Here is a 461373-nt window from a genome sequence, read left to right on the forward strand (position 1 = left end):
TGGCCTATTTGCGCCGCTTTCAGGAAACCGACGGCGGCGGGGGCGGGGGCGAGAGCAATGCCACGGACGAATGCCTGCTGGTGGTGGTCAACCTGTCGCGCTACCCCCAGGCCGCAAGCCTCAACCTCAGCGGCTTTGCCGGACGCCGTCCCGTGGAGGTCTTCAGCCGCAACTATTTCCCCACCATCGGGCAGGAGGCGGTCAACATCACCCTCAACGCGCACGGCTACTACCTCTTTTCCCTGGAGCCCTCGGAAACCGACGCGGAACTCTCCCCGGACAAGCCCACCATGTGCAGCGACCTGGGCAACGGCGACTTTCTCGATTCCGGAGCCAAGGAAACCCTGCAGGCCCATGCCCTGCCCGCCTATCTCAAGCGGCGCAAGCTGCTGGGCATGTACGGACGCAAATTCAGCTCCATGGAAATTCTGGAAGCCCTGCCCCTGGGCATTCCCGGGCGTCCCACCTGGCTGCTCATCACCAGCGCCGCATTTCTGGAACGCTCGCCCCTTACGGCCAACCTGCTGGTCTCCTTCGCCTTTGACGCCGACGCCCAGGCAATCCTGGCCAAGTCCCCGCAGGACGTCATCTGCACCTTTGAACACGAAGGCCGCACCGGAATCATCTTTGAGGGCATCCACCCGGACGGTTCCTGCCAGCCCATTTTGAACCTGCTCACCCGCAGGCAGAGCATTCAGGGACGCCACGGCGAAATACAGACCACCCCCACAAAGGCGGCCCGCAACGCCGTATGCGAAGCTGGCGACCTGCAGACCTCGCGCTTCATGAGCCGACGCATCAACACCAACCTGCGCATGGGCTCGGAGTATTTTCTCAAGATATTCCGCCTGGCCGAAGACGGCATGAACCCGGACCTGGAAATAGGCCGCTACCTCACGGAAAAGCTGGGGTACGAGCATACCCCGGCCTGTCTGGGCGCATTGCAGTATGTCCGCGGCGACAACGAACCCGTCATCGCCGGGGTGATGAAGCGGTATGTGCACTGCGAATCCGACGCCCACTCCCATTGTCTGGACGCGGCCGACCGGTTCTTTGAACGGGTCCGCGCGGCCCGGCTGGACTTCAAGTCCGCCCCGGCCATTCCCGCCTCGCCCAGCCTTGCCAGCAGGCTGGAACTGAACAAGGACCTGCGCGACCTGCTGGGACAATCCAGCCTGGAACAGTTCCGCCGCATGGGCAGGCGCACTGCCGAGCTGCACATGGCCCTCAGCCGCCCCAGCAGCAACCCGGACTTTGCCCCGGAACCCTTTACCATGCTTTACCAACGCTCGGTCTTCCAGACCATGCAGAGCAATGCCAAGCGCATGATCGAAAAACTGCGCAAGGCCGTGGAAGGGTCCTCCCCCCTGGTCCGCTCGGACATACAACCGCCTTCACTTCCCGCCGATCTGGCCGTACGGGCACAAGGAGTGGTGCAGGCCAGGGAAAACGCCCTGAGCCATTTCCAGCACTTTTACAGAAACAAGATAGACTGCCTGAAGATACGCATCCACGGCGATTTCCATCTTGGTCACCTGCTGTACACAGGCAAGGACTATATTGTGATCGATTTCGAGGGAAAGCCGGAAAAGCCCCTGTCGCAGCGGCGCATCAAGCGCTCGCCCTTCCGCGACGTGGCCGACATGCAGCGTTCCCTGTGCCAGACCGTGCACGATGCACTCAGGCAGCGGCCCCTGCGGCCCGACGATTTGAAGGCCCTGGAACCGTGGAGCGACTTCTGGCATTCCTGCGCGTTCGGCGCCTTCCTTTCCGCCTACCTGGAAACGGCAAAGGATGCCCCGTTCCTGCCCGAGAAGTTTGACAACATGGCAATAATGCTGGACGCCTACATTCTGGAAAAGGCATTCTTGGAAATTGGACGCTCCCTGGATGACCAGGGGGATATCGCCCCGGCCCTGGCCACCATAGAACGCATACTCGACCTGCCCGTGCCTCCCGCACAGCCGGACCGCGGGCACTCTTCCACCGAACGTTGAACAGGCCTTTGCAAGATGACAACAGAACGTAAAACAGAGCTGACCGAACATCTGCGCCTGCCCGTGCCCGGCGCACACTTTGAAGACAACGGCTGCCGGTTCACCGTATGGGCGCCGAAGTGCAAAAAGGTATCCCTGTTTCTTCCCTCGCGGCAGAGCAGCCTGCCCATGGAGCAGCTGGACCACGGATACTTCAGCCTGCTGGTGCCCGACCTGCCACCCGGCACCAACTACCTGTACGAACTGCCGGGCGGCAAACAGCTGCCCGACCCGGCTTCCCATTTCCAGCCCCAAGGTGTGTTCGGCCCCTCCTGCGTGGTGAACCACACCGCCTATGGCTGGAACGACTGTGGCTCGCCCGGTGTGCGGCTGTCCAAGGCAGCCATCTACGAGATGCACATCGGCACTTTTACCCCGGAAGGGACCTTTGAGGCAGCCGCGGACAAGCTGGAAGAGCTGGCCGATATGGGCATCACCTGCGTGGAACTCATGCCCCTGGCCCAGTTTTCCGGCAGCCGCAACTGGGGCTACGACGGGGTTTTTCCCTTTGCCGTGCACAACACCTACGGCGGCCCCCACGGCCTGAAGTATTTTGTGGATACGGCGCACTGTACCGGCCTTTCCGTGGTGCTGGACGTGGTTTACAACCACATAGGCCCGGAAGGGAACGTACTGCACCACTACGGCCACTATTTCACGGACAGCTACGCCACGCCCTGGGGGCAGGCCCTCAACTTCGATGGTCCCCATTCCGACCCGGTCCGCGCCTTTTTTCTGGCCAACGCGCACCACTGGTTCACAAACTACCACATCGACGGACTGCGCCTGGACGCGGTGCAGGAAATGTACGACACCAGTTGCCGCCCCATCCTGTCCTGCCTTACGGAAATGGTCTCCAAGCTGGGAACGCGGATGTGCAAGGAACTCTGCATGATAGCGGAATCCGATGCCAACGACGCCCGCATCGTACTGCCGCGCGAACAGGGCGGCACGGGCATGCAGGCCCAGTGGAGCGACGACTTCCACCACGCCATGCACGCGGCCCTGACCCACGAGACCTACGGCTATTACAAGGATTTCAATTGCCTGGACCATGTGGCGGCCAGCCTGAGCCAGGGATTTTCCTACACGGGCCAGTACTCGCGCTACTGGAAGCGCGCCCGCGGAACTGCGGCCCACGGCCTTGCGCCGTCATCCTTTGTGGCCTGCATCCAGAACCACGACCAGATAGGCAACCGGCCGCGGGGCGAAAGGCTGGACAGCCTGGTTTCGTTCGAAGCGCGCAAGCTGGCCGCGGCCTGCCTGCTGCTGGGCCAGCACACCCCCATGATCTTCATGGGGGAGGAATACGCGGAAAACAATCCGTTCTGTTTTTTTGTGAATTTTCACAACCCGGCCCTGAACCAGGCGGTGCGCAAGGGACGGCAAAAGGAATTGCGCAACTTCCGCTGGCGCGACACCCCGCCCGCCCCGGACGACGAGGCAACCTTCAAGGCCTGTGTTCTGGATTGGAACAAACGCGACCAGGGCCACCACAAGCAGATGCTGGCCATGTACACCAAGCTGCTGGAAATGCGGGCCGCCAGCTTTCCCGAGGACGACGCCCGGGTCTGGAACAGCTACGTCTGCCTGGACCAGGACAAGAAAGTCCTGGCCCTGCGGCGCACCTGCCACACCAAGGAAGTTGTGACCCTTTTTCATTTTTCCGCACGTACGGTAAACTATTCCTTTGAGTGCCACTTTGCCCGGCACGGTTTTCACGTCCTGTTCGATACCGGGGCGCGGGAATTCGGCGGCGCAGGCCACGGGCCGGTCTTTCCGGAAGACGGAACCGTCCGCCTGACGCCCTGGCAGGTGTTGGTGCTCAAGGCCAAATAAGGCTGTTGCAAACGCCGCAAGAACGGCGCTGCCTGGAAAAACTCCCCCTCGCACAGCACCTTTTGTGCGTCGGCCTTGCTTTTTCTTGCGCCTGACTTGGTTTTCCGGGGCCGGACTCTGGTTTTCTTGGGGCGGGCCCTTGCACCTTTTCGACCAGCCTGCCAGATTAAAAATGTAATCCATACGCACCGCTTTTTGGCGGCAAACATATTCGGGAGGCATTATGCGGAGACGTGGCAGCGGAGTGCTTTTGCACATCACCAGCCTGCCGGGCGATTTCGGCACAGGCGATTTCGGCCCCGGCGCATACAGGTTCGCAGATTTTCTGGAGGCCGCCGGGCAAAGCGTCTGGCAAATCCTGCCCATGGGCCCCACCTCCCCGGCCATTGGCAACTCGCCCTACTCCAGTTCCTCCGCCTATGCGGGCAACCGGCTGTTCATCAGCCCGGACAAACTCGCACGCGACGGGTTCATCCACGAAAGCGACATTGGCCCGCGCCTTGCCGACAGTGCGCACACGGCCAACTACGAAGCCGCGGAACAGGCCAAGGAGAGAGTGCTGCGCGCCGCCTTCGGCCACAGGGAAAACCGGCTGGACAGCGATCCTGGGTTTCAGGGCTTTTGCCGGAAAAACGCCTATTGGCTGGACGATTTCGCCCTGTTCACGGTCATCAAGAACCGCTTCCACGGCCAGGTATGGGACCAATGGCCCGCCGAACTGCGCGACCGCCATCACGACGCCCTGCACCGCGTTACCGGGGAGATGCATACCGAGCTGAACTACATCAAGTTTGTGCAGTATCTTTTCAATGTGCAGTGGAACGACCTCAAGACCTATTGCAACGAACGCCGCATCCAGATGGTGGGCGACGCCCCCATCTACGTCACCTTCGACTCGGCCGACGTGTGGGCCAACCCGCAGTATTTCAAGCTGGACCACAACAAGCACCCACGGGCCGTGGCCGGAGTGCCGCCCGACTATTTTAGCGAAACAGGCCAGTTGTGGGGAAATCCGGTCTTTGACTGGGACGCGCTGAAGCGCGACAACTACAACTGGTGGGTACGGCGCGTGGGCCGCAACATCGAACTCTACGACATGATCCGCATCGACCACTTCCGGGGCTTTGCCGGGTACTGGGAAATTCCCTACGGTGAAAAGACCGCCATCAACGGCCAATGGGTCGAGGCTCCGGGCATGGAGTTCTTCGACGCCCTGGCCGCGCGCTTCGCCTCCCTGCCCATCATTGCCGAGGATCTGGGCGTCATTACCCCGGACGTGCGCGAACTGCGCGACACCTTCAACCTGCCGGGCATGAAGATCGTCCAGTTCTCCTTTGGCAACGGCATCGGCAAAAACGTGGACGCCCTGCACAACCACGTGCCCAATTGCGTGGCCTACACCGGAACCCACGACAACAACACCACGCGCGGCTGGTTCAAGGCCGAAACCACGGCACAGGACCGTGAACGGCTGGCCGAGTATCTGGGGCTGGACCCCACCGAGGACAACATCGCCTGGTCCCTGGTACGGCTCACCATGTCCTCGTGCGCCCATCTGGCGGTTTTTCCCATGCAGGATCTTCTGGGCCTGGACGAGACAGCCCGTATGAACACACCCTCCATAGCCAACGGCAACTGGTGCTGGCGGGTTGCGCCCCACCAACTGGACGGCACGCTGGAAAAGAAGCTCAGGGAGCTGACCCTTTTATTCGGCAGAATTTAGTGTATACCTACAAAACGTCTCCACTCCATACACTATTATAACTGCCCCGGGATGGTATTTTTGCTACCCTTGTCTCAACGTATAGGGGTTTTCCAGCTCTCGGAGGAAGCATGAAGGTCCTGCGTGCATCACGGATGGACCGCTGCATAGGCTGCCATTCGTGTTCGCTGGCATGCGCCCGGCTTGTGCACAAAAAACTCTCCTGGAGCAGTGCGGGCATCCGCATCCGGTCCAGCGGCGGCATCACCACGGGCTATGAAGCACGGCTCTGCCTGGCCTGCGACCCTGCGCCGTGCGCCATTGCCTGTCCCACCGAGGCGCTCACCAACCGCAAGGAGGGGGGCGTCAAAGTCAAAAAGGATCTCTGCATCCGCTGCGGCAAATGCATTGCCGCCTGCCCCGTGGACGCCATTGCCGAAGACGAACTGGGAAATATCTTCGTATGCATCCATTGCGGACGGTGCGTGCAGTTTTGCCCGCACGGCTGCCTGGAACTTATAAAAAAGCACCCCCATGTCTGCCAGCAGGGCACCTGCCTTCCGGACATGGCCGAACCACCGACTGCACAGCCCACCGCCCCAGAGGTGGAAGAAGCAGGAGAGGCGGACAATGGCTGACAGACCGTTCCGCGTTCTCAGAATCCGCCTGGAATCGGGCAAAGCCGATGTGCTCAACTTCGGCAGCGTCAATGAATGCATAGGCGGCAGTGGACTGGCCGCAGCCCTGTACAACGAATTCGGACTACCCGACGCCCCCTACGATCACCCGGACCAGCCCCTCATTTTCGCCATAGGCCCGCTTACCGGGTATTTTCCGCTTATGAGCAAGGTGGTCTGCGGCTTCAAATCCCCCTATCACCAGCAATACGCGGAATCGCATGCCGGAGGCCGCATGGCCCTTGCCATGCGCTTTACCGGGTACGAGGCCGTGGTCTTCACCGGCCGCGCCCCCCATCCTTCCGCCGTATGCGTCACCAGCCGGGGGTTCGAGATAAAGGACGCGACCTTCCTGTGGGGGGCCAGCGCGCTTACGGCTGGCCGCATCCTGCGCCGCACCTTTCCGGGTGGTTCGGGCCACCGGAGCACTCTGCGCATAGGCCCTGCCGGAGAAACAGGTTCGGGCTACGCCTGCATCAACGTGGACACCTTCCGCCACTTCGGGCGGCTTGGCTCGGGCACGGTGATGGGGTGCAAGAATCTCAAGGGCATCGTCATCCATGGCGATGCCGACATGGCCCTGCCCAAGGACGACACGAGCTACAACAAACTTTTCCGCAAGGTCTACGAGGACATGACCGCCACGGACATGATGCGCAAGTACCACAACCTGGGAACGCCCATTAACGTGGTCCCGCTCAACGAGCTCAAATCCCTGCCCCTGGAAAACCTGCAAAAGACCACGGACCCCAGGGCCGCGAACATCTCCGGCGAAACCTTTGCCAAAGACCTGCTGCTGCGCAACGCGGCCTGTTCCGGCTGCCCCGTGGGCTGCATCCACCTGGGCATGCTGCGCCGCCAGTTCCAGGACGACCACCGCTTCATGTATAAACAGGTCACCTACGACCACGAGCCCATCTTTGCCATGGGCGCCATGCTCGGCGTGTACGACGGCGGCGACGTGCTGCTGCTCCTCGATGAAGTGGAAAAACAGGGGCTGGACTGCATGAGCGCGGGCGTGGCCCTGGCCTGGGCCACCGAAGCCATGGAAAAGGGTGTCCTTTCCGAGAAAGAAACCCAGCTTCCCCTGGCCTTTGGCAGTACCGAGGCCTACCGCAAGGCCGTCTGGCACCTGGGCCACGCATCCAACGACTTTTACAAGGCCCTGGCCCAGGGGGCCATGCATGCGGCAGACATCTACGGCGGAGGCGACTACGCCTGCGTTCTTGGTCAGGAAATGGCCGGATACGCCACTGGCGAAGTGTTCTGGGTGGCCCAGGGGATGGGCTTCCGCCATTCGCACCTGGACTCGGGCGGCTATTCCTACGACCAGAAGCACAAGGAACATGACGTGGAAAAGGCCGTGACCTTCATGGTGGAAGACGAGCAGGCCCGCTGTCTGCTGACCAGCCTGGTCTCCTGCCTCTTTGCCCGCGGCGTGTACAGCGAGGAGCTTATCGGCGAGTGCCTGCAAAGCGTCGGCCTGGACGAGCTGGCCGGGACCATGGGCCAAGCTTCGGCCAGGGTGCAGCAGATGCGCTGGAACCTGCGCGCCCGCACAGGCTACGACCCACGCAAGGCACGCATCCCCAAGCGCTTCATGGAGGTTGTCACCTGGAAGGGGCCGCAGAGCCAGGAATACCTCGACGCCCTCAAGCAGCGCTATGCCGAGGAAATCATGCGCATGGCGGGATAGCCACCCTGCCCCCATACAACAAAAAACGCCGCGCCATGGAAAGTCCAAGGTGCGGCGTTTGCTCTGCTTTTAAGAAAGACTCAGTCCCCGGAATACGCGGACCGCAGCCCCTTGTAGACAATGCGTCCCTTGTCCAGCACCAAAAGCCGGTCGAATTCCGGAGGGAACTCGTCCTGATGGTGGGTTACGTAGACCAGGGTGTAGCCAGCGCGGGAAAGTTCGCTCAACAGGGCCCGGATGTCCCGGCGTGAGGCAGGGTCCAGCCCGGAAAGCGGCTCGTCCAGCAACAGCAGCCGGTTGCCGGACACCAGGGCCCGGGCAATGAAGGCCCGGCGCAACTGGCCGTACGAAAGCGAGTACATGGAGCGCGAGGCCAGTTCTTCCAGCCCCATGGAATGCAGAATGTCGGTTACCGCCTGATGCTGCTCCTCGCTGGCCTCTTCGTACAGACCGATGCTGCTGAAAAAGCCGGAAAGCACCAGTTCGTGCACGGTCAGGTCGTACTCGTAAAGCGACTGCAGCCGGTCCGAGACCAGACCTATCTTCCGCCGCACGTCGACCACGTTGGGCAGCCCTTCCTGCTCGAACCACCGCACCTCCCCGCCCAGATGAACGGGCAGCTCGGCGCACAGCACTCGCAGCAAGCTTGATTTGCCTGCTCCGTTGCGGCCGACCACGGCCCAGCATTCGCCATCGCGGATTTCCCAGTTGATGTTTTCCAGGATGCGGGTGCCTTCCAACACCACATCCGCATTGGTCAGCCGGACCAGACAGTCGCCACCCGGTGCTCCGGCCGTTTCCGGCGTTGTCGGCGTTGTCGGGGACTCTGAAAAAGGTTTGGGGAATTCCGCCAGACGGACAGAAGGGACGTCCGCTGTGGTCTGGGAAAATAGTTCCTTGCCTATCCGCTCGCGCAGTTCGCCCGCATCTCCGCCACAGACCATTTCGCCGTCGCGCAGCAGCATGGATTTGCCCACCACGGCGGGCACCTGGTCCAGGCGGTGGGCCGCACAGACAATGGTGGTCATGGACGCGGCCCGCTCTATGGCGGCCAGCATGCCGGGCACGGCAGCGGCGTCCAGCCCTTCCATGCATTCGTCCAATACCAGCACGTCGGGGCGCACCACCAGGGCACGCGCCAGCAGAACCGTGCGCAGCTCGCCCGTGGACATGCGGCAGAGCGCGCACCCGGCCAGCCAGGACGCGCCCAGCTCGTCCAGCAGCTCTTCCGCCGCCCGGATCTGTGCGGGCGTGGGTTTCTCGTACAGCAGCTGGGTATCGAAAAATCCGGCCAGAATCACTTCCAGCCCGTTCACCTTCCAGGCCTGGCGCATATAGCGGGAGTGCAGTTCCGGCGAAACAAAGCCGATGCGCTGGCGCAGTCCCAGCGGAGAACCGACCGGTTCGCCGTCCAGGCAATAGGTGCGTTTTCCGCCCAAATCGGGAGGCATGTCGCCGCGCAACACGCGCAGAAACGTCGACTTGCCTGCACCGTTGCAGCCGAAAACACCCCAGTGCTCGCCACGGCGCAAGGCCCAGTCCAGGCCGCGCAAAAGCTGTTTTCCTCCGCGCGTGACCGTAACGTTTTCCAATTGAATCAACGGGTTACCTTGGGTTCCCGAAGCGGAACAGGATGAATTGCTCGGTTTCATGCCCCCCCACTACACCCACCCGGCCTATCAGACAAGCAGACTCAAAAGAGCTTGCCACAATAAACCAAGAGCTGGCGCGGGATAACGCGGGTGCTGACATTTGCCCAGAAAACGCTATACTGTCTTTCATAGCGACCATAAATAAAAGCTACTATCTAGGAGATATTGCCAAAGATGATGAAACTTCCCATGCCTACCGATCTTGCCGATCCCGAGGTTCCGATCAATGCAGAAGTCGTTCTGAAAAAACGCTACCTGCGCAAAGACAAGAGCGGGGCTCCCAAGGAAACCCTCAAGGAAATGTACTGGCGCGTGGCTTCCGCCATTGCCGCCGAAGAAAAAAAATACAAGGACTCTTCCTGCACGGCAAAGGACCTGGCCAGGGACTTCTACGACCTGATGATCCAGGGCCGCTTTCTGCCCAACTCGCCCACCCTTATGAACGCGGGCACCGACCTGGGACAGCTTGCCGCCTGCTTCGTACTGCCCGTGGAAGACTCCATGGACGGAATTTTCGACGCCGTGAAAAACGCCGCCATCATCCATAAATCCGGCGGCGGAACGGGCTTCTCCTTTTCCCGGCTGCGTCCCGAAGGCTCCCGCGTCGGCTCCACGGGCGGTGTGGCTTCCGGCCCCATCTCCTTTATGAAGATCTTCAATACCGCCACCGAGCAGGTCAAACAGGGCGGTACCCGGCGCGGTGCGAACATGGGCATTCTGCGGGTGGACCACCCCGACATCCTCAAGTTCGTCAGCGCCAAGAAGCGTGAAAGCGAACTGAACAACTTCAATATTTCCGTGGCCCTTACCGAGGATTTTATGAAGGCCGTGGAAAACAATGACGACTACGACCTCATTGCCCCGCACACGGGCAAGTCCAAGGGCAAGCTGAACGCCCGCGAGGTCTTCAACCTGCTGGTGCAGAACGCCTGGGAATCGGGCGATCCCGGCATCGTCTTCCTGGACCGCATCAACCGCGACAACCCCACCCCGGCCCAGGGCGAGATCGAATCCACCAACCCCTGCGGGGAACAGCCCCTGCTGCCCTACGAGGCCTGCAACCTGGGCTCCATCAACCTTTCCCTGCTGCACGATCCCCAGACAAAGGACGGAGTGGACTGGGAAGAGCTGGCCCGCATTGTCCATCTTTCCGTACGTTTTCTGGACAACGTCATCGACGCCTCCCGCTATCCCCTGGACAGCATTGCCGAAAAAGTGCGCACCAACCGCAAGATAGGCCTGGGCGTGATGGGTTGGGCCGACCTGCTCTTTTTGCTGAACATCCCCTACAACAGCCAGGAAGCCCTGAACCTGGGCGAACGCATGATGAAGTTCATCCAGGCCGAGTCCAAGAGCGCCTCCAAGCTGCTGGCTGCGGAACGCGGCGCATTCCCCGCCTATGGGGAATCCACCTTTGGCAAAAGCAACCTGGGCCCCTACCGCAACGCCACCACAACGACCATTGCGCCCACGGGCACGCTCTCCATCATTGCCGGTTGCTCCTCGGGCATCGAACCGGTCTTTGCCCTGAGCTTTACCCGCAACGTCATGGACGGCGAAGAGCTGGTGGAAACCAACCCCCATTTCGAAGCCGCGCTGCGCGAAACCGACTCCTACAGCAAGGTGCTGCTGGGAGAGGTCGCCAAAAAGGGCAGTGTCCAGCATCTGGACCATCTTCCCGAATCCCTGCGCCGGGTCTATGTCACCTCCCACGACATCGAGCCCTCCTGGCACCTGAAGATGCAGGCCGCGTTCCAGAAGCACACGGACAATGCCGTATCCAAGACCGTGAACCTGCCCCACTCCGCCAGTGTGGAGGACATCCGCAGCATCTATTGGATGGCCTACGAACAGGGCTGCAAGGGCGTTACCGTCTACCGCGACGGCTGCAAGGCCTCGCAGGTACTGTGCACGGGCGATGCCCAGGACAAGAAAAAGGACAAGGACGAAAAAAACGTGCGTGAGCGGCCCGACGTGGTCTACGGATTCACCCAGCGGGTCAGCACCGGTCTGGGCCACCTCTACCTGACCATCAATGAGGAAAACGGCCGTCCCTTCGAAGTTTTTGCCACCATCGGCAAGTCCGGCCACTCCATCACTGCCAAGGCCGAAGCCATCGGACGCCTGGTCTCCCTGGCCTTCCGCTCCGGCGTACACCCCCGCGAAGTGGTCGAACAGCTGGAAGGCATCGGCGGCGAGCACCCGGTATTCCGCGAAAAAGGCTTGCTGAAATCCATTCCCGACGCCGTGGCCTGGGTACTGCGCACCCGCTATCTGAGCGACACGCCCATCAATCAGTCGGAGAGCAACGGGCTGGTCCGTCCCGCCTGCCCCGAATGCGGCGCAACGCTGGTATTTGAGGAAGGCTGCCACATCTGCAAGGACTGCGGCTACACCAAATGCGGCTGATCCTTTGCACAGCGGGTTGATCCACTTCTCCCGCACTTTCGATTGCAACGCCCGGAAGCTTCGGTTTCCGGGCGTTTTTTATGTGATAAAAAAACTGTTGACATTTGATATCGACTATCAATATCAGTAAGCAGCTTCTTTTTTTACCATCACAGGAGGCGACCATGACAACAAACGAACCGTTTCTGCAGGATGCTGTTTCCGATACCCTGATCATTCCACTGGCCATGCGGACTCTGGAAGCTGCACATCCGAGTCCCATCATGGTCGATCCCATGGCCGCGGATATCGTAGAGCAGCTGGGATGCGACCTGGAGCGCTTCAAAGGCAAACGCGCCAGCCAGGTGGGAACCGCCATCCGGGTACGACATTTTGATGAACAGGTGTACAATTTCATCACCCGCCACGACGATCCGGTAGTTATTTCCCTGGGCTGCGGCCTGGACACCCGCTTCCAACGGATCGATACGGGCAAGGGAACATTCTACGAAATAGACCTGCCAGAAGTGATTGAACTGCGCGAATCCCTCATTCCTTCCGCCGAGCGCAATCCCTACATGGCCATTTCCATGTTCGACCCCGGCTGGATGGAAGCCATCCGCCAACGCCACCCCAACACCCCGGTGTGCATCGTGGCCGAAGGCGTCTTCATGTACTTTGACGAGGCCCCCATCCACGCGCTCTTTTGCTCCATGGCCAATGCATTCCAGGCCGGGGAAATCATTTTCGATGCCTGCTCGTCCACGGCCTGCCGCAACACCAAAAGGCACGAAACAGTCAAAGACACCAATGCCATGTTCAAATGGGGGCTGGACAACGACAAGGAGCTCGAGTCCTGGTCGCCCCGCCTGCGCCATAAGGACACAACCCTGTATATGAACCAGGAAACCAAACGCTGGGGCATGCTCGGCCTTGTCGGCCGCTTGGTCCCCAGAATCGGCAAAGCCTTCCGTATGCTCCGCTACGAAATCATCCCGGCCTGAACTCACTCCTTTCTCCCGGCCGGAAAAAAACCCCTCCCATCCCCATTCCGGCCGGGAGAATCATTTACAATCCCGCCCTCCTTGGCTATCTCCCTGCCCATGGACATGAACATCTCCGTGGTCCTGGTACGGACCAAATATCCCGAAAACATCGGTTCCGTGGCTCGGGCCTGCCTGAACATGGGCGTCTCCGACATTATTCTGGTGGACCCGCAAAACTTCGACCAAGACAAGGCCGCTCCCCTGGCCACGGTTCACGCCAAACATATTCTCCAATCCGCAACCATCGTGCCCAATCTGGACACCGCCCTGGCCGACTTCCAGTCCACCTACGGCACCACGGCACGCATGGGCGGCTGGCGCAAAGGCGTGCTCACGCCAGACAAGGCCGCGCTGGAAATGGCCGAAAAACTCGCCTCCGGCGAACGTATCGCCCTGGTCTTTGGCCCGGAAGACAAAGGCCTCACCAACGAGGAAACCACCACCTGCGGACGGCTCATCAACATCCCCACCTCGCAGGAAGGCACCTCGCTCAACCTCTCCCAGGCCGTGCTCATCCTGCTGTACGAAGCCTTCCGCGCCTTCCACGGGCACCACCAACAGCCCGGAAACTCCACCTCCTCCCGCCAGGCCACGCACCAGGAACAGGAAACACTTTTCTCCGCAATCCAGGACGCACTGCTCGCCATCGACTTTCTCAAAAGCGACAACCCCGATTACTGGATGCTGCCCGTCCGCCGCTTCTTCCAGCGCTTCTCCCTGAAACGACACGAATACAACCTGCTTATGGGCATCTGCCGACAAGTCAAATGGATGGCCGGGAAGCGGGATAAATAGGGCAATAGAGATAAAACGCGAGGGGCAAACCTCTTGAAAGAGGTTCTTCCCCTCGCGCTCCCCTTTCCAGAACTTTTTAACTGTTTTTTGCCTAGATCTCGTAAGCTGCCCTTCCATTATCAGCGCCTAACCTACCAGGTTAGTATTTTTTTCTTCCCCACCTACTCCCTTCCAGGCCGCGTAAGTTTCGTTTCCAGCAAGGCGACAAGGATTTTGTGAGTGGGACAGTAGATTTTGCTACGGACCGCGAACAAAATCCGCAGTTAACGCTGCTGGGGGCGAAAATCACGCGGCCTAGTCTCTGGCGTCCTCCCATTGTTTCAGCTATACCTAAAGTCCCAAAACCCTATCCACGGACTCAAGGAGGATACACCATGACCATGTCCTTTGCGCACCGGATGGCAGGAGCCATCCTGGTCTTGATGCTGACCCTGGGCCTAAATTTCAGCCCATCTTTCGGCCTCACCGGCACAAGCATGGCGTCGAACGCCGAACACGCCGCCAAAGTGCAAAAGCCTTCCCCCGACCAGGTGTTGGAGATTCTGAAAAAAGGCAACCGCCGCTTCATCCAAGGCAAATCCCGCCATCCCCACATTGACGGCCAACGCCTGTACCAGGCCGGAACCGAAGACCAGGGCGACCATGCCATTGCCACGGTCCTCACCTGCTCCGACTCCCGCGTGCCCGTCGAGCTGCTTTTCGACGCAGGCATCATGGATATCTTCGTCATCCGCGTGGCAGGCAACGTGGTCAATACAGACGAGGCAGGCTCCATCGAATACGGCATTGCCCACGTGCACACCCCGGTCATGGTCGTGCTCGGCCACACCCAGTGCGGCGCAGTCACCGCCGTAGCCAACGCTGTCCAAGGCCACGGGCACGCCCTGGAACGCAACATCCCGCCCCTGGTCGCGCCCATCCAGCCCGCAGTTGAAAAAGCCATAAAGGACCACCCGGACGTGCACGGCAAGGACATCATCCCCTTTGCCATAGAGCAGAACGTCTGGCAGGGCATCGAAGACCTGTTTATGAAAAGCCCCACTGCCCGCGCAATGCACAAGGCAGATACCGCCCGCGTGGTCGGCGCCATCTACGACGTCCATACCGGGCGCATCGACTGGCTGCCCCAGGAAAAAGTAAACGCCATCCTGAAAAAAGTGGAGGCCAATCCCCAACGCGCCATGAACGCCATGGCGAAGTAAAAAAGAAAGCGGGGCTCTGCCCCGCACCCTGCCGGGGGGATGATCCCCCCGGACCCCGCACTCCCAACGCAAACAGCCCGGTAAGGTTTCCTTACCGGGCTGTTTGCGTTGGAGAAGGGGGAATTAGAAAGGTACCATAGAGAGAATTTTGTCTCCCGAATGCGGCCCAAAAAACATGAAAGCAAGGCCCTGAATTTTTTGCTGCAACGCAGCTATCGTGCCTTTATCGGCAATCTACACGCATTCCAGCCGCAACCCGACCCCAACTTCCACAACTGGGAGATATTTCGATAACGCAATCTTCGCCTTCAAATCCGTACAATGGCAGGGATGGAAGGCCTCCAGGTTGAGCTTTGCCAGGTACTCCCCCGTCTGCTCCAGCCGTTCCGCAGGCGCGTCCAACAAATGCGTGCCGCCGATGATGTCCGCCACCTTGTCCACGCCCGTTACTTCGCGGGCATGTTCCACGGTATTACACACCCCGGCATGGGCGCAGCCCGTTATAACCACCAGCCCGCGCGAGGTCTTGCAGGCCAAAGCAGTATCGTCCGGTATCATGTCCGGGATACTCAGCCCGCTCTGCCGGATTTCGCCCATGGGTTCCATGGTCTCGAACTCGAAACGCCGGGGAATGGTTCCCAAAAAATAAACAGAGTCCGTCAGGTTGAAAGGCTTTGGCGTCAGGTTGACCATGAACTGCTCGGTCAGTTTGGTCGGGCCATGCTGGGAGCCGATTTCCGGCAGGTGGTCCGCACCACGGGAGACAAAGCAGTCGGGATGCGCACTCAGCCGCGGCCTGCGCAGACGCAGCCCCTCTATGGCCGCCTCGATGTACAGCCGCATCAGCGGGTCCAGCCCCCAGGTGTGGTCCATATGGCCGTGCGACAGAACAAGTTCGTCCAGTTCGCGCAGGTTTATCCCCATCCGCTCGGCATTGCGAATAAAGGCGTCGGAATACCCCGCGTCCCACAGGATGCGCTTTCCGTCCACTTCGATGTAAAAGCTCAGTCCGGGTTCGGCCAGCAGGTAGCGGTCGATAATGCTGTTGTTGTCGCACAGGACCGTCAGTTTCATTTCCCCTTGCTCCTTGTCTGGCAATACTTCCACCGGCAGGCCCGGCGCTCCAGAATGTTCACGATCTCGTAGAGCAAAACCCCCAGCAGGCTCATGCCGAAAATTCCCACAAACATGCCCTCAAAGTCGAACGAACTCCACGCGTCCATGATCATATAGCCAAGCCCTTTGCGCGTGGCAAAGGACTCCACGAAAAACAGCACGGCCACGGATACCCCGGTGCCCAGACGCAGGGCCGTAAAGCCATGGGGCAGGGCCGCAGGCACCAGCACTTCGGTGAAGACCCGAAAGTGGCCCGCCCCCAGAGAGCGGACCGAATCGATGTATTTGGGATGCACGGCCTTGACGCCGTCGCGCGTGGTCACCAGCACCTGATAGGCCAGAATGAGCGTGATCATCCCTATTTTCGAGGCATCGCCCAGCCCCAGCACCAGAAGCAATATGGGCAGGAGCACGATTTTCGGAATGGGATAGGTCAGGATGACGAACGGCGCCAGCAGGGAATCCAGCTTTCGGCTTCCCCCCATGAACACGCCCAGAGGAAAGGCAATGCACCAGGAAAGGACCATGCCGGTCCCGGCCCGGAACAGGCTGGCCCAGAAATTTATCCAGAAGAATTTGGTCTGCACGGCCACGAGAAAAGCGGCCACCGCGGCTTCGGGCTGGGGCAGAACGCCCGACGGAATAACGCCTGCCAGGAGCTTCCACAGCAAGGCAATGACGGCAAGAACAAAAACATAGCGCAGAACCGATCCCATATGCATCAGAAGTGCGCCTCCATGGCCTTGCGCACCCGCCGGATAAGGCCGAACGCCTCCTCACTATCACGGTGATCGGGGCTGCCGAAACCAGGGTTGTCGAAAACTTCGCGGACTTCTGCCGGACGCCCGGAAACCAGCATGATGCGCGCGCCGAGAAAGACAGCCTCTTCCACACTATGGGTTACAAGCACATAGGGGATGTTGGTCCGCCGCCACATGGAAAGCAGCGTGGACTGGAGCTTTTCGCGGGTTATGGCGTCCAGGGAGGAAAACGGTTCGTCCATGAGCAGGACCTTGGGCCGTCCGGCAAAGGCGCGGGCAATGGCCACGCGCTGCTGCTCGCCCCCGGACAGGCAGCCGGGATAGTCCATTTCACGCCCGGACAGACCGACTTCGAAAATCTGGGCAAGGGCCCGCTCCCGCCGTTCCTTGGCAGCCACACCGGCAATCTTGAGGCCGAGGGAGACGTTGTCCAGCACGGTTTTCCAGGGTAGCAGCCCATAGTCCTGCAGGATGATGCCCACCTTGCCCGGACCATGGTCCACCGATCCGCCGTCCAGCCGGATGACGCCCTGGTCGGGCCTGGCAAGACCGCAAAGCATGTACAGCAGCGTGGTTTTTCCCGCGCCGCTGGGACCGACAACGGCCAGAGTCTCGCCGTTGTGTACGGAAAGGTTGATATCCTTGAGTACGGGCCGCCCGGCAAAGGACTTGCCCACCCCCTCTGCACTCAACATGCGCTAACGGGGCTCCGCCACTATTTGCTCGTAGCTGTAGGCTCCCGGAATGATCTTCTTTTCCATCATCCAGGTTTGCACGCTCTGTACGGCCTTGGGAGTAGGCAGTTCGGGCGCGGGGAAATGCAGCATGGGGAAATCAGGGGCCAGAGGCTTGGGAATACGGCACTCGTAAACCATCAGATCGCGGTATTTCTCGGGGTGATCCGCCAGCCGCCGCACGGCCTCACTGTATGCGGCCAGAAACTTTCCGGTCAGCTCGGGATTGTGCGCCAGGTCGGTCCTGAGCAGAAGGATGGTCAGGGGAATGGCCAGCTCTTCATCTGTTCCCAAGACCTTGCCGCCCTTGAATTCGCCCAGGCTGGCCAAAGGTTCGGGCATCAGGGCCAGGTCGAGCTTGTTGCTCATGAGCATCTGCACGCGCACGGGCAGTTTTTTAATGTCCACGCGCTCCATGGCTCCGGCCGGAACAATATTTTTCTTTTCCATGAGGTCGAGGAGGTATTCGATGATGGTGGAGGTGGACAGCCCCACGGTGCGCCCCTTGAGCTGATCGGGCTGCAGATCTTTCATTTTCGGAGAGGTGACCAGGCCGAACATGCGCTGCCCCGGTGTGGAGCGGGTGCACACGGTGATGACGCGCACGTCCACATTCGCCTTGCGCATGAGCACGGCGGCCACGAGATCGCCGAAATACCCGTCGATATTTCCGGTACGCATGGCCGTATCGCGTTCGAAGGCGCTGTTGAAGGGCACCAGTTTCACATCCAGCCCGCGTTTTTTAAACAGCCCGTCGGAGGTGGCGACGCGCAGAGGCATGGTGCCGAGTGCGGGCAGAACGCCCATGCGGATTGTCTGGGCCTGGCTGGTTTGGGCCTGGACCGGAAGCGCGACAAGGCATGTAAGAAAAAACAACAAGAAGCATCGGATGGTACGCATGCGGCAGTCTTCCTCCTCGGCAGGAAATATGTATTCCGGCATTATTATCGAACAAACCGCCAATAGCATGGTGCCGTTCGAAAGCAAAGCCGCGGCAAACATGGCATCATGGCTGCCCCGCGCGCCGGCTTCCCAATGACACGGCGAAACGGCTCGTCTGTATGTACCATGCGCGGCCCCCGCCTGCTTTGATTATTCTCCAGCCTTGATGCGATTTGATGCGATCTACGAACAAAACAATGGGCCAGATGTTGGAAAATGCCGAGCATTTTGATTATAAATCTAAAACCCTCTTATTTTTTCCACTTACTATGTTACATTTTGATTTTTTCTGTCATATTTAAAAAAAATTGTACTTGTTTTTACTTTTCAAAAACACATTAAGAAATCCTGTTAAAATCCAGGCTGTGTCTATAACGAGACAAATTCCCTCCCCCTTTTTCCCTGTCTGAAGCTGCCCGAATTCACGTCAAAATTGATTGTACAAACAACTTTTGACCCTTTACAAAAAGGGATTATTTTCTTTATAGCCCAACACACCATCCTCGTTTTTTTTCGCAAAATTCGACGTCCATTTTGGGAAAAGAAGCAAACATCAATCCATGTCAATCGGTTAACACAAAACCAGAGAGACAGCTTTTTTAAGCACTCCTACTGCGGAGGTATCAATGTCCCTATCATTGCGTTCCAAACTCATCCTTTCCTTTCTTGCCGCCATCGTCTTGGCAATCGGCAGCATATCGACCGTTCTATACATCAATATAAACACGTATTCACAGAACAGCTTCGAACAAAGCTCGGTCATCCAGCTTGAACGCATTGAGGATTTCATCCGGGAATTTGTAACCTCTGCCAAAAACAATGCGGACTACCTGGCACGGCAGCTCAAGGGAAAGGACGCCTCGGGCCAGCTCTCCAAATATTTCGGTTCGGACGCGCGGCCGAAAATCGACCCCGCCACCATGAACCCCTTCGAGCTGAACCTGTACAATTCCTACGCCGATATCACGGAAACCCACCCCAACTACGCAGCCGCCTACCTGGCAATGAACGACGGCGGTTTTACCATGTACCCGCCCGATACCCTCAAAAACTATGATCCGCGCAAGCGGCCATGGTACAAGGAAACCCAGGCCTCCTCTTCCAACAACGTCGTGTCCAAGGCATACGTGGGCACTTCCGGCGAGGCCATGAGCACCATTACCACCAAGGTTAGGGGCGCCTCGGGACAGGTTGTCGGCGTCATCGGCATCGACATCAATCTGGCCACGCTTACCGAGGTGACGGCCAACATCAAGTTGGGCCGCACCGGTTACGTGCTGCTGATGCAGAGCGACGGCGTTATCCTTTCCGACCCTGCGGCTCCGAAACTGAATTTCAAGAACGCCTCGGAAACCGACGTTCCGGCCCTCAAGGAAATTGCCGGGGTGGATAATGGTATCATCAGGACCTCCATCGACGGAGTTCCCAAGCTCATATCGGTCATCACTTCCAAGGCCACGGGCTGGAAGCTGGTCTACATAACGGACAAGGCCGAAGTGCTGGAAGCCGCAAACGTCATGCTCAAGCGCGTTCTGCTCATTGGTGCCGGACTCGCCGTTCTGCTGCTCATCGGCGCCCTGCTCATTGCCCAGGGCTTTGTGCGTCCGGTCAAACTGCTGGTTACCGGCGCCCAAGCCGTCAGCAAGGGCGACTACGAAGCGGTTCCCGACAAGCGGTTCTTCAAGGGAGAGCTGCTGACACTGCACACCAGCTTTTCCGAAATGGTCGCAGAGCTGGTAAAGGTGATCGGAACGGCGGAATCCAAGACCAAGGAAGCCGAGGAAAAGAGCCAGCAGGCGGAGGAGGCCATGCATGCCGCGGAGCAAGCCAAGGAAAAGGCCGAACGCGCACGCAGGGAAGGCATGCTCCATGCCGCCGGGGAACTTGAAGAAATCGTCGCCCAGGTGACTGCCGCTTCGCAGGAGCTTTCCGGACAGATCCAGGAAGCCGCCAACGGCTCCTCCATCCAACGAGACCGCACCACGGAAGCGGCCACCGCCATGGAGCAGATGAACGCCTCGGTTCTGGAGGTTGCCAGCAATGCATCCCAGGCTGCGGAAAGCGCCGACGACGCCAAAAAGGAAGCCGGCAACGGCAGTGATATCGTTGCCAATGTGGTGGAGAGCATCAATCAGGTGGACGCCAAGGCAAACGCCATGGCCGACAGCCTGAACACTCTGGGCAAGCAGGCCGAGGGCATAGGCCAGGTTATGACCGTTATTACCGATATTGCCGACCAGACCAACCTGCTGGCCCTGAACGCCGCCATCGAAGCCGCCCGCGCCGGTGATGCCGGACGCGGATTTGCCGTGGTTGCCGACGAAGTCCGCAAACTGGCGGAAAAAACAATGACCGCCACCAAGGAAGTGGGACAGTCCGTGGCCGCAATTCAGGAAGGGACCAAACTGGCCATTTCCGACATGGGCAGCACCACCGAACTCATCAGCACCAGCACCGGCTACGCACATCAGGCGGGTGGAGCGCTGCAAAGCATTCTGACCATTGTGGATTCCACGGCCGACCAGGTACGGGCCATTGCCACGGCCAGTGAAGAACAGTCCGCGGTCAGCGAGCAGATCAACAGCAGCACCGAAGAGGTCAACCGCATTGCCGCCCAGACAGCGGAATCCATGCGGCATTCCTCCCATGCCGTAGGCGAGCTGGCAAACCTGGCGAAAAATCTGGACGACCTTATCGTCCAGCTGAAAAACGGCTAGTTCGCCTCCGTTACATTCATAGCATCATCTGCGGCAGCAGCCGCACTCCAGAGGCCGCGTGGATAAACCACGCGGCCTCTTTGTCTGTGTTCCAATCTCGATCACTATTTCTTCCTAAAATGCCATGAAATGAAACACTCTCTGCAGCAAATAAACTAACATACTGTTTTTATAGGAAATTACCACGGCGTATTTTCAGGCATGCTCCTTGCTCAAGGGGATGTATTGGAATCAACCGACATCCTCAGGAGAGATACACATGGATGCAGCAGAAAAAGCAGCAATGACCCTGGCAAAAATGCAGAAAAACGCCGAGGAAGTTTTCAAAGGCTACCTCAACTTCACCAAAACAATCGGCCAATCCGGCCCCCTGGACCCCAAAACCCAGGAGCTGATCCTTGTGGCTTGTTCGCTCATGTCCCAATGCGACAAATGCATTTCCCTGCATGTGCAAAGCGCGGCGGGTCTGGGAGCGGAAAAAGAGGAGATTCTGCAGGCGGCCATGCTGGCAATCGCCATGGGCGGTTCGCCCAAGATGATGTACATGGGCGACGTGTTCGAGGAAATTGAAGACCTGTTCGATTAATGGGATGTCCGCTCATCTGAAAAACATGATTTTCAGATGCGCTCACGCCGCTTATGGCGGCGGGGGAACACGATTTCGCAAGGATACCGCGCGTGGTGGACCACGCCGGAGAATTTGATAATCCGGGTGAGCATGTTTATTGTTTCCCCGTCCGGGCCGTTCATCCCCCGCCGAATGTTCCCTCGGCCAGGCGGCCCGGACGGAGAAACAGTGTATTAAAGCGCACGAAAAGGAGCGAAATCCATGGATATACAGACACACACAGCCATAGACCGCACATTGTGCGGAACCCCTCTTGAGGTCGGCGACGGCAAAAGTACGGTCAAAATGACCACCCTGGATTCCATGACCGCGGATGAAAGCGGCCTGGTCCACGGCGGATTCGTCTTTGGCCTGGCCGATTATGCGGCCATGCTGGCCGTAAACCATCCCAACGTGGTGCTTGGCGCGGCCAGCACAAAATTTCTCGCCCCGGTCAAGGCCGGAGAAGAACTCCTGGCCAAGGCCACGGTCCGCTCCGGTCAGGAAGGCCGCAAGCAGATTGTGGACGTGGACGTCCTGCGTGACGAAATGCACGTTTTCAGCGGCGAATTCACCTGCTTTGTCCTGGACAAACACGTGCTCGCCAAGGGCTGATCCCATATTTTCCCTCCCCCGCATTCCGCAGAATGGCAAAAGGCCGGGCAGATGGTTGTCTGCCCGGCCTTTTGCCGTGCTGCGTACTGTGGGGGGCCGTGGGAGGCTGGGGGAGATCATCTCCCCCGGTAAAAATCTCTTCCCCTCAAAACATGAGCAACGTTATTTCTCCCCACAAAAGTACACCGCTTGCATGCCCAACATGCTTCGACAAGGCTGTCGAGAATGGTGCGAGAGCAAGGCGCGAGGCGCATTCAAGCCCGACGCATATTTTTTGTATACGCGAGGGATTTGAATGTGCCGAGGCAACGCAGCTAACGTGCCGTTATCGGCAGCCTACTAAAACAAGGTGTCGCCGCTGACATTGCCCAGCCCAGGATGAATGTCGAAACGAATCACGCCCACGGGCACATCCACGGCTTCGGCCACCATGGCTGTTCCCCTGTTGCCGAATCCGCCGCACAGCTCGAACGCGGCAATGCCCTCTTCCGCCACCAGCTTTTTGGCAGTCTCCACGGCCTGGTCGTAGCTTCCTACGGCAATGGAAAGCACATGGACGGCAGGAGTTTTTACCCACTGCCTGTGGGTTTCAGGGTCTGCTTCCGGGGCTATGAACAGAAACGCCGCTTTCAATACATCACTCATGGTCTGCCTCCGTATTCGGTTGAAATCGTTATCTGTGCACGAACAGTCCACTCTCTCGGGCATATTCCATGGTTGCCCGTACGTCCACCACAAGCGGCCCGTCCACGGACAAACGTACTCCGGCCTGCATGTTGCGCTTAACTTCCACCTCGCGTTCGCCGTCCACGGCAATGATGCAGGGGGCAACCGAAACCGGATACACCTTGCCGGGGGGCATTTCCTCCATACAGTCCACCCCCACGCGGGCAAACATGCCCGGACCGATAGGCGCATCCACCATGCATTCACGCCCCTGCCCCAAATTGAGGGCCAGGCCGCGGGGTTCCTCGGGCCGGATGTGGACCAGCTGCCCGCCCACAGAGGAAAGGCCGATGGAATCCGGACGGCAGCGGGTCATAAAGAGTTGGGGCACCAGTTCCATGTCCCAGACGGCGCGCGAGGCAATGAAGACATCGGCATAGACCGCCGCGTCCACCAGGGCGATATCCACGGGCTGGCCGTTGATACAAATTTCCAAAAGGCAGCTTTTGTAGCAGCACTTTTCCGCCGCAACCTGCCCGGACGCCACCAGTCCGGCCGCCAGCCCGGCCACCGTGGCTTCTATCATCTGGGGAAAAACGTTGTTGGTACCTGTGGACAGGGGCAGAATGGGCAGGTTGCGCGTGCCTTTGCAGGCAGCCCGGCTGGTCCCGTCGCCGCCCAGCACGACCATGCAGCCCGCCCCTTTGGCTTCCATTATTTCCGCAGCCTGGATGGTGTCTTCCTGGCTGTTGCGCACGGGCATTTCTATGGCTTCCACCCGCATGTCCGGCGCAATGGAATCCATGGCCCGGCTGACGATACCGTACGCATCGGGCATGTGCAGCACGCGCTCCACTCCGGCTTTTTCCAGCCCCAGGAGCAGGCGACGCACCATGCGCACCTTTTCCTGGTTGTCGAACACGCTGCCATGGGCCACAAGCCGTCGGATGTCCTTGCCTGACGAGGGATTGGCCACTATGGCCGCAGTCTTCAGCACACTTTGCTCCGAGCGGTTGCAGGCGGGAGCCGGCCAGGAGAAAAAGACCGGCATCCCGCCATGAGGGGGTTAACGCAATCCTTTCACTGCCTTGATGATATCGTCTTCCGCGGGGATGTATGCCTGTTCCAACCCCGGCGAAAAGGGAACCGGGCAGAACGGCGCGGCCACACGGGTAACCGGGGCGTCGAGATAGTCGAAGGCCTGCTCTGCAACCTGGGCCGCTATTTCAGCACCGGGTCCGGCAAAGCCCACGGCCTCGTGAGCCACAACCAGGGCATGCGTCTTCTTTACGGAATCCAGAATGGTGTCCATGTCCAGAGGCAGCAGGGTGCGCGGGTCCACGACCTCCACGCTGATGCCGTCCTTTTCCAGCTGCTCGGCGGCAGCCAGGGCAGAGTAGACCATCTTGGATGTTGCCACGATGGTCACGTCCGTGCCTTCGCGCTTGATGTCGGCCTTGCCGATCTCAATGGTGTAATCGCCCTCCGGCACCTCGCCCGACACGCCATACAGGAGTTTGTGCTCCAGGAAGACCACGGGGTTGTCGTCACGGATGCTGGCCAGCAGAAGCCCCTTGGCATCGGCCGGAGACGACGGGATAACGACCTTGAGGCCGGGAACGTGCATGAACCAGGATTCCAGAGACTGGGAATGCTGGGCAGCAGCCCCGATGCCCGCGCCCTGGGGCATGCGCAGCACCATGGGCACCTTGATCTTGCCGCCGAACATGTAGTGCATCTTGGCGGCCTGGTTGAAAAGCTGGTCAAAGGAAACGCCGATGAAGTCCACGAACATCAGTTCGGCCACGGGCCGCAGTCCGCAAGCGGCGGCACCGGCAGCCGCGCCCACGATGACACTTTCCGTGATGGGGGTATCGCGCACCCGCTCCTCTCCGAATTCGCTGAAGAGGCCCTGGGTAACACCGAAGCAGCCGCCAAACTGGCCCACGTCTTCGCCAAAGATCAATACGTTTTCGTCACGCTGCATTTCCAGCCGAAGCGCGTCGTTCAGCGCCTGCAAATAGGTTTTGGTGGCCATTATTTTTCTCCGTTGCTTATGCGTTGCTTGAACTCGGTCATCGAACTCGGCCAATGAATTCAATCAGACGAGCGCCGCTAGGCGTAGACGTCTTCCATCAGGTCCGAGGTTGCAGGCTCGGGGCTGTTCTCGGCAAAGGCCACGGCCTCTTCCAGCTCTTTCTGCACTTCGGCCTTGAGCTTCTCGACATCGGAAGCACTCATGATGTCGTTCTCCACCAGCTTTTCCTCGAACCGGGGAATGGGATCCTTGGCGATCCATTCGTTGAGTTCCTCGTCGCAACGGTAGGTGCAGGCGTCACCTTCAAAGTGGCCGCGCCAGCGATAGGTCTTGCATTCCACAAGCGAGGGGCCTTCGCCCTTGCGGGCACGCTTGACCGCTTCGCCCACGGCTTCGTGCACGGCCAGAACATCGTTGCCGTCCACCACCACGCCGGGCATGTCGTAGGCTGCGGCACGGTCTGCAATATCGGTAACGGCCATGGACTTGCACTGCGGGCAGGAGATGCCGTAGCCGTTGTTCTCATTTACAAAGACCAGGGGCAGTTTCCAGGCACTGGCCCAGTTCAGGGCTTCCTGGGTGGTTCCCTGGTTGGACGCGCCGTCGCCGAAAAAGCAGATGGTGACGTCGTCGGTCTTCTTGTACTTGGCAGCCATGGCAGCGCCCACGGCCAGGGGACCGCCGCCGCCCACAATGCCGTTGGCGCCCAAAATGCCCAGGTCTCTGTCGGCAATGTGCATGGAACCGCCCTTGCCCTTGCAATAGCCGTCCGTGCGCCCGAAAATCTCGGCCATCATCAGGTTCAGGTTACCGCCCTTGGCAATGAGGTGTCCGTGGCCCCGGTGGGTGCTGGTAATGGTGTCCTTGTCCGTAAGGCAGGCGCAGGCCCCGGTGGCCACGGCTTCCTCACCAAGGTAGAGGTGAACGAATCCGGGAATATTCCCGGCCGCGAAAAACTCCTGGAGCTTGGTCTCGAACAGCCGAATCCTGTTCATCGTCCGAAACATGTCCACCATCATCTTCTTGCTCGGTTTCATGAAAATTCCTCCAATTATGGGCCGTTGAAACATTGTCGATCGGACGGAACCCGCCCGAACAGCCGATTATTTTTCGTCGACGTACACGGTCAGGACGGCGCAGGCGCAGACGATATCGCTGCAACCGGGGCCGAAGCACTCCACCTCCAGCCCCTTTGCCCGCATGCCGCCCTGGCACGCCTGCGCAGACACCGTGCCGATGGGCACCGCCCTGACCAACTCGTCACAATCCACTTGCAGCGGTTCCGGCACGGCGACCTCGACGTGCACATGCACTCCGGAAAAGCGGTCGCGACCGTGTACCTCCACCAGCCCGCAAAGGCATGTGCGGGACATGGCGTCCTTGACGGCCCGCAGGGCCGCCTTGGTCATGTCCTCTCCGTGCAGGTCCGCGCCGTAGCCCAGTTCAATGGCATAGCGTCTACGTTCCATGGGCGCTCCGTGTACTGCCTAGGCCAGCATCAGGCCCGGGTCTTCAAGGTAATCCGCCAGGGTGCGCAGGAAGGTCATGGCAGGCGCACCGTCCGCGACTCTGTGGTCAAAGGTCAGGGAAAGGGTCATCATCTGGCGTATGCATATTTCGCCGTCATGCACGGCCGGTTTTTCAACCACCCGGCCAACGCCGAGAATGCCGGTTTCCGGCGGGTTGAGGATGGGGGTGAAGCCGTCCACACCCAGCATGCTCACGTTGGAAATGGTGAACGTGCCGCCGCTTATCTCGTCCATGTTCAGGCCGCCCTTGCGTGCCCGGCCTGCAACGTCGCGCACGGCCACGGCCATCTGTTCCAGACTCAGCTTTTCCGCACCCTTCACGTTGGGCACGATAAGCCCGCCGTCCAGGGAGACGGCCACGCCCAGGTTGACCTGCTCGTGCAGCTGGATGGTATCGTCCACCAGGGTGGAATTCAGAAGCGGGTGCCTGCCCAGAGCGCGGCACACGGCATACGAGATGATATCGTTGTAGGAGAGACGGTAGTCGGGATTACGGCTGTTGCGCGCCAGAAGCTTTTTGCGCAGGGCCACCATTTCCGTGGCGTCTATTTCCACAAACACGGTCAACTGGGCCGCGTTGTGCAGGCTGGCCATCATGTTGTCGGCAATAAGCTTGCGGATACCATCCATGGGAATGGTGCTGCCTGCCGCAGGACCGGCGGGTGCCGCTGGCTTGGCGGCTGGCTGGGAAGAAGGAGCCGGGCTTGCCGGTTGGGCAGAGGTTTTGGGTGCACAAGCCTGAGGCTTGGCCGCGGAAGTTGCCGCGTAGTTGGGGTTCATGGCCCGGAGAATATCGGCCTTGGTGATCTTTCCGTCTTCGCCGGTTCCCTGCACGTCGGCCAGGTCCACGCCCTTTTTGCGGGCAAAATCAATGGCCGATTGCGTGGCGTTGACAGCCGGACCGCTGTCGGCCGCTGCCTGGACATCTTTTTCCGTGATGCGGCCCTTGGGCCCGGTTCCGGCCACCGTGGCCAGGTCCACGCCCAGTTCCCGGGCCAGCTTGCGGGCTGCCGGGGAAGCCGGAGCATTGGGATTGACCTTGGCGGCGGCTTTGGCGTCTGAGTTGGCACCGGGTTTGGCCGCAGACGCAGCGGAAGCCTGGGGAGCAGACGCCTCGGAAGCGGCTCCGCCTTCAAAGCGTTCCGGCGTTTCACCAGGCTCGGCAATGACGGCCACAACGGTTTTCACGGGGACGGTGTCGCCCTCCGGAACCACAATCTGGAAAAGAACACCCGTGGCAGGCGATTCCACGGCATTGGTTATCTTGTCGGTTTCCACCTCAAACAGGGCTTCTCCCGCTTGCACGTTGTCGCCTTCGTTTTTGAGCCAGCGGGTGAGTTTGCCTTCCTTCATGGTCAGGCCCCATTTGGGCATTGTCGCGTGATGTGCCACCGTCCAGACCTCCTTTGTGTAGGGGTGAGCGACAACAAAACTGCAACCCATATGCCACCACAATAACCAACTGTTTTTATTGAGTTTACACAAGGGAAGGACTTTTGGGGCGGGGTTGCTTGTTCGGTAAGCGAACAAGAGCCCCTGCGGCGCGCTCTGGGCAATAGGCCGCTGGCCCTTGCCGGGCCTTGGTTTCCGCCAAAACCGGCAGGCCGCGCGCCCCTGGCGACCTGCTCCAAAATCGAACACTTGACGAAACCGTGTACTCTGCGCGTAAAGTCAAAAAATGCTTTTATAAGATTCGCTAGGCAAAACTTCGGCGGGATGTCTCCGCCTCCATCAAAGGGAGGAGAACATGTACACGCTGGTCTGGGACAAGCAGAAATACGATATTCAACAGGAACCGCTTCCCCCCGCACGTCGGGACAGCCACAGGGATGTCGCTTCCCGCCAGCCCTTTATGCGGGCCAGCCAGGGAAGGGTGAACCGAAACGACTGGGAAGCGTTTATGGAAAAAGGACGGGTGGACAAATCCGACCTGGACTCCACCCTGCTCGATTCGTGGCGTCGTTGCCGCGACATGGGCGTGGACCCCAGCCCGAGAAAATGCTGGGACATCCTGCCCTTTGAGCAGCTCGAACCCTCGGCCAAAAAAATCCGCAGCCTGACACGCGACGTGGAAACAAACGTGTACGAGGCCATCAAGGGCCGCAACCTGCTCATCACCATTACCAACGCCGAAGGCTACGTCGTCCGCACCTGCGGCGATCTTTCCACCCTGCGCCATGCCGATACGCTCAATTTCGGTCCCGGAGCCAACTGGTCCGAATCCAGCGTGGGCACCAACGCCATAGGCACCTGCCTGACCACCGGCCGCCCGGTGCAGGTCTTTGGCCAGGAGCACTACTGCCAGAATCATCACATCTGGAACTGCACGGCCGCCCCCATCTTTGATCCCAACGGCAACACCGTGGGCTGTTTCGACATTTCCGGCCCGGCCACGGCCGACCACTCCCGCAGCATGGGGCTGGTTCTGGACGCTGTTCGCTCCCTGGAAAAGCGTCTTTTCCGCATGCAGGCTGCGGAAATGGGCCATCAATCCTGCTCTCTGCTGTCCACGGTGTTCAATTCCGTGCTCACGGGCATGCTGGCCGTGGACTGCTACGGACGCATCAGCAACTCCAACTCTGCGGCCGCCGCCCTGCTTGGCCTTGCACCGGAAGATCTGGAAGGCCGCGAGGCAGATTTGTTTTTCGAATTCGACGCCTTTTTGGGACGGCGCAAACACGCCACGGCCCAGGGAGAATCCCTTCCCCTGCCCTGCCGCAAGCGTCCGGGCCTGGTTTGCCGTGCAACACCGGCCTTTTCCCTCAACGGTACATGGTTCGGCACCGTGGTCACCCTTATGGAGCCGCAACGAAAACATGTGCAAAACCCAATGCGTCCAGCTCCGGAACAACCGAAAGAAATTCCGACCCGCATGCCCGCCATTCTGGGCAACAGCCCGGCCCTGAACGAAGCCGTGGACACCTCGCTGCGCGCGGCGCGCACTCCGTCCACCGTACTGCTTACCGGAGAGTCCGGCACGGGCAAGGAACTCTTTGCCAGGGGCATCCACAAGGCCAGCCTGCGGGCGGACAAGCCGTTTGTCGCCGTCAACTGCGGCGCGCTGCCCGACGAACTGGTGCAGAGCGAACTCTTTGGCTACGCCTCGGGAGCATTTACCGGCGCGGACAAAAAAGGACGCCCGGGGAAATTCGAGCAGGCCAACGGCGGCACCCTGTTTCTGGATGAAATTTCGGAAATGCCCCTGTCCATGCAGGTCAACCTGCTGCGCGTGCTGGAAGAACGCCAGGTAACGCCGGTGGGCGGGTCACAGGTCATCAACCTGAACATCAAGGTCATTGCCGCCACCAACCGCGACCTGACCAGGGAAGTGGCCGAGGGAAGATTTCGCAAGGATTTGTACTATCGGCTGAACGTGGTGCATGTTCACATTCCCCCGTTGCGGGAACGGGGCGACGATGCTGCCATTCTGGCCGAGTACCAGGCCTACAAGCTGGCAGAGGAATTCGGGCTGGACCTGAACGAAATATCGCATGAGGCGATGGCCCTTCTGCTGGCCCACGACTGGCCCGGCAATGTGCGCGAGCTGTTCAATACAGTGGAGTATGCCCTGAACAACCTGAACGGCCCCAAGCTGCTGCCCGAGCATCTGCCCCCGGCCCTGCAAAAGGCCGAGCCGGACGCACGGCCCGAGAGCACCGTGGAACGGACCGCATCCCTGCGGCTGAAGGACATGGAGGCCGAAGCCATCCGCCGGGCGCTTTCACGCTATCACGGCAATGTCAGCAAGGCGGCCCGTGCCCTGGGCATCGGGCGCAACACACTGTATGCCAAGATGCGGCAGTACGGCATAACGCAGGAATCGTAATTGGCTTGAAAAAAAGGTGGGAACGAACGCCAATTTTTCCGATGTATGGTGCTTTGCAAAGAGCGCGGACGGACGTACCCGCGGGTGGCGTTCGTTAAACTCGGTTCATTTAAAAATGTCGCTGTATACGCGACACGTCACATGGCGGGCTATGCCCACCATGCGCTGCAAAAAGCGGCGTGAGCGCACCTGAAAACCACGTTTTGCGGGTCGCGGTCCTTCACATCAGATGCCGACGTCGATGTTGAAGTACTTCATCAGTTCCATGGCGCGAGGATTGTCTGCCAGTTGCTGATACACGGATTGATGCACCTGTTCCTGGGTGGTGGGATTCTCAAGAAAATTGTGCCAGTACTTGCTGGTGCCGGAAATGCCGGCATCATCCAGCCCCTGCTTCCAGTAGGAATCCACTATCTCCGAGTACTCATCGAACAGGCGCTGATCTTTGGCGTTCATCTTCTGGTATCCGGTCTGACCTTCTTCCCAGCTTATGCCAAGCTCTGCCGTGACCATCGTATTGCCGCCGAACAAATCCACATACCAATCCGGCGCCCTGTAGGCTTCCAGAGGATATTCCTCCTCCGCTTCTTTTGCGGTGGAGGCCGCCTGCGTTTGTTCGGTAACCTTGCTCTTTTCGGAGCTCTTATCGGCAGCCTCTTGGGCACGGCGCATGGCTTCCTGTGAGATGGTTACCTTGTCCTCGCCTTGAGTATAAGTACCCGCAGATTCCGCTTGCTTGGAATCTTGGCGGACATACGGTGTGGAGTAGACACTTTGTCCTGACTGCACAGCGGCTATACTCATTATGCGCCTCCTGAAAATTTTTCCCAACTGTAAATCCGCTGCGTATCCTGCAAGACACACTCCACAATACGCCTATTCGATATTTCACATTTACCAAACCTGGAGTCGACCGTTCCCATCAACGCTCAAATGAATAACAACTGAAGTATTTACAACATGTTGCAACATTATCGGCCGAGACGAAAAAATGCATAAAAAAACGGCCTTTCGTACTCCACTACGAAAGGCCGTTACAATTCGCTGAAAAAACCGTGTCTATTTACGGAAAAATACGCCCAGTCCAGGCCACCCAAACAAGGGATGACGGCAAAAAATTACCTTTTCCCCGGACGCTGCACGCTCAGTCCTTCTTGTCCGGTGCTTTGCCGCTACCGGGAGTCTCTTCGGAAGTCTCCCCGGAAGTCTCCCCGGAAGTCTCTTCCGGTGTATCTTCCGGTGCCTGCCCAGCCGGATCTGCCTGCTCGTCATCCCGTGCCGCTGGCCCGGAAAATGGAGGGGCACCGTCTTTTTCCACATGCAGAGGCACCACGCCCGAACGGAAGTGCAGATCCATCTGGGGAAAGGATATCTCGATGTCGCGCTCCCGAAAGGCCTTGTCCACGGAATGGCGCAGTTCGGAAAGAACGGTCAGCACCACGCCGATATCGTCGATCCACACCCGCAGAATAAAGTCCAGGCTGCTGGCCCCGAAGTTGTCGAAAAGCACGTTGGGGCCGGGCACTTTCAGCACATGGGGATGGGCATCGGCAATCTCTTGCAGGGTCTTTGCCACCAGTTCCGTATCCGACCCGTAGGCCACGCCCACCAGCACGTCCCGCCGCACCACCTCGTTGTTCCGCGTCCAGTTGAGGATGCGGTTGGTGATGAGGTCCGAGTTGGGGATGATGAGCACGGCGTTGTCAAAGGTTTCCACCGTGGTGGACCGGAAGCTGATCTTACGCACCGTGCACCAGACGTCGTCGAACTGCAGCACGTCGCCTTCCTTGATGGAGCGCCCGAACAGCAGAATCAGCCCGCTGGTGAAGTTGTTGACGATATTCTGCAAGCCAAAGCCGATACCGACACTCAAACCACCGGCGATGACGGTAAGGCTGGTGAGGCTGATGCCCAGCAGATAGAGGGAGACGATGATGTACAGCGACCACGCGCCGTATTGGGCCAGCACCTGCAGCGAGGAGATGGAATCACGCTTGGGCCTGCTCCAATCCCGGCCCAATTCGCCCAAAAGATCGCGGAAAATGGCTATCCCGGTCCGCGTGGCATAAAACAGGACAATGACGATGAAGATGCTGGCTACCCGGATGGAAAACCCCTTGAGGTTCATTTCCAGGTCCACCAGCCGCCGCATGATGAAGAATCCGCCCAGATGTTCGGTAAGCCAGAACCCGGCCGCAAAAAACGTCAGGGTCCAGGCCAGAGGCGTGGACACGCCCAGCAGGATGCCCTTGGCAAGCTTTACCGGATACGACTCCGCCGGGGCGCTCAAAATGCTGCGCAACAGCATGCTGGTGGCCGAAGACACCAGAAAGGCGGCAGCCAGCAGAAAGACCAGCGACAGCAGCACCACGGAAAACCTGCCCATGCCGAAAAAGGCCAGCAGGGCCAGCACCACGCCCACACCAGGCAGAAGCCCGGCCATGCAGCGGCCGAACATGTGGTAGTCTTCGAAAATTTTCCGCCGCTTCCGGGAAGACAGAAACGGGACAAGCATGATGCCGCCCCAGCAAAGACAGACCAGGGGGTTGGGCATGGTTGTCCCCATAAAGACCAGCCCTATGGAAAAGAGTACCAGATACGAACACATGGGCGAACGCGCTGGTTCTTCCGTAAAATGACGACGTATGGACCAGGCCGTTCCCACTGCGCCCCAGGCTTGCAATATGCTGCCCAGCAGGCGGATGGGACCGGACAGGTCCGTGTTTCCCCCAATGCTCACCAGCGAAAATCCCACGCCCAGGGAGAGCAGCCCCCACGGGCGCAGACTGCCCCGAAGCGGCTGCAACTTGGCCTGCACAAGCAGCACATTGATGCGGCTGCGCAGCCAGCCACCGGCAAAATAGACCAGGCCGGACAAGAACAGGACCACCACCAGCGCGCCGAAATAGTCCTTGGCCGGGACCTCGGCATACGATTGCAGCTGGTCGCGTCCCATGCTTTGCCAAAAATTCAGATAGCCGGGCAGGGTCTGCCAGAAATTCAGGTCTATGATGAAGTGCGAGCGGGCAAAAAAGAAACGGGTCCAGAGTTCGGGAATCCCGGCTTCCAATTCCTGGCACTTGCCTTCCAGCTTTTCCCGGAATTCCGACACCGCCTTTGTATTGCGCTCTGCGGTCTTTTCCAGCCGGGCCAGGGACCGCTCCACACTTTTTACCCTGCGCACATAGTCCGAAACCAGACGCTGCTCGCCTGGTTCCAGGGTGGACTGGTCCAGGGTTTCAACTTCTTTCAGCGTGGCCTCAAGGCTGTCCCGGAACATGGAAAGCTGGGACTGCAGCTTGCTTATGGGGGTGCTGAAACGCTTTACCCGGTCCAGCAGACGGCGCAACCGGTCGTATATTTCGCGCGCCTCCAGCGGACTGTAGCGTTCCATGCCGCGTTCCAGAACAATGGTGCTGTATTCGGCCTTGGCCTTGTCCAGATCGTCATCCAATGCGGAAGATTCGTCGCGTACCAGTTTGGACAGGTGGCCGGTTTCCCCCTCCAGACGGGTGAATTTTCTGATGCGTTCGGCAATCAGTTCCTTGAAGTTGGCGATATCCCCCAGGTCGCCGTTTTGTGCCAGGGCAGACGGCACACTGCCAGCTGCCCCCCATATGGCCGGCCCTCCGGGAAGCCCAAGGAGCCCGGGAATTCCCAGAAGGACAAAGAAAAGGACCGCAAGGCCGCAAAACCGTGCGGCGGAAAAAAAATGTATTTTTCGCAACTGCATTCTGTTCACAACCACTTTCGTTTTCTGAAGTACACAACCATTCCTCCGGCCACACAAAGCATCACGGCCCACAGGGCCCAGTATCCGTACTTCCATTCCAGCTCGGGAATATGCCGGAAGTTGGTACCATACACCCCTGCCAGAAAGGTCAGGGGAATGAAAATAACGGAAAACACGGTCAAAAACCGCATGATGTCGGAAAGCTTGTTGGCAACCGCCGAGTTGTAGACGTTGAGCTGGCCCGCCAGGATTTCCTTGTACGCGTCCAGGGCTTCGCCCGTCTGCTCGGCCAGGTCACGCAGATCCCGCAGGTAGGGGAGCGTCTCCTCCCGTATCAGTTCGCTTTCCAGCCGCGGGAATTTGAGCGCCATTTCGCGGGCAGGCCGCACGGCCTTGGCCACAAAGGCCAACTCCCGCTTGAGCAGGGCAATGGTCCCCAGCGCGTCCGGGCCGGGATCGTCCAGCAGCAGGTCGTCCTGCGCCTCGATGTCGTCGCCCAGCCGTTCCAATAATCGCGCATAGTTCTCATAGACGCAATCCATCAGGGCATAGGTCAGGTAATCGGCACCGCGCTGCCGGATACGGGCACGCGGCGCGCGCATTCTGCCGCGTACCGGGTCAAACACATCCCCACCCCGCTCCTGAAAGGTCAGCAGAACCCCCTGGCCCAACACCAGACTCAGCTGCTCGGCATGCACGGCCGGGAAACCGCCTGCGGCCCCCTCGTTCGTGGTGTTATCGCCGCCTTGCCCATCGCCGTCTTGCCCATCAAGAAACAGCATCTTCAGGCAGATGTGGACGATGTCCCCGTGCTCCTCGATCTTGGGCCGGTCCGCCGTATTGAGCACATCCTCCATCACCAGCGCAGGCAGGTCGAAGATATCCCGCACCCGCTCCATCAGCGCGGTATCGTGCAGCCCGTCGATATTGATCCAGGTGGTCGAGTCCGCATTGTCCCGGAAGGCGGGCAGCTCCTCCACCTCAACCTGCATTTCGGTGAGATTGTCCGGGGTGAAGTCCATGACCCGTATCCGGGGCCTGTCCATTTTTCGCTCACCCACAAAGACCAGGCTGCCCGGTGGCAACCCGGCCTTATCCTCGGTATTTCTGATGAATCTGGCCATATGCAGCCTCCCAAATCCTCAAGCGGCTTCCGGGCTTTCACCGCCCGCATTGCCCCCTTGTACCGGTTTGTTCCTGTACACCGCGTAATAGGCCACGGGAATGACCACCAGAGTGAACAGGGTGGAGGCGAACAGCCCGAAGATGAGTGCCCAGGCCAGACCGGAGAAGATGGGGTCCAGAGTGATGGGCCACGCCCCCAGGGCGGTTGTCAGGGCCGTGAGCACGATGGGCCGCAGGCGGATGGCTCCGCTTTGCAGCACGGCCTCGCGCAGGCCAAGTCCCTGCTTTTGCGCATCCTGGATAAACTCGATGAGCACCACGGAATTTCGGATGACGATGCCTCCCAGCGCGATCATGCCGATCATGCTGGTGGCCGTAAAAAAGACCGGATCGCCAAAACCGCCCACCACGTCACCGGCCACCATGTTCAGCAGCCAGAAGCCGGGCAGAATGCCCAGCAGGGTCAGCGGAATGGCCGACATGATGAGCACGGGCATGAAGAACGAATTGGTCTGCAGCACCAGAAGCACATAGATGCCAAGCAGAGCCACGCCAAAGGCGATACCCAGGTCGCGGAACACGTCCACGGTGATCTTCCATTCGCCCTCGCCCGCCCAGTCCACACTCAGGCCGTCGGGCAGGGGGTCCTTGGCAAGCCTGCTGCCCAGGTCGATGACGGCTTCGGCAGGCGGAATCCCCGCGGTTTCGGCAAAGGCATAGGCCACCCGGCGCAGGTTTTTGTGGTAGATGGGCTGGTCTTCGGGAACCCGTACCACGCTGCCCAGCTCGGCCAGGGGCACCAACTCGCCTCCGTCGCTTTGTGCGCTGCGCACCTGGGTTTCGGCCAGCCCAAGGTAGCTGGACCGTCTGCTCTCGGGCAGAATAAGGCGAATGTCCAAGGGCTGGCGTTCGTGCGGTTCGTGCACTGTGGCCGGAACCTCGCCGCCCAGGGCCAAAGCCAGGGTATCGGCCGCGTCACGTGCGGAGACGCCGTGCAGGGCCGCCTTTTCCTTGTCCAGCACAAAATCCATGCGTGGCCGCGAGGCCTCGGCAGAGGTATCCACGTCCACCACGCCCGGCTCCACGCGCATCAGGTCGGCCACCTTTTCCGCGCCGCTGACAAGGCTGGCGTACGGTTTGTCCGAGGGGCCGTAGATTTCCGCGGTAAGGGTGGAGATGACCGGCGGTCCCGGCGGCACTTCCACCAGCTTGATGCGGGCCTTGTGCCGGGCTGCGATGTTTTGCAGGTCGGTGCGCAGCCGCAGCAAAATGGCGTGGCTCTGCATGTCGCGCTCGGACTTGTCCAGCAGGTTCACGCGGATGTCGGCCACGTTGGACCCTTCGCGCATGTAGTAGTGGCGCACCATGCCGTTGAAATCCATGGGCGAGGCAATGCCGCTGTAGGTGGTTACGTTGACCACCTCGGGCACGCTCTGCAAATACTCTTCAAAGTCGCGCACCACACGGTCCGTGGCTTCCAGGGTCGTGCCCTCGTCCATGTCGATGACAATCTGGAACTCGTTCTTGTTGTCGAACGGCAGCATCTTGAGCGGCACCATGCGCAATGCGGCCAGGGAGAGCGACCCGACAAGCAGCAGAACAATGCCGCCCAACAAGGCCCAGCGCAATCCCCGGCGCTCAAGAAAGGGCGCAACAACGGCTTCGTACACACGCCGGATGCGCGCATGGGATTTGGTTTCGGTCGGTTCCCCAGTATCGGAACCGTCGCCCGCCCCGCCGTCTTTCCTGCCCAATCTCTTGAGCAGGTTGTAGGCCATCCAGGGCACGATGGTCAGGGCGCATACCGTGGAAAAAGTAACGGTAAGCGGCACGTTGGCGGCCATGGGCGCCATGTACGGGCCCATCATGCCGGAGATGAAGAACAGGGGCAGAAACGATACAATAATCGCCAGAGTGGACATGATGACCGGCGGCAGCACCTCGTCCACGGCCGTCAGGGTGGCGGCGCGCGGTCCCTGCTTGCGCATCAGGATGTGCCGCTGGATGTTGTCCACATTGGTTATGGGGTCGTCCACCACCAGCCCGAGGGAAAGAATAAGGGCGAACAGCGTGACCCGGTTGATGGTGTAGCCCAGCAGGTAGTTGACCCCAAGGGCCAGGGCAAAGCTGACCGGCACGGCCAGAGCCACGATGAACGCCTCGCGCCAGCCCAGGGTGAAGGCCAGCAGCGCCACCACCGTGATGATGGCAAAGCCGAGCGAGGAAAGCAGGTTGTTGACCTTGTCCTGCGCGGTCTGTCCGTAGTTGCGGGTAACGGTCAGTTCCACCCCGTCGGGCAGCACGTCGTGCTGCAGGGCGCGGGCCTCGGCAATGACGTCCGCAGCCACCTTGACGGCGTTGGTCCCTTTTTTCTTGGACAGGGCCAAGGTGACAGCGGGCTGTTCCCCCTGGCCGGGAAAACGAATGCGCGTGTAGCTTTTCGGTTCCTGCGGCCCATCACGCACCTCGGCCACGTCGCGCAGGTACACGGGGCGTCCGTCAAACACCCCCACAACCAGATCGCCCACTTCGGAAGCGGACAGGAAAAACGAGTTGGCCGTTACCGACAGTTCCCGGTTGGCCCTGGAAAATTTACCCGCACTGCGCGAGACATCCGCACCGGCCAGGGCGCGGCTCACTTCCAGAGGCGACACATTGAAGCCACGCAACCGCTGGGGCTCCAGCTCCACGCGCACTTCGCGCCCCCGCCCGCCTGCCAGAGAAACGCGGGAGACGTCGGGAATGCTCGCCAACCGGTGGAACATCTCCTCGGCCATACGGCGCAGGGCAAAGTCGTCGTACACCTTGGAGTGCAGGGCCATGGTCACGATGGGCACATCGTCTATTTCCACGGGCTTGACCACCCAGCCGGAAACCACGGCAGGAGCCAGGTCCACATTGCGCATGATGGTATTGTGCAGTTTGACCAGCGAATCCTCTCGGTTTTCGCCCACATAAAACCGCACCGTGACCATGCAGTGATCCCGGTAGGACGTGGAATAGACGTACTCCACCCCGTCGAGCTGCCAGAGCAGCCGCTCCAGGGGCGTGGCCACAAGCTTTTCCACTTCTTCGGCGGAAGCGCCGGGCACGTTGACCATGACGTCGGCCATGGGCACCACGATCTGTGGCTCTTCCTCGCGCGGGGTCAGCATGATGGCCCCGGCTCCTACGGCCAGGGCAAAGGCCATGAAAAGTATGGACAGCCGGGCCTGCAAAAATGCCCGGACAATGGACGCGATCACTCCGGTTGGGGCACTCGGGCCCCCCTTTCCACCAGACGGGGAACCTGCGGGATATTCAGAGCCGCTCATTGCACCTGCTCCGATTTTTTAGATTCCCCAGGGGTTCCGGACGCTTGGGCAGCCTGCGAGACATCAGTTTGTGGGGCCACTCCCTGAAGCTGTAGGGTTTCGCCGCCTTCCAGCCCGGATAAAATTTCCACCAGCTCGCCGTTTTTGCCATGCACGCCACCGGTCCGCACATAGACGGTCCGCCAGCCCTCGGGTGTTTTCAGACGCACGCTTTCCAGCTGTCCCACCCGGCGCACGGCGGATTTCGGCACCAGCACGGCCTCGTAGGTACGCACGGGAATGCGCAGCCGCGCGAACATGCCCTGATACAATCCCTGCACAGAGGGCAACCCCACCCGCACCAGAAACGTCCTGGTGCGCGCATCGGCCAAGGGCACGACTTCTTCCACCTGCCCTTCCATAACCGCGCCGATGGCACTTATTTTAACTTCCATGCGGGAACCGAGCGGCGCCTTGGCAATAAGGCCTTCGCGCACCATGGCCTCCACCCACATGCCCTTGCCGGTCTGCAAAAGCAGGAGCGAGCGGCCCGGAACCGCCAGATCGCCGGGGTCGGCCATGCGGCGGATGATCTCCCCGCTGTCCGGCGCGCTGATGGTGGCGTAGCCGAGATTGATACGCGCTTCTTCCAGCACCTTTTCCGCCTGGCTCACCTGGGCCGTGGCCCCTGTGCGTCCGTCTTCGGCCTGGCGCAGGGCGGATACGGCCTGCACGGCATTGCGCCGGGCAAGGTCCAGATCTTCCGAGGCAATGACGCCCTGCTTATGCAGTTTTTCCATGCGCCCGAACGTGGTCCGGGCCTTGTCGTCGGCCGCCTTTGCCGCGGCAATGGCTTCCACGGCCTGCTTCCTTGCGGAACGCGCGCTGTTCAGCCCCTGCTGGGCCCGTTCCAGCCGGGCCTGCAATTCCCGCGCGTCCAGGCGTATCAGGGTATCGCCCTGGTTCACCTTCACGCCGGGCCGCACCTCGACCTTGAGTATCTTGGCGGTAACCTGAGATTCTATGCGGATTTCCGTACGCGGACGAACGGTTCCCACGGCTTCGTAAACCTCGCACACCTCCTGGCGCACGGCCCGTGCGGTCCCATCCGCATTCAGGGTGGCATTTCCCATGGAATCCCCAGGGCAGTTCTCGGCCATGGCTGCAAAGCCGAAACCGGGCAAACACAACAGCAATCCGAAAACCATGGAAGCCAAAAGAACCCCTGTTGGTCGTATATGGCGCATCCGCATTTCTCCTTGGTAAGAGATGTCTTGTATGGTGTCCGCGCACTGGAAAAAGGAGTTTTCGGGTGCGCTCACGCTGTTTTGGGCGGCGCATGGCGAACTCTGTCCACCATGTGAGGTATCGCGTGTACTCTTTTGTTTTTAATGAAATAAATTTGAAAGACGCGACACCACTAACTCTATATCGCAGGCCAGCCATAAAATAAACGTCTCAGGCTGCTTGTAAAGGAACAATGGCGACGTTGTTTCAACAAGATTAAACCACCCCGCATCTGCAACTCCACGTCAGCCTTGATTTTTTTACGCCAACAGAGCTTGGGGACGCTTATTGGTACACATCCCCAACCATATTCTTTTTTAAAAATAATGGCTTTTTTTACCGGGCAGTCTACCCATGCATAATGGTTCCGAATAAATATCCATATCCTACGCAACGAGATCTAAAATGAACCAACGTGCCGAAATTACATCTGTTTCAGAAGAATATCTTCAGATCAGCCCCAATATTCTCACAAGTTTTCCCCGGTTCAGGCCACCTGTAAGCCTGTATTATTTCAAGCCGGAGACCAACACGATCCGGCTGTACGCCAAGGCCGAGGAGCGGGTATCCACCCCCCGGCAGGAGGAAGTGGCCCAGCTGTGCGAGCAAGGGCTGCTTTTTCTCTCCCGCGACGATTACAAGGTATACGCCCAGCATATCTGCAAAAAGCTCGGCCTCATCCTGGTGGAAACATCGCTGGACGAACGGGACATCGCGGAAATTCTCTATCAGGCCCTGCAAATGCGGCTTACCGAGTTCTTTGACCAGCCCACGGAACCGGTCTGGGAAGAACTTTTAAAAAACATTTCCATTTACAGCGAATACATTTGGATAGACCCGTGCCGCGTGGTCTACCTGGCGAGGAACCTGCACACCGAAGACGATCTGGCCGGGCACTGCGTCAACGTATGCTTTGTGGGAACCGCCCTGTACATTTTTCAGCAACTGCAACAGAACAGCATGGAAAAGACCAACTTCGTCAACGTATCCGGCGCCCTGCTGCTGCACGACCTGGGCATGAGCAAGGTGCCCCCCTACATAACGGGCAAGGCAACGGCCCTACGCAAGCAGGAACAGCAATCCGTGCAACTCCATCCCAGCGTGGGCCAGAACATCATCTCCCGGCTGAACATCAACACGCCGGAAATCATCCATGCCATGCTCGAACACCACGAACGAATGGATGGATCGGGCTACCCCAACCGGATCAAAGGCCTGGAAATATCCCACTTGGGCAGGCTGGCGGCAGTGGCCGACGCCTATTGCGCCATGATCGCCTCACGCCCCTTTCGAGAACCGCTTCCCATGGTGGCGGCGGCCAAAAAACTTTTGGCCGAAAGCAAAAAGTTCGACCCGACCATGCTCAAGGGTATGGTGGAAGTAATGGCCAAGGGACTGCCCGAGTGCGCCCGTAGGCCTGTAGCGAACACGCCGCCATCGGCACGGTTCTGATTTCCGCCAAAGGAAAAGAAACCAGATGGAAAAAGGCCGGAGAGGAAGGGACCGGAGAAAAGGAAAAGACGCGACGGGTGACGGGGCGGCCTGAATGGCGAGGGCATGGGTGGCGGGTCGGTATAAAAGCCGCCGTCTGTCTCCGCCTGAAAATAGACCCTACCTTGAAATGCCTCTGCCCGGTCCGGCTCAGGAATCGAGCCCCGCAGTCTTTTGAGGGGCGAGAACTTCCAGCCCCGCATCCGTGGCCCGGATTTCAGGAACCGGCGTGTCGGCACCGACAAGGTCCAGCACCACCCGGAACGTGCCGGGATGCTTTCCTGCCCGCACCCGGCTGACGCCGGAGGCATCCAGGGCAATCTTGGCCGCGCCCTTGTGATGGAACGAGCCTTTCACGTCGATGACAAGACGCGCCGGACTCTTCAGACGAAAAGAGGAAAAAGAAAGCGGAGCCGTGCTGGTTATCCGCAAAATGGCGGAACCATCGTGCACCGGCACAAGGCTGATGTCCGGAACATTGGAGACGGTGACTACGGATGCCTTGGGCGCAACCGAAGCCTTGGACCCAGGTGCAGCCTTTATGGCTGCGGGTTCGGTTGCAGCGGATTTTTCAGAAACAACAGGCGTTGGTGACTGCGGGGCAGGTGTTATGGCCTGCTCTTCAACTGTTCCGGAAGACACCGACGGCGCAGGAGAAGCCAAGGCGAGCTGCTGGCCCAGAGGGGCGCCCGATTCATTGGATGGTGCAGTGGATGAGACAGTGAATGGTTCTGGGGATTCATTCCCGGAACTCGCCACTTCCACGGAATCGCGCGCGGAAAGGTCGCGTTCTTTCAGTTCCCCGGCCCCCTGGTTCCTATCGGACGCATCAGCTAAAACGCCATCGGAATTGCGCACCTTGTATACGTGCGGATAGTCCGAAGGGGTAAAATGGGGACGCACGTTCACCACAATCCTGCTGGCATCGAGATGCCGGGTCGTGGCCGGACTCTGGCTGAGTCCATCAACCAGGGGAAACCCCGGAAAAATACCCAAAGTGAGAATGCCTACAGCCGCTGCTCCCCCCGTCACAGCCCTGATAAATTTGATCTTTCCGGCCATGCCGTTGCCTCCGTCCTTGCTCTGCATTGCGGCAAAATTCTTCCGCATCCATTGGCTTTATACGGACCTCCGTACCACCCTGGCGGAACGCCCATATCCCCGAAAACCTACCTCAGGGTACGATTTCTGGCAAGGCGGAGCAACCCGCACAGGGCGCGGCTTCCCGGCCCTGCAAGCGATATCCCGCATCATCCGGGAGCTGGGAAGCGAGAAAAAGTGGAAATTAAAATCGTTTTCCCGCAACAGTGAATTTCGCCCCCATCTGCGGGCTGCCTTCCTCCCGGCAAAATCCTAGCGGTCTTTTCCCAAGGGGCTGAACCGGCTTATCAGCAGACTCAGGCAGACGGTGAGCGCAATGAGCAAGGCACCATAGGCCATGGCAAGGCCTATTTCGTACTCGAAAATGGCGTTGACCATGGCAATGGACATGGGTTTGTTGGAGGCGTTGTAGAGAAACGCGGACACCGTGTATTCCCCGATGCTGCGTACGAACGCGTACAGGAACCCAGCCAGAAGCCCGGGATAGATGATGGGCAGCGTGACCCGCCGAAAGGTGGTGGTCCACGACGCGCCCAGGCTTTTGGAAGCCTCGATGAGCGTGGAGTTGAGCCCCTGAAAGGAAATGTGTGTAACCTCCACCACAATGGGCAGGGACTTGATGAAATAACCCAGGGGAAGCAGCACGGAGGCGCCCACCAGTACGGAGTTGAAGGCGAAAATGTTGGGCGTGCTGTTCGCGGTAATCAGGTTGATGGCAACCGCGCTGGCAGGCATGGCCCACGGCAGCACCACCAGAAACTCGATGAGCCCTTTGCCCCGCAGCCGGGTTTTCTCGATGATCCACGACGAGGGCACCGCCACCAGCAGGCACAGGAAAGCGGCCAGCAGCGACATCTCGATGCTGTTCACAAACGGCTGGAGTTTGCGGTGGTTGGAAAAGATCGTGACAAAGTTGTCCAGGGAGAACGACTGAGGATAGATGCTCACCATCCACGATGCCGAGTCCACGAACGAAAGCACGATGATGGTGCCAAATGGCAGCAGAATAAGCAGCACCAGCGCAATTTTCAGCCCGTGCGCCAACCAGCGCAGCGCCCTGTTGCGTATTGCCACCGGCTGAAAGGGAACACCCTTGACCGACCCGGTAAAGAGCCGCTGTTTTTCGTACCAGCGCAGCACCCCGAAAAAGCCCATGGAAATGACCGTGAGCACAACCACCTGAACGGCTGCGACCTCCATGTAGTTGTTGGCCTTGGACAGCAGAATCTGCGTGGTCAGCACCTTGTATCCGCCGCCGATGATGCTTGGCGCGGCAAAGGAACCAATGCCGGTCATGAAGGTGACGGCCGCGGAAATGATGAGCGCGGGCGCCACGCAGGGCAGAATAACGGAGGTGAAGACCTTGGCGCGCGAGGCACCGAGAATTCGGGCGCTTTCCACGATGGAAAAATCAATCTGCCGGATGGCCAGGGACACGGTGAGGTAAAAGTAGACGTACTGGGTGTACACGTGCACGAACAAAATGCCGCCCAGCCCGGAAAACTCGTACGGGGCCTTGCCCAACCCAAATACCAGCTCAAGGGTTTTGGTCACCAGGCCGCTTTCGCCGTACAGCTGCACAAAGGCGAAGACAATGATGATGCCCGGCATGATCACCGGGAGCAGCAGCAACTTGTCCAACAATTCCCGGTATGGGCACTCGAAATAGTGCACCAGAAAGGCCAGCCCCGCGCCCACAACCCCGCACAGCACCACGGTAAGCGCGCCCAGCACCAGGGTGTTCTGCAGCACCATCAGGCTGGTGGGAGAGGTGAAGAAATCCCAATAATGGGCGAGCCCAATGGCCCAGACGTCGCCCCCGCCACTTGCCCCGCCGCCCACATCCAGACTTTTCAGCAGCGTGGTCAGGGCCGGGTACAGAATATAGCCCACCAGCACCCACAGCAGCGCCAGCACGCCCAGTCCGGGAATGATTTTGCGTTGCAAATGGTTCATGCCGTCCGCTCCGCCCTATCCCGATTCTCCATGCCTCTACTCATAAAGCAGGCGGATGGCTGTTTCGGGCAGGGTCGCCCAAAGCGTATCCCCCGGCTGTGGCTCCGGCCCCGCAGCTAAAGAGACCGTGTTGAGTTCGGCCACACGCAGGGTAATTTCCCCCACCTGGACAATGGTATCTATCCACAGCCCGTTCAACTGCCGCTCCACCAGCCGCACCTTGAACGAATTGGGCTCGTTTACCGGCGTGTGCGACAGCCGGATGTTCTGCGGCCGGATGGAAAGATGGCATGTGCCGTTTTCCGCCGAGGGAACACGCAGTTCCAGTCTGCTTTCCGGCCCACTTTCCGCCCCATGGGACATGCCGTTCTCCAGGCGGGCCGTGCCGTTATCCAGCGTGGCGGAAAAGATGTTCGTATCGCCCACAAACTTGGCGACCAGCACATTGCGCGGCGTGTCGTAGACCTGGTGCGGCGTGCCCACCTGCACCACCCGCCCCTTGTCGAACACGGCAATGCGGTCGGAGAGGGTTAGCGCCTCGGTCTGGTCGTGAGTAACGAAAATGGTGGTGATGCCCAGCCGCTTTTGCAGGGCCTTTATTTCCGCGCGCATCTTGTCGCGCAGGCGGGCATCCAGGTTGGAGAGCGGTTCGTCCAGCAAGAGCACTTCCGGCTCCACAGCCAAAGAGCGAGCCAGGGCCACACGCTGCTGTTCGCCGCCCGAGAGTTCGGAAATCTTGCGCTCGCCAAAATCGGCCAGCCCGACCATGTCCATGTAGAGCGAGGCGATGTCCTTGCGCTCGCGGGCCGACTTTTTCTGGATGGTCAGCCCGTACTCTATGTTCTGACGCACGTTCAGGTAGGGGAACAGGGAATAGTTCTGAAACACCATGCCCACGTTGCGCTTTTCCGGCGGCAAATGGGTGACGTCGTGCCCGTCAATATACACCGCGCCCGACTGCGGGGTGATGAACCCCGCAATCAGACGCAGCAATGTTGTTTTTCCACACCCGGAAGGGCCGAGAAAGGTGAAGAATTCCCCTTTTTCAATGGTCAGGTCCACCTGCGAACAGGCCCACACGCCATCAAAGGATTTCCCCACCCCGTCAAGGACGACAGTCCCCATGTACTGCCCCTATTTCTTGTCTTTGCCGGAGTCTTTCACTTCCATGTCCCAGTGCTGCATCCACTCGGACTGCTTGGAGGCCAGCGCGCCCCAGTCCACGTCCATGACGCGGAACTTGATTTCGCCCATCCACTTGGGCGAGGCGGCAATGGCCTCGGGAAGGGTGGGCATGCGGTTGAACTTGTTGGCAAGCATGGCCTGGGCCTTTGCGCCGCCTGCGAATTCCACGAACGCCCTGGCCGCGTTGAGATGCTTTGCGCCCTTGATGACGGCAATGGCGTCGGTGATGACCGGGGAGCCGCTTTGGGCGTCGATGATCTCAAGGGGCATCTTGTTTTTGATTTTATTGTCTATGATGGAGTTGAGCACGGCAAAGCTGATGGGCGCTTCCTTGCGGCCCACGGCCTGGAATTGGAGCGAACCGCTGCCGTAGTAGCGCTTGACGTTGGCATCCATGGCCTTGAGAAATTTCCAGCCCTTGTCCATCTGGTTCTTTTTCTCGAACTGCTGCAACAGGGCGGAGTAGGTGGCGCGGGCGGAAGAGGACAGCGCGTTGCGGGAAACGATCTTGCCCTTGTATTTAGGGTCGGCCAGATCCCACCAGTCTTGTGGGGCGTCGGCCTTGCTCATCATGTCGCTGTTGTAGAACATGAGCACCGGCGTCTGGATAGTGCCGTACCAATACCCTTCACTGTCCTTGAACAGCGGATTGATCTTGTCCGCCCAGGTGGGGGTGAAGGGCACGAAAAGGTCCTCGCCCTTCAGCTCCTGGTAAACGGAGGAGGGAGCGCCGTACATGACGTCGGACTGGGGATTGGCTTTTTCCGCGCGTACTCTGTCGGCAAGTTCACCCTTCAGATTGATGAACTCGACACGTACGCCGGTTTGCTTTTCAAAAGCGTCCGCCACCAGCTCCAGCATGGATTCGCCGTGGGTGGAATAGACCACAACCTTGTCTTCCAGCTTGCTGTCCGCAGCCATTGCCGCCACAGGAACCAAGACACAAACAAGCAAAGCCAGAACCATTGCACGGATGCGACGAGCAATGCGCATGAGACAGCCTCCATCGGGTTGAGTGATTGCCGATAATAGTATGGTCAAATAATGGTCAGAAGAGATGTTGCTGCAGGTGTATTTATACGCTGATGGCGATTGCCGCAATGTCGTCGTGCATTTTAAAGCGGGGGTAGGCGCGGCAACCCGCGTCGGTCGCCTCCACACTGCGGATGTAGTCGCGAACGCCCTTGAGGCCGGACGTAAGGAAAAGTTCGATGTACGTGTCAAAATCGCGCTGCTGCAAGGGGTCGGCCTTGGGCACAAGCAGGCCGTCGGTAAAGAGCAGCACATGGCTCACGCCGCACAGGTCGCGCGTTCCGGTCTGCAAAAAATCCATGGCCTCCGGCTCGCCGCTGAACACGCCATAATCCACGTTCATGCGGGAGCGGACCTTTACAATCTGTTCGTGCAGGGCCTCGGCAATGGGCTCGGAAGTGCACTGGCAGACGTCCTTCCACAGGCACAATGTTTCCACGTCGTGGTCACGAATCTCGCACACGGATTCTAAGTCGCCGTTTTCCATTATGCAGAGGATGCGCGAATCGCCAATCTGCGCCCACTCGAACGAATCCTCGCCCATGCGCACGGCTGCCGCGCTCGTGCTCCACAGCTTTCCCTTGTTCGATACGTCCACGTGGCGCTCTACCATGGCTCTGTGAATGCGCCGGTTGGCCCGCTGGGAGAGTTCCAGCAAGCTGCCGTTGTTCTGCCGAAAGGCCTCCCCGGCAAGGTTCGAGGCCAGGTAGCCGCCGGTATATCCGTGCTCGTAGGTTTCCGGACTCAGGCTGGTGGCGCCGTCGAATACGCAAAAAAGATTGTCCTCCACAACAAGGACATCTTCGTTGAGCAGCCCGGTGCCGTGCTCCAGCAGGGAATCCACCTGTATTTCCGCTTTTATGGTCATACTTTATTTTTTACAAAAAAGAGCCCGTCAGAACAAATAGTTAAGCCAGATATGAAAGGTCCGCATGCATTGAGAAACGTCGATCCCTATTGAGTTTCCCCAACTTCTTTCTTATGAGTTGATACATGAAAATATTATTTCTTTTATGTCAGATCCCCGATTTTACCGGGAGCGGGAAATATGTGCTGGAATTGATGCAGCAATGCAATGCAAAAGGGCATACTCCTTTCCTGGTGGCAGGCGTGCCTGAAGACTTTTCCATGGAGCAGAATTCCATTGCGGATTTGCTTGCCCCGGACAACTGCATGTTTGTCCGTTTCGAAAGCGCGGACCTGCATTTCAAGGTGGTGGGCATGAGCAACGTGATGCCCTACCCCAGCACGGTTTGCGGGGATTTGAATCCGGAAGAGATTGCAGCCTACATGGCGGCCTTTGAACGGGTTGTTGCCAGGGCCGTGGAGCAGTTTGCCCCGGATGTGATCCACACCAACCATTTGTGGATGGCAACGGCTGCGGCCAAACGGGCTGCGCCGAACACACCTCTGGTTGCCACCTGCCACGGCACCTGTTTGCGCCAACACAACCTGTGCCCGGAACTGAGCCGCTCCCTGCTGGACGACCTGGCTAAGGTCGATCGGGTCATTGCCCTGTTCGAGCGGCAAAAACAGGAAATACAGGAGCTGCTGCACCTGCCCAAAGAGCGGATAACGACCATCAGCGGCGGGTTCAATCAGGAATTTTTTTATACGACTTCGGAAAGCCAGAAAGAACCGAGTCAGGAACCGGTGCATATTCTCTACGCAGGCAAACTGAACCAGGCCAAGGGCGTGCCCTGGCTGCTGCACAGTTTGCAAAGGCTGGAGGACCTGCCCTTTCATCTGCATCTGGTGGGCGGCGGCAGCGGCCCGGAAAAGAAACATTGCCTGCAGCTTGCCGCCCAACTGAACCACAAGCCAGACGGGGACAATGGTGCCCCCCACCCCGAGCACCCCATCGGCCCCAAGGCCCCCCGTGTCACCGTGCACGGCGTGCTCTCGCACCATGACCTGGGCGAGCTGATGCGGCGCTCACAAATTTTTGTTTTGCCGTCTTTTTTCGAGGGGCTCCCCCTGGTGCTGCTGGAAGCCCTGGCCTGCGGCTGCCGGATTGTCACCACGGACCTGCCCGGAGCCAGGGAGCTTTTTTCCAGCCATAGCGGCCAAATGAAAGGCATAGAGGACTTGCTGCGCATGATCCCCCTGCCCCCGCTGCAAACCATAGACACACCCCACCCCGAAGACATGCCCCTGCTGGAACAGCGGCTGGCAACCGCCCTTGCGGAAACCATCCGCACCGCACAAACAGACGGCAGGCCCGATAAGACGCTCATAAAAAGACTGACAGCGCCCTATACCTGGGACAATATTTTTCAGCGGGTGGAAGCGGTGTACGAGCAAGCGGTGATTGTTTAAAGTCGCCCTCCGAAACCATACAGCGCGTTACCTCAGACGCAGGCACAGCTTGTGAATACCAGCAGGAGACTCCCATGGCCGAATACAGCCTTGAAGATCTGAACAAAAAACTCGCCGGATACCTGGATTTCGAACTCTCCGACGCGCCCACCACAGACATCAACACGGCCTTGCAGATCTCCGAATTCATGGAGTCCAAAGGCTACGGGTTCCGCCTGAAGGATTTGTGCCCCAAATCGCTGACCGAAAGCTCGTGGCGGGCCATATTCACCCATGGCGACACGGAATTTACCGCCGAAAACACAGAATCGGCCATTGCCGTCTGCTCTGCAGCACTCGCGGCCCTGGAAGCGGGCCAAAGAGTGCTAGCATCGCGCCCGTAACGACCACCTGTTGAAATCAATATTTTCCCATGTACCCAGCAAAGAAAAATTGATAGTGCCCCTAACAGGCGGGAAAACCATCCCCTACGGAATGGACCACACTGCGCAGAGTTCAATCCCCCCGCTCAAACACATCCGACCAATCGCTACTCCAGATACAACACGGCATTTTCGCACAGTGTTTTTCTCAGGAGAAAGGAGAACAAAATGTCCACTACACCCAATGCAGTTATCAGCGCATGGAGCGAACGGAAAGGCCCTCTCATTTTGACCACTGTAGACACCAATGGAACCCCGAACTCCATTTATGCCACGTGCACCAAAATGCTTGATGACGGCTCAATCGTTGTTGCAGACAATTATTTCAAGAAAACGCAGGAAAACATCCTGGCCGGAAGCAAGGGCTCCATCCTGTTCATCACCAACGACGGCAAGGCCTATCAGGTGAAGGGCAAGATCGAGTACATCAAGGAAGGTCCCATCTTTGACGACATGAAGAGCTGGAACCCCGCAAAACATCCCGGCCATGCCGCCGCTGTCCTGCGTGTGGAAGAAGCATACTCGGGCGCGGAAAAGCTTTCCTAGTATCGCGTCCGTTACATCCGCAGCATTTATACATGCGGTAACGAGCGGCGTGCCCCTCGCCTTCTTCCCAACCATCGGCCGTATCTGTATATTGCGGCTCCCGGACCGGTTCCACATCATTTGTGGCAAAGCCGGTTCGGAGGCCGAATATGACATCCAACAAACGGACGAAACAGAATGACCAGTTTCGATGACATCGTAGACGAGCTGCAGTCCAAGATTACCGAAGAAACCATCGATGCCTATGGGCAGGCCGGGTACGACCGCTGGCGCAACCCTCCGCACCGGGGAAAGCCCGAAAAGACAAACTACCAGGGCGAGTCCACCGGAGGCTGCGGCGACACCATATGGATATTTCTGCACATAGAAGATGACCGGGTTGTCGACGCCGGCTTCGGCACGGACGGGTGCGGGTCCAGCACCATCAGCGCTTCCATGGCTGCCGAGCTGGCCGCGGGCAAAACCTGCGACGAGGCCGCCGAAATTACCGGAGAGATGGTTCTCAACGGCCTGGGCAAGCTGCCCGACGAAGATCAGCACTGTGCCTGGCTGGCGGCCACGGCCCTGCACGAGGCCTTGGGCGACTATTACAACAAGACCGCCAAGCAGGTGCACAAAGAGGGTTGAGCACACAGCGCCGTCTCCACAGCTTGGCACACACATTCCCAATTTATTTCTCGAATGTGATGGCCGCAAAATATGACGTATCTTGCGGAGGACCACGAACCTGAAAAACGTGGGTTTCAGGTTCGCGCAGGCCGGGCTCTGCCCACCATGTGACGTGTCGCTATTGCTGTTATTTTTAACACGAAGAATGCAGCGGACGCGACACGAGCCCAGACAGCATCACACAGACAGCATCAAACGGACAAGAAATGGATACTTTCGATACCAACGCACAGGGACAACAGGTTGAAAATGCCGGGAAAACCAACACCGGCTTCAAGCTGACAGGCTATGACCACTGGCAAAATCCGCCCCGCAAGGGAAAACCCGCCAATGGGAACTACGAGGGCGCATCCACAGGGGAATGCGGCGATACCATCCGGATATTTCTGTATATACAAGACGACAAGGTGCTCGACGCCGGGTACGACACCGACGGGTGCAGGTCCAGCAACATCAGCGGCTCCATGGCTGCCGAGCTGGCAGTGGGCAAACTCTGTGACGAACTCACCGACATTGACGGGGAAACGGTTCTGAAAAGCCTGGGCAGCATGCCCACCGACGAGTACCACTGTGCCTGGCTGGCCGCCAATGCCCTGCACGAGGCCGTGGGTGACTACTACAAAAAGACCACCAGGCAGCCCAAGTAGCCCCAAGCAGCAGACTCTCTCTGTGCGATGCGGCCACGCCAGAGGCCGACATCCAGCCATTGCGAAGCCTGGCAATACGTAACTTTTCAACGTGTATACCAAAGAACCTCCCCGACCATTCAGGCCAGGGAGGTTCATCAGTAAAGATCTGCCGTCGGTATACAGCTACTCAGCCTGTACAAGCGGCTTTTTGGCAACATAAAGAGCGGCGGTGGTGACAGCCGTTCCTATCAGAATGGCCGCGGTATACGGAAGAATCCCGCTGACCGCGTTGGGGATGGGCAGCACAAAGATACCGCCATGGGGAACCATGAGGGTGCATTTCATGGTCATGGAAATGGCTCCGGTTACTGCCGAGCCGAGCATGATGCAAGGGATGACCCGAAAGGGATCACGCGCGGCAAAGGGAATGGCGCCCTCGGTGATAAAGGAAATGCCAAGAACAAAAGCGGCCTTGCTTGCTTCCTGTTCCTCTTTGGTGAAACGGCTCTTGAACAGGGTTGCGGCCAAGGCAAGCCCCAGCGGCGGGGTCATGCCCGCAGCCATTACCGCAGCCATGGGCGCATAAATCTTTGCCGACAGCAGACCAACGCCGAAGGTATAGGCAGCCTTGTTCACCGGACCACCCATATCAAAGGCCATCATGGCGCCAAGCAGCAAACCGAAAGCCAGAGCACTGGTCCCCTGCATGGCCCGCAACCATTCGGAAAGAGAGGTCAGGGCAATCTTGACCGGCGGGCCAATGACGTAAATCATCAACAGACCAACCACCAGTGTGGACAGGAAAGGCAGAATCAGCACCGGCTTGAGACCTTGCAGGTTCTGCGGCAGCTTGATCTTGTCATTGAGAAACTGGGTCAGGTAACCAGCAATAAAACCGGCCACAATACCACCGAGAAATCCGGCCCCGACATTGGTAGCCAGCAGCCCGCCGACCAGCCCCGGAGTAATACCCGGACGCTGGGCGATTGAATACGAAATAAACGCACCAAGTACCGGGACAAACAAGGAAAAAGCACCCGCTCCGCCAATCTGCATCAGGGCCCAGCCGAACGTGCCTTCATGGTCACCAGCGTAAATACCGCCGAATGCAAAGGCCAGAGCGATAAGCAGGCCACCGGCCACAACCACCGGAAGCATATAGGAAACACCGGTCATCAAATGGCGGTACGGACCGGTACGGGCTGCGGAACGCTCTTTCTTGAGCTCTTCCACCTGCCCACCCAAATCCTTGTGGACAACAGGAGCGGCAGAAAGTGCGGATTTGATGACCTGTTTGCCGTCGTGGAGTGCGGCCTTGGTTCCGGTTTCATAAAGCGGCTTGCCCGCAAACCGTTTGGAATCGACAAACGCGTCGGCAGCAATAACAACAGCATCGGCGCGGGCTATGTCTTCTTCGGTAAGGACGTTCTTGGCACCTACCGATCCCTGCGTCTCTATCTTCACCTCATGGCCGAGTGCTTCAGCGGCCTTGCGCAAGGCCTCGGCAGCCATAAAGGTATGGGCAATGCCCGTGGGGCAGGAGGTGACCCCGATAATATATTTGCGCCCTTTCTCCGGTTCTGCGGCAGCCTGTCCAACGACAAATTCCTCGGCGTCCTTAAGAGCAGCTTCAATCACCTCTTTGGTCTTGCGCACAGCTTCACTGGTGGAAACCGCGTGCATGGGCTTCCCCTGAAATCTGGCCGGATCAACATGGATGTCCGCGGCTATGATGACCACATCGGCCGCATCAATGGCTTCCTGGCTGAGCACATCCTTTGCGCCTTCGGCACCTTGTGTTTCAACCTCCACATCATGGCCCATGCTGGCCCCGACTTTTTTCAGGGCTTCAGCAGCCATAATGGTATGGGCCACTCCGGTCGGACACGCTGTTACGGCAACGATTTTTGACATAACATTTCTCCATTACAAGCTTATTGTTTCAACAACCACCTGCTCTTCCAGTTCCCTTGCTGCATCAATGCTCTTAAGGCTCGGTCCGACCTGCGCCACTGTGGCTGCAGATAATGATGTTGCAAGCCGCACCCGTTCTTTCAATCCAAGACCAAGTGCCGCTCCCGCCACAAGCCCGCCAATCATGGCATCTCCGGCCCCCACGGTACTGACCGGTTCGATCTTCGGCGGCTTTGCGAAAAGTTCCTCTTCACCATCCACGAACACGGCCCCGCGTGCCCCCAGGGAAACCGCCACATTGGCAATACCGGCCCTGTTCATGGTCCGCATTTGCCCCACAATATCGTCCAATTTGTTCATGGGCCGACCAACCAGCTCGGACAATTCGTCATCATTGGGTTTGACCAGCCACGGCGCGGCCTCAATGCCACTGAAGAGTGCCGGGCCACTGGTATCGATCACAGCCTTTGCCCCCTGAGCCTTGATTACCCGGACCAGTTCCCCAACCACATCCGGGGAAACAGTGGCCGGAAGACTGCCCCCGATGACAACCATGAAGGCCTGTGCGGCCAGCTTGGCCACCCTTTCAGTCAATTCCCGCACATGGACTTCATCAGGAGACAGGCCTGGGAAATTGATGTCCGTGGTTGATTCGGTGTGCGGATCAAGGACTTTGATGCCGATACGTGTTTCCCCCGGAACGCGGACAAAGGCATCGGTTATCCCTTCATCCTTAAACTTTTTCTCGAATATGGAGGCGTTATCGCTGCCCAGAAATCCGGTTACGGTTACCGGCAGCCCGAACTTGCGCAGCAGTACGGCAATATTTATGCCCTTGCCCGCCGCATCAACCTGATGTGATGCAACCCGGTTGACCTTTCCGGCAGTAAAATCCGGAACCGAACAGGCCAAATCAATGGCCGGGTTCATGGTAACGGTTACAATATGATTATTCGTAGCCATATTTTCCACGCTAAGGCAGGCTGAGAGCCCGCACTTCCTTGCCGTTGCGGCAGCCAAGGGCCTTTTGGGCCAGCTCCCGGGCCTGTTCCATGCTTATGGAGCGGAGACGGGACTTGACCGCGGCGATGCTGGGTACGACCATGCTCAACTCCTTGACCCCAAGCCCGGAAAGAATTGCGGCACCAAGAGGCTCTCCGGCCAGCCCGCCGCAGACTCCGGTCCAAATTCCGGCCTCGTCCGAGGCCTTTACCACCAGATCAATCAAGCGCAGCACCGCCGGATGGAGGCTGTCCGCCTTGGCGGCAAGCGTGGGGTGCACACGGTCGATAGCCATGGTGTACTGGGTAAGATCATTGGTCCCGACGGAAAAGAAATCCACTTCGCGGGCAAACTCGCGGGCCATGGCGACCACAGAAGGCACCTCGACCATGATTCCTATTTCCAGCGGCTCGGCACCGACCTCGATCCGGGCCTTTTCAGCCAACCGTTTGGCCGCTTCAAGGTCTTCCAGGGTCGCGATCATGGGAAACATGATCCTGATGGGGCCGTACTTGGAGGCCCGGTAAATGGCCCGCAACTGGGTCAAAAACATTTCCGGCCTGTTCAGGCACAGACGAATGCCCCGTTCACCGAGAAAGGGATTCTCTTCCGGGGGCAGATCCAGATACGAAACAGCTTTATCACCACCGATGTCCAGAGTACGGATGATGATGGGCAGACCGTTCAAGGCTTCAACCATGGCCTTATAGCTCTGGTACTGTTCTTCCTCGTCCGGCGGGGTCTCCCTTTCCAGAAAAAGAAATTCGGTGCGCATCAGCCCGACCCCTTCACCTCCGGCATTGACCGCCTTTTCGGCTTCGCTGACCTTGCCGATATTGGCGACAACTTCCACTCGTTCGCCGTCAGTGGTCAGGGCAGGCTCGAAACGAGTGCGGTATTCCTCATCACGCAACTCTTCCAGCTGGAGCCGTGCTTCCTCTGCGGTGTGTATGTCCTCCGGACTTGGCTCCAGATAAAGATTGCCGGAATCGCCATCCAGAATGGCGAGTGTGTCATTTTTCAATTCCAGCAGGCTGGGACCGGCAGCGACAATGGCTGGGATTCCCAGAGAACGGGCAATAATGGCCGAGTGTGAGGTGGGACCGCCGCCTGACGTACAGAACCCCAGAATAAGCGACGGATCAAGTTGCGCGGTATCCGACGGGGTAAGGTCCTCGGCAATGAGGATAACCGGGGATTCCGGCTTGAAAGGTTCGTCCTGCACAACCCCTGCCAGATGCTTCAGCACCCGGCGGCCCACATCGCGCAGGTCCATGGCCCGAGCAGCCAGCAGCTCATCGTCGTGCTGCTCCATGGCCCGCACGCGGTCGTCAATGACCTGGCGCCATGCGTATCCGGCGCTCTTGCCGCTACGGATAAGCCCCTCTGTTTCAGCCAGCATTTCAGGATCATCCAGAAAAGCCTCATGGGCTTTGAAGATTGCAGCCCGAGGTTCGCCTGATTTGGCGCGGACTTCTTCATACAGATGACGGAGATTCTGGCGGGCCGCAGCTATGGATTGGGCAAGCGCTTGGGATTCGTGCCGCGGGTCCTTTGCCAAGGCCTCAACAACAATACGTTGCTGGGTAAGCTGGTGAATTGGCCCGGAAGCCAGTCCCGGAGAAGCTGTACACCCCGGGATGGTCTGCTTCACACTTTTGGGCATCCAGCCATGCGCAACCTGAGGTACGGATTTTTCCTCCGCATCCTCCCCCAGACCGGCATCGACAGCGTCCTTGAGGGCAGACAGGGCAAGAGCGGAATCAGGCCCCTTACCGTGAATACGGATGGTCTTTCCGCCGGACACTCCCAGCTTGAGCAACGAGGCAAGGCTCTTGCCGTTCCCCGAACGGCCATCAAATTCCACCAGAATTTCCGAGCTGAACTGCTTGGCAATGTCCACAAAGAATGTTGCCGGACGTGCGTGCAGACCATGCTCGCCCTGGATGGTCACATCTATCGAGGCATCGAAATCGGAAACGTCAAAAGTGGGCGCCGGCCGGGGCTGGACAGGGCATTCACCGCTCAGCACCCGGACAATCTCCGCAGCGTCTTGAGTTATGGCCAAACGCGAAACGGTTTCAGGGTCATCCAGCACATGGGTCAGGTTGGTGAGAATTTCAATATGCTCGTCAGATTTTGCAGCTATCCCGACCACGAGATGGACGATTTCGTCGGGATTCCAGATCACCCCGTCAGGCACCTGCATTACCGCAACCCCGGTCTTCAAAATTTCATCCCTGTTCTCCGGCAGCCCGTGGGGGATGGAAATTCCATTGCCAAGAAAAGTATTGGCCACTGCTTCGCGGTGTTTCATGCTCTCTATGTATCCAGGTTCGATAACCCCCTCTTTCACAAGGATTTCACCGACCTTTTCAATAGCTTCAAACTTGCCCGAAGCCGTTGCCCCCAAAAGGATGCTACTTTCTTTCATTGCAACCATGAGCTGCCTCCCATGCGCGGACCGATTACTCTGAAATAAGTTTGTAATCGATTACATCTTGGTTGTTTAAAAAACCCCTGACCATGTACTCATTGGTGAGGTTTCAATTTAGGATTCAGTATACACGAAGAATGAAAAATGTAAACACTTGCACCCCAAAGGCCTGCCGCGCCTAATTATTTTTTATTATAAAGGGTTAGATGTTTCACCACCCACTCACCTTGAAAAAAATATGAAATCGATTATATTATTTTGCAAGAGAAGAGGTAACAAATGAAAATAAAAGACATTGCAGAAGCAGCCGGGGTTTCCACCGCGACAGTTTCCAGGGTTTTGAGCGGAAAGACGAATGTTCGGCAGGAAGTGAGGAAAAAGGTGCTGGAAGTGGTTGCAAAGACCAACTACAAGCCCGACCGGGCAGCACAAAGGCTTCGCTCCAAGAAATCCACATATATCGGGCTGATTGTTGCGGACATCCAGAGCCCTTTCTTCGCATCAGTTGCCCGCGCGGTTGAAGATGTTGCCCAAAAAAACAATTACAATGTAATCCTTTGCAACACCGACGAGAGCCATGAAAAAGAACGTATGTATCTGGAAATGATGCAGAATGAAAATGCTGCCGGGGTCATACTGGCTCCTACCCTGCGTCTGTCGGAAAACTTCGAGCTGACCCAGAACCATACCTCCCCCATGGTGGTGATTGACCGCCAGGTTCAGAGCTGTCCGGTAGACATGGTGCTGATAGACAATCGCCAGGCTGCCCTTGATCTTACCCGCCATATGCTTGCCCATGGCTACAAACGTCTTGCAGCTCTCTTTGGGGACAGCAGTGCCACAGGAGCACAGCGCAAGGCCGGTTTTGAAGACGGCCTGCGCGAGGCCGGAATCGAGGAGGGAAATTTTATCAGCAAGACCCTGCCTGCAAAAGACATTGCCGCGCATGAGGCGGTAACGGCAATGCTTGAAGGCCCCACCCCACCGGACGCAATTATAACGAGCAATGGCCTGCTCGGCGCAGGGGCTTTTCGCGCCATTCGCGATAAGGAGCTCTCCGTGCCCGAATCCGTGGCCTTTGCCAGTTTTGACGAATCAATCTGGACATCCATGACCCGTCCGGCCATTACGGTTGTTGAACAACCGACCTACGCCATCGGCCAAACAGCCTGCGAACTGCTGCTCAAACGCATTGAAGACCCCAAACGCCCCACTCGCAAGGTTGTACTGGAAAGCAAACTTGTTATCCGCCAGTCGTGTGGAGGGAAGCTGAAGTAGAGCTGGAGCCATGCTCCCCGGAAACGTCCGAAGCCTCGAAGACCATGCCGTTGGTGTGGTGGTCGGCCGTCGTGGCCGCGCCATGCAGCCACGCTGCGGTCCAGAACTGGTAGGGCAGCCCGGTCTCTTTGGTTATTCCCAGGCCGTCCATGTCGGCGCGGATCGGCGAGCTTCTGCCAATGTGAATGGACGCGCCAGAGCGTTAAAGGCGTTTGGTTGCCCTAATTTGGGGCGGAGCAGTGCAGATGAATGCGTACCTGCTCGCTTTCCAAACAACGCAAGCCGTCCAACAATTCCAGCAGTTCTAACAGTTCCAACAAACAGGTATGGCGTCACCCTGATTCACGGGACGGCAAGAACCGCACAGTTACACAGGTCGTCGCTTTCAAAATTCGTTATGTCGCCAGCAGACAAGCCTGGTACGGGAAAGAGTCTGACTGTGAGGGGCTTGTTCAACCGGTAGGCCATTGTCCCCGTATCCCGCATAAGCGCCGAGATCTTCCCCTCGGGGGTATCGCCGGGAATGGGGACAGTATCGAGCCCTATACCGCACACAGCACTGTATGTGAGCAAGGAACGGATATCAAAGAGGGAGTCAATGGTTCCCTTCGCAAGACCGGTATCTTCGGTAACGGCGAGCATCAGCCCTGAAAAGCCTACCAAATCGACACCTTCAACGGACTTAAAAACACGGGTCAGGAGAGATGAAGCCTCAACTGTGCCTGCGGCCCCAAAATATTCCACTCCCATTTGCTCATACACTGCAACCATGCTCGCACAGTTTTTTGAAGGAGCAGCCGAACTATCAAAACCCGAGAAGGTGAATGAATATTCATCCCCTGCCTTTCTGACAATGTCATGGACATTCGACACGTGATGCTGAAGGGCTATGCTCATGACATCATAATAGCCCTTGAATCGGGCATTGTGATCGAGAGAGGCTGCTCCCTGATTAAAGTCTTCAAGAACCTTGACCAGCAGATCCGGTGTTTCGAGCCCTATGACAAAGCAGTCCCCCAATTCCTTTTTATGATAACTTGCCGGAAAGTAGGGTATAAGCGGCTTGCAATTGAAATTGACTGTAAAATTGAAGTTCCCTTCCCCCCTCGGGGTAAGCTCGCTTATCTTCAATACGGCTTTGGATGATAACCGTATCAACTCGTTATCTAGTATGCCATGCTCATCAAGCTCCACATTGACACACGCATTACACAAGTCGCCGAACTCTTTTATCAAATCCGGAAGTATCTCTATCTCTTTTTTTGTTTTGGCTTCCCCTATGGCAAACCGCAGCCGAACGCCTGACGAAGCGGTTGTACGCAACAACCGACTGAGATAATCCAAATCGGCTTTTGCCCCCTCAAGGCTTTCCGTGTTGAGGTATTCTCCAAATGGATTTGTGACGATCCTGACAGACTGCACCAGATAGCCATTGTTCTTCAGCTCCTCGGTCAAGGAAGCGCAAAACCGAGAGGCCCTGAAAATGGCGTCCTTCCAGGTTTCCTTTTCCTCACTCAGAGACAAAAAAGTCGTTATCGTCCTTACTCTGCAAAGCTCTTTATTTTTGTACGACACAACAAATCAATCCTTTCAAATTAAATGGAGCAAAACGTTTGCCATTGACTTTGCTGCGAGTAACACAACAGGGAACAACACCCAAGCCATACCCCGGTAAAAACGGGGGGAAGGTTGACAGCCTGTACTTCAATATCTTGCCGGGCTAACCGTTTCTTAAACCAATCCAACAGCCCGAAGCCGAACGAGACTATGGTCGTCCGGCTTCGGGTTCATAGAACACGTCCAATGTTCCCAGGACAATTCCGTAATCGCCCATCGAGTTTATTTATAGTGTTATTTTTTGTTATGCATGCTACTATAAAAATAAATGAAATTATTTTTAATCTCAGGGGGATTTCATGGTTGGTCTATTGGGGTTCGTATTGGTAGGACTGGTTGCAGGCTGGCTGGCCGGGATGCTTATGAAAGGGAGATTCGGCATCATCGGAGATATCGTCGTCGGTATTCTTGGGGCGGTGATAGGCGGATACGTTTTCGAGTTTCTTGGGATCAGCTCCGGCGGACTGCTCGGGGCAATCGTCACTGCAACAGTGGGCGCGGTGATTCTTATTTTTATCTTGCGACTGTTCAGAAGAGTTTGATTGTTGTGCCCCACGGCACCCGAGGTTCCAGCCCCAACTGCCCTCCATACCCGTTTTCGAAACAAGCTTAGCTGTTCCGCGCATCCTTGCCGCGCCCTGCCCGTCGGAGGACTCAAAGCCCCGGCTGCTCGTGGGGAAGGCGTGTACCTTTTCCGGATTCCAGACCATCTTTGCCCGGCCCACAATATCCGCCCGATAATCCAGTCCGTAAGATGCACCTTCCCCATGGCGGATGGTGTGTGAAGGCCCCCCTTGTACAATTCTTTCAGGGAATCCATTCCTGCTCCGGGTGGCCGCGGGTGAATCAGAATGAGACAGCCCCGCCACCGCGGATTGCGGGACGGGGCTGTCTTGCTGGCTGGGTTTGGGGGGTATCCCCAAGGATGACTGGCAGCCTTATGCCTGCTGCATGACCTCGTTGAGAAGCTCCACGAAAAAGGAGGCTCCCACCAGGGTGACCTGGTCGTTGAAGTCGTATTTGCTGTTGTGAATCACGGGCGAATCAGTGCCGTTGCCGATCCACACAAAGCAGCTCTTGGTGTGCTCCGTATAAAAAGCGTAGTCCTCGCTGCCCATGGCCGGGAGTTCGTCCGTAAGCACGTTTTCCTCGCCCACCACCCGTGCGGCGGCCCGTATGGCCGGTTCGGGCAAGGAATTTGTCAGTACCGGATGCTTCCGGTGATAGACAAAATTCGCCTGCACCCCGTAGGTGGCGGCCACGCCCTGGGCCAGCTGCCCCAGGGACTCCTCGATGAGGTCCTGGACCCCGCCTTCCGTTGTGCGCACGTTGCCACGCAGGACAACCTCGTCCGGAATGATGTTGTACGCGCTGCCGCCATGCACCTGGGTGGTGCTGATGACCGCTTTGTCGTGGGCCGAGACCTTGCGCGCAATGATCGTCTGCGCCCCTTTGATGAAGTCGGCCACAGCCGCGAAAGGCTCCACGCAGAGGTGCGGCACCGAGGCGTGACCGCTCTTGCCGCGGATGGTCAGGTCGAAACGATCCTCGGAGGCCATGCAGGAACCGCGACTGATCACGATCTGGTCCGTTGCGTAGCCCGGCCAGTTGTGCAGGCCGAACATGCAGTCGATGGTGTACTTGTCGAACAGGCCGTCCTCGATGACCTTGAGCGCGCCGCCGAATCCTTCCTCCCCGGATTGAAAGAGCAGGAGCACGGTGCCGTCGAAATCGCGGTGGTCGGCCAGGTACTGGGCAAAGGCCAGCATCGTTGTGGTGTGGCCGTCGTGGCCGCAGGCATGCATGCGCCCTGCGGTCCCGGACTGGTAGGGCAGCCCGGTTTCCTCGTTTATCTCCAGGGCGTCCATGTCTCCGCGGAAGGCCACGGTCTTGCCCGGCCCCCGGCCTTGGACCTTGGCCAGCAGGGAATTGACGCCGATGTCCTCGTAACCGATACCGAAGCTGTCCAGCTTGGCCTTCACAAAGGACACGGTCTGGACTGTTTCCAGTCCGATCTCCGGACAGGCATGCAGATGCCTGCGGATATCTTGCAGCTCCTCGAAACGGGCTGCGATTTCAGGATTCAGAGGCATTTAGATCTCTCCAAGGTATTTGAGCACGACCTGGGCGATGCCGGCAGAAGCGACATACGTCCCGACCATGACGAACAGGCTGACCACCACGATGCGCCAGCCGCTCTGCTTCAGGGCGGGCAGATCCTTGCCGATGCTGACGCCAGCATAAGCCAGGATGGGGGTGGTCAAAGCCAGAAAATTCACCTTGGACACCCAGGTGGCAACGGTCTCGCTTCCAGGCACACCAGGCATGGTGACGATCATGCCGAAGGTGATAACGTAAAGGACTGCCGGAAGCTTGTACACATACTGGCTGGTCAAAATGCCTGCCAGACAGATGCCCAGGAGCACGGCCATGCCGGGCAGGGCTTCGATGAAGCCGAAGCCGTAGCCGATGCGGTTGCCCACCAGGGTGATGACGGCCACGATCAGCAGGACGAGGGCGGATTCGATTATCTTATTCATTATTACGCCTCCTGCGCGGTGCCGAACTTGATGCGGTACACGATTTTATAGAGCTTGTTGGCCATGGGCAGGGCAATGAACATGGACATGTACACGCCGTCCAGGCCGGACAGGGTGTTGGAAGCAACGCCAAAGGCCTGAATCTTGCCCGCCATTTCCGGGTAGATGGCAGAGAGGCTGCCTACCGCGGCGGTCATCATGCTGGCCGAGCCCACGCCGGAGGCCATGGCCAGGGCATAGGGGTGGAACCAGTTCAGGAGACTCAGGAAAGATGCGGCCAGACCGAAAAAGATGGTGCCGAAGACCGTGCCGCAGATGTACACGCCCATGACGCCGCGTCCCTCAGGGGAGTCCAGGCCGTAGATGTCACCGATCAGGGCGACGTTGGGCTCGCGGGCAATGGAGTGGGCCGCGCCCACGGACTCGCGCTTCAGCCCCAGGAACACGGCCACGGGGATGCCGATGATCAGAGTGCCGATGTTGCCGAATTCCTGCAAAAGAAGAGCCGGCCCGGCATGGAGAATCTCGAAGAACTTCGGCCCTACCAGGGTACCGTAACGGGCCATGAGCAGCATGAGGGTCAGGCAGATCAGAGAGCTTGCATGCTCCATGTCCTTGTCCTTGACCACCTTCAGAAATTTGGGGCCCAGAAAAGTGCCGATGAAGACGGCGTAGAGCATGGGCAGCAGGACCAGCTTGCCGGGTCCGATGTTGAATTTGAGAATGCCAACCAGCTCGGAGGCAACCACCAATACGAGCACGAGCAGGTGGATCTTCACGTTTTTGATTGCATCTAACATGTTGTTTTTCCCTAGTGTTGAAATGAGTGCGCTTGATGAAGCGCCGCCGCACTTGTCGTGGCGGAACCGCTCTACCAGAACGCGCCTTGGCTTTTCCTCTTCCCTCTTCGGCTCTTGCTTCAACTCTCTCCGCTCTGCCCTCCCCTTGTCTGTAGCAACTATGATGCTGTCATTTGGGGCGCGTCATACATATGCCCGCAACCGGACATGTCGTTTCCTCGGCCTAAATATTGATCTGGACGAGATTTTTCGGACGCCCGACCGTGTAGGAATTTTCCTTGCCCACCAGTATGGCGTGGCCGCTGTCCAAAAATTTCTTGAGCACGCGCCGGGCGCTACGCTCACCTATCCCCAGGCATGCCGCCAGTTCCGCGGAATCGAAGGTGTTTTTGCCTGTCTTGTCCATTATGGCCCGGATACGGTCCACGTAGGTCGGCGTAACCCCGACCTCGTTGGCGATACGCAGCAGGGTGTCGTCGCCAATGCGGGTGCGGTACCGGAGCTCGTCCTCTTCTCCCAAAGGACCGCGAATCTGATCGTCATGGACCAGAAACATCCCGCCATGGTCCCGTTCGAGACTGTGGGCAATCGCGGTCTGGGCGGCTTTTTCCGCCTCAAAGGCCGTGACTCCTATGCCGATGCCCGAGCAGACATTGATGTTGTTCCTGCGTCCCCAGGCTATCAGGGAGCCGAACAAATCCAGATGCACCGGGCTTTCGATGACACCGCGGGTGGCAAAAATAACGTATTCGTGTTTGCCCAGGGTGAAGATGCTGCCCTGGATGGCGCGGACATATTCGAGGAGTTCCAAAAAGAAACGGCCTTCATCCTTCATGCGGTCGTACTGGTTGACCGGATTCGCCTCTTTGCGGAACAGGCGGACGATCTGGATGGCGATGCCCGCCGAGCGCAGTCCCCTGGCCGCAATGGCGCCGAGCAGATGTTCCACAGTGTCGCGGACCTGCAGGGAACTGGGGAGCATGCGGAACACGGGATAGCCCAGGCCGACCAGTTCCTGGTAGACCGAGCCGAAACCGCAAATGGCCAGATCCACCTTGTTGGTTTCCAGGAGTTCGCGGTGCCACTCCAGGAACTCCCGCTCGGTGTGCTCGGTGGTGAAGGGCATGGAGTACACCTGGCCAAAAGGGATGCCGAACTCGCGGATGACCTCGGAAATAACCTGCTGGGTAACGACGTCGACGCTGATGCGGTCAAAGGAGAGGCCGCGGCGCTGTATTTCGGAAAAGGCACGGATAAGGCTGTAGGCACCGCGTTCTATCTGGGTGTATGGCTTTGTCAGAACGCCCCCGGCCTTGGCCGCCGCCTGGACGCCGACACCGGAGAAGAGCAGACCGTCGCATTCGCTCTGGCTCTGCTCCAGAACTTCGTGGACATCCTCGGTGCGCTCCCGAACGTAGGTATTGAAGGGCACGTCGGGAAAGAACCGTTTCATCGATTCCCGCATGATTTCCATGGAGTCGGACGGACCGACAAGGGCAAGTCTTTTTTGCATCAGTTTCCAGTAGCTATGCAGATTTATTTACGAACATGTCCGTAACGCGCCAATTACGGTCATGTCCAAAAGCTGTCCCTAATTGTTTTTCCCATGCCATTGAAAGGAAAGCCGTGTCAATGGCCGCTCGCAAAATCGGAAAGGCTGAAATGCGGCTTGGCTGCCCGAAACGTAGCATGCGGCTCCACTTTGCCAGCCTACGTAAACCACACCATGCAGCCACCAATCGGACAATATCCCTCAGGCTGCCTGATACCCCATCCAGCTGATACCATTGCATATTTCTATATCCCATAAAAAAGGCCTGGAAGAAAAATCTTCCAAGCCTTTGAAACTCATGACTCAGCCAGGGAAAATCAACCTCACAGCCCCTTGAAAACCATGCCCAAACAATGGGTAAGAGCATTCATTTTTCCCGACTTATTCAGGGAGCTGCAACCATTACGAGGAATACACCTTGGACTGAATCTTCGATGCTTCCTTTTCCAGTTCAGCCACTTGATTTTTAAGCTTTTTCATCCCCGCTTCCTTTGAGGGATCGTTCGCTGCCGCCTGGGTCGCCTCATCCAGTTTCGCCTTTTTCGATTTGACCTCGGTCTTTTTCTTTTGCAGCTCGTTCTTGAGGTCGGCGACGTTCACACTGCCGGCGGCATGCCCATTGACGGGACTCTTTCCGGATTTGGCTTTCCCATCGGGCAAATCTTTGCCGGAGGCGTCCGTTTGCAACGCCGTGGATTTCCGACGCCCTTCCTCGGATATTTCCACGGTATCCCCCTGGGCAACCGCACTCTCTTTTGCCGCGTCCGTCTTTACATCCAGGCCTGTGCGCTGATTCTTTTGCATCCCTTCAACATTTGCTTTTTGCGTACCGAAAGTCCCAATGTTCATAACAACTCCTTGTGTTGTATGTTTTCACTGCGTCGACCTCATCAGCCGCTTACGAAGCATCTCATCACCAACTCTCAGGTTGCCCGGAAAACCGTGCATTGCTCTTGCCACGCAGTTCCCACTCTCTTTTCAACATGGCGTAAACAAAGGTATTTTCGTATTTCAGTGTACCGTCAGGATTGCTTGTAAACGTTACGAATTCCATGAAAAGTGCCTCCCGACGCATACCGAGGCGTTCACAGAGCTTTTGGGAACGGAAATTGTCCTCTTCCACGTATCCATAAATCCGCCTTGCTCCCCTGCTGGTGAAAAGGAAATCGAGGAACCCCCTTGCCGCTTCGCTGGCATATCCCTTTCCCTCGTACTGCTCGTTGAGAATCCATCCCACGCCATACGTGTCCGGTTCCTCTTTGATGGCGAACACCTCTCCGATGATGGCGTCCGTTGCCTTCAGGCAAACGGCAAAATGCAATTCCTCCCTGCTTTTGCGTGCAACACCGTCAGCGGCCTCCGCCAGCGTACCGACCTGTTCCATAAGGAAACAATTCACACGGGGAGAGGAAAAGTAGGCAAACAGCCCCGAGGCATCCTTGGTCTTGAAGTTCCGTATGCGCAGCCTTTCCGTTTCAACTTTTATCGCCATGTATCCCCTCCCTTCCGGCAACTGATTCTCTGCATCCGCGAGATATTATTTCGCCTTATGCGGTGGGAACCTTTGGTGATGCCGGGGGCTGTTCATGTTCCTTTTTTCGTCCGAAAAACCGCGTCACCAAAACGAAAAACAGCGGTGTGTAGTAAACGCCCAGTCCGGTTGCCGTGAGCATGCCCGCCATGACAGCCGTTCCCAGAGCGTTTTGCGCACCGGAACCGGCACCGCTGCTGACGGCCAAAGGCACAACACCGAGAATGAAGCACAACGAGGTCATAAGCACGGGGCGCAAGCGGAGACGCGAAGCTTCCACAGTGGCTGTGAGCAGATCTTTTCCCCCATCATGCAAAGCTCTTGCGAATTCCACTATCAGGATGGAGTTCTTGGCGGACAGGCCTACGATGGTGAGCAGGGCTATCTGAAAATAGATGTCGTTGTGCATGCCGCGAAGGGACACACCACCCAACGCGCCGATGACACCGGTGGGAACCGCCATGAGCACCGCCAGCGGAATCGTCCAGCTTTCGTACAACGCCGCAAGGCTCAGAAAGACGACAATGATGGAAATGGCGTACAGAAGCGGGGCCTGATTGGAAGCCATGCGCTGCTGGTACGAAAGGCCCGTCCATGCAGAGTCAAAGCCGGAAGGCAGCTTGGCTGCACTTTCTTCCATTTCCATCATCGCCTGTCCGGAACTTTTCCCCTGAGCCGCGCTGCCTTCGATTTTCACGGATGGGATTCCCTGGTAGCGCGTCAGGCTGGGAGAGGAGAGAGTGGACTGCACAGTAAGAAAGCTGGTGAACGGAACCATTTCGCCTTTGGCGTTGCGCAGATAAAACCGTCTGAAGTCGTCCATACCGGTCCGAAACGACGGTTCAGCCTGAAAATACACCTTTTTCGTTCTGCCCCGGTCTGAAAAATCGTTGATATACTCCCCCGCCCAGTACGCACTGATCGCGTTATTGATCTTCCCCCTGGAAAGACCGTAGGCGCCTGCCATGGCATTGTTGATCTTGAGGTCATACTGCTCGGCGTCGTCCATTCCGGCGTACCGGGCGTAGGAGACGGAGGGCTGTTTGGCGGCGTCTTCCAACAGGGTATCCTTGGCCTTGAACAGCGCCGCGTGGCCGCTCCCACCGCGGTCCATCAGCTCCATTTCAAAGCCTGAGGACGTACCAAGCTCCATGGCTGCCGGTGGCGCCATGACCACGATTTCAGCCCCGCTGATGGACGAGAAGCGGGCAGAAGCTCGCTCCATAACGTCAAAGGCGCTTTGCCCCCGGCCCCGTTCGCTCCAATCTTTCAGCAAGGGAAGCACCATGGCCGAATTCTGGCCGGAGCCGCTGAATCCCCAGCCGACGACCGACATGACGCTTTGGATGGCGTCTTTTTCCTCGGTACGAAAATACGCGTCGATTTCCTTGGCTATTTTTTCCGTGCGCTCCTGTGAAGCACCGGGCGGGAGCTGCACATCCACATACAGGATTCCCTGGTCTTCGTCGGGCAAAAAGGCATGCGGCAGGCGCAAGAACAACACCGCGCACATCGCGACCACCAATACCATTGTGGTCGCCCAGGTTTTGGGCCGTTTCACCATGCCGCCCACCTGGAGGGCATACCGCCTGGTGAGCCTGTCGAACCAGCGATTGAATCTGCCGAGCAATCCTGTTTCCGCCCTGTTCCCCTTTGCGGCCAGGATGGTGGCGCACAAGGCCGGTGTAAGCACGATGGCAACGACAACGGAAAGCACCATGGAGGCAACGATTGTAATGGAAAATTGTCTGAAGATGGCGCCGGTCGAGCCGGACATGAAGGCCATGGGGATGAACACGGCGGAAATAACCACGGCAACGCCGACAAGCGCCCCGGTTATCTGGCGCATTGATTTAAGCGCGGCTTCCTTGGCGGGGAGCTTTTCCTCGCGCATCAGGCGTTCCACGTTTTCCACCACAACAATGGCATCATCGACCAACAGGCCGATAGCCAGAACCATCCCGAACATGGTCAGCGTATTGATGGAAAATCCGGCCGCCGAAAGCACCGCGAACACGCCGAGCAGAACGACCGGAACGGCGATGGCGGAGATAAGCGTGACGCGGAAGCTTTGCAAAAACAAAAACATTACCGCCACAACCAAGGCTATGGCCTCAAAAAGAGTGCGCACCACTGAATGGATGGATTTTTCCACAATGGGAGCCTTGTCGTCGGCATAGGCGAAAGTGAGCCCCGGCGGAAAGAAAGCGGCAAGCGCTTTCAATTCGGTTTTGATGGCCTGGGTGGTCTCCAGGACGTTGGCCCCGGAGGAAAGTTTGAAGGCCAATCCCGTTCCCGGGTGGCCGTTAAAGAACGTGCCGCCAGTGGCGCTTTCTTCATTCAACTCGATGCGGGCAACGTCCTTGAGCTGAAGAACGGACCCGTTTTCTTCCACGCGCAGGAGTATCTGCTCAAACTCCTCCACCGTCTCAAGGCTGGATGAGGCATTGATGGCAATGTTGATTTCCTGGCCGGGTTCGGCCGGCGCTTCGCCCACCTGCCCGCCTGCGACCTGGGCGTTTTGTTCGCGGACGGCGGTCAGGACATCCTGGGGATTCAGTCCGTACTGGCGCATTTTGTCGGGATCGCACCAGATGCGCATTGCATTCTGGGAACCATAGAGCGTGACGGCCCCCACGCCCTGAATCCGGCTTAACGGATCCACCAGGGAACTCGCCACAAAGTCGCTGATGTCGCTGGACCGCATTGTGTCGCGCGCATCATAAAACGCAACGGTCATAAAGGAATTCTCTACGGCCTTGTATACCTGAACCCCTTGCCGCTGGACCGCTTCCGGAAGCAGGGACATGGCCTGCTGCAGCTTGTTCTGCACCTGCACCTGCGCCGTATCTATATCCGTTCCGGCCGCGAAAGTGAGATTGATTTCCGAACCGCTGGAAGAGCCGCTGGAGGAACTCATGTGCAGCAGGTTGTCCAGCCCCTTGAGCTGCTGCTCGATAACCTGCGTTACGCTCTGGTCCACTATGGCCGCGGACGCGCCTGGATACTGCGCGGAAACAGATATCTGCGGCAGGGCTATGTCCGGATAATGGGCCACCGGAAGCCGACTCAGGGCAAGCGCCCCGGCCAGCATGATGACGATGGCGATAACCCATGCAAAAACAGGCCGATTGATGAAGAACGCTGCCATGAGTTACCGCCCCTTCCTTTCAGGAGCCATGGCCACGGCTGCGGCCGGGGCGTTCCGCGCGGGGACGCCTTTGACAAGTTCGCCGGGAACCGCCTTCTGAAATCCCTCCACAATCAGAATGTCACCGCCATGCAGGCCGGAACCGACCAACCAGCGGTTGCCGGACTCGCGTTCAAGCCGCACATCGCGCCGTTCAACCCGGAAAAGTCCGTCTCCGGCACCATCACCGCGCAAGACAAAGACAGTGTGCCCGCCGGTGTTGTTCGCAAACGCAACGCCCTGCGGAATCAGCACCGCGTTTTCCACCGCGCCTTCCTCAATGATTGCCTTCACATACATACCCGGCAAAAGCAGCCCGTCCGGGTTGTTGAACACGGCCCGCAACATGTGGCTTCCCGTGCTTTGCCCGACGGATATATCCGAAAACATCAGATCACCCAGTATCCAGTCAGGTTCTCCGCCCGTCTGCTCCCGTGGTATTGCCGTGTACGGCGAGCCGTCTTCAAGGGTGAGACGAACCTTGGTTGCGCTGCCGTTGGGAGCCAACCGGCCCTGGGCCATGGCGCGACGCAATCGAATGGTATCCGTGCTGGATTGCGTTATATCCACATAGACGTGATCCGTCTGTTGGATGACGGCAAGAACGGCAGGCTGATTCGCCGTAACCAAAGTGCCGACAGTTACGGAAGAGGCCCCGATGCGCCCTGACACCGGCGCTTTGATTTCCGTGTAGGCAAGATTGATGGCAGCGGCTTTCAATTCTGCTTCAGCCCTGGCGACACGGGCCCGGGCCTGGCCGAGCCTGGAAATGGTGTTGTCCAGTTCCTGGCGGCTCAGGGCGTTTTGGGAGATCAAAAGCCTTTGGCGTTTTTCCAGCAGGGCGACGGCCGTCACATTGGCCTGCGCCTCCAACAGGGATGCCCTGGCCGTGGCATAGGCGGCCTTGTAAACATCAGGATCGATACGGTACAGGAGCTGCCCTTTTTCCACATCCGCGCCTTCCTCAAACAGGCGCTCGAGGATGATGCCGTCCACCCGGGGCCTGACTTCCGCCGTTACAAGCGCGGAAACCCGCCCCGGCAATGTGCTGGTCAGAGTGAGTTTTTCTTCGCAGACCACGGAGTACAACACCTCGCTGGGCATGGACTTGGGCTGCTTCGGAGTATCGCAGCCCGCCACAAGCAAAAAACAACAAAGCGGCACAACCAGCCGCCATCCACGTTTCTTCCCAATCCCCAAAAACATTCAAAACACCTCTATATTATCCGGCACTGGCAGATTCCGGCTTGCTGTTTTCTTCACTATACGAGATGCTAAAGTATACAGTAACTTTAGAGTCAATAATAAAATAACTATGGAAAAACGACTGCTTACGACTGGAGAGTTCGCAAAACTATGCGGAATACCAAAGGGTACGCTGCTCTTTTACGACAAGGAAGGACTGCTGAAACCAAAGCACGTCTCCGAGAACGGCTATCGGCGTTACGCAATAGAGCAGTATTTTGAGTTCGACCTGCTCTCGATGCTCAAGGAAGTCGGCAGCTCGCTGAAAGAAATCAAAACGCATCTGCGCCAGATGGACGGCGAAGCGTTCTTGTCCTTTCTCGAAGAAAAGCAGGCTGCCGCCCAGAGGGAGCTGAACAGGCTGAAACAGCGGACGCTTGTGCTGGGGGATATGGCGGAATGTCTGCGCGAAGCCTTGAATTTCGACTATGACGCATTGATCGTGGAACAGCAGGAAGAAGAACGTCTGGAGGTGATGCCCACCGGGGCAACCCCGTCCGAATCACAGTGGGAACTTGTGATGCGTTTTGCCGAGTACAACGATGCCTATAAAAAACAGGAGCAAAAGCCCCGTTCTCCGTTCGGCTTTATTCTCGCCCTGGATGACGTGCGCCGTGGCAACCACCTTGAGCGCTATTCCTTCCACCGGGCAAGGCGCACAACGCCGCGTTCCCGGCTTCACGTAAAGCCTGCAGGAACGTACGCCACCCTGGCTCATAACGGCACGGAAGAAACGCATCGGCAGGCCTTGGCCGGAATGCCGGGAGAAATTGTTTCCGCCGGCATGACCATAAAGAGCGACATCTATGTTTACGACATGATGAGCTATGTCATTAAGGAAACCGGGGACTGCTACGCACTGAAGTATTGTGTTCTGGTGGAATAGCCCGCCTGGAATTTCCCCTCCAGGGATTTCACCCCACGACCTCCTGAATGCCATTCAACGGCACACTGTGTAATCGTTTGGAATACTTATTGTTTTTAGCGAGGAATATACATCGAGGGTATATTTGCGGACAAAAGGTATATTTTTTGTATATTCCTGGGAGGTATAGAAGTGGTATACCAGCCTCCCAGTTGCCCTACTCTACAGGGCCATTTTGTTCTCGGACCGGAGACAATCGGATATCCAGACCTTGACCAAAGCCTGCCTGGAAATACCGAGCCTCCGAGCCTTCTCGTCCATCTCCTTGACCATCCAAACCGGGAAATCAACGTTCACTCGCTTGATCTCACGGTCAAAGGTTTCGGATTCGGCACTTCTGTCGAAGTTGTCCTTGGACTTCATAACCCACCTCGCTAATTTTCATAGAACGGACGGACATAGACAAGCCATGCCCTCGCCAGAATTCCCATGACGGTATCCTCTGGATTGGACGATGGCTAGGACTTTGCCTGTATACACTGATATTCTTGATGAAATGGTATACTTTTTATATCAAAAGTACACTCTTTGGCTTCGAAAACAAAAAGGCAGGCTAAGGAATTACCCTTGCCTGCCCTATGGTTGGTTACGACGGTTCTAATGTATGGGATTACTTGGCATCCACAATTTCACGGATGCTCGCGAGCTTCTTTTGATTGGACTTGAGACGTTGGTATAAATTCCAAACCAGATCATCCAATTCTTCAATGAACTGGTCACGTTCTGCCTGAGCAGCTCCATCCAACTTTTTTAACCGATTGGCAATCATGCGCTTAACGCCCATAGCACTACGCTCGTCGCCTTCCGCTGCGGCATTGTAAATTTCCCAATAGCCATATTTAGGGAAATCCTCTTCCATGACTTTTGAAATGTTTTTGCCCTCACCAACAAGTTGCCGAATTCTCTTCACATCTTTAACAGGGATACTCACAGGACTTTCCTCGCTCAATGGTTCATTTGAAATATGATGAAGGTCTCCCATATACGTTCTTCCCCTGTTTTAAGGCAAGTATAAGTTCGGCATTTCAAGAGGATACTTTAAATCCGAAAAAGAAAAGACCAGCTTTCACTGGTCTTCTTGAAAATCAAATTTATGAGGCTAGTTACAGTAGCTCAGGCTTCACCTCGATTGCCCGGCGTCTCTCATCGTTGGTCTCGTGGTAGTAGGTATTCATGATCATCCTCAACGAGGTATGGCCGAGCATGTTGGCGACTGCTTTGGCGTCAGCACCCTTGGCGAGAGTTTCTGATGTGAACAGGTGCCTTATCGTATACATGCACACGGACTTGTCCAAGCCAACACGCTTCTTTGACGAGTTGAAGGCTGACTTGACACTCTTGATACGTCTGCCTCGGAATTCAATGAGGTAATCGGTCTGTGCCTCGGCGTACTTTGCTTTCAGCCGCTCCTTGAAGCCATCGTTGATGGGAATAACTCTGTCGCTGGCATGAGTTTTTGTGCCTCGGATACGAATTTCATTGTCATGCCAGTTGACGTCTTTCCACATCAGACCGAACAACTCACTCGGTCCCGGTCGTGCGCCAAGTGACCACATGACATCAAAGGTCCATTGAAGATGAGGCGGCGACACATCGTACAGCTTACGGAAATCTGAGAGGCTGAAATAGTCCAAGTTCCTTGACTGTTCCGGCTGCTTCATCTCAGCCCACCATTTCTTCATGGGATTCTTGTCGATGTAGTCCATCCTCACACCAAAATTGAAAATGATGTTGAGATAGTCCATGTAGCGATTCTGTGTGGACACTGCCTTGCCGTCATAAAGCATATGGACCTTTTCAAAGTCCTTGGGGTTGAGCTGCATAATTGACTTCTCAGCAAGTATGGGCAGCCATTCCTTGTTCAACTTGTCGCCGATAAGGCTCAGGTAGCTTTTGTCGCGCTTCTTGCGCTTCTCATGGTTGATATAGAGTTGGGCCAACTCATCGAGATGCATATCCGACTTATTGACCGGGAGCTTCTTGATCTTGGCCTTGCGGACTTCAAGGTCGCGGAGCTTTGCGGCTTTCTTCCCCTCTGTCCCTTTACCGAAGTATTCCTTAACGGGACTCTTCTTGCCTGCGACACGGTACTGACAGTACCAGACGCCCGTCGTTTTGATCTGCCCGACGCTCATATCTCCACCGGGGTGAACCCCGTCCTCCTGCGTACCGGAGCGGCGACAAAGCTTGTGGGCGACTCCATGAAATCATCGAGGTCGGAGACCTTGTAGCGGTTCCTGTTCGGACCGTACTTCGGCAACTCATACTCCTTGATGAGATTGGAGAAGCTCCTCGCGCTATTGTATCCGCAATAGACGGCAGCGTTCTTGAGATTGAGGTATTCGGGGCGAATCATGGATCGTCTCGTCTAGTCCTTGGTCGTTATCCCTTCCGGTTGTTCCGGGGAGTAAATGAAAACTTCAATTCGGTCATAATCGTTCTGTTCGGGTGTCACTTTGTTAAGTTTTGTCCATGTTTCAGCTATTTATATTGATGAGTTAGGTCTGTACACTGACCTGTAGACACTACTCATCGTCACTATTCGTAGCTGTTGTGAGTCGTTCCTGCGTCTCCTTCGCGCGTGTCTCTTTAAAATACCGATCAAGCACCTTTTCGGTATTGTTCCAGTCGTTGCAATAATCGACCTTCTTTGGGGCTGGCAGCAGCTTTGACACGTAGCGAACTCGTTGCATTCTCGGTTGCTTTGGAGTGTCTTCAACATCTTCGAAAGATTCCTCTCCGAAGAGAAATTTGACCGCACTGATAGATTCGGCCTTTTGCTGGCCGTTCTTATTCTTAGCCATGGTTGGAATTCCTCTGTGGAGGCCGATGCCGAAATGACACCGGCCTCCACGAATTAGGTTTAGAGGTCGGCTAGTTTAGCCATAATCTCGGCTTCTTCTGCATCGACTTCTACTTGAGACTTAGCGGGTTCAGCTTCGATAGAATCGGGCTGTTCGGTTATTGGATCAGGTTCACGAGAACCTGATTCAACTTGAGAAGTTTCCCCATCGTGACCGAGGGGGGCGGCAAAGGTAAAGCCGTCAGTCTGGTCGTCTAGAATCTTCAGCTCAACACGCTCTCTGATGAACGGGAAGTTATAATCTCCCACCATCTTGAGATGACACGCTTTGGTAGCAGAATTGTCCTGAGTCAAAGAGCGCACTGTGTCGGACTCTTCATGAGACTGAACTCTCTTGAACCCTACGGCTGTGATGTCGTCAGAGAAAACGATTTTGATTCGATCTCCCTTCTCCCAGCCACGCGAATGCATGTAGAAAGATGAAAAGTAGAACAGTCTGCATGCTGAGCCACCCTTTCTTGGAGTGTAGCTCCTGTAGGAGACATTATAGTTATAGCCATGATTGCGAGCGTCCTTGCGGACAGGGTTGGAATACTTCATGAGTATTTCCTCCTATTAGTAAGACAATTAATAAAATTGCGGGCCCGCAAACTCAGTTTATTTGAAAGTTGCTGTTGCCATTTGCGAGGGTGACTAGTCGGTGCATTTGGCGAAGCAATTTTTCACTTGGTTTTCCAACTATTTTCTCATGGGTTCTGGAAAATGTGAACTTCGTCGAAAAACTTTTTGTGTTACCCTCAAAGTATTGCGCTGATATTATTGAAAATAAAATTCTCTTTTTTTTGAAGAATGCTGAAGGAGGGAAGAGGTATGTGTAGCTTTGCAGGTGAGATATTCAAGCAAGTAAATACGACAACATATTGAGTTAACTTGTTTTTTTTCAATAAGTGTTCAAAAGAATCAAATATGAACATTAACAGACGTATTTAAGCAAATAGCACCTAAAAATGCGCACCTTTCGAGAACCTATTGATTCACGACGACTTCAGGCTGGACCGATTTCCACTCTCCAAAGGTAAAACCATAGGACACCGCGCCGAGTTCCTTGATGGGTTCGTGAGAGGTTTTGAGAAAGGACGTGTAACGAATAAGGGGGAGGAAGATTAAATGTCGTGCATCATGATCTCTTCGACTTCGGATGGCTGGATACCGATGTACCGCATGGTCACGGCTGGGTTGGAATGATTGTATCGTCTACAGAGAATCTCAAAACCCACACCGAAATGGACTCGTTGGATGTAGCCGAAGGTCTTCCTTAACGTCCGGCCACCGTAATTGCCATTGAGATTGATAGAGCGTGCCCATGACTGAACCAATCGACCTACCGTAGCCAATGTCAGTGGCTTTCGAGACTTCCTTGATGCGAACAAGTAGTCGTCTTCATGTCTGAATCGTACGTCCATAAAAAGTCTTAAAGCACGACTTATTTCCTTATTAAGAATGAGGAAATTCCGTTTTCCTGTCTTGGATTCGATGATCTCGATTGCATCTCCGACCTGCTTGCCCTGAAAGTGGTGGACTTGAAATCGAAGCAAGTCTCCAAGCCGTATTCCACTATTGATCCCCATGACGAAAAGCAGATGGTCACGAGGATTGGACTTGGTCAGTTGCTTGATTGCCTTGATAGCGTCGAGACTCTTGATGGGGTCTTTCGTCATGGATGTAGTCATTGGTTGTCCTCCATAACGGTAGAAACCAATCGTTGCTTCCAGTTGTCGTAATCGTCAGTAGCGACAACCTGTAGTTCGTCCCTGTAGTGAAGACTCAATGACCCATCGAAATCGAAGTGAACTAAGATCAAGCTGCCATTGATGCTGACGATTCGACCGAATTGATATTGATCCGAATTGACGGTTGAAAGGATTCGAACCGGATCGTTGGTTTCCATGCCCTATGTCCTTGAATGTAAAGTTACTGTTATTACAGATATATAAAGTTGACATAAGGCTGTACACACAAAAGAGTGTTTTATCCTAAGTGTTTATCGTCACTACCAATGTCGAGTTTGCGTCAACACTTGGCAATGAGTTGACGTTGTTCAGGTTGCTGAAATGGATACTTGTGACAACCTTCATTTCGTTCAATTTCACCAATGCTTGTCATGTCGTCGCACTGTCAGTGCGACGACTGACAACGAGCAGTGTGCTGCTCGACGATGGCTGAATAATCAGCTTGTAATGGTTGATTTATCTACTTGAGTCAGGCGCAGCCTGACCTACTAGCTGTAGCTGTCAGCATGACAGCGGCAGCTAGTAGATATTGGTTGATTGGGAAGGATGTTTTTATGTGTGAAGAAGGCGGCTCGAAGAGACGGCTTCTTCACACTGTATTATACAATTTATTATTGTATTATTTAAGTGAGTTCAAAAAACAAAGCAGGAGGTTTTCAATTTGATGGTAACTTGGTCATTTTGACAAATTTATGGACAAAAAAATGGACAAACAATACCATAACATACTGTTTTGATTGTAAAACAATTAAAAAACTATTCCCCGTGTCAAAAATAATGACCCCAACCAAAACTCAGCGTGTTTACCTTTGCCCCCCAGCTTCCGTAGATTGAAAAAATGAAAAAAAATCAAAAGTGATCGGTTTTCACTTTTGATAAATTTTCATAAATATATCGAGGAGATACTCTCGTCTCCTCGGAACAATCTAACGTTTGGAGGACACATGTCTGAACAAGCTTCGACCTTTAAGAACATAGGTATCGATGAACAACTGCACAAACAAATGAAAGCACTGGCTGCTATACGAGGAATCAGCCTGAGAGACTTGTACGACACGGTCATTCGAGACTTTGTTTCGACAGGCATGAACAAGGCGGCAAACGATGACCAATAGCTACGACCTGGACAAGATCATTCCACTTATAATCGGCTATTGTGAAATCGATGAGGCCCATGCTGCTACCATGTTCGACAATTTCACTCCTCAGCACTTTCCTGAAAATGCAGAGCATATCTTCAGAATATATAAGGAGCATTTCCTTACAACTGGTAACCTACCAAGTAGGAGCATGCTCAACACGCTGAAGTTAAGTAGAAAGGCACGTCAATTAACCGAGGCATTCGTCAAAGTTTTAGATGAATTCGATTTTGAGTCTTACCCAGCCAAAGAAGTGCGTAGGCTAAGCCGAGCTTTCCTGAAGCAACAACGAGGTCTCGAAATGAAGGCCAAGTTACAAGTGGCATTTGAACTAGATGAGCAAGGTCTGCTGAATCCAGAGGAAATCGAAGCAGCTTATGAGAATATTCGAGACACTGTTTCCAAGCGTCTTCCATTCAGTGAAGAGCTGGTCACCGACTTTGAAAGCGACCTACCGGGTTTGCTCAGGGAAGTGCTGTCACCGGAGAGCAGAAAAGTCGTCAAGACCGGATTCCCAACAATAGACGACGCCCTTGCCGGGGGCTTGAGTGAAAGCACGCTCACACTGCTTGCCTCAAGGACGCATGGCGGCAAGACCACGACCATGCTCAACATGGCTTTCAGGCAAGTAGAGAACGGGCATAACGTTCTCTTTATCTCATTAGAGGATACGAAAAAGTACCTCTATTACAAGTACCTTGCCCTGAGAAGCGACATCCCCATAAGCGTCATCAACGATCTCAAACCCAAAAACAAGATGCAGCACATCAACAAGTTCCTAGACCGAAATAAACACGACGAAACTCAACGCGGCAAACTCATTGTCCTCGACTTGGGTGAACAGGAATTCAGGATTTCCGACATGAGGGAAGTGGTCATGGATTATCTGGAGAAAAGCATTGATGTTGTCTACCTGGACTACCTCGGCAAGCTCACGGCACCGGCTGGAATGAACAAAAGCACCATATACGAAAAAGGGAAAGCCTATGCCGCAGGCCTGCGCCGACTTTCCCTTGAGACAAACATCCCTATTGTCACGGCCTGCCAGACAACGAAAGAGAGCCTGAATAAGTCGATCGTCGATCTAGACTTGGATTGTGTCAGCGAGTCCTCGGCAATCACCCACACGGCAGATGTCATCGGGATACTGTCCGGATCCAAAGACGAATTCAAGATGTACGAGAATGAGCGATTCATCAAATTCGTCAAAAACAGGCTGTCGTGCCACGTCGATGAAGTCATGAGCCTCTATTGGGATTCAAAAACGCTCAAGATTTTCGACGAATCTGAAAGAACGGCATGGGAACGATACGGGGAACTCACTGGTGACGACCGAGAAATCTTCGATGAAAAAGCACCCGGCCGCGCAGCATAAGGGACAAGGAAAGAATACATGCCGATAAAAAACGACGAACTGAAACAACGCAAGAGACGACTTGAAGACGGACTTAGCGCCCCTCAGCAGGAGTCGCAACAGCCATATACAATGATTCGAAACTACTTGCTTGAAGCAATACTAAAACACAAATTGAATGGCGCCGAACAAAAATTAATCTGGTGGGTCTATCGACAGACATACGGTTACTACCGTGAATTCATCAGATTCCAGCCCGACCGAATTGTTCATGAGACAAGCTATGGCCGCAAGGCAGTCGACAATGCTTACAAGTCGCTCACGGAAAGGAATATACTTCGACTGGAAGATGACGACAAAAAGAAAAAGCGCATGCAAGTCAACTTTAAATCGAGCACTTGGAAATAGCTCATAAAACAAATAACCAAACAAGCCCGGAGGAACCACAATCCTCCGGGCTGTTTCATTTTTTATGCTTCATAATTCTTACAGAAAGAGCCGTATATGAGTCGGAACTTGCATCATCAAGCGTTCCCATCACTAGGCACAACAGGGCCATTACGTGGTTCATTTTCTCAACAGGCAGCTTCACCTGACGATAGCTATTCACAACACGTTTGACCTTGCTCAGAGCGTCATCATGGCCGTTTCCGGTCACTGTACAGGCTTTCCGAAAACTCTTCCTCGTACTGCTCCGACTGCACGGATTCATTACCAAGATATTTGTCGATAAGATTTGCTGGCATTTCTCACTCCCCGGCACCGAAGATTTTCCGTAGCTCAATACTATTTATAAGGAACGAAATGCCAACGGGAGCTATCCATATGAATTACCTCGAAGAACGAGAACCATGCGGGATGACTGACAAGCCCCCACGAAAGGGCTAATCCTCATCCACCTTATAAGTAATCTTCACGGCTTTGCTCATCTTATACAGCATAACAATACTTGCGTCGTCAGCCGCACGAATGGTGTTCGCAAGCTCGCTCCTCATAATGCCGGGACTGGGCAATTCATAGTTGTCCAGCAGCTTCCCCAACCGAACATCAAGGGCCTCGGCAATCCGTTCCAGCTTGAAGACCGTAATATTCCCTTCACCACGCTCGACCTCACCAAGATATTTGGCACTTATATCAACAATCTCAGCAAGTTTGGCTTGGCTCAATCCTTTCTCCTTACGACGAGAACGGATTTTAGCACCCAAAAAATCCTTCAACTCCATAACAGCCACCTCCGACCGATAAGTATAGGTGGCAAACCAGCGAACTAAACCTTTTATAAGTGTTTACAAGCTCATTTATACAACATATAAGTAATCAAAATCGACAATTGGACACACAAAGCTCATCAGATGAGCGAGACCACTATCTCAAACTGAACAGGAGAAAGCATGTCCGCCACCAAGGAAGAATTCGTCAAGATCATGGAACAACGCATTGAAGCCGATCCCAACCAACTCGGCATCCCCAATGCCCGGTTGGTGAAATTCGTCAACGACTTCGTTGATACCGAAGGCAGCAAATATCTGGACTACGGTCTCATCAATTGGGGCATCGGCGTCCTCTTCTGGGGAATCCCTCTTGCCTTTCGGCAGATTACTCCCAAAGCAGTTGTCCATGAACTCGACCACGGCAAGGCCATCGACCTCGACAAGCTCTATGCGGCCCATTCCGAATGGATCAACATGGATATCAACCGAGAGATGCCCCTCCTCTTCCACAAGATAGGCTCGATGAGCCCAAGCTGCGTCCTGCTCACCAACACGACTCTCTACTACAACATGCCGAGGTCGAAGAAATCCGGTGACGCCAAGCAGCAGACCATGGGCAAGATCGACATAGCCGACATCACCCAATTCGATACCAAACCCCATTCCATTATGGATATGATTACCCTGACCGTGAACAACAACGAGATCGGCGCATTCAACTGCAAGAAAGCTCACGGAAAGTCGGCCAACAATCTCCGCAAGCTGTTCCAATCCATCATCATGAAGAAGAACAGCCTCATCGGATAGGCCCCCATGAAAATGACAGCAATTCTCCTTGTCTGCCTGTGCCTACTCGGATGCACAGGCGGGCAGGAGGAAGCCCCACGGCTGGCATACTTCAATGACGTGAGGTGGAGTTGGTCGCCGGAAACAACGGTCTTCGAACTGGACAAACGGGGATACTGCACGGCCTATCCCGACCACACCCACGGCACTCGCTTGCAGGTCTTCAATGCCTTCGTGGACCAATTCAAGTCGGACGGTTGCGGCAAAGTCCAAGGACTGACTTGGAATCCCTTTCCCTTCTTCTCCTACGAGGAATGGGGAAATGACCAACTCCTGTCGAAGTATCAGGAACTTTACCGGCGAATCATCGAGAGATACCGACCGGCCAACACGGACAAGGTCACTCGGAGCTATGAGGCTATCTGGCAACTCTGGAGCGATTTCGTTTCGAGTTCCAGTACCCTCCAAAAGATCAATCGGAACATCATCGTCTTCGACAAGGTGTATGCCGTTCCCAAAGCCGAAAGTCCGATCTTGAAAAGAGAGTTCTTTTACTCGCCGTTTTACGAAACGACATACGAAAAAGACGATACCCTAGTTGCTCACTGTGCCACTATCGACATCAATCTGTGGCCCAAAGTGCTTGCCGAAATTCAAGCCGAGTACGGCGAAGGCAAATCGAACACATGGATAGACGGAGAACACTATCTGGTGACTTCGATTGGGACCGATGTTCGATTATGGAATATCAATCTCAAACGACTAAGACGCTATCTGGAACAACTCCAATCCAAGCTCAAATAGCCATCGGAAAAGCCCGTCCTTACCGGATGGGCTTTTCAGTTCATGAAACGGTGTACATGCGCTCACTCGCCGTATAAGAGCAGAATAGGACGATTGTATCCTTCTGAATTTACGGAACAACAAGGAGTGAGCATTATGGATTGCATGGAACAGGCTATGAAGATGGTCGAGGCACAGGCCGGAGTTCGTGAAATGACCGCCGAAGGCATGATCTCGATGGTCAAGGAAGTGAACATGGGCCTCACCGGAATTGCCACCGGCGAACATGGGGACAAGGCACAAGAACCGGTTATCGATCCCAAGAAGGCCATCAGGAAGAAGACCATCACCTGCGTCGAATGCGGCAAGACCTTCAAGACCATCACCAAGCGTCACCTGGAAAGCCACGGCCTGACATCCGCCGAATACAAGGTGAAATGGGGATACCCCAAGAGCCAGCCACTCTCCTGCCGGGATACGGCCAAGGCACGCTCCGAGCGCATGAAGAACATGGAGCTTTGGAAGAAGACCAAGCCCAAGAAGGCCCCGGCCAAGAAACCCGAAACCAAGTAGATCATATCACCATGATCGTAGAGGCCCGTCCGATAGGATGGGCCTTTCATCTTTCAGCGAGAGTTCATGGCCACACCATCGTAGAGGCCCGACGAGGCCACGCAACTACGAAACTGATAAACCATATGGATTTTCGACAAGAATCTCCGACAAGCCACACGAGAGGTCGAAACGATGACATCCGACTACAAGGACGAGATACAAGGCAGGATCCCCCGCTTATACGAGACAGAGAACATCCCGGCACATGAGAAGCTTATCTACCACCACTTCTTCATAGGAGATTCCCACTGGTACGCTGCCGAGTTCGACGGAGAAGACATCTTCTTCGGCTATGCCATCCTCAACGGAGACATGCAAAATGCCGAATGGGGCTACTTCTCTTTGCAGGAACTGAAAAGCGTAAAAGTCGGGCCTCTACGGGTTGAGGTCGATTGCTCGTGGGAGGTAAAACGATTTCAGAAAATCAAAAAATGTGGATGCCCATAACTGGTAAGTGGGCACAAAATATTATACATGCCTACAAGACCATAAACGAGGTAGAGCTAAGTGGATATCAGATCAATCAGACTAGAAAAGAAAATAAAATTCAGTGAATTAGCAGACAAAGTCAACATCGACCACACAGAATTGCGGAAAATTGAAAGAGGGTTCATTGAGCCTACCAAAGAGCAATTCTACACTCTTAGCCAAGCGCTAAAAGTTGACTCGGCAGTCTTAATATCTGGTCACCTCAATGAGATTAACAAGATAATACCCGGGGAAGGATACACAACATGCCAGTGCGGCGAAGAACGCTTCCTCGAAAGATCAAGCCCCATAGCTCCAGACAAAATCAAAGTGCTTGATCTTTTCTGCGGTTGCGGCGGATTGTCTTATGGCTTTGAACAGACGGATAAGTTCCAAATCACAGCGGGAGTTGACCTCTTAGCCGACCGAGTCGAATCATTCCATGCGAATCACAACACAGCTATTGGCGTAATAGGCAACATTCACGAAATAGACAAAGACCATTTGTGGGAACTTGCAGGAACTCCAGACATTTTGATTGGAGGACCTCCCTGCCAAGGTTTTTCGTCAATTCGACCTTTTAGGCAACTGTCAGAGAATGATAAAAGAAACCATTTGGTAGAAATTTATAGAGATCTGGTTGCCGAAAAGAGGCCTCGATGGTTTGTGATGGAAAATGTTGTTGGCCTACTCACCCACAACAAAGGCAAGTTGCTGGAATCTCTTTTGGATGAATACAGCTCACTTGGTTATTCAGTTTCTTGGACAATCCTCAATGCAGCGAACTATGGGGTTCCACAAAACAGAGAACGTCTGTTCATCGTAGGAAACAATGCCAACATACGTTACAGTTGGCCAACACCGACTCATCATGCTCCCCACAAGAGCATGGGAGGGAAAAGATTTAATCGTTCCAACCGACTAAATCTATTTTCTGAAAACCTACCAAAAGCCATCACAGCTTACGATGCCATTTGCGATTTACCAGAGATAGAATCTGGTGAAACGGCTGATAAATATGGCACTCCCAAATGTACAAATGAATACACCCACAAGATGAGGGGAAAAACCAATCAGCTATCGCTTCACTCATCGACTAAACACTCCGAAAAAATGATGGATATCATCAAACATGCAGGCGAAAATCGCAATTCCCTACCCAAAGACATGACCAGTAGCGGTTTTAGTTCATGCTATAGCAGGATTGACCCTGACAAACCTTCTGTTACTTTGACGGTCAATTTCGTACATCCAGCTTCTAACAAATGCATTCACCCATACCAACACCGGGCCTTAACACCAAGAGAAGGGGCTAGGATTCAAAGCTTTCCTGACAATTACACTTTTTCTGGATCAAAAACCCAAATAGTAAAACAGATCGGCAATGCTGTCCCACCCCTTTTGGCTAAGGCTGTAGCCCTTTCTATTTATGAAGCAGAGATGCAAGCACAACAAATCTAATCGAACAGAGCAGAAACATCCTTATATATCCTACCATTAGGTGACAACGGGGCCAAATTCAGATTGCAATAAACTATAGTTAAAGCATTCATTCCATCGGCATTAATAACCGCAGTCTTCCCAGAGTCTCCCGGCGTATTACTTTCATTGAAGTGTTCAGCCAGTAAATGTCCAACTCGGACCTCCCATATTCTGGCAACAACACCTCTATTTTCTTTACCTCGTTCAAATGAACCATTTTCATTCGCCAGCACATACCTGCAAATCAGATGAGGGCCAGGCTTCACCAAATGTCCCTTAGGTTTATTATTCTCAAGAGCCACTTTAATCTCAATATCTGAACACCCTTGTCTATTTCCGAGTATGTCTGGGAATTTATGAGGGCCATTTTCAACAAAGCGCTCGCCTGAATGGATAACAACTCCCCCTCGGAATAGATTCCCAACCATTGCTGACAAGTTCGCTAGCTCGAACAACTGAGACATCCTTGGAACCTTATTCTGCATCAGTTGAACATCCAAGCTCTCAAGAACGCCATGAGTGTGATTTATGGCGTTCGCAATTAAAGTTGTATCAAGTCCATATTTGCTTAATTCAAATTCGCCTAGACAATCACTGGAAGAAACAGGAGTAAACATTAAGCCCCCAACATCAAAAGTTTCACATCAGAAGAATTAGCTCTTTCCCTTCAAACGTATATCGACCAACAGATAGCTAAGTCTTACTGGATATGCAAAAGCAACCCGCATTACACACTTAGATTTCAAACATCAGCAGTCCGTTATTTGGCCATTTAAAAACCCGAAACGTACTATCGAATATTGACAATCAAGACAGAAGATTTAATCTCAAAAAATTGTATAGAAATGAGTCCAGCAAGGCAACTTCCGCAATGGGAGGAATTCGAATGGGTTTTGATTTACAAAAGCACTTCAACAAGTTCCACGACACCATCAAACTCGACGACAACGACACTCTGAAAGAAAAACGAGAGACGTTGACCAAGGAACTGAAGACTAAACTAGCTAAAGACGACGACGCTCCCACCTTCACTTATTTCAATCAAGGGAGCTATGCCATGTTCACTGGAACAACTCCCCCCGATGGCGACTATGACATTGATGTGGGCCTTGTCTTCGACTGTGAAAAAGAAGACTACGATGACCCCGTTGATTTGAAGGTTCTAGTCAGGGACGCGTTAAAGGATAAGAATAGAACTGTCGTCATTCGACGCCCATGTGTGACTGTAAAATACCTTGAGAACGAAAAGAGTAAATATCATGTGGACTTAGCTGTCTACGCAAAGAATGACGGCAACTATACCATTGCCAAAGGCATGGAATGTTCTGCAAAGGACAAACGGTTTTGGGAGAAATCTGCCCCCAAAGGTTTAATTGCCTACGTCAACGATACGACCCGTCACGACGATGATGGACGCGCCCAACTGCGCAGAGTGATTCGTTATATGAAACGCTGGCGTGAACATAAATTAAAAAACGACAGACCTTACAGCATTGCTCTGACAGTGGCGGCCTGTCGATGGTTTGCACCCTATAACGATTCATTGACCGGAAAGATGGACGACCTCATGGGACTATACTACTTCGTTCAAAACATCCTTAGTCGGTTTAACATATTAGGAAAGCTTGAAATTCTCTTGCCAGTCGAGCCTTTTAACAATCTCAATGCGGACATGACTGATAATCAGATGAGCAACTTCAAAGAAAAACTCGAAGAGCTTCTCGACGCACTTTACGACGCGAGCAACTCCGAAGTTGAAGATGAAGCCTGTGAAATCCTCAAAAAACAATTTGGGCCAGACTTTCCAGTTCCACCGAAAGACGAAAATGCTAAAAAAGCACCCGCAGGATACGCGCCAGCAGGTACAAGCGCAGCCTAGATGACTGATTTCGAAGAAATCATCACTCAGCACCCGGATGTCATCGGCGCAAAGAGCATAACATATGAGGAATTGCCGCCGGAGCTTATCCCGTACAAACAAGGAATAAGCTCAGGCCTAGCAATATCGTTGAACGTTGGGCAAGCAACATACGACATCAACCTTTGGCAATGGCACGACTTTCCAAACAGATTGCCAAAAGCTTATCTGAGCAACCCAAGCGACTACGACTTTCATAATCATGTAAATTCATGGGGAGAAATCTGCTACACTGACACGACCGTTCCACGGTTCATCAATGCAAACCTCCCAAAAGCGATCATCCATCAATGTATTTCGGAAATAAGCGAGGTACTCTCAACCAGCTTCGACAGAGACTTAACCCCGTTATACGATGAATTTGAAGGCTATTGGCGTTCCCTTCCTAACTGCTTCTCTAAAGTCGATTGCTTTTGGAACCCAGGAGACACCCCCTCCATCATCTATGTTCTTGAAAGAAAAGGAAAACCCGTTGCAGTAATCAAAAGGCAAGAAAAAGACGCTTTGTACGGCGGTCTTCGAATCTGCTCCCAAACCCAAAGGGTCAATGCATATTATATCCCATTAAAAAGAATGATGCTGCCACCCTTGCCGGGAGAAGCCGCAACGACAGACTACCTACGATCACTTCTACAAGCCATCCCCAACGATCAAAAAAAAGTCAGCTTAAAAGCAATTGACAAAATTCTTCGTAAAAAGGGGAAAGCTACCCAACCTCGAACTGGATACTTAGTCTTTTCAACTCCACGGCCATCAGGAGAACCATCGCTTTTCGGCCTAAAGATATATGGCCAATCTTCAAGTCCAGTAGAACAGCGAGCAGACGATGAGCAATGGGCCACAACCCCTCTTGAAATTGATCGGCATTACGCGGACTACCTCATTAACCGAGGCGGGGCCAATGGCAAATGTTCGAACTACAAAATAGGCGTGGTAGGCTGTGGTGCCGTAGGATCGAGGGTTGCAGAATTTCTATGTCAGGCAGGTTTCCAGCAATTAACCCTTATCGACCACGACACTCTGTCAAAAGACAATATCTATAGGCACTCTTTAGGTGGAGAAGCCATCGGCCAAAAAAAGGTTGAAGCACTCGCTATCAACCTTCAACAGAGATTGCCTGAGATCAAACCCACCGCTATTGCGCTAAGTTGGCAGCAGTATCTAGCCACAAACGAGTTAGATGATTTCGCCCTACTAGTATGTGCTACAGGGGAAGCAACTCAGATGCGTGCTATGAACCAGATGATTCTAGCACAAAAAGCCCCTTTGCCAATAATCTACTGCTGGGTTGAACCAGATTCGATAGCCGGGCATTCCTTGCTCATCGACCCAACCCAACCAGGCTGTTTTGAGTGCTTAGTACAAAACTCTGCGCAAGGACTTTTCTTAAAAGGGAGCGTAACGGAACCACACCAGAAAATTTCCAAAGAGCTATATGGATGTGGATCGTTTGTTCCCTTCACTGTTACGGACGCCGTAAAGACGGCAGCGATGACAACGGAGCTAGCCGTAGACTACTTGCTCAACAAAGTACCTAACGTATACAAATCGTGGAAAGGTGATACAACCCACGCTCAAAGATCACAACTGACGTTGAGCTCAAATTCCTTTTCTGACTCAATAACCAATTTTAAAAACCCAACATGCCCACTCTGTAAATCATGACCCGACGACTTGTATATTCAATCAACAACTCAAGGCACCTTATTGTACTTGAAGATCCGCTCAAAACGATTAAGTCCTTCAAACAACTCGATCCGGCAGCCAAGGAAGCCGGAGGGCTACTCATTGGCAGACATTTAACTGGAAGCAATCACGTTGTTGTTGACCAAGTAACAACACCAACATGCTGCGATCGTAGGAGCAGACACGGTTTCCACAGGTCTTTCTGGCACAACCTTCAAGCTAAAAGAGCTTGGAAACACTCAAGTCAAACCCAAGGATTGCTTGGCCTTTGGCATACCCATCCTGAGCCAAGGCCAACGCCCTCTTCGGTAGATTTCAACGACTGGAAAACCACCCTTCAAAACGGCATTTTTCTAGGTAGTACTCTTTTTTTCATGATCGTTGGCATGGAAGATATTTGTGTTTGGCAAGGGACAACTCGTAACCCAACTTTCAAACTACTTTCACAACATGAGTAAAATTCAAGACTTCTTCGACGGCTTATGCACGCTTATCAAGACCATTAAAGGCAACATGATTCGAAGAACCGGTATTGGCCTCATCGTCCTTGGAGGCAGTTGGTTTGGCGCAGGAATTCTCGGCATAGTTCGAGTGTCATGGGGAGACATCGAAGTCTCTGTCGATGGCTCCTTTGGAACTCCAGAAGTCGTCACTTGGCTAGCAACATTAATCACTCTGACCGGGTTAGGGTTGGTTGTTTTTGCTTGCTTAAAAAAAGAAGGACGAAAAGAAAGAAACTCTATCGTAGTCGAGCATCTTGGAACGGGTGAGGCCAAGCCCTTCAAGGATATGTCAAAATCGTTGCCACGAGGCCTTACTCATGATCCAGATGAAAATATTGTTATCGACCAAAACCCATACATCAAAAATCTGAATGTAATTGACCCAAAACAAGCACTGGATGAGTTGCTCAACTTAGAACGAGATTTAAAACGAAAGTCGGAACAAGTTTCTAATCTCGAAATCGTGTATGCAGGAATGGCACCTGTCCCCTTCTTATTCTGTGCAGGGTACTTGTTAAGTAATAAAACAAAAATCCATCCCTTAGACTGGAATCGACAGGATGAAAAATGGCATCCTTTAAACGAATCAGCCAAAGGCTACTACCTGTCTTTTATTGAACCGGACGCGAAGGAAGCAAAAGAAATCGCAATCACGTTCCCATTAACTTTTGATATCAATGAGGCGGTTCTCCTGTCAGAAATCGGAGAAATGCCAATAGTTCGAGCAGAGCTTATCGACCCCGCGACCAACCAGAAAACCCCTCACCGAATCGACCTACTCTCTTCAAGAACAGATCAGGCTAGATGCGTAAAACAATTCCAAGAATTCATAAATGGGGTTTTAATTTCTTATCCTAAGGTCGAACGGATACACCTTTCTATAGCTGCTCAGGCCTCGTTTTCCTTCCAGCTTGGCCGACAGGTACTACCTAAGAACCACGGCGACATTGTAATTCATCAATTCTCAAGAAACGGGAACACCAAATATCCTTGGGCAGTTGTCATCGCGACAGACAGTATAACCGTTCAAAATAATGGCGGATAGCCTCACCGAAACCATTTGTATATTCTTTTGTATATCCCACGAAAAAAGGCTTAGAAGGAAAACCTTCTAAGCCTTTATAATCATTGGTGGAGCTGGAGGAAATCGAACCCACGACCTCTTGAATGCCATGCAAGCGCTCCCCCCATCGTCCGCCCAAGACACGGGCATCGGCCTGTGTGCCGTGCGCTCCACTCGGGAATTTTTTCAAGGTGTTCTTTGCCCCCGCCCCCTCCAGCGCCAGCGCCCCGGAATTGTCTAGGGCATCAACCTCGCCATATGTTTTCATGTTCCGTGCGTATCCGCCATATCCGCCCAAAACTACGGATTTCTCCCCCTGCTCAAAGCACATAAAAATGCAATCGCCTATACTCTGGCACAGGGGGAATCCGCTTCAAAAACTAATAAAGTATGACATTGACAACACTTAGCTCTGTATGCAGATTAACCCCCTTCAGAAGCACGTATCCGGTGCGTTGCCAAGGCCCTCTCCGGCGGACAATTCATCAGCCCACTGATTTCGTGTTTCCCCCTTTTTCTTCCACCCATGCTTCGGCCAAACGATATGGGTGGAACATTTATTTGAGTACTTTATGGAGGATTTGATGAAATTCAACTTGACGAAAATTGCGGCAAAATGGCTTGTGCCGGCCCTGCTTTTCTGCTTCGCGGTTGCGCCCTGTGCAATGGCCCGTACATCCAACCACCCCGACACCCTGGCCGTGGCCACCACCTACGACGCCAAAACCCTCGACCCCTACATGACCAACGACGTGGCGTCTTCCAACGCCATGCGCCAGATATACGAAACCCTCGTGACCATTGGCGACAATGGTGATGTTGTGCCTTCCCTGGCCGAAAAGATCGAACGCGTCGATCCCAAAACGTACCGGTTCACCCTGAAAAAGGGCGTCAAATTTCACAACGGCGAAACCCTTACTTCCGACGACGCCATCTACAGCCTCAAGCGCGCCTACGAAAAGGGCGCCGCAGTCCGCCACATCATGGGTGCCATCGATCCCAATGGTTTCAAAAAGATCGACGAGTACACCTTTGAGGTGAAGACCAAGGAACCCATGAGCTCCTTCCTGGCCTCGCTGACCCACTTCGGCGGCGGCGTCATTCTCAACCAGAAGGCCGTTGAAGCCGCTGGCGACGACTACGGCTTCAAGCCCGTCGGCACCGGCCCCTACAAGCTCGTGACCTGGAAAAAGGGCAACCGCATGGAGCTGGACCGCTTCGAGGACTACCACGGCGAAAAGCCCGAGTTCAAACACATGGTCCTGCGCGTCATCCCCGAGGCTTCCAACCGCACCATCGAGCTGGAAAGCGGCAATGTGGATATCGCCTTCGAGCTCTCCTCGCTGGATATTTCCCGCGTCAAGGCCGATCCGAACCTCAAGCTTGCCACCCTGGTGGACAACTCCGTCACCTACCTCGGCTTCAACTGCAGCAAGCCGCCTTTTGACAACGTCAAGCTGCGCCAGGCCATTTTCAAGGCCATCAACATCCCGGCCAGCGTGAAGGCCGTCTTCCGCGGCAACGCCTTCCCCGCCGCCGGCGTCATCGCGCCCAACGTCAAGTACGCCGATCCCAGCCGTGAAGTGCCCAAGGCCGACATTGCCGCAGCCAAGAAACTGCTGGCCGAAGCCGGATATCCCGATGGCCTGACCGTCTCGCTGTGGACCAACTCCAAGAAGGTCCGCGTGGACATGGCCACCATCATCCAGGCCCAGCTCAAGAAAATCGGCGTAACAGTGAAGATTCAGGTTCTGGAATGGGGCGCCTACCTGCAGGGGCTGAAGGAATTCAAGCATCAGCTCTTCCTCGTCGGCTGGACCTGCCAGACCCCGGACCCGGACATGGCCGTCTACCCGACCTTCCACTCCTCGCAGGTCGGCGGCAACAACTTCGCCGCCTTCAGCGATCCCGAAGTGGACAAGCTGCTTGCCACTGCCCGCGTTACGCCCGACGGACCGGAACGCAAGGCCATGTACTTTGAAATCCAGAAAGAGCTGTACGAGAAGGCCCCCTGGGTGCCCCTGGCGAACAAAAGGTATGCTTTTGGCCTGCAGAACTACATTACAGGCTTTACTCCCAGCCCGTTCGGCTTCCATGCCCTGTACAAGGTCAAACTCGCGAAATAACACATGACGCACTCCGGGGCGGCCTTGGTCGCCCCGGAGTGATTACAAACTTCAATCTGCTGGCTGCTCAAAAAGGTGCGAGATACAAAGAAATCCGTGCTCGCCCAAAGACACAAGGCTGACGCGTAGTTCCCACCCCTTCGAGGGGTTGTATTTTTTTAAGGCAACCACGCCAGCGCGCCCTTGGCAGCAGCAAAAGGTGACTACGGCCGCCCTTGCCTGTTTCCGAAAGCCCCTGCGCCGCACATGGAAACGGCGAAGCATGAACCGGGGCGTGCACCCTGGTAGGCGGCAACACGCAGTTTGACGTTTTTTTTCAACAGCATTTCCCTCGCCCGCGCGTATTCGGACTTCTGTTACCGGGACCTTCCGCTGCCGGAGCTTTCCCCACCGGGGATTTCCCTACTGGGGATTTCCCCACCGAAGCCGGACGCCGGGCGAATCCACAAGGAGTTCCCTGTGTTTGGATATATCCTGAGACGTTGTGCCATGCTGGTCCCCGTGATCCTGGGCGTCGCCTTCATCGTCTTTCTCATGCTCTACGTCACCCCGGGCGACCCGGCGCGGATGGTGCTCGGCGAGCAGGCACCGCAGGCGGACGTTGACCACCTGCGCCAGGAAATGGGCCTTAACGATCCCTTCCTGGTTCAGTTCGGGCGGTATGTGTACAACGCCGTGGTGGAGGGCGACATAGGCCGTTCCTACATCACCAAACGCCCGGTTCTGAGCGAAATCATGACGGCCTTTCCCGTCACCCTGAAGCTCTCCGCCATGGCCATGGCCATAGCCCTGCTGGTCGGCATTCCCTGCGGCATTGTCACCGCCGTGAAGCAATACTCCATTTTCGACAACATCGTGACCCTGTTCGCCATGATAGGCATATCAATGCCCGTCTTCTGGCTGGGGTTGCTGATGATCCTCCTCTTCACGGTCGAACTGAACTGGCTGCCTCCATCGGGCTTCGACTCTTTATCGGCCATGATCATGCCCTCGGTCACCCTGGGGCTGCAAAGCGTGGCCATCATCACCCGCATGACCCGCTCCTCCATGCTCGAAGTCGTCCGCCAGGACTACATCTGTACAGCGCGCGCCAAGGGCCAGAAAGAAAGCGTGGTCATCAGAAAACACGCCCTGCCCAACGCCCTGGTCCCGGTCGTCACCATTGCCGGCATCCAGTTCGGCATCCTTCTGGGCGGCGCGGTGCTTACCGAAATCATCTTTTCCCTGCCGGGACTTGGACGGCTGATGGTCAACTCCATTGAAATGCGCGACTACCCCATGGTGCAGGGCGGCGTGCTCTTCATTGCCCTGGCCTTCTGTCTGGTCAACCTCGGCGTGGACCTGATTTACGCGTGGCTCGATCCCCGCATCAAATCGCAGTACGTGTAAAGGATCTGTCATAATGAACAACAGAAAATCACTTTGGGGGCAGGTCTTTGTCCGGCTCAGGAAAAACCGCATGGCCCTGTTCGGCCTGGCAATTCTTGTATGCCTTCTGCTCACCGCATTGTTCGCCAACGTCATCGCTCCTTTTCCCTACGACGAGCAGGACCTCTTCGCCACGCTGGAAGGCCCGTCCATGACGCACTGGTTCGGCACCGACGAATTCGGCCGGGATATCCTGAGCCGCATCATCTTCGGCAGCCGCATCTCGCTGCAGGTCGGCTTCGTGGCCGTGGGCTTCTCCGTTGCCGTGGGCGGTTTCCTCGGTGCAGTGGCAGGCTACTACGGCGGCAAGATAGACAACATCATCATGCGTTTCATGGACGTTTTGCTGTCCATTCCCCAGCTTCTGCTGGCCATTTCCGTGGCAGCCTCTCTGGGCCCCGGCCTGTTCAACCTCATGCTGGCCGTCGGTATCGCCGCCATCCCGCAATACGCCCGGCTCGTGCGGGCCTCGGTCCTCTCCATCCGGGACCAGGAATTTGTGGAAGCGGCCATTTCCGTTGGTTCAAGCGATTTGCGCATCATCTTCAAGCACATCCTGCCCAACTGCCTTGCGCCCATCATCGTCCAGGCGACCCTGGGTGTGGCCTTCGCCATTCTCATCGCCGCCGGTCTGAGCTTCATCGGCCTTGGCCTGGAGCCACCCACGCCCGAGTGGGGTGCAATGCTCTCCGGCGGCAGGGAATTCATCCGGGACTATCCCTACATGACCATATTCCCGGGCATGGCCATCATGATCACCATCCTTGGCCTGAACTTCCTGGGAGACGGACTGCGGGACGCCCTGGACCCGAAACTGCGCAACTAACCAATTCCAGGCGGGAATCCCCCGCCCGGTACGAGACCGATTTTACCCCCTGCTACGGGAGTCACAATATATGTCGAACACATCATTGTTATCCATCCGCAACCTCGATGTCCGCTACACTTCGGACAGCGGCACGGTACAGGCGGTTTCCGGCCTGAACCTCGACGTCAGGGAAGGCCAGACACTGGGCCTGGTGGGCGAAACAGGGGCGGGCAAGACCACCATGGCCATGTCCATCATGCGCCTCATTGCCTCCCCCCCCGGCAAGATCACCGGCGGCGAAATATTCTTTGAAGGCACGGACCTGCTCAAGACGTCCGATTCGGTCATGCGCAAGGTACGCGGCGGCAAAATCGCCATGATCTTCCAGGACCCCATGACCTCTCTGAACCCGATCATGCCCGTGGACGAGCAGGTCGCCGAAATGATCGCCCTGCACAACAAGGTCTCCAAGCAGGAATCGCTCAAGCGGGCACTGGCCATGCTCGAAACGGTCGGCATTCAGCCCGACCGGGCCGGGGAATACCCCCACCAGTTCAGCGGCGGCATGAAGCAGCGCGTGGTTATTGCCATTGCCCTGGCCTGCAACCCGGCCCTGCTCATTGCCGACGAACCGACCACCGCCCTGGACGTCACCATCCAGGCTCAGGTCCTTGAGCTGATGAAGAACCTCAAGAAAAAGTTCAATACGGCCATGATCATGATCACCCACGATCTCGGCATTGTGGCCGAAACCTGCGACCACGTGGCCATCATGTACGCGGGCCGCGTTGTGGAGCAGGCCGACACCATCTCGCTCTACAACGACCCCAGACACCCCTACACCAAGGGACTCTTCGCCTCCATTCCCAACGTCGAAGAGGAGAGGGAGTCTCTGGCCGTCATTCCCGGACTTCCGCCCGAACCCACCAACATGCCGCCCGGCTGTCCCTTTCACCCGCGCTGTTCCCACGCCATGGAACGCTGCAAAGTGGAAGCGCCCAAGCCGGTGACCGTGAGCGACGGACATATGGTCGCCTGTTTTCTGGAAGGAGGTGCCGCATGAGCGAGCCGTTCGTACAGGTCAAAAACCTGAAAAAATACTTTGAGACGCGCAAAGGCCCGCTGCACGCGGTGGACGACGTCTCCTTTGGCATAGAAAAAGGGGAAACCCTGGGGCTTGTGGGCGAATCCGGCTGTGGCAAATCCACCACCGGCCGCGCCGCCATCCGGCTTCTGGAGCCTTCCGACGGCCAGGTCATCATTGGCGGGCAGGACATTCTGCGTCCCTCCCGCCGCGAGGTGAAGGCGCTGCGCTCCAAGATGCAGATGGTCTTTCAGGACCCGTATTCAAGCCTCAACCCGCGGCTGTGCGTGGCCGACCTTATTGCCGAACCGCTCGACGTGAAGGGGATAGGGTCCTCAGCCGAGCGCGCCAAACGCGTCCGGGAACTCTCGGACATCGTCGGGCTGAGCAAAAGCCTGGAAAACGCCTACCCGCACGAACTGGACGGCGGCAGACGCCAGCGCGTCGGCATTGCCCGGGCACTGGCCCTGAACCCCGAGTTCATCGTGCTGGACGAACCTGTATCGGCCCTGGACGTCTGCATCCAGGCGCAGGTGCTCAACCTGCTGGACAACCTGCAAAAGGAAATGGGGCTGACCTACCTGTTCATCTCCCACGACCTCTCGGTGGTCCACCACGTCTCGGACCGTATTGCGGTCATGTACCTGGGCCGCATTGTGGAACTGGCCGACTACAAGACCATTTTCACCAACCCGCTGCACGCCTATACCAAGGCGCTGCTTTCGGCCATCACCGTGCCGAACCCGAACCTGGTGCACAACCGCATCATTCTGGAAGGCGACGTGCCAAGCCCCATCAACCCGCCCGCCGGGTGCCGCTTCGCAGGCCGCTGCTACTTCAACAAAATAGACGCCTGCACCTGCGAAACACCGGGCCTTACGGAAGTGAGCCCGAACCATTTTGTGGCCTGCCACATCGTGGCCCGGGAAATGGCCGGGCAGGCCTAGCAGACCTCGCAGGCCTAGCAGGCTAGCAAAACAATACCGGACCGGCTGCATCCAAAGGAGCAAGACATGTCCGAATCACGAATTGACGTATTGGAACAGCGGTTTGTCCGCTACTGCAAGGTGGACACGCAAAGCGATCCCGAATCTTCCACCGCCCCCAGCACCGCGTGCCAGCTCGACCTGTCCCGGATGCTCGTGGGCGAGTTGAAGGAGCTGGGCATCGAGGACGCGGAACTCACGGACTACGGCGTGGTCTTCGGCACCCTCAAAGGCAACGTTCAAGACAAAAAAGTCCCGACCATCGCCTTTGTGGCCCATGTGGACACTGCCCCGTCCTTTTATGCCAAGGGCGTGGTCCCGCTGGTTCACCGCAATTGGGACGGCAACCCCATTGTTCTTCCCGACGACCCGGCCGTGGTCATCGATCCGGCCATGCAGCCGTACCTGAAGAGCAAAAAGGGCGACACCATTGTCACGGCAAGCGGCACCACCCTGCTGGGCGCTGACGACAAGGCGGGCATTGCCATCATCATGGGGCTCATCGACCACTTGAAGGCCCACCCTGAAATTCCCCGGGGCGACATCCGCATCTGCTTCACCCCGGACGAGGAAATAGGCCGCGGCGTAAGCGACGCCATGGTCCGGGACCTCAAGGCCGACTTTGCCTACACCCTGGATGGGGAAAACCCCGGCGACCTCGTGGCCGAGACCTTTTCCGCCGACAGGGCCGTCATCAACATCAAGGGCGTCTCCATCCACACCTGCTGCGCCAAGGACCGCCTGGTCAACGCGCTCTATCTGGCAGCCAAGATCGTCCACCTGCTGCCCAAGGACCATCTCAGCCCCGAATCCACCGAGGGCCGCCAGGGCTTCATCTTCATGGAAGGCATCTCCGGCAACGCCGCCGAAGCCGACATGATCCTGAACCTGCGCGATTTCGAGATGGACGGGCTGAAGGCCCAGGCCGAGCTGCTGGAAACCATCTGCGCCACGGTCAATAGCACCGAGCCCAGAGCCCGCATCACCTGCACCGTGACACCGCAGTACCGGAACATGCGCTACTGGCTGAAGGATGATCCGCGCCCCGTGGACCTGGCGAAAAAAGCCTATGCGGACGAGGGGATGCCCCCCAATATGCTCGCCTTCCGGGGCGGCACCGACGGGTCCATAATGACCGAAAAAGGCATCCCGACCCCCAACATCTTCTGCGGCATGCAGGCCCCGCACGGGCCCATGGAATGGGTCAGCATCCAGGACATGGACAAGGCCCTGCTGATCTGCGCCCGCGTGGTTCGCTACTGGGCCGAAAGCGCCGAGGGCTGATCGCGACTGACTGCGAAGTCCCGTTAGACACCATATTCCATACAAAAGGCCTGGCAGGATTACCTGCCAGGCCTTTTGTTTTGCCCTGTCCCGTCCTGAAATAGGTTGACACCCAAAGGACCTATTTTATGGATGCTCAAGAAAAACAGCGAGTAAAGCGAACTCAGCGTGACTACACGATGGCCTTTAAATTGTCCGTCGTGGCCCAGGTTGAAAAAGGCGAGATGACGTACAAGCAGGCTCAGGCTCTTTATGGTATTCAAGGGCGAAGCACTGTGCTGAAGTGGCTCAGAAAACACGGCACCCTTGATTGGAGCAGGCCCATGGTACATTCCCGCAAAGCCCCAAAAGCCAAAGAAACACCGGCCCAGAAGATCAAGCGGCTGGAGAAAGAGCTTGAGGAAGAAAAGATCAAGACCATGCTTCTCAATAAAATGATTGAGATTTCCGACCGCGAGCTTGGGACTTCAATAAGAAAAAAACTTACCCCCGAGCTGCACGAAGTCTTCAGAAAGAAAGACAAATAAGCTTGTCTGCTTGTTGCAGGCAGCTCGGGGTTAGTCGGCAGTCCGTGTATCAGGCTGAAAAACGCCATGATGCACGAGAAGCCATGTCTCAGGAGGCAAAAAACATGGTCCTGAACGTGCGGGCCAGGATGCCCCGCCTTGGAACCAGAAAGCTGTACTACCTGTTAAAGGACGCATTTTCTGCAAAGGGAATCAAGCTCGGACGTGATGGATTGTTTTCGCTGCTGCGGCGAGAGCACATGCTCATCAAGCGAAGAAAGAACTACACAAAGACAACCAACTCGAAACATTGGCTAAAAAAACATCCCAATCTGTTGGAAGATGTTCAGCCCAAATGTCCTGAGCAGGTGTTCGTAAGCGATATAACCTACGTAAAGACACGCGAGCAAACGTGTTACCTTTCGCTGGTTACAGATGCATTCAGCCGGAAGATAATGGGATACAACGTGAGTCGGGATCTCGGAGCGGAAAGCACAACCAAAGCACTGGACGCGGCAGTCAAAAATAAGCGAAGGAAGGTGAATACGATTCACCACTCAGATCGAGGGCTCCAATACGCTTCTTCGGTTTACCAGAAAAAGCTCCAACAATCCGGAATGGTTCCGTCCATGACAGATGGTTATGACTGCTATCAAAATGCCCTGGCGGAACGGATGAATGGTATTCTGAAGCAAGAGTTTATGTTTGCCAAATGCAACGACTTTGCGGAACTCAATACTCTGGTGAGGGAATCCGTTGAGATATACAACTCACAACGGCCACATCTCAGCCTGGGAATGAGAACGCCAAACGATGTACACGAATCAGGCTGTGGGGCTAGCCCCACAGCCTGAGTGAAACCTTCAAAAAACGTCAACCTAAGTTAGGACGCCTCACCCGGTGGAAGGCAAGAAATTTGAATCCACGGTTTGTTGAATGCCGTGCCCCCCGATAAAATCCAGCTCTTACAGACTCGAATCAACGATATTCACAATAAATTCGGTAAGCTCTTCCGTGCTCGACGGCAGCGAACCGGCAACAAGACCATATCCTTCAACAAAAGGAAGCATAAGGCTCACCACTCTGGAAACGCAGTCCGGGCTTTTGGCGAAAGGAGCAAGCACCTGCGCGAGCTCAACAGTATATTCCCGATAGTAGTCGTCCATATGGCCGGCGATTGTCTTGTTTCTGGCGGCAATTCCCCACAGCTCGCGGAAGACCTTTCCGATCTCCGAATCGGCATAGGCCATGCCGTAGCGCACCAGAAACTCTATTGTCTCGCGCCTTCCCTCCGGACAACGCTCGGCAAATGCCGTGTTGTAATGCAAAGCGCAGCGGTCGAAGTACTCGTCCACCACCCCGGCCAGCAGCTCATCCTTGTTTTTGAAATAGTATTGCAGGTTTCCCAAAGACATCCCGGCCTTTGCCGCCACCTTCCGCATGGACATCCCCTGCTCCCCATGATCCCGAAGGACCTCAAGAGCGTGATCAATGAGAAGCGAAATTTTGGGGTTGTGTTTGTTATCCGCATTGCAAGGCACGGCCGTCTCCTTTGGTTAGCGCCATTCTTCCTTTATTTGGGTCAGTTGACCTAGCATGTCAAGGCGTTCAGCAGCATAAAAAAAACCTTTCTGCGCCGAGTTGACATTATAGGTCGCGCGACCTAATTATTGCGCTGAAGCAAATTAGGTCGATCGACCTAAAATACAAACAAGCCATTCAACCAAAAGGAAAACTATGAAAGTCGTCACCATTTTGGGCAGCCCCAGAAAGAACGGGACCAGCGCCCGCATTGCCAAGGCATTTACCGAAAAGATGCAGGAAAACGGGGCCGAGGTGGAAAATTTTTACCTGAACGCCCTTTCCTACAAAGGCTGCCAGGCCTGTGAACGGTGTCACACAAAACTGGATCATTGCGTGCTGGAAGACGAACTGACACCTGCCCTGGATGCCATGCGCACGGCGGATGTTACCGTGTTTTCAAGCCCCATCTATTTTGGCGATGTTTCCGGCCAGTTCAAGCAATTCTTCGACAGAACATGGTCGCATGTGCATGTGGATTATACTTCGGACTCCCCTTTCACTTCCCGCATTCCCAAGGGAAAAACCGCTCTTTTCATTCTCAGCCAGGGAGATGTGGAGGGAAAACACGCGGAAATTGCCGAACGCTACCAGAGCATTCTTGGTCTCTACGGATACGACCTGAAGATCATTCGGGCCACTGGGCTTATGAGCGGCCGCCCCGATGAGGATGTTTCTTCGTTCCAGGCCGAAGCCATCAAGATCGCAGAAGGTCTTATGGGGGCATAGTCCAGCCAGCGTCTTACCTCGTCTGGCAGCTTCTGGCCGCTTTGGCCTTGCGATTGCCTCGGATTTACAGGAGTCTGTTGTATTGTGTTCATTTTGCGGCGCATGGCGGGCCATGCCCGCCATGCTACGTGTCGCGTGGACAGATCCATGATAAGGCTTTGTGAGCGGACACGGAGCGCCATGGCGGTTTTCACTTTGATAAGGTGGGCAACATCGGTAAGATACCCCCTCGACGTATGGAGGTGTGGCGTGAAATATGCTGGATCGTGCCTTTGCGGCAAGGTAACCTTCGAGGTTGAAGGCGAATTCGAGAACTTTTATCTTTGCCACTGCGAGCGGTGCCGCAAGGATACCGGGTCTGCCCACGCAGCCAACATGTTCTCGTCCACGGCAATCCTGCGCTGGCTGTCGGGCCAGGACATGGTGAAGACCTTCAACTTCAACGAAACCGGCCACATAAAGAGCTTTTGCAGCCAGTGTGGCTCGGCCCTGCCGAACATCCAGATGGAAGGCAAGCTGCTGGTGGTGCCAGCGGGCAGCCTCGACTGCGACACGCCAATTGGGCCCGATGCCCACATCTTTGTTTCACGCAAGGCCAATTGGGACAAGGACTTGGAGAAGCTCCCCACGTTCAAGGAGCTGCCGGAGTAAGAATTTCCCGAAGAGTCTTCCGCACAAGCAGCAATTCTGAAAGGAAATCCCTGGCGTCGGAAATCCTAAAGCTGCAAACGACGGAATCCATGGCCCATTGAATGCCACAGGCCAATCCTGGCAAATTCCCACCACGATCATGCCTTGCTGGCTGTCCCAAGAAACTTGCCCCACCAGATCGTAATCGTATCCAGCGGCATGTGCCGACCTAGCGCACCACTCTGTATTTATTCACAAGATCTATTCTGCGAGACAAATTCTATCCCGGCCGGTATTTTTGGCAGCATAGAGTGCTTTATCAGCACAAGACACAAGTGATTCGGATGAAAGTTCCACTGTGGGAACCATTGATGCGACACCGTATGACATGGTGACCACGTTGGAAACCATTGACTTTGCATGTTTCATGGCTGCTTTGGACAACGCAGTTTTTATTGCTGTTGCCACATGCATTGCACCTTCCACATCGGTGTCCGGTAGCAATAGAAGAAATTCTTCCCCGCCGTAGCGAGCAGCCAGGTCCAAAGGCCGTTGCAGATTCGACTGAATAACCTTGGCAACAAGCATGAGGCATTCGTCGCCTTGCTGATGTCCATAATAATCATTAAAAGCCTTGAAATAATCAATGTCGCACATAATGACGGATATTGGTTTATTATCGCGTTTCATTTTTTGCAATGCATTGTGCAGACATTCATCTAAAAAACGTCGATTTGCCAAACCAGTCAATCCATCGTGCCTTGCCAGACGATCAAGTTCAATGTTTGCCCGTCGAAGTTCAGCGGTTTGTACTGCAACTTCAGCTTCCAACCGCTCCTTGTTTTCCCTTTCTGCAGAGAGCAACTGTTGCTGATATACTAAATTCTGTCTTTGCAGTAATTTCAGGCGATGCCCCAGAGCAAGCGAGAAAATTGTCAATTCTGCCATCGAGCCAAGCAGGTAGGCATTCCGTGTAATGGCGTTGTATGGAATGATTCCCAGGAAAAGGAGCGAAAGCAGGACAATTCCCCCAAAATACAAACTCATACTCAAAACATAGTATTGAGCCAGATCAATACGCTTGAACCATGCGTATATCCCTACAAAAAGCAAAAAAAGATACGATGGTAAAGCAACAACTGTCAGAATAGGATAATATGAAATATTAATTGCACTTGCGATTCCGACAATGAACGCCATGGTGGTTATAGCCACCAGCATTTTGTCAATTTTCGGTATATTCTTTTTTGTTTGAAGCAGCTCTCTGCTAAATAAGACAATAAAAACCAACACAAGGCTTATCGCTGCAGTAAGTCGATAATGCCAAATCGGACTAATTCCAGTATAAAGATCGATACCCATATGAATAGAAACAAAAACAGCAAAAAATACACCGTGCAATATATAGTACGCGTATACTTTTCCTCTTAGCAAGAGAAACAAAAACATGTTATATAATATAATTGCCAATAAAAAGCCGAAATAGATAAAGGTCCATGCCGTTGCTATTTGGCTACGCTCTATAAAAGTAGAAACCGAGTCAACATAACACCCGGCTATCAACATGCCATATTCAGAATGCAGTCTGATGTAGATGGTAGCAGACTGACCAGGATCGAGTTTAACCAGAAAAATAGGATTTTGATTGTAAACGGATCGGCTTTTCAGGGGGACGCGGAGTCCGGCAGACTCCCTATATGCTACTCCTTCAGACCGGAAAAACAAGTCGACCTCATCATAGTAAGGCTCATCCAGGCTCACGATACGAGTAATTTTTGTTTGTGATTGATTGTTAAGGGTAAAACACAGCCAATAATTAACAGATTTATATTTTGTGTAGACCCGAGATGACGTCAATACGCCTTCAACTTTCCCTGATGCAATATCTTCAACATCCAATTGATTTGTATCATCCGTGACAAAGTAGACCTTGAAAGAGTCAAATGCTTTGTTTTCTTCAGCTACATCATAGCTCGGAAGAGCACTCCCTTGAGAAAAGCCTAAAGTTGGCACCAATATTCCAATAAGAAGAACAGAAAGACATAAAAAGATATATTTAATACGCATATTCTTACGTTAGTATTAACAGCCTGAAAAAAAATGTTTGGCATTTTCCACGCTGCCATTAAATTTGAATCCATATTTCCAAATGAAATATCTGTCGGTCACTTTAACGCCATTCGCCTTCCCTGACCAATAGATATATCCCATCACGAATGGTCAAAAGTGAGCCGAATAAGACAACGAGATAACTTTTGTGCATGTGTCTTCATTGGCTCAGCACTCAAGACAAGAGGCTTGGTTGGCTCATTGGAGCTGAAGGAAGTCGAGTGTGGAAAGCAATCACGAAGCCCAAAGCATGGGCGTTGATTATTTTAAGAAAGAACTGAGTACCTCAGCCGAGGAGTAGGAAAATTTGGGGTGAAGCTGAGGAGAATTGCACTCCCGGCCTCTTGAATGCCATGTGGCGAATGTTCAACCTATTTGATTCTATAATTTTTTTTCCACACTTGTAAACACTCTTATCAGAATCCTGGAGCAATCTGGCAAAATCCCGGTGAACCTTGTGGCGCCGGTGGCCCAAGGTTCACCGGGCGGGCATGCCTCTCAAAGAGATCCTGAAAACAATCTCCATCCCCCCCCAGCGCATTCTGGAAGCGTCAATTTTGTCTGCATCGACTCCCGTGCAGAGCAAGAACGACTCCAACGGCGAGGCAAGCTCCTCCGGCAAGGAACATGGCCCAATTGAAACCATATGCAGTCGCAGTGTGATACATGTCAATTTCATGCTGTCCAATGGGTTGTCTTCCCAACATGAGTGAGTGAGCCCTCGAGACAGCATCTTCCACACCTGCTGCAGACAATTTTTCCCTCGCGGAAAAAAGAGACGCGATATTCATTATTGAGCCCAGAATCGCAATGCCGAATGCCATCCCTGCCTGCCTGAGCGCGTTCATAACAGATGATGCAATCGAAAGGTTCCCGCTATCCGCATGTTTCAGCACACTGATACTGGTGGCAGGAACGGCAAGCCCACTTCCAACTCCCAGCAGGCAGAGGCAAAGTCCGGTATACCAATATGGCGTTGTCGCACTTGAGAACCCAAGCGCACTCATGGCAATTCCGATCAGGAGATAGCTTGCCACGAAAAGCTTGTGGCCTGAGACCCGTGCGCTCAGCCTTCCGAACAGGAACGACGCTATCGCGGTGAAGGCAAAAGCCGGCACCATCCGGCTACCAGCTTGCGTCGCGCTCAATCCCTGAGCCTCCTGAAAGAAAAGAGATAAAAAGAACAGGCTGCTATAGTATGAAAAGCCCAAGATAAAAGAGGCGAGGTTCGACAAGGAGAATGCCGAGGACTTGAAAAGTGAAAAAGGGACCAGAGGCTGAACAGCCCTTTTTTCAACGAAAAAGAACACCGGCAACAAAACCAGGGAGATTGAAAAAGTGGCCAAAACCACCGGCGTTAAGCCACCGCCTACGCCACCGCCTGCGCCACCGGCTTCGATCAGAGCGTAAACCATGCCGCCAATGAACAAAACACTCACGACCTGCCCGGCGATATCAAGAGGGAGACGCTCTTCCGTGACAAATTCGTCTATCCCCCAGCCACCAAGAAACAGCGTAACGGCCCCAATCGGAATATTGAGAATGAAGATTCCCTCCCACCCGACAGTATCTACCAGGAGGCCACCAAGCCCAGGTCCGCAGATCAAGGCGATTGCCGTGCATGCCGACCAGCCGCCGACAATGCGCGATCTCGCGCGCGCATCTTTGAAGGAATGGAAAATAATCGAAAGTGCACCTGGAATGATCAAAGCCGCAAAAACGCCCTGGAAACCTCGTCCAAGGAGTAACAGGTCGAGACTGTCAGCCACCGAACATGCAAATGAAGAAAGAACAAAACCCGCTATGCCCAGCATCCAAACCCGCTTCATGCCGAACCGGCAACTTAATCCGCCAGCGGCAAGCAAAAAAGCGGCAAGACAAACAGCGTAGGCATCAATAATCCATTGCATCCCCCCCATGGATACGCCGAGACTTTGTTGGATGGCGGGAAGAGCCACGTTTACGATACTGATATCCAAAGTCGCCATGAATGTTCCGAGATAGGCAGCCGCAACGAGTGCCAGCATTTTTTTATTCATCTAAAACCCCAAATGAAATTGGCTTTAAGGTTGGTTCATTTGAGTAAGCGATAACAAACCGACCGTCGGTCTGTAAATATGTTTCACTTTGATTTCCTTGCTTGGCTGTGAGAATGAAATCTTAATTGATACGAGGGATATTCAGCATGAGCCAGAAAGACAGTGGGCGTACAGCGCCCAAGCAGATGGATGGGCAGCCAAGTGTGAGGGAAACACGCCGTATGTTCCTGCTCGACACGGCTGAGGCAGTCTTCTTGAAAAAGGGATACGAAGCTGCAACGGTAAACGACATCCTTGAGGCAGCAAATCTCTCAAAGGGTGGTTTTTACCATTATTTCAAGTCCAAAAACGAAGTTCTCGACGCGCTCAGAAGTCGCTACACTCGATGGTTCCTGGATACTGTCGATGCAGAAGTCAAAGCCTTTCCCGCCAGCCAGGCAGACAAAAGGTTTCATGCCTGGATTCACGCCTATGCGGAGAAATATCTCTCAACAGTCGCCTTACATAATTTGGTCTACCACTCGGTGCATACCCAAAAAACCAATGAAGACCGCGTGGCAATCACCCGACAGATTGAGCAGTTGTTGGAGGAAGGTGTTGCGCAGGGGGCATGGACGCTTGCTTCCCCCCACCTGACCGCCACAATAATCTACTCGGCAATACACGGCGTTATGGATGACGCCATTGCCAGGAATCTCGAAGATACAACTGCGGTTACTGAACAAACAAGCGATTCGTTACGCCGTTTACTCCTGTAGGCTCTACGCGCCAGCTCGGTCCGGCAGCAACCGGCTGAAAACATGTGTAAAGACCTGACCAACTTTGCCCAGAAGTAGCTTTGGTTGGTAGAACAAATGGAGCGGTGCGTTGGCCTGGAATCCGGAAGCCCTTCCACCTCCATCCAACCAATTCCATCTGAATATTCTTTGGTGCATCCCACGAAAAAAGGCTTAAAAGACAAGATCTTCCAAGCCCATATCTTCGTGGTGGAGCTGGAGGGAATCGACCCCACGGCCTCTTGAATACCATGCCATGCCAGTCTGTGTAGTATGGACCATTTCTTAATACATCTCAGGCTCGTCAGAAGAGAACACGCCCTTCTGTGATACAGCGTACAGTCCCCTGTAACACATTGATACACTGCTTCCCTGATTGAATCGTGTCTGCCTTATTCAAAATATCCTTTTTTTCCAGGTAAATAGATAATGTTTTGTGTGTTCTCTGCAAGAAAGAGCACATATGTATGGGGCCACGGTGTGATACAGCGTAGACAGAATTACAGGAGCGTTGTCACGCTTTTTCCAATAACCGTGACACATCATTTTTTATAACTTTTTCGAACAGTTATGCAAAATAACCTCCCGTATCTCATCTTGAAGAGGCTCTCCACTTTTGATCGCTGGCACCAGACTTGCTGAATGGTTGCAATTGTATTTTGAAATGCCGCGAATGGATATGCGCAGCATGTCTTCGTGACTGTGGAAGCCCGGTATGGCGCTGGCTTCCATCCAGGCGGAGGGTGGGGTGGAACAGTCCCTCCTGCTCCCTTCTGAAAATAGATATTTCATCCGGAAAAGAAAGGTCCTTGTGCCTCAAAGACATGATACTTTACCAAGGAGTTTAAATCATGCTGAGAAAAATGGTCCTGAATATCAACAATGCAGACTGCCTTATTGTCTATGATCCCGATGAATCTTTGGCCGAGCGCTTACGCAGTATGGGCCTCACCGGCACCAAGGTCGGTTGTGAGACCGGCCAGTGCGGCATCTGTTCCGTGCTCCTTGACGGAAAAGTCATCCGCGCCTGCACTAAAAAGATGGGGAAGGTGAAGGAATTCAGCAAGGTCGTCACCATTGAAGGGATCGGCACCCCTACCAACCTGCACCCGCTGCAACTGGCCTGGTTGGTACACGGCGGCGCACAATGCGGTATCTGTTCTCCCGGATTCATTGTTTCAGCAAAAGGATTGCTGGACACCAATGTTTCTCCCACCCGGAAGGAAGTGCGCGACTGGTTCCAAAAACACCGTAATGCATGTCGCTGCACAGGGTACAAGCCATTGGTTGATGCGGTCATGTCCGCAGCCAAGGTCCTTCGCAACGAAATAACCATGGAAGAGTTGGCGTTTCAGATTCCCGAGGACCAACGAATTTACAACACGGCGTGTCCCAAGCCAACGGCTTTGGCCAAGGTGACCGGTGTTTGCGACTACGGTGCCGATATCAACAGCAAGCTTCCCGACGGTGTATTGCATCTGGCGCTAAAGCACGCGGATGTTTCCCATGCCAACATCCTTTCCATTGACACAGCGGAAGCGGCCACCATGCCGGGGGTCCAAAAAGTCATCACTCACAAGGACATCAAAGGCACCAACCGGGTCAATGGGCTGACCTTTTCGCCGACCAACAAAAGCGACGGCTTTGAAAGGCAGCTGTTGAACAGCGACAAGATTTGCCAATATGGGGATGTGGTGGCCATCGTTGTGGCAGACACCGAGGCGCATGCCCGGGCTGCGGCAGACGCCGTAAAGGTCGAATACGAGGTGCTGTCGGCGTACATGGATGGCCTTTCCGCAATTGCGGACGATGCCGTGGAGATTCATCCCGGGACTCCGAACATGTATTGCGAGATGCCGTGCATCAAAGGGGAAGAGACTGCACCGATCATGGAATCCGCTCCATATGTGGTGGAGGGAGGGTTCTTTGTGCAGCGTCAGCCTCATCTGGTGCTTGAACCCGACGTGGGCCTCGCCTACCCCAACGAGGAGGGTGGGTATACGGTGCAGAGTAAACACCAGTTTCTTCAGGCTGTTCCGTTAATGATTGGTGATGCTGTGGGCCTGCCCATGGAGAAGATCCGTGTGATTTCCAATCCCGGCGGCGGGAGTTTCGGTTCCAAAATAAGCCCGATAACTGAAGGACTGCTGCTGGCTGCCGCCGTTGTTATGGAAGGCCCGGTCTGTTTGCATCTGAATTATGATCAGCAAAGTTTCTTTAGCGGCAAGCGCTCCACCGGCTATTTCAATGTAAAAATGGCGGCGGATGCGGACGGCAAGTTGCAGGCAATGGAATATGACTTCCTCTTCGATCATGGGGCATACCATGACGGTACGTCCGATCCGCTGATTGAAAAGGGGTTTCGCTGGTGCGGTGCGGGGCTCTATTTCCCCAATATACGTGGTGTCGGCAGGATATGTGCCTCCAATCATGCCTGGGGAACCGCCTTCCGGGCTTTTGGTTCGCCCCAGGCACTCATGGCGAGCGAATCCCTGGCCGACATGATGGCCGAAAAAATAGGCATGGACCCCTTGGAGTTCCGCTACATCAATACCTACCGCCCCGGAACAACGATGACCTCCGGTTGTGAGATGGATGTGCATCCGTTTCCCACGCTCATCGAAAAAATGCGGCCCAAATATGAAGCGGCGTTGAAACGCGCCCAAAAGGAATCCACTTCTACCAAGAAGCGGGGTGTGGGCATTTCGTTGGGAATGTATGATTGTTCGTTTTCTGCAAACGATACTGCGGAAATCGATGTGGAATTGAACCCTGACGGCACCGTCACCCACTACAGCGGGTGGCACGATGTGGGACAGGGCGCAGATATCGGCGCATTGTCGCTGGCGCATGAGGCATTCAAACCGTTGGGGCTGAAGCCGGATCAGATTCGTCTGGTCATGAACGATACCGCCATCACGCCGAACACTGGTGCCGCAGCTGGCAGCCGTTCTCATTATATGGCGGGCAAGGCGACCATCGACGGTGCCAACAAGCTTATGGAGGCCATGCGCAAGGACGACGGCACATTCAGAACATATCAGGAGATGGTCGATGAGGGGATTGCTCTGAAATACCGCGGGACAGCTTCAACGGTTGGATATTCCTCGCCCTGCGACCTCAACACAATGCAGGGTGACCCCAATCCCACCCATACCTATGGCGTATTCATGGCCGAGGTCGAGGTGGACACCGAGACCGGTAAGACCAAGGTACTGAAAATGACGTTGCATGCTGATTTCGGCGTTATCGGTAACCGCCTTGCCGTGGATGGCCAAATGTACGGCGGTATTGCCCAGGGCGTTGGATTGGCACTCAGCGAAAACTTCGATGATCCGAAAAAGGACACCACGTTGATGGCTCAGGGATTTCCTTACATAAAGGATGTTCCTGATGAAATAGAGCTGGAGTATACGGAAACACCCAGGCCGAGCGGTCCGTTCGGCTCTGGCGGTTGCGCGGAACTCTCCCTGACATCTTCGCATGTCTCGATTATCAACGCCATATACAATGCCACAAAGGTCCGTATCTATGAGTTGCCCGCCACACCGGAAAAGGTGTTGGAAGGACTCAAGGTGCTGAAGAGCGGCGGAACTCTCAAGCCCAATCCAGCTTATTATCTGGGAAGCAACATGCATGAAAAACTTGAAGAGTTACGCAACAATCCTGTGAGCATATAATCGCGAAAACATGAATGCTTCGGCAATATCTAAAAGGGAGCCCTTGTTGAGGGGCTTCCTTTTAGATTGATTACAAAGTTAAATCTTCCAGGCTGCTCAAAAAGGTGCGAGAGCGAGGCGTAAGAAAAACTCAAGGCTGACACGTATTTCCTGATACGCGAGGGGTTGAGTTTTTTGAGGCAACGACGCTATCGTGCCTTTGTCAGCAGCCTGAAAAGGGAGACCCTTGCTAAGGGTCTCCCTTTTTTGCATTCGGCGTCACTCTCTTCTTGTCTCATTGAAGCCTTGCCAGACAAAGTATTTCGGCACCCCGTATATCCTCTCTGGGCAGAAGATGTCCCAGTATTTCAGAAGTTCCTTTCCATGCGGGCTTACCGGGATGGTAAGAAATCTGGACTGGTCAGATTGTCAATAGTACCTTTGTATGACACACTAATTCTAGCCATTGATATTTCTTGTGCGGGGTTTTTGTCGGATTTTTTTGAAGTGAAAAGCCTTTTTTCCTGGCTTTATGCCCAGTCGCGCAATGCAATTGGGAAACGCATGAGTTTAGCAATTGCCTGTTACATGGCATTGTTTTTTTATCTTCAAGCGGGATGACCATCGGTGGTGCAAAATGGGAAGTCCTTCCTCCCAATGGGTTGAGAAATCATTTGCTGTAGTTCCTCAACAGGCATGGGACAGGCTTGTTACATCGAGTGTTGTCGAAACTTCATTGCTGCGTAAAGAAGTTGCCCTTTCCTGGGAGCGCTGTCTGGAGCACCAGGTCAGCACCTCCAAAGGCATCAGCATAATCACGGACATAGATCTCCTGATCAAACGCGAAGAGAACGAGCGGCTCTATTGTGCGGCCATGCCGCACATGAAGCAGCTCTATGAATCGATCAGAGGCAAAGGGTATGTAGTAATTTTAACAGACCCCCGAGGAGTCATTCTGGAACTATTCGGGGATAAGTGTATGCAGTCCCTTGCCGAAAAACTCGATGTCGTTCCCGGTTCGGACAACTCGGAAAAATCAATCGGCACCACTGCTCCCGGCGTTTCCCTTGTGCGGCGGAGACCCATTCAAATCCATGCACATGAGCACTTTTGTCAATTGTATCACAATTGGTCCTGCTCTGCTGCTCCAATTTTCGACTCACAAGGGCAGTTGTTGGGCTCTCTGGATATCTCGAATGTCGATCCGTACAACCACCCGCAATTGATGCTTGATCTCGTCAAGATGACCGTCAAAACCATAGAAATGGAGTTTCATTCCAGGGAACTTCACAGGCAATACAGCCGATCGTTTCATTACTTCAATACGGTTGTCGAGGAGTTGTCCGAGGCAATGATCTTCTTTGATGAAAAGGGCAATATCCGCCATTTGAATCAAAAGGCCCAGACCCTGATCGGGGCATCGGGAACAGACGCCGAGGAAGCGAAGTACGATGCTGTTGTAATTGCCAACTATAGTAAGCTGATGCAGAACCTGCAAAAAGGACAAACGTGTACGGAAGTGCAATTTTACACTCCGGCTGGGCAAATCGGCGTGGAGGCTCACTTACGGCAGATATTGGGGGAAAACAAGGAACCCATGGGGGTTGTGGGGTCGCTCAAGAAAAAAGGAACAGTGGAAAGCGGGAAAAGCCCGCGCTATACATTCAAGGACTTTGTATCATGCAACAGCAATGTGGCTGCTGTCATTGAGCAGGCCTCAACTGTGGCAGCCATGGATTTTACCGTTCTCATTGAAGGAGAAAGCGGTACGGGAAAAGAGATTCTGGCGCAGGCAATCCACAACAGCAGCCCAAGAAAGAACAAACCCTTCATTGCAATCAACTGCGCCGCACTCCCCAGAGAGCTTATTCAGAGTGAATTATTCGGGTATGAGCAGGGAACCTTTACAGGAGCCAATCGGGGCGGAAAAGCCGGGAAATTCGAACTCGCAGAGGGTGGCACACTCTTTCTTGACGAGATCGGGGACATGCCCATGGAGGCCCAAGCCAACCTGCTGCGCGTACTCCAGGAAAAGAGCATTACCCGTATCGGTGGTTCACGTTCCGTTTCAGTCGATGTCAGGGTCATTGCCGCAACAAACAAGGATTTGTTGAAGCAGTCCAAGGCTGGTCTTTTCCGGGAGGATCTCTACTATCGTTTAGGGGTCATCAATCTGAATATTCCGCCGCTTCGTAAGCGTCCTGATGACATTGAACTCTTACTTGATTTTCTTATTGAGCGGTGCCCGAAAGAACATTTATCCTGCAAGAAAATTTTATTTTCAGAAGCGGCATTACGCATTTTAAAAAAATATACTTGGCCAGGTAATGTCCGAGAGATGGAAAACTCCGTCATTTCCATGGTCAGCATGCTCAAGGGTGATACCATCCTGCCTCAGCACCTTCCTCCCAGAATAGCTTTGGAAGTGGGTTTTGAAGCCGAAGAGAGTGATGCTGGCCTTCTTGGAGCCGAGAAGCAGTGTGTTTTGACGGCGCTGGAGGAAAACGACGGCAATATTTCCCAGGCGGCCAAAGCACTGCACGTCAGTCGGGCTACGGTATATCGGAAAATGCGTAAATATAATATCCGCATGCCTTGATGCCGATTGCTTCACCATTCTAAGGAAACGGAGCATATGATTCACTTGGAGCTGCCGCTTCTTCTGAAGGGAAATGGGGTGGAGCTGAGGAGAATTGAACTCCTGGCCTCTTGAATGCCATTTTCATGGCAAGACGCCCCACGACCCCCTCTAACACGTTAAAATAACGAATACCACTCGCCCTTCCCGCTCCGGCCACGGTCGTTGAGATTCTGGAAGACGTTCCTGTCACCCCCAGCTTGATCGAGCGGGCGATCGAATTGAAAAATGAAGGGTATATCATCGCGCTGGATGATTTTTTCGGGGATGATTCCTCTCTGGAAATCATGGACTATGTTGATATCTTCAAATTGGACTGCCTGGAAGGCGACATGCGGGAGATTTTCCGGCTCAAGCAAAAATTCAGCGACACGTTGTGCGTGTTCCTGGCCGAAAAGGTCGACTCCGAATCCATGTTCGAGGATTTGAAGCAACATGGGATCGATCTGTTCCAGGGGTATTATTTCGCCAGGCCACAGGTGATGAAGGGACGAAAACAAACCCGGATTTGCCCTCTCCCCGAATGAGGATTACTATTTCCCGTATCAGTAGGGATAGGAGACCCAAACCGTGCCATTACCAAACCTCATCGTCATTGCCACCGCCCTCACCGTGGGCGGTTTCCTGCTTTTCTACCGCCCCTTGGCCGGGTCCTCGGCCTGGCGCGCCACCATCACGCCCCTGGCCTCGATCATGGGGTCCGGGTTCCTGGTCTGCGCTCCGCTCCTCTATGCCAACGTGGGCAACTACGCAGTCTGGGCCATGTCCGGCCTGCTCGTCCTGGCCTACGGCGTGGGATCGGTCATCCGCTTCAATATCCGCTATGCCGAACCTGTCTTTGCCGAGCACGGCCCCGCCGGGAAGGGCAGCCCGGACCAGCACCCGCTGCACGTGGGCCACTGCAACGGGGCGCAGGGGGTCGGTCCCGCCGGTCCGGCGTCCATGCTGGAAAAGGCATCCCACATCGTGCTGGTCGGGGCCTACTGCATCTCCGTGTCCTACTACCTGCAACTCCTGGCCGGGTTCGGGCTCAAGTATCTCTCCCTGGATCCGGGGTGTTGCGACAAGATCCTGGTCACCGTGATCCTGGCTGGCATCGGCGCGGTGGGCACGGTGCGCGGCCTCAAGGGCATCGAGCGGGTGGAGCGCGTGGTGGTGGGCGTGAACCTGGCCATGATCGCGGCCCTGTTGGCCGGGCTGGTCCACTTCAACGCGGCGGCGGCCATGGACGGGACCTGGCAACTCCATCCCATTGCCTTTCCGAATGATTCCGGGCACATCATCCGACTGGTCATGGGCATGCTCATCGTGGTCCAGGGGTTCGAGACCTCACGTTTTCTCGGTTCCGAGCATCCGGCGGAGGAGCGCATCCGGACCATGCGCACGGCCCAACTCGTGTCCGCCGCCATCTATGTGGTCTTCGTGGGACTCATGGGACTGGTCATCGGGCGCACCGGGCTGGACAACAGCGCGGGCATCACGGCCATCGTCAATTATTCCATGGTGGTGGCCCCGATCCTGCCCCTGCTGCTGACCCTGACCGCGGTGGGCAGCCAGTTCTCGGCGGCCACGGCGGACGACGCAGGCTGCTCCGGCCTGCTCGAAGCGATCCTCAAGGGGCTGATCCCGGTGAAGTTCAACTACCTGGCGGTGTCCGTAGCCGCCATCGTCATCACCTGGCTCACGGACGTGTACCAGATCATCAGCTACGCCTCGCGCGCCTTTGCACTCTTTTACGTGCTGCAATGCGCGGTGGCAGTCCTGATCCTGCGCAAGACCGCGCCCTATCCCTCGTCCTGGCCGAGGGCCGTGCTGTTCGGCCTCCTGGGCCTGATCTGCCTGGGGGTGACGATCTTCGGGATTCCGGCGGGGTAGGGGGTACCCTTCACTCTCCACCAGTGTGAACCGCCAAGCACAGACCCACTCCTCGGGATGGGCGTCGGGCGGGCAGCCCACGCATTCGCACCGGATGCGGGGGGCGATTTTCTGCGAAAAGCCGGAAATTCGAATTAGACCACATTTGGACCACAAACCGAATTTCCGACCGTCTGGCAACAAAAAATGGCTCCGGTAATCTACCGAAGCCATTAGGAAAAATTGGTGGAGCTGGAGGGAACCGAACCCACGACCTCTTGAATGCCATGCACGAAGACTGGCGTGTAACCCTTGAATAATTTGTCTTTTTATTTTGATGCCAACAGAAAATCAGTGATGTTGGAGATGTGTTAAAGGCGTTTGGTTGACCGGATTGGTTGACCAAACGTTTGGCGTTTCCTCCTCCTCGATTCAAGACTCCCTGACTCCCACTGGACATCCAAGCAATAGCGACATACATTATGTCATACAGGAGAAATAAATATGCCCTCAATGATAAGCACACGATTTGATGCCGCCACTCTTGAACGGTTGGATGAAGCAGTACAAGCGTTGGGCCAAACCCGGTCCGGCTTGATTAAAAACGCAGTGAATCATTACTTGGAATACCTGACGTGGTATTCAACCGAAGTCCAAAAAGGTCTTGATGATGTGAAGACAGGTCGAGTCCTTTCCCATGAGGAAGTCGCCGACAAGCTGAAAGGACTCGGTGTTGAACTCGATTAACTGGACCGAATCCGCTTACGCTGACCTGACAGACCTAATAAGCTACTTCCGAGAGCAGGGAGAACCAGATGTCGGGAAAAAGTTGGTTGCCCAAATTCATAAAGCAACTGACACACTACGAACATTCCCCCACGCTGGTCGGGCTGGACTGCTGAAAGACACGAGAGAATTGATCATCCCTCATATTCCGTACTTTCTGGTCTATCACGTGCAGCAGAATGTCGTTGAAATACTGCGAGTCATGCATACGTCCAAGCTATGGACTGGAAGCCTAGGGAACGAATGAATGGGAGAGATGTTAAGAGCTGCTCTACAAAACGGTTTATACATTATTGGGAATGGCTTTGATCTTCATCATAATTTAAACACGAGCTATGGCGCATTTGCCACCTGGCTCAAAGATAATCACTCTTCGCTGTATGACAGATGTTTAAAATATTTGATGGGGGAAGACCCAACTCTTTGGAACGAATTTGAAAATTGCTTTTCACTCATAGACTACGACACAATTGAAGACGAAGCATCAGACTTTCTCCAGTCCTATGCCACAGAGAACTGGAGTGATAGCTATCACCACGACTATCAATATGAAATTGAACAAATCACCAAAGACTTATCAATAAATTTGATCCAAGCTTTCACGGAGTGGATTACCTTTGTTGACAAACAAATTCCGAACTCATTCTGCGTCACATCAAAAATCCGACTCAACCCAAACGCACATTTTCTTACTTTCAACTACACGAGTACTTTAGCAAAAATATACAATATTCCGACAGAACAGACAAAACACATCCACGGATCATGTTTTCACGGAGGTATAGTCCTCGGTCACGCCTACGAAATCGCACCAAACCAGTTCACCAGCCAAATAGATGAGGACACTGACGTAAGGATTGCCGAGGGATATTCCCTGATTCAGGATTATTTTGATAGAACATTAAAACCGTCACAAAGTATCATCGAAACAAACGCAGGCTATTTCAAAGAATTGCAATACGCCTCAAAAGTCTTTGTTCTTGGACATTCAATGTCTGAGGTAGATAAGCCGTACTTTGATAAAATCTCCGCAGTTACGCGAGATATTCCTTGGATTGTTTCATATTATGAAGAAGAGTCAAAAGACTATTTAGTCAGGCCTGAAAAACCCGTTTCAGCTTCTACGCCACATTTTCCGCCAGCCGTCGGCTTGAGTCTTTGCCGAGGAGCAGAAACGCCAAGAGCGCAAAAAACTCTCCGATTTTCCGCATCCACTTCCTGAAGTTGAACGCCGCTGCGGCCATAAACAAGTTAATGGCGTCGCCGACCGCGCCCTTGAGATAGCTCCGGGCCATGCGGTGATCGTGTTTGAGATGGCCGATCACCGGCTCGATAGCCGCCCGACGGCGGAAGCGGAGCCGCGCCATAAGGCGCTGGTACGGTGTGTCCTTCTTCTTCGGAGGCTTTGGGATGAGGATTTGCGTGTCACCGACCTGATTCAGGCCCCTGTAGCCTCGGTCGCAGATCGCCATGGACGGACAGACCCCGGTGACCTCCCAACACTGTTCGAGGACATCCGGCAACGTATGGCCGTCGTAGACGTTCTCGTTGAACGACATCGCGCCGACGATGATACCCGTAGTTTTTGTGACCGCGATGGACGCCTTGCGCCCGAACTCGTACTGCTTGTGCGCTTTACCCTTGGAGATGCAGAGAATATCGGGTTCGTGTAGGCTGTAGACCTTATTCTTGTCGCTTCGTTTCTGGTCCTTGACCCGCTCGTACAGGTCAAGTCGCTCCTGGTGGCGGCCCAGGGCTTCGCCCGGCAATTTGCGCCGGAGTTCACGGATCAAGGCACCAGCCATTGTCCGCATCTTCCTCGCCTTTTTGGCCATCTTCATCCGTTTCAGCCGAAGCTTGGGGAGCGTGCGCTTGAAGCTGCGGCGTAGACCGACGCCTTCGCTGTCCGCGATCTTACGGCAGCCCTCGATGACTTTGGTCAAAAGCTTCAGGTCGGTAGGAAAGGTTACGTTCTTTTCCTGGACCGTGGTATCCACCGTGATCTCTCGTTCTTTGGCGTCATCACCGTGCAGTTCCACGGAGACCTCGAAAATCAGTCGTGCCCCGTCCTCGCCAATGCGCTTGCGGAAATAGATCAAATCCGTGGGATCGCAAGGCAGCTTCCACTGGAACTCGGTCATACCGCAAAACGCCTGGTAGTAGGGATTTTGCGTCCATGCCTCCACGACCCGTTCGTCGCTCAGATTCTCCAACTGCTTGAGCAGCATCAGCCCGACCATTAGCCGGGTCGGCTTGGCTGGCCGACCTTGGTCGCTGTAGAGTCCGGCGAACTCCTCCTCGAATCGCCCCCAGGGAATTCTCCTCGCCAATTGAAGGAGCGGAGCCTTCGGATTGAGCTGGTCCAGAAGGTCTGGGTAAAGGAACGTACCCTGCGGCTGTTTTTTGGGTTTTGCCCTCATGATTCTCCCGCCATTCGCTGCATCATTTCGACCGGTTTTATACGAATTCACAACGTTCTCTGGTCGAAAATACTACATTGTACAAGGAGAATTGTTAATAAAAATCAATCCACTAGAGATATTTCAGGCCCGACTAGTTAAGGAGCTTGCAGGTGAGAGCTAAACCTAAATTTCTTTTTTTTTATGGCTCAAATTGTTTTGATTGCTTTGAGCGTCTTTTTGGGGGCAGCATTCTCGTCTGCCGCGTCTCTTGAAGGGCTGGGATATCTTGAGGGGGGACATGGAACAGATTGGGATGAGGATACTGCTTGGGATTGAAGTGCCCTATAGATGACGGACACGAACCGAGAGGTTACTGTTCGCTCCAACAGGAGAGCATAGTGGCACGTATGAGATATTCAAAAGATTTCAAGTTGTCAGCGGCAAAGCTTGTTGTCGAACAAGGGTATTCCTTTTCTGAGGTTGCACAGCAGCTTGGCTGTAGCGGCTGGTCAGTTCGTGATTGGGTTAGAAAGTATCGTGCAAGTGGCGAACTTTCTCCCAGAGAGGAGAGCACGTCAGCTGCCAGCGATTATGCCAAGCTGAGGGACGAGAATGCCCGCCTGCGCATGGAGAATGAAATTCTAAAAAAGGCAGCAGCATACTTTGCAAAAAAGTCCCTGTAAAGTACGCGTGGATCGCAAAGCAAAGGGGACATTACCCGACGAAGGTTCTTTGCAAAGTTCTGTCCGTCAGCAGAAGCGGCTATTATGCGTGGGCAAGACGAAAGCCCGGCAGACTGGCGTTGAAGCGGCAGCTGGTCCTTGCCGCAGCACAGAAGTCGTATCACGCCAGTAGGGGAATTTACGGCTATCGCAAGGTGCATATGGACGTCGTGGAGCAGGTTGGTTTTTCGTGTTGCCCGGAGACAGTGCGGCGGTGCTGGCGACTGCTGGACTGCAGTCCAAGTTGAAGCGAAAACATCGTTATCCCTGCCAAACTGGACCGAATCCGCCTGTGGCTGAAAACCATCTTTCACGACAGTTTTTAGCCTCGGCACCGAATCAAAAATGGGCGTCGGACATTACCTACATTCCGACACGAGAAGGCTGGCTGTATCTTGCCGTCACTCTGGACATGTTTTCCAGACGCGTGGTGGGCTGGGCAATGTCGGAACGTGTGGACGCACATCTCGCCTGCAGGGCTCTGGCTATGGCTATTAAAGCCAGATCCCCCGAAGCAGGGTTGCTTCATCATAGCGACCAGGGCCGCCAATACACCAGCAAGCTGTATAGAAAAGCCCTGAGTCAAAATGGAATACTTTGTAGCATGAGCCGCAGGGGAAACTGCTGGGACAATGCCGTTGCAGAAACGTTTTTCAGCAAGCTGAAAAGGGAATGGGTAAATTGGAGCAGGTACCAGCCCCGCTCCGAAGCCAAACTGGATATCTTCATGTTCCTGGAAGGATTTTATAACAGAAAACGGCGGCATGCCGGAATCGGTTATAAAAGCCCGGTGGAATATGAAAACATCCACCAGGCTAAAAGTAACCTAGCGGACTAACCTCTCAGAGAATGTCCATTTTTTCTATGGCACTTCAGATGTAAGTTCAGATGGTCAAGTGGTTGTAGGGCAAGCTGGGTCAACTTTAGGCGATCAAGCCTTTCGTTGGACTCCTTCAGGAGGAATGGTTGGCCTAGGATCACTGCTCGGAAAAAATAGTGGTTCCTCTCGGGCATACGGTATCAGTTCCAACGGGGATGTTATTGTCGGAGTGAGCATATCGGAGGGGACGGAGGCTTTTCGTTGGACAGAGGCTGAGGGAATGGTGGGTTTAGGGGATTTCGATGGAGGGAAGTTTCAATCACGTGCATGGGCGATTAATTCCGATGGATCGGTTATTGTTGGGCATGGCACCACAGCTGAAGGATGGGAGGCGTTTAGGTGGACTTCAAACAGTGGTATGGAAAATTTGAACGATATATTAACCGCTAATGGTGTTGATATGGATGGGTGAAGGCTAACTACAGCCACTGGAGTTTCTGATGATGGTGAAACTATTGTTGGTTTCAAAGAGACTACCGACGGAAATCAAGAGGCGTATATTGCCCGTATAAATGGCGTCGACCATACAAGTGGTGTTATTACGCCTTTTGAGCTTAGTAGCTCTCTGGCCTCTATGAACCAAGTTGGAGCTACGGCTACCGCAATGGCTAGGTCTACGGTTTCAGCGATGATGGACGCCTCGCATAGTGCGGTCATCAATGTATCTGCTCCCTCTTCCAACAACGAAGAAGTGAAAAACAAAAATAAGTTATGGGTTGGTGGTACGCTCATCAGCAACAGTTCATTTTCCGATGAAGACTTTGGTGGAGAAGGCGGCGTCGGTGTAACCCATTATTTTGCCAATGGGATGAGTCTTGGCGGAGGCGTGTTTTCTGGTAGACGCTCTTTGGATACATCGTACGGCGGCAACCAGGATTCATCTTTGATTGGGCCAGGTATATTTTTCACCTACTCTCCGGCTACCTATGGCTTACGCCTCGAAGGCGGCGGCATGTGGCATTACCTGGATATGGACTTGGAGCGTGGCTATCAAAACGGTGCAAGTTTGTCTCAGTCCAAGAGATCGACTCAGGGGCAAGCGTTCAGCCTGTTCGGACGGATAGGTTGGGCCTTTCCGATTGTTGAGAGCATTACATTGCAGCCTTTTGCTCAATACAATTGGGAGCAGATTGATATCGACAGCTATACGGAGTCTGGCGGTCCTTTTCCTGCTCACTTCGACTCCCGCACCGAATATGTCAATCAGGCTCGACTTGGCCTGGAAGTACAATATGCATGCAATGAAAATTTAGATTTGTGGACTTGGGCGGCATGGTCGCATCGTTTTGAAGACGAAGGAGTTTCCATGAGCGGCCAACTTACTGGCCTGTTCGCTTTCAACTATGGTGGAGTCTCAATCGACCAAGACTGGGGCGACGCGGGTGTTGGTGTTAAATGGCGTCCTTGGGGAGACGGTTTTGAAACTTTTTCACGGCTCGGATTTGGAATTGACAGCCAGGACGATACAGAACCGGATGTTGCTTTGACGGTCGGATTATCCTGGGCTTTTTAAGGTTGCTATGAGTGCTATTATGAATGGGGCGGTCTGCATGGCCGCTTTTTTATGTTTTTTTCAGTGTAAAGGGCAGGAAGCCTAATGTGGGGCATGCCAACTGGAGTATGTAAGAAGATTGTAAGGTCCGTAGTCTATTTAAGTTTAGACGTTGTAAGCCGTTGAAAAGTAAATTTGAGGTAAAGACTAAAGCGTATGAGAAAAATGATTATCGCGAGTCTGCTGGCGGTTGTGTTTATGGGAGGATTACCACTGCAAAGATAGCCATGTTTATTTGAAAACACACGGTGACCCGCGAGAAATTTATCGGAAAGATGCTGTGCAGAGATACTATCAGGGCAATGCAGAATGCACGCCGTGCTGTGCGATGCATACTGCAAGAACAAGGAGTTGAACTCGATTGGCTCATGGATTTTTCCATGGAACTATATACGTTGAGGGTACTGGAGGAATAACCAACTTTAGCTTGAGGAGGATTGCATGTCTACTGTATCGGATTATGGAAACAAAGTCAATGCTTACTTTCTCGCAACATATGGCGTCGATGCCAACTCGAATGAGATCGACTACTGGACCAACCAGCTGAGTGAAAACACAGGCAACGTCTGGGCCGGACTGCAACAAAGCATCAGCGTTGACAAGGGCTGGGGATATGGTCCAGTCGCCTCGTCTGTCGCGACTACGCAAGTGAACGAAGTACTGGGGAACCTGTTCGGCTCGTCTTCCATCAGCTCGTCGCTCTCGCAGCATTATGTGGACGCCCTTGTTGAAGGAACCATCCACCCGCGTGGTCTGGTCAACGCTGTGCTCAACGATCTGGGAATCATGCCCAAAGTCGACGGTTCTTTCGGCAAGCCCGCGGGCTGGGGCTATGGACCGGACGAAGGGCTGCTCACCAGCTCGCAGCTCGACCACTACTATTCCGAAGTTGACGACTGGACCAACAGCACCAGTTCAAGTCCCATGACGTCCATCTCCGCCACGAGCGGCACTGACCAATACGAAGGCGACAGCGGAACAACTACGTTCGAATTTGATGTAACTCGCTCAGGCGACACCTCGGAAGCAGGATACGTAAACTACTTCGTTTCCGGTGATGACTCAGGCGGCGCCGATCCTGCCGAGAGCAGCGACTTTTACTCCTACACAAGCGGTTCGGTTTATTTTGAATCGGGCCAGACTTCCCAGTCCATAACTGTTTCCGTGTCTGGCGACACCACAGTGGAAGAGAACGAGCAGTTTACCGTGTCTATTGATCCTCAAAATTCCAGCTGGTCCACCGGCGTCTCCTCTGTCTCGTGCACGATTCTGGACGACGACGGCTCCGGTGGTCCCGTTCCCTCTCCGTCAGACTCGGTTCCTGGCGATTCTTCAACGACTCAAACTCTTTCTATCGGCATCCCCCGGACCGACACCATCGAAACGTCGGGCGACTCGGACTGGTATCGCATGAGTGTGACGAGTGGCAACGAATACACCATCAGCCTTGATGGGTTCGATGGTGGCGCGAGCATCTCTGGTCTCTATATGGGCACCCCCTTGCATGATACTCGCCTGAGAGTTTATGACGACTCAAGCTCTCAAATAGCCTACGATGATGACGATGGCCCTGGTCTCTATTCGGAACTGACCTTTACTGCTGATTACACTGGAATCGTCTATGTTGCAGCAGAGGGCTACAGGTCCCATACTGGCGACTATGAACTCTATGCCTCTGAAGAAGAAAACGATTCTTTTTGCATGGCGACTGAAGGCACCATCTCTGAAGGCGGTACCCGGTACGACAGCATCACCTCTTCGTCTGACTCTGACGCGTGGGGCTTTGTGGCGCCCAGGTCCGGCTACTACGATATCAATGTGTGGAAAACCGATACCAACTTTGACCCGACCTTGACCGTTTATAACTCGTCCTGCTCCCGAATCGCCTATGATGACGACGGAGGAACTGGTCGTAACTCTCACGAAGAAGTTTACATGTCTGCTGGTAACTATGTGATCTCGGTCGCAGGCTGGAGTTCGTCGACTGGCGACTACGGCCTCTCGGTGGAGTGGGCGTAAGCACTCCTCGCCGTGCGCTTTCGCGACGCGTTGAGAATACTTGACACTCCGACGTCTCAGGGGGAGGGCACGCGCCTGTAGCCCTCCCGTAATTAGTCAGGCCTGAAATACCCCTAGTAGATTATTTTTTCATAACAATTCTCCCTATGTAATGTAATATCTTCGACTCGGAAACGTTGTGAATTCGTATAAAACTGGTCGAAACGATGCAGCGAATGGCGGGAGAATCCTTCGTCGTACTGCTGAAGCCAGAGGAATGTCCGGGGATACCGGCTGATGACATCCACCAAGCCCCGCCCCTCGTCGATGTAGCGGATGCTCCCGGCACTGCGGCGGACAAGTTCCAGTGCCTTGGCCAACTCGTCAGCATTTTCCGCCAACCGTTTGCGATCCACAGTATAGCCCTTAACCAGATGCTCCCGAAGAATGGACGTGGCCCACTAGCGAAAATGGGTGACAACGCGACTTTTTACGCGGTAGCCGACAGATATGATTGCATCCAGGTTGAAGTGCTCCACCTGATAGGTTTTGCCATCAACGGCAGTTGTTGCAAATTTTGCAACAACTGAATCTCGAACCAACTCCTCGGACTCAAATATGTTTTTCAGATGTCGGCTGATGCCGGACTTATCCACCTGAAACAACTCGGCCAACTGGTTGAGCGAAAGACAGACGGTTTCCCCCTCCAGTCGGGCATCAATTGAAGTAGTTTCGATTTGATCTGACAGTTCCTCTTGAAAAACGAGAGGTTCTCCCTTTTGATGGAAATGTTGAAAGCCATCAAACTGAGCCCTGTGCTCAAAGGAGAACCTCATGTCCAGTTTCAATCACAACGTCATAAAACACAAGGTCGGCCTGCTCAATTTGGCGGAAGAACTTGGTAATGTCTCAAGGGCTTGTAAGCTTATGGGTTTTTCCCGAGACACCTTTTACCGGTACCAGGCAGCCAAGGAGGATGGCGGAGTTGAGGCCTTGCTCGACAAGAATCGGCGCAAGCCGAATCTGAAGAACAGGGTCGATTCGGCCATCGAAGATGCAGTTGTCGCCTATGCCACCGACTTTCCCGCCTACGGACAAACCAGAGCCAGCAATGAACTCCGCAAGCTCGGGACGTTCGTCTCGCCTTCCGGAGTGCAGTCGATCTGGCTTCGGCACGAGTTGCACAACTTCAAGCTGCGTCTTCGAGCATTGGAAAAACTCTCCGCAGAATCGGGAATGATTCTGACCGAAGCCCAGGTGCAGGCACTCGAAAAAAAGAAGGACGACGATCTTGCTCACGGCGAGATCGAAACAGCACATCCAGGATATCTAGGGAGCCAGGACACGTTCTATGTAGGTACGATCAAAGGCGTTGGCCGCATTTACCAGCAGACCTTCGTCGACACGTATTCAAAATGGGCAGCGGCCAAGCTGTACACGACCAAGACGCCGATCACTGCCGCAGACATGCTCAATGACAAGGTTCTGCCGTTTTTCGAAGAGCAAGGCATGGGCATACTGCGGATATTGACGGATAGAGGCACGGAATACTGCGGTAGTGTGGAGAAGCACGACTACGAACTGTTTCTTGGCGTGTGCGGCATCGAGCACACAAAAACGAAGGCCAGGCATCCGCAAACCAACGGCATCTGCGAACGCTTTCACAAGACCATCCTCAATGAGTTTTATCAGGTCGCATTTCGGCGAACCCTCTACACTTCATTGGATTCTTTGCAGGCTGATCTTGACGCATGGGTTGCCGAGTACAACACGGAACGGACGCATCAGGGGAAAATGTGTTGCGGGAAGACGCCCATGGCAACTATGATCGAAGGAAAGCACCTCTGGACTGAATACGTTTCAAAGCTCAACTAATCTGACAATTGTAGTCCGTCAAAAGGGACAGACTGTCAGATCAAGTATGAACCACTACACATCAATGCAGAGAGTCCCGTCTTCTGCCTGATAAACCGCTAGCTGCGTTTGCTGCGCGCTGTCCTTTCCGTTTGGGGAAGTAGCAGATAACGTCATTGAATCACCTTGTGTTACATTTCACTGCCCCCCATTGGCTTGGCTTCCATAAAAGGCCAAGGGTTGCAGGAATATCTACCGTTCAATTCATATTCCTTCAACCCGCCATGACCACGGCCTACCTTATTCAACTCCGCTCGCATCCCCGCCCAAAACCACGAACGCGCTCTACGCGCCGCGCCATCCGCTTTGCTATTTCCGCCATCGCCTTGAGAAGTCCGCCAGTTGCCTTAAGACCTGCTCCAATTCGTTTTGCAAGTCCTGGCAGCCCTTCACCTGGCGTTCCAGGGCGGTCAGACGCACGTCTTGCTGGTCCAGGCGCCGGGCCTGTCCCTGCATTTCCCAGCCGATTTTGGGCTTCACGCCCTTGGGCAGGATAATAAAGGCCCCCTGCTTGTTGCTCACCAATTGCAAGCCCCAAGTCTGTATTTTGCTTTCCTCGCTTTTCAGCCGGGCTATCTCGGTGGTGAGCCTGGAAACGTCCTGGCTGAGGGATTTCACACGCCAGGTCGTGAAGCCTGTTATGGCCGTTGCCATTGCTGCCAGGAACAAGGCCGAGAGCAGATTCGCCCACAAATTTTGCTTCCAATGATATCTGAACGTCGCGGATTGCCTTTGCCTGAGCTGCCGAATCTGGTCGTCCATATCGTTTCTGATGGTAGTCAGCTCTTTCTCGGCGGATCTGCGCAAGCTCTCGCTCAAGTCGCTCAATACGGTCTGAACGGTCTGCTCCACCTGCAAGGCCTGGGAGGCTGTACGCTCTTTCAGTTTTTCCGTCAGTTCGTTCAGGTGACCAGGACTGTGCATAAATTCCTCCTTTCATCCGGACGCGCTTGCCGTCCTGGGGCAATTCCAGGGTGATGTACTCCTTGCCCTGCCTGGGAACGGAAAAACCCAGATTCTGAAGGGCCTTGACCAAATCGTCTCGGTTTTGATGCAAACCGTCCGTAATCCCTTGGACAAGAAAGTCGGTGACACTCTTTCGGAAGTCGGCCAACTCCATGCCACTGGAAAACTGGATGGCATTCCCCGGTTGTATGATTCTGGATCGGTTCGGGTCGTCGGGCCGCGCCCAGGACATGCGGTCGTTCCAAAGGTCACGCCACACGTCATACTGTTTTTGCCAGCCAGGTGAACAAGGATTGAAGGCTTTGTCCTGCCGTAGCTCTGTGCGCGGTATGATAAAATGCAACTCATGATGCCCGGCATGGCTGTGGCGCACCCATAAAATGGCGTACTGGTCCGACTCCATGCCCGCAAAAGCCGTCCGTTCAAAGTCGTCCATGAGCTTGGCCTCGACCTGCTCCGACACCTTGTCTTCCGGCGCCCAAGACAGCACGCCGGATGTGTACTTCCATTTTCTGTCAGTGGAACCAATGACTTTTTGGATGAACTGCGGATCTCCGCGCAGCACCTGGGGTGGGGAATGCTCCCTGCCCTTACGACCGGGATCAATCACGTAGTTCACGGCCTTGGCTCCGCTGCCTTTGCCGTGGGGGAAGACCTTCATATACATTTCAGTTCCTTCTCAATCTCCGCCAATTGCGCGAGAATCAAAAGAGAATCTGCATTGCGCTTGTAGGTATTGGCCCACCGGGCAAGCTGATTGAGGTTATTCCCGATGCGGGCCAGTTGCAGAAGCTTTTCCCGCTCGCGATTGGTCCTACGGACCCGCTGCATCTGAAGTATCTTGCGCAGGTAATCGCCCGTGCTCATCCCTTGCTGCTTGGCCTGGGTTGCGATGCGTTCTTTTTCCTCCGGAGTGAGCCGCAAACTGATCCAGACATTTCTGCTGGCGTTCATACTGCCTCCTTTTCCCTGGCGTTGAACGAGGGATCGAAGGGAGGCTTGCCTCCCTCGCCAGCCCCAACAGGGACACAGGTTGCGAAGCAATATGTGTCACGTTGGGTAGGCTGGCTAGGAACGCCATCTGAACATGATGCCGCCGCATGAACAGCCGGATGCACCACATAATTCGGCCCCGGAGGACGCCCCGGACCAGACGAAGGAACAGGAACCGAAACAATATACCCGTGCTCTTCGAGCATACCGATGCCCTGCTGGATCTGCTTTTTTTTGGGAAAACGACCACGAATGGCCCGCTGGCAATCACGAAGGGAGAATCGTTCAACATGTCTGCCTTTAATCCAATCCAGGGCATTGCGGGCACATGCGGAAGGTTCATCACACCCCATGTCGTGAAAGGCGAACAGGGCATGTCCTGTAAGTCTATTCCCCAAAGCTGCAGCCGCCTGCATCACGGAAGAATCCAGGCTGATATCCACGGACGAAGAAGAGGCCAAATGCAGTAGCCCGGCAAGACGAACGACCTGTCCGGGGAGCTTCCCCGCCCAATCCGTAAGATGCTCCAGCCGTTGTCCAGGACGAAGCTGCGCTTCGACGCCATAAAAGAAATCCTTCCAGATTTCGTATGCCCCGGGTGTCAGCGTAAGCGTCTGAGGCGGCCTATCCCCTGTGCCACTCCGAAGGGACAGCAGAGATTCTATTTTCGTAGAAAAAGCCTGTTCTGTCGCTGCCGCTACACTCGGCGGTTCAGCCAGACGAAATCCCAATCTGCTTTTGCCGTAGAAAAACAGGAACCGGGCCAGAAATCCACGTCCGCGAAACACGGAATTGGAGGCCATGGACCGAAGCACATCCGGTTGTGTGGTAACGCAAATGGTCAGCAGAGGATGATTCAAGCCGATGTGTTGCCCATGCTTCCTATCCACCCGACACGGCTCACCGCTGAATGCCTTCAGGATAAGATCAAGGTTGGGCATCTGGCTGTAGCGGCCTGCAAACGTGTCGAACAGGCCTCCCTCCGCCTCGATGACTGCCAGACATTCCCCTTGTTGCTCCATGAGCTGCGCAAGGCACTCGGGAGTGATGTCATCCGCCAAAAGACGTGGCACATGGACCGGCTCCGGCAGTTCGGCTTCCAGCTCCTGTATCTCCTGCCACATGGCATTCCGGGCCTGAGCGGTTTTCGCTCGGGCTGCCTGATTGCGTCGATGCTCAATCGCCCGCTCCAAAGTCAGCCGCTTTGATTGGGCCTCTTGGGCCAAGGAACCATATTTCCCCTCCTGTTCCTTTTCCCAATGCAGCAATGGCTTTCTGACCGACTGCGTAACTGCACTTTTGCGTTCTCCCGGCGGCAAGGGAGACAGAAGGTATAAATTGAGGGACTCGCAATACCCCTCTTTGACCTGCACGCAGAATTTCCGTTGAGACGCGGCAGACAACACCCCGAAAAAATTGCAGAGCACCATTTCATACGGAACCTGCAAAGACTCACTGAGTTCATGGGCATAGTTTTCTATGACGGCCGGCAATCCAATCGCTGCCAAAGATGGAGGGAACTCCGGCCCCAGAGGAACCGGAGCCTTGTTCCTGAACAAAGAAATAATGTCCGCACCTGGGGAATTCATCTCGTCCTCGCCAGGTTGGCCTGTTCCTCAAGAGGAACGACCTTGCAAGACTCCACATAGGCTTCGAGATCGCGGGCATCGTATCCGACGCGCCTGCCGATCTTGATGTAACGCGGCCCCTTGCCGAGACAACGCCAAACTTCCAGGGTACCGGGACTGAGCCCCAATCGTTCCGCTGCTTCCTTTGTCGTTAACAGGCCTTGCATGACTTTTCTCCTGATGGGTTGAGTTTCGTGTGCTTTGATGCAAGGCAAACAGATTTAATTGCGCTGCGAAACCATCGTAGGGGCAACAAAGTCTGTGGAACCACCGGGTGGTTCTGTAATGAGGCAACAGTCCAAGAAGGTAATATACGTGTAATTACAGCAGACTACAGCACAAAAAGAATGGTCGTGCCATTTTCTGTAAAAAAATCAATTGGAGGACACAGAACAATACGAAGGAAGGTCGATCAGATCCTCTCGACCGATGGAAGTGAGGAAAACAAAAATTACTTTGTGGGACAAAATGGACAATATGGACAGAATTCGTTTTTTGTCCATATTGTCCTTTTGTCCCGTTACTCTTTATTTGGGCGCGTTGCCTTCATTTCTGAATTGTACCGGGAGACTTTTACGCAGTCTGTCAATCGTCTCAAATGAAGGATGATTCAGGTTCTGCTCCACGATGTACGCTTTCTGAGCAACACCCTTTGCAATATCCTTGTAGTTTTGGCGGGTGAACACGGCCTTGGGAGCAGGATCTTTTACCATTTCCAGCATCATATGAGCGAAAAAAAGACTGTCTTTGTTTGCCTTCTCAGCTCGTTTCTCCGCGCGAGCCAAACGTGCCGGTTCAGTTTTAGTGTCATTACGGTCTTTTTCCAGATGCTGTATCCGCTCTTGGAGCTCCTCCAGGAGTTGCCCATTGCCCGTACGCAGCAGTGGAATATTACGCTCTATACTCCTCACTTCATTCAAATCAAAAAAAACAACGGGAATTATGCACCACACTCTCCCTCGCATCATCTGGATAGAAAGGGGAATGAAAATACTTTATTATAAACGCAGAACTATTCTTCATCTCAGAATTCAGATATACAGTCAGATTTGTTTCAAGAATAATATTCACAAAATCCTGCCCAACATTTCTTCCCCATCTTTTCAAAAGATCATCAGGCTTTATTCTTTGAATATTTACATAATTACCATCTACATACATATTTTTAATACAATAAAATATGAGAAGTCTACAAAGCATTAAAAAAACAACAACAATGGTTGAAATCAAAAAACAAAACATCAGAAAGAAATCATCAGCATCTTTAATAAAACGTGTTGAAATATAAGAAACAAGAAATACTAACAATCCGATTGCACTATCCCTTGCAATCCATTCCCAATTTGTCTTTCTTGGTGAAAGAGGAAGAATCTTAAAATAGCTCTCTTTGCCCCCAGAAGACTTCTGGATTCCTTCATGTTTTTGAGCATCGTCATTCACTTCTGATTCCCCGATTTATCCACGCCATCCGGTCAATCCCCAGGCGAATAAAGAGTCATCTCACTTCAGATACACCAAACAACATTCAAAATTCGTCTTCACTTTTCCAAATAAAGAGAAACAGGTAAAGGGCGAGCTTAACCAAACTTTTTTCATTTTTTTCAATTTTATGGGGAATAGTATGGGGAACGCTGTTTTGGGCATGAAAAAAGGGTCTCTCGCTCAGCGCGAAAAGCCCTTAAATTTCAAGTGGTACCGGGAGAGAGACTCGAACTCTCAAGGGCGTGAACCCGGCGGATTTTGAGTCCGCTGCGTCTACCAATTCCGCCATCCCGGCACAAAGAAGAAATCTTCTACGGATTGTTACGTGTTCTTGTCAAGCGGCAAGGTCACTATTTCATGTTTTCGCTCTTGTTTCCCACCCGCCATCATGCTAGCGAATCCGAATTCCTCATGTCGGCATTCTCCGACACATTTCACGGATAACATACGTGAAGAGGCCGAACAACACCACACCGCCGCGGCTTTCCGTCCAAAAAAATCGCGGATATTCATTGAGAGGTGGAGATAATGCCAGTTCTTCCCGTAGGGTCGTTGGTCAATGTGTGTGCCATTATTGCCGGAAGCGTTGTCGGCCTGTTTCTCGGTGCCCGTTTCCCGGAGCGCATCCGCAACATCGTGTTTCAGGCCCTTGGTCTGTGCACCTTTGCCCTGGGTATGAAAATGGCCCTGGTCTTCCAGAGGCCGCTCATCGTCATTTTCAGCATCGTGTTGGGCGGGATTATCGGCGCGTTTTTCCATTTGGAAGAATTTCTTGCCACCCTGGGCGACCGGCTCAAGGCCCGCATCAAAAACAAGAACGCCATGTTCACCGAAGGGCTCATCACGGCCACCCTGCTCTTCTGCATCGGCTCCATGGCCATTTTGGGCGCATTCGACGAGGGGCTGCGCGGCGACCCCACCATTTTGCTGACCAAATCCCTGCTGGACGGCTTTGCCTCCATTGTGCTGGCTGCCACCTACGGCATTGGCGTGCTGTTCTCCATTATCCCGGTCTTCATCTATCAATACGGCCTCACCCTGTTCGCCAGCATGTTCCAGGACGTATTCAGTCCCGCGCTTATCAACGAGCTGACGGCCGTGGGCGGCGTGCTCATTCTGGGCATCAGCCTCAATCTGCTCAAGCTCACCTACATCCGTCTGGGCGACATGCTGCCCGCCCTGCTCATGGTTGTTATTCTGGGGTTGTTTCTGCTTTAAAGGCACCTTCCCCTTCCCAAAGGGAAGCCCAAAACAAGACGGCCCGCAGACAAATTCAAGTCTGCGGGCCGTCTTGTTTTGCCCGAAAGATTCCAAAGCCACTGTGCGGTTGCAACCAACCACGCGTTATGGCCTTGTCGGCAGTCGGACAAGGGCTACGACTTGTTCAGATATCTGTAAATGGTCGCCTCGGATGCGACCAGACTGGTGGCCACCAATGCCACGGCGCCCTTGATGAGAAAGACGCCCCGCCGGTTGAGTTCGGCCACAATGTCCATCTTCTCGTTCGGCGTAAGACGCTCGGCAGGTACGCTGTACTCGGACATGACCTCGCGGACCATGTTCGAGGTAAGATCCTCGATGGACTCGTGGAAACGCTCCGGTTCCTTTTGCGTTTTCTTGGGCCTGCGCTTTTTTTCAAGTCCGCTGGCCCGAAGGAATTTGGTAAGCATGTCCCGGGCATCAACAAGCTTGGTCACATCCATATTCAGACAAAGCATGCCCTGCAGTTCGTCGTTCATGTCCTTGATGAAATACGTGGCCGAACGCAGGCTTTTCCCTTCCTTGGAAACGGTATCATAATCCATGACAAAATCCGTTTCCTCGTACTGCTTGTCCTTAACGACCTTCAGCGCCAAGTCCGTCATGGGCGCACCAATCTTACGTCCGGAGATGTGTCCATTGGCAATGGCCACTACGGAACGCTCAAGATTATTGGTATCGTGGAGTACTACTTCGCAATCCTTTCCTATGAAGGCGCCGAGAAATTCTACCAACGGCACAAAATCCTCCACGGAACAGTGCGTTTTCAATCCATTCTCCACTTCCTCCTCCTTGCCACATTTAAGATTGTTCTCACGCTGAGGATTTTTTTGTATTATGAGAAAAAGATCATGTCAATCCACTGCAAACCCGCTCGTCGGGCCCCTTCACGGCGTGGCCCTGTACGGTTATACCCCACGACTGTTCGCTTTTATTAAAGCACGCCGCACAACGCCATGATGAATAAGTCAGGAATTTACACTGAAGTGTTCCGAATTGCCGCTTTTTTCTTCTTGTACAATCATTCGGGCTGGAGATCCCGAAAAATCATTCTTTTTTGCTTTTTCCCAAGAAATGATTATATAAAAAGACAGCGCGACATCTTGCAGGACGAAAAATCGGCTGCACAGGAGGGAGCATGAGAGTAGGGAATTTTTCACTGGAAAATCTGGGACAGACCACCGACCCCAGAGACAGAAACTGGCCTGCCGTCTTTCCGGCGGAACGGATGATGAAAAATCAACTGCGCGCCCAGATAGGCACCCTGCGGCAAGGAGCAGGCATACGTGCCAGCACGCAGATTGCGGAAATTCCCGTCCGGATCGTAGAGTTCATGGTGTGACCCGGACGGAACAAACGTCTGCACTCAGCGGCGGGAGCGCCCCCGGAAATACATGGCTATGCCGGCCAATCCCACCAGCCAGCCCAGGCCTCCGATGATTTCGGGAATGCCGGGCGTGGGGTCCAGGGCCTCGGTCAACATGCGACGCAGCGGACCGAGCCTGGATTCCATGGCCTTGTTCACGGCCTTTTCCACTGCCTGTTCAAGCTCTGCCTGCGAAATTCCTGCAACTGCCAGTTTCACTTCCGGTTTTGTTGTTCCTCCAGCCGACGACACCATGGCATAAGGCAGCGGGGAAACCACGGTTGGTTTGTCCGCTTGTGATGCATCAGCCTTTTCCATTGCCCCGTTCAAATAATCTGCAGCCTCAAGAATCCATTCACCACGGTGGCCCTCGCCAGCGTTCACCACAAGCCGGAGATTCATCTTCTCCTCAGCCGCTTTGCTGGGGATGGCAAAACGGGCAATCCCGTCTCCGTCGGTTTCTGTTTCAGCCAGTCCGGCACCGGAAGCCGCGTCCTGAAGATACACCGGACAATGCTTGGCAGGCCTGTTTTTGCCGAATCCGGCCTCGGCCACTATCTCCTGTCCTTCGGTCCAGGCATAAATTCTCACTCTGTGGGCCCAGGCGGTTTCCGAAAACAAACAGACGCCACATATTCCCATCAGCAGCCAGGTAGCTAACGCCTTCATGCATTCCCCCCTTCCTTCAGCATAAGCAAATCCGGTTTGACCTTGGCAAGAAATCCATACGCAAACATGGTTACGAAGCCCTCAATGACCATAACCGGCAAATGGGCCACCACAAGCACCTTGGCGGATGTCAGGAATCCTTCGTCCGATGCGGTCAGGGCAACCGCGGTAAACAACGCGGCCAACAGCACCGCGCAAAACCCGCAGCCGAATGCGGCCAGCGATTTTCCCCCCATGCCCTTCGCCAGCAGAGGCCGGAACATGTAGTAGCAAAGCACGGCAGGACCGGCCATGTCGAAGGTGTTGACCCCCAATGCGCTCAAACCGCCGTACTGAAACAGAATGGCCTGCAACAGCAGCCCGGTGAGGATGGCAGGAAATGCGGCCCAGCCGAGCATGACCCCGGCCAGCCCGTTCAAAATAAGATGAACGCTCGCGGGCCCCGCATTCACATGGATAAGCGAAGCCACAAAAAAAGCCGCGGCCACCAGAGCCACGGTCATGACATGGTCGTAATCCATTTTTTTCAGGCCGATTGCCGTGCCAACAACCGTCAACGCCCCACCCGCCAGCAAAATCGGTCCGGATAAAACACCTTCTGAAATATGCAATTCGTTGCCTCCCTGCCTATGACGCCCCCGCCACGGGATACGATATTTAAAACCGTGATACGGCTGATATCTTCCCCCTGTCAACACCGCCCCTCTCCAAAGCAACGGACCGGAGAAGAGACAAAACACGCCTTTTTTCGGGAAGGAGGGTAAATATACTTTACGATTGTTGCGAGATTGGTCTAATTTTGCCCTGTAGCTTGTCGCAGACTGAAAAACTGTGAAAAATATTCATTAATTCTGAATTCCGGTACGCCAAGGCTGCTCCCTCCATTTCCCGAACCGTCAGGAGAAGCAACCGGAACCACGTAGACACCCATCAGGCCGCGCCGGACTGTCCGGCACCAGGAGACGGCATGCTCCATGAAAGAACACAGCACGGCAACATTCAGGTTGTGCATATACGGGAAAAGGAACTCGGATTCGACGTAAGCCAGAAGTTCAAGGACATGCTGCGCAAGTACGTTGAAACGTATCCCGGCCCCATGATTGTTTGCATGGATGAGGTTGAGTTTGTGGACTCCACGGCACTCAGTGCCCTGGTGGCCACAGAGCGACGGCTTCTTCAGGCGGGCTATCCGTTTTGCCTGTGCGGCGTCAACGGCCCGGTGTTCCGCATCATCAAGCTGACCGCCCTGGACAGCCACCTGCATATCGAGCCTACTCTGGACAAGGCCCTGGCATCCCTCAGTCCCGCCTGAACATTCGGGGAAAGCCCGCGTTACCCGTTTCGGAACGTTTTCAGGCCGGACAGGCCAAGCATAAACACCCGCCTTTTTCAAGCCAGCCGTGTACGGCCTCGTCGCACCGGCACAAGGCATCCACCACGTTGGGGTCGAACTGAATGCCCCGATTCACCCGAAGTTCCTTCATGGCCTCTTCAAACGACATGGCCGGTCGGTACACCCTATCCTCCACCATGGCCGAAAGGCTGTCCGCAACAGCTATAACCCTTGCCCCCAGAGGGATATCATACTCCTTGAGCCCGTCGGGATACCCCTTACCGTCAAACCGCTCGTGGTGGTGAAGAACCATATCCGCAATTCCCCCCTTGCCTCCTAAAAGCTTGATGGGACGCAGTATGTTGGCCCCTATCACCGGGTGCGCCTTGATGCATTCCCATTCCTCCCTGGTAAGAGCGGAATTTTTTCCCAGCACGGCATCGGGAATTCCGATCTTTCCGATGTCGTGCAAGTGCCCGGCAATATGAATGTCATCCACCATGGCAGGAAGCATGCCCATTGCACGGGCAATGAACTGGCTTATCTCCGCGACCTGTCCGGAATGGCAGGCCGTAAAGGTATCCTTGGCGTCGATTGCCGCCCCAAGCGACTCCGCGAACTGATGAATGGTTACGCCCAATTGCGTACAGGTGTGTGCCGGAACTTCAGGGCAGGTGGCTGCGAGTGAGGTTGTCATGGTCAAGCTCTCCATTGCTTGGCACACTACAAGAAGTGATTCTCATTTTCAATAGCCCAATTGAACCAATTACGCCTATTCCCCCCACACGTGGGCACACGTGTCCGCACACTATCCCAAACCGTTGCCGCGGGGCCGGGCGGAAATCCGCACAAGCCCCGCACAAACACGCCTACTCCGGCCTGGCCACCGGCGCACCGGCAAGCCCGCAATATCCGGGATCGGAATCCGAGGTCTTTTCCGGCTGGGCAAACCGCCACATCATGCACATGGTTCCCTGGCAGAATTTCATTTTGTCGTCTCTGGTCTTGAGCAGAGGACAGTATTTGAATTTGGCTTCGTTGGGTGGGTAGAGCATGTCATCCTCCTGAAGTGGTTCGTGGCACCTGCAAACGGGCACCACATGAAACGGTCCGAGAAAAAGTCAGTTGGTGGAATCGAAAAACGTATTGGTCCAGAGGATGGACTCGTGGTAGCACCCGGCCACATCCAACGGGTCCAGCCCCAGGTGCATAATGGCGTCATCAAGATCCTGCCAGTCCCCGCTCTCGAAACAGCGGGCCAATCCCAGCCAATAGCTTTCACCATTTTCCAATTCGCCGCGCAAAGCGGGATCAAGAGGCAAATGATCGATGATTTCCTTCATGGGCATATCAAGAATGGCGTCGAGCAGGGAAAACAGGCCGACAACAAACAGTCCTTCCGCCTTTTCCGCATGTTCCGGAACCGTTTTGGCCGCTGTTTCCAGAAAACGACCGCGCTGGGCCGACAGAAAGAGCAGCTCCTGCGCCTTGCCCTTGGGTGTTATGTCCGAGAAGAGCACCAGCCGCAGCCAGTTCTTTATCTGCTGCCAGCCAAGGATGACCACGGCCTGCCGGATGGAAGTGATATTGCGGGGAAAACCGAAGCTTGGGGTGTTGAGCAGGACCAGCAGACGGTAGCTGATGGAGACGTCGGCCTGGACAATATCCGCCACTTCGTTGAAATCCGCATCGTCCGCTTCGATAAGCCGGAAAAGCTTGAAACGCGCGGCCAGGCTGGAGGACAGCCGCCGCCCCGGAACAATGCGCGGTTTCTGGAAAAAAAAGCCCTGATAATAGGTAAAACCAAGCCCCTGCAGGCTCTGGTATACATCGTAGTTTTCCACCCGCTTGGCAATGCACGCGGCATTGAACTCGCGGAGGTCATCCATCAGGACGGCCAGCTCGTAGCGTTCCTTATTCAGAACGTCCACCTTGATGAAATCCGCCTGTTTCAGCAAGGCACGCGTCTGCCCCGGAGACTGGCAGCCATCTACCGCAACAAGGTAGCCCTGTTCACGGAGTGCGACCAGCTCGTCGATGAATTCCTGGGAATAATCGGTGCGGCTCTCCACCTCGATGACGACCATTTCCTTGGGCAGGGCATAGGGAACGCGGTCCAGGACGGTCTGCTCCGTAAAATTCACGCACAGTTTGAGCTGCCCCACATTTTCGCCACCCAGAATAAAGCTAGCATCGGCGGCAACCCGCAGCGTGGCCGCTGATTCGTCCACATAATCGGCGCTGAGGGCAACCATACTGCTCCGGTACAGCAGTTCGTATCCCCAGACCTTCTTTTCCGTATCGAAAATTGGCTGCCGCGCCACAAAAACGGTCTCGTAGCTGTTCGTAACTTCTGCTGTCATGCGGTCCACCAGTGTTTGAATTTCAATCCATCGTCATAATGCGTGCAATCCCCTCAAGAGTAAAGCTGCGGCTGCATTCCGGGGGAAAGCCCCTGCCCTTTCTGCGGCCGCAGCCGAACGATGAAATGAAGTGTTGGTTGCTCTTCCTGCACGGGCGCCGCAGAACAATATTTACATTTATGTACTAATTTCTTTTTTTACCTACATAAAAAGTACTTTTCAATTGCCATGTTTTCAATTTTGTGTAATCGATCTGCAGCAATCTACTATATTGTAGATCATATAGCCTGTGATTAACAAAAATAACCATTTTGTAGTGGAGGATGCACCATGTTCACCTGGCCTCAAAAAAACGATGTTCTCGGTTCCGTAAACCGAGGCAATGCCATCGAATCCGGATTATGCACCCTGTGCCGCGCAGACTGTCAGGGGAAATGCGAGACGTGGCTCTCCAGCCTGCGGGGGCGGGAAATGCTCTACCCCAGAGATTTCGGCCAGGTCACGGCCGGAAGCGGAAACACCACCCATGTGGGCGTGTCCTACAACTCGCTGCGCATCCAGGGGCTCAATTACGGATCGTTCGGCATGACCCAGAAGTCCTCCTGCGGCAAAGACGACTGTCTGTTCACCGACGTCAGCCTGGAAACCTCCTTTGGCGCAGAAGTACAGACCAAGGCCCGCGTTCCCTTCATGACCGGCGCGCTCGGTTCGACGTTCATAGCCGCCAAGTACTGGGATTCATTTGCCGTCGGCTGCGCCCTGGTAGGAGCCCCCATCGTCATTGGTGAAAACGTCGTGGGCGTGGACCGCGAGTCCGAACTCAAGGACGGTCGGATTGTCAAAGCCCCGGAACTCGAACGGCGCATCGACACCTACATGCGGCACTATGACGGCTATGGAGCAATCATCGTACAGCTCAACGTGGAAGACACGCGCAATGGTGTGGCCGAATACGTGGCGGAAAAATATGGTGACAAGGTCATCATAGAACTCAAATGGGGGCAGGGAGCCAAAGACATAGGCGGGGAAATAGAGGTAACCAGCCTGGATTACGCCCTGTTCCTGAAAAAACGCGGCTACCTCGTGGACCCGGACCCTGAACTGCCCCAGGTTCAGGACGCCTACAACGCAGGCGCCATCCACTCCTTCGCGCGCCACAGCCGCCTGGGGTACACCGATCTGGCCACCTACGAACAGGTGCGTGAAAATTTCATGACATCGGTCAAGTACCTGCGCTCCCTGGGATTCAAACGCATATCCCTGAAGACCGGTTCCTACGGCATGGAAGCCCTGGCCATGGCCATCAAATTCGCCACGGAAGCCGAACTCGATCTGCTCACCATGGACGGATCGGGCGGCGGCACCGGCATGAGCCCCTGGAACATGATGGAAAGCTGGGGCGTGCCCTCCATACTGCTTCATGCCAAGGCCTACGAATACGCCTCCATCCTGGCGGCACGCGGCGAAAAGGTGGTGGACATGTCCTTTGCGGGCGGATTCGCCAAGGGAAGCAACATCTTCAAGGCCCTGGCCATGGGTGCCCCGTTCGTCAAGATGATCTGCATGGGACGCGCCATGATGATTCCCGGCTTCCTGGGAGCGAACATCGAAGGCGCACTCCATCCCGAACGCCGTGAAAAACTCTTTGGCAACTGGGACAAACTCCCGGCCTCCGTTGCCAAATACGGCTCGACCCCCGAGGAAATCTTCGCCTGCTACCACGACGTGGAAGAGAAGGTCGGCAAAAACGCCATGAAGGACATCCCCTTCGGAGCCGTGGCCATCTGGTGTTTGGTGGACAAGCTCTCGGCAGGCCTTCAGCAGCTTCTGGCTGGCGCGCGCAAGTTCAACCTGACCGAAATCACCCGCGACGACATTGCCTCGGGAAACCGCGAAACCGAACGCGAGACCAAAATCCCCTTCATCACCGACGTGATGGACGAAACCGCACGCAAGATTCTCAACATGAAATAGCATAGGGGCCGGAGACGGCCCCTGGAGCATACTGTTTGCAAAATACAAATCCCCCTAGCGAAACGCCGGGGGGATTTGTATTTCCAACGAGAGCAGATTCAGGAGGTGCCGGTCTGAAGGGGAGCGAAAACAACGCGTCCGACTACCTCACGCTTGCCTCACGGCCACCTTAGGCCCGCCTCACGAACGCGCCAATTGCAAGGTATCCACTATGCCCGTGCCCAGGTCCAACACACGCACGGCATGGTTGTTGGTGTCGGCAATGTACAGCGTGTTGCCACGTACGCACAGGCCGCCCGGCTCAAAGTAGCGGGCATGCCGCCCGTCGATATGGCCGCGCCCCTTGCCGCTGAATCCCATGCACACACCGCTGTTGGGATCGACCTGCTTGATCTTGTTATTATACGTATCAGCCACGTAGAGCAGATTATCAAAGAACGAAAACGCCACCCCCAAGGGGTGCTGCAACAAAGCCGTTTCCATGGGCCCGTCCGCGTCGCCAAACTCGAAAAGCCCCTGCCCCACAAGGGTGCGGACTTCGCCCGCTTCCAAATCCACCAACCGTACAGCCGAGGCTTCGGCGTCCGCAAAGAACAGGTACGGCCTGCCCAGCACCTCGGCATGGGACAAACCGCTGGGCTGGGCCAGCAGGCTTTGCTGTAACGGCCCGTCCACCAGGGCCTCACCTCCGGTTCCTGCCCACGGGGAAACATGGTTGGTGCGCAGGTCCAAAGTCCAGATCTGATGGCTGCCCGCCATGGCAATGTACAGCGTGTCGCCGACCAGACAGACGTCCCAGGGAGAACTCAATGCGGTTTCCGGCCCGAATCCCGCCACGCCCGGATACACAGTGGACTGGCTTCCCGTACCGGCAACGGTTTCCACGCTTTTTTCCTGCAAATCGATACGGCGGATGGAATGGTTTCCAGTGTCGGCGACGTACAGGTATCTGCCGTCGGGGGTGGCGGCACAGCCCTGGGGTGAAAAAAATCTGGCCTGCTCGAACGGCCCATTAGCGAATCCGCCCTCACCTCCGCCAATAACCTCCCGCATCCGGGCCATTGGTTTGCCCTCGTACAGTTCGGTCAGTACCAACCGGTGGTTCCCGGTATCGCTGATGACCAGCCCCTGCTCTCCAACCGGCTCGACCTTGCCGGGGAAATGCAGTGTCGAAGGTTCTTCCATGGGCATATAGGAGCGGAGGTCCAGAGGTTTCGGGTCCAGACTGCCGTCTTCCGTTGCCTTATCCACAAGTTCCTGGATAAGCGGTGCAAAGCCGTTGAAAACACCTTCCCCGGAACGCACGGCGCGGATGTTCCCGTCCGGTCCTATGCAGACTACGGTGGGCCAGGCGCGTACACCGTAGGACTGCCAGACCTGGTAGTCCTTGTCGTTGAGCACCGGATGGGTGATGCCCAAACGGCGGACGACAGTACGCAGATTCACGCTTTCCCCCTCGGCCTTGAATTTTGCGGAATGCACGCCCACAACCACCAGTGCGGAGCCGAACTTCCGCTCCAGGGCATGCAGGTCGGGGATGATGTGCATGCAGTTGATGCACCCGTAGGTCCAGAAATCCAGCAGCACCACCTTGCCGCGCAGCTGTTCCAGGCGCAACGGGGCATGGCTGTTGATCCATTCCATATCTTTTGGAAAATCAGGTGCTTTCATGCGTATCTCCTTGCCGCACCATGGTATGGAGCGCGGCTTTTGGGGCGATCAGTCGTGGTACCACTTGAGGAGCGTCAGCCGGAGCCGGGGGAAACGAGTATCCCGCACAAACTCCCTCCGTTTCACAATTGCGGCAGAACCACAACGGGAATGGTTTCTTGACTTGATTTAATGCCGCTCCTACATTGAAGTAATCTTGAATTGCGGAGCCGGATTGTGACAGGGAAGAAACTGCTCTCCATTGCCAACATCTCTCGGGAATTGAATATTCCGGAATCCACCCTGCATTATTGGAAAAACCGGTTTGCGGAATATCTGCCCAGCATAGGCAGGGGCCGCCAGCGCCGCTACCGCATTGAAACCGTAGAAATTTTCAAAACCATCTCCGAGCTGCTCAAACTGGGCCACACCACCAGGGACGTCAAGGCGCAGCTTGCCGAACTCTATCCGCTGAACATAGAGCCGGGCCCCAGTGCCAGCCAGCCACAATCCGGGCAGGTCGTCCTGCAAACAGCCCAGACGCAGGAAATGCAGCTGCAAACCGCCGTGGCCGTGGGCACGGAAATCGCCAAGGTACTCGGCGACAGGCTCTCCCAGGTGCTCTCTTCGTTCTGCCCTGGTTTGCCTCCCGAAACCATGGAGCGTATGCAGGAAGGCATGCGCATGCTGGAGGAGCAAGCCGAAGACGTGCACTCCCTGCGGGAAGAGAATACCCGACTGCGGGACGAACTTCAAAGCATGCGGGACGAACTGAACACGCTGCGCGAAAACCAGGACATGCTTTCCGGCAATGGATCGGGCGAGGCCCCGAAAGACGATGCCCTAAAAGACGATGCCATGAAAGACAAACTGTCCGTTCTGGAAGCAGAGCTTGTCCGTCTGCGCAAGGACCGTCGCGAAATGGAAAAATTCCTCCTGGACAAGATCAGCGCCTCAAAAAACTCCTAGCTCCACATTTCGTTTGGAGGAGCTCCGCAAATTTCCAAGCAATGTATCGTTTTCTCCATTCCCCGGAGAAAATGCGTTTTTCAACCTCAAACATTCAGCGAGGTATCTCATGGAATTACAAGGAAAAACGCTCGTAATGCCCGTAGCCAATCTGTATAACGATCTGGAATTCTGGTACCCCAAAATCAGAATGACCGAGGCCGGAGCCAAGGTCATAGTTGCCGGGGCCAAGGCTGGGGAGACCTATAAAAGCAAAATCGGCCTTCCCGCCACCTGCGACGTGGCCTATGGCGACATTTCCGCAGACAAGGTGGACGGCATCATCATTCCCGGCGGCTATGCCCCGGACTTCATGCGCCGGGACCCGGCCGCGGTACAACTGGTGGCCGACCTGGACGCCCAGAAAAAGCTGGTGGCCTTCATCTGCCATGCCGGGTGGCTGCCCATCTCTGCCAAGATTCTCAAGGGCAGAACCTGCACATCGTACTTCGCCATCAAGGACGACATGATCAATGCCGGAGTCAATTGGGTGGACGGAGAAGCGGTTGTGGACGGGAACTTCGTCAGCAGCCGCACGCCAGACGACCTCCCCGCCTTTTGCCGGGCCATTCTGGAATTCCTGAAATAATAAACTCAGCCCTGCTTTACGGCGGCCTGCGGCTTTCCCCAGTCGCGGGCCGTTTTCTTTTGCCTGGCAGACCGGTCCGGCGCGGTATTTTCAGCCGGGCCAGGCGGCCCATGTATCCACATATGCCCCATGTACCAATGCCGAGTAGGACTTTTTTAATCATGGCACGATTGAAATTGCATTCAATACTTGGTATTCAGCTGTTACCCACAAATGTGGGCAGCAGTAATTCGCACATAACCGCCTGAGTCAGGAAAAGCATGGCATTTTACAACGTTTACAGAGGCACCAATTTCCGCTCCACCTATCTGGTTCTGCGCCAGAACGACCATCCCGAGGATGTCGTGCCCTTCAACCTGCTGTTCCTGTTCGGCACCCTGGAAATATCCCGCAAGGGAATCCGCCACTCGCATCTTCCCTTTGCCAAGGGCGGGCAGGAAAAAATCCTTCAGTTTGTGGAGGAAAAGGGCTTCTGCTTTTACAAGTGGCCCGGCAAGATTCTGGGCGAAACATTGGGCGACGTACTCGATCCCACTGCCTGATTTTTTCCGTCCTTTTCCATCCAGAGTGCTGACAAAACCGTTCTGCATTGCTATCTATAAGGCAGGTGACACGCGCCCCTGCTTCCGGCTCTCACGATATGGAGAGAGCTATAGGGGTGCTTTGGAGGAACCATGAGCAACAGCGGTTATATTCCCATAGGCAGCAGCAACAGCCTGGAAGTCGGCCCCGCCAACCCCACAGTGGAAGCGGTCACCATCCCCGTTAACGATGTCCCCCTCAGCCTGCCGCCCACATCTCAGGAAATCCGCTCCGATGTGAACAACACCGGGTTCATCATCAACACCATGGCGTAGCCTCCGCCTCTCTGCGGCTTTGCTCCGCCACAATTCGTACTCGCAACTCCCCCACTCCAAAGACTCTCTTCCGGTTGGCTTGCTCTTGCCAATCCGCCCCCGATGCTTGGCATCCAACTATCCGTTATTATGCATTTTTAATTGATATACGCCCGGCACCATGTCGGGCTTTTTCCTTCCTTCCCTTTTCCGCTCTCACAAAAAATTATGGGGTGCGAAATCCTTCACCCTTATTGATGTAAAGATTTTGCGTATAATTCGGCCTGTTGTTTGCTTGACGAATCCAAAACAGACAGGACGGAACATGACGCACCCACCCACACGGCAGAAAGGCAAGGAAGCATCAAAAAACCTCGCCGCTAGCCTGCACGACAAATTCAACGCCACCCGTACGGCCCGCAGGACAATAGAACAGCGCTGGCTGGACGACCTGCGCCAATATAAAGGGAAGTACGCGCCAAACGTACTCCAACGTCTGCACCCCAAACGCAGCAAGGCCTTTGTGCGGCTTACCCGCTCCAAGGTCCGCACGGCAGACGCCCGGCTCATGGACCTGCTCTTTCCCGGCAACGGCCAGAGCAACTGGTCCATCGATCCCACCCCCATCCCCGAGCTGGCCCCTGCCCGCCAGGGGGAAATAATCACCGACCTTACCGAACGGCTGGGACACGCTCCCAAGTCTGCAGAAATCGACAGCGCCTGCCAGGAACTGGCCGAGGACGCCTGCGCCGCCATGACCAACCTGATGCGCGACCAGCTTGCCGAAAGCCGCTACCGCGAGGTCATCCGCGACGTCATCCACTCGGGCAACCTGTACGGCACCGGCATTCTGAAAGGCCCCATGGTGGAACGCCGCATTGCCCGGCAGTGGACCGAAACCAGCCGGGGCTGGCACCTGACCAGCCGTCCGGTGCTGCGCCCCTATCTGGAGTTCGTGCCGGTATGGGACGTATTCCCGGACATGGAAGCCCGCGAACCGGCCCGCGCCCGCTTCATTTTCCAGCGCCACGTCATGAGCCGCTACGACCTGGAACGTCTGGCCGACCGGACAGACTTTGACGAACAGGCAATACGCGACCATCTGCGCGACCATCCCCAGGGCAATTGCACACCCTCCAGCTACGAGCGAGATCTGGCCAGCATGGGCGATACGCCCGAACGCCACGACGCCACCCGCAGTACCGACGACGCGCAACGCCACGAGCTGATAGAATTCTGGGGTTTTGTGCCGGGCCGCGATCTGGCCGCCTGCGGGGCACAGGTGGACGAAGCCCTGTACGACGAGGACGTGCCCGCCACCATCTGGCTGGCGGAAAACCGCATCATCAAGGCGGCGGCCTCGCCGCTCACCGGCGTGCGCTGGCCCTACTACTTTTATTATTTCGACAAGGACGAAACATCCATTTTCGGCGAGGGGCTGGCGTCCATCATGCACGACGCTCAGCAGCTCTTCAATGCCAGCATCCGCGCGCTTCTGGACAACGCAGCCATTGCCGCCGGGCCGCAGATAGAGGTCAACCAGGACCTGCTGCCCGCGGGCGAGGACCCGTCCGACCTCTACCCCTTCCGCGTCTGGCTGCGTTCCGGGCCGGGCGCGGAATCCCAGTCTCCGGCCCTGCGCGTCTTCACCCTGCCAGCCACACCGAGGAATTCATGGGCATGGCCCGCATGTTCCAGGAATGCGCCAACGAAGTCACGGGCATTCCCGGCCTTATGGCTGCCGAGTTGGACAAGGCCTCCAACGGCACCTTCCGCGGCCTGTCCATGCTCATGTCCCAGGCCTCGGTCACGCTCAAGGACCAGGTGAAGCACTTTGACGACGGCATTACCCGGCCTTTCATCACGGCCCTGTACCACTGGAACATGCGCTTTGCAGACCGGGACGAAGTGCGCGGCGACTTCCGGGTGCGGGCCCGCGGCCTGACCAGCCTGGTGGCCCGCGAACTGTACGTGGACCAGCTGGAACGCTTTGCCAAGGCCACGGCCAATTCCCTGGACGCGCCCTGGATACGCCGCGGCGAACTGCTGCGCCGCATGGCCGAAGCCCTGGACCTAGGCGCCGACGTGGTGCGCGAGCAGACCTCCCAATCCACTTCCGACCTGCGCAAAGGAGCCTGAACCGTGGCTGATAACACCTCGCCACCCGATATGACTTTGGCCAATGCCCTGGCCCTGTGCCGTCGCGAGCGCAACAGCGAAACCAGCGTGGCCTACCGCCGTTTGCTCAAGACCGCCCGTACCGATTGCCTGGACGAACTCTCCCTGGCCGAAGGCGTACGCGTGCACCGTTTGCAAGGGGCCATCCTGACCATCACCGGCCTGTTGCGCGACATTGCCGCCGACCCACGCCAGCCCGACAAACACGACGGCGCGTACATCTAGGAGACTTTATGCTTGAAAAAACATCCGTCACGGCCCGACTCGGCGGCTCGAACACTGCCCAAACTTTCGGCCCGGCAATTGAACTGGCCGAAAACTTCAACCTCTCCTTGTGGGGCGAGTTTACGGCACGCGTCACCATCCAACGCTCGTTCGATAACGGCGCAACCTGGCTGAACGTGGCCCGCTTCGAGCGCCCCGTGGAGGCCATGGGCTACGAGCCGGAAACCGCGCTCTACCGGGTCGCCACTCTGCCCGGCGATTTCATGTCGGGAACGGTCTGCGCCCGGCTGGGGCCAGGCATTCCGGTCAACCAAAATCTTCCCAAGGAAAGCGAATGACGCGCTCGCCGCTCTTCAGGGGAGTGCTGGCCGCTCCTTTCCGTAGTCCCATATTTTCAGCCCTTCACTCACAGCCAACAGCAACAGGAGAAACAATGAACACAGCCAACACCTCCACCATCATCGGCGTCGCTTTGCTTGCAGAAGGCGGTAACGGCGGCACCTGGGCCCACATCGACGAGACAGGCGAAACCTTTGTTCCGTCCGACGACTTCTTCAACGCCCACCCCGTATGGAGCGCCATAGAAGACGTAACCATCGATGGTCAGTCCATGGTCAAAATCCCCGCGTTCTACGTCAAACGCGCAATCATCAGCGGCGGCAGCAACAACGGCAAAGAAGGCTGGTGGATTTCCGATACCCCGGCTCCCGGCTTCCACATCCATCCTGCATTCCGCGACAATGGTTCCGACATCGGCCAGGTGTACGTGGGCAAATACCAGGCCAGTCTGGAAAACGACAAACTCGCCAGCGTGCCCGGCGTGCTCCCCACCGTGAACCGTTCGCTCACACAGTTCCAGGCCCATGCCGCAGCCCGCAACACGGGCGGTCAGAACGGCTTTATGCTCTGGTCCTTTTACCAGCTTGCCGCCATCCAATGGCTCTACCTGGTGGAGAACGCCACCATGAACTGCCAGACCTGCACCGGCAACGGGCGCGTTACAGCTAACACTGCCGCCAATGTGGATGCCGCCGATGTAGCCCAGGCCTCCTATCGCGGCGTTGTCGGGCTGTGGGGAAACATCTGGCAGTGGGTGGATGGAGTCAGGACCAAGGACAAGTCGATCGACCTTTGGGACATCGACGGTCACAAAACCTGGACCAGAACCGGCCTGATGAAAACGAAGAGAACCCAGACAATCATGCCCCTCACGATTATGGGGCAGTCCGGGCCGGGCTTCAACTTGGGCGATGTTTTCATTGGAGACGGCAACGCACGCCGCACCAAGCTGGCAACGATTCCAGACTATCAAACAATGGAAGAATACAATGAGCGCTATTTCTGTATGGGAGGAACCTGGGGCACCGGTGAAACCGGCGGACTTTGGTACTTCAAAGGCACTCTCGTCCCCTTCTCCAACCACCGTGCCCTTGGCGCCCGCCTGGCAAAAATCTAACCCGCCATGCGCACCATCAGCCAAATCATCCTGCATTGCTCGGACTCCGGCTTCGGCAATGCCGAGCTTATCGACGCCTGGCACCGGGAACGCGGCTGGGAGGGCATCGGCTACCACTTTGTAATCTGCAACGGGCAGGCCGCCGCCCATAATGCCTACAACGCCGCCACCGACGGCCTGGTGCAGACCGGACGCCCGGAGATGCACATCGGCGCGCACGCCAAAGGCCACAATGCCCATTCCCTGGGCGTCTGCCTCATCGGCGAGCGGCGTTTCACCGGCATGCAGTTCGTTGCCCTGCAAAGTCTGCTGCGCACCCTGCAAAAGCGCCACCACATCGCGCCCGCAGCCGTACTCGGCCACGCCGAACTGGACCCGCACAAGACCTGTCCCAACCTGCCCATGGCCTGGATTCGGGCCGTGCTGGCACAGCCTGCATAGGAGCATCCCATGACCTGGAAAGACGTGGGCAAGGCCATCAGCGGGGTTGCGCCGGTTCTGGCCGGAATCCTTACCGGACCGGCCGGGCTGGCCGTAAGCGCCGCAGGCGGCCTGCTGGCCGAATGCCTGGGCGAAACGCCCGACCCGAAAAACATCAGCAAACGATTGCAGAACGACCCCGACGCGCTCCTGGCACTGCAAAAGCTGGAAAAGGAACGCGAGCAGGACATCCTGGCCTTCCGCCGCTTTCAGATAGAAGCCGACGTGAACAACCAGGCCAATGCCCGCCAGCGGGAAATAGAGATGGCCCGCGCAGGACACGGCGCCGCCTGGACCACCTCCCTGGTGGCCGTCATGGTCACCGCCGGGTTCTTCGTCATGCTCCGCTTTGTCCTGGACCAGCCCCAGGTCTCCCAGGCCGCCCTGCTCCTGCTCGGCAGCCTCGGCTCCGCCTTCGGGGCCGTGGTCAACTACTACCTCGGTTCTAGCCTCGGCTCGCAGGAAAAGAACCGCCTGCTCAAGAAAAACTAATCAGGAACACAACATGAACGAACAGAACACACCAGCCACCACGCAGGCCTCCCCACAAGCTGCCGACGCTTCCGCATTTCAGGCCTCGTTCGAGGAAGCCGCGGCCCAGACAGAACAGCCCACCAAGGCTAAGGCCAGCGGCCCCGCTTCCTCGCTCGAAAAACCGGGCACCGCAAAAGCTCCCGAAGCGACCGCGTCCTCCACCAAAACGGAAAAAGACCTCAAAGCGCTTTTGGCCGAGGAACGCGCCAAGCGCGAACAGCTTGAAGCACAGCTGCGCAAGGATAATCAGCCCGATCCCCACACCGATCCGGCAACCGACGAGCGTCTTATCCAACGGTTTCTGGACAGCAACCCGGAAATGGAAGCGCCCCTGTGCGCCCTCATCCACCGCGAAGCGCTCAAGGCCATCCGCCCCATGGCAGAAGCCATCATGGGCGAGCAGCACATTCAGCGCATTGCCCGCGCCCATCCCGACTGGGACACCCTGGCCAAAAGCTCCGAGCTTACCCGCTGGATAGACGAACAGCCGCCCTACATTGCCAAGAGCCTGCGCCAGGTCGTGGCCCGCGGCCATGCCGACGACGTCATCGACCTGCTCAGCCGCTTCAAGGAACAACTCCAGGCCAAGGCCGACAAAACCACGCCCCTTAACGATCCCGCCACGGACTGCGCCCTGGCCGTGCCCGCGCACAGCTCGGGCCTGCCCAAGGCCACGCCCGACAAGGAAGACTTTAAAAACGCCTGGCGCGAAGCCGTAGCCGGCAACGACCACTAACCCATCGCTTCATCACCCTTCAGGAGAACACACATGGCCAATACCGCATACGGAGACATCTCTCCCCGCACCGCCGCCTTTGCCGCGGCAGACATGCTCAAGCGCGGACTGCCCCACCTTGTGCTCGAACGCTTCGGACAGGCCAAAACCCTGCCCTCCAATACGTCCAAGGTGGTCAGCTTCCGGCGCTACAACTCCCTCAGCTCCACGCCCACCCCGCTTCAGGAAGGCGTTACGCCCGAGGCAAAAAAACTCTCGGCAACCGACGTGGACGCCACCCTGGTCCAGTACGGCGACCGCGTCACCATCACCGACGTGGTCATGGACACACACGAGGACCCCGTACTCACCGAAGCCGTGGACGTCCTCGGCGAACAGGCTGCGGAAGTGATCGAAACCGTGCGTTTCAACATCCTCAAGGCCGGGACCAACACCTTTTACGCCAACGGCAGCCAGCGCAGCGCAGTCAACTCGCCCCTTACCCTGACCACGCAGCGCAAGATCACCCGGTCCCTCAAACGCCAGAACGCACGCAAGATCACCCGCGTACTGCGCTCCACGCCCGACTTCGGCACCCAGTCCGTGGCACCCGCCTACATCGCGCTCTGCCACCCGGACCTGGAAAACGACATCCGCGGCATGAACGGCTTTGTGCCCGTGGAATCCTACGGCCAGCTCACGCCCTATGAGTCCGAAATCGGCAAGGTCGAAGACGTGCGCTACATCACCACAACCGTGTTCGAGCCCTTTGCAGACACAGGCGGCGAAGCAGGAGCCATGCTCTCCACCAGCGGAACCAAGGCAGACGTCTACCCCGTGCTCTACCTCGGCCGCGACGCCTACGGCATTGTCGCCCTCAAAGGACAGCACGCCATCACCCCCCTGGTCGTCAACCCGCAGCCCTCGGATTCCGACCCCCTGGCACAGCGCGGCCACGTCGGTTGGAAATCCATGCAAACAGCCGTCATCCTGAACGATGCCTGGATGGTCCGCGCCGAAGTGGCAGCCACGGCGTAAGAGCCGCTTCGGTGTAAAGCAAAAGCCGGTGCCTCCGGCGGTCAGGGGCTTTGCCCCTGAACCCCACCGGGGGCCATGATGGCCCCCGGACCCCTGCGACATGTCTTGGTCTTTTCCGAAGCGGAAAAGACCAAGACAAACGGGCCGGAAGAACTAACGGCATAACACCCCTTTAATATTAAAAATTTCTAGAAGGGGGAGCGCGAGGGGGAAAACCTCCGACCTATCGCAAGCGCAAAGGATCTGGCGACCTTTGCGGGACCGGGCTGCGCGAAAACGTGGTTTCGCTACGCCCTCGTCTTGAAAGAGGTTCTTTGACTGTCCAACAACACCCAAGTCCCTAATAATAAAAAGTTCGGGAAGGGGGAGCGCGAGGGGGAGAACCTCTTTCAAGAGGTTTCCCCCTCGCTCCTCTTCTCCCTTTCCTGAAAGGAGATTCCAATGTCGAAAAACAGTCGCGTCAAAGTTCGGTTTCACGCCCAGGAGGGCGGTGCTGGCAACGACGATATTTTCGTGTCCGTAAACGGACGTGCCTATCTGATTCAGCGCGAACGCGACGTAATGTTGCCGCGCGAGGTTCTGGAGGTGGTGGAGAATGCGGAACAGACGATCTTTGAGCCTTCGGGCGGCGGTGTCCGGGCACGCCATGTAAAGCGTTTTGCCTACACCGTGCTTGAGGCGGCCTGATGAACGCGGGCGACATTGTGGCGCGGGCCGCATGGATTTTGAACGACGTGGACCATGTGCGCTGGAACGAGGCCATGCTGCTTTCGTTTCTTGGCGAGGCACAGGACCAGGTTGTTCTGGTTCGGCCCGACGCCACGGCCCGCACACGAGTGGTCGGGCTGTCTGCCGGTGTTTCGCAGAGCGTGCCGCAGGACGGTCTGCGCTTGCTGGATGTGCGCCGCAACATGGGGCCGGACGGCAACACGCCCGGACGGGTTGTGCAGCGTTCGGACCGGGAGGCCTTGGACGCCTGTTTGCCCGACTGGCGCTCGGACGCACAGGGCGGCGGGGTGCGGCTGTGGGTGCACGACGAACGCCACCCGCGCGACTTCCAGGTCTGGCCGGGACGGGCAGCGGACGCCCAGTGGCATGTTGAAATCGTATTCAGCGCCGTACCCGCTCCTCCTGCCGCAGGTGAAGAGGTGTTGGACCTGGACGCCTGCTTTGCCGGGCCAATGTTGGATTTCGTACTGCACCGGGCCTTTGCCGTGGACGGCGGATCGGCTGCCGGACGCGAACGGTCCATGGCGCATCTGGAAGCCTTTATGCGAGGGCTGAACGCCAAACTCTCCGGCGACATGCTGGTGAGCGGAGTCGCAACGGGAACAAGCCCGAACGCGGCTGCAAGGAGCGCATCATGAGTGTTTTGTACAACGAATTTCTTCCACTGGTTTTGCCGGAAGTACCGGGCTGCCCCGAACCTCTGGCCTTGCAGGCCGTACGCCGCAGCGCCCGGCAAACCTGCCTGAACACACAGATTTGGGTGGAAACCCTTGGCCCGGTAACCACGCGGGAAAACTGGCCCAACTATCCCCTGGTGCCGCCCGAGGGCGCGGAAATAGCCATGCTGCTGAGTGTCCGTTTGGACGGCTCGGCGCTGATTCCCACCACGGAGCCGTTTCTGGACGCCAACTGGCCGGGCTGGAACCTGTACTCCGGCCAGCGCCCCACCCATTACCTGATGGAAAAGGCGGCCACGGTGCGGCTGGTGCCCATGCCCAAGTCGATACATCAGCTTACGGCCCGCGCCGCCCTGCTGCCTGCCAACAATGCCGAGGTTGCATGGGACGAATTATGGACCCGCCACGGCCAGACCATTGCCCATGGCGCGCTGGAACATCTGCTTGCCATGCCCGGCAAGATATGGAGCGACCAGCAGGCTGCCCTCCGGCACGGGACGTTGTTTCGCCGGGGCTGCACAAACATCCGGGCCGAAGCGCTCAAGGGCCGGTCCACCGCGTCCCTGTCCGCCCACCCCCGTGCCTTTGGAATGTAAAAAAACCTTTTTTCGGAGACTGTCATGCCCGCTTTGTTCAGCAACAATGCCGCGACCCGGCTGTCCGAGGCCATAACGCCCTGGGACACGACCATCCGCCTGGAGGACGGCCTGAACTTTCCTCAACTCTCGGATGATGGCGCACAACATTTTCAGGCCACCCTGGTGGCGGCCAATGCCGTGGAAATCGTGCGCGTTACGGCCCGCGAGGGCAACACCCTCACCGTGACACGCGGCCAGGAAGGGACAGAGGCCTGCGCCTTTCAGCAGGGCGACGGCGTGGAGCTGCGCCTGACTGCCGATTCCCTGGGCCGCTTCATCCAGACCGAGGCCGTGGACGCGACCAGCCCGTCGGTGTTCAAGAACATGCGTTTCGTGGCTGCCGACCCGTTCATCACCGACCACGGCGATCCGTCCGTGTCCGGCTCTCTGGCCTACGTCCTGGCCGAAATCGGCTCGGCCCGCGCCCATGTGGAACTTCCGGCAGGCCACACCTATCTGGTCTGCCGGGACCTGACCATTCCGCCCAACGTCACGCTCAATGCGCGCCACGGTGCGGTTATCCGGGTGCTGGCCGACAAGACCGTTACCGTCAACGGCGTGCTTTCCGCCGGACCGTACCGCATCTTCGACGGCGACGGCGCAGTTGCCGGAACCTTTGCCGGGCAGAGCGTCTTTCCCCAATGGTGGGGGGCTGTTGGCGACGGCGCCACAGACGACACCCTGGCCCTGAACCGCGCTTTGGCCTGCCCGCGCGTGCACATGCCCGCAGGCACCTACCTGATATCCTCGGTGCTCGATCTCAACGACGGCACGGCGGTACGGGGCGAAGCACCCGACTGCGGCTACATAGACTGGGACAAGGACCATCAGCAGGCCGCACCCTCCTACGCAGGCAAGGCCACCATCATCCAGTACCGGCCCAACGAGCACGGCCCCATCTTTTCCGGGGCCAACAACTGTTCCTTTCGCGACATGGTCTTCCGTTGCGGCCAAAGCCGCATCACCACGGACGCCTTTTTCGCCACGCCGGGCAGCCACATCCATCTGGACGACTGCAAGTTCGAAAACCTGGACCACGTCATGTCCGGCTCCAATGCCTCGTACGGCGGGGTCAAGGCCACTGGCTGCCGCTTCTTTACCTGCGGCTGGGCCTTTGTGGGCAGCCTTACCGACTGCGTGTTCACGGCCAACACCTTTACGAGTTGCGACAAGGCCCTGGAGTTCGGCGAAGGTTCTGGCTTCAACATCGTGCAGGGCAACCGCTTCGAATGGTGCGACGACGCCATCTTCATCTACCGGGGCCGCTCCAATACCATCAGCAACAACGTCATCGACGCGGCCAACAACTGCGGGCTCAAGCTGCAGGATTCCTCCAGCACGGCCATCAACGGCAACGTATTCTGGCGCAACGGCCGCCGTGACGCGGACGAGGAAAGCCGCAGCCATATCGTGCTCAAGGGCGACTGCCTCTCCAACCGCATCGTGGCCAATGTGTTCCTGAAAGGCGGGCCGGATGACGGCTCGAAATCGTCCTGGCCCCGGCACATCGTGGAGGTCCTCAGCGGGGCCAATTCCACCAATACCTTTCTGGGCAACGATACCATCAACGGCTGCGTGGTCATGCCCTTCAACGCGCCCTATGGAAACTCCACCGACTCCCTGCTGGTGGACACCATCCACATCCGGGGGCTGGGCGCTCCCGGCACGTCCAACGACAACCTCATGGAAATACTCAAGCAAATCGCCCATGTGGCGGCAGCGCCCGTGGAAGTGGTGGTGTACGAAAACCGCAAGTTCACGGTCTACACAGACCTGCGCCCCGGACGCATCCGCATACGCGGCGTGGGTTCACCCACCTTGGAAGATACGCCCTCGGGCCGCGCGCACAGCCTGCTGGGCATTGAAAACGCCACCTACAGCCAGCCGTTCGGGCCACCCATACAGCTCACCACGGCTCCGGCCCCGCCCACCTTCGGCTATTGGCTGCAAGGCTCGGTCATCTGGAACAGCAAGCCGGCCTCGGGCCAGCCCGTGGGCTGGGTCTGCGTGCAGGAAGGCCCCCCCGGCACCTGGAAAAACTTCGGAACCATCTCCTAACCGGACAACGCCATGCGCATAGCCATAACCAACTTCACCGGGGAAATGCCCCGTCTCGATCCCCACCTTCTGGACCCGGCCCAGCCCCAGCGCGCTCTGAACTGCAAGCCCGGTTCCGGCGCGCTTGTCCCGTGGCGCAACCATGCCGAAGTGCAGCGCCCGGCCAAGCAGGGCGTCACCCGCACCCTGCACCTGCTGGAAGGCCGCTACTGGCTGCACTGGCCGCGCCGGGTGGACTGCTGCCGCCTGCCCGTGGCTTCGTCCATCAAGGGGCAGACCGTTATTTCCGGCCTGGACAAACCCCGCCTTACCGACCTGGACCTGGCCGCGGACGGAGCAGGCCAGGCCTATCCCCTGCGCACCCGTCCGCTGGGAGTCCCCGCCCCTGCCATGCCGCCGCAGGCCGCGACCGGATCGGGAGGCGACGGCGAACTGCGCAGCCTCAGCTACGTCTATACATTCGTCAACAAATGGCACGAGGAAGGCCCGCCCAGTCCGCCCTCGCCCGTGCTGGAAGCCCGCCACGGACAAACCGTGGATGTCTTCAACCTTCTGCCCCCGGAAGACGGCTGGAACATTGCCTCGCGCCGCATCTACCGCACCCTTGCGCCGTCTTCAGGTCCGGCGGAGTGGTGCTTTTGCGCGGAAATACCGGCCACGCAGTTTTCCTTTGCCGACAACATCCCGGACGACGAGCTGGGCGAAGTGCTGGAAACCGAGCGCCACATTGAGCCGCCCGCCACCCTGCGCGGCATCATTTCCCTGCCCGGCGGTTTCCTGGCCGGGTTCAGCAACAACGAGCTGCGCTTTTCCGAGCCGTACCAGCCCTGGGCCTGGCCCCTGGAATACGCCCTGCACACCGACCACCCCGTCGTGGCCCTGGGCTCGTTCGGCGCCACCCTGGTGGCCGCCACCACGGCCCATCCATATGTGGCTTCGGGCAACCATCCCTCGGCCATGAGCCTCTCCCGCCTGCCCGACCGGCAGGCCTGCGTCTCGCCCGGCGGGCTGGTCTCGCTGAACGACGGCGTGCTCTACCCCTCGCCCGACGGCCTGTACTTCATCGGCAGCAAGGGCGGACGGCTGGCAACCGGACCACTCATGGACCGGGACGCATGGCAGGAACTGAACCCGACCTCCATGCACGGCTGCGTGCACGACAGCCGGGTCTTCACCTTTTACACCACAGGCCAGGAAGACCAGCCGCCCCAGCCCGATCTTGCGCCTGTTGCGCTGGTCAACGGGCCGCAGCTCAATGGCTCCGCCCTGGGCACCTCGCCCATGGACGGACAGCCCTGGCTGGAAACCTTTCCCCAGGGCGGCGGGCTCATTTTCGACTTTTCCACGGAAACACCCGTGCTCACGTTTCTGGATTTCTACGCAGCCGCCGCCTATGCCGCGCCCGAAACCGATACCATGTACTGCAACCTGCCGGACACAGAAGGGCAAAGCCGCATCTGCGCCTGGGAGCACGGCACCACGCCTCTGACCGCCCTGTGGCGCTCCAAGATATTCACCCTGCCCCGGCCCGCCAGCTTTGGCGCGGCCCGGCTGGACAGCGACTTCGACCACGGCCCCGTTACCCTGCGCGTTCTGGCGGACGATAAGCTGCGGCTGGAAAAAAGCATCACCAGCCCCGATCCCATACGCCTGCCCGCTGGCTTCAACGCCATGCGCTGGGAAATCGAAGTGCAGGGCGCGTCACGCGTTACCCAGGTATTGTTGGCGCAGACAGTGGATGAACTGGGGGGAGAGTAAAAAGGAACTCGGGGGAAGGGGACAACCTTTTTGAAAAAAGGTTCTTCCCCTTCCCCCGAACCCCCTTCCCCGTTCCAAAAACTTTTAACCGTTTGAACAGGAAGCAAAGAATTTTACCTCCAAAGACGTTCGGAGACAGATATGACCGATAGCCCGACAGCCGACCAAAGCACCCGCCTATGGCGCGAGCTGGAAAGCCAGCGTGCCCTGGCTCAGGAGTCCCGCGAGACCCTCATCCGGCTGGAAACCCAGCTTGCCAACCTGACCAGCAATCTGGATGAACTGCGGACCGGCTCCGCCATGCCCCGCTGCACAGACCACGCCCGCCGCATCGACGCCCTGGACCGTGATTTCCAGGGATTCAGCACCAAAATCTGGCGCTTTGCCAGCATACTGGCCGCGTCCATGATCATGCTCGGCGTCAGCAGCCTGTGGGAGATCATCACCCAATGAACAACAGACGTACCCTGCCAGCCATCCCCGATGTACCCGACAGCGCCGACCCCATGACCGCACCCGCACTGCGCGCACTCAAGGAGATCATCGAAGTCCGCGAAGGACTGCGCGGCAATCCACAGGACAAAGCCGTCACCCTTCGCGACCTGTACGAGATGGGGCTGATTCAAAGGAAATAGGCAATAAAGGGTTCTTTCCTCCCCCACACCCCCTCCTTTTCCAAAAACTTCTAATATTTCTGCGTAAACCCTCCAACCTGCTCCCGTCGGGAGAATACTTTCCCGCCACCTGTGTTCATGTTGTGTTTTTCCGCTTGCGGAAAACACGACATGTAATGCGGGGGCTCGGGGGAGATCATCTCCCCCGGCGGGGGTCTGGGGGCAGCGCCCCCAGCCTACGGAGTACTCACACCATGAACACAGCAACTACCCAGCTTGAACAGATGACGGGCTTTTTGCGTGGCGACATGCAGGCCGTGAAGTTCTGCGACGACCTGTTCGCCCTTACCCAGACCTGGGACGATCTGGTGGACGGCGACCGGGAGGTTACGCCGGAAACCGTGAACCGGGCCTTCTGGCGCGCCCTGGTGGAACTGCCGCAAAACCCGTTCTACCAACGGTACATGCGGGAACTGCACCCCGTACTACGCGGCTTTTTCAACGACTGGTTCGACGCCAACGCCTTGGAAGACGGCGACGTGCACGAACGCACACTTTCCTTTGTGCTGCGCGACGCCATAGGCGGCATTGTCGGCCAGTGCGCCTACCTTGTGGGCGGCTACGAATGGATGCGGCAGGTCTCGCCGGACATCCGGCGCATGATCCACGACGAACACCTGGAAGACTACCTGAGGGGGTTGAAATGAGCGGCATAGGCGGCGCATTGAGCGGCCTGACAGGACTTGCCGGGTCCATATTCGATTACAACCGGTCCTCCAATGCCGCGAACCAGAGCCAGGGATACTACGATCAGATGGCTTCCGCGGCCCAGGCACAGACCGGCCTTTCCCAAAAACAGGCCCAGCTGGCGAGGGAACAATGGGACCGCTACCAATCCCTGTACGGTCCGCTGGAAGAGGACATGGCGCGGGAATACCGCAGCGACATGGGGCTTTACCGGCCGCTGAAACAGGCCCAGGTGACGGACGCGGTAAAGGACATCAGCCTGTACCGTCCGCTCAAGGAAGCAGTGGTCAATGACTCGCTGGACCGCATGGCGCGGCTGCGCCCAGTGGAAGAAGCGCTGACGCAGGAGGCCCTGGAAGGCGTGAACCCGGACATTCCCGGAGCCATGGGACGTGCCAGCGCCAACGTGCGCAGTTCCTTTGCCAAGGAACGCGAGGCAGGCCATCGCAAGGCTGAGAGCTTGGGACTGGACCCGGCCATGACCGAATACATGGACCGTTTGGCCGGGCTGGATGCAACGGCTGCCGAGGCATCGGCCCGGACTTTGGCCGCAGAGCGCGAACAGGACCGGGCGCGGGACCAGACGCAGGCCTTGCGTTCTGCCGTGCTGGGGCTGGGCAGCACGCCGTCCACCTACTATTCCGGGGGCCTGCGCACGCCCAGCTACAGCCTGCCTTCTGATACGTCCGACGATGCCATGCGGCTGTACAGCGCGGCTGCTTCCGGGCTGGGCAATGCGGCGGGGCGATACGCTTCGCTGGGCAGCCAGTTGGGCAGCCTTTCGGACGCACGTTTGCGCTCCGGATATGGCCTGCTGAACAATGCTCTGAGTTCGTTTTCTTGGTAACGAAAAAAAACGAAACAACGAACCTATCGCGCCTTTATCAGCAGCCCGACCAACCTAGCCCCCATATACGAACGGGACAGCCAAAGGCAGCCACAGGCTCATGGTCAATGCCGAAAGAATGTTGAGAAGCAGCCCCGCAAGCAGCAGAATTGGCAACCGGGCCCCGCGCATTTCCCCAAAGGCCAGGGCATTGGCAGGCGTGGCCACGGGCGTCATAAAAGCGCAGGTGGAGGCGCAGGACACGGCCACCATAAGCGGCAGCGGCCCACCCGGAAAGGCGTGGCCCAAGGTGGCGGCAATGCCGAAAAAGGCGGTTGCCACCACCGTGTTGGAAAAGACCTCGGTAAGAAACATCACCCCGAGGGACATGGAAAGAATAAGCAGCAGAGGCGCCATTCCCACGGCCCGGACTTCCAGAGTTCGGGCCGTTTCCTTTGCCAGCCCGGAAAACTGCACCACGGCCATGATGCCCAGCACCAGGGCCAGAAAGGCCAACCCGCGCAGGGGCAGACCGGTGACGCAGTCGGCCGGACGCAGCAGGCGGAAGCCGGAATACGTGCGGAAACACAGGGCCACGAAGACGCAGGTAAAGACGAATGCCGCCAAGGCCCGCAGTGACGGGGCAGCCAGATACAGGGGCAGATGCAGGGCCATGACCAGACTGTCCAGCAGCCAGTAGAGGAAAAAGGCGGCAATGAGCGCAAAGGCCCGGCGCTGAGCAGGAGAAGCGAGCCCCTCGGAAGCGTCGGAGACATCGGCCGCTGGCACCACCAGGGCGCGGATGCGGCACAGGGGAACGGCCACGTAACGGGCGCATATCCAGGCCAGGACCAGCAGCGTGGCGGTAAGTGGCAGACTCCAGGCAAACCAGTTGCCAAAGGTTATCTGGCCTGCCTGGGGCATCTGGAAAACATCCAGTGCGGCCAGAAGAAGGAGGTTGGCCGGACTGCCGATGAGCGACCCCATGCCGCCGATGTTCGCGCCCCAGATGATGCACAAACAGGCCAGGGTGGCGGCGTTGCGCGATTGGACAGTGGATTGGCCGGGAGCGTCGCTTTCCGGCGTTCCCTCCCGCAGGCTGCGGGCCAGCGGGAGCAGAGCCAGAACGCTGATGGCGTTGGGCAGAAAAAAGGAGAGCAGGGCCGGAGCCAGAAGCAGCCCCCAAAGCACGCGGCCCAGTCCGGCGTTGCGCGTACTGCCGGCAGTGCCAGCCTTGCCGAACAGATGCGGCACCACACGGCCGGTCAGGTCGTGGACCGCCACCAGACGGTAGACCAGATACCCGCCCGCAAACAGGCAGACCAGGGGCAGACGTCCCCGGAGCATCTGCAGAACAAGCACGGCGTCCACTATTGAGCGGCGTTCCCGGCCTAGCGGGCCATGGTGAATTCCACCGTGACCACGGAACGGACCTTCTTTTCTATGGTGGAGGTGTCGTACATGCCGTAGCCCGCCACATCCACGGAGTCGGGCGGCGTTATCTGGAACACGCCCTGCTGGGCCGAATTGAGCTGGCCCACCTTGAGGCCGCTGCCCGAGGCGAATTGCCCGGCACGTTCGCGGGCATTGCGCGTGGCCTGCCCGATAAGTTCGTTTTTCACGCCTGTGAGGTCGGAGCAGAAATATTCCGGCGAGCGCGCCATGAGGTCCACGCCCTGGCTGATAAGGCTGGAGCTTTTCTTGGCAATGTCGCGGATGGCCTCCACCTTGTCCGAGCCGACCTGTACTTCCTGTTCCATCTCATAGCCTGCGACGTCCCCTGTGGGGCGCCCCTGCCGGTCGTAGACATTAATGGTCATGGTCCGGACCGGGGAGGTTCCTGTCCATTCTTCGGGAATGCCCGATTCCTTCAGAAACACGAGCACCTTGTTCATGTCCCTGTTCAGGGTTGCATAGGCGGATTTGAGATCGTTTCCGCGGGCGCGCACCGTGGCGCCCCAAACGCCCTTGTCCGCGCGCACGATCTTTTCGGCCACGCCCTTTACCTTGATGGTCTTTTCCTGGGCCTTGACCTGCAAAATGGTATTGGTGGAAATCCAGGCCGCGAACACGATGGATGCGGCCAGAAAAAATCCCATGAAAAACAACCCGTCGCGGGTTCCTTTGCTCTCCATAGAAAGACTCCTTGTCTTGTGCGGACACTTTGAGCCATCCGGGTAGTATCAAACCTGCTTTTTCTTGTACTTCAGGCCAAGCATAATGGAAAGAGGCGGGAAAAAGAAACTGCTCAAATATCCAGCCGGGCGGGGTTATTGACAAATCCTGTCCATGACCTCGGACAACGCCTCGAAGTCATAAGGCTTGGACAGCACCTCGTTCATCCCGGTCTTGAGCAGACGGCTGCGGTCTCCGGCCACGGAATAGGCGCTCAGGGCGATGATGGGCACATCCGAATTCCCGGCCTTGCCGGAACGTATGGCTTCCGCCGCGTCCAGACCGCTCATCAGCGGCATGTAGACGTCCATGAGAATGCAGTCCACGGAGTGGACCTTCAGCAGGTCCAGCACCTCGCGCCCGTTGCGGGCCATATAGACCGCGTGTCCCCGCACCTCCAGGCCATTGACCAGAATGCGCAGGCTTGTGGGATCGTCGTCGGCCACAATGATCTTTCGGCCGGTTGCCGCGGCAATATCCGATACGCACTCAGCAAGGGGCGCTGTGGATGCCAGGGCCAAGGCCTCGCTTTCCTGCTCCGGCATACGGACGAGGATGGTAAAATACATGTCCGTGCCGCGCCCTTCCTTGGTGTCCACGCTGATGGTGCCGCCCATCATCCCCACCAGCTTGCGCACGATGCCCAGCCCCAACCCTGTGCCCGGATAGATTTTGCGCGAGGAGCTGTCCCCCTGGGCAAACGGTGTAAACACGTCTTCCAACCGATCGTCGGCAATGCCTATGCCCTGGTCCGAGACGCAAAAACAGATCAATCCCCGTTCGCCGCGTCGTCCGTACGGAAGCGGAAACGCCTCGATGACAATACGGCCATCCTGGGCGAATTTAATTGCATTGCCCACCAGATTGAACAGCACCTGCCGCAACCGCCCGCTATCGCCCTGCACTTCCTCGGGAGTCGAGGAAGCCACCTGCAAACGGATATCCGGTCCGTTGCCGCCCTGCTCGTCGGTCTGGGTGGCGAAGCTTTCGGCCACTTCCGTGACCACCTCCCGGATATTCATCGGGGATTCCTCTATGCGGACGCGCCCCGCCTCGATATTGGCAAAATCCAGAATGTCCGAAAGAATGGCCAGCAGGCGCCGTCCGGTTGTGCGGGCCATTTGCACATATTCCTTCTGCGACGCGTCCAGTTCGCTCATCTCCAAAAGCTGGAGCATGCCGAAAATACCATTGAGGGGCGTGCGGATTTCGTGGCTCATATTGGCCAGGAATTCGTTTTTGCTCCGGTTGGCCGCTTCGGCAGCGTCCCTGGCTTCGATGATGATCTGCTTGGCCCGGTGCCGCTCCGTAACGTCCTCGGCAAATCCGTCCACGTACATGACGCTTCCGCTCCCGTTACGTTCGGCCCGCAGCCACATCCGGGCCTGGAAAATTTCGCCCGTGGTTTTGGCAAGCCAGACTTCCCGTATCACCGCCATATTCGCCGACAGCAGCGGGGAAAGCACCTCCATGAGCCCCTGGCGGGGAAGATATTGTCCCAACCCGTCCGGTCTGCCTCCGCTTTGCAGCGACGGTTTCCCCGGCAGGTTCAACATGCGGCAGAACGCCGGATTGATGTCTATGAAACTGCCGCCGAGGGTTATGCGAAACGCACCAACCGGAGCGTTCATAAAAATACTCCGGTACCGATCCTCGGCCAGGCGCAATGCCTCCTGGGTCTGTTTCCGCATATCCAGTTCCCGGCGCAACGCCCGGGTTTTTCGCTCGACCCTGCGCCGCAATATCCGGTTGAACATGACGACCACCGCACCGCCCGCCGCCAGCAAAGCCAACAGCCCTATGGCCACCTTCGCCAGCCATTCCGGAACGTATCGTCCGCCCACATCCAGAGATATCCACTTGTGAAAAACATCGTGCAGGCGGGACTCCGGAATGGCGTCCAACCCCTTTTGCAGGATGTGCCCCAGCATGGGCCAGTCTTTGCGCGAACCGATGCTCAGCTTGTATTCAAATCCGACACTGCCCGCCACCTTGAGGTTGGGCAGTGTTTCCTTTTCTATGCACCAGGCAGCCACGGCCAGATTCTCCACCAGGGCATCGACCACACCGAATGAGACGTCGCGAAGTCCCACCTGAATGGTCGGCACCTCCACAATATCGAAGCTGTCTTTGTAGTGTTTCCGCAAATAGTGGACGGCTGCGTAGTTTTTGACAACGGCGACCTTACGACCGCGCAGGCTTTCGAGATTCTGCCCGCCGCTGAAGCCTTTGGACGTGATGATGACCAGGGGGAGGGTGATATAGGGCGTGGTGAAGTTCATGTATTCCCGCCGGGCGGACGTGCCGACAACGGTGGGGGCTATGGCGGCCCTGCCCTCCCGCATGGACATGAGCAGATCTGTCCAGCTGGTGGAGGGGCGGTAGGTAAAGCGGACGCCCAATGCTTCTTCCAGCAAGCGGCAAAGGTCACTGGCCATCCCGTCGAATTCATTTTCCTGGTTGAGAAATTCCATGGGAGAGAATTTGCGGTCGAACTGCACGATAAGTTCGCTTTTGTGCTCTTGCAGCCACTGCCGTTCCTGCGGCGTAAGGTCGGCCTTCCCGACGTCGTCATATTGTCGGCATCCGGCACCGAGAACAAGCCAGAAGACAACCAGCGCCGCCCCTGTCAGGGCAAGCCGATTGAGCTTTAATCCGGCTCCGTACCGAGTAAAAACCTGCATAGCGCTCCCGCCGAACCATGTCCGCACGTCTTGCAAACCCAGCTGGCCCCCTGCCCGGCTTTCGACGTGTCCCAACTCGCGCAATATGTTGCCGCGTTTCCTACCTGAAAGTGGAAGTATTACTATTTTCCTACAAATTGGAAAAGCGTTTAAAACATAGTGCCGCCTTCTGCCGGGCCAAAGGCGCCTCCTTCCTCTTCAGCCGGTCTTTTTCCCCCAAACACAATCTTCAGTTGGTCCAGAATATGTTACTTGTTTGTTACAGCGAGAAAAAGGGGACAAACCCATACATTTTCCAGTGCTTGCCACCGGCTGTAACCAAATAGTAACATTCGATTCGTCAAATCGTAATCTCGGCATGAAATGAATTACTCCAAAATGAGGGAGAATGAAGATGCCCAAGGAAACCATATTGATCGTCGAAGACGACGAAGATATTCTGGGTTTATTGGAATATAATGTCGAGGCAGCCGGATACCGGCCGATTACAGCCGCCGACGGCGCTTCCGCCGTGGCAAAGGCCCGCCAGTACACACCGGACCTCATCCTGCTCGATCTGATGCTGCCCGGCATGGACGGATTCGAGGTCTGCAAGGAACTGAAAAAAGTACCGGAAACAGCAACCATACCCATCATCATCCTCACCGCCCGAGGTGAAGAGGTGGACCGCATTGTCGGTCTGGAACTGGGTGCCGACGACTACGTGGTAAAACCTTTCAGCCCCCGCGAGGTGATCCTTCGCGTCAAGGCGATAATGCGCCGCAGCACGGCCACCGAGCCGACCCGCCAGATCTGGAATCTGGAAGGGCTGGCCGTGGACCTCGACGCCCACAAGGTGGAGGTGGACGAGGAAGAAGTGCAGCTGACCGCCACGGAATTCAAACTGCTTTCGGAGCTCATCCGCAGCCAGGGACGGGTCCAGACCCGCGACCAGCTGCTCAACTCCGTCTGGGGCTATGAATTCGACGGGTACGCCCGCACCGTGGATACCCATGTGCGGCGGCTCCGCCAAAAGATAGGCCAATACTCCAAATTCGTTGAAACAGTCAGAGGCGTGGGATATCGCTTCCGGGGTTGATTGAGCATGGTAAAAAACCTTTCCTTCAGGGCCCGGCTCCTTTGGAGCTTCCTGCTGCTTATCGTCATCTCGCTGGTTCTGCCCATGTGGTATTCGGGCCATGTGGTGACGCAGGACCTTCAGGTAGAAAGCGAAACAGATGCCGAACGCCTGCTCCGTCTGGTCGGACGCATGCTGGAAAAGGACCTGCATTTCAACGATACGGAAGCCCTGAACCAGTGGTTCAAAGTAGTGGGCACGGACCTGCACGTCCGGCTCACCTACATTGCCGACAGCGGCAAGGTCATGGCCGATTCCGACGTGCTCTACAGGGATTTGGGCCATATGGACAACCACTCCCACCGCCCGGAAGTGATGACCGCCATGTCCGGCAAGCTGGGGCTCAGCTCCCGCTACAGCGATACGCTGGGCACAAAGCTCATCTACATAGCCGACCGGATTTCCCCGTCCGACGGCCTGCCCGACGGAATCCTGCGCATTGCCATGCCCGTGGCAACGCTTATGGACCGCAAGGACCGGCTTATCGGCAACCTCCTCATCGGAGTGGCCCTCACCTTCATACTGGCCCTGCCCCTGTGCTGGGTCATCACCCGCTACCTGGGCCGCCAAATCCAGAACATGACCACCATTGCCACGGCCATTGGCGAAGGCGACTACAACCGGCGCATGCTCTTTTATCCGGGACGGGAATTTTCGCCCCTGGCCAATTCCATCAACAAGATGGCCCAGAACATACGAGGGCAGATTCACACCATCACCGAACAGAACCAGCAGCTTGAAGCCATCTTGGAAAGCATGAAGGAAGGCGTGATGGTGCTGGACACCCAGGGACGCATCCGCTCCTTCAACAAGGCCATGGTCGGCATTTTCCCCAAGATGGCGGGCGGACTCGGCAAACGGCCCATTGAAGTGGTGGTGGATTCCAGCCTGCAGCAGGCCTGCGACGCGGCCCTGACCGCCAAAACCGCCGAAGACTCCCGCATGAAGACCATGCTGATAGAACCCGACGGCAGCAATGTGTACGACGTCAGCATCGTGCCCCTTGCCAGGGAAGACACAGACCTTGGCGCCGTGGCCGTGTTTCACGACATCAGCGAACTCAAGCACCTGGAACGGGTCCGCCGCGACTTTGTAGCCAATGTGTCGCACGAGCTGCGCACCCCCCTTACCTCCATCAAGGGCTACGCCGAAACCCTGCTGGACAATGAAAAGGGCATTTCCAAGGCGTCGGCGCGTTTTCTGGAGGTCATCCTCAAAAACGCCAACCACATGACCAAGATCGTCGGCGACCTGCTCAGCCTGTCCCGCCTGGAAGCCGGGCGGCAGAAGCTGGAAATTCGCAAGGTAGATGCCGGAGCTGCCGTCAATTCCGCTTTCCGCGAATGCCAGCCCCTGGCGGACGACCGCAACATTACGCTGACCAACGAAATTACCGGCGACAAGTTGTGGGTCATTGCCGATTTTGACCGGCTTGTTCAGGTCTTTCGCAACCTGGTTGAAAACTCCATCCGTTACAGTCCGGAAAAATCCCATGTCAGCGTCGGGACCATTCCCGAAGAAGACCGGGTGGTGCTGTGGGTCAAGGACGACGGCCCCGGAATTCCCAGAAACGAACAGGAACGGATTTTCGAGCGCTTCTACCGTTTGGAGTCGCACAGCAACAGGCTTCCTGGTTCTTCGGGCCTGGGGCTGGCCATCACCAAGCACATCATCGAGGGACACGGCGGGGAGATATGGCTGCAAAGCCCGGTGGAAGGAACGGACAAGGGCGCGGTCTTTTTCTTCAGCTTAATGAAACCCAACCGCAACAATTCCGAAACGGAAGCCGTGCAAACTTAGACGTTCCTCGGTACGTCGCAGGATTCAAAAAATTTTCCTGATCGATACAAATGACAGGACAAGGACGGTTTACATCCATGAGCCAAATATCAAAAATGAGCGCCCAAAAGCTAAATTTCTATTATGGAAATTTCAAGGCTCTGGACGCCATCAACCTCGATTTCAACGAAAATCAGGTTACAGCCCTCATAGGCCCCTCCGGCTGCGGAAAAAGTACGTTTCTGCGTTGCCTCAACCGTATGAACGACCTCATCCCCGGCACCCGGGTCGAAGGCTCCCTGACCCTGGATGACGGGCAGCTCTACGACCCCAAGGTGGACGTGGTGGAATTGCGCCGCCGCGTGGGCATGGTCTTTCAGAAACCCAACCCCTTTCCCAAAACCATTTTCGAAAACGTGGCCTACGGCTTGCGCGTCAACGGCATCCACGACCAGAACCTCATTGCCGAACGCGTGGAAGTAAGCCTCAAGGGCGCGGCCCTGTGGGACGAGGTGAAGGACCGGATCAACGAATCGGCTCTGGGACTGTCCGGCGGACAGCAGCAGCGCCTTTGCATTGCCCGGGCCATGGCCGTGGAGCCGGAAGTCCTGCTCATGGACGAACCCTGTTCCGCACTCGACCCCATTGCCACGCAAAAGATAGAGGAGCTTATCTTCGAGCTGAAGAAGAACTTCACCATCATCATCGTTACCCACAGCATGCAGCAGGCTGCACGTGTATCCGACGTCACCGCCTTTTTCTACATGGGCAAACTCATCGAGACAGACAAGACGGAAACGCTCTTCACACGGCCCAAAAACAAACAAACAGAAGACTACATTACCGGACGTTTCGGTTGATCCATCAAGTGACGACGGAGGATTGAGCACATGGAATCAAAACTGCATCTCGAACAGGAATGCGACCTGCTGCGCCTCAAGGTGCTGGAAATGGCCGCATCGTGTCAGAAGGCCATAAGTCAGGCACTTCAGGCCTATGTTGACCGCAATACGGAAATGGCCCAGGAGGTCATCGACAACGATTGCAACATCAACGAACTTCAGTACACCATCGATGAAAAGGCGCTCAGGCTCATGGCGCTGGACCAGCCCGTAGCCCGCGACCTCCGCTTCGTCCTTGGCTGCACCTACATCGCTTCCAACCTGGAACGGGTGGGCGACCAGGCCGTGAACATCTCGGAACGCGCCCTGTTGCTTGCGCAGCGTCCGGCACTGCCCCATAACCCGCTCATGGCCGAGCTTTCCGACACGGCCCAGGCCATGCTCAAGATCGTCATCGAAGCTTTCAACACGGGCGACCCCGACCTGGCCCAAAAGGTCTGCGAAATGGACGCCAAGGCAGACACCCTGAACCTGAAAATCCTGACCCATTACATCGACTATATGATCCAGGAAAGCCGTTCCGTGGAACGCGCCGTCCACAATATCATTTCCGCCAAATGCCTGGAACGCGTGGGTGACCTGGCTACCAACATTGCGGAAAACATCATTTTCATCATCAAGGGTATAGACATCCGCCAAACCTGCCGCCCCTACTAGAGCGCCCGAGCAGACAAAAACAATCCCCCTTACGGCCAGTGCCGTAAGGGGGATTGTTTTTTTTGCGCTGGAAATACACGCGTACTCACCACCTGCCGCCGTCAGGCCCGGCTGGTTTCCATAACCGGGGCCACACTTGGAAACTCCAGGTAAAAAGTCGTTCCCTTGCCCTGCGTGCTTTCAAAACGCAGGTCCCCGCCCAGGATGTTGCGGGCGCCGTTGTAGGCGATATTCAGTCCCAACCCTGTGCCGCCACGCCCCATCCGTGTTGTGAAAAACGGGTCAAAAATCTTGTCCCGCATGGATTCCGGAATCCCCTTGCCGTTGTCTGCCACGCTGATATCGACCCAGCCTTCCTTTTCGGCGCTGCGGACATTGATGGTGATGGTTCCCTGCTCCCCCTCGTCCCAGCCATGGGTCAGCGCGTTGGTTATCAGGTTGGTTATGATCTGCCCGATAACTCCGGGATAACTGTCCAGATTCAGGTCCTTCTCTATATGCGTCTCCACCTTGTGCGGACTGCGTTTCAGCATGGGATGCAGGGTCAGAAGCACGTCGTCGATCATCCCGGCAAGGGAAAACCGCCTTCTGACCGAACTTGTCTGGTCGCTGGCCACATGTTTGAAGCTGCTTATCAACTCCGCTGCCCGCTCGATGTTGCGTTCGGCAATCTCCACCCCCTGCCTGGACTTGGTGATGAACTGCTCCAGAGAGGATTTGCGCAGCCCCTTTTGCAGCTCCTCCTCGATTCCCTTGAGATCCTCTCCAAAGGTGCTCACCACCATCACCGTGTTCCCGATGGGCGTGTTCAGCTCGTGCGCGACTCCGGCCACCAGCCGTCCGAGAGCCGCCGCCTTCTCGGTCTGCACAAGAAGATCCTGCATCTTCATGTTGTGCTCAATGGATTCCATCAATTCGTTATTTGTGGTTTCCAGTTCCTTTGTGCGCGCCAGTACCCGTTGTTCCAGCTCCTGGTTCAATTCCCTCAGGGCATCTTCACGCTTGAGGATACGGTCGGACATTACCTGCAGGTACCCGGAAAGCTCGTTGAACTCCTTGATTCTGCCTTTTGGGTAGCCGGCAGGAGGATTACCGTCGGCAATACGGTCGGCCAATTGCCGGAGCGAATATAACTGCGACGCGATGATGTTGGACCAGAACGGTGAAAGAAGCAGCGCTATGACAAGAAAAGACCCTGAAAACATAAGGATATCTGCCAATGTCGCCCGTATCAGCGGATTATCCAACCCCACCGGAACCCCCGCCAAAAACAGCCAGCCCAGTTTTTCGGAACGGGATGCACCCGGATGGTAGAAATTCCCCGCCAGTTTCACGGTGTCCGGAAGCTTTTTTCCGCTCAGGGCCAGTTCCACGACCGGTTCGTTGCGGAAATTGAGAACTTCTGCCGAGTGCTGCTGCTCCGTATCCACCAGCACCTCACCCAGCCTGTCGATGACCCACAGCCGGAGATTCGGATCGGAGGCGGTTTTCACCGTCTGAAGCAAAGCGTACAGTTCCAGTTCCGCTATGGCGGTATATTCTCCGATACGGACACCCACTCCAATGGACGTATCCCCGGCCAGGGCGGACACGAACTTGTCGCTCCATACCGGTTCGGACGTGGTGCCCAGGTTGTGAAACAGGGGAGTGTAGGAAAAATCTATGCCTATATAGTCCGGATGTTGCGGATCTACGCCTCCGGGCTTCCACACGGCAACCGTCTTGCCGGCCTTATCAAGAAAGTACATGGACCGGATGTACGGTTGCGTACGCATTGTGGCCACCAGCAGATGGGCAAAACGATCCTTGTCCATCACGCCACAGGCATGCGTCAGCGTAATGAGCGACTGCTCAACGCTTTGCAGCATGGCTTCGGTACGCAGGGCCAGGTTCTGAACCGTCTTCGGAACCTCCCTGGCAGCCTTATTGTTGATAGCCCGTGCCTGGAATCGAAAAATAGCCGTTCCCGAAACCGCCAGCGTGATCAGTGTGATCAGCGTGGTCAGAAGTATGATGAACCAGCGGAATGGGAAAGCATATTTTGCCATCAGTACACCGGTGAGAACTGCGTCCCGTTGACAACCACAAAATGGGCCTGCCGGACGGTGTCTCCGTACGCATCAATAGCGAACGACTGCTGCAGCCCCTGATACGGCCCGTTCTTCAGGATGGCTTGTTTAAGGGACTCTTTCGGGGTCTTCTTTTCCAAGGCGCTCGCCAGAATCTTCACGACCTCGTAGGCGATGACGCTCGAAAAACTGGGGTCGCTCTTGAACTGGCTTTGGTATTCCTTGACAAAACGGAGAAACGGCTTTTCCTTGCCGTATTTATTGAAGATATGGATAACGACCAAGCCGTTGACGGCCTTGCCGCCGAGTTCAATAATCTGCTGGGTGCCAGCCCATTCGGAAGCGAAAATCGGCGTGGTCTTGTCACTCTTGCGAACCTGCTGCGCCATGCGGGCGACAGACACGGCATTGGCAACGAACATCACCGCATCGGGCTTGGGCGCAAGCAGGTCCCGGACCACATCTCCGAAGCCGCTCATGGTACTGAAATCATACCAGACCTCCGCCACCAGCTCCCCTCCGTATGCGGCGATCCTTCTTTTGTACTCATCAACCCAGCTCTTCACGAACGAAAGATTATCCTTGGCCGCAACCAGGGAGATGCGCCGCAGCCCCTTTTGCTTGACCATTAACTCGGCATAATGGCTGGCCTGGTCCGTGGTGGATGAACAAAGACGAAAAAAACTGTCATCCAAACCAGCCAGGCGGACGGACGAGGCGGTAGGAGAAAAGACAAGTATGTGTTTGGGTTCGCTCACGGTTCGTACCGCCTCGGCCATAGTGGTCGTAAACGGGCCGACAATGGCGACAACTCCCTCCTCAACAAGGTCTTTCGTGGCGGAAATGGCGCCGTCGCGCCTGTTCTTGTCGTCACGAATCACCAACTCCACGGGACGGCCGTTCACCCCTCCGGACTGGTTGATCTCGTCCACAGCCAGGAGGGCTCCGTTTCTTCCGGCCTGCCCAAGGTCCACGTTTTCCCCGGAAAGCCCTCCCACCAGGCCCAGCCGTATCGGCGTCTTGTCATCGGAACACCCGCCAAGGAGTACAAGTGCAGAGAGCAGCGCAGCCATAACAGACAAGACAACACTGTACTTGGACATCACTTCCCCCCCCGGGTTAGTTGTTGGCGTAGCTTTTCATCCAGTCAATAAAGTCTTCAAGCTCAAGAGGCTCGGAAAAAAAATACCCCTGCACTTCATGGCACCCCAATTGCTGCAACCTCTGCAATTGGTCTTCGGTTTCAACCCCTTCCGCGAGAACCCGCATGGAAAGACGATTGCCCAGGGGAATGACCAGATCGATGAGTCTGGCGCCGTCTTTCTTCTTGTCCATGTTGCGCACAAACGTCCGGTCAATCTTCAGACGGTCCACCGGCCAACGGTCTATGGAAGAAAGTGAGGAATATCCGGTTCCAAAATCATCTATGGCTATGCTTATACCACGTTCACGAATCCCATTGAAGAGTTTCTGAACATCTTCAATGCCAAAGGCGGAAACGGATTCGGTTATTTCCAGCTCGAGCAAGCGGGGATCAATCCCGGACTCATCAAGCGCGGTGTCGAGAACTTCCAGGAAATTATTGTTGCGCCGAAGCTGCGGAGCGGAAACATTGACGGCCATGCGCATATGCGGAAAGCCCGCGCCATGGATCCGCTTGAGCGCTGCCAGCGATTCCCTCAGCACCCAGGCTCCCATGGGGACGATAAGCCCCGCCTGCTCCGCCAACGGAATAAACCGGTCCGGGGGGATGAACTCTCCCTTGTCGTTCTTCCAGCGCAGCAGGGCCTCGCAACAGAAAACCCTTTTATCCTCCAGCGACACCTGAGGCTGAAACACGAGAAACAACTGCCGGTTTGCAAATGCCTCTTTGAGCCCCTGGAGAAGCCGAATTCCCTTTCTTGCCTCTTCTCCCATCTGCGTGGAATACCGGGCTATCTGCCCAATCCCTTCTGTCTTGGCCCGCTTCATGGCTATGACCGCGTTGCGCAGCTGCGTCGATGCCCCGCCCAGCAGGGGATTCAGGCGGGTCACGCCCACGGAAACGGAAAGCTCGCGCTCTCCGTCCGGCGGATTGATGAGCATGGAGGTAATGAAGGGGTACTTGTCCGAACAAAAATCGTCATTGCAGCACAACACAGCAAAAGCATCCGACGCAATTCGGGCAATGAAGACGGATTCATCAAACAATTCACGAAGACGCGCAATGAGCGATCTAAGTATGATATCTCCGTAGTCATAGCCCAGCATTTCGTTGATATGATAGAATCCGTCTATATCAAGAACTATTAAATCCTTATTGGATACATCGTCTTCTTCGAGGCAATCTCTTATTCTTTCAAGAAGCGCCGCCATGTTCGGTATTTTGAATACGGTATCTTCCCATGCCTGTAGCTTGAGACGTTTTACAAGCTCAATGTTATTTGCGCAGAGCGATATATTTGTACAAAAAATCTCCAAAAGATCAGTGTCTACTTCACTCAATGAGCGTCTTGTATGTATCCATGTGGCATAATTTTTATTATACGAGTCGGTAAAGAAAAATGACACGCTGTTCTTTCCGATATAATTTGTCTTGTTCTTCAGCGTATCGCGTATGATACAAAATAAATTTTCATCGTCCTCTTTATGAATTGTTCTGTTGATGAGCGTCTTGTACTTTCCGGCCGCGGCAATCACCAGGTATTCATCTTCTGAAAACACTTTTTTTCCGCCGTCGGATGCGCACACAATCCCTTCGGGCTCCACGCCGAACACCCCGGCCATCTGGGTGATGACCCCTTCGGCAAAGTGCTGAAGCCCTTGCTCCACAATAAATTTGTTGCTCGCCTGGACGATCTTTTCAAGACCGCGCCTGCTGCTGTTTATACGCTGTATCTGCTGCCACGACCGCAACGCCCCGATAATGGCCGTCAGCAGCTTGGTGCGCGTCATCTCGTTTTTGGTTTTGTAGTCGTTGATGTCGTACTTGGCGATGGTGTCCAACTCGGGGACCTGTCCGGGTTGCCCCGTGCGCAGGATAATCCGCACATCTTCCATCCCGAGTTCTTCCCGGATGATCTGCACCGCTGTCAGCCCGGCTTTCTCGGTTTCCATGACCGCATCCAGCAGAATAAGGGCAACGCCCGGATTTTTCTGCAGAACGTCAATGGCTTCCTTCCCGGAATATGCGTGAAGAAACTCCAAAGGCTTTCCAAGAACAAGACTGTCGCGAAGCGAGAATACCGTAGTTTCGTGCACGTCCGGATCGTCATCGACAATCAGGATTATCCAAGGGGACTGCTCTCCCTGCACGTCAAAGTTCCCGGCACTTTCCTCGCTGAAAAGGAGCTCGTCTTCCATTACACAATGCCTTCCGCCAGGGTGAGTGATTTTCCTGCTGCAACGTGTCCAGCGTCCACTTTCATTTGCTGCCCGGCCAACGGTAACGTTCCGTCACCCAAAATAGAGAGTACTTGAAGGAATACACTCATTAAATAGGTGGTTCAACAGAATCTATGTATTATTTCTTTGGACCTGGAGGAAAAAAAATCCCCCCGGCCCGCGCAGGGTGGGGAGAAACACGGAAATCGATTAAAGAGCCGTGCCTCTGGGGAACCGGCCCGGCACAGTCTGGTCACGGGCGGGGCAGGCTTTTTCCCGTGCTGCCGGGAAAGCCGAAAACATAAAGCCCCTTCCGGCTGTTGGGCCGGAAGGGGCTTTATGTATGAAGCAGGACAAAGAATTCCTTTGTTTTTCAGAACCGCACGTGAGCGGCCGCGGATGTCCACATAGGGACAAAAACGCAGGCTGATCAAAACGATGCGGAAGCAAGGCGCGAGAAAGATTCAAGGACGACGCGTATTTCCTGATACGCAAGGATTTGAATCTTTTGAAGTAACGCAGCTAATGCGTTGTTTTCAGCAGCCTGTTAGCTCCGAAGTGTACTCTTCCGTACACAAGGCTTCGCTGTACACCACAGCAACGCCGGTGGCATGCTTTTTTCACTCACCTCGCAATCATGGCCCTCAACAACTCGGCGCACCGCCTGCTGTTGTGGCTCATGTCGTGCAGGGTGAAGATGACGTGAATAAGCTGATACACGTCGTGAAAGTCCAGGTCCGAACGATATATGGCGGCTATGAGCGGATATTTCATGCGCGAAACCTTGCGGTGGTTGTTGCGCACCTCCCGCATGGCGACTTTCACATTTTCGCGGGAGGCCTTGTCCGAGCAGATAAAGGCAATGGTGCTCTGCAGCGCGGGTCCGAGCAGCTCCATGCTTGCGAAGACATCTTCCAAAAAGTCCAGAAGCTCTCCGCGCACATCCTGCGGAACGGTCACCGGGCGCATGGCAAGCCAGTAGATGCACTCCTGGGCCGCGTCCAGAACATTATCCTGCGCCGTGGTGTACTCCAGAAACAGGGTCTTATCCACGGGCATGAACAGATTGCGCGGTAACTTGTTGCGAATGCGCCGCTTTATCTTGTCTGCGCGGCTTTCCAGGGCGTCGACATTAGCGGCCAGGTCCTGATAACTGCGGCAGGGCCCTTCGGACACAAAGCAGCTCAGGGAGTCACGCACCAAATCAAGGCACTCGGAAATTGTGTCGTAATGTTCCCGAAGGCCATTGAGTGGGGAGCGCGTGCTCAGCATTCCGAAAAATGGTACTTGCATATGCGTTCTCCTTACGGTCGCCTAAAGCAGCGACCATTTCAGTATCTGGAAAATAACAATGCTGGTGAAGGCGGCGATGGGAACAGTAAGAACCCAGTACACAACAATTTTACCCAGCACTCCGAAATCAACAGCCTGAAATCCTCTTGCCAATCCCACACCGGTAACGGCGCCGACCGCCGCATGCGTGGTGGATACTGGCAGCCCCATTTTGGAGGCCGCCAAAACGGTGGTTGCCGCGGCAAAGTCCACGGCGAAACCGCGCGTATTGGTCAATGTGGTGATCTTTTCCCCCACTGTGCTGATGACGTTTTTACCCAGCAGGGCGATCCCCACGGCAATGCCCACTCCCCCCAGGAGGAGCATGGACATGGGAACAGGCGCCTGGGCCGCCAGGCTGTGGTTTTTGGCCAGCAGATAGATGGCGGCCACCGGGCCGATGGCGTTGGCCACGTCGTTGGCACCCTGCGAAAGGGCCACGTAGCAGGAAGTAAAGATCTGCAGTTTGCGAAAGATGCGCTCCACGGCCTCTGCTCCTTCCTCGGGGTCGGGGACAAGCCGTCTGGCTATCCACCGTCCCACAAGCCACACCACAAGGCCGAGAACGGCAACCAGAAGAAGCGAGGCCCCCGCAGGCAAGGCCATCTTTTTTCCTACAGGAGTCTTGTACATGAAGGAAAGGCCGATGAGTATGGTTGTCAGCCCCAGCCATCGGGGAGCCCAGCGCACGGCTTTTTCCACAAAATTCTTGGCCGCGAAGATACGCCATCGGATATGATGAAAAATGAGAAAGGCGATGAGCGCGGCAAAAAACGGAGAGATGATCCAGGACATGACAATGCCGCCAAGCTTGAGCCAGTTGACCACTTCCGGGCCACCGGCCACGAAACCGAAGCCCAGGATGCTGCCCACGATGGAATGGGTGGACGAAACCGGCAGCGAGGTCAGGGTGGCTGCCAGAACCCATACCCCGGCGGAAAGCAGGGCCGCGAACATGCCCAGGGTCATTATTTTGGGGTCGTGAATACTGGCCGGATTGATGATGCCCTTGCTGATTGTGGCGGTGACCTGCGCTCCGAGAAAGGTGGCGCCGACGAAGTTCAGAATACCGGCAATGAGTACGGCCTGACGTACGCTGATGGCCCGCGCTCCCACGGCCGAGGCCATGGAGTTGGCCACATCGTTGGCGCCCAGATTGAACGCCATAAGAAAGCCGGCCAGAAGGGAAAGTACGAGAAAAATATCGTAAAAGTCCATGGATTTCGCGTTCCTACGTAATACGGAGGTAATGCCCGGAATCAGGCGATATCGATTTGTCACAAAGACTGTGTTATGTATGTTGGGAACTTATCAATTTAACTGGAAGATTGTAACGCAACTGTAATGGACTTGCAACAATCCGGGCGGGTGAACGGTCCCAGCCTGCGCTAAGAATTGCAACTCTTCACGACGCATGTTCTCAGGAGGACCAATGGCTACCAAAAAGACAAAAATCGAATTCGCAGCCGGCCCCACAGAGATGCGGGACATCCTTGCCCGGCTGGGCAAAGCATTGGAAACCGGAGCCCTCGACTTTACAGACACTCCGGTGGACGTATCAGACTTCAGTACGGTAAAACTGACCATCAAACGCGACGAAGACGGCTGCCGCGTGGCCGTACGCATCAAACACGACAGCCCTGCCGAATCCGGCACGGACGACTCTTCCGGACTTCCCAAGTACAAGAGCTTGAAAAAAAGTATGAAAAAGCCCTGGAAGGATCTGTTGGAAGTGGCAGCCGCAGGGCAATTGCCCGATCCGGCCCTTTTGCGGGAGTTCCTGGACGATTGCGAGCTGATGATTTCCTTCCCGGACGAAGGCGAGGAGTACTACGCCGCATTCAAGGCCACCATGCAGGATGTGCAGGCGGCAGCCGCATCGGGCGACGCCGAGGCGTTTTCCCAGGCGCTGGGACGTATGGACGTTGTGAAAAAACAATGTCACGACGAGTATAAATAACGCGGGCAGCCATGCGGTTGCGGCAGGGGGTGGCCCAAGTGCAAGGTTCCGTCGGGATGCAGGCGCGTTGTACGTCAGCAGGGTTGTTTGCCGCTCTGCCGCCCATGCCCAGGCAGCCGCCCGTAGCACGGGGAGCACCCGCGGCACGGGGAGCACTCTTCCGCCGGACCGCAAACATTCGCCCCCAGAGTCACCGGGTCGAAATTGCCCCGTAACAAAAATCAGCTAAGAGATACCCAACATGAAGATCGTGAAGTCAGCGCAAGAGGACGAGGCTCGCTGCGAAAGCATCGATACGTCGACCATTCCAAGGGAAATAACCGCCCGGGATCTGGAAATCTTCGACCGCATCATCTCGACAACGCTCAATACGACCCAACGCAAGCAGATTGTCGAGCCCATGACAATCTATCCCAAGCAGGAACATGTCCTGGCTGTGCACTGGCATCCGGAATTCGTGCCCATGGACCTCATCGTCAAGCGCATAGACACCATGTTCCCCAACCGCAAGACCGAACTGCTGGTGCCTACCCAGCACAACGTGCTCATGTCGCTGAACGGGTACACGGGAGTTGAGGTGGACTGCTATTCCAGCGGATTCAACCGCAAGGTCCAGCTGCTGCTGCACTTCAAGGAAGAAAACGTCCAGGATGCGGACACCCTGCGTGCCATGCTGTCCCACACCTTCCAGTACCGGTCTTCGCAGCTGTTCGACTTCATGCACTCGGTGGTTTCGCCGGACATGGAGGAACGGGCCCAGAAAGCCGCGGCCAAAAGCAACACCGACGCGGGCGTGGTGGAATTCGTCCGGCTGTATACCCTCAAGATCCAGAAGATGCTGGAAGACAATTGGTCGCGGGTTCCGCGCGAATCCGTCAAGAACAAACTGCTGCGCAACTTTTTCGACGAGCTGCGCACCGACTACGGCGAGGGCCTCATCAACAAGGCCCAGGTTTTTCTCAAAGCCGTCAAGGTTATCGTCAAGTCGCACTTTTCCCTTAAATTCTTCTACCGCGCCTCGGAAATCATCGAGGAAGCGCGGACCCACGGGGCAGGTATCATCATCCCGCACCCCGAGCAGTTCTGGCCCATTCTGCTGGCCGGATACGACGTGGACGCCATCGAGGTCTGGAACCCCCAGTCCCGCGAATACACGGAATTTCTCATCAATGCGGTCAACGACCGCAACCGGACACGCAACACCAGCGAACGCCCCGTGCTCATCAGCATGGGGGACGACTGCCACATGGGCGAAAAAACCAAGGCCCCACAACACCAGAACAAACAGAAGGCCGCGCGCGAAATCGGGCTGCAACCGGCATGGGACGACCTGGCCGTACGCAAGAGCCTGATCCGAAACAACATCAGCCGGTCCAAATTCATCCAGGAATACAAAGCCCGTCTGGGCTGATAATACCAGGGCCGCGTGGCCCCCGCGCCGGAGCAAACCGGCTCGGAGCATGGAGTGGAACTTATGAGCGACGATCTGAAGAACTTCAAATACGAGTCCGTGCAGGACATTGAAACCATCATCTCCTACCTGGAGGCCATAACCGAGGGCTTCCGTTCCGGCGAGCTGCTGTTCGCCTCGCAGGACAAGGAAGTGGTCTACCGCCCGCAGGGCCTGCTGGGGCTGACCATAGAGGCCAAGAAAAAAGGCTCGCGCCGCAAACTGAGCATCAAGTTCGGCTGGAAGGAAACAAACGAGGACTCCAAGGACGACGCCCCCCTGGTCATCAAGGCGCTGCACAAGGACCAGTAACCCATGAAAGACCTGGAACAAAATATACGCTTCATGCTGCTTGACGTAACCAAGCAGGTGGAGAACACGCTGGTATGCCTCAAACAGACCAGCCCGGAAGCCGTAGACAGGGTACGCAGCCGCGACAACTACATCGACAACATGAAAAGCGTTGTCGAAAACATCTGTTTTTCGCGCATTCACGGCGACAAGCAGATAGACAAACGCGGGGTGGACAGACTGCGCGCCGCGCACATCATTGCCAACAACCTGGAACGGCTGGCCGACCATGCCGTGAACATAGCGGTGCAGACCCAGTATCTTACCGATCCTGGCTTCATCACCCGCTACGACTACCAACCCTTTTTCGACGAAATCTTCACCGCGCTGGACAAGATATTAGCTTCCCTGTTCAAGCAGGACATGTCCCTGGCATTTAAAATATGCATGAGCGAACACGCCCTGGACAAACTGTACAAGGCCCAGTTCGACCGCATCCAGCATGAGCTGCGCGCGGGCGTGGAAACCGGGAACCTGGTCACCACCCTGTTCATCTTCCGCTATCTGGAACGCATCGGCGACGCCCTGCTCAACATCGGAGAAGCCGTCATCTTCTTCATCCTGGGCGAGAAGTTCAAGATTCGCCAGTACAATGCCCTGCGCGACACCCTGGCCGCCGCAGGCAAGGAAGTGCCCATCAGCGACGTGGAATTCCACTCCATCTGGGGGACGCGTTCCGGCTGCCGCATCGGCAAGGTCAAGGCCTCGGAAAACGAAAAGGACGACGGCGAATCGCAGGGCGTCATCTTCAAGGAAGGCGAGCCCACCAAGCTGCTGCAGGAAAAGGCGAACATCGAACGCTGGCAGGAGATCATGCCCGGGCTTCCGCCCAAGGTGGTCGCCCTGCGCGAGGAAACCGACTCGGTTTCGCTGCTCATTGAATTTCTGGGCGGCTGTACCGTGCAGGACGTCATCCTGACCGCGGACGACGAAACCATCAAGAATACCCTTTTTCTGGTGGAAAACACGGTGCGCGACGTCTGGAACCAGACCCTGAAAAACAAACCGGTGAACGGCAGGTTCATCCCCCAGGCCGAATCCAGGCTGGGAGACGTCTTCCGGCTCTACCCCGAGTTCAACAATCCGGTCATGTGCATCGGCAAAGCCACAATCCCCCCGCTCAAGGGGCTGCTGGGCGAAGCACACCGCATCTGCGACGAACTTTCCGCGCCTTTTTCCGTATTCATCCACGGCGATTTCAACATCAACAACATTGTTTACGACCACCAGGAGCAACGCATCCACTACATAGACCTGCACCGCTCGTGCGACACGGACTATGTGCAGGATGTTTCCGTTTTTCTGGTATCCAACTTCCGCCTTCCCATCTTCGATGCCCAGGGAAGAAGCAGAATAGAACTGGCCATGAAGGAAATGCTGCGGTTTGCCACGGAATTCGCCCAAAAACACAACGACACCACCTTTCAGGCGCGCCTGTGTCTGGGCCTTATCCGCTCGTTCCTGACCTCCACGCGCTTTGAGCTCAACCGCGCGTTCGCCTGGAGCATGTATATGCGCGCCGTCTACCTGCTGCGCAAAATCGTAGCGCACAGCGGCAAATGGGAGGACTTCCAGCTGCCGGTAAAAGCCCTTGGATACTACTAGCGTCGTGGCCGTTCCATTTGGGCCGTTAATGAATGCGGCCTGAACGAACCTGAAAAACGCGAGAGTAAAGCCGTTTGATGCGGCGCAGGCAGGAAACCACGGGTGTTTCCCCTTTTCCATAGCGTCGTCACAGGAAACCTAGTCACAGGAAAATTCGACATGAAAAAAATAGCCGTTGTCGGCATTCCCGGAGGCTGGTCCACCGAACGCCTCGCAGATGCGGTGGAAGCCAGGACCGGAGAACGGATTCTCGTAGATATGGCCGGTGTCCGCATGAACCTGGAGGACAACACGGTCTGGTACGAAGACCTGGACATGACCAAGCTGGACGGGGTCATCGTCAAGAAGATCGCCCCTTCCTACTCCCCCAACGTGTTGGACAGACTGGAAATGCTGCGCATGGTGGAACAGAAAGGCGTGCCGGTCTTTTCCAAGGCCACAAGCATCATGCGGCTTATCGACAGATTGAGCTGCACGGTGGGCCTGCGCCTGGGCGGCATCCCCATGCCCCCCACCACCATAACCGAGGATGTGGAAGAGGCCATGATGGCGGTGGAGGAATACCAACGCACCGTGTTCAAGCCCCTGTTCAGCTCCAAGGCCCGCGGGATGACGGTTATCGAGCCGGGCAACGAGCTGCGTGAGCACGTCGAGGACTTTCAGAACGGCGGCAACCAGGTGATGTACATCCAGAAGATGGTGGAAAACCCGGGCATGGACCTGGGCGTCACCTTTCTGGGCGGCGAATACGTTGCCACCTACGCCCGCAAGGGCAGCGGCAAAAGCTGGGACAACACCACCCGCACAGGCGGAAAATACGTGGCCCAGACCCCGTCGCAGGAAATCATCGACCTGGCGCACAAGGCCCAGGCCCTGTTCGACATGGCCTTTACCTGCGTGGACGTGGTTGAAACGCCCGACGGCCCGCAGATTTACGAAGTGTCGGCATTCGGCGGTTTCCGCGGTCTGCTCGACGCCAACGGCATCAACGCGGCCGACCTCTACGCCACCTACGTACTGGAGCACCTGTAATGACGCCTTCCTACCTTCCCGGCTCCGTTACGAACTATGCGGCCGAGTATCTGAAAAAGTATCCCGTGTCCGCCCGTATGGGACTGCGTTTCGGAGACGCGCGCATCGACGTGCACTCCAATTCGTCGGAACTCATCGACAAGCTCCGCAACTATTATCGCGATTTTCTGGACGAGGACGGCAAGGCCGACATTGAAGTGACCGCCCTGGAATGCCCCATCGTGAACAACGGCCTGGAATACACCATCAAGCAGCCCGATCCCGGCAAGACGCGCATCAAGGAAGAATTTGCCGATTTCCGGGACGGACGCGTGGTGCGCAAGCGCCTCACCGACATGGTCTTCATGTTCGGCGACAACATGCAGCTGGCCCTTGGCCCCTGCATTGAAAACGACAACCAGGTCGTCAACTTCATCAACAACCGCTTCATCGAGCGGCTCATCAAGCGGGGCTGCATGCTCTACCACGCCTCGGGCGTGGCCGTGGGCGAGTACGGCCTGACCATGGCCGGATTTGCGGGCATGGGAAAATCCACCCTGGCCCTGCACATCATGAAACACGGCACAGACTTCATTTCCAACGACCGCATGATGGTGGAGCGCACGGACGAGGGGCTCATCATGCACGGCCTGCCCAAGATGCCCAGGGTCAACCCCGGCACGGTCATCTACAACAGCGCGCTCAACCCGGTCATTCCCGAAGACGAACGCAAGCGCTTCGAGGCCATGCCCCAGAGCGAATTGTGGGACCTGGAATACAAATACGACGCCTTCATCGACGAATGCTTCGGACCGGGCAAGTTCCGCATCAAATGCAAGATGGCCGCCCTGGTGCTGCTCAACTGGAAACGCACCAACGACCCGCTGGTGGTGAGCCGCATCAACATAGCCGAACGCCCGGAACTGATGCCCGCCTTTATGAAGGACCTCGGCCTGTTCTTCGATTGGGACGATGCCAGCCGGGCCCGTGATTTTTCCCGCCAGGCCTATCTGGACATGCTGGGCGACTGCCCGGTGGTGGAACTCTCCGGCGGCGTGCATTTTGAAGAAGCGGCCCAGGCCTGCGTGGACCTGCTCAAGGAACTTTCCAAGTAGATTCGCCGGGGCATATCTTCCCAGCTCTGCTTTGCAACGGCAGGCAAGGCAATCGAACCGCCGCGCGGTGCAGCTGCCCGGCGGTTGATTCGTTGCCTGCCAACGGAAAACGTAGATCCACGCTGTACTTGTGTGCTGTCCGCAAAATACGCAGAGACATACTTTAATGATGCGGATTTCACGGACGCGACACTAGCCTCCATTTCGGCAAACTGGTACAAAACGCCATGTTCTCGGACAAACCATACACATTGGACCGCGTGGTGCGGCTGGCCCTGGCCGGAGGCCTGGTCTACTTTGTGGTCCGGCTGCTCGGGTATCTGTCCGACGTACTGCTTCCCTTTTTCCTGGCCATGCTTCTGGCCTATCTCATGAATCCCCTGGTCACGGCGCTGCAACGCCGCCTGAAGAGCCGCCCCTGGGCCGTTCTGGTCAGCCTGGTCCTTACAGGCGTGGTGGCGGCGGCGGCCATCTTTCTTGTCGCGCCGCTCATGGCCCAGGAATTCAGCCAGTCCGCGCGCATCATTTCCGACCTGATGAACAATTCCGCGGTGGCGGACAAGGTGGCGCAAGTTCTGCCCAATGATCTATGGAAGGAAATCCGTACCTTTCTGGGCAGTACAGACGTGCGCAACTTCCTGCACAGCGGGCAGGCACTGGGCATGGTCAAAGAAGTGCTGCGCAAGCTGCTGCCCGGCATGTGGGGCGTGCTTTCGGGCACGGCTTCCCTGCTGGCCGGTATTGCAGGACTTCTGGTCATTGTTCTGTATCTTGTTTTTCTGCTGCTGGAATTCGACAAGCTCTCCACAAACTGGATGAACTATCTGCCGGACTCCATGCGCGAACCGGCCGAGGAATTCCTCGACGAATTTCTGGCCGCCATGAACAACTACTTCCGGGCGCAGAGCGTCATTGCCGCCTCGGTAGGCGTACTTTTCGCCATCGGGTTCAGCCTCATCGGCCTGCCCATGGCCATTCTTCTGGGCCTCATGCTCGGGCTCATGAACATGGTGCCCTATCTGCAGCTGCTGGGCATTCCCCCGGCCTTTTTCCTGGCCCTGCTGCATGCCGTGGACACCGGCGGCTCCGTCTGGACCGCCATGGGGCTGACCGCCCTGGTCTTTGGCGTTGTCCAGGTCATACAGGACGCCGTGCTCACTCCGCGCATCATGGGCGGCGTTACCGGCCTTTCCCCGGCCATCATCCTGCTCTCCCTTTCCGTATGGGGCAAAATACTGGGCTTCCTCGGCCTCATCATCGCCATTCCAGCCACCTGCCTGGTACTGGCCTATTACCGCCGTATCATGCTGAGCAAGCAGAACTGAAGGCTCTTCGAGCCTCAGGCTGCTGACAAAGACACGATAGCGTCGTTGCCTCAAAAAACTCAAACCCTCGCGTATCAGGAAATACGCGTCAGCCTTGAGTTTTTCTTACGCCTCGCTCTCGCACCTTTTTGAGCAGCCTGAAAGATTTAACTTTGTAATCAGCCTGAGGCTCGAAGAGCCCCCTTATATGGGCGTTCAGGGCTGAACGAGCCTAAATAGCTAGTAAAAGGCAACGCCCTCTTTGCATTACATCTTAATTTTCTATACAGTGGACATAGCCTTGTGAAATAAATTCAAGGCGCTCTACGCCAGCCGGTCCTTTTTCGTAAACCCTCCCCCCACCCAGGAGTTACGACATGTTTAAAAAATTTTTTCTGGCAATGGCGGTTCTTGGTGCCATGCTTCTCTCTGCCCCGCCTGCATACTGCTCTTCGGACCCGGGCATCCAGATCTACAACTACACCATACGTAATAATTCCGACTATATGCTAAGCCTGGATAGAGAAAAGGGAGGCTACAAAACCAAGATTCTCAGAGCCTACCCTAGAGAATCCTCCTCCACCCAAGACACCAGAGAACCTGGTACAATCTACATCAACCTGCGAAAAAAACTCAATTCCAGCAATGAACAGGTCATTTGCACCAAAAAATGGCCGTCCAAAAAAAAATCTGTCCATATCGTAGTAAGTAGTGAATTTAGCTGCACTTTTGAGTTTTCAGACTAGCCCCCCCCGCCCGGTACAGCCATGTATCGGGCGGAACCCCGCAGACCCAACACACGTATTTCAGTTCCTTTTCCGCCCCCAAGCCGGGAACACTTGTCCGCAGCCAACTCCGGCCATCATTGCCCTTTCCGTACGGGGCAAGCTTTCGGCCTTCCCTCCTTGGCAGAGGCGTGGCCCTGCCACCCCCGCCAGCCGCCTTGCTCCCGGCCTCTTATCACCGCCTCATGCCGAACGGGCAGAATGGGGCTTTTGCCCGCGCGCTTTTCCGGCCCATGCCGTCATCTTCGGCACAACACATTTTTTTCTGCGGTATAATACATGGAAAAACGGCAAGTTGCCCATGTTTCCCTTTTCCCCGCCTCCCGGATTCCCGAAAAAAGAAAACATTCCCCCCGAGTGGACGGGGTTCCACGAAAAAATGCCCTGGCCTATACTCTTAGCTCAATTCAGTTTTCCATAACCTTGAGCTGACAGAAGGCGCTTACTGCCCGCCCACACCAACGAAAGGAATGTACGCATGGAAACAGCCACTTCTCGCGCCCTCGCACAGACCGCCCCGCCTCTTTCAGACCGGGTCCGGGGCAGGAGGAGACTGTCGCGCACATCCGAGGCCAACGTCCGGGGGCAGGCCAATCCGCCTGCCACATTCCACAAGGCGTTGCAGACCGTGTGGACCATCCAGTCTCTTTTTCTACAGAAAGAAAACCTGTGCAGACCCCGGCTGGGCCGCTCCGGCAGGGGCATGCCCGCCTGCCGCTTTGACGACGCACACATACGCATGATGCCCCGCAAGGGCTTCGGCTCCCACATCGGCTTCGAGGAAACGCAAGACGACGACCAGAAGGGCCCTGTCGTGCCCAAAAAATCCGGGCGCATCCAGCAACGGACCACGGGCGGAATCCTCCAACGGCCCGTTGCCAACGTACTGACCAGCCGCAGGTTTCTCCCATCCCACGGCAGCCAAGACGGAAGCCAAGACGGAAGCCAAGTCGGCCTGGATATCCCGGATACCGGCGGTCTCGAACACTTTGCCACATACGAAGCGCTCGAGGCCGCCGTTACAGGGGCGGTTCGGACAGAAGCCCACGGCGCACAAGCCGACGCGTTTTTCATTGAACCGTGCAAGGAAATACAAAACAAACCATCAGCAGAACATCTTTGAACCAACCTATCCCTCCATCCGCAAATCCGGAGGTCATCCCCCGAACAGACCTCCGGACCTGCCTGCGGAAAGTCTCCCGAGTCCCCCGTAACAGGCTCGGGAGACAATCGCAGGCGCGGCGCATCCCCTGCCAACTCTTTTCCGCCACAAAAAAACCGGACCAAAACCGTTAGTAAACGATTTCGATCCGGCCCCATGTCGTGCCGATATCATGCCCCATGTCGTGCCGACATCATGCTCTATGTCGTGCCGACATCATGCTCTATGTCGTGCCCATTGCCTTCGGTTCATTATGAATGCCCTCGATCAACGCGACACGTGCCGCCGAACATGGCGGGCATAGCCCGCCATGCGCCGTCAAAAGCGGCTTCAGCAGTCCTCCGCAAAATACATACACCTTGCGGAATCCATAAGGGATGAGAGAGGGCGGCTTTCGCCGCCTGTCAGGCTGGAAGAACGCATGTACCGAGAGGTGGTTCTCAGTGCTCCAGCATGATGTTGAGAATTTCCAGGTCGGTCTGGCGCATGCCGCAACGGGCCATCTGCCCCACGCTTTGGATCGTCGCCTCCACGTTATTCTTGACCAGACCTTCGCCGGGCAGAAATTCCAGGCCGCCCTTTTCCAGCTCGTAGGCCCGAAAAGCGGCTTCCAGGGCAACGGAAATCTTGGCTGCACAGGAAGGCTTGGCCCCGTCGCAGACCATTCCGCCGATGGTGCAGATGCTGTTGGTGATGATTCCGGCAAGGACGTCGAGACCGTCGCCGTTCATGTAGGCGATCCCGCACACGGCGGCCGTGGCCGCGCAAACCGTGCCGCAATAGGCGGACAGATCGCCGATGTACTGCTTCTGGTGGATGGCGATAAGGTCGGCCAGGGCCAGGGCCCGCAGCGCTTTTTCCTCGGGAACGTCATAGGCCTCGGCATACACGGCAATGGGCAGAGAGATGGTCATGCCCTGGTTGCCACTGCCCGAATTGATGACCACGGGCAGGGGGCAGCCGCTCATCCGGGCGTCCGAACCAGCGGCGGCAGCCGCTATGGCGCGCCTTTTCACGCTGTCCATGTCCGCGCAGGTGGCCAGCATGGTTCTTCCCACGTTGACGCCCCATTTTTCCTGCAGCCCTTTTTCGGAAATGGCCCGATTGTAGGTGAGCTGCCGCTGCAAAATGTCCCGCACATCGTCCAGGTCCGCCTCGTCGGCAAACTGCACGATCGATTCAAGGGTGAGCAGTTTCAGGGTTGCATCGGATTCTTCCCCGCACGCTTCGGACGTCTCTTCCGTAGTCTGCGCCGCGTACAGAACCTGCCCGTCCTTTTCCATCCGCGTGATATTGGTGTGCTTGGTCTGGATTTCCACGGTGGCCTGGTGTTCCCCGGCCCGCACACTGACGATGATGAACAGGTTGTCCACGTTCTCAATCAGCTTGCAGGTGCAAAAATCCTTTTGGGCCAGCAGCTCGTTGGTCCGGGCTATCTCCTTTTCTCCCACCGGTTCCAGAACCTGCAGCCCCTTGTCGGCATCACCGCCGACCGCGCCCAGAACAGCGGCCACGTCAATGCCCTTGAGGCCGCCGGAGTTGGGCACCGTGACACCCATGGCGTTCTTGATCATGTTGCCGCTCAATTCCACAACCATGGACTCGGGAAACGCCCCGAGAACCTCCACGGCCTTGGCCGCGCAATAGGCGATGGCAATGGGCTCGGTACATCCCGTGGCCGGAACCAGTTCGTCTTGCAGCAGCCGGACAAAAGCCTCGTTTCTCTGCTTATTCACCAATATTCTCCTGAAGATCCAACACGTATTGCACATAGAAGGCGGCACCGGCCGACATGCCGTCCTCGTCCAGATCAAACCGCTCGTGGTGCAGCGAATAGACACAGTCCTTGGCCTCGTTTCTGCAGCCCACAAACGCGTAAAGTCCCGGTATCTTATTCATATAATGTGCGAAGTCCTCACCGCCCGGTGTGCCGGGCATGCTCACGAGTCCTTCTTCGCCCAGGATCTTGCGCACGGACTGCTCGGCGATCCTGCTGCACTCGGCATTGTTGATCGTGGCGGGAACGCCCATGGAATATTCAAATTCGTAGTCCGCCCTGTAGGCCCGGACCGTGTTGGCGATGACGCGCTCGATCATGGTCGGAAGCTGTTCGCGCAGCTCCGGATTGAAGGTCCGGACCGTGCCTGTAAGGTCGGCGGTCTGGTCGAAAATATTGGAGAGCCTGCCCGAATGGAAGGTGCACACGCTCACCACAACGGTTTCGCGGGGATCGATCTCCCGGCTGGCAAGGCTTTGCAGGGCGTCCACCACCTTGGCTCCCACATAGATGGGGTCCACCACGTGGTGCGGCATTGCGCCGTGGCCGCTCTTTCCGATGATCTTGATCTTCATGGTATCCGAGGAGGTGTACCTCGGCCCGGCATCCACCGAAATGGTGCCGTGTTCCAGAAAGGGGAAAATATGCATGCCGCAGATTCTGTCCACGTCGTCCAGTTCCCCGGATTCCAACATGGCCAGGGCGCCGCTTACGACTTCTTCCGCAGGCTGAAAAATGAATTTGACTGTACAATTCAGCAGGTGGCGGTTTTCCGAAAGCACCTTGGCCGCCGTCAGCAGCATGGCGGTATGGGCGTCGTGGCCGCAGGCGTGCATGACGCCTTCGTTTTCCGACTTGAATTCCAGATCCTTGATTTCCTGGATCGGCAGCGCGTCGATATCGCAGCGCAGCCCGATGACGGGCGCGGCGGAATTGCCCTTGAGCGTGGCAATGGTCCCCGTACCGGCAACCTCCGTGTACGGAATGTCCATTTTGGACAGTTCCGCGCGGATTTTTTCGGCCGTATTGAATTCCTTCCAACTCAATTCAGGATGGCTGTGAAAATGACGCCGCATTGCAACGGTATACCCAGCCTGTTCCCGAATCTTTTCCATTACATTCATTATGCCCCCAACTACTTGAAAACATACTATTATCATTGTGCCTGGATTTTCCCGGCTCAATGAATTTGTCCGGGCAGGCGATAACTTTTCCTGCCCGGACAATCCAAACGCTTTGACCAAATCCTAAGATTTAGAACGGACCGTATCCAACCTCGCAGGCAAAATACAAGAATCCGCAGGCCACAAGAAAGGAAACGACGTGGAACGGAATGATGAACTTGTACCACTTCCTCAGGGGAACACGGGCCAGTCCCAGATAGATGAGCAGGGTGCCGTTTGTGAACCACAGCGAGTTGGAAATGCCATCGCCGAACTGGTAGGCCAGGATGATGGTCTGCCGGGTGATGTGCAGCATGTCGGCCAGGGGAACCAGCACGGGCATCACGGTCATTGCCTGTCCGCTCCCGGAGGGAATGAAGGCGTTGACGAACATGTTGATGATGTAGATGCCCACGGTCGTGAAGAAGGGGGACACCGTCTGCAGCATGCCCGAAAGCCAGTTGATGATGGGGTCGACCATGCCGCCGGTGGTCAGAACCCACTGGATGGCACGGGCCACGCCGATGATCAGTGCGCCGGGAAAGGCCGCCCTGGCACCTGCAATCATGGCGTCCGTAATGGCATGGTTGTCCATGCGGTTCAGGACGCCGACAAGCAGCCCGCCAAACAGAAAAATAGCACTCATGTGGTGCAGGCCCCAGCCTTTTTGCAGCAGCCCGTAAACCGCCACGAAAAAGGACATGCCGAAAATGATCAGGGACAGCACCTGCACCTTGTTCAGGTGCCGATCCGTGATTGCGGAAAAATCACGGCGCAGGCTGGAATCGTCAATGTCCTTGACCAGGCTGAGTTCGGGATTGGCCTTGACCTTTCTGGCATAGTACAAAATGTACGCCATGCTGAGCACGGTATACGTGCCCAGTGCCGTCAGGCGCAGTGCAGAGCCGGAGAACATGGGCAGCTGGGCGATCTGATGGGAAAGACCGACCGTGTAGATGTTGAACGGAGCCACGGCAAAGCACATCAGACACATGAAGCCGGATACCGCCATGCCGACAAGCGCGTCATAGCCCAAAGCCAGACATAGCGAGATGATGATTGGCACAAAGGGGATGACCTGCTCGCTCCAGCCCAATATACCGCCAAGAAAAGCGAAAAGAAGCATGATGCAGATAAGGACCGTCTGGCTGCCCACCTTTTCCGAGATGGAGGAAATTTTGAGCATGGCTTTGTCGATGGAACCGGTCCTGTTGTAGACCTCCACCACGCCGCCGATGATCAGCACCAGGAACATCATGCCCGCAGCACCCTGCAGCCCGTTGGGAATGGAGAGAAAGACGTCCAGGAAGGAGACAGGCGTTCTTTCCACCGAATGATAGCTGTTTGCCACAACGACCATTCTTCCGTTCAGATCCGTTCTGTCGTATGCCCCGGGAGTAACAAAATATGAAAGAACAGCACAAAAAACGATTACGGAGAACAAGACAAGAAACGGGTTAAGGATCTTCCCTTCTTTTTTTCTTGTGTTATCCGTCAGCACTTCTGAACCAACCGCCATAGTTCCTCTCCTTTTAAAAAACGCTACAGAATAATATCTTTATATCTCAACCAATAACTCTTCTAAAAATTAAGAATAATGTTCTTTATCAGCTTGCTTGCCTGCTGCATTTCTTCAAACTCGATACGCTCCCGCACGCTATGGGAATTATAGATATTTATTCCCAATGGTACGGTTTTTATGCCAATGTTGTTTATACATGTGGCATCAAGGCAGCCGAACGATCTTGCGCGCTTAAGTGTAAGTCCGGAGTTTTTGTAAATTTCTTCAAGACGTTCAAATACATCCGTATGTACGCCAAAATCCGCAGCTGGGATGATATTTGTTTCTTTCATCTTGAAGGTGCATCCGGTTTTTTCGGAAACACTTTCCGCTAAGGATCGGACACGATGGATTGAAGCCTGCATCTCACCTTCGTTAAAGGCGCGTATCTCAAGGTCAAAACGTGCGTATTGGGGAATGATGTTCGTCTTTGACAACGAAACAAAGTCACTCACGTTGATACTCAGGCTGTCGCTGATCCTTCCCAGATCTATCTGATGCACAATATCCACAGCGGCTTTAAGGGCATTGGCGCTGTCTTCGTAGCCAGTGATGACGTGGGACGAACGTCCGAAGAGTTCGATGTTGAAGCAGGTACGGCAAGGTGTGTGGGTCAGCGCCTCTCCCAGAACGAAATGGTCGATGACCAGCGCCTCTTCGCTTTCGATATGGGAATAGTCGGCATAGAACGAGCCTTCCAGCCCTACTTCCTGGCAGACGGTGAACAGCATCTCCACAGGACGGTTGAGACCTTCCGCCTTCTGCAGGTTGGCAATGGCGTCCAGCACCAGGGCTATGGCCAGCTTGCCGTCGGCCCCCAGAATCGTATTGCCCTTGCTCTGTATGGTGCCGTTGTCCACGGCAACCTCGATGCCGTTGCCCGGGGCCACGGTGTCCAGGTGAAAAACGAACAAAAAGGGTTTTTTATCCGGGTTTCCTTGCACCTTGGCCAAAATGTTCCATCCGTTGGACCCAAGGCTGAGTCCGACTTCCTGGCGGTCGTGCCGGATGCCAAGTTCATCCAGCTCGTGTTCGATCAACTCGCAGAAATCCCGCTCGTTATGGCTTTCCGAGCCACACTGTACGTATTTGATGAAGCGATTCAGCAGAGTATCCATACCTCCTCCATATAAAATCCAACCATGAAACATTTCTGAGTGAATGTAGCCAGACAATCCTGGAAAAACTATTGGCAAAACAACGGAAAAGACCCCTTGTATTTGTGCTGATTCACAAATACAAGGGGCATCATTGCAACTGCTTTGTTCACTTGATATAAATTGGAGAGTTGCAGGAGCACCCAATGCTGGACCAACAACTCATCAATGAAATCAAAGCAGCACTCGACTCGACGGCTCCCGTCCTGTTCTCCATCTGCGACACCTCCGGCAGGGTCGTGGCCTCCAACGACATCAGCGAAGTCGGCGCCATGAACCTCGACGCCATCACTGCCATCAACGAAGACCGCAAAGTTCTTCCCCTGTCCAACAGCACGGCCCGCGAATATGCCGTGCCCCTGCGCCACAACAGACGATTTATAGGTGCGCTCGTTGTCCGGGGAAGCCAGGCGGAGATGGCAATAGACCTGCTCCGGACGGTCATCGAACTGCTGTACGCGGAAAAGCTCCGGACCAAAGACCAGCTTCAACAGGCGCAGTTCAGGGAAAAATTCCAACAGGTCTGGATTCAGCGCCAGGACGGCTATGACAGGGATTTCATTGAACAGGGCAAGCGGCTGGACATCGACATCACCCGAAACCACCAGGTGCTGGTCATCGACGAGCCCGGAGGGGCCAACACACATGCCCACGCCTCCCAACGCCTGATCGACGCCAACGACTTCCTCCTTACCGACGTTACCCGCTTCACCTGCGTCATCCTGCGGGAAAACAACCTGCTGCAGCAGAAAATTCACCGCATCCTGGCCCTGCACAGGGAGTGCAAGGTCGCCATCGGCTCCCTGAACAACCATCTGCACACCTCCTACACCGAGGCGGTGCAGAGCCTGAAGATAGGGAAATCCCTCTTCCCCGGGCAGCAATGCTACCGCTACGAACAATTGGAGCTGGCCATCTGCATTGCCGATGCAGGCATAAAACGTCAGCTGGGCCGGACCTTTGCCGTCCTGGTAAACGAAGGCCACACGGCACGGCTGGCCCAGACAGCCATCGCCTACATGCAGCACAACGGCAATATCCCGGAGGTCTGCGAAGCCCTGCACATCCACCGCAACAGCATCCAGTACAGGCTGGGCAAAATAAGGGAACTGTGCGGGCGGGACCTGAAAAACTCCTACGACCTGCTGCATGTGTATGCCTCCTACATTTCCTATCTTCTCGAACACGGCCCCATCGACTGAACAACCGGGCGAATGCCTTCCCTTCAACAACAAGGAAACCTCAATGAATGTATTGGTGGCTATGGATTCGTTCAAAGGCTCGCTCTCGACAAACGAACTGGCCGACGCGGTTGCCGCGGGAATTTTGGGCGCAGTGCCCGATGCCCGAGTGGTAAAAACCCCCATTGCCGACGGTGGCGAGGGATTTTGCGACACCCTGCTGGAAGGTCTGGGCGGACGCCGGGTGACGCTCCGGGTGAAGGGCCCGCTGTTCGAGCCCATATCCGCATCCTACGGCATCCTGGAAAACGGCGCCGCCATCATGGAGATGGCCTCGGTCGCAGGGCTGCCCCTGGTTCCGGAACACCTGAGAAACCCTCTGGAAACAACCACCTTCGGGCTGGGGGAAATGATCAGGGACGCCATGGATAAGGGCTGCCGGGAGTTCATCATCGGCCTTGGCGGCAGCGCCACCAACGACGGCGGCATGGGCATGGCCGCGGCCCTTGGATACGATTTTCTGGATAGCGACGGAAACGCCCTGGAGCCGGTTGGCCGGTCCCTCGGCCATATAGCAGCCATACGCGCGGACAACGTGGTCAAAGGAATTGATACATGCCGCTTTCTGGCAGCCTGCGACGTGGAAAACCCGTTGTGCGGCCCCAACGGAGCGGCTCATGTCTACGGGCCGCAAAAAGGGGCCGGTCCCGAGGCAGTGCGGCAGCTGGACCAGGGCCTGCAAAACCTGGCACGGGTGATTGCCAGGGACCTGGGCAAATCCGTTGACGGCCTCGCCGGTGCCGGAGCCGCCGGAGGTCTGGGAGGAGGGCTTTCCGCCTTTCTGCCTGCCGAGTTGCGCCCCGGAGTGGACATCATCTTTGAACAGCTGGGCATGGAAGAGCTGATCAATGCCGCCGACCTGGTATTTACCGGCGAGGGCAGGTTGGATTTTCAAAGCGTCATGGGCAAGGCCCCTCTGGGCATTGCCAAGCTGGCTGCCCGCAGAAACACTCCGGTCATCGCCCTGGCAGGAAGCGTGGCCGACGATGCGGACAAGGCCAATGCCCACGGAGTAACCGCCATGTTTTCCGTTATGGACGGCCCCATGGCGCTGCGCGAAGCCATGGAAAAGGGAAAGGCCGGCCACCTTGTTTCCAAGACGGTCCGTCAGATCATGGGTTTGGTGTCCCGGCTGACAGCCACGGCAGGCACCACCGGTTCCTGAGAACTTTTCCCCTGTGCATCATGCAGCCCCGGAAGACGAATCCGGGGCTGCATGGCAAGCAGAAGCTTCCGCCCCCTATCCGCCCCTATCCACCCCGCTCTTCCCATTTCCGTTCCCAAGAATCCCCTTCGGCCGGCGGCAATGCGTATGCACGGCCGTTTGGCAATATTACTGACTATTTCGCTTTTTTCTTTATTTCGTAAACAACTCTATGGTAACTGTTTGAACATTCGCGCTTGGAACCGCCAAAGGATGGAACCAAAGACGAATACCGCAGCTGCGCGGAGTACCTTGTGTCCGCACTTCGCCGGGTGCGAGGCAGCTCTTGCGCAAACATGTTTTTTGCATCACGCTGACACCACCCGGACCTTTACAAGGGGTCTGGTTCTTCCGGCCGAACGGCCAGAATTGCAACCCTCTCCAGGGAGCCTTCCATGGAACGCTATCTCTGCATACACGGACATTTCTACCAGCCCCCCCGCGAGGACCCCTGGCTGGACAAGATTCTTCCCGAAGGTTCAGCCGCCCCGTTCCGCCACTGGAACGAACGCATCTGCCGCGAATCCTACGCTCCCATGGGATGGGCACGGCGTCTGGACGGGCAGGGACGCATCTGCAACATCGTCAACTGCTTCGAATGGACCAGCTTCAACTTCGGCCCCACCCTGATGCGCTGGTTGGAACGGGCCGACCCGGACGTTTACGAACGCATCCTTCAGGCCGACAGGCGCAGCGTACGCCGTTTGGGACACGGCAACGCCATGGCCCAGGTCTGCCACCATGCCATCATGCCGCTGGCCTCGGAGCTGGACAAACACCTTGAAGTGCAATGGGGCATTGCCGACTTTGAAAAACGCTTCAACCGTTTTCCCGAGGGCATGTGGCTGGCCGAAGCCGCCGTGGATACGCCCACCCTGGAAGTGCTGGCCGAAGCGGGCATCAAGTTCACCCTGCTGGCTCCCCGCCAGGTCCAATCGGTCGCCCCGCTGGGCAGCGAGGAGTGGCGCGACGTCAACGAATGGGAAGTGGATATCAGCCGCCCCTATCAGGTGGAACTGCCTTCGGGCCGCACTATTGCCGTCTTTTTCTACAACGGTGGACTGAGCCAGGCCGTGGCCTTCGAACGTCTGCTCGATCATGGGGACAACTTCTGGAACAAGGTCAACTCCTCGTGCGGCCCAGGCATCACCGCTCTGGCAACGGACGGGGAAACCTACGGTCATCATTTCAAGTTTGGCGAAATGGCCCTGGCCTACGTGCTGGAGCAGGCCAACCGAAAGGACAACTACCTGCACGTCACCAACTTCGCCGCATTTCTGGAAAAATTCCCTCCACTCATGAAGGTACGGCTGCACGAGCCTTCCTCGTGGAGCTGCGTGCACGGCGTGGAGCGCTGGCGCTCGGACTGCGGCTGCTCCAGTGGCGGCCATCCGGAGTGGAACCAGGCGTGGCGCGCCCCTCTGCGCGAAGCCCTGGACCTGCTCAAAAACAAGGTGGACGCCCATTTCTTTGATAGAGGAAGGGAAGTGTTTACCAATCCGGAAACCGCACTTACCCACTACGGGCGCGTCTATTGCGGCGCGGAAAATACCGACGACTTCGAGAAACATAATTTCAAGCCCCGGCTTGCCGCCGACAAAAAAGAAGCAGGCTGGAAGCTTCTGGCCATGCAGAACTGGGCCTTGTCCTCCTTTGCCAGCTGCGCCTGGTTTTTCGACGACCTGGCCCGCATAGAACCGCTCAACGCCATGACCTATGCCCTGCGTTCCCTGCAGCTGGCCCGGGAAACCGGCATCGAGGACTTTGAACAGCAGATTGTGGACATCCTGGCCCGGGCGTATTCCAACCAGCCCAACGAGGGCAACGGCTCCGGCCTGTGGCAGCGGCGCATCTCCATGCGCAGCGAAACCCCGGAACATCTGGCTGCCCAGGGCGTACTGCGGCTGTGGGCGAAAAGAGAGCTGCCCGCCCCCGGAGAAACCGCCAGGGTGGAATGGCCGGGTGTGGCCCTCAACATCACCCTGGCTCCCCAGGGAAAAAGCAGTAATGTTTTTTCCGGCACCATGGAGGTGATGTGGCGGCTGCAGGCAGGGGTGGAACGCTACACCTGGACCACCAAACACGCCTTTGACGCGGACCCCTTTGGCGAAACCTTTTGCGTTACCCCGGAAGGCGGCGGCAAAGCCCAAACCACCTGCTGCTCGGGAGCCAACCTGCCCTGGAAGAAAAAACAGGCCCTGGTGCACACCTGGGTAACAAACGCCGAGGCAGTTCTGTGGAAGGAAAAGGTTGAACTGGGCCGGGTGGGCACCTTCATGTTTCTGCCCTGGCAGGACTACCAGTATGCCCAGACTTCGGAAGAAATGTGGACCAGCCTGTACTCCGGGCTTATCTGGAACTATGTGCTGGGCGAGGAGCTGGGCGCGGAAGGCGAAGAGGATCTGACCAAATTCCTGGCCCAACGTTCCGGCATGCACCCCAGCCAGGTGGTGCTTTCCCGCCGTCTTTCCGAAGCCGCCTGCGCCATGGTGCACGAGGACAAACCTGCCGCGGCCCTCGGAATCATCAAACGCGCCGCCAAGGTGGGCCTCAAACTCAACCTGTGGGGAATTCAGAACGCGGCCTGGGATTTGGCCGGAGGAAGCCCCATATGGGAAGAACTGGAAGAACTTGTGGGCATGATCCGCACCTGCATGACGGATTAGCCAAAGAGCTGTTGTCGAACAACGGCAGCCCACGCGCCGCCTGATGCGGTAAACGGCCCACGCCGTAGGTTGTCGGCCATGCGGTGGGATGCAAACCATCCCGCCGAAACAGACATTGCAAACAAAGCCCCCGTTGCCCGCCTGGGATCGGGGGCTTTGTCGTATCCGAAACATATCCCCCGAACCTCTCCACAAGATGCTTTTATATAAGGACTATAGAGAGACTGCGCCCGGCAATGGTTTCCACAATTCCATACGAAACAGAACATGCGATTGCGTTGTTACGCTCCATGTTCTGCTCTTCAATTGTTTCAAAATGAAAATATGCTGACAATATTACACAAAAAGACAACAGTTGCAGAAAATTCGCTGAAGTTATATTTAGCAGGCAAAAGTTACACATAAACAACACATACAATAGACTGGAAATATTTTACCACAGAATACTATTTTTTATAAAAAAAAGATTGTCAAGAACAAAAGCCGTATGTTTTTTTACCTATGTACTCTCAAAAGAGGTAAAAATTTTACCTTTAATTTTTATATATGAGGGATCATGCATTTATTCAGAGAAAATAAAATTTCTTTCCCTCCACACTCCACTTCCAATACTCCCCCCAAGGTCTTCAGGAAGGAAATCATCATATCGTGTTTTTTGTTGTTTTTGTTGCTCCCTGTCTGCATGGCCGAGGCCTCACAAACACGGAAAGCCGCCCCCCAAGGAAAATACTCCGCAACACCCGCCTCTGTTCCAGCAGCAGATGTTCAATGCGAAAAGCAGCTTCTGCAAAAGCTGCACGGCATCATAGATCCGGAATTGAACGTCAACATCGTGGACCTCGGCCTCGTCCGTAAAATAACCTGCAGCAAGGCCGACAAAGTCAATACGGTAACCATCATCCTGACCACCCCTTTCTGCCCCTACATCAAGGGCATTGTTGCCGACATCAAAAAGGAATCCAAAAAAATCTCCCCCCATAGCAAGGCCACGGTCGTTGTAGATACCCGAACGCGCTGGAAACCGAGCATGATGTCTCCCAGTGCCTTGGAAAAAGTATGGGGAATAAAACAATGATAGTGCAGGCCCTTTCTCTGGGCTTTTCAGCCGGGCTGTACTGTATGGTCAAATGCGTGCCCACGCTGGCACCGCTGCTGCTGATTTCTCCGCAAAAAGGACTCAGGACCGGAGTGGGAATGGTTGGGGTCTTTCTGGCGGGGAGGCTCGTTACATACAGTCTGCTGGGCGCTCTGGCGGGGCTTGCCGGAAGTTATGGCGCCGAACTGCCGTACATGAACGCCGCTCTGGCGCTTTCGCAGGTGGTTCTGGGAGCCTTGCTGATGGTTCAGGCCTTTTACAGCTGCGCCCGAAAACACTGTCCGGGCAAACGCACGCTCTTCGGCACCAGAAGGACCGTGTTCTTCGCAGGCATTCTCAGCAGCGTCACGCTGTGCCCTCCCATCCTTCTCGCCTTCAGCGTGGCAATGGAACACGGAGGAGCATGGCAGGGGCTTTTATTCTTTGTTTTGTTTTTCCTGGCGACCTCCATCTACGTTCTTCCGGTTTCTCTGGCCGCACTCAAATTGAACAACCGCCTTATGTCCACCGTGTCCAGGATGGCATGCGCAGTAACTGGGTTGTACTTCGCGTATCAAGGCGTCTCTATATTTCTATCGGAGCACTATGTTGTGTACTAACAGGGAGATCTTATGAAATTTCAGGCGCGTATTACCGCTGGAAATGTCGCAATGCTGTGCATGTTTCTTGTTGTATCCATCTATGTTTTTTCGGTTCTGAAAGATTTTGAAAGAATCGACTCTGCACAGACAAAAACAGTTGATCTCATTCAGGCAACGGGACGCCTGGAGAGCATCATGCATGAGATGGAAGCCAGCGTCCGCAACTACATGCTGACCGGCAAGGAAGAATACCTTACTCCCTACAAAACGCTTCAGGAAGAGTTCAATTCCCAGACTCAAAAAGCCATTGGGATAGGAACCGCCATAGACATGGAGACCAGCCCGCTCACCAAGGCCCAAGCCCTGATGCAGGACTGGTACAAGCAGGAAGCCGAACCCTCCATCATGGACAGGAAACGCCTGGACATGACGCCTGCGGAGCGGGCCAAACAGGCTGGGAAAAGCGCATCGGTAAAGGTGGACCAGGTTTTGGACATCGGGTTCCTGCGCGAATTTCAGCGTCTTTTCACCAACATGTCTGGCATTGCCAACGTGGTGGTGGAAAAGGACGGCACTCCGGTCAAGCAGCAGTCCTTTGACGAATTCAGCAGTTTCTGTTTCGGCCTTATCCGTCCCACCAAGGAAGGCGCCGCCCGCTGCCAGAAGAACGACAGCCAGGGCGGAAAGCAGGCCATGGAAACCGGAAAGCCCAGCGTGTACACCTGCCATGCCGGGCTGGTGGATTTCGCTGTTCCCATCATTGTGGACGGGGTGCAGATAGGCTCCTGGCTGGGCGGGCAGGTACTGACGGAACAGCCGGACTTGGAACGCTTCCGGCAGATTGCCACCGAACTCAATATCGACCAGGCAGACATGTACGCGGCGGTTCAGCAAATTCCCGTACTCAAGCCGGAACATGTGCAGAGCGCGGCCGACTTTCTGCAACTTGTGGCCAACAGCCAATCCCAGGTGGGCAACACCAACCTCATGTGGGACAAGGTTATCGCCCGTCTGGACTCCGGCGTGGGACAGCAGATTCTGCAAAATGCCGGGCAGGAAATCGCCCTCTTTGTTACCTCGCTCAAGGAAGTGCGCATGCAGGACCAGGCAGACATGAGCGCCTCCCTGCGCAACCTGCGCATGCTGCTGTGGGTTGGGCTTGCCATCTTCCTCGGGGTGACCGTTCTGGTTCTGACCATCAACAAGAAGACCATCGGCACCCAGATAGGCGGCGACCCCAAGGCCATTGCCGAAATTGCCAACAGGATAGCGTCCGGCGACGACACCCTGCGCTTTGACGGTGAGGACAAGGCCCAGGGCATCTATCTGGCCATCATCAAGCTGCACCGCCAATTGCAGAAAACCTTTGCCGACATGAAGGCCGAACACGAAAACGCCAAGCAGCGCGCACAGGCCGCACAGGAAGCAAAGACCGAGGCGGACAATGCACGGCGCGAGGCGGAACAGGCCAAACGGGACGGCATGCTTGCCGCGGCAGACACGGTGGAGGACATTGTGCTGCGCGTTTCCTCGGCTGCGCAGGAATTGTCCAGACAGGTGGATGAAGCGGCCAAGGGCGCGGCCGCGCAGCAGGAACACGCCACGGGCACGGCAGTGGCAATGAATGAAATGAACGCCACGGTTGCGGAAGTGGCCCGCAACGCATCCGCCGCCGCCTCGGACGCAGAGAACGCCCGCGAAAAGGCGACCTCGGGCAACAACACCGTCATAGAGGTCGAATCCGTCATCAAGGCCATCAACACCCAGTTCGGCATTCAGGAACAGGAATTGAACGGATTGAGCGAGCAGGTCTCGGGCATTGAATCCATTATGAACGTCATCTCCGATATTGCGGACCAGACCAACCTGCTGGCCCTCAACGCAGCCATTGAAGCGGCCCGCGCAGGAGATGCCGGACGCGGCTTTGCCGTGGTGGCCGACGAAGTGCGCAAGCTGGCGGAAAAAACCATGCACGCCACATCGGAAGTAACCACCGCGGTGACCGCCATTACCGAGGCAACCGCCAAGAACGTCAACCACATGCACCTGACACGGCAGGAAGTGGAGAAATCCATTTCCATGGCAACCACGGCCAGAGAGGTTTTGCAGGACATCGTCTCCATTTCGGACCAAAACTTCTCCCAGGCGCAAAACATAGCCACGGCATCGGAACAGCAGGCCCAGAGCTCCGAGGAGATTTCCCAGTCCATAGAACTGGTGAATACCACCTCGCAGCAGACCGCGAGCGCCATGTCCGAGGCCACGCAGGCGGTGGCCGAACTTGCCAAACTGTCTGTGGAGCTTGAAAATCTGGTTGTGGAAATGAAATCGGCATAACAGCGGTGCGGGCCGGGTTCACCCCACGAATCCGGCCCGCCCGATTAAAATGCGGATGGTTTCAGCCTTGCCGGGCTCCATGCCGAATGCCAACTAGCCGCCAAAGGATGGATGCGCGGTGATTTTCCCCACGGGAGCCTCCACCCCGAAAGCAAGGGCCAGCACGTAGCAGGCAGGGACACCCTCGTAGATCAACCCTTCCGGGTGGACAAAACCGAACCGGCCATAAAAACGGGAATCGCCCACCAGAACGACGCCCTGCGCTCCCTGCTCGCGCATCTGCTCCAGCGCTTCCCGTACAAGGGCCGAGCCAATGCCCCGCCCCTGCAGCCGGGGCAGCACCCCCACCGGCCCCAACAGGTACCAGCCCTGGGCTGCTTCACCCACCTGGGCGGGCGACAGGGCAATATGCGCCACAGGACCGGCCTTTTCACCACTCTCGACCAACTCATTGCTCTCGATCAACTCGTCATTTTCTAGCGCATCACTTTCCACCACCAGGGAAAGGGACAAGGCCCCGGCAGCCCGCAAGCGGACCACGATGTCGGGCTCGCCCGGTTCGCTCCCCGGAGCATGTTGGGGATGATCCTTGAATGCCTGATAATGTATGGTGGAAATAGCGGAGATATCCGCTGGAATTTCATTTCTGATGCGCATCAAAAAGCTCCTTCGGCAGGCACCAGGCCAGCCGTGAAACAGGAAAAATGAGTAGTATGATTCGTGCTGGAGCCAGCAGGAAGAGTGGTTGCCAATTCGCCGACAACGGTGGAAACAACGCCCGCAGCAACACCTGCGTCGCCCCGGCATATAAATAGATTAGGCCAGCCCTGGCAAATAAATCAGGCCAGCCCCCGCACCACATACGAAGTCCGCTTCAGGACTTTGCGCACGTTGTGGACATGTTCCTCAATGCCGGCAAGATCCTCTTGCGCGCTGGCCTGCTCCAGGTCCATGGCTGCCAGGCGGAGGTCAATGGCCGAAACATTGCCAGCAGCCCCTTTAAGGGCATGGGCGTAATTGCGCAATCCATCAAAATCCGAGGCGTCCCGGAATTTCTGTACATCCTGGTCGAAACTCTCATAGTTGGCCACAAATTCCTTGAGGATATCGTAGTACAGTGGCCAGTTTCCGGCCAGACGTTCCATCCCGTCTTCCACGTCGAACCCATCCAGGCTTTTGGGAGGTTCCATCCGGGCGTCCCCTTCTTCGTTGCTTTCCGCCTCGTCCGGGGCATTCCCGGTTTCCTCGGGCACCTTTGGTTGGTCCATTATATCCAACGACGCCGCACGGCTGGAAACCTTTGGCGGAGTTGTTCCGCCAGCCAGGACACTTCCTGCTCCAACCAACTTCGGCCCGGCCGGTTCATTGGTTCCCGGTGCCAGCCCCAGAGAGTTGCGGATGGCCCGGAACAACTGCTCGGAATTGATGGGTTTGCTCACATAGTCGTTCATGCCCGCTTCAATGCAGGCCCTGCGGTCGTCCTCCATGGCATGGGCGGTCATGGCGATGATGGGAAGATCGGTCATATCCAGATCGTCGCGAATACGATGGGTGGCTGTAATGCCGTCCATGATGGGCATTTGCAGGTCCATGAGCACCACATCGAAATGTTCTTTCTTCAGCAGTTCAAGCGCTTCCCGGCCGTTGTCGGCCATGCGGGTGGTCATCCCGGCCATGCTCAGGATTTCTCCGGCCACACGCCGGTTTACGGCATTATCTTCCACCAACAGCACCGACACGCCATCCAACTGGCTCCGGTCGAACACGGTACCCAATTTCTCCTTTGCATCCTGTCCCGGCACGACCAGCCCGCCGGTTTCCATTACGGCCGCAAAAAGCACGGACTTGCGAAGCGGCTTTTTGACCAGTCCCCGCACACCCGCCTTGCGCAGCCCGGAAGGCTTCAGCTGGCTGCTGTAGGCGGTCATAAGCAGAACCGGGATATGCTTGTAGCGTGGGTCGTTGGTGATGCGCCTGCAGGCTTCCACGCCATCCACATTAGGCAGCCGCCAATCCATGAAAACCATTGAAAAACTGTTCTCCGGCTGCTCGTCCAGGGTTTGGAGCCCTTCTTCCGCGCTTGTCGCACCCACGACTTCCAGGCCGAAGCTTGAAAGCATGCGGGCAGCCACGCGCAGGCTGATGGAGTTGTCCTCCACCAGCAGGACCTTGGAACCAGCCAGAGGCGGCGGCAGGACCAGCTCGGCCTGGCTGGGAGGAGCTTTGGGGTCGAGGGGAAATTTCAGATTGAATGTAAAGGTGCTGCCCACTCCCGCCGTGCTCTCTACACCAATCTCGCCATCCATAAGGGTGACCAGCCTGCGGCAGATGGCCAGCCCCAGTCCGGTGCCTCCAAATCTGCGGGTGGTGGAGCCGTCGGCCTGGGTAAAGGCCTGAAACAGACTGCTCAACTTGTCTTCGGGGATGCCGATGCCGGAATCCTGGATGGAAAAGGTCAGTGGCACTATGTTGCCCACAGGACGCCCACCGCTCACTGCCAGGACGATTTCGCCCTTGGACGTGAACTTGAAGGCATTGGAAAGCAGATTGAGCAAGACCTGCCGCAGGCGCAGGGGGTCGCCGATAAGATGGTCGGGGACCTCCGGGCCGATATCCACGACAAAATCCAGCCCCAGACCGCCCGCACTCTCGGAATACATGTCCGTGGCTTCGTTGATCAGATCGTGCAGGGAAAAGGGAATCTGCTCCACGGCCATTTCCCCGGCCTCGATCTTGGAAAAGTCCAGAATATCGTTGAGCAGGCCAAGCAGCGAGGTGGCGGAGTTCTTGATGATTCCCACGAACTCGTCCTGGCGTTCATCCAGGCTGGTGCTGCGGAAAAGCTCCGCCACACCAAGGATGGCGTTCATGGGCGTGCGTATCTCGTGGCTGATGTTGGCCAGAAATTCACTTTTGGCCCGGTTGGCCTTCTCCGCCATGCGGCTGGCCTGGGCAAGCTCCTCGTTCACCGATTTCAAACGGCTGTTGGAATCGACCAGCTCCCGCGTACGCTGGGCCACCTGCTCTTCCAGGGAGATGGAATAGCGTTTGAGCTGGAGGTTGCGCTCCTCCACCATGTGCAGCGTCTTATTGATATTGTCCGTAAGTTCGCCGATTTCGTCATTGTTCCACTTGGTGGCGCGCAACGAGTAATCCTTGCGCCGCGACACACTGGAAACAACATAGGTGAGCTGGCGGATGGGGTTGATGAGCAGGGATTTCATAAACCCGTAGATGCACAGCACCAGCAGCCCTTCCATAAGAATTGTACGCAGGGCGGTCATCAGCAGGGACTTGCCCAGTTCCTCCTGAATAAAACGCTTGGTCATAAGCACGGTGAGCGTTCCCAGGTTATGCCCGCTCATGGTCATCTCCTGGCCCCGGCTGATGAGATTGGTGCCAGGCTCGCCGTTATAGGGAACGATGTCCCAATTGGCGTCGCGCATGAAACCGGTAAACACACTGCCGTCGCGCTCGGTGATGTACAGGGCGTAGATGCGCTTGTCCTCCATCTCCGTAGCCATGATGCCTTCTATGGTCTCAAGGTCCACGTTCCAGACGGGGGTGAGCAGCATCTTGGACAGCCCGGTGCTGATTATGGTGGCGGAGTCGTTGATGTCCCGCAGCATCTGATGTTTGATGGCCTGGTAATCGTAGATGCCGAAGGCAAGAAAAATAAGGGTGGAAATAGCAATGGTCAGCAGGCTCACCTTTGTGTTGATGCCTGCATTGAAAAAACGTCGCCAGATACGAACAGGCAGCGATGCCTTCGCTTTTTCCGGATGACGAGTGGATTTTCTGCCTGAGGGGTGCTTCGAAGTGTTCATAGTGACAACCTTATCTGACGGGCCCGGAGCCAGGGGCGATTCCCTCAATACTTTTTCTATGTGTCCTTACACTATATTCCCCCGTTACGGTAATGATAAAATTCGCTTTCAGCCCAGCGCCTTGTCCACTGCGCACAATGATAATTTGCAGCGGTTTATCCCTTTTCCGGGTATTGTCGAGGCACCGCATCTGAGGGTATGACACGCGCATGAACATCGCACTACTCCAGCTCAATCCCCTTGTCGGCGACCTGCGCGGCAATGCCGAACTCGTCCTTGAAGCCGTGCGGCAGGCTGCACAACGCGGCGCAGACCTCTGTATTACGCCCGAAATGGTACTGACCGGTTACCCGGCCCGCGACCTGCTGCTGTATGAAGCCTTTATCCGCAAATGCGACCAGGTCGCCCAAGACCTGGCCCGGGCCATCCATGACGAGATGCCGGACGGCCCGGCCCTGCTACTGGGCTCCGTGGCCTTTGCCGGAAGCCGTGGTTGCGCGGAAAACAACGGCGACTCCGCCCTCTCCGCCCCTGGCAAGCCTCTGCACAATGCCTTGCTCCTGCTGCGCAACGGCCGGGTGGAACGGGTTTTCGGCAAAACCCTGCTGCCCGCGTACGATGTTTTTGACGAAGAGCGGTACTTTGAACCCTTTCCCGAACCCGGCGTCTTCGATCTCAATGGGACGCGCATCGGTGTAAGCATCTGCGAGGATATCTGGAACGACAAGGAATTCTGGCAGGCGCAGAACTACGCCGTGGACCCGGTGGACGCTCTGATGCGCCAGAACCCGGACATACTGGTCAATGCCTCGGCCAGCCCTTTCTGCGTAGGAAAGCAGGCCGTCCGCGAACAGATGCTCTCCAGCATTGCCGCACGCCGCGGCGTACCCCTTGTCTATGTGAACCAGTGCGGTGGCAACGACGAACTCATTTTCGACGGACGCAGCTCGGTATTTGCCGCCGATGGCACCCTTACAGCCAGGGCCTGCGCTTTTGAAAACGACCTGCTGTGCGTGGACGTGGCAGCGGACAAAAACGCACCGGCACCGGCACCGGCCCAGGCCGGGTCCATTGCGGACGACGATTTTTCAGCGGAAAGTGAAATCTGGCGCGCCCTGGTGACCGGCACCAGGGACTATGTGCGCAAAAGCGGTTTTTCCAAGGCCGTGGTCGGGCTTTCGGGCGGCATAGATTCCGCCCTTACCGCGGCGGTGGCAGCCCATGCCCTGGGTGCTTCCAACGTAACCGGCGTGCTCATGCCCTCGCCCTATTCCAGCCAGGGCAGCCTGGACGACGCCTACGCCCTGGTCAACAACCTGGGCATCCAATCCTTCACCCTGCCCATAGCCCCGCTCATGCAGGGGTTCGAACAGGTTCTGGCAGAACCTTTTGCCGGACGCGACCCCGACGTGACCGAAGAAAACATCCAGTCCCGCATCCGGGGCAACCTGCTTATGGCCATGTCCAACAAACACGGCTCCCTGCTCCTGACCACGGGCAACAAGAGCGAGCTTTCCGTGGGCTACTGCACCATATACGGCGACATGTGCGGCGCGCTGGGCGTTATCGCGGACGTGCCCAAGACCATGGTCTTTTCCCTGTGCCGCTGGCTGAACAGCACCATGGGCCCGCATATTCCCGAGGCCACCATCAGCAAGCCGCCGTCGGCCGAACTGCGTCCGGACCAAAAGGACCAGGACAGCCTGCCCGACTACGACACCCTGGACGCCGTCCTGCACCTGTTCATCGAAAAGAAACAGAGCCGGGACGAAATCGTGGCTGCCGGACACGCTCCCCAGATTGTGGACCGCGTGCTCGGGCTGGTCAAACGGGCCGAATTCAAGCGCCGCCAGGCTCCTCCCGGACTGAAGACCACATCCAGGGCCTTTGGCACGGGTTGGCGCATGCCCCTGGCCTGCAAATAGCCTCAGCGTAGCTTCATACAGCGCGCAAAAGGAAGCACGCCGCAGAATGCACCCCAAAAAGCGAAGGACGGAGGACTCAGATTGATTACAAAGTCCAATCTGGCAGGCTGCTCAAAAAGGTACGAGAGCCACAAGACTCACCGTCGTAAAAAAAACTCAAGACCGACGCGTATTTTCAGATACGCGAGGGTTTGAGTTTTTTGAAACAACGACGCTATCGTGCCTTTGTCAGCAGTCTGAGGATGAATGCCTCAGGATTCCGGCTGTTCCTCGGGAAAGGGCTTGTCGCTGTACCTGGCCCAGACTTCGGGCGTAACGTCGAGGGTCCTGAGCAGTTCTTCGATGGGTCGGCCTTCGCTCTTCCACCATTTGCAGGTGTTGTCGACGCATTCTCCGGGGATGACAAGCGTTCCATCTTCGGCGATATATGGTGTATCCTTTGTACTCATGGAAGTAAGATCTCCTTGTTGGCGATAATGCGGGGCAGACTGTATGCCCTTTTGCTCCGGGATTCCACCGTGCTTTCCCCCTGCACCCCGCGCATGGACCGGCACCACACCGCGCCGCCAGGCAACACCGCCTATGCCCGACACTGTCTCACGTAAAACCGCCTCACGCAGCACCGGAGGAGATGGATGCCCCACTGGAACTTCACCATACGCCACGCCAAACTGGAAGATTCCGGCGAACTTTTCGACCTGGTCCGGGCCATTGAAGACATAAGCCCGTATCTTCTGGACGAACTGCGTGAAATGAACCTGGGCCGAAGTGCCTTTACCGCCCGTTTGGGAAGGCTGCTGGCAAGTCCCAATTCAACGGTCGTGGTGGCCGAGATAGCCGTCCACGATACGCCGCGGTTGTGCGGCTATCTCTTTGCCGTGGGCGGGCACATCTCGGGCATCAGCCATTGCGTCCGCGTCAACGGCATGGGCGTGCTCCCCGATTTCCGCCACCAGGGGGTAGGGCTCGACATCTTGAAATTTCTGGAAAAATGGGCCAGGGATGCCGGTCTTGTGCGCCTGGACCTGAATGTCGCGCTTGGCAACAAGGCCGCCAGGGAGATGTACCTGAAGGCCGGTTTCGAAACCGAAGGGGTCCTGCGCGGGGCATATCAATTCAACGGAAGCATTCAGGACGGATGGATCATGTCGAAAATTCTGGCAAACGGGCAATAAGGAGAGAGGGGGCATGATTGAGGAATTGAGCGGGCTGCACCAGGACCGAGCAAATCTTGTCACGCCGGGAAAAGGAACCTCGCACCCCGCAGGACCGGTCCTGTACTGGATGCACCGGGACCATCGGGTGCGCGACAACTGGGGGCTGCAATACGCCCAGCAAACCGCCTTGCGCCACAAAGTGCCCCTGGCCGTGGTCCATTGCCTTGCGCCCGAATTCCTTCAGGCCGCGCCCGTGCACTTCGCCTTTCTCCGGGCCGGACTGCGGGAAATGGAAAAGGACCTCGACGCCCTGCGCATCCCCCTGGCCGGGTTGAGCGGAAATCCAGGAACCGAAGTGGCCCGCTTTGCCAATACAGTAGGCGCCTCGGTCGTTTTTACGGACTTCGACCCGCTGCGCATCAAGCGCGGCTGGATGCAGGAGGCTGCCAAGGGCTGCACCTGCCCGTTGGTGGAAGTGGACTCGCGCAACATCGTGCCCTGCCGCAAGGCATCGGACAAACGGGAGTACATGGCCCGGACCATCCGCCCCAAGGTCATGCGCGGCCTCATGCACTACCTTGAAGCCACCCCCGCGCTTCTGTCCCATCCCCACGCCTGGGATACGTCCCTGCCGCGCCATGCCGCACGCCCGTCCGTTGCCCTGCCCGAACATTTTCCCGCGCCCGGCGAAGCAGCGGCCCTGCAGGCCCTTGAACATTTCATTGCCAAACGCCTGCCGGTCTACGAAAAAAGAAACGATCCCAACGCCAACGCCGTTTCCGGGCTTTCGCCCTATCTGCACTTCGGCATGCTTTCCTCGCAGCGGGCCGTTCTGGCGGCTTCGGGCAGGCCGGGGCAGCGCGCGAAATCCGCCCCGCCCACCGAGGCCGTGGATGAATTCATCGAACAGATCGTGGTACGGCGGGAACTTTCCGACAACTACTGCCTGCACACGCCGCACTACGACTCCCTGGCCGGAGCCCCGGAATGGGCCGTACGCAGCCTGGACAAGCACCGGGACGACCCGCGCGACGCCATCTACACCTGCGACCAATTCGAACAGGCCCGCACCCACGACCCACTCTGGAACGCGGCCCAGCAGGAACTGCTGCACACCGGGCGCATCCACGGCTACATGCGCATGTACTGGGGAAAAAAGATACTGGAATGGAGCACCACGCCCGAGGGCGCCTTTCAAACGGCCGTCACCCTCAACGACCGCCACGCCCTGGATGGACGCGACAGCAACGGCTACACCGGCATTGCCTGGTGCATTGCCGGACAGCATGACCGTCCCTGGAAGGAACGGCCCGTCTACGGGCAGATTCGGTACATGAACGACCGGGGAGCACGGCGCAAGTTCGATACAACGGCCTACATCGAACGTATGGCAGAGCTCGGCAGCGCAGGGGGCGACTGAGCAGAGGACAGGGGCGACACGGCAAGACCTGCAATGACCATGGCAGCGTCCTGGAAAGCGTTGCGCCTTACTTCAGATAGCGCTCGCGGAGTTGCTTGAATTCCGGAGTCTTCCGGACCTTGGAGAGTTCTTTCTCGAACCGTTCGACAACGGCCAGGGGAACGGACGGGTTAAAGGCGTAACAGATCGGGACGACCTTGAGCAGGTAGACGGACTCGTACTTGTCGGGCGAAATACCTCGTTTCCGGAGATAGTTGCGCATACAGCCTGCCTCATAGGCAAGCAGATCGATTCTTCCGTTGTCCAGCCGAGTAAAATTGTGATCAATGCTCGTGGCGCTTTCTATGTCCAATGCCAGCCCCATGGATTTGAGCAATTTGTCCGCAACGTCGTCGGCGATGGTTCCGATGGTATACTTTTGCAGATCCCACAAGGATTTGACCACAACACCGGAAGCCCTGCGCCCCACAAGGACGAAGCGCACCTCGTCTATGGGGCAGGCCCAATGGAAATGCTCCTCACGCTCCGGGGTACGCGCCACGCTGAAAAGCACCGAGCCGGGTTTGGTCTGCACCATGCGGAAGGAACTGGCCCACGGCTGCAGGTGGATGTGCGGCTCTTCCTGCGTACCGGAAGACTTCAGGACAAGACGCAGCAAATCCGCGCTAAACCCTTTGACCGTGTCGCCTTTCTGATAATTGTAGGGATAGTAGTTTTCCGTATAGTATTGCAGCTGATCCAAACGGACAGTGTTTGCAGCCATACTCTGCTGCGCGGCAGACAAAACAAGCAGGACCGTCAAAAGCAGATATGCCATCCCCCCGAACAGGCGGACCGGTATTTTGGGTACAAACGTGTGCATATAAGTCTTTATATCAAGAAGTTATAAAAAAACAAAGCGGTTAAAACCATTGCTCACGCCGGACAGATGCGAGAGGCAACCAAGCCGATACGTCAGTACTGCCCAACAAATCCAAAAGATCAAAAAAAGTCAAGAAAACAGCGTTTTCCTGATATCGTGGGCCGCATTTTTTCAGCCAACCTCGCGGCACGATTTTTTTCAGGCAAGACCATTCTCCCGCCAGGCAGGGAATGCCGCCGTCCCGGAGAGGGACTTGACGGAGAGCCACACCTGGACCATCCTTGCACAACTTCGCGGCAGTGAACGCACACCCGCAATTTCCACGGCCCGCCCATGCAAAAGGGCGGCCTCAAGGCAGCTACGTATGGTCCGCATCGAACGACTCTCCTACGCATTCGGCAGCCACTGGGCACTCAAAGACATCTCCCTGTCCCTGGACAAGGGCGGATTTCTCTTTCTCACCGGTCCCAGCGGCGCCGGAAAAACAACCCTGCTGCGCCTGCTGCACGGTACGCTTTCGGCCCGCCGCTGCACCCGCGCCGAAGTGGCAGGGTTTGACCTGAAAAAACTGCGCGCCTCGCAGATTCCCCTGCTGCGCCGACAGGTCAGCGTGGTTTTTCAGGATTTCAAAATCCTTCCCGAGCGTACGGTGTTCGACAACGTGGCCCTGGCCCTGAACGTACGCGGCATGAACCGCGGCCTGGTGGAACGCCGGGTCCGCGCCGTACTGCGCGTACTGAAGCTGGAAAACAAAAGCTACGAGCGTTGCGACCGCCTTGCCGGAGGCGAGCAGCAGCGGGTGGCCATAGCCCGCAGCGTGGTGGTCAACCCACAGCTCATCCTGGCCGACGAACCCACCGGCAACCTCGACCCCGGCCTGTCCCGGCGGCTCATGCAGGTGTTCAAGCAGTTCCACACCTTTGGCACCACCATCATCATGGCCACGCACAACTACGGCGTGATAGACCTTATCCCCAACGCCCGAATCCTCCACCTGCGCGATGGCAGCGTGTGCCAGGGCCCAGACTGCGCCAAGGACCTCGACCCGCACCACCACGACCCGCAGGACGAATGCCACCCCTCGCAATCATACGGAGGAACCGAATGATCCTCTCCCTGCCAGGCCTCATGCTGAAAGGCATACGCGACATGTGGTCCCATCCCTGGGCCCAGCTCTTCACCCTGGCGGGCGTAACCCTGACCACGTTTCTGGCAGGGCTTTTCGTGCTGCTGCTTTTCAATGTGGGCCAGGAGATTTCCCGGCAGCAGGGGCAGGTGGAATTCCAGGTCTACTGGAGCAAGGATGCGGATCAGAACGAAGTGAAGGCGCAATGGGAATCCCTAGGCAAATGGGAAAACCTGGAAGAGATCCAGACCTTCACTTCCACCCAGGCCCTGCGAGAGCTGGCCGCGGAAATGGGCCGGGACATCACGCCCAAGGCCGCGGGGAAAAGTTCCCTGCCTCCTACCGCCCTGCTGGTCTTTCAGGTTCCCGAAAGCGATCCCCAATGGACCAGGGTTCTGTTTGAAAAGCTGAAAAACCAGCCCGAAGTGGCCGACGTCCATTTCAACCCATTGCAGATGGATGCGGCCCGCTCCTGGGTGACGGCCAGCGAACGCTTTATCTGGCCGCTCATCGGCCTTCTCGCCCTGGCTTCCGGGCTGCTGGTCGGCAATACGGTCAAACTGGCCCAAATGGCACGGCGCGATGAAATAGAAATTCTGCGGCTGGTGGGCGCCAGCCGAACCTACATCCGCCTGCCGCTCATCTGCGGCGGCATGGCACTGGGCCTTGCAGGCGGCCTGCTGGGCACGGGACTGCTCAAACTTTTCCAGATGGCCGCCCGCGAACTGCTGCTGACCCCTCCCCTGCTCATGGAGCTGCACTTTCCCCCCCTGCACCAGGCCGCAATTCTCGTTGCCGGTCCGGTTCTGGCCGGGCTGCTGGGCAGTTGGGCCGCTATCCGCAATTAGGAGACGATTCAAAGCGCCGGGCCTGCAACGGATTGCAAGGCCCAGAACAGTCCGCGAGATTCCCAAGAGTCAGCGGCCGTAAGAGTTGCTGACCACAATCGCCTTCGGCCATACCCTTTCCGACCATACCGAAGCCCCGACACTGCCCGACACTTCCAGACACGACCTTTCCGAAAAATTCCTACCGCTTTCCAAATATTTTTTTTCAAAACCGCCATTCCGAATTTTCCCCCTGATTTTGCTGCACTTCAGCCCTACAGGCTGCATCCGCACCAGGAGGAAATATACATGTTTTCTTTCATTCAACAGGAAATCCCCTTCCCACTTCTCCTCCTCCTTTGCTAGGCTATAAATAACAACATATAAAACTCCATAGTGCCTGTGGTGTCTCAAATGGCCACGAGGGCGACTATGCCTACATCGCCTGCGTCGCCCCAACGCTCAAAATCGCCCATGTCGCCCATTTCGCCCGCGTCGTAGGGTCGCTCCACGGACGGGCGGCCTCCACAAGGCCTCAAAAGGAGAAGCGCATCCATGGATGGACCATTCAGCAGCTGTTCGGATTGGGAAAAGGCCTTTGACCTGCTTCCCAACCTTGTTTTTTTCATAGACCGGGAATGCCGCCTGATCTGGGCCAACCGCGCGCTTCTCAAGGCTCTGGACAAACCCATCGAAGACATCAAAGGCCTTGGTTGCAGACAGATTCTGCATTTCAACAATACCTTTTGCGAAAAATGCGCCCCCACCACCAAGGGATGCCATGAATTTGTAAACCATCAGGTCTGGATCGAAAATCTGTCCGGCTGGTTCGACATTACCGCCCACCCCCTGGAGATTGCGGAAAACAATGTTCAGGGAACCATAATTTCCGCGTTCGACGTCACCAATGCCATGCGGGTGGAAGAAGCCTTTAACCGGGCAGAAGAGCAATACCGTTCCATTTTCGACAACTCCCTGGAGGGCCTTTACCAGACCTCGGTTACCGGCAGCATTCTGCGGGTCAACAGAGCTTTCACTGGCATCATGGGCTATGACTCGCCGGAACTCTTCCTCAAAAAGGTCCAGAATATCAGCGAGATTTACGTCTACCCCCAACAGCGGAACCGCCTCCTCTCCCTGCTGCGCCGCAGGGGACGGGTCAAAGGCTTCACCATCCAAGTCTACAGGGCGGACGGCACCATCATATGGATATCCTTGAGCGGCCACGGCGTTTTCAAAAACCAGGAAATGACCCATCTGGAAGGGAGCATCCGCGACGTTTCCCAGCTGATGAAGGCCCGCCGCAGACTCCGCGACAGCGAGACCTTTATGCGTGCGGTCATGAACGGCATCCGGGCCGCCATCTTTGTCATTGCGCCCAAAACCGGCATCATTGTGGAGTCCAACGACGAAGCCAAGCGGCTTGTCGGCTACCTGGAAAAGCCGCTGCAGGGGGAAAATTTCAACAGTATTGCCGAACTTCATAACGCCGAGACCGACATGGAAACCATGGACGGGCTCAATGTGGAGGCCACCCTGACCCGGCCCGACGGGGCCATGGTTCCGGTGTACCGAAGCACTCTGGGGCTGCGCTATCGGGGAACCATCCACAGGGTGGAAATCCTCTTCGACACCACCGAGCGCAAAACCCTGGAACGCAACCTCCTCCATGCCCAAAAGCTCGAATCCATCGGGCAGCTGGCTGCGGGCATCGCCCACGAAATAAATACGCCCATGCAGTATGTGGACGGCAACCTGCAGTTCTTAAAGACCGTGCACGAGACCTTTGACAAAATCTTCGGCTCCTCCGACGAACTGAAGGACAACGAAACCCTGGCCTTTTATCGAAAGGAAACCCCAAAAGCCCTGGAACAGGCCATGGAAGGCGTGGAGCGGGTCACTACCATCGTCAAGGCCATGAAGCGCTTCTCGCATCCGGGCACCGAGGATAAAATTCCCACGGACATCAACAAGGCCGTGGAAAATACCGTCACCATCGCCCGCAACGAATGGAAATACACGGCGGAAATGGTCATGGACCTTGCCCCGGACCTGCCTCCCGTGCCCTGCTACCCTGGCGACTTCAACCAGGCGATGCTCAACATACTGATCAATGCCTCCCATGCCGTGCAGGACGTGGTCAAGGAAGGGGATGAAAAGGGGACCATCACCATTTCCACCTGCCTCACCGGTCCTTTCGTGCGCATAGACATTTCAGACACGGGCACCGGCATTCCGCCCGATGCCCGCAAAAAGATATTCGACCCCTTTTTCACCACCAAGGACCCGGGCAAAGGCACAGGCCAAGGGCTTGCCATCACCTATTCCATCATCAAGAAACACAAGGGCGCAATCGACTTTGAATCCGAGATGGGCAAGGGGACCACGTTCCACATCTATTTACCTCTGAGGGAGGAAACATGACCAACCAGGAGGAAAAGCTGCGGGTTCTTTTTGTGGACGACGAACAATTCGTGCTCGACTCGCTGCGCAGACTAATGATGGCTGAAGGAGTCAACTGGCATACGGACTTTTGCAACTCCGCGAGCCAGGCACTGCAGATGTGCCGCGAGGCGCCCTACGACGTGGTCGTTTCCGATCTGCGCATGCCCTACATGGACGGGGCCCGTTTTTTGTGTGAGGTAAAGAAAAACTGGCCGCAAAGCATGCGCGTGGTCTGCTCCGGCCATGTGGAGAGCAGCTCCATGCTGGCATCGGTAAAGGCCGCGCACAGGTATCTTGTGAAACCCTGCAAGGGCTCCGATGTCAAAGAAGTCATCGAAGACCTGGCACGCGTCAAATTTCTGCTGAAAAAAGAGTCGGTCCGCAAGCTGATCAACCGCATGGACCACATTCCTGTGCTGCCGGACGTTTATCTGCGGGTTATGGAGGAGATACGGACCGACGACCCCAGCCTCAAACGCATAGGCGGCCTCATTGCCCAGGACGTGGGTATGAGCGCGTCCATTCTCCGGCTGGTCAACTCTCCTTTTTTCGGCCTGAGCAACGAGGTGCGCCAGCCCGAACAGGCAGTCACCCTGCTGGGGCTCGATACCATACGCTCCAGCCTCCTTTTCACCCATCTGTTCCAAAAGCTGGACACGTCCTGCTGTCTGGGGTTCAACGTCAGCGCACTCTGGACCCACTGTCTGGAAACCGCTCAGCTGGCCCGCTGCATAACGGACCATGAAGGAATGGGGCAGGAAATGGAGGAACAATGCTTTGCCGCAGCCATGCTGCACGACATGGGCAAGCTGATTCTGCTCTCCAATTTTCCCGAGGACTACTCCGCCATCCTGAAGAAGTCCCGGGAAGACAATATCGCCATCCACGACTGCGAATTGGAACACTTTGGTGTGGCCCACTGCGAGGTGGGGGCCTACCTTTTGGGGCTGTGGGGCATGCCCGACTATCAGATCCGGGCCTTGGCCTGCCACCATCATCCCTGTCAGGAACAGGAATGCACCAAGGACGCCCTCATCCTCTGCATCGTTCATGTGGCCAACGCCCTGGACCACGAACTCCGCGTCATCAACCCAGGCTACGCACCGCACCCTGTAGACACGGAATACCTGGCCCAAATGGGATATACGGACAGGTACGACGAATGGAAGAAAATCTGCTCTGAACGACTGATGGAGGTTTCCGGTGGCTAAAAAGTCCAAAATACTTTTCGTCGACGACGACCTGAATATTCTGGCGACCTTTTCCCGCACCTTCGGGCTGAAATACGATGTGGAGACCGCCATGGACGGTAACGAGGGGCTGGCCACATTTGACCAGAAAGGCCCATTTTCCGTGGTGGTTTCCGACCTCAAGATGCCGGGCATGAGCGGTATAGACTTTCTTGCCCGCGTCAGGGAAAAACAGCCCGATACCGTGCGCATCATGCTGACCGGATTTGCGGAACTGGAAACAGCCATAGAGGCCGTGAACCACGGCAGCGTGTTCCGGTTTCTGACCAAGCCCTGCAACATGGAAGTGCTGGGCCAGGCAGTGGACGATGCCCTTCGCCAGCACCGTCTGGTCATGGCGGAAAAAACCCTGCTGCGGGAAACCCTGCGCGGCTGCGTCACCGTGCTCAGCGAAATACTGGCCATGGCAAACCCTTCCGCCCTTGGACGGGCCGAGCGCATAACCCGCTATATCCGCAAGGTCGGACGACAGAAGATCATCCCGGACTTCTGGAAGGTGGAACTGGCGGGCATGCTCAGCCAGATCGGCTGCATGACCATCCCCGAGGAAATCCTCCAGCAGGCGACCCTGCCTCCGGACAAGATATCCCCGGAAAATGCGCAGATTCTGGCCATGCATCCCGTTGTCGGAGGACAGCTCATATCCAATATTCCCTATCTGGAGGATGTCTCCACCATGGTGGAGCAGCAGGAATACGACCTCAACAATCCGCCCGACAACCTGCCGGACGGGGCCAAGCTCATCAAACTGGCACTGGATTACGATTCGTTGCGGGTTCAGGGGAACGATCAGTACGAAGCCTTGGCCAAACTGAAAAAGCAGCGCTACGATCCCATCATCTTGGAAGCTTTTGAAAAAGCAGTGGGCGAGGACGAAGGCTATGTGATGCGCAAGATTCCGCTGGCAAAAATATGTCCGGGCATGGTGCTGCACCAGGACCTTATTGCCGGAGAGAATATCCGGGTCATGGTCAAGGGGCAGGTGCTTTCCGAAACGCATATCGAGCGCATAAAGAACTTTGCCCGTACATACGGATTCAAGGGTCTTTTGAGCATGCTGGTACCTCTTAAGGGCAACACGCCCATTACCTGCGACAAAAAAAACAAAAAGGTGCCAAACCTAGAGTAAAGAGCTTTTCTTTGACAAAAATGAAGGGAAAAGGCTTAGACTATGTCGACACCAACATATATCCAGACTAACATAGCCAGGAGCATTGCATGTCGACCAAGCCAGACGTCAAAGACTCTGTTCTCCTTCATTCACCGGATAGCTCCATAGGACCATATTCCTACGACGAATTCATTGAAGTTGCCCGGCGTTTCCACGGTTCCCCGGCTCCCGGCCTGATACTCGGCGGGTATATGGTGGAGGAGGCCAAGCGCCATCTGCCCGAAGGCACCATCTTTGACGCCATATCGGAAACCTCCTGGTGCCTGCCCGACGCCGTGCAGCTGCTGACCTTGTGCAGCACCGGCAACGGCTGGCTGCGGGTCAAGAACCTTGGGGTCTACGCTCTCTCCCTTTTCGACAAATACACGGGCCACGGTGTGCGCATCCGCGTGGACCCGAAAAAAATCGAGCAATGGTCGGAAATCTACTCCTGGTTTCTCAAGCTGAAACCAAAAAAGGAACAGGATTCCGTACTGTTGCACGCCCAAATCCGCCAGGCCGGTCCCACAATCTGCTCAATAGAGCAAATTACCGTCAAACCCACTGTGCTGCGCCATCGCAGCAAGGGCGGAATCACCATCTGTCCCCTGTGCGGCGATGCCTATCCCGGCGCATTCGGCTGCATCTGTAGAAGCTGCCAGGGCGAAGGCCCGTACTCGACGCGGGACGGCCAGGGGGCGCAGATTGCCCAGCCCTCGCCTCTGCCACCCAGCCTGCAGGCGTTGAATGTAAACGAGGCCGTGGGCCGCACCGCACTGCACGACATGACCAAAATCGACGCCCATGCCTCCAAGGGGGCGGAGTTCCACAAAGGGCACAACTTCAGCGCGGGCGATATATGCCGCCTGCAGCTTATGGGCAAAAATCACGTTTACGTACAGGAAGGCGACCTGCCGACCGATGAATGGATACACGAAAACGAAGTGGCCGACAGCTTTGCCCGCATCATGTGCGGAGAAGGCACAATTCCCGCTGGCGCGCCCCGCGAAGGCAAGGTGACCATCCAGGCCGAGCGCGACGGCCTGTTTGTTTCCGACGTGGCCCGGCTTACCCGCTTCAACCTTGTGCCCAACGTCATGGTTGCGGCCCGCAAGAACTGTTCGCTGGTCAAGGCGGGTACAAAACTGGCAGGAACCCGCGCCGTGCCCCTGTATCTGGAGCGCACCCTTTTTTCCCAGGCCGTTTCGAGCCTGGAAGGTGAACCATTGTTCCAGGTGGTGCCCCTGCCCCAGCTGCGGGTCGGGCTGCTCATTACCGGCAACGAAGTCTTCAACGGACTTATCGAGGACAAGTTCGAGCCGGTCATTACCGCCAAGATCAAAGCCCTGGGCAGTACGGTCGAACATACCACCATCTGCCCCGACGACAGGGAGATGATTCGCAATGCCACTTTGGACCTCATGGAACGGGGGTGTCAGCTCATCATAACCACGGCCGGACTGTCCGTGGACCCGGACGACGTGACCCGCCATGCCCTGGTGGACGCGGGAGCTTCGGACCTGCTGTACGGCGCTCCCATTCTGCCCGGTGCCATGCTTCTGCTGGCCCGCTCGGGCGATGTCCGCATCATCGGCGTTCCGGCCTGCGCCCTGTTCTACAAGACAACCAGTCTGGATCTGATTTTGCCACGCGTGCTGGCCGGGCTGGAAATAACCCGCAAGGATCTGGCCGAATTTGCAGACGGCGGCTTCTGCATGGAATGTAAAACCTGCACTTTTCCCAAGTGTCCCATGGGGAAATAAGGAGGAGGGCATGTCCCAGACAGCCATCAAGACTTTGCCCCCCGAAGTCCCCGAAGAAAACCCGGAAAAGGTCGGCGATCACCAGCCGACCATCCGTCTTCATCTCTGGTTGGAAGGCGACGAAGGGGTCTTTTTCGGCTATGGGCGTCTTCAACTTCTGGACAAGATCGAGCGCTGTGGCTCCCTGAAAAAGGCCGCGGCAGAACTGGGCATGTCCTACCGGGCGGCCTGGGGAAAGATAAAAAAGACCGAGGAAGTCGTGGGGTTCCAGCTCATCGAGCGTGTGGGCAGCCGCCGCGACGGCTGCCGTCTCAGCGAGTTCGGACGCATCCTGCGCGACAAGTATTTTGAGTGGTTCCGCCTGGTGGAGCAGGATGCCCGCGCCAGGGCCGATGAAATATTCCCCTGGCATTCAAAGAGCTTCGGGGAATAGCACAACCGCCGGTACCGCGTAATCCCTCCCTGCGGCCTGGCCTTGCCTGGTGCTGGGCCCTGCATACGGAAAAAACAAACGGCCCGGATGATCTGTAGAAATCGTCTGGGCCATTTTTCTGGGCCATTTTTCTGGGCTGTTTTCTCTGCGAAAAAGGCCGCATCACGACGGGAGCGTTACTTCCCGCCAAGGGGCACTAAGGGCCCGCTAAGGCCGCTTGTGCTTTTGCTGCTCGTGCATCTCGGCCACCAGCAGGTATTTCTGAAAAACATACATCATGTCGCAGATGGCCAAAATAAAGCCTGCCTTGCCGTCCAGAATGCCCAGCTTGAAAAAATAGCGTTTGATGAACCGCCCCATGGCGCGGGAAATGCCCTGCATCAGCCCGCCCCGTTTGCCCTGGGCATGGAGATGAATGGCCGTGGCCTTGGTGTAGGAGCTTATCTTTGCAAGCTGGTCGCTCAGGTCCACATAGGGGTAGTGGATGATGTCGTAGGGAATTTTCGGGGCCGGACCCGTGGGATGGAATTCCTCGTGGGGCAGGATGCCGCGCAGCTCGAAACCATCCATGCGGAAGATACGCAGCAGGTAGTCGGGGTACCAGCCGCTGTGCTTGAGAAAGCGGTCGAAATAAAAGGACCTGCGCCGCAAGTGAAAGCCGCAGGCGTCGCCGGGGGAAGCCAGCTTGTCGATAACGGCTTCCTTGAGGTCGGAGGAAAGGTATTCGTCCTGGTCCAGCGTGATGACCCATGGCGTTTCAACATGTTTGAAAGCGAACTTGAACTGGGGGATGGTGCCTTCCCAATCCCGGTGCAGAATTTTGGCGTTGAAACTGCGGGCAATGTCCAGCGTACGGTCGGTGCTGCCGGAATCCACCACCAGAATCTCGTCGCAAAAATCCAGGCTTTCCAAGGTGCGCTCCAAAAGGCGCTCCCCGTTGAAGGTCAGTATGAGTCCTGTGATGCGTTGTTTCATGCGAGGCACTTTTCCCCGATTATCAATCGTTGTAAAGGAAAAGGGACAGACACGTCTGTAGGCCACGCCCTCCGTGTTGCCTCCGCCGGGTTTGCCGTATAGCATGCGCCGCATGTTCAGCCCCGACACGCGCAACACGCATATCTTTCTGTACCATGCCACATTTTCACAGGTTCCCGAAGAACTCTCCAAGGGACTGCACAATGTGGCACCCGACGTTTTGGAACAGCAGGTCCGCTTCATGCTGGGCCATTTCGACTGCCTCACGGTCGATGAGCTGCTCGCCCTGCCCCGGGAAAAAGCCGAAGGCAAATTCGCCGTCACCTTCGACGACGCCTACAAATGCGTCATGGAAGAAAGCACGGACCGTCTGCTCGCCCTGGGCGTTCCTTTTACCGTGTTCGTGAACACCGCCACCATGCAGGGCAAGCCTTTTTGGCGCGACAAGGTGCGGCTGCTCATGTCCAGGGATCTGGTAAAGGATTTCCTGGCCCAGCTCCCGGACGGCCATCCACTGAAAACCATTTCCCCCAAGAAATTTTACAAGGCGTCCAAATCGCCGGAAATCAACTCGCGCGAAGTGGACGCGCGTATGGACGAATTTCTCCAACGCATGGGCATAGCCCTGCCCAAGGCCGCCCATTGCGTGGAACACCCGGAGCAATTGCCGCGCCACAAGCTTATCAGCTACGGCAACCATTCGCATTCCCACTACGTGCTCTCTTCACTATCTCCGGCAGACCAGCGCCAGGATATCGGCACGGACAGGGACATCCTGCTCCGCCACGACCTGCACCAAAGCCAAATTTTTTCCGTACCGTTTGGCGAGGAAAGGGATTTTACCCCGGATACCACGGACATTCTGGTGGAGCTTGGCTACAAGGGGTTTGTCTACTCGCGCAACCGGCTCAACCCCGCTGGTCATGGCAACGGACAGATGGTGAAAGGCCGAACCACGGGCGGCCTGCCCGGAATGGAACGCTACAAGGTGCCGGACAGCCTTGCGGGGTTGCAGGAGCATATCCGGGAGCTGGAAAAAGACACTCAACTGACGGAACGTGCATGAACCCGTATCTGGTTATCGTACTGGCCACCCTTGTGGGATTTTTCCTTCTGGACAGCATTGCCCGGCACTTCAACGACCGGGCCTTGTCGCCGGAGCTTCCCGACGAATTCAAGGACGTATTCGACGCCACAGAATACCGGAAGTCTCAGGAATACACCCGCGTTCAGGGCAGGCTGGAACAGTTCGCCGCCACGGTCGAACTCGCTTTGCTGCTGGCCGTGATTCTCCTGGGCGGTTTCGGGATTGCCGACAGCTGGGCCAGGTCCTTCGGGTTCGGGGAAATAAGCACCGGGCTCATCTTTTTCGCCATTGTCTGGGCGGTGTATGAGATATGCAGCCTGCCCCTGACCGTCTACTCCACCTTTGTGGTGGAAAAACGGTTTGGCTTCAACCGCACCACGCCCGGCCTTTTCCTGCGCGACCGCATCCGAAGTTATATTATCAGCGCAATTTTTCTCGGTCTGCTCCTTGGCGCGATACTCTTTTTCTTTCTGAACGCAGGGAGCACCGCCTGGCTGTGGATTTGGATTTTCTCGGCCCTGCTGATTCTTGGAGTGCAGTATATCTTCCCCATTTGGATACTGCCCCTGTTCAACAAGTTCACGCCCCTTCCTCAAGGGGAACTGCGGGAAAGCCTGGATGCGCTGGCCCGGTCCCAGAACATCGCCCTGTCCGACGTCTACCTGATGGACGGTTCCAAACGCTCCACCAAGTCCAATGCCTTTTTTACGGGATTCGGCCGCCACAAGCGCATCGCCCTGTTCGACACCCTGACGGAACGGCTGGATACCGCAGAAATAACCGCTGTAATGGCCCACGAAATAGGCCATTGGCGGCTCGGTCACGTCAAAAAAATGACCATCACGGCCATCTGCAAGATGGGGCTGCTCTTCTTCATCATGTCCCTGTTTCTGCATACCCCGGAACTGCCGGCCGCCTTTGGGCTGGCGCCCAGCATCCATGCCGGGCTGCTCTGCTTCATCATCCTTTTCACCCCGGTCTCCCGCATCCTGGCCGTACTGGGCAACGTCATTTCCAGACGCTACGAATTCCAGGCCGACGCCTTTGCCGCCAAGGCCTGTGAAACCCCGACACCGCTTATCTCCGGGCTGAAAAAGCTCTGCCTGGCCAACCTTGCCAACCTTACACCGCATCCCCTGCTGGTCTTTCTGCATTACAGCCACCCCCCGGTTCTGCAGCGCATAGACCACCTGAAAAAACTTTGACTTCCAAACGCAACTTTCCTGCCGCCCGCCCCCACTGACGGCAGGAAAGTTTTATAATTCAGCCTATTACGATAAAAAACCCCACACTGGCACGTATTCTGCTTTTCCCTTCCCAGACGCATAGCTCGGAAAAAATGTCGCCCGCTCCGCCATAGCGGGCCTCTCGGCATCATCCGTTTTTGCGTCCAAAGCATTCCGGAGGGAACGACACAATGAATACGGCGCGCGCCTACAACGGGCTTGAGCTTTTACGGTTGATCCCGGGAAACGAGGAGATCATCGAGCCGCATCTCCACACTCCGACTTCACTGATCAGGGACATCGACAGGCTCTGTACACCTTCCACGCCCATTACGGACGGGGCGGTGCTCAATCTGGTCATCAAATATTTTTTCGCCTACGTGCATCCTTCTTCCTGCCCCCATGTGGTGCGGCTTGAAGAGATAACCAGGCTTTTCCAGGCCTTTTCCCAACTCAACGACAAGACGCCCGGGGGAAGACCCCGGTCGCGTACCATGCAGCTGATGAAGCAGGTGGAGTTCGGGCTGCGCATGCTGGCCGACGTTCCCAAGACAGCCCGCATCGTCCGCTCCATCATCCGCCGCAACCTGCCGCCTTCGGAGTCGTTCCTCGGTTTCGATATCGGCACGGGCTCGGGCATCCTGCTGCTTGCCATGTACATCATGGCGCGGCGCAACGGCTTTGAAAAAATAGAAAACATCGGCTTGGAAGTGGAAGACACGGCCGCACGCCGCACCCGCAGCCTGGCCGCGCGTCTGGAGTTCGGCTTGGTCATCAAGGCCAATGCCAAGGACCCGCGGACCTTTCTGCCCTACAAGGACCGCAAGGTGAACTTCGTTTCCAACGAAACCATTGCCGGTGTAACCCAACGGCTAGGCAAGGAAGACTTTACGGAAATCAACCAGACGCTGTTCAACGTCTTTGGCAAGCCCCTGGTATCCAGCGCGTTCTTCCCCGAAAGGCTGTACGCGTTCTCACCCAAGGACAAGATTTCGGTGCAGCTGGAACCGCTCACCCGCTTCCAGCCGCTCAATGCATTCAGTTCCGCGGTGCTCTACCCCCAGGGTATCCGCATCGAAGGGCAGGACGTCCCCCTGGACAGACTCGGCGAAGACCTGAACTGGGCCATTCCCGACTCGTCCCGCCGATACCTGACACGGCGCTGGTAGACCGCAATCCCAAAACAAACAAAAATCCCCCAGGGCAAATCGCTTTGGGGGATTTTCTTATTTATCGAGAGAAGGAAAAAAGCTTCTCTCTCAATGGTGCTCAAAAAATTTTCTTTAATTGATGGTACTGGCCGATAAAAATTGAGTTCTATGCTGCACCGTAGCCAACCGCACTCTAAAAATATCCTCCAAATGGCCCAATATGGCAGGGTGAGGAGAATGGTTTGAGAGCAAGGCGCCAGGGGAATTTGATTCGCGACGTGTACTCTTCTCGTACACGAGCGATATCAAATGACCCGCAGCAACACGGCTATCATGCCATTATCGCCAGCCTGGGCTACATCTTGAGCTTTTCCAGAACATCCTCGACAAGAGATTCCAGTGGTGCCCCTGCCTGTAAAATAAAATTCGCCACGCCCATGTACAGCGGCTCGCGCTCGGTCAGGGTCGCAGCCAGCTCCTGGCGCAAATCCATATCTGTAAGGGCGGGCCGCTGGGCCTCGTTGGGGTCTTTGGCCAACCGCCCGGCAAGCAACCCGGGATCGGCCATCAGGTAAAACACGCGCCCTGTATCGCGCAGCACGTCCCTGTTTTCGTCCCGCAGCACCACTCCCCCGCCGGTTGCTACAACCTGGCCGGAGGTTTCGCCCACCTGGCGCACAACCTTGGCTTCCAGCTCCCGGAAACCGTCCCACCCCTGTGCCTGCACCAATTCGGCAATGGTCATGCCCGCCTGCTGCACGCACAGCTCGTCCGTATCCACAAACGAACGGCCAAGACGTTCCGCCAGCATCTTTCCCAACGTGGTCTTGCCGCTGGCCCGCAGCCCCACAAGATAGACATTTCCCTGGGCACCGGAAGTGCCGGGCGCGTCCGAAGCCTTTTTTCCCCTGGAATAGACCGCGGTCTTGTCCGCATCCTCCACGTTGTGGCGTATCTGCACGGTAGCCTTGGGTCTCATGGCGCGCATGGAAAATCCTTTGGTTTGAAGTGTTGCAGGCGGCATATCCTGCCGCAGAATGGGCCAGAGTGGGTAGGCTGTAACAGGCTTTACTGCCGCAAAAAACATAGGCCCGACACGTGTTGTCGTGTACGCCAGAGAGCCAACTTTTTAAAGCAGGGGCGCCCCTGCTTTTTCAGCCGAACAGCCGGACCTCTACCTGCGTGCCCTGACGCAGCCCTTCGTCGCCTTCGTCAATGCGCACCAGCCCGTCCGCGCTCACCAGGGTACGCAGCAAGCCGGACTTGCCCATGCGCGGCACGGCCAGGGGAAGTTTTCCCTCGCGCTGTTCCAGCACCACGCGCACATAATCCTCGCGGCCCTGTTTGGAGGCCACGTTGCGCCCCAGTTCGGCCTGAACACGGGGCAAGCGCAACGTATTGAACACGTCGCTTTCTCCGCTCAGAATGCGCAGAAACGGCTGGCCGAACACCAGCATGACCACCTGCGCGGAGGTCACCTGGCCGGGCAGTCCCCAGACCGGCTTGCCGCTGATGACGGCCAGGATGGTCGGCTTGCCCGGGCTGACCGAAACACCGTGCACCAGAAGTTCGGAATCTGGAAAACGGCCGATGGCTTCCACGGTCAGGTCCCGCATGCCCACGGAACTGCCGCCGGAAAGAAAAATCATGTCGTTCTCGGCCAGTGCGCGCTCCATGCGCTCCACAATCACGTCCAGCCTATCCTCGGCCAGCCCGTACATGGTCGCAATGCCTCCGGCTCCGTCCACAAGCGCGGCCAGGGCGTGCGAATTCACGTCGCGCACCTGTCCCGGCCGGGGCGTCCGGTCCACAGGTACAAGTTCGTCCCCCGTGGAAATGATGCCCACCCTGGGACGACAAAAGACCTCGACATCGGTCTGGCCGACCGCCGCCAGAAGCCCCACTTCCTGCGGCCGCAGACGCGTCCCCGCTGCCAGGGCCACCTGCCCCCGGGCAACATCTTCTCCCTTGCGCATGATGTTTTCGCCGGGAGCAAGGCTTTTGCGGATTTCCACGGTCTGTTCGCCCATACGCTGGGTCTGCTCCACCATGACCACGCTGTCCGCCCCCTTGGGCAGGCAGCCGCCCGTGGTGATAGCCGCGCATTCGCCCGGCCCCAGGGAAAATTCGGCAGGAGTTTCGATGCTGATTTCGCCGATGCATTCCAGATAGCCCGGATTGCCTTCGCTACTGCCGAAGAGGTCTTCGGCGCGCACGGCGTAGCCATCCATGGTGGCGCGGTCGCACAAGGGAATGTCCTGGTCGGCCAGCACGTCGCGCGCACTCACCCGGCCGCAGGCCTGGTCCAGGACAACGGTTTCCGTATCCAACGGAGAAAAGCCTTCAAGTATTTCCCGAAACCGCTGTGTGGAAACCACGTTGAAAAAATCATGCTGCATAGGAACTCCCAACTTCGACAAAAACATTACGGCAAATTTCCGGCCCTTTGTAAAAGAATGCCGAAGCAGTACAACAAAATATCATTTCAAGGCATTTATTTTTTCATGTAGCATGACGCTACCGTTTATATAGCGCTTTTACGCCACGCAGAAACGGCAAAAAATATTTTCCCTTTCTGCGATTTTCCGAAACGTAAAACATGGTGATTTGACGGAAAGCACTGTAGTACCCAGAGCACTGTCGAATCAAGTGAATCGGGCGGTGGTTTTCAAGGGAGTAAATTCCTGTGGATTTCGCCACCCAAAAGAGCTAGGTTCCCGGCCATTCCATTCTCGCCACGTGGAGGAAACATAATGGACAAGCCCATTCCGGGCCCCAGAGTACCTAAAATGCTTCTGGGAATTATCGGGCACCCTTTGCATCATTCCCTTTCGCCGCTTTTGCACAACACCATGCTTGCGGAACAGGGAATCCAGGCCGCATACCATACTTGGCCCATGCTGGAAGACCGGCTGGAAGACTTTGTGAACGCCATGCGCACCCTGCCCATTCACGGGGTCAGCGTCACCATTCCTCACAAAGAAGCCATCATGGACCTCATTGACAACGTCTCCGACCTGGCAGCCGAGGTCGGCGCGGTCAACACCGTGCTCTGGCGCAACGGCCGCCTGTACGGGGCCAACACGGACGTCTTCGGGTTCATGGCTCCCCTGGAAAATCTGCAGGCCGTTCCTTCCAGCGCCCTGGTCATGGGAGCGGGCGGAGCATCCAGAGCTGCCATCGTGGGGCTGAAGCAGCTGCAGGTCAAAGACATCCTGATCAGCGCCCGCAACCTGGCCAAAAGCCAGGCATTGGCACAGGAAATGGGCTGCACGGCCGTGCCCTGGGAAGAACGCGCCTCCCAGAATACGGCAATTCTGATCAACACCACCCCTCTGGGAACCACGGGCAAATTGCAGGACCTTTCGCCCTGGCCGGAAAAGACCTTTCCCCGCCGCTGCATTGCCTATGACCTGGTCTACAATCCCCAGGAAACGACTTTTCTGCGTCAGGCCCGCGAAGCCGGTTGCCATACCATCAGCGGCCTGGAAATGCTTCTGCATCAGGGAGTGCGCCAGTTCTATCTTTGGACGGGAAAAAACATGTCGGTACGCGGCGGGCGCAAACTGCTGACCGAGGCGTTGCAGCAACACCCCGAACCCATCGTCATGGAGCCGGAAGACTAGCCGGACTTACCGCCCAGTCTCCCACAACGCCAGATTGAGCAGTATCCACAGGCGCATGCCGTGGTTTACCTTGCCGGTCTTGTGCTCTTCCACCAGCGTACGGACCGCGTCCATATTCAGGTAGCTGCCCATTTTCGGGGCCGCATCTTCCAAAGACTGTGCAAGAAAGCCAGACATCTCATTACGCAGCCAGGACGAAACCGGAACGGAAAAGCCCTGTTTGCGCCGGTTGATGATGTGCGCGGGAAGATATTTGCGGGCAATGCGCTGCAAGATGAACTTGCGCACGCCCTTGTGCACCTTGTACCCCGAGGGGAGACGTGCGCACATCCCCACCACGCGGCTGTCCAGCAGCGGCGAACGCACTTCCAGACCGTGCGCCATGGAGGCGATATCCATCTTCACCAGCAGGTCGCCGGGCAGATAGGTCGTATTGTCCAGCCAGAGCATGCGCTCGATGGTGTCGTCTGCATGGGCAAAGGCCTCTTGTATGCACGCCTTGCGCCAGCGGGAGGTCCTTCCCTCCACCATTTCCGCAATTTCCGGCCGCAGCAGCCGCATTTTGCAGCCTCCCTGAAAATATTCGCTGCGGTACAGGGGTTTGAGCTCGGGATACTTGTACCGGTAAACCCAGCTCCGCCGGACCCGGCATAAAAGGGAATCCCCTTCCAAAAGCGCCTCTATGCCGGAGCAGGGCACAAACTTGCCGGAACGGACAATGCGCTGCACCACGTTGGCAAGGCCTTTGCGCCGGTAATGGCTGTACCCGCCGGACAGCTCGTCGCCGCCGTCGCCGTTGAGCGCCACGGTAACGTGTTTGCGCACCATGCTGCTGAGGATGAACGACGGCAGGGCCGAATTATCCGCGTACGGTTCCCCGTAATGAGCCACAATACGGGGCAAAAGCCCCATGGCATCGGGCCGGGCTGTCTCCTCGTGGTGGTCCAGCCCGAGGTGGTCGGCCACTTCGCGGGCATAGGGCAGCTCGTTGTATTTCTTGTCTTCAAAACCCACGGAAAAGGTCTTTACCGGACCATCCGCCTGCTCCGCCATGATGGCCGCAACCAAGCTGGAATCCAGCCCGCCGCTGAGCATGGCACCAAGGGGCACGTCGCTGATCATACGCAGCCGGACCGCATGGCGCAGTTCCTCGTGCACCAGGTCCACGGCCTCATCCAGGCTGACCTTCTCCTTTTCCTTGTAATCCAGCTCAAAATACTGCTCCGTGCGCAACCCTTCCGCATCGTAGATGGCGAAATGGCCGGGGGGCAGTTTACGAATGGACTGATAGATAGAAAACGGCCCGGGAATGTAGGACAGACTCAGGTAATGGGTCAGGGCGTCCCAATCCATTTCTCCGGAAACCGACGGATGCTTTGCCAACGCCCCCACCTCGGAGGCGAAGATAAACCCCTGCGAGGTCTGGGCATAGGCCAGAGGCTTCTTGCCCAGCGGGTCGCGGGCCATGAACAGCATTTTGTTGGCCGGGTCCCACAGGGCAAAGGAAAACATGCCGCGCAGCATGCTCAGAAAGTTGATGCCATGGCAGCGGTACAGCCCCAGAAGCACTTCGGTATCGCCCTTGGTGTGGAACCGCTCGCCCTTCTTTTCCAAGGAGGTGCGCAGGCTCTGAAAATTGTAGATCTCCCCGTTAAAGACCAGGACGTTGCCGGTCAGCGGATCGACCATGGGCTGGTTGTTGGTTTCGGACAAATCAATGATGGACAGCCGGGCGTGCCCCAGGGCGACCTCGCCCTCGTTCCACACGCTTTGATTGTCCGGTCCCCGATGGGCGATGCGTCCGGTCATGGCCCGCAACGCGTCTACGTCCGGGCGCCCTGAAAAAGTGATATGGCCTGTAATTCCGCACATATCTACAGTAAAACTCCGTGTTCAGAGATACTTTTGCCCTCGCATTGCGCCTTGGCACACGTGAGCAAATACAGAAAGGTCTTGGCCATACGCTGCACATACCACAAATAATGATGCATACCGTCGGCATTGCGCCGAACATCGTCCTGAACAGCCAGGGCTTTGGCATGAAAAGCAGGGTGGCTGAAGGTGTCGTAGCGGTCCACCATGTAGCTTACCCCGTTCTGATCAAAAGTATGCAGCAACTCGCGCCCCATGCTCAAAAGCTCGGAAAGCTTGCGTTCCAGTTCCTCCTGTGGGGTTCCGTCCGCATCGGCGACCAACTCCACAAGCAGATCGTACATGGGCACAGTCAGTTGCCCGGTACCCCGGGCCACCTGCCGCCAGAATCCGATCTGTCCCAGAATGTAGTTGCGGACCTGCTGTAGGTCGGCCTCCCGTTCAGGCACGGCAAAAGCCTGCTCCATCAGGGACGGCACATCTGCGGATTGGATCTCCGGCGCCTCGTCGTAGGCAACTCCCGGACCGTGCAGCACGCTTTCCCGGCAGGTGTTTATGCACACGGCGCCGGTACGGCGCAATTCGTCCAAAAACCAGAACGAGGCGTCCCGAAAATTCAACGATGTCTGCATGCTGACACCTAGCGGATTTTCCACCTGGATAATTCTTGTGGGCACTACGCGGGACGAACCGTTGCTTCCGGCATAGGTCAGGCCGTTGCTGCTGAGGGACCCCAATTGCACGCCTACCAGAATATGACGCGTACACCCCAGAAAACGGGCCAGGGAAAAAGCCGTGGTGATGACCGAGCCGTACAGCCGCAGTTCCTCGAAATGCCCGAAGACGTCCGGCATGACGTTGCCGAAAGGAAAAACCTTCCTGAAATTCTGTGTCGGCATATACGACAGGCTGTGCGCGACCAGGACGGTGTGGTCCTTTAAAATGTAGCCGTTAAAGGAACTTTCGGCGGCCAGGGAGGTATCGTTGGCCACTACGAAATCCGCTTCTATTCCATAGGAGGCCAGCACCTGCGCGGCTTTGGATACGCAGATGAGAAGGGCCTTTCCCCGTGTTTTGCGGATGTAATCGACCTTTGCATGCAGGTCGGGTCCGGCCGCTGCCAGAATCGCGTCCGTGCCCTTAAACATGCCCCGCAGATCAGCCAGGCAAGGAGACTTGGCCATGGTGGAAATGTTCTCGTACAGATGTTTCTGCTGGTCGTAAAACAGCCCCTTGGTGATGTTGCGTAAAGGACGGCTTTTCGCCCCTTGCTGCCCTTCTATCGGATAGATGCAATAGCGATAGTAAAAGACTTCCAGGCGCTCCACGATGTTTTCCACATACCTGGGCAGTGCTGTTTCCAGCCCCTCGCGTATATAGAAAACAGGGAAGCCCGCGCCAAAGCATTCCGCCCCCAGCAGCTCGGTGAACGCTTTTGCCATGGTATCGATATCGCCTGCAAAAATCCTGGCTCCGGCCTTGGCCCATTGGACCGGCTCGACCTTGTCCAGAAACTCCACCAGGCACTTCATGCGCGGTTCAAAGACCACCACCCGGCAATGGGGACAGGCAAGAAAAAACTCCAGCTCGGACGAATGAACCGCGCCGATGAACACGGCCAGCCCGGTGCGCTTGGCAACCTCCTGGACCGGAGTGCCGGGCTCGATGAAATCGTACAGCACCCTGTCGTCTTCAAACGGCTTGCGGAATGTGTCGGGAAGGCTAAACCAGCGCGGCTTTTCCTTGCGCAAATGATGGGTCTGCCCCAGTTGTCCCTCAGGTTTGAAATATTCGGATGATTCCGCCAGAATTTCCAGCTGGCGGAGCATGTTCAGCTTTGTTCCTGCATCCATGCGGCACGGGCTCCCTTGGAGTTGCGATATTGCCGGTCTCTGCTTTCAGCGGTGGATAACCAGCACTCAAGATGTACCTCAAAACCCCCAGCCCGTCATCTTGTACGCCCCGGCCGGACCACGCATACAACGCTGTCCCGCCCCGGACTCGCCCCTTCTTTGGAACAAAAGACCCGCCCGGAACCCCAAAAGGGTCGGACGGGTCGAAAATGCAGCTTCAAAACACGCAAATATCGTTTGCGTAATTACTACACGTTGAACAGGAAGTGGACCACGTCGCCGTCCTTCATCACATATTCCTTGCCTTCCACGCGCAGCACGCCCGCAGTGCGGCAGGCCGCCTCGGAGCCTTTCTCCACGTAGTCGTCATAGGCAATGACTTCGGCCCGGATAAAGCCGCGCTCAAAGTCCGTATGGATAACGCCCGCAGCCTGCGGAGCCTTCCAGCCGTCCTGGATGGTCCAGGCGCGCACTTCCTTTTCACCGGCTGTGAAATAGCTGATAAGCCCCAGCGCGGAATAGCCCTGGTGGATAATCTGGTCCAGGCCGGATTCCTCCACGCCGTAGGAATCGAGAAATTCCTGCCCCTCTTCCTCGGACAGCCCCACCAGTTCCTCTTCCACCTTGGCGGAAATCTTCACCACATGCGCGCCGCGCTGCTGGGCCAGTTCGCGCACCTTTTTCACATGGTCGTTGTCTTCCATCAGGCCGTCTTCGTCCACGTTGGCAACGTAGATCACGGTCTTGGCAGTCAGCGGGCGCACGTCGCGCAGCAGCTCCTTGCCCAGGTCCGTGTCGGCCTCGGCAAATGTGGAGGCCGGTTCGCCCTCGCCCAGATGGTCGAGCAGCTTCTGGGAAAGTTCCAGCATGGCCTTGAGGGTCTTGTCCCCCTTGAGCTGCTTGCCCAAGCGCTCCACCCGGCGCTCCATGGCCTGCATGTCGGCCAGGATCAGCTCGGTTTCGATGATCTCGATGTCGCGCAGCGGGTCCACGCTGTTGTGCACGTGGATCACGTCGTCATCGTCGAAACAGCGGCACACGTGCAAAATGGCCTGGGTTTCGCGGATGTTGCCCAAAAATTTGTTGCCCAGGCCTTCGCCCTGGCTTGCGCCTTTGACCAGCCCGGCAATGTCCCAAAAATCCACGGTGGCGTGTATCACCTTTTGCGGATTGACCAGCTCAGCCAGCTTTGCCATGCGCTTGTCCGGCACGGGCACCACGGCCTTGTTGGGTTCTATTGTGCAGAAGGCGTAGTTTGCGCTTTCCGCATTCTGGGCTTTGCTCAGGGCATTGAACAACGTGGATTTGCCCACGTTGGGCAGCCCGACGATTCCGACGCTCAAAGACATATGTTTGCTCCTGGATAGTCCGACGGGATGATTTGCGGTTGGTTCCGGCTGGTTCATAAACCGGGCCGAGGCCAAGGGCAAGCGTTGTTTTTGCGCCCCCCCGATGCTACACCGGCAGCATGGAAACACTCACTCCCCTGTATTTAAAAAAAGGCGAGGAACGCCGAATCAAGGCCGGCCACCTTTGGGTATTCTCCAACGAAGTGGATACCGCCAAAAGCTCCCTGAAACAACTGACGCCGGGACAGCCCGTTGCCATCCTTACGGGCAGAGGCGAATTCATCGCCAACGGATACGTCAATCCCAACTCCCTTATCTGCGCCCGCGTGGTCAGCCGCAAACCCGGCCACCAGTTCGGACCGGACCTCATCCGCACACGCATTCAGGCCGCCCTGGACCTGCGCCAGACACTTTTCGGCGAACCCTACTACCGCATGGTCTTTTCCGAAGGCGACTATCTGCCAGGCTGCATCGTAGACCGCTTCGGCTCCATTGCCTCGGTACAGCTTACCACGGCAGCCATGGAAAGCCAGCGCGAAGCCGTGGTCGACACCCTGGCCTCCATTGACGGCATCGACGCGGTCCTGCTTAAAAACGACGCGTCCGGTAGAAATTTCGAGGGCCTGCCCCTCTACGTGGAAACCGCTTTCGGCAACGTGCCCGAAGAAACCAAAGTGCATGAAAGCGGCGCCACCTTCACCGTGCCCCTGCACCAGGGCCAAAAAACCGGCTGGTTCTACGACATGCGCCTCAACCGCCAGCGCCTGGCCCGGCTGGCAAAGGACAAAAGCGTGCTGGACGTGTTCAGCTACGCAGGCGGAGTGGGGATTCTGGCCGCCCAGGCAGGCGCAACAGAAGCCGTATGCGTGGACGCCTCGGCCAAGGCCCTGGACTACGCGGCCCGCAGCGCCGAGAAATCCGGCGTGGGCGACAAGGTCGATACCATGCAGGGGGATGTCTACGACGTATTTCAACAACTGCGCGAGGACGACCGCACCTTCGACATCGTCAGCGTGGACCCGCCCGCCTTTATCAAAGGCAAAAAAGACAAGAAAAAAGGCGAACAAGCCTATGCCCGCGTCAACCGCGAAGCCATGAAACTGGTGCGCGACGGCGGGTTGCTGATGAGCTGCTCCTGCTCCCAGCACATGCTGGCCGACGACCTGCGCAAGGCCCTCGGCAAAGCCGCTACCCAGCGCCGCGTGCGCCTGCAGATTCTGGAACAGGGACACCAGGGCCCGGACCATCCCGTGCACCCCGCCATGCCCGAAACAAACTACCTGAAGATGTTTCTGACGCGGATGATGAAGTAGGGAAAAGGAAGAAAGAGAAGAAAAGAAAGGAAAGGAAAGGAAAGGAAAGGAATCGGGGCGCTGCCCCGCCCCCCGCCAGGAGGCAACGGCCTCCTGGACCTGCGGTCAACGTACGAAGAATCCCGTCCCGGCGAAACGCCCGGACGGGATTCTTCGTACGTGAGGGGGGAAATTTTTAAGGTGTGAAGTGCACAACAAGGAACGCCTTTCCAGGAAGCAGCCCTTATTCGGCAGCCGCTTCAAAAAGGTATGAGAGCAAGGCGCAAAGAAAATTGAGTCGCGACGTGTACTCTTATGTACACAAGCGAAATCAATTTTTTGCAGCAACGAAGTTATCAGACTATTATTCGCCGTCTGCAAAGGGGGGCTCAAAACAGTGCGAGAGCAAGGCGCAAGCATTTCCGCGAGCGAGGACAGTATAATCCAATACGGCCCGCGATGCGGAAATGCGATGCAACGCCGCTATCGTGCTGTTTTCAGCAACCCAATGAGCATAAGGGGGGCTCAAAAAGGTCAGGATGCAAGGCGCCAGGGAAATTCAAACGCGACGTGTACTCTTACGTACACAAGCGGCTTGAATTTTCCGCAGCAACGAAGCAGACGGGCCTTTTTCAGCCCCCCTTCACTCCTTACTCCTAAGTACGTCCAATATCCCCACCTGCGCCGCCTGCCACGCCGGATACGCCCCAGCCAACACGCCGATAAGCGCCGACCCGGCCAGCGCCCCCACAACCAGCAGCGGATTGAAGACAAATGGGAACGAGGCGAACACCGCAACAAGCCCTGTCAGCACCACGGAAAGGAGCACACCGGCGGCTCCACCCACGGCCGACATGAGCCCGGCTTCCAGCAAAAATTGATTCACAATATGGCGGCGTTTGGCACCCAAAGCCCGACGCACGCCAATTTCAATGCGTCTGGACCGAACCAGCAAAATCATGATGGAGAGGATGCCCAATCCGCCCACGGCAAAGGACACGCTGGAACTGATAAGCCCAAGCGTGGACACAAGGTCCAGGGCCTGTTTCTGCATCTTGGCCAGCTCCTTGGCCGTGAACACGCTGAAGTCGTCTTCTTTTCCCGGGCGTATGCCGTGCCGCTCACGCAGCAGTGCCGCGGCCGCGTCCTTGGCGTATTGAATTCCGGTTCCCGGAGCCATCTGCATAAAGGCCCCACCTATCCAATAGGTATTGGACGCGCGGCGCATGTAGGTGCTCAGGGGCATGAAGACCTGCTCGTCCAGGTCGTCCCCTGACGGGTCACGCCCCTTGGACTCCATCACGCCGATGACTTTGAATCCTGCCCGGTAGATGAAGACCCGCTTTCCCAAGGCCTCCTGCTCGGTACCGAAAAGCCGCTGGGCAATCTTCTTGCCCAGCACCACAACCATGGCCCGGTCCTTCTCCTCTTCCGCATTGAAGAACCGTCCATACTGCGGCTTGAAATTGCGTACCTTCGTGTAGTCGGGCCAGGTTGCCACCACATTGCATGGCACCTTGGTGGAGCCGGACCGGATGGGAAGCTGCGCCATGCTGAAAGGCACGCCGTTTTGCACAAATGGGAGGTTCTGCATCAGCGCCTTGGCGTCGGAGAGCCGAAAGGTCCGCTGCCCACCCGAGATGCGCACACTGCCCCGCCGAAACCGAACCTCCCCGGTCAAAGCCACCAGCAGGTTGGGCCCGAACTTTTCCATCTCTATTTCAGTCTTCTTGAGCATGGCCTCAGACACGTGCTGCACGCCCGTAAGAGCCAGAGCTCCCAAAAAAACCCCGAGCATGGCCAACACCGTACGCAACTTGTGCGCGGCCAATGAATGAAGCGCTATTTTCAGACTGAAAAACATGACAAGGATATATACCGAGGACTGGTCGGAGGCAACGCCAGAGGCCGAACGCACGGCAGGTTGCATCCGTCTGCCCCTCTGAAAGATGAACTTTCCAACCGCCCCAACCACAGTTCCTTCGTCGCCAAACAACAGCAACCGTTCTCGTTCCTTTAAAAATATCAGGCCGCCCTGTTCAACCCCTCTATTGATTCCATCTTCGGACAAGCTCCCCCACACTGCCAGGCGATACTATTGACTTTATATTTTCAATAAACAGACAAATCAAAAACTAAAGCTAACAACAGCATATTAACTGGCTGGACCAGATATTAACCTGTTGACTTTTAAAAAATTACCATGGCATTAGCGATAAACAGTACTATATAAAATATAAAATTTGAAATTTCGGAGGCAACATGTTTGCATTTGCAAAAAAATATCTGGCACTGCGATTTGTTTCCGGCATTGTCATCTTGCTTATGCTTTTCTTCGTATGCTTTGGGTACTACATCCAAAAAAAGGAAGCCGAGGAAGCCGCCCAGGAAAATCTACTGAATAGCCAAAGGCAGCTGGAGACTATTTCCAGGGCCCTGCAAAATTGGATTACAGGACAAATCGACCTGGCAAAGACGCTTGCAAGATCGGAAGATATAATTGCCGCATGTGCAGACCCATCCAATGCAGTGCTTGTCTCCACAGCGCAACAGCACCTGCAAAAAGTGCATGATCAATTCGGATTTTATGAGAACATTCCGTTGGCCGCACATCTTTACGACCGGCAAAACCTGACGGTGATGGCAGGCGATAAGGAGAAGGTTATCCAGGACGGAACCTTTTTCGTCGACACGGTGCAGGGACGGACTCTCGGCAAGGGCGGAACATCACTGAGCTACATCCAGGCGTCGCGCCAGGGAAAGGATTTCTTCATCAGCCAGGTCTATCCCAGCCTGCTGCGCGGCAATCCTATTTTCGTCATTGCCGCGCCCGTGCTGGACGGTGGACGACATGTGGGGACTGTCATCCTGGCCCCGCAAATGGATTATTTTACGGACAAATTTCTCGCCGATTTTCAGACCGGCAAAACCGGATACCTCTTTTTCATGGATGACCGGGGGATGATTATCGCCCATCCGGACAAAGGGCTGATTCTCAATAAGGACACCGGAAAAAATTCAAACGCTTTGAAGCGCATCCTGAACGGCGCAACCGATTTCTATTTGCCTGCAGACGACACCAAGGGAAGCGCAGTCTACCGCTACATTGCCCAGCCCATCGACTTGGACCGGCAACAAATGCAAAACGGCTGGATATTGTGCGCTGCCCAATCAAAAAAAGAGATTCTCTCGCATGCCATGGCGTCCGCCAAAGCCAGGGTATGGGCCGGTATTCTTCTGCTCGCTGCGCTTGTGGGCGCCATGTATCTTCTTACACGTTTTCTTGTCACCGCCCCTCTTGCCAGGGTTGTGCGCTATGTCCAAGAGGTGGAAAAAGGAAATCTGGACGCCTCGCTCCAGCTGGACCGAAGCGACGAGATAGGCGTTCTGGCCTCATCCCTTAAGAAAATGTCCGTCCATATGATCGAACGCCTCCAGACCGAGATGGGATTCATGCAGGGCATTCTGGACGGCATACGGAATCCTTTCGCCGTGGTGGACCAGGATTTGATTATTCGCAACTGCAGCCAAAGCATGGTCCGGATCACCGGCAACCAGGGCTCGACGCAAGACTTTGAAGGATGCCATATCGCGGAATTCCTGTTTGCCGACAGAAACCGCCATGTTATTTTGGAAGATGTGTTTGCGGACGGAAAAGAGCGGCACAACGTGGCCTTTGCCTATACCAACCCCAAAGGGGAATCCTTTGAAATGATTATAGATGTCGTCCCCATACGAGACACCAAGGGCGATATTCAGGGAGGTATAACCTTTTGGAACGATGTGACCGAGCTTAAAAAACGACAGTACGCAATCGAATCACAAAAAAAGCGTATCGAGGAGGCTGCCGAAGAGGTGACGTCCCTTTCTTCGGAGGTCGACATTGTGGTCCATAGCCTGACGGAAAATATCCAGCTGTCCAACGGGCGATCCAAAGTCCAAAAGGACCGTCTTGTGGAAGCGGTAACCGCCATCGACGAGTTGAGCGCCACGGTTCAGGAAATAGCCCAGAGTTCGGCCACCACCGCTACAACCGCGCAAACGACCAAAAACTGTGCGGACAACGGCGTGTCGGTTGTGCAAAATTCCATGCATTCCATCCAATTGCTGCAAAAGCTGGTTTCGTCCGTGCAAAACGACATCAATGAGTTGGCGGGAAAAGCCGACGACATCGGCAACGTCATGGAAATAATCAACGACATAGCCGACCAGACCAACCTTCTGGCGCTCAACGCCGCAATCGAGGCGGCCCGCGCCGGGGAGGCGGGCAGAGGGTTTTCCGTTGTGGCGGACGAAGTCCGCAAGCTGGCGGAAAAAACCGTGGTTGCAACCAGCGAGGTTGGAGGCGCCATAGAGGCCATACAGACAGGAACGCGCAAATGTATCAAGGCCATCACCGAAGTGGATGGCGAAGCCGCCAACAGCGTGGAAAGCGCGCAGAAAACGAACTCATCCCTTTTGGAGATCGTCAGATTGGCGGAAACAACCAGCAGCATGGTGGACGGCATTGCCACGGCAGCCGAGCAGCAGGCGGCAGCCACCGAACAGATTGCCAAAAACACCGCCGAGGTGGACAAGATCGCCGAGCAGACGCTTCAGGCCATGCAACGTTCGGAAAAGGACGTTACAGAGGTGGGCCAATCCTTCAGCCGGATGTACACCATAGTGAAAGACATGCACTGATGCGCGCCCTCTGACGCGCGCGATTTTCTGATTGCTCACGCCGCTTGCTGAAACGCTGAAAACAGCGTGAGCCGTATCAAAAAACAATCGTTCACAACGGATGCCAATGCCGGGTGCCCCAAAACGACAACGGTAAACGGCTCTGAAAGATTGACGCACGGTAAAGCCCAGTATAGGAAATAAGGCCTCCAAATGGAGACCTTTCGCCCGGATGGTGGAATTGGTAGACACAAGGGACTTAAAATCCCTGGGCCGCAAGGCTGTGCGGGTTCAAGTCCCGCTCCGGGTACCAGAATGAGTAAAAGCGGCTGTGAAGAATTACGAAACTCTTCACAGCCGCTTTTCTTTGTGTGGTGAAGATTTTGCCCCGCAGAGTCCCCACATATTCCCCAGACAGAATGCACCTCTACAGGCCTTGCAGAAGAGCACCAAGGCAGCCGACGGCGCACCGTTCCCCGGTTACTTCGCCATGGACAACCATGCCCAAAGGAAGTTTTCTACAACCTTTTTGCGGGTGAATTGGAATTGGCAACAAACTGTCTTGAATAAAAACAGAGCAACCATGTTTTGCAGACGTCATATTGGTAAATGACGGATATTAATGTTGAGCTTTTTAATCTTACGTTGCAGTGTGCTGCGATGGATACCAAGCTGTTTTGCAGTCTGCCCCTGGTGTCCATTGTTCAGTTTGAGTGTAGAAATAATTTTTTGTCTTTCAGGATTGCTTGCGCCTTCTCCAGCAAGTTTTGGAAGGATAAATGCCTCTTGTGATGATGTCTGTGAGTTCAGCATGGACTGAACTTCAGCTTCAGTTACGGTTGTGTTGCGTGATATAATGCAGAGACGCTCCACGAACCCAGAGAGCTCCCTGACATTTCCAGGCCAGTCATGCTTTTCAAGCACGTCAATAATGGAAGATGTAAGCCTCAGATCTCCGCCATATCTCTTTTTAAAACGATCTGCGAGCCTTCTGGCCAAGTGTCCGATGTCTCCCGCACGAAAACGCAGGGGGGGAATTCGTAAAGGAAGGGTATTGAGTCGATAGTAAAGGTCTTTCCGGAATCCCCCTTCCTTGATGAGTGCAGGCAGGTCGGCATTGGATGCAGCGATAATCCGTGCATTTACAGGGATATACTTGTCGCCGCCAATACGCATGATGCAGCGCTCCTGTAAAACACGGAGAAGACGAGTCTGCCCATAATGGTCCATTTCCGAGACTTCATCCAAAAATATTGTCCCATTGTTTGCCATCTCGAAAAGGCCGGGCTTTCCTTTTTTCTTCGCTCCTGTGAAGGCTCCTTCTTCATGCCCGAAGAGCTCGGACTCCAGCAGAGACGGAGGCAAGGCTGCACAGTTTATTGCAACAAATGGCCCGGAAGCGCATGGACTGCCTTGATGAATTGCCTGCGCAAAAAGCTCCTTGCCTGTTCCTGTTTCTCCCATCAACAAAATGGGACTATCTGTTGCCGCATACGATCTGGCTAATGCTATTGTTGTGAGGATGGAATCAGATTCTCCCCAGATATCTTTGAAAGAATAGTGAGATGTGAGTCCTCGTGTGTGGAGACTTTTTCGTATTTTTGATTCGAGTTCTCCAATTACTGCGGCTGGCTGCAGTGTGATGATGATATCTGTCGTAGAATTTTTTATTTTTACAATATCCGTGCTGACGAGCATTGGCATACCGTTTATTTCTACAAGATCATCCTTTATTTGATCTTCATATTCTGTGCAGAGATGTTTTATTTGCTCTGGAAGACTGTCATTTGCCTTGTGCAGCTCTTTTGTATTCAAGTGCAATAATTGTCTTGCTGCTGTATTTATAGCTTGTATGTTTCCATGTACATCTACAACCAGAATTCCATTGTCTGAAATATCTACAACAGACTGTAATCTTTTTGTTCTCGCTTTCTCAATATTTCGTGCATAGGCGACGGTTTCTGCCTCCAGAAGGGCTGTTCGTAGTGCGACCTCTCCGGAATCGAGCATTAAATGGTCCATACCCAGCTCTGTCGCAATACCTCCAGATACATGTCCGGCCACAACCACATGCGCCCCGTCCTGTTGCGCTCTGTATAACTGCATCTTTATTATCTCAATGTCTTCGGTCACTGGATACGTTACCAAGTCGATATTGAGCAATGCGGAGAACACCTCAACGTCGCGTTTAATCATCGGAGAGAACGCCATGAGCGCAATATATGGCCGCTCAAGCGCCGTATGCCTTTTGGCTTCATCCAGTGCGGTGGCTAAATCCTGCCCTGTAACAGGAATTTCTACCAGTGGCGTATCAATAGCATTTTTCATTATGTCCACGAGCATCCCACGGGTGATGATCACATCAACGCCAGCGGCTTCAAAGTCCTTAGCAATGCTCACAGCTTTTTCCACTGTTCCAACTTTGGTTACCAGCGACTGACTCAGCCCCAGGTTTGCGGCAACGGCGATAGCCCGCTCCACGAGAATGCTGTTGGGATGTATTAATCCTATAAGTGGCATACTGCCCTCCGTTGCGACATATACTTCATTGTTGCGCCATATGTCGCATTTTTTGCCTCATATGTCTCGCTCTTTTTATTTGCATGAAGCCTGGAAGCTCCCCACCCAGCGAGTTTTTTGCATATTTTACCCTTGGCACGCATGTTGCTGTTCCGTAACAATTGCCTTGCGATTGTAAGTCTTTGTCTTCTTTGTTGCGGCTGTGTTTTGTTGTTATTCTTCTATGTGTCTATAGAAATGCTATATATGTTATTCTAATACAAAACTGATGGAGTAAAAAAATGTCTAACCCAGGATTTCGCGTAAAAAAAACATTTACGCGTCCAGAAAAAGCTCTTGTTGAATCTTTTCGTTCTATTCCAGTTGCCAATATAGGCGACAACATGAATAGAATTGGATGCATGGACTCCAGAATCATCCCCATGAACTCTTCTCCACTTTTGGGAAGCGCATTCACTGTAAAAGTTCGGGCCGGTGACAACTTGCTCTTTCATAAAGCAATCGACATGGCTCAACCCGGAGATGTTGTTGTAGTAGATGCTCAGGCTGGGCATTCCTACGCAATCACAGGCGAGCTGATGGTGATGTGGCTTCGCCAAAGAGGAGTATCCGGACTTATTATAGACGGATGCATCCGCGATACAGACTTTATTCGCACTCTGGAGGATTTCCCCGTTTATGCCATCGGTGCAAGCCCCAATGGCCCGCTTAAAGAAGGTGGGGGCGAGATCAACTTTCCGGTTATGTGCGGAGGGATTGTCGTAAATCCCGGCGACATCATTGTTGGTGATGCTGACGGAGTGGTGGTTGTTAACCCCAGCGATGCCCCTGAAGTTCTTCAGAAAGCACAAAAGCAGAATGAAGCAGAAGCTCAGGTGATGAAGGCTATCAAGCAGAATGCGTGGGACAGGGCCTGGGTAGACAAAGTCCTGGAGGCAAAGGGCTGCGAGTTTATCGACTAAGTCTTTACGCGCCTTTTATACCACAGGAGTAGCGATGAAAGTGCATGTTCTTGAGCCTATTCATGCCGCCCCCCTGGCGAGGCTCCGTCAAAACGCAGAAGTTGTTGATTGGAAAAGCCCTTCTGTTTTGGAACTTGAATCGGCCGATGCGGTTATCGTTCGAGCTGCCAAGGTCGACCGGGCAATGATGGAGAAGGCCCCCAAGTTGCGTGTGATCGGCAAGCATGGCGTTGGCCTTGATGCCATTGACGTGTCCGCAGCTCGTGAGCTTGGCAAGGAAGTTGTCTACACCCCGGAGGCCAACCAGGAGGCAGTGGCTGAACTTGCCGTAGCGTTCATGATGGCCTTGTCCCGAAAAATTGCCTTTGGACACAGCCAGCTACGTGCTGGTGCGTATTCGGCGGTTTGTCCGCCAGAGCTGACAGGATCTGAACTGCTGGGAAAAACCGTCGGACTCGTGGGGCTTGGCCGTATTGGCAGAAGGGTGGCGGAAATCCTGCAGAATGGATTCAGCATGCAGGCGATAGGCTTTGATCCTTTTCTGAGTGAGGAGAAATTTGGTTATCTGGGGATTGAGAAAGCCCCCCATATAGAGGAGCTGTTTCGTCGTTCAGACTACATCAGTATTAGCGTGCCTCTTCTTCCTCAGACAGAGATGCTGGTCAACACAGAACGCCTTTCTTTATGCAAAGAGAACTGTATTTTAGTGAATACAGCTCGCGGTGGAATTGTTGATGAAACCGCGCTTTATGAAGCTCTTAAGTCTGGTACTTTAAAAGCTGCGGCAAGCGATGTTTTTAAGGATGAGCCGTTAAGTTCACACTCTCCTTTATTATCTCTGGATAACTTTATTGCCATGCCACATATCGGCGCAAGCACGGAAGAAAGCCTTATCAGAATGGGTGAAGCTGTCGTTGATGATGTTTTGCGTGTTCTTTCTGGTGCTTCTCCAATAAATCCAGCTCCTATTTGTTGATAGCTTTTTCATTTTATATTCTTTTCAGTCTTCAATGAATAATACAAGGGGGAAAAAGCGTGAAACAATATGTGCAAGATAGGTACATAGCTATTGGAGGGCTGGTGCTTGTCGTTCTTGGGATCAATATATGCGGTGACTACCCGGCCGAAAGCGCCTTCTTTCCGGAAGCCTGCCTCATCGCCATAGGGCTGTTGCTGGCTCTTCTGGGCATTGAAAGCGTGATGACCCAACGCAAGCTTGTGTTGTCAGGAGCCTGTCCGCAGGAGGCCATGAGGATGGAGTGGAGGGCTGCTCTGGTCGTCACCTGCACTATGGCCCTCTATGTGTTTTTGGTCGGAGTACTCGGCTTTTATGTATCCAGCGCCCTTTTGTTGGTGGCAGTCGGCCTGCTCTGGGGCGGTGTGAAGAAGAGGACGGTACTCTTGTTTGCCGTTTGCTTATTGGCTTTTCTTTATTGCTGTTTTTCAATTCTTTTTAACGTACCGCTGCCAACAGGTATAGGAATGTAAGTATGATTGACACTTTACTAACATCACTTCCTGCTGTTTTGAGTTGGCCCTCTATTGTGGCGATGGTTGTTTCAACAGGTGCAGGCGTTGTAGTCGGCGCAATACCGGGCCTTTCTGCAACAATGGGTGTCGCTCTGCTGATTCCCTTTACCTTCGGAATGCATCCTCTAACGGCGTTGTGCGCCATGGCCGGGATGTACAATGGTGCTATTTACGGGGGCGCTGTTGCAGCAATTCTTTTGAATATTCCTGGGACGCCAGCTGCCGTGTGTACAACATTGGATGGCAACCCCATGGCCAAACGAGGAGAAGGGGTACTTGCGCTGCAAACCTCTGCCATTTCCTCGGCTTTTGGCGGGGCAATCAGTGCTTTGGCGCTTATGTTTGTTGCGCCATATCTCGCCGCACTGGCTTTGCGCTTTGGGCCAGCGGAGTATTTCTGGGTAGCTGTCCTGGGGCTGTCTACCATTGCCAGTTTCATCAGTGGGTCCACCATAAAAGGCCTGATCAGCGGCTTTATAGGGCTTCTGGTGAGCACCATTGGCATGGATGCAATTACGGGTGTACAGCGCTTCGACTTCGGAACTTCCTATCTCCTGGATAATATTCCCATTCTCGTCGCCCTGATTGGCCTGTTCTCCATTCCCGAGGTCTTTTCCATTTTGCAGATCAATGGGAAAAACCAAAAGAAAAGCGACATAGATCTCAAAAATTCCAAGGGCTGGGATTGGATAAAAGATACTTCCGCATCCTGGGTCATCTGGATTCGTTCCTCGATCATCGGAGTTGTTGTCGGAATGCTTCCGGGTGCCGGTGCCAACATTGCGGCATTCGTTGCATATGATGACACTCGTCGCAGATCGAAGACACCTGAATTGTTCGGAAAAGGATGCATTGACGGCGTAAAGGCATCGGAAGCGTCCAATAACGCTGTAACAGCCAGTTCACTGGCCCCCATGCTTTCCTTTGGGGTCCCTGGCAATGCCGTGGCTGCCGTAATGATCGGCGGACTTATGATTCATGGCATGCAGCCTGGCCCGAGCTTATTCGTAAAAAGCCCCCAAGTTGTCTATGGTCTTATGTGGGCCATGTTTCTGACAAACTTTATCTTATTGGCTTTTGGCTGCTTTGGATCGCGCCTTTTTGCACAGTGTCTCCGCGTTCCCCCAACCCTGATGGGAGCCGCAATTCTCGTTCTGAGCGTAGTCGGCACTTTCAGCTTAAACAACTCCATGGGCGATGTGTATGCCATGCTGGCATGCGGCTTGGTCGGTGTCGTCATGTTGCGCCTTCGTATTCCTGTTGCTCCTGGCGTGTTGGGGCTCATCCTTGGCCGTATGGCGGAAACTGAACTGCGCCGTGCCTTGATGTTGGCAGATTCCCCAATAGATCTGTTCACCCGGCCATTGTCTGCTGTGATGGTAGCGTTGACTATTTTGAGCCTGAGTCTCCCTGTATATAAAAAATACAAGAAAAGGTCCAAAAAGCAGGAGGAAGTTTGTGAAAATAGCAATTCTTAATGGGTAGAGAGTTTTTATTTTCTTATTTTCAAACAAAAGGGGATTGTGATGAGAACAATGAAAGGTTTTTTGTTTGTACTTTTTTTTACGGTTTCTCTGATTGCTTCCGGCAGCTCCATCTCTAAAGCTGCATGGCCTGATGATAAGGCAATTACGATGATTGTTTCTTATTCTCCGGGCGGATCTACAGATGTTGCAGCTCGCATGGCGGCTGTTTATATTGAAAAGTATCTTGGCCAGTCCATTGCCGTGTTGAACAAGCCCGGAGCCGGCGGAGAAGTTGGGTTTACAGCTTTGTCCAACGCCACACCCGACGGATACACGGTGGGCTTTCTGAATACTCCCAACATTCTGACCATCCCGATTCAGCGTAAGACGCGCTATTCTTTGGAATCATTCATCCCTGTTGCTCAGCTGATGGATGACCCGAGCGCTTTTTATGTTCTTAAAGACAGCCCTTACAATAACCTGGAAGACCTGCTTAAGGCAGCAAAAGAAAAGCCAGGCAAAATTACCTACGGCACAAGCGGAATTGGCTCCGACGACCATATTGCCGCAGAGATGCTTGCCCAAAAAGCCGGGGTAAAATTAAAGCACATCCCGTTTAATGGGACGAGCGCAAACAGAACAGCCCTCCTTGGTGGACATGTAACGGTTGGGGTCTTCAACGTCAGTGAAGGTAAAGAGTATGTGGAGACAGGTCAGGTCAAAATCATTGGCCAGATGTCCGAAAAAAGAACGGAGCTCTTTCCTAATGTTCCTACTTTTAAAGAGCAGGGATACGACATTGTAATGGCCTCAATTCGTGGCATTGGCATGCCCGCAGGAACTCCGGCTGACATCGTAAAAAGATTTGCGGACGCAACTGAAAAAGCCATCAACGATCCGGAGTTCATTCAAAAGTGCAATGAAGCACATATTCCTCTTCGGTATCTCGGTCCTCAGGACTTTCTTGAAGTTCTGCAGATGAACCGTTCTCAGTTCAGAGCTTTGTGGGATTCCAATCCGTGGGTCAAAAGTAAATAAGCTTACCATCCACGATTAGCGTTGTTGTTATTTGAACAAACAAAGGGGTATTAATTAATGATTAAGCCAAGTCGTGTTGCAGTGATTGGCTTTGGTGAAGCTGGGGGAATAATTGCTGAAGGTTGTCTCAGTGGAGCAAAGCATTTAGGTGAGGATATTTCGTGCCATGCATGGGATATTCGCATGCAAAATGAGGAAGACAAAAATCAGCTTCAACAGGCTGCTGACAATATGGGTGTTGTCATGCACAACACCCCAGGCGCATGGCTTAATGATGTTGACGTTGTCTTTTCTCTTGTTTTTGGTGGTGTTGCCAAAAAAGTTGCTCTGGAAATGCTCCCTTTCCTCAAAGAAGGAGCTGTGTACATTGACCTTACAACATCAACCCCACATGATATGCGAGAGGCAGCAGAGTCTTTTTCTTCTCGTAATGTTGGGTTTATAGATGGCACAGCTTTGGGATCGTTCCGTACCAATGGTTTTAGCGTTCCGTTCGTTTTGAGCGGAACAAATGTTGAGGCATGGTCGGCGTGGATGAATTCCATGGGCTTTTCCACAACGCCTGTTCCCGGCGGAGCGGGTAAAGCGGCTTCGGTAAAACTCCTGCGCAGCGTGCTGGCCAAAGGGCTGGAAGCGCTTGCCATTGAATGTTTTGTCGCGGCAGACAGCTTGGGAATACGCCCCACTATGATGAATGCATTCAACGATTTCGACCTTCGTTCTCTCGTAGAAACCTTGGAAGATATGGGAACAAGCCACGTAGCACATTGCAAGAGACGGCTTGATGAAGTCGATCATGCTCTTCAATTGCTTGCTGAAGCACATGTTGATCCCATCATGACCAAGGCCTCAAGGGACTTTTATGCACGTACTGTAGATTCCGGCCTGCAACTTGACCACGATAAAAAGCCATCGTGGGATACCTGCATGCCCGTACTGCAAGAAGTGGCCTTGAACACAAAATGCAACGAGAGCGTTGAGGCTTAATGTTAGTTGTGTAACATACCCTTTATGCTTTAATCTCTTCCGTAAAATCTGCACGGGATGATATTGAAATATCATCCCGTGCAGTCATATTTTTTATAAATGTAAAATATATTATTTTTATAACACGTGTATTTATAAAAAGGTGGAAGCTTTTAGTATGGACGGTTTCTTGTACAGTGCTAGAGTTCTTTTGCCTATTTTTTTTATCGTTTTTTTAGGAATAATAAGTAAAAAACTGGGGTTGATAAATAAGTCATTTATCTCAACATCCAGCCAAGTTGTTTTCTTTATTGCAATGCCTTCCTCAATTTTTTGTTCTATCTATAAAATGGATTTTTTTGGCGTATTCCAGGGAAAAATTATTTTTATCAGTTGGGGAGCCACACTGGCAGTCTTTCTCTTTTCATGGTGGCTGTCACGGATTGTCTGCCAGCAGCCCTCTCAGGAAGGAGCTTTTGTCCAGGCCAGCTTTCGTGGAAATCTGGCTATTTTTGGATTAGCCGTTGTGGATCGGGCTTTTTCGGCCAATGCAATGGGGCTGACCGCAAGCCTGCTGGCATTCCTTATTCCCACCTATAATTTTTTAGCCGTTGTCGCCTTAACGGGAGGTGAGCAGCAGGGCAGCAGGAAAGAACATATAAAAAGCACCTGCAAAAAAATCGCCACAAATCCGCTGATTCTAGCTATTGTTTTAGGGCTCATCTTCTCTTTGACGTCCCTGCCTCTTCCCCATTTAATGGAAGTAAGTCTCTCTTATCTCTCTCAAATGACGATACCTTTGGCCCTGTTGGGGATTGGTGGTTCACTTCAGGTGCACCAGTTCCGGGCCCGAAAGATTCCAGTCTTTGTTGCTTCGGCCATAAAACTTGTTTTTATGCCTGTGCTGGTAACCCTTGTGGCGTATTGGGCAGGGATTAAAGGGGAGCCTTTGGCTGTCATGTTTATCTTGGCAGGCTGCCCCGTTGCAGTATCAAGCTTTGCCATGGCCGACTCTTTAAAGGGGGATGCCGGGCTTTCCGCCGATATCATTACACTGACAACGCTGATGTCCATAGTGACCATAGGGAGTGGGCTGGCCCTCTTAAGGGAGCTGGGGGGAATTTAAAATACCTGGGACGCAAGGCTGCGCGGGTTCAAGGCCTGCTCCGGGTAACAGAATTATTAAAAGCGGCTGTGAAGAATGAGTACATTCTTCACAGCCGCTTTTTTGTTTGCATAGTGAAGATGCTGTTTTCTCAGAGTCCCCAGGATAAATTTTGCTTATGACCATCATAAGAACTAAACAGGTTACCATTCAAGTGACGTTTCAACAAAAAGAATCAAGAATAAAAATTTAAGGCAGCAAAACAATAGCTTATGAAGCGTATAAATTCTTTACCTAGCGTAGTTCCACCGAATTTACAGTAAGCACTATACCAACAAAAGCCCCACGATTATTACTCTGACAACTGATTGAGCTCTTTATTTCAGCTATATATCTCCAGAGGAGATCTGACAGCCAATAAGACATATAACCTTTGAAATATTAATTGCCTTATTAATTACAAATGGCTACAAATTAATCATTCTACAAAAAAAGGAGATTAGATCTATGAGCTATGAAAAACCTGAAATCTTGGCACAAGGGACTGAACAGATGGCAGAATGTCGCCCCAATAGTAAGCCGAGCGGAAGGCCCTGTAATCCCCCTAAGCCAGGTGGCCGTAAGTAAAGCCTTGTGATTCCCCCGGCTGCCAGGGGAATCACAGCATTTTGTTTTGCCTACCCTCTGTTCACGACTCCTAGCCCCCAACAGTTAGAGCTTGGAATAAAAGCTTAGGCTAAACAAATGTGAATATAAGCCCCATTTGACGTTCATTCTGAATCTGACGAAAAAAAGAAACCTTATAGAGTCATGTTAATATGTTGGCCTACTTTTCTTCCCCCTTGCAGGATACAAGTATCAAAAAACATGAAGACACAGAATTAATTGGACACATCTATTATTAAACTCACTTCTTTTAACAGGTTCTATCATTGTACCATTTTAAACAAATCAAAACATCTTAAATCCACTGCCTCACAGAGGCGGATTTAGATGTATGTAATTTAGATTTCTTGCCTGCAGACGAAGGGTAAAAGGTATGTTTTTTAAACGTAAATCAAATGTTTTATTTCGAAAATACAGCCAATTTGGATACATTACAGACAACAGAAATTTTGGATATAATACAAACGATGCCAATGAAAAATATATTGGAGATAAAATCTTATCACAAAGTGGAACCATTTTTTTCTCAGCTTTAGATAAAGACCCACAACCTTTTGAAAAAATTGTAAGTAAAATAAGCAAACAATTTACAACGGTAAATATTCAAACGATTAAGAATGATGCTTTAGATTTTTATTCTTTACTCGAGTGTGATGGATTTATTGTATCTGGAAAAACAAGACAAATATGCGAAGGAAAAGACACTAGATTTTCTTACAAGAAATCAAAGCCTACCTCCAGCCTTCAAACAAATAAGTCTTCAAATACGTTACTCCCAAGCAAATCTACACAAGATTTTCTAGAGGAACACTTTAAAGGTAGCCCTCAGCTCACAAGTTTACACATAGAAATCACAAGCAGATGCAATGAAAGATGTATCCACTGCTACATTCCCCACGAAAACAAACTCGAAAACATAAAAAACAATTTATTTTATAGCATTATAGAGCAATGTAAAAGAATGAACGTGTTGCATTTAACGCTAAGCGGCGGTGAACCAATGCTACACGAAAACTTTTGTGATTTTTTAGAGGCATGTAGGACATATAATTTTTCAGTGAACGTCCTTAGCAATTTAACATTACTTGATGATAAAATCATTAAAGAGTTAAAAGCAAACCCACTTCTCGGTGTTCAAGTCTCATTATACTCTATGAACCCTGTCATCCATGATGAGATAACTCGATTAAAGGGAAGTTTTTATAAAACAAAAATGTCAATCCTAAAGCTAGTAGAAAACAATATTCCGCTACAAATTAGCTGTCCAATAATGAAACAAAACAAAAACAGCTATGAAGAAGTTATAAAATGGGCTGAAAAAAACAATATTCATGTCGGAGATGATTATGTCATTATTGCAAGATATAACCACTCGATTAAAAATTTAAATTGCCGTCTAACAGTTGATGAAGTCAAAGAAATTCTTGACACAAAAGCAGCAAAAGATTCTAGATTTGTTGAGGAAATAGAATTGGAAGCCGCAAAAAAGAAAAATATCACACCAAATGATTTTGTTTGTAGTGTATGCAATTCTTCTATTTGCATAGCAGAAAATGGGAATGTATATCCTTGTGCTGGCTGGCAGGACTACATTGTCGGCAATGTGAATGGAGAGTCTCTTAAAGACATATGGAATAATTCAAAAAGAATTCAATATTTAAGAGAATTACGGAATTCAGATTTTCCTAAGTGTATTCGATGTACAGATAGGGAATTTTGTACCATGTGCATGGTTAGAAATGCAAATGAGAGCCCTAAAGGAAACCCGCTAGAAGTAAACGAATACTTTTGCAAAATTGCAAAACTCAACAAAAAGCTACTCAACAAATCAAAAACATTATGATTTCTTAATTATAAGAAACAATATTTATAACATATGCAGACACAACATTCACCTGACACTTGACTCTCTTGACGGCCGTATCAGCTACGGCTATTCGTTAATCCAAACAGCAATGGCTAGGCCTTAAGCCTCTGCATCGGAAGATAGTTTTGCTATTTGAAAAGCCTGCATTGCTTGGTTTGCATCCTAAAGATTCATGAAGATCCATGCCCTCCCCCCCTACTCCAACAATTGCAAAAAGTGGCTGACATGCAGCCCATGGATATCGGCCGCCTTTTCCGGGTCCCGTTCCTTGATGGCCTCCACAAGATGGATATGTGCGCTCTGGTCGACTTCGTCTGATTCGTAGCGGTTCAGCAGCAAATACCAATAGCGCAGGCAGATGTTGTGCAGGCTCTCTCGCGTCTGGCGCAGCACCATGTTGTCTGCGGCCTTTGAAAGGGCGTCGTGAAAGGCCGCATCCAGGCGGATGCCCTCTTCGTAGGCACCCGATTTCATGGCTTGTTCGGAGCGGCCCGATAGTTGTTCCAGTTCCATGATGTCCGCAGTGGTGGCGCGCTGGGCTGCCAGCCGGGCCACGGTCTTTTCCAGCGGAAGCCGCACTTCGAACACCTGCCGCACCTGGCTGTTTTCAATGGGAGCCACAAACGCGCCCTGGCGCGGTCGTATACAGAGCAGCCCCTGGAGGGCCAGCAATTGGAGGATTTCCCGGATGGGAGTTCTGGAAACGCCGAATTGTTCGGCCAGATCACGTTCGTTGAGTTTCTGGCCCGGTTTCAGCGTGGTGTAGAGAATCCAGTCGCGCAGGCAGATATAAATGCCCGCTTTGACTTCATCGTTGGGAAAGAAAATCGTAGGCCGGGTAAGGCTGTCTTCCACACGTAACCTCAGGCCAAAAGTTGGGAGTTAACCGCAGTGGGTGGCTGCCCAGTACAGCCCGGCCCAATACAAGCGCTTTGGCAGCGCCAGTCTGCCTTTTTTGGGGGAGAAAATCTCCCCCCATGAAGAAATCGCTGCCGGATGCTATTTCACAACACCATAGCGCCAGTTCTGCGCATCCATATGCCGGATGTATTTTTCCAGATAATCGACCAGAACCTGACGCATTGCGTCGCCCTTTTCCTTGGTGGCCTTGGTCGGATCGCCGCTGGCTCCGTAGGGAGTCAGCTCGTCAAAATTCCAGATAAGCTTCACATTGGTATCGAATTCGGGAACCTGCCCCTTGGCGCGGTCCATGTCGCACAGCTCGGGGAAAATGGACAGGCCGATGGAAGTTTCGCCTTCGCCGCCGTGTCCCAGCCCGTTCCATACTTCAAAGGTATTCTCGGGCAGAAGGTTGCCCGCGGTCACCCACCAGGCATCCAGAACAGCCAGGCCAAAGTCCGGGTTCTGCACCTTGAAGTCGCGGGCCGCGATTTCAATGGGGGCGATGTTGCCGTCGTGGCCGTTGACGATAAGCACCTTTTTGATGCCCCAGTACAGGGCAGAGTCCAGCAGCTCCCGGACCACGCGGACAACCGTGTCGTCGGACAGGGACAGGCACATGGGCTGATGGCGGTAGTGCTGGCTCATGCCGAACCACAGGGGCGGAGCAACAACCGCGTCATCAAAACGTTCGGCCAGATCCAGGGCAATCTGGTGGCTCACAAGGGAGTCACAGCCAAAGGGAAGATGTTCTCCATGGCATTCGCAGGAGCCAATGGCCAGGAACAATTTGTCGAACTTGGAGTCCTCGAAGGTGAATTGGGTGTTTTCTTCCAAACGGATGTTACGCACGGAAATTACCTCTTTCTGGTTTATGGCCGCGGTCCTGACGGACCGCGGCCATTGTTGGCAATACTGCCGCTATCTATTTGGCGTTGGGGTTCCATACATGTTTGACGGTGTATACGCCGTCATTAACATTGATGATGGACACGCTCTTGAGCGGGATGCCACCGTTTCCGGCAAAGGTGATGGTGCCGGTTACGGCCTGGTAGTTGGTGGTATCGGCCAGGGCCTTGCGGATGTCGGCGGGTTTGGCGGAACCAGCGGTCTTGATGGCGTTGGCGATCAGGCCAACGGCGTCGTATCCCAGGGCGGCAAAGGCGTTCTCGGGTTCAACACCGTATTCCGCCTTGTAGGCCTTGATGAATTCCAACACTTCGGGGCGGGTTTCACCACGGAAGGTGTGGGTGGTGAAGTAAATGTCGTGGGCCAGCTTCTTGCCGGGCACGGTGGAGATCAGTTCCGTATCAAAACCATCGCCGGACAGGATGGGAATATCAAGACCGGCTTCGCGGATCTGCTTGACGGAAAGACCGGCTTCGTTGGGGCATGCGGAGACGAAGATGGCATCGGCACCAGCGCCCTTGAGGCGGGCGATCTGAGCGGAGAAGTCCTTGTCGCCGCTCATGAAGAAGTCTTCCAGAACGATCTCGGCACCGTCGGCCTTGGCGCCTTCCTTAAAGTACTTGGACAGCCCCTTGGTGAAGTCCATGGAGTTGTCGGTCCAAACCACAATCTTTTTCAGGCCAAGATCTTTAACTGCATAATCGGCTATGGCCCGGGCCTGGATGTTATCGCCAAACGGAGCCAGGAACATGCAGTCACCGACCATGGCAGGCAGGGCGGGCAGAGTGGCACCGGAAGTTACAAAAGGAATGCCCTTCTTCTGGAACAGAGGAGCGGAAGGCAAAACAAAGGCGGGGTCGGAGTATCCAATACCGGCCACGATACCCTCGCCCAGAACTTTCTTGGCACCAATGGCAGCAGCCTTCTGGTCCGTCTTGGTGTCCACGCCCACAATTTCCAGCTGGCGGCCAAGCAGTCCGCCTGCATCGTTGATCATCTTGGCTTTGAGCTTGGCACCGTTCAGGGAAGGCACGTCAATGGAACTCATGCCGCCGGTAAGGTTGTACAGGGCACCGATTTTGATCGGGTCGGCCGCCATGGAAGGCAGAGCCAGCCCCAGGACCAGTCCGAACACAGCGAGAAGCTTGCACAGGCTTTTCATAGCAACATCACTCCTTAAATCTTTACAGTGGATTTGGGCCTGGGGATCATCCCCTTTGGCTCGTCACAGCTAAACAATCCCTGGGGCCTGAACACCAAAATGGAAATCAGGACCAGGGCCATGAATATTTCACCGACCCCATAGATGGAAAAACTCTCCTCCAGGGGACGGAAAAATTCCGTAATTACGGTAAACAGAACCGCTCCGGTAAGGGCGCCGCAAATGGAGCCGGACCCGCCCACGACCACCATGACCACGATGGTGAAGGCCAGAAGCAGGGAAAAGGAACCGGGCGTGAGGGCCGTAATCAGGTGGCCCCACAGCCCCCCGGCCACACCGGCGAAAAATGCGCCAATGACCAGGGCCTGGAGTTTGGCCTTGAAGACGTTGATGCCCAGGCAGCAGGCGGCCATCTCATTTTCCCGGATGGCGATGAACTGCCGCCCGTAGGATGAGAATTTGACCTTCCAGCAGACATACACGGTAACAGCCAGCCAGCCGTACACCCACCAGACATTGGTCAGTTCGTCCAGCCCGTTCAGCCCAAGCGGGCCGCGGGTGATGGTGTCCATATTAATGATGAGCACCTGGACGATGATCAGAAAGCCCATGGTGGCCACGGCCAGGTAATGGCCGCGCAGCCGCAGCACCGGAATGCCGATGATCAGGGCCGCCAGGGCCGCGACCAGCCCGCCGATGAGCAGGGACGGCAGAAACGGAAGGTGCAGCACGGCCATCCAATGCGGCAGGTCGGGCAGGAACAGCGGCTTTTTGACCAAAGGAAAGGTCAGCAAGGCTGAAGTATAGCCGCCGATGGCCATGAACGCGGGATGGCCCAGGGAGAAAAGTCCGGTAAATCCGTTGGTCAGGTTCAGGCTGACGGCCAGTATGCCGAAAATGCCCACGAAACAGACCAGGGAAAGCAGATAATCGCTCAAGGTGTTTTGGACCACGGCCAGAACTGCGCCAAGGCAAAGCAGGCCGATACCAACGATGAGTTCGCGTTTCATCAGGCCCGCTCCTCCTGATTTTTGCCGAGAATGCCGTTGGGCAGCACCAGCAGGATGACGATGAGCGTGCCAAAGACAAAGGCGTCGCGATACGACGAATAGATGGGCGGCAGCAGCCCCACGAACAGCACTTCGGACATGCCCAGCAGGTAGCCGCCCAGGATGGCACCAGGAATGGAACCCACACCGCCGATAACCGCGGCCACAAAGGATTTGAGGCCGGGCAGAAAACCCATGAGCGGGTCTATCTGCCCGAACTTGCCGCCCCACATGAGGCCGGAAATACCTGCCAGGGCCGAACCCAGGGCAAAGGTGACTGCGATGGTGCGGTTGATGTTTACGCCCATAAGCCGGGCCACATCCAAATTCTCGGCCGTGGCGCGCATGGCCGTGCCAATCTTGGTTTTATAGACGATGAACAGCAGAATACCCACCAGCACCGGCGCCGCAATCACAATGGAAAGGTCGATGATGCGAATTGTGAGGCCGAAAAAGCCGAGCGTGGTCTGCATGTATTCGGGAAAGGAGAAGTTGCGGGGCTGGGCGGTCAGGGTGAGGATGCCCAGGTTCTGGATCATGATGGACACGCCCAGCGAGGCAATAAAGCCCGTAACCTGCGGCGCCCCGCGCATGGGCCGGAAGGCGAACCGTTCGACTATCAGGCCGCTCATGGCGCCCACCGCGATTACGCCCGGAGCCACCACCCACAGGGGCAGGCCCAGCCCGGCCAGCAGGCCGAGGGTACTGAAGGCCCCGATCATGACGATGTCGCCGTGAGCGAAGTTGATGAGGTTGATGATGCCGTAGATCATGGAAAATCCCACGGCCACCAATGCGTACATGGAACCGAGGATAAGGCCGTTGAGCAGCTGTTGTGCTATATATGCGGATGTCACAGGTTATCCTCCCAGATAGGCCTTGCGTACGTTGTCGTCGTTGGCCAGTTCAGCGCCCGATCCGGTCATGGTCACCACGCCGTTTTCCAGGACATAGGCCCGGTGAGCCAGATCCAGGGCCATGACGGCATTCTGTTCCACCAGCAAAACCGTAACCCCCTGCTTGTTGATGTCCGCAAGCATTTCAAAAATGGCTTCCACCACCAGCGGGGCAAGCCCCAGGGAGGGTTCGTCCAGCATCAGCAGCTTGGGGCAGCTCATCAGGGAACGGCCCAGGGCAAGCATCATCTGTTCGCCGCCGGACAAGGTGCCAGCGGTCTGTTTTGCGCGGTCGGCCAGGATGGGAAACATGGCATGAATCTTTTCAATGTCTTCCTGAATGCCCTGTGTGTCGTTGCGCAGATACGCGCCCATGTGCAGATTCTCGATCACGCTCAGGCCGCCGAAAATGCCCCGCCCTTCCGGGCAATGGCACAGCCCGGAGGCCACAATGGATTCGGCGGACATGCGGTTGGTTTCCAGGGGCTGGCCGGAACCAGGGGTATACGTGATGGTTCCCTCTCTGGTGGGAAGCAGGCCGGAAATGGCGCGCAGGGTCGTGGTCTTGCCCGCGCCGTTGGCGCCGATAAGGGCGACAATTTCCCCCTGCCCCACTTCCATGGATACGCCGTGCAATACGTGGGTATTGCCCCGGAAAACCTGAACGTCTTTGAGTTCCAGCATCGGGGTGTTGCTCATTGGTCGGCCTCCCCTTTTTTGCGCCCGGTCCCGAGATACGCCTCGGTAACCTGGGGGTTGGCCTGGATTTCGGCAGGCGTGCCCTCGGCCAGAAGACGGCCGTAGTTCAGGACCTGCAGCCGCTGGCACAAATTCATAACCAAATGCATGTCGTGTTCGACCAGCAGGATGGAAAGATGAAATTCCTTGTGGATAATCTTGATTGTCTTGACCAGGGACTCGGTCTCGCCAGGGTTCATCCCCGCGGCAGGTTCGTCCAGGAGCAAAAGCTTCGGCCCCAAGGCCAGGGCGCGGGCAATTTCCAGCCTGCGCTGGTCGCCATAGGGCAGGTCGCCCGCCTTCATGTCCAGCAGATGGGAAATACCGATCATCTCCGCCAGTTCGCCGGACCTGCGGGCAATGGAATACTCGGACTTCCGTTGCCGGGGCAGCTGAAACAGCGTGGCAAAGAAACCGCAGCCCATGCTGTGGTGAAAACCGGTGCGGATGTTGTCCAGCACGGTCATTTCATCGAACAGACGGATGTTCTGAAACGTTCTGGCTATGCCCGCCTGTGCGGTCTTGGCCGGTCCCTGCCCTGCCAGTTCCCTGCCTTCGAAACGGATGGAGCCCTTTGTGGGCGCAAGCACGCCGGAAAGGACATTGAAGACCGTGGTCTTGCCTGCTCCGTTCGGCCCGATAAGGCCGATCAACTCACCCTTCCGAATCGTCAGGGCATATTCCGACAGGGCGATTATGCCCCCGAATCTTTTCTCCACGCCCTGTGAATCCAGGAGAATGTCGTTGGTAATTGCCATAATATTCAGATCCTTTTCACAATTTATTGACCTTATAAGGTGTGGTATACCAGCCAAAAAAACGTGTCAACGCCCTAATTAACAATTTAGTAATTAACCATGTTTCAGCATAATTTGAATTTGCGTATTATTGCCAAAAGAGTACTTCAAAAATAAGAAAAGACTCGAGAGAGGATATAAAATGGCATTTTGGCAGGGGCTTGAGGGGATATTGGGGGAGAAGGTCAAGGAGCATACGAAATACGTGCTGGATTCAACTCCAGAGTTGTTCCTGGCTCATATTGCGGAGTATCGGCGGAGTCGGTGGGGAGGGCAGGTCGGAAAAATGGGAAGTCGAATTGACAGAACCCCGTGCATTCAAACAACGCCTCTCAGCTCCCCTCCTGCGGCAACCCGTTCCGCAGCCATTCTTCAACTTCGGCTGAGCTTTTCAGCGTTATCCATTGGCAACCGTCTTTGTTGCTCTTCATCAGCTGCAAAACTTCCGTACGACTTTTTTGAGGGTACTTCAAAATGTATCGCAAGAAGTCAAAATCGACTTTATGCGGGCAGCCGACAGCCTGCTCGCCGCCCTTGTTGAACAGCCATCTCTTCAACACTCTCCAGGTGCAAATCCAGCGATTGAAATCCAGAAAAATAACAGTGTCCGCGTAACGCATCCGAAGGCTCATGGTGCGGGCATAATTTCCATCGATAATCCAGCTGTCTTTTTTAAGTTCGCTCTTCAATATTTGCTTGAACTCTGCCTTTTCGCTTTGCACCCAGCCCGGCTTCCAAAACAGATAGTCCAAGTGAACGAGCGGCAGATTCAATGTACGTGACAGCTCCCTGGACAACGTGGACTTTCCTGCACCACCGCAACCAATTATGAGTATGCGTTTCATCCCCATTTTTCTTTTCCTACTATCGTTTCATACAAACGTTGGTTGAGGCGATAATGACCATGGAGTGACGGAGTTGCGACAAACAAAGCCGAGTACGTATGAACGCACCCGGCTTTGTTACGTATAATGATAAGTCGAATTCAAGGAAAAAGAAACGAACGCAAATTCTCCGCTCTACAGACTCTCAGCAGTCATAAGAACGGCTCAACATGCCCTTAATACGTAACAGTCACAGCCGAAGAAACTCTTTTTGCTTTTTCCACGGCGCTCTCAACGTCGTCGGCCAGGGCCAAAGCAACGCCCAGGCGGCGGACTCCTGCGCACTCGCCTTTCCCAAAAATCAAAAGCTTTGTATCTGCCTCACGAAGCGCGACATCAACGCCTTCGAAGGCGGGTTTGTCCGATGTGCCATTGGATAAAATCACACTGGACGCGGCGGCTCCGTATTGACGAATGCCCGGAATGGGCAAGCCCAACACAGCCCGTACATGCAGGGCGAATTCACTCAAATCCTGCGAGATGACGGTCACGAGTCCGGTATCGTGCGGGCGGGGGGAAACTTCACTAAAGAGAACATCCCCATCCTTAACAAAAAGCTCCACCCCAAAAAGGCCTCGTCCACCCAAGGCGTCTGTGATCTTGCGCGCATATTCCTGAGCTTTGGCAAGGGTCGCCTCACTCATGGGTTGCGGCTGCCAGGATTCGCGGTAATCCCCATTTTCCTGGCGGTGGCCAATGGGCTCACAAAACGTTGTTCCATCCACGTGGCGTACGGTCAAAAGGGTAATCTCATAATCAAAAGGGACAAATTTTTCGATAATGATACGCCCCTTTCCAGTGCGACCGCCCGACTGGGAATACTCCCAAGCCTTTTGGATGTCGGCCTCGCTCTTCACAGTGGACTGCCCTTTGCCGGAAGAACTCATGACAGGCTTGACCACGCATGGAATGCCTATTTCTGCCACTGCGGCCCGGTATTCTTCTTCCGTGTCCGCGAAGCGGTAAGGCGATGTGGTAAGGCCGACCGTCTCGGCAGCAAGACGCCGAATGCCTTCACGATCCATTGTCAGCTTGGTGGCATTGGCAGTGGGGACAACATTGAATCCCTCTTTTTCAAGCTCCACCAAGGTAGAGGTGGCAATGGCCTCAATCTCGGGCACAATATAATCTGGCTTTTCTTCTGTAATAACGCGGCGAAGCGCCTCACCATCCAACATGGACATGGTGTACGAGCGGTGCGCCACCTGCATGGCAGGGGTGTCTTCGTAGCGATCAACCACAATGACCTCAACGCCAAGACGCTGCGCTTCAATCACGACTTCCTTGCCAAGTTCGCCACCACCAAGAAGCATCATTTTCTTTGCCGATGCAGTTTTGGCTGTTCCGAGTATTGTCATATTACATCCCTTTGAATTGTCTGAAATATTGCTTTGCACTGAGGGACCTCTATGCCCAATTTCCCTAAAAAATGGAAGGCTGGCTCTTTTCGGCGGCAGGGTGAATACGGTTCTGAGCGAACCTGGTGGAGAAAAAATTTCTACCGGCTGGAAGAGATTGGCATCACAAAATCTCACTTAGCCAGAAGGTGTCCTCAGCCTCAAACTACAAACTTTGACAATCTTTGTACCATGGCATATTTTATTTCAAGCAGGAGGAGCACCATGCATATTTCCCTCACCCCAGAGTTGGAAGCTCAGGTAAAAAGCAAGGTCGAAACTGGACATTACAATAATGCCAGTGAGGTTATACGAGACGCATTACGATTCATGATTCAGCATGAAGACCTCATTCATCTCATGAAACTTGATGCCTTGCGTAAAGAATTGGCAGCTGGTGAAAAACAGGCCTTGAACAACGAATTCACTGACTCCAGTATCTCGGACATCATCCAGGAATCCAAGTCTGAGATCAATGCGTAAAGTTCGTCTTACCCACGCAGCCAAAGGACATCTGAAAGCCATTTGGCGATACTCTTTTGAGACTTGGGGCGAAGGTAAAGCTGACGCATATCTCACTGAAATTGAGGCCAAGCTAAACTTGCTGGCTGACAATCCCAACCTCGGCAGAAACAGACCAAGAATAAAAACAAATTACTACTCCATCAAGATCAACAGGCACATCGTTTTTTACCTATTCGACGACGAACATATTGATGTCATTGGCGTTCTACATGAAAAGATGGATATTTCGACATGGCTATAACTTGCCAGCCTAATTGTCTGTGTAAATGTTCCCTACATCTTTGATTGTAAACTTTGGTCATGGTTTCTCGGTTGCTGAAGTTCATGAATTGGCGGCAGGGAGATACCAATGGCTATCAGCGAATTCGAACAACACCGATACGAAAAGCTTCTCCAAGACTTCTGCAAAGAACACGGACCACAGCCCCATATCCATGACAAATTGAAATGGGGATACGAGATTGATTCCAAGAAGCAGACAGTCGAGTTGTTTGAGATTCGTCCAAACTTCATGGAACCATCGCAAAAGGTTCATACTCCGATTGCCAAAGCGAGATATGTAAAATCTCAGAAGCAGTGGAACATCTACTGGATGAAGGGGAACGGAAAATGGGTTCTCTACGAACCTTGCCCTTCCCTTGGTTTCCTTGAGGATTTTCTGAAGGTGCTCAAAGAGGATGCGTATAACTGCTTTTTCGGGTGATTCGATCCTCCTATCCCCACTCCACTTGCATATCCGGCCACTAGGTCAAAAAAAAAAGGCAGCCCCAAAGGACTGCCCTTATACATTCAAAATGGTGACCCCGGCAGGATTCGAACCTGCGACACCCAGATTAGGAATCTGGTGCTCTATCCTACTGAGCTACGGGGCCACAAAGAGTCGGGTTCTCATAAACGTGGAAAGAGCCGGGCGTCAAGCCCAATCTCCGGCACGCTCCAGCACTCTATATACTCGCAAGCGGCTTGGCAGGCAATGCACCCCACCGCTTTCTCTTCTCCTTGCCCTGTTCGCCCCCGTCTTCATAGCAAAGGTTTTTGAAAAAGGAGGGGGTGTGGGGGAGGGAAAAACTTTTGCAAAAGTTTTTCCCTCCCCCACATGCCTTCTGCCTCTCTCCCCTTCTCCCTCTTCCCCCTACACCACGCCTTCGCGGTCCATGGTGCGGTAGTTGATGGCTTCGGCAAGATGGGGCGTGCCGATGTTCTTGGCATTTTCCAGGTCGGCAATGGTGCGGGCAATGCGCAGTATGCGGGTAAAGGCCCGGGCTGAAAGGCCCAGACGGTCCACGGCGGTTTCCAGAAAAGAATGCTCCTGCGCGCCGAGGGAACAATGGTCGTTGAGCATTTTGCCGGACAGCTCGGCATTGGTGCGGATGGGGGCTTTGGCGTAGCGGGCGGCCTGAATTTTCCGACAGGCCAATATGTTGCTGCGCATGCTGGCCGAGTCCACGCCGCTGCGTTCCAGCTTCAGGTCCTTGTAGGGCACGGCGGGCACGTCCACATGCAGGTCTATGCGGTCCAGCAGCGGGCCGGAAAGCTTGGAGCGGTAGCGCTGCACAGCCAGGGGCGAACAGGTGCAGGAATGGCGCTCGTCCGTGAGATAGCCACAAGGACAGGGATTCATGGCCGCCACCAGCATGAAGGCCGCAGGAAAGGCCATGGACACGGCAGCGCGGGAAATGGTGACCCGCCCGGCTTCAAGGGGCTGGCGCAGGACTTCGAGCACCGGCTTTTTGAATTCCGGCAGCTCGTCCAGAAAGAGAACGCCACGATGGGCAAGGCTGACCTCGCCGGGCCGGGGATAGGCTCCGCCCCCGATGAGACCGGCATCGGAAATGGTGTGGTGCGGCGCGCGGAACGGACGGGTGACCATGAGGGCGTGGTCTCTGGGCAGCATCCCGGCCACGGAATAGATTTTCGTCACTTCCAGGGCTTCCTCGAACTCCAGGGGCGGCAGCACCGTTGGCAGGCGCGAGGCCAGCATGGTCTTGCCCGAACCGGGAGGCCCCACAAAAATAAGGTTGTGGTTTCCGGCGGCGGCTATTTCGATGGCTCGTTTGGCGTGCTCCTGGCCTTTGACCTCGGCAAAATCGATGTGGAAATTTTCGCGCTCGGCCCACAGCCGGTCCACATTGCTGCTCACGGGCGGAACCATCACCTCGCCGGACAGAAAGGAAACGGTCTGGCCCAGGGTTTCCAGGCCATGTACGTTCAAACCTTCCACCACGGCGGCCTCGTCCGCATTTTCAAGGGGAACGATCAGCCCGCGCGCGCCTTCGTCCCTGGCGCGAATGGCAAGAGGAAGCACGCCGTGCACCGGCTTGAGCCGCCCGGAAAGGGAAAGCTCCCCGGCAAAGTAAAAGCCCTGCACAGCATCGGAGGTGAGTATTCCGGCGGCGGCAACCAGCCCCACGGCCAGGGGCAGGTCGTAGGCACTGCCGTCCTTGCGCACGTCGGCGGGGGCGAGGTTTACGGTAATGCGGGAAGGAGGCAGGCGAAAGTTGCTGTTGCGCAGGGCGGAAAAGACCCGCTCCTTGCTTTCGCGCACCGCACCCTCGGCCAGCCCCACCATGGTGAAGGCGGGCATGCCCTGGCGGGCGAGGTCGGTTTCCAGTTCCACGGTAAAGGCGTCTATGCCCAGCAATGCAGCGGATTTCACTCGGGAGAGCATGTGGTGTCCTTGTTCGATTCAGCAGCGCAATATGGAAATTTTTTACCGGTATCGCATGGGTGTTCCACACCGCGCCGTCGGGGTCAAGAACGAGAAAATATTTCACCCGGCCCGAAATGGTTTGCAATGCGTAGCGGCCCTGCTACTCTTTTCAACCATCATGTTTGCTAAATGAATTCCAGGAGGTTTCATGCCCATACGTCTTATCGGAGGCTTTTTCGCCTCGCTGTTTGCTTTGCTGTCTGGTGATTTTCTGCTTGGGAGCCGCGCTTAGTATGTTTGCAACCGATTCCCAGGCCCAAAAACCCGAAACAGGCAAGACATCCCGGTCCGAAACTTCCTGCGCAGCCAACGAAACTGCCGTGTCGCACGAAACAACGGCAGGCCCGCAGGTTACGGTCCTTGAAAACGGACTGACCGTGCTCACCCTGGAAGACGACCGTTTCCCCCTGGTATCCACCCGGCTGTACGTGCACGCCGGCTCGGCCTACGAAACGCCCAAGCAGGCCGGAATTTCTCACATTCTGGAGCACATGGTCTTCAAGGGAACCGCCAACCGCGGTCCCGGCCAGGTGGCCCGCGACGTGGAAAGCGCGGGCGGCAGCCTGAACGCGGCCACCAGCTTCGACTACACCGTCTATTACGTGGACGTTCCGGCCGCTTCCTGGAAGCTGGCCCTGGACGTGACCCACGACATGATATTCAACGCCTTGCTCGACCCCAAGGAACTGGAAAGCGAGCTGGACGTCATAGTTTCCGAACTGCGGCGCGGCCAGGACGAACCGGGCAGCCGCATGTTCAAAATTTTGCAGTCCGAGGTCTGGCCGCATCTTTCCTACCGCTGGCCCATCATCGGCTTTGAAGACACCATCCGGGCCACAACCTCGGAAGACCTGCGCACCTACATCCAGCGCATGTACCAGCCGCAGTCCATGCTGCTGGTGGCCGTTGGCGACATCAAAAGCCAGGACGTGGTGGCCGAAGCGCGCCGCCTGTATGGCAACCTGAAAAACACCCGCGACATCAATCCGCCCAGCCGCACGCCCCTGCCCGAACCGACCGCGCCCGTGGTGCATCTGGAAAGCGGCCAGTGGAACAAGGTCTACCTGGGCATGGCACTGCCCCTGCCCGGCCTGGACGACGCCGGAATTCCGGCCATGGAAGTGCTGGCGCAGATCATGGGCGGCGACAAAAGCTCCCGCCTGTACCGCGAATTCAAGTACGAAAAGCGGCTGGTGGACGACATCTGGGCCACATCCTTTACCATGGAACGCGGCGGCATGTTCATGGTGCGCGCCACGCTGGATGCGGAAAACGTGGTGGAGTTCTGGTCCGAGCTGATGCAGCTTTTCAGCGGGCTGGAAGGGCTGGATTTTACCGACGATGAAATCCGCCGGGCCAAGCTGGGGCTGGAGGATTCGCTCTACCAGTCCAAGGAAACCCTGGCCGGGCTGGCTTCCAAGATAGGCTATTTTCAGTTTTTCGAGGGCGGACAGGATGCGGAGGAACGCTATCTGTACGGCCTGCGCAACACCGGGCCGGACCAGCTGCACGACATTGTAAGCAGTTATTTTCTGCCCGGGCGTCTGCGTGCCGCCGTGCTTGTGCCCGAAGGCACCGACCTGCGGGCCGATACCCTGGAAAACGCCGTGGCCGACCAATGGCCTGGAAAGTCCTCGGAAACCGCTGCCGCAGAAAAGACAACGACCGACGAAACCCGCGTGGTGGACGTGCCCGGCGGCAAAATCGTGTTCCGGCCCGACCCCACCCTGCCCTACACGGCCATGAGCATTGTCTGGCCGGGCGGCGACGGGTTGTTGCCCGCGGACAAGCAGGGGCTTGCCGAGCTGACCGCCGAACTGATGCACAAGGGAACCACCAACCGTTCCGCCACACAGCTTCAGGACTATCTGGCCGACTGCGCCTCGGACTTCAACGTATCCGCAGGCCGGGATACCTTTTCCCTGACCACCAAATTCCCCTGCCGCTTTGCCAACGAAATGCTGGACCTGATACGCGAGGTGCTGACCGACCCCGCCTTTTCCGAGCAGGAGGCCGACCGCGCCCGACAGGAGCAGATAGCGGCCATCAAACAGCGTGAAGACCGTCCCATGGGACTGGCCTTTCGCAAGATATTCCCCTTTCTGTACAAGGACACGGGCTATTCCTACCTGCACATGGGAGAGACCGAGGCCATTGCCGGATTCACGGCAGAGCAGGCCCGCACAACCTGGGACAGGCAGAAGAAGCAGCCGTTCGTGCTCAGCGTGTGCGGCACCTTTGACACGCCGCAGGTAAAGGCCGTGGCCCAAACCCTGGCCGAGCTGCAAATGGCCGACGGGCAAATGGCCGAGACCAAGCCCTACGCTTTTTCCTCGCCCCATTGGAATACGGAGCGGGAACTCGACCTGAACCTGCCCGGACGCGAACAGGCCCACCTGCTGCGCATCTTCCCCGTCCCCGGTTCCGCCCATGCGGACAGCACCGGGCTGTCCCTGCTGCGCGACATCCTGGCCGGACAAAGCGGCCTGTTGTTCCGCGACCTGCGCGACAAGGAAGGGCTGGGCTACACCGTTACGGCCATTATGTGGCAGGCCCCGGAGACCGGCTTTTTCGCCTTTTACATCGGCACCTCGCCGGACAAGGTGGACGCGGCTTTGCAGGGGTTTGACCGCACCCAGGAAAAACTTCGTACCGACCCGCTGCCCCAGGAAGAACTGGACCGGGCCGTGAACCTGCTGCGCGGAGATTACTTCCGGGAACACCAGTCCCTTTCCAGCCGGGCCAGCGAAGCCGCGAGGCTGCTCGCAAAGAACCTGCCCATGGACCATTACCGCGAACTGCCGGACCGGGCGGAAAAACTCACTCCCGAAGACCTGCGCAAACTGGCGGCCAGGTATCTGGACAATGCCAAGGCCTACCTCATCAAGGTTGAGCCGTAGGCGGAAAGAACGCGGCAAGCGCGAGATTCCCTACCAAAACAAGAACGTCCCCAGGGCATTGCAATGTCCTGGGGATTTTTTCTTTACGCCCTCCCCGTGCCGGCCCATGGCCGAGAGACACGCCCTGCTTCATTTTCCCGACCATCTGGCGTAGGGTGCCGCATTCTTTGAGGATGAAAGCTTGTTGTGCAATGGAAATAGTTACAAAACCTCAATAAGGGAGGCTGCTCAAAAGGTACGAGAACTCAAAGTTATTACAACGCCACCCCCTCGCAGGCTGTTCAAAAAGGTGCGGGAGCGAGGCGTAAGGTAAATTGAGTCGCGACGTGTACTTGAAGTCCAACCATGCAGGCTGCTCAAAAAGGTCTGGATGCGAGGCGCCAGGGAAATTCAGGCGCGACGTGTACTTTTAAGGTACACGAGAGACTTGAATTTTCCGCAGTAACGAAGCAGACGGTCCTTTTTCAGTAGCCTGGACACCCATGAAACAGATTTTTTTTGGTGTACTGGCCGCGCTCTTTTTCAGCTCCACCTTCGTGCTCAACCGTGCCATGAGCCTGGACGGCGGCCATTGGGTCTGGTCGGCCAGCCTGCGATACTTCTGGATGCTGATTCTGTTGCTGGCCGGGTTCGCCCTGTTCCGTCCTGCCATGCTCCGGGAATCCATGCGGCTGTTCTTCCGCCACTGGATATTCTGGACCCTGGCAGGAAGCATCGGCTTTGGCGCCTTTTACGCGCTGCTCACTTTCAGCGCCTCGTACACGCCCGGCTGGGTCGTGGCCACCACTTGGCAGAGCACCATATTGGCCACCCCGCTGGTGCTGCTGCTGTTCGGACGCCCGGTTCCCCTGCGCGCCGTGCTGCTTACGGGCGTGGTCTTTGCCGGTGTGGTTCTGGTCAACATGGAGCAAAGCCAGATACGCCCCTGGCAGGACATCCTGCTGGGTGCGCTGCCGGTCTTTGCGGCGGCCATTGCCTATCCGCTGGGCAATCAGTTGGTGTGGGAGGCAAGCCAGAAAAAAGACGGCGCAAACAGCCGTTCTGGACTGCTTGGCCGCGTCCCGGAAATACGCACGCCAGCCATGGGAAACGCCTTTTGCAAGGTGCTGCTGATGAGCCTGGGTTCCGTGCCCCTGTGGGGGGTGCTGATTGCGGTGACAGCCCCGCCTGCACCTTCACCGGGCCAGCTGGTCAATACTTTTCTGGTGGCCCTGCTTTCGGGCGTGGCCGCCACCAGCCTGTTCCTTTATGCCAGAAACATGGCCCGGACCGCCGCGCAGATATCCGCGGTAGACTGTACCCAGTCCATGGAAGTGATCTTTTCCCTGGCCGGGGAAACGGTTTTGCTGAACGGACTCTTGCCCGGCCCCTTGGGATGGGCGGGGCTGGGACTGACCATGGCAGGGCTGATGCTCTACCTGCGGGTACAAAACGTACGCTGATTCCCGAAGGACATAAGCTCTACCGCAAGGCCCGTTTGCCCTTGCGCGTAAAGCGCCCCAGGGAAAGTCCCTTGTAGTACAGGCCGGTGCCCTTGGCAGGAGCCTCCAGACTTTGCCCGGAAAGCAAGGCCAGCAGCGGTTCCACGCTGTCCAGGTTCAGGCCGTTGCCTTCCTTCCAGGCCGGGACGAGCTGGCGGATGGAGGAATCGGGCCGAAAGGTCTTTCCGGCAAACTTGCCTACGGGGAACCCCTGCCAGCGCAAGGAGGCAGGCAGTTTGGCCGAATGTTCGTGCAGCAGCATGACCCGGCCCGTGAAGTCGTACAGGCTTCCCGGAGGCAGGGCGGAAAGTTGGGCAGGCGGCACCAGGGGGGCGGTCGATGCCGGGTCCACGGGGCGGCCTGGAATGGAGCGGGGATCTTTGCCGCCCACTATGGACGCAGAGCCCGAAGCTCCGGCCTTGCCAAAGCAGGCCATGAAAAATCCCTGGGAACGGCTGGCTTTCATGTCCACACGCAGCACCCCTTCCAGCCCCAGTTTGGGCGTCTCGAAAACCAGCCCCGGCACAGGCGGCAGGGGCTTGAGTTCCAGGCCCAGATGTTCCAGGGCATAGACCACCTGTTCTTCGTTCTCGCGCACATTGGTGGTGCAGGTGGAAAAGATCATTCTGCCGCCCGGAGCCAGGGCGTCCGCGGCCCGTTCCAACAGGCGGCGCTGCAATGTTTCCAGCTGGCCGGTCTTTTCGTCGTTCCAGACTTCCAGAATATTGGGGTTCTTGTCCGTGGTGCCCCAGCCGCTGCAAGGCGGGTCCAGCAGAATATATTCCAGGCTGTCTGGCTCCAGGGGAAGTTTTTCCCCGGCATAGGAGCAGGTGGCGGTATTGGCCAGATTCAGGCGGCGCAGGTTCTGACGCAGGGTCGCCAGCCGGTCACGCGAGGGCTCGTTGCCCAGCACAAAACCCTCCGGCCCCACCAGCTGGGCCAAAAGGCCGGTCTTGCTGCCAGGGCTGGCGCACATGTCCAGCACCATGGCACCCTGTGGCGGGTCCAGAAGCAGGGGCGGAAGCATGGAGGACTTGTCCTGGATGTAAATCAGGCCGAAACGGGCCGCCAGGCTGTCGCCCAGAGGGGACGGCTCGTCCACCAATTCCTTGCACCAGGGGGAGATGTCCAGGTTGTTCCAGGTGTAGCCCTGGGCACGCAAAAGGTCCTCCACCGCAGGCAGTTCACCGGGGTCGCAAACAAAGCGAAAGTATCTGGAAGTGACGTTCTTGGGATTCACACGTTGCATCCTGTGTTCAATACAGCTATATCGCAGATGTTTCAGAAATCGAAACACATTTCAAATTTCCGTACAAGGCGATTTTTCCGGCAGATCATGCCGGACGACTACGGCCGCAGCCGTCGAATGGTTCCGAACTGCGGCCCCTACCTGTTTCCGTGCAAGGAGTAAACCCATGAGACGTCCTTACGCCAGCCGTGCCATGGCGCTGTGTGCCGCAGCGCTTATGCTGTGCGTTTCGCTGCTCGCCACCACAGCCAGGGCCGAATCCGTCACCCTGAGCTATGCCAACTTTCCCCCTGCCATCACCTTTCCCTGCGTCCAGATGGAACGCTGGGCCAAGGAAGTGGAAAAACGCACCAATGGAAAGGTCAAAATCCAGACCTATCCTGCAAGCACCCTGCTGGGCGCCAAGAACATGTTCCGGGGCGTGGTCAAAGGACAGGCCGACATCGGCTGCATTTCCATGTCCTACCAGCCAGGCGTCTTCCCCTTCTCCTTTTCCTGCAACCTGCCCGTGGGTTTCACCTCGGCCACGGTTGCCAGCCTGACGCTCTGGGACCTGTACCAGAAGTACCAGCCCAAAGAATTTTCCCGCGTCAAGGTGCTTACCATGTTCACCTCCGCACCGTCGCACATCATGTCCAAGACCCCGGTCCGTAGCCTGGCCGACCTGGAAGGCTACGAAGTCCGCGCCTCGGGCACACTGGCCAAGGTTATGGCCAAGCTGGGCTCCACCCCTGTTGCCATGCCCATGCCCGAAGTACCGGAAGCCCTGCAAAAGGGCGTCATAGAAGGCTTTGTGACCTCCTTTGAAGTGCTCAAGGACATGAACTTCGCCGAAGGCTGCCGCTACGAAACCTACATGGACCTGCCGGTCTATCCCTTTGCCGTCATCATGAACAAGCGGGCCTGGGACGGCCTGGACGACGACGTCAAAAAGGTCATGAATGACCTGGGACGCGAACAGGCCCTGTGGACAGGACAGTACATGGACCAGCACGTTATCGAAGCTTTGGACTGGTCCAAGAAGAAGTACGATATCGAGCTGATTCACCTGTCTCCCGAGCAGTACGCCATAGCCCAGGACAAGATTGCCCCGCTGGTGCAGGAGTGGCAGGAGACCGCCAACAAGGACGGCCTGCCCGCCGAAAAAATCCTGCTGGACCTCCAGGCGCTCAAGGCCAAGTACGAAAAGGAGTATCCGGTACAATAACCGGCTGCCTGCCTTCCTCAACCCGTAATATTTTCGCCGGGCAGGGATCGCACAATGCGGTCTCTCCCGGCTTCCCACATTATGAGATACCTTGATATTTTACGCATATGGGCCAACCGGGTTCTTGCCCTCCTGGCCGCAGCCTCGCTTCTGGCCATGGTCTGCCTGGCCTGCGCCAACATCGTGCTGCGCGCCGCGGGCAGTCCCGTTGAAGGGACCTTCGAGCTGATGGGATTTCTGGGCGCGCTTGTGGCCGGTTTTTCCCTGGGCTACGCCCAGCTTTCCAAAGGACATATCGCAGTCACCATTCTCAAGGGGCTGTTGCCCGCCTGGTTTGAACGCACCATGGATATCCTCTGCTCCCTGGCCGGAACGCTCTTCTTTGCTGCGGCGGCCTGGCAGGTGGCGGACGTTGCCGCCTTTATGGTGGAGATGGGCGACCTTTCGGAAACCCTGCGCTTTGCCTACTACCCGTTCGTCTACGCCGTAAGCGTGGGCTGTGCGGCCATGGGGCTGACCATGGCGGTGGACACATTGCAGATCCTTTTCAACTGCCAGCCGGAGGAAGCCCGATGAGCCTTGCAATGGTGGGCCTTACCGGCATTCTTATTCTTCTGCTCGTGCTGTTCCTCGTACGCATGCCCGTCGGCCTTGCCATGGGCGTGGTTGGGCTGTGCGGGCTGTGGTACGTCAAGGGGCTTCCCGTGGCCCTCGGCCTGCTGGGCGACGAGGTCTGGGGAGTGTTCAGCTCCTACGGGCTGACCGTCATCCCGCTGTTCATCCTCATGGGGCAGGTCTGTTTCTACGCCGGGGTGAACAAACGATTGTACGGCGCGGCCTATGTGTGGATGGGCCCCATACGCGGCGGCATTGCCATGGCCACGGTTCTGGCCTGCGCCGGATTCTCGGCCATCAGCGGTTCCAACTCGGCCACTGCCGCCACCATGAGCACCGTGGCCCTGCCGGAAATGAAAAAATACCGCTACAGCTCCATCCTCAGCACCGGGTCCGTGGCAGCCGGGGCAACGCTCGGCGTGGTCATCCCGCCCAGCGTGGTGCTCATCATCATCGGCCTGCAGACCGGCGTTTCCATCGGCAAGCTGTTCATGGGCGGCGTCATTCCGGGCATCCTGCTCACCGGCCTGTTCATGGCCACCATCTGGTACCTGTGCAAAGTACACCCCACCTGGGGGCCTGCCGGTCCCAGAACCACCTGGAGGGAAAAAATCGCTTCCCTGTCCGGTTCCCTGGAAATGCTGCTCCTGTTCGCCCTGGTCATGGGCGGGCTGTTCGCCGGGTTCTTTACCCCAAGTGAAGCGGGCGCTGCAGGTGCCGGGCTTTCCATCCTGCTTTCCACCATGCGCCGCCGCCTTTCCATGAGCGACCTGCACAAGGCACTCATGGATACATTGCGCGTTTCCAGCATGATCATGGTCATCGTGCTCGGCGCGGTTATTTTCGGGCGCTTCCTGGCCGTAACGCGGCTGCCTTTCGAAGTTGCCCAGTGGACTGCCGGACTGAGCCTGCCGGGTTGGGCCATAATCCTCATGATCTGCGCCATCTACGCCGTGGGCGGCGCCATCATGGACGCCCTGGCCCTGCTGCTCATCACCATTCCCATTTTCTTTCCCGTGGCACAGGGGCTGGGGTACGATCCCCTCTGGTTCGGCGTGCTCATCACCGTGGTGACAACGCTCGGAGCCATCACCCCGCCCGTGGGCGTCAGCACCTTCATTGTGGCATCCATGGCAACGGGCGTGCCGCTCTCGGATGTATTCCGGGGCGTCTCCTACTTCACCTTTGCTTTCATTGCCTGCGTGTTGCTGATGATGATCTTTCCCGGCCTTGTCCTCTGGCTGCCAGGATTGATGTAGCTTCCCGCCCTGCAAAGGACTTTGCCATGCCAGCCAGCCACGTCACCGTCACCAGAGCCGAAGCAGGCCAGAAACTGGTCCGCTTTCTGGAACGCCGCCTGCCCGGAATTCCGCGCTCCGCAATGATGCGCTGGATTCGTACCGGGCAGGTGCGTTTGGACGGCAAGCGCAGCAAGCCTTTTGCCCTTGTCCGGGAAGGCCAGGACGTGCGCATTCCCCCGCACGGCGAGGGGGAGAGTGCGTCCACAAAACCCACGGCCCCAACCAACGGCACCGCCAGCCTGGACATCATCCACAAGGACCAGGACCTGCTGGTTGTGAACAAACCCGCCGGTCTGCCCGTACAGCCCGGTACAGGCCATGACGACAGCGTGGTCACCCGGCTGCGCGGTATGTTCGCCAGAGAAGTCTTTGTGCCCGCCCCAGCGCACCGGCTGGACCGCGACACCACGGGCGTACTCCTTGTCGGAGCCTCGCACGCCGCGCTCAAACAACTGAGCCAGGGCTTTGCCCAGGGCCGGATACACAAGACCTATCTGGCCTGGGTGCAGGACAGCTGGCCCCACAGCCATGAGATACTTCTGCAAGATTCTCTGCAAAAACAGGGAATTACCGGACGGGAACGGGTTACAACAGGCAGCGGAAGGACCGCCCTGGCCAAGGTTCGGCCAGCCGGAACAGGCGGCAGAGCAAACCAATCAGCCGACATTCCTCACCCCCTGTTGCCAGCCACTCTGTTGCAGATACAACTGCTTACGGGGCGCACCCATCAGATCCGCGTCCAGCTCTCCTCGCGCGGCTTTCCCCTGCTGGGCGACGGCAAATACAACGGCCCCACCGACTATCCGGATAAGCAGGGCCTGTTGCTGCATGCCTGGCGGGTCGATCTGCCGGACGGGCGGACCATTACGGCCACTCCCCCCTGGAAAGGCCGCTGGAATGCCCTGCCCTACCTGGACTGACCCGTCCCCCCGATCTCCGTCGCCCTGCATTTCTCCTGCAGGCTGCAAATTTTCGCCACCCCATGCCCGACGTTCACATCTCCTTTTTTTCACATTCATCATTGACTCACTTTCCGAACAGATAATATGCTTTCAACGTATTCTCCGGTGGTCGCATCAAACATCCAAGTGTTGCCCACGGCCGCCGCATTGACGATCAAAACGAGAAACAACATTGGGGGATTACATGAAATTTCTTTGCTTGCTGGCCTTTGTTATGTTTGCCGTGTGCGGTGTGCTGCCCGCAGTTGCCGCCGAACCTGTAAAACAGGACATTGAAAAGGCCGTTCCGCCCTGTCCCGACTATTCGCAGGACAATGCCTGGGCCAGCCGCCCAACCACAATCGACAAGCCCGTGGACGTCTTCTACGTCTACCCCACCATCTATCCCGAGCCGTTCCCCAAAAACATGGATATCCGCAACCAGGAAGTGCGGGACCGCGTCATCCACCTGCTCTATGCCCAGGCAGGCGTGTACTCGCCCACCTGCAACCTGTTCGCCCCGTTCTACCGGCAGGTTTCCTTCACCGTGCTGGACCCGAAAAAAGATACCTTTCACGACCCGTATTTCCGCATCGGTGCGGACGACGTGCACCGGGCCTTCGACTACTACCTGCGCCACATCAACCCGGACCGCCCCTTTATTCTGGCAGGCGACAGCCAGGGATCGGTCGTACTGGTGGACCTGCTGCGCCGCCGCTTTTTCGACCCGCAACTGCAAAAGCGCCTGGTGGCCGCCTATGTCATCGGCTATTCCATTGTGCCTGAAGACCTCAAAAACTACCCCTGGTTCAAGATAGCCCAAAAGGCGGACGATACAGGCGTCATCATCACCTACAACACACAGGGCCCCGGCGCGACCGGCTCCCCGGTGCTGCGTCCCGGCGCAGCCTGCGTAAACCCGCTGACGTGGTCCACAAGCACCGCCCCGGCAGACAAGTCCCTGAACCTGGGCGCGGTGTTTTATGACGACGTCAAAAACGTCATTGTACGCGAAGTGCCTCATTATTGCGGAGCACAGATAGATGCCAAAACCGGCGCACTCGTCACCACCCCGCCGGACAAGCTCCCCCTGGGAAGTTTTCCGGACGGCGTGTACCACAAGTACGACTACGCCTTCTGGTACCGTAACCTGGAAAAAAACGTTGCCGACCGGGTCAACGCCTATCTGAAAAAGAACTAGGGCTTCAGCCCTCCCGACCATGCCGCCGCGCGGTTTCCTGTCTGTGAACAGGCAGCCGCGCGGCGTTCAAACAACCTTCCCCCCCGCATAAGGACACCCCATGGACAAACGGTTTTCCCACATCCTGCGCATTGCTTCGGCCCTGCTCCTCCTTGTTTTGCTGGCCGGATGCCAGCAAAGCGTCCACAGGACCGTTACGTATCACTCCGAGACCGCAAGCAGCATCGTCACCACGGACTACTCCCGGCCCGACCGCTGGGCCATACAAGCCCAAAACATCACCCATCCTGTGGATGTCTTTTTCGTGCACCCTACAACCTACGGGCCACCATCCAACGGCAAGCTCAATGCCGACCTGGACGACGCCAAACTCAACGCCCTGACCGACCGCATGGCCGTGCGCTGGATGACTGCCGCCTTCAGCGACCATTGCAACGTGTTTGCGCCGCGCTACCGGCAGATGAACATTGAAGTGCTGGCCATGAGCGAACAGGACCGGGCGCGCTATCTGGAAGTCGCCATCCGCGACGTACAGGCCGCGTTCGCCTATTATCTAGAACATCTCAACCAGGGGCGTCCCTTCATCCTGGCAAGCCACAGCCAAGGCTCCAACGTGCTGCTGGACGTGTTGCTGCGCCACCCCAACATGCTGGACAAGAGCAAGCTGGTGGCCGCCTACATGCCGGGCTGGACCTTTACCGCCGCCAACCGCAACGCCCTTGGGCTGCACCTGGGCACTGCCCCGGACCAGACCGGGGTACTCCTCACCTGGAACACGGTCGGCCCCGACGGCAAGTCCCCCACAGTAAGCAAGGGCGCAACCTGCGTGAACCCGCTCTCCTGGACAACAAACACCAAAGAAGTCCCGACCTCGGCCAACAAAGGCGCACGCATCTACATGGAATCGGGCAATCCGCTGACCATTGACCACTTTACCGCAGCCCGCATTGCCGACCAGAACGGTCAGCAGGTGTTGGAAATTCCCACGCCCAAGCCCGACGTGCTCAAGCAATTGAACATGTCCATGGGACCGGAAGTGTATCACCGCTACGACTACGACTTCTTTTTCAACAACATCCGGGACAATGTGGCCACGCGCTGTGCGGCCTATCTGAAAGGGGAGTAAAAGCGACAGCTTGGAAGGGCAGGCTGTTCAAAAAGGTCTGGATGCGAGGCACCAGGGAAATTCAACCGCGAAGTGTACTCTTATGTACACGAGTGGCTTGAATTTTCCGCAGTAACGGAGCAGACGGACTTTTTTCAACAGCCTGAAGGATATGGGGGCGCTGCCCCCCATCCCCCCGCCAGGAGGCTACGGCCTCCTGGACCTGCGATTTTGCTTTTCCCCGCGCTGAAGCAGCGCTGGAAAAAGCAACAGGCCAGAATAAATTATATGTAGAAGTCTGCTAACGGACTTCTTTCATTAGCCCCAAAAACAAAGGTTCATCTACCAATTCCGGGAAAGGCGGCTCAAAAAGGTGCGAGAGCAAGGCGCCAGAAAAATTGATTCGCGCCGTGTACTCTTAATGTACACAAGCGATATCAATTTTTCGCAGCAACGCCGCTATCGTGCCTTTTTCAGCCGCCTTATAGATTAAAGGTACTGCCAGACCTTGCCGATCTCCGTCTCCATAACCACAACAGCACAAAGATCACTGCATGCGATTTTGACAACCTCGGCCCGGAAGTTATCCTCGCCCTTGCTCTTGTTGTAGTCGTCCATAATCGCAATGGAATCGTCAAGGCTGCGTGTAAGGGGAGAACTGCCGTCGTTCGACCGGGGATGGTAGCCTATATAAATTGTTTCGAGCTTTTCCTGTTCCTTGTCCATTCCTGTCCTCCTGTGGTTCAGGGGACTGTCTTAGATTTGGACAAGTTTATCAACCGTCAGTTGAACCACAGTAGAGATATGAGAGCGTAAGGCTGATTTTCCTTTGTTAAAACAAAGCAGAAAATAGCAACGGATTTGCCCTGTAATAACGGCCCACCAAGCGGAAATGTGCAGTAACGCAGCTAACAGACCTTTTTCACCAATCCGCCCTTCCCCTCCGGCCCATTTTTTGCTCTACTTGCCATGAGTATAATCAGCAGGGTCGGATTTCCGACACGCCAACAGCAAAAGACAGGAAGCCATGCCCAAGCCGTTTGTTTTCAAACTCCAGAAAATCCTGGAATACCGCCACCAGCTCGAAGAGCAGGCCATGATGGCTCTGGCCAAGGCGCGCCAGCAATACCAGGAATATAAAGAACATCTGGACAGATTGCGCGGGCGGCTGGAACAACACGAGGCGTCCTATTTCAGCAAACCGGACATGACTACGGCGGACCTGTGGCTGTGGCGGAACTTCAAGGAACGGCTTTTGCAGGATATCGCGCATGCCGAGCTTCAGCTCAACCAATTGGCAAACAAGGTCGAGCGAGCCCGCGAAGAGGCCGTAGCCAAGGCCAAGGACCGAAAGCTCCTGGAAAAACTCAAGACCAATCAGGCGGAAGCATATGTCAAGGAAGAACTCCTTAAAGAGCAGAAGAACTACGACGAAATGTCAACCATCCTCTACGAAAACCCGAATCTCTAGGATTTTCTCGGCTCTGCTCATTGTCGGACTGGTCAAACTCGGGGTTTTGGGAGCCATTGGCTTCGACCTGTTCGGACGCCTTGGCCTGGATGAAGTTCCAGGGGCAAAAACCGTGGCAACCACCATTGCCGAAGTTGTGCCCCAGCCCGCTCCTGCCATGGCTGCAAGCAATAATGCCACGGCCCAGAACGCAACAGCCCCAAACGCCACGGCTCAGAAACCCGCCAACATGGCCCCGGCAGACTGGCAGGCGCTGAAACGCAAGCAGGAAGAGCTGTCGCGCAAGGAACAGGCACTGCATAACCTGGAACGCGAACTCAACCGCAAGATTGAAAAACTCACGGCTCTTGAAAAAAGCATCAAGGCCATGTTGGACGACGCCCGCTCCGTGCAGGACAAGAAGTTCAAGCATCTGGTGGACGTATACAGCAACATGAAGGCCAAGAACGCAGCCCAGGCCCTGGAAAAACTGGACCAGAAAACTGCTGTCAAAATTCTGTCTGGCATGCGCGGCAGAAAGGCCGGCGAAGTACTCAATTTCGTGACACCCGCCAATGCTGCCAAGCTTTCGCAGGAGCTGACACGCATGCAGATACCTTTTGAGTAGGGGAGTAGGCTGTTGAAAAAGGCCCGATAGCAGCGTTGCTGCACATCTCCACTTCGCGGGCCGTATGAAAGAATACTGGCCTCGCTCGTGGAACTGCTAGCGCCTTGCTCTCAGACCTTTTTGAACAGCCTCTGCTAGGCGGGAGTGGGGAAAGAATTTAAGAGGTCTTTGACCAAATCCTGGCTTTGAGGCTTTTATTAAAAAAGACTAATAATTTTAGGGGCTGTTTAACTTAGACAGCCCCTTTATTTTTTATTTAACGCATCGCAGGTCCAGGAGGCCGTTGCCTCCTGGCGGGGGGATGGGGGCAGCGCCCCCTATTGATCATGGCTGTTGAAAAAGGCCGATAGCGGCGTTGCTACACATCTCCACTTCACGGGCCGTATTGAAGAATACTGGCCCCGCTCGTGGAACTGCTTGCGCCTTGCTCTCAGACCTTTTTGAACAGCCTCTGCTAGGCGGGAGTGAGGAAAGAATTTAAGAGGTCTTTGACCAAATCCTGGCTTTGAAGCTTTTATTAAAAAAGACTAATAATTTTAGGGGCTGTTTAACTTAGACAGCCCCTTATTGGTCATGGCTGTTTAGAAACTGCACGTTAGCGGCGTTGCTGCGAAAAATTGATCTCGCTCGTGTACATCAAGAGCACACATCGTGATTGAATTCCCCTGGTGCCTCGCATCCAGACCTATTTGAACAACCTGCCGGATTGGGGAGTAGTGGAAAAAATCCGCTGATGTCCTGCTCCCAGCTCTCTTTTACCAAATCTTCCTTCTTGAGCTGCTGTTGCAAGACAAATAATCTTATTTGGCCTGTTGCTTTTTCCAGCGCTGCTTCAGCGCGAGGAAAAGCCTAATCGTAGGTCCAGGAGGCCGTTGCCTCCTGGCGGGGGGATGGGGGCAGCGCCCCCCATTGATCATGGCTGTTGAAAAAGGCCGATACCGGCGTTGCTGCACATTTTCACTTCGCGGGCCGTATGAAAGAATACTGGCCTCGCTCGTGGAACTGCTTGCGCCTTGCTCTCAGACCTTTTTGAACAGCCTGCAATATTAGGACTTTTTAATTTTTTCTAATAAATTTATCGCAGGTCCAGGAGGCCGTTGCCTCCTGGCGGGGGCATGGGGGCAGCGCCCCCATCACCCTTCTCCGTGCCCACAGCAACGACGCTATCGCGCCATCTCGCCCCTCTGCTAATCGAAGTCCGCCATCAGCGCGCCGATATGCACCCCATGCTGATAAGGTTCCTTGAGGTAGGCGCTACGTATGCGCCAAAGGGATTGCTGGAGCTGGTCCGAAGATATGCCGTTGCGCACGGCGGTGTAGGCTTCGATGAACGCGGCCAGGTTGTCGCAGATCTTGAGCATCCTGCCGTCTTTGGGGTCGTATTCGTCGGAGTTGTATTCTTCCTGCATCTGCTCGAATGTCACTTCCACGAGCTTACCGTCCTTGCGGATGACCGTGGCAAACTCCTCCTCGTCGCCTTCAATGCCCAGGAGGAACTTGAGCCGGTCGGAAAGTTGGCCGTGCCGCCCTTTTTCCAACATGGAAAAGACACGGCGGTTCAGGGCGTCTTCCTCGTATTCGCGGATAAGCCCGGCAATGCCGGAAACGCTGCGCTTGACCGGAGAGATGATGTCTCGGGTGAGCACTTCGGGCAAATCGTGAAAAATACCAGAGAAAAAGTTGTTCTGCAGCCGGGCACGGCAGGCCCCGTGTTCCAGGCCGAAGAAATAGGCATAGGAGGCCACGATGAACATGTGGCCGAGCACGGAGGTGTCCGGCACTCGGGGCGTTTGCGACCAGCGGGTCTGGAAGCGGAGGCGTCCGCACAGGGCTGCGAAACGGTTCAGGGTGGAGCCGTATTCGAGCAATTCGGGCACGCCTTCAATGTCGTCGTATTCCAGAAGCGTGGAGGTGAACGACTGCTCAATGTCTTCCAGCTCTTCGTCCGAGGGGTTGAGATCCTTGATAAGGCTGAACTCGTACTGGCTGGCGTAAATGTGTGAGGCGAACAGGATGCGCCCGGCAAGGTCGGAATGGTCGGGAATGCTGAGGAACGAGCGCATGCGGTCGCAGAAGTCGTCGCCCAGAATCTGGATGATGGGCATGAGCTGTTCCAGAACCCACGCGGTCAGACGCTCGTAATGCTCGGGGATGGCTTTTATCTGGTAGAACACGGGTGGTTTGATGTCTGTGATGATGAGGCGGTAAAGGTATTCGAAGATTCCGCCCTCGACGATGCGATTTCCCAGAGCCAGCTTTTCCTCCGGGGACATTTTCCGGCTGTTCAGCTCGAACAGCATCCAGGCAACCATCATTTTGTGGGATTGCTTGTCTATCTCGTACAATTCCATGGCCCGGAGCTTGTCGTTCCACCGCTTCATGTAGGCCCCGGAAAAAAGGAGTTGAAGCAGGCTTTTTCTGATGCTAGGCATAAAATAATCGCACTTTGTAATATTTTTGCGGACAGGGAACAGCGACTGGTATGAACTTTCTTGCAGACTAGCCCTGCCCGAGCCAAACCTCAAGCATACATCGGACCGGGAGGTTGGAGATGATTCTTCGCAAGCGTGCATGGGATATCATGCGTACGGATTTCGCCAAGGTCGATGACCAGGCAACATTGGCCGACGTGATGAAAATCATGCGTGAAAGCCTGAAAGACACACCCGAGGCACACATCGTGCTGGTGCTTTCCGAAATGGGCAACCTGCGCGGAGTCGTTTCCGCTTTTGATGTGCTCAAAACAGCAGAAAATATCGTGGTGCAGGACCAGTCCGTCCTTTCCGACTCGGAAGGCACGGATTGGGATGCCGCCTTCCGCCGCGCCTGCGGCATGTGCAGCGGCATTGAAATAACCAAGGTAATGAACGACAAAGTTCCCTCGGTCAAACCCAACGACCCGCTCCTTCTGGTGCTTCATGCCCTGGTCGAAGCCCGCCACAACTGGATCGTTGTCGAGGAAGGCGAAAAGCCCATCGGCATTATCGTAATCAGCGACCTGTACCGGGAGATCACCCGCGAGATGGTCGCAGAAATGTAAGACTGCTCCCACGCAAACAAAGGCCCGGCCCGGAATATTCCCCCAATATTCCGGGCCGGGCTTTTTTGTTTCTGCCCACAACCCCAGAACCTCAGAATACAAGGGGCCTGACAGAGGTGGACGGTTTTCGCATCATGCCTTACAGATTTTCCACAAGCCAACGGCTTACGAAGACACGGCCCGAACCCACAAACCGTTACCCGACACTGACATTTCCATGACCCACGATCCCACAGACCAATATTTGCCGCGCGGAGAATTTTCGTTCCTCAGTCTGTCCATTGGGGCCATGATCCGTGTTCTGTACTACCGGCTGCGCGGCATGCGCCCGGTGCGTGTGGGGCACTGCAAACAATGCGGGGCCTGCTGCCGCAACCTGCATCTTTTTCATCGCGGCAAATGGATACAGACCAGGCGCCAATTCAAGCGCATGATCGCCGAATGCCCTGAGTATGAACGGTTTGAAATCATGGACGACCCAGGCATGCTGTTGCTTTTCAGCTGCCGTTTTCTTTCCGAAGACAACATCTGCCAGGATTATGAAAACCGCCCCAGCGCCTGCCTGGAATACCCGACACTGGACCTGCACCTGCGAAGCAAGGTTCTTTACCCCAACTGCGGCTACTCCTTTAAGATGGTCAAAGACTTTGGCAAAACCATGAAGGCTGTGGCTCACATACAGGAACAGGCGGAAGACAAGGAAGATGCTGACGAGTGAAACAACATGGCCGTCGCTCTTTTTTTTGCCAGATACTTATTGACAAACGATAACTTATTACCGCATTAAGGTCATCAGAACATCCAATTGAACATTGTGGAGGATTTCGTGATGGCCAAGATACGCAGTGTAAGCCGCATGTTCCGTTTTCTTTTTCTGGCAGCCATGCTGCTTCCAATTTTCTCGGTGTGCTCCTGGCTGTGGCTGGGGCCGGAAAACGGGAGTGTCATTCTGCAAATAAGCCCGCTTTCGCATGGGCTGGAGGAATTCATCCCCAGCCAGGGGCTGGACATGCAGCAGCGTCTTCTGGGCATGGCGGCGCAAGCAGTGCCCGCAGCCGTGAACATGTTTCTGTACTGGCAGCTGGCCGTTCTGTTCGGCCTGTATTCCAAAGGGGAAATATTCACGTCCGGCAATGTGGCCTGCTACCGCCGTACCGCATTCGCCCTGCTTGCTTCGCAGGTTCTGGGGCCGCTGTACCAGGCCGCGGCATCGCTGGTGCTGACCATGAACAACGGACCGGGGCATCGCACCATAGCCGTGGGGCTGGACAACTACGACCTGGCCGAGGTTCTCATTGCCGTGGTCATTATCGTGATTGCCTGGGTAATGGACGAGGGGCGCAAGCTCAAAGACGAAGAAGCACTGGTCATATAAGGGGAGACGGCATGGGGATCATCATCAACCTTGACGTGATGCTTGCCCGGCGCAAGATGTCGGGCAAAGAGCTGGCCGAGGCCGTGGGCATCACGCCACAAAATCTGTCTGTGCTCAAGACGGGCCGGGCAAAGGCCATACGCTTCACCACCCTGAACGCGATCTGCCGCCATCTGGACTGCCAGCCGGGAGATATTCTGGAATATCGAGATACCGGAGCAGCAGACGAGTAGCTCCCCTGCCTACGGGAAAACCGACATCCCACGGCATTGTGCCGGGGCGGCGTACAGACCGGTTAAAACACCTCGGCTTCGAACCAGAAGATACGGGCGTCGGGCGCGGTGTGGGCATCGGGGGGAAGCCCTGCCTTGTGGCAGGTCTGGCGCAGAAAGGTGAGGCGGTCCCACTTCCACTCCGTAGCCACCTGGGGCAGAAGCAGCCCGGAATGGCCGCCCTGCTGGATGAGCAGGCCGTGGCGTCCCACCTCGATACGTTCCGGATCGGGACAGAGTTCCAGGGGGCTGAGCACGGAAATTTCAATTTCCAGGGTCTCGAATTCGGCAGGAGAAAGCGGACGGAAACGCGGGTCCTGAAAAGCAGCGGCCTGGGCCATGGCGTAGACGTTCTGGTACAGGGGCTTGTCGCCCACAATGTGACCGATGCAGCCGCGCAGCTGGCCGCGAATCTTGAGCGTGACAAACACGCCCAGTTCCTCGCGCAGGGTGTCTGTGGGTGGCTCGGGAACGGAATTCTGTCCAAAGTCGTTGTCCAGTCCGCGCCGGATGGAGGTGCGCACCAGTTCTTTCAGATAGTCTTTTTCCACATCTTCAAGCTGAAATCGAAACACTTCGGCAGCCATGGTTCCTCCCGATGATTGAGGTTGAACCGAAAAATCCCGTCAGAATCCCACTGCTCCACGCAAAGAGAAGGAGCTAAAAATCCTCCAGCGGCGGATTGACCATGTATGCGCCCTGGCCGTCGTCACACACGGAAGGCTGGTTGCCAGCGTCCAGGACAACGACCTTGCGGCCCTGGATTTCCAGCCGTCCCTGGGCCAGCCATTGCACGGCCTGGGGATAGATGCGGTGTTCCAGACGCAGAATGCGCGCGCCCAGACTCTCACCATCGTCTTTATTGAACGCGGGAACCACGGCCTGGATGATGATGGGGCCGTTGTCCATCTTGGCATCGACAAAATGCACGGTGCAGCCGGAAAAACGCACCCCGTGGTCCGCGGCATCGCCCTGCCCATGCACGCCGGGAAAACTGGGCAGCAGGGCCGGATGGATGTTCAGGACCTTGTTGGGAAAGGCGTTGAGCAACACCGGGGTGATGATGCGCATGAACCCGGCCATGATAACGGCCTCGGCCTGATGTTCCCGGATGATGCGGACCATTTCCGTATCGTACTCTTCGCGGCTGGAAAAATCGGTGTGGCTGACCACCGCGGTGGGAATCCCGGCCTTTCGGGCCCGTTCCAGACCATAGGCATCGGGCTTGTTGGAAAGGACCAGACGGATGTCCACGTCCAGCTTGCCTGCCTGCGTCGCATCGATGAGCGATTGCAGGTTGGAGCCGGAGCCGGAAAGTAAGACAGCAACACAAAACGACATCGGTGCTTCCTTCTATTAGACGGCTGCTGAAAAAGGCCCAATAGCTTCGTTGCTGCGCATTTACGCTTCACGGGCCGTATTAAAGAACACTGGCCTCGCTCGCGGAAATGCTGGCGCCTTGCTCTTCAGTCTTTTTGAGCAGCCTATCGCCAAACTTTTTGGGAAAGTGAAACAGAACAACCTTGCAAAAAGCAACTACAGGAGTTCACCTTTCCCTCCCCCCATACTGAGGGGGTCTGGGGGAAATCATTTCCCCCAGCGGGGTGCAGGGGCAGCGCCCCTGCATCAAACGGCCTGAAGCTTCCAAATTTTCTTGCGGTCAACTCAAAAGCCGGGCTGATTAGGCACGAGGATTTTGGCAGAGCCGACGTGTATTCTTTTATACACAAGGCGTTGCCAAAACCGGAGTAACGCCGTCAGCACGGAGTTTTCAGCTTACCGCTAGCTTACCGCGGTGACCATGGCATCTACCAGACCCGCCATGGTGTATTCCTCGGGTGCGATGTCCGCCTCAAAGCCGTAGCCTTCCAGGGTGCTGGAGGTCACGGGGCCGATGCAGGCGAGCATGATGGCATCGCGGTATTTGCGGAACACTTCGGGTTTGATGAGTTCGAAAAAGTTCTCCACCGTGCTGGAGCTGGTGAAGGTGACGAACTGGATTTCGTCATTTTCCAGGGCCTGGAGAATTTCCTGGGGATCGTTCTCTGCCAGTCCTGTTTCGTAGACGGGCAGGATGGTCACCTCGGCACCGGCCTCGCGCAGTTTTTCGGGCAGGACTTCGCGTGCCACCTTGGCGCGGGGGATGAGCACCTTTGCGCCTTTGATGCCGAGCTTGAGCAGGCCGTCCACCACGCTTTCGGCCACGTATTTCTCGGGCACGAAGTCGGGACGGATGCCGCGTTCGGCCAGGGCTTCGGCTGTTGCCGGACCGATGGCCGCGACCTTTTTGCCGCCCAGGGCACGGGCGTCCAGGTCCATGGCTTCCAGGGTAGCCCAAAAGTGTTTGACGCCGTTGACCGAGGTAAAGACGAGCCAGTCGTAGCTGCCGAGCTTTTCGATTTCCTTGCTGATATGGCTGTCATCCTCGTAGGGGAGGATGGAAATGGTCGGGAACTCGTAGCAGCAGGCTCCGAGCTCACCCAGCTGGGAGAGCAGCCCGCTGGCCTGTTCCCTGGCACGGGTAACGACCACGCCGTTGCCCAGCAGAGGGCGCAGTTCGAACCATTCCAGTTCTTCCTTGAGGCGGCAGACCTCGCCCACCACGATGAGCGACGGTGCCTTGTACCCGAGGGCGACGGCCTCTTCGGCCACGCTGTCCAGGGTGGAGACAAAGGAGCGCTGATGGCAGGTTGTGCCCCAATGCACCAAAGCCACGGGCATGTCGGGTTTCATGCCGTGCTTCATGAGATTTTCCGCGATCATGGGCAGGTTCTTGACGCCCATGAAAAAGACCAGGGTGCTGGTTCCCTTGGCCAGGGCGTCCCAGTTGTGGGCGCTTTTGGCCTTGGTGGGGTCCTCGTGCCCGGTAATGAAGGAGACGCTGGAGGCGTAATCGCGATGGGTCAGGGGAATGCCCGCATAGGCAGGACCGGCCACGGCGCTGGTTACGCCGGGAACGACTTCAAAGGATATGCCCGCTTCGAGCAATTCCTGGGCTTCTTCCGCGCCCCGCCCGAAGACGTAGGGATCGCCGCCTTTGAGCCGGACGATGACGGCGTCTTCGTCTTCCATGGCCCGCTGCACGAGAAGGTCGTTGATTTCATTCTGGGGAAGCGTGTGGTCGCCTCCCTTTTTCCCCACGTAGATGATTTCACAGCAGGGCTTGGCCAGCTTGAGAAATTCCTTGTTGGCCAGATAGTCGTACACCAGAATATCTGCCCGTTCGATGAGTTCCCTGCCCTTGACGGTGATCAGACCGGGATCGCCCGGCCCCGCGCCCACAAGATATACCATGCTCATGTTTTCTGCCTGTGTTTTCTGTCGTGAAGAATGATGTCCGCACCCTGTTGTGCTGCAATTCGCGGCAACTCGCTAGCAAGTACGGGGTTCAAGAATTTTTTGCAACTTGCAAGCATCCCATCCCTGTTCCCGCGCCAAACGGAGGCTAACCGTTCATTAAGCCATGGTGCAATAAGAACGGCGGCTATTGCCTGCACACCTGGAGTTTGATAACTACATTCCGAGTATGTGCAATGCGAGCAATGCCGGGGATTTCCGACTCAGTGCCCCCGGCCACAGACCATAGCGGGAAAAACATGGCAAAACTTTTCGACAGTATTTTGGGGTATTTCTCCACCGACCTCGCCATAGACCTGGGAACGGCAAACACCCTCGTCTACGTAAAGGGCAAGGGTATCATGCTGCGCGAGCCTTCGGTGGTTGCTGTAAAAAAAGACGGCCGTGGCGGCAACAAGGTCCTGGCCGTGGGCACGGATGCAAAACGCATGTTGGGCCGTACGCCGGGCAACATCGTGGCCATCCGTCCTATGAAGGACGGCGTTATCGCCGATTTTGAAATTACCGAAGCCATGCTTCGCCACTTTATCCATAAGGTACACAATTCCCGCAGGCTGGTCCGGCCGCGCATCATCGTATGTGTTCCCACCGGCATCACGCAGGTGGAAAAACGTGCCGTGCGCGAATCGTCCGAAAGTGCGGGCGCACGCGAAGTATACCTTATAGAAGAACCCATGGCTGCGGCCATCGGGGCCAACCTGCCCATTACAGAACCCACCTCCAACATGGTCGTGGACATCGGCGGCGGCACCACGGAAATTGCGGTCATCTCCCTTTCCGGCATCGTCTATTCCAAGTCGGTCCGCGTAGGCGGCGACAAGATGGACGAAGCAATCATGCAGTACGTCAAGCGCAAGTACAACATGCTCATTGGTGAATCCACGTCAGAACAGATCAAGATCGAGATCGGTTCGGCCTATCCCATGGAAGAGATCATGGAGCTTGACGTCAAGGGACGCGACCTGGTTTCCGGCATCCCGCAAAACATCACCATTACAAGCGAAGAAGTCCGCAAGGCCATTGCCGAACAGGTGGATTCCATTGTGCAGGGCTGCCGTATCGCCCTGGAACAGACTCCGCCCGAACTGGCCGCAGACATCGTGGACCGGGGCATTGTCCTGACCGGCGGCGGCGCGTCCCTCAAGGGGCTCGACCAGCTGCTGCGCGAAGAGACCCATCTGCCCATCACGGTTGTGGATGATCCGCTCTCCGCCGTTGTGCTGGGTTCCGGAAAGGCTCTGGACAACATCGAAATCTACAAGGAAGTCACTATCGACTAGTTCGTGGTCAATGGCCGCGTTCCTGCCGGATGTGACACGTGGATGCATAACGACATCGGCCGGAGCGATGCAGCGGGTCGCCTTGCTCCGGCCTGTGCGTTGCAGCGCCGGAGAACTTTTTTGGGAGGCAGGGCTGCATGGGCGGCAGATTCGGAATAAAACGTTGCATTTTTCTGCTGCTCGCGCTCTTGCTGCTGTATTTGAGCCTGTATACCTGGAACCTTCGTACCGGGTACCTTGATGCATTGGCGACCAATACGGGCATGGAAGTGGCCGGACTGGTGCTCAAACCCGGCAAATGGGTGGGCCGCCAGATTACGGACTTCTGGGACAGGTATGTCTACTTTGTGGGCCTTCGGCAGCAGAACGACGAGCTGAGCAGCCGTCTGGCCCGGTTGCACCTTGAAAATGCAGAACTGAGGGAACAGGCGCGCAAAGCCGGGCTTTTGGAACGGCTGCTTGAATTCTCCCCGCCTTCGGGCTGGGAACGCCAGGGTACCCGCGTGGTCGTCCACAGAATGGGCCCGCTGGGAGCTTTGGAAACCCTGCTGGTGGACAAGGGACTCACCTCCGGCATCAAGGCCGACACTCCGGCCATCACCCCGGACGGTGTGGTGGGCAGAGTGCTCAAAACCGGCGCCACCTGCAGCACCATTCTGCTGCTTACCGACCCCAACAGCCGCATAGCCGTGCGCGGACAAAAAAACCGCACCACGGGCGTTCTCGTAGGCCAGGGCGACATGCTGGATGCCGACGACCTGCTCAGCGAACTCTACGTGCCCCTGAACGCCCCGCTGGAAGAAGGCGAAATTCTCGTTACTTCCGGCCTGGACGGAATTTTCCCGCCCGGTCTGCCCGTTGCCCGCATACAGCGCATCGAACGCAGCGACATCTCCCTGTTCCAGACCGTGCTGGCAACACCCATCGCCCAGGTTCGCGAGGTTGAAGACCTGCTGCTGCTCACCCGTATTCCGGGCGTTGATCCCAACCTCGCCGTTACCGTGTTGGACAACTCGACGGGCAATGCGACGGGTAATGCGACTGGCAAGGTGAAGGGCAACTCCACCGGAACTCTCCCCAAGGGAGCACGACGGTGAGATCGGTTTTTTTCTGGGCCGTAGCCACGATCAGCGCCATATGGGGCCAAACCTTTCTGCCCGGCGTCGATCTGCTCGCCCCCCTGTTTCTGGTCAGCCTCCAGGAGGAAAAAGCTGCGGTCAATTTCTGGCTGTGTCTCATCTGGGTTCTCATTCAGGAAGGCACCGGCAGCCTGGCCTTTGGTTCGGGACTTCTCTTCTATGCGGCGCTGGCCCTGCTTTTCTGGGTAGGCCGCTGGATGTTCGAGGCCAAAAATTTTCTCTTCGTCTGCATCCTGGCCGTGCTTTCCGGCCTGCTGCACGGCGGGGTCACCTGGGTCATGGCCACTCTTGAAGATGTGACCATTGCCCCGCAATGGCTGCTCACCACCAGCCTGCGTCAAATTCTCTGCTTCATCCTGGTCTGGCTTTTGGTTGCCCGGCTGTACGCGTCACGAGTCAAAGCCCATGCGAATACATTATCAAACTGACGGTCAATACGCCCCCCGGCATGGGCTGATTCTTCTGCAGGCGCTCATCATCGGCCTGTTCTGCGTGTTTGCCCTGCGCCTGTGGTATCTGCAGATACACAAAGGCGCCTACTATGCGGAAAAGGCCCGGGACAACCGCCTGCGCCAGGAATCCATGTTTGCGCCCCGCGGCCTGGTGCGCGACCGGGAAGGACAGATTGTTGCCGTGAACGAACCGGCCTACGGTCTGGCCGTCATCCGCGAGGACGTCCAGGACATGGACGCCACGCTCCAACACATCAGCAAACTGACCGACATCCCCTTTGCCGACCTGGAAAAGAAGTTCAAGAAGGACCGGAAACGGGTCAAGCCCTTTGAACCGCAGGTTCTGGTCAACAACATTCCCTTTGAGCTGGTCTCGCGCATTGAAGCCAACTCCTTTCACTGGCCCGGCCTGGACATTGTTGTACGGCCCAAGCGCTTCTATCCCCAAGGCGCCCTGCTCGCCCATATTCTCGGCTATGTGGCGGAAGCCAGTGAACAGGAAATGGAAGCCGACCCAACTCTTGCCCTGGGCGACACCGTGGGCAAGCGCGGGCTGGAATTCACCCTGGAAAACCGCTTGCGCGGCAAGAAAGGACTCCGCCAGCTGGAAGTCGACGCCTCGGGCCGCACCCTGACCAACCTTGTGGTCAAGGACCCGCGTGCCGGAGAGCACATCAATCTTTCCATCGATCTCGGCCTGCAAAAAGTGGCCACAGAGGCTCTGCAGAAATACGGGCACGAAGGCTCGGTGGTGGTTCTGGAACCGTTCACCGGCCAGATTCTGGCCATGGTCTCCGAACCGAGTTTCGACAACAACGCCTTTGTTACCGGCCTTACTCCCGACCAATGGGGCAAACTGCGCGACGACAAGCGCCACGTGCTGCTGAACCGCGCCTATCAGAGTGCCTATCCGCCCGGTTCGGTCTTCAAGCTGGTCATGGCCTGCGCCGGATTGCACGAGGACATGATAGACATCAACAAAACCGTGTTCTGCGGCGGGCAGATGCGCCTGGGCAACCGCGTGTTCCGCTGCTGGAAAAAATGGGGACACGGCAAGGTGGACCTGCGGCGCGGCCTTGTGGAATCGTGCGACGTCTATTTTTACGACCTTGGCAACCGCATGGGCGTGGACCGCATTGCCCCGTTTGCCAAACAATGCGGCCTGGGCAATGCTACGGGCATTGATCTGCCGCACGAAAAGTCCGGCCTCATTCCCAGCCGAGAATGGAAACGCAAGGCACGGGGTGAACGCTGGCAAGGCGGCGAAAACCTCAACCTGGCCATCGGCCAGGGGTATACCCTGGTCACGCCCCTGCAGGTGGCGCGCTTCATCGGCGCCATGGTCAACGGCGGCACCATCCGCAAGCCGCTGCTGGTCTCCACGGACCGGCCGGTGGAGGTCAGCCGCATGGACCTGAGCGAATCCAATCTGGCCCTGATTCTGGAAACCATGAAGGAGACCGTGGATTCGCCGCACGGCACCTGCCGCAGACTGCGCACCCCGAACGCGGCCATTGGCGGCAAAACCGGCACGGCCCAGGTGGTTCGGCTGAAGGACGAAGCCCGGGGTGCAAAGACCGAGGAAATCAAATACAAATTTCGAGACCATTCCTGGCTGGCGAGCTGGGGGGTACAGGATGGTCGGGCCGTGGTCATCGTCACCATGGTCGAGCACGGGGGGCACGGCAGCGAGTCGTCCATTCCCATAGCCAAAACCCTGTACGATTATCTTTTCGAAAATCCGAAGGGATTTCCGATCGACAACTGGCCGTACCGCATAAAAGACTCTGCATTGTGGAAGCAGGTGCTGGCCTATAAATACGTAAACAAGGAATAGAGAATGTCGCCCGTCGACCGCCGCCTGTTTTTGCATATCAATTGGAGCCTGCTGGGGCTCACCTTTCTGCTTTTCTTCCTGGGCGTGCTCAACCTGTACTCGGCCAGCGGCTTCCGCATGGAAGAAGGCATGGCCATATATCCGTATTATCAAAAGGAACTGATCTGGGGGCTTATAGGCTTCGTGGGCATGGTCATGATCATGCTCTTCGACTACCGCCACCTGAAAACAGTGGCCTGGCCCCTGTTCATACTCACCGTGGTGCTGCTTCTGTACGTGCTCTTTATGGGGAAGATCGCGGGCGGTGCGCAGCGCTGGATATCCCTGGGCTTTTTCAACCTCCAGCCGAGCGAGGTCGCCAAGATCAGCGTTTTGCTGATCGGCGCCCGCATTCTGGCGCGCGACGACGACAAACTCGACTGGGGCGGACTCTTCTACGTCTGCGGCATCGGACTGGTTCTGGCCGTGCTCATCGTACTTCAGCCCGATTTGGGTTCCGGACTGAACGTGCTGATGATCATGGGCGGCATCATTCTGTACCGCGGCATCGGGACGCACATTCTCAAGACCGTGGCCGTGATCATTCCCTGCATCCTGCCCCTGGGCTGGTTCATGCTCCACGACTATCAGAAACAGCGCATCCTGACCTTTCTGAACCCGGAACGCGACCCGCTGGGCGCGGGCTACCACATCATCCAATCGCAGATCGCCATCGGCTCGGGCCAGCTTACAGGCAAGGGTTTCCTGGGAGGCACCCAGAGCCAGTTGCGTTTTCTGCCGGAAAAACATACCGACTTTGCTGTGGCCGTATTCGGTGAGGAGTGGGGCTTTATCGGACTGATCATCCTGCTGGGGATTTTCTGTGCGTTCCTGTACCAGATCGTGCTCTGCTCCCGCGACGCAAAAGACCGCTTTGGCGCGTTCCTGGCGGCCGGAGTGTTCTTTTATTTCTTCTGGCAAATCCTCATCAACATGGGTATGGTCCTCGGTCTCATGCCTGTTGTGGGAATTCCGCTCCCCTTTGTGAGTTATGGCGGGAGCGCCATGGTAGTAAACTTCTGTCTTGTCGGGCTGGCAATGAACGTGTCCATGCGACGTTTCGTGTTCAAAAAGGGCTAGCCCGCCGCATTTGGGGAAACACAATGGCAAAAGACGAAATCAATGCCTTTCTCGGTGCCGGCACCAGTTATCAGGGAAAACTCAACTTCCAGGGGTCCGTACGTATCGACGGCACCTTTCAGGGAGAAGTCACCAGCGAAGGCACGCTGGTCATCGGCCGCGAAGCCGAAGTAGAAGGTCAGATAGACGTGGGTCAGCTGGTTCTTTCCGGCCGGATCAACGGTCAGATAACTGCCAAGGAAAGAGTCGTTCTTCACAAGACGGCAAATATTCTTGGCAGCCTCCAAACTCCCATCCTCGTGGTTGAAGAAGGCGCCATTATCGAAGGCAAAATCACCATGGGGTCGCAGCCTGTTGAAGCTGAAAACAGCAGCGCATGGGGAAACGACACGCAAATTTAACATACGCCTCCCAGAGCGCGTGAAATTAGGCACAAATAGACGCCCTGCAGCCTTTGAGACCGCAGGGCGTCTATGTTTACGGAAAAAGCCTTTGACACGTTCGTGTAAATCAGCTAAACGCGCACTATCTCTCTTGAACAATTTTTCACATACTTAACTCTAAAGTGAGGGCGGGCATGATTGATCTCGACGTCACTTTGTTGATTCAGCTCGTGAACTTTCTGATTATTTGGATGGTTCTCGATCTGCTTCTGCTGAAGCCCATTCGGGGCATAATCAAAAAGCGGACCAACCATATGGACCAACAGATGAATGCCATCGAAGGGTTCACAAAGGACGCGTCCGACAAGCTGGAAGGCTATGAAAAGTCTCTGGCTGCCGCCCGAACTGAAGGTTCCGCAGAACGCGACAAGCTGAAAGACGAAGGTAGTGTTGAAGAAGGCAAGTTGCTGGCTGCCGCTTCCCAGGAAGCCGCTGGCAAGGTCGCCGCTGCCAAGGGTGAAATCGGTTCCCAGGCCGATGCCGCCAAGAAGGCGCTCAAAGACGGCGTGTCTAAAATGGCGGAACGAGCTGCGGACCGAATCCTCAGCCAAGCCTAACTACAGTTGAGGAGGGAAAAACCTTGAAGCGCATGCACATTGTAGCTGGTGCGGCATTGCTGGTGCTGCTTATGGCCGGTGCTGCCATTGCCTCCGAGGGTGGAGGAGAGCACGGTCTTCCCTGGGGTAACTTTATTGCCCGTACGATTAACTTCGTATTGTTTCTCGGCATAATCTGGTATGCCGCGGGCAAGAAGATCAAAGAGCTGTTCACCGGCCGTCAGGACAAGATCCGCAACGAGCTGGCAGACCTGGACAGCCGCCGCAAGGAAGCCGAAGGCAAACTTTCCGAGGTGGAGCAGAACATCGCCAACCTGAATAAGGAACGCGAAGCCATCCTTGAGCAGAGCCGCGAGCAGGGCGAACGACTCAAGGCTGCCATCATCAAGGAAGCCGAAGCCAAGGCAGTACAGATCAAGGCACAGGCCGAGACCGCCATCCAGACCGAAAGGAAGGTCGCTCTGGAAGGCATCCGCGAGGAGATCGCGGACATGATCGTCGAGGCCACCGAAGAGATTTTGCGCAAGAAACTGAAGGCCGCTGAGCAACAGAAGCTTGTCGACAAATACATCAAAAGGGTGGTGCTCAATTGAGTGGTAACATCGTCGCCAGGCGGTATGCCAGGGCCCTCTTCGGGCTTGGAGTCAAAAAAGGCGATTCGCAGATAGAAAGCTTTGGCAAGGACCTTGCGGCCCTGTCCGAAGTTTTTGCCGCATCTCCTGAAGTCTCCGCGGTGTTCCGCAATCCCATCTTTTCGGCAGAGGACAAGAAGGCCGTCGTGGGTAAAATTATGGACAAGCTCGAAATCCAGGGCGCGGTCCGTAACTTTTGTCTGCTGCTGGCAGACAAAGGACGGCTGGACGAACTCCCCGGCATCAGCTCCGTTTACGCCGAGCTTCTCGACGAAGCGCAGGGTGTGAAGCGGGGCGTTTTTGTTTCTGCGGTCAAAATCGCCGGCAAGAAGCAAGGGGAGATCATCCAACAACTTGAGGACCAATTGAAAGCCAAGCTCGTGCTGGACTTCGAGGTCGATCCCGACATCCTGGGTGGGGTTGTACTCAAGGTCGGCGACCAAGTGCTGGATGCCAGCCTGAAAGCGCAGCTTTCCATTCTGAAAGAAACCATAAGAAGGGGTGAGTAGGGCCATGCAGATCAAAGCAGAAGAAATCAGCCAGATTATCGAATCGCAAATCGATAATTACGAATCCCAGGTAGAAATGAGCGAGACCGGCACGGTTCTGTCGGTCGGTGACCAGATCGCCCGCGTCTACGGCGTTAAAAACGCCATGGCCATGGAGCTGCTCGAGTTCCCTGGCGGCCTTATGGGCATGGTCCTCAACCTGGAAGAAGACAACGTGGGTGTCGCGTTGCTTGGCGAAGACACACACATCAAGGAAGGCGACCCGGTCAAGCGGACCGGTAAGATTTTCTCCGTGCCCGTCGGCGATGGCCTCATGGGCCGCGTTGTGGACCCCCTGGGCCAGCCCATCGACGGATTGGGACCGATCGAGGCTGCGGAAGAACGCGTTGTGGAAATCGTTGCCCCCGGCATCATCGCCCGTAAGTCGGTTCACGAACCCATGGTCACCGGCATCAAGGCTATCGACGCCATGACGCCCATCGGCCGCGGACAGCGCGAACTGATCATCGGCGACCGTCAGGTCGGCAAGACCGCCGTCTGCATCGACGCCATCATCGCCCAAAAAGACACGGACGTGCACTGCTTCTACGTGGCCATCGGCCAGAAGAAAGCAACCGTCGCCCTGGTGGCAGACACCCTGCGCAAATACGGCGCCATGGACCACACCACCATTATTTCGGCCACCGCTTCCGAGCCTGCTTCCCTGCAGTTCATCGCTGCCTACTCCGGTTGCACCATGGCAGAATTCTACCGCGACTCGGGCAAACACGCTCTGATCATTTACGACGACCTGTCCAAGCAGGCTGTGTCGTATCGCCAGATGTCCCTGCTGCTGCGGCGTCCTCCCGGACGTGAAGCTTTCCCCGGCGACGTCTTCTACCTGCACTCCCGCCTGCTGGAACGGTCCTGTAAGGTCAACGACAGCCTGGGTGCCGGTTCCCTGACCGCCCTGCCCATCATTGAAACGCAGGCCGGTGACGTTTCCGCGTACATTCCCACGAACGTTATCTCCATTACCGACGGCCAGGTGTATCTGGAACCGAACCTGTTCAACGCAGGTATCCGTCCGGCCATCAACGTCGGTCTTTCCGTCTCACGCGTCGGCGGCGCCGCTCAGGTCAAGGCCATGAAGCAGGTTGCCGGTACGCTCCGTCTGGACCTCGCCCAGTATCGCGAACTGGCGGCATTCGCCCAGTTCGGTTCCGACCTGGACAAGGGCACCCAGCAAAAACTGAAGCGCGGCGAACGCATGGTCGAACTGCTCAAGCAGCCTCAGTACCAGCCCATGCCGACCCAGGAACAGGTTGCCTCCATTTACGCGGCCGGCCGCGGTTATATGGACGACATCCCTGTGGAAGCGGTCAGCAAGTTCGAAAGCGAATTCCTCGCTTTCCTGCGCAACTCCAAGCCCGAAGTACTTTCCGGCATTGCCGAAAAGAAGGTCCTGGACGACACCACCGAAGGTGCGCTCAAGGCTGCTCTTGAAGAGTTCAAGAAAGGTTTCCAGGCTTAGCGGAGGATAAGGTATGCCTTCTTTGAAGGATGTTGAAATGCAGATCAAAGCGGTCAAAAAGACCAAGCAGATCACCAAGGCCATGAACATGGTGGCCTCGGCAAAACTGCGCAATGCGCAGGCTCGTATCGAACGTTTCGGCCCCTATGCCGACAAGTTCTACGAGATGCTTGGCGATTTGGCTGCCGGTGCGGACCACAGCGCGCACGAGCTGCTGGAAGTCCGTGAGGAAATCAAAACTGTCGCCATCATGTTGGTAACGTCCGACAAGGGCTTGTGCGGCAGCTTCAACGCAAACCTTATCAACACCTCCCTGAAGCTTGCCCGCGCTAAAGCCGCGGAAGGCAAGGAAGTCAAGTTCTACTGCATCGGCAAAAAAGGTGCGAGCTCCATTCGCAAACGCGAATTCGAGGTTGTAAGCGCCCTGACCGACGAGATGAACAACTTCGACTTCACCCTTGCCAACAAGCTTGGCATGGAGACCATCGGCGCATACCTGCGCGGAGACTTTGACGAAGTGCACATCGTGTACGGACATTTCCTCAACGTCGCCAGACAGGTGCCCGAAGAACTGCAGATACTGCCCATCCAAAGCCACGAAGTCCCAGAGGGCGAAGAGGCCGGAGCACAGGCAGAGTACACCTACGAACCTTCCGTGGAAGGCCTGCTGGTGGAACTCCTGCCCCGCTTCATCAAGGTGCAGATCTACAGGGGACTCTTAGATACCTCGGCCAGTGAGCACGCGGCACGTATGGCTGCCATGGATAACGCAACCAAGAACTGCGATGAAATGGTGGACACCCTTACCTTGGAATACAACAAGGCAAGACAGGCGGCCATTACCAAGGAACTCATGGACATCGTAGGCGGCGCGGAAGCGCTGAAAGGATAAGGGGGCATTATAGCTATGAGCGCTAATGTCGGTAAAATCGTACAGGTTATCGGGCCTGTCGTAGACGTGGAGTTTTCCGAAGGGCAATTGCCCTCCATTTTGAACGCCGTTGACATAGTCAACGTAAACAATGAGAACGCGAAAGACCTCGTGGTCGAAGTTGCCCAGCACCTGGGCGACAACGTCGTGCGCTGCATCGCCATGGACGCCACCGACGGCTTGGTCCGCGGCATGGAAGCCACCGACCGCGGCGAAGGCATCAAGACCCCTGTGGGAAATGCTGCTCTTGGCCGCATCCTCAACGTGGTCGGTCGTCCCGTGGACGAAAAAGGCGACATTGAAACGGACAAATACTTCCCCATTCACCGCGAAGCTCCCAGCTTCACCGAGCAGAGCACGGACGTGGAACTGCTGGAAACCGGCGTAAAGGTCATCGACCTGCTGATTCCCTTCCCCAAGGGCGGCAAGATGGGCTTGTTCGGCGGCGCAGGTGTGGGCAAGACCGTTATTCTCATGGAAATGATCAACAACATCGCAAAGCAGCACGGTGGTAAGTCCGTGTTCGCTGGTGTTGGCGAACGTACCCGTGAAGGAAACGACCTTTACAACGAAATGATCGAGGCCGGCGTTATTGATAAAGCCGTCCTTGTTTACGGCCAGATGAACGAGCCTCCGGGAGCCCGTGCTCGTGTTGCTCTGACCGCCCTGGCTGGCGCAGAGTACTTCCGTGATGAAGAAGGCGAAGACGTGCTTCTCTTCATCGACAACATCTTCCGTTTTACCCAGGCTGGTTCCGAAGTGTCCGCACTTCTCGGCCGCATGCCTTCCGCGGTTGGTTACCAGCCGACTCTGGGCACCGACCTTGGTGAACTGCAGGAACGTATTACTTCCACCAAGAAGGGTTCCATCACCTCGGTTCAGGCCGTTTACGTCCCCGCGGATGACCTTACCGACCCCGCACCGGCCACGACCTTCTCGCACTTGGACGGAACCTTGGTTCTGTCCCGTCAGATCGCCGAGCTGGGCATCTACCCCGCGGTTGACCCGCTGGACTCCACCTCCCGTATTCTCGATCCCAACGTTTTGGGACAGGAGCACTACGGTATAGCTCGTGAAGTTCAGATGATTCTGCAGAAGTACAAAGACCTGCAGGACATCATCGCCATTCTGGGTATGGACGAACTTTCGGACGAGGACAAACTCACCGTTTCCCGCGCCCGTAAGATCCAGCGTTTCCTGTCCCAGCCCTTCCACGTTGCCGAACAGTTCACCGGTATTCCCGGTCGCTACGTCAAACTGGAAGACACGGTTCGCAGCTTCAAGGAAATCCTGGAAGGCAAGCACGACGAAATCCCCGAGCAGGCCTTCTACATGTGCGGCGGCATCGAGGAAGTGCTCGAAAAAGCCAAACAAGCCTAACCCTCGAGGTAAAACATGGCCAACCAGATTCAACTCGAAATCGTCACCCCGGACCGGCAGGTGCTCTCCGAGCCCGTCGATTACGTGGGTGCACCCGGAATCGAAGGCGAGTTCGGGGTCATGGCCAATCATATCCCGTTTCTGTCCGCTTTGGGCATCGGGAACCTGTTCTACAAGTTGGGTGGGCGGTATCACTACGTGTTCGTCGCCGGCGGTTTCGCCGAGGTGAGCAATAACAAGGTGACCATCCTTGCCGAAGTTGCCGAACATGCAGCCGAAATAGACGTGGAACGCGCCCGCAAGGCCCGCGAACGTGCCGAAGGCCGCATCAGGCAACGCCAGGAAGAAGTCGAGTTTACCCGTGCGCAGGCTGCTCTTCAGCGGTCCCTCATGCGCATGCGCTGCCGCGATGCAGCACAGGGCGCCGGAACGCTCGACAAAAAGTAGACAGGTCGCAACGACCCCAGGTTTGCCGCACTTACTACGGCAGACGATTAGACAAAAAACGGCAGGCTCCAAGCAATTGGAGCCTGCTTTTTTGTAGGCAAAGGACTTTCAGGTTCTTTCAAGTTGTTTTTGGGGCTGAACAAGACGGCTTATGCTCTCTACGCATGTAGCGAGCTTTCGATCTCAAGGGGTTAGAACTGAACCACCCCCGGTTAATTTTCTTCCTCCCTGCCCTGCTTCAATTTTCCATGGTTCACATCTTCATAGTTGGGAAACAGATATTCCAGGCTGGTGAGAAAGGTCTGAAAGCGAGGCATGTGAGAAATTCTTGACTGAAACGTATTCTTCATACGCGAAGGAGAAAAATTTTGAGACATAAACAAGGTGATGTCCGCCCCAAAGATTTCGGGGCGGAAAACCGCGAACCGAAAAGCGTGGTTTTCAGGTTCGCTCACGCTGCCTTTGGCAGCGCACGGCGGGCCATGCCCACCGTGTTACGTGGCACCTATGCGTTTTTTCATAACCTGTTACTCTACTCGTGCCACGTTAGCGGGCATTTCCGGTCTCGGGGCAGGATGGCAGGAAAGGGCTGGGAACAAGGCGTGTGATATATTCTGGAGCGATGCGTATTCTTAAATACGTGAGTGAACAGAATTTATTGCGCAACGAAGTTAACAGCCCTTTCCTGCCATCCTGGATGTGGATTTTTTTCCCACAATCTGCCAAGTTGCTCCCCATGACGGCATGCATATGACTGTTTTCGGAATCATCTCCCCCTCTTTATCCAAAAGCCATGCAGACGCCTTTTCTTCTGTATAGACTTTGCATTCCGGCCCGTGCCGCAGCCGGACGCCACGTTATGATGTGGCACTGAAAACAGCCGACTCATTCCAGGAGATCAGAATGAAAGAAACCACTTGCGCACTTATTCTTGCAGCGGGCAAAGGCACCCGCATGTACTGCGAGACACGCCCGAAAGTCATGTTGGAGCTGCTGGGCGAACCCATGCTCTGGTACGTATATAAAGCCCTTGCGCCTGTTTTTCATACCCGGCTGCACACTGTGGTCGGATTTCAGGCCGAAGTCATTGGAGACACCTTCCACGACCATCTGGAACGGATGATCATTCAGGAGCAGCAGCTTGGTACCGGCCATGCGTTGCAGGTTGCCTGGGACTCGCTCAAGAAGGCTGGATATACGCACTGTCTGGTCATCAACGGCGACACCCCCCTTATTTCCACGGAAACCATAGAGCACATGCTGGAAACGGCACAGCGCGAAGAGGCGGACCTTGCCTTTGCCACCATCACTCCCGAAGGCCCCAATGCCTTTGGCCGTGTGCTGCGCGACAAGGACGGCAACGTCTCCGCCATTGTGGAGAAAAAGGACTACGACCCGGCTACCCACGGTCCAGAACCGGCCGAAGTCAACGCCGGTATCTATCTGCTGCGCATGGACACCATAGAGCCGCTCCTCGGCTGGCTCAGCAATGCCAACAAGAGCAAGGAATACTACATTACCGACCTTGTGGAATTCGCCATTGCCGACAAGCTCAAGGTGCATGCGGTTGAATGCGGCAACGACGTATCCCTGATGGGCGTCAACAATCCGGCCGAACTCGTGGAGGCCGAAGAAGTGCTGCGCGCCCGCATTATTGCCGATTACCAGGCCCAGGGTGTCATCATCCGCAGTCCTTCCAGCGTGCGCATCGGCCCCCGCGCCAACATCAAGCCCGGCGTGGAAATCTCCGGCCCTTGCGAAATCTACGGCGAAACCTGCATCGGCTCCGAAGCAAAAGTCGAAGCCTTTACCAGCATTTTCGAGACCTGGATCTCGGAACGTTCCACCATCCACCCGTTTTCCCATCTGGATCAGGCCGTTGTGGGCCACGACTGCTCTGTCGGCCCCTATGCCAGACTTCGCGTCGGCGCGGTAATGGAAGACGAGGCCAAGGTCGGCAACTTCGTGGAAATGAAGAAGGCCGTACTGGGAGCCGGGTCCAAGGCCAGCCACCTGACCTACCTGGGCGATGCGGAAATAGGAGCGGGCGTGAACATCGGCGCGGGCACCATCACCTGCAACTATGACGGCGTAAACAAGCACCGCACCACCATCAAGGACGGTGCCTTCATCGGCAGCAATACCGCCCTGGTCGCGCCCGTTACTGTGGGAGCCAACGCCCTGGTCGGTGCCGGGTCCACCATTACCAAGGATGTGGAGGCCAACGGCATGGCCATAGCGCGCGGCAAGCAGATCTCCCTGCGCCGCAAACGCTAAACCCTGCTTTTGCCCGCAATCCGAGGGCTGCTCCAAGAAAAAAAAGAACAAAACGCGAACACACCGGGGCCGACGCGTACTTTCCATCCGCGTCGGCCCCGGTATATCATGGGACACGAAGTTCAGGTTTCTGCAGAAAACCGGCCCCAACTGGCAGGCATTCCTTGCACTCTTCCCTCTTCCGCCCCACAGTCTTTGTCTTTTTCAGCCAACGATTTTTCGGCTCCCCCCAACTCCTACTAGAGTTTGCCGCAAAACCGCTGTATATCATCTCCACCTCTGGCCGATGACTTTTCCACAATATTCGGCCAGGGTGGGGAAAAAATAACAACAACACGTCGTGAGCGCGAAAAACGGTGGGTAATTTTCCGCTCCGCAGCGTGAACTCCCTTGATTTTGCAAGGGGAAGGGGATATTCGTTAATCATGGAACTACTTGAACAACTTGAACGACGTGTGAGCGAGATGCTCGACCGAATCAAGGAGTTGGAGGAGGAGAACCTGCTTCTCAAAGAAGAACTTTTGGAAGCCGAACAGAGGCAGGAAAACGTAGTTTCCCGCATCGACGGCCTCCTTAAAAAGGTCCAGGGTGAAATAGCCTGAAAGTGCGCTAATGCCTTTGTATACACTGCCGTTGCTCGGCATTGAGATATCCTTCCGGACGGAAGCTGACTCGCAAAGAGTTTACGCAGCCAAAGAGTATGTGGAAAAACTTTTTGAGGGCTTGAATGCGTCCGGCCTCAACGCAAGCAAGGAAATGCTTCTTTCCGTCCTTGCCCTGAGCATGGCCGATGATTACCTCCAGATGAAAGACCGCCTTGAGGAAATCGAAGCAAAGGTTGGTGCCTTGGTCGGCAAATTGGACTGAGAAGCCATTGCCACGGGCGGAAGTAGACAAATTTGCCCTGGGAGGTTCGTGATTGTTAAGCGATTGCTGAGCCAACACGTATATATAGGATTCCGCTTCCAATCGCGCTGGTGTGCATGCCCGCATTGCGTCGGGACGCCTTAAGGCGCGGTAGTGGAGTCCCCCTGAACATCTAGGTTCAGAATGATTGACAACACGGCTTGCCTGGGGATTTTTTCATAATGATGCTGCTGCGGCGGAAACGCCGCAGCCGTATCCCTTCCGTTTTTTGGCCTTTGCAAATCTCCCTACTCCCACAACGACGAAGCGATCCGCATCTTGCGCAGTCTTTTGAAAAACCCGACTGCATCAGGACAAGCCGCCAAAAGCGACTTGTCGGGGGGAACAATACATTCCCCAACGGACCGTCTGGTCCCAGTTGCCCGCACAAACGGGCTCAAGGCCAATTCCTTCTATCCCCGGGGCTGTTTATCCAAAGACAGCGCGGTCCCGGAAGAAGGGCCCCCAACGGGTGGGGATAAAACGCCCGATCGGAATAAAGGAGTGTACCATGTTTTTCGAAGTAATCGTGTCCCTTATCATAGGGGCAGCCATAGGCGCGGCAGCAGGCTATTTTTTCAATAAACAGCTGCAGAACAAGCGCCTAGGTGAAGCCAAAGATCTTGCCGAAAGAATTCTGGAAGAAGCGCGCAAGGATGCCCAGGCGGCCAAAAAAGAAACCTTGCTGCAGGCCCAGGACGAAATTTACTCACAGAAAAAAGAAATGGAGCGCGAGTTCAAGGACCGGGACCGGGCCATGAAGGCCAAAGAGTCCAAACTCGCCGAAAAAGAAGAACGTCTCGAAGACAAACAGGAAAAAACAGTTCAGAAGGAAACCAGCGTTCTCGAACTGGAAAAACGCCTCTCCAAGCTGGAACGCGAACTCGACGACAGGGACGAAACCCTGTCCAAGCGCGAACTCGAACACGAGCACAAGCTGGAAGAAATCTCCGGCCTCACCGCCGAGGAAGCCCGTCAGCGGCTCATGACGGAAATCGAATCGCGTTCGCGTCACGAAGCGGCAAAAATGGTCCGCGCCATTGAAATGGAAGCCAAGGAAACTGGCGACAAAAAAGCCAAGGAAATCCTCGCCCTCTCCATTCAACGCTACGCGGGAGATTACGTTTCCGAACAGACCGTCACCGCCGTGACCCTGCCTTCGGAAGATATGAAAGGTCGCATCATCGGCCGCGAGGGACGCAACATCCGCGCCCTGGAAGCTGCCACCGGCGTCGACCTCATCATCGACGACACGCCGGAAACCGTTATTCTTTCCGCCTACTCCCCCCTGCGCCGGGAAGTCGCGAAGCAGGCCCTGGAGCGCCTCATCACCGATGGACGCATCCACCCCGCCCGCATCGAGGACATTGTCCAGAAGGTGGAGCAGGAAATGGAAGTCAAACTGCGTGAAATCGGTGAACAGGCCACCTTTGACGTGGGTGTGCACGGCATCCATCCCGATCTGGTCCTCCTGCTCGGCCAGCTGCACTACCGCACCAGCTTTTCCCAGAACGTGCTGCAGCACTCCATAGAGGTCGCCTTTTTGTGCGGCGTCATGGCTGCCGAACTTGGGCTGGACGAAAAGCGCGCCAAACGCGCCGGACTCCTGCACGACATCGGCAAGGCTGTGGACCACGAAATCGAAGGGCCCCACGCCGTCATCGGTGCCGACCTGGCCAAAAGGCACAGCGAACCCAAGGATATCGTCAACGCCATTGCCGCGCACCACGAAGACGTCCCCGGCAAGTCCATCCTGGCAACACTGGTCCAGGCTGCCGACTCCCTTTCCGGTGCCCGTCCGGGCGCACGCAAGGAATTGCTGCAGAACTACGTCAAACGCCTTGAGGAACTCGAAGGCATCGCCACCGCATTCGAGGGCGTGTCCAAGGCCTATGCCATCCAGGCAGGCCGCGAAATCCGCGTCATGGTGGATGCCGACAAGGTCAGCGACGACAATACCTATCTGCTCTGTAAGGATATTGCCGGGCAGATCGAAGAAAACCTCACCTACCCCGGTCAGATCAAGGTTACCGTGATACGGGAGAAAAGGTCGGTGGGATTCGCAAAATAAAGCGAAGCATTGCTTCGTCTTCGGACGGGGTCGCTTCTGCAATATTCCACGATACGAACTCCCTTCGGGCTGTCCCGGAGGGAGTTTTCAATTGCCCGGCCATTGCCTGTAACGCCCTGATTTTTTCCCTTTGGGGGCATTAAAATCGTAATAATTCTTGTTTGTTGCCTTTAAAAACGCTTTTCTTCAAAAAACGAGAAAAAAATACTCCTTCCCCCTTGACGATTCGGCCCCCCGTCTTAAATTCTTTCGGTCATTCATTGACAGGCGTGCGGCTTCACCGCACGGAAGTTTTCCAAACACCCGCGATCTCCGTTTGCTGCGGATTTAAGCAGGCGCTATTGACAAGAGCTTTGGCGACTATTAGTTACGGCTACAAGTGATATTGGCACTCACCCCGAAGGACTGCTAACAGCAGGACGACGGGTAAAAAATACGTAAACGATACTACACAGTTACAGGAGATTAACCATGAAACTCACACCGTTGCACGACCGCGTTCTGGTCAAGCGTCTTGAGGAAGAAGAAGTCACTGCCGGCGGCATCATCATCCCCGATGCAGCCAAGGAAAAGCCCATCAAGGGTACCGTGGTAGCTGCTGGTCCCGGCAAAAAAGACGAGCCCATGACCGTTAAAGAAGGCGATCAGGTTCTGTTCAACAAATACGCTGGCACCGAAGTAAAGATCGACGGCGTTGAACACCTGGTTATGCGCGAAGACGACATCCTGGCTGTAATTTCCTAATTATCTGATTTCTCTGGAGGATATATAAATGGCTGCTAAAGAGATTCTTTTCGATACAAAGGCTCGCGACCTGATGAAGCGTGGCGTGGACAAACTGGCCAACGCCGTGAAAGTGACCCTCGGACCCAAGGGTCGTAACGTGGTCATCGAAAAAAGCTTCGGCTCCCCCACGATCACCAAGGACGGCGTAACCGTTGCCAAGGAAATCGAGCTGGAAGACAAGTTCGAGAACATGGGCGCACAGATGGTCAAGGAAGTTGCCTCCAAGACTTCCGACATCGCCGGCGACGGCACCACCACTGCAACCATCCTGGCCCAGGCCGTGTTCAACGAAGGCGTAAAGCTGGTAGCTGCCGGTCGCAACCCCATGGCTATCAAGCGCGGCATCGACAAAGGCGTTGAAGCCATCACCGCCGAACTCGAAAAGCTGGCCAAGCCTACACGCGACCAGAAAGAAATCGCCCAGGTCGGCGCCATTTCCGCCAACAACGACTCCACCATCGGCAACATCATTGCCGACGCCATGAGCAAGGTGGGCAAAGAAGGCGTTATCACGGTTGAAGAGGCCAAGGGCCTGGAAACCACTCTGGACGTCGTGGAAGGCATGCAGTTCGATCGCGGCTACCTCTCCCCCTACTTCGTGACCAATCCGGAAAAGATGGTCTGCGAAATGGAAGATCCGCTGATCCTGATCAACGAGAAAAAGATTTCCAACATGAAGGACCTGCTGCCCGTCCTGGAACAGACCGCCAAGATGAGCAAGCCCCTGGTCATCCTTGCTGAAGACGTTGAAGGCGAAGCTCTGGCTACCCTGGTAGTCAACAAGCTGCGCGGCACCCTGCAGGTTGTTGCTGTCAAGGCCCCCGGCTTTGGCGAACGCCGCAAGGCCATGCTGCAGGACATCGCCATCCTGACCGGCGGAACCGTTGTTTCCGACGATCTGGGCGTGAAGCTGGAAAACGTGACCCTGAACGACCTCGGTACCGCCAAGCGCATCGTGATCGACAAGGACAACACCACCATCGTTGATGGCGCCGGTAATTCCGAAGACATCAAGGGCCGTGTTGCTCAGATTCGTCGCGAAATCGACGAAACTTCCTCCGACTACGATCGTGAAAAGCTCCAGGAACGCCTGGCCAAGATCGTGGGCGGCGTAGCCGTTATCAACGTCGGCGCTGCTACCGAAACCGAAATGAAAGAAAAGAAAGCCCGCGTCGAAGACGCCCTGAACGCCACCCGCGCTGCTGTTGAAGAAGGCATCGTGCCTGGCGGCGGCGTTGCCCTGGTGCGCTGCTCCAAGGCTCTGGACACGGTGAAGCCTTGTGACGACGACGAAGCTGCTGGCGTGAACCTGGTCCGCCGCGCCATCGAAGAACCCCTGCGCCAGATCGCCAACAACGCCGGCCTCGAAGGCTCCATCGTTGTTGAGAAGGTGAAGGAAGAAAAGGACGGCAAGGGCTTCAACGCTGCTACCGGCGAATACGAAGACCTGATCAAGGCTGGCGTTATCGATCCCAAGAAGGTGACCCGCATCGCTCTGCAGAACGCCAGCTCCGTTGCCGGCCTGCTGCTGACCACCGAATGCGCCATCGCTGAAAAGCCCGAACCCAAGTCCGATTCTCCGGCTATGCCCGGCGGAATGGGTGGAATGGGCGGCATGGGCGGAATGTACTAAACCGCTTACGCCTCATTACGCTTTCAAGGCCGCTCTCCGCACGGAGGGCGGCCTTTTTCTTATGGCGCGCAGCTTGGCATACATTTTTCTGCAACAGGCGGCAGAATGGATTTTAAGGCGGCAGGACGCTGTTCTCCGCCCTGCCCTCGCCACGGTCTTGCTCCAGCCCACACGGGTGCCCAACTGCCTTCCAGCTTTTCCAGTCGGCTTCCTCTCTTCCCCGCGCTTTGGCCTGCTCTCCGGGAATGTCTCTCCTGTGACTCCTTTTCTGGGACTCCTTTTCTGGGACTCCTTTTCTGGGACTCCTTTTCTGGTACTCCTCACCGGGAAAACCTTTCCGGGGACGCCTTTCCAGAACAGCAGAACAAGAGCCAGAGTTCCGACACCGCCAGCAGCTGACAGCACGGCCAAGCCGCAGACACAGGAAAGCGGAATGCTCTCATCTTCCCGCCACGCGTCGGAAACCGGGGCTTCCAATACCTGAAGCCATTGCTTGGCATGCAATATGCTTTTCTATCGTGGGGAGAATCGGGAAAGGATAATTTTTCCCGTCAAAAAATTTCACAAGGATATGCCATGAGCATTCAAGGAATCAACGCCTACGGCGGGTACAAGCTCAACCTCAAGGATGCCTTGCAGGGCAAGGAAACGGATTCCACCGAGGAAAGCAAAAAGGCCCTGTTGCAGAGCATGGCCGATGGCACGTCACAGCAGACCAGCAGTCTTTCCATGTCGCAGTCCGCCCTGACCCGGATGCAGACGATTCTGGCCCGGATTCCCAAGGACGAAAACGGCCGCCTGACATTTACCGACGCCAAGCAGTACAAGGAAATGCTGGAAAAGGACTTCCGGGGCACGGTTGCCGAAGGGCTGCGCAAGCTGGGAGTGGACGAGGACGTGGAATTCACCCTGAAGTTGGACCCGGCCACCGGGGAAATGAAGGTGAACTGCGCCACAGAAGACAAGGAAAAAATCGAAGCGTTCTTTGAAGCCAACCCGAAGCTTGTAAAGCAGTTCGAGGAAATCCACACCCTGGAAAGCGCCACCAGCTACGTGGGTCGCAAGGTCTCCACACCGCAGCTGCGCCGGGAAATCCAATTGCAGGCCGCCAGCTTCTGGAACAACCAGAACAGCGACGACATTTTTTCGTCCATGTCTTCGGTTTTCTACAAGTATCAGGCCAGCTCGTTCGCTTCCATGACCGGGCTGAACACGTTCGTATAGGCCCTCTGCAAAACAGTCTGAGCTGCGTGTCAAAAAACAGACACCAGCCGTATGGTACACCGCAAGCAGAGAGCCTTTTTGTTCATCGTCCCTTAATCACGAGGCACCGCCAACCTCCTGGGATTACGCGGCAAACTGCTTATAGAATACAGACGTCCCGTGCAGTTTCCCGTTCGGGCTGGCCGCATAGTTCGGGATAACACCGGCCTTGCTCCAGCCCCTGCGTTCAAACATGGCTTCGGCAGGTGCGCCCTCGTGCGTATCCAGCACCAGAAGGGTGTACCCCTCTTCCCTGCCCGCACTTTCGGCAGCTTCCATCAAAGCACTGGCTATCTTCCGCCCTCTGTGGCTGCGCAGTACGAACAGCTTCCGCACTTCCGCACGGTGCCGTCCGTTCTCCTTTGTGCAGGGCGCAAGCTGGACCGAACCGACAATCTGTTCGTCCTCCACGGCCGTAAAAACAACCAGCCCGTGTGCTGTGGCCGCAAGTTCGGCCCGCCAATAATCGGATGCCGTTTCCATGGACAGCGGCGACAAAAAACCTACGGACGCACCGCCCTCCACCGAATCTATCAACAAATCGCACAGCTCCCGGAACTCCTGGGGGTTCGCGGAGCTTATCCGGCGTATTTCTACCACGCCTTCCTCCCTTTACTGTCTGTTCAATAATTTCAGAATCTCAGCTGTCAGACTCTCACAAGGAACGTGAACCAAAAACTTCATTCTCAAAGAAAAATTCAAGTCCCATCCATAATGGGACGCAGGGCATGGGCTTTCCGATGCTACGTCGCTCGCGGCTTCTCCTGCTCTCGCCGCCCAGCGTCCGGTCCATACGCCGCACCGCGTATGTTCCAAGGCCGGTCCTATTTTTGCCCGCCGTACTGAATGTGTCGAAAAATAATATCGCGGACGGACTCGGCCACCGTCCCCCGTTATGAGGGGGGAGGAATGGAAGCGACCGCCTGCCCGTCCGGGGTCCGGCACAGGTCCACACGGACGACAAAACCGTGGAGAGGTACTTCCACGGCTTTTTTTATCAGGTCGGCACGCAGCGAACAGCAAAGCAGCTCCTCGCCCTTTATCCGGAACCGTGCAGAGCCTGCCGGGCTGCTGCCCATCTTTTCAAAAAACATGAAGCCGGGCGAACAGTCACTCACGGCTGCACTACGGATTGCAACCATCGAGAGTAGGCGCAAGCCGTGGGATAAGCAAGCTTCGGCTCAATTCTGCCGCCGTCGTGCGCAAGAAAATATGCCAGGGGAAAACCTGGCTGGATGCATGCCGGAGCACGGCCCCGATCCGGCCTGTCAGATGTGGAAAAAAGGAGGAAAACAAGGCAGGAAAGCCCAAGCCAGGCGTGCAGTAACGACAACGCGGCTCAAAACAAAACCGCTGTCGGAGTGATGCCGTAAGGAATGAAAGGCTGTGGTGCGGCTAACAGCCTATTACAATGGGAGTAAAGAAGTGTATCCCGCACAGCCCCTGCTGCGTCCAGACAACTTCGCCTTCACGCGAGGTCAGGAGGTGATGCATGGATTCGGGGAAATTATCCAGAACAACCACATCGCCCGGGGCAATGCCTTCCACTTCCGGATCCAGGGAAATGTCCAGAAGAATTCCGGTAGCGCTTATATTACGGGGGACGCACAGGACGCGTGTGTCACTGTCCAGGTGCAGCAGGCAAAAGTCCACTGCAAGGGGAATGCGGGTCGCTGCTCTTCGTTCTCCGGCCATGTCAGCCTCCCGGCTTGCGGCAGGATGAAAAAACGCCCCGGAAAGAGGCCCTCCTGCCCGAGTGTAACAACACTCTTGCACGGCAGGATGCGGCCAGCCATTATTTTTTCAAGGCTTGGAGGAGACGATCCCCGAATTCCTGCTTGCGCCATCCGGCCAGCCGTTCGGGCATGATGGTATCGTCCGTGACTCCCTGCAGGTAGTTCTTGGCCAGTTCGGTCAGGCAGCGACGCCGGGCCACAAGCTCTGTGGGCAGGGCCAGCCGTTCGGCCTCTTCCTGCACAATGGGCTTGAGCCGCTCGACGATCTTGCCGATCTTGCGGGGATTGGGCGGTTTGGGCAGTTCTTCCGGACAGGCCTCGAGAGGCAGTTCCAGAGCGTCCCGGATACGTCCGGTGATGTCCTTGCCGTGTTTGCGCACGATGGACGGACGAACATCCGTAATAACGGAGAGCGCACGGAGGCTGCGGGGCTTCTTGTCCGCAATGCTCCGCACCACCTTGTTCTTCATAAGAAAATTTCGGGGAAGATCGCTGGCTGCGGCCATGCATTCGCGCCATTCAAAGAGCGACTTCAGCACGGCCAGATCGCGTCCCTTGTACTGCCAAGCATACCCCAGGGTCGTGTAGTATTCGTCCGGGGTAATCTCCGCGCAGGCTTCGCGGCGCAGAATGTCCATCTCCTCTTCCACCCAGGTGATGCGGCCCATGTCCTTGAGCTGCTTGACCAGACGGGCGTAGATGGGGATGAGGCAGGCCACGTCCATGGCCGCGTATTTGACCTGGCTGGACGTCAGAGGCCGCTTCAACCAGGCAGACCGGGTCTCGCCCTTGTCCAGCTCCACATCCAGAACAGCCTGCACAAGCCCCTGATACCCAATCTGAAAGCCGTGGCCGCAATAGGCGGCCGCAACCTGTGTATCAAAAATGGGGCCGGGAGGAGTTCCGCAGAGAAAAGAAAGGACTTCCAGGTCTTCGTCGCAGGAATGGAAGATCTTGAGCACGTCCTGACTTGTCAGGACTTCCGCCAACGGCTCCAGGGTTTCCAGGGCCAGCGGGTCGATCAAATAGATCTCCTTCCAGGTAGACACCTGGATGAGACCGAGCTTTGGGAAAAAATTTCGCGTCCGGACGAATTCGGTATCCATGCCGATGATTCCGGCATTGAGCATGGAGCTGCAGGCTTTGTTCAGAGCCTGGGCAGTCTCCACCATCACAGGAGCCACGTTGCGGTCTGTGACTGTAAACTCTTTGATACGCAAGGAGTGGAAAGAGGCGAATGTCCGACGGACGGCTTGGTACAATCTAGTAACGTTCACGAAGGCGGCTTATACTCCTGCATTGGCGGATTGCCAAGTCATATTGCAGTCAAAATTGCATCTTATCATGGCAAAAAACGCCTATTCGGGCCTGTTTTTCCCAAAACACCCCTTCTGGCTGGCCCACAGAGGTGTCTACAGACGTGTCTGTTCGCCCCCCTTCCCTTTGCATGGCACATCTGCCCATGGAACTTCTCAGCCTGCTGTCGTGCCCCTTTCAACATTAAATGTCCCTGAGAATTGGCCTGTTGTCTGCCCCCCATGTGCGCCACCGTCCGGAAGTACCATGTCCCACAACTGTGCCGCAAAGTGTGTCATCCTCCTTGCGGGGTACGCCAGGACCGTCTTGCCCCAAGGATTTTTTTGCGGTATGCACCAGATTCCGTGGCGGATTTTTTTTAGAAACGACGAATACGGAGAAGAGACATGTCCTTTTTCTGGTTTTTCCTTGGGCTGGGATTGACTATTTTCGTGCTCCGTTCCCTGCAGAACTCTGCCGAAGACGTATAAAGCGCACTTTTTTCGAGTCCGGAAGGGGCCTGCCTCTTTCGGACCTTTTCCGCGCCTGTGCCCATTCTGGGGCCACCTCCCTGGCAATTTCCCATTGCCGGGAGTTTTGATTTCGTAACATTTTAGAGCTACCATGCTTTCTGTCATTGCTTCGGGCAATGAGCAGGGGGTTTTTTCGTGATACTCGGTTTCTTTTGCATCGTTATTCTCATCTTTCTCGCACTGAGCCTGCTTTCCTACACAAACATCAAAAGATACTACGCGAAACGCGTGGGCGATTTGGAGTCTCGGTACGAAAGCCTGGAAAATCAGTACGACCAGGTACAGTCCGCCCTCACCAGGGAACAGGGCAAAACCACAAGACAGTCCAAAAGACTTTCGGAAATGTCTCTGGCGCTTGCGGAACGGGAAAAATTTATCCGCCTCATCCTGCCAAACCACGGGATCACACCGCTGGAAATCCTGCGCATGAAGGGCATGGTCAGCGAAGATGCCATTCGAAATGCCCGGGACTATATTGTGAAGTCCCAAATTATAAAAGACGTGGAAGACGTTCTTGTGGAACAAAACATCATCAATCCCATCCAGCTTCAGGAAACACGCGAAATCATCCGGCGCTTCAACAACCGCCGCCGCCCCACCAGGGACCACCCCACGCAGTAGAAAGGGGCGGCAGATTGTCGGCAAATTCCTTCGCACCAACGCTTCCTGGGCTCCCACTTGCCTTCAACCCCCAGTACGGGCTAAGCTTATAGGATACCACGCGAAGCGAACACGTCGGTCGCTCCGCAATCTCCCGATATCGCGTCCCGCAACGTCAGTTTCACAAAGTAGAAAGACCGACAAGCGCGATACAAAGAAGCGACCCGAGGAGCCCTGAAATGGTAGGAGCAAAAACAATTCGTGAGCACGTGGCACGGGCCAAGGCCTATGCCAGCCGCTTTGAGATTCTCAAGACTCTCAGCTCGCTCTGCGATGCCCTCAAGCTTCTCAATACCAGCAAGGTCTTTGGACGCGAAAAATTCGAAATCGAAATCCTCATCGACGAAGTGCTGCGCACCTTAAGCGGCATGCCACAGCTCAAAAGCATCTTTCCCAACGGCCTGAGCCTAAAAAAAGGCCAGGAAGCCCAGCTCTACAAGACCCTCCGCACAGTGCACGACAAGATACAGTCGGCCATTGAAAAAGCGGAAATGGAAAAGATGCGCGCCTACAAGCTCTCCATCGACAAGGCCATCCTGACCGCCCAAAAATTCCTCGACGAAGAAAATTTCGCAGATGCCAAACGCATCTTCCGCAAGGCCGCAGACAAATTCGCAGACGAACCCGGCATAGACCAGGATATCGGCGGACGCCTCCTTCGCGCCGGACAGGCCAAGGACGCACTGGAATACCTCGAAACAGCCATAGAAAAAGACTCCAGAGACGCGCGCCCCTACACGCACTTGGTTATGGCCTACGAAATGCTCGGCGAACTCGACAAGGGCATTGAACTCACCAAGGACGCCCTGCGCAACTTCGGCCCCAACGACCGCACCTACCTCATCCAGGCCCGGCTCTTCTTCAAGCTGAAAAAATGGGACGAAGCCTTCGATGCCGCAGAAGCCGCACTCGCCATCAACCCGCTGGCAAACAGCGCGCAAAAGATCATCGACAAGGTCAAGCCGCGCATCTTCGGCAAAGGCAAAGGCGTCTCCCAGGTAAAAGGCAAGGACGGCAGGGAAAAGAAGGTCTATACCTTCGATTTGTGAGCGGGGCGCCGCCCCGCACCCCGCCAGGGGCATGATGCCCCTGGACCCGCGCTTCGAGCGGCACAACCAAGGCCCGGTACAACAAGCTCCGCTTGTATGTCCGGGCCTTGGTTGTGCCGCTCGGGGGGACCTTAAAACGAAATTATTACCGGTCAGCTGTAACGAATCTTGTCTTTCTTGCCCTTACCAGCATTTCCGCAGGCGGTTCAAAAAGGGTTGAGAGCTTCCCCGCAGGGCGGGAGAATGGTGTAAGAGCAAGGCGCCAGGGAAATTCAATCGCGACGTGTACTCTTCTGTACACAAGCGATTTGAATTTCCCGCAGCAACGCAGCTATTGCGCCATTATCGGCCCTGTCGTGTACACGAGCGCCTTGGATTGCTGCGGCAACGCAGCTATCGGCCTTTTTTCAGCCGCCTACCCCCATATCGCAGGCGGTTCAAAAAAGATTGAGAGCAAGGCGCAAAGGTGAAACAAAAGCGAAGTGTACTCTTCTCGTACACGAGCGCCTTGTTTAAACTGCGGCAACGCAGCTATTGCGCCATTATCGTCCCTGTCGCGTACACGAGCGACTTGGATTGCTGCAGCAACGCAGCTATTGCGCCATTATCTCGCCCTGCGCCTACCTTATTTGAACAATAAGATCCTGTAGGTTGCCCGCCTGCGCCGCAATATCCCGTATGGACCTGGCCGAATGGTTCATACCGTCCGTGGTTTCGCTGGCAATGCGCTTCACCTCGTCCATGCTCATGTTGATCTGCTCGTGGGCCGCGGATTGTTCTTCCGAGGCCCTGGCAATGGAATGAACCTGGCCCGCGGTTTCCTTGGAAAGGCCGACGATTTCACCCAACGTTTCACCCGAGCGGTTGACCAGTTCGGTGGCTTCCTCAATGGCGACCACCGCGGTGTTTGTATTATCTATGTTCACGGTAGCAACGCGCTGGATGGCGCTGATGCTTGAAGAGACTTCCTTGGTGGCGACCATGGTCTTTTCCGCCAGTTTGCGCACTTCGTCCGCGACAACCGCGAACCCGCGTCCGGCATCGCCCGCCCTGGCCGCTTCAATGGCCGCATTGAGCGCAAGCAGGTTGGTCTGGTCGGCTATGTCGTTGATGACGCCGATGATGGAGCCGATGTCCTTGGCCTGCTTGCCGAGTTCCTGCATGTTCATCTGCAGTTCGCTGGAAAGATTGTGCACCCTGCGGATGGCTGCCACGGAATCCTCCACCACCTGCGCGCCTTCGGCCGCTTTCTGTTCGGACTTTTCCGCGCTGGTGGCGGCTTCGTTTGCGCTGCGGGCCACTTCCAAAAGCGTGTCGTTCATCTGCGCCATGGCAATGGATGTCTGCATGATGCGCTCGGTCTGCATTTCCGCACCCAGAGTTACCTGGGCAACCTGCTCCTTGAGCTGGTTGGAGTCCTTGTTCACAAACTGCGAAATGGTCTCGGCCTCTTTGGCGACACGGGCAAAAATATCGTTCTGCGAACTTATCTGCGCTTCCTTTTGCCGGATGTCCGTAAGGTCCGTAAGCAGGGCAAAGGAACCGGTGACATTGCCGTCCAAATCATACAGCGGCGCGGCATCCTGCCGCACGTTGCGTGAGGCTCCGCACACGCCCACAATGGTCTGCTCCACATTGCATATAGAGCGCTTCTGCTCAAAGCACTTCTGGGTCAGCGTGGTTTCTTCCTTGGTTCTGCGCAGCAGGTCGGAAGCCTGCCAGCCAATGAAATCCCGTGCATCATTGTCGTATTCCATCAGCCGCAGCAGAGGTTCGTTCACAAACGTCACTCTGTTGTCCGTATCCGCCACGAGGCAGGGGATGGTCATGTTCTTGAGGATGCCGTCGGAAAATCCCAGCTTCTGCTTGAGTTCCCCGACCATGGAAAGAATATGGTCGCCCAGAATGCGCATCTCCGCCTTGAGCGACGAGGTCAGCTGGGCCTGAAAATTCCCTTCCGCCACTTCCTTGAGATAGGCGGTGATGGCGGACAGAGGCCGGACCAGTTCGCGCCGCACAACGAACAGCGTGAGGAGCACCACGCCGATTGCGGTAATAAGCCCCATGATGATGGCCGCCCGGATGAGCGAATTGACCGCGCCAAAGGCCTCGGAGGTTTCCACCTCGGCAATGAGGGCCCAGGTGACGCCGTCGATGGTCACCGGCCGATAGGCCGCCAGCACGTCATTGCCCCGGTAGTCTTTTGCCAGTTCCGAACCGATTTCTCCGCTGTTGGCCTTGTGCACGGTATCGGTTTTGACCGCACCGAGATCCGGATTGTGAAACGAGGCGCTGACCGAATGGTTGGCGGGATCGAGATAGGAATCCGACCGCATGAGCATGTCCGGCCCCACCAGATAGGTTTCCCCGGTTTCTCCCATGCCGGAGCGCTGTTTCATAACCGCGTTGATCTGCTTGAGGTTCAGGCGGAGTATGGCCACCCCTTCCACGGCATCGCCCGTATGGTTGTAGACCGGAGCGGCAATAAAGGCATTGGGCTGGCCGTGCAAAAGCGGATACGGCTTGAAATCCACAAACGAGACCTTGCCTTCCTTGGCCTCTGCCCAGGCCTTGTGCAGGGCTGTATCCTTCAGCAGCCCCTTTTCGCCCACGTTCTTGCCCATTTCCTCGCCCCGCTTGGCGGAAACAAGCACCCAGCCGTAATCGTCCACCAGCATGGCGTCGCCGTAGCCAAGCACGTCCACGAACGGTTCAAACGCGCCGATGATATTGTCCACCGTACCGACATAATCCTCGGCCTTGACGTCAAAGGTCTTGTCTTCGTCCACGCCGTAGGCGTAGTCGCGCAGCATACCCAGAGCGTGAAAGACGCCTTTGTTCGCACCAAATATCCTTACCTCGTTGGCCCACATTTTTCCCAGCTCTTCCAGAGACTTTGCCCGGCCGTCGCGCACGGCCTCCAATTGCATGAACGCCTGATGCGTCAGGCTGTCGGCAGCCTTGTGCACGCTGTAAAATCCCATCAGGAAGAGTGGGCACAGGCCTATGAACAGGCAGAATGTAATCAGCTTGGCCTTGAGGCTCATTGTATGCTTCCCCGTAATATCGTCTTTGCCGAACCGTTCAGAAAGAGCGCTTTCTCCGGGCACCGGCAGTTGCATTCACGTTTTGTTACGAGGTACATCACCAAGGTTTCCAAACTGTTACAATGAGTCCCCCGCACGGGGCGATGCGGTTGTGAACGTGTTAAAGTTTCGCGTCGCTTGTCCCGGCTTCCTTTTGGTTCCCCGTGAAACAATTCCCCGGCAGCCGGCACAAAACCAAGCCCCAAAGCCCGCTGCCATCCGCGGCAAACAGGCAGACACCTGCTGCCTTTCCCAACGGCTTCACACGCTCCGCAATCAGTGCCGGGTTTTCATGCAAACAGACAATCCCCTGGGAAAGCACTCCCTTTTGCACGACAACTCGGCAAAATCTTGTTACAGGTAATGCACACTGGATCTAAACAAGACGAAAGCACACCCTCATTGCACCGAAAGGATGTCGCCATGCGTTCCGTCCGCCCTATCCCGTTCGTCTGCGCGCTGACCTTGTTCGCGCTTCTTTCATTGTCTTCCGCGCATTGCGCACAACCCGAAAAAGGTTCGCCTGCGCCCGTTGTTCTCGGCATATCCGCCGCATTCAGTGGTCCGTCAAAAAATCTCGGCATAGAACTGTACCGCGGGGCCATGGCCTATTTTACCCACGTCAACGACACCGGCGGGTTGTTCAACAAAAAAATCGTCACCCTGACCAAAAACGACGGATACAATCCAACACCCGCCGTTCTCAATACCAAGGAATTCATAGACAACCCGGACGTGCTCCTGCTGTTCAATTATGTGGGCACGCCAACGGTTACCCGCATCCTTCCCCTGCTGAAAATTTACGACAAGCAGGACATCTTTCTTTTCTTCCCTTTTTCCGGAGCCCAGACTTTGCGGGAAAATCCCTTTTCCAAATACGTGTTCAACCTGCGCGACTCCTACAGGCAGGAAACCAAGGCGCTGGTGGACAAGTTCGTGGAACTGGGGTGCAAGCGCATTGCGGTCTTTTACCAGGCCGATGCCTACGGGCGCAGCGGATGGAGCGGCATACGGCGGGCCTTGAAAGCACACGGGCTGGAATTGGCGGGCGAAGCGACCTACCACCGGGGCACTCCCTTTTCCGAAAGTCTGATCAAACAGGCGTTTCTCATCCGCGACGCCAAACCCGACGCCATTATTTCCGTGGGGTCCTACGAAGCCTGTGCCGCCTTTATACGCGACGCACGGGACGTGGGGCTGGACGCCCCCATTGCCAATCTCAGCTTTGTGGGCAGCGAAAGCCTGCTCCACCTGCTGGAAACGCTCTCCAATCGCCTCAAGCGCGACTATCTGAAAAAACTCATCAACACCCAGGTGGTGCCCTGCTATATGGACACACGATTGCCCGCAGTGCGCGAGTACCGCGAGTTGATGGAAAAGTATGCGGATACGCCGATACCTGTGGAGCCGGAAGGATACGTGCCGCAAAAATACAGCTTTGTGAGCTTTGAAGGATTTCTCAACGCCAAGACGCTGGTGGAAGTCATCCGACGATACGGCAAAATCCCGACGCGGGCTGAAGTGCCCGAAATGATGTATCAGGCCGGGTCTTTCGACATCGGCATAGGCTCGCCCATCCACTTTGCTCCGGACAAGCACCAGGGGCTGCAGACCGTCTACTTTACCACTGTAATCAACGGTGAATTCATGCCGCTTACGGATTGGTCGCCATGGAAAAAGTAAAAATCTCCAGCCTGCACAAACAGTCGTTCATTATCCTGTTCCTGCTTTTCGGCGTTGTTGCCATAGCCACATCCGTGCTTTCGGCCTGGACACTGAACGAACGCATGCGTTCGGAGTTCATCAGCAAGGGCGAAACCATTGCCAGCAGCATAGCCAACATCAGTGCGGAAATACTGCTGGAACGCGATCCGGCCACGATCCAGTCCATCATTGATGAATACCTGAAGATCAACGGCACGGCCTACGTGTTCGTGCGCGGGCATACCGGGGAAATCATCGCCCATACCTTTGTTCCCAGCGTCCCGCCCATTGTGCAGGACATACCCATCTCCCCCATGCCGCAGGTCCGGACCATAACCATCGGCCCACACTCCTACTTCGACGTTTCGTGCCCCATCCTGGCAGGTGTGGCAGGCGCGGTCCACGTGGGCATGGACAAGGCCCTCATCCACTCCTACATCGTCAACGCCATCATCAAACAGCAGGCGCTGATGTTCTGCATTTTTCTCATCAGCCTCATCATTTTGTTCGCATTGGTGGGGCGGGTCTCCAAACCGCTTACCCAGCTTACCATATATGCCCAGCGGCTGGCGGCGCACGAATTCGAAGCCAGGGTGAACATCAGATCTTCCGACGAGGTCGGCATTCTTGCCCGGTCCATGCAGTCCATGGGCCAGGAACTCTCCACCCTTATCTCGGGGCTGGAACGGGCCGTGGAAAACGCCACCCTGGAACTGCAGGACACACTGCAATACATGCAGTCCATCATCGACAACCTGGGCGACGGGCTGCTGGTGACCGACCTGGAGGGGAATATCTCCCGCTTCAACCCGGCATTGCTGCGCATGTACGGCTTCATGGACGATGAAGACCTTACCGGAAAAAACGTCAGGCTGATGCTGCCGCCTGATATTGCCTCGATCACGGAAGCCATCAAAGACGACAGCCAGAGACAACTCACAGCGGAAGTCGGACTGGCCGACGGCAGTACGGGCAAGGCCCTGGCAACCTCCATCCAGCGGACGAGCACCGGCCACTCGTACAACCGTCACCATGCCGGTGCGGTTATTCTGATACGCGACATCACCGCGGAAAAAGAAATCGACCGCATGAAGACCGATTTCATATCCACGGTGTCGCACGAGCTGCGCACCCCCCTCACCTCGGTCCTCGGCTTTGCCAAGATCATCCAGAAGAAGCTGGAAACCATCATGCTGCCGCCCCTGGCCGGGATGAGCCCGAAAATAGACAAGACCTGCATCCAGGTGGCCGACAACATCAACATCATTGTTTCCGAGGGCGAACGCCTTACCGAACTCATCAACGACGTGCTGGACATCTCCAAGATGGAGGCCGGCAAGGTGGAATGGCGCATGCAGCGCTCAGACATCGGCGAGATCATCAGCCAGGCCATGGCCAGCACCAAGTCGCTGTTTGAACACAAGGAGCTGGAACGGCGCATTGAACTGGCCGCCGACCTCCCTCCCGTTCGCATAGACAGAGCCCGCTTCATGCAGGTTATGATCAATCTGCTTTCCAATGCCGTAAAATTCACCTCGTCAGGACGTGTTCTGGTAAAGTCCACCCACGAAAACGGCCTTATCCAGGTGTGCGTGGAAGACACCGGCTCCGGCATTGCGGAACGCGACAGCAAACGGATTTTCGACCGCTTCAAGCAGGCCGGGGACACCCTTACGGAAAAGCCAAAAGGCACAGGGCTGGGCCTGCCCATCTGCAAGCATATCGTGGAAACCCACGGCGGCCAGATATGGGTTGAAAGCATTGTGGGCCAGGGCAGCTCCTTCTACTTCACCATCCCGGCGGAGCGCAGCAAGAGACAATCCGCACTTGCTTCCTCTGCCAAGCCGGACACCTCGCTGCCCCCCATTCTCAAGACCGCATCACGGCCCAAAAGAACAACACTGGCTAAAATTCTCGTGGTGGACGACGACCCGTCCATTCTCTCCTACCTTACACAGCTCATCGGCGAGGAAGGCTTCGAGGTCATCTCCGCCGTGGATGGAGTGCAGGCCCTTTCCCTGGCTGGCCGGGAACTCCCCGACCTCATCACCATGGACCTTATGATGCCCGGCATAGACGGCGGGACGGTCATCGCCCGGCTACGCCAGGACGAACGCACCCGGCGCATCCCCATACTGGTCATCACCGCGCTGCACCTGCACCATACCTTTGGCGCCGATGCCTCCCTGATAAAACCCATCAACGAAAACGAACTGATAGAAACCATCCACGGGCTGCTGCACGGCGACCGCATGAGCGCCAAACCCTGCCTGGTGCTCACCTCCGACGGCGTGCGCCCCCAGGACGACCTGCTTATGATTTGCCCGGGCAAGATCGTCTACTGCCGGCAGGAAGAAGTCAGCCGCCGCCTGGGAGAAGGATTCGAAGGAACCATCTTCGTGCCCTCCTTCATGGCCAAGGAAATGGACCTCAATACCTTGGCCGGGAACGACCGGGTTCAGGTGGTGCTCTTACCGGAGCCTTATTAGAGGGGGCGGCGCGCAAAAAGCACGATAGCGGCGTTGCTGCGGAAAATTCAGATCGCTTGTGTACAAAAGAGTACACGTCGCGGCGGAATTTCCCTGGCGCCTTGCTCTCGCACCTTTTGCACACCGCCTCGAAATTGGGCTGTAGGGGAAAAACAAAAAAAGAAGCAGTACGTTATTAAAAAACAGGTTCCATTAGTTGTCTGCTTTTTCTATGTGAGTATCCCAAAGAAAAATTGCCAATGTGGAGGCCATTCCCACAACAAGTCGAGCATGACGTGGTCCAAGCCCCCGAGTACCAGCCTTCTTACCATGACCGGAGCCGTATGCATTTCTTAACTCTGCCATATGATGAGTTATTGCCGATAGGCTCCCAAGAACTTTCTTAATGGTGTCAGCAGCCTTCGCCTCATTAGGAATACCTTTAGGACTCAAAGACAACAGCTTTGCCACTTGCCCGGTGAGCTGATTAATGTTGGCCTCATCAGGATTTTCGTTCGTTCGCTGAAAAATAATTGTTTTACAGAGAGACTCAATAAGTTCTTTACTTGCGCCTATAGCGAGCCCTGGGTCCGTTTCAATGGCTGACTCCATTGTCTTAATCTTAAGACTCAACTGGAACTCATCGATTTCAGTCAGGTAGCCTTTTGCTTTTTGGATCACAGGATTCTCTAAAATCCCCACTTCACGGCTCGAAAAAACGGGCTTTCCAGACAATTGTTTAATCTCTTCAAGCTGATAGCCATCGTGTTTTAAATATGAATTCAGTTCAGTGTAAATTTTCATGGTTTCATTAACATCTGGACGGACCGCAGGGTGAAGCATTTCACATAAAAAACGTAAAAATACCTCATCATCTCCATCCATTAAGCCGAACCTAGAATCGAAAAAAATCCAATCATCATCCCAATCGTCGTTGTTTATTCTATGCTGGAAAATGTCACCGTAAGCATTATTGAAACGATCGTCAGTAGAGCTCATTGTTTCCAAATTGTAGATTCGCTGTAGAAAGTCAGGCTCACTTAACCTTCCTGCCCAATTGATCGCCTCAACTGAAATAAAATCAATAATATCCCTACGAGTAAGATCTGAAATTTTATTTTTTTCACAAGTCTTTCGATCTTCCATATCCCCTCCAATATTTGCGTTTAAGCAATATACGAATAGAGAAATCCAAATCAAAGTCTTATTTGTAATGTAAAGGTATCCAACGAAGGGGGAATACGCCTAGTGACGGGGATAACTACGAAAATTATCTTTTAGACCTATAAAAAAGCCCCAAGGTTTCCCCTGGGGCTTTATTCTTTCATTTGGTCTGTCCCGCTCTACCCCAATTCACCGCAGGCGGTTCAAAAAGGGTGGAGAGCAAGGCGCTAGGGAAATTCAATCGCGACGTGTACTCTTCTGTACACAAGCGATTTGAATTTTTCGCGGCAACGCAGCTATCGGCCCTTTTCAGCCGCCTGCTGCGGCAACACGGCTATCGGCTCTTTCCCAGCCGCCTGCTGCGGCAACGCGGCTATCGGCAAAAAATTCCACATGTGAAGAACAGCTCCTGGTGCCGGCCTTCCAGCGTATTGGCTGTTCGTTGAACAGAGTGCCTGGTTGTTGATACAAATCAAAGACCGCTCTTCCTCTTGTCGGAAAAACGTCTGTAGTTCAGTTCGCTGATATCTATTGAAGGCACCTCGTCACAGGCCATTTCGGACAAGACAGTGCCTACGGCAGGAGCAATTCCGAACCCATGACCGGAAAAACCGCAGGCCAGGATTAATCCGGGAACCTCCTCAACATGGTCAAGAACCGGGACTTTATCCTCGCAGTAATCAATAAAACCAAACCAGGCCCGAACCACCTTTACATGCTTTAGCGCAGGTATGTAGCTCAGTATTCCTTTGCATGTCGTTGCTGTGGATTCTACGGGGGGCTGGTTTGCAACTCCCTTCATGATGCTTGGATCCAGGGGAGATCCTCCACCAAAAACAAAAGACCCATGGGTGGTTTGGTGACCATAAAAATCAGCCGTGGCGGTTCCCAGCATCTGGTAGAACATGGGTGGCTGCGCATTGGTGACCAGGGTGTTCAGCGCAATTTTCTGCATGGGCACATCAACGCCTACGGTATTGGAGACGGCGCGACTTTCATACCCGGCTGCCAGTATGATTTTTTCCGCTTCAAATTCCTGGCGGGTGGTGATGGCTTTTATGGTCGGCCCCGCCATCTTCTTGATGGAGATAACGCTTTGCTCATAAAGAAAGGTCACTCCAAGCTGGCGTGCCTTGGTATAAAATGCCAACGTCGTCAGCAGAGGGTTGGCGTGACCGTCGCTTGGGCACCAACTCGCCCCGACCACTCGATCAGAAAGATGCGGGCAAATATCCCTGACTTCTTCCCCGGTCACCATCCTCACATCAAGCCCCAGGGAAACAGCAACGTCGGTAAGTCCATTCAGGATTTGAAGATGCTCATCGGTTTTGCCCAGCCGGAGGTTCCCTTGCTGGTAATATTCCACGTCCGTTCCAAGCTCTTCGGAGAGATGCGGCCAGAGGTTTTTTACTCCATACATGGCAAGAGGCAGTTCTCTCGGGTCCCTGCCGGACTGGCGCACTCCACCGCCGTTACGGCCTGATCCGCCGTATCCGATCCCCTTTCCTTTCTCCAGGACAATGACCTTCTTCCCTTTTTGGGCCAGGTAATATGCGGTTGAGCAGCCTATAATGCCACCACCTATGATGATTACATCCGCGCTTGTTTTCATGGTTCCTCTCTTTCTGCAGACAGGCGTGTGAGTCGAAATCTCTTTATCGCGCATCTTTGCTTTCAAATTGTCGGTAGAAGTCGTTTTTGATTTCAGGATGTTGGGAGCCCAGTTTCAGGCTTCCTCTCCGAAATCCATACCGGCGAGCTGTTCAATGGTCATGGGTTGCAGCGGCGTCCTGACCCGCTGGGTGCCCAGTGTCGCAATATCCAGGGAACAACTGTCGGCGATGAGCTCGGCAATGGTGGCTGCGCACATTCGGCCCTGACAAGGGCCCATTCCGGCTCGGGTCTGCCCTTTGATCTGTGCCGGGTGGCGCGCTCCCTGCGCTATCGCTTCTCGTATCTGGCCTGCGGTCAATTCTTCACAGCGGCAGACAAGCGTTGCATCGTCAGGGGGAACCAGTGCCTGGCGACTTGGAGGAAAGAGATGGTCGAGAAAGGGACGAATCAACTTTTCCCGGTGGTTTTTTTTCAAATATGGTTGAGCTAAACGGTCGCGCTCGGAGTCGGTGATAATCTCAAGATCGCAGGCGGTCTCTATGGCAGCGAGATGACCGGAAAATTCTGCGGTTTTTCCGCCGAAAATGCCACCGGCGTCACCGGCAACCGATACTCCCGGAACGTTTGTTCGTCCCCATTGGTCCAACACCGGGCGCCAGTATCGCTGCGGATCGTACCATTCGTGCTCGCAATTGAGCGTTTGGGTAAGTCGCAGGTTCGGGACCACCCCCTCGTGCAGCAGGATCGTTGCCGCTGCCACTTCCTGCGTCTTGCTGCGGCAGGTAAAGCGCAATCCTTCCGCCCTCTCCTTGCCGATTACAGCCAGATCGCGACAGCCCATGTACTGGGGAACGTTGGCGCGTTTCACCTTCCATCTCATCCGGAGGCCTTTCAGCAGGTAGCTGCTTCGGCGCAGGGCCCCGGGCAGGAACGGTATGGCCTTGAAATAGTCTCCCAGGCCGGTGGTTTCGACCATTGCGGCAATATCCACTCCGTTATCAACAAGATGACAGGCGGACAGCAACAACAGTGGACCACTCCCGGCCAATACAACCGGGCCTTCCGGAACCATGTCCGTCGACTTGAACAATATGTCCGCGGCTGCGGCGCCCATGACGCCGGGAAGTGTCCAGTTGGGGATCGGTACCGGCCGCTCCACGGCTCCGATGCTGAAAAGGACCCGGCGACCGCGTACCCGCTGTGTTGTTTGTTCGGAAACCAGGTCAACAATGAAAGAGCCCTCAATATTCCAGACGCTGGTATTCGGCAGATAGGTGACACCGGAGGCACGAAATGACTCGACCAACTGCTTTCCGGCAAAATAATCATCGCCAAGAACATGGGCGTTTTCAGGAAGGCTGCGCTCTATAGACCGATATATCTGTCCACCGGGCTCAGGCTGCTCATCGACCACCAACACCGAGAGGCCCAATTTGTCAGCAGTGACGGCAGCCGCAAGTCCGCCAGGACCCGCTCCGATTATAACCAGGTCATAGAGCCTATTCATTGTCCTGCTCCTTTATGCCCTGCTGCCGCTTGACCACCATGCCCTCACGCACTTGAATCTTGCAGGCCTGCTGATTGGGGATGCCGTCAATCTCCATGAGGCATTCGTAGCAGACTCCCATATGACAGTATGCCGCACGGTGCGCGCCACTGATCGGCGAGGTCCGGTTATAGCCCTCGCCAGCCGCCAGGACCGCGGCTATTACGGTATCCGTTGCAGGAACTTCCAACTGCTCGCCTTCGAATATGATTTTCACCCGATCCACTCCGGGTCTGTTTTCATGCAATCTTTTCAGCATCTAACACTCCTTATGGTAAGCAGTAATCTCAACCGGATCATCTTGATAGGCAGTGCCACGTGGGTCATGTGCTTTGATCGCGAAGGCTTTGAGGGAAGATGGTGCCGAGACGCGTGATGACTCCCCAAATATGTAGTTGCATCCCAGGATTCTCAAGCTGTTCTCCAACCTCGCTGAATACCTGCCGGTCAACACCTGCTTATTGAATCTTCCGCGGATCAGTCATGTTTTCCGGAAGTAAAATGTCGTCCAACTGTTCAATGGTAAGAATCCCTTTGGCAAGGACGATGTCGTACACGCTGTGACCGGTCCCGAGCGCTTCCTTGGCAATGGCTGCCGACTGCTCGTAGCCGATGACAGGCACCAGCGCGGTTACAAGGCCGATGCTGCTTTGAACATAGCTTCTGCACACATCGCTATTTGCCTCGATATCGCAAATGCAGCGTTCCACCAGAGATATGCAGCCGTTTTTCAAAATCATCATGCCGTGCAGCAGGTCATAAGCGATAACGGGTTCGGCCATGCATAGTTCCAGTTCACTGGATTCGGCAGCCATGGAAACCACCAAGTCATATCCCATAACCTGGTAACATATTTGGTTCATCACTTCGGGAAGTACCGGATTGACCTTGCCTGGCATAATGGAAGAGCCAGGCTGCATAGAGGGCAGATTGATCTCGTTCAGACCACATCGCGGCCCGGAAGAAAGGGTGCGCAGGTCGTTACAAATCTTGGATATCTGCACGGCCACCAGTTTCAGACTGGCGGACATGCGCACGAAGATTCCCGCATTCTGTGTCGATTCCACCAGGTTTTTGGCTTTCCTGACGGGAAAACCGCTGATACCGGCAAGTTTTTTCGCCACCAGGTCGGCATACCCCAGAGGGCTGTTGATACCGGTACCGATTGCCGTTGCGCCCAGGTTGATATCGAGAAACGCCTCGGCCGTTTGTTCCAGGACGTCGATGGAGCTGTCTATCATTACCGCGTAGGCGCTGAACTCCTGGCCAAGGGTCATGGGGACCGCGTCCTGATTTTCCGTGCGCCCCATTTTGAGTATGTCTTTGAATTCCTCGGCCTTGCCGACGAGTGCGTTGCGCAGAACCTGCAGGGAACGGATGAGCTCGCAGTTGGACAGCAGCACCGCCAGTTTTATTGCCGTCGGGTACACATCGTTCGTGGATTGAGAACAGTTGACATGGTCATTGGGGTGTAAATGCCTGTATTCCCCTTTGTTATGACCCATGATCTCCAAACCTCTGTTGGCGATCACCTCGTTGGCGTTCATATTGGTCGAGGTTCCTGCTCCTCCTTGGAACATGTCTACGGTAAAGTGTTCGTGCAGCTTACCGTTCAGGATCTCATCACAAGCCTGGCAGATGGCGTTCATCCTGGTGTCGTCCAGGGCTCCCAGCTCATGGTTGGTCAGGGCCGCCGCTTTTTTTACCATGGCCAGGGCTTCAATCATGTGGCCGAATTTATTGAGATGAATCCCTGAAATGGCAAAGTTTTCCATGGCCCGTTGTGTTTGGACGCCATAATAGACATGGTCATAAATATCCCTTGTCCCAAGAGAGTCCTTTTCCTGGCGCAACCCGCTGATCAGCAGATTCTCACTGTGATTTCTTTCATGGACACTGTCAGCGAGCATACGCATGCGACGGTTGATACCGACCGCAACCTGGGCAACGATGCGGTAATAGGATTCGGGATTGTTCTCTTTGAACGATTCTATTTTATCCTCGTCTATTTGCCATATTCTAGCTCCAGTACGGGTGAATGCGCCATTGGAGTGGGATTCTCTCCCCAGAAAAGCCCCTTCGCTGACCAGCGAGCCAGACACCATCGTGCCGACCTTGCGAGACTGGCCGTGGATGCCGCGCATCAACTCAAGCTCTCCTTCAAGGATGATCCCTGCCCATCGGCGAGGGCTGGACTCATGGAATATCCATTCGTTTTTCTGGTATATTCGCTCTTCGCCTTCAGCAAGTATGATTGCCAGATCTTCCTTGCTGATACCCGTTGACCTGGCTGCCTGGCAGACAATGTTGTGTTCGATTTTCATATCTCTTGCTATGTCTTCAATCGGGTATAACTGAGTGATAACGATCAATGCATGCTGACGAATAAGACTGCTTGTTCAAAAGCCTTACCTGCACGCGCGTTCCACTAGTGGGTAATGCTGTTGCTCTCGCTTCCCTTTTGGCCACTTATTATCTGTTCCATCCGTTCAAGAGCGCTGGCTGTGATTTTGACCTGGTCCGGGGGATAGGCAACGGAATACTGCAGGGGGGGTAACGCCAGAAATGCCAGCCCTCCCCCATAGGGGGTGAGCGTGACGGTTGCCTTTCCGTCGGACAGGAATATGGTCAAGCCTCCCAGGTCCAAACGTCGGAGTTCCGCCATAAGTGAGGTGTCCGCGTGCAACTGGTCCATCAGCCGTTGAGACATGCCGCTGTCTCCCTTGCGTTTGAACTTGCCGTTGCTGAAGCGGAGTTCGCTCCGTCCGGTCCAATCGATCTTCCGCTCCAAGCAGAGATTAACGGTCATTGTCCCACCCAATAACTGGCGTTGCCAGCTTTGGATGGCCGTCAGACCGTGCAAGGTGCTTGGCAGATTCGAGAAGCGCACATCACCATTTTCGACGAGCTCCGCATCGCCCCATATTTCGGAAAAGAGGCGTGAGGTTTGGAGAATGGCCTGATTGGCGGCATTGACCCGCTTTCTTCTTGATCGGAACATGGTTGAACTCCTCTTGAAATCCTAGAGGTCTTGATCGCCTGAACGGATGGTGTACGCCTCGGCCACCGGAAGAACGAACACTCTGCCATCGCCGTGGTTGCCGTCGCCAGTTCGGGCTGCATCCATAATGGTCTTCACGGCTGCCTCTTTTTGATCGTCATCCACAAAGGTTTGGATCATTTCCTTGGGCATTTCCTTGTACATTGTATTCCCGACTTTCAGGCCGCTCTGTTTTCCCCGGCCGATGACCGGAAATTTCGTCATGCCATAGACACCGATGTCGGCGAGCGCTTCAGTGACTTCAATGATCTTCTCGGGACGGATTATGGACTGGATAAGATACATGATATCTCCTGTAAGTTGTGACTACTCGTTGGATGTCGCGGCTGCCTGAGTGTCGGCCAAGCAGTTCGGGCCACAGCCGGGATTGATAATGAAAGTGGCCGGAATGCCGTTTTTGTACAGCTCTTTTTCCACCAGCCCCCATTCCTCCTGTGCTTCCTGCATGTCCATTGGGATGAACATGGGTTGCTTGACCACGAAACGGAGCCAGACAACGACGTAGACGAGGGTACCGGCCACCATGAATCCGACCAGCCGGAAGATGGTGCTTTCCATTTCCGGAACTGGCGCAATGTTGACAATGGCGTAGCCCATGCCCAGGGAACCGAGTATTTGCGGAATCGGATAGAACGGGACTTTGTAGGGACGCTTGTAGTTCGGGTAGCGGCGACGGAGAATGATGACGTTGAGATGGGCGATGATATAGGCAAAGAGCCAGGAGCAGCAGGCGGCCAGAATGTAGACGATCAGGTTCGGTGCTTTATGGATGCCGCCGAAGAAAAAGAGACTCATGGCTCCGGCCATGAAGAGGATGCCGATCCAGGGTGTATGAAAACGTGGGTGAATGGAGCGGAACACGGCAGGCAGTTCTCGGCTGACGGCCATACCGTAGAGCATGCGCGGGACCACGCCTATGATCGTATTGATGGTACTGGCACTGGCAAAGATGGAGACGATGGCAATCCAGATCATGCCCGGCTTGCCAAGCATGGCCAGTGCCATGTCGACATGGGGGTGGTTGGAATTTGCCAGCTCTTCACCGGGTACGAATTTGAGTGAGGCGTATCCATAGAGGAGGTTGACGCAGAAGATGGCCAGCAGGCCGTAGAACATGGCTTTGGGGATGTTCTTTCCCGGTTGTTTGGTTTCCTGGGCCATGGGAGTGACAAATTCAATGCCGATGTAGAGCCAGATTGCCAGGGCTGTAAGGCCGAAAACGCCCATACCCATGGGGTTGAACGGCTGCTCCGGCAGGACAGGAGGTGGGAGGGTGCCTATGCCGGTAAGCCCGATGATCCCGAGAAGAGCCATGGACCCCATCATTGTCAGTGTGAAGATGATTTGCAGCTTGGCGAAAATGTCCACACCGATGACATTGGTTATGGTCAGGACGGCCAAAAGCAGCCCCCCCCAGACAACGGGAGGGATAGCGGGGGTAAAGGTCTCGGTGATGACCGCCCCGGCCACGGCCAATTCTGCCGGTGCAGCGACCAGATTGGGGATGACGTAGGCCAGGATGACCGCGGCCATGGCAGGCAAGGCCCCCATGGCCACCTTGGTGTATGAGCGAAGTCCTCCTGCGTGGGGCATCATGCAGGCGAGCTCTGCATAGCTTTGGGCAGAACAGAGCTGCAAGATCCAGGCTGTGGCCATGGCAAAGACAAAGCCGCCGCCGGCAAGTCCCATGCCCTGACCAAGCGACACCAATGTGCTGGAGGCGACCACCAACCCCACTGCTACAGAGAAGCAGGAGTAGAAGCCGAGGGTCTTTCGTAATTCTGTTTTCATCTTACACTCCAAGAAATGTACGGGTTACACCATACGCGAAGTCGCCTCCGGCGGGTGACATCAGGACAAAAAGGGCTTGTCCCAGAGGTTGAGCGTTGTGCCGATGCCTTTTTCCAGGGCGTTGCGGTATACAGTGGTGCCCCAGGCAACATCTTCGACGGGAAGGCCGCCAACGGAATAAATGATGATCTCGTCATCGTTTCTTCGGCCAGGCCGTTCACCGGTAATCACGGCACTGAGGTCTTCGAGCTGCTCACGTTCCATCCGACCTTCCGCCATGAGATCCATGCAGTGCACGGCTGGGATGGGAATGGTGTGGTAGGCCGGATAGGGCATTTCCTCAGCCCATGCTTCGTACAGAGGAACGTAGTCCGCCACGTTACGGGCCCGGTTGAGGATGAAGTCGTCGTCAAAGCGGCCCGCAGCCGGGCAGCAGACAAAGGCACCGGGCTTGATCCACTCTTCCTTGACATAAGGATATTCGTTGATGTCGCCAGTGGGGGAAGAGGTCCCCAGAAAAAGGATCTCCGCGTCCTTGGCCGCGCCTGCAATGTCATCGACCACCACGATGTCACTGACGGTGGGGTACTTGGCTTTCACGTAATCGATGAAGCTCTGTATTGATTTTTTGCCCCTGCCCTTGATCTGGACGCGCTCAATGCCAGGCCGCACGGCCATGAAGGAGTCGAACGCGGTCTTGCTCATGACACCCGGGCCGACAATGCCCACGATCTTGCTGTCTTCGCGGGAGTAGTAACGAGCCCCGACACCCGGCACTGCGCCGGTGCGGTAGGCGCTCAGAATATTTGCGGACATATATGCCATCGGAGCACCCGTGTCCTTGTCATTCAGGGTCAGCATCAGGATGGAGCGCGGCAGCCCTTTTGGCCTGTTTTCGGCATTGGAGCCGTACCATTTCATGCCAACCATATCGAACTGGCCACCCAAGTAGGCGGGCATGGCCATGAACCGACGGTCAGGGCCGTCCACGGGCATGTTCGGGAAGGGAGACTCTTCCGGGAAGACCATCATAACGCCGTGAGAGTTGTTGCCAGGTCCGCCCATGCGGAAGTCGCCCATTTTGAGCAGGCGGAACATTTCTTCCATTGTGTCCACGCAACCAGCCATGTCGGTCACGCCAGCTTCGATCATGTCGCTTTCGCTCAGATACAGAAAATCGATCTTGGGATATGCCATGGTTCGTCTCCTGGATGAATAAAATTGTTAGCTGAGTTCACAACCGATGTGCGCTTCGAGTTCGATCTCGACAAGCTGCGTCGGGCGGTTGAGTTTGGGTGTTTCTACCATCGTGAACAGCGGCCGTATGTCCTTGAACCGTTCGCTGTAGGCTGCGGCCACTTCCTGGGCCAACGCCATGTCGGTCACATAGGCCTTCACCTTGATCACATCCGCAGCTGAGGCTCCGGCCTGTAGCAGCAGATCAATGAATTTGGTGAATATGTATGCGGCTTGTTCCCGAGCGGTTTCACCGGCCACAGTTCCGTCCGGCAGCACGGCGGTAGTGCCTCCGATGTAGACATGGTCGCCGACTTTCACCATTCGGGAGTACCCTGCAATGTCCTCCAAAGGTGATCCGGACGAATAATTGGTTCGCTGCATGATGTTTTCTCCTTGCAAGCAGTGCTGAGCTGTCACTTCCTGTTGAGCAGAAAAGAGCATGACCTTATTGGAAAAAACGGAACTATGCGCTGGCAGAAGGCAGGGCTTTTGGGGGCAAATTTTAATTTTATTAATATATTTCAAATAGATATATTGTTTTAGCCCGAATGATTAAAAAAGTGCATTTTTAACAAAATTATAAAATATATTACAATCACGAATAATATTCTGGTTATATTTCGCAAATTTGTAAAAATATTATCCGGATGTGTACAAGGCCTAGAAAAACAATGGCTGAAATAGTTGCTGTATTCTCAGTAGGTTATCGTTTGATAGGAGGGGGTGCTCGTACCGGGCGGTTCGTCTTGGCGTTCTTGTTGCACAAGTGACTGTGCCAGGAGGTGGAACGTGAACGTAGAGAAAGCCTATATGCCGGAGCAGCCCTTTTTCGAACTGTCTACCGAATCATATTTTTCCCAGTTGGCCATGTCTGACGGTGGGTTGGCGCAGTACTACAGTTTTATAGTGGCCCTTGATGTCGACAAGCACATTGTCGCAGTGCCGGATGGGACTGTCGACATTGTCATCCAATGTTCGGGCAACCAACCTGATGGCCAGGTGTGCGGTTCTGTCAAGAAGGGGAGACAGGTGGAATTCAAGCCGGGGATACTCTATTTCGGCGCTCGTTTTTTTCCTGGCACGGCAGATGAGTTGCTACAATGCCCTCTCGATCAGTTCACGGAACAGCAGATTCCCCTTACAGACGTGCACAGAAGCGCCGAGGAGTTGGTTGAGCGTATCAGTCTTGCTGAATCGTTTGGAGACCGCATAAAGTTGTTCGAAAGTTTTTACGCTCAACAAATCCGAAAACGTTCTGGCGTTTCAACGTTGGTTTCGTATTTGATCGACAAGATCAACAGGGCGCATGGTGACATTAGAGTCGGTGATTTGGTGGAGGATACCGGTTACTCGGTTCGATATATAAGTGGCTTGTTTTCGCGGGCCGTGGGAATCTCACCAAAGCTTTATTCCCGCATAGTCCGTTTTCAACGATGTTTCGGCCTGCTGCGTGGACATGATGCGCTTTCATATGCCAACCTCGCGCAGGACAATGGGTATTATGACCAAGCCCATTTCATTAATGAATTCCGTGAATTTTCACTGTGCACCCCTGCTCAGGCCTTGGGAGCGTGCGCTTAGTTGGTGCCCTCTCTTTTCCTGCTCGCACACCGGGGCGATAGAGTATTGGGACCAACTCTGACGACGTCGAGACTGACCCAGCGATGCTTTCCCTGTAAAACAGAATGAAGCAGGCAAAAAGAGTCACCGTTCACTGCTCGTTGTCGCTTCCATGGTAAGCTTGGTGGCCTACCGCATTACACGACAGGAGCACAGAATGGTGCAAGAGCAAGGCACCAAGGCAAGACAAGGTATTCCCTTGGGGCTTTATTCTTTCATTCAGTCTGTCGCTCCCTACCCTTCCTTACCGTAGGCGGTTCAAAAAGAGGAAAGCCAAATCTCACGCAGCTATCAGGCTCTTTTCCTGCCACCTACCGCATTACACGACAGGAGCGCAGAATGGTGCAAGAGCAAGGCACCAGGGCGAGACAATAGCGAAGTGTACTCTTCTCGTACACGAGAGCGCCTTGGATCGCCCGCAGTAACGCCGCTATTGTGCCATTCTGCGTTCCTGCGCCTACCCAATGAAAAAGCCCCAAGGTATTCCCCTGGGGCTTTATTCTTTCATTTGGTCTGTTGCTCTCTACCTTCCCTCATCGCAGGCGGTTCAAAAAGGGTGGAGAGCAAGGCGCTAGAAACATTCAATTGCGACGTGTACTCTTCTGTACACAAGCGATTTGAATTTTTCGCGGCAACGCAGCTATCGGCCCTTTTTCAGCCGCCTGCTGCAGTAACGCCGCTATTGTGCCATTCTGCGTTCCTGCCTACTCGTCGCCGTCGTCATCGAGAGACCGAGTATACCGGCACGCCTTCTCCGGACACGCCAAATGCTCGCCACGCGCCTTGGTGGTCTTGCGCACCAGAATCTTGGAGCCGCATTTCGGGCACGGTTCGGGCACGGGCCAGTTCCACACGGCGTAGTCGCACTTGGGATACTGGTTGCAGGAGTAGAAGACCTTGCCCCGGCGCGAGCTTTTTTCCACCAGTTCGCCGTTGCAGCCTTCGCGCGGGCAGGCAACGCCCGTGGAGAACGGCTTGGTGTAGCGGCAGTCGGGATAGCCGGAACAGGCAATGAAACGGCTTCCTGTCCGGGCCTTTTTCAGGTGCAGGTCCTTGCCGCATTCCGGGCAGGTTCCCACCACATCGGGTTCCGCGTTTTCAGACTCCAAAATCACGATCTCGCCGTTTTCATCGCGCTTGAAGTTCTTGATATTTTTGCAGTCGGGATAGCCGGAGCAGCCGATGAACTCGCCCATGCGGCCGAAGCGGATAACCATGGGCTTGCCGCACAGCTCGCAGTTCAGGCCGGTTTCCTTGCCCGTTCCCTTCACCCCGGCCATTTCCTTCTGGGCCTTGTCCAGGGTGGGATAGAAGTCGCCGGTAAAGTCCTTGAGCAGATTGACCCAGTCCTGGCTGCCTTCGGCCACGTTGTCCAACAGGTCTTCCATGTGCGCGGTAAAACCCACGTCCATGAGCGACTCGAAATGTGCGGCCAGCATGTCCACAACGGTTGCCCCCAGTTCCGTGGGCGCAAACTTCTTTTCTTCCAGCCGGGCGTAGTCGCGCTCCAGCAGGGTGGAGATGATGGCGGCATAGGTGGACGGACGGCCAATGCCCTGTTCTTCCAGCTCCTTGACCAGCGAGGCTTCGGAAAAACGTGGCGGGGGCTGGGTGAACTTCTGTTCCTTTTCCAGCTTGCGCACGTCCAGTACGTCGCCTGCGGTCAGCTTGGGAAGTTCGGAGTTGTCGTCCTCGCCCTTGCCGTACACGGTAAGAAAACCGGGGAAGAGCAACCGCTCGCCCTTGGCGCGCCACAGGGTGGGGCCTGCCTGCACGGTAACCGTGGTGTCCCAGAACTTGGCAGCAGCCATCTGCGAGGCCACAAAGCGCTGCCAGATGAGCTTGTACAGCTGGAACTGATCCCGGGGCAGCAGGCCGCTCACGTCGTCGGGCGTGATGAAAACATCGACCGGACGGATGGCTTCGTGCGCATCCTGTGCTCCGGCCTTGGTTTTGTAGTAGCGGGGCTTTTCCGGGTAGTAATCCTCACCCAGGCGCTTGATGATAAAGTCCTTGGCCGCGTCGCGCGCCTCATTGGAAATACGAACCGAGTCGGTACGCATGTAGGTGATGAGCGCGGTGGTGCCCCTCTCGCCCAAATCCACACCTTCGTACAGGCGCTGGGCCGTACTCATGGTCTTTTTGGCGGAATAGCCCATGCGGCGGCTGGCGTCCTGCTGCAGGGTGGAGGTGATGTAGGGCGGCACGGGCGTGCGGGAACGTTCCTTTTCCTTGACCTCGGCCACGGTAAAGGGGCTTTCCTTTACGTCCTTTTCCAGGGCGGCGGCTTCCTCGCCAGAGCCAACGGCGGCCTTTTTGTCGTTGACCTTCCACAGGTCCACGGCAAATGGAGGCGGTTCCTTGCCTTCCAGCTCGGCACGGAACACCCAGTATTCTTCCGGACGGAAGGCCTGACGTTCCCGCTCGCGGTCTACAATGATGCGCAGAGCCACGGACTGAACACGCCCGGCGGAGATGCCGCGCTTGATCTTTTTCCAGAGCAGCGGGGAAAGCTTGTAGCCCACCAGCCGGTCCAGAATACGCCGCGCCTGCTGCGAATTGAACAGATTCTCGTTGAGCGGCCTGGGATTCTCCAGGGCTTCCTTGACCGCACGCGAGGTGATTTCGTTGAACTGGATGCGACTGAGCGGGACATCGCAATCCTTGAGAAGTTCGGCCACGTGCCAGGCAATGGCCTCCCCCTCGCGGTCGGGGTCGGGGGCCAGATAGATATGCTTGGCTTTGGCTGCCGCGCTCTGGAGTTTGGAGACCACCTTCTGTTTACCGGGTATTACCTGGTATTGCGGTGCAAAATCGCTGTCTTCCTCCACGCCCAGGTTCTTGGACGGAAGGTCGCGGACATGCCCCACAGAGGCTTCGACTTTGTAGTCTTTGCCCAGAAATTTCTTGATGGTCTTCACCTTGGCCGGTGATTCGACGATAATTAGGTTGTGCGCCATGTCACGCGCTATAGCCATGCTGAAGCAAGATAGCAACCCCGGTTTTTGGTTGTCTTGTAATTTTCACAGGCAAATCAAGGCCCGCATCCACGATAAAAGCACTGCATTATCGGCTTGACGGTGAGGGAAAAGGCTGATCTGAATAACCGCGAGAAGCATTTATGCAGGAGACGCATTTTATATGGAACATAAATTTGGCGCTGCGGCCATAATCGGTCCGCCCAATGCTGGAAAGTCCACGTTTCTGAACCAGATTCTGGGACAGAAAATAGCCATCGTAACGCCCAAGCCCCAGACCACCCGCAACCGCATCAGCGGCATCTGGACCGGGGAGGACGCCCAGGTGGTCTTTCTGGACACCCCCGGCATCCACCGCCTGCGCGGCAAAATGAACAGCTTTCTGCTCAAAAGCGCGTGGCAGGCCCTGGCCGGTGCGGACGTGGCCGTCCTTTTTCTGGACGCCGCCCTGTACGCGGACAAGCCCCATGTTTTCGACAAGGACATGGCCCCCATCAAAAAGGAGCTGGCCCAAGCCGGAGCCCAGCTTCTGATTGCCGCCAACAAGGTGGACAAGGTCCACGACAAGCGCAAGCTGCTGAGCGTTTTGGGCCGCATAGGCGAAATGTTTCCGGACGCCGAAATCTTTCCCGTGGCCGCCATCAACGGCGACGGACTGGACGGCCTGCTGGAAAAAGTCGTTTCCATGCTGCCCGAAGGGCCGCCCATGTTCCCGGAAGATCAGGTATCCACCGTACCCATGCGCTTTCTGGCCGCGGAGATCGTGCGCGAAAAGCTCTTCATGGAGCTGCGCCAGGAACTCCCCTACCAGACCACCGTGGAAATAGAGCACTGGGAAGAGGAAGACGGCCTGGTGCGCATTGCGGCCCTTATCTATACGGCGCGCAAAACGCACAAGGGCATCATCATCGGCAAGGGCGGAGCAACCCTTAAAAAGGTCGGACAAAGCGCTCGCACGGAATTGGAAGACATGCTGCAATGCAAGGTCTTCCTCCAGATATGGGTCAAAATCCGCGAAGGTTGGACCGAAGACCCCGGCTTTCTGCGCTCGTTGGGCTTCGGCGAATAGCCTTTTCCCCCTCCCTCCCTTTTTCTTCCGTGCTCCGGGGCGGTATGCCAACCGTCCCGGAGTGCAGAAAAACAAGCCGACAGGCCGCTGCCCTCAAGCCGCGGGAGCAAGACGCAGGCTCGGAGTTCGGGAAGAATGCAAAGCCTCTGTGCCACTTCCCTCTCGCAAAGGTCTGTATATTTCGACGCAACAACGGTATCGTGCTTTTTTGGCAACTTGAGACTGTATTTTCACGCCGTCTTGTCCCCGTCGAAATGATGACGTACTATTTGTTCCGAAATTCAAATATCTCTGGATTATTCAATGGTGAACCCGCAAAAAGAAGATACGTTGCAAAGCATTGAAAGACTGCAACAGGTGCAGAAGGAACTTGCCGCCGCAGCCGAGCGCGCCCACCGGAATCCGGCGGACGTGACCCTGGTGGCCATTTCCAAGAAACATCCGGCCCGGGCCGTGCAAACCCTTGCCGCACATGGGCATCTGGACTTTGGCGAAAACTATGTGCAGGAAGTTCTGGACAAGCAGGACACCCTTGCCGACCCCGCCATTCGTTGGCACTTCGTGGGCGGTTTGCAGAGCAACAAGGCCAAGTTCGTGGCCGGACGTTTTCACCTTGTGCACTCGGTGGACTCGGAAAAGCTGGCCCGCATGTTGCAAAAGAGTATGACGAAAAAGCGCGAAGCGGCCGAGGTGGCCCCCGACGCGGTACAGGACGTACTGCTGCAGGTGAACCTGGACTGCGAAGCGCAAAAAAGCGGCACTTCTGCAGACCAGGCCGAAGCCGTGGCCAGGGCCATAGGGGAAATGGACGCCCTGCGCCTGCGCGGGCTTATGCTGATGCCCAGGTTCGACGAAGACCCGGAGCAGACGCGCCCCTCGTTCGCCGCCCTGCGCCGCCTGCGCGACGAATTGCAGGACAAGCTGGGCGTGGAACTGCCGCACCTTTCCATGGGCATGAGCAACGACTTTGTCCAGGCCGTGGAAGAAGGCGCCACCCTTGTACGGGTCGGCACACGAATTTTCGGGCCAAGGGAATACTGATTGTACATCCGCAAATACCAAAGACGTATTTTGCGGAAGCGACGCTAGGTTGTGTTCACGGAAGAACAACTACCGCCGGGTCCGTGCCCGGCAAGACCAGGGAATCGGTAAAAGACTATGGATCTTGCGACCATAATCGGCATCGTGTTGTCCATGGGCCTGGTTCTGTCAGCCATTCTGATGGGATCAAGCCTGGCTATCTTCATCTCCGTTCCGTCGGCGCTCATCGTCATTGGCGGAACCATCGGGGCGACCCTGGTCAACTACCCTCTGGGGCAGGTGCTGGGGGTCATGGGCGTCATTAAAAAGACGTTGTTTTCCAGCCTGGACGACCCCGGCGAACTCATCGCCCGTTTCATGGATTACGCCAACCGCGCCCGCCGCGAAGGCATCCTCTCTCTGGAACCCCTGCTCAAGGAAATTACCGACGACTACCTGCGCAAAGGGCTGCAGCTGACGGTCGACGGTCTGGAGCCGCAGACCATCCAGGAAGTCCTCGAAACCGAAGTGCAGTATCTGGAACAGCGCCACGAGGGCGGCGTGGAAATCGTGGCCGCCATGGGCGCGTACGCCCCGGCCCTGGGCATGATCGGTACGGTTGTCGGCCTGGTGCAGATGCTCCAGTCCATGAGCGACCCCAGCAGCATTGGCCCGGCCATGGCCGTGGCCCTGCTGACCACCCTGTACGGCGCCATCCTGGCAAACCTGGTGTTCAACCCCATGTCGGGCAAGCTCAAGACCCGAAGCCGGGAGGAGGTCCTTTTGCGCGAGCTGATACTGGAGGGCATTCTGGCTATTTCCAAGGGTGAAAACCCCCGTATCATCGAGGAAAAACTCAACAGTTTTCTGCCGCCCAAGTCGCGCAGATCGTCCGACTAGCGTTTCGCGGAGCCAGCCATGGCGAAGAAGAAAAAGAAAAAGAGTGGTGGCGACGGCGAAGAAATGCCGGCCTGGCTCATCACCTTTTCCGACATGATGACCCTGCTTCTGACGTTTTTCGTCCTGCTCAACAGTATGGCTGTTGTGGACGAACGCCGGAAGCTCGTTGCCCTGGGGTCCATCATCGGCACCTTCGGCATGGGGGAAAAGAGCTTTGACGTGCTCACCACGCAGGACACGAAAAAATCCGTGGACCCCGGCCCCATGGAAGACGTGGACGACCTTGCCCAGCTCAAGGAGATGGTCTGGGACGACATGACCCAGGACGTCCGCTTTGCGGAAAACAAATTCGTGCAGGTCTTCTCGGTTGCCGCGGACATTCTGTTCACGCCCGGCAGCCAGCGCCTTTCGGAACAAGGACGCCGAATGCTGGAGCATATTGTCCCTGTTCTGAAAAAGCTCGACAAGCCGGTGCTTCTGGCCGGGCATACCGCCTCCCTGCGCGACGAACTGGGCGAAAAATTTTCAGTAAAGCAGATGGAAGCCATCCACGATGCTTCGTGGCGCATCTCCCTGAGCCGCGTCCTGGCCGTGTACCGTTTCTTTCTGGACCAGGGTGTCAAGCCGGAAAGGATGCGTGTGGAGGCCTTTGGCCGCTTTCACCCCCGCGGCGACAACAACACCATCGACGGCAGGCGGATGAACCGCCGGGTGGACATTGTTCTGGACAAACGGACTCTCTGGGCCGAACAGGAACTCAAAGGCGCAATTAAAATGCCTGTGAAGAAAAAGGATTCCTTCGACTACGACGGCTTCATCTTCCGCCTGAACGGAACCAACGGGCAGTAGCCATGGCTAAAAGAGAGAAAAAGGAATCAAAGGGCCCGGCCCAAACCTGGCTTATCACCTTTGGTGACCTGGTCACCCTTCTTTTGACTTTTTTCGTCCTCTTGCTCAGTATGGCTTCCATGGACCAGAGTTTTTTGACGCGGGTCAGTGTCTTTACAAAGGACATCGGTTTTTTGACCTACCGCGGGTCCGGGCAGATCCCGTCGCGCATCAAGATGATCATTGAACTCATGGAACGCCCGCAGGACGTACTGCTGGAGGACGACCGCATCAAGGATCTGCTGTTTCCCGACGACGTCCTCCCGCCAGGCATAGACCGGGGCACACTGGAAGAAAACCTGCGCATTCTGCGACGCCAGGACGGCGTGGCACTGGTGCTTTCGGACAAACTTCTTTTCGCATCGGGCAGCGCCTCGCTTGCGCCGGAAGCCGATCCTCTGCTTGCCCAGATCGCCACAGTGTTGCAGTATCTTCCGTTCAACGTAAATGTGGCCGGGTTTTCCGACAATGTTCCGGGGCGCACCAAAGACAACTACCAACTCTCGGGAGAACGCGCCGAATCCGTGCTGGACTATTTTCTCAAACACGGGTTTGACCCGATCAGATTTTCCATTTCCGCTTTCGGTCCCAACCTGCCCATTGCGCCCAATGCGACGCCGGAGGGACGGGCCGCAAACCGGCGGGTGGAAATTCTGGTAAAGACCCAGACCATGCTGGGCTCATACTCCTGAGAAAAACCACGGCAAGGCGGGATGCATGTTGCTTCCGCAGCCGCACCGTGGATTCACGAATTTAAGACGACGATACCCGCAAGACCAAGGAGCCGAACGTGTCAGAAGAAGAAACCCAACAAGAAGCGCCGCGCAAAAAATTCGGATTTTTAAAATGGCTTATCCTGCTGCTTCTGCTGTTGATTCTGGCGGGCGGCGGATATTACGTATACGCCAAATTCTTTGCCGCGCCTGGGGACGGGGCAGACAAGCCCGTTGCCGAGGAAAGCCAAAAGGACAAAGGGTCCGGCGAGGTGCAGGGCTTCAAGGATCTGGTCACCCTGCCCACCTTTGTGGTCAACCTGGCCGACCCGCTGGGACGCCGCTACCTGAAGCTTTCCATGGATGTGGAGGTTACGGACGAGGAAGCCTCCAAAAAGCTTACCAACTCCGAAGCCCAGGTGCGGGACGCCATTATCCTGCTGCTGTCCAGCAAGTCGTTCCAGGATCTTTCCACCATAGAGGACAAGATCATGCTTAAAAAGCAGGTGGTGGAACGGCTCAATCAGGTTTTGGGCGGCCCCAAGGTGCTGCGCGTCTACTTTACGGAAATGGTTGTGCAATAACCCCCGGAAATGGTTCGGCAATCCATTTTCCATGCGCATTGACAGGGGAACGGGCACAGCCTAATGCTTGAATGTCCGAGAGATAGCAGGGTCCGCTTTTGGGGTGGACCCGAAAAGACGCCACTTGGCCCATTTTTTGAATAGGTTATCCTGTCGGCGATGAAGCCGCGATAACCGGCTGGCACAGCCAGCCAAGGCACAAAGAGGATGTCCATGGTCCCTGAAGATATTGATCAGGATAAGCTTGCTGAAGAATGGGCCTCGGCCCTTTCCGAAGACGACAGCGAAGAAGCGGCCGATCCGTTCGAGTCCGCCATGGCGGCAATGGACGACAGCGGTGATTCCGATGGTGGGGATGCTGGCGGTGAAGAAGGTGGCCTGGCCGACGAATGGGCTTCCGCCCTGGCCGACCAGGAGGAAACCGCCATCAAGAAGGAAAAGGAACAGACCTACCTCTCTTCCAAAAGCCATCCCGTCGAATTCAAAGATTTGACGCACGAGGCAAAAGCCCCGCGCCCCGACGGCACCAAACGGGATCTGGACTTCATTCTGGACATCCCGCTGGAGGTTTCCGCCGAGCTGGGCCGCACCAAGCTGCTGATCAACGAACTGCTCCAGCTGGGGCAGGGATCGGTTGTGGAGCTGAACAAACTGGCAGGCGAACCCCTGGAAATCTACGTGAACGGCAAACTCGTGGCCCGTGGCGAGGCCGTGGTCATCAACGAGAAGTTCGGCATCCGGCTGACCGACATCATCAGCCCCATAGAACGGGTAAAACAGCTTGGTTAACGCAACCGCCACCAGCCTGGGACAGGGCTCTCTTTTAAGCCAGCTGTTCACTGTAGGCGGGGCGCTGTTTCTTCTGCTGGCCGTGCTGTTTGCCGGATTCTACCTGATGCGCCGCTTCGGCCCCAAGGCCGGACTGAACGGTTTTTCCCAAAAAAACCTGAACATGCGGCTGGAAGGCCACATGGCGCTTGGGCCGCGTCGCAGCATCATGGTGGTCCGCCTCATGGACCGAAGGCTTGTGCTGGGAGTGTGCGACCACTCCATTAATCTGCTTACAGAATTGGCCGTATCACCGACCGATGAACCGGATGGCAAGGATGAACGCAAGGCAAAATTTTTCTCTCAGCTATTGGAAAAAGCCGGTTCTTCCGGCGATTCTCATTAGCCTGCTGGCCCTGCTGATCCTTCCGGGGATCGCGGCCGCCGCCGATCCTGTCATACCGTCCTTCACTTTGCAGCTGGCGGCTGGCCAGGAAGAGCCGGAAAAGGTTTCCCTTTTGCTGGAAATCCTTTTCATGCTCACTATTTTGTCCCTGGCCCCGTCAATTCTGCTTACCATCACCTCGTTCACGCGCATCATCATCGTCTTTTCCTTTCTACGGCAGGCCATGGGCACAAACCAGATGCCCCCCAACCAGATCATGGTATCCCTGGCCGTTTTCATCACCATCGCCATCATGATGCCCGTGGGCAAGCAGATCAACGACAAGGCGCTGCAGCCCTATCTGGAAGAACAGATCAGTTTCAACGACGCCCTGAAGCAAGCCGAAATACCCATCCGGGAATTTCTCTTCAAACACACCAGGGAAAAAGACCTCTCCATATTCTATTCCATCACCAAGACGGACCGTCCGCGGGTAAAGGAAGAAGTTCCGACCATTATGCTGGTGGCCGGATTCGTGATCAGCGAACTCAAGACCGGCTTCACCATCGGCTTTATGATCTACATCCCCTTTCTTATCCTGGACATGGTCGTTTCCAGTATTCTGCTGGCAATGGGCATGATGATGCTGCCGCCAGTCATGGTCTCGCTGCCGTTCAAAATACTGTTGTTCGTTATGGTGGATGGCTGGAACCTGCTTGTCGGCTCGCTGGTCAACAGCTTTTCATGACGAGAGAAGAGGCATAGTGATGGAATTTCCGCAACTTCTAACGGCTTCGGCCGGGAGCTCCCCATGACCCCGGAATTCGTCATCGGCTTTGCCCGTCAATCCATTGAACTGGCCCTTACCATCGCCCTGCCCATGCTGGGCGTGGGGCTTGGCGTAGGCGTAATTGTCAGCGTCCTTCAGGCCGCTACCCAGATTCAGGAAATGACCCTGGCCTTTGTGCCAAAAATTGTCGCAATATTCCTGGCACTCCTCATCGCATTCCCATGGATAATGGACAAGATGCTCACCTTTACCAGGAACCTGCTGCTCAACTTTCCGAACTATATCAAATAGCAAAGCTTCATGCTTCGGAGCCGGAACCATCTGCCCGGCTCCTTCCGTTCGGCTTTTCCCGTCTGTCTATTTTCCCGTACTCCGCACAAACTGCGCCGCCAGTATGGCTCCGGCCTGGGCCACGTTCAGCGAATCGAAATCGCGGCCCATGGGAATGTGCACCAGTTCGTCACAGCGCTTGGCAACACCGGGGCGCAGCCCCTTTTCCTCGTTGCCCAGCACCAGCACCGCGGGCAGGGTAAGCGGCGCGGAAAACGCATTCAGGCTGCTCGGTCCCAAGGCCGCACCGTACACGAAAAAGCCCTTTTCAATGCAGGTTTCCAAGGCACGCGAAAGGTTGGTGACGCGGGAAAGCGGCAGCATGTCCAAGGCACCTGCCGAGGCTTTGTACGCCCCCGTGCCCAGCCGGGCAGCGCCGTGCTTGGGCAGCATCATGCCGCCCGCGCCCAGCGCGTACAGCGTCCTGGCCAGGGCACCCACGTTGCCGGGGTCCTGCACCTGGTCCAAAGCCGTAACCAGCGGAACCGGCGACTGCAACGCCAGATCCAAAAGATCTTCCAGCTCCACAAAGCCGCGGCTCATTATCTGGGCGACCACGCCCTGATGGTTGCCGTCGAAAAGCTTGTCCAGCTCCTGCTTCTGGCACAGTCGAAACCGCACCCCGCTGGCCCGGCAGGCATCGAGAATATGCCCCCCCTTGTCCCAACGTGCGCCCTTCTGGACAAACACCGCCTCCACCCGTTCGGGCGAACGCTGCAAAAGCTCCAACACCGGTTTGCGTCCGGCAATACTGTCACTCATACTTTTCCTTGCTGCAAAGCTCTTTCCGAGTATATTCTGTCCATTATCGGACCAGGGTTGTCATTCTTCCCGGTTCCACGGTTTCAAAACCTGCGGTCAACGCCCGGTTCACAAGGACTCCGAGGGGCCTCGGCCCCGGCTTGCGCTCACATGCGTTTTGCGATAGCTCTTTTCAAATTGTACTGTTGGCTCGTGATATTCACCAGCCCTTCGGCCCAACAAATTCTACGGGCCTCAACTCCAAGTCCGGCACGGACTTTTTCGGTATACACCGCTGAAACCACCGGATCGCACGCGATCCTTTATTACACAAAGGGCCCACGGCCCGCCACCACAGGAATCATGAAGAAAAAAAAGGACGAATTCAAACGCCCTAAACGAAGAAATATCAGCTGTACGCCGCTTGTAATCCTCGCAGTACTCAGCCTTCTTCTTACCGCCTGCGTCCCCAAAAAGAATGTCGCCTCCACCGAGGCAACCCCCGTCTACACAGTAAAGGAAGTCGTTGCCTGCCCTACTCCGGAAACCGATCCCGAAGCCGAGCAAAACGACTCCGATGTCGAGTCCCTGGACCCGGAACTGCAAGTCGAAGCACCTGCCCATGAGGTAGCACCGGACGAGGAAGACCTTTCGGAACAGCAGAAAAAGGCTCTGGACGAGGACGCTGTAAAATTTGCCCTGGACGTTCGCGAAACCAAAGAGTTTCTCTACTACTACAAGTTCTACACCGACTACAAAAAGGACGGTTCACCGGGCAAGGGCCGCAAAGCCTTTACCCGCTGGCTGGAACGGGCCAAGCCGTTCCTGCCCTATGTGCGCAAAGTGATCAACCAAAAAGGGCTGCCCGAAGATATTATCTTTTTGCCCTTTGCCGAAAGCGGCTACAACCCGTGGGCCTATTCCTGGGCCGGTGCGGGCGGAATGTGGCAGTTTATGCGCGGCACAGGCAAGCTGTACGGCCTGCGTGTGGACTGGTGGGTAGACGAACGCCGCGACCCCTACCGCGCCACGGAAGCCGCAGTCGCCTACCTGGACAAGCTGCACGGCGATTTTGACGACTGGTACCTGGCTCTTGCCGCATACAATGCCGGCGAAGGCAAAGTGGGCCGCGCCATCAAGAAATGCGGCTCCAACGACTACTTTGAAATCTCCAAGCACAAGCAGCTTCTCAAAAAAGAAACCCGCCATTACGTGCCCAAAATCCTGGCGATTCTGCACATTGTGCGCAATCTGGAAAAACTCGGCTTCGAGCCCATAGACTGGAATTACGATGCAGGTATCGTTTCCACGGAAATCAAGGGCGGTACCGATCTCACAGCCATGGCCTCGGCCTGTGGCCTGAGCTGGCAGCAATTCCACAAGTACAACCCCATGTTCCGGCGCACGGCCAGCCCGCCAGATACCACCATGAAGGTCTATCTGCCCCAGGATAAGCTCGCCAAGGCAGAATCCTTTCTCAAGACCAAAGGGGCGCGCCCCTTTGCCGGATACAGCAACTATCTGGTACGCAACGGCGACTCCTGGTGGCGCATATCCAGACGTTCCGGCGTTCCCATCAGCGTGCTGAAACGGGTCAACAACACCAGAAGCAATACCCTGCGTCCTGGCCAGCGGGTCATGATTCCCGGCAAGGGCTCTCACATCAATGTCGATACGCCCGTCGCCCAAACGCGCCAATACGCCGCCCGACGCGCCAACTACATTGTGCTTCGCGGGGACTCCCTCTGGACCATCTCGCGCAAGTTTGGCGTCAGCCTGGATACGCTCAAACGCGCCAACGGAATGCGCTCGGGACGCAACATCAAACCCGGACAAAAGCTCTACATCCCGGATGCCGGAGTCGCCGCCACCAAGGTGGCCGTCAAACAGGCCGAATCCGCGCACCGTATCATCACCCACAGGGTCCGCCGCGGCGATACCATCTGGGCCATTGCCCGCCGCTACAACGTGCCCGCAAAACAAATCCTGAGCACCAACAACCTCTCCAGCACAAGCGTTATTCGCCCCGGAGACAAGCTCAAGATTGTGGTAGAGTAAATAAGAAGAAGAAATGCCTCCGGCGGCTGGGGGACATGATGTCCCCCAGACCCCCACATTATGTCTATGAGAAAAGGCCCGGCAAACGAATACATTCGTTTGCCGGGCCTTTTCTCATAGACAATGGGGCGTGAAAAACAGGCGAACTTTATATTCTTATTTATGCCGTCACCTACTTGAAATCCCCTTCCGGCCATATGGCCGGAAGGGGATTTCAAGTAGGTAAATCGCAGGTCCAGGAGGCCGTTGCCTCCCAAGGTATGGCGACGGGTGTGGGGCAGAGCCCCACTTTTTCCCGCGAGGCCCCAGCAGGATTCCCCAGGGGGCCGAGAATGGTTTGAGAGCAAGGCGCCAGGGAAATTCAAGCGCGCCGTGTACTCTTTACGTACACAAGCGATTTGAATTTTCCGCAGCAACGCCGCTATCGAGCCATTATCGGCCCACCATCACCTATCCAGCGTTGATCTGAATACGCTTCGGCGTATCTTCGGTCCTGCGGGGCAGGTGTATGGTAAGAACGCCATTATCCATGGACGCCTTGATTTTTTCTTTGTCCACCGCGTCAGACAGGGTAAAGGTCCGGCGGTATTCGCACCCGGTGAATTCCATGACTGCAAGATTCCTGTTGTCGTCACAGTCATGCGGCGAAGTGCCGGAGACGATCAGCTCGTTCTCGTTCAGGTCGATGGCCATATTGTCCATACCAACGCCGGGCATGTCCAAAAAGATATGAAAACCGTCTTCCTGCTCCACAATGTCGGTAGCAGGTTTAATCTTGGGCAGTGCTGCGTCGGCCTTTTGGATGTCAGTGCTCATGGTCTGCTCCTCCTTATTCCGCTGCAATACTGATCTTACGGGGTTTGAATTCCTCGGCCTTGGGCAATGTAATGGACAGAATGCCGTTAGCCAGGGTTGCTTTTACGTCGTCCCGGTTCACAACGCTGCCGAGCTGGATGAGACGCTGGAAAGCGCCGGTAGGACGTTCCTGGCGATAGTAGCGTCCCTTTTCCACTTTGCGTTCGCCCTTGAGAATGAGGCTTTTGTTGGTAAGGGTAAGGTCAAGGTCTTCCATTGCCACGCCGGGAATTTCGGCGCGCACGTAAACTGCGTGCTCATCCTCGCTGACCTGCAGCGGCGGATAGGCCATTCCCCGTTGCGAAGAGAAGAAGGGCCGCGCGAATTCCTGAAAGAGTTTATCCATCTGCGTGGGAAAGCTGTAGTAAGAGCTGAAATCAATAACCATAGTTAAGCACCTCCTGACGGATCAAGATTGGTTACGTCAGAATAGATAATCGCGGTCTGCTGGTTGTCAAGAAGTGCTGTGGAAAAGTGTGTCAAGAAACGCGGGCGCCAGGAGATGGAGTGCCCCCTGCCGCCCGTGTCGTAGAGAATATCGCGGAAATTTCACGGGAATTTCACGAAAATTTTATCGTCTAGTGAGGGGCGAGCGGATCAGTCGTCGGACTTTTTCCACTTATCCTGGGGAATGGCCTCGTCAATGAGCATGACCGGGATTTCGTCCTTGATGGGATAGACCACGTCGCAGGCGTCGCAGACGAGTCCGTCTTCTTCCCCGGTGATGTGCAGTTCGCCCTTGCATTTGGGGCAGGCCAGAATATCGAGAAGGTTTTTGTTCAGCGCCATGGCTAGTCTCCTGTAAGTCTCTGAGCGTTATGGCCCAGAGATACGTGTTTGCCCCCGCAAGTGCAAGATATGGAAGGCGACCACTCTGGTGCCGCGGGAAAAGCAGCGGAACACACTCCAACTTTGGCCGTGACTTTGCTGCGGGAATATGGTCCGGTAAAGCATTGTGAAACAGAACATTTTCCGGCCGACAAGCAGTTCGACCCTACAAGCCGCCCCAGAATTTCGGGCGGCCTAGCAATTTGGAAGCAAGCTCATGAGTGAAATAGATCTGCACACCCATTCCACGGCATCGGACGGGACAATGACGCCCTCCGAACTTGTAGACGCGGCAAAAAATGCGGGCCTGAAGGCCGTTGCCCTTACCGACCACGACACCGTGGCCGGGCTGGACGAGGCGCGCGAACGGGCCGCACAGACAGCCATGGAATTCATTCCCGGCTGCGAGCTGACCGTGAAGCTGGAAAAGCGCACCGTGGACATTCTTGGATATTGGATACCCAAGCAGCCCGAACAGTTGGTCAAAGCTCTGGGTTTTCTCAACGAGGAACGTCGCAAGCGCAACGAATACATTGTGGAACGGCTGCAAAAGCTGGGGATCGGGATCACCTACGACGACGTTCTTGCCCATGCCGACGGCACGGTGGGCCGCCCCCATATTGCGCGGGCGCTGCTGGAGGCGGGTGCGGTTTCCAGCATAACCGAGGCGTTTGGCAGGTTTTTGGGCACAAGCGGTGCGGCCTACGTGGCCAAGCAGGTCTTTTCTCCGGAAGAAGCCCTGGAATTGCTGACCCAGGTAAAGGCCACCCCCGTACTGGCCCATCCGGGCATCTACAAGTTCGACCTGAGCACCCTGCACCGTTTGCTCATCCGCCTCAAGGAGCATGGGCTGGCCGGGCTGGAGGTTCTTTATTCCGAACACTCGGCCAATCAGGTCTACGACTATTCCCGTCTGGCCGAGAAACTCGACCTGGTCATCACGGGCGGATCGGATTTTCACGGCACGGTCAAGCCGAACATTCATCTTGGAACGGGCAAGGACAACCTGGATATACCCTACAGCGTTCTGGAAGGGCTCAAAGCGCTTCGGGATAAGCAAGGCCTGTCCGTATAGTCCAGCTACGGGGAAAGCCGCTTACAGGGCTTTTACGCAGTTATTTGAAGATTGGTGGCGGAGAGGGTGTGAAAAACACTTGACTTCATCCCATACTGGCTTATTTTATAATCGTGCCCCAAAAAGGGCTTACGCAAAAGGTTCCAGTCGGCAACAACCCGTAACCCAACCTTATGCCCGCAGAAGCGGGCCGGTGAGAGTGGTTTCGAGTCGGCAAGTGAACAACGTAAACTAACCTCCGTGACCGCCCGGCAATCCAATGGGGATTTGTCGGGCGGTTTGTTATTTCCATCCCCCTGTTTCTCTTCCGCCGCTTTGTTCTGGACTTCCACCCGCCCCCCGCCGCATAATGTCGCGTTATGAAAAAGCTGTGTATTGTCCACGCCAACTGTCAGGGCGACCCTCTCATCAGTTATTTGCAAGCCTGTCCGGAATTCAAGCGCACCTACGAAGTGCGGCAGTTCGTCAACTACACCCGCCAGCCCGTGCCCGAAGTCTATCTGCGGCAGGCTTCCGTGTTTTTATATCAGCATCTTACCGACGATTGGGCCGATATTGCCAGCAGCAAACTGCTGCCCAAGCTTTCTTCACGCTGTGCCACCTTGTGCATTCCCAACATGTTCAGCAAGCATTGCTGGCCGTTTTGGTTTGGGCCGCCCGACTTTGTGTATGGTGACACGTTGTTGGACAGTCTTATTGAGCGGGGTCTGAACAAGAGCCAGATACTCTACCTGTATTGCGACAGTCCGCTTGTGCTGAAGCAGGATCTGGACTCCATCCTGGAGCAATCCATGGCCCGCGAAAAAGAAAAGGAAGCCTTTACTCCCATAAAATACCTGGACGAGGTGCAGAGCAATTTCCGGCACAAAAGGCTTTTTTACACCCCCAACCACCCGCACCGCATTTTGACGGACAAGGTGGGCGCGTATGTTTTGGACTTTTTGGGGCTGCCGCCGCTTACCCCGGAACAGCTCGCCGCCCAGCCTTTGCATTATGACGAATGCGAGCTGCCCATTCACCCGCGTATTGCCAAATACCTGGGGCTGGAATTCGTAGCCCCGGACGCGGTGTACAGGATCTACAAGAGGAAAAAGACGTTTGCCCAGTATGTGGAAAACTATGTGGACTGCAAGCTGCTGGGCGAGAGCGATTTTATTTCTTATCTGCTTTTACGCTGAGAAGCCCTTGGCCCGCCAGGGCGTTGAAAATCTCGTGCTGGCTGCGCCAAAGGCACATCCCAACCTTGATACACTTTATCGGCTTAAGAAAAGAGGATGCTGGATAGGGGAAGCCATGGTGTCCCTTCGTTCGTCAGCCTAGCTACTTTCTATGATTCTTTGCCAGAAACAGTGGGGGGACCTGATAAGGCCAGGTCCCCCCGGTTGTTTCCGGCACCTTCCCCTCCCCCTCCAGCCTCAAGGGGCCGCAGGTATCTGGCAAGAAGTCATTACCGCCTCTTTGTACCAAGTCAGGTGAGATAGCACCCTTGCGCCATAGGTTCGCACGCTGCATTGGCAGGTCTTCCGTTGTAGCACCGCCACGAAGCGTGGCGAAATGAAGGCCATTGATGATGTGAACTTAAAGGGCGCAGTGGATGCAGCTTTTTTGGCTGTCTGCGGAATTGAGGGATTCCAAAGACCCCCTTACCACATGGCCTTTGTTTCCTAAAATTTTGCCGGGCAAAATTTTAGGAAACATAACGCAGGTCCAGGAGCATCATGCTCCTGGCGGGGTGTGGGGCAGCGCCCCACTCTCTCCAACGTTTATCTCAGCTGTTGTCGTTTACGGGCTTTACGAGGATAACCACCCGCCTGTTGCGCGAGCGGTTTTCGGGGATGGGTTCGCCGGAGGAAGTAAGGTTGGGCACCACGGGCCGGGTATCGGCCAGGCCCATTACTTTGACCTTGTTCTTGGGCAGGCCGTCGTCGATGAGGCGGCGGGCAACGGCGCTGGCGCGGGCCGAGGAAAGTTCCCAGTTGGAGGGGAAGCGGGCCGAATGCATGGGCACGTCGTCGGTATGACCTTCCACGATATAGTCGTATTCCCCTGCATTCTGGACCAGGGGCGCGGCGATCTTGCGCATGACGCTGAGCGCACGCGGGGTAAGCTCGGCACTGCCCGAGAGGAAGAAAACCGCGCCCTTGAGTTCGATGGCCACGGCATCGGGCCGCATGGTCAGGCGCACGGTGTCGGAGTCCAGCTTGAGTTCGCGGGCCAGTTCCAGCTGCACCTCGAACAGATTGCGGGCCGGGGCCACGGACATGGTCAAACTGCTGGCTGTTGGCGGTGCCTGCTGTTCGGCTTTGCCGCCCATGGCATCGGACAGGGACTGGGCCACGGTGGAGTACTTGTGCTTATCGACTTCGGAGATTGCCAGGATAAGGACGAAAAAGCAGAGCAGCAGGGTCATCATGTCGGCCAGGGTGAGCGCCCAGCCTTCGTCCTCGTCGTGCTGCTTTTTTTTAAAGGGGAATAAATCGTTGTTCATGGCAACCGCCCACTCCCGGCACTTGGGCGTCGGGAGCTTTCGAGCATATGGTTATTTGGTGCGCTTCTGGATGGATGCCCACCGCCGCGGCGGCAGGTAGCCCTTGAGTTTGTCCAGAACGATGGGTGACGGGGTCTTGTCCTTGATGAACAGGATTCCGTCGCGGATGACCGACATCATAATGACGATCTGCTCGATGCGTTTTTCCACCTTGATGGCAATGGGCAGAAAAAACAGGTTGGCGAACAGTGCGCCGTACAGGGTCGTGGTCAGGGCAGTTGCCATGGCCGGTCCCAGTCGGGTCATGTCCGCACTCATGGCCTGCATCATGGCTATGAGACCGATAAGGGTACCGATGATGCCGAAGGCCGGAGCGAACTTGCTCATGGTGCGGTAGATACCTGCGGCCGAGGTTTCCTGCTCGTAGTACTGGTGAATGCGGTTATCGAGGATTTCCTTGATTTCGTCCTTGGAGTAGCCGTCGATGAGCATTTGCAGGCCGTTTCGCAAAAATTCGTTGTCTATGCCCTTGAGCATGCGTTCCAGATGGGGCTCGCCTTTTTTGGAAACCACGTCCGAAAGATAGACACATTCGGAGATATAGTTGCCCAGGGGCAGTTCCTCTGCGCCCAGAGCCATGAGAAAGACCTTGAGCATGCGCATGACTTCGCGCAGGGGATAGCAGATGAACGTGGCTGCAAGCGTGCCGCCCAGCACGATGGCAATGCCCGGCAGGTTGATGAAAACCATGACATTTTCGGTGGAAAAGTAGGTGGCGACGCACAGGATGCCGATACCGAAAATGAAGCCGAAAACAGTCCCTATGTTCATTTGCCCGCTCCCTTAATAGACCGGACAAGTGTGAACAGTTCATCCTGCACGTCCTCGGCCTCGGCGTCGTCCACAAATTCCTTGCCCTTGGCTTCTTTTTCCACAACCTGGGCAATCTTGCGCGAGAGGTTGGCCATGATCTTCTTTTTGGCGTCGTCCTCGGCCAGGGCCATGAGCACGCCGAGTTTGTAATAGCCCAGTTTTTCGAACACCTGCTTGAGGGTAGAGCTGTCCACGTAGACGATGTCGTCGATCTCTTCCAGCTCGTCCACGGACTTCTTTTTCTTTTTGACCTTCTTGAAGAAATCCGGGTCCTGGGCCTCGGCCCATTCCAGCCCCCGCTGCTTGTGCACAAAAAGCAGGGTTTCGGGCACCTCGCCGTGGCTCATTTTTTTGTAGAGCATCTCCGGCGTGGTCTCGACCTCTTCGGCAAATTCGAAGATATCCACATATTCCATTTCCGTGGTCAGGGAAAAGCTGGTCTTTTGCAGTTCCTTGTGCAGGTTGTTGGTCACTTCCTCGAACGTGGCTGGGTCGCGCAGGGTGATGTAGCGTTCGGGAAAAGCCGCTTTTTGGGATTTGAGATTGGTAATTTCTATGACTTTGAGATTGTGAAGCTTTTTAAGAATGGTATCGATTTCCAGCTGGCTGACCAGAATGATGCTTTTGATCTGTTTACAGACATGGGTGTAGCTCAGGCCCAGGTCGTAGTTCTGGATGCGCTGGCGCTCTTCCATGGGCATGCGCTGATGCAGAAGAAAATAGAGTTCAAGAAGCTGGCACACACTGAGAAAAGAACTTTCGTAGACCTGGTCGGGAATAAGCTGGGTGGTCTTTTCCAGCCGCCGGATAAGTGCCTTGGTGAGAAATTGGATGGTCTTGGGACATTGGTTGAGCAGGTTGTACAGCACCGGTTTGCTCAAAACCATGAGTTCGCAGAACTCGGCGGCCTCGGCATTGGCGGTTCGCCTGTTGCCCGCCAGGATGCCCATTTCACCGAAGATCTCTCCTTCTCCCAGACAGTCGAGGATGACCTTTTTCTGATTCATGGTCCGGAATATATTCACGGCGCCCTTACGGACCATGTAGGCCACGTTGCTTTCATGATCTTCCTTGAAGATCAGCTGGCCTTTATAAAAAGTTTTGATGTTTGGCGTTTGCGGCTTGATCATGTCGGACCCACTACCCCCGCGGATTAAGTAACTCTTTCCAACTTCACTTTGATAAGGGAAAAGCCCTTTCAAAGCAATGGTAGCAGGATTTCTTTTCAGAAATGTAACCCCGCAAATTGCCAGGTTTTCCAAAGACCCAACCCCGCATTTCCCTTGGAATGGCACAAGGGCTCTGCTATTGCTAGACGCACACCTGTCGGATTGAGTATCTCCCGTATGCAATTCGTCGAAAACGCGACACTGCTTTTTCGGCCAATGGCTGGATAATGGTGCACGACGAGCGCAGAGAAACAGCCGACAGGCAGGAACCGAACGTCCATCACTCCGAGTGGGGGGGAGAAGCTATGGAACGCCGCATCACAACGCAGGAAATCCGCCTTGCCGATGCTTCGGGCACTGTACGGGCAAAGCTGTACATCGGTCCGGAAGGCAGTCCCGTTGTGGACGCCTTTGACGCAACAGGCATGATGGTTTCGCGCACCGACCTGTGTGCCACGACGTCCGGTGGGCCTTGCGCTTTCACGCCCCCCTCCGGAAACGGCAAGGAAAACATCTTCGAATACCAGGACCGCATTGAAGAGCAGGTCCGAAAAGCCGGGCCCGGCCCCGTGATTTCGGGCCACAAGCTGTATTTGGACTTTCGGGAGAACGAAACCGAAGCCAGCGCCCGGTATCTCAACGAGGTGATTACCGTTTCCAGCGAAATCGTGGACGTGCAGATCCGCGAATACGGGGACATCTACGTGGGGCTCAAAGGAATTTCCAATTTCAACACGGAAGTGGTCTGCTACTTTACGCAGCGCCAGCGTGAGATGGTTTCCCAGCTCAGACCGGGCATGAAAATCCGCCTCAAGGGGAAATGCACCGAGTTCGTCAACAACAGGGTCAAACTCTGGGGATGCCTGCCCGCCGGTTGATGTACACCGCGCTCCGCACAGAGAGCCCCTGTCCGGCACCTGAATACGTGGGATATCTGGTCACACGGCTTGCTGCAACGCAGAAGACGGGTCGATAAGACTTGTAAAACAGAGCGGTTGCAGTCTATTGGCAAGCAGACCGGACGGACTCGGCTGCAGGAGTGCGCACAGCACGCGGGCACTCCTTTTTTCACATCGTGCAGACCGGCTCGGCTGAGCACAGCCCGAAACAGGGCTGCCTGAACCGTCGGAACCGAAAACAGCAAATTACCCAAACCATGGAGGGGAAAACAGCCATGCAGCATACCATCTCGGCGCTCGTGCATAACCGACCCGGTGTTTTGGCCGATATGGCGGACAAATTCAAAGGCCACGACGTCAACATCAGAAGCATCTCGGCCGGAGAGACCGAAAAACCGGAAATAACCCGCATCGTCATCAGCGTGGACGGACAAAGCGAAGACGTCAAAGCCATCCGCCAGGCCATGTCCACCATGGAAGTCGTCATCTCCGTGGACGACATGGACCGCCGCGACTTTGTAGACCGCGAACTGGCCCTGATAAAGGTTGCCATGGACCGCGAATCCACAACCCAGCTCATGCAGATTTTCGAGGTTTTCCGGGCCAACGTGGTGGGCATGGGAACAGAAACCATCACCGTGGAAATGACCGGCGACGAGGAACGGGTTGCCGCGTTTGTCCGCATGTTGGCGCCCTTTGGCATCAAAAGCATGTGCCGCACCGGCATGATCGCCCTCAAGCGGGGCGACGACTAGACGCTGTCGGAGCACTCTGTCCGACGCGTCCACAGATCTTTCCTAGACGCGGTCGGAACACTCCGCACGCCGCGTCCACAGATCTTTCCGGGAGGCTAAAAACAATGCTTACATCGCTTAACGGGCTTATTGAAGAAGTCCTACGCAGTGAGAAAACGCCCAGAGTGGCCGTGGCTCGCTGTGCAGACGCCTTTGTTCTGCAGGCGGCGCACGATGCCTGGGAAAAGCGCCTGGCCCAGCCCATACTCATTGGCGACATGGACAAGGCCGCTACCGTGGCCCAGGACCTGAACATAGACATCAGCGGCTTTGAAAGCCTGCACATAAACGACGACGTGGAGGCCGTGGCAACGGCAGTACGGTTGTACCGCGAGAAACAGGCCGACCTGATAATGAAGGGGCTGGTCTCCACCGCCACCCTGCTGAAGGCCGTGCTGAACAAGGAAACCGGCGTACCGCCCAAGGGCATACTCAGCCATGTCTGCGTGTTTGAAGCGCCACACGAAGACCGGCTCATCCTGCTGACCGACGCGGCCGTGAACATCAGCCCCAACCTGCAGCGCAAGGCCGATATTCTGCACAACGCCCTGAACGTGGCCCGGGCACTGGGCATCCAGCGTCCCAAGGCGGCCATCCTTGCGGCCACGGAAAAGGTCAACTACCCGGCCATGCCCGCCACTCTGGATGCCAGCCTGCTGGCCAAGATGGGCGCGGAAGGCGCTTTCGGCGAGGCCGACATTGCAGGCCCCATGGCCCTGGACGTGGCCCTCAACCCCCAGGCCGCAAAGACAAAAGGCATCAGCAATGCCGTGGCAGGACGGGCCGACATCATCTGTGCGCCGGACATCGAAGCAGGCAATGTGCTCTACAAAATGCTCGCCACCTTTGTACGCCCTGCCATGGGCGGCGTGGTGGTCGGCAGCTCCGTCCCTGTCGTGGTTCCTTCCCGCGGTGATACCGCAGCAACCAAACTCAACTCTTTGGCGTTAGCCGCATATCTCAGCAGGAGGAGTGCGTGAATCCCTGGCTTTTGACCATAAACCCCGGCTCAACAACCACCAAGGTGGCCCTTTTCCACGGCCGGGAAACTGTCTTTTCCCAAGAAATCTCCCACCCCAAAGAGGAACTTTCCCGTTTTCCCAGGGTGCTGGACCAAAAGGAATACCGCAAGGCCGCTGTGCTGCAGAGCATGGCAGACCACCCGCCCGTTCCCAAGACGCTCGACGCCGTTATTGGACGGGGCGGTCTGCTGCGCCCGCTTACGGGCGGCGTATACAAGGTGGACAGTGTGATGCTGGACGACCTGGCCGCAGCCCGCTACGGCGAGCACGCCTGCAACCTGGGCGGCATCATTGCCGATGAACTGGCTGAACAATTCGGCTGCTCCGCCTACATAGTGGACCCGGTGGTGACGGATGAACTGACTGATCTGGCCAAGTATACGGGCCTGCCCGGCATGAAGCGGCGCAGCGTATTCCATGCCCTGTCGCAACGGGCGGCTGCCCATTGGGCCGCGGAACAGGTGGGCAAACGGTACAGCCGGGGATGGTTTATCGTGGCGCATATGGGCGGCGGCATATCCATTGGCGCACACGCCTGCGGACGCATCGTGGACGTGACCAACGGACTGGACGGGGAAGGCCCCTTTACCCCGGAACGGACCGGGGCGCTCCCGCTGATTCCCGTGCTGGAAAAGATAGAGCGTGGCGAAGAAACCCTGCAGAGCATGAAGGACCTGATCCTTACCCAGGGCGGGCTTTTCGGCTACTCCGGGTCCAATGATCTGCGTGTTATCGAGGAACGAAGCCGCAAGGGCGATACTGACGCCACCATGCTGGTGCAGGCCCTGGCCTACCAGGTGGCAAGGGATATCGCAGCCATGGGACCGGCGCTCATGACCCAATTCGACGCGGAGATCGACGCCATTGTGCTTACGGGCGGGCTGGCCCGAAGCGATATGCTGACCGGGCTGATTCGGGAACGTATCCGCTTTCTGGGCCCGGTGTTCGTGGTCAAGGAAGTGGAAGAACTCCAGGCCATGGCCGACGGCGTCACCAGGGCGCTGACCGGTGAAGAGACTGTCCACAGCTATGCCGACGCTGCTTCTGCCGACTGATATTACCGATTGATATTGCTTCCACGCCGGACATCCGTACCGGCGTGGATTTTTTCACGTCCCAGTGCCCTCAATCCGGGGCCAGTTTCCCAATCCACCCCACGTGGTTGCCCGGCTCATCCCCCAGCCTGCCCTCAATGCATGGTGAACAGGCTGAAACAAAACGCCTCGCCCTCGAGGGTTTCAAATTTTCCGAAACAACGAAGAGCCACGCTTGAATATATATCTGATTGACCCAGGAGAATATCAGGCGGCTCAAAATGGGGGGAGAGCAAGGCGCAAGGCCTCTTCAAACGCGACGTGTACTCTTCTCGTACACGAGCGGATTGAAGAGAACGCGGCAACGAAGCTATCGCCCCATGCAACACTGAAATTTCTCAGGCGGCTCAAAACGATACGGAAGCAAGGCGTGAGAGAAATGCAAGGCCGACGCGTATTCTTCTCTGCGCGAGGATTTGAATTTCCCGAAACAACGGAGCAGCCACGCTTGAATATATATTTGATTGCCCCAGAGAATATCAGGCGGCTCAAAATGGGGGGAGAGCATGGCGCAAGGCCTCTTCAAACGCGACGTGTACTCTTCTTGTACACGAGCGGATTGAAGAGAACGCGGCAACGAAGCTATCGCCCCATGCAACACTGAAATTTCTCAGGCGGCTCAAAACGATACGGAAGCAAGGCGCGAGGGAAATTCAAGGCCGACGCCTATTCTTTTCTGCGCGAGGATTTGAATTTCTCGAAACAACGAAGCAGGCACGCTTGAATATATATTTGATTGCCCCAGGAGAATATCAGGCGGCTCAAAATGGGGTGAGAGCAAGGCGCAAGGCCTCTTCAAACGCGACGTGTACTCCTTCTCGTACACGAGCGGCTTGAAGAGAACGCAGCAACGTGGCCTATCGCGCCATATAACACTGAAATTTCTCAGGCGGCTCAAAACGATACGGAAGCAAGGCGTGAGGGAAATTCAAGGCCGACGCGTATTCTTTTATACGCGAGGATTTGAATTTCTCGAAACAACGCCGCTAACGTGTCGTTTTCAGCCGCCTGAAAAAAAATGCCCCGCAAGGGGATGCGGGGCACGGGGGATGGGATGGAGAACCAGGTTCGCTTTGGAGTGCGTTCCTAGAAATTTTATGCAAGAGCTATATCAAAACGGGGCTTTCACCCGGTTCCGTTTCGGTTTTTTGTATGGCGCTGCCTAGAGGGAAGCTGCCATCGAGTAACGAGCTGCGTTGAACACACCGGCACGCTTCATATTGGGCGCAGCGGAGGTTGCTTCGGTGGCCGAAAGCAGATGGGCCAAAGCCGCGGGCGTGCAGACGTCTTCTTCCATGGCAAAGAGGATCTTGGCGTTTACGGCGAAAGCCTTGATGGTGCTCATTGCCTGCAGGGAACACTTGCCACGCTGGGGCATGTAGATGACGGCATCCATGTACTCAACGGTCATGTTCAGGGCATGGTTGCAGTTTTCGGCGAAGTGCGCCTTGCCGCCCAGGGCAGAAACAGCCGTAGCAATGGATTCGCGGATATTGATATCTGCGGCTACTACAAGAATATTATCGTACTGCGTATTATTCATGGTCGTCTCCGTTTTTGGCGGGCCAGTGCCTCGCGCTTTGTTTTCTCTTAGGCATAACCCGTGCCAAAAAGCTCGAAAGACTGTTTTTCTCTAAAAAACAATTTTAACACCTTGTTTTTCATGTTTTTTAAAAAAATTATTGTAATTTTTTACGAACTCGCAGGAGATCTTGGGGGGACTTTTTTCCAGATCGACCACCTCATTTTGATCTGGTTCCTCAAAATGAGACAGCCGGGACGACCATGTTGATCATTTCGATCAACATGCGTTCGGCTCAAACCCCTTTTTCACTGCTTGGCCCGGAAAAGGAGCAGCAAAGGGTGTGAACACTCCTGCGAAACAAGGGAGTTCGGACCATTTCCTCCCTGTCCTTCGCCTTCCAACAGGCGTTTGGAGGGGGTAAAACGCCCATCGTCTCTGAATCGCCGCAAGGGAACAAACTTCTTTAATGGATTGATTACCGGATGAGGCCTTCAATGGCACAGGCGGCTGAAAACAATGCGGAAGCAAGGCGTGAGGGAAATTCAAGGCTGACAACTTCGGCCTGTTCCCCTTAAGGAAATTCAATTTTCAAGACCACGCTCCGCAGGCGGCCCAAAATGGAGGAAGAGCAAGGCGTGAACCTCTTCCAGGTTCCGAAGTGTATTCTTTATATACACGAGGGTTCTGGAAGGGGGGAAACAACGCCGCTATCGCGCCTTTTCCCTACTCAAAGCAGGCGGCTCAAAATGGGGGGAGAGCAAGGCGTGAGCCTCTTCCAGGTTTCGAAGTGTATTCTTATATATACACGAGGGTTCTGGAAGAGGTGAAACAACGCCGCTATCGCCCCATTTTCAGCCGCCTGCCCCCCTAAAGAATGTGAATTGAAGCAAGATTCGCATTCTGCCAGTCCGGCTCAAAGGTGAAATCCCCCAGCCTGACCACGGGCTTCACGCCGGTGAGCGAGTTGACGCGGTACATGTGGCGGAAGGAGTCCAGACTGCGCAGAGGAATGGTTTCCTCGCGCACCGGAAGCACCTGCATTGCCCGGCTTAGAGATATGGCCTGGAGCGATGGGCCGTGAGGCGGGCTGTAAAAGGCACTGCCGTCGTAGAAGATGAGTGAGGCATCCGGCGTTTCCAGAATGTTGCCGAGCGGGTCGAGCAGCACGGACTCGTCGCACCCCTGGCGCACGGCATATTGGTCTGCCAGGACAAAATGCAGATGGCTGAGCGAACGATGCTGGCTTAGATAACTGACATGAACCCTGGGATAGACGGCCAGGGCGTATTCCTTTTTCGGCTGCGGCTCGTAGGCTTCCACAACCAGCAGCGGCTCGATCTTCTGGTTGAAATCCATCACCGGGTAGACCACGTCGATGCGGGCCTGCCCTTTTTCCAGATGGTTTTTGGCCAACAGGGCCATGGCCTTGTCCTCGACCGGAATTTTACGATAGTCCAGGCTGAAGGTATCCATGGAGGCGTACAGTCGGTCCATGTGAGGGTCCAGACTGCTGATGCTGCGCCCATTGTAGAGCATGGTTTCGAAAAAACCCGCCCCCTGTCGCAGACATGGCGCTTTGATTCCCAGCTGCATGGGTTGCAACCTGTCTTCTCTGAATTCGTTCTTGAAGAAGTAGATCATGCGCAACCTCCCGGCATACCACCATGAGTTGGCGGACAGCATATGCAGTCCGCGGGATCAAAAATACCTCTATCAGCTCTCTGCCACGGGTCTCCAAAAAATCTTTTCCGCCATTTTGGGGCCTATCATTGCCGTCACCCGCACCAGCAGCGCCACAGCCAGCAGTGCAAAGACAAGCCGCCCCCAGAACAGGCCGGAAAATGCTCCGCCAATAAGCATAAGCAGAAACGTGTCTTCAAAAAGCGAGTGGCACAGCCCCATAAGTGAAAGGCTGAAAAAGACGTCGCTTTCAGAAACATTGCCGGACCGCGCCTCGTGGATGATAAGCCCGCCGCCGTACGAGAGCCCCATGGTAAGCCCGATGATGGTAATGGACGTCGCCTTGGGGCCAATTCCAATGAACTTAAGCAGCGGACTGAGCATTCTGTTCATAAAATCAATGAGATGGATTGCGTCCAGCAAACGCATAAAAGACACCAGCCCGTTAATGACCAGGAATATCCACACGAGGTTTTTCAGCTCGCCCAAAGCCCACATTACAATGGAGGGATCGGTGGTGGAAGAAGGTGACCAGAGCATTGCCGCAGGTCCCTGGTGGGTTCCCGTGAGTGTATAAATGCGCTCCAGGCAAAAACCGAGGACCAACCCGCCGATAACGCGCAGAAAAACCTGGAACCACATGCGCGGGCCGGATTCCCCCACGATCTTGATTTCAATGGGCAGGGCATGGGCCACCAGAAGTATGACTCCCAGCACCGTGGCCTGGGCAACGGTGAGCGGATGATCCCCCACCAGAGAGGCCAGTACGATGATGCCGCTGTAAATGTTGCTCACCAGGGCCGTAGCCCATACCAGTCCCATTTCCTTGGGCAGCCCCACCAAGGTCATAAGAGGAGCCAGAGGCAGGGAAAGATATTCTACAACCCCAAGTTCCTTTATTATTTTCACGATCACGATGATGGGGACCATGATTTTGAACAGGGTAAACGAGATGGAGGCGGATTCTTTGGGGATAGCCCATAACGTGGCGAGCAGCTTGTTCATTGAAGAAATTTGTCCAGCATAAGGTTAATGTCGTCAATTCGCTTCAGGCCCGTTACCCATTGCGAATCATAGGCATTTTCCCCGGCATGGGCACCCAGCAGCATACCGACGGCCATGTTTCTGGCTGCGCCGTCGCCTCCGGCCATGATGCTTTGCACAATGGCCTCGGCCGGCTGTTTCCGGTATTTGGCTACCAAATGGATCACCCCGGGGAAACCGCCATCAAGATGGCAGCTTTGTCCGAAACCGGCAATAGCCAAAACACTGTCCTGGCTCACAGACTCCAACCCCTTCCGGGTCCATTCGGCAAAAGGCACGCTCCAGGACTGCCCGGCCACTTCGTGCAAGGCGTCCACAGGGTCCGCGCCCCCGAGAATACGCACTGTTGTCCGCACCAGAAATTCCGCGGCTTCGGGCACTCCCCTGCCCTTGTGCATCATGGCCGTCTGCTGTCATGCGAACTCAGCCAGCGTCTCCTCGCCCTTCTCCCGCCCAAACTGCCCGAACAGACCGGGCAGCAGTACCAAAAGCGGCGCAAGCCGCGATGCCCCGGCCAGATCGGTAGACAGAGAGCCAGAATCCTCCGGCCCCCATCCGGACGCCAGATTCACCAGCGTGCCCCTGGTGGCGTTGTCCATATATCCGTTGTAGCTTGCGAAAAGGCGTTTCCAGCGCTTGCAGAAATCTTCGAGGTTGAAGCCGCCGCTCTCGGCAAGAGATTCAAAAAGCGTCACGGACTGGTCACCGTAATGTGTGAACTCTCCGGCCTTTTTCGGGTAATGGTAACCGCCTTGCGGCGCATCCAGCAGCTTATCGACCCTGTTGAACCGCTGCACCAGCTCCGAGGTGTCGTAAATCCAATGGGGCGCCATGGCCAGGGCGTCACCGGCAAACGAAGCAAGAACCGCATGGCGAATTTTCGTATCCATAAAGGACCTCCGGCCACAACCATGGCCTGTGGACTGTTTATAATGGTTTATGAATACATCCTACAAGGAAAAGACCTTTTTCGGCAATGGGAGACACTATACTTTGCATATTTTACATACAAACCCGCCAGCTTTGGTTTGGAAAACCAAGGTCGGCCATACTCTGAAAGGCGTATGGGGTTCCTGTGCCCGCAACATCCCCACAGGCCTTATGGATGACGTTCCAGGTGACCACCAGAGCAAAGCACCAGAGAGATTCATCTGAAACACTCTCGTGTTGTCACAAATATTAAAAACAATTAAGAGTACACGGGTCCTAGCAGGCGGGCAGCCAGTTTCTGACCGGATACTATCGCATTACAGGAAGGCTTTATGGATTTTTCCAGTCTGATGGATCGGGTAACAAGCGCGTATCATGCCGTATCCAACGACGTCATGAGCACGCATATAAGCACCAAAGATCTTATGATCTTTTCGGCGTGGTTTGTCGGGCTGGTCGTCTTTCTCGTTTTTCTTTATGTCAACAGACATCGCATCCGCTACAATATTGTCCTCTTTTTCAAAAGCCTTACAGAAGGCGGCATGCGCCGCAATATTCTCTTGCTTCTCATAAAAAAGAAATATCAAGTGGATTTATATCTGGAAGATGGAGACCAGAAATACATCTTGTGCAAAACAAAAATAGTCGGCTTGTCCGGCAATACGCTCAAGATGAAGGTCTTGCGCAACATTGCACTCCATTCCAGGCACAAGGGGCAAAAAATACTCTGCTTCCACAGGCCCGTCATATTTCTCTACTGGATATTCAACAGCTTTTACACATACCCCACACAAATAGATCTGCATTCCAACCCTTCCAAAATGCGTCTGGCCCTGAAGATGCCGCTCAAAGTGGATACGGAAACACGTCGCGTCCATGCCCGCGTGCGCATTAAAAACCAGGATCTGATCCGGGTGCGCGCCTGGGTGCGCTGGTCCGACATGGGCGCGGGCAACAATTTCAGATTCATGCAGCCCCACTTTCAGATAGGCATCCAGGGCAAGGGCAAAACGCGCTCTTCCGGCCGGGTGGACAACATCTCCGTGGGGGGCATTCGGGTTGCCACCCATGTGGACAGCATGGAAAGACGCCCCGGGGAAAACGACGACGTCTGCCTGGAGGTCTACATCTTCGACCGCATCAACCGCATGTACAAGCCCTTTCTGATGCGCAGCCGGGTACGCAGCCTGAGTCTGGACAAGAGAGGGGTTCTGCATATGGGATTTCAGTTCGTCGCCCTGGGCTCTACGGACTCGGTCAACCGCATGTTGAAATGGGAACCCTTTGAAATGCTGGACGGATGCGAGGCTATCGGCGAAGCGCTGGCACACATGGCCCCGCCCGCACCCACCAGAAAAAAACGATAACCGCCCCAAGGGCGTAGACGCACAGGGCGGATCAATAAAAAACACCCGGATGGCAATGCAAATCCGGGTGTTTTTTATTGTTCCGAAATCTGTTTCGGCGCGAAAAGCACTCAGGAAGTCTCTGGAGCCGTCAGTTCGGAAACAGCCTGCAGCAACTGGCTTTTGGCAAAAGGCTTGGACAGAATGCAGTCTGCGCCCAACGCTTTGGCATAGCTGAGATATTCTTTTCCCGCCGCCATTTTTCCGCCTCCGGAAATGGCCATGATGCAGGCATTTTTATTCTGTTCCCGCAATTCCAGAATGGTTTCTATGCCGTCCTTGCGGGGCATGAAAATATCAACGATGACCAGATCAAAATGTTCCATGCTGAAAACGTCGATCCCCTCCCGCCCGTCGTGGGCAATGGTGACATCATGCCCTACCTTTTCCAGGTAATGACGCACCAACTCGCAGATGGAGGGATCATCATCTATAACGAGAATCTTGCTCATGTACCCCAGCCTGCCTCTCTTGTGTTACCTGGATGTCTGTGAAAACGGGCCAATGTTGAATATTAGGGGCGATTCGGGCTCTTGGCAAGCAGAGCATCCACTTCCGGTGGATTCCTGTATCAAATATAATCGAAAATATTCTGTCTATTATTTTTACCCTTGCCGTGCCCGGTTTCTCTCTGCTTTCGTGGATCCGATCCATGCAATCGGGACGTCCATCGCGTCGCCTTTATTGATTTCCTCCCCACAAAACGGCATATTGTACTGTAACCAGCTGGCAGACCATGCTCCCCCTGTAACGTGCGGTGCGTCCTGTCGTATTTATTTTCCAACGCAACGACACTCCACCAGACCGCCCCGGCACACCAAAACCGGTTCCATCTCATGCTCCCGCACGCAACCATCCATGTTGCCTCCCGATTTTAGTTGCCAACCATAAAAAGGTATGGTCTTGAGAATATTGAGGTGTCCCAGCTGTCCAGCCTCTTTTTTCCCGCGCCACATGGGGCTTTGCCGGGGGATGGCCAGAAAATAGCACTTTTTGCTTTCCAAAGGGACGGTTTTTCGATTATGAACAACCTGAAAACAAAATCGAACTTTTTTTTTCGATTGTGAACACAAAAATATAATTCTGTCTTTCCCATTCGGGCTTCCTCCCCCCGGATAGCGTGGATGGCGGGCCCGGAAGGTGGCGGAAACCATATTTTCCACAACAAATTAACCTGCAGGGCTTTACAATATACCCAAGTCTTGCAGTATACTCGTAACTTGATTGGCGAAAAAGTCTGTAACATATGACGGCACGATCCATTATTCCTTCTGCCGCCCATGTGTAGGAAGAGAACCAGAAATTTCGATCGAGGACCCTTTTCAGGGAACCTTTCGCCGGCCCTTGCCGGCATCAACACAGAACAAGGCAGGTTTATGTCATGAGCAATCAAAGACTCTACAAAACCATTTATCACCTGGCAAAAGTGATCAACTCCAGCCTGGAACCCGGTACGGTTCTCAACGGCATTGTTGAACAGGTTAGCCAGGCAATGGAAGCCAAGGGCTGCTTTATCCGTCTGCTGGACAACACCGGGCAGAATCTGCAGGCCAGTGCCTACTACGGCCTGAGCGAACGCTACGCCCAGAAAGGCCCTGTTCAGGTAGCCAACAGCCGCCTGGACCAGGAAGTTCTCAAGGGTGAAACCGTCACCATTTCCGACGTAACCAAGGACTCCCGCTTCCAGTATCCTTCCGAGGCTGCAGAAGAAGGTCTTGTTTCCCTGGTTGTTGTCCCCCTTACCTCGGGCAGCGACAAGGTGGTCGGCGTACTGCGCGTCTACTCCGCCTCTCCCCGCGAATTTTCCAACGAGGAAGTCGACTTCCTCAACTGCATTGCCAACCTGTCGGGCATGGCACTTGAAAATGCCCGCATGTTTCAGGCGCTCAAGCGCGCCAGCGACCTGGCCAAAGAGTTCCATTACAGAACTTTCGAGGACTAGGCCGTCCCCGGCGTTTATTGTTTCCGTGCGCCCGTCGCACGTTGCGCCAGTCTTTAAAATTAGGGACGCTGCCGCGTCCGGAGGATTACAATGAGCAAGACACGCGTAGGCATCAACGGTTTCGGCCGCATTGGCCGCCAGGTGCTGAAAACCATATGGCAGTACCATCGCGATACTATTGAAGTCGTAGCCATCAATGACCTCTTCGACATAGAAACAAACGCACATCTGCTGCGCCGTGACACCAACTACGGCACCTTTGCCCCGGAAATCCGCGTGGAAGGCGATACCTTCCATGTGGGCGACGACTTCACCGTCAAAAACTTTGCAGAACGCGATCCCAGCATGATTCCCTGGGGAAGCCTGGATGTGGACGTTGTTGTTGAATCCACCGGTATTTTCCGTACCGGTCCCAAGGCCGCCCTGCACATGGAAGCAGGCGCCAAGCGCGTCATCATTTCCGCACCGGCCAAGGAAGAAGACATCACGGTCGTCATGGGTGTAAACCACACGGATTACGACCCGGAAAAGCACTTCATCCTGTCCAACGCCTCCTGCACCACCAACTGCCTGGCCCCTGTGGTCAAGGTGCTGCACGAAGCCTACGGCATCAGCAAAGGCGTGATGACCACGATCCACTCCTACACCAACGACCAGCGCATCCTGGACCTCCCCCACAAGGACCTGCGCCGGGCACGCGCCGCCGCCTGCAACATGATTCCCACCTCCACGGGTGCCGCCAAGGCCGTTGCCCTGGTCATCCCCGAGATGAAGGGCCGTTTTGAAGGCTACTCCGTGCGCGTTCCCACACCCACGGTCTCTCTGGTCGACTTTGTGGCCGTTCTGGAAAAGGACACCACCACGGAAGACCTCAAGGCCCGCCTGAAGGCCGCGGCCGAAGGCGAACTCAAGGGCATCATGGGCTATTCCGAAATACCGCTGGTTTCGTCCGACTTTATCGGCGATCCCCGCTCCAGCATCGTGGAAGCCGACTTCACGGTTGTGCAGTCCGGCAACCTTGCCAAGGTCTACTCCTGGTACGACAACGAATGGGGTTACTCCACCCGCGTGGGCGATCTCATCCAGTACATGGCGGAACTGGGCATTTAACAAATACCCATCACGCCAGCTTGGCGACCGGACAGCCGGAAGCCTCTAAGCCAAATAAAAAAGACCGGATGGAGAACACTCTCCGCCCGGTCTTTTTTATTTTGAAAAGAATCGGCCAATATCAGTCGTCGCCCGAGTCGCCGGAGTCTCCCGAATCATCCCCCAGCCCGTCCCTTTGGGATTCCCTGTCATCACCATGCATGGTGTCGCCATACATGTAGGGCGAGTGCATATAGCCGGGCATTGCGCTGTGTTGCCTCGCCCCCCTGCCCACACGAAAGCCCACCCGCCACAGCCATACCAGGCCGACAATGACGAGTACCCCGCCGCCGATCAGTCCGCCTTCCAGGTTGTTGTCTTTCATGCCCATCATGGCGACCAGCCCGCCGAAAAGAATGACCGGCACCCCAATGACCACGCCGAAGAACCTGCGCAGCAATGATGTTTTGGGTCGCGGCCTATGTAATGTTTCGCTCTCCCTGGCAACGCTGGCGGGAGGGAGTGACGTTTCGCCCCGCAGCAGGGAGCAGGCATCGTCATACCCGATAACCCGCCCGGCTTCCGGGCAAAAGAAATTGCGCCCGGCAGGCGTAAAATGCAGCAGGTCTCTGCCCACGGAAACAATGATGGTTGGCGGGCAAAAGCCCTGGAGTATCTGTTCGGGAAATTCCACATCCACAACGTGCTTGAGCGCGTTTTCCACGTCACTCTGGCTCATCTCTCCCCGATTCACGATTTCACATTCCCCGGTGGCGTGTCTCCAGTCCAGACTCAGGCCCTTGGTTTCAACAGAGTGGAAATACTGCATGGCCATCCCCCTGATTCGCTAAGGAATACAAAACGACCGTGGTGCCGACGTCTTCGAGTGGCATCCAGAGTACGTCTTTTTATGGAAAATGGACAGAAGAGAAAGTTTTCAGGGAACTTTCAGGAGACTTTTCAGGAGACTTTTCAGGAAACTGGGAACTCTTCTTCCATGGAAGCTTCGTTCTCCATGAAATTCCTGAATTGTTCCACTGCGGCTTCGGCCTTGCCCGGCCTGTCAAAGTGGGCAATGTGCAGCAGGGCGTCGCCCTTGTAGATGGAGGGAAGGGTCTGTCTGCCGATGATCACGCCGTGGGCCTCTGCCAGCACCGGCGTTTCTTCCAGGGAAAAAGGATCGCAGACCTGCCCCAGCAGCTGATCCGGTCGCACCCGCTCGCCCAGCTTTACCGCGCAATTGAACAACCCGCTGGCCGGAGCGCGGCACCAGGAGGATTCGTGCGAAACATAAAGCTCCTCGTCCCGCTTTTTACGACGCGAGACGGTAATCATGCCCAGATATTCCATAACCGCCACCACGCCCCGCAGCCCGGCATTGATGACCATGCGATCAAAACGCAGGGCCTCGCCGCCTTCGTAGAGCAGCACGCTCAGCCCCCGCTCCGTGGCCGCCTTGCGCAGGGAACCGTCCACCCCAGGAGAATCGATGGCCACCGGAGCACGAAAGGCCCGGGCCATGCCCAGGCAGACCTCGTCTTCCATGGCCCCGCGCACATGGGGCAGGTTGGCGCGGTGGTTCGAGCCGCAGTGCAGGTCCACGCCGTGGGTGCACTGGCTGACCACCTGCTCCATAAAGACGTTGGCCAGCCGCGAGGCCAGGGACCCCTTTTCCGAGCCGGGAAAGACGCGGTTGAGGTCACGCCTGTCCGGCAGGTAGCGGGAGTTGGTCATAAACCCGTAGATGTTCACCACGGGTACGGCAAACAGGGTGCCGCGCAAATTGCGCAGCCGCTTGAGACGGACAAGCCGACGCACGATTTCCACGCCGGCGATTTCGTCACCGTGCACGGCACCGGAGACGAACAGCTTCGGCCCCGGTTTTTTGCCATGAAAGACATGAACCGGCATGGCTGCGCCGCTCGGAACAAAAAGCTCCGGCACAGGCAGCATGACCGTGGTCCTGCTGCCCGCCGGAATTTCAGCATCGGCGAGACGTATGGGGGGCTGCCCCGCCTGACGGGCCATCTCAGCCCTTGCCCTTGGTCCGGGTGCTTTTGGACCGGGCCTGTTTTTCCATGAACATGATGATGCGCTCGGCCAGGTTCTTGCCCGTGGCCTTTTCAATGCCTTCCAACCCGGGCGAGGAGTTGACCTCCATGACCACCGGGCCGTGGTTTGTCCGCAAAAGGTCCACGCCGCAGACGTTCAGCCCCATGATTTTGGCTGCGCGGGTTGCGGTGGAGCGTTCTTCCGGCGTGATCTTGGCGACTCTGGCCGATCCGCCCCGGTGCAGATTGGAACGGAACTCCCCTTCCTCTGCCCTGCGCTCCATGGCGGCCATCACTTTGCCGTCAATGACAAAGCAGCGGATATCGCGGCCTTTGGCTTCCTTGATGTACTCCTGGACCAGGATGTTGGCCTTCAGCCCCTGGAACGCCTCGATAACGCTCTGGGCCGCCTGACGGTTTTCCGCCAGGACCACGCCTATCCCCTGTGTGCCCTGCACCAGTTTGACGACCAGGGGCGCGCCCCCGACCATCTCGATGAGGTCCTCTGTAAATTTCGTGGAGTTGGCAAAACCCGTAACAGGCAGGCCAATGCCTTTGCGCGCCAACAACTGCAGACTGCGCAGCTTGTCTCTGGAGCGTGTAATGGCCACCGACTCGTTGAGGCTGTAGGTCCCCATCATCTCGAACTGACGCACGACCGCAGTGCCGAAAAACGTTATGGACGGCCCGATGCGGGGAATGATTGCATCCACATCGTCGAGTTTTTCGCCTTTGTAGTGGATGGTCGGGTTGTGCGAGGTGATGTTCATATAGCAGCGCAGGGGGTTGATGACCAACACCTCGTGTCCCCTTGCTTTGGCTGCCTCGAAAAGGGCTGTAGTGGAATACAGCGACTTTTTCCGCGAAAGAATGGCTATTTTCATTTTTCCTCTTCAACAGAATACAGTGGCAAGGCAGCGACCCGTCCCGCCTGATAGGACAGCTGGGGATCGACAATGAGGTTGCCGTTCATGGAGCTGCGTCCGATAAGCATGCGGAACTTCATCTGGTCGCGGTTTGCCAGGGTCAATTCAATGGGCCAGGTACGCCCTCCCATACTCATTCTTGTGGAGATGACATAGCGCTTATGGCTTACTCCACCGGAATTCTTCACCCTGCGGCTTTCCAAAAGCCGCGCTTCGCAGAGCACGGAAATATCGTCGCGCCCCTGCAGCGGATGGATGGCAAAACGCACAAACCGCTGCCCATTTTTTTCAAAAGGGTCAATATCAAATGCGTGTATTGCCGAAGTTCTGGCGCCGGTATCTATTTTCACCTTCACAGCGGGGATGTTCAGATCGGGCAAAGACGCCCACTCGCGCCATCCGATCAACATTTTGGGCAAGGTACGTACTGCCATTGCGTTTCCTTGGTATGAAAGAGAGGCTGCAAAGCCTATTGCTTGGCCCAAGGTTCGCCGATGGCGCATTCCTCACCGCCCAGATCCACATCGATAATCTTGCGCGGACGCATGCCTATGTGGTTCTGGTATCCGGCCCGGCGCACCCTGATGCGCCCGACCTTCTGATGCAGATGTTCCAGAGCGCTGCGGATTTCGTCCTGCGCGTGGTTGGTAAGAGCCAGCCCGGTCTTGCCGATGTCGTCCACGAAGACGCGGCGCGGTTCCTGGTCGTCCACTCCAATGTCTACAAGCGAGGCAAAATATTTTTCCAGCGGAGCCAGGACGTTCTCGATAAGATCGGCCAAGTCTTCCACGTAATAATCTTTGTCCATTTTTTTCCTCCAATGACGTTACTTGCGGATTATGTCTCCCACAAACAGGTCTGGCAAGTATTTACCTCTTCCGTGCCGTTCTCGCGGCAGATTTACTGCCGGTTCGGGGCCTTCCGCCCAGCCGTTGCGCCCTCTGTAACAACCGATTGATTCAGATTCGTTGCCCTGATAGTCGTAGCCGAAAAGAAATACGAACAGGCGTTCCAAATACAGCGACCTATACAAAGGAGTTGCACGATGAATGAATGCCGCCTTGAACACGATTGCATCGGAGAACGGGAAGTACCCGATGTTCACTACTATGGTGTACAGACACTGCGCGCGGTAGAGAACTATCCCATAAGCCGTATCTCCATCAGCCATTATCCGCGACTCATCGACTCACTCGCCTATATAAAAATGGCCGCAGCATACGCCAACAACAAGCTCGGCCTGCTCGACGACAACAAGGCCCGGCATATTTCCCTGGCCTGCGAAGATATTCTGGAAGGCAAGCTCTACGACCAGTTTGTTGTGGACGTCATCCAGGGCGGCGCAGGCACCTCCACCAATATGAATGCCAACGAGGTGATTGCCAACCGAGGTCTGGAAATCATGGGCCACAAGCGCGGCCAGTATGAATTTCTGCACCCCAACAGCGACGTGAACATGTCGCAGTCCACCAACGACGTGTACCCCACGGCCGTACGCATCACGCTCATCACAAAAATCCGTCTGCTCATCGAGGCCATGGGCACGCTCAAGGCCTCTTTTGAACGCAAGGCCGAGGAATTCGCCCCTATCATCAAGATGGGGCGTACCCAGCTGCAGGACGCCGTGCCCATGAGCCTGGGCCAGGAATTTGCAGCCTACGCCGTGATGATAGGCGAAGACATGCAGCGGCTGGACGAGGCCAAGGACCTGGTGCGCGAGATCAACATGGGGGCAACGGCCATCGGCACCGGCCTGAATGCCCACCCGGACTACGCCGATGTTGTGACGAAAAAACTGTCCGACCTCATCGGCATAGAGCTGATAAAGGCCCACGACTTGGTGGAAGCAACGCAGGACACGGGCGCGTACGTGCAGCTTTCCGGCGTGCTCAAGCGCGTGGCGGTAAAGGCCTCCAAAATATGCAACGACCTGCGCCTCATGTCGTCCGGTCCGCGCTGCGGCCTCAACGAAATCAACCTTCCGCCCAGGGCTCCCGGCTCGTCCATCATGCCGGGCAAGGTCAACCCGGTTATTCCCGAAGTCGTCAACCAGACCTGCTTTTACGTGGTGGGCGCGGACATGACCGTAACCATGGCCTGCGAAGCCGGACAGCTGGAACTGAACGTGATGGAGCCAGTTATTGCGCACAGTCTGTTCAGCTCGCTCATGTACCTGCACAATGCCTTCCTTACCCTGGCGCACAGCTGCGTGGACGGCATTACCGCCAACGAGGAAGTCTGCCGGGGCTACGTGCGCAACAGCATAGGGCTGGTTACGGCGCTGAACCCCTACATTGGCTATGAAAAGTCCACGGAAGTGGCGCACGAGGCCATGCGGACGAACGCGTCGGTATACGACATTGTTTTGGAAAAGGGATATTTAACCAAAGACGATCTGGACGATATCCTCTCGCCGGAGAACATGCTTAGGCCCCGGTATTTTCACGAAAAAAAATAGCGGCACAGCGCGCGGAAGAAAAAGAGGGAGCCCAAAGGCTCGTGAGGATTCCCCCCTCCCCCAAACAACTTTCCGCCCGCAGTAGGCCAATATGCCCACGGAACGCAAAAATGCCCGCGGAGCGCAATTATGCCCGCGGAGCGCAAATAAGCCCGAACGACAGCCGTTGTCCGGGCTTTTTTACTTTATGCAGCAGTCCACGCGATACGAAACATGGGTGGGCATAGCCCGCCACAGGCTGCTGACAAAGGCACGATCTGGAATTCTGAAAATTCTGGAAATTTCCGAAGCAGCGTAAGCGCCCTTGAAAACCCGGTTTCCAAGGGGCGGTCTTCACACTAGATAATGTCCAGCACGGAACCCGGCTCGTTGTTGTTGCGGGTAAAGCGCACACGGGCGGTGCTCAGCTCGCGCTCCACATCCACGCCCCACCTGTCCGAGGTCGCCAGGGCATTGATGATCTGGGGCAGTTTGTTTTCCTGCACCAGAAATTCCACCACATCCACGTCCGCCTGTCGCAAAAGCTCTTCCATCTCGGGAATCATGCCGCACGACTTTTCCCGGTAATCATACACACGCGGCTTGGTCATTCTCAGCTCCTTTTGCTCTTTTTTTCAGTTTCCGGCCTTACAACGTCGTTCCCTTCCGGGCAAGAATGTTTTTTCTCCTTTTTTTCAAAACTAGTCGATTTTGCAGTTTTGATGTCTTTCCAATGATCATATCGATTACATTTTCACTCTTATTCTTTTCGAATTAAATTTAAGATTAACATCGGAATCGTAATTCATTTAGAATACGTTATTCTCAAGCAATGCCCTTCAGTACCGTCAAAAGAAAATCAAAAAAGCAAATTTTTTTTCTTAACACAGTAGTTCGACTTACTTTTTATATATTTTATTCGTCTCTTTTTAATTTTTTTTTATAATCATTATAAACGTTATTTTGATTTAATTTTATACCAGAAAAAGATTACTTCACCTTGGTACAGGTTACCAAAACATATGGTTCCTTGGTTTTAAATAGAGCCTTTTTATCCTTAGATTTCATACAAAGAGAAATCTTCCACACAAACCTGCCCAGAATGGAGGAAGGAAGGCCAGGGAGGACACGCCTTTTTTGATTTATCGTTGACAGAAAAACTACGATATGTAATTCATTAAACCCATCTGGAGGATGACAATGAGTCGAAAAGTAAAATCCGTTCGCGTCCCCGAAGAGTTCTCATTTCTCGATCTCTCCGGCATGATCCGCGAATGTGAACGATATATGCGCGATCTCGAGTCCGCTACGATGCTCAGAGGCCAAGGCAACAAAGAAGCTGCCGAGGCACTCATAAAAACGCGTCAGATGGACCTGGGAAGAAAGATAGGAAAGAAAGTTTGGGAAGCGAAAATCCGCTTCAATGATTCTCAGAAGTAAGCCCCTTTCATAAGGGCATTCGATCGATTGCCAAGTCGATCAGCAGGCAGCCGGAAAGGTGACTCGGCACTTTGGTGCGCAGGACGGGACATAGGACCTGGACCGTTGGGCACTCCTCATGCACAACGCCCGGACTCCCCCGCCCCCACCACCAAAACAGACCATGTAATCCAACCGCTTGCCTGAGGCGCCTTGTCCGGCGCCCTCCGTCAGAAGCCCGATCATCCAAACAGGATGGTCGGGCTTTTTTACTTTTGGGAAGAGGGAAAAAGAGGAAAGAAGAATTCAGATGGGGAGTCACAATCTCCAGCAATTTGAAGCAAAACCAGAATCCTGGCTTTGCCTCAAACAAAGGAAAAGAATCCCCCTGGCCGGGGCATGAAGATTTTTCCTGATTAATCAGAATATTGCGGAGCAACTCGCCCGTTCCAAGCGTTTTGCCCCGCCCTGCAAGCTCTCCTTCAAAAATGCCGCAAAAACAGGCTACACATCTCGCTGAAAGATTCTCTTTCCAAAACAGGACCTTGCGTTCCAAGCCTCAGCTTTCGGAAATTCCATCCATAAACTCGAACAGCTCAATCTTTGGCTCACCGTCCACATACTGCTTGAACTTCTCGCTCAACGCCTGAAAGTGCGTCGATGCCAGATGCGAAACAAGCACGTCCTTGTCCCTATACTTTTCATAAAAGGCATAGTGCCCTTCCACATCAAGCGACTTGTGCAGCCGGTATTCCATCACCCCGTTTTCCTTGGCGGTTTCCGGGATGATCTCGCGCATTGCCTTTTCCAGCTCGCGCTCGCAACCTTTGCGCGCCTGAACCGTTGCCATGAGAATAATCATAGGCCACCTCCACAGTATGGGCTGTCTCGCCCAATTTCACCCAATTATTGTCGACTCTGCCTTTCGCAAAAAGCGTAGCAGATAAAACCGCCCTTTCCAGTGGATTATATTGCCCAAGTGGAGGGCTGGAATGGCTTTGGGAAAACCCCTCTATACAAATTTAGTTAGCTGCCGTATAGTATGGCAACTAACTAGAAAAGGAGCCTCGCATTGTTTTACCTGCTGGATCAACCCACAGATGAAGAATTTCAGGACCTTGCCGCACGGTACAAGGAAATGGACCCTTCTTCGGTAAAAGCTGCCGTTACCCTGCTGAAGACCGGGAGCGACCTTCTGACCGGCTTTGAAAAAATGCTCAAACGCTATGGGCTGTCCCAGGGACGATTTCTGATCCTTGTCGTGATGAACCGCCAACCGGAGAGTGCCACTACCCCCTCGATTCTGGCGCAAAAGATAGGAGTAACCAAAGCGACAATGACGGGCTTGCTGGACGGCCTGGAAAAAGATGGATTCATCCAACGGCACGAACATCCAAAGGACAGGAGAAAGCAGCAGATTCTTCTTACCGAGGAAGGAAAAGACATACTGAAATCCCTGCTTCCGGACTATTGGTCACGAATCGCAAAACTCATGAGTGCTTTGACGGAGGGGGAAGAAAAAGACCTGATCCATCTATTGAAAAAGGTAGACCGTGGCATCGAGGCATTAACCGAAAGTTGACTGAAGATGGCAAAAAGCCGTTCTTCTGCATTCTTTTCTACAACCGATAGGATGGAGGCCCACCATGCGGCAAAACGAACAGTGCAGCCCGGACATTTCCATAAGCGTCTTTCGCGCCCCACAGGAAACAGGGGTCATCGAACTAATCACCGCCATTCAGCAGAAAGAATTCTCCCTTTCCATCACGGCTGCCGATCAGCCGGACTTGATGAGCATTCCGGAATTCTATCAGGTGGGCTGTGGAAACTTTTGGACAGCCTCTTCCAATGGACAGGTCGTTGGAACCATCGCCCTGCTCGATATCGGCGAAAAACAGGCTGCATTACGAAAGATGTTTGTCCATCCGTCATTCCGGGGAAAGCACACCGGAACGGCCCAAAAACTGCTGAAGACCCTGCTTTCGTGGTCTGCACAAAACGAAATACATGACATTTTTTTGGGAACCACGCCGAAATTCCTTGCTGCACACAGGTTTTATGAAAAAAACAGCTTTGTGGAGATCCCACAAAGTGCTCTGCCGGACTCCTTCCCGATAATGAAAGTGGACACCAAATTCTACACGTATAACGTGGCAGCAGCTGAAACAGACGTTTAGCCATCTGTTTACCAAGTGGGGGACTGGAATGGCTTTTGGGGAAGGAAGAACTTATATAACAAAAAGAACGACGGTGGAAAGTGATCAAAATCACGCTAGCATAACAAAAGTACCGAAAAAGAAACCAACTTAAAATTTTCTGAAAAAGTCTCTCTCCATCTTTTCAAAAGAGAGGAAAAAATGAATTCGATGGTTAACAGCTTCAATTATTCAGCCCAAATCTCTACAGGAACACCGATTCGGGTGGCAATAGGCGTATATATGTCAATCTTCTGATCAACAACTTCTTCTGGTGTATGCAAAGAAACAACAAGAGAATACCGTGCAACCCTGTTCCACCGATTAAGCCACGCGCGTTCACGCCACCAACCAATAACCGGTGTGATACCAACTACATTGCAAGCAGCAAGGTCTGCGGCAGTTCCCTTCCAGATATCTGAATGTAAAGAACCTAAATTCCTCCCCTCAGGACCAATCAGCCACCGTTCACTACCGCTTTTTGTTTCTGCCTTTTCGCCTTCCTCACGAGCCGCTTTACTAAGTCGCTTCTTAAACTGCTCGTTGGTTTCTCCTATGTTAATAAGATCAAAACGAAAGGCGTGGGATGCATAACGATAACGATCTTTCCAACCGATCTCACCGGGACCGGGTTCAATAAAATATGATAGCGTAATCCTCATCGACACCTCAACTTCCCCCAACGAAAGCAAAATATCTCTCGGCCATGGGAGCTCATGAAGGTGCATGTCTCTTGTTCGATACCCAGAGCCTCTAATTTTCTTATCAAAAGGCCGGATAGTCTTTTCAGCAACTAAAGTAAGACGATTTGCAGCACAATTCAATGCAACGCCAAGATTTGGCACTCCATAGCCACAGGCCCTCAGCAGATTGGTTCTATTTGTTTTGCTTTCAGATGGTACCAAAGCTGCTTCCATTTCAGGGGTCCACTGTGCGGAATGCACCATCAAAGCTCGAATTGTTTCCGGCCAAGCATCGGGGTAATGAGATTGGATTTGTGCTGCCATAGCGCTAGCTTGAGCTGTGGCTGCACTTGTCATATTGATCCAATCGAACTGATGCAGCGTATGCTTATGGCTTGTAGATAACAGAGAGAGGTCTTTACACTCTGTTGGAAAACCTGATGGGTCACAGGCAATATTCCCCCCTTCCAACACTATGTCAGGTTTACAGGGCCATTTTTTTCTTTCCCACGTCAAAGACGTTGTACTGAAAGGAGAAAGGCCTCCTGCTGGAGCTATTGCCGTATAGTCGGAAAGATCAGATTCCGTGATTGTCGTCTTCTCAGTATATGCCCCCACAGACAAGGCATTCCATGACTGCGCAGGGTCATGAACAGAATTTGTATAGTTACTCTCCGGATAACGTCGCCATTCAGACGCACCTACGACATTTCCCGCAGATACAATCAGAAGTCGCTTTATACTATCTTCGTATCCAGATGAAATGGAATCGATTGCAGCGGACCACGACGTTGGACGCCCTCTATCACGAGTATCTTCAGAAGTGACAGCCATGCAATATAAATGGATAGATTCAGGAGCTTCAATTTCCACATAACTGACGGACTGCTTAGTAATGAATCCATACAAATCTTTATCATTATTACCTTGTGGCGGTAGTATCTTCACAGATTCAAGGTGATACGGAACACTAACAGGATCGGAAGTTTCCAGAGCTTGTTGCAAATCTCCATACCCAGCTAGCCCGCACATCAAAGTCCCATGCCCATCGTGGTCGTAGGTCCCCCAATTAGGGGAAAATGTATGGCAATCATTATCAACGAGAATGGGACTAAGTAGCGGATGTCCATTATTTGCTCCAGTATCAAGGACAGAAATCGCAACTAAAGAAGATTCATCCACTTCTAGCCGCTCCAACAATGAAATTACCCACTCTGTTTGCTCAACATTTTTCAAGTCCAAAAAGAAGCGACCTGTTTCCTTCGCCCTACGAAACTCCGCGAGAAACTCACAAACATCTATCAATTCAGCAAGCTGAGCATTATCGGATTTCACTAAAACGACCGTTCGTTCAGGAAAACGCAACACTCCTGCTTGCACGGTCAGATCAACGCCTTGCGCCAACTCACGAAATTTAGCCTCAATAACTTCTTCATCACCACGAAGCCAGACTTCGCACCATACTTTCTCACTTTGCCTGGGCATAAGTGAAGGCGAGTCCTGCCAGAAGGATTCCACCACAGCAAGTCTGATGTCCTCAATACTATTTATCAACGACGCATTTTTGGGTGTATCAGAATCAGGTCTTGTTGTTTTTTGGGCGTATTCATTAACCTTCTTCATAAAGAAGGATTCTTTCCCCGCTGGGATATAAACGGTTGCCTTCGTTACTTCTTCTCTTCCTTCAAGCCGTCTTTCCTTTCGGACATTAAGCAACCGAATCTTAGCAGGCCGATTCTCTAGTCTCTTTGTATCCAGATCAAACCCCGGAGCACCTTCAAATTCAAGGTAGGTGCCGCTTTTTACCGACAAGGCAACAGCGGTACGCTGTTCGCTTTGAGCCTTGGCTAACTCCCAAGCTTCATTGAGCTTTCGACGAATATATGCACTGTGATCAGCACGGCTACGGGCCATCACATTTGGAGAACGTCCACCAGAAGAATTACTTGTATAATCGAATTGCTGAGGGGGATCGGAAAGAAATATGTGTGGAAGCTTAGGCTCAGGCATAGAATCCTTCGTAGAATGCTAGTGGCCGTATGCCTCCTTACGCTCCTCTAACATAGCTCTGAGTTGGGTTGCGGTAATACGATTCTTATCAGCTAGAATAGCTTCTTTTATCGCATCATCACAGGCCAAAGCAATCTCCGCATGACTGAGGTCTTTAGCGATATTGGCTACGGCTTTGGTTGACAATGACGCTGGCATGAATTCACCAAGCCGATTTTTTATAAGCGATATTATCTCTTTTTCAGAAGGAAGGGAATAGTGCATGGTATCATCAAAACGACGAAATAAGGCCTGATCAAGAATTTTAGGGGTATTTGTTGCAGCAATCACAAGACTATCCGAGTCATCAAGCTCAAGAAACTGAAGAAATGAGTTTAATACCCGGCGCATTTCCCCTACGTCATTGTCTCTACTTCTCTCTGCTCCAATTGCGTCAAACTCATCAAAGAGATATACGCCTCGCCTCTCGCGCATTATATCAAAAATTTGCCGTAGCTTTGCGCTTGTTTCCCCCATAAACTTGGTCACAAGCTTGTCCGTCAAGACGGTATAAAGAGGCAGATTCAGCTCGCCTGCAATCACAGTAGCTGACATGGTTTTGCCAGTACCTGGAGGCCCTGCAAGAAGAATTTTCCGCCTGTTACTTAGACCATACTTTTTAAGCCGGGCTTGCTGGCGATATTCCTTAAGTATCCTCTTAATCCTAAACTCCATCTCAACATTAAGGACAATATCTGCCAATCTCTCTTTGGGAGACGAAGGTAAAATAAAGTCGCTAAACTCACGATGCAAAGGAAGCACTTTGACCGGGGAAAATTTCCCTTTGTCGACAAGCCCCCTAATCTCATGAGCTATCGAGCTATGACCTTTCCTTGCTTCGTGCGCAGCAACTTGTAGAGCAATCGTAGTAAACTGCTCCCTATCTTGGTCGAAATGAGACCGAATGAGGGACTTAATTTGTTCTGCTGTCGCCACGCGTTACTCCTATAAATCAGTTAACATAATGCGTCTTCGTCCGCTAGGACATATAGAAGTGCAAATGCAACTTCAAGCCTTCTTTTATCTGCCCTGCACTCAGTCGGAAACCGTGCGCCCGCCTGGCTCTAAATTTAACTGCTACACTTAATGCCGCCTAACGTTTCCCCACGCAAAAAGCCCGGTCAGCATCTGCCAACCGGGCTTTTTTAAAATTTCTGGGGCAGGCTACAAACCAAGCACCTTCAATACCAGCACACCTTACGACGAGGCTGCTCAAAAAGGTATGGATGCCCAAAGCTCCCCAATGTTCTGTAGGCGCCAGGAAAATTCTGGCGCGACGTGTACTCTTCTGTACACGAGCGACTTGAATTTTCCGCAGCAACGAAGCAGACATGCCTTTTTCAGCAGCCTCTTACCCACCAGCCTGCGCCGCCAAATCCTCCAACTCCTTGAAGCTGTTCTCCAGGGGGGAACATTCTTCCACAAGCTGCTGCAAATACTCGCGCACCGGGCCAATCATGGTCAGGGCAGCGTCCACTTCCGGGTTGGAACCCTTGGCATAGGCACCGATGTTGACCATGTCTTCCACGCGGGTATAGGTGGCCAAATTCCGGATCAACGTCCGCCCGGCGGTCTGTACCTCGCGGGAGGTTATGTCTCCACGCACACGAGATACGCTTTTGAGCACGTTGATACAGGGGTAATGCCCCTGGTCGGCCAGTTCGCGGGTCAGCACGATATGGCCGTCCAGAATGGACCGAGTGGCGTCGGCAATGGGTTCGGTAAAATCGTCGCCATCCACCAGCACGGTATAGACGCCGGTAATGGAGCCGTTCACATTCTTGCCCGCCCGCTCCAGCAGTTTGGGCAGCTGGGCAAAGACGCTGGGAGTATAGCCGCCGCGTGTGGGCGGTTCCCCGGCGGCAAGGCCGACTTCGCGCCCGGCCATGCAGAAACGGGTTACCGAGTCCATCATCAGCAGCACGTCCTTGCCCTGGTCGCGGAAAAATTCGGCAATGGATGTGGCCGCATAGGCCGCGCGCATACGGATGAGCGGGCTGGTATCGGACGTCGCCACAACCAGCACACTGCGGGACATGCCTTCCGGGCCCAGATCGCGCTGCATGAACTCCACAACCTCACGGCCACGTTCGCCCACCAGAGCAATGACATTGACGTCGGCCTTGGTGTAACGGGCCATCATGCCCAGCAGGGTGGACTTGCCCACGCCCGAACCGGCCATAATGCCCACGCGCTGGCCCTTGCCCAGGGTCAGCAGTCCGTTGATGGCGCGCACGCCCACATCAAGCGGCGCGTCGATGCGGGGACGTTCCAGAGGGTTGGGAGGAGTGTTGAACAGCGGGTAATACCCCTCGGGCGCGATATAGCCAAGAGAGTCCATGGGTTCGCCGAACGCATCAATGGCCCGGCCGAGAAAATTTGCTCCTACAGGTACAAGCGGGGGCGTGGAAGTGTTGCGGATGAGCGACCCTGGCCGGATACCGCGCAGATCACCATAGGGCATGAATTGCAGGCTGCCGTCCTTGAAGCCGACAACCTCGGCCGCAATGACCTCATCGGTAGCGCTGTCGGGCATCAGCTGACAGACCGAGCCCAGAGGCGCCTTGATGCCCCGGCCCTCGGCAATAATGCCCACAACCTTGGTGACTTTTCCGTAGGATTTGGAAGGCTCAATGTTTTCCAGGAGCCGCATGCAGCCTTTAGGGTCCATGGTTGGCTGTGTCCTAAAGGTGATCGAAAATTTGCAGCACGGCCTCGTAACGGCCGTTCACGCTGTTATCCACCATGCCGTCCTCACTTTCCACAACCAGCCCGCCCGGATCCATGTTGGGATCGGCACGCAACTGCCAGGCCTTGAGGTCGGGATGGTTCTGCTGGGCAATACCCATCATGGTACGCAGCAATTCCTCGTCCTGAGGTGCGCACACCACGGTCAGGCTGCGCAGGCTGTCGATGGTTTCCAGCGCCTGTGCCAACAGGTTGTTCAGCGATTCCTCGCGTTGCGCGTCCAAGGTGACGAGCAGGGTTTTTTCCACGGCCATGCGGATGAGGGCGACAAAATCCTGACGCTGCTGTTGCCAGCATTCCTGGGACTGGCCCTTCAGCTGTTCCAGCACCTGCGCCATGGCGTCGGCAAGCTGGGCACGATGGTTGGCAAATTCTTCCGAAGCCTCGGCCGCCCCTTCGTTGAAGCCTTCCTTCCTGGCGGCTTCCTTTATCTTTGCGGCCTCTTTGGTGGCCTCGCGCAAGATTTCACCGGCCTTGGCCTTGGCCTTGGTTTTGACGCGCTCGATCAACTCCTGGTCTGTCTGCTTATCCCAGACCGGAATCTCCTTGCCCTCCAGCTCCTGGATGGTGGTCATGCCCGTATTGGGTCCGCCACCTCCTATGAGCACTCGGCCGGTAACGTAGAAATCATTTTCCTTAGACAAAGACATCTCCGCTTCCTCTGCCTATCACAATGCGGCCTTCGGCTTCCAGTCTGCGGACCGCCTTGACCACGTTCTGCTGCGCGCCTTCCACGTCGGAGAGGCGGACAGGCCCCATGATTTCCAGGTCTTCCTGTATCATGGCGGCGGCACGTTCGGACAGGTTCTTGAAAAACTTTTCCCTGAGGTCGTCGCTGGCTCCCTTGAGGGCCAGGGTAAGCTCGTCGTTGGAAACTTCCTTGAGCAGTTCGCGGATGCTGCGGTCGTCCAGGGCCTTGATGTCCTCGAAAACGAACATGAGGTTCCGGATTTCCTCGGCCATCTGCGCGGATTCCTCTTCGATTTCCGAGAGGACTTCTTCCTCGGTCTGGCGGTCCACCGCGTTGAGCACTTCCGCCACGGAGTTGACACCGCCGACCTTTTTGCCTTCCTTGCCGCCCATGGCGATAAGCTGGCTCTGCAGCACCTTGTCCACTTCCAGCAGCATGTCTTCGGCCACGGCTTCCAGTTTTGCCAGGCGCATAAGCACTTCGGCACGTACACCCGCGGGCAGGTTCTGCAGCAGGTCCGCGGCCTGGTCCGGGTGCAGATGCCCCAGAATCAAGGCCAGGGTCTGCGGATGTTCGTTGCGCAGAATCTGGGCCAGGATGCGCGGAGAGACGTTTTCCAGTTCGCGGAAGGGCTGCGGGCCGCTGTCCAGATCCAACTGGTCCATTATGTACTTGGCGGTGTCGCCGTCCAAACTCTTGGTAAGCAGCCGGCGGACCTGATCGGCACCGCCCATGAGCAATTCGTGCCCGTAGGCCAGGGTCTCGTTGTATTCCCTGATGACCTCTTCCACCTGCTCCTTGGGCACCGAGTCCATGTTCAGCATGGCCCTGGAGATAGACGCTATTTCCGTCCGTTCCATGCGCTTGAACACTTCGCTGGTGAACTTCTCGCCCAGCGCGAGAAGGAGAATGGCGGATTTTTGCGGACCCGAATATTCGTCTGCCACTTATGCGGCCTCCTGCTTGATCCAGTTTTTGAGCACTGCCACGGCCTGGTCCATGTCCTTTTCGGACAATTGCAGGGCCTGGGCCTTGGCGTTTTCCAGACGGCGCTGCAGGTCGAGGGCTTCCTCTTCGATGCCTTCTTCCAGCGCCAGCCGTTCTTCGGCTTCGGGCAGGCTGACCAGCTCTTCCACATCTTCCTCGGCCACACGGGCTTGATCAGGGCCAGCACAACCGGGCGGACCACAAGGATCAGGAAGAGGAAGATGAGCAGACCGTTGAGGAAAGGCTTGCCGAGACGCTGCATGTATTCCAGCATGGTCTGCATGAAGGTGGGTTCGGCAAACATATCCGGGCCGCCGAAAGACACGCTGCTAATTTCAATGGTATCCCCGCGTGCCTCGTCGAAACCTACTGCACTTTTCACCAGATTCGAAATTTGGTCCAGCTCTTCCTTTGAACGGGGCACGAAAATCGTCTTGCCCTCGTTGTTCGGATCGGGTTCGTACTTGCCGTCCACGATAACCGCAATGGACAGGCGCTGCAATTCTCCCACCGAGGCGACTATCTGCTGTTCTTCCTTGTTGATTTCATAGTTGGTGGAGCTGGTCTCTCGCGAGCCTTCCTGGGTGGAAAGACTGCCGTTGAAACCGTCGCCGCGGAAGTTGGGATCGGGCACGCCGCCTTCGATGTTGGCACGGCCGGTGTTGCTTTCTTGGGAACGCTGCTCGGAACGGACCACGGAACCGTTGGGATCGAACATGGTTTTGGTGATGGTCTTCTGGGAGAAATCCACATCCGCATTGACCCGGGCAATGGCTTTGCCCACGCCGCCCACAACCGGAAGCAGCAGCTGTTCGATGCGTTTTTGCAGGCTCTTCTGAATGTTGGTGCGGTATTCGGTCTGGGCCATGGTCAGGCCGCTGATGGAATCGTCGGATTCGGGCTGGAACAGGATCTGCCCGCGGGTATCGGCAATGGTGATGTTGGACTTGTCCAGCCCTTCCACAGCCGATGCCACTAAATTGACAATGGCCATGAGCTGCTTTTTGTCGGGCTGCTGTCCTTCGCGCATCTGCAGGATGACGGACGCCGTGGGCGGAATGTCTTCTTCAATAAACAGACTCTTGGCCGGGATGGAAAGGTGCACCCTGGCGCGTTCCACCTGCGGAAACTCCATGATGGTGCGGGCCAGTTCGCCCTGCAGTGCCCGCTGGTAGTTGATACGCTGTACAAAGTCGGTCTGGCCGATTTTGACATCGTCGAAAATTTCAAAGCCGAGTCCCTGGCCGTGCACCGCGCCTTCACCGGCAAGGCGAAGCCGCAGGTCGTAGACCTGGTCGGCAGGAACCATGATGGTGGTGCCGCCGTCCACCAGCTTGTGCTCCACCTTCTGGCTATCGAGAAACTGCACCACGCGGTTGGCGTCTTCCTGGTAAAGCTTGGCGTACAGGATCTTCCAATCGGGACGGTTGAGCCAGTAGACCATCATGATAAAGGCCAAGATGACAGAGGCGGCCAAACCCGCAATGAGGATGCGCTGCGATGCGGTACGGTTGCCCCAGAAACCTTCGATGAGTTCTTTCGGCTTTTCCAGAAAAGGCGGCATGGTTGTTCTCCTGCGTTCCTGCGAAATATGCTGTGCTGCGTAGGTTCAGTTGCTGCTGGCCCTACATGGGCATCTTCATGACTTCCTGATAGGCAGTCATCATCTTGTTGCGGACCGTGCTGGTGAGGTTCATGGCCAGCCCTGCTTTCTGCAGGCTTATCATAAGCTCGTGCACGTTGGTGTTCTTGCCCGCTGCAAAGGCTTCGACCATATCGGCCTTGTTCTGCTGCATGTCGTTGACCTTGGTCAGGGACTCTTTGACGGTCTTGGAAAAATCCTCGTAGCGCGGAGCGTCCATCTTGGGCATTTGGGTCTCAAGAGTCTTACGCTGCTGCGCCTGCTGCTCGATGGCCTTGCCATATGCCCTGAACGCCGTGTTGGTGACTGTTCCGATTGCCATGGTCTATCTCCTTATCCCTGCCCTATCATCAGGGCCTTGTTGTACATCTGTTTAACGGCATCAATGGATGTGGCACCCGCTTCGTACGAACGCATGGCCGTAATCATGTTGGCCATTTCCTCCACCACGTTGATGTCGGGGAAACGCACGTAGCCCTGGTCGTTGGCGTCGGGGTGGCCGGGATCGTAAACCATCTTGAAGGGCCGCTTGTCCGCGACAACGTCGGTAACGCGCACGCCCTTCAGCTCGCGGTTGTTGGCGTTCCACATGGCCTGGTCAAAGGGGGAAAGCACGTCCGTGGTTTCCATGCGCACGGACTTGCGAACGTACGGCCCGCCCTCGGCTGTTTTGGTCGTATTGATGTTGGCCAGGTTCATGGACACGGTGTTCATGTAGGTCCGCTCGGCAGAAAGACCGGAAGCGGCCACGTCGAGTGCTGTCATGAAGTCCATTATTTGGCTCCCTCGGCGATGACTTTATTGAGGCCCTGGAAGCCGGAACGCATGATGGTTCCCAGCGTGTTATACTGCAGAATGTTCTTCTGCATGATGGCCATTTCCTTATCCAGGTTGACCCTGTCTTCGCCATAAACAACCCGGGGCTTGAACTCTTCGAGCGCCTTGCCCTCAAAATTGTCGGAATGAAACTCTGATGGCATGTGGTTGGCGTCCGTGCGGGTCAGCTTGCCGCGGGCGTCCAGATCAAGGGCGGATTGCAGTTCGTGTTCGAACTCCATGCGGCGGGGGCGGTACCGGGGCGTGGAAATATTGGCCAGGTTGCCCATGACAATGTTTTGACGCTCAAGGCGAAGATCCATGACCTTGGCAGAGAGCTGTAAGTGCGGTTCGAAGATACTTTTCATTGTCCTTTTCCTCCGTAATCTGGCGTGGACGGCCCGTTTTCCAGGCCTTGCTGCGGGCTGTTTCCTTACCCCGGACTTTTTTTCCCGGTGGCGGGCTCCGCAATGCTGTACGAGGAAAAGCAATTGTTGTTCCAATTAGGCAACACGTTGAAATAAAAAGAAATATTCAAAAAGCACAAAAACCGGCGTCATTTTCCCCTCAGGACCGCTTCAGGAAAAAATGCCCGGTGCTTCAACGCCCAGGGCGGAAGAACATTCCCAGGAAAACCCCATATATAAGGTATGCACCCCGTGGTGCAGAACAAGGAACCATAGCACACAACCATTTGGAATATAAAGAGATACAAGAAAAACGAGTAAAACCAGGCAGATGTAAATCACTTTGGCACGCTGGCTGCATACCCGTATTTGCCCGCAAAAAGCGGGAAATGGACACAGCCGTACTGCGGCTCGTTGCGCTGACGGAGGGGCAACGAAAAGGAATCTCCTTTGAGGAGGGAGTCATGAGTCAACTGGATTATGAAATCAACAAGGAACTGGGCGAGTGCTACCTGTTTATGGGTGACCTCGAAAAGGCCGAAGATTACTACTCCAAGGCCGCCGGGTGCATGGGCACCGAACCAGACCCGTACATGGGTCTGGCTACCATCGCCGTACAGCAGGGCGACCTGAACAAGGCCTATACGCTGTACTCCAAAGCCGCCAGCATCAAAGCCGATGATAAGGCGCTGGCAGGCATGGCACTGGTGGAAATGGAAACCGGACGTGAACCGCAGGCCTTCGACCATTTCGTCGAAGCGCTCCAGAGCAACCCCGCCAATATGGTCGCTCTGTACGGTCTCATCCAGCTGGGACATACGCAATCCCGCCTGGAAGAGGTTATCGTCCACATGGAAAATTTCCTGCGGCTCGAACCGGAAAAAACCGAGATTCGATACTCTCTCGCAGGCTGCCTGATCAGCGTTGGGCAGAATGAACGCGCAGCGGACGAACTCAGGGCCCTCCTTGAGAAAGACCCGGAAAACGTGAGTGCCAGAGAGCTGTACGATCAACTTAGATCGGCCGCATAGAAAAGGGCGATATTGACTCCCCTCCCATTTATTTCCCGCCCCGGAGCATGGCGGTGTGAAAGGGCGGGAAATAATTCCGGGCACGGGAGCGTGATTCGCCAGCAACACACATACGCCCGGCGCATGATGCGCGCAGGTTGAAGACGACACGTCTATTGGTCGAAAAAACGTGTCGGGACGGTGTACGCAGCCATCCCGACAGGCGTGCCCTCTCCTTTCCGGCGTTGCCTCATCCCTGCAAACGCGGCTAAAAAGCGCGTGAAGCGGACTTGCCATTGGGCAATGTTTCCGGCACTCTCCCGCAAAAAGATAAGGGAGAATGCCCATGGATATGTTGCCTGTGAAAAGAGCCCTGCTGAGCGTGACGGACAAGACCGGACTGGTCGAGTTCGCCCGTTTTCTTTCTGCTGGCGGTGTACAGCTTGTTTCCACCGGAGGCACGCGCAAACTGCTGCTGGAAGCCGGGCTGGACGTGACGTCCGTCAGCGAAGTGACGGGGTTCCCGGAAATAATGAATGGCCGGGTCAAAACCCTGCATCCGCACGTGCACGGCGGCGTCCTTGCAGACAAGGACAACCCCGAGCACCTCAAGACCCTGAACGAACTGGGCATTGCCACGTTCGATCTGGTCTGTGTCAATTTGTATAATTTCAGCGAGGCCGTGGCCAAAGGCCTGGACCTCAAACAGGCCGTCGAACAGATCGACATCGGCGGTCCCACCCTTTTGCGCGCTTCCGCCAAAAACTTTCACAGCGTACTGGTTGTGCCCGACGTGGCCCACTACTCCCGCATCATGGACGAAATGGCCCCCAGCGGCATGTCCATCGGGCTGGAGACACGCCGCCAGATGGCCGCTGAAACCTTTGCCAAGGTTTCAGCCTACGACGACATGATCAGCCGCTACCTTTCCACACACGAGGCATAGCCATAGCAGCCAAAGTTCAAGGAAATCTTGACGGGCTCAAGCCCAGCCAGACCAAAGCCCTTACCCGTCTGTACCAACGCCGCTACCCTTCCGCGGGCGGGTACACCACGGAACAGGCCTGGGAACTGGCCATGCTTTCCGCTTCGACCAAAAGACAGATCGGCCTGCTCATCGACAGACAGGGCAGGCCGTTCATGGTCATTGCCGGAGACGCCCGCTCCATTTTCATCCCCGATCTCGGCCGTTTTCGCACCGGCACCACCCGCCTGCGCGGGCTGCGCCTGCTGCACACCCACCTGGACAACCAGGCCCTGAGCGAAGAAGACCTGACAGACATGCTCTTCCTGCGCCTGGACTCGGTCTCCGCCCTTACCCTGCGCGATGCCGGAGACCCGTACAGGCTGCACATCGCCCACCTGCTGCCCCCCAACCCGGAAGAAAAGCCCTATGACGTCCTCCCGCCCCAGCCATGGGACAAGGTGGACTTCGACTTCAACGCCAAGGCAGAAGCCCTGGAAGGCGAACTGGCCCGCGAGGACGCCAGCCTGGAACAGGAAGAAGGACGCGAACGCGCCGTCCTTGTTCATGTTTCCGAGTTTCCCCGCGCCCGGCAGGAAGCCTCCCTGGCCGAACTGCGCGACCTGGCAGACACCGCAGGTCTGGCCTGCGTGGGCGAGATCATGCAGCGGGTGCCCAAGGTCAACCCCAAGTATCTGCTCGGCAAGGGCAAACTCACGGACCTGGAAGTCAAAGCCCTGCAAGGCAATGCGGGCCTCATTCTCTTCGACCGCGAGCTCTCGCCCGCCCAGATGCGCAACCTGGCCGAAGTGTCCGAGCGCAAAATTCTGGACCGTACCCAGCTCATCCTGGACATCTTTGCCCAGCACGCCACCTCGCGCGCCGGAAAGCTCCAGGTGGAGATGGCCCAGCTCCAGTACATGATGCCCCGGCTGGTGGGCCAGAACCGCGCCCTCTCCCGCCTCATGGGCGGCATCGGCGGACGCGGTCCCGGTGAAACCAAGCTGGAAATCGACCGCCGCCGCGTACGCGAACGCATCGCCCGCATCAAAAACGACCTCAAACAGCTCCGCAAGCAGCGCGGGCTGGTCCGTGCCCGCCGTGCCAAGGGCGGCGTGCCCATCGTTTCCCTGGTGGGCTACACCAATGCGGGCAAGTCCACCCTGCTCAACACCCTCACCCACTCGAAAATTCTGGCCGAAGACAAGCTCTTTGCCACGCTCGATCCCACCTCCCGGCGCATCCGCTTTCCCCAGGACAGGGAAATCGTACTCACCGACACCGTGGGATTCATCCGCGAACTGCCCAAGGAACTCCAAGAGGCCTTTCGCGCCACCCTGGAAGAATTGGAATCCGCCTCCCTGCTCGTTCAGGTGGCCGACGCCGGGCATCCCGAAGTCGAGCACCAGATAGAAGCCGTGGACCGCATTCTCGTGGATATGGAACTGCACGAAATCCCGCGCATTCTTGTACTCAACAAGTGGGATACCCTGGACGAGGACGCCCAGGTGGTCATGCGCAACATGTACCCCGATGCCATTCCCGGCTCCGCCAAGAACAGAGCCAGTCTTGCGCCGTTGGTGGAATGCATCCTGGACCAGGTGGCGCCGGAAGCGATCGTCGAGGTTGCCGAGGTCGCCGAGGTCGCCGAAGAAGAGGAGCCCAGCTCCTAACTTTGAAGACCAGAGGCGCTGCCTCTGGACTCCGCCAGGACCTGCAAGGCCCTGGACCCGCATTCCGTTTAACGCAAATCCGCCCGGAACAAGCGAACTCCGTTCACTCGTTCCGGGCGGATTTGCGTTAAACAATGGCCAGTTAAAAACAAAAATTTTAATTTTCCAGAGAAACAGCACACGCCCTAATATTTTCCACCTCAGATCGTGAGCAGTTCAAAAAAGCGGAAGAGCAAGGCGTAAGAAAAATTCAAACACGACGTGTACTCTTATATGTACACAAGCGGCTTGAATTTGCCGCTGCAACGCCGCTATCGTGCCTTTTTCAACAGCCCACGTCCCTTCCACTCGCGATAAAAAACAGGAACCTCCTTCAAGCTCGCAACCATCCATATCCCAAAAACCACGCCACCCAAAAGCCAATCGCCTGTACAAGCCCCCACAATTGCACCAACAATCAATGCAAACGGGAGATACCCCAGCAGAATTTTTTTGAAAAAATATTTCCCAAAAGCCATGCTGCACTCGCTTCCCAAAAAAAAAATGGATGTTTGCCCATCGTTAAACATATTTTATGTAGCTACACTGGTTAATCTATCTCGATTCAACGGCAAAAAGCAATCTGCGGGACTTTGCAGAAGAGCAGAAACGCCCCTTTTCCCATGCCTTTTCCGCCTCCCAGCTCACCGCGGGCTGTTCAAAAAGGTATGAGAGCAAGGCGTAAGTCTTTCCCAGGTTCCGAAGTGTATTCTTCTATACACGAGGGCTCTGGGAAAGATGAAACAACGCCGCTATCGTGCCTTTTTCAACAGTCCTGAGGGGGAAGCTTGCAAGACTGGTAGCATTTCAGCTATCAGTTCACTTTATTCATTACTTCTTATCCGGGGGACGCTGTGAACAGAGATTGCATGAGTGTTGAACGCATCGACCAGCTTGCCCGCGCCTTTCAGCAGAGCCGGGTTTTGTTGACCGGGGTGGAACTCAATGTTTTCGCAGCCCTGGGTACGGAAAGGCTGGGTTCCGACGAAGTCGCCGAGCGCACCAAGACGGACCCGAGAGCCATGGACCGGCTGCTCAGTGCCCTGGCAGCCATGGGCATGATTGAGAAAAAAGATGGTCTGTACAGGAACACGCCCAGTTCGGCACGCTATCTGGACGAATCCTCACCGGATTTCATCCGTTCCATGGGCCATCTGGCAAATCTTTTTCAGGATTGGGCCTACCTTACCGACTGTGTAAAGCGGGGCGAATCCACCGGCGACCGATCCCGAAGCCGTGAAGAGACCAATCACTTCATCAATGCCATGGATTACAGGGGGGGAAAGTCGGCTGAGCGCCTGCTGGAACTGCTGGACCTGACCGGCGTGAACTCCATGCTGGATGTGGGCGGCGGTTCCGGGGCATTATCCCGCACATTCTGCCGCAGCTACCCCCAGCTTCACGCCACCATACTGGACCTGCCCAAGGTAACGCCGCTGACCAGAAATTTCATTGCCCAGGACGACATGGAAGACCGCATCGACATCATGGAAGGCAACTTTCATACGGCCAATTTCGGTTCCGGCTACGATCTGGTGCTCTTTTCCGCCGTCGTCCACATGAATTCGGCAGTGGAGAACGCCAAACTGATGAAAAAGGCTTTTGCCGCGCTCAATCCTGGCGGACGCATTGCCGTGGACGACTTCATTATGAACGAGCAGCGTACCGAACCCTTTTTCGGCACCCTTTTCTCGCTCAACATGCTGGTGAACACGGAATCGGGCGATTCCTATACAAGTGAGGAAATACGCGACTGGCTGGAACAGGCGGGCTGTACAGACATCAAACTGACGGCATCCGGCCCCACCACAAGCCTGATGATTGGCACCAAGCCTATGTAGCCTCTTTTCTTTAATCGGCCCTTGTTCAACGCAAATCAGCCCGGAACGAGTGAACAAAGTTCACTCGTTCCGGGCTGATTTGCGTTGAACGGAATGCGGGTCCAGGGCCTGACGACCAGATGGCGATGCCCTGGCCCCTTTCGGTCACAAATTCCGCGGGTCCAGGGCCATGATGGCCCTGGCGGGGTGTCGGGGCAGCGCCCTGACCGGAGTCCAGAGGCGGCGCCTCTGGTCCAATTCCACCCTATCTTCCGCAGGCGGTTAGCCGAACTTGGGCGTAGGTACCTCCGCCCTTTCCAACATATCGAGTAAAGCCTCCGGCTCCTCATGGCACAGGATCATGTCGCGGTGCCTCTGGGCCACAAAGCCGGACTCGGCAATCCGGTCGAGAAAACCATTGAGATGGTCGTAATAGCCATTGACGTTGAGCAGTCCGCAAGGGGCTTTCGACAGCCCCAGCTGGCACCAGGTGACCACCTCGAACAGCTCGTCCAAGGTGCCCAGCCCGCCGGGCAGGATTACGAATGCTTCGGACAATTCTATCATGGTCTTTTTGCGGGCCAGCATGTCCGCAACCACATGGCTCCGCGTCAGGTTGGGATGGGCTATTTCCTTGTCCACCAGACCTTGCGGAATAACGCCGGTAACCTCGCCTCCGGCTTCCATTGCGGTAGTCGCCAACACCCCCATGAGCCCGGAATTGGACCCGCCGTAGACAAGTTCCAGGCCGCGGCCGGCAATGGCGCGGGCAAGGTCCTTGGCGGTCTGTTCATATATGGGGTCGTTCCCATGGGCAGAGCCCAGGAACACGCACACATTACGCATTTTCAGAATCCTCCGCATTGTCGGGTCCACCGGAGTTTTTTCCGGCGCGCCGGGCCGCCCACTCCTTGATTCCCATGAGGATGTCCCATTCTATAGGCACTATGAACAGGGTCAGGAAGGTGGCGGTGCACAACCCGGTTACGAACGTCGAAGCCATGGTTCCCCAGACTACCGAGTACGTCGGGATGCCCACGGCCATGGGCAACAGCCCGAGGGTCGTGGTGAGCGTGGTCAGCAAAATGGGCCGCAGCCGCACGCGGATTCCCTCGCGTATGGCCGCCTTGCGGTTCATTCCACTTTTATAGGCCCGGTTGATGAAGTCTATAAGCACCAGGGAATCGTTGACCACCACGCCGGTAACGCCCACCGTGGCGATAAAGCTGTTGATGGTAAAGAGCCCCTGGGTGACGAGTTTGCCGAAAACAACGCCGATGAGTGAAAACACCACGGCACTAAGAATGATCACGGGCTGAACATACGATCCGAACTGCGTGGCAAGAATCAGGTAAATAACGAGAACTGCCACCAGAAAGGCGTACATCAGCGAGGTATACGACCGCTGCGTGGACTCGAACTGTCCGGAAAAGCCCAGGTCCGCGCCGGGGTACTCACCTTCGATGGTCGCATAGTACTCCTTAACCTTGTTGACCACAAAGGGAACCGACAGCCGCGCCGCCGGATCAAGATTGGCGGTCAGGGTTATGGCCCGGTTGTTCTGGTAGCGGGCCAGCAGATTGGGCTCGGTATAGGCCTCCACGCTGACCAGGTCGCGCAGCCGCACCGGGCCGTACGCATCCTGTATGGCAGGGATGTCCAGGGCGTCTTGGGGCTGGGGCAGCAGCTCGGGAGCTATGCGCAACTTCAGGTCTATGTCGTCGTCCGAGGTTCTGAATTCCCCCACATACCGCCCGTCCAGCAGGCTTCCGGCCAACCGCCCCACCAGGGCCTTGGTAAGGCCGTATTCCGCTGTTCTGTCTTCCAGCACCTTGAAGCGATAGACACGGTTGGGGCGTCCCTGGTCGTCTCCGAAGTTGACCAGGGCGGGACCGATTGCCGGGTCGTTTTCCAGAAAGGAGGAAACCGCCTTGGCAAGCCTGCCCACGTTTTCCGGGTTGGGCCCGACCACGCGGATGTTGATGTCCTTGCCTGCGGGCGGCCCGCCTGGTTCGGCCCGCACATTGAAGCTCCAGCCGTCCACGGCCAATGGAGCAAGGGCCTTGCGAATGTTCTCCAGATGCAGCACCGGATCGTTGTCTGGATTGTCTTTGAAGGCGTACTGGTCCTTGGGCGGAAGCTCCACGGCCAGGTGGCCGAGGTTGTTGGAATATTCCGGCTGGTAGTCCTCGTCGATGACAAACCCGGCCTGTCCGGTAATGGCCTTGGATTCTCCCGGCCCCCGGCTGAGCAGCAGGCTGGAGATTTCCTTGAGCTTCTCGTTGGTCTTTTCAATGGACGTGATCATGGGGCCTTCGGCCTCCACAAAGTACTGGGTGTACTCGTCCGGGAAAAACTTGATGCGTATGAGTGGAACCTTGCCGGATATGGACAGCCCCATGATGACGATGGATGCGGCAAAGGCCGCCACCACCAGAAAAAGGCACACAAACCTGTGGCGCAGGGTGAAATTGACAATGCCCTGGGTGGCGCGCCGTATCGCGGCCATGATGGCCCGTTCGTTGTCTGCAGAATGGGTGTAGTGGGCCGTGTGCACCATGCGCCTGGCACCGGGCCAGTCCAGAAAGTGGGCAGGCAGGATGATGATGCTTTCAAAGAGCGACGCGGCAATGGCGTAGGAAATGGCAATGGGTATCTGGGCGAAGAACTCGCCGGTGGAGCCTGTCATCATAAGCATGGGCAAAAAGGCGGCCACCGTGGTGGACGTTGCCGCTATGACGGGAATAGCCACTTCCGCCGTGCCGTTTATCACGGCCTCGCGCAGGGGGGTTTTCTCCTGCACATGGCGGTAGATGTTCTCCACCACCACAATGGCGTCGTCCACGATGATGCCGGAGACCAGCACAAAGGAGAACAGGGTGATTTCGTTGAGGGAGTTGCCCGTAAGCCACATCAATATCATGGTCACCAGAAAGGAGAACGGAATGCCCACTGTGGTCAGGATGGCATTGCGCAGCCCCATGAACACGAAAATGAGCAGCCCCACCAGCACGATGCCGATGATCATGTTGGAGCCGAGGGTGTTCAGGGCGTCGTCGATATTGATGCGCTGGTCCTGGCTGATGACCACCTTCACCCCTTCCTTTTCCAGGGAGGGCTTGAAGCGGTCCACTATCTTCAGCGCGGTGGGGATGATGTCCAGAGCGCTGCCTTCCGGCGACTTGAGCAGCCGCAGGGTGACACTATCCTGTCCGTTGACCGTACTGATGACCGCGGGGTCGCGGAACGACAGGCCGGCATCACGCATCACATCGCCCACCGTAACGAACGACCCGTCCAGGTCACGGCGGATGATGGTTTCGGCAATCTGCTCGCGGGAGCGGAAACGCTCGTCCACAACCACCACGAACTCGCCGGATTCGTTCTCGTAGTTGCCCGCGGGAACGGACAGGTTGGCCTCAGTAAGGGCGGAGGCGACCTCGTCAAAGGTCAGGCCGTAGCGTTCCAGCAGGGCGGGGTCCAGGTCCACATGGAACTCGCGGGTGAACTCGCCCTGCAAGTCCACTTCCTTGACGCCACGAATCTGCCGCAACTCGACCTTCATCTCCTCGGCCATGAGGGAAAGCGCGCGGTTGGAACGGTCGCCCACCAGATTGATGTTCACCGCGGGCAGCCACTCGCTGACGTCCACCTGCATGAAACTTGGCGGATCTATGCCTTCGGGCAGTTCCTTCATCACGCCCAGAACCTTCAGGCGCAGCTCGTCGTACTGGCTGTCGTAGTCCGTGTCGTCAATGAACTTTACGCGGACCTGGGAGCGTTGGCGGTACGACTTGGACTGGATGTATTCGATGTTTTCCAGATCATCGACGGCCTTTTCAATCTCGCGGGTGATGAGGGTTTCCACGTCCTGTGGCGAAGCACCGGGCAAAATAGTGGTGATGAGCACGTCGCCCATGCGCACGTTGGGGTAGCGCTCCACGGGCAGTTCGCCCAGCGCAAACACGCCCACCAGCATGCACAGCACAAAAAGAAGATTGACCAGAACGGTCTGGCGCAGGAAAAACTTCAAAAAAAGACGCATGGTCGGCTACTCCGGCTGCAAAAGGAAATGCTGCCCCGGATGCACCTGGGGAGAACGCACCCGGACCTGTCCATCCGGGCCATGGCCCAAAAACACAACACGCACGGGCTCACCCTTTTCCGGGGTCACCCAATATTCCTCGTAGCGTTCCTTTACGCAGGAGGCAGGCAGAAACACGGCTCCGGAAGGGTCGGGCAAATTCACGGAAAGAACGGCGCGCAGTCCGCCACGTTTTTCCTTCAGCCCCTCGGAAACGGCCAGATCCACCTTGATTTTCCTGGTCACGGCATCAAAGGCCGGGGATACGAGCTCCACCTTGGCAGAAATGATTTTGCCGTTGGTGCCCTCGTCCGGGAAAAAAAGCTTTGCTTCGTCGGCCTGCCTGCGCAAAAATCCGAATTCCTCCGGAGTAAAGGCAAAGGGAACCAGCAGCGTGCTGAAATCGGCCGCCTTGCCCACAACCTTTCCGGCGGAAACCCACTCGCCCGGCTCCACCAGGCGTTCGGTCACCCGCCAGCCCGGGCGCGCCTTGATAACGAAACGGGTCCGCCGCTCCCTGAGGTTGGCCTCTTCTATTTTCAGGGCTTCCATCTGCTGCAGCGCGGTATCGCGGTGGCTGATCAGCTCGTCCAAGGTGGACTGGTCCTCAAGTTCCTTTTGCACCAGCGTGGAATAACGGTCGGTTTCCTTGACGTTGTAGTCCACATCGCTCTGGATGCGCTTCTGGTCTGCCTGGTTCTTGCGGATGGAAAGATCGATGAACGTGGTATCGAGCACGGCGAAAATACCGCTGGCCGGGATGGTATCGCCCACATCGGCCAGCACCCTGAGACAACGCCCGGCCTCTTCTCCGGCAACCTCCATAACATGGCGGGCACGGGTATAGCCGGTAAGGGTCTGCTCAATGAGCGCAGGCCGGGCAACAGCCGTAGCATTCTGAGCCGCCGGGCACGGCGCGGCACTGAAAAAAACAACCAAAACCAAAAGGATTGCGGCCAGCTTTGAATGGCTCATGTCGCTTCCTACTCCACACAATTTTTTTCGGACAAGCGTCCATTCGATTTGAAAAACAGCACAGGCCCCCAAAGGACGCACGGCCCGGAACCGGCGCCACGCATACACACAGCAGCTTTCGCGGACGCGGCAGGAAGAGCAGCCCTTACAGCCGTGGATTGTTCCGCGCGAATTCACTATGTTCGGGTAAGCCGCAGCCAGTACGCACAATACATGACAGGCACAAAGAAAGCCGGGCAACAGGTTAAACTTCAGGCATCATCTTAAAATCTTTGTCTCTCCGGGGCCAGGTCGATACGCAGGTGTCTCGGCATTAGATTGTACGTATAAAAGGCCCGGTGCAAAGAGTAAACCATGTTTGTTTTGTAAAATTGTAAATTATTGTCAAAAGAGAACTGATTCTGAGACCGGATGGGGCATTTGCCTGCAAAATTGGTACTTGTAATCATCCAGATTGCATTTTGGAGACTATTGTATGGATATTCTGGTTCCCTTTGAACAGCCCATTCGGCAGGTACGTTTTGTCCGCCGCGAAAAGCGGTTTCTGGTGCTGGTGGAAGACGGGACGGAAAAATTTTGGGTACACACCAACAATTCCGGTTCCATGCTCGGCCTGCTGCGGCCGGGGGAGGAAATGCTGATTTCCAAATCGCCCAACCCCAAGCGCAAACTGCCATGGACCCTGGAAGCGGTGTACGCAAACGACGACTGGTGCTGCGTGAACACCTCCATGCCCAACAAGATCCTTTACGCGGCATTCGAGCACCGCGCTCTGCCAGAGCTGGCAAAAGCCACCAAACTGCAGCGCGAGGCCAAGGTGGGGCAGTCCAGGCTGGACGCGCGCTTTGAAAGCCCTGGCGGCGATATATGGGTGGAGGCCAAAAACGTGACCCTGGTGGAAGACAATAGCGCAGCCTTTCCCGACGCCGTAACCGTGCGCGGGCAAAAGCATTTACGCGAACTCATGGCCCTGGCAGCCCAGGGCCTGCGCGTGGCAGGGTTTTACCTGGTATCTCTGGCGGGTGCGCACTGCTTTGCCCCGGCCGATTACATCGACCCGGAATATGCCAGCCTTTTTTATCAGGCGCTTGACGCAGGCGTGGAAGCGTGGCCCTACACGGCAAAAGTAACGCCGCAAGGTGTGGGGCTTGACCGCAGACTACCGGTATGGAGGAATTAAAATGTCTCGGATGGGGTTGGCCACTGTCTTGGGCCTACCGCAAGCGGGGCAAGGATGGTTTATGCTTTTCTGTAAAAACGGCTGACAGGGAAAAAGCAGTAGAAGTCCTGAACGGAAAAGAATGTGGAAATTCTTTCCAGTTTGTTTATTTCCCGGCGCAGTGTGCTCAAAAATGCGGGCAGATGGGAGAAAGTAAATTCCATGCAGCGGATAAACAGAACCAAGGCACAGAAAAATACAACCCCTTCAGTAAAAAGCCATTCAGAAACCACAGCAAGATCCTCCTTTTTTTCAGCAAACTACGCCTGATTCGCTTTGAGTCAATACCCGTTGAATTAATTCTTTATTTCACATTCCCCAGTACATACCGGTTTCATTTCATGGTCTTGATTCAAAAGATGCGCCCACGCCAAAGACCTTGCGCAAGAATAAAAAGCTCTGTCTTTTTTATGGCAGCCAGCAAAAGTCATAATTGGAATATTTTATCAACTTTTATATCCAGTTGCTCTTTGCGTCACAAACTTTCGCCCCCGGCCGCAGCCTTATAAACCCGCTGTTTATGCCGGTCCGGAGCGAAAGGAGACGTTATAACGCGGTCTTTTGACTGCCTATGGAGGGGAGGAGGCGACTTTTACGCACGGCCAAATGCCATACGACTTCTGCCTATGACGCAAGCTGTTGGAAGGTTTTTACAGGGAAGGCCTGCCAATTCTGCTCAAACGGCCTTCCCCGCGCTGAAAACCAAAGAAATCAGAACCGCGACTTTTTCTTTCATTATATTTTCGGGGGCGGCTTGCGCAAAAAGCCCTGCGGACCAGCCGGTTCAGTCTTCCAACTGCCAGACCTGGCGTACGCTTTGGATAAGGGCACGGATGACCGGAGAAGCGGCACGTTTCTTTTTATAGATGAAGTTGACCTGGGTGGAGAGGCTGTCCTTGTCCCAGATGACAACCTTGCCTTCCTTGCTGGCAAGGCGGGCTTCATCCTCGCGCATGAGGCTTATTCCTTTTCCTGCTTCCACAAATGCGGAAATCACGTCTTCGTGGTCCACAATGGTGGCTTCCGGCGGCTTGTGGGGCAGCCCCACGGACAAGAGCTTGTTTTCGGCAATGCGGCAATAGGGACATTCCTGAATAAGCCAGATCCAGGGAAAATCCATGAGGGTGTTCCAGGTTTCCGCCATGTGCAGACGGCCAGCCCAATCCGCCGGTCCCACGACCACGAGATTGAATTGGGCAAGCTTGATGCTGTCCACATCGCGCTGGATGGGGGGATCGCCAAAGCGGAAGCCGCCTTCCATATCACCGGAACGCACCTGGGAGAGGACGGTTTCCGACATACTCTGCAGCAGGTGCACCTCGACCCCTGGGAAATCCTCTTTCATACGGGTGGTCAGATCCATGATGCGGAGAAATTTCGTATCGGTGCACAGGCCTATGCGGGCCACGCCGCTGGCTTCGCGCCGCAGAGAGCGGGCCAGGTCGCTGAAGTCATTCACGGCACCGACAACCTTGCGGGCCTTGGTCAGCAACCGGCTGCCTTCCCGCGTCAGTTTCATGCCCGTATTGGTCCGCTCGAACAACTTTACCCCGAGTTCGTCTTCCAGGGTCTTGAGCTGCATGGAAACCGCGGGTTGGGTGACGCACAGGCGTTTTGCCGCCTTGGTCAGATAGCCTTCTTCAGCTACAGTAAGGAATGATTGTATCTGGTATAATTCCATATTTTTCAAAAACAGCTATAAGCCAAATTTATAACATCATAAAGACAATCCATTGGACGGCCAAGCTGTAAATGCCTATTTGTTCAGCCAGTGAGTGCAGGAATGCAGGAACCGCTGACGCGGTTAAAAATTCAAAAGGCTCACAAGGTTGCCGAGAGAAATCTTTCAACCGCACGGAGTAAGAATATGGTAAACGTACAAGGCCCCGTAGAACTGCTCAAGTATTTCATCACGCCCGAGGACACCACTGCACCGCAGACAGGAGTTGCCGGGCCGGGAATTGTCGGAACCATGAAGGTATTTTTTCACATCTGCGTCGCCATGGGACTTACCGTGGCCATCTCCGTGTTAAATTAAGGAACCATTCACAGGCTTCATCCTCCGTAGCGCCCGTGACGGCCGGCACACCGTCACGGGCGCTCCCTTTTTGGGCGGGAGAATTCTCCCATTACCACCCAAAAAAAAAGCGCCCAGCCAGTTCCCATAAGGAACATTTATGTGTCCTTACTCGACAGAAGAGCTTAGGGCAATGGGCGTTCCCCGAACTCGGTTCCCACAAAGCTATACAGCACACCTCTTCCCTGCACCTTCCCCAATTTTTTGCCTTTCAAAACAAACTTTCTTCCTCTTTTTTAGTTTTTGCCCTTAGCAAAAGCCTTACATATAAAAGGCCGCGACAGATACAACTCCTGCCACATCCTTTTTCTTTTACAATTGAATCTCATCATTTATCTCTCAATAAAAACTCCCTGCAACACGCTCGTGTTGCAGGGAGTTTTTATTGAATATTCGCAGGTCCAGGAGGCCGTGCCTCCTGGCGGGGTGCAGGGGCAGAGCCCCTGCCTACATTTCTGCTGCCGCCTTCTCTACGGAGTCTTTAAAGCCCTGGCGCACGGCCTTGAGCTTGTCGGCCAGCTCGGCATCGTGCAGGGCCAGAATCTGGGCAGCCATGTAGGCGGCATTCTTTGCACCGGGCTTATCCAGCGCAACAGTGCCCACGGGAAATCCCGGAGGCATCTGCAAGGTGGCCAGCAACGCATCCATGCCCTGCAGGGGCGAGGCATTGAGGGGCACGCCAATGACGGGCTTGATGGTCTTGGAAGCCACCACACCGGCCAGATGCGCGGCCATGCCGGCAGCACAGATAAAGACGTCACAGCCCTGCTCTTCCAACTCCGCCACCAATTGGGCGGTACGCTCCGGAGTGCGGTGCGCCGAAGTTATGGTATACAGGTGATCGATTCCGAGGGAACCGAGCACATCGGAACAGGGTTGCATTGTATCCTTGTCCGACGCGCTACCTATGAATATGGCAACACGTTTCATTTCAGGAATTCTCCCATTTCTTGCCTTTGTCTCCGATATCACGGCGGACGTAGCTGTTCTCGAAATTCACTATATCCACGGCCTGGTATGCCCTTTCCTGGGACTGTGCCAGGTCGTCGCCCAAGGCTGTTACACCCAGCACGCGTCCGCCGGAGGAGACGATACCGCCTTCCTCTTTGGTTCCGGCCTGAAAGACCTTGACCCCGACGCTGTTCTCGGCACGTTCGATGCCGGTGATGCGCATGCCCTTGGGATAGGCTTCGGGATAGCCCTTGGCAGCCATGACCACACACAGGGCGGTGTCGTCACGCCACTTCACATCGACCTCGTTCAGCTTGCCCTGGGTGCAGGCCAGCATGATTTCCAGCAGGTCGGAATCCAGACGCATCATAAGCGGCTGGCACTCGGGATCGCCGAAGCGGACGTTGTATTCCAGAACGCCGGGGCCGTTTTCCGTCATCATCAGCCCGGCGTAAAGCACACCTACGAACGGATGCCCCTTGGCCTCCATGTAGCGGATGATAGGGGTAATGACCTCTTCGGCCATGATTTCGTACTGGTCCACGGGCAGCAGACCGGCCGGGCTGTACGCGCCCATGCCGCCAGTGTTTGCCCCGGTGTCGCCCTCGCCCACGGCCTTGTGGTCCTGGCTGGAAGGCATGCATTTGATGTTGCGGCCATCGGAAAACGCCAGAAACGAAACTTCCTCGCCCACCAGCATTTCCTCGATAATGACCTTGTCGCCGCTGGTACCAAACTGCTTGTGGACCATTATCTGCTCAATGGCGTGGCGGGCGCGTTCCTTGCTTTCGCAGATGATGACACCCTTGCCCGCGGCCAGGCCGTCGGCCTTGACCACCAGGGGCACGCCTTTTTCCTCGATGAACTCCAGGGCCCGGTCCGCGTCGCGGAACATGGCAAAATGCGCAGTGGGCACGCCGGTTTCCAGCATCACCTGCTTGGCAAACGACTTGCTGCCCTCCAGCTTGGCACAGTATTCCGAAGGACCGAAGCAGGGAATGCCCGCGTCCTTGAGGGCGTCTGCCAGCCCAAGGGTAAGGGGCAGTTCCGGTCCGGGCACAACAAGACCGATATCGTTGGACTTGGCAAAATCCACGATGCCGCGCACATCGTCGTCCTGAATGTCCACATTAATGCCGCACTGGGCGGTACCGCCGTTGCCCGGCGCAATATAGATCTTTCCGGCTTTCGGACTTTGGCCCAGTTTCCAGGCCAGGGCGTGCTCCCGCCCTCCCGAACCGATCAAAAGTATATTCACAGCGTCCTCCCGTGGCGAGCTGCCGGAGAGTGTTCGGCAGCCTGTTGATAAAAAAATCAAGGTACTGAAACACAAGGGCAAAAGCAACGGATTCGGGTGCCCTCGGCACTCTGCCCCGTGCTTTCCGGCCGCAGGCGGATTGAGTGCCCTTCTTTCTGCTGGACAAAGAATAATTCCTGATTACATTCCTCGCCATGGCACACCAATATATTCGCATACACGGCGCACGACAGCATAACCTCAAAGACCTCACCCTGGACATACCCCGCGACAAACTTGTCGTCATCTGCGGTCCGTCCGGGTCGGGCAAATCCACCCTGGCATTCGACATCATCTATGCCGAAGGGCAGCGGCGCTACGTGGAATCGCTTTCCGCCTACGCCCGCCAGTTTCTGCCCCAGCTCGACAAACCCGATGTGGACAAGATCGAGGGGCTTTCTCCCGCCATATCCCTGGAGCAGCAGGCCGGTTCGCGCAACCCCCGTTCCACGGTTGGCACGGTAACGGAAATATACGACTTTTTACGCGTGTTCTACGCCCGGCTGGGCAAATTCTATTGCCCCGGCTGTGGCAAACCCATTGCCGCCATGACGCCCGACGAGATCGTGGACCGCATCATGGAGATGGAGGCGGGCACCAAATTTCTTTTGATTGCCCCGGTGGTTGAGCGCAAAAAAGGCACGCACAAGGACCTGCTGGCAAACCTCAAAAAGCACGGATTCATGCGCGTACGCGTGAACGGCGAGGTAATGCTGCTGGACGACGTGCCAGACCTGGAAAAGAACAAACGCCACAGCATCGATCTTGTCATAGACCGGTTGGTGGTGAAGGGAGACATGCGTTCGCGCCTGGCCGACTCCCTGGAGCTGGCTCTCAAATGGGGGGACGAACGAGTGCACGCCGCCGTGGTGGGTGGCGAGGAAAAGATTTTCAGCACGCTTTCCTCCTGCCCGGACTGCAACATCAGCCTGCCCAAGCTTTCGCCGCAGCTTTTTTCCTTCAACAGCCCGCAGGGAGCCTGCCCGCGCTGTTCGGGCATCGGCAGCCTGGACTATTTCGAGCCCATGCTCATTGCCCCCAACAAGGGGCTGTCCATCCGCAAAGGCGGCATTCTGCCCTGGAAAAACCCCAAGGCCCTGTCCCGCCAGGAAGACGACCTGAAAAAACTGGGCAAGCACTACGGCTTCACCCTGGACACCCCGCTGGGTGAATTTTCCGACAAGGCCTGGAACGCCCTGTTCAACGGCGATCCGGAAGTGCAATGGCTGGGTGTGATTCCCCTGCTGGAGCAGGGAATGCAGTTCGGCCCCATCTGGCGTGACGAGCTGGCCCGCTTCCGCCAAAGCCGCCCCTGCCCGGACTGTGGCGGGGCGCGCCTGCGCGACGAAGCTCTGGCCGTGCGCGTGGACGACCTGAACATGCACCAGTTCACCACCCTGCCCATCAACCGCGCCCTGGACTGGCTGCAGGGCCGCACCTTCGAGGGCCGCGACGCACTTATTGCCGAACCGCTCATGAAGGAGCTGACCCACAGGCTGGCGTTTCTTTCCAACGTGGGGCTGGATTACATAAACCTGCACCGGGAAATGGCCACCCTTTCCGGCGGCGAGGCCCAGCGCATCCGCCTTGCCGGACAGCTCGGCTCCGGGCTGGTGGGCGTTACCTATGTTTTGGACGAACCGTCCATCGGCCTGCACCCCCGCGACAACGAGCGCCTCATCAAGACGCTTCGCCAGTTGCAGGAGCGGGGCAACACCGTGCTGGTGGTCGAGCACGACGAGGAAACAATCCTGGCCGCCGACCACGTGGTGGAACTCGGCCCCGGCTCGGGCTGGCTGGGCGGCGAAGCCGTGTTTCAGGGCACGGTGCGCGACCTGCTGGACAAGGGCCAGTCCCTGACCGCCAAATACCTGCGCGGCGACATTGCCATCGAGCAGCCGGAACAGCGGCGCAAGCCCACGGGCCACATCACGCTCAAAGGCGTGCGCACCAACAACCTCAAGGACGTGAACTGCGCCATTCCCATGGGCTGCCTCACCTGCGTCACGGGCGTGTCCGGCTCGGGCAAGTCGTCCCTGGTGGTGGACACGCTGTACAAGCACATCGCGCTTGCCAAGGGTGTGAAGGTGGACAACCCCGGCCAGCTTTCGGGCATCGAGAACCTGGAGCAGGTGGAAAAGATCATTTCCATAGACCAGACGCCCATCGGCCGCACCCCGCGTTCCAACCCGGCCACCTACACGAAAATCTTCGACGAGATCCGCAAGATATTCACCGGCACCAAGGAAGCCAAACAGCGCGGCTACAAACCGGGCCGCTTCAGCTTCAACGTGCCCGGAGGACGCTGCGAGGCCTGCAAGGGCGACGGACAGATTCGGGTGGAAATGCACTTTCTGCCAGACGTGTACGTGACCTGCGACGTGTGCAAGGGCAAACGCTACAACCGCGAGACCCTGGACGTGCGCTTCAAGGGACTGAACATCGCCGAGGTGCTGGACATGACCGTGCGCCAGGCCAGCAAATTCTTTGAAAACCACCCGCCCCTGATGCGTCGGCTCCAGGTACTTCAGGACGTGGGGCTGGAATACATCCGCCTGGGACAGCCCGCCACCACCCTTTCGGGCGGCGAAGCCCAGCGCATCAAGATATCCCGCGAACTCGGCAAACGCAGCCTGCCCGGTACCCTCTATATTCTGGACGAGCCCACAACCGGGCTGCATATGCACGAGGTCGGCAAGCTCATTCAGGTGCTGCAACAGCTGGTGGACAAGGGCGCAACCGTGGTCGTCATCGAGCACAACCTCGATGTTGTTGCCGCGGCAGACCACGTCATCGACCTCGGACCCGGCGGCGGTGAATTCGGCGGCCAGATTGTGGCGCAGGGGACGCCGGAAGAATTGGCAGCCAATCCTAAGAGTGTTACGGGTGGATTTTTAGTGAAATAAGGGGGCGGCTGCGCGATTTTTGCCCCAGCGGCGTTGAAAAAGAGGGATTGGGGACCGGGATGGAGACTTTGCTCCTATCCTCGGTCCCCAATCCCTCTTTTCGTCTTGCCGGGAACAAAACTTACGCAGCCGGGGGGGGAATAGCGTCATCCCCCATCAGTAACCAATTATTTTCCTTAAATTTCAAGGCCACCTGTTAAGCCTACATTTGAGGCGCTTTAGCATACGTAAGCTCGTCACTCACCTAGTTGACGTACGCCCTCAGAATTTCATCATCAATGGACTTTCATTTGCCACGTCCCCAAGAATTGGGGCGTGGCATAACGATGCAGGAAGACCTGCAAATGCAGCTTACAAACCTATGGCGCAAGGGTGCTATCTCACCTGACTTGGTGCAATGAGGCGGCAAAGACATCTTGCAAGATACCTGCGGCCCCTTGAGGCCGGAGGGGGAGGAGAAGGTGCCGGAAACAACCGGGGGGACCTGGCCTTATCAGGTCCCCCCACTGTTTCTGGCAAAAAATCATAAAAAGTGGCTGGAATAACAAACGAAGGGACACCGTGTCTCCCAATACCCAGCTGCCTCTTCCATCTTCAATGCGCGAAAAGCGCATTGTGCTTTATTTTTTGCTTTTCAAGGCCCAAAAAACAAAAGGCCAGTCCTACATTCTACCCTTCTACCACTTCTTCCCGCTTCACCCGCCGCACATACCCCACCAAGGCCGCACAATAATAAATAACCAGACCGACATAGGCCAACGGAAAGAGATTCAAAAACAATCCGTAGGAGAAAAAATCGGCAGTCGGCTCCGAGACGAGCGACCGAATGCAGTAAAAGGCAAACAACTTGACCAAGACGGCGTGTACCCCGCCAAAGTACTTGTGAACATCATAATACATGTTCTTGAAATGAGGATACCGACGGGCAATCAAAAACGACACGCCCAAGTCGAGCAGGAAAAAGAACATCAAAACATCCTGCATCACCATGCAGTACGTGCCATACACCGGCGCAGCGACTGTTTCTCCTGCTCCTGCCTTTAACGGCTCGACAACTTTTCCCAAAACCGACGTAAAAAAAGAGATTACGTAATCTGAAAAACTCGCGGTCATAAGGCTTTTCCCAAGTGGCTAGAAAATTATTTATACTTTGTTTTATAAATTCATTAATTTTCTTTTCCCCATTCGGCAAGACCAACGCGCCCTCGCAAACACCTTTCCCCCTACGCACCAAAAACAAAAGGCCGGTCCTGATAATCAGAACCGGCCTTTTTGCGAACGAGTCCGCACCAAACATTTATTCGTTATTCAATACCTTGCTGGCGTTGTTCGTAACTTCCTCCATTTGCTTCTTTACCTCCTGCTTGGACACCTTGTCAGGATGTCCTTCACCAGAGCAAGCTGCCAAGGGCATGCAGACCAAGGAAAGCAACAATAAGAGTAAGCCGAAATGGGTAGTTCTCATAACTATCCTCCAGTTGTTTCTAGCAGAGTTATACTCCAACCGGATAAATGACAATAAAAAAACTGGGTACTATAACAAAAAAAATTGGCAAGCGCAAACGGAAAACTTTACAAAGGCAATACGGCCCGAAACTGGATTGCTCCGGAACCTACGGCAAGCCTTACCGCATCACCTTTCCGCCTTTTTACTGAAAAATCAGGTCGGCAAGCACACCCACAAACACGGCCACGGCAATCACCCCGTTCAGGGTAAAAAAGGCCAGGTTTACGCGGCTCATATCGTCTTCACTGATGAGCAGATGCTCCAGCACCATGATCAGGCCGATAATCACCATAAAGATGAAATAAATACCGCCCGCCTGCGCAGCCCATCCGGCCAGCAAAAAGAACAGCGCGGTGTTGACGTGGCAGAAGCTGGAAATTGCCAGACTGGTCCCCACGCCGAAACAGGCAGGCATGGAGTTCAGCTCCTGACTGCGGTCAAAATCCGTATCCTGACAGGCGTACAGCAGGTCGAACCCGGCCACCCAAAAGGTGACGCCCAGGGCCAGCAGTACGGCAGGCAGGGAAAATTCCGGGGTAACGGCCATCCAGCCACCCAGGGGAGCAAAGCCCAAGGTCATGCCCAAAACAAAATGACAGAGCCAGGTGAACCGCTTGGTAAGGCTGTAACCGCCCGCAATGAGGAGCGCCACAGGGGAAAGCGCGAAGACCAGGGAATTCATAAAGTAGCAGGCCAACACAAAAATGGCTGCCGTGACCACGCAGAAAATGCGGGCCGCGTTCATGGAAATTTCCCCGGTAATGAGCGGCCGGTTCTGGGTGCGGGGGTTGAGACGGTCGAACTTGACGTCGGCCACGCGGTTGAAGGCCATGGCAAAGGAACGCACGGCCACCATGGCCAGCGTAACCAACAAAAAGGGTTTCCAACCCGGCCAGCCCCTGGCGGCCCAAAACAGGCCCACGTAGGCGAACGGCAGGGCAAAGATGGAGTGCTCTATTTTGACCATGCGGGCCAGAGCGACAATCTGACGTGTCATCTACAAAATCCTTGTTATCGCAATCGATTACTTGCGGATGAAAATAGCGCCCAACACCAGAAAGGCGACTCCCAGAATACGGGACAGGCTGATGGAATGCTGCTGATAGCCGAGCACCCCGAAATGGTCCAGAAACACAGCGGCCACGAGCTGCCCGGCGATGATGAGGCCAGCCATTGTTCCGGCCCCGACCTTGGGCACCAGAATAACCGTGGCGGTGACGAAAAATGCGCCGAGCACACCACCCAGCCAACTCCACCAGGGAGCGTTGGACACGGCATTGGAAAAATCGAAAGGCAGCCGCACCACCAATACGTAAAGAGTCAGGGCAACGGTGCCGACAAAAAACGAAACCAGAGCCGCAGACTCGGGCGCGCGGAGAGAGTCGCGCAGGATGGAGTTGATACCTGCCTGCACCGGCATGAGAAACCCGGCCGCGAGTGCCAGACAAATATAAAATAACTTCATGAAATCTCCTCGGCTTTACGAAAGAACTGGTCGGCTGCCGCATGCTCCGGCGGAACACCGCACACACCCTGCGCACGAACCATGGCTGATCGCGCTGAAACAAAAAAACAATGTGGGGAACGTCAACCAATGGCTATCAAATCATGTTCGCCCGAATCCCGCAAGACGGCAAGGCTACCAACAGGGACCAGACTTTTCAGACTCATGGGGAGAGATGAAAACAGGACTGAGGAAAGATGTTTGCGGTGTGCAGCTGGACGTTGGATTTTTTTGGGGTTTGGGCCGCTGTGCTTCGGGCCTTGGGCGTCTTGCGCGGCTGCTGTGCGTCTTTTGTTTTGCTTCCTCAACCATCTGCCGCAGGGCGGCGGGAGTCGCTTGAGAACTAGACGCTAAGCAATGCGCAGCCGCGCTATTTTTCTTTGCTTCCCGGTTCACAACCGTCTGCCGCAGGGCGGCGGGACTGGTGCGGTGGCAAGGCGCCAGGGAAAATCAGAACCGACGTGTATTCTTATATACACGAGGGGCTCGATTTTTCCGCAGCAACGCAGCCAACGTGCCGTTCCCCTCAAATTACACAGGGCGGCGGGAGCTACTTTGAGAACTAGGCGCTGTGCAATTCGTAGCTGCGCCGTGTATTCTTACATACACAAGCGGTCTGCGAATTGTGCTGCAACGAAGTTATCAAGCGGCTCCCGCCGCCCCGAGACTATTTCAGGCAGATAAGTCCATAATTCTTCTTCCCCTTGCGCAACATAAGCGCCTCCCCATGCAGGAAGTCGCTGGCACCAGGGGTGAAATCAATATCCTGGACGCGCTCGTTGTTCACGTACACGCCACCGGCCTTGATGTCCTTCTTGGCCTGGCCCTTGGAAGCGCAAAGGCCCGTGTCCACCAGCATCTGGGCCAGATCGGGCAATCCGTCGGTCTTGTCGTATTCCTGGCTGGGAGCTTCATCCAAGGCGGCTTTGAGGGTGCGCACATCCACTTCGCGGATGTCGCCCTTGCCGAACAGAGCATCGGTGGCCTTGAGCACCTTGTCCAGCTCGTCCTTGCCGTGCACCAGAGAGGTCATCTCCTCGGCCAGACGCTTCTGGGCCTCGCGCAGATGGGGCTGCTCCTCGACGCACTTGGCCAGTTCCGCGATCTCTTCCTGAGGCAGGAAGGTGAAGTAGTTGAGCAGCTTGACCACGTCGCGGTCGTCGGCGCGTACCCAGAACTGGTAAAATTCGTAGACGGAGGTCAGTTCCGGGTCCAGATAGATGGCGCCCTTCTCGGACTTGCCGAACTTTTTGCCGTCCGCAGTGGTGATGAGCGGGAAGGTCATGGCATAGCCTTCCAGACCGGACTTGCGGCGCATGAACTCGCAGCCTGCGGTGATGTTGCCCCACTGGTCCGAACCGCCAATCTGCAACTTGCAGCCGTGCTCGCGGGCCAGATATTCAAAGTCCAGGGACTGCAGAATCTGGTAGCTGAACTCGGTGTAGGAGATGCCCACGTCGTCGCGGCCGAAGCGGTTCTTGACCGATTCCTTGCCCATCATGCGGTTGACGCTGAAAAACTTGCCGTAGTCGCGCAGGAATTCGAGGGCTGTGATCTGGCCGAACCAGTCGTGGTTGTTGACGATGTTGACGTCGCCTTCAAACAGCTTTTCAGCCTGCTTGCGGATGCAGGAAATGTTGAACTCGATTTCCTCGGACGGCTTGAGCTGGCGCTCCTGATCCTTACCGCTGGGGTCGCCGATAAGCCCGGTTGCGCCACCCGCCAGAAAAATGGGGGAGTGCCCGGCGCGCTTGAAGCGCAAAAGACCCAGCAGAGGAACCATGTTGCCGATGTGCAGGCTTTTGGCGGACGGGTCGAAGCCGCAATACATGGCGCGGCCCGGAGTGGACAGATACTCGCGCACTCCGTCCTCGTCCGAAACCTGAAACACCAGTCCCCGCCACTTCAACTCGTCGAAAATGTTCATTGCCTGCTCCTTGCAGTCTCTTTTGCTGATGCGCATCATTCAAGGCCCCGACGGCCTGCCTGTGCGTGTTTTTGTGGTACGATTACGCGCTTCGTGCGCGAATCTTGTTGGCTTTCATAAAACCGGGAGGAAATCAAGAGCCATGGTGCGGGCCAGAAAAGACGAAGCCTTGATTTTTCCCTTATAATACCGCTCATTCGCCCGTTTCCCTTCTTCTACTCGAAATCTCATTTTCACCCCACATCCGCCAGACAACTCAAAAAGGTACGAAAGCAAGGCGCGAGGGCTTGGTTTTTCCGAACCAACGAAGTTACCGCACCCTTTTCAGAAATTTAAACAGGCTGTTCAGAAAGAGGTGAGAGCAAAGCGCCAGAAAAAACCAAACCCGAAGTGTATTCTTAAATACATGAGGGGCTTGGTTTTTACGTAGCAACGCCGCTATCACCCTTTATGAACTGCCTGAGCAGCCTGAGCCCTTCTTTCCTTTCATGTCATGTTGCCCTATAATTGTGGGCTATGGGCTCTCTTATCGCACGCATACTTACCAAACTGGCCTGGGTTGCCGTTGTGCTGTTCGGCATCACGGTCATCAGTTTCTGGGTCATCCATCTGGCGCCCGGCTCGCCCACGGAGCTGCAGACCACCATGAACCCGCTGGCAACACCCGAAGCTGCCGCGCGTCTGAACAAGCTGTACGGCCTGGACCAGCCCATACACGTGCAATATGCCCGCTGGGTGTCGCGCATCGTGCGCTTCGACTTCGGCCAAAGCCTTTCCGGCGACCACCGCCCGGTGTGGGACAAGATCAAGGAACGGCTGCCGCTCACCTTTGGCATGAACATCGTCTCCCTGTTCCTCACCCTGCTCATCACCATTCCCATTGGCGTGGCCTCGGCCTATTGGCAGGGCGGCATGTTCGACAGGTCCATGACCATCTTCGTCTTCATCGGCTTTGCCGTGCCCGGCTTCTGGCTGGCCCTGCTGATGATGATATGGCTTGGCATCTACTGGCCGGTGCTGCCCATCTCCGGGCTGACCAGCCTGGACTATGCCTCGCTTTCCCCCCTGGGCAAGCTCTGGGACCTCACCCGGCACATGATTCTGCCCATCTTCATTTATACCTTCGGTTCGCTGGCGGGCATGTCGCGCTTCATGCGTTCGTCCATGCTGGAAGTGCTGCGCCAGGACTACGTACTCACGGCCAAGGCCAAGGGGCTTTCGACCCGCGTGGTCGTGTTCAAACACGCCCTGCGCAACGCGCTGCTGCCCGCCATCACCCTGCTCGGCCTGTCCATTCCCGGGCTTATCGGCGGCAGTGTCATTATCGAATCCATTTTTTCCCTGCCCGGCCTGGGGCAACTTTTCTACCAGGGCGTGATGAGCCGTGATTATCCGCTCATCATGGGCAATCTGGTGCTGGGCGCCATTCTTACCCTGGCCGGCAACCTGCTGGCCGACGCAGCCTATGGGCTGGCCGACCCGCGTATTCGGGCCGGCCGTTCAACCGGTCGGGCAGGAGGAAAGAGCTGATGAACGAGGCCACCTCCCTGCAAACGCCAACGGCCAACGGATACAACAAACGCCGGGTCCTGCTTTCACGCTACGGCCTGCTGGTGCTGGGCCTTTTTCTGGTGGGCGTCATGTCCGTGGGCGCCTTGCTTGCCCCGTGGATTGCTCCGTTCGATCCCTCGGCCATCAATGTGGACGCTATTTTTCTGCCCCCCAGCTGGACCCATCTTCTGGGCACGGACTCCCTGGGCCGCGATATTTTCTCGCGTATGCTCTACGGCGGGCGGGTCTCGCTGTGGGTGGGGTTTGTGGCCGTGGGCCTGTCCGTTGGCATCGGGCTGGTGCTGGGGCTGGTGGCCGGATATTTCGGCGGGCTGGTGGATGAAGTCATCATGCGCGGCGTGGACGTGATGCTCTGCTTCCCCTCCTTTTTCCTTATCCTGGCGGTCATCGCCTTTCTGGAGCCGAGCCTGTTCAACATCATGGTGGTTATCGGCCTTACCAGCTGGATGGGCGTGGCCCGTCTGGTGCGGGCTGAAACCCTCAGCCTGAAAAGCCGCGACTACGTGCTGGCAGCCAAGGTTTCCGGCGCGGGCCACATCCGCGTTCTGTTCCACCACATTCTGCCCAATGCCGCGGCCCCGGTGCTGGTTTCCGCCACCCTGGGCGTGGCCGGAGCCATACTGGTGGAATCTTCCCTGAGCTTTCTGGGGCTGGGCGTGCAGCCTCCCACCCCGAGCTGGGGCAACATGCTTATGGAAGGCAAGGACGTGCTGGAAATAGCACCATGGATGTCTGTTTTTCCGGGCATGGCAATCCTGCTGACCGTGCTGGGCTACAACCTGCTGGGCGAAAGCCTGCGCGACCTGCTCGACCCGCGCCTGCGCCAATAGCCCCCCCCGTTTCCTCCGCATTGCAAGGAACCGTATGCCAACAGTCTGCCTGGTCAATGTTTCGCTGCCGGACGAGGCCCGTTCCCAAGACCGGGAAAAAATGTTCTACCGCATGTTGAACGACCTGGGGCACGGCCCGCAGGCCGTCCACGCCCTCGGCCTTGCCGACCCCGGTGGCTGAGACTCAAAACGTCACTTGAAGCCGCCCATCACAGGGAGTACAAACAAGCCCCATGCTTGAATTATTGCGCATACACAATCTCGCCCTGATCGAAGACATGGAACTTGAGTTCGTGCCAGGACTCAACGTGCTTACCGGCGAAACCGGCGCAGGCAAATCCTTCATCCTCAAGGCGGTAAATTTTCTCACCGGCGAAAAGCTGGGACGCGACCATGTGCGCGGCGGTGCGGACAAGGCCGTGGCCGAAGCCATCTTCATCCATGGCCGGGAAGAAACCATTGTCCGCCGCGAACTTTCGGCATCCACAGGACGCAGCCGACTGTTTATCAACGACCGGCTGTCCAGCGTGGAAAACATTGTCAAACGCCGTTCCAGCCTGTTTCTTCATACCAGCCAGCACGGGCAGCAGCTTCTGCTCCGGCCCTCGTATCAGGCCCGCATTGTGGACGGCTTTGTCACCGAGACCGAACTCTTTGACGAACGCACCGAACTGCTGGCCCGGCTCAAGGACATTTCCGAACAGCGTGCCGCGCTTCAGGCCCGCTATGACGAGCTTGCCAACCAACGCGATTTTCTCGAATTCCAGAAAAAGGAAATCGACAAGGTCGGCCCCCAACCCGGCGAAGAAGACGAGCTGGAAGCCAAACGCAAGACCCTGCGCCACCGCCGCGAGGTGAACGAAGCCGCGCAGAACGCCCTGGACCTGCTGGACGATCCGCAATCTGGCATTTGCGACGCCATGGGCAAACTTTCGCGCCATTTGAACGCCCTGGCAAAATTTCTGCCCGAATTTGCGGACGACGCCGCCACGGTGGAAGACCTCAACCTCCAACTGGGCGAGATTGACGGACGACTGCGGCGCATGCCTTCGGTGGCTCCGGAAGACAACCCCGAAACCATTGAAGCACGGTTGTTCGAGCTCTCGTCCTTGCGCCGCAAGCTGGGCAAATCCCTGGACCAGATCGTGGACCTGGCACGGGAAATCGACGACAACCTGTCGTTTCTCGACTCCTGCGCGTTGGACCTGAAAACCCTGCGCGACAAGGAAGAAAAGGAAGCCGACAAACTCCGCGCCGTACTGACCCGGCTGGACAAGGCCCGGGCTACAGCCGGGGAAACGTTGTGCGCACGGCTCAAAGAAGAACTTTCCTACCTGGGATTTTCCAAACACGCGGAAATCCACATCCAGTTCACGCCCACGGAAATCCACCCCGGCATCTCGGAAAACCGGGCGCGCATTCTGTGGATACCCAACCCCGGCATGCCCCCGCAGCCCCTGGACGCCATTGCCTCGGGCGGCGAACTTTCCCGCTTTCTCCTGGCCGTTACCAACCTCATCTCAGCCCAGGAACTACCTACGCTCATCTTCGACGAAGTGGACGCTGGCGTGGGCGGCCTGACCCTGAACAGCATGGCCGACCGGCTGGAACATCTGGCCGGACGCCAACAGGTCATACTCATTACCCACTGGCCGCAACTGGCGGCACGGGCCGCACGACACTTTACGGTGGTGAAGGAAGTGGACGACGGACGTACCTATACCCGCTGCCAGGCTTTGGCCTCAGAGGGCATTATGGCCGAACTTACCCGGATGGCGGGGGGGGGGAACAGGGGAAGGCGCTGGCTGAACAACTGGGTAAAGCCAGATAGTTGGGAGAGAGACGAGGCGGCTGCGCGATTTTTGCCTCTGGCTTCGTTCTAAAGAAGGCGGTTGGGACGGGATGGAGCTTTACTCCTATCCTCGCCCCAACCGCCTTCTTTACGCCTTGCCGGAACCAAAACTTACGCAGCCACGTGAACGTATGGGGTAAAGAAGAATAAGACGGGTTTCATAATGCTGCCTTCGCTTTCAAGCCAATTTCTAGCTACGATTTTACTTACAAACTAACCTGCCTTTTCCGCTCGAAATTCTCGTGCGCCCTTTTAGTTCACATCATCAATGGCTGTCATTTCGCCACGCCCCATTCTTCGGCGTGGCGTAACGACTCAGAAAAACCTGCAAATGCAGCTTACGAAGCTATGGCGCAAGGGTATTATCTCACCTGACTCGGTGCAAAGAGGCGGCAAAGACTTCTTGCCAGATACCTGCGGCCCCTTAGGCTCGGAAAGGGAGGGGAAGGTTCCGGAAACAAACGGGGAAACCGGGGCCTCTCCGGGTTTCCCCACTGTTTCCGGATAATTTTACAAAACTATGCTCGAAAATTAGCCGAAGGGACACCATGTCTCCCTTCAACCACGCATCCTCTTTTCTTAAGCCGATAAAGTGTATCAGGTTGGGATGTGCCTTTGGCGCAGCCAGCGCGAGATTTTCAACGCCCTGGCCGGGGGAACCAGGCCTTTTCGGGCTCTCCCACTGTTTTACCCCTCACTCTCTTTGCCGTACGCAACAATCTTCCGACATAACGAGGCGAAAGCATCAATTTCTTCCGGTTCCAAGGCGCTTTCTATTGTTTCCAGAACTTCGTGGCGCAGGCTGGCCGAACGGGCCAGAAAGGCTTTCCCCGCCTTGGTGATGGAAATGTCGTACGACCGCCTGTCGAGAGTACTACGCTCCTGCACCACATAGCCCTTGTCCAGCAGACGCTTGGTAAGCTTGGATATCCCGGACTGCGACACCCCCCGAAGCTCCGCCAGCTCCTTTGTCGTCTTGCTGCCTTGCGTTGCCAGTATGTCCAGCAGGTAATATTGGGCGGTCGCCACGCCTTCCACATTGTAGCGGCTGAGATTGCTGATGATCATGCATTGAAACGGAAGGTAGCTCTGTTCAAGCTCAGTGTTCGTCATGGCTTTTCCCTGTGCTGCGCGTACTTCTTCAGATAGCGTCCGGTTATGGAACCCGGCGCATGCAAAAGATCCTGAGGAGTTCCTTCAAAGAGGACTTTTCCCCCTTTTTGTCCGGCTCCGGGACCAAGGTCAACCACCCAGTCCGCCCCACAGAGCACGTCCAGGTTGTGTTCAATGACGATCATGGTATTCCCCTGGGCCACAAGCCTGTCCAACACCCGCATCAGTTGCGCCACATCCGCCATATGCAGCCCGGCGGTCGGTTCGTCCAGAATATACACCTGCCCTTTTCTGCCAAGTTCCGCCGCCAGTTTGACGCGCTGCAGCTCCCCGCCGGAAAGCGTGTCCAGCGTCTGCCCCAGCGTGATGTACCCCAGCCCCACTGTTTCCAGCCGGGAAAGATCCTCGGCTATGCCGCTCCCGGCAAAGAAGCGGCAGGCATCATGCACGGTCAGCGAGAGCACCTCGAAAATATTCTTCCCGTCCAGGGCATAGCGCAGAACATCCTGCGTGTAGCGCTTGCCCGCGCAGGTCTCGCAGGTGGTGGCCACAGAATCCATGAACGCCAGGTCCGTATACACCACCCCCAGCCCCTTGCACTCGGGACAGGCGCCCTTGGAATTGAAGCTGAAAAGCCCCGCACCCACATTGTTGGCCCGGGCGAATTGCTTGCGAATGGCATCGAACACCCCGACGGCCGTGGCTATATTCGACCGCTTGGAGGCGTGCATGGATTTTTGATCGATGGCGATGCACCCCGGACAATATTCCGGCAGAACCCCGTTGATCAGGCTGCTTTTCCCGGAACCGGCCACGCCGGTCACAACGGTCAGAACATTCTTTGGAATACGCACGGAGATGTTTTTCAGATTGTGCAGGGTTGCGCCTTCAATGGAAATATATCCCAACGGGTTGCGGAGATTTTTCTTGAACGAAACGGTCCGCGAAAGATGTTTTGCCGTCAGCGTGTCCGCCTGCCGCAGCCCGTCGTAGCTTCCCTGAAAGACGATGTTGCCGCCAGCCGTCCCCGCCCTCGGCCCCATGTCCACCACGTGGTCGGCCGTGCGAATGACATCCGGGTCGTGCTCCACCACAAGGAGCGTGTTTCCCTTGTCCCGCAGCAAGCGCAGCAGGTCGTTGACCCGGTCCACATCGTAGGGATGCAGCCCGATGCTGGGTTCATCCAGAATATAGGCCACGCCGGTCAGACTGCTGCCGAGCTGCCGCAGCAACTTGATGCGTTGCGACTCGCCGCCTGAAAGGGTCGATGTTTCCCGGTTCAGGCTCAGATATCCCAGCCCAATGGACACCATCTGTTCCAGCTGGTTCCTCAGTGCGGAAAAAATCGGCTTCACCTTGGCCGGATGGTCCAGCCCCTTCAGAAAGGCAAGCATGTCGTCGGCCTGCATCGACGTGCACTCGCCAATGCTTTTCCCTCCCACCAGAGACGACAAGACCTCGGGACTCAGCCGATGGCCGCGGCAGTCGGGACATGTGCCCCGGCTGACAATGGCGTCGATCCTTTTCCTGTGCCTGAGGCGCTCCTCGCCTTCGCCATGCAGAAAACTCCGTTCAATACGCGGAATCACCCCTTCGTACACAGCCGTCTTGGGCCATTGCGGATCGGGATGCGGCGGTTTTACACCCGTTGTGTGCAGCAGCAGGTCCATTTCCTGTGCACTGAAGTCCCGGAGCTTCTTCCCGTTGTCGAACATCCCGGAATGCACATAGCGACGCAACCGCCAGCCTCCCGGCTCGAACGTGGGAAAACGTATCGCCCCTTCGGAAAGAGACTTTTCCTTGTCCAGCAGCCGGTCCATGCCGATGGAATCCACCTTGCCGGTTCCGCCGCAGGTTTTGCACATGCCCTTGGGGTTGTTGAAGGAAAAGACTTCGGCAAGGCCCACATACGGCGTGCCCAGACGCGAATACAAAAGCCGCAGCAGCGAATAGATATCCGTTATGGTGCCCACCGTGGACCGTGCATTGCCGCCCAGGCGCTTCTGGCTGATGACAAAGGAAACCGGCAGGTTTTCTATGCCGTCCACATCGGGCTGCCCGTATTGGGGAAGCCGGTGCCGGATAAAGCTGGAATAGCTTTCGTTCAGCTGGCGCTGGGATTCCGCCGCAATCGTATCGAATACAAGCGATGACTTCCCGGAACCCGAGACTCCGGTAAACACCGTGATTTTTTTGGAAGGAATGGACAGGGACACGTTGTTGAGGTTGCGTTCCCGTGCCCTGCGGACATGAAGATTGTCGTCCTGCATAGCAAGCTCCTTTGTTGCAGGAAGCTTGATATGGTCATTATATGACATAGTCAACTAAATGGGGTAACGTATTAGAAAGAGACGCGGCTGCGCGATTTTTGCCCCCGGCTACGTTGAATTAAAAAGGAGTTTGGACGGGATGGAGCTTTACTCCTATCCTCGCCCCAACTCCTTTTTTTTCGCCTTGCCGGGAACAAAACTTACGCAGCCGCGTGACGTGTGGGGTAATAAAAACGCCTTTCTATTGCACCACCTTGCAAACCAATTTATAGAAATGCTTCCGATGGCACAGGTCGGAAGATGGCTCTGCTAACCTGTGCCGGGTAGCGACGCGGCCATCTCGCGTACGTTTCAGCCCAGTACACATTTATGGTCTATCATCTGGATTAACCGCTAGTTAGCTCTATCTTTTCGTCCACAGGGACTTTTCAACTATCCGTGCGCCCTTCCACTCCACATCATCAATGGCCCCCTATTCGCCACGCCCCATTCTTTGGCGTGGCGCAACTGTTGTGCAAACGGTTACAAATGCAGCTTACGAACCTATGGCGCAAGGGTGCTATCTCACCTGACTTGGTACGAAGAGGCGGCAAAGACTTCCTGCCAGATACCTGCGGCCCCTTAGGGCCGGAAAGGGAGGGGAAGGTTCAGGAAACAAACGGGGAAACCGGGGCCTCTCCGGGTTTCCCCACTGTTTCCGGAAAATTCGACAAAATTTATTTGAAAGGCAGCCGCGGGGACACCGTGTCTCCCTATACCCAGCCGCCTCTTCCCTCTTCACTGCGCGAAAAGCGCAGTGTGCTTTCTTTCCTTGCCCCCGCAGCAATCCCCCCAAGGACCACAGGCGGGGCAAAAAACGTGAGATCAAGGCGCGAGGATGTTGGCGGTTGTGAAGCGTATTCTTCCATACGCGAGGGTTCGCCAACACCGCAGCAACGCGGATATCGCGAATTTTTCCCCCGCCTACTCCTACCTCTTGGTCAACCCAAACTTCTTCAACTTATACTGCAACGTCCGCCTGCTCACCCCCAACAACTCCGCCGTCCTCTCCCTGTGCCCTCCTGTAGCCTCCAACGCCTGCTCCAAAGCATGACGCTCGGCCGCATCAAACGACACTTCCTCCTGCTCTTCACCCTCATCTCCCCGTACATCCAAACGAATCTCCGCCCCTTCCTGAAACACGTCAGGCAACAAGTCCGGGGTCAGCAGATCGGTGCGGGCCAAAACCAGAGTACGCTCCAAAACATTCTCCAACTCACGCACATTACCCGGCCAGTCATACCGGGCCAGAGCGTCCAAAAACTCCGGGGAAACCGAACAGACATCCAAATGGTTCTTTTCTGCCAGACGGCGCAAAAGAAAACTGGTCAGCAATGGAATATCGGTTTTGCGCTGGCGCAACGGAGGAATGCAGACCTCCAAAACATTGAGACGGAAATAGAGATCCTCACGAAATTTGTCTTTCTTGATCTCCTGCTGGAGGTCGCGGTTTGTGGCTGCCAAAACGCGTACATCAACGGAAACCGGTTTGATTCCGCCCAGCGGTTCCACCTCGCCCTCCTGAAGCACCCGCAACAGCTTGGCCTGGAGCGCCAAGGGCATTTCCCCTATCTCGTCCAGAAAAAGCGTTCCCCCGGATGCCAGCTGAAACCGGCCGGGCTTGTCCTTTACCGCGCCGGTAAAAGCCCCTTTCATGTAGCCGAACAGCTCGCTTTCCAACAGGTCGCCGGGCAATGCCGCACAATTGACCTTGATGAGCGGTCCGTCCTTGCGCAGGGAAAGGGCATGCAGCTTTTCCGCCACCAATTCCTTGCCCGTGCCCGACTCGCCCAGAATGAGCACACGGGCCTCCGTGGGCGCGGCCTGGGCCACCAGCTCGTTCATCTCGCACACGGCAGGGCTTTGCCCTATGATGCGCGGCCCCTTTTCCTTATCCACCACCCGGCTTCGCAGGCTTTCGTTTTCCGCCAACAACGCCCCGTACTGGGCTGCCTTGACGAGCACGGTTTCCAGCTCGTCGTTGTCCGCCGGTTTGGTAAGATAGTCGAAGGCGCCCTGCTTCATGGCTTCCACGGCCGGCCCCACGGAACCGAAGGCCGTCAGCATGACCACCGGCACGGCGGGATGGTCGCGGCGCATGTGGCGCAACACGTCCACACCATCCATGCCAGGCATTTTCATATCCAGCAGAACCACGTCGGGCATGGCGGAATTGTCGTCGCGTTCAGCCTCCTTGTCCTTGAGAAGGGACAAGGCCTTCAGGCCGTCCTCGGCCTCGTCAACCTGCCAACCACGTTCGCTCATTACCGCGCGCACCATCAGTCGGTGGCCCGGCTCGTCGTCCACCACCAGCAATTTTTTTCCGTTCATCCGTCCGTCTGCTCCGGGAATATGCTTAAGTATTGAGATTATGTGAGCATAATCCTTCCGGCGTAACTTATCCAGGCGTCAGACGCCCTTGATTTTCGTGTATTTTTGCGCAAATTAAGTGTACGTTCCCCCGGCTCTACCCACTTATAGTCTTTTTTGTGGAGAAAACATCATGGCCGATCTGAAAAAAAATATTACAGACCGATACAAGCGGGAATTCGTGCAGGTAATCTGCCCCAAGTGCAGACGCACCCAGATTATCGCCCTTCCCGAAGAACCCATGCCCAAATGCGAAGACTGCAACGTGGAAATGATCATCACCGAGGTGCTCACAGAAGGGAAGTATTAACGGGGTCCCCGTGGGATGCCGTTTCGCCCTCTGCAAATAATCATTCTATGGAGGATCACATGCTCAGCAAAACCCTGCGGATCGTTCTCATGGCTCTGGTGGCCGGGATGCTGCTCGTTTCCGGCGCAATGGCCGACGACATCGAACTGGCCAAAAAATCCACGGTCGAATCCATTCTCAAACGCGGCGAGTTGCGTGTCGGCTTCGACGCCGGTTACCTGCCCTTTGAAATGACCGACAAAAAAGGCAACTACGTGGGCTTCGACATCGATCTGGCTAAGGAACTGGCCAAATCCATGGGTGTGAAGTTCGTGCCCGTCAACACCGACTTCGACGGCATGATCCCCGCCCTGCTCACGGACAAGTTCGACATCATCATCTCCGGCATGACCGTGAACCAGGAACGCAACCTGAAGATCAACTTTGCCGATCCGTATATCGTTGTAGGACAGACCATCCTCATCCCGGCCAAGCTTGCCGGAACCATCAAGTCCTACAGCGATCTGAACGATCCCAAGTACACCGTGGTTTCCCGTCTGGGCACCACCGGTGAGCAGGCTGCCAAGCGCATGATACCCAAGTCCACGTTCAAGTCCTTTGACAAGGAAGCGGACGGCGCCCTGGAAGTACTGAACGGCCGCGCCGACGCCTGGGTATACGACTTTCCCTTCAACGTGCTGTTCAAGGCACAGCAGGGCAAGGACAAGCTGGTCCACCTGGACACCCCCTTCACCTACGAGCCTCTGGCTTTCGGCATTCGCAAGGGCGATCCCGATTTCCTGAACTACCTGGACAACTTCCTGCGCCAGATCAAGAACGACGGCCGCTACGACCGCATCTACAACAAGTGGATGAAGTCCGACGGCTGGCTGAGACAGGTTCAATAGGCCGAACAGCTTTTGTGCAAAACCGGGGCCCAGCGCCCCGGTTTTGCATACGGCCTTGCAGCGCATACTCCGCGCAACTCACAACGAATCCATAAAATTTCAAGGTACGAGCATCATGAGACAACGCTCCGGACTGGACCGCCCAAGAAGCCCCATGTGGTACGCCATGTGGAAGGCCGCCTTTGTCATCATAGTCATCGGCGGCGTTTTGACCATGTGGGCGGCCAGTGAATCCGTCGAATACATCTGGCGCTGGAACCGCGTGCCCCAATATTTCTGGACCGATGCCACCGTGGACGTGCGGGCCGAAATTGAAGGCGACGTCTCGTCCATCACCAAGCGCGACGGTTCGAACTTCATCACCATCAGCGGCCCTTCCAATCAGGAGACCTACAACCTGCACAAAGGCGAGCCCCTGGTTTACGAAGGTGACATGATCTCGCCGGGCGACGTCCTGGGATCCTACCGATTAAGCCAGCCCGGCATCATGCTCGAGGGGCTGTGGCTCACCCTCAAGATCAGTTTCATCGCCATCATCTTCGGCATTTTTCTCGGCGTGCTTACCGGTCTCATGCGTATTTCGCGCAACCCATGTTTCCGATGGCTGTCCATCACCTACATTGAAATCATCCGTGGTTCGCCACTTCTGGTGCAGATTTTCCTGTGGTATTTCGTGATGGGCACGCTCATCAACTCCATCCTGGACAAGTACGGCATAGGCCATATTCCGCCCCTGTGGTACGGCGTTATCGCCCTGGCCATTTTTACGGGCGCGTACACGGCGGAAATCGTACGTGCGGGCATCCAGTCCGTACACCGGGGCCAGATGGAGGCGGCGCGCTCCCTGGGCATGAGCAGCGCCCAGGCCATGCGCAAGGTCATTCTGCCGCAGGCCTTCCGCCGCATCATGCCGCCGCTGGCAGGCCAGTTCATCAGCCTCATCAAGGACTCGTCCCTTTTGGGCGTCATCGCCATCCGCGAACTGACCAAGGCCACGCGCGAGATCGTAACCTCCAGCCTGCAGCCTTTTGAAATGTGGATCGTCTGTGCCTGCCTCTACCTGGTGCTGACCTTCACGCTGTCCCTTTTTGTCCAGTACCTCGAACGCAGGGCGGTGATCAGATGATGATACGGGCTGAAAGCGTCTGCAAATACTTCTATGTTCCTGAAAAACTGGAGGCCCTCAAAAACGTCTCCATGGACGTCGCACCCAGTGAAGTGGTCGTTATCATCGGCCCTTCCGGATCGGGAAAGTCCACCTTTCTGCGCTGCCTCAACCGCCTGGAATACGCGGATGAAGGCTCCATCCGTATAGAGGGCACGGACATCCTCGACCCCAAATGCGACATCAACAAGATCCGGGCCGAGGTGGGCATGGTTTTCCAGAGCTTCAACCTCTTTCCGCACAAAAGCGTGCTGGACAACCTGACCATGGCCCAGCAGACCGTGCGCAAGCGCCGCAAAAAGGAAGCCGAGGAAGTCGGCATGGCCCTGCTGAAAAAGGTGGGCATTGCGGAAAAGTACAATGTCTACCCGGATCAACTTTCCGGCGGCCAGCAGCAGCGTGTGGCCATTGCCCGCTCATTGGCCATGAATCCGAAGGTCATGCTCTTTGACGAGCCGACCTCGGCCCTGGACCCGGAAATGGTGGGCGAGGTCCTCGACGTTATGAAGAACCTGGCCCAGGAAGGCATGACCATGGTCGTGGTAACGCACGAAATGGGCTTTGCCCGCGAAGTTGCCGACCGCGTGGTCTTTATGGACCACGGGCAGATTCTGGAGATCAATACGCCGAGCGAGTTTTTCGACAACCCGCAGGACGAACGCTCCAAGCTCTTTTTGAGCCAGATTCTCTAGCCCCTCAACGTATTGTGATCCTTTTTCCGAAAAAAAAACCTCCGGCCGCATGGTCGGAGGTTTTTTTATATCCATCTGCCTTGAATATATAGGATACGATCATACCATGCGGCGTTTTCTCCAAACTCTCATACTGGTGTCCACGGTTCTTTTGTGGACGAGTGCGCATGCTGAAAAGAAAATTTTTCTGGTCAGCCTGGAAAACCCACCCCAAACCTACACGGAAAACGGGCAGGTTTGGGGCTTCAATACGGACATTGCCAGGGAAGCGTTGCGACGCGCCGGATATGCAATGGAAATTCAACTCGTCCCCTGGAGCCGGGCGCTTGCCTTGGTCCGCATGGGCCAGGCCGACGGCATCATAGACGCCGCTTTCACTACCGAACGCTCCGCGTACCTTCTGTATCCGCACACTCCCTTATACGAAGAGCGTTTTCACGCATTCCAGCGCGCCGACACGGACATCAGCTTTGACCAGAATTTCTCCGGCGCTGAAAAACTGCGCGTTGGCACGGACCGCGACTACTATTACGGAGCGCACCTCTCTCCACTGCTCAAGCCTCCTCTGTTTGCAAAGGTGGAAAAGACGGTGGGTATTGAATGCAACATCCGCAAGCTGCTCAACGACCGGGTGGACATCATCATCGAGCAGAACGGTCCCCTCTGGACAACAGCCCGGAAAATGGGGGTTGCCGACAAGATAAAACCCGCGCTCTCCAGCCGCGATGGAAAGCCCCTGTTGATGAGCATTTCCAAGACCTATCTGGCATTCTCACGTAAAAACATATCGCAGGAATTTGTAGACAAGATAGACCATATTTTAAAGCAGATGCAGGACGATGGTTTTATGAAAAGAACCCGCGAGGCGTATAAAAAATAAACGAAGCCAACAAATAATAATGAGTGGCCCCTACCCCGAGGCAAGAAAATGGTCTAAATTATATTCATGTTTAGAACCATCTTTGCCATACTTTGGGTGCTCAGCTCCCTGTTCTGCAGCTCTCCGGGCCAGACAGCCCAGACGGGCCAAATGGGCCCAATGGCACAGGTCATGCTTTTGGTCGGGCCGGAGAATCCGCCCTCGGAGTTCACTGCGAGGAACGGCGATATCCGGGGCTTTAATGCGGATATTGCCAGGGAAGCCCTTCGCCGCATGGGATACAGCGCAAAAATCCTGATAGTGCCCTGGAACCGGGCCTTGGCAATGGTCCGTGCCGGAAATGCGGACGGCATTCTCGACGCGGCCTTCACCCCGGAGCGAAAGGCATTTTTGCGCTACCCCCATACCCCGATCAATGTGGAACATTTGTACGCCTACCAGCGAAGCACCACTGATATTCGCCTTTTTCCAGACCTGTCCGATGCCCGAAAGCTGCGCGTGGGACTTCTTACAGGAGCAGCCTACGGTCCCCGCTTCACCAGGCAGATTGCCAACGGCACTTTCGCCCATGTGGAATACACGGTTGTCCCGGAGCACAATCTCCGCAAGCTGCTCAGCAAGCGTATGGACATGTTCATCAAAGCGCAGCAACCGCTCAAAAAAATGGCACAACGGATGGGAGCTGAAGAAAAAATAAAGCCCGTGCTGTCGCGCTTGGACGGAAAGCCCTTGCTGATAAGCACGTCCAAGACCTATCTGGCGTTCTCGCGCAAAAAAGTATCCCAGGAATTTGTTGAAAAAATTGACCATATTCTGGAGCAGATGCGGGACGAAGGATTTATGAAAAAAACTCACGAGGCGTACGAATAAAGGAAGCCCTTCTCGCCCATTTTACGGATTCTGCCAGCTACAAATTCTGCGCGTCTTCCCAATCAATTTATTTCTTCTACCAACTCTTGACCAAATATAATAAGCACTGAGAATGCTTATGAAAATATGCGCTGCCCTTGTGGTAGCCCTCTGCATTTTCTGCAGCCCCATGCATGCGGAACAAACAATTTTCCTGGTTGGTCCGGAGCACCCGCCCCTGGAGTTCACAACTCCCAACGGCACTCCATCCGGCTACAATGTGGAAGTTGTTCGGGAAGCACTGCGCCGCATAGGCTACAAGGCCATAATCCGCCTGTACCCCTGGAACAGAGCCATGGCCATGGTATACAACGGAAAGGCCGACGGCATTCTCGACGCCGCCTCCACCGAAAACCGCACCTATTTTCTGATTTACCCGGAAACCCCGATCCACGTTGAAGAGTATTATGCCTACCAGCCTGTAACTTCCAACATCCGCCTGTCGCCGGACCTGTCCAACGCCCGCGGTCTGTGTGTGGGGCTTCTCAAAGGCGGGGCCTACGGCCCGCGTCTGGAGCGTCTTCTGGCAAAAGACATCTTCTCCCGCATCGAATACACCGTGGTTCCGGAACAGCATATCCCCAAACTGCTCAACAAACGCATGGACATCATGATCGGGCAAGGCCCGCCCGGAAAGCGAATGGCACCGCGCGCCGGTGTCCCCCCGACGATAAAACCCGTTCTTTCCACCCTGGACGGAAAGCCCCTGCTTATAAGTATTTCCAAGACCTACCTGGCCTTCTCCCGCAAAAAAATACCCCAGGAGCTGGTCGACAAATTCGATATGGCCCTGAAGGAAATGCAGGCTGAAGGTTATATGAAAAAAATGCAGGAAAAATACGAATAGCCCGGCGGAGATTTGGCGCGATCTGCATCCGGAATCTGCCGCGGGGTTCCAGCTGCCAGCCTCCGGCGCCTGAACAAAGTGGTCGAACCGGTCGAGCCGAAAGAATTGGTCGTATTGGGGGCACCAAAACCCCGGTCTTCTTTCCTTCAAAATCCATATATACTTTGCACAACACCACTTCTGTGCCATTATGCAAAGTGCCCACTGCCCAAGTGCACTTTGCCAGCTCCCTGCATACGCCCGCTTCTTCCTGGCAATGGCCTTGGCGAATGAATGGCCCGGTGGCCGGCCCGAACATAGGCTGGCCGTGAAACCGGACTGGCCGTGAAACAGGGCTGACCAGACGCCGGGGCCATGTTTGCCACCAAACAACGGAACCTCGGTTCGCGACAGGAGGACCAGAGACCATGCGCGCTCTTTTCACAATCCTATTGGCCGCATTAACGGTGACCTTCCTGAACGGCTGCGGCAGCGGTTCCGATTCCTCAAACGCCCCCCTGAGTGCCACGCAAACCTCGTTCAACGCTTCCGGCGGACAAACCGCCCTGAGCGTGCATGTGGACAATAAAATGGCCTGGACCATACACAGCCCTGCCACCTGGCTCACAGTCAGCAGCTATGCGGGAACAGGCACCACCACCCTGCAACTTACCGTCGCCGAAAACGTCACCCCGGGGGATCGGTCGGCCGAAGTGCTGCTTGGCAAACAAGGCGTCCGCATTACCCAGTCCGGTGGCAACAACACCGTGCCCGCCGTCTTTGAGAAAGCTTCCTTCCGGCTCCCCTCCGCAATGACCAGCATTGCGCCCGGCCAGTGGAGCAGCGAAACCGCAACCACACTCTGTGAACTCAAGGTCGCCTCGGCACCCGGATTCGTGGACCTCAACAGCATTGAAACCGGAAACTCCGGTGCCAACGCCGCCTACTACAAGGTCCGCAAACGGACCTTCATCAACGGCACGGACGCCTATCTGTTCGAAACCGTTCCCGACCAGAACGGCATTTCCTGGGGCAAAATATGGCTGAACCATGGCGCCAACTGGTACGCCTTCGCCACCAGGACCCATAATGCCGACCTGCTCTATGTGCTGACAACCACACTGCAATTTTCGCAATAGGAAAAGAGAACAACGCACCATGCACAAGGCCGCTCTCCTGGCGCCTCTGACGCCCCTAACGCCCCTGTCGCCCTTGCCCATGGCCCTTGCTCTATTTTGCCCCTGACACCCCTGCCATGGCCCTTGTTCTTTTGCCCTTGTCGCTATGCTTCTTTCCGCTGTCTGCGACCTGGCCGACTCTGCCAATGTGCGGGGCGGCACACCCCGTTCGGACGTTTCCCCAAAAAGTAAGGAGCGCTCCCGCTGGAAACGCTCCTTTTGCCCCCTTCATTCGACAGTCCCTCCTGTCGGAATGAGCTTGAGGCATACCCTCTGTGGCAGGGCCAAACCTAACGATATTACGGACACCACATTACGGCAAGATGCTGCCAGTTTCCCTGACGGTACAATGCGTCGTCCACCACATGGACCACTCCACTCGTCACATCGTGCTCTTCCAGCAGCCAACAGGCCTGCAGGGCCATTTCCTCGGCCATCTTCCGGGATTCCTGGGCGGAATCGACGCCAAGAACCACTGTGGACGAGCCGACATCGCGTATATAGACATTCTTCACACCCGGCAGTCCGGCAAGCGACCGGCGGGCGGCCTCCAGACGCAACGTCGAGCGGACAGCCTCCAACCGTTCCCTGCTTTCGGCGGGAATGGAAGCTCCCACGCCTTCGGCGCTACGGATCGCGGCTGGAGGTTCTTTCGTATGCTCGGCCCAATGGCGGCGGCTTTCCTCCAGCTGCTGAATGGGCGACAGGGCATTTTCGCGCTGAACCTGACGCGCTCTGTACGTGGTGGTCAGAAAAAGCAGGCTGAAAACAACAAACAGCACGCCGAACACCACCAGGGACAGCGTACGTTCAAAAGGACTCACTTCACGCGGGGCTTGTTCCTCCGAATCGAACCAGTCCCGGTTCTCCATGTCCTGCTGATCATTTTCCGCATCATGGAAGCGCATCTGAAGCAGGTTGGACGCCAGAACCCCCGCCGAAGCCAAAGCTAATACGGCAAACAGGCTTTGCATGGCACATCTCCCGGCTTGAGTCTCGCGGCACCGAGGGGAAACCGGATTATGAACAAGATTACACCATGCCACCATTTTTGACATTATTTTTTTTAAACATACCGGCCGGTAAAACAGGAAGAGGCCCGAAAAACGAAACCCCGGAGTACGATTTATGCGCACTCCGGGGAGAATCATTACGAAAACTATATGTTCTTGGAAAATCCGCCCTTTACCAGCAAGGCCGGACGGAAAAACGGATCAGACCACTCCCAGCCGCTTCATTTTTTTGCGCAGCCCTTCCCGGCTTATGCCCAGCCTGCGGGCGGCTTCGGCCTTGTTGCCGCCGGTCTGGCCCAGGGCCTGGCGTATCAGGTCGGTTTCGGCATCGGCCAGATTCACACCGCCCCTGGAGGGTGAAACCCGATGCACAATCTTGCCGTCCAGCTCCATCTGAATATCCGAGGAAAAATCCTCCAGCCGGATGACTTCGCCATGGGAAAGCACCACGGCACGCTCCACCTCGTTGTCCAATTCACGGACGTTGCCGGGCCAGTGGTAGCCTTTGAGCGCTTCAGCAACACCCGGAGCCAGACGTTTGCTGCCCACCCCCATGCGCAGGACGTGTTCCCGGAGAAAATAGTTCAGCAGCAGAGGAATGTCGTTTCTGCGTTCACGCAGGGACGGAAGATGCAGGCCGACCACGTTGAGCCGATAAAACAGATCTTCTCGAAAATTGCCCTCTTCCACCTCTGCCTTGAGTTCCTTGTTGGTGGCAGCCACCAACCGGACATCCACGGGAATGGGTTTGCGCCCGCCCACGCGTTCGACCATGCGCTCTTCGATTACCCGCAGGATCTTGACCTGGCTTTCCAGACTCATGTCGCCGATTTCATCGAGAAACAAAGTGCCGCCGTGGGCCTGTTCGATGCGCCCTATGCGCATCTCCACGCCCGTGGCAACGCCGCGCTCTATGCCGAAGAGTTCGGCCTCGAACAAATCCTTGGGGATGCTGGCGCAGTTGAGGGCGACAAAGGGCTGTTCGCTGCGCAGGCTGTTGTAGTGCAGGGACTTGGCAACAAGCTCCTTGCCTGTTCCGGTCTCGCCCGTAATGAGCACGTTGACCGGAGTATCGGCAATTTTCTCCACTTGTTCGAGTACCTTGACCATGGGCCTGCTTTGCCCGATGATGCGCCCCGGCGAGAACTTGGAACGCAGGTTGCGCTTGAGTTGCTTGTTCTCCTTGGCCAGACGCAGATGCATTTTCTCCACTTCGGCCTTGGCCGCCTTGAGCTCCTCTATGATGTGCTCCAGGCGGTATTCCCTGGCCTCCACCTTGACCAGCATCATGCCGAAGGCTTCGGCAAGCCCGGTCACGGTGGCGGGGTAGCAGCCCACGCGGGTCATCTCGAACAGATCGCGGGCCTCGGTAAAGCGGCCCTTGGCTATATCTTCGCATATGTTGGCAAGATGGCCTAAAAGTTCGTTTTCCGGTTCCATGCCTTTCTCCTAGCCGAGTTTTTCCAGGAAATACTCCGCAGGGTTCAGGTTGATTGGGGGACGATCCGGCAGGCGGCTAACGGCCTGAGCGCAGAACGAAATCACGGGAAATTCGATTGTACAGGTGTAACGGCCCTGTTGCCTTGGCTGGCGTAGACACCTGCTCTTATGAAAGACTCTGGCATCGACACAAGCAACAGGAATGAAGCCGATGGGAAGGCTCCCATACGGAACACCCTGACAGGATGCATATCATTCCGCCAACATTTTTGGCTCCCAACCAATACATTTTTTTGCAAGCTCCCGCCACCAGCATGATAATATAGAAGAATCCGGCAACGGAATCGATTCTGGACCGGGAAAACAGGCAGCGCCTTTCCCCTTCCCAATAACGAACACCAAACAAGCGAGTACCGAACCATGGTCAAAGGAAAACCCGTAAGTGAGTCGCAGACCGAAATGGCCGTGCGCATGATGCCCCAGCAGGCCAACCCTGCGGGCAACATCCACGGAGGGGAAATCCTTCGCTACATAGACCTGGCCGCGGCAACAGCGGCCATGCGCCACGCCCGCTCCTCCGTGGTAACAGCCTCCATAGACCGTATGGACTTCCGCAAACCCGCACATGTTGGCGAGCTGGTTACCTTCAAAGCCAGCCTGAACAGCGTGGGCCATACCAGCATGGAAGTGGGCGTCCGCGTGGAGGCGGAAAATCTGTATACCGGGGAAAAACGCCATACCGCCTCGGCCTACCTGACCTTCATAGCCATGGACGACGGCAAACCCACCCAGGTGCCCCATCTGGTGCTGGAAAACCCCACCCAGATACGCCGCAACGAAGAAGCCAAACTGCGCCGCCAGATGCGCAAGGGCGAACGGGAACGGGAAAACATTTCCCAGGCCGGAGTGGGCTGAGAAATACGCAATATCACTGTTCACCAGGGGCGGTCCCTTGTGGTCCAATCTGTACCGGGCCGCCTCTGGCGGGATGGGGAGCACTTCAAAGAACCATTGAGCTTTCGCCGCACTACGGGAGCTTGCCAGAAAAAGCTACTCCTCGCCCATTTCCATGGTGGTATCCCTCTCCACTTTGACGACCCGCACCTTGAAGGCCGCATACCATTTTGACCGGGCAAGTTGTTGGGCCTGCCGATGGAGCGGGTTGTTTTTCCATTGGGCAATGGACTCCATATCCTTCCAATACGACACCGAAATACCCAAATCCTCCCGAACCGACTCCATCCCCAGAAACCCAGGCTGTTCAGCGGCCAGAGCTGCTATTTTTTCGGCCATGGAGGCGTATCCATTGTCTCCCTCCGTACGCAGCGAAGTAAAAATAACCGCATAGTATGGGGGAGGTGGGGTTTTTGCTATCATTTCAACCTCGTATAATTTGGGGTTCCAACACACTGTGCTTCTGCCGTTCCTCAAGCAGAAACATCCGAATGAATTCTACCTATACAGGATGGATTAATCAAAAACTGGTGTGATGTGGGTAAAATGCGGTACGCGTTCTTTTGAACACCTGAAAAGACCAAACAAAGCAGGCACACGCTGTAAACACCGGAGCCCAGCCCATGCCATACATCGATACCATCCCGGAAATCGCCGCCCTTTGCGACGGTGCGGACCACGTCGACGTCAAACAAACGGTTTCCACAAAGTCGCTGCGCGAATTCATTGCCGCAGCCTTATCCTATATGCCGGGCTGGATGGTGGCACTCTACAAGGTACGGGCCGTCTTTGTCCGGCTGCTGGGGCTGAAACAAGACGGCTATCCCGGTAAAAACAAGGTCGCCCCGCAGGACGTCATCTTTACGCCCGGAGACATGGGAACATTTTTCAAGGTAAAGGGCGGCCAAGAAGATCAATACTGGATAGCCGGAGCAACCGAAAAACACCTTTCTGGATACCTTGCCATAGCCGCAGACCCCCTGCCCGACGGAACAAAACGGTTCCACCTGGCAACTATCGTCTATTATCACCACTGGACGGGAAGAATCTATTTCAACATCATCCGTCCCCTGCATCATGTGGTCGTTTGGGCCATGCTTCGCCATGCAGCCCGGTAGGAAAGAGTGGGGCGCTGCCCCACACCCCGCCAGGAGGCAACGGCCTCCTGGACCTGCGATATAAAGGGGAAAATTCGACTCGAAAACGAAACTCTAACCGATGTTCGACCAGATCTTCTTTTCTCTTTCCAGAAGCTTACCCAATAACACCGCTTCCCTGGCTCTTTTCTTCTTCTTTTCTTTCGTCCCACTACCCAAATAACACGGGCCGGAAGAAAGGCGGCGAGAGCAAGGCGCTAGGGAAATGAAATCGCGTAGTGTGCTCTTCCGCACATGAGCGACTTTCATTTACTGCAGCAACGAAGCTATCGTTGCTTTAATTCCGGCCCCTGCCCACTAACGCGGGCCGGAAGAAAAGCGACGAGAGCAAGGCGCTAAGAAAATTGCGAGGCGACGTGTACTCTTTACGTACACGAGCAGAAGCAATTTACTGCAGCAACGACGCTATCGCCGCCTTTCTCCCGGCCCATCATTCTCTATTTTACGCCGTAAGCCTTAAGCTTCCGCTGTAAGGTAGCCAGCCCAATACCCAGCTGCTTGGCAGTCTGCGTCTTGTTGCGATCCAGGGTCTCGTATGCGGCCAAAATATGCATGCGCTCCACCTCGGCCAACGGCAGAATCTCACCGCCCTGCTCTTCGGGGTCCTCAATGACGGATGATACACCGACCTTCCAGGCACATTCCTTGGCCGGAAGGTTCAGGTGCTGCGGCTCAATGGGCCCGCCCTGGGCAAGGTTGGCTGCGGCTTCCATCAGCCCCTTGAGTTCGCGCACATTGCCGGGCCAGTCGTGGCTCAGCAGTTTGCGCAGGCTTTCGTCGGTAATGGTGACCTGATGGCCCAACACGTCGAGAAAATGCAGGGCGAGCGGACGAATGTCTTCCCGGCGTTCGCGCAACGGCACCAGGGAAAGGCAGGCAAAACGCAGCCTGTAGTACAGGTCTTTGCGAAAGACGCCCTGTTCCACCAGGGCTTCCAGATCCTGGTTGGTGGCTGCAATGAACCGCACATCGGCCCTTACCGAGCGGGTCTTGCCCACGGGGGTGAACTCCCCTTCCTGCAGGATGCGCAACAGCTTGCCCTGAATTTCCAGGGGCAGGTCGCCGATTTCATCCAAAAAGAGGGTGCCGCCCTTGGCTCGGGAAAGGTAGCCCTGCCTGTCCTGGGTGGCTCCGGTAAACGCCCCCTTGGCATGGCCGAAAAACTCGGACTCGAAGAGCGAGCCGGAGAGGGAAAGCATGTTCACGGGCACGAATGGCCCGGTGTTTCTTGGGCTTGCCTTGTGGATGGCCTGGGCCAGCAGTTCCTTTCCCGTGCCGGTTTCGCCGGTGATGAGCACGGGGATTTCAGAACGGGCGTGCAGCTCGGCTTCGCGCAGCAGGTTGTGCATGCGCTCGCCCGTGGCAACTATGCGACTGAATGCGGACAGGGTCGTTTCCTCGCCGTCCCGGTCGTTGTCGCTCTGACGGAGCAGAAGATGGTCCACCATGCGCTTGTGCTCCAGGGCACGGCGCAAGACCATCACCAGCCGGTCCGGACGGACAGGCTTGACCAGATAGTCGTAGGCGCCAAGCTTCATGGCCTGGATAACGCTTGGAATATCTTCGTTGGCCGTCACCATGATACACATGGTCTGGGGCGACTTGGCGTGGATCTTTTCCAAAAGCTTCAAGCCGTCCATGCCGGGCATGATGATGTCCAGCAGGGCCGCATCGAATGTATTTGTTTCCAGCAGTTCCACTGCGCTCAGTGGATCGGACACTGCCGTAACCTGCCGGAAACCTTCCAGGCGCAATTTGCGCTCTACGCTATTTAGAAAATGCTTTTCGTCGTCTACGACCAGAATGGAACCGGTCATGCGTCTCCTCCCTTTGGCGAACAGGCAGCCGTACCGTAAAAACGGTCCCCTGGGTGCCTGCGCTTTCCACCCCTATAAACCCGTTATGCTCCTCTATGATGCGGTGCGTGATGAACAGGCCCAACCCTGTGCCCGATTCTCCACCGCGAGGAGTTTCCCCGCCACGGGTCGTAAAAAAAGGTTCAAAAATTTGATCCATATTGTCTCGGCTTATACCGCGTCCATTGTCTGCCACCCTGACCTCGACCTCGTCATCCTCTGCAAGGTGGCGTACCTGGAGCCTGACCCAGGAATCCTCCTTGTCCGCAGCCTGCCCCGCATTGAGCACCAGATTGATAAGCACCTGCTCTATGCGGCCGGAATGCATTTCCACCGGAGGGAGTTCGCCCACTTCCACTTCAAAGGTCTTCACCATCTTGCGTACTTCCTTTTCCACCAGGGAAGTGGCGTTGGTGACGACCGCGCCCAAATCGGCAGGCTTCATGTCCTTCACCTGCTGCTCGCGCACATAGGTCTTGAGGCGCGACACGATTTCCGTAATGCGCGAGGAACCGTGCTCCATATCGACGATGATCTGGTTCAGATCGTCCAATGCCGTGTCCAGAGACTGGCCCAAAAGTTCGGTATCGCCCGAGGCGTCCATCTCGCGCAGGGCCTCGCCTATTTCGCGGATATAGTCCTGAAGCACCGGGAGGTTGAAATAGATGAAGTTGTTGGGGTTGTTGATTTCGTGGGCAACTCCGGCCATCAACCGCCCCAGCGAGGCGAGCTTTTCCGCCTCGAACATCTTCTTTTCCGCCTCGCGCAGTTTGATCTCCTCGCGCAGCTTTTCGGCACGGCGCTGCTCGGTGAGATCGGAAATAAAAGCCACATGGCCAGCCAGCCGCCCGCCTTTTTCCCGAAGCGGGGTCAGGTTCACCAGCACGGGAACGACCACTCCGTCGTGGTTGATCACGCCGCCCTCGAACCGCAGCCTTTGGCCGCGTTGCAGGGAACGCGCCTTGTACCGCAGGAACTCCCGGGTGGTGGCGTCCATGAACTCGGCGGGGGAAGCTCCCCTGAGTTCACTGCGCGAACGTCCCAGCATGGAACAGGCCGCGCTGTTCATGTCCGCAATATACCCCCGGCTGTTTGTCAGAATAAAGGCTTCGGCTGCGGTTTCCACACTGCGCCGGTATTTGGCCTCGCGGTTTTTGAACCGCAGCTCCGCAACCTTGCGGGCCGTATTGTCCACGGCAATGCCTTCAAACACCTCTTCGCCCAGGGCATTCTCGGCCAGACGGATGTTCATGAGCACCCATACCGCCTTGCCGCTCTTGCGCCGCATGCGGATTTCATAGTTGACCACAGCACCTTCGGACCGGATGAAATCGGACATGCGTTCCCGGTCCACAGGCTCAAAATAGATATGGTCGGCCAGGTGCAGGTTGGAGAGCATGTCTCCGGTGGAATCATAGCCCAGCATGTGGGCCATGGCCGTGTTCGCACTCAGGAACTCGCCATCCGGCGTACTCTGGAACATCCCCACCACGGCGTTTTCGTACAGGGCGTTGAGACGGCCCTCGGCCTGGACCAGACCTGTACGGCAGGAACCGAGCTGTTGCCTGGCATGTGCCCGGCGCAACAGGTGAATTCCAAGTCCGCTTGCCAAGCCCGTCGCCACGCCCGCGACCAACGAAAAAATATCAAAATGCATAAATCTACATGTTCCTGTGGTGAAGAATGTGCATTATGCGAGATACCACATGCCTTCCCGGCGGTCCATTCCGGCCTTTCCCACCTTGCCGCAGGCTGTCAGGCAGGGTAGGAAAGTGACAAAAAATTAACGGATTCCATGTGCGCCCCAAATCCATAACTGTCCGGACACCTAGATCCAAGCCATCCGGCCCGCCCCATGTTGACCGCCTCATGTCTGGGCTCATGCCCGGCCCTCTGTTCCGGCAGCTGGCGCTTCTGGCCTATGCCGCGGGCATCTTCAGTCTGCGGGCGCCCCTGCCGTCCGTGGTATGCATTCTTCTGGTCGCAGGCCTTGGGAAAATCCGTTCAAAAACAGCACTCCTGCTGCTGGCGGCCGCCTTCGGACTTGGGGCCGCTGCCGCCTGGGTCCGGCTTCCCACAATTCCCGAGGTTCCGCAATGGGTGGCCGAGCGCCCGAAAGTGCAGATAACAGGTACGGTTCACGAACAAAAAGGCCTGCCGGACAACCGGCTGCGCATAGTGCTGAGCAACGTACAATGCACACTGCCGCAGGGCGAAATCACGGCCCTGCCCGGCCTGCTGGTCTGGACGTGGCAATATCCTGCCGCGCCGCGCCCGGCAAAGGGGCAGATTGTTTCCTTCCGGGCGAGGGTCATGCCTATTCGGGGTTTCGTCAATCCCGAGGGCTGGGACACCCGTTTTTACTGGCGCTGCAAGGGAGCCTTTTTCCGGACCTATACCAGGGGGGAAAAGACGCCCGTTACGGTGCGCGGTGAGCCAAACAGCCCACTGGGCCACGCCTTCCGCAGCCACCTGCGCCAAACCATACTCCAGGCTCCGGGCTCTCCGGGCCGTGCGTTGCTGCTGGCCCTGCTGACCGGCGACCGGAGCGACCTGTACGCATCCACAGTTGACGTGCTGCGCCAGGCCTCGCTGGCCCATTCCCTGGCCCTGTCCGGCCTGCACCTAGGCATTGCCGCGTCGCTCGGATTTTTGCTGGCCGCTTTCCTGGCCCGGCTGCGCCCCGGTCTGCTGCTGCGCATACCACGCCCCAAGCTGGGCGTTCTGCTGGCCGCTCCCATCGTACTCGGCTACCTCTGGCTTGGGGGCTTTACCCCATCCCTGGTGCGGGCCGCGGTCATGTTCGCCGCCTTTGGCCTGCTCCTTCTGGGCAACCGGCCCCGTGTGCTCCTAGACGGCCTGTTTCTGGCACTGGCCGTTCTGCTCCTGGCCGATCCCCTCTCCCTGTTCGAGCTGGGGCTGCAAATGTCGTTTTTGGCCGTGGCAGGCATAGCCGCTCTGGTCCCTATACTGCGCCGCCTTGCGGCATGGGTGGCCGGGCCGCCGCCATACGGCCCGCTGCGTACTGCCGCACTTTGGGCCTTTGGCCTGCTGGGGTGCAGTCTGGCCGCGAATCTGGCCCTGTTTCCCCTCTGCCTCGAGGCCTTTGGACAGATTCCCTTAGGGCTGTGGTGGAACCTGCTGTGGCTGCCCATTCTGGGCGTTGTGGCCATGCCTTTGGGATTTTTCGGCCTGCTTCTGGCCTCTCTGGCCAGCGTGGCCTGCATTCCCGGACTGGGGGGACTGCACACGGCGGCGGCCTTTATCTTTCAAATGGACGCCCAGCTGCTGGACGGCGTGTTCCAGCTTCTGAGCGCTGCTTCCCGCGCCGGGCTCATGCCCGTTGTGGCGGGCGTGCATCCCGGCTGGACCGTGATGCTGGGATATTATCTTTTTGCCACGCTCTGCCTGATATGGCTCAATACCGGAAAAAGCCTGTCCATCCGCTGGCAGGTTGCCGCCCTGTGCCTGCTGGCCTGGCCCGTGGCGGTGCAGGGATGGGATCTGGCACGTCCCGGCGTAAGTCTGACCGTGCTGGACGTGGGCCAGGGGCAGTCGCTGCTCATCAAGGCCAACGGCAACAAGGTGCTCATTGACGGCGGCGGAACCTTTTCCCGCACCTTCGACATAGGAGAGGCGGTCATAGCCCCCAATGTGGCGGCAGGCACAGGCCCCCGGCTGCGGGCCATTGCACTGACACATGCCCAGCGCGACCACAGCGGAGGCCTTGTCTACCCCATGCGCGCCCTGAAAGTGGGCAGCCTGCTGCTGGGCAGCGGCCAGCCCCAATCCCACGACCTGAAAAAACTTCATGCCCTGGCCGCACTGCGCGGGATTCCCGTGCAGACCATGCGTCCGGGAGAAACACTGAACCTGGGCCACGGAGTGCGGCTGCTTTGCGTATATCCCGCGCCCGGCATGCATTGTTCCGATCCCAACGACTGCTCCCTGACCTTTGTGCTGCAATGGGACGGAAACGACCTGGCCCTACTGCCCGGCGACCTGTCCGCCGCGCCCCTGGAAGAAATCATGCGCCAGCGGCCCGGACTGCGCCCCCAGATTCTCGTCCTGCCGCATCATGGTTCGGACACCGGAGCCTGCCCAAAGCTATACGACCAGCTGCATCCACTTGCCGCCATTGCCAGCTGCGGCAGCTACAACCGCTACAATTTTCCCGGACCGGGCGTAACCCGCGACCTGCAGCAGCGCAACATCCCCATCTTCACCACGGCGGCACACGGTGCGGTCCGGGTGCAGTGGGACAGGCCAACCTCCACTCCGCGCATTTCCACTTTGCTCCCCACACATTGACTGGTGCTTTGTATTGCTCCCGCCCCAAAGCAGTGCAATACTGGTCTTGCGTCTTGTACAAACCGTCCGACTGTGCACCTGCATATCGCCACTCCGGGAGTTCGCCTCATGTTTCGCCAACTCTTTTGCCTGCTGTTTTTCACCTTTGCAGCAACAAGCCTTGCAGGGCCGCTTTGCGCCCAGGCAGTCACCCAGACGGTCGCACAGGGGGGGTCTCCTTCCGGTCCCATCACCCTGGTCAACCGCCAATGGAACACCGGCCCCGGCGGCACAAACCACACAACCCAATGCGTCAAATCCCTGGTCGTGCCCATTCCCCCCAGCTGCAAAGGGAAAAGCATCGGCTATACATTGCATGGCAACGACCCGAACCAGGGCAGCCTTTGCCGTATCTGGATCGTCTTCGACAAGAAACAAAGCCACTCCACCCCGATCAATCTGCACATCAAAGGCGCGGCAGTGCTTTCCGGCTCGGCAGGGCCGGTGCCCGACACCCCCGTGCGCCATCTGCACATTACCTGCTCCGCTGGGCGATTTACCCCCATGCAGCTTTCCGTTTCCCTGCAATGCACAGGCGGCTCGGCCGAAGAGGCCTTTGCAAAGGACCTGGATACGTTTCTGCAAACCAAATAATGCGGCCCATCCGGCTGCTGGCAAAGGCACGAGAGCAGTTTCAGGCGGTATAATACAGTGTCCTTGCCTTCAATACGCAAACTCCTGTACGCAAAGCAGATGAAAAACTATTGCACCGTTTTTACCTCCACCCCTAGCCCATTCGTCGCACTTCCCCCCGTAACCGTGGCCGCCGTGGCCGCGGTGGCCGCGGTCGTCCTGCTTGCACTTCTGTTCTGTGTCTGCTCCCCTGTTCCGGCCCAGGCCAAAGGGAAAAAGACAACCATCATATCCATGACCATGCAGGGAGACCCGGACGGTATAATGGGCAACCAGCAGGCCAAGCTGAAGAAGGTCGGCAAGCTGCCCAAAGCCTGCGACGGCCTGCACATTATATACGCCATTCAGGGGAAGGACCCGGAGCAGGAGACTTTTTGCAGAATCGGCGCGGCGTATGGATCGGGAGGAGCGTCCGAGCCGGCAACAGCCACCATCAAAGGCGGGGAAAACAAATCGGGCAGAGTGCCCTCGGTGCTTACGGAAAACAGCCGACGCGTCGTTGTTGAGTGCATGACATCGGACAGGTTCCGATCCATGTTCGTGGATGTGCTCATAACCTGCGAAGGCGGCCTGAGCCACGATGAAAAGTTCCTTGAGGACCTCGACAAGTTCCTCAAGACGGAATAGCTACAACGCCCCTTCCAGCTCCAGCAGCCATTGCTTCATATCCAGCCCCGGTCCGTACCCGCCAAGCTTGCCGCCAGAAGCAAGCACCCGGTGGCAGGGAATGAGCAGCGGCCAACGGTTGGTCGCCATGCAGCCGCCCACGGCACGCGAGGCCCTGGGCGAGCCCACCCGTTTTGCCAGCTCCCCGTAGCTTAGGGTTTCACCGGCCGGGACGTTTTGCAGTTCCTTTAAAACGCGGGTGCGAAACTCTGTGGTCCGCTCCCACCGGTACGGCAGGTCGGGCCACTGCACAGCCTCGCCCCGGACATATTTGTGCAAGGCCTCTTCAACCACCCTGCCCCATTTGGAAAATGCAGGAGCATCCGCTCCTTCGCCGTTGCCTGCCCAGGCCAGATCAATATGATCCAGCAAGCCCCTGTCCCACCACAGGGTCAATTGCAACGGTCTGCCGACAATCACCTCACAAACCAATTCCCCTACCATTCTGCACCTCCGGCAATCTTCCCGAGGCCGCAAACCATTCCGGCATTGCCGCCTCCACCCTGTTGCCTTGCCCACAGCACAACCTGCCCTGCCACATGTCGCGCCGCTTCAGCTCGTCACGTATCCTGCCCAGCAGCGCGCCCTTGTCTCTGGCCCACTCAGGGGCCAGCAGCTCGTCCTCCATGGCATCGCCGCTCAGGCGCTGCACCACGATGTCGGGGCGCAGCCGTTCCAGCCCGTCCAGCAGCGTGTTTATGTAAACCTCACGATCCAAGGGTTCGTACCGGCCGCTCTCCCATTCCCTGGCCAGCACGCTCCCCTTGCACACAAACAAATTGTGAAATTTTATTCCATGCACGGGCAGCCCGTTCACGAACTCGATGGTCCGCATGGCATCGTCGTATCCATCACCCGGCAGGCCGAAAATAACATGCGCGCACACCTTCAACCCAAAGGCGGCCGCATCGTGACAGGCCCGGGCAAAAACATCCACGCCATGGCCCCGATTGATCCGCGCCAGGGTCGCTTCATTCACGGTCTGCAACCCCAGCTCCAGCCAGGTTTCGCCAACCGAATACTTTTTCAGAAGCTCCAGACGCCCGCCCTCCAGGCAATCCGGCCTCGTCCCCAATGACAGCCCCGCACACTGCGGCAGTTCGGAAATGGTCCGCAAGGTCGCTTCCACCTTTTCCAGCGGCCCGTGTGTATTGGAATACGACTGCAAATAGGCCATGAACTTGCAATTTTTATAGCGCGCTTCAAACCGCTCGCACCAATAGTCCCACTGCTGGCGCAAATCCATGCCCTGCGCCAGAAGCCCGGAACCAGAACCGCCAGGGCCGCAAAACCAACAACCCTGCCGCGAAATGGTCCCGTCCCTGTTGGGGCACGAAAAACCAGCGTCCAAGGCCACCTTCTGCACCCGACAGCCAAAACGCTGCCTGAAGTACGCGTACAAGGCGTAATACCGAAACTGTACGTCATTTTGCATGCGGCATCTTCGTATAAGCTGTGAGGAAGAGCAAGTACGAGGATAAGGATGGCGGGGGCGCTGCCCCCGAGCCCCCGCCAGGAGGCAACGGCCTCCTGGACCTGCGACTTTTGAATGTTCAACTGCTTCCGGCGAAACGCCGGGAGCAGTTGAACATTCAAAAATACGAGGCAGAGGATAAAATTCGATATAAAGACAACAACCTTACCCGAAGAGGGTTCTCAAAATGGCCTCCTGTACGCGACAAAAAAGGTTGGGAAACGAACGCAGTTCGTTATCCAACCTTTTTTGTCGCGTACAAAGCGTGGGTCCAGGGCCATCATGGCCCTGGCGGGGTGCGGGGCAGCGCCCCGCCTTATTTTTTATGCTTTTTCCACCATGACGACCCTACGGTGCCGTTTCCGAACATGGCATCGACTGCGGCATTATCGTTGGGATGCATGAAATACCCTTTGTTGGTACGAATGGGCGTACCGCGTTTGAGCAGCTCGGAGACGGACAGAAAGGTAAAGCCGTGTGCCTTGAGCTGGCGGATTATCTGCGGCAGGTTGGTATTTGTACGCTTGGGAATGCCGTTGCCGTGCAGCAGCATGATGGAGCCGGAAACGACGGAACCGGGGGGAAAGCCTGTGGCTACGTGGCTGCGGCTGGTATTGGGAAAGATGGAGGGAAGTCTTTTTTCTTCGCCCTGGCAGTCCCACAGAATGGAGGTGAGGCCAAGCCGGGCAATAAGCTGGACCGCATCTTTGGAGGACCGGGCATAGGGCAGGCGGTAGAGCGTGGGCACCTGGGGTATGGCGTCCATTTGTGCGGCAAGTCCGGCCTTTGCGGCGCGCTGAGCCAGCTGTTCGCGCAGCAGCTCGTACTGGGCCTGGGTAAAGAGAATCTGGTCACGCATCTGGGATTTGTCCATCACGCCCATATTGCCGTGGGTCCAGTTGTGGTTGCCGATTTCGAAAAGTGGATCGGCCATGAGCTGTATGGTCTTTTCCGGGTGGTCGCGCATCCATTTGCCGCCCGCGAAAAACGTGGCGGGTATGCGCTCCTTGCGCAGCAGGTTGACCAGCTCGGCATTGTAGCCGCTGACACGGCTGGTGAGTTCGCAGAGGTCGAAGGTGAGCGCGATCAGATTGGGATTGGGCGCAGTGGCGTTTGTGGAGTGAAAATTTTCCAAGGGAATATGGACCGCGCGAATATGGCCGGGCTGAACAGGCGGCAGATTATGCAGGGGCCTGCGGCGTGCGGGACCGGAGAAATCGGGCGTTTTCAGGGCTGGCTGCCCCTTGATGTCCTGAGGTGTTCCGGCCAGCTGTTCAGGCGTCCACAGGGCGTGGAGCAGCGCGTCGGGAGTTTCGGCCAGCTGCTCACTCTCGTCTTTTGCCGCGCAGCTTACGGAAAAAAGCAAGGACAGTACGAGGAGAACGAGGACAACGCGCTCACACAAAAAAGCATTCAGACGACACATTGTATTCCCTTCAGTTCAATTGCAACACCAGCCGCAGCATATCCCGAAGCTGGATGCCGAGTTCAAAAATCGGCTCGTCGTAATTGTCCGTAAAAAAATTCTTGGTAATGGAATCCACCCGGAACCCGGCCCGCTGGTAAAACGCCAGCTGATAGCCAAAGGTTCCGGTGCCCAATTCAATACATTCAGCTCCGCTTTGGCCAGCTTGCTGGATGACGTATTCCAGAAGTTGCGTGCCGATCCCCTGCTTTTGGAAATCCGGGCGAACCGCGATGTAAAACAGCTCCACACGCCCGTCCCGCACCGGACCAAGCACGCAAATGGCTACAGCCAGTCCATCCTCTTCTGCAAGATAGCAGGTGCTCTCGGCAAGATACCTGCGAACATTTTCTTCGGACGGATCTGCTTCGAGAAGCAATTCCAATGGCGCTTCTTCCGGCGCTATGCTTTTCAAGGTCAACATTGCACACTTCCTTTGCTGCAATTCCCAGGCAGACGACAGTAACTGCGGCCTGCGGCGACTTCAACAAAGAACTGCCTTCTTGCAACGTAAAAAACGGCCTTTGGCAAAGCTGCCAAAGGCCGTTTTCCATTCCATAATGCGGGGTCCAGGGGCCATGATGGCCCCTGGCGGGGTGCGGGGCAGCGCCCCGCTTTCTTACTTATTTCTACCTACTTCACCAATTCCTGCTTGCCGCTGATGAGATCCGGGATGACCGTGGGATCCGCCAGGGTGGAGGTATCGCCAAAGTCGTCCTGGCTGGTGCTGCCTGCCGCAATCTTGCGAAGTACCCGACGCATGATCTTGCCCGAACGCGTCTTGGGCAGCCCGTCCGCGAACTGGATGACCTCGGGCGAGGCAATGGGGCCGATCTCCGAGCGCACCCAGGCGCGCAGCTCCTTGCGCAGCTCTTCGGACTCGTCCACGTCGCTCTTGAGGGTGACGTAGGCATAAATGCCCTGCCCTTTCACCTCGTGCGGCATGGCGACCACGGCGGCCTCGGCCACGTCCTTGTGGGCCACCAGCGCGGATTCCACCTCTGCCGTGCCCATGCGGTGGCCGGAGACGTTGATGACGTCGTCCAGGCGCCCCATGATCCAGAAGTAACCGTCCTCGTCCTGGCGCGCGCCGTCCCCGGATTCGTACATGCCGGGAAAACGGGCAAAATAGGTGGACTTGAAACGCTCCGGGTCGCCGAACACGCCGCGCAGCATGCCGGGCCAGGGCTTCTTGATCACAAGGTGTCCGCCTTCGTTGACGTCGGCGTCGTCGCCTTCGGCCCGCACAATGGCGGCTGCAACACCGGGCAGGGCGCGGGTGGCCGAGCCGGGTTTGAGCGGCGTGGCATACGGCAGTGCGGAAATGAGAATCCCCCCGGTTTCCGTCTGCCACCAGGTATCCACAATGGGCAGCTTCTTGTCGCCCACGTATTCGTGGTACCACATCCAGGCTTCCGGGTTGATGGGCTCGCCCACGCTGCCGAGCACGCGCAGGGAGGAGATGTCGTGCATCTGCGTCCACTGGGTGCCTTCGCGCATGAGCGCGCGGATGACCGTGGGCGCGGTATAGAAAATGTTGACCTTGAACTTTTCCACGATGCGCCAGAACCTGTCCGGCTTGGGATAGCTGGGAACGCCTTCGAACATCAGGCTGGTCGCGCCCAGGCCCAGAGGACCGTAGACGATATAGGAATGTCCGGTGATCCAGCCGATATCTGCCGTGCACCAGTAGATGTCGTTGTCCGTGACGTCGAAAACAAGCTGCGTGGTGTGGGCCGTGTAGGTAAGATAGCCCGCCGTGGTATGGACCACGCCCTTGGGCTTGCCCGTGGAACCCGAGGTGTAGAGGATAAAGAGCGGGTCTTCGGACTCCATGGGTTCGCAGGGGCACTCGCCCCTGATGTCGTCGGCAGCCATCTGCTCGTGCCACCAGGAGTCGCGGCCTTCGTTCATTTCTATCTCATTGCCTGCCCGGCGCACCACAACACACTGCTCCACCGTGGGGCACTCGGCAAGGGCCTCGTCGGCATTGGGCTTCAGCGGAATGGTGCGTCCCGCCCGGATGACCGCGTCGGCCGTAACCAGCACTTTGGCTTCGCAGTCGCGTATGCGGCTTTGCAGGGACAGGGCGGAAAAACCCGCAAATACGATGGAATGTGTGGCGCCGATGCGGGCACAGGCCAGCATGGCAACGGCCAGCTCCGGCACCATGGGCAGGTACAGGGCAACGCGGTCGCCCTTTTTCACGCCCATTTTGCGCAGCACGTTGGCGAAGCGGCAGACTTCGGTGTGCAGCATCTGGTAGGTGTAAACACGCACGTCCTCTTCGGGCTCGCCCTGCCAGATGATGGCGGCCTTGTTGCGGCGGCCATTTTTCAGGTGGCGGTCCAGGCAATTGTAGGCCACGTTGATTTTTCCGCCACGGAACCATTTGATGTCCGGCTTGTGGAAATCATAATCCAGGACCTTGTTCCACGGCTCGAAAAACTCAACAAGCTGGTTGGCACGTTCTCCCCAAAAGCCCTCCGGGTCCTCGTCAGCGCGCTTGGCCATGGCCTCGTATTCTTCCATGGAGCGGACATGCCCCTGCCCTTTTGCCGGGCTGGGCGGATTGAAAAGACGCTGTTCGTGCATCATGCTTTCGATTTTTTCTTCCTGCGTCATTGCTCTGACCTCGCTTGGGCTGCTGGTTGCTTGTCCTTTGCATTGCGGCGCGTCCCGAACTGGCTGTCTGCCGATCCACCTCGGGAACGTCCGGCGCGGACTTCCTTGATTACCGGCCATAATAGAGGACGGTGCGTTTCATTTCACCATTTTTTTTGGTAAACGGAGAAAACCCACCCGTGAACGGTAAATCCTCTACGGGCAGGCATGCAAAGGCATCCTTCCTTCGGCCCCCAACCGGTCTTTTCCAGGAGCAAACAGCATGAGCCTCGTGAACCTCGACGCCCTGTTCAATCCTTCCTCCATCGCCGTCATTGGCGCGTCCAAAACGCCGAGGACGCCCGGTGCCATCATCATGCGCAACCTGCTGGCCGGAAAATTCAACGGTCCGGTCATGCCGGTCACCGGCAAGGCCGAGGCCATATCGGGCGTGCTCACCTACAAGGACGTGGACGCCCTGCCCATTACCCCGGACCTGGCCGTGCTGTGCACCGAAGCCGCCGAAGCGCCCGACCAGATACGCAGGCTGGCGGGACGCGGCACCCGCGCCGCCCTGGTGATAGGCCCCGGCTATTCCGGCCTTGCCCAGAGCGAACAGAACGAATTGGACCAGCGCATTCTGGAAGCCGCGGCCCTGAACGACATCCGCGTACTCGGACCGGGCGGCCTGGGGCTCATCGTGCCCCACTCGGGCCTCAACGCCAGCCTTGCGCCAACGGACGCCCTGCCCGGACGAACGGCATTCATCACCCAGAGCGACAGCCTGTTCACCACGGTTCTGGACTGGGCCCGTTCCAACGCCATCGGTTTTTCCCACTTCATTTCCCTGGGCGGCCAGCTCGACGTCACCATTGCCAGCGTGCTCGACTACCTGGGCTCCGACCCCATGACCCGTTCCATTCTTCTGTACGTGGAGTCCATCCGCGAGGCCCGGCGGTTCATGTCCGCAGCACGGGCCAGCGCCCGCAACAAGCCCATACTGGTGATGAAGCCCAACGAGATTATGGAGACCATGCTGCCGGAACAGCATTGCATCCTCACCCTGGCGGGCGAAGAGGACGCGGTATACGACGTGGCTTTCAAACGGGCGGGCATTGTGCGCGTGGACGATACAGACGACCTGTTCGACGGCGCCCAGACCCTGGCCCGTTCCCAGCCGTTGCGCGGCGACAACCTGGCCGTGCTGACCAACGGCCGCAGCGTGGGTGTAATGTCCGTGGACGCCTGCCTCAAGGCGGGCGGCAATGCGGCCTGCTTTAGCGAGGAAACCCGCATGGCCCTGGAAGAGGTCATCGGGCGCCCCCTGGCCGGGACCAACCCCGTGGTGCTGCCCTTTGACGCGGACGCGGAAATGTATGCCCACGCCCTGCGCATCCTCATCAAATCCCCGGACGTCTCCGCCGTGCTGGTGGCGCACGTTCCCTTTACCGAGGTGCCGGGCGAAGAAGCGGCACAGGCCGTGGCCCAGGTGGCGGCCAAGACCAAGCGCACCGTGCTGACCTGCTGGCTTGGCTCGGAAACCGCGCGCAACGCACGCAAGATTTTTTCAGACGCCAACGTGGCAACCTTTGAAACACCGGACAAGGCCATCCGCGCCTTCATCCACATGGTCACCTACCGGCGCAACCAGGAAATGCTCATGGAAACGCCGGATTCCCTGCCCACGGACTTTTTTCCGGAAGTCGCCAAGGCCCGCGCCATCGTGGCCGCGGCCCTCAAGGAAGGGCGCACCATGCTTTCGGAAACCGAGGCCAGCCGGGTTGCCAGGGCCTACGGCATCCCCGTGGTGGAGACCCGTTCCTGCATCTCCAGCATGGATGCGGTCATTGCCGCGGACGAGCTTGGCTATCCAGTGGTGCTCAAAATCCGCTCCAAACAGATACGCCACCCCTTTGAGGTGGGCGGTATCGCCTTTGACCTGGAAACCCCGGAGCAGGTCTGGGACGCGGCCACCCACATCGTCAACCGTGTGCACAAACACGCGCCCAAGGCCTATATCGACGGCTGGACCGTGCAGCAGATGGGCCGTCGCCCCGGCGCGCACGAGCTGTACATGGGCGTGCTGGTGGACCCGGTTTTCGGCCCCATCATTCGTTTCGGACACGGCGGCGTGGCCTCCAAGGTCATTGGCGACTTCGCAGTCGGCATGCCGCCCCTCAACCTTTCCCTGGCCCAGGAGCTCATCGAACGAACCCGTATCTCGCGCCTGCTGACCGGGCCGGACAGCCAGAACCGCGCGGATATCGACGAGATCAGCCGGACGCTCATCCAGATAACCCAGCTCATCATCGACATACCCCAGATTTCCGGGCTGGAAATCAACCCGCTCTTTGCCGACGACCACGGCGTGCTCGCCCTGGCTGCGCGCATATGGGTGGAAGAAACAGACCTTAGCGGGCCGGACCGCCTGGCCATACGCCCCTATCCCAAGGAGCTTGAGGAATGCGTGGAGCTCAAGGACGGCTCCCAGGTGGTATTGCGCCCCATCCGGCCGGAGGACGCGCCCGCCCATCTGGAATTCATCCGCCGCCTGGATACCGAGGACCTGCGCCTGCGCTTCTTCGGCGTGGTCAGCGAATTCGAATTCTCGGACATGCCCAAGTTCACGCAGATAGACTACGACCGGGAAATGGCCTTCATAGCCACCACGGAACAGCGCGGCGAACCCATAACCCTGGGCGTGGTCCGCACCTCCACGCGGCCCGACAACTCCAGCGCGGAATTCGCCATCATTGTGGACTCGTCCATGAAAGGACAAGGACTCGGCTCCCTGCTCATGGACAAGATGATCCGCTACACCCGGGCCAGGAAAACCACCCGCCTGGAAGGCGAAACATTGCCCGAGAACAAGGGCATGATAGGACTTTCAAGGAAATTCGGATTCGACGTGAAAATCGACTACGAGGACGATCTGGTGGTTATGACCCTGCCGTTGCAGGGGGAGGAGTAGGAAGAAATGCCTCCGGCGGCTGGGGGCAATGATTGCCCCGCAGACCCCCACATTACGCAGTACGCAAAGAGGCCATTAAAAAATGGACTAACTTCTATTCTGACGTCTCAAAAAACTCCACCCAAACGGGCAGCGGCTCAAAAAAGCCTGATTGATGCCGCACAAAAAACGCGGCGATCAACTTTCAGCCTATTTTTTTTATGCGTTGGATACGCAACTTTTTAATGCGTGCGACCAAGGTCGTCGGTTTCAGCCCCAGCAAGGCAGCGGCTCCGTCCTCGCCGTATATCTTGCCATTGCACCGGGCCAATACTTTTTCAATATTTTGAATCTGCAGCTGAATCATGTCCTGCTCGGTCAAAAACGAATCCACACTGTGGGCGGAACAAACACCCGGTGCGGATTTCGTGGAATTGCCGTTTAAAAGCTGCAGTTGGGCAGAACCGACAGTGGAAGAAATGGCAAAACGTTCCACAACATTTTGCAGTTCCCGCACATTGCCCGGCCATTCGTATGCGACAAGTTCAGCAATTTGCTCCGGCGAGAACCGCAGTGGAGGGCCACTTGTGTCGGCGGCGCACCGTTCAAGAAAATGATTTGCCAACGGGGCAATGTCTTCCTTTCGTGTCCGAAGCGGAGGCACAATAATGGGAAACACATTCAGACGAAAATACAGGTCTTCTCGAAATCGTCCGGCTTCGACTTCCTTTTGCAAATCCCGGTTCGATGCCGCAATGATTCGGACGTCCACCTTGCGCAATTTCTCTTCGCCAACCCTTTCATATTCCCCCTCCTGCAGAACACGGAGGAGCTGGGCCTGCAATTCCAGGGGAATTTCACCTATCTCGTCCAAAAACAGGGTCCCTTTATCCGCAGCTCCGAACTTCCCCTCCCGGTGAGCGTATGCTCCGGTAAAAGAACCCTTTACATGGCCGAAAAACTCGCTGGCAAAGAGTTCCTTGGGAACGGATGCACAATTGACCTTGAGCAATGGTTTGTTGCGCCGTTCGCTTCGCTGATGCAGCTCCCGCGCAACCAGCTCTTTGCCCGTGCCTGATTCGCCCTGTATAAGAACGTTGGCGTCGGTGGGAGCCACTACATCAATCTGCTCGACAATACGCTTCAGCGCAGAGCTGCGCCCGACAAACCCACCATAGGAAGTTATTCCCTGCAACTCCTTGCGCAGGTATTTATTCTCGGCTTCAAGCTGCTTTGTAAGTTCTTCAATTCTTTCGAATGCCCTGGCATTGACCAAGGCGGCTGCGGCATGGTTGGTGATGATGTTCAAAACATCGAGAGATGGCGGGGTAATCCGATTTTTGGTGAACACGGCCAGCACCCCGAGAATTTCATCGTGAAAACGCAGGGGTTGGCCCGCAAAGCCTTTGATTCCTTCACGCCTGGCCCAATCGGGGTCGGCGATCCATTTTGAATCGTTGGGAATGGACTCCACCACAACAGGCTTTCCTGTTGCCGCTATATGGCCCACCTTGTGTATCCCCATGGGAAACCGACTGAACTTCCCTTCCAAATGGGACCAATCCGCTGAATCGGCGCAGCCGGAACGCCCGGCACTTGCGACGAGCTGAAGGCATTTGTCTTTGCGCCCACACTCCCCGGCCATATGGCAGGACGAGCAGATATCACCTTCTCCAACAAGCCAGATGCGGACAAGAGAGACCCCATCAAACTGGAAAAGACGGTGGACGATGAGTTTGAAGAGCTTGCTTGTAGCCCTTTGTTCTCCCATCTCCAAAAGAAGCGATTGGATTTTCATATTTCTGAAATGAAAGACGGTGTCGGCAGCCATTCTGCGAGGTTAAATGAAACGCATGACCCCCACAACAGAAATAGTGGAAACAGCCCCAATGCCCACCTCCCGCCCTGGTAATGAATTGAGCGCCGGAGGTGGGCTTGCAAGGAGGTTGCGGTAAATACTCCGGATTATCTCCAACAAATATCCGACCTTGCCTGGTCGAAATCGGCTACAATTTTTTCTGCCAATTTTTCCGGGTCCGCATATATGGTGAGGCTGGAGCCGAGCAAGTCTTTCGTCTCTTCGGGGAGAAAATCCACAAGATCAGAGGCATCCCGTACTGCGCTCTGTTCACAGTGGTAGGAATTTAAGCCAAGTGTCCGGTAGGCGAGTGCAGTGCAAAACTCTTTTTCATTAAAGCATTGCGGTATCACTTGGGCCAAAGGCAAACTCTTGATTGGGCGGCCTGTATATTTTGCAATTTCTCTAAAGACAAAAACAAGATGTATATTGTCCAGGCAGTTGGAAAAATGCCATACGGGCGGCATTTTCGTACCAAGAAATTCCTGCAGTTTCGAACCACACTTATGCACGCTCTTAGAAGAACAATAGCCCATTTTTACAATTTGTGATGAAATGCATCCGCTTGTAAAAATCAAAATATTATTCTCAAGCAAGATATCGATCATGGCAGAAAGCTTTTCTTCCGGAAGAAACGAATAGCGAGAGCATCCCGTTATATTTGCAATTCCCTGTATTTTTTTGTTGATCATTGCCGAGGATACAGACGACATGCAGCCGTAGCGCTGTTCCAGGGTATCCCGGTTGAAGCCGACCATGGCTTCTATTTCGGAAGGAGGGATAATACGACAGATGTCACGACGATTCTTGTAGCTTTCAACAGCGCGGAAAACGATACGACGGGCCAGCTCTTCGAGACTTTGCGCATTTTCCTGCGTATTTATCTGCCCGAGATATTCAACTCCGGGCAGACAGCCCGATTCGCTTGTGACAACAACGACGGTCTTCAGGCACCTGGCAGCATCCAGCATGTTGGGAAGAATGTCCTGAGAGGTTGTCAGCCATAAGTCGAGCGCGCCGGTGGCAATAACCGGCTGCGAGAGCCTGGCATTGGACAGGGGGATGACGCCATCGATGTGATTTTCCGACAGCGGATCAGAGCAACAGAGGCCGTACAGCTGAATCCCTCGCGCGCCAACTTCCTCGGCCATTTGACCAACTTCCGCCGTACGTATGATCTTGATGAGCTCGGCTGCCAACGAGGACTCATTGGCGTTGAGGGCGATATTGATGGTATCGTCCCGCAATGCCCCAGGATTTGCTTTGATGGTGGCCCGTTGCGGCAATCCCAAAAGACAATCTTGTGCAATGGAACCGCTGGCCACACTGTTCATGGAGAATGCAATTCCAAGGCGCAAAAATTGATCGACCATCTTGCCATGGGTGTCTTGCGTTTCTCCAACGACTTGCCGGGAGGCCTGATCCACTTCATAAACGGGCCCGGCAGGGGTCACCCCAATGTTGTTCCACACTAATTTACGTTCAGGCGGAGCAACGGCATCCAATGTCCCGTTCTGGCTTGGGACTGTGCACTCCATATCCTGCAAAAGCGCATCGGCAAGCTCGTCAGCAACCTCTTCCACTTTTTTATTCTTTATGGAAATCCCGAGAAGACTGCCATGGGCCATAACTTGCTTTTCATTCAAGGAATGCAGGCCTTCCCCTTCTTTTGCCGTTTTTTTCAAGCCCAGCAAGAATTCACGTGTCCGAGCGTTTTGTGCCACCACGCCTGCAGCGGCTATACGGTTTCCCTTTTCCAAGGTATCCTGCCCATTGTGAAGTTCCTGCTCGGAACTGGAAGAATGGTTGCTGCCCATATTGCATTACTCCGAAAGTTGGATAGTTGTTGGGAGGCTATGATCATTGCATCAAGGCAAGATCTTTATTTTGCGGCTCGACCCAGCCTCTTTTTCGATTGATTGAGCAAGCTTTATTCCAACCTTGGAGAACAACATAACAACCTGATATTTAACGGCAATCTACACACGAAGAAACCAATGACAACATTATTTTGCGATGAAAAACGCAAAATAATGTGTTCAAAACATTTTTCTGTGATTCTCTGCATCAAGACTTCAGAAGCAACTGTGGAATCCGCATGAAGCGCCCCCCTTATCCTCTATGAGGGACGACTCTGCGGTAATGAGTGAGGTGCCTGCACTCTTTATAAAGGACTCAAGTCCTTTTCCCTCATTCACTTTGGGAAAAGGGATTTTGTGCGGCAAAAACAAGGCCGGGAAAAGCAAATCGTGCTTTTCCCGGCCTTGTTTTCACAATCCAATTGTCGGGTGGATTAAAAAAGTAAAGAAAGACGTATGATTTTCCCCACGCAGCAGCCACTCAACAGGCTGCTGCTCAAAAAGGTGTGAGAGCCAGGCGTAAGCCTCTTCCTGGTTCCAAAGTGTATTCTTTTATACACGAGGATTCTGGAAGTGGTGAAGCAACGCCGCTATCGTGCCTTTTCAGCCGCTGCTCAAAAAGGTGCGAGAGCCAGGCGTAAGCCTCTTCCAGGTTCCGAAGTGTATTCTTTTATACACGAGGGTTCTGGAAGTGGTGAAACAACGCCGCTATCGTACCTTTTTCAGCAGCGGCACACCCGGTTCCGCCCCTCATGCTTCGCCTTGTACAAAGCCTGGTCAGCCTTCTCCAGCAGCCTTTCAAAGACCTTTTCAAGATCGCTTTCCAGAGGAGCCTCGGCAAAATCGACCCCGGAAATCCCGATGCTGATGGTTACGCGGATATCCTTACCCTGAAAGGTTGTGGTCGTGCTCTCAATGACGGCACGCAGCCGTTCGGAAAGCTTTTCCGCGCCTGCCATGTCCGAGTTGGGAAGCAGGATGGTGAATTCCTCTCCGCCGTACCTGCCGATGATGTCGCTGTTGCGCAGGATACTGCGGAAGCCATCGGTCACGTTTTTCAGCACGCGGTCTCCGGCAATGTGGCCGTAGGTGTCGTTCACGTTTTTGAAATGGTCGATGTCGATCATCAGAAAGGAAAGTTTGCCTTTTTTGCGTGCCGCCCACCGCAGCTCCTGGATGCAGGACTCCATGAAAAACCTTCTGCTCTGCACTTGCGTAAGCGTGTCGATGGTAGCCAGCTGCTGCAGCTTGTCCACCAGCCGCCTGTTCTCGGTCACGTCGTACAGCAGGACGATCTGCCCGATATGTCTTTTTTTCGTGGAATAAAGCTGGGTTATGGAAACGCTGAAATGGCGTACCTCGCCCTGGAACTTGAGTTCGATTTCCACAGGAGCTTCTTCGGCAAGCGGCAACGTTTCTATGAACGACGGGTATTCGCCGAGCACATTGCGCACATTCAGGCTGACCACCTCCCTGGTCAGTTCGGAAAAAAGCATGGCCGCAAAATTATTGAAATCAACGAGAAGAAAGTCCCTGTCCAGAACAAGGACGGGATTCTGCATGGTTTCAAACACCTTGGACCGAGCCACCGGAGCAACATCGAACATGCGCAGCCGGAACATGCCGTAGGCGAAGATGGGCACCACTACCGAAAGATAGAACGGCTCCGTATCTATGCCGGGAGAATTCACCAGCAGGAGATTGCAAATATTTCCCACCCAGGGAATGAGCGAGGCGTAGAAAATGATGTTCGCCTGTTTTTTCCGGTATCCCTGCGTCTTGGTGGTCATGCGGAAGAAAAGGCCTATCCCGCCCAGACTGAGCAGGGTCTCGTAATAGAACCTGACATAATACCACGGCCCCTTGTCGAACGATGCAACAGGAAACGCCTCGCTGGAATCCACCCCCAGCCGGGCATAATACAAATGATGCAGCTCGTTGGTGTACACCATTGCCACTGTTGCCACGGGAATGGCGAAAAGGAGTACATACCACCATTTGTTTTTTATTCGGTAGTTGTTGTATTTCAGGGCGAAAAGGAACCAGAACACGGGAACGAACGGAATGCCGAGGTATTCGATTTTAAGGGCGAAATATATTTCGGCGTAGGTACTGCCGGTAAGCTCAAGCAAATATCCGAAGGAATAGAGAAAAACAGCCAGCATAAGGCCGAGGAATTGCCGCGATCCCGATGATTCCAGGAATCGTGCGGTATAATACCCCAGGGCAAGCATTCCGGAGCAGGAAATGCATAAGAAGAGAAGAGCCAGTGCCTTTACTTCCATAACCTGATGTACATTCTCACGATTTGGAACACCGCCAATGCCAATTGAATCCGGTGCAGCGCGAAACAGCGCGAAACAGGGCACACGCGCATCTCACACCCGGCATGGTTTTATATACGCAAACTACCACAGAGTTTCTTTACCCGGCCTCAAACCACACCAAAGCTGCCTTGAACTAGCGGCAGCCATGGATTCTGTTTCCAGACGATGACTGGTGCAGTCCGACGCAAAAAACAGTAAAGAAGAGGGAGAAAGTTTCGTGGGGTACTTATTTTGTCGTTGCAAAACGAGGTCGGTGGGTCTGTCTGCCCTCCGGCATCGTGTCCGGATGTAATAACTGCGGCAAAAGAAGTTTGCCGCCAACTCGTGTGCTGTCCGCAAAGTACATAGACGTATTTTGCGGAGGACCGCGACCTGAAAAACGTGGTTTTCAGGTGCGCTCACGCCGCCTTTGCCGGTGCGTGGTAGGCCATGCCCACCAAGTGACGTGCCGCTCGTTCTACCGTATGGTAATGATACGGATGTAACGGATGCGACCCTAGCATCAAGAAAAAGAAGCTGTCCAACAAAAGCTGGAATCAATAGACAACCGTTGCCGATTTTTTCATTACTACGCTTCTCCGCCAACGCAAAACACATTTCCACGAAAGGACTCCAATCTCTACACGCCGCCACAGAAAGAGTAAAATATATTTTCAACAAAACACCCATACATACTCCAATTTTCCCCTCTCCAGCTCTTTCTTCCGCCCGAGGGAAAATATCGAAAAACAGCCTGCGGACGGCAGCCTTACAAGAAAACCATCTGCCACAGAACCGCCTCCCTCTTTGACAACAGGAAACGAATACACTACTCAAAATCGGTTTGAGCCGTATTTGGGGAGAGAAAATGAGCAGCGCAAAAAAGATCAAGGGTTTTGCCGATATGTTTCCGCCGGACAGTGACCGGTTCACCTTTCTGGAAAACACGGCAAGATCGGTATTTTTCAAGTATGGCTTCGGGGAATTGCGTACTCCCATTCTGGAGCGCACCGAAGTATTTGCCAAGGGCATAGGCGAGGATACGGACGTTGTGGGCAAGGAAATGTACACGTTTCCCGACCGCAAGGGACGTTCGCTGACCATGCGCCCGGAAGCCACGGCAGGCGTTATGCGCGCCTTCATCGAATCCAAGCAGTACCAGCCGGGTGGCGTGTACAAGCTGTGCACCATGGGCCCCATGTTCCGCTACGAGCGCCCGCAGAAAGGCCGCATGCGCCAGTTCCATCAGATCAACTGCGAAGCCCTGGGCAGCGATTCGCCCCTGGCCGATGCCGAAGTCATCCTGATGCTCAACGAATTTCTGCTGGCTGCCGGGCTCGATAAGCTGACCTTTGAGGTCAACTCGCTGGGCTGCAACGAGTGCCGGCCCAAGTTCCGCCAGGCACTGACAGACTTTTTCGCAGCCATCCCGGAAGAGGAATTGTGCGACGACTGCAAACGCCGCAGAAATACCAATCCGCTTCGGGTGCTGGACTGCAAGGTGGAGCGCTGCAAAAAGGCCATTGAGGGCGTTCCCGAACTGCCCGACCATATCTGCCCGAAATGCAGGGACCACTTTGCCGAGGTTCTGGAAGTGCTCGACGCTTCGGATATTTCCTATGTCCGCAATCCCCGCCTTGTGCGCGGGCTGGACTATTACCAGTCCACCACCTTCGAGGTGGTTTCCGGCGACATCGGGTCCCAGTCTTCGGTTGCCGGTGGCGGCCGCTACGACGGGCTGGTCAAGATGCTGGGCGGACCGGACGTGCCGGGCGTGGGCTTTGCCTGCGGCATGGAACGCCTTGCCCTGCTGCTGGAAGCCAAGGACGGCGAGCTTGCCGAACAACCCGACTTTTACATCGCCGTTCTGGACGAACGCGGTCTGCGCCAGGGCCTGTTGCTGGCCCAGCAGCTGCGTGCCGAAGGACTTTCCGGCGAATGCGCCCTGGCCGCGGGCAGCATGAAAAGCCAGCTGCGCCGCGCCGGTAAACTGAATGTACGCTTTGCCCTTATTCTGGGGGGCGAAGAACTGGATGCCAAGACCGTTGTGGTCAAGAACCTGCAATCCGGCGACCAGGCCACCGTGCCCATGAAACACGCCACGACCCTTCTCAAGGGTTCAGAGCAGGAATAACTTTTTCATTTTTTCGTCTTGCCCGGAGGCTGTCGGAGCCGCCGGGACAGAAAGGAACATCATGAGCGATCAAAACGACGTGCGTCAGATTCAGGACCTGGGCGGGTGGGTTCGCACCCATCACCTCAACGCACTGCGCGCCGAAAATGTTGGCGACGAAGTCTGCCTGATGGGCTGGGTTCAGTTCCGCCGCGACCACGGCGGCCTTATCTTCATCGACATGCGGGACCGCAACGGCCTTACCCAGGTCGTGTTCGACCCGGACATCAATGCCGAGGCGCATGCACGCGCCCATGCCCTGCGCAGCGAATTTGTGCTGGCCATCAAGGGCAAGGTCCGCCCCCGTCCCGAAGGGATGACCAACTCCAACCTGGGCACCGGCGCCATTGAAGTTGCCGTGACCGACTGGAAGCTGCTCAATACCTCCAATACCCCGCCCTTTGAAATTGAAGACCGCGTGGAAGCCGGTGAAAACCTGCGCCTGAAATACCGCTACCTGGACCTGCGCCGCCCGCGCATGGCTGCAAACTTTCTGCTGCGCAACAAGGCGACCCAGAGCATCCGCCGCTTTCTGGATGAAAACACCTTTCTGGAAATCGAGACTCCCGTACTCAACAAGAGCACTCCCGAAGGCGCGCGCGACTTTCTGGTGCCCAGCCGCCAGAACTCCGGCCAGTTCTACGCCCTGCCCCAGTCGCCGCAGATCTTCAAGCAGCTGCTCATGGTCTCGGGTATGGACCGCTACTATCAGGTGGTCAAATGCTTCCGCGACGAAGACCTGCGCGCCGACCGTCAGCCCGAGTTCACACAGATCGACATGGAAATGAGCTTTGTGGACGAAGAGCAGGTGATGAATCTGGCGGAAAACATGATCCGTCGCGTCTTTGACGAAACCCTGGACGTGAAGCTGCCCGATCCGTTCCCGCGCATGACCTATGCCGAAGCCATCCGCGACTACGGCCTGGACAAGCCGGACGTGCGCTTCGACCTCAAGCTGGTGGAAGTTTCCGATATTTTCAAAGATTCGGGATTCAAGGTCTTTGCCAAGGCCGAACTGGTCAAGGCCCTGCGCGTTGAAGGCGGCGAAGCCTTCAGCCGCAAGGAAATCGACGACCTGACCGAATTCGTCAAGGTCTACGGTGCCCAGGGTCTGGCCTGGATCAAAATCAAGGAAGACACCTGGCAGTCGCCCATCGTCAAATTCTTCAGCGAAGAAGAAAAGGCCGCCCTGGTCGACAAGCTGGGCATCAAGCCCGGCGACATCGTCTTTTTCCAGGCCGGTCCTGCCGAAATGGTCAACACCGCACTGGGCTACCTACGCGTGAAGATGGGCGAACGCCTGGGCCTGATAGACAGCAAGGTGTACGCCCCCCTGTGGGTTACGGACTTCCCGCTGCTGGAATGGAACGCCGAGGAAAAACGCTACACCGCCATGCACCACCCCTTCACCTCCGCTCAGGAAGGTCACATGGAAGTGGTGAAGACCGATCCGGGCAAGGCACTCTCCCGCGCCTATGACATGGTTCTGAACGGCAACGAGATCGGCGGCGGTTCCATCCGTATTCACGATCCCGAAACCCAGGCCGAAATGCTCGGCGTGCTGGGCATCGGCGAAGAGGAAGCCAAAGACAAGTTCGGCTTTCTGCTCGACGCCCTGCAGTTCGGCGCACCTCCACACGGAGGTATTGCCTTTGGGCTGGACCGTCTTATCATGATAATGACGGGCGCAACGTCCATACGCGACGTTATCGCCTTCCCCAAGACGCAGCGCGGCACCTGCCTGATGTCCCAGTCTCCTTCGGAAGTGAGCAATCTCCAGCTCCGCGAATTGGGACTGCGCCTGCGGGAAAAACCGAAGCCCGAAGCAGAGTAGTTGAACAATACTCCCCCATGGAACATGGCACACGCGGCCCTGTTCCATGGGGAATAGCCTTCAGCAGGCTGAATGCTGAACAACGCTGAGAGCAAAAACGCCGGAACTTCTCTGCCGCCCCGTATACGTTCAAACTATGCGCAGGCGGCACACTCGTTTCGCACCATCAGTGGCGGCGAGCAGTTTCCGGAACTTTTGGGAAAAATATGGAACGTAAAATCATCAAATATCCCGACCCGCTTCTGGCCAGAAAATCCGAGCCTGTTGCGGAAATAACCGACGAAATCCGCGAGCTTGTCGAGGACATGACCAAGGCCATGTACGATAACGACGGCATTGGGCTGGCGGCTCCGCAGGTCGGACAGTCCATTCGCCTGGTGGTGACCGACCTTTCCGGCCCCAAGGAGCGCGCGGATCTGCGCGTCTGGGTAAACCCGGAGATCGTCTCCCGCGACGGAAGCGTCGTTTCCGAGGAAGGCTGCCTTTCCGTGGTGGGCCTTCGCGCCAAGGTGGAACGTGCGGCCCAGGTAAAGGTGAAGGCTACGGACCTGGACGGCAATGCCGTGGAAGTAGACGCCGACGAAATGCTGGCCATTTGTCTGCAGCACGAAATAGACCACCTGGACGGCATCCTGTTCATCGACCACATCTCCCGCCTCAAGCGCAGTCTGTACGACAGCAAGGTGAAAAAATGGCTCAAGCAGGACCGGCTCTAAGACTCGTATTCATGGGCACCCCCGATTTCGCCGCCGAAGTCCTCCGCCATGTGGCCGGATGGAAAGGCGGCGAAGTGGTGGGCGTGTACACCCAGCCCGACCGCAAAAGCGGACGCGGCCAGACCTTGAAGCCCTCTCCGGTAAAGGCCTACGCCTTGGAGCAGGGCTTTGACGTCTATCAGCCTTTGAATTTCAAGGACGACGCCGACGTTGCCCAACTGGCCGACCTGCGCCCCGACGTGCTGCTGGTGGCCGCCTACGGCCTTATCCTGCCGCAACGCGTGCTGGACATTCCCACACACGGCGCCCTCAACGTGCATGCCTCCCTGCTTCCCAAATACCGCGGCGCAGCGCCCATCCAGCGGTCCATACTCAACGGCGAACCAGCCACTGGCGTCACCATCATGCAGATGGAAGCTGGGCTGGATACAGGCCCCATGCTGCTGCAACGCGCCCTGGGCATTGCCTGGGACGACACGGCCGAAACAATCCACGACCAGCTTGCCGACATGGGCGGACGCATGCTTGCCGAAACCCTGGACATGCTTGTGGAAGGCCGAATCACCTCCATTTCGCAAGACGACGACCGTGCCACCTACGCGGCCAAGCTCACCAAGGACGAAGGGCACATCGATTGGGATCAGCCCGTCGATCAGATACACAACCGCATCCGGGCCATGCATCCCTGGCCGGGCGCATATTTCATGGTGGACATGGGCGAAGGCAAAAAAAGGCTGCGCCTGGGCCTTCGGCCCGGCACTCCCGGCGAGGAACGGCCCGAAGACGTCGCCCCCGGCACCATCATGGGGCTGGAAGGCTGTGACAAGCTCAAAATAGCCGCCCAGGACAAGATTTACCTGGTTTCCACTGTTCAGCCCCAAGGCAAGCGTCCCATGAGCGCAGACGCCTTTTACTGCGGTTACCTGAGCAAGTGCGAAGGCGAGGTCAAGGCCTGCTCGTGACACAGCCTGCGCACGCTTCAAAAACAACCTGCGTACCCGGCCGTAATATGGCATCATAATCCCATGTCCAAGCCAATCCGCCCCGTAATCATCAACCCGGACCTTGAAGACGAGGCAGGCTCCTCGCGCAAGAGGGTGTTCATCGGACTGACCATGGCGACCAGCTCCCTGGTCTGCCTGGCCCTGCTCCTGTTGTGGATCGTCCCCTTCATCGGCCTGCGTCAGATTCATCCCACCGCGCCCTGGATTCTCGGCGTCATCATCACCGCGCTCGTCGCCATTGTGGGCTGGGCCTCCATAGGGCTGGTGCTGAGCGTGTGGGGGCTGAACATCCCCTTTTCCAGGCGTATGCGCGGCCTTACCATCAAACTTTTCCTGCCGCTCATGACCATGCTCGGACGCATGGTCGGCCTGTCCAAACAACAGGTCCGCTCGTCCTTCATCAAGGTCAACAACGAACTTGTCGACCGCGTAGGAGCCACCTACACTTCGGACCAGATACTCCTGCTGCTGCCCCACTGCCTGCAACGCAGCACCTGCGCCTACCGGCTGACCTACAACGTGAACAACTGCAAACGCTGCGGCAAATGCCCCATAGGCGGTCTGCTCGAACTCAGCGACAAGTACGGCATCTCCATGGCCATTGCCACGGGCGGCACCATCGCACGCCGCATCGTGGTGCAGAAGCGCCCGCGCCTCATCCTGGCCGTGGCCTGCGAACGCGATCTTTCCTCCGGCATCCAGGATACCTATCCCATTCCCGTATACGGCGTACTCAACGAGCGTCCGCACGGCCCATGCCTTGATACCCTGGTCAATCTGAACAATCTGGAAGCAGCCATTCGCCGCTTCCTGTCCGCCCAACAACTTGAGCAGATCGACGCGGCTTGTTCCCAAAAGCTGAACGAAGCGCCGATCAAGGTGGCCGACGACTCGTGACCTCTCCCAAATCTTCTCCCCGCAAAGCTCCCCGCGGCACCGCGCGCATACCCGCCGCACGCGTCGCAGTTTTGGAATGCCTGGAAGCCTGCCTGCAAAACGGCATGGACCTTCAGGAAGCCCTGGACCGGAAAATCAAGGCCCACGAACTGGACAAGCGCGATACCGCCCTGGCAACAGAGCTTGTCTATGGCTATCTGCGCCTGAAAGGACGCAGCGACTTTCTTGTAACCTCGCACCTGCGCCGCCCCAAAGGACTGCCCGCCAACCTGCGTCTGGCAATGGGGCTGGCCGTGCACGAAATGCTCCATCTGGACAGCGTGCCCGAATACGCCAGCCTGGACTGGTGCGTGGAATTCGCCAAGCAGACCTTTGGGCAAGGCCTCGGCAAAGTGGTCAACGGTGTGCTCCGCTCCATCCAGCGCCTGGGCGACGACGTCCACAATCCCGATTTCTACAAAAAAGACGCCTCATCCGACATCGCCTTTCTCAGCCGCTACCACTCCTGCCCGGAATGGATCGTCGCCCTCTGGGTAAAAGCCTACGGCGAGGACGAGGCCATAAACTACCTCAAGGCCTCCACAGAGCACCCGCCCCTTGGCCTGCGCCTCAACACCTGGCTTGATTCCGACCGGCGCGTGGCAGACCAGCTTTCGCGCAGGCCCGACCTGCTGATGAACTATCGCTGCGCCTATGCCTTTCCCACTGCCGACGACGAGCTCAACAGCCTCATCGACAAAGGCGTGGTCTCGCGCCAAAGTGCCGCATCCCAATCCGCCGTCCTCGCACTCAACACGGATGTCTGGCCCGATCCGCTTTGGGATGCCTGTTGCGGCCACGGCGGCAAATCCTTTCTGCTTCGCGCCACAGGCAAAACACCTTCCCTGTGTTCCGACCTCAGCGCCAAACGATTGGCAAGTTTCAGGGAACAGCAACAATCTTTGGACATGCCGCTGCCAACTATCCTTGCGAGTGCAGAAATGCCTCCGGTTCGTGACAACTTTGTTGGCTCCATCTTTTTGGACGTCCCATGCACAGGTCTTGGCGTGCTTTCGCGCCGTCCCGATGCAAAATGGAAGCGCAAGCCCTGGGATGGCAAAAAAATGCGCTCGTTACAGTCTGGAATAATTGACAAAGCTTCATATTGCCTTTCTAAGGGCGGTTTGCTCGCCTACGTGACGTGCACCCTGAATCCTGACGAAAACGGCCAGCAGATACAGCGCGCATGCCAGGAACACCCCTCCCTGAACCTCATTATGGAGTGGGAAACACCCTCCACAAGTCCGCTCAAGGAATTCTTTTACGCAGCACTGCTGCGCAAAGATTAAAAGGCTGAAGGCGGCGTAAAAAGGTATTTTTTGGGGAAGAGATGCGAGGGGGAAACCTCTTAAAAGAGGTTCTCCCCCTCGCGCTCCCCTTTCCAGAAATTTTTAATATAAAGCTTGCTTCAGCTTTTCTTCAAGGCCGTCCCTATAGCGCATAACAAAACCGGACAGACGAACTACGTTCGCTTGTCCGGTTTTGTTATGCGCTATAGATAACGCGGGTCCAGGGGCATCATGCCCCTGGCGGGGTTCGGGGCAGCGCCCCGATCCTCCCCAGTGCCTTGCATTCACATTTCTTTTTTAATTTTGTGCAGCCATGGGGCCGCGTAAGTTTTGGCTCTGGCAAGGCACAAAGGATTTTCGCGAGCGAGGACAGTATAAACAATACGGCCCGCGAAGCGAAAATAACTCTGTAACGAAGCCAGAGACAAAAATCGCGCGGCCTAAATCCAGATCCTACTTTTGGCTCTGAGCAATTCTATCGAGGATTTTTCGGTAGTAGTCGTTGTCAGCATCGAGGTTTGAGTTGCTTCCGCGGCTTATGTTGAGCTTGAGCATGAGGTAGTTGAGCTTTTGCATTTGGCGGTAGCGTTCTTTTTCGTCTGGCGCGTTTTCGAGCAATTCGAGTGCGGTGGAGATTTCTTTGCGGTTTTGGACTTCTTCGGGAACGTATCCTGAGTTTCGCAGAACCTTGTAGGCCATGCGAAGGTCTTGCGGAACATTGGAGTCGTCTTCGAGTTTCAGCGGCTTGCCTGATCCGTTGAGGTTGTCGAACTCGCCGTTGTCCATTGCCTCGCGAATATGCTTTTCTGCTGCCTGGGCTATGAATTCAAACATGGTTGCCTCCGACCCGTTGGGAATGGGCCGGTCCTTATTAATATTTGATCGCCATTATTCGGCGATAGCCACCTTGTTGTCCAGCCATGTGAGTGTATCAGCCAGGACTTTGTCCAGGGCCTTGTTTGCGGCCTTGGCAATGTTGTCTGCGGTAATGGTGGACATGGGAATCTCGGCTGTGAAGCTGCGCCCGGATATCCATTCCTTGGCTGTGGGGCCCCAGACGTCCATGTAGATGACAACGCGAAACGCCAGGCTGGGCGTACGGCTTACCTCAAAGGCTTCGACGCGGCCGGAGAGCACGGCCTCGTGGGCGATTCTCGGCTTGTAGGGCCAGACCACGCGAAAGGCCTTGGAACATGTAAGGCCGGTGACGAGATATTGGGTGACGATCTCGCTGGGAGCGCCTTCCCAGTACCAGGCCTGGCTGGGCTGGAGCACGTTGTTTTCCGAGAACATGACGGCTGTCCGGTCCAGGTTGGGCAGGCAATCGATGTTTCGTATAGCAATGGGCTTGATGTCTTTTGCGTCGTCGGCCAGGGAGCACTGGTGAATCCCATTGAATTCGAGCCGCAGAAACGACTCCCCCGGGGATGCCGAACTCATGCAGCCAAAGTTCAGCAAAGCGAGAAGACAGACGGCGAGTATTGATTTTCCCGGAAAACGGGACGTGGAATCATTCATGGAATGGCTCTCCCTTCGGGCTTGTAGATAATTTGCCAGGGGCGTTCGCGCAGGGATTGGCTGAGCATGCGTAGGTCCCTGCTGAGGCGGTTGACGTTTTCGAGGACCTGGGCAAAGCGGTCCTGATCGTAGCCGAGGTCGGTCTGCAACTGATCCGAGAAGGCCTCGACGCTGTTCAGGGTTTCCGACATTTCCTTGGTGATTGTGGTCAGGCTTGTGGTCAGTGAGCCCTGCACGCTGCTCAGCATGATATCGGCATGTGCCAGGGTGGCGTTGATGCTGGTTGTGAGGTTGTCGATGTTTGCGGTTGCCTTGTCTATGCCGGAGCCGACCTTGCCTGCCACATGGTGAAAATCGTTTTTCATATCTCCGATGTTGGTATCCAGGCTGGCGAGTGTGGTTTTGGCATCTTTGATAAAGCCTGGAATCTGGCGCAGTGTTTCGGCGATATTGGCGGCATTTTCATCGGAAACAAGGGCCTGGATGTTTGTGGCAATGCTTTCCAGCTTGGGCGTAACAGTATCCACCAGGGTGCCGACTTTGGCCATGATTTCGCTGACGGTTACGGTATCTTTGGCCTCTATGTTCGAGCCGGGCTTGAGGGGCTGTCCAATGGGCGGATCGAGTTCGAGCAGGACGTAGTTGTCGCCCACAAGGCCTTTCTGCGAAATGCTGGCCTTTGTATTGGAGTAGATGTCAAAACCCTGGTTGATGCCGATGGTGACATCGACCTTGGAGGGGTCCTGTTTTGAAATATCGATGGTTTCCACCCTGCCGATGGCCAACCCGGCGAATTTGACAGGCCTGCCCGTGGTGAGATCCTGCACCGATTCGAAGCGGATGGTGTAGTGGTCGAACTCTTCCCAGAACCTGTGTCCGCCCAGAAAGATGATAAAGACGGCCAGAACAAACAAGCCCACCAACACCGTGACCGCGGCCTTGATGGTTTCCTTTGTAGTACTTTGCGGATTAAGCGCCATGCGGTTCTCGCCTGTTGTATCGTCTTTTAAAACCGGGAAAGCCAGCCCGAGGCTTAAAGGCTTTGCCCGTTTCTGGGCCTGCGGTTGAGAAAATCCTGAATATACGGGTCCGGACAATCCAGCAGCCCGGGCAGATCTCCCTGATACAGGTCCTTGCCTTCGTGCAGCACTATAACATGGTCTGCAATTGTTTTCAGGCTGTCCAGGTCGTGGGTAACCACAACAATGGTCATGCCGAAAGTTGCCTTGAGCAACAAAATGAGCTGGTCCAGATCGGCGGCCGTGATCGGATCGAGGCCTGCCGAAGGTTCGTCGCACATGAGCACACCGGGGTCCATGACCATTGCCCTGGCGAGTCCCGCCCTTTTGCGCATTCCGCCGGAGAGCTGGCTGGGGTAATAGTGCAGAAACGGCTCCAGGCCTACCAGCCGAAGTTTCATGCGCACCACGTCTTCGATGATGTCCACATCCAGGTCCGAGTGCTCCATCATGGGCAGGGCCACGTTTTCACCCAAAGTGAGTGAGCCCAGCAAGGCCCCGTCCTGGAAAAGCACGCCCATATTGCGCTTGAGCTGTTTGGCCTCGTGCTTGGTAAGGCTCCAAAGGTCTTTTCCATCCACGCAAATCTGCCCGGCCATGGGTTTGGAAAGTCCCAGAACGTGGCGCAGGAGCGTGGATTTACCACATCCAGACCCGCCCAGAATAACGGAAATCTGCCCGGCCGGAAGATCGCCGTCCAGGTGGTCTATGACTACCTTGCCCGGGTAGCCGATCTTCAGGTTGCTGAAGCTGATATGAGGTGGCTGGGTGCGGGTTTCTGCCATATTGCTACCTGAAAAGATAATTCAAGGTTGTGAAGAACAGGTCCAGAAGAATGATCAAAAAAATGGACTGCACCACGGCCCGGGTGGTCATCTTGCCGACATCTGCCGCGCCCTTGCGGGCGAGAAACCCCTGCCAGCAACCGATAACCGCAATGGTGATACCAAACCCCACGCTTTTGACCAAGCCGGTGAAGAGGAAGCGGGTTTGCAGAAAACTGACGCTTTGCTCGAAATAAAGATGGCCGTTGATGCCCAGAAAACCGGAGGAAAAAAGCCCTCCGGCGCAGATACCGACGAAATCGGCCAGCACGGTAAGGCAGGGAACCATGACCAGCATGGCAAGAAATTTGGGCCAGACAAGGTACTGGACCGGTTCCAGCCCCATGACTTCCAGGGCGTCGATTTCCTCGGAAATCTGCATGGCGGCAATTTCCGCGGCAAAGGCGGCACCGGACCGGCCCGCAATGATGATGGCGGTGAGCAGCGGCCCCAGTTCCATGAGTATGGTGACGCCGACCAGATTTGCCACGTAGGAAATGGCGCCGACTTTTTCCAATTGCTGGGCGGACTGCAACGCCAGGATAATGCCTGTACAGGCAGCGATGATGCTGACAATGGGAATGGAGTCCGCCCCAACCTTGGACAGGGATTTGAAGATTTCCTGCCGGTAGAAAGGCTTGGTGCGGACGAATATCCGGCTGATGCACTTGAGCAGTCTGCTCACCATCCACGCCAGAACCTGGAAATCCCTGTTCACGCATCCTCCATGCAGAGCAAAACTGGAACGCACTGTCCTTTTGGGCAGTGATACAATCAGAGACCGAAAAGTGAGCTTACCTGGGTAAGCTGCAATATTTTTTTAACCTGCGGCGTCAGGGAAAGAATGGTCAGCGACCTTGATTTTTCAGTGAGAATACGCCGGGCCTCGATAAGCACGGCAAGGCCGGAGCTGTCGAGATATTGAAGATAGCCCAGATCGAGCTTGATGTCGCCCAATGTGGAATCGATAAAGCTTCTGAAGCGGGAACGCAGTTCGGGGGTAACGGTATAGTCGATCTCACCGCTTATGCTGATGAGACCATCCTCTGTGTTTTCGACCATTTCCCAACGTGAAGATGCCATTCTCGGTACCGCCTTGTTTAACTTCAATAGGTCATAATGCCCTCAAAACCATGTGAGAGGCAAGCCAAACCCTGTATTCAAGGGCATTAAGGCCGTATGCGCAAATCAGGCCACACCCTGTGTAAGAGCCTGCATAAGGGCGTCGCGTTCTTCTTCGGTGGTAAAATACAAGGAAATCCGCCCTTTGCTTGCGCTGCCGCTGCACTTGACCCGAACGCCCAAAGTCTGGGCAATGTTGTCTTCCATACGGTTCAGGGCTTCGGTTACATCCTTGCCTGCCTGCCCGGCGTCTTCCTTTTTGGCTGCGGCAGCTTTTTTTGCTCCGCCATCCTTGGGCAATTCGCCGTTGGCCTTCCAATAGGCGGCCTGGGCTTCGGCCTGGCGAACGGACATTCCCGTCTCCAGAATGCGGTCGCGCAGTTCTGCCTGGGCAGTAGGGTCGGTTATGGACATAAGCGCCCTGGCGTGTCCGGCGCTGAGTTCACCGTCCGAAAGCTGGGTCTGCATGTCATCTGGCAGTTGCAGCAGCCGCAAGGTATTGGCCACGGCGGAGCGGCTTTTGCCCACGTAGTTGGCCAATTTTTCCTGGCTCAGGCCGAAACGGTCCTGCAAATCAAAGAGCCCTTTGGCCTCTTCCATGGCATTGAGGTCCTCCCGCTGGAGGTTTTCCACCAAGGCCACGGCCAGGCTTTCCTGCTCCGTCATGGAGCGGATAAGGGCGGGAATTTCCGTCAGCCCCGCAAGTTGCGACGCCCGCCAGCGGCGCTCACCGGCAACCAGTTCGTAGGCATCGCGTTTATCCGCCTGGGGGCGCACCAAAACCGGCTGCAGCACACCCTGGCTTTTTATGGAGTCGGCCAGTTCATTCAGCGCGGTTTCGTCGAACGCCCGGCGCGGCTGCTTGGGGTTGGGCTGTATGGAAGTAATCGGCAGAAGCCGGACCTGCGGATCCTTGGCATCTTTCGGCAACCCTCCCAACAATGCGTCCAGCCCTCTTCCTAATCCTCTATTCGGCGCAGCCATGTGCAACTCCTCTACACTATTTAGTTCGTTTCTTGACAGACGATCCCGCCGCCTGCCATGAATAGCTGTATGCCCTTCCAGCACTGTCCAATCCGATGGGACAAGCAAACGTCGGCATGCGGCGTCATTTTATTCAGATACACGATGGGACGATGTCCCGATAGCAAAAAACGGAGCAATTCATGCAAGGCATAAACAAACCCGTCATGTTTCTCTTTGACAAGAACGAAGAATTTGAAGGTGTTCTTGTAAGCGCAGAACTTTGGAGAAAAATCGAGCCCATAGTCAGTCCTTATATGGAAGGAGAAACCACCGGGTGTGCTCCGACCCAACCGGAACGTCCCGAACCGATGAAAGACTGGGACACGCTGGTTGAGTATTGGGACTTTGCCTATCCGGTCAACTACGAAGTAACCT

The 461373-nt window shown here is 55.9% G+C and carries 407 protein-coding genes, 3 tRNA genes, 1 other RNA gene and 5 pseudogenes (2 of these 416 cut by a window edge); 229 read left to right on the forward strand and 187 right to left on the reverse strand.

Annotated elements, in window-relative coordinates:
* From treS to ACI0FJ_RS11435, 5 genes are all read left to right on the forward strand, one after another.
* Positions 1-1997 carry the 3' portion of a maltose alpha-D-glucosyltransferase gene (gene treS, locus ACI0FJ_RS11415; RefSeq protein WP_424303349.1) on the forward strand. The gene continues 1432 nt to the left of window position 1, outside the view, so the window shows 1997 of its 3429 coding nt (coding positions 1433-3429); its start codon lies off the left edge, out of view; the stop codon is at positions 1995-1997.
* Positions 1998-2012: 15 nt separating this feature from the next.
* On the forward strand, positions 2013-3875 hold the full coding sequence (gene treZ, locus ACI0FJ_RS11420) for a malto-oligosyltrehalose trehalohydrolase (protein ID WP_424303352.1): 1863 nt from the start codon (positions 2013-2015) through the stop codon (positions 3873-3875).
* Positions 3876-4098: 223 nt separating this feature from the next.
* Positions 4099-5598, forward strand: coding sequence for a 4-alpha-glucanotransferase (malQ, locus tag ACI0FJ_RS11425; RefSeq protein ID WP_424303355.1), 1500 nt, complete (start codon positions 4099-4101; stop codon positions 5596-5598).
* 110 nt (positions 5599-5708) lie between these two features.
* Positions 5709-6215 (forward strand): 4Fe-4S binding protein, encoded by a 507-nt coding sequence (locus ACI0FJ_RS11430; protein WP_424303358.1) that lies wholly within the window; start codon positions 5709-5711, stop codon positions 6213-6215.
* Entirely contained in the window at positions 6208-7950 is a 1743-nt protein-coding gene (locus ACI0FJ_RS11435) for an aldehyde ferredoxin oxidoreductase N-terminal domain-containing protein (protein ID WP_424303361.1), read from the forward strand. The genes ACI0FJ_RS11430 and ACI0FJ_RS11435 overlap by 8 nt, the downstream gene beginning before the upstream one ends.
* Positions 7951-8030: 80 nt before the next feature.
* Here the strand turns inward: ACI0FJ_RS11435 and ACI0FJ_RS11440 are convergent, their stop codons facing one another.
* A complete protein-coding gene (locus ACI0FJ_RS11440) occupies positions 8031-9602 on the reverse strand; it encodes an ABC transporter ATP-binding protein (protein WP_424303364.1) in 1572 nt (523 codons plus the stop codon).
* Positions 9603-9779: 177 nt separating this feature from the next.
* Here ACI0FJ_RS11440 and ACI0FJ_RS11445 point away from each other — a divergent pair, with 177 nt between their 5' ends.
* The 4 genes from ACI0FJ_RS11445 (at position 9780) to ACI0FJ_RS11460 (ending at position 15033) form a co-directional block, all read left to right on the forward strand.
* Positions 9780-12011, forward strand: a complete 2232-nt coding sequence (locus ACI0FJ_RS11445) for a vitamin B12-dependent ribonucleotide reductase (RefSeq protein ID WP_424306548.1) — start codon at positions 9780-9782, stop codon at positions 12009-12011.
* Positions 12012-12175: 164 nt separating this feature from the next.
* A complete protein-coding gene (locus ACI0FJ_RS11450; RefSeq protein WP_424303367.1) occupies positions 12176-12994 on the forward strand; it encodes a class I SAM-dependent methyltransferase in 819 nt (272 codons plus the stop codon).
* Positions 12995-13093: 99 nt separating this feature from the next.
* A complete protein-coding gene (locus ACI0FJ_RS11455) occupies positions 13094-13831 on the forward strand; it encodes an RNA methyltransferase (protein WP_424303370.1) in 738 nt (245 codons plus the stop codon).
* A gap of 374 nt (positions 13832-14205) precedes the next feature.
* Positions 14206-15033: a carbonic anhydrase gene (locus ACI0FJ_RS11460; protein WP_424303373.1), complete on the forward strand. Its 828-nt coding sequence runs from the start codon at positions 14206-14208 to the stop codon at positions 15031-15033.
* A 234-nt stretch (positions 15034-15267) separates the two neighbouring features.
* On the opposite strand, the gene ACI0FJ_RS11465 is transcribed toward ACI0FJ_RS11460, so the two are convergent.
* Genes ACI0FJ_RS11465 through ACI0FJ_RS11480 form a run of 4 tightly spaced genes read right to left on the reverse strand, consistent with a single transcriptional unit; the run spans position 15268 to position 18544 of the window.
* Positions 15268-16107, reverse strand: a complete 840-nt coding sequence (locus ACI0FJ_RS11465) for an MBL fold metallo-hydrolase (protein ID WP_424303376.1) — start codon at positions 16105-16107, stop codon at positions 15268-15270.
* Positions 16104-16871, reverse strand: coding sequence for an ABC transporter permease (locus ACI0FJ_RS11470; RefSeq protein ID WP_424303379.1), 768 nt, complete (start codon positions 16869-16871; stop codon positions 16104-16106). The genes ACI0FJ_RS11465 and ACI0FJ_RS11470 overlap by 4 nt, the downstream gene beginning before the upstream one ends.
* Entirely contained in the window at positions 16871-17605 is a 735-nt protein-coding gene (locus ACI0FJ_RS11475; protein ID WP_424303382.1) for an ABC transporter ATP-binding protein, read from the reverse strand. The genes ACI0FJ_RS11470 and ACI0FJ_RS11475 overlap by 1 nt, the downstream gene beginning before the upstream one ends.
* Positions 17606-17608: 3 nt before the next feature.
* A complete protein-coding gene (locus ACI0FJ_RS11480) occupies positions 17609-18544 on the reverse strand; it encodes an ABC transporter substrate-binding protein (protein WP_424303385.1) in 936 nt (311 codons plus the stop codon).
* A gap of 668 nt (positions 18545-19212) precedes the next feature.
* Between ACI0FJ_RS11480 and ACI0FJ_RS11485 the strand changes: the two genes are divergently transcribed.
* From ACI0FJ_RS11485 to ACI0FJ_RS11495, 3 genes are all read left to right on the forward strand, one after another.
* On the forward strand, positions 19213-21303 hold the full coding sequence (locus ACI0FJ_RS11485) for a methyl-accepting chemotaxis protein (RefSeq protein WP_424303388.1): 2091 nt from the start codon (positions 19213-19215) through the stop codon (positions 21301-21303).
* A gap of 259 nt (positions 21304-21562) precedes the next feature.
* Positions 21563-21889: a carboxymuconolactone decarboxylase family protein gene (locus ACI0FJ_RS11490; RefSeq protein ID WP_424303391.1), complete on the forward strand. Its 327-nt coding sequence runs from the start codon at positions 21563-21565 to the stop codon at positions 21887-21889.
* A 243-nt stretch (positions 21890-22132) separates the two neighbouring features.
* Complete coding sequence (locus ACI0FJ_RS11495; protein WP_424303394.1) at positions 22133-22525, forward strand: PaaI family thioesterase; 393 nt, start codon at positions 22133-22135, stop codon at positions 22523-22525.
* Between the two features lie 339 nt (positions 22526-22864).
* Here the strand turns inward: ACI0FJ_RS11495 and ACI0FJ_RS11500 are convergent, their stop codons facing one another.
* From ACI0FJ_RS11500 to ACI0FJ_RS11525, 6 genes are all read right to left on the reverse strand, one after another.
* Positions 22865-23170, reverse strand: coding sequence for a DUF6506 family protein (locus ACI0FJ_RS11500; protein WP_424303397.1), 306 nt, complete (start codon positions 23168-23170; stop codon positions 22865-22867).
* Between the two features lie 28 nt (positions 23171-23198).
* Complete coding sequence (locus ACI0FJ_RS11505; protein ID WP_424303400.1) at positions 23199-24188, reverse strand: ATP-NAD kinase family protein; 990 nt, start codon at positions 24186-24188, stop codon at positions 23199-23201.
* Positions 24189-24257: 69 nt separating this feature from the next.
* Complete coding sequence (locus ACI0FJ_RS11510; protein WP_424303402.1) at positions 24258-25229, reverse strand: alpha-ketoacid dehydrogenase subunit beta; 972 nt, start codon at positions 25227-25229, stop codon at positions 24258-24260.
* 77 nt (positions 25230-25306) lie between these two features.
* Entirely contained in the window at positions 25307-26266 is a 960-nt protein-coding gene (locus ACI0FJ_RS11515; protein WP_424303405.1) for a thiamine pyrophosphate-dependent dehydrogenase E1 component subunit alpha, read from the reverse strand.
* Positions 26267-26332: 66 nt separating this feature from the next.
* Positions 26333-26698, reverse strand: a complete 366-nt coding sequence (locus ACI0FJ_RS11520) for a Lin0512 family protein (RefSeq protein WP_424303408.1) — start codon at positions 26696-26698, stop codon at positions 26333-26335.
* Positions 26699-26716: 18 nt separating this feature from the next.
* Entirely contained in the window at positions 26717-28150 is a 1434-nt protein-coding gene (locus tag ACI0FJ_RS11525) for a 2-oxo acid dehydrogenase subunit E2 (protein ID WP_424303411.1), read from the reverse strand.
* Between the two features lie 355 nt (positions 28151-28505).
* On the opposite strand from ACI0FJ_RS11525, the gene ACI0FJ_RS11530 reads away from it, so the two are divergent.
* Positions 28506-30584: a sigma-54-dependent Fis family transcriptional regulator gene (locus tag ACI0FJ_RS11530; protein ID WP_424303414.1), complete on the forward strand. Its 2079-nt coding sequence runs from the start codon at positions 28506-28508 to the stop codon at positions 30582-30584.
* A 225-nt stretch (positions 30585-30809) separates the two neighbouring features.
* On the opposite strand, the gene ACI0FJ_RS11535 is transcribed toward ACI0FJ_RS11530, so the two are convergent.
* From ACI0FJ_RS11535 to ACI0FJ_RS11555, 5 genes are all read right to left on the reverse strand, one after another.
* Positions 30810-31388 carry a hypothetical protein gene (locus ACI0FJ_RS11535; protein ID WP_424303417.1) on the reverse strand — a complete coding sequence of 193 codons (579 nt, stop codon included), beginning with the start codon at positions 31386-31388 and terminating at the stop codon, positions 30810-30812.
* A gap of 340 nt (positions 31389-31728) precedes the next feature.
* Positions 31729-34182, reverse strand: a complete 2454-nt coding sequence (locus tag ACI0FJ_RS11540) for a mechanosensitive ion channel domain-containing protein (protein WP_424303420.1) — start codon at positions 34180-34182, stop codon at positions 31729-31731.
* 140 nt (positions 34183-34322) lie between these two features.
* Positions 34323-35441: a magnesium and cobalt transport protein CorA gene (locus ACI0FJ_RS11545; RefSeq protein WP_424303423.1), complete on the reverse strand. Its 1119-nt coding sequence runs from the start codon at positions 35439-35441 to the stop codon at positions 34323-34325.
* Positions 35442-35459: 18 nt separating this feature from the next.
* On the reverse strand, positions 35460-38756 hold the full coding sequence (locus ACI0FJ_RS11550; protein ID WP_424303426.1) for an efflux RND transporter permease subunit: 3297 nt from the start codon (positions 38754-38756) through the stop codon (positions 35460-35462).
* Entirely contained in the window at positions 38753-39982 is a 1230-nt protein-coding gene (locus ACI0FJ_RS11555) for an efflux RND transporter periplasmic adaptor subunit (protein WP_424303429.1), read from the reverse strand. The genes ACI0FJ_RS11550 and ACI0FJ_RS11555 overlap by 4 nt, the downstream gene beginning before the upstream one ends.
* Before the next feature lie 445 nt (positions 39983-40427).
* On the opposite strand from ACI0FJ_RS11555, the gene ACI0FJ_RS11560 reads away from it, so the two are divergent.
* Positions 40428-41474: an HD-GYP domain-containing protein gene (locus tag ACI0FJ_RS11560; RefSeq protein WP_424303432.1), complete on the forward strand. Its 1047-nt coding sequence runs from the start codon at positions 40428-40430 to the stop codon at positions 41472-41474.
* Positions 41475-41663: 189 nt separating this feature from the next.
* On the opposite strand, the gene ACI0FJ_RS11565 is transcribed toward ACI0FJ_RS11560, so the two are convergent.
* The 5 genes from ACI0FJ_RS11565 to ACI0FJ_RS11585 form a co-directional block, all read right to left on the reverse strand.
* A complete protein-coding gene (locus ACI0FJ_RS11565) occupies positions 41664-42602 on the reverse strand; it encodes an AMIN domain-containing protein (protein ID WP_424303435.1) in 939 nt (312 codons plus the stop codon).
* 264 nt (positions 42603-42866) lie between these two features.
* Positions 42867-44570 (reverse strand): ABC transporter permease, encoded by a 1704-nt coding sequence (locus ACI0FJ_RS11570; protein WP_424303438.1) that lies wholly within the window; start codon positions 44568-44570, stop codon positions 42867-42869.
* A gap of 36 nt (positions 44571-44606) precedes the next feature.
* Positions 44607-45695, reverse strand: a complete 1089-nt coding sequence (locus ACI0FJ_RS11575; protein WP_424303441.1) for an ABC transporter ATP-binding protein — start codon at positions 45693-45695, stop codon at positions 44607-44609.
* Between the two features lie 9 nt (positions 45696-45704).
* The gene (locus tag ACI0FJ_RS11580) at positions 45705-46748 is read right to left on the reverse strand and encodes an extracellular solute-binding protein (protein WP_424303444.1); all 1044 of its coding nucleotides are present in this window, start codon (positions 46746-46748) and stop codon (positions 45705-45707) included.
* A gap of 82 nt (positions 46749-46830) precedes the next feature.
* On the reverse strand, positions 46831-47655 hold the full coding sequence (locus ACI0FJ_RS11585; protein WP_424303447.1) for a protein phosphatase 2C domain-containing protein: 825 nt from the start codon (positions 47653-47655) through the stop codon (positions 46831-46833).
* Between the two features lie 125 nt (positions 47656-47780).
* On the opposite strand from ACI0FJ_RS11585, the gene ACI0FJ_RS11590 reads away from it, so the two are divergent.
* From ACI0FJ_RS11590 to ACI0FJ_RS11610, 5 genes are all read left to right on the forward strand, one after another.
* Positions 47781-49106 carry a glycosyltransferase family 4 protein gene (locus ACI0FJ_RS11590; RefSeq protein WP_424303449.1) on the forward strand — a complete coding sequence of 442 codons (1326 nt, stop codon included), beginning with the start codon at positions 47781-47783 and terminating at the stop codon, positions 49104-49106.
* A gap of 74 nt (positions 49107-49180) precedes the next feature.
* On the forward strand, positions 49181-49489 hold the full coding sequence (locus ACI0FJ_RS11595) for a hypothetical protein (RefSeq protein ID WP_424303452.1): 309 nt from the start codon (positions 49181-49183) through the stop codon (positions 49487-49489).
* Between the two features lie 207 nt (positions 49490-49696).
* Positions 49697-50074, forward strand: coding sequence for a pyridoxamine 5'-phosphate oxidase family protein (locus ACI0FJ_RS11600; RefSeq protein ID WP_424303455.1), 378 nt, complete (start codon positions 49697-49699; stop codon positions 50072-50074).
* A 177-nt stretch (positions 50075-50251) separates the two neighbouring features.
* Positions 50252-50701: an iron-sulfur cluster assembly scaffold protein gene (locus ACI0FJ_RS11605; RefSeq protein WP_424303458.1), complete on the forward strand. Its 450-nt coding sequence runs from the start codon at positions 50252-50254 to the stop codon at positions 50699-50701.
* Positions 50702-50949: 248 nt separating this feature from the next.
* Entirely contained in the window at positions 50950-51390 is a 441-nt protein-coding gene (locus ACI0FJ_RS11610) for an iron-sulfur cluster assembly scaffold protein (protein ID WP_424303461.1), read from the forward strand.
* Positions 51391-51555: 165 nt separating this feature from the next.
* Here the strand turns inward: ACI0FJ_RS11610 and ACI0FJ_RS11615 are convergent, their stop codons facing one another.
* From ACI0FJ_RS11615 to ptsP, 3 genes are read right to left on the reverse strand one after another with little or no spacing between them, the layout of a single operon-like run.
* Positions 51556-53286: a PTS fructose-like transporter subunit IIB gene (locus ACI0FJ_RS11615; protein ID WP_424303463.1), complete on the reverse strand. Its 1731-nt coding sequence runs from the start codon at positions 53284-53286 to the stop codon at positions 51556-51558.
* A gap of 12 nt (positions 53287-53298) precedes the next feature.
* Positions 53299-54249, reverse strand: a complete 951-nt coding sequence (gene pfkB, locus ACI0FJ_RS11620) for a 1-phosphofructokinase (RefSeq protein ID WP_424303466.1) — start codon at positions 54247-54249, stop codon at positions 53299-53301.
* 10 nt (positions 54250-54259) lie between these two features.
* Positions 54260-56731: a phosphoenolpyruvate--protein phosphotransferase gene (gene ptsP, locus ACI0FJ_RS11625; protein ID WP_424303469.1), complete on the reverse strand. Its 2472-nt coding sequence runs from the start codon at positions 56729-56731 to the stop codon at positions 54260-54262.
* 273 nt (positions 56732-57004) lie between these two features.
* Here ptsP and ACI0FJ_RS11630 point away from each other — a divergent pair, with 273 nt between their 5' ends.
* On the forward strand, positions 57005-58003 hold the full coding sequence (locus ACI0FJ_RS11630) for a LacI family DNA-binding transcriptional regulator (RefSeq protein ID WP_424303472.1): 999 nt from the start codon (positions 57005-57007) through the stop codon (positions 58001-58003).
* Here ACI0FJ_RS11630 and ACI0FJ_RS11635 read toward each other — a convergent pair.
* Both ACI0FJ_RS11635 and ACI0FJ_RS11640 read right to left on the reverse strand, forming a co-directional pair.
* On the reverse strand, positions 57969-58154 hold the full coding sequence (locus tag ACI0FJ_RS11635; protein WP_424303474.1) for a hypothetical protein: 186 nt from the start codon (positions 58152-58154) through the stop codon (positions 57969-57971). The genes ACI0FJ_RS11630 and ACI0FJ_RS11635 overlap by 35 nt on opposite strands.
* Before the next feature lie 191 nt (positions 58155-58345).
* A complete protein-coding gene (locus tag ACI0FJ_RS11640; protein ID WP_424303477.1) occupies positions 58346-59578 on the reverse strand; it encodes a DUF711 family protein in 1233 nt (410 codons plus the stop codon).
* Positions 59579-59919: 341 nt separating this feature from the next.
* On the opposite strand from ACI0FJ_RS11640, the gene ACI0FJ_RS11645 reads away from it, so the two are divergent.
* Positions 59920-60162, forward strand: coding sequence for a GlsB/YeaQ/YmgE family stress response membrane protein (locus ACI0FJ_RS11645; RefSeq protein WP_424303480.1), 243 nt, complete (start codon positions 59920-59922; stop codon positions 60160-60162).
* Between the two features lie 396 nt (positions 60163-60558).
* On the opposite strand, the gene ACI0FJ_RS11650 is transcribed toward ACI0FJ_RS11645, so the two are convergent.
* The 9 genes from ACI0FJ_RS11650 to ACI0FJ_RS11690 form a co-directional block, all read right to left on the reverse strand.
* Complete coding sequence (locus tag ACI0FJ_RS11650) at positions 60559-61713, reverse strand: amidohydrolase (RefSeq protein ID WP_424303482.1); 1155 nt, start codon at positions 61711-61713, stop codon at positions 60559-60561.
* Positions 61714-62160 carry a hypothetical protein gene (locus ACI0FJ_RS11655; RefSeq protein ID WP_424303485.1) on the reverse strand — a complete coding sequence of 149 codons (447 nt, stop codon included), beginning with the start codon at positions 62158-62160 and terminating at the stop codon, positions 61714-61716.
* A 2-nt stretch (positions 62161-62162) separates the two neighbouring features.
* The gene (locus ACI0FJ_RS11660; RefSeq protein ID WP_424303488.1) at positions 62163-62960 is read right to left on the reverse strand and encodes a DUF3100 domain-containing protein; all 798 of its coding nucleotides are present in this window, start codon (positions 62958-62960) and stop codon (positions 62163-62165) included.
* Between the two features lie 223 nt (positions 62961-63183).
* Complete coding sequence (locus ACI0FJ_RS11665; RefSeq protein ID WP_424303491.1) at positions 63184-64473, reverse strand: hypothetical protein; 1290 nt, start codon at positions 64471-64473, stop codon at positions 63184-63186.
* Between the two features lie 13 nt (positions 64474-64486).
* Positions 64487-64879, reverse strand: coding sequence for a hypothetical protein (locus tag ACI0FJ_RS11670; RefSeq protein WP_424303494.1), 393 nt, complete (start codon positions 64877-64879; stop codon positions 64487-64489).
* A gap of 35 nt (positions 64880-64914) precedes the next feature.
* The gene (locus ACI0FJ_RS11675; RefSeq protein WP_424303497.1) at positions 64915-65238 is read right to left on the reverse strand and encodes a hypothetical protein; all 324 of its coding nucleotides are present in this window, start codon (positions 65236-65238) and stop codon (positions 64915-64917) included.
* Positions 65239-65425: 187 nt separating this feature from the next.
* On the reverse strand, positions 65426-66004 hold the full coding sequence (locus tag ACI0FJ_RS11680) for a GNAT family N-acetyltransferase (protein ID WP_424303499.1): 579 nt from the start codon (positions 66002-66004) through the stop codon (positions 65426-65428).
* Positions 66005-66059: 55 nt separating this feature from the next.
* Positions 66060-69194 (reverse strand): efflux RND transporter permease subunit, encoded by a 3135-nt coding sequence (locus ACI0FJ_RS11685; protein ID WP_424303502.1) that lies wholly within the window; start codon positions 69192-69194, stop codon positions 66060-66062.
* 3 nt (positions 69195-69197) lie between these two features.
* Positions 69198-70439 (reverse strand): efflux RND transporter periplasmic adaptor subunit, encoded by a 1242-nt coding sequence (locus ACI0FJ_RS11690; RefSeq protein WP_424303505.1) that lies wholly within the window; start codon positions 70437-70439, stop codon positions 69198-69200.
* Between the two features lie 109 nt (positions 70440-70548).
* Here ACI0FJ_RS11690 and ACI0FJ_RS11695 point away from each other — a divergent pair, with 109 nt between their 5' ends.
* The gene (locus tag ACI0FJ_RS11695) at positions 70549-71364 is read left to right on the forward strand and encodes a MerR family transcriptional regulator (RefSeq protein ID WP_424303508.1); all 816 of its coding nucleotides are present in this window, start codon (positions 70549-70551) and stop codon (positions 71362-71364) included.
* Between the two features lie 201 nt (positions 71365-71565).
* On the opposite strand, the gene brnA is transcribed toward ACI0FJ_RS11695, so the two are convergent.
* The 8 genes from brnA to ACI0FJ_RS11735 all read right to left on the reverse strand — a co-directional run bounded on the left by brnA (position 71566) and on the right by ACI0FJ_RS11735 (position 76154).
* Positions 71566-71766, reverse strand: coding sequence for a type II toxin-antitoxin system BrnA family antitoxin (gene brnA / locus ACI0FJ_RS11700; protein ID WP_424303511.1), 201 nt, complete (start codon positions 71764-71766; stop codon positions 71566-71568).
* A gap of 247 nt (positions 71767-72013) precedes the next feature.
* On the reverse strand, positions 72014-72385 hold the full coding sequence (locus tag ACI0FJ_RS11705) for a hypothetical protein (protein ID WP_424303514.1): 372 nt from the start codon (positions 72383-72385) through the stop codon (positions 72014-72016).
* A 121-nt stretch (positions 72386-72506) separates the two neighbouring features.
* Entirely contained in the window at positions 72507-73538 is a 1032-nt protein-coding gene (locus tag ACI0FJ_RS11710; protein ID WP_424303517.1) for a tyrosine-type recombinase/integrase, read from the reverse strand.
* Positions 73535-73759 carry a DNA-binding protein gene (locus ACI0FJ_RS11715; protein ID WP_424303520.1) on the reverse strand — a complete coding sequence of 75 codons (225 nt, stop codon included), beginning with the start codon at positions 73757-73759 and terminating at the stop codon, positions 73535-73537. Before ACI0FJ_RS11715 ends, ACI0FJ_RS11710 begins: the two co-directional genes overlap by 4 nt.
* Positions 73760-73928: 169 nt before the next feature.
* Positions 73929-74207 carry a hypothetical protein gene (locus tag ACI0FJ_RS11720; protein WP_424303523.1) on the reverse strand — a complete coding sequence of 93 codons (279 nt, stop codon included), beginning with the start codon at positions 74205-74207 and terminating at the stop codon, positions 73929-73931.
* A 59-nt stretch (positions 74208-74266) separates the two neighbouring features.
* Positions 74267-74806 (reverse strand): hypothetical protein, encoded by a 540-nt coding sequence (locus ACI0FJ_RS11725; RefSeq protein WP_424303526.1) that lies wholly within the window; start codon positions 74804-74806, stop codon positions 74267-74269.
* Between the two features lie 563 nt (positions 74807-75369).
* A complete protein-coding gene (locus ACI0FJ_RS11730; protein ID WP_424303529.1) occupies positions 75370-75936 on the reverse strand; it encodes a tyrosine-type recombinase/integrase in 567 nt (188 codons plus the stop codon).
* Positions 75933-76154 carry a hypothetical protein gene (locus ACI0FJ_RS11735; protein ID WP_424303532.1) on the reverse strand — a complete coding sequence of 74 codons (222 nt, stop codon included), beginning with the start codon at positions 76152-76154 and terminating at the stop codon, positions 75933-75935. Before ACI0FJ_RS11735 ends, ACI0FJ_RS11730 begins: the two co-directional genes overlap by 4 nt.
* A gap of 786 nt (positions 76155-76940) precedes the next feature.
* On the opposite strand from ACI0FJ_RS11735, the gene ACI0FJ_RS11740 reads away from it, so the two are divergent.
* The 3 genes from ACI0FJ_RS11740 to ACI0FJ_RS11750 are packed head-to-tail and all read left to right on the forward strand — an operon-like array spanning position 76941 to position 78897.
* A complete protein-coding gene (locus ACI0FJ_RS11740; protein WP_424303535.1) occupies positions 76941-77111 on the forward strand; it encodes a hypothetical protein in 171 nt (56 codons plus the stop codon).
* Positions 77101-78510 carry a DnaB-like helicase C-terminal domain-containing protein gene (locus ACI0FJ_RS11745; RefSeq protein ID WP_424303538.1) on the forward strand — a complete coding sequence of 470 codons (1410 nt, stop codon included), beginning with the start codon at positions 77101-77103 and terminating at the stop codon, positions 78508-78510. The genes ACI0FJ_RS11740 and ACI0FJ_RS11745 overlap by 11 nt, the downstream gene beginning before the upstream one ends.
* 18 nt (positions 78511-78528) lie before the next feature.
* On the forward strand, positions 78529-78897 hold the full coding sequence (locus ACI0FJ_RS11750; protein WP_424303541.1) for a replication protein: 369 nt from the start codon (positions 78529-78531) through the stop codon (positions 78895-78897).
* A 476-nt stretch (positions 78898-79373) separates the two neighbouring features.
* Here ACI0FJ_RS11750 and ACI0FJ_RS11755 read toward each other — a convergent pair whose 3' ends face one another.
* Positions 79374-79712 carry a helix-turn-helix domain-containing protein gene (locus ACI0FJ_RS11755; protein ID WP_424303544.1) on the reverse strand — a complete coding sequence of 113 codons (339 nt, stop codon included), beginning with the start codon at positions 79710-79712 and terminating at the stop codon, positions 79374-79376.
* A 168-nt stretch (positions 79713-79880) separates the two neighbouring features.
* On the opposite strand from ACI0FJ_RS11755, the gene ACI0FJ_RS11760 reads away from it, so the two are divergent.
* The 5 genes from ACI0FJ_RS11760 (at position 79881) to dcm (ending at position 83813) form a co-directional block, all read left to right on the forward strand.
* Entirely contained in the window at positions 79881-80507 is a 627-nt protein-coding gene (locus ACI0FJ_RS11760) for a hypothetical protein (protein WP_424303547.1), read from the forward strand.
* Between the two features lie 6 nt (positions 80508-80513).
* A complete protein-coding gene (locus ACI0FJ_RS11765) occupies positions 80514-81290 on the forward strand; it encodes a hypothetical protein (protein WP_424303549.1) in 777 nt (258 codons plus the stop codon).
* Between the two features lie 135 nt (positions 81291-81425).
* The gene (locus tag ACI0FJ_RS11770) at positions 81426-81842 is read left to right on the forward strand and encodes a MucR family transcriptional regulator (protein WP_424303552.1); all 417 of its coding nucleotides are present in this window, start codon (positions 81426-81428) and stop codon (positions 81840-81842) included.
* 174 nt (positions 81843-82016) lie between these two features.
* On the forward strand, positions 82017-82331 hold the full coding sequence (locus ACI0FJ_RS11775; RefSeq protein ID WP_424303554.1) for a DUF2958 domain-containing protein: 315 nt from the start codon (positions 82017-82019) through the stop codon (positions 82329-82331).
* 60 nt (positions 82332-82391) lie between these two features.
* Complete coding sequence (gene dcm, locus ACI0FJ_RS11780) at positions 82392-83813, forward strand: DNA (cytosine-5-)-methyltransferase (protein ID WP_424303557.1); 1422 nt, start codon at positions 82392-82394, stop codon at positions 83811-83813.
* Here dcm and ACI0FJ_RS11785 read toward each other — a convergent pair.
* Positions 83810-84451, reverse strand: a complete 642-nt coding sequence (locus ACI0FJ_RS11785; RefSeq protein WP_424303560.1) for a hypothetical protein — start codon at positions 84449-84451, stop codon at positions 83810-83812. The two genes, dcm and ACI0FJ_RS11785, sit on opposite strands and share 4 nt — an antisense overlap.
* Before the next feature lie 269 nt (positions 84452-84720).
* On the opposite strand from ACI0FJ_RS11785, the gene ACI0FJ_RS11790 reads away from it, so the two are divergent.
* From ACI0FJ_RS11790 to ACI0FJ_RS11805, 4 genes are read left to right on the forward strand one after another with little or no spacing between them, the layout of a single operon-like run.
* Entirely contained in the window at positions 84721-85713 is a 993-nt protein-coding gene (locus ACI0FJ_RS11790) for a cyclic GMP-AMP synthase DncV-like nucleotidyltransferase (RefSeq protein ID WP_424303563.1), read from the forward strand.
* Positions 85714-87417, forward strand: coding sequence for a ThiF family adenylyltransferase (locus ACI0FJ_RS11795; protein ID WP_424303566.1), 1704 nt, complete (start codon positions 85714-85716; stop codon positions 87415-87417).
* Positions 87414-87896, forward strand: a complete 483-nt coding sequence (locus tag ACI0FJ_RS11800) for a Mov34/MPN/PAD-1 family protein (RefSeq protein WP_424303569.1) — start codon at positions 87414-87416, stop codon at positions 87894-87896. The genes ACI0FJ_RS11795 and ACI0FJ_RS11800 overlap by 4 nt, the downstream gene beginning before the upstream one ends.
* Positions 87838-88986, forward strand: a complete 1149-nt coding sequence (locus tag ACI0FJ_RS11805) for an SAVED domain-containing protein (protein WP_424303572.1) — start codon at positions 87838-87840, stop codon at positions 88984-88986. Before ACI0FJ_RS11800 ends, ACI0FJ_RS11805 begins: the two co-directional genes overlap by 59 nt.
* On the opposite strand, the gene ACI0FJ_RS11810 is transcribed toward ACI0FJ_RS11805, so the two are convergent.
* A complete protein-coding gene (locus tag ACI0FJ_RS11810; RefSeq protein WP_424303575.1) occupies positions 88943-89272 on the reverse strand; it encodes a hypothetical protein in 330 nt (109 codons plus the stop codon). The genes ACI0FJ_RS11805 and ACI0FJ_RS11810 overlap by 44 nt on opposite strands.
* A gap of 316 nt (positions 89273-89588) precedes the next feature.
* Here ACI0FJ_RS11810 and ACI0FJ_RS11815 point away from each other — a divergent pair, with 316 nt between their 5' ends.
* From ACI0FJ_RS11815 to ACI0FJ_RS11845, 7 genes are all read left to right on the forward strand, one after another.
* Positions 89589-91130: an ABC transporter substrate-binding protein gene (locus ACI0FJ_RS11815; protein WP_424303578.1), complete on the forward strand. Its 1542-nt coding sequence runs from the start codon at positions 89589-89591 to the stop codon at positions 91128-91130.
* Positions 91131-91589: 459 nt separating this feature from the next.
* Positions 91590-92519, forward strand: a complete 930-nt coding sequence (nikB, locus tag ACI0FJ_RS11820) for a nickel ABC transporter permease (protein ID WP_424303581.1) — start codon at positions 91590-91592, stop codon at positions 92517-92519.
* Positions 92520-92532: 13 nt separating this feature from the next.
* Positions 92533-93384: an ABC transporter permease gene (locus ACI0FJ_RS11825; RefSeq protein ID WP_424303584.1), complete on the forward strand. Its 852-nt coding sequence runs from the start codon at positions 92533-92535 to the stop codon at positions 93382-93384.
* Positions 93385-93454: 70 nt separating this feature from the next.
* On the forward strand, positions 93455-94429 hold the full coding sequence (locus ACI0FJ_RS11830) for an ABC transporter ATP-binding protein (RefSeq protein WP_424303587.1): 975 nt from the start codon (positions 93455-93457) through the stop codon (positions 94427-94429).
* On the forward strand, positions 94426-95397 hold the full coding sequence (locus ACI0FJ_RS11835; protein WP_424303590.1) for an ABC transporter ATP-binding protein: 972 nt from the start codon (positions 94426-94428) through the stop codon (positions 95395-95397). The genes ACI0FJ_RS11830 and ACI0FJ_RS11835 overlap by 4 nt, the downstream gene beginning before the upstream one ends.
* Positions 95398-95463: 66 nt before the next feature.
* On the forward strand, positions 95464-96720 hold the full coding sequence (gene pepT, locus ACI0FJ_RS11840; protein WP_424303593.1) for a peptidase T: 1257 nt from the start codon (positions 95464-95466) through the stop codon (positions 96718-96720).
* Between the two features lie 128 nt (positions 96721-96848).
* Positions 96849-98080, forward strand: a protein-coding gene (locus tag ACI0FJ_RS11845; protein WP_424297970.1) for an IS3 family transposase whose coding sequence is annotated in 2 segments (ribosomal slippage) — positions 96849-97203 and positions 97203-98080 — 1233 coding nt in all. Because the reading frame shifts where the segments join, the coding sequence is not laid out codon by codon here.
* A 111-nt stretch (positions 98081-98191) separates the two neighbouring features.
* On the opposite strand, the gene ACI0FJ_RS11850 is transcribed toward ACI0FJ_RS11845, so the two are convergent.
* Positions 98192-98767: a TetR/AcrR family transcriptional regulator gene (locus ACI0FJ_RS11850; protein WP_424303596.1), complete on the reverse strand. Its 576-nt coding sequence runs from the start codon at positions 98765-98767 to the stop codon at positions 98192-98194.
* A 196-nt stretch (positions 98768-98963) separates the two neighbouring features.
* Here ACI0FJ_RS11850 and ACI0FJ_RS11855 point away from each other — a divergent pair, with 196 nt between their 5' ends.
* Positions 98964-99536, forward strand: a complete 573-nt coding sequence (locus ACI0FJ_RS11855) for a flavodoxin family protein (protein ID WP_424303599.1) — start codon at positions 98964-98966, stop codon at positions 99534-99536.
* Between the two features lie 249 nt (positions 99537-99785).
* Positions 99786-100187 (forward strand): GFA family protein, encoded by a 402-nt coding sequence (locus tag ACI0FJ_RS11860; RefSeq protein WP_424303602.1) that lies wholly within the window; start codon positions 99786-99788, stop codon positions 100185-100187.
* A gap of 240 nt (positions 100188-100427) precedes the next feature.
* On the opposite strand, the gene ACI0FJ_RS11865 is transcribed toward ACI0FJ_RS11860, so the two are convergent.
* Complete coding sequence (locus ACI0FJ_RS11865; RefSeq protein WP_424303605.1) at positions 100428-102233, reverse strand: sensor domain-containing diguanylate cyclase; 1806 nt, start codon at positions 102231-102233, stop codon at positions 100428-100430.
* A 593-nt stretch (positions 102234-102826) separates the two neighbouring features.
* Positions 102827-104314 (reverse strand): MFS transporter, encoded by a 1488-nt coding sequence (locus tag ACI0FJ_RS11870; RefSeq protein ID WP_424303608.1) that lies wholly within the window; start codon positions 104312-104314, stop codon positions 102827-102829.
* A gap of 146 nt (positions 104315-104460) precedes the next feature.
* Here ACI0FJ_RS11870 and ACI0FJ_RS11875 point away from each other — a divergent pair, with 146 nt between their 5' ends.
* The 6 genes from ACI0FJ_RS11875 to ACI0FJ_RS11900 all read left to right on the forward strand — a co-directional run bounded on the left by ACI0FJ_RS11875 (position 104461) and on the right by ACI0FJ_RS11900 (position 113262).
* Positions 104461-105072: a TetR/AcrR family transcriptional regulator gene (locus ACI0FJ_RS11875; protein WP_424303611.1), complete on the forward strand. Its 612-nt coding sequence runs from the start codon at positions 104461-104463 to the stop codon at positions 105070-105072.
* A gap of 869 nt (positions 105073-105941) precedes the next feature.
* Positions 105942-108770 carry a molybdopterin-dependent aldehyde oxidoreductase gene (locus ACI0FJ_RS11880; protein ID WP_424303614.1) on the forward strand — a complete coding sequence of 943 codons (2829 nt, stop codon included), beginning with the start codon at positions 105942-105944 and terminating at the stop codon, positions 108768-108770.
* A gap of 174 nt (positions 108771-108944) precedes the next feature.
* Complete coding sequence (locus tag ACI0FJ_RS11885) at positions 108945-109370, forward strand: hypothetical protein (protein ID WP_424303617.1); 426 nt, start codon at positions 108945-108947, stop codon at positions 109368-109370.
* A 115-nt stretch (positions 109371-109485) separates the two neighbouring features.
* A complete protein-coding gene (locus tag ACI0FJ_RS11890) occupies positions 109486-111348 on the forward strand; it encodes a sigma-54-dependent Fis family transcriptional regulator (protein WP_424303619.1) in 1863 nt (620 codons plus the stop codon).
* Positions 111349-111518: 170 nt separating this feature from the next.
* A complete protein-coding gene (locus ACI0FJ_RS11895) occupies positions 111519-111914 on the forward strand; it encodes an EAL domain-containing protein (RefSeq protein ID WP_424306550.1) in 396 nt (131 codons plus the stop codon).
* Positions 111915-111957: 43 nt separating this feature from the next.
* Positions 111958-113262, forward strand: coding sequence for a hypothetical protein (locus ACI0FJ_RS11900; RefSeq protein ID WP_424303622.1), 1305 nt, complete (start codon positions 111958-111960; stop codon positions 113260-113262).
* Positions 113263-113295: 33 nt separating this feature from the next.
* Here the strand turns inward: ACI0FJ_RS11900 and ACI0FJ_RS11905 are convergent.
* A pseudogene (locus tag ACI0FJ_RS11905) lies at positions 113296-113475 on the reverse strand (DUF6125 family protein); the annotation flags it as partial.
* 270 nt (positions 113476-113745) lie between these two features.
* On the opposite strand from ACI0FJ_RS11905, the gene ACI0FJ_RS11910 reads away from it, so the two are divergent.
* Genes ACI0FJ_RS11910 through ACI0FJ_RS11920 form a run of 3 tightly spaced genes read left to right on the forward strand, consistent with a single transcriptional unit; the run spans position 113746 to position 115249 of the window.
* On the forward strand, positions 113746-113988 hold the full coding sequence (locus ACI0FJ_RS11910; RefSeq protein ID WP_424303625.1) for a CopG family ribbon-helix-helix protein: 243 nt from the start codon (positions 113746-113748) through the stop codon (positions 113986-113988).
* Positions 113972-114274 carry a type II toxin-antitoxin system RelE/ParE family toxin gene (locus ACI0FJ_RS11915; protein WP_424303628.1) on the forward strand — a complete coding sequence of 101 codons (303 nt, stop codon included), beginning with the start codon at positions 113972-113974 and terminating at the stop codon, positions 114272-114274. Before ACI0FJ_RS11910 ends, ACI0FJ_RS11915 begins: the two co-directional genes overlap by 17 nt.
* A gap of 9 nt (positions 114275-114283) precedes the next feature.
* On the forward strand, positions 114284-115249 hold the full coding sequence (locus tag ACI0FJ_RS11920; protein ID WP_424306552.1) for a bacteriophage abortive infection AbiH family protein: 966 nt from the start codon (positions 114284-114286) through the stop codon (positions 115247-115249).
* On the opposite strand, the pseudogene ACI0FJ_RS11925 reads toward ACI0FJ_RS11920, so the two are convergent.
* A pseudogene (locus ACI0FJ_RS11925) lies at positions 115233-116447 on the reverse strand (IS5 family transposase); the annotation flags it as partial. The gene ACI0FJ_RS11920 and the pseudogene ACI0FJ_RS11925 overlap by 17 nt on opposite strands.
* Before the next feature lie 389 nt (positions 116448-116836).
* On the opposite strand from ACI0FJ_RS11925, the gene ACI0FJ_RS11930 reads away from it, so the two are divergent.
* The 7 genes and pseudogenes from ACI0FJ_RS11930 (at position 116837) to ACI0FJ_RS11960 (ending at position 121602) form a co-directional block, all read left to right on the forward strand.
* Positions 116837-117112, forward strand: coding sequence for a transposase (locus ACI0FJ_RS11930; protein WP_424306554.1), 276 nt, complete (start codon positions 116837-116839; stop codon positions 117110-117112).
* A gap of 119 nt (positions 117113-117231) precedes the next feature.
* Entirely contained in the window at positions 117232-117399 is a 168-nt protein-coding gene (locus ACI0FJ_RS11935; protein ID WP_424303631.1) for a transposase, read from the forward strand.
* Complete coding sequence (locus tag ACI0FJ_RS11940) at positions 117366-117989, forward strand: IS3 family transposase (protein ID WP_424303634.1); 624 nt, start codon at positions 117366-117368, stop codon at positions 117987-117989. The genes ACI0FJ_RS11935 and ACI0FJ_RS11940 overlap by 34 nt, the downstream gene beginning before the upstream one ends.
* Positions 117990-118035: 46 nt before the next feature.
* Positions 118036-118266 (forward strand): annotated as a pseudogene (locus ACI0FJ_RS11945) (HAF repeat-containing protein); the annotation flags it as partial.
* Positions 118252-118443, forward strand: coding sequence for a hypothetical protein (locus ACI0FJ_RS11950; RefSeq protein ID WP_424306556.1), 192 nt, complete (start codon positions 118252-118254; stop codon positions 118441-118443). The pseudogene ACI0FJ_RS11945 and the gene ACI0FJ_RS11950, both read left to right, overlap by 15 nt.
* A 192-nt stretch (positions 118444-118635) precedes the next feature.
* Positions 118636-119544 carry an autotransporter outer membrane beta-barrel domain-containing protein gene (locus ACI0FJ_RS11955; RefSeq protein ID WP_424303637.1) on the forward strand — a complete coding sequence of 303 codons (909 nt, stop codon included), beginning with the start codon at positions 118636-118638 and terminating at the stop codon, positions 119542-119544.
* A gap of 480 nt (positions 119545-120024) precedes the next feature.
* A complete protein-coding gene (locus tag ACI0FJ_RS11960) occupies positions 120025-121602 on the forward strand; it encodes a Calx-beta domain-containing protein (protein WP_424303640.1) in 1578 nt (525 codons plus the stop codon).
* A 113-nt stretch (positions 121603-121715) separates the two neighbouring features.
* On the opposite strand, the gene ACI0FJ_RS11965 is transcribed toward ACI0FJ_RS11960, so the two are convergent.
* Positions 121716-121997 (reverse strand): hypothetical protein, encoded by a 282-nt coding sequence (locus ACI0FJ_RS11965; protein ID WP_424303643.1) that lies wholly within the window; start codon positions 121995-121997, stop codon positions 121716-121718.
* A gap of 45 nt (positions 121998-122042) precedes the next feature.
* Positions 122043-122429, reverse strand: a complete 387-nt coding sequence (gene rhuM / locus ACI0FJ_RS11970; protein ID WP_424303646.1) for a RhuM family protein — start codon at positions 122427-122429, stop codon at positions 122043-122045.
* On the opposite strand from rhuM, the gene ACI0FJ_RS11975 reads away from it, so the two are divergent.
* A complete protein-coding gene (locus tag ACI0FJ_RS11975; RefSeq protein WP_424303649.1) occupies positions 122416-123456 on the forward strand; it encodes an IS481 family transposase in 1041 nt (346 codons plus the stop codon). The two genes, rhuM and ACI0FJ_RS11975, sit on opposite strands and share 14 nt — an antisense overlap.
* 283 nt (positions 123457-123739) lie before the next feature.
* On the opposite strand, the gene ACI0FJ_RS11980 is transcribed toward ACI0FJ_RS11975, so the two are convergent.
* From ACI0FJ_RS11980 to ACI0FJ_RS12010, 7 genes are all read right to left on the reverse strand, one after another.
* On the reverse strand, positions 123740-125128 hold the full coding sequence (locus tag ACI0FJ_RS11980; RefSeq protein ID WP_424303652.1) for a relaxase/mobilization nuclease domain-containing protein: 1389 nt from the start codon (positions 125126-125128) through the stop codon (positions 123740-123742).
* Positions 125119-125415 (reverse strand): plasmid mobilization protein, encoded by a 297-nt coding sequence (locus ACI0FJ_RS11985; RefSeq protein WP_424303655.1) that lies wholly within the window; start codon positions 125413-125415, stop codon positions 125119-125121. The genes ACI0FJ_RS11980 and ACI0FJ_RS11985 overlap by 10 nt, the downstream gene beginning before the upstream one ends.
* The gene (locus ACI0FJ_RS11990) at positions 125412-127043 is read right to left on the reverse strand and encodes a YfjI family protein (RefSeq protein ID WP_424303658.1); all 1632 of its coding nucleotides are present in this window, start codon (positions 127041-127043) and stop codon (positions 125412-125414) included. The genes ACI0FJ_RS11985 and ACI0FJ_RS11990 overlap by 4 nt, the downstream gene beginning before the upstream one ends.
* Positions 127040-127249, reverse strand: coding sequence for a helix-turn-helix transcriptional regulator (locus ACI0FJ_RS11995; RefSeq protein ID WP_424303660.1), 210 nt, complete (start codon positions 127247-127249; stop codon positions 127040-127042). Before ACI0FJ_RS11995 ends, ACI0FJ_RS11990 begins: the two co-directional genes overlap by 4 nt.
* 360 nt (positions 127250-127609) lie before the next feature.
* A complete protein-coding gene (locus ACI0FJ_RS12000; protein ID WP_424303663.1) occupies positions 127610-128035 on the reverse strand; it encodes a hypothetical protein in 426 nt (141 codons plus the stop codon).
* Positions 128004-128522: a hypothetical protein gene (locus ACI0FJ_RS12005; RefSeq protein ID WP_424303666.1), complete on the reverse strand. Its 519-nt coding sequence runs from the start codon at positions 128520-128522 to the stop codon at positions 128004-128006. The genes ACI0FJ_RS12000 and ACI0FJ_RS12005 overlap by 32 nt, the downstream gene beginning before the upstream one ends.
* Positions 128523-128772: 250 nt before the next feature.
* Positions 128773-128859 (reverse strand) — tRNA-Leu (locus ACI0FJ_RS12010).
* A gap of 233 nt (positions 128860-129092) precedes the next feature.
* On the opposite strand from ACI0FJ_RS12010, the gene ACI0FJ_RS12015 reads away from it, so the two are divergent.
* Positions 129093-129782: a DUF554 domain-containing protein gene (locus ACI0FJ_RS12015; protein WP_424303669.1), complete on the forward strand. Its 690-nt coding sequence runs from the start codon at positions 129093-129095 to the stop codon at positions 129780-129782.
* A 155-nt stretch (positions 129783-129937) separates the two neighbouring features.
* On the opposite strand, the gene ACI0FJ_RS12020 is transcribed toward ACI0FJ_RS12015, so the two are convergent.
* Positions 129938-130606 (reverse strand): helix-turn-helix transcriptional regulator, encoded by a 669-nt coding sequence (locus tag ACI0FJ_RS12020; RefSeq protein ID WP_424303672.1) that lies wholly within the window; start codon positions 130604-130606, stop codon positions 129938-129940.
* A gap of 356 nt (positions 130607-130962) precedes the next feature.
* Here ACI0FJ_RS12020 and ACI0FJ_RS12025 point away from each other — a divergent pair, with 356 nt between their 5' ends.
* On the forward strand, positions 130963-131166 hold the full coding sequence (locus ACI0FJ_RS12025) for a hypothetical protein (RefSeq protein WP_424303675.1): 204 nt from the start codon (positions 130963-130965) through the stop codon (positions 131164-131166).
* 24 nt (positions 131167-131190) lie between these two features.
* Here the strand turns inward: ACI0FJ_RS12025 and ACI0FJ_RS12030 are convergent, their stop codons facing one another.
* Entirely contained in the window at positions 131191-131859 is a 669-nt protein-coding gene (locus tag ACI0FJ_RS12030) for a hypothetical protein (RefSeq protein WP_424303678.1), read from the reverse strand.
* Positions 131856-132470: a cobalt transporter CbiM gene (gene cbiM, locus ACI0FJ_RS12035; protein ID WP_424303681.1), complete on the reverse strand. Its 615-nt coding sequence runs from the start codon at positions 132468-132470 to the stop codon at positions 131856-131858. Before cbiM ends, ACI0FJ_RS12030 begins: the two co-directional genes overlap by 4 nt.
* A 356-nt stretch (positions 132471-132826) precedes the next feature.
* Between cbiM and ACI0FJ_RS12040 the strand changes: the two genes are divergently transcribed.
* On the forward strand, positions 132827-133171 hold the full coding sequence (locus tag ACI0FJ_RS12040; RefSeq protein WP_424303684.1) for an STAS domain-containing protein: 345 nt from the start codon (positions 132827-132829) through the stop codon (positions 133169-133171).
* Positions 133172-133211: 40 nt separating this feature from the next.
* On the opposite strand, the gene ACI0FJ_RS12045 is transcribed toward ACI0FJ_RS12040, so the two are convergent.
* The 3 genes from ACI0FJ_RS12045 to ACI0FJ_RS12055 all read right to left on the reverse strand — a co-directional run bounded on the left by ACI0FJ_RS12045 (position 133212) and on the right by ACI0FJ_RS12055 (position 135555).
* Complete coding sequence (locus ACI0FJ_RS12045; protein WP_424303687.1) at positions 133212-133889, reverse strand: HD-GYP domain-containing protein; 678 nt, start codon at positions 133887-133889, stop codon at positions 133212-133214.
* Positions 133890-134061: 172 nt separating this feature from the next.
* Positions 134062-134247, reverse strand: a complete 186-nt coding sequence (locus ACI0FJ_RS12050; protein ID WP_424303689.1) for a hypothetical protein — start codon at positions 134245-134247, stop codon at positions 134062-134064.
* Positions 134248-134313: 66 nt separating this feature from the next.
* Positions 134314-135555 carry an EAL and HDOD domain-containing protein gene (locus ACI0FJ_RS12055; protein WP_424303692.1) on the reverse strand — a complete coding sequence of 414 codons (1242 nt, stop codon included), beginning with the start codon at positions 135553-135555 and terminating at the stop codon, positions 134314-134316.
* A gap of 330 nt (positions 135556-135885) precedes the next feature.
* Here ACI0FJ_RS12055 and ACI0FJ_RS12060 point away from each other — a divergent pair, with 330 nt between their 5' ends.
* On the forward strand, positions 135886-137529 hold the full coding sequence (locus ACI0FJ_RS12060) for a glutamate synthase-related protein (RefSeq protein WP_424303695.1): 1644 nt from the start codon (positions 135886-135888) through the stop codon (positions 137527-137529).
* Positions 137530-137709: 180 nt separating this feature from the next.
* On the opposite strand, the gene ACI0FJ_RS12065 is transcribed toward ACI0FJ_RS12060, so the two are convergent.
* The gene (locus ACI0FJ_RS12065; protein WP_424303697.1) at positions 137710-139200 is read right to left on the reverse strand and encodes a thioredoxin-like domain-containing protein; all 1491 of its coding nucleotides are present in this window, start codon (positions 139198-139200) and stop codon (positions 137710-137712) included.
* Positions 139201-139416: 216 nt separating this feature from the next.
* On the opposite strand from ACI0FJ_RS12065, the gene ACI0FJ_RS12070 reads away from it, so the two are divergent.
* From ACI0FJ_RS12070 to ACI0FJ_RS12170, 21 genes are all read left to right on the forward strand, one after another.
* Positions 139417-140148, forward strand: coding sequence for a MerR family transcriptional regulator (locus ACI0FJ_RS12070; protein ID WP_424303700.1), 732 nt, complete (start codon positions 139417-139419; stop codon positions 140146-140148).
* 136 nt (positions 140149-140284) lie between these two features.
* A complete protein-coding gene (locus ACI0FJ_RS12075) occupies positions 140285-140776 on the forward strand; it encodes a type 1 glutamine amidotransferase domain-containing protein (RefSeq protein WP_424303702.1) in 492 nt (163 codons plus the stop codon).
* A 260-nt stretch (positions 140777-141036) separates the two neighbouring features.
* Positions 141037-141318, forward strand: a complete 282-nt coding sequence (locus ACI0FJ_RS12080) for a hypothetical protein (RefSeq protein ID WP_424303705.1) — start codon at positions 141037-141039, stop codon at positions 141316-141318.
* Between the two features lie 132 nt (positions 141319-141450).
* Positions 141451-141633: a hypothetical protein gene (locus tag ACI0FJ_RS12085; protein WP_424303708.1), complete on the forward strand. Its 183-nt coding sequence runs from the start codon at positions 141451-141453 to the stop codon at positions 141631-141633.
* 304 nt (positions 141634-141937) lie between these two features.
* On the forward strand, positions 141938-143440 hold the full coding sequence (locus tag ACI0FJ_RS12090; RefSeq protein ID WP_424303711.1) for a hypothetical protein: 1503 nt from the start codon (positions 141938-141940) through the stop codon (positions 143438-143440).
* 314 nt (positions 143441-143754) lie between these two features.
* Positions 143755-144015 carry a hypothetical protein gene (locus ACI0FJ_RS12095; RefSeq protein ID WP_424303714.1) on the forward strand — a complete coding sequence of 87 codons (261 nt, stop codon included), beginning with the start codon at positions 143755-143757 and terminating at the stop codon, positions 144013-144015.
* Positions 144016-144023: 8 nt separating this feature from the next.
* Positions 144024-144353 carry a hypothetical protein gene (locus ACI0FJ_RS12100; RefSeq protein ID WP_424303716.1) on the forward strand — a complete coding sequence of 110 codons (330 nt, stop codon included), beginning with the start codon at positions 144024-144026 and terminating at the stop codon, positions 144351-144353.
* A gap of 95 nt (positions 144354-144448) precedes the next feature.
* A complete protein-coding gene (locus ACI0FJ_RS12105; protein WP_424303719.1) occupies positions 144449-145471 on the forward strand; it encodes a hypothetical protein in 1023 nt (340 codons plus the stop codon).
* A gap of 6 nt (positions 145472-145477) precedes the next feature.
* A complete protein-coding gene (locus ACI0FJ_RS12110; protein WP_424303722.1) occupies positions 145478-145912 on the forward strand; it encodes an N-acetylmuramoyl-L-alanine amidase in 435 nt (144 codons plus the stop codon).
* Positions 145913-145921: 9 nt separating this feature from the next.
* Complete coding sequence (locus tag ACI0FJ_RS12115) at positions 145922-146443, forward strand: hypothetical protein (RefSeq protein WP_424303724.1); 522 nt, start codon at positions 145922-145924, stop codon at positions 146441-146443.
* 13 nt (positions 146444-146456) lie between these two features.
* On the forward strand, positions 146457-147221 hold the full coding sequence (locus ACI0FJ_RS12120; RefSeq protein ID WP_424303727.1) for a hypothetical protein: 765 nt from the start codon (positions 146457-146459) through the stop codon (positions 147219-147221).
* A 33-nt stretch (positions 147222-147254) separates the two neighbouring features.
* Positions 147255-148238, forward strand: a complete 984-nt coding sequence (locus tag ACI0FJ_RS12125) for a N4-gp56 family major capsid protein (RefSeq protein WP_424303729.1) — start codon at positions 147255-147257, stop codon at positions 148236-148238.
* 441 nt (positions 148239-148679) lie between these two features.
* Positions 148680-148925 (forward strand): hypothetical protein, encoded by a 246-nt coding sequence (locus ACI0FJ_RS12130; RefSeq protein ID WP_424303732.1) that lies wholly within the window; start codon positions 148680-148682, stop codon positions 148923-148925.
* Complete coding sequence (locus tag ACI0FJ_RS12135) at positions 148925-149605, forward strand: DUF6682 family protein (RefSeq protein WP_424303734.1); 681 nt, start codon at positions 148925-148927, stop codon at positions 149603-149605. Before ACI0FJ_RS12130 ends, ACI0FJ_RS12135 begins: the two co-directional genes overlap by 1 nt.
* Positions 149602-150240 carry a hypothetical protein gene (locus ACI0FJ_RS12140; protein WP_424303737.1) on the forward strand — a complete coding sequence of 213 codons (639 nt, stop codon included), beginning with the start codon at positions 149602-149604 and terminating at the stop codon, positions 150238-150240. The genes ACI0FJ_RS12135 and ACI0FJ_RS12140 overlap by 4 nt, the downstream gene beginning before the upstream one ends.
* Positions 150241-150264: 24 nt before the next feature.
* On the forward strand, positions 150265-152340 hold the full coding sequence (locus tag ACI0FJ_RS12145) for a right-handed parallel beta-helix repeat-containing protein (protein WP_424303740.1): 2076 nt from the start codon (positions 150265-150267) through the stop codon (positions 152338-152340).
* 12 nt (positions 152341-152352) lie between these two features.
* The gene (locus tag ACI0FJ_RS12150) at positions 152353-154098 is read left to right on the forward strand and encodes a hypothetical protein (protein WP_424303743.1); all 1746 of its coding nucleotides are present in this window, start codon (positions 152353-152355) and stop codon (positions 154096-154098) included.
* A gap of 141 nt (positions 154099-154239) precedes the next feature.
* Positions 154240-154551 (forward strand): hypothetical protein, encoded by a 312-nt coding sequence (locus ACI0FJ_RS12155; protein ID WP_424303746.1) that lies wholly within the window; start codon positions 154240-154242, stop codon positions 154549-154551.
* Positions 154548-154733 (forward strand): hypothetical protein, encoded by a 186-nt coding sequence (locus ACI0FJ_RS12160; protein WP_424303749.1) that lies wholly within the window; start codon positions 154548-154550, stop codon positions 154731-154733. The genes ACI0FJ_RS12155 and ACI0FJ_RS12160 overlap by 4 nt, the downstream gene beginning before the upstream one ends.
* 233 nt (positions 154734-154966) lie before the next feature.
* Positions 154967-155419 carry a hypothetical protein gene (locus tag ACI0FJ_RS12165; RefSeq protein ID WP_424303752.1) on the forward strand — a complete coding sequence of 151 codons (453 nt, stop codon included), beginning with the start codon at positions 154967-154969 and terminating at the stop codon, positions 155417-155419.
* Positions 155416-156306: a hypothetical protein gene (locus ACI0FJ_RS12170; protein WP_424303755.1), complete on the forward strand. Its 891-nt coding sequence runs from the start codon at positions 155416-155418 to the stop codon at positions 156304-156306. The genes ACI0FJ_RS12165 and ACI0FJ_RS12170 overlap by 4 nt, the downstream gene beginning before the upstream one ends.
* 54 nt (positions 156307-156360) lie before the next feature.
* Here the strand turns inward: ACI0FJ_RS12170 and ACI0FJ_RS12175 are convergent, their stop codons facing one another.
* From ACI0FJ_RS12175 to ACI0FJ_RS12185, 3 genes are all read right to left on the reverse strand, one after another.
* On the reverse strand, positions 156361-157656 hold the full coding sequence (locus tag ACI0FJ_RS12175) for an SLC13 family permease (RefSeq protein WP_424303758.1): 1296 nt from the start codon (positions 157654-157656) through the stop codon (positions 156361-156363).
* 20 nt (positions 157657-157676) lie between these two features.
* Entirely contained in the window at positions 157677-158420 is a 744-nt protein-coding gene (locus tag ACI0FJ_RS12180) for an SIMPL domain-containing protein (RefSeq protein WP_424303761.1), read from the reverse strand.
* Between the two features lie 135 nt (positions 158421-158555).
* Positions 158556-161144: an ATP-binding protein gene (locus ACI0FJ_RS12185; protein ID WP_424303764.1), complete on the reverse strand. Its 2589-nt coding sequence runs from the start codon at positions 161142-161144 to the stop codon at positions 158556-158558.
* A gap of 394 nt (positions 161145-161538) precedes the next feature.
* Between ACI0FJ_RS12185 and ACI0FJ_RS12190 the strand changes: the two genes are divergently transcribed.
* From ACI0FJ_RS12190 to phoU, 4 genes are all read left to right on the forward strand, one after another.
* Positions 161539-162222 (forward strand): response regulator, encoded by a 684-nt coding sequence (locus ACI0FJ_RS12190; RefSeq protein WP_424306558.1) that lies wholly within the window; start codon positions 161539-161541, stop codon positions 162220-162222.
* A 6-nt stretch (positions 162223-162228) separates the two neighbouring features.
* The gene (locus tag ACI0FJ_RS12195) at positions 162229-164061 is read left to right on the forward strand and encodes an ATP-binding protein (protein WP_424303767.1); all 1833 of its coding nucleotides are present in this window, start codon (positions 162229-162231) and stop codon (positions 164059-164061) included.
* Between the two features lie 77 nt (positions 164062-164138).
* Positions 164139-164900 carry a phosphate ABC transporter ATP-binding protein PstB gene (pstB, locus tag ACI0FJ_RS12200; protein WP_424303770.1) on the forward strand — a complete coding sequence of 254 codons (762 nt, stop codon included), beginning with the start codon at positions 164139-164141 and terminating at the stop codon, positions 164898-164900.
* 30 nt (positions 164901-164930) lie between these two features.
* Positions 164931-165599 carry a phosphate signaling complex protein PhoU gene (phoU, locus tag ACI0FJ_RS12205; RefSeq protein WP_424303773.1) on the forward strand — a complete coding sequence of 223 codons (669 nt, stop codon included), beginning with the start codon at positions 164931-164933 and terminating at the stop codon, positions 165597-165599.
* A gap of 101 nt (positions 165600-165700) precedes the next feature.
* Here the strand turns inward: phoU and ACI0FJ_RS12210 are convergent, their stop codons facing one another.
* The 5 genes from ACI0FJ_RS12210 to ACI0FJ_RS12230 all read right to left on the reverse strand — a co-directional run bounded on the left by ACI0FJ_RS12210 (position 165701) and on the right by ACI0FJ_RS12230 (position 173581).
* Positions 165701-167647 carry a sensor histidine kinase gene (locus ACI0FJ_RS12210; protein WP_424303776.1) on the reverse strand — a complete coding sequence of 649 codons (1947 nt, stop codon included), beginning with the start codon at positions 167645-167647 and terminating at the stop codon, positions 165701-165703.
* A complete protein-coding gene (locus ACI0FJ_RS12215) occupies positions 167647-168771 on the reverse strand; it encodes an ABC transporter substrate-binding protein (RefSeq protein WP_424303779.1) in 1125 nt (374 codons plus the stop codon). Before ACI0FJ_RS12215 ends, ACI0FJ_RS12210 begins: the two co-directional genes overlap by 1 nt.
* A 16-nt stretch (positions 168772-168787) precedes the next feature.
* Entirely contained in the window at positions 168788-171010 is a 2223-nt protein-coding gene (locus tag ACI0FJ_RS12220; RefSeq protein ID WP_424303783.1) for a bifunctional diguanylate cyclase/phosphodiesterase, read from the reverse strand.
* Between the two features lie 645 nt (positions 171011-171655).
* Positions 171656-172324 (reverse strand): DUF47 domain-containing protein, encoded by a 669-nt coding sequence (locus tag ACI0FJ_RS12225; RefSeq protein WP_424303786.1) that lies wholly within the window; start codon positions 172322-172324, stop codon positions 171656-171658.
* A 21-nt stretch (positions 172325-172345) separates the two neighbouring features.
* A complete protein-coding gene (locus tag ACI0FJ_RS12230; protein WP_424303789.1) occupies positions 172346-173581 on the reverse strand; it encodes an inorganic phosphate transporter in 1236 nt (411 codons plus the stop codon).
* A 214-nt stretch (positions 173582-173795) separates the two neighbouring features.
* On the opposite strand from ACI0FJ_RS12230, the gene ACI0FJ_RS12235 reads away from it, so the two are divergent.
* The 9 genes from ACI0FJ_RS12235 (at position 173796) to ACI0FJ_RS12275 (ending at position 183067) form a co-directional block, all read left to right on the forward strand.
* A complete protein-coding gene (locus ACI0FJ_RS12235; protein WP_424303792.1) occupies positions 173796-174323 on the forward strand; it encodes a GAK system XXXCH domain-containing protein in 528 nt (175 codons plus the stop codon).
* 241 nt (positions 174324-174564) lie between these two features.
* Positions 174565-175734 carry a hypothetical protein gene (locus ACI0FJ_RS12240; RefSeq protein WP_424303795.1) on the forward strand — a complete coding sequence of 390 codons (1170 nt, stop codon included), beginning with the start codon at positions 174565-174567 and terminating at the stop codon, positions 175732-175734.
* 63 nt (positions 175735-175797) lie between these two features.
* A complete protein-coding gene (locus ACI0FJ_RS12245) occupies positions 175798-176085 on the forward strand; it encodes an amphi-Trp domain-containing protein (protein ID WP_424303798.1) in 288 nt (95 codons plus the stop codon).
* 3 nt (positions 176086-176088) lie between these two features.
* Positions 176089-177729 (forward strand): phosphate signaling complex PhoU family protein, encoded by a 1641-nt coding sequence (locus ACI0FJ_RS12250; RefSeq protein WP_424303801.1) that lies wholly within the window; start codon positions 176089-176091, stop codon positions 177727-177729.
* Positions 177730-177888: 159 nt separating this feature from the next.
* Complete coding sequence (locus ACI0FJ_RS12255; RefSeq protein WP_424303804.1) at positions 177889-178761, forward strand: GAK system ATP-grasp enzyme; 873 nt, start codon at positions 177889-177891, stop codon at positions 178759-178761.
* Positions 178761-179855 carry an HprK-related kinase B gene (locus tag ACI0FJ_RS12260; RefSeq protein WP_424303807.1) on the forward strand — a complete coding sequence of 365 codons (1095 nt, stop codon included), beginning with the start codon at positions 178761-178763 and terminating at the stop codon, positions 179853-179855. The genes ACI0FJ_RS12255 and ACI0FJ_RS12260 overlap by 1 nt, the downstream gene beginning before the upstream one ends.
* 227 nt (positions 179856-180082) lie before the next feature.
* On the forward strand, positions 180083-181180 hold the full coding sequence (locus tag ACI0FJ_RS12265; protein WP_424303810.1) for an AI-2E family transporter: 1098 nt from the start codon (positions 180083-180085) through the stop codon (positions 181178-181180).
* Positions 181181-181536: 356 nt separating this feature from the next.
* Positions 181537-181905 carry a hypothetical protein gene (locus tag ACI0FJ_RS12270; RefSeq protein WP_424303813.1) on the forward strand — a complete coding sequence of 123 codons (369 nt, stop codon included), beginning with the start codon at positions 181537-181539 and terminating at the stop codon, positions 181903-181905.
* A gap of 517 nt (positions 181906-182422) precedes the next feature.
* On the forward strand, positions 182423-183067 hold the full coding sequence (locus ACI0FJ_RS12275; RefSeq protein WP_424303816.1) for a hypothetical protein: 645 nt from the start codon (positions 182423-182425) through the stop codon (positions 183065-183067).
* 479 nt (positions 183068-183546) lie between these two features.
* Here the strand turns inward: ACI0FJ_RS12275 and ACI0FJ_RS12280 are convergent, their stop codons facing one another.
* The 4 genes from ACI0FJ_RS12280 to ACI0FJ_RS12295 all read right to left on the reverse strand — a co-directional run bounded on the left by ACI0FJ_RS12280 (position 183547) and on the right by ACI0FJ_RS12295 (position 188725).
* Complete coding sequence (locus tag ACI0FJ_RS12280; RefSeq protein WP_424303819.1) at positions 183547-184842, reverse strand: serine dehydratase subunit alpha family protein; 1296 nt, start codon at positions 184840-184842, stop codon at positions 183547-183549.
* Positions 184835-186007 (reverse strand): M20 metallopeptidase family protein, encoded by a 1173-nt coding sequence (locus tag ACI0FJ_RS12285; protein ID WP_424303822.1) that lies wholly within the window; start codon positions 186005-186007, stop codon positions 184835-184837. The genes ACI0FJ_RS12280 and ACI0FJ_RS12285 overlap by 8 nt, the downstream gene beginning before the upstream one ends.
* A gap of 130 nt (positions 186008-186137) precedes the next feature.
* Positions 186138-187565, reverse strand: a complete 1428-nt coding sequence (locus ACI0FJ_RS12290; protein ID WP_424303825.1) for a YfcC family protein — start codon at positions 187563-187565, stop codon at positions 186138-186140.
* Between the two features lie 62 nt (positions 187566-187627).
* The gene (locus ACI0FJ_RS12295; protein ID WP_424303828.1) at positions 187628-188725 is read right to left on the reverse strand and encodes a M20/M25/M40 family metallo-hydrolase; all 1098 of its coding nucleotides are present in this window, start codon (positions 188723-188725) and stop codon (positions 187628-187630) included.
* A 185-nt stretch (positions 188726-188910) separates the two neighbouring features.
* On the opposite strand from ACI0FJ_RS12295, the gene ACI0FJ_RS12300 reads away from it, so the two are divergent.
* From ACI0FJ_RS12300 to ACI0FJ_RS12325, 6 genes are all read left to right on the forward strand, one after another.
* Complete coding sequence (locus ACI0FJ_RS12300) at positions 188911-189966, forward strand: PucR family transcriptional regulator (protein ID WP_424303831.1); 1056 nt, start codon at positions 188911-188913, stop codon at positions 189964-189966.
* A gap of 43 nt (positions 189967-190009) precedes the next feature.
* Complete coding sequence (locus tag ACI0FJ_RS12305; RefSeq protein WP_424303834.1) at positions 190010-191170, forward strand: glycerate kinase; 1161 nt, start codon at positions 190010-190012, stop codon at positions 191168-191170.
* Between the two features lie 434 nt (positions 191171-191604).
* Complete coding sequence (locus tag ACI0FJ_RS12310; protein ID WP_424303837.1) at positions 191605-193875, forward strand: DUF3536 domain-containing protein; 2271 nt, start codon at positions 191605-191607, stop codon at positions 193873-193875.
* Positions 193876-194431: 556 nt separating this feature from the next.
* The gene (locus tag ACI0FJ_RS12315; RefSeq protein ID WP_424303840.1) at positions 194432-194950 is read left to right on the forward strand and encodes a metal-sulfur cluster assembly factor; all 519 of its coding nucleotides are present in this window, start codon (positions 194432-194434) and stop codon (positions 194948-194950) included.
* A complete protein-coding gene (locus tag ACI0FJ_RS12320) occupies positions 194932-195570 on the forward strand; it encodes a sulfite exporter TauE/SafE family protein (RefSeq protein WP_424303843.1) in 639 nt (212 codons plus the stop codon). The genes ACI0FJ_RS12315 and ACI0FJ_RS12320 overlap by 19 nt, the downstream gene beginning before the upstream one ends.
* Positions 195571-195582: 12 nt before the next feature.
* Positions 195583-197889 (forward strand): PocR ligand-binding domain-containing protein, encoded by a 2307-nt coding sequence (locus tag ACI0FJ_RS12325; RefSeq protein WP_424303846.1) that lies wholly within the window; start codon positions 195583-195585, stop codon positions 197887-197889.
* A 93-nt stretch (positions 197890-197982) separates the two neighbouring features.
* On the opposite strand, the gene ACI0FJ_RS12330 is transcribed toward ACI0FJ_RS12325, so the two are convergent.
* On the reverse strand, positions 197983-198546 hold the full coding sequence (locus ACI0FJ_RS12330) for a GNAT family N-acetyltransferase (RefSeq protein ID WP_424303849.1): 564 nt from the start codon (positions 198544-198546) through the stop codon (positions 197983-197985).
* A gap of 182 nt (positions 198547-198728) precedes the next feature.
* Positions 198729-201716 carry a response regulator gene (locus ACI0FJ_RS12335; protein ID WP_424303852.1) on the reverse strand — a complete coding sequence of 996 codons (2988 nt, stop codon included), beginning with the start codon at positions 201714-201716 and terminating at the stop codon, positions 198729-198731.
* Positions 201717-201925: 209 nt separating this feature from the next.
* Between ACI0FJ_RS12335 and ACI0FJ_RS12340 the strand changes: the two genes are divergently transcribed.
* Entirely contained in the window at positions 201926-203641 is a 1716-nt protein-coding gene (locus ACI0FJ_RS12340; RefSeq protein ID WP_424303855.1) for an NAD+ synthase, read from the forward strand.
* A gap of 251 nt (positions 203642-203892) precedes the next feature.
* On the opposite strand, the gene ACI0FJ_RS12345 is transcribed toward ACI0FJ_RS12340, so the two are convergent.
* A complete protein-coding gene (locus ACI0FJ_RS12345; protein WP_424303857.1) occupies positions 203893-204090 on the reverse strand; it encodes a hypothetical protein in 198 nt (65 codons plus the stop codon).
* A gap of 186 nt (positions 204091-204276) precedes the next feature.
* Between ACI0FJ_RS12345 and ACI0FJ_RS12350 the strand changes: the two genes are divergently transcribed.
* Positions 204277-204816 (forward strand): N-acetyltransferase family protein, encoded by a 540-nt coding sequence (locus tag ACI0FJ_RS12350; protein ID WP_424303860.1) that lies wholly within the window; start codon positions 204277-204279, stop codon positions 204814-204816.
* Between the two features lie 13 nt (positions 204817-204829).
* Complete coding sequence (locus tag ACI0FJ_RS12355; RefSeq protein ID WP_424303863.1) at positions 204830-206218, forward strand: deoxyribodipyrimidine photo-lyase; 1389 nt, start codon at positions 204830-204832, stop codon at positions 206216-206218.
* Between the two features lie 67 nt (positions 206219-206285).
* On the opposite strand, the gene ACI0FJ_RS12360 is transcribed toward ACI0FJ_RS12355, so the two are convergent.
* Positions 206286-206981 (reverse strand): substrate-binding periplasmic protein, encoded by a 696-nt coding sequence (locus ACI0FJ_RS12360; protein WP_424303866.1) that lies wholly within the window; start codon positions 206979-206981, stop codon positions 206286-206288.
* Between the two features lie 463 nt (positions 206982-207444).
* Here ACI0FJ_RS12360 and ACI0FJ_RS12365 point away from each other — a divergent pair, with 463 nt between their 5' ends.
* The 7 genes from ACI0FJ_RS12365 (at position 207445) to ACI0FJ_RS12395 (ending at position 216074) form a co-directional block, all read left to right on the forward strand.
* Positions 207445-208188 carry a cell division ATP-binding protein FtsE gene (locus ACI0FJ_RS12365; RefSeq protein WP_424306560.1) on the forward strand — a complete coding sequence of 248 codons (744 nt, stop codon included), beginning with the start codon at positions 207445-207447 and terminating at the stop codon, positions 208186-208188.
* On the forward strand, positions 208185-209054 hold the full coding sequence (locus tag ACI0FJ_RS12370) for a cell division protein FtsX (RefSeq protein ID WP_424303869.1): 870 nt from the start codon (positions 208185-208187) through the stop codon (positions 209052-209054). Before ACI0FJ_RS12365 ends, ACI0FJ_RS12370 begins: the two co-directional genes overlap by 4 nt.
* A gap of 534 nt (positions 209055-209588) precedes the next feature.
* Positions 209589-211457: a PAS domain-containing sensor histidine kinase gene (locus ACI0FJ_RS12375; protein WP_424303872.1), complete on the forward strand. Its 1869-nt coding sequence runs from the start codon at positions 209589-209591 to the stop codon at positions 211455-211457.
* Positions 211454-212689: an HDOD domain-containing protein gene (locus ACI0FJ_RS12380; RefSeq protein WP_424303875.1), complete on the forward strand. Its 1236-nt coding sequence runs from the start codon at positions 211454-211456 to the stop codon at positions 212687-212689. Before ACI0FJ_RS12375 ends, ACI0FJ_RS12380 begins: the two co-directional genes overlap by 4 nt.
* Complete coding sequence (locus ACI0FJ_RS12385) at positions 212682-213857, forward strand: response regulator (RefSeq protein ID WP_424303878.1); 1176 nt, start codon at positions 212682-212684, stop codon at positions 213855-213857. The genes ACI0FJ_RS12380 and ACI0FJ_RS12385 overlap by 8 nt, the downstream gene beginning before the upstream one ends.
* 89 nt (positions 213858-213946) lie before the next feature.
* On the forward strand, positions 213947-215641 hold the full coding sequence (locus tag ACI0FJ_RS12390; RefSeq protein ID WP_424303881.1) for an FmdE family protein: 1695 nt from the start codon (positions 213947-213949) through the stop codon (positions 215639-215641).
* A gap of 10 nt (positions 215642-215651) precedes the next feature.
* Positions 215652-216074 carry a winged helix-turn-helix domain-containing protein gene (locus tag ACI0FJ_RS12395; RefSeq protein ID WP_424303884.1) on the forward strand — a complete coding sequence of 141 codons (423 nt, stop codon included), beginning with the start codon at positions 215652-215654 and terminating at the stop codon, positions 216072-216074.
* Between the two features lie 207 nt (positions 216075-216281).
* Here ACI0FJ_RS12395 and ACI0FJ_RS12400 read toward each other — a convergent pair whose 3' ends face one another.
* Positions 216282-217049: a glycosyltransferase family 2 protein gene (locus ACI0FJ_RS12400; protein WP_424303887.1), complete on the reverse strand. Its 768-nt coding sequence runs from the start codon at positions 217047-217049 to the stop codon at positions 216282-216284.
* A 112-nt stretch (positions 217050-217161) separates the two neighbouring features.
* On the opposite strand from ACI0FJ_RS12400, the gene ACI0FJ_RS12405 reads away from it, so the two are divergent.
* From ACI0FJ_RS12405 to ACI0FJ_RS12415, 3 genes are all read left to right on the forward strand, one after another.
* Positions 217162-218115 carry a polysaccharide deacetylase family protein gene (locus ACI0FJ_RS12405; protein ID WP_424303890.1) on the forward strand — a complete coding sequence of 318 codons (954 nt, stop codon included), beginning with the start codon at positions 217162-217164 and terminating at the stop codon, positions 218113-218115.
* Positions 218112-219341, forward strand: a complete 1230-nt coding sequence (locus tag ACI0FJ_RS12410) for a M48 family metallopeptidase (protein WP_424303892.1) — start codon at positions 218112-218114, stop codon at positions 219339-219341. Before ACI0FJ_RS12405 ends, ACI0FJ_RS12410 begins: the two co-directional genes overlap by 4 nt.
* A gap of 212 nt (positions 219342-219553) precedes the next feature.
* Positions 219554-220531, forward strand: coding sequence for a hypothetical protein (locus ACI0FJ_RS12415; RefSeq protein ID WP_424303895.1), 978 nt, complete (start codon positions 219554-219556; stop codon positions 220529-220531).
* A gap of 337 nt (positions 220532-220868) precedes the next feature.
* On the opposite strand, the gene aroL is transcribed toward ACI0FJ_RS12415, so the two are convergent.
* Together aroL and glp are read right to left on the reverse strand one after the other, a co-directional pair.
* On the reverse strand, positions 220869-221501 hold the full coding sequence (gene aroL / locus ACI0FJ_RS12420) for a shikimate kinase AroL (protein WP_424303898.1): 633 nt from the start codon (positions 221499-221501) through the stop codon (positions 220869-220871).
* Between the two features lie 166 nt (positions 221502-221667).
* The gene (glp, locus tag ACI0FJ_RS12425; RefSeq protein WP_424303901.1) at positions 221668-222912 is read right to left on the reverse strand and encodes a gephyrin-like molybdotransferase Glp; all 1245 of its coding nucleotides are present in this window, start codon (positions 222910-222912) and stop codon (positions 221668-221670) included.
* 354 nt (positions 222913-223266) lie between these two features.
* Between glp and aroE the strand changes: the two genes are divergently transcribed.
* Complete coding sequence (gene aroE / locus ACI0FJ_RS12430) at positions 223267-224139, forward strand: shikimate dehydrogenase (RefSeq protein WP_424303904.1); 873 nt, start codon at positions 223267-223269, stop codon at positions 224137-224139.
* Positions 224140-224145: 6 nt separating this feature from the next.
* On the opposite strand, the gene asnB is transcribed toward aroE, so the two are convergent.
* The 3 genes from asnB to ychF form a co-directional block, all read right to left on the reverse strand.
* On the reverse strand, positions 224146-226011 hold the full coding sequence (gene asnB / locus ACI0FJ_RS12435) for an asparagine synthase (glutamine-hydrolyzing) (protein WP_424303907.1): 1866 nt from the start codon (positions 226009-226011) through the stop codon (positions 224146-224148).
* A 2-nt stretch (positions 226012-226013) separates the two neighbouring features.
* Positions 226014-227864 carry a 6-hydroxymethylpterin diphosphokinase MptE-like protein gene (locus tag ACI0FJ_RS12440; protein WP_424303910.1) on the reverse strand — a complete coding sequence of 617 codons (1851 nt, stop codon included), beginning with the start codon at positions 227862-227864 and terminating at the stop codon, positions 226014-226016.
* A 248-nt stretch (positions 227865-228112) separates the two neighbouring features.
* Positions 228113-229213 carry a redox-regulated ATPase YchF gene (gene ychF, locus ACI0FJ_RS12445; RefSeq protein ID WP_424303913.1) on the reverse strand — a complete coding sequence of 367 codons (1101 nt, stop codon included), beginning with the start codon at positions 229211-229213 and terminating at the stop codon, positions 228113-228115.
* A 119-nt stretch (positions 229214-229332) separates the two neighbouring features.
* Between ychF and ACI0FJ_RS12450 the strand changes: the two genes are divergently transcribed.
* A complete protein-coding gene (locus tag ACI0FJ_RS12450; protein WP_424303916.1) occupies positions 229333-230526 on the forward strand; it encodes a class I SAM-dependent rRNA methyltransferase in 1194 nt (397 codons plus the stop codon).
* 622 nt (positions 230527-231148) lie between these two features.
* Here the strand turns inward: ACI0FJ_RS12450 and ACI0FJ_RS12455 are convergent.
* Positions 231149-232369, reverse strand: a complete 1221-nt coding sequence (locus ACI0FJ_RS12455) for an ABC transporter permease (RefSeq protein WP_424306562.1) — start codon at positions 232367-232369, stop codon at positions 231149-231151.
* A 398-nt stretch (positions 232370-232767) separates the two neighbouring features.
* Here ACI0FJ_RS12455 and ACI0FJ_RS12460 point away from each other — a divergent pair, with 398 nt between their 5' ends.
* Together ACI0FJ_RS12460 and ACI0FJ_RS12465 are read left to right on the forward strand one after the other, a co-directional pair.
* Positions 232768-235188: a methyl-accepting chemotaxis protein gene (locus ACI0FJ_RS12460; protein WP_424303919.1), complete on the forward strand. Its 2421-nt coding sequence runs from the start codon at positions 232768-232770 to the stop codon at positions 235186-235188.
* Between the two features lie 205 nt (positions 235189-235393).
* Positions 235394-235480, forward strand: a tRNA-Leu gene (locus ACI0FJ_RS12465).
* Between the two features lie 284 nt (positions 235481-235764).
* Here the strand turns inward: ACI0FJ_RS12465 and ACI0FJ_RS12470 are convergent.
* Positions 235765-237687: a sigma 54-interacting transcriptional regulator gene (locus ACI0FJ_RS12470; protein WP_424303922.1), complete on the reverse strand. Its 1923-nt coding sequence runs from the start codon at positions 237685-237687 to the stop codon at positions 235765-235767.
* Positions 237688-237968: 281 nt separating this feature from the next.
* Between ACI0FJ_RS12470 and ACI0FJ_RS12475 the strand changes: the two genes are divergently transcribed.
* From ACI0FJ_RS12475 to ACI0FJ_RS12510, 8 genes are all read left to right on the forward strand, one after another.
* Complete coding sequence (locus ACI0FJ_RS12475; RefSeq protein WP_424303925.1) at positions 237969-238649, forward strand: RraA family protein; 681 nt, start codon at positions 237969-237971, stop codon at positions 238647-238649.
* A gap of 34 nt (positions 238650-238683) precedes the next feature.
* A complete protein-coding gene (locus ACI0FJ_RS12480) occupies positions 238684-239625 on the forward strand; it encodes a hydroxyacid dehydrogenase (protein ID WP_424303928.1) in 942 nt (313 codons plus the stop codon).
* A 59-nt stretch (positions 239626-239684) separates the two neighbouring features.
* A complete protein-coding gene (locus tag ACI0FJ_RS12485) occupies positions 239685-240137 on the forward strand; it encodes a tripartite tricarboxylate transporter TctB family protein (RefSeq protein ID WP_424303931.1) in 453 nt (150 codons plus the stop codon).
* A gap of 2 nt (positions 240138-240139) precedes the next feature.
* A complete protein-coding gene (locus ACI0FJ_RS12490; protein ID WP_424303934.1) occupies positions 240140-241657 on the forward strand; it encodes a tripartite tricarboxylate transporter permease in 1518 nt (505 codons plus the stop codon).
* Positions 241658-241705: 48 nt separating this feature from the next.
* A complete protein-coding gene (locus tag ACI0FJ_RS12495) occupies positions 241706-242683 on the forward strand; it encodes a tripartite tricarboxylate transporter substrate binding protein (RefSeq protein ID WP_424303937.1) in 978 nt (325 codons plus the stop codon).
* Positions 242684-242740: 57 nt separating this feature from the next.
* Positions 242741-243670 (forward strand): NAD(P)-binding domain-containing protein, encoded by a 930-nt coding sequence (locus tag ACI0FJ_RS12500; RefSeq protein WP_424303940.1) that lies wholly within the window; start codon positions 242741-242743, stop codon positions 243668-243670.
* A 157-nt stretch (positions 243671-243827) separates the two neighbouring features.
* On the forward strand, positions 243828-244775 hold the full coding sequence (locus ACI0FJ_RS12505) for an AEC family transporter (protein ID WP_424303943.1): 948 nt from the start codon (positions 243828-243830) through the stop codon (positions 244773-244775).
* 1018 nt (positions 244776-245793) lie between these two features.
* Positions 245794-247263, forward strand: coding sequence for a radical SAM protein (locus ACI0FJ_RS12510; protein ID WP_424303946.1), 1470 nt, complete (start codon positions 245794-245796; stop codon positions 247261-247263).
* A gap of 219 nt (positions 247264-247482) precedes the next feature.
* On the opposite strand, the gene ACI0FJ_RS12515 is transcribed toward ACI0FJ_RS12510, so the two are convergent.
* From ACI0FJ_RS12515 to purT, 9 genes are all read right to left on the reverse strand, one after another.
* Positions 247483-248142, reverse strand: a complete 660-nt coding sequence (locus ACI0FJ_RS12515) for a GntR family transcriptional regulator (protein WP_424303949.1) — start codon at positions 248140-248142, stop codon at positions 247483-247485.
* Between the two features lie 144 nt (positions 248143-248286).
* On the reverse strand, positions 248287-249039 hold the full coding sequence (locus ACI0FJ_RS12520; protein ID WP_424303952.1) for a creatininase family protein: 753 nt from the start codon (positions 249037-249039) through the stop codon (positions 248287-248289).
* A 73-nt stretch (positions 249040-249112) separates the two neighbouring features.
* Positions 249113-250258: an ABC transporter substrate-binding protein gene (locus ACI0FJ_RS12525; protein WP_424303955.1), complete on the reverse strand. Its 1146-nt coding sequence runs from the start codon at positions 250256-250258 to the stop codon at positions 249113-249115.
* A gap of 14 nt (positions 250259-250272) precedes the next feature.
* Positions 250273-251268 (reverse strand): branched-chain amino acid ABC transporter permease, encoded by a 996-nt coding sequence (locus tag ACI0FJ_RS12530; protein ID WP_424303958.1) that lies wholly within the window; start codon positions 251266-251268, stop codon positions 250273-250275.
* Entirely contained in the window at positions 251268-252164 is an 897-nt protein-coding gene (locus tag ACI0FJ_RS12535; protein ID WP_424303961.1) for a branched-chain amino acid ABC transporter permease, read from the reverse strand. The genes ACI0FJ_RS12530 and ACI0FJ_RS12535 overlap by 1 nt, the downstream gene beginning before the upstream one ends.
* Before the next feature lie 3 nt (positions 252165-252167).
* A complete protein-coding gene (locus tag ACI0FJ_RS12540) occupies positions 252168-252887 on the reverse strand; it encodes an ABC transporter ATP-binding protein (RefSeq protein ID WP_424306564.1) in 720 nt (239 codons plus the stop codon).
* An 11-nt stretch (positions 252888-252898) separates the two neighbouring features.
* Complete coding sequence (locus ACI0FJ_RS12545; protein WP_424303964.1) at positions 252899-253699, reverse strand: ABC transporter ATP-binding protein; 801 nt, start codon at positions 253697-253699, stop codon at positions 252899-252901.
* A 371-nt stretch (positions 253700-254070) separates the two neighbouring features.
* Entirely contained in the window at positions 254071-254589 is a 519-nt protein-coding gene (locus ACI0FJ_RS12550) for a hypothetical protein (RefSeq protein WP_424303967.1), read from the reverse strand.
* Positions 254590-254798: 209 nt separating this feature from the next.
* Positions 254799-255980 carry a formate-dependent phosphoribosylglycinamide formyltransferase gene (gene purT, locus ACI0FJ_RS12555; protein ID WP_424303970.1) on the reverse strand — a complete coding sequence of 394 codons (1182 nt, stop codon included), beginning with the start codon at positions 255978-255980 and terminating at the stop codon, positions 254799-254801.
* A gap of 264 nt (positions 255981-256244) precedes the next feature.
* Here purT and ACI0FJ_RS12560 point away from each other — a divergent pair, with 264 nt between their 5' ends.
* The 3 genes from ACI0FJ_RS12560 to ACI0FJ_RS12570 all read left to right on the forward strand — a co-directional run bounded on the left by ACI0FJ_RS12560 (position 256245) and on the right by ACI0FJ_RS12570 (position 257247).
* Entirely contained in the window at positions 256245-256502 is a 258-nt protein-coding gene (locus ACI0FJ_RS12560; RefSeq protein WP_424303973.1) for a type II toxin-antitoxin system ParD family antitoxin, read from the forward strand.
* A complete protein-coding gene (locus ACI0FJ_RS12565) occupies positions 256495-256785 on the forward strand; it encodes a type II toxin-antitoxin system RelE/ParE family toxin (protein WP_424303976.1) in 291 nt (96 codons plus the stop codon). The genes ACI0FJ_RS12560 and ACI0FJ_RS12565 overlap by 8 nt, the downstream gene beginning before the upstream one ends.
* A 108-nt stretch (positions 256786-256893) precedes the next feature.
* Positions 256894-257247 (forward strand): DUF3024 domain-containing protein, encoded by a 354-nt coding sequence (locus tag ACI0FJ_RS12570; protein ID WP_424303979.1) that lies wholly within the window; start codon positions 256894-256896, stop codon positions 257245-257247.
* A 92-nt stretch (positions 257248-257339) separates the two neighbouring features.
* Here the strand turns inward: ACI0FJ_RS12570 and ACI0FJ_RS12575 are convergent.
* Positions 257340-257416, reverse strand: a tRNA-Arg gene (locus ACI0FJ_RS12575).
* Between the two features lie 260 nt (positions 257417-257676).
* Positions 257677-259212, reverse strand: coding sequence for a YifB family Mg chelatase-like AAA ATPase (locus tag ACI0FJ_RS12580; RefSeq protein WP_424303982.1), 1536 nt, complete (start codon positions 259210-259212; stop codon positions 257677-257679).
* 275 nt (positions 259213-259487) lie between these two features.
* Between ACI0FJ_RS12580 and ACI0FJ_RS12585 the strand changes: the two genes are divergently transcribed.
* Together ACI0FJ_RS12585 and ACI0FJ_RS12590 are read left to right on the forward strand one after the other, a co-directional pair.
* Positions 259488-262154, forward strand: coding sequence for a M16 family metallopeptidase (locus ACI0FJ_RS12585; protein ID WP_424303985.1), 2667 nt, complete (start codon positions 259488-259490; stop codon positions 262152-262154).
* A gap of 482 nt (positions 262155-262636) precedes the next feature.
* The gene (locus ACI0FJ_RS12590) at positions 262637-263596 is read left to right on the forward strand and encodes a multidrug resistance efflux transporter family protein (protein ID WP_424303988.1); all 960 of its coding nucleotides are present in this window, start codon (positions 262637-262639) and stop codon (positions 263594-263596) included.
* Between the two features lie 19 nt (positions 263597-263615).
* Here the strand turns inward: ACI0FJ_RS12590 and ACI0FJ_RS12595 are convergent, their stop codons facing one another.
* Positions 263616-264875 (reverse strand): RsmB/NOP family class I SAM-dependent RNA methyltransferase, encoded by a 1260-nt coding sequence (locus tag ACI0FJ_RS12595; protein WP_424303991.1) that lies wholly within the window; start codon positions 264873-264875, stop codon positions 263616-263618.
* Between the two features lie 175 nt (positions 264876-265050).
* On the opposite strand from ACI0FJ_RS12595, the gene ACI0FJ_RS12600 reads away from it, so the two are divergent.
* From ACI0FJ_RS12600 to ACI0FJ_RS12625, 6 genes are all read left to right on the forward strand, one after another.
* A complete protein-coding gene (locus tag ACI0FJ_RS12600) occupies positions 265051-266091 on the forward strand; it encodes a TRAP transporter substrate-binding protein (protein ID WP_424303994.1) in 1041 nt (346 codons plus the stop codon).
* Between the two features lie 81 nt (positions 266092-266172).
* A complete protein-coding gene (locus tag ACI0FJ_RS12605; RefSeq protein ID WP_424303997.1) occupies positions 266173-266667 on the forward strand; it encodes a TRAP transporter small permease in 495 nt (164 codons plus the stop codon).
* Positions 266664-267965 carry a TRAP transporter large permease gene (locus tag ACI0FJ_RS12610; protein WP_424304000.1) on the forward strand — a complete coding sequence of 434 codons (1302 nt, stop codon included), beginning with the start codon at positions 266664-266666 and terminating at the stop codon, positions 267963-267965. Before ACI0FJ_RS12605 ends, ACI0FJ_RS12610 begins: the two co-directional genes overlap by 4 nt.
* Positions 267966-267991: 26 nt before the next feature.
* Complete coding sequence (locus tag ACI0FJ_RS12615; protein WP_424304003.1) at positions 267992-268927, forward strand: RluA family pseudouridine synthase; 936 nt, start codon at positions 267992-267994, stop codon at positions 268925-268927.
* Positions 268928-269153: 226 nt separating this feature from the next.
* The gene (locus tag ACI0FJ_RS12620) at positions 269154-270149 is read left to right on the forward strand and encodes a DUF3089 domain-containing protein (protein ID WP_424304006.1); all 996 of its coding nucleotides are present in this window, start codon (positions 269154-269156) and stop codon (positions 270147-270149) included.
* Positions 270150-270249: 100 nt separating this feature from the next.
* The gene (locus ACI0FJ_RS12625) at positions 270250-271275 is read left to right on the forward strand and encodes a DUF3089 domain-containing protein (protein ID WP_424304008.1); all 1026 of its coding nucleotides are present in this window, start codon (positions 270250-270252) and stop codon (positions 271273-271275) included.
* Positions 271276-271743: 468 nt separating this feature from the next.
* Here the strand turns inward: ACI0FJ_RS12625 and ACI0FJ_RS12630 are convergent, their stop codons facing one another.
* Entirely contained in the window at positions 271744-271980 is a 237-nt protein-coding gene (locus tag ACI0FJ_RS12630) for a hypothetical protein (RefSeq protein WP_424304010.1), read from the reverse strand.
* Positions 271981-272281: 301 nt separating this feature from the next.
* Between ACI0FJ_RS12630 and fliJ the strand changes: the two genes are divergently transcribed.
* Together fliJ and ACI0FJ_RS12640 are read left to right on the forward strand one after the other, a co-directional pair.
* Positions 272282-272725 carry a flagellar export protein FliJ gene (fliJ, locus tag ACI0FJ_RS12635; RefSeq protein ID WP_424304013.1) on the forward strand — a complete coding sequence of 148 codons (444 nt, stop codon included), beginning with the start codon at positions 272282-272284 and terminating at the stop codon, positions 272723-272725.
* A 46-nt stretch (positions 272726-272771) separates the two neighbouring features.
* Complete coding sequence (locus ACI0FJ_RS12640) at positions 272772-273332, forward strand: hypothetical protein (RefSeq protein ID WP_424304016.1); 561 nt, start codon at positions 272772-272774, stop codon at positions 273330-273332.
* Positions 273333-274519: 1187 nt separating this feature from the next.
* Here ACI0FJ_RS12640 and ACI0FJ_RS12645 read toward each other — a convergent pair.
* Positions 274520-275764, reverse strand: a complete 1245-nt coding sequence (locus ACI0FJ_RS12645) for an HD domain-containing protein (protein ID WP_424304019.1) — start codon at positions 275762-275764, stop codon at positions 274520-274522.
* Between the two features lie 119 nt (positions 275765-275883).
* On the opposite strand from ACI0FJ_RS12645, the gene ACI0FJ_RS12650 reads away from it, so the two are divergent.
* The 4 genes from ACI0FJ_RS12650 to ACI0FJ_RS12665 all read left to right on the forward strand — a co-directional run bounded on the left by ACI0FJ_RS12650 (position 275884) and on the right by ACI0FJ_RS12665 (position 277980).
* Positions 275884-276372 (forward strand): HPP family protein, encoded by a 489-nt coding sequence (locus ACI0FJ_RS12650; RefSeq protein ID WP_424304022.1) that lies wholly within the window; start codon positions 275884-275886, stop codon positions 276370-276372.
* Between the two features lie 217 nt (positions 276373-276589).
* A complete protein-coding gene (locus tag ACI0FJ_RS12655) occupies positions 276590-277090 on the forward strand; it encodes a YkgJ family cysteine cluster protein (RefSeq protein ID WP_424304025.1) in 501 nt (166 codons plus the stop codon).
* Positions 277091-277201: 111 nt separating this feature from the next.
* Positions 277202-277747, forward strand: a complete 546-nt coding sequence (locus tag ACI0FJ_RS12660; protein ID WP_424306566.1) for a DUF2975 domain-containing protein — start codon at positions 277202-277204, stop codon at positions 277745-277747.
* An 11-nt stretch (positions 277748-277758) separates the two neighbouring features.
* Entirely contained in the window at positions 277759-277980 is a 222-nt protein-coding gene (locus ACI0FJ_RS12665) for a helix-turn-helix domain-containing protein (protein ID WP_424304028.1), read from the forward strand.
* Positions 277981-278042: 62 nt separating this feature from the next.
* Here the strand turns inward: ACI0FJ_RS12665 and amrA are convergent, their stop codons facing one another.
* The 3 genes from amrA to cobA all read right to left on the reverse strand — a co-directional run bounded on the left by amrA (position 278043) and on the right by cobA (position 281319).
* On the reverse strand, positions 278043-278606 hold the full coding sequence (gene amrA, locus ACI0FJ_RS12670) for an AmmeMemoRadiSam system protein A (RefSeq protein WP_424304031.1): 564 nt from the start codon (positions 278604-278606) through the stop codon (positions 278043-278045).
* A 73-nt stretch (positions 278607-278679) separates the two neighbouring features.
* Positions 278680-279360, reverse strand: coding sequence for a phosphoribosylglycinamide formyltransferase (purN, locus tag ACI0FJ_RS12675; RefSeq protein ID WP_424304033.1), 681 nt, complete (start codon positions 279358-279360; stop codon positions 278680-278682).
* Positions 279361-279801: 441 nt separating this feature from the next.
* Complete coding sequence (gene cobA, locus ACI0FJ_RS12680) at positions 279802-281319, reverse strand: uroporphyrinogen-III C-methyltransferase (protein WP_424304036.1); 1518 nt, start codon at positions 281317-281319, stop codon at positions 279802-279804.
* A gap of 296 nt (positions 281320-281615) precedes the next feature.
* Here cobA and ACI0FJ_RS12685 point away from each other — a divergent pair, with 296 nt between their 5' ends.
* The 21 genes from ACI0FJ_RS12685 to ACI0FJ_RS12785 all read left to right on the forward strand — a co-directional run bounded on the left by ACI0FJ_RS12685 (position 281616) and on the right by ACI0FJ_RS12785 (position 302512).
* Positions 281616-282656 carry a rod shape-determining protein gene (locus tag ACI0FJ_RS12685; RefSeq protein WP_424304039.1) on the forward strand — a complete coding sequence of 347 codons (1041 nt, stop codon included), beginning with the start codon at positions 281616-281618 and terminating at the stop codon, positions 282654-282656.
* 137 nt (positions 282657-282793) lie between these two features.
* Entirely contained in the window at positions 282794-283753 is a 960-nt protein-coding gene (gene mreC / locus ACI0FJ_RS12690; RefSeq protein WP_424304042.1) for a rod shape-determining protein MreC, read from the forward strand.
* Positions 283750-284223, forward strand: a complete 474-nt coding sequence (locus tag ACI0FJ_RS12695) for a hypothetical protein (RefSeq protein WP_424304045.1) — start codon at positions 283750-283752, stop codon at positions 284221-284223. The genes mreC and ACI0FJ_RS12695 overlap by 4 nt, the downstream gene beginning before the upstream one ends.
* Positions 284201-286084, forward strand: a complete 1884-nt coding sequence (gene mrdA / locus ACI0FJ_RS12700; RefSeq protein ID WP_424304048.1) for a penicillin-binding protein 2 — start codon at positions 284201-284203, stop codon at positions 286082-286084. Before ACI0FJ_RS12695 ends, mrdA begins: the two co-directional genes overlap by 23 nt.
* A gap of 3 nt (positions 286085-286087) precedes the next feature.
* Positions 286088-287203 carry a rod shape-determining protein RodA gene (gene rodA, locus ACI0FJ_RS12705; RefSeq protein WP_424304051.1) on the forward strand — a complete coding sequence of 372 codons (1116 nt, stop codon included), beginning with the start codon at positions 286088-286090 and terminating at the stop codon, positions 287201-287203.
* Between the two features lie 23 nt (positions 287204-287226).
* Positions 287227-287604 carry a bactofilin family protein gene (locus tag ACI0FJ_RS12710; protein WP_424304054.1) on the forward strand — a complete coding sequence of 126 codons (378 nt, stop codon included), beginning with the start codon at positions 287227-287229 and terminating at the stop codon, positions 287602-287604.
* Positions 287605-287780: 176 nt separating this feature from the next.
* Positions 287781-288203 (forward strand): ATP synthase F0 subunit B, encoded by a 423-nt coding sequence (locus ACI0FJ_RS12715; protein WP_424304057.1) that lies wholly within the window; start codon positions 287781-287783, stop codon positions 288201-288203.
* A 23-nt stretch (positions 288204-288226) separates the two neighbouring features.
* Positions 288227-288796, forward strand: coding sequence for a F0F1 ATP synthase subunit B (atpF, locus tag ACI0FJ_RS12720; protein ID WP_424304059.1), 570 nt, complete (start codon positions 288227-288229; stop codon positions 288794-288796).
* Positions 288793-289344 carry an ATP synthase F1 subunit delta gene (gene atpH, locus ACI0FJ_RS12725; RefSeq protein ID WP_424304062.1) on the forward strand — a complete coding sequence of 184 codons (552 nt, stop codon included), beginning with the start codon at positions 288793-288795 and terminating at the stop codon, positions 289342-289344. Before atpF ends, atpH begins: the two co-directional genes overlap by 4 nt.
* Before the next feature lie 4 nt (positions 289345-289348).
* Complete coding sequence (gene atpA / locus ACI0FJ_RS12730) at positions 289349-290857, forward strand: F0F1 ATP synthase subunit alpha (RefSeq protein ID WP_424304065.1); 1509 nt, start codon at positions 289349-289351, stop codon at positions 290855-290857.
* A 13-nt stretch (positions 290858-290870) separates the two neighbouring features.
* Positions 290871-291749, forward strand: a complete 879-nt coding sequence (locus ACI0FJ_RS12735) for a F0F1 ATP synthase subunit gamma (RefSeq protein ID WP_424304068.1) — start codon at positions 290871-290873, stop codon at positions 291747-291749.
* Between the two features lie 15 nt (positions 291750-291764).
* Positions 291765-293168, forward strand: coding sequence for a F0F1 ATP synthase subunit beta (gene atpD / locus ACI0FJ_RS12740; RefSeq protein WP_424304071.1), 1404 nt, complete (start codon positions 291765-291767; stop codon positions 293166-293168).
* A 15-nt stretch (positions 293169-293183) separates the two neighbouring features.
* Positions 293184-293615 (forward strand): F0F1 ATP synthase subunit epsilon, encoded by a 432-nt coding sequence (locus tag ACI0FJ_RS12745; RefSeq protein WP_424304074.1) that lies wholly within the window; start codon positions 293184-293186, stop codon positions 293613-293615.
* A 903-nt stretch (positions 293616-294518) separates the two neighbouring features.
* The gene (glmU, locus tag ACI0FJ_RS12750) at positions 294519-295892 is read left to right on the forward strand and encodes a bifunctional UDP-N-acetylglucosamine diphosphorylase/glucosamine-1-phosphate N-acetyltransferase GlmU (RefSeq protein WP_424304077.1); all 1374 of its coding nucleotides are present in this window, start codon (positions 294519-294521) and stop codon (positions 295890-295892) included.
* Positions 295893-296317: 425 nt separating this feature from the next.
* Entirely contained in the window at positions 296318-296494 is a 177-nt protein-coding gene (locus ACI0FJ_RS12755; RefSeq protein WP_424304080.1) for a hypothetical protein, read from the forward strand.
* 10 nt (positions 296495-296504) lie between these two features.
* The gene (gene zapA / locus ACI0FJ_RS12760; protein WP_424304083.1) at positions 296505-296759 is read left to right on the forward strand and encodes a cell division protein ZapA; all 255 of its coding nucleotides are present in this window, start codon (positions 296505-296507) and stop codon (positions 296757-296759) included.
* A gap of 31 nt (positions 296760-296790) precedes the next feature.
* Positions 296791-296974, forward strand: a non-coding RNA gene (gene ssrS, locus ACI0FJ_RS12765) — 6S RNA.
* Between the two features lie 335 nt (positions 296975-297309).
* Positions 297310-298869: a ribonuclease Y gene (rny, locus tag ACI0FJ_RS12770; protein ID WP_424304085.1), complete on the forward strand. Its 1560-nt coding sequence runs from the start codon at positions 297310-297312 to the stop codon at positions 298867-298869.
* Between the two features lie 471 nt (positions 298870-299340).
* A complete protein-coding gene (locus tag ACI0FJ_RS12775; RefSeq protein WP_424304087.1) occupies positions 299341-299613 on the forward strand; it encodes a co-chaperone GroES in 273 nt (90 codons plus the stop codon).
* Between the two features lie 28 nt (positions 299614-299641).
* Positions 299642-301288 carry a chaperonin GroEL gene (groL, locus tag ACI0FJ_RS12780; protein WP_424304090.1) on the forward strand — a complete coding sequence of 549 codons (1647 nt, stop codon included), beginning with the start codon at positions 299642-299644 and terminating at the stop codon, positions 301286-301288.
* A 576-nt stretch (positions 301289-301864) separates the two neighbouring features.
* On the forward strand, positions 301865-302512 hold the full coding sequence (locus tag ACI0FJ_RS12785) for a hypothetical protein (RefSeq protein WP_424304093.1): 648 nt from the start codon (positions 301865-301867) through the stop codon (positions 302510-302512).
* A 123-nt stretch (positions 302513-302635) separates the two neighbouring features.
* Here ACI0FJ_RS12785 and ACI0FJ_RS12790 read toward each other — a convergent pair whose 3' ends face one another.
* The 4 genes from ACI0FJ_RS12790 to rnd all read right to left on the reverse strand — a co-directional run bounded on the left by ACI0FJ_RS12790 (position 302636) and on the right by rnd (position 305564).
* The gene (locus tag ACI0FJ_RS12790) at positions 302636-303151 is read right to left on the reverse strand and encodes a GNAT family N-acetyltransferase (RefSeq protein WP_424304095.1); all 516 of its coding nucleotides are present in this window, start codon (positions 303149-303151) and stop codon (positions 302636-302638) included.
* Between the two features lie 293 nt (positions 303152-303444).
* Entirely contained in the window at positions 303445-303669 is a 225-nt protein-coding gene (locus tag ACI0FJ_RS12795) for a hypothetical protein (protein WP_424304098.1), read from the reverse strand.
* A 277-nt stretch (positions 303670-303946) separates the two neighbouring features.
* Positions 303947-304246, reverse strand: a complete 300-nt coding sequence (locus ACI0FJ_RS12800; protein ID WP_424304100.1) for a PilZ domain-containing protein — start codon at positions 304244-304246, stop codon at positions 303947-303949.
* A gap of 100 nt (positions 304247-304346) precedes the next feature.
* Positions 304347-305564, reverse strand: coding sequence for a ribonuclease D (gene rnd / locus ACI0FJ_RS12805; protein ID WP_424304103.1), 1218 nt, complete (start codon positions 305562-305564; stop codon positions 304347-304349).
* 687 nt (positions 305565-306251) lie between these two features.
* Between rnd and ACI0FJ_RS12810 the strand changes: the two genes are divergently transcribed.
* Both ACI0FJ_RS12810 and ACI0FJ_RS12815 read left to right on the forward strand, forming a co-directional pair.
* Entirely contained in the window at positions 306252-306737 is a 486-nt protein-coding gene (locus ACI0FJ_RS12810; protein ID WP_424304106.1) for a hypothetical protein, read from the forward strand.
* Between the two features lie 218 nt (positions 306738-306955).
* Positions 306956-307825 (forward strand): tetratricopeptide repeat protein, encoded by an 870-nt coding sequence (locus ACI0FJ_RS12815; protein ID WP_424304109.1) that lies wholly within the window; start codon positions 306956-306958, stop codon positions 307823-307825.
* Between the two features lie 620 nt (positions 307826-308445).
* On the opposite strand, the gene ACI0FJ_RS12820 is transcribed toward ACI0FJ_RS12815, so the two are convergent.
* Positions 308446-310872 (reverse strand): methyl-accepting chemotaxis protein, encoded by a 2427-nt coding sequence (locus ACI0FJ_RS12820; RefSeq protein ID WP_424304112.1) that lies wholly within the window; start codon positions 310870-310872, stop codon positions 308446-308448.
* 462 nt (positions 310873-311334) lie between these two features.
* Here ACI0FJ_RS12820 and ACI0FJ_RS12825 point away from each other — a divergent pair, with 462 nt between their 5' ends.
* On the forward strand, positions 311335-312594 hold the full coding sequence (locus ACI0FJ_RS12825) for an ABC transporter substrate-binding protein (protein ID WP_424304115.1): 1260 nt from the start codon (positions 311335-311337) through the stop codon (positions 312592-312594).
* Positions 312582-315104: an ATP-binding protein gene (locus tag ACI0FJ_RS12830; RefSeq protein ID WP_424304118.1), complete on the forward strand. Its 2523-nt coding sequence runs from the start codon at positions 312582-312584 to the stop codon at positions 315102-315104. Before ACI0FJ_RS12825 ends, ACI0FJ_RS12830 begins: the two co-directional genes overlap by 13 nt.
* Before the next feature lie 192 nt (positions 315105-315296).
* On the opposite strand, the gene ACI0FJ_RS12835 is transcribed toward ACI0FJ_RS12830, so the two are convergent.
* From ACI0FJ_RS12835 to ACI0FJ_RS12880, 10 genes are all read right to left on the reverse strand, one after another.
* Positions 315297-316229, reverse strand: coding sequence for an abortive infection family protein (locus ACI0FJ_RS12835; RefSeq protein WP_424304121.1), 933 nt, complete (start codon positions 316227-316229; stop codon positions 315297-315299).
* 490 nt (positions 316230-316719) lie between these two features.
* Positions 316720-317859, reverse strand: a complete 1140-nt coding sequence (locus ACI0FJ_RS12840) for an NAD(P)/FAD-dependent oxidoreductase (RefSeq protein WP_424304124.1) — start codon at positions 317857-317859, stop codon at positions 316720-316722.
* Positions 317860-317973: 114 nt separating this feature from the next.
* Positions 317974-319368 carry an FAD-dependent oxidoreductase gene (locus ACI0FJ_RS12845; protein ID WP_424304127.1) on the reverse strand — a complete coding sequence of 465 codons (1395 nt, stop codon included), beginning with the start codon at positions 319366-319368 and terminating at the stop codon, positions 317974-317976.
* Positions 319361-319666: a (2Fe-2S)-binding protein gene (locus tag ACI0FJ_RS12850; RefSeq protein ID WP_424304130.1), complete on the reverse strand. Its 306-nt coding sequence runs from the start codon at positions 319664-319666 to the stop codon at positions 319361-319363. The genes ACI0FJ_RS12845 and ACI0FJ_RS12850 overlap by 8 nt, the downstream gene beginning before the upstream one ends.
* 199 nt (positions 319667-319865) lie before the next feature.
* Complete coding sequence (locus tag ACI0FJ_RS12855; protein WP_424304132.1) at positions 319866-321731, reverse strand: aspartate ammonia-lyase; 1866 nt, start codon at positions 321729-321731, stop codon at positions 319866-319868.
* A gap of 104 nt (positions 321732-321835) precedes the next feature.
* Positions 321836-322408: a DUF3156 family protein gene (locus ACI0FJ_RS12860; protein WP_424304135.1), complete on the reverse strand. Its 573-nt coding sequence runs from the start codon at positions 322406-322408 to the stop codon at positions 321836-321838.
* A gap of 21 nt (positions 322409-322429) precedes the next feature.
* Entirely contained in the window at positions 322430-322753 is a 324-nt protein-coding gene (locus ACI0FJ_RS12865) for a P-II family nitrogen regulator (protein ID WP_424304137.1), read from the reverse strand.
* A 21-nt stretch (positions 322754-322774) separates the two neighbouring features.
* Positions 322775-324259 (reverse strand): APC family permease, encoded by a 1485-nt coding sequence (locus ACI0FJ_RS12870; protein ID WP_424304140.1) that lies wholly within the window; start codon positions 324257-324259, stop codon positions 322775-322777.
* A 60-nt stretch (positions 324260-324319) separates the two neighbouring features.
* Positions 324320-325456, reverse strand: a complete 1137-nt coding sequence (locus ACI0FJ_RS12875; RefSeq protein WP_424304143.1) for a tyramine oxidase subunit B — start codon at positions 325454-325456, stop codon at positions 324320-324322.
* Positions 325457-325483: 27 nt separating this feature from the next.
* Entirely contained in the window at positions 325484-325879 is a 396-nt protein-coding gene (locus tag ACI0FJ_RS12880) for a Rid family hydrolase (protein ID WP_424304146.1), read from the reverse strand.
* A 408-nt stretch (positions 325880-326287) separates the two neighbouring features.
* Here ACI0FJ_RS12880 and ACI0FJ_RS12885 point away from each other — a divergent pair, with 408 nt between their 5' ends.
* On the forward strand, positions 326288-327079 hold the full coding sequence (locus ACI0FJ_RS12885; protein ID WP_424304149.1) for a helix-turn-helix domain-containing protein: 792 nt from the start codon (positions 326288-326290) through the stop codon (positions 327077-327079).
* Positions 327080-327822: 743 nt separating this feature from the next.
* Here the strand turns inward: ACI0FJ_RS12885 and topA are convergent.
* A complete protein-coding gene (gene topA, locus ACI0FJ_RS12890) occupies positions 327823-330078 on the reverse strand; it encodes a type I DNA topoisomerase (RefSeq protein WP_424304151.1) in 2256 nt (751 codons plus the stop codon).
* 181 nt (positions 330079-330259) lie between these two features.
* Here topA and era point away from each other — a divergent pair, with 181 nt between their 5' ends.
* The 10 genes from era to fliQ all read left to right on the forward strand — a co-directional run bounded on the left by era (position 330260) and on the right by fliQ (position 337504).
* Positions 330260-331165 carry a GTPase Era gene (era, locus tag ACI0FJ_RS12895; protein ID WP_424304154.1) on the forward strand — a complete coding sequence of 302 codons (906 nt, stop codon included), beginning with the start codon at positions 330260-330262 and terminating at the stop codon, positions 331163-331165.
* Between the two features lie 303 nt (positions 331166-331468).
* The gene (locus ACI0FJ_RS12900) at positions 331469-332206 is read left to right on the forward strand and encodes a YggS family pyridoxal phosphate-dependent enzyme (protein WP_424304157.1); all 738 of its coding nucleotides are present in this window, start codon (positions 331469-331471) and stop codon (positions 332204-332206) included.
* A 117-nt stretch (positions 332207-332323) separates the two neighbouring features.
* Positions 332324-333085: a motility protein A gene (locus ACI0FJ_RS12905; protein WP_424304160.1), complete on the forward strand. Its 762-nt coding sequence runs from the start codon at positions 332324-332326 to the stop codon at positions 333083-333085.
* An 18-nt stretch (positions 333086-333103) separates the two neighbouring features.
* Positions 333104-333934 (forward strand): OmpA/MotB family protein, encoded by an 831-nt coding sequence (locus tag ACI0FJ_RS12910; RefSeq protein WP_424304163.1) that lies wholly within the window; start codon positions 333104-333106, stop codon positions 333932-333934.
* A 2-nt stretch (positions 333935-333936) separates the two neighbouring features.
* Positions 333937-334665, forward strand: coding sequence for an OmpA/MotB family protein (locus ACI0FJ_RS12915; protein ID WP_424304166.1), 729 nt, complete (start codon positions 333937-333939; stop codon positions 334663-334665).
* A 98-nt stretch (positions 334666-334763) separates the two neighbouring features.
* The gene (locus ACI0FJ_RS12920) at positions 334764-335270 is read left to right on the forward strand and encodes a flagellar basal body-associated FliL family protein (protein WP_424304169.1); all 507 of its coding nucleotides are present in this window, start codon (positions 334764-334766) and stop codon (positions 335268-335270) included.
* Between the two features lie 213 nt (positions 335271-335483).
* Complete coding sequence (fliN, locus tag ACI0FJ_RS12925) at positions 335484-336059, forward strand: flagellar motor switch protein FliN (protein ID WP_424304172.1); 576 nt, start codon at positions 335484-335486, stop codon at positions 336057-336059.
* Positions 336052-336444 (forward strand): flagellar biosynthetic protein FliO, encoded by a 393-nt coding sequence (gene fliO, locus ACI0FJ_RS12930; protein WP_424304175.1) that lies wholly within the window; start codon positions 336052-336054, stop codon positions 336442-336444. The genes fliN and fliO overlap by 8 nt, the downstream gene beginning before the upstream one ends.
* Positions 336377-337171: a flagellar type III secretion system pore protein FliP gene (gene fliP / locus ACI0FJ_RS12935; protein ID WP_424304177.1), complete on the forward strand. Its 795-nt coding sequence runs from the start codon at positions 336377-336379 to the stop codon at positions 337169-337171. The genes fliO and fliP overlap by 68 nt, the downstream gene beginning before the upstream one ends.
* 63 nt (positions 337172-337234) lie before the next feature.
* Positions 337235-337504, forward strand: coding sequence for a flagellar biosynthesis protein FliQ (gene fliQ / locus ACI0FJ_RS12940; protein WP_424304180.1), 270 nt, complete (start codon positions 337235-337237; stop codon positions 337502-337504).
* Between the two features lie 66 nt (positions 337505-337570).
* Here the strand turns inward: fliQ and rlmB are convergent, their stop codons facing one another.
* A complete protein-coding gene (gene rlmB, locus ACI0FJ_RS12945; RefSeq protein WP_424304183.1) occupies positions 337571-338305 on the reverse strand; it encodes a 23S rRNA (guanosine(2251)-2'-O)-methyltransferase RlmB in 735 nt (244 codons plus the stop codon).
* Positions 338306-338647: 342 nt separating this feature from the next.
* On the opposite strand from rlmB, the gene ACI0FJ_RS12950 reads away from it, so the two are divergent.
* Positions 338648-340342, forward strand: coding sequence for a LysM peptidoglycan-binding domain-containing protein (locus ACI0FJ_RS12950; protein ID WP_424304186.1), 1695 nt, complete (start codon positions 338648-338650; stop codon positions 340340-340342).
* 450 nt (positions 340343-340792) lie between these two features.
* On the opposite strand, the gene ACI0FJ_RS12955 is transcribed toward ACI0FJ_RS12950, so the two are convergent.
* The 3 genes from ACI0FJ_RS12955 to ACI0FJ_RS12965 all read right to left on the reverse strand — a co-directional run bounded on the left by ACI0FJ_RS12955 (position 340793) and on the right by ACI0FJ_RS12965 (position 341986).
* Positions 340793-341158: an Hsp20/alpha crystallin family protein gene (locus ACI0FJ_RS12955; protein ID WP_424304189.1), complete on the reverse strand. Its 366-nt coding sequence runs from the start codon at positions 341156-341158 to the stop codon at positions 340793-340795.
* A 13-nt stretch (positions 341159-341171) separates the two neighbouring features.
* Positions 341172-341585 (reverse strand): Hsp20/alpha crystallin family protein, encoded by a 414-nt coding sequence (locus ACI0FJ_RS12960; protein ID WP_424304192.1) that lies wholly within the window; start codon positions 341583-341585, stop codon positions 341172-341174.
* Between the two features lie 209 nt (positions 341586-341794).
* A complete protein-coding gene (locus ACI0FJ_RS12965; protein ID WP_424304195.1) occupies positions 341795-341986 on the reverse strand; it encodes a Trm112 family protein in 192 nt (63 codons plus the stop codon).
* A gap of 256 nt (positions 341987-342242) precedes the next feature.
* Here ACI0FJ_RS12965 and ACI0FJ_RS12970 point away from each other — a divergent pair, with 256 nt between their 5' ends.
* Both ACI0FJ_RS12970 and ACI0FJ_RS12975 read left to right on the forward strand, forming a co-directional pair.
* Entirely contained in the window at positions 342243-343100 is an 858-nt protein-coding gene (locus ACI0FJ_RS12970; RefSeq protein ID WP_424304197.1) for a PHP domain-containing protein, read from the forward strand.
* Between the two features lie 359 nt (positions 343101-343459).
* On the forward strand, positions 343460-344278 hold the full coding sequence (locus ACI0FJ_RS12975) for a WcbI family polysaccharide biosynthesis putative acetyltransferase (protein WP_424304200.1): 819 nt from the start codon (positions 343460-343462) through the stop codon (positions 344276-344278).
* Positions 344279-344868: 590 nt separating this feature from the next.
* On the opposite strand, the gene ACI0FJ_RS12980 is transcribed toward ACI0FJ_RS12975, so the two are convergent.
* The 3 genes from ACI0FJ_RS12980 to ACI0FJ_RS12990 are packed head-to-tail and all read right to left on the reverse strand — an operon-like array spanning position 344869 to position 347591.
* Complete coding sequence (locus tag ACI0FJ_RS12980; protein WP_424304203.1) at positions 344869-345588, reverse strand: OmpA/MotB family protein; 720 nt, start codon at positions 345586-345588, stop codon at positions 344869-344871.
* A gap of 51 nt (positions 345589-345639) precedes the next feature.
* Positions 345640-346419, reverse strand: coding sequence for a motility protein A (locus tag ACI0FJ_RS12985; protein ID WP_424304206.1), 780 nt, complete (start codon positions 346417-346419; stop codon positions 345640-345642).
* A complete protein-coding gene (locus tag ACI0FJ_RS12990) occupies positions 346416-347591 on the reverse strand; it encodes a cyclic nucleotide-binding domain-containing protein (protein WP_424304209.1) in 1176 nt (391 codons plus the stop codon). Before ACI0FJ_RS12990 ends, ACI0FJ_RS12985 begins: the two co-directional genes overlap by 4 nt.
* Positions 347592-347935: 344 nt before the next feature.
* On the opposite strand from ACI0FJ_RS12990, the gene ACI0FJ_RS12995 reads away from it, so the two are divergent.
* The 4 genes from ACI0FJ_RS12995 (at position 347936) to buk (ending at position 351400) form a co-directional block, all read left to right on the forward strand.
* Entirely contained in the window at positions 347936-348508 is a 573-nt protein-coding gene (locus tag ACI0FJ_RS12995; protein WP_424304212.1) for an OB-fold protein, read from the forward strand.
* 296 nt (positions 348509-348804) lie between these two features.
* Positions 348805-349284 carry an acetolactate synthase small subunit gene (ilvN, locus tag ACI0FJ_RS13000; RefSeq protein ID WP_424304214.1) on the forward strand — a complete coding sequence of 160 codons (480 nt, stop codon included), beginning with the start codon at positions 348805-348807 and terminating at the stop codon, positions 349282-349284.
* Positions 349285-349388: 104 nt separating this feature from the next.
* Positions 349389-350303 carry a phosphate acyltransferase gene (locus ACI0FJ_RS13005; RefSeq protein WP_424304216.1) on the forward strand — a complete coding sequence of 305 codons (915 nt, stop codon included), beginning with the start codon at positions 349389-349391 and terminating at the stop codon, positions 350301-350303.
* Positions 350300-351400: a butyrate kinase gene (gene buk, locus ACI0FJ_RS13010; RefSeq protein WP_424304218.1), complete on the forward strand. Its 1101-nt coding sequence runs from the start codon at positions 350300-350302 to the stop codon at positions 351398-351400. Before ACI0FJ_RS13005 ends, buk begins: the two co-directional genes overlap by 4 nt.
* 1201 nt (positions 351401-352601) lie before the next feature.
* Here the strand turns inward: buk and ACI0FJ_RS13015 are convergent.
* From ACI0FJ_RS13015 to ACI0FJ_RS13030, 4 genes and pseudogenes are all read right to left on the reverse strand, one after another.
* Complete coding sequence (locus ACI0FJ_RS13015) at positions 352602-352982, reverse strand: hypothetical protein (protein ID WP_424304220.1); 381 nt, start codon at positions 352980-352982, stop codon at positions 352602-352604.
* Between the two features lie 849 nt (positions 352983-353831).
* Positions 353832-354605, reverse strand: coding sequence for an aminotransferase class IV (locus tag ACI0FJ_RS13020; RefSeq protein WP_424304222.1), 774 nt, complete (start codon positions 354603-354605; stop codon positions 353832-353834).
* Between the two features lie 72 nt (positions 354606-354677).
* On the reverse strand, positions 354678-355649 hold the full coding sequence (locus ACI0FJ_RS13025) for a hypothetical protein (RefSeq protein WP_424304224.1): 972 nt from the start codon (positions 355647-355649) through the stop codon (positions 354678-354680).
* Positions 355646-356578, reverse strand: a pseudogene (locus ACI0FJ_RS13030) (ADP-ribosylglycohydrolase family protein). Before ACI0FJ_RS13030 ends, ACI0FJ_RS13025 begins: the two are co-directional and overlap by 4 nt.
* Before the next feature lie 372 nt (positions 356579-356950).
* Here ACI0FJ_RS13030 and ACI0FJ_RS13035 point away from each other — a divergent pair.
* Positions 356951-357985: a hypothetical protein gene (locus tag ACI0FJ_RS13035; protein ID WP_424304226.1), complete on the forward strand. Its 1035-nt coding sequence runs from the start codon at positions 356951-356953 to the stop codon at positions 357983-357985.
* A gap of 110 nt (positions 357986-358095) precedes the next feature.
* Here ACI0FJ_RS13035 and ACI0FJ_RS13040 read toward each other — a convergent pair whose 3' ends face one another.
* Positions 358096-358476 carry a response regulator transcription factor gene (locus tag ACI0FJ_RS13040; RefSeq protein WP_424304228.1) on the reverse strand — a complete coding sequence of 127 codons (381 nt, stop codon included), beginning with the start codon at positions 358474-358476 and terminating at the stop codon, positions 358096-358098.
* A 929-nt stretch (positions 358477-359405) separates the two neighbouring features.
* Here ACI0FJ_RS13040 and ACI0FJ_RS13045 point away from each other — a divergent pair.
* Both ACI0FJ_RS13045 and gap read left to right on the forward strand, forming a co-directional pair.
* A complete protein-coding gene (locus tag ACI0FJ_RS13045; RefSeq protein ID WP_424304230.1) occupies positions 359406-359966 on the forward strand; it encodes a GAF domain-containing protein in 561 nt (186 codons plus the stop codon).
* A gap of 90 nt (positions 359967-360056) precedes the next feature.
* A complete protein-coding gene (gene gap, locus ACI0FJ_RS13050) occupies positions 360057-361076 on the forward strand; it encodes a type I glyceraldehyde-3-phosphate dehydrogenase (RefSeq protein ID WP_424304232.1) in 1020 nt (339 codons plus the stop codon).
* A 121-nt stretch (positions 361077-361197) separates the two neighbouring features.
* Here gap and ACI0FJ_RS13055 read toward each other — a convergent pair whose 3' ends face one another.
* The 5 genes from ACI0FJ_RS13055 to ACI0FJ_RS13075 all read right to left on the reverse strand — a co-directional run bounded on the left by ACI0FJ_RS13055 (position 361198) and on the right by ACI0FJ_RS13075 (position 364840).
* Entirely contained in the window at positions 361198-361884 is a 687-nt protein-coding gene (locus ACI0FJ_RS13055; RefSeq protein WP_424304234.1) for a hypothetical protein, read from the reverse strand.
* A gap of 143 nt (positions 361885-362027) precedes the next feature.
* On the reverse strand, positions 362028-363083 hold the full coding sequence (locus ACI0FJ_RS13060; RefSeq protein WP_424304236.1) for a succinylglutamate desuccinylase/aspartoacylase family protein: 1056 nt from the start codon (positions 363081-363083) through the stop codon (positions 362028-362030).
* Between the two features lies 1 nt (position 363084).
* Positions 363085-363990 carry a 30S ribosomal protein S6--L-glutamate ligase gene (gene rimK / locus ACI0FJ_RS13065; RefSeq protein WP_424304238.1) on the reverse strand — a complete coding sequence of 302 codons (906 nt, stop codon included), beginning with the start codon at positions 363988-363990 and terminating at the stop codon, positions 363085-363087.
* The gene (locus tag ACI0FJ_RS13070) at positions 363987-364466 is read right to left on the reverse strand and encodes an ATP-dependent zinc protease (protein ID WP_424304240.1); all 480 of its coding nucleotides are present in this window, start codon (positions 364464-364466) and stop codon (positions 363987-363989) included. Before ACI0FJ_RS13070 ends, rimK begins: the two co-directional genes overlap by 4 nt.
* Before the next feature lie 35 nt (positions 364467-364501).
* On the reverse strand, positions 364502-364840 hold the full coding sequence (locus ACI0FJ_RS13075) for a hypothetical protein (RefSeq protein ID WP_424304241.1): 339 nt from the start codon (positions 364838-364840) through the stop codon (positions 364502-364504).
* Between the two features lie 237 nt (positions 364841-365077).
* Between ACI0FJ_RS13075 and aspA the strand changes: the two genes are divergently transcribed.
* Entirely contained in the window at positions 365078-366490 is a 1413-nt protein-coding gene (gene aspA, locus ACI0FJ_RS13080) for an aspartate ammonia-lyase (protein ID WP_424304243.1), read from the forward strand.
* 338 nt (positions 366491-366828) lie between these two features.
* Here the strand turns inward: aspA and ACI0FJ_RS13085 are convergent, their stop codons facing one another.
* On the reverse strand, positions 366829-367080 hold the full coding sequence (locus tag ACI0FJ_RS13085) for a hypothetical protein (protein ID WP_424304245.1): 252 nt from the start codon (positions 367078-367080) through the stop codon (positions 366829-366831).
* Positions 367081-367669: 589 nt separating this feature from the next.
* On the opposite strand from ACI0FJ_RS13085, the gene ACI0FJ_RS13090 reads away from it, so the two are divergent.
* Entirely contained in the window at positions 367670-367909 is a 240-nt protein-coding gene (locus ACI0FJ_RS13090) for a hypothetical protein (protein ID WP_424304247.1), read from the forward strand.
* 538 nt (positions 367910-368447) lie between these two features.
* Here ACI0FJ_RS13090 and ACI0FJ_RS13095 read toward each other — a convergent pair.
* Entirely contained in the window at positions 368448-368750 is a 303-nt protein-coding gene (locus ACI0FJ_RS13095; protein WP_424304249.1) for a putative quinol monooxygenase, read from the reverse strand.
* 210 nt (positions 368751-368960) lie between these two features.
* Here ACI0FJ_RS13095 and ACI0FJ_RS13100 point away from each other — a divergent pair, with 210 nt between their 5' ends.
* The gene (locus ACI0FJ_RS13100) at positions 368961-369470 is read left to right on the forward strand and encodes a MarR family winged helix-turn-helix transcriptional regulator (RefSeq protein WP_424304251.1); all 510 of its coding nucleotides are present in this window, start codon (positions 368961-368963) and stop codon (positions 369468-369470) included.
* A 64-nt stretch (positions 369471-369534) separates the two neighbouring features.
* On the forward strand, positions 369535-370065 hold the full coding sequence (locus ACI0FJ_RS13105) for a GNAT family N-acetyltransferase (protein WP_424304253.1): 531 nt from the start codon (positions 369535-369537) through the stop codon (positions 370063-370065).
* A gap of 206 nt (positions 370066-370271) precedes the next feature.
* Here ACI0FJ_RS13105 and ACI0FJ_RS13110 read toward each other — a convergent pair whose 3' ends face one another.
* From ACI0FJ_RS13110 to flgB, 9 genes and pseudogenes are all read right to left on the reverse strand, one after another.
* The gene (locus ACI0FJ_RS13110; RefSeq protein WP_424304255.1) at positions 370272-372776 is read right to left on the reverse strand and encodes a S8 family peptidase; all 2505 of its coding nucleotides are present in this window, start codon (positions 372774-372776) and stop codon (positions 370272-370274) included.
* An 18-nt stretch (positions 372777-372794) separates the two neighbouring features.
* On the reverse strand, positions 372795-373751 hold the full coding sequence (locus tag ACI0FJ_RS13115; RefSeq protein WP_424304257.1) for an AAA family ATPase: 957 nt from the start codon (positions 373749-373751) through the stop codon (positions 372795-372797).
* Between the two features lie 415 nt (positions 373752-374166).
* The gene (locus tag ACI0FJ_RS13120) at positions 374167-375486 is read right to left on the reverse strand and encodes a FliI/YscN family ATPase (RefSeq protein ID WP_424304259.1); all 1320 of its coding nucleotides are present in this window, start codon (positions 375484-375486) and stop codon (positions 374167-374169) included.
* 13 nt (positions 375487-375499) lie between these two features.
* Complete coding sequence (locus tag ACI0FJ_RS13125; RefSeq protein WP_424304261.1) at positions 375500-376207, reverse strand: FliH/SctL family protein; 708 nt, start codon at positions 376205-376207, stop codon at positions 375500-375502.
* Entirely contained in the window at positions 376200-377201 is a 1002-nt protein-coding gene (gene fliG, locus ACI0FJ_RS13130) for a flagellar motor switch protein FliG (RefSeq protein ID WP_424304263.1), read from the reverse strand. The genes ACI0FJ_RS13125 and fliG overlap by 8 nt, the downstream gene beginning before the upstream one ends.
* Positions 377202-378805: pseudogene (gene fliF / locus ACI0FJ_RS13135) on the reverse strand (flagellar basal-body MS-ring/collar protein FliF).
* Between the two features lie 61 nt (positions 378806-378866).
* Positions 378867-379205 (reverse strand): flagellar hook-basal body complex protein FliE, encoded by a 339-nt coding sequence (gene fliE, locus ACI0FJ_RS13140; protein ID WP_424304265.1) that lies wholly within the window; start codon positions 379203-379205, stop codon positions 378867-378869.
* Between the two features lie 11 nt (positions 379206-379216).
* Positions 379217-379657 (reverse strand): flagellar basal body rod protein FlgC, encoded by a 441-nt coding sequence (gene flgC / locus ACI0FJ_RS13145; protein ID WP_424304267.1) that lies wholly within the window; start codon positions 379655-379657, stop codon positions 379217-379219.
* Positions 379657-380067: a flagellar basal body rod protein FlgB gene (gene flgB / locus ACI0FJ_RS13150; RefSeq protein WP_424304269.1), complete on the reverse strand. Its 411-nt coding sequence runs from the start codon at positions 380065-380067 to the stop codon at positions 379657-379659. Before flgB ends, flgC begins: the two co-directional genes overlap by 1 nt.
* Before the next feature lie 503 nt (positions 380068-380570).
* Here flgB and ACI0FJ_RS13155 point away from each other — a divergent pair.
* From ACI0FJ_RS13155 to hflX, 3 genes are all read left to right on the forward strand, one after another.
* Positions 380571-381137 carry a tetratricopeptide repeat protein gene (locus ACI0FJ_RS13155; protein ID WP_424304271.1) on the forward strand — a complete coding sequence of 189 codons (567 nt, stop codon included), beginning with the start codon at positions 380571-380573 and terminating at the stop codon, positions 381135-381137.
* 325 nt (positions 381138-381462) lie between these two features.
* A complete protein-coding gene (locus tag ACI0FJ_RS13160; protein ID WP_424304273.1) occupies positions 381463-382062 on the forward strand; it encodes an IMP cyclohydrolase in 600 nt (199 codons plus the stop codon).
* A 131-nt stretch (positions 382063-382193) separates the two neighbouring features.
* A complete protein-coding gene (gene hflX / locus ACI0FJ_RS13165) occupies positions 382194-383753 on the forward strand; it encodes a GTPase HflX (RefSeq protein ID WP_424304274.1) in 1560 nt (519 codons plus the stop codon).
* 311 nt (positions 383754-384064) lie between these two features.
* Here the strand turns inward: hflX and ACI0FJ_RS13170 are convergent, their stop codons facing one another.
* Complete coding sequence (locus ACI0FJ_RS13170) at positions 384065-384271, reverse strand: hypothetical protein (protein ID WP_424304276.1); 207 nt, start codon at positions 384269-384271, stop codon at positions 384065-384067.
* A gap of 390 nt (positions 384272-384661) precedes the next feature.
* Between ACI0FJ_RS13170 and ACI0FJ_RS13175 the strand changes: the two genes are divergently transcribed.
* Positions 384662-385633 carry a methyltransferase gene (locus ACI0FJ_RS13175; RefSeq protein ID WP_424304278.1) on the forward strand — a complete coding sequence of 324 codons (972 nt, stop codon included), beginning with the start codon at positions 384662-384664 and terminating at the stop codon, positions 385631-385633.
* 261 nt (positions 385634-385894) lie between these two features.
* Here the strand turns inward: ACI0FJ_RS13175 and ACI0FJ_RS13180 are convergent, their stop codons facing one another.
* The 3 genes from ACI0FJ_RS13180 to ACI0FJ_RS13190 are packed head-to-tail and all read right to left on the reverse strand — an operon-like array spanning position 385895 to position 390671.
* Entirely contained in the window at positions 385895-386458 is a 564-nt protein-coding gene (locus ACI0FJ_RS13180; protein ID WP_424304280.1) for a TIGR00730 family Rossman fold protein, read from the reverse strand.
* On the reverse strand, positions 386451-389657 hold the full coding sequence (locus ACI0FJ_RS13185; RefSeq protein ID WP_424304282.1) for an efflux RND transporter permease subunit: 3207 nt from the start codon (positions 389655-389657) through the stop codon (positions 386451-386453). Before ACI0FJ_RS13185 ends, ACI0FJ_RS13180 begins: the two co-directional genes overlap by 8 nt.
* Before the next feature lie 6 nt (positions 389658-389663).
* Entirely contained in the window at positions 389664-390671 is a 1008-nt protein-coding gene (locus ACI0FJ_RS13190; RefSeq protein WP_424304284.1) for an efflux RND transporter periplasmic adaptor subunit, read from the reverse strand.
* 475 nt (positions 390672-391146) lie between these two features.
* Here ACI0FJ_RS13190 and sfsA point away from each other — a divergent pair, with 475 nt between their 5' ends.
* Both sfsA and ACI0FJ_RS13200 read left to right on the forward strand, forming a co-directional pair.
* On the forward strand, positions 391147-391851 hold the full coding sequence (sfsA, locus tag ACI0FJ_RS13195) for a DNA/RNA nuclease SfsA (RefSeq protein WP_424304286.1): 705 nt from the start codon (positions 391147-391149) through the stop codon (positions 391849-391851).
* Positions 391839-392399, forward strand: a complete 561-nt coding sequence (locus ACI0FJ_RS13200) for a hypothetical protein (protein WP_424304288.1) — start codon at positions 391839-391841, stop codon at positions 392397-392399. Before sfsA ends, ACI0FJ_RS13200 begins: the two co-directional genes overlap by 13 nt.
* Before the next feature lie 275 nt (positions 392400-392674).
* On the opposite strand, the gene ACI0FJ_RS13205 is transcribed toward ACI0FJ_RS13200, so the two are convergent.
* A complete protein-coding gene (locus ACI0FJ_RS13205) occupies positions 392675-393571 on the reverse strand; it encodes a LysR family transcriptional regulator (RefSeq protein ID WP_424304290.1) in 897 nt (298 codons plus the stop codon).
* A gap of 186 nt (positions 393572-393757) precedes the next feature.
* On the opposite strand from ACI0FJ_RS13205, the gene ACI0FJ_RS13210 reads away from it, so the two are divergent.
* On the forward strand, positions 393758-393928 hold the full coding sequence (locus tag ACI0FJ_RS13210; RefSeq protein ID WP_424304292.1) for a hypothetical protein: 171 nt from the start codon (positions 393758-393760) through the stop codon (positions 393926-393928).
* Positions 393929-394414: 486 nt separating this feature from the next.
* Here the strand turns inward: ACI0FJ_RS13210 and purE are convergent, their stop codons facing one another.
* Both purE and purD read right to left on the reverse strand, forming a co-directional pair.
* Positions 394415-394897: a 5-(carboxyamino)imidazole ribonucleotide mutase gene (purE, locus tag ACI0FJ_RS13215; RefSeq protein ID WP_424304294.1), complete on the reverse strand. Its 483-nt coding sequence runs from the start codon at positions 394895-394897 to the stop codon at positions 394415-394417.
* A gap of 1 nt (position 394898) precedes the next feature.
* The gene (purD, locus tag ACI0FJ_RS13220) at positions 394899-396176 is read right to left on the reverse strand and encodes a phosphoribosylamine--glycine ligase (protein ID WP_424304296.1); all 1278 of its coding nucleotides are present in this window, start codon (positions 396174-396176) and stop codon (positions 394899-394901) included.
* 194 nt (positions 396177-396370) lie between these two features.
* Between purD and uvrA the strand changes: the two genes are divergently transcribed.
* Positions 396371-399121 (forward strand): excinuclease ABC subunit UvrA, encoded by a 2751-nt coding sequence (gene uvrA / locus ACI0FJ_RS13225; RefSeq protein ID WP_424304298.1) that lies wholly within the window; start codon positions 396371-396373, stop codon positions 399119-399121.
* Between the two features lie 669 nt (positions 399122-399790).
* Here uvrA and ACI0FJ_RS13230 read toward each other — a convergent pair.
* From ACI0FJ_RS13230 to tyrS, 5 genes are all read right to left on the reverse strand, one after another.
* Positions 399791-400234, reverse strand: coding sequence for a hypothetical protein (locus ACI0FJ_RS13230; RefSeq protein ID WP_424304300.1), 444 nt, complete (start codon positions 400232-400234; stop codon positions 399791-399793).
* 184 nt (positions 400235-400418) lie between these two features.
* Positions 400419-400586 (reverse strand): hypothetical protein, encoded by a 168-nt coding sequence (locus tag ACI0FJ_RS13235; RefSeq protein ID WP_424304302.1) that lies wholly within the window; start codon positions 400584-400586, stop codon positions 400419-400421.
* Between the two features lie 184 nt (positions 400587-400770).
* Positions 400771-401625: a UbiA-like polyprenyltransferase gene (locus ACI0FJ_RS13240; protein WP_424304303.1), complete on the reverse strand. Its 855-nt coding sequence runs from the start codon at positions 401623-401625 to the stop codon at positions 400771-400773.
* Between the two features lie 27 nt (positions 401626-401652).
* Entirely contained in the window at positions 401653-402093 is a 441-nt protein-coding gene (locus ACI0FJ_RS13245; RefSeq protein WP_424304305.1) for a DMT family transporter, read from the reverse strand.
* 706 nt (positions 402094-402799) lie between these two features.
* Entirely contained in the window at positions 402800-404059 is a 1260-nt protein-coding gene (tyrS, locus tag ACI0FJ_RS13250; RefSeq protein WP_424304307.1) for a tyrosine--tRNA ligase, read from the reverse strand.
* A 516-nt stretch (positions 404060-404575) separates the two neighbouring features.
* On the opposite strand from tyrS, the gene ACI0FJ_RS13255 reads away from it, so the two are divergent.
* The 4 genes from ACI0FJ_RS13255 to ACI0FJ_RS13270 are packed head-to-tail and all read left to right on the forward strand — an operon-like array spanning position 404576 to position 408344.
* Positions 404576-405589 carry an ABC transporter permease gene (locus tag ACI0FJ_RS13255; protein ID WP_424304309.1) on the forward strand — a complete coding sequence of 338 codons (1014 nt, stop codon included), beginning with the start codon at positions 404576-404578 and terminating at the stop codon, positions 405587-405589.
* The gene (locus ACI0FJ_RS13260; protein ID WP_424304310.1) at positions 405589-406461 is read left to right on the forward strand and encodes an ABC transporter permease; all 873 of its coding nucleotides are present in this window, start codon (positions 405589-405591) and stop codon (positions 406459-406461) included. Before ACI0FJ_RS13255 ends, ACI0FJ_RS13260 begins: the two co-directional genes overlap by 1 nt.
* A 34-nt stretch (positions 406462-406495) precedes the next feature.
* Positions 406496-406642: a hypothetical protein gene (locus ACI0FJ_RS13265; protein WP_424304312.1), complete on the forward strand. Its 147-nt coding sequence runs from the start codon at positions 406496-406498 to the stop codon at positions 406640-406642.
* Positions 406643-406694: 52 nt separating this feature from the next.
* The gene (locus tag ACI0FJ_RS13270) at positions 406695-408344 is read left to right on the forward strand and encodes a DNA repair protein RecN (RefSeq protein ID WP_424304314.1); all 1650 of its coding nucleotides are present in this window, start codon (positions 406695-406697) and stop codon (positions 408342-408344) included.
* Positions 408345-409000: 656 nt separating this feature from the next.
* Here the strand turns inward: ACI0FJ_RS13270 and ACI0FJ_RS13275 are convergent.
* The 3 genes from ACI0FJ_RS13275 to ACI0FJ_RS13285 all read right to left on the reverse strand — a co-directional run bounded on the left by ACI0FJ_RS13275 (position 409001) and on the right by ACI0FJ_RS13285 (position 414066).
* Positions 409001-409426 (reverse strand): MarR family winged helix-turn-helix transcriptional regulator, encoded by a 426-nt coding sequence (locus tag ACI0FJ_RS13275; protein WP_424304316.1) that lies wholly within the window; start codon positions 409424-409426, stop codon positions 409001-409003.
* Positions 409423-411696 (reverse strand): ATP-binding cassette domain-containing protein, encoded by a 2274-nt coding sequence (locus tag ACI0FJ_RS13280; RefSeq protein ID WP_424304318.1) that lies wholly within the window; start codon positions 411694-411696, stop codon positions 409423-409425. Before ACI0FJ_RS13280 ends, ACI0FJ_RS13275 begins: the two co-directional genes overlap by 4 nt.
* 969 nt (positions 411697-412665) lie before the next feature.
* A complete protein-coding gene (locus ACI0FJ_RS13285) occupies positions 412666-414066 on the reverse strand; it encodes a sigma-54-dependent transcriptional regulator (protein WP_424304320.1) in 1401 nt (466 codons plus the stop codon).
* Positions 414067-414238: 172 nt separating this feature from the next.
* On the opposite strand from ACI0FJ_RS13285, the gene ACI0FJ_RS13290 reads away from it, so the two are divergent.
* The 8 genes from ACI0FJ_RS13290 (at position 414239) to ACI0FJ_RS13325 (ending at position 420913) form a co-directional block, all read left to right on the forward strand.
* Positions 414239-414415, forward strand: a complete 177-nt coding sequence (locus tag ACI0FJ_RS13290; RefSeq protein ID WP_424304322.1) for a hypothetical protein — start codon at positions 414239-414241, stop codon at positions 414413-414415.
* Positions 414416-414474: 59 nt separating this feature from the next.
* Entirely contained in the window at positions 414475-415302 is an 828-nt protein-coding gene (locus ACI0FJ_RS13295; protein ID WP_424304324.1) for a transporter substrate-binding domain-containing protein, read from the forward strand.
* Between the two features lie 115 nt (positions 415303-415417).
* Complete coding sequence (locus tag ACI0FJ_RS13300) at positions 415418-416428, forward strand: ABC transporter permease subunit (protein ID WP_424304326.1); 1011 nt, start codon at positions 415418-415420, stop codon at positions 416426-416428.
* Positions 416428-417159 carry an amino acid ABC transporter ATP-binding protein gene (locus ACI0FJ_RS13305; protein ID WP_424306568.1) on the forward strand — a complete coding sequence of 244 codons (732 nt, stop codon included), beginning with the start codon at positions 416428-416430 and terminating at the stop codon, positions 417157-417159. Before ACI0FJ_RS13300 ends, ACI0FJ_RS13305 begins: the two co-directional genes overlap by 1 nt.
* A 106-nt stretch (positions 417160-417265) precedes the next feature.
* Complete coding sequence (locus tag ACI0FJ_RS13310) at positions 417266-418039, forward strand: substrate-binding periplasmic protein (RefSeq protein ID WP_424304328.1); 774 nt, start codon at positions 417266-417268, stop codon at positions 418037-418039.
* 66 nt (positions 418040-418105) lie between these two features.
* Positions 418106-418909, forward strand: a complete 804-nt coding sequence (locus tag ACI0FJ_RS13315; RefSeq protein WP_424304330.1) for a substrate-binding periplasmic protein — start codon at positions 418106-418108, stop codon at positions 418907-418909.
* Positions 418910-419027: 118 nt separating this feature from the next.
* Positions 419028-419795: a substrate-binding periplasmic protein gene (locus ACI0FJ_RS13320; RefSeq protein ID WP_424304332.1), complete on the forward strand. Its 768-nt coding sequence runs from the start codon at positions 419028-419030 to the stop codon at positions 419793-419795.
* Positions 419796-420202: 407 nt separating this feature from the next.
* Complete coding sequence (locus ACI0FJ_RS13325; RefSeq protein ID WP_424304334.1) at positions 420203-420913, forward strand: BACON domain-containing protein; 711 nt, start codon at positions 420203-420205, stop codon at positions 420911-420913.
* A gap of 338 nt (positions 420914-421251) precedes the next feature.
* Here the strand turns inward: ACI0FJ_RS13325 and ACI0FJ_RS13330 are convergent, their stop codons facing one another.
* Both ACI0FJ_RS13330 and ACI0FJ_RS13335 read right to left on the reverse strand, forming a co-directional pair.
* Positions 421252-421926 (reverse strand): hypothetical protein, encoded by a 675-nt coding sequence (locus tag ACI0FJ_RS13330; RefSeq protein ID WP_424304336.1) that lies wholly within the window; start codon positions 421924-421926, stop codon positions 421252-421254.
* A 240-nt stretch (positions 421927-422166) separates the two neighbouring features.
* The gene (locus ACI0FJ_RS13335) at positions 422167-423405 is read right to left on the reverse strand and encodes a sigma-54 interaction domain-containing protein (protein WP_424304338.1); all 1239 of its coding nucleotides are present in this window, start codon (positions 423403-423405) and stop codon (positions 422167-422169) included.
* A gap of 420 nt (positions 423406-423825) precedes the next feature.
* Here ACI0FJ_RS13335 and ACI0FJ_RS13340 point away from each other — a divergent pair, with 420 nt between their 5' ends.
* The gene (locus ACI0FJ_RS13340) at positions 423826-424320 is read left to right on the forward strand and encodes an acyl-CoA thioesterase (RefSeq protein WP_424304340.1); all 495 of its coding nucleotides are present in this window, start codon (positions 423826-423828) and stop codon (positions 424318-424320) included.
* Positions 424321-424455: 135 nt separating this feature from the next.
* Here ACI0FJ_RS13340 and ACI0FJ_RS13345 read toward each other — a convergent pair whose 3' ends face one another.
* Positions 424456-424782 (reverse strand): antibiotic biosynthesis monooxygenase family protein, encoded by a 327-nt coding sequence (locus ACI0FJ_RS13345; RefSeq protein WP_424304342.1) that lies wholly within the window; start codon positions 424780-424782, stop codon positions 424456-424458.
* A gap of 200 nt (positions 424783-424982) precedes the next feature.
* Here ACI0FJ_RS13345 and ACI0FJ_RS13350 point away from each other — a divergent pair, with 200 nt between their 5' ends.
* On the forward strand, positions 424983-425477 hold the full coding sequence (locus ACI0FJ_RS13350; RefSeq protein ID WP_424304344.1) for a DUF2867 domain-containing protein: 495 nt from the start codon (positions 424983-424985) through the stop codon (positions 425475-425477).
* A gap of 476 nt (positions 425478-425953) precedes the next feature.
* On the opposite strand, the gene ACI0FJ_RS13355 is transcribed toward ACI0FJ_RS13350, so the two are convergent.
* Positions 425954-427333, reverse strand: coding sequence for a sigma-54-dependent transcriptional regulator (locus tag ACI0FJ_RS13355; protein WP_424304346.1), 1380 nt, complete (start codon positions 427331-427333; stop codon positions 425954-425956).
* Positions 427284-429029: a PAS domain-containing sensor histidine kinase gene (locus ACI0FJ_RS13360; RefSeq protein WP_424304348.1), complete on the reverse strand. Its 1746-nt coding sequence runs from the start codon at positions 429027-429029 to the stop codon at positions 427284-427286. Before ACI0FJ_RS13360 ends, ACI0FJ_RS13355 begins: the two co-directional genes overlap by 50 nt.
* A gap of 212 nt (positions 429030-429241) precedes the next feature.
* On the opposite strand from ACI0FJ_RS13360, the gene ACI0FJ_RS13365 reads away from it, so the two are divergent.
* From ACI0FJ_RS13365 to ACI0FJ_RS13375, 3 genes are all read left to right on the forward strand, one after another.
* Complete coding sequence (locus tag ACI0FJ_RS13365; protein ID WP_424304350.1) at positions 429242-431683, forward strand: DNA internalization-related competence protein ComEC/Rec2; 2442 nt, start codon at positions 429242-429244, stop codon at positions 431681-431683.
* Positions 431684-431791: 108 nt separating this feature from the next.
* Positions 431792-432316: a hypothetical protein gene (locus tag ACI0FJ_RS13370; RefSeq protein WP_424304352.1), complete on the forward strand. Its 525-nt coding sequence runs from the start codon at positions 431792-431794 to the stop codon at positions 432314-432316.
* Between the two features lie 57 nt (positions 432317-432373).
* Positions 432374-432982 (forward strand): hypothetical protein, encoded by a 609-nt coding sequence (locus ACI0FJ_RS13375; protein ID WP_424304353.1) that lies wholly within the window; start codon positions 432374-432376, stop codon positions 432980-432982.
* Here the strand turns inward: ACI0FJ_RS13375 and ACI0FJ_RS13380 are convergent, their stop codons facing one another.
* The 5 genes from ACI0FJ_RS13380 to acs all read right to left on the reverse strand — a co-directional run bounded on the left by ACI0FJ_RS13380 (position 432983) and on the right by acs (position 438585).
* On the reverse strand, positions 432983-433465 hold the full coding sequence (locus ACI0FJ_RS13380; protein ID WP_424304355.1) for a methylated-DNA--[protein]-cysteine S-methyltransferase: 483 nt from the start codon (positions 433463-433465) through the stop codon (positions 432983-432985).
* Positions 433443-434456 (reverse strand): TIGR01212 family radical SAM protein, encoded by a 1014-nt coding sequence (locus ACI0FJ_RS13385; RefSeq protein WP_424304357.1) that lies wholly within the window; start codon positions 434454-434456, stop codon positions 433443-433445. Before ACI0FJ_RS13385 ends, ACI0FJ_RS13380 begins: the two co-directional genes overlap by 23 nt.
* Positions 434457-434811: 355 nt before the next feature.
* Positions 434812-435921 carry a polysaccharide deacetylase family protein gene (locus ACI0FJ_RS13390; protein WP_424304359.1) on the reverse strand — a complete coding sequence of 370 codons (1110 nt, stop codon included), beginning with the start codon at positions 435919-435921 and terminating at the stop codon, positions 434812-434814.
* A gap of 10 nt (positions 435922-435931) precedes the next feature.
* Positions 435932-436384 carry a GNAT family N-acetyltransferase gene (locus tag ACI0FJ_RS13395; protein ID WP_424304361.1) on the reverse strand — a complete coding sequence of 151 codons (453 nt, stop codon included), beginning with the start codon at positions 436382-436384 and terminating at the stop codon, positions 435932-435934.
* Positions 436385-436593: 209 nt separating this feature from the next.
* Entirely contained in the window at positions 436594-438585 is a 1992-nt protein-coding gene (gene acs, locus ACI0FJ_RS13400) for an acetate--CoA ligase (protein ID WP_424304363.1), read from the reverse strand.
* A gap of 262 nt (positions 438586-438847) precedes the next feature.
* On the opposite strand from acs, the gene ACI0FJ_RS13405 reads away from it, so the two are divergent.
* Positions 438848-441535 carry a GNAT family N-acetyltransferase gene (locus ACI0FJ_RS13405; RefSeq protein WP_424304365.1) on the forward strand — a complete coding sequence of 896 codons (2688 nt, stop codon included), beginning with the start codon at positions 438848-438850 and terminating at the stop codon, positions 441533-441535.
* 184 nt (positions 441536-441719) lie between these two features.
* On the opposite strand, the gene ACI0FJ_RS13410 is transcribed toward ACI0FJ_RS13405, so the two are convergent.
* The 3 genes from ACI0FJ_RS13410 to ACI0FJ_RS13420 all read right to left on the reverse strand — a co-directional run bounded on the left by ACI0FJ_RS13410 (position 441720) and on the right by ACI0FJ_RS13420 (position 447516).
* On the reverse strand, positions 441720-443345 hold the full coding sequence (locus ACI0FJ_RS13410) for a sigma 54-interacting transcriptional regulator (RefSeq protein WP_424304367.1): 1626 nt from the start codon (positions 443343-443345) through the stop codon (positions 441720-441722).
* Between the two features lie 134 nt (positions 443346-443479).
* On the reverse strand, positions 443480-445189 hold the full coding sequence (locus tag ACI0FJ_RS13415) for a hypothetical protein (protein WP_424304369.1): 1710 nt from the start codon (positions 445187-445189) through the stop codon (positions 443480-443482).
* A 764-nt stretch (positions 445190-445953) separates the two neighbouring features.
* Positions 445954-447516 carry a histidine kinase N-terminal 7TM domain-containing diguanylate cyclase gene (locus tag ACI0FJ_RS13420; RefSeq protein WP_424304371.1) on the reverse strand — a complete coding sequence of 521 codons (1563 nt, stop codon included), beginning with the start codon at positions 447514-447516 and terminating at the stop codon, positions 445954-445956.
* Between the two features lie 889 nt (positions 447517-448405).
* On the opposite strand from ACI0FJ_RS13420, the gene hisS reads away from it, so the two are divergent.
* The 6 genes from hisS (at position 448406) to ACI0FJ_RS13450 (ending at position 455489) form a co-directional block, all read left to right on the forward strand.
* Positions 448406-449671, forward strand: coding sequence for a histidine--tRNA ligase (gene hisS, locus ACI0FJ_RS13425; RefSeq protein ID WP_424304373.1), 1266 nt, complete (start codon positions 448406-448408; stop codon positions 449669-449671).
* A 61-nt stretch (positions 449672-449732) separates the two neighbouring features.
* Positions 449733-451544, forward strand: coding sequence for an aspartate--tRNA ligase (aspS, locus tag ACI0FJ_RS13430; RefSeq protein WP_424304375.1), 1812 nt, complete (start codon positions 449733-449735; stop codon positions 451542-451544).
* A 206-nt stretch (positions 451545-451750) separates the two neighbouring features.
* Complete coding sequence (def, locus tag ACI0FJ_RS13435; protein ID WP_424304377.1) at positions 451751-452260, forward strand: peptide deformylase; 510 nt, start codon at positions 451751-451753, stop codon at positions 452258-452260.
* Positions 452236-453222 (forward strand): methionyl-tRNA formyltransferase, encoded by a 987-nt coding sequence (gene fmt, locus ACI0FJ_RS13440; RefSeq protein ID WP_424304379.1) that lies wholly within the window; start codon positions 452236-452238, stop codon positions 453220-453222. The genes def and fmt overlap by 25 nt, the downstream gene beginning before the upstream one ends.
* Before the next feature lie 63 nt (positions 453223-453285).
* Positions 453286-454161, forward strand: a complete 876-nt coding sequence (locus tag ACI0FJ_RS13445) for a DUF116 domain-containing protein (RefSeq protein ID WP_424304381.1) — start codon at positions 453286-453288, stop codon at positions 454159-454161.
* On the forward strand, positions 454158-455489 hold the full coding sequence (locus tag ACI0FJ_RS13450; protein ID WP_424304383.1) for a transcription antitermination factor NusB: 1332 nt from the start codon (positions 454158-454160) through the stop codon (positions 455487-455489). The genes ACI0FJ_RS13445 and ACI0FJ_RS13450 overlap by 4 nt, the downstream gene beginning before the upstream one ends.
* A 453-nt stretch (positions 455490-455942) precedes the next feature.
* Here the strand turns inward: ACI0FJ_RS13450 and ACI0FJ_RS13455 are convergent, their stop codons facing one another.
* The 7 genes from ACI0FJ_RS13455 to ACI0FJ_RS13485 form a co-directional block, all read right to left on the reverse strand.
* Positions 455943-456323, reverse strand: a complete 381-nt coding sequence (locus ACI0FJ_RS13455; RefSeq protein WP_424304385.1) for a DnaJ family domain-containing protein — start codon at positions 456321-456323, stop codon at positions 455943-455945.
* A gap of 54 nt (positions 456324-456377) precedes the next feature.
* A complete protein-coding gene (locus tag ACI0FJ_RS13460; RefSeq protein WP_424304387.1) occupies positions 456378-457007 on the reverse strand; it encodes an ABC-type transport auxiliary lipoprotein family protein in 630 nt (209 codons plus the stop codon).
* A complete protein-coding gene (locus ACI0FJ_RS13465; protein ID WP_424304389.1) occupies positions 457004-457987 on the reverse strand; it encodes an MlaD family protein in 984 nt (327 codons plus the stop codon). Before ACI0FJ_RS13465 ends, ACI0FJ_RS13460 begins: the two co-directional genes overlap by 4 nt.
* 53 nt (positions 457988-458040) lie before the next feature.
* Positions 458041-458811: an ABC transporter ATP-binding protein gene (locus tag ACI0FJ_RS13470; RefSeq protein ID WP_424304391.1), complete on the reverse strand. Its 771-nt coding sequence runs from the start codon at positions 458809-458811 to the stop codon at positions 458041-458043.
* A gap of 4 nt (positions 458812-458815) precedes the next feature.
* On the reverse strand, positions 458816-459568 hold the full coding sequence (locus ACI0FJ_RS13475; RefSeq protein ID WP_424304393.1) for an MlaE family ABC transporter permease: 753 nt from the start codon (positions 459566-459568) through the stop codon (positions 458816-458818).
* Positions 459569-459624: 56 nt separating this feature from the next.
* Entirely contained in the window at positions 459625-459933 is a 309-nt protein-coding gene (locus ACI0FJ_RS13480) for an STAS domain-containing protein (RefSeq protein WP_424304395.1), read from the reverse strand.
* Positions 459934-460038: 105 nt separating this feature from the next.
* Positions 460039-460956 carry a ParB/RepB/Spo0J family partition protein gene (locus ACI0FJ_RS13485; protein WP_424304397.1) on the reverse strand — a complete coding sequence of 306 codons (918 nt, stop codon included), beginning with the start codon at positions 460954-460956 and terminating at the stop codon, positions 460039-460041.
* A 182-nt stretch (positions 460957-461138) separates the two neighbouring features.
* Between ACI0FJ_RS13485 and ACI0FJ_RS13490 the strand changes: the two genes are divergently transcribed.
* Positions 461139-461373 carry the 5' portion of a hypothetical protein gene (locus ACI0FJ_RS13490; protein ID WP_424304399.1) on the forward strand. Its footprint extends 212 nt past the window's final position, so the window shows 235 of its 447 coding nt (coding positions 1-235); its start codon is at positions 461139-461141; the stop codon falls past the right edge of the window.

The sequence above is a fragment of the Desulfovibrio sp. 7SRBS1 genome (assembly GCF_049723905.1).
Lineage (GTDB): Bacteria > Desulfobacterota > Desulfovibrionia > Desulfovibrionales > Desulfovibrionaceae.

Coding starts and splice junctions, on each gene's coding strand:
- treZ (WP_424303352.1), top strand. CDS start 2,013: ATGACAACAGAACGTAAAACAGAGCTGACCGAACATCTGCGCCTGCCC.
- malQ (WP_424303355.1), top strand. CDS start 4,099: ATGCGGAGACGTGGCAGCGGAGTGCTTTTGCACATCACCAGCCTGCCG.
- ACI0FJ_RS11430 (WP_424303358.1), top strand. CDS start 5,709: ATGAAGGTCCTGCGTGCATCACGGATGGACCGCTGCATAGGCTGCCAT.
- ACI0FJ_RS11435 (WP_424303361.1), top strand. CDS start 6,208: ATGGCTGACAGACCGTTCCGCGTTCTCAGAATCCGCCTGGAATCGGGC.
- ACI0FJ_RS11440 (WP_424303364.1), bottom strand. CDS start 9,602: ATGAAACCGAGCAATTCATCCTGTTCCGCTTCGGGAACCCAAGGTAAC.
- ACI0FJ_RS11445 (WP_424306548.1), top strand. CDS start 9,780: ATGAAACTTCCCATGCCTACCGATCTTGCCGATCCCGAGGTTCCGATC.
- ACI0FJ_RS11450 (WP_424303367.1), top strand. CDS start 12,176: ATGACAACAAACGAACCGTTTCTGCAGGATGCTGTTTCCGATACCCTG.
- ACI0FJ_RS11455 (WP_424303370.1), top strand. CDS start 13,094: ATGGACATGAACATCTCCGTGGTCCTGGTACGGACCAAATATCCCGAA.
- ACI0FJ_RS11460 (WP_424303373.1), top strand. CDS start 14,206: ATGACCATGTCCTTTGCGCACCGGATGGCAGGAGCCATCCTGGTCTTG.
- ACI0FJ_RS11465 (WP_424303376.1), bottom strand. CDS start 16,107: ATGAAACTGACGGTCCTGTGCGACAACAACAGCATTATCGACCGCTAC.
- ACI0FJ_RS11470 (WP_424303379.1), bottom strand. CDS start 16,871: ATGCATATGGGATCGGTTCTGCGCTATGTTTTTGTTCTTGCCGTCATT.
- ACI0FJ_RS11475 (WP_424303382.1), bottom strand. CDS start 17,605: ATGTTGAGTGCAGAGGGGGTGGGCAAGTCCTTTGCCGGGCGGCCCGTA.
- ACI0FJ_RS11480 (WP_424303385.1), bottom strand. CDS start 18,544: ATGCGTACCATCCGATGCTTCTTGTTGTTTTTTCTTACATGCCTTGTC.
- ACI0FJ_RS11485 (WP_424303388.1), top strand. CDS start 19,213: ATGTCCCTATCATTGCGTTCCAAACTCATCCTTTCCTTTCTTGCCGCC.
- ACI0FJ_RS11490 (WP_424303391.1), top strand. CDS start 21,563: ATGGATGCAGCAGAAAAAGCAGCAATGACCCTGGCAAAAATGCAGAAA.
- ACI0FJ_RS11495 (WP_424303394.1), top strand. CDS start 22,133: ATGGATATACAGACACACACAGCCATAGACCGCACATTGTGCGGAACC.
- ACI0FJ_RS11500 (WP_424303397.1), bottom strand. CDS start 23,170: ATGAGTGATGTATTGAAAGCGGCGTTTCTGTTCATAGCCCCGGAAGCA.
- ACI0FJ_RS11510 (WP_424303402.1), bottom strand. CDS start 25,229: ATGGCCACCAAAACCTATTTGCAGGCGCTGAACGACGCGCTTCGGCTG.
- ACI0FJ_RS11515 (WP_424303405.1), bottom strand. CDS start 26,266: ATGAAACCGAGCAAGAAGATGATGGTGGACATGTTTCGGACGATGAAC.
- ACI0FJ_RS11520 (WP_424303408.1), bottom strand. CDS start 26,698: ATGGAACGTAGACGCTATGCCATTGAACTGGGCTACGGCGCGGACCTG.
- ACI0FJ_RS11530 (WP_424303414.1), top strand. CDS start 28,506: ATGTACACGCTGGTCTGGGACAAGCAGAAATACGATATTCAACAGGAA.
- ACI0FJ_RS11535 (WP_424303417.1), bottom strand. CDS start 31,388: ATGAGTATAGCCGCTGTGCAGTCAGGACAAAGTGTCTACTCCACACCG.
- ACI0FJ_RS11545 (WP_424303423.1), bottom strand. CDS start 35,441: ATGGCCAGATTCATCAGAAATACCGAGGATAAGGCCGGGTTGCCACCG.
- ACI0FJ_RS11550 (WP_424303426.1), bottom strand. CDS start 38,756: ATGAGCGGCTCTGAATATCCCGCAGGTTCCCCGTCTGGTGGAAAGGGG.
- ACI0FJ_RS11555 (WP_424303429.1), bottom strand. CDS start 39,982: ATGCGCCATATACGACCAACAGGGGTTCTTTTGGCTTCCATGGTTTTC.
- ACI0FJ_RS11560 (WP_424303432.1), top strand. CDS start 40,428: ATGAACCAACGTGCCGAAATTACATCTGTTTCAGAAGAATATCTTCAG.
- ACI0FJ_RS11565 (WP_424303435.1), bottom strand. CDS start 42,602: ATGCAGAGCAAGGACGGAGGCAACGGCATGGCCGGAAAGATCAAATTT.
- ACI0FJ_RS11570 (WP_424303438.1), bottom strand. CDS start 44,570: ATGAACCATTTGCAACGCAAAATCATTCCCGGACTGGGCGTGCTGGCG.
- ACI0FJ_RS11575 (WP_424303441.1), bottom strand. CDS start 45,695: ATGGGGACTGTCGTCCTTGACGGGGTGGGGAAATCCTTTGATGGCGTG.
- ACI0FJ_RS11580 (WP_424303444.1), bottom strand. CDS start 46,748: ATGCGCATTGCTCGTCGCATCCGTGCAATGGTTCTGGCTTTGCTTGTT.
- ACI0FJ_RS11585 (WP_424303447.1), bottom strand. CDS start 47,655: ATGACCATAAAAGCGGAAATACAGGTGGATTCCCTGCTGGAGCACGGC.
- ACI0FJ_RS11590 (WP_424303449.1), top strand. CDS start 47,781: ATGAAAATATTATTTCTTTTATGTCAGATCCCCGATTTTACCGGGAGC.
- ACI0FJ_RS11595 (WP_424303452.1), top strand. CDS start 49,181: ATGGCCGAATACAGCCTTGAAGATCTGAACAAAAAACTCGCCGGATAC.
- ACI0FJ_RS11600 (WP_424303455.1), top strand. CDS start 49,697: ATGTCCACTACACCCAATGCAGTTATCAGCGCATGGAGCGAACGGAAA.
- ACI0FJ_RS11605 (WP_424303458.1), top strand. CDS start 50,252: ATGACCAGTTTCGATGACATCGTAGACGAGCTGCAGTCCAAGATTACC.
- ACI0FJ_RS11610 (WP_424303461.1), top strand. CDS start 50,950: ATGGATACTTTCGATACCAACGCACAGGGACAACAGGTTGAAAATGCC.
- ACI0FJ_RS11615 (WP_424303463.1), bottom strand. CDS start 53,286: ATGTCAAAAATCGTTGCCGTAACAGCGTGTCCGACCGGAGTGGCCCAT.
- pfkB (WP_424303466.1), bottom strand. CDS start 54,249: ATGGCTACGAATAATCATATTGTAACCGTTACCATGAACCCGGCCATT.
- ptsP (WP_424303469.1), bottom strand. CDS start 56,731: ATGGTTGCAATGAAAGAAAGTAGCATCCTTTTGGGGGCAACGGCTTCG.
- ACI0FJ_RS11630 (WP_424303472.1), top strand. CDS start 57,005: ATGAAAATAAAAGACATTGCAGAAGCAGCCGGGGTTTCCACCGCGACA.
- ACI0FJ_RS11635 (WP_424303474.1), bottom strand. CDS start 58,154: ATGGACGGCCTGGGAATAACCAAAGAGACCGGGCTGCCCTACCAGTTC.
- ACI0FJ_RS11645 (WP_424303480.1), top strand. CDS start 59,920: ATGGTTGGTCTATTGGGGTTCGTATTGGTAGGACTGGTTGCAGGCTGG.
- ACI0FJ_RS11650 (WP_424303482.1), bottom strand. CDS start 61,713: ATGCCTCTGAATCCTGAAATCGCAGCCCGTTTCGAGGAGCTGCAAGAT.
- ACI0FJ_RS11655 (WP_424303485.1), bottom strand. CDS start 62,160: ATGAATAAGATAATCGAATCCGCCCTCGTCCTGCTGATCGTGGCCGTC.
- ACI0FJ_RS11660 (WP_424303488.1), bottom strand. CDS start 62,960: ATGTTAGATGCAATCAAAAACGTGAAGATCCACCTGCTCGTGCTCGTA.
- ACI0FJ_RS11665 (WP_424303491.1), bottom strand. CDS start 64,473: ATGCAAAAAAGACTTGCCCTTGTCGGTCCGTCCGACTCCATGGAAATC.
- ACI0FJ_RS11670 (WP_424303494.1), bottom strand. CDS start 64,879: ATGCTCTTACCCATTGTTTGGGCATGGTTTTCAAGGGGCTGTGAGGTT.
- ACI0FJ_RS11680 (WP_424303499.1), bottom strand. CDS start 66,004: ATGGCGATAAAAGTTGAAACGGAAAGGCTGCGCATACGGAACTTCAAG.
- ACI0FJ_RS11685 (WP_424303502.1), bottom strand. CDS start 69,194: ATGGCAGCGTTCTTCATCAATCGGCCTGTTTTTGCATGGGTTATCGCC.
- ACI0FJ_RS11690 (WP_424303505.1), bottom strand. CDS start 70,439: ATGTTTTTGGGGATTGGGAAGAAACGTGGATGGCGGCTGGTTGTGCCG.
- ACI0FJ_RS11695 (WP_424303508.1), top strand. CDS start 70,549: ATGGAAAAACGACTGCTTACGACTGGAGAGTTCGCAAAACTATGCGGA.
- brnA (WP_424303511.1), bottom strand. CDS start 71,766: ATGAAGTCCAAGGACAACTTCGACAGAAGTGCCGAATCCGAAACCTTT.
- ACI0FJ_RS11705 (WP_424303514.1), bottom strand. CDS start 72,385: ATGGGAGACCTTCATCATATTTCAAATGAACCATTGAGCGAGGAAAGT.
- ACI0FJ_RS11710 (WP_424303517.1), bottom strand. CDS start 73,538: ATGAGCGTCGGGCAGATCAAAACGACGGGCGTCTGGTACTGTCAGTAC.
- ACI0FJ_RS11715 (WP_424303520.1), bottom strand. CDS start 73,759: ATGATTCGCCCCGAATACCTCAATCTCAAGAACGCTGCCGTCTATTGC.
- ACI0FJ_RS11720 (WP_424303523.1), bottom strand. CDS start 74,207: ATGGCTAAGAATAAGAACGGCCAGCAAAAGGCCGAATCTATCAGTGCG.
- ACI0FJ_RS11725 (WP_424303526.1), bottom strand. CDS start 74,806: ATGAAGTATTCCAACCCTGTCCGCAAGGACGCTCGCAATCATGGCTAT.
- ACI0FJ_RS11730 (WP_424303529.1), bottom strand. CDS start 75,936: ATGACTACATCCATGACGAAAGACCCCATCAAGAGTCTCGACGCTATC.
- ACI0FJ_RS11735 (WP_424303532.1), bottom strand. CDS start 76,154: ATGGAAACCAACGATCCGGTTCGAATCCTTTCAACCGTCAATTCGGAT.
- ACI0FJ_RS11740 (WP_424303535.1), top strand. CDS start 76,941: ATGTCTGAACAAGCTTCGACCTTTAAGAACATAGGTATCGATGAACAA.
- ACI0FJ_RS11745 (WP_424303538.1), top strand. CDS start 77,101: ATGACCAATAGCTACGACCTGGACAAGATCATTCCACTTATAATCGGC.
- ACI0FJ_RS11750 (WP_424303541.1), top strand. CDS start 78,529: ATGCCGATAAAAAACGACGAACTGAAACAACGCAAGAGACGACTTGAA.
- ACI0FJ_RS11755 (WP_424303544.1), bottom strand. CDS start 79,712: ATGGAGTTGAAGGATTTTTTGGGTGCTAAAATCCGTTCTCGTCGTAAG.
- ACI0FJ_RS11760 (WP_424303547.1), top strand. CDS start 79,881: ATGTCCGCCACCAAGGAAGAATTCGTCAAGATCATGGAACAACGCATT.
- ACI0FJ_RS11765 (WP_424303549.1), top strand. CDS start 80,514: ATGAAAATGACAGCAATTCTCCTTGTCTGCCTGTGCCTACTCGGATGC.
- ACI0FJ_RS11770 (WP_424303552.1), top strand. CDS start 81,426: ATGGATTGCATGGAACAGGCTATGAAGATGGTCGAGGCACAGGCCGGA.
- ACI0FJ_RS11775 (WP_424303554.1), top strand. CDS start 82,017: ATGACATCCGACTACAAGGACGAGATACAAGGCAGGATCCCCCGCTTA.
- ACI0FJ_RS11785 (WP_424303560.1), bottom strand. CDS start 84,451: ATGTTTACTCCTGTTTCTTCCAGTGATTGTCTAGGCGAATTTGAATTA.
- ACI0FJ_RS11790 (WP_424303563.1), top strand. CDS start 84,721: ATGGGTTTTGATTTACAAAAGCACTTCAACAAGTTCCACGACACCATC.
- ACI0FJ_RS11795 (WP_424303566.1), top strand. CDS start 85,714: ATGACTGATTTCGAAGAAATCATCACTCAGCACCCGGATGTCATCGGC.
- ACI0FJ_RS11800 (WP_424303569.1), top strand. CDS start 87,414: ATGACCCGACGACTTGTATATTCAATCAACAACTCAAGGCACCTTATT.
- ACI0FJ_RS11810 (WP_424303575.1), bottom strand. CDS start 89,272: ATGAAAACATATGGCGAGGTTGATGCCCTAGACAATTCCGGGGCGCTG.
- ACI0FJ_RS11815 (WP_424303578.1), top strand. CDS start 89,589: ATGAAATTCAACTTGACGAAAATTGCGGCAAAATGGCTTGTGCCGGCC.
- ACI0FJ_RS11825 (WP_424303584.1), top strand. CDS start 92,533: ATGAACAACAGAAAATCACTTTGGGGGCAGGTCTTTGTCCGGCTCAGG.
- ACI0FJ_RS11830 (WP_424303587.1), top strand. CDS start 93,455: ATGTCGAACACATCATTGTTATCCATCCGCAACCTCGATGTCCGCTAC.
- ACI0FJ_RS11835 (WP_424303590.1), top strand. CDS start 94,426: ATGAGCGAGCCGTTCGTACAGGTCAAAAACCTGAAAAAATACTTTGAG.
- pepT (WP_424303593.1), top strand. CDS start 95,464: ATGTCCGAATCACGAATTGACGTATTGGAACAGCGGTTTGTCCGCTAC.
- ACI0FJ_RS11855 (WP_424303599.1), top strand. CDS start 98,964: ATGAAAGTCGTCACCATTTTGGGCAGCCCCAGAAAGAACGGGACCAGC.
- ACI0FJ_RS11865 (WP_424303605.1), bottom strand. CDS start 102,233: ATGCGTATTAAATATATCTTTTTATGTCTTTCTGTTCTTCTTATTGGA.
- ACI0FJ_RS11870 (WP_424303608.1), bottom strand. CDS start 104,314: ATGAATAAAAAAATGCTGGCACTCGTTGCGGCTGCCTATCTCGGAACA.
- ACI0FJ_RS11875 (WP_424303611.1), top strand. CDS start 104,461: ATGAGCCAGAAAGACAGTGGGCGTACAGCGCCCAAGCAGATGGATGGG.
- ACI0FJ_RS11880 (WP_424303614.1), top strand. CDS start 105,942: ATGCTGAGAAAAATGGTCCTGAATATCAACAATGCAGACTGCCTTATT.
- ACI0FJ_RS11910 (WP_424303625.1), top strand. CDS start 113,746: ATGCCCTCAATGATAAGCACACGATTTGATGCCGCCACTCTTGAACGG.
- ACI0FJ_RS11920 (WP_424306552.1), top strand. CDS start 114,284: ATGTTAAGAGCTGCTCTACAAAACGGTTTATACATTATTGGGAATGGC.
- ACI0FJ_RS11930 (WP_424306554.1), top strand. CDS start 116,837: ATGAGATATTCAAAAGATTTCAAGTTGTCAGCGGCAAAGCTTGTTGTC.
- ACI0FJ_RS11950 (WP_424306556.1), top strand. CDS start 118,252: ATGGTGGGTTTAGGGGATTTCGATGGAGGGAAGTTTCAATCACGTGCA.
- ACI0FJ_RS11955 (WP_424303637.1), top strand. CDS start 118,636: ATGGCTAGGTCTACGGTTTCAGCGATGATGGACGCCTCGCATAGTGCG.
- ACI0FJ_RS11960 (WP_424303640.1), top strand. CDS start 120,025: ATGTCTACTGTATCGGATTATGGAAACAAAGTCAATGCTTACTTTCTC.
- ACI0FJ_RS11975 (WP_424303649.1), top strand. CDS start 122,416: ATGTCCAGTTTCAATCACAACGTCATAAAACACAAGGTCGGCCTGCTC.
- ACI0FJ_RS11980 (WP_424303652.1), bottom strand. CDS start 125,128: ATGTATATGAAGGTCTTCCCCCACGGCAAAGGCAGCGGAGCCAAGGCC.
- ACI0FJ_RS11985 (WP_424303655.1), bottom strand. CDS start 125,415: ATGAACGCCAGCAGAAATGTCTGGATCAGTTTGCGGCTCACTCCGGAG.
- ACI0FJ_RS11990 (WP_424303658.1), bottom strand. CDS start 127,043: ATGAATTCCCCAGGTGCGGACATTATTTCTTTGTTCAGGAACAAGGCT.
- ACI0FJ_RS11995 (WP_424303660.1), bottom strand. CDS start 127,249: ATGCAAGGCCTGTTAACGACAAAGGAAGCAGCGGAACGATTGGGGCTC.
- ACI0FJ_RS12015 (WP_424303669.1), top strand. CDS start 129,093: ATGCCAGTTCTTCCCGTAGGGTCGTTGGTCAATGTGTGTGCCATTATT.
- ACI0FJ_RS12025 (WP_424303675.1), top strand. CDS start 130,963: ATGAGAGTAGGGAATTTTTCACTGGAAAATCTGGGACAGACCACCGAC.
- ACI0FJ_RS12030 (WP_424303678.1), bottom strand. CDS start 131,859: ATGAAGGCGTTAGCTACCTGGCTGCTGATGGGAATATGTGGCGTCTGT.
- ACI0FJ_RS12040 (WP_424303684.1), top strand. CDS start 132,827: ATGCTCCATGAAAGAACACAGCACGGCAACATTCAGGTTGTGCATATA.
- ACI0FJ_RS12045 (WP_424303687.1), bottom strand. CDS start 133,889: ATGACAACCTCACTCGCAGCCACCTGCCCTGAAGTTCCGGCACACACC.
- ACI0FJ_RS12050 (WP_424303689.1), bottom strand. CDS start 134,247: ATGCTCTACCCACCCAACGAAGCCAAATTCAAATACTGTCCTCTGCTC.
- ACI0FJ_RS12055 (WP_424303692.1), bottom strand. CDS start 135,555: ATGACAGCAGAAGTTACGAACAGCTACGAGACCGTTTTTGTGGCGCGG.
- ACI0FJ_RS12060 (WP_424303695.1), top strand. CDS start 135,886: ATGTTCACCTGGCCTCAAAAAAACGATGTTCTCGGTTCCGTAAACCGA.
- ACI0FJ_RS12065 (WP_424303697.1), bottom strand. CDS start 139,200: ATGAAAGCACCTGATTTTCCAAAAGATATGGAATGGATCAACAGCCAT.
- ACI0FJ_RS12075 (WP_424303702.1), top strand. CDS start 140,285: ATGCCCGTAGCCAATCTGTATAACGATCTGGAATTCTGGTACCCCAAA.
- ACI0FJ_RS12080 (WP_424303705.1), top strand. CDS start 141,037: ATGGCATTTTACAACGTTTACAGAGGCACCAATTTCCGCTCCACCTAT.
- ACI0FJ_RS12085 (WP_424303708.1), top strand. CDS start 141,451: ATGAGCAACAGCGGTTATATTCCCATAGGCAGCAGCAACAGCCTGGAA.
- ACI0FJ_RS12090 (WP_424303711.1), top strand. CDS start 141,938: ATGACGCACCCACCCACACGGCAGAAAGGCAAGGAAGCATCAAAAAAC.
- ACI0FJ_RS12100 (WP_424303716.1), top strand. CDS start 144,024: ATGCTTGAAAAAACATCCGTCACGGCCCGACTCGGCGGCTCGAACACT.
- ACI0FJ_RS12105 (WP_424303719.1), top strand. CDS start 144,449: ATGAACACAGCCAACACCTCCACCATCATCGGCGTCGCTTTGCTTGCA.
- ACI0FJ_RS12110 (WP_424303722.1), top strand. CDS start 145,478: ATGCGCACCATCAGCCAAATCATCCTGCATTGCTCGGACTCCGGCTTC.
- ACI0FJ_RS12115 (WP_424303724.1), top strand. CDS start 145,922: ATGACCTGGAAAGACGTGGGCAAGGCCATCAGCGGGGTTGCGCCGGTT.
- ACI0FJ_RS12120 (WP_424303727.1), top strand. CDS start 146,457: ATGAACGAACAGAACACACCAGCCACCACGCAGGCCTCCCCACAAGCT.
- ACI0FJ_RS12125 (WP_424303729.1), top strand. CDS start 147,255: ATGGCCAATACCGCATACGGAGACATCTCTCCCCGCACCGCCGCCTTT.
- ACI0FJ_RS12130 (WP_424303732.1), top strand. CDS start 148,680: ATGTCGAAAAACAGTCGCGTCAAAGTTCGGTTTCACGCCCAGGAGGGC.
- ACI0FJ_RS12135 (WP_424303734.1), top strand. CDS start 148,925: ATGAACGCGGGCGACATTGTGGCGCGGGCCGCATGGATTTTGAACGAC.
- ACI0FJ_RS12140 (WP_424303737.1), top strand. CDS start 149,602: ATGAGTGTTTTGTACAACGAATTTCTTCCACTGGTTTTGCCGGAAGTA.
- ACI0FJ_RS12145 (WP_424303740.1), top strand. CDS start 150,265: ATGCCCGCTTTGTTCAGCAACAATGCCGCGACCCGGCTGTCCGAGGCC.
- ACI0FJ_RS12150 (WP_424303743.1), top strand. CDS start 152,353: ATGCGCATAGCCATAACCAACTTCACCGGGGAAATGCCCCGTCTCGAT.
- ACI0FJ_RS12155 (WP_424303746.1), top strand. CDS start 154,240: ATGACCGATAGCCCGACAGCCGACCAAAGCACCCGCCTATGGCGCGAG.
- ACI0FJ_RS12160 (WP_424303749.1), top strand. CDS start 154,548: ATGAACAACAGACGTACCCTGCCAGCCATCCCCGATGTACCCGACAGC.
- ACI0FJ_RS12165 (WP_424303752.1), top strand. CDS start 154,967: ATGAACACAGCAACTACCCAGCTTGAACAGATGACGGGCTTTTTGCGT.
- ACI0FJ_RS12170 (WP_424303755.1), top strand. CDS start 155,416: ATGAGCGGCATAGGCGGCGCATTGAGCGGCCTGACAGGACTTGCCGGG.
- ACI0FJ_RS12180 (WP_424303761.1), bottom strand. CDS start 158,420: ATGGAGAGCAAAGGAACCCGCGACGGGTTGTTTTTCATGGGATTTTTT.
- ACI0FJ_RS12185 (WP_424303764.1), bottom strand. CDS start 161,144: ATGCAGGTTTTTACTCGGTACGGAGCCGGATTAAAGCTCAATCGGCTT.
- ACI0FJ_RS12190 (WP_424306558.1), top strand. CDS start 161,539: ATGCCCAAGGAAACCATATTGATCGTCGAAGACGACGAAGATATTCTG.
- ACI0FJ_RS12195 (WP_424303767.1), top strand. CDS start 162,229: ATGGTAAAAAACCTTTCCTTCAGGGCCCGGCTCCTTTGGAGCTTCCTG.
- pstB (WP_424303770.1), top strand. CDS start 164,139: ATGAGCCAAATATCAAAAATGAGCGCCCAAAAGCTAAATTTCTATTAT.
- phoU (WP_424303773.1), top strand. CDS start 164,931: ATGGAATCAAAACTGCATCTCGAACAGGAATGCGACCTGCTGCGCCTC.
- ACI0FJ_RS12210 (WP_424303776.1), bottom strand. CDS start 167,647: ATGGCAAAATATGCTTTCCCATTCCGCTGGTTCATCATACTTCTGACC.
- ACI0FJ_RS12215 (WP_424303779.1), bottom strand. CDS start 168,771: ATGTCCAAGTACAGTGTTGTCTTGTCTGTTATGGCTGCGCTGCTCTCT.
- ACI0FJ_RS12220 (WP_424303783.1), bottom strand. CDS start 171,010: ATGGAAGACGAGCTCCTTTTCAGCGAGGAAAGTGCCGGGAACTTTGAC.
- ACI0FJ_RS12225 (WP_424303786.1), bottom strand. CDS start 172,324: ATGCAAGTACCATTTTTCGGAATGCTGAGCACGCGCTCCCCACTCAAT.
- ACI0FJ_RS12230 (WP_424303789.1), bottom strand. CDS start 173,581: ATGGACTTTTACGATATTTTTCTCGTACTTTCCCTTCTGGCCGGCTTT.
- ACI0FJ_RS12235 (WP_424303792.1), top strand. CDS start 173,796: ATGGCTACCAAAAAGACAAAAATCGAATTCGCAGCCGGCCCCACAGAG.
- ACI0FJ_RS12240 (WP_424303795.1), top strand. CDS start 174,565: ATGAAGATCGTGAAGTCAGCGCAAGAGGACGAGGCTCGCTGCGAAAGC.
- ACI0FJ_RS12245 (WP_424303798.1), top strand. CDS start 175,798: ATGAGCGACGATCTGAAGAACTTCAAATACGAGTCCGTGCAGGACATT.
- ACI0FJ_RS12250 (WP_424303801.1), top strand. CDS start 176,089: ATGAAAGACCTGGAACAAAATATACGCTTCATGCTGCTTGACGTAACC.
- ACI0FJ_RS12255 (WP_424303804.1), top strand. CDS start 177,889: ATGAAAAAAATAGCCGTTGTCGGCATTCCCGGAGGCTGGTCCACCGAA.
- ACI0FJ_RS12260 (WP_424303807.1), top strand. CDS start 178,761: ATGACGCCTTCCTACCTTCCCGGCTCCGTTACGAACTATGCGGCCGAG.
- ACI0FJ_RS12265 (WP_424303810.1), top strand. CDS start 180,083: ATGTTCTCGGACAAACCATACACATTGGACCGCGTGGTGCGGCTGGCC.
- ACI0FJ_RS12270 (WP_424303813.1), top strand. CDS start 181,537: ATGTTTAAAAAATTTTTTCTGGCAATGGCGGTTCTTGGTGCCATGCTT.
- ACI0FJ_RS12275 (WP_424303816.1), top strand. CDS start 182,423: ATGGAAACAGCCACTTCTCGCGCCCTCGCACAGACCGCCCCGCCTCTT.
- ACI0FJ_RS12285 (WP_424303822.1), bottom strand. CDS start 186,007: ATGAATGTAATGGAAAAGATTCGGGAACAGGCTGGGTATACCGTTGCA.
- ACI0FJ_RS12290 (WP_424303825.1), bottom strand. CDS start 187,565: ATGGCGGTTGGTTCAGAAGTGCTGACGGATAACACAAGAAAAAAAGAA.
- ACI0FJ_RS12295 (WP_424303828.1), bottom strand. CDS start 188,725: ATGGATACTCTGCTGAATCGCTTCATCAAATACGTACAGTGTGGCTCG.
- ACI0FJ_RS12300 (WP_424303831.1), top strand. CDS start 188,911: ATGCTGGACCAACAACTCATCAATGAAATCAAAGCAGCACTCGACTCG.
- ACI0FJ_RS12305 (WP_424303834.1), top strand. CDS start 190,010: ATGAATGTATTGGTGGCTATGGATTCGTTCAAAGGCTCGCTCTCGACA.
- ACI0FJ_RS12310 (WP_424303837.1), top strand. CDS start 191,605: ATGGAACGCTATCTCTGCATACACGGACATTTCTACCAGCCCCCCCGC.
- ACI0FJ_RS12315 (WP_424303840.1), top strand. CDS start 194,432: ATGCATTTATTCAGAGAAAATAAAATTTCTTTCCCTCCACACTCCACT.
- ACI0FJ_RS12320 (WP_424303843.1), top strand. CDS start 194,932: ATGGGGAATAAAACAATGATAGTGCAGGCCCTTTCTCTGGGCTTTTCA.
- ACI0FJ_RS12325 (WP_424303846.1), top strand. CDS start 195,583: ATGAAATTTCAGGCGCGTATTACCGCTGGAAATGTCGCAATGCTGTGC.
- ACI0FJ_RS12330 (WP_424303849.1), bottom strand. CDS start 198,546: ATGCGCATCAGAAATGAAATTCCAGCGGATATCTCCGCTATTTCCACC.
- ACI0FJ_RS12335 (WP_424303852.1), bottom strand. CDS start 201,716: ATGAACACTTCGAAGCACCCCTCAGGCAGAAAATCCACTCGTCATCCG.
- ACI0FJ_RS12340 (WP_424303855.1), top strand. CDS start 201,926: ATGAACATCGCACTACTCCAGCTCAATCCCCTTGTCGGCGACCTGCGC.
- ACI0FJ_RS12345 (WP_424303857.1), bottom strand. CDS start 204,090: ATGAGTACAAAGGATACACCATATATCGCCGAAGATGGAACGCTTGTC.
- ACI0FJ_RS12350 (WP_424303860.1), top strand. CDS start 204,277: ATGCCCCACTGGAACTTCACCATACGCCACGCCAAACTGGAAGATTCC.
- ACI0FJ_RS12355 (WP_424303863.1), top strand. CDS start 204,830: ATGATTGAGGAATTGAGCGGGCTGCACCAGGACCGAGCAAATCTTGTC.
- ACI0FJ_RS12360 (WP_424303866.1), bottom strand. CDS start 206,981: ATGGCTGCAAACACTGTCCGTTTGGATCAGCTGCAATACTATACGGAA.
- ACI0FJ_RS12365 (WP_424306560.1), top strand. CDS start 207,445: ATGGTCCGCATCGAACGACTCTCCTACGCATTCGGCAGCCACTGGGCA.
- ACI0FJ_RS12370 (WP_424303869.1), top strand. CDS start 208,185: ATGATCCTCTCCCTGCCAGGCCTCATGCTGAAAGGCATACGCGACATG.
- ACI0FJ_RS12375 (WP_424303872.1), top strand. CDS start 209,589: ATGGATGGACCATTCAGCAGCTGTTCGGATTGGGAAAAGGCCTTTGAC.
- ACI0FJ_RS12380 (WP_424303875.1), top strand. CDS start 211,454: ATGACCAACCAGGAGGAAAAGCTGCGGGTTCTTTTTGTGGACGACGAA.
- ACI0FJ_RS12390 (WP_424303881.1), top strand. CDS start 213,947: ATGTCGACCAAGCCAGACGTCAAAGACTCTGTTCTCCTTCATTCACCG.
- ACI0FJ_RS12395 (WP_424303884.1), top strand. CDS start 215,652: ATGTCCCAGACAGCCATCAAGACTTTGCCCCCCGAAGTCCCCGAAGAA.
- ACI0FJ_RS12400 (WP_424303887.1), bottom strand. CDS start 217,049: ATGAAACAACGCATCACAGGACTCATACTGACCTTCAACGGGGAGCGC.
- ACI0FJ_RS12405 (WP_424303890.1), top strand. CDS start 217,162: ATGTTCAGCCCCGACACGCGCAACACGCATATCTTTCTGTACCATGCC.
- ACI0FJ_RS12410 (WP_424303892.1), top strand. CDS start 218,112: ATGAACCCGTATCTGGTTATCGTACTGGCCACCCTTGTGGGATTTTTC.
- ACI0FJ_RS12415 (WP_424303895.1), top strand. CDS start 219,554: ATGAATACGGCGCGCGCCTACAACGGGCTTGAGCTTTTACGGTTGATC.
- aroL (WP_424303898.1), bottom strand. CDS start 221,501: ATGCGCGCCATGAGACCCAAGGCTACCGTGCAGATACGCCACAACGTG.
- glp (WP_424303901.1), bottom strand. CDS start 222,912: ATGCAGCATGATTTTTTCAACGTGGTTTCCACACAGCGGTTTCGGGAA.
- aroE (WP_424303904.1), top strand. CDS start 223,267: ATGGACAAGCCCATTCCGGGCCCCAGAGTACCTAAAATGCTTCTGGGA.
- asnB (WP_424303907.1), bottom strand. CDS start 226,011: ATGTGCGGAATTACAGGCCATATCACTTTTTCAGGGCGCCCGGACGTA.
- ACI0FJ_RS12440 (WP_424303910.1), bottom strand. CDS start 227,864: ATGGATGCAGGAACAAAGCTGAACATGCTCCGCCAGCTGGAAATTCTG.
- ychF (WP_424303913.1), bottom strand. CDS start 229,213: ATGTCTTTGAGCGTCGGAATCGTCGGGCTGCCCAACGTGGGCAAATCC.
- ACI0FJ_RS12450 (WP_424303916.1), top strand. CDS start 229,333: ATGGAAACACTCACTCCCCTGTATTTAAAAAAAGGCGAGGAACGCCGA.
- ACI0FJ_RS12455 (WP_424306562.1), bottom strand. CDS start 232,369: ATGTTTTTCAGTCTGAAAATAGCGCTTCATTCATTGGCCGCGCACAAG.
- ACI0FJ_RS12460 (WP_424303919.1), top strand. CDS start 232,768: ATGTTTGCATTTGCAAAAAAATATCTGGCACTGCGATTTGTTTCCGGC.
- ACI0FJ_RS12470 (WP_424303922.1), bottom strand. CDS start 237,687: ATGCCACTTATAGGATTAATACATCCCAACAGCATTCTCGTGGAGCGG.
- ACI0FJ_RS12475 (WP_424303925.1), top strand. CDS start 237,969: ATGTCTAACCCAGGATTTCGCGTAAAAAAAACATTTACGCGTCCAGAA.
- ACI0FJ_RS12480 (WP_424303928.1), top strand. CDS start 238,684: ATGAAAGTGCATGTTCTTGAGCCTATTCATGCCGCCCCCCTGGCGAGG.
- ACI0FJ_RS12490 (WP_424303934.1), top strand. CDS start 240,140: ATGATTGACACTTTACTAACATCACTTCCTGCTGTTTTGAGTTGGCCC.
- ACI0FJ_RS12495 (WP_424303937.1), top strand. CDS start 241,706: ATGAGAACAATGAAAGGTTTTTTGTTTGTACTTTTTTTTACGGTTTCT.
- ACI0FJ_RS12500 (WP_424303940.1), top strand. CDS start 242,741: ATGATTAAGCCAAGTCGTGTTGCAGTGATTGGCTTTGGTGAAGCTGGG.
- ACI0FJ_RS12505 (WP_424303943.1), top strand. CDS start 243,828: ATGGACGGTTTCTTGTACAGTGCTAGAGTTCTTTTGCCTATTTTTTTT.
- ACI0FJ_RS12510 (WP_424303946.1), top strand. CDS start 245,794: ATGTTTTTTAAACGTAAATCAAATGTTTTATTTCGAAAATACAGCCAA.
- ACI0FJ_RS12525 (WP_424303955.1), bottom strand. CDS start 250,258: ATGAAAAGCCTGTGCAAGCTTCTCGCTGTGTTCGGACTGGTCCTGGGG.
- ACI0FJ_RS12530 (WP_424303958.1), bottom strand. CDS start 251,268: ATGAAACGCGAACTCATCGTTGGTATCGGCCTGCTTTGCCTTGGCGCA.
- ACI0FJ_RS12540 (WP_424306564.1), bottom strand. CDS start 252,887: ATGCTGGAACTCAAAGACGTTCAGGTTTTCCGGGGCAATACCCACGTA.
- ACI0FJ_RS12545 (WP_424303964.1), bottom strand. CDS start 253,699: ATGGCAATTACCAACGACATTCTCCTGGATTCACAGGGCGTGGAGAAA.
- ACI0FJ_RS12550 (WP_424303967.1), bottom strand. CDS start 254,589: ATGGGGATGAAACGCATACTCATAATTGGTTGCGGTGGTGCAGGAAAG.
- purT (WP_424303970.1), bottom strand. CDS start 255,980: ATGACAATACTCGGAACAGCCAAAACTGCATCGGCAAAGAAAATGATG.
- ACI0FJ_RS12560 (WP_424303973.1), top strand. CDS start 256,245: ATGCATATTTCCCTCACCCCAGAGTTGGAAGCTCAGGTAAAAAGCAAG.
- ACI0FJ_RS12565 (WP_424303976.1), top strand. CDS start 256,495: ATGCGTAAAGTTCGTCTTACCCACGCAGCCAAAGGACATCTGAAAGCC.
- ACI0FJ_RS12570 (WP_424303979.1), top strand. CDS start 256,894: ATGGCTATCAGCGAATTCGAACAACACCGATACGAAAAGCTTCTCCAA.
- ACI0FJ_RS12580 (WP_424303982.1), bottom strand. CDS start 259,212: ATGCTCTCCCGAGTGAAATCCGCTGCATTGCTGGGCATAGACGCCTTT.
- ACI0FJ_RS12585 (WP_424303985.1), top strand. CDS start 259,488: ATGTTTGCAACCGATTCCCAGGCCCAAAAACCCGAAACAGGCAAGACA.
- ACI0FJ_RS12590 (WP_424303988.1), top strand. CDS start 262,637: ATGAAACAGATTTTTTTTGGTGTACTGGCCGCGCTCTTTTTCAGCTCC.
- ACI0FJ_RS12600 (WP_424303994.1), top strand. CDS start 265,051: ATGAGACGTCCTTACGCCAGCCGTGCCATGGCGCTGTGTGCCGCAGCG.
- ACI0FJ_RS12605 (WP_424303997.1), top strand. CDS start 266,173: ATGAGATACCTTGATATTTTACGCATATGGGCCAACCGGGTTCTTGCC.
- ACI0FJ_RS12610 (WP_424304000.1), top strand. CDS start 266,664: ATGAGCCTTGCAATGGTGGGCCTTACCGGCATTCTTATTCTTCTGCTC.
- ACI0FJ_RS12615 (WP_424304003.1), top strand. CDS start 267,992: ATGCCAGCCAGCCACGTCACCGTCACCAGAGCCGAAGCAGGCCAGAAA.
- ACI0FJ_RS12620 (WP_424304006.1), top strand. CDS start 269,154: ATGAAATTTCTTTGCTTGCTGGCCTTTGTTATGTTTGCCGTGTGCGGT.
- ACI0FJ_RS12625 (WP_424304008.1), top strand. CDS start 270,250: ATGGACAAACGGTTTTCCCACATCCTGCGCATTGCTTCGGCCCTGCTC.
- ACI0FJ_RS12630 (WP_424304010.1), bottom strand. CDS start 271,980: ATGGACAAGGAACAGGAAAAGCTCGAAACAATTTATATAGGCTACCAT.
- fliJ (WP_424304013.1), top strand. CDS start 272,282: ATGCCCAAGCCGTTTGTTTTCAAACTCCAGAAAATCCTGGAATACCGC.
- ACI0FJ_RS12645 (WP_424304019.1), bottom strand. CDS start 275,764: ATGCCTAGCATCAGAAAAAGCCTGCTTCAACTCCTTTTTTCCGGGGCC.
- ACI0FJ_RS12650 (WP_424304022.1), top strand. CDS start 275,884: ATGATTCTTCGCAAGCGTGCATGGGATATCATGCGTACGGATTTCGCC.
- ACI0FJ_RS12655 (WP_424304025.1), top strand. CDS start 276,590: ATGACCCACGATCCCACAGACCAATATTTGCCGCGCGGAGAATTTTCG.
- ACI0FJ_RS12660 (WP_424306566.1), top strand. CDS start 277,202: ATGGCCAAGATACGCAGTGTAAGCCGCATGTTCCGTTTTCTTTTTCTG.
- ACI0FJ_RS12665 (WP_424304028.1), top strand. CDS start 277,759: ATGGGGATCATCATCAACCTTGACGTGATGCTTGCCCGGCGCAAGATG.
- amrA (WP_424304031.1), bottom strand. CDS start 278,606: ATGGCTGCCGAAGTGTTTCGATTTCAGCTTGAAGATGTGGAAAAAGAC.
- purN (WP_424304033.1), bottom strand. CDS start 279,360: ATGTCGTTTTGTGTTGCTGTCTTACTTTCCGGCTCCGGCTCCAACCTG.
- cobA (WP_424304036.1), bottom strand. CDS start 281,319: ATGAGCATGGTATATCTTGTGGGCGCGGGGCCGGGCGATCCCGGTCTG.
- ACI0FJ_RS12685 (WP_424304039.1), top strand. CDS start 281,616: ATGGCAAAACTTTTCGACAGTATTTTGGGGTATTTCTCCACCGACCTC.
- mreC (WP_424304042.1), top strand. CDS start 282,794: ATGGGCGGCAGATTCGGAATAAAACGTTGCATTTTTCTGCTGCTCGCG.
- mrdA (WP_424304048.1), top strand. CDS start 284,201: ATGCGAATACATTATCAAACTGACGGTCAATACGCCCCCCGGCATGGG.
- rodA (WP_424304051.1), top strand. CDS start 286,088: ATGTCGCCCGTCGACCGCCGCCTGTTTTTGCATATCAATTGGAGCCTG.
- ACI0FJ_RS12710 (WP_424304054.1), top strand. CDS start 287,227: ATGGCAAAAGACGAAATCAATGCCTTTCTCGGTGCCGGCACCAGTTAT.
- ACI0FJ_RS12715 (WP_424304057.1), top strand. CDS start 287,781: ATGATTGATCTCGACGTCACTTTGTTGATTCAGCTCGTGAACTTTCTG.
- atpA (WP_424304065.1), top strand. CDS start 289,349: ATGCAGATCAAAGCAGAAGAAATCAGCCAGATTATCGAATCGCAAATC.
- ACI0FJ_RS12735 (WP_424304068.1), top strand. CDS start 290,871: ATGCCTTCTTTGAAGGATGTTGAAATGCAGATCAAAGCGGTCAAAAAG.
- atpD (WP_424304071.1), top strand. CDS start 291,765: ATGAGCGCTAATGTCGGTAAAATCGTACAGGTTATCGGGCCTGTCGTA.
- ACI0FJ_RS12745 (WP_424304074.1), top strand. CDS start 293,184: ATGGCCAACCAGATTCAACTCGAAATCGTCACCCCGGACCGGCAGGTG.
- glmU (WP_424304077.1), top strand. CDS start 294,519: ATGAAAGAAACCACTTGCGCACTTATTCTTGCAGCGGGCAAAGGCACC.
- ACI0FJ_RS12755 (WP_424304080.1), top strand. CDS start 296,318: ATGGAACTACTTGAACAACTTGAACGACGTGTGAGCGAGATGCTCGAC.
- zapA (WP_424304083.1), top strand. CDS start 296,505: ATGCCTTTGTATACACTGCCGTTGCTCGGCATTGAGATATCCTTCCGG.
- rny (WP_424304085.1), top strand. CDS start 297,310: ATGTTTTTCGAAGTAATCGTGTCCCTTATCATAGGGGCAGCCATAGGC.
- ACI0FJ_RS12775 (WP_424304087.1), top strand. CDS start 299,341: ATGAAACTCACACCGTTGCACGACCGCGTTCTGGTCAAGCGTCTTGAG.
- groL (WP_424304090.1), top strand. CDS start 299,642: ATGGCTGCTAAAGAGATTCTTTTCGATACAAAGGCTCGCGACCTGATG.
- ACI0FJ_RS12785 (WP_424304093.1), top strand. CDS start 301,865: ATGAGCATTCAAGGAATCAACGCCTACGGCGGGTACAAGCTCAACCTC.
- ACI0FJ_RS12800 (WP_424304100.1), bottom strand. CDS start 304,246: ATGGCCGGAGAACGAAGAGCAGCGACCCGCATTCCCCTTGCAGTGGAC.
- ACI0FJ_RS12815 (WP_424304109.1), top strand. CDS start 306,956: ATGGTAGGAGCAAAAACAATTCGTGAGCACGTGGCACGGGCCAAGGCC.
- ACI0FJ_RS12820 (WP_424304112.1), bottom strand. CDS start 310,872: ATGAGCCTCAAGGCCAAGCTGATTACATTCTGCCTGTTCATAGGCCTG.
- ACI0FJ_RS12825 (WP_424304115.1), top strand. CDS start 311,335: ATGCGTTCCGTCCGCCCTATCCCGTTCGTCTGCGCGCTGACCTTGTTC.
- ACI0FJ_RS12830 (WP_424304118.1), top strand. CDS start 312,582: ATGGAAAAAGTAAAAATCTCCAGCCTGCACAAACAGTCGTTCATTATC.
- ACI0FJ_RS12835 (WP_424304121.1), bottom strand. CDS start 316,229: ATGGAAGATCGAAAGACTTGTGAAAAAAATAAAATTTCAGATCTTACT.
- ACI0FJ_RS12840 (WP_424304124.1), bottom strand. CDS start 317,859: ATGAAAACAAGCGCGGATGTAATCATCATAGGTGGTGGCATTATAGGC.
- ACI0FJ_RS12845 (WP_424304127.1), bottom strand. CDS start 319,368: ATGAATAGGCTCTATGACCTGGTTATAATCGGAGCGGGTCCTGGCGGA.
- ACI0FJ_RS12850 (WP_424304130.1), bottom strand. CDS start 319,666: ATGCTGAAAAGATTGCATGAAAACAGACCCGGAGTGGATCGGGTGAAA.
- ACI0FJ_RS12855 (WP_424304132.1), bottom strand. CDS start 321,731: ATGAAAATCGAACACAACATTGTCTGCCAGGCAGCCAGGTCAACGGGT.
- ACI0FJ_RS12860 (WP_424304135.1), bottom strand. CDS start 322,408: ATGTTCCGATCAAGAAGAAAGCGGGTCAATGCCGCCAATCAGGCCATT.
- ACI0FJ_RS12865 (WP_424304137.1), bottom strand. CDS start 322,753: ATGTATCTTATCCAGTCCATAATCCGTCCCGAGAAGATCATTGAAGTC.
- ACI0FJ_RS12870 (WP_424304140.1), bottom strand. CDS start 324,259: ATGAAAACAGAATTACGAAAGACCCTCGGCTTCTACTCCTGCTTCTCT.
- ACI0FJ_RS12875 (WP_424304143.1), bottom strand. CDS start 325,456: ATGGCATATCCCAAGATCGATTTTCTGTATCTGAGCGAAAGCGACATG.
- ACI0FJ_RS12880 (WP_424304146.1), bottom strand. CDS start 325,879: ATGCAGCGAACCAATTATTCGTCCGGATCACCTTTGGAGGACATTGCA.
- topA (WP_424304151.1), bottom strand. CDS start 330,078: ATGGCGCACAACCTAATTATCGTCGAATCACCGGCCAAGGTGAAGACC.
- era (WP_424304154.1), top strand. CDS start 330,260: ATGGAACATAAATTTGGCGCTGCGGCCATAATCGGTCCGCCCAATGCT.
- ACI0FJ_RS12900 (WP_424304157.1), top strand. CDS start 331,469: ATGGTGAACCCGCAAAAAGAAGATACGTTGCAAAGCATTGAAAGACTG.
- ACI0FJ_RS12905 (WP_424304160.1), top strand. CDS start 332,324: ATGGATCTTGCGACCATAATCGGCATCGTGTTGTCCATGGGCCTGGTT.
- ACI0FJ_RS12910 (WP_424304163.1), top strand. CDS start 333,104: ATGGCGAAGAAGAAAAAGAAAAAGAGTGGTGGCGACGGCGAAGAAATG.
- ACI0FJ_RS12915 (WP_424304166.1), top strand. CDS start 333,937: ATGGCTAAAAGAGAGAAAAAGGAATCAAAGGGCCCGGCCCAAACCTGG.
- fliN (WP_424304172.1), top strand. CDS start 335,484: ATGGTCCCTGAAGATATTGATCAGGATAAGCTTGCTGAAGAATGGGCC.
- fliP (WP_424304177.1), top strand. CDS start 336,377: ATGAACGCAAGGCAAAATTTTTCTCTCAGCTATTGGAAAAAGCCGGTT.
- fliQ (WP_424304180.1), top strand. CDS start 337,235: ATGACCCCGGAATTCGTCATCGGCTTTGCCCGTCAATCCATTGAACTG.
- rlmB (WP_424304183.1), bottom strand. CDS start 338,305: ATGAGTGACAGTATTGCCGGACGCAAACCGGTGTTGGAGCTTTTGCAG.
- ACI0FJ_RS12950 (WP_424304186.1), top strand. CDS start 338,648: ATGAAGAAAAAAAAGGACGAATTCAAACGCCCTAAACGAAGAAATATC.
- ACI0FJ_RS12955 (WP_424304189.1), bottom strand. CDS start 341,158: ATGAGCACTGACATCCAAAAGGCCGACGCAGCACTGCCCAAGATTAAA.
- ACI0FJ_RS12960 (WP_424304192.1), bottom strand. CDS start 341,585: ATGGTTATTGATTTCAGCTCTTACTACAGCTTTCCCACGCAGATGGAT.
- ACI0FJ_RS12965 (WP_424304195.1), bottom strand. CDS start 341,986: ATGGCGCTGAACAAAAACCTTCTCGATATTCTGGCCTGCCCCAAATGC.
- ACI0FJ_RS12970 (WP_424304197.1), top strand. CDS start 342,243: ATGAGTGAAATAGATCTGCACACCCATTCCACGGCATCGGACGGGACA.
- ACI0FJ_RS12975 (WP_424304200.1), top strand. CDS start 343,460: ATGAAAAAGCTGTGTATTGTCCACGCCAACTGTCAGGGCGACCCTCTC.
- ACI0FJ_RS12980 (WP_424304203.1), bottom strand. CDS start 345,588: ATGAACAACGATTTATTCCCCTTTAAAAAAAAGCAGCACGACGAGGAC.
- ACI0FJ_RS12985 (WP_424304206.1), bottom strand. CDS start 346,419: ATGAACATAGGGACTGTTTTCGGCTTCATTTTCGGTATCGGCATCCTG.
- ACI0FJ_RS12990 (WP_424304209.1), bottom strand. CDS start 347,591: ATGATCAAGCCGCAAACGCCAAACATCAAAACTTTTTATAAAGGCCAG.
- ACI0FJ_RS12995 (WP_424304212.1), top strand. CDS start 347,936: ATGGAACGCCGCATCACAACGCAGGAAATCCGCCTTGCCGATGCTTCG.
- ilvN (WP_424304214.1), top strand. CDS start 348,805: ATGCAGCATACCATCTCGGCGCTCGTGCATAACCGACCCGGTGTTTTG.
- ACI0FJ_RS13005 (WP_424304216.1), top strand. CDS start 349,389: ATGCTTACATCGCTTAACGGGCTTATTGAAGAAGTCCTACGCAGTGAG.
- ACI0FJ_RS13015 (WP_424304220.1), bottom strand. CDS start 352,982: ATGAATAATACGCAGTACGATAATATTCTTGTAGTAGCCGCAGATATC.
- ACI0FJ_RS13020 (WP_424304222.1), bottom strand. CDS start 354,605: ATGATCTACTTCTTCAAGAACGAATTCAGAGAAGACAGGTTGCAACCC.
- ACI0FJ_RS13025 (WP_424304224.1), bottom strand. CDS start 355,649: ATGAACAAGCTGCTCGCCACGTTATGGGCTATCCCCAAAGAATCCGCC.
- ACI0FJ_RS13035 (WP_424304226.1), top strand. CDS start 356,951: ATGGATTTTTCCAGTCTGATGGATCGGGTAACAAGCGCGTATCATGCC.
- ACI0FJ_RS13040 (WP_424304228.1), bottom strand. CDS start 358,476: ATGAGCAAGATTCTCGTTATAGATGATGATCCCTCCATCTGCGAGTTG.
- ACI0FJ_RS13045 (WP_424304230.1), top strand. CDS start 359,406: ATGAGCAATCAAAGACTCTACAAAACCATTTATCACCTGGCAAAAGTG.
- gap (WP_424304232.1), top strand. CDS start 360,057: ATGAGCAAGACACGCGTAGGCATCAACGGTTTCGGCCGCATTGGCCGC.
- ACI0FJ_RS13055 (WP_424304234.1), bottom strand. CDS start 361,884: ATGCAGTATTTCCACTCTGTTGAAACCAAGGGCCTGAGTCTGGACTGG.
- ACI0FJ_RS13060 (WP_424304236.1), bottom strand. CDS start 363,083: ATGGCCCGTCAGGCGGGGCAGCCCCCCATACGTCTCGCCGATGCTGAA.
- rimK (WP_424304238.1), bottom strand. CDS start 363,990: ATGAAAATAGCCATTCTTTCGCGGAAAAAGTCGCTGTATTCCACTACA.
- ACI0FJ_RS13070 (WP_424304240.1), bottom strand. CDS start 364,466: ATGGCAGTACGTACCTTGCCCAAAATGTTGATCGGATGGCGCGAGTGG.
- ACI0FJ_RS13075 (WP_424304241.1), bottom strand. CDS start 364,840: ATGGACAAAGATTATTACGTGGAAGACTTGGCCGATCTTATCGAGAAC.
- aspA (WP_424304243.1), top strand. CDS start 365,078: ATGAATGAATGCCGCCTTGAACACGATTGCATCGGAGAACGGGAAGTA.
- ACI0FJ_RS13085 (WP_424304245.1), bottom strand. CDS start 367,080: ATGACCAAGCCGCGTGTGTATGATTACCGGGAAAAGTCGTGCGGCATG.
- ACI0FJ_RS13090 (WP_424304247.1), top strand. CDS start 367,670: ATGAGTCGAAAAGTAAAATCCGTTCGCGTCCCCGAAGAGTTCTCATTT.
- ACI0FJ_RS13095 (WP_424304249.1), bottom strand. CDS start 368,750: ATGATTATTCTCATGGCAACGGTTCAGGCGCGCAAAGGTTGCGAGCGC.
- ACI0FJ_RS13105 (WP_424304253.1), top strand. CDS start 369,535: ATGCGGCAAAACGAACAGTGCAGCCCGGACATTTCCATAAGCGTCTTT.
- ACI0FJ_RS13110 (WP_424304255.1), bottom strand. CDS start 372,776: ATGCCTGAGCCTAAGCTTCCACACATATTTCTTTCCGATCCCCCTCAG.
- ACI0FJ_RS13120 (WP_424304259.1), bottom strand. CDS start 375,486: ATGGACCCTAAAGGCTGCATGCGGCTCCTGGAAAACATTGAGCCTTCC.
- fliE (WP_424304265.1), bottom strand. CDS start 379,205: ATGGCAATCGGAACAGTCACCAACACGGCGTTCAGGGCATATGGCAAG.
- flgC (WP_424304267.1), bottom strand. CDS start 379,657: ATGGACTTCATGACAGCACTCGACGTGGCCGCTTCCGGTCTTTCTGCC.
- flgB (WP_424304269.1), bottom strand. CDS start 380,067: ATGAAAAGTATCTTCGAACCGCACTTACAGCTCTCTGCCAAGGTCATG.
- ACI0FJ_RS13155 (WP_424304271.1), top strand. CDS start 380,571: ATGAGTCAACTGGATTATGAAATCAACAAGGAACTGGGCGAGTGCTAC.
- ACI0FJ_RS13160 (WP_424304273.1), top strand. CDS start 381,463: ATGGATATGTTGCCTGTGAAAAGAGCCCTGCTGAGCGTGACGGACAAG.
- hflX (WP_424304274.1), top strand. CDS start 382,194: ATGCTTTCCGCTTCGACCAAAAGACAGATCGGCCTGCTCATCGACAGA.
- ACI0FJ_RS13170 (WP_424304276.1), bottom strand. CDS start 384,271: ATGGCTTTTGGGAAATATTTTTTCAAAAAAATTCTGCTGGGGTATCTC.
- ACI0FJ_RS13175 (WP_424304278.1), top strand. CDS start 384,662: ATGAGTGTTGAACGCATCGACCAGCTTGCCCGCGCCTTTCAGCAGAGC.
- ACI0FJ_RS13180 (WP_424304280.1), bottom strand. CDS start 386,458: ATGCGTAATGTGTGCGTGTTCCTGGGCTCTGCCCATGGGAACGACCCC.
- ACI0FJ_RS13185 (WP_424304282.1), bottom strand. CDS start 389,657: ATGCGTCTTTTTTTGAAGTTTTTCCTGCGCCAGACCGTTCTGGTCAAT.
- ACI0FJ_RS13190 (WP_424304284.1), bottom strand. CDS start 390,671: ATGAGCCATTCAAAGCTGGCCGCAATCCTTTTGGTTTTGGTTGTTTTT.
- sfsA (WP_424304286.1), top strand. CDS start 391,147: ATGGATATTCTGGTTCCCTTTGAACAGCCCATTCGGCAGGTACGTTTT.
- ACI0FJ_RS13200 (WP_424304288.1), top strand. CDS start 391,839: ATGGAGGAATTAAAATGTCTCGGATGGGGTTGGCCACTGTCTTGGGCC.
- ACI0FJ_RS13205 (WP_424304290.1), bottom strand. CDS start 393,571: ATGGAATTATACCAGATACAATCATTCCTTACTGTAGCTGAAGAAGGC.
- ACI0FJ_RS13210 (WP_424304292.1), top strand. CDS start 393,758: ATGGTAAACGTACAAGGCCCCGTAGAACTGCTCAAGTATTTCATCACG.
- purE (WP_424304294.1), bottom strand. CDS start 394,897: ATGAAACGTGTTGCCATATTCATAGGTAGCGCGTCGGACAAGGATACA.
- uvrA (WP_424304298.1), top strand. CDS start 396,371: ATGGCACACCAATATATTCGCATACACGGCGCACGACAGCATAACCTC.
- ACI0FJ_RS13230 (WP_424304300.1), bottom strand. CDS start 400,234: ATGACCGCGAGTTTTTCAGATTACGTAATCTCTTTTTTTACGTCGGTT.
- ACI0FJ_RS13235 (WP_424304302.1), bottom strand. CDS start 400,586: ATGAGAACTACCCATTTCGGCTTACTCTTATTGTTGCTTTCCTTGGTC.
- ACI0FJ_RS13240 (WP_424304303.1), bottom strand. CDS start 401,625: ATGACACGTCAGATTGTCGCTCTGGCCCGCATGGTCAAAATAGAGCAC.
- ACI0FJ_RS13245 (WP_424304305.1), bottom strand. CDS start 402,093: ATGAAGTTATTTTATATTTGTCTGGCACTCGCGGCCGGGTTTCTCATG.
- tyrS (WP_424304307.1), bottom strand. CDS start 404,059: ATGAACATTTTCGACGAGTTGAAGTGGCGGGGACTGGTGTTTCAGGTT.
- ACI0FJ_RS13255 (WP_424304309.1), top strand. CDS start 404,576: ATGGGCTCTCTTATCGCACGCATACTTACCAAACTGGCCTGGGTTGCC.
- ACI0FJ_RS13260 (WP_424304310.1), top strand. CDS start 405,589: ATGAACGAGGCCACCTCCCTGCAAACGCCAACGGCCAACGGATACAAC.
- ACI0FJ_RS13265 (WP_424304312.1), top strand. CDS start 406,496: ATGCCAACAGTCTGCCTGGTCAATGTTTCGCTGCCGGACGAGGCCCGT.
- ACI0FJ_RS13270 (WP_424304314.1), top strand. CDS start 406,695: ATGCTTGAATTATTGCGCATACACAATCTCGCCCTGATCGAAGACATG.
- ACI0FJ_RS13275 (WP_424304316.1), bottom strand. CDS start 409,426: ATGACGAACACTGAGCTTGAACAGAGCTACCTTCCGTTTCAATGCATG.
- ACI0FJ_RS13280 (WP_424304318.1), bottom strand. CDS start 411,696: ATGCAGGACGACAATCTTCATGTCCGCAGGGCACGGGAACGCAACCTC.
- ACI0FJ_RS13285 (WP_424304320.1), bottom strand. CDS start 414,066: ATGAACGGAAAAAAATTGCTGGTGGTGGACGACGAGCCGGGCCACCGA.
- ACI0FJ_RS13290 (WP_424304322.1), top strand. CDS start 414,239: ATGGCCGATCTGAAAAAAAATATTACAGACCGATACAAGCGGGAATTC.
- ACI0FJ_RS13295 (WP_424304324.1), top strand. CDS start 414,475: ATGCTCAGCAAAACCCTGCGGATCGTTCTCATGGCTCTGGTGGCCGGG.
- ACI0FJ_RS13300 (WP_424304326.1), top strand. CDS start 415,418: ATGAGACAACGCTCCGGACTGGACCGCCCAAGAAGCCCCATGTGGTAC.
- ACI0FJ_RS13305 (WP_424306568.1), top strand. CDS start 416,428: ATGATACGGGCTGAAAGCGTCTGCAAATACTTCTATGTTCCTGAAAAA.
- ACI0FJ_RS13310 (WP_424304328.1), top strand. CDS start 417,266: ATGCGGCGTTTTCTCCAAACTCTCATACTGGTGTCCACGGTTCTTTTG.
- ACI0FJ_RS13315 (WP_424304330.1), top strand. CDS start 418,106: ATGTTTAGAACCATCTTTGCCATACTTTGGGTGCTCAGCTCCCTGTTC.
- ACI0FJ_RS13320 (WP_424304332.1), top strand. CDS start 419,028: ATGAAAATATGCGCTGCCCTTGTGGTAGCCCTCTGCATTTTCTGCAGC.
- ACI0FJ_RS13325 (WP_424304334.1), top strand. CDS start 420,203: ATGCGCGCTCTTTTCACAATCCTATTGGCCGCATTAACGGTGACCTTC.
- ACI0FJ_RS13330 (WP_424304336.1), bottom strand. CDS start 421,926: ATGCAAAGCCTGTTTGCCGTATTAGCTTTGGCTTCGGCGGGGGTTCTG.
- ACI0FJ_RS13335 (WP_424304338.1), bottom strand. CDS start 423,405: ATGGAACCGGAAAACGAACTTTTAGGCCATCTTGCCAACATATGCGAA.
- ACI0FJ_RS13340 (WP_424304340.1), top strand. CDS start 423,826: ATGGTCAAAGGAAAACCCGTAAGTGAGTCGCAGACCGAAATGGCCGTG.
- ACI0FJ_RS13345 (WP_424304342.1), bottom strand. CDS start 424,782: ATGATAGCAAAAACCCCACCTCCCCCATACTATGCGGTTATTTTTACT.
- ACI0FJ_RS13350 (WP_424304344.1), top strand. CDS start 424,983: ATGCCATACATCGATACCATCCCGGAAATCGCCGCCCTTTGCGACGGT.
- ACI0FJ_RS13355 (WP_424304346.1), bottom strand. CDS start 427,333: ATGACCGGTTCCATTCTGGTCGTAGACGACGAAAAGCATTTTCTAAAT.
- ACI0FJ_RS13360 (WP_424304348.1), bottom strand. CDS start 429,029: ATGCATTTTGATATTTTTTCGTTGGTCGCGGGCGTGGCGACGGGCTTG.
- ACI0FJ_RS13365 (WP_424304350.1), top strand. CDS start 429,242: ATGTCTGGGCTCATGCCCGGCCCTCTGTTCCGGCAGCTGGCGCTTCTG.
- ACI0FJ_RS13370 (WP_424304352.1), top strand. CDS start 431,792: ATGTTTCGCCAACTCTTTTGCCTGCTGTTTTTCACCTTTGCAGCAACA.
- ACI0FJ_RS13380 (WP_424304355.1), bottom strand. CDS start 433,465: ATGGTAGGGGAATTGGTTTGTGAGGTGATTGTCGGCAGACCGTTGCAA.
- ACI0FJ_RS13385 (WP_424304357.1), bottom strand. CDS start 434,456: ATGCAAAATGACGTACAGTTTCGGTATTACGCCTTGTACGCGTACTTC.
- ACI0FJ_RS13390 (WP_424304359.1), bottom strand. CDS start 435,921: ATGTGTCGTCTGAATGCTTTTTTGTGTGAGCGCGTTGTCCTCGTTCTC.
- ACI0FJ_RS13395 (WP_424304361.1), bottom strand. CDS start 436,384: ATGTTGACCTTGAAAAGCATAGCGCCGGAAGAAGCGCCATTGGAATTG.
- acs (WP_424304363.1), bottom strand. CDS start 438,585: ATGACGCAGGAAGAAAAAATCGAAAGCATGATGCACGAACAGCGTCTT.
- ACI0FJ_RS13405 (WP_424304365.1), top strand. CDS start 438,848: ATGAGCCTCGTGAACCTCGACGCCCTGTTCAATCCTTCCTCCATCGCC.
- ACI0FJ_RS13410 (WP_424304367.1), bottom strand. CDS start 443,345: ATGGCTGCCGACACCGTCTTTCATTTCAGAAATATGAAAATCCAATCG.
- ACI0FJ_RS13415 (WP_424304369.1), bottom strand. CDS start 445,189: ATGGGCAGCAACCATTCTTCCAGTTCCGAGCAGGAACTTCACAATGGG.
- ACI0FJ_RS13420 (WP_424304371.1), bottom strand. CDS start 447,516: ATGGAAGTAAAGGCACTGGCTCTTCTCTTCTTATGCATTTCCTGCTCC.
- hisS (WP_424304373.1), top strand. CDS start 448,406: ATGAGCAGCGCAAAAAAGATCAAGGGTTTTGCCGATATGTTTCCGCCG.
- aspS (WP_424304375.1), top strand. CDS start 449,733: ATGAGCGATCAAAACGACGTGCGTCAGATTCAGGACCTGGGCGGGTGG.
- def (WP_424304377.1), top strand. CDS start 451,751: ATGGAACGTAAAATCATCAAATATCCCGACCCGCTTCTGGCCAGAAAA.
- fmt (WP_424304379.1), top strand. CDS start 452,236: ATGGCTCAAGCAGGACCGGCTCTAAGACTCGTATTCATGGGCACCCCC.
- ACI0FJ_RS13445 (WP_424304381.1), top strand. CDS start 453,286: ATGTCCAAGCCAATCCGCCCCGTAATCATCAACCCGGACCTTGAAGAC.
- ACI0FJ_RS13455 (WP_424304385.1), bottom strand. CDS start 456,323: ATGTTTGAATTCATAGCCCAGGCAGCAGAAAAGCATATTCGCGAGGCA.
- ACI0FJ_RS13460 (WP_424304387.1), bottom strand. CDS start 457,007: ATGAATGATTCCACGTCCCGTTTTCCGGGAAAATCAATACTCGCCGTC.
- ACI0FJ_RS13465 (WP_424304389.1), bottom strand. CDS start 457,987: ATGGCGCTTAATCCGCAAAGTACTACAAAGGAAACCATCAAGGCCGCG.
- ACI0FJ_RS13470 (WP_424304391.1), bottom strand. CDS start 458,811: ATGGCAGAAACCCGCACCCAGCCACCTCATATCAGCTTCAGCAACCTG.
- ACI0FJ_RS13480 (WP_424304395.1), bottom strand. CDS start 459,933: ATGGCATCTTCACGTTGGGAAATGGTCGAAAACACAGAGGATGGTCTC.
- ACI0FJ_RS13485 (WP_424304397.1), bottom strand. CDS start 460,956: ATGGCTGCGCCGAATAGAGGATTAGGAAGAGGGCTGGACGCATTGTTG.